396 protein-coding genes, 3 pseudogenes and 5 riboswitches (1 of these 404 cut by a window edge) are annotated in these 461,373 nt (G+C 47.7%); of the genes and pseudogenes, 167 read left to right on the top strand and 232 right to left on the bottom strand.

Annotated features, from left to right (window positions below; translation table 11 throughout):
- Nucleotides 1-131 precede the first annotated feature (131 nt).
- A complete protein-coding gene (locus tag WH46_RS16605) occupies nucleotides 132-998 on the top strand; it encodes a YitT family protein (protein ID WP_046227771.1) in 867 nt (288 codons plus the stop codon).
- A 152-nt stretch (nucleotides 999-1,150) separates the two neighbouring features.
- Here the strand turns inward: WH46_RS16605 and WH46_RS16600 are convergent, their stop codons facing one another.
- Genes WH46_RS16600 through WH46_RS16590 form a run of 3 tightly spaced genes read right to left on the bottom strand, consistent with a single transcriptional unit; the run spans nucleotide 1,151 to nucleotide 5,344 of the window.
- Nucleotides 1,151-3,112, bottom strand: coding sequence for an ABC transporter ATP-binding protein (locus WH46_RS16600; protein WP_046227584.1), 1,962 nt, complete (start codon nucleotides 3,110-3,112; stop codon nucleotides 1,151-1,153).
- A complete protein-coding gene (locus WH46_RS16595) occupies nucleotides 3,109-4,845 on the bottom strand; it encodes an ABC transporter ATP-binding protein (protein WP_046227583.1) in 1,737 nt (578 codons plus the stop codon). Before WH46_RS16595 ends, WH46_RS16600 begins: the two co-directional genes overlap by 4 nt.
- Nucleotides 4,838-5,344, bottom strand: a complete 507-nt coding sequence (locus WH46_RS16590) for a MarR family winged helix-turn-helix transcriptional regulator (RefSeq protein ID WP_231584371.1) — start codon at nucleotides 5,342-5,344, stop codon at nucleotides 4,838-4,840. Before WH46_RS16590 ends, WH46_RS16595 begins: the two co-directional genes overlap by 8 nt.
- 340 nt (nucleotides 5,345-5,684) lie before the next feature.
- Here WH46_RS16590 and WH46_RS23505 point away from each other — a divergent pair, with 340 nt between their 5' ends.
- Nucleotides 5,685-8,273 carry an S-layer homology domain-containing protein gene (locus WH46_RS23505; RefSeq protein ID WP_052714269.1) on the top strand — a complete coding sequence of 863 codons (2,589 nt, stop codon included), beginning with the start codon at nucleotides 5,685-5,687 and terminating at the stop codon, nucleotides 8,271-8,273.
- Between the two features lie 249 nt (nucleotides 8,274-8,522).
- On the opposite strand, the gene WH46_RS23500 is transcribed toward WH46_RS23505, so the two are convergent.
- Nucleotides 8,523-9,374: an alpha/beta fold hydrolase gene (locus WH46_RS23500; protein WP_052714268.1), complete on the bottom strand. Its 852-nt coding sequence runs from the start codon at nucleotides 9,372-9,374 to the stop codon at nucleotides 8,523-8,525.
- Nucleotides 9,375-9,485: 111 nt separating this feature from the next.
- Nucleotides 9,486-11,774, bottom strand: a complete 2,289-nt coding sequence (locus WH46_RS16565) for a helicase C-terminal domain-containing protein (RefSeq protein WP_046227581.1) — start codon at nucleotides 11,772-11,774, stop codon at nucleotides 9,486-9,488.
- 516 nt (nucleotides 11,775-12,290) lie between these two features.
- Here WH46_RS16565 and WH46_RS16560 point away from each other — a divergent pair.
- The 3 genes from WH46_RS16560 to kdgT all read left to right on the top strand — a co-directional run bounded on the left by WH46_RS16560 (nucleotide 12,291) and on the right by kdgT (nucleotide 16,980).
- Nucleotides 12,291-14,561, top strand: a complete 2,271-nt coding sequence (locus WH46_RS16560) for an AraC family transcriptional regulator (protein WP_046227580.1) — start codon at nucleotides 12,291-12,293, stop codon at nucleotides 14,559-14,561.
- Between the two features lie 351 nt (nucleotides 14,562-14,912).
- Nucleotides 14,913-15,908, top strand: a complete 996-nt coding sequence (locus tag WH46_RS16555) for a tripartite tricarboxylate transporter substrate binding protein (RefSeq protein ID WP_046227768.1) — start codon at nucleotides 14,913-14,915, stop codon at nucleotides 15,906-15,908.
- Nucleotides 15,909-15,954: 46 nt separating this feature from the next.
- A complete protein-coding gene (gene kdgT / locus WH46_RS16550; RefSeq protein ID WP_046227579.1) occupies nucleotides 15,955-16,980 on the top strand; it encodes a 2-keto-3-deoxygluconate transporter in 1,026 nt (341 codons plus the stop codon).
- A gap of 253 nt (nucleotides 16,981-17,233) precedes the next feature.
- Here the strand turns inward: kdgT and WH46_RS16545 are convergent, their stop codons facing one another.
- The 4 genes from WH46_RS16545 to cidR all read right to left on the bottom strand — a co-directional run bounded on the left by WH46_RS16545 (nucleotide 17,234) and on the right by cidR (nucleotide 21,344).
- Nucleotides 17,234-18,142, bottom strand: coding sequence for a DUF5643 domain-containing protein (locus tag WH46_RS16545; protein WP_017811130.1), 909 nt, complete (start codon nucleotides 18,140-18,142; stop codon nucleotides 17,234-17,236).
- Between the two features lie 182 nt (nucleotides 18,143-18,324).
- Entirely contained in the window at nucleotides 18,325-19,512 is a 1,188-nt protein-coding gene (locus tag WH46_RS16540; protein WP_046227578.1) for a DUF5643 domain-containing protein, read from the bottom strand.
- A complete protein-coding gene (locus WH46_RS16535; protein WP_017811132.1) occupies nucleotides 19,499-20,038 on the bottom strand; it encodes an RNA polymerase sigma factor in 540 nt (179 codons plus the stop codon). Before WH46_RS16535 ends, WH46_RS16540 begins: the two co-directional genes overlap by 14 nt.
- A 418-nt stretch (nucleotides 20,039-20,456) precedes the next feature.
- Nucleotides 20,457-21,344, bottom strand: a complete 888-nt coding sequence (cidR, locus tag WH46_RS16530) for a cidABC operon transcriptional activator CidR (protein WP_046227577.1) — start codon at nucleotides 21,342-21,344, stop codon at nucleotides 20,457-20,459.
- Nucleotides 21,345-21,480: 136 nt separating this feature from the next.
- On the opposite strand from cidR, the gene WH46_RS16525 reads away from it, so the two are divergent.
- The 3 genes from WH46_RS16525 (at nucleotide 21,481) to WH46_RS16515 (ending at nucleotide 23,386) form a co-directional block, all read left to right on the top strand.
- Nucleotides 21,481-21,852 carry a CidA/LrgA family protein gene (locus WH46_RS16525; protein ID WP_046227576.1) on the top strand — a complete coding sequence of 124 codons (372 nt, stop codon included), beginning with the start codon at nucleotides 21,481-21,483 and terminating at the stop codon, nucleotides 21,850-21,852.
- Nucleotides 21,849-22,529, top strand: coding sequence for a CidB/LrgB family autolysis modulator (locus WH46_RS16520; RefSeq protein ID WP_046227575.1), 681 nt, complete (start codon nucleotides 21,849-21,851; stop codon nucleotides 22,527-22,529). The genes WH46_RS16525 and WH46_RS16520 overlap by 4 nt, the downstream gene beginning before the upstream one ends.
- Before the next feature lie 377 nt (nucleotides 22,530-22,906).
- Nucleotides 22,907-23,386: an AbrB/MazE/SpoVT family DNA-binding domain-containing protein gene (locus WH46_RS16515; RefSeq protein ID WP_017811136.1), complete on the top strand. Its 480-nt coding sequence runs from the start codon at nucleotides 22,907-22,909 to the stop codon at nucleotides 23,384-23,386.
- Between the two features lie 179 nt (nucleotides 23,387-23,565).
- Here WH46_RS16515 and WH46_RS16510 read toward each other — a convergent pair whose 3' ends face one another.
- The 4 genes and pseudogenes from WH46_RS16510 to WH46_RS16495 all read right to left on the bottom strand — a co-directional run bounded on the left by WH46_RS16510 (nucleotide 23,566) and on the right by WH46_RS16495 (nucleotide 27,649).
- A complete protein-coding gene (locus WH46_RS16510; RefSeq protein ID WP_046227574.1) occupies nucleotides 23,566-24,354 on the bottom strand; it encodes a DUF2087 domain-containing protein in 789 nt (262 codons plus the stop codon).
- 213 nt (nucleotides 24,355-24,567) lie between these two features.
- On the bottom strand, nucleotides 24,568-25,773 hold the full coding sequence (locus WH46_RS16505) for an MFS transporter (protein ID WP_046227573.1): 1,206 nt from the start codon (nucleotides 25,771-25,773) through the stop codon (nucleotides 24,568-24,570).
- 1 nt (nucleotide 25,774) lies between these two features.
- Nucleotides 25,775-26,170 (bottom strand): annotated as a pseudogene (locus WH46_RS16500) (DUF6530 family protein); the annotation flags it as partial.
- A gap of 294 nt (nucleotides 26,171-26,464) precedes the next feature.
- Nucleotides 26,465-27,649 carry an MFS transporter gene (locus tag WH46_RS16495; RefSeq protein ID WP_046227572.1) on the bottom strand — a complete coding sequence of 395 codons (1,185 nt, stop codon included), beginning with the start codon at nucleotides 27,647-27,649 and terminating at the stop codon, nucleotides 26,465-26,467.
- A 128-nt stretch (nucleotides 27,650-27,777) separates the two neighbouring features.
- Nucleotides 27,778-27,877: riboswitch (purine riboswitch) on the bottom strand.
- Between the two features lie 1,028 nt (nucleotides 27,878-28,905).
- Between WH46_RS16495 and WH46_RS16485 the strand changes: the two genes are divergently transcribed.
- From WH46_RS16485 to WH46_RS16475, 3 genes are all read left to right on the top strand, one after another.
- Nucleotides 28,906-29,772, top strand: a complete 867-nt coding sequence (locus WH46_RS16485; protein ID WP_046227570.1) for a PRD domain-containing protein — start codon at nucleotides 28,906-28,908, stop codon at nucleotides 29,770-29,772.
- Nucleotides 29,773-29,987: 215 nt separating this feature from the next.
- The gene (gene nagE / locus WH46_RS16480; protein WP_046227569.1) at nucleotides 29,988-31,484 is read left to right on the top strand and encodes an N-acetylglucosamine-specific PTS transporter subunit IIBC; all 1,497 of its coding nucleotides are present in this window, start codon (nucleotides 29,988-29,990) and stop codon (nucleotides 31,482-31,484) included.
- A gap of 252 nt (nucleotides 31,485-31,736) precedes the next feature.
- Nucleotides 31,737-32,996 (top strand): cation:proton antiporter, encoded by a 1,260-nt coding sequence (locus WH46_RS16475; RefSeq protein ID WP_046227568.1) that lies wholly within the window; start codon nucleotides 31,737-31,739, stop codon nucleotides 32,994-32,996.
- 128 nt (nucleotides 32,997-33,124) lie between these two features.
- Here WH46_RS16475 and lepB read toward each other — a convergent pair whose 3' ends face one another.
- Nucleotides 33,125-33,634: a signal peptidase I gene (gene lepB, locus WH46_RS16470; RefSeq protein ID WP_052714266.1), complete on the bottom strand. Its 510-nt coding sequence runs from the start codon at nucleotides 33,632-33,634 to the stop codon at nucleotides 33,125-33,127.
- A 180-nt stretch (nucleotides 33,635-33,814) separates the two neighbouring features.
- Here lepB and WH46_RS16465 point away from each other — a divergent pair, with 180 nt between their 5' ends.
- Together WH46_RS16465 and WH46_RS16460 are read left to right on the top strand one after the other, a co-directional pair.
- Entirely contained in the window at nucleotides 33,815-34,267 is a 453-nt protein-coding gene (locus tag WH46_RS16465; protein WP_046227567.1) for a DUF4385 domain-containing protein, read from the top strand.
- A 180-nt stretch (nucleotides 34,268-34,447) separates the two neighbouring features.
- A complete protein-coding gene (locus WH46_RS16460; RefSeq protein ID WP_046227566.1) occupies nucleotides 34,448-34,984 on the top strand; it encodes a hypothetical protein in 537 nt (178 codons plus the stop codon).
- A 188-nt stretch (nucleotides 34,985-35,172) separates the two neighbouring features.
- On the opposite strand, the gene WH46_RS16455 is transcribed toward WH46_RS16460, so the two are convergent.
- Nucleotides 35,173-36,300 carry a copper amine oxidase N-terminal domain-containing protein gene (locus WH46_RS16455; protein ID WP_046227565.1) on the bottom strand — a complete coding sequence of 376 codons (1,128 nt, stop codon included), beginning with the start codon at nucleotides 36,298-36,300 and terminating at the stop codon, nucleotides 35,173-35,175.
- Between the two features lie 101 nt (nucleotides 36,301-36,401).
- Here WH46_RS16455 and WH46_RS16450 point away from each other — a divergent pair, with 101 nt between their 5' ends.
- Entirely contained in the window at nucleotides 36,402-37,379 is a 978-nt protein-coding gene (locus WH46_RS16450; protein WP_046227564.1) for a methyltransferase domain-containing protein, read from the top strand.
- 75 nt (nucleotides 37,380-37,454) lie between these two features.
- Here WH46_RS16450 and WH46_RS16445 read toward each other — a convergent pair whose 3' ends face one another.
- From WH46_RS16445 to WH46_RS16420, 6 genes are all read right to left on the bottom strand, one after another.
- A complete protein-coding gene (locus WH46_RS16445) occupies nucleotides 37,455-38,501 on the bottom strand; it encodes a glycosyl hydrolase family 18 protein (RefSeq protein WP_052714265.1) in 1,047 nt (348 codons plus the stop codon).
- A 159-nt stretch (nucleotides 38,502-38,660) separates the two neighbouring features.
- Nucleotides 38,661-40,076, bottom strand: coding sequence for an MATE family efflux transporter (locus WH46_RS16440; protein ID WP_017811150.1), 1,416 nt, complete (start codon nucleotides 40,074-40,076; stop codon nucleotides 38,661-38,663).
- Between the two features lie 405 nt (nucleotides 40,077-40,481).
- Nucleotides 40,482-41,384 (bottom strand): hypothetical protein, encoded by a 903-nt coding sequence (locus WH46_RS23495; protein WP_017811151.1) that lies wholly within the window; start codon nucleotides 41,382-41,384, stop codon nucleotides 40,482-40,484.
- Between the two features lie 336 nt (nucleotides 41,385-41,720).
- On the bottom strand, nucleotides 41,721-42,140 hold the full coding sequence (locus WH46_RS16430; protein ID WP_017811152.1) for a hypothetical protein: 420 nt from the start codon (nucleotides 42,138-42,140) through the stop codon (nucleotides 41,721-41,723).
- Nucleotides 42,137-42,358 (bottom strand): helix-turn-helix transcriptional regulator, encoded by a 222-nt coding sequence (locus tag WH46_RS16425; protein ID WP_017811153.1) that lies wholly within the window; start codon nucleotides 42,356-42,358, stop codon nucleotides 42,137-42,139. Before WH46_RS16425 ends, WH46_RS16430 begins: the two co-directional genes overlap by 4 nt.
- A gap of 256 nt (nucleotides 42,359-42,614) precedes the next feature.
- Complete coding sequence (locus WH46_RS16420) at nucleotides 42,615-42,860, bottom strand: hypothetical protein (protein WP_046227562.1); 246 nt, start codon at nucleotides 42,858-42,860, stop codon at nucleotides 42,615-42,617.
- Nucleotides 42,861-43,200: 340 nt separating this feature from the next.
- Here WH46_RS16420 and WH46_RS16415 point away from each other — a divergent pair, with 340 nt between their 5' ends.
- On the top strand, nucleotides 43,201-45,018 hold the full coding sequence (locus tag WH46_RS16415; protein WP_046227561.1) for an APC family permease: 1,818 nt from the start codon (nucleotides 43,201-43,203) through the stop codon (nucleotides 45,016-45,018).
- 184 nt (nucleotides 45,019-45,202) lie between these two features.
- Nucleotides 45,203-45,778, top strand: coding sequence for a hypothetical protein (locus tag WH46_RS23490; protein WP_017811156.1), 576 nt, complete (start codon nucleotides 45,203-45,205; stop codon nucleotides 45,776-45,778).
- A 218-nt stretch (nucleotides 45,779-45,996) separates the two neighbouring features.
- Here WH46_RS23490 and WH46_RS16405 read toward each other — a convergent pair whose 3' ends face one another.
- Complete coding sequence (locus WH46_RS16405) at nucleotides 45,997-46,953, bottom strand: DMT family transporter (protein ID WP_046227560.1); 957 nt, start codon at nucleotides 46,951-46,953, stop codon at nucleotides 45,997-45,999.
- A gap of 162 nt (nucleotides 46,954-47,115) precedes the next feature.
- Here WH46_RS16405 and WH46_RS16400 point away from each other — a divergent pair, with 162 nt between their 5' ends.
- Nucleotides 47,116-48,588 carry an aminotransferase-like domain-containing protein gene (locus WH46_RS16400; RefSeq protein WP_046227559.1) on the top strand — a complete coding sequence of 491 codons (1,473 nt, stop codon included), beginning with the start codon at nucleotides 47,116-47,118 and terminating at the stop codon, nucleotides 48,586-48,588.
- Nucleotides 48,589-48,866: 278 nt separating this feature from the next.
- Here WH46_RS16400 and WH46_RS16395 read toward each other — a convergent pair whose 3' ends face one another.
- Nucleotides 48,867-49,673 carry a hypothetical protein gene (locus WH46_RS16395; RefSeq protein ID WP_046227558.1) on the bottom strand — a complete coding sequence of 269 codons (807 nt, stop codon included), beginning with the start codon at nucleotides 49,671-49,673 and terminating at the stop codon, nucleotides 48,867-48,869.
- A gap of 283 nt (nucleotides 49,674-49,956) precedes the next feature.
- Between WH46_RS16395 and WH46_RS24105 the strand changes: the two genes are divergently transcribed.
- A complete protein-coding gene (locus WH46_RS24105) occupies nucleotides 49,957-50,130 on the top strand; it encodes a hypothetical protein (protein WP_156172293.1) in 174 nt (57 codons plus the stop codon).
- An 87-nt stretch (nucleotides 50,131-50,217) separates the two neighbouring features.
- Here the strand turns inward: WH46_RS24105 and WH46_RS24520 are convergent, their stop codons facing one another.
- Nucleotides 50,218-50,340 carry a hypothetical protein gene (locus WH46_RS24520; protein ID WP_269430629.1) on the bottom strand — a complete coding sequence of 41 codons (123 nt, stop codon included), beginning with the start codon at nucleotides 50,338-50,340 and terminating at the stop codon, nucleotides 50,218-50,220.
- A 242-nt stretch (nucleotides 50,341-50,582) separates the two neighbouring features.
- Here WH46_RS24520 and WH46_RS16390 point away from each other — a divergent pair, with 242 nt between their 5' ends.
- Nucleotides 50,583-51,950 carry a DUF2252 domain-containing protein gene (locus WH46_RS16390; protein ID WP_046227557.1) on the top strand — a complete coding sequence of 456 codons (1,368 nt, stop codon included), beginning with the start codon at nucleotides 50,583-50,585 and terminating at the stop codon, nucleotides 51,948-51,950.
- A gap of 193 nt (nucleotides 51,951-52,143) precedes the next feature.
- Here WH46_RS16390 and WH46_RS16385 read toward each other — a convergent pair whose 3' ends face one another.
- Genes WH46_RS16385 through WH46_RS16375 form a run of 3 tightly spaced genes read right to left on the bottom strand, consistent with a single transcriptional unit; the run spans nucleotide 52,144 to nucleotide 55,131 of the window.
- Complete coding sequence (locus WH46_RS16385; protein ID WP_017811163.1) at nucleotides 52,144-52,971, bottom strand: carbohydrate ABC transporter permease; 828 nt, start codon at nucleotides 52,969-52,971, stop codon at nucleotides 52,144-52,146.
- The gene (locus tag WH46_RS16380) at nucleotides 52,971-53,837 is read right to left on the bottom strand and encodes a carbohydrate ABC transporter permease (protein WP_017811164.1); all 867 of its coding nucleotides are present in this window, start codon (nucleotides 53,835-53,837) and stop codon (nucleotides 52,971-52,973) included. The genes WH46_RS16385 and WH46_RS16380 overlap by 1 nt, the downstream gene beginning before the upstream one ends.
- Before the next feature lie 58 nt (nucleotides 53,838-53,895).
- Entirely contained in the window at nucleotides 53,896-55,131 is a 1,236-nt protein-coding gene (locus WH46_RS16375; RefSeq protein WP_017811165.1) for an ABC transporter substrate-binding protein, read from the bottom strand.
- Between the two features lie 572 nt (nucleotides 55,132-55,703).
- Here WH46_RS16375 and WH46_RS16370 point away from each other — a divergent pair.
- Together WH46_RS16370 and WH46_RS16365 are read left to right on the top strand one after the other, a co-directional pair.
- Nucleotides 55,704-56,003 (top strand): hypothetical protein, encoded by a 300-nt coding sequence (locus WH46_RS16370; protein WP_046227556.1) that lies wholly within the window; start codon nucleotides 55,704-55,706, stop codon nucleotides 56,001-56,003.
- An 83-nt stretch (nucleotides 56,004-56,086) separates the two neighbouring features.
- Nucleotides 56,087-56,368 carry a hypothetical protein gene (locus WH46_RS16365; RefSeq protein ID WP_046227555.1) on the top strand — a complete coding sequence of 94 codons (282 nt, stop codon included), beginning with the start codon at nucleotides 56,087-56,089 and terminating at the stop codon, nucleotides 56,366-56,368.
- Nucleotides 56,369-56,591: 223 nt separating this feature from the next.
- Here the strand turns inward: WH46_RS16365 and WH46_RS16360 are convergent, their stop codons facing one another.
- The 9 genes from WH46_RS16360 to WH46_RS16320 all read right to left on the bottom strand — a co-directional run bounded on the left by WH46_RS16360 (nucleotide 56,592) and on the right by WH46_RS16320 (nucleotide 66,639).
- A complete protein-coding gene (locus WH46_RS16360; protein WP_046227554.1) occupies nucleotides 56,592-58,247 on the bottom strand; it encodes a sensor domain-containing diguanylate cyclase in 1,656 nt (551 codons plus the stop codon).
- 337 nt (nucleotides 58,248-58,584) lie between these two features.
- The gene (locus tag WH46_RS16355) at nucleotides 58,585-59,076 is read right to left on the bottom strand and encodes a hypothetical protein (RefSeq protein WP_231584369.1); all 492 of its coding nucleotides are present in this window, start codon (nucleotides 59,074-59,076) and stop codon (nucleotides 58,585-58,587) included.
- A gap of 187 nt (nucleotides 59,077-59,263) precedes the next feature.
- Nucleotides 59,264-60,232, bottom strand: coding sequence for a nucleoside hydrolase (locus tag WH46_RS16350; RefSeq protein WP_046227552.1), 969 nt, complete (start codon nucleotides 60,230-60,232; stop codon nucleotides 59,264-59,266).
- Between the two features lie 88 nt (nucleotides 60,233-60,320).
- The gene (locus tag WH46_RS16345) at nucleotides 60,321-61,319 is read right to left on the bottom strand and encodes a glycosyltransferase (RefSeq protein ID WP_046227551.1); all 999 of its coding nucleotides are present in this window, start codon (nucleotides 61,317-61,319) and stop codon (nucleotides 60,321-60,323) included.
- 192 nt (nucleotides 61,320-61,511) lie between these two features.
- The gene (locus WH46_RS16340) at nucleotides 61,512-61,949 is read right to left on the bottom strand and encodes a GNAT family N-acetyltransferase (protein ID WP_046227550.1); all 438 of its coding nucleotides are present in this window, start codon (nucleotides 61,947-61,949) and stop codon (nucleotides 61,512-61,514) included.
- Nucleotides 61,950-62,230: 281 nt separating this feature from the next.
- On the bottom strand, nucleotides 62,231-62,740 hold the full coding sequence (locus WH46_RS16335) for a GNAT family N-acetyltransferase (RefSeq protein WP_082208435.1): 510 nt from the start codon (nucleotides 62,738-62,740) through the stop codon (nucleotides 62,231-62,233).
- A gap of 165 nt (nucleotides 62,741-62,905) precedes the next feature.
- On the bottom strand, nucleotides 62,906-64,753 hold the full coding sequence (locus WH46_RS16330) for an ABC transporter substrate-binding protein (RefSeq protein ID WP_156172292.1): 1,848 nt from the start codon (nucleotides 64,751-64,753) through the stop codon (nucleotides 62,906-62,908).
- 36 nt (nucleotides 64,754-64,789) lie between these two features.
- A complete protein-coding gene (locus WH46_RS16325; protein WP_046227548.1) occupies nucleotides 64,790-65,917 on the bottom strand; it encodes a phosphotransferase in 1,128 nt (375 codons plus the stop codon).
- Nucleotides 65,918-66,141: 224 nt separating this feature from the next.
- Nucleotides 66,142-66,639, bottom strand: coding sequence for a phenolic acid decarboxylase (locus tag WH46_RS16320; RefSeq protein ID WP_046227547.1), 498 nt, complete (start codon nucleotides 66,637-66,639; stop codon nucleotides 66,142-66,144).
- 179 nt (nucleotides 66,640-66,818) lie between these two features.
- Here WH46_RS16320 and WH46_RS16315 point away from each other — a divergent pair, with 179 nt between their 5' ends.
- Nucleotides 66,819-67,373, top strand: coding sequence for a PadR family transcriptional regulator (locus WH46_RS16315; RefSeq protein WP_046227546.1), 555 nt, complete (start codon nucleotides 66,819-66,821; stop codon nucleotides 67,371-67,373).
- Nucleotides 67,374-67,660: 287 nt separating this feature from the next.
- On the opposite strand, the gene WH46_RS16310 is transcribed toward WH46_RS16315, so the two are convergent.
- Both WH46_RS16310 and WH46_RS16305 read right to left on the bottom strand, forming a co-directional pair.
- Nucleotides 67,661-68,509, bottom strand: coding sequence for an aldo/keto reductase (locus tag WH46_RS16310; RefSeq protein ID WP_046227545.1), 849 nt, complete (start codon nucleotides 68,507-68,509; stop codon nucleotides 67,661-67,663).
- A gap of 234 nt (nucleotides 68,510-68,743) precedes the next feature.
- Nucleotides 68,744-69,259 carry a DUF2179 domain-containing protein gene (locus tag WH46_RS16305; protein ID WP_017811180.1) on the bottom strand — a complete coding sequence of 172 codons (516 nt, stop codon included), beginning with the start codon at nucleotides 69,257-69,259 and terminating at the stop codon, nucleotides 68,744-68,746.
- A 210-nt stretch (nucleotides 69,260-69,469) separates the two neighbouring features.
- On the opposite strand from WH46_RS16305, the gene WH46_RS16300 reads away from it, so the two are divergent.
- The 3 genes from WH46_RS16300 (at nucleotide 69,470) to WH46_RS16290 (ending at nucleotide 70,473) form a co-directional block, all read left to right on the top strand.
- The gene (locus WH46_RS16300) at nucleotides 69,470-69,811 is read left to right on the top strand and encodes a sigma-70 RNA polymerase sigma factor region 4 domain-containing protein (protein ID WP_046227544.1); all 342 of its coding nucleotides are present in this window, start codon (nucleotides 69,470-69,472) and stop codon (nucleotides 69,809-69,811) included.
- On the top strand, nucleotides 69,763-69,981 hold the full coding sequence (locus WH46_RS16295; RefSeq protein ID WP_046227543.1) for a hypothetical protein: 219 nt from the start codon (nucleotides 69,763-69,765) through the stop codon (nucleotides 69,979-69,981). Before WH46_RS16300 ends, WH46_RS16295 begins: the two co-directional genes overlap by 49 nt.
- 129 nt (nucleotides 69,982-70,110) lie before the next feature.
- Complete coding sequence (locus WH46_RS16290) at nucleotides 70,111-70,473, top strand: hypothetical protein (protein ID WP_046227542.1); 363 nt, start codon at nucleotides 70,111-70,113, stop codon at nucleotides 70,471-70,473.
- A 49-nt stretch (nucleotides 70,474-70,522) separates the two neighbouring features.
- Here the strand turns inward: WH46_RS16290 and WH46_RS16285 are convergent, their stop codons facing one another.
- The 7 genes from WH46_RS16285 to WH46_RS16255 all read right to left on the bottom strand — a co-directional run bounded on the left by WH46_RS16285 (nucleotide 70,523) and on the right by WH46_RS16255 (nucleotide 80,472).
- Nucleotides 70,523-71,098: a hypothetical protein gene (locus WH46_RS16285; RefSeq protein ID WP_046227541.1), complete on the bottom strand. Its 576-nt coding sequence runs from the start codon at nucleotides 71,096-71,098 to the stop codon at nucleotides 70,523-70,525.
- A 151-nt stretch (nucleotides 71,099-71,249) separates the two neighbouring features.
- On the bottom strand, nucleotides 71,250-72,860 hold the full coding sequence (locus WH46_RS16280; RefSeq protein WP_046227540.1) for an FAD-dependent oxidoreductase: 1,611 nt from the start codon (nucleotides 72,858-72,860) through the stop codon (nucleotides 71,250-71,252).
- A gap of 211 nt (nucleotides 72,861-73,071) precedes the next feature.
- Nucleotides 73,072-74,691 (bottom strand): DUF4127 family protein, encoded by a 1,620-nt coding sequence (locus WH46_RS16275; protein ID WP_046227539.1) that lies wholly within the window; start codon nucleotides 74,689-74,691, stop codon nucleotides 73,072-73,074.
- A 305-nt stretch (nucleotides 74,692-74,996) separates the two neighbouring features.
- On the bottom strand, nucleotides 74,997-76,982 hold the full coding sequence (locus WH46_RS16270) for a fibronectin type III domain-containing protein (RefSeq protein WP_046227538.1): 1,986 nt from the start codon (nucleotides 76,980-76,982) through the stop codon (nucleotides 74,997-74,999).
- Between the two features lie 311 nt (nucleotides 76,983-77,293).
- Nucleotides 77,294-78,124, bottom strand: a complete 831-nt coding sequence (locus tag WH46_RS16265) for a carbohydrate ABC transporter permease (protein ID WP_407944419.1) — start codon at nucleotides 78,122-78,124, stop codon at nucleotides 77,294-77,296.
- Between the two features lie 50 nt (nucleotides 78,125-78,174).
- Complete coding sequence (locus WH46_RS16260) at nucleotides 78,175-79,050, bottom strand: carbohydrate ABC transporter permease (RefSeq protein WP_017811188.1); 876 nt, start codon at nucleotides 79,048-79,050, stop codon at nucleotides 78,175-78,177.
- A 132-nt stretch (nucleotides 79,051-79,182) separates the two neighbouring features.
- Complete coding sequence (locus WH46_RS16255; RefSeq protein ID WP_017811189.1) at nucleotides 79,183-80,472, bottom strand: ABC transporter substrate-binding protein; 1,290 nt, start codon at nucleotides 80,470-80,472, stop codon at nucleotides 79,183-79,185.
- Nucleotides 80,473-80,685: 213 nt separating this feature from the next.
- Between WH46_RS16255 and WH46_RS16250 the strand changes: the two genes are divergently transcribed.
- Together WH46_RS16250 and WH46_RS23485 are read left to right on the top strand one after the other, a co-directional pair.
- Entirely contained in the window at nucleotides 80,686-81,150 is a 465-nt protein-coding gene (locus WH46_RS16250; protein ID WP_017811190.1) for a hypothetical protein, read from the top strand.
- Between the two features lie 60 nt (nucleotides 81,151-81,210).
- Nucleotides 81,211-82,014, top strand: a complete 804-nt coding sequence (locus WH46_RS23485; RefSeq protein ID WP_069202845.1) for an HNH endonuclease — start codon at nucleotides 81,211-81,213, stop codon at nucleotides 82,012-82,014.
- 126 nt (nucleotides 82,015-82,140) lie between these two features.
- Here WH46_RS23485 and WH46_RS16240 read toward each other — a convergent pair whose 3' ends face one another.
- Both WH46_RS16240 and WH46_RS16235 read right to left on the bottom strand, forming a co-directional pair.
- Nucleotides 82,141-82,701, bottom strand: coding sequence for an acyl-CoA thioesterase (locus WH46_RS16240; protein WP_046227536.1), 561 nt, complete (start codon nucleotides 82,699-82,701; stop codon nucleotides 82,141-82,143).
- 68 nt (nucleotides 82,702-82,769) lie between these two features.
- A complete protein-coding gene (locus WH46_RS16235) occupies nucleotides 82,770-84,758 on the bottom strand; it encodes a TPM domain-containing protein (protein ID WP_046227535.1) in 1,989 nt (662 codons plus the stop codon).
- 142 nt (nucleotides 84,759-84,900) lie between these two features.
- On the opposite strand from WH46_RS16235, the gene WH46_RS16230 reads away from it, so the two are divergent.
- Complete coding sequence (locus WH46_RS16230; protein ID WP_046227534.1) at nucleotides 84,901-85,560, top strand: MOSC domain-containing protein; 660 nt, start codon at nucleotides 84,901-84,903, stop codon at nucleotides 85,558-85,560.
- Between the two features lie 15 nt (nucleotides 85,561-85,575).
- Nucleotides 85,576-86,097, top strand: a complete 522-nt coding sequence (locus tag WH46_RS16225; protein ID WP_017811194.1) for a Crp/Fnr family transcriptional regulator — start codon at nucleotides 85,576-85,578, stop codon at nucleotides 86,095-86,097.
- 128 nt (nucleotides 86,098-86,225) lie between these two features.
- Here WH46_RS16225 and hmpA read toward each other — a convergent pair whose 3' ends face one another.
- From hmpA to WH46_RS16205, 4 genes are all read right to left on the bottom strand, one after another.
- Nucleotides 86,226-87,455 (bottom strand): NO-inducible flavohemoprotein, encoded by a 1,230-nt coding sequence (hmpA, locus tag WH46_RS16220; RefSeq protein ID WP_046227533.1) that lies wholly within the window; start codon nucleotides 87,453-87,455, stop codon nucleotides 86,226-86,228.
- 274 nt (nucleotides 87,456-87,729) lie between these two features.
- Nucleotides 87,730-88,146 (bottom strand): FlxA-like family protein, encoded by a 417-nt coding sequence (locus WH46_RS16215; protein WP_046227532.1) that lies wholly within the window; start codon nucleotides 88,144-88,146, stop codon nucleotides 87,730-87,732.
- 179 nt (nucleotides 88,147-88,325) lie between these two features.
- Nucleotides 88,326-89,408 (bottom strand): pectate lyase family protein, encoded by a 1,083-nt coding sequence (locus WH46_RS16210; protein WP_046227531.1) that lies wholly within the window; start codon nucleotides 89,406-89,408, stop codon nucleotides 88,326-88,328.
- Between the two features lie 408 nt (nucleotides 89,409-89,816).
- On the bottom strand, nucleotides 89,817-91,895 hold the full coding sequence (locus WH46_RS16205; protein ID WP_046227530.1) for a methyl-accepting chemotaxis protein: 2,079 nt from the start codon (nucleotides 91,893-91,895) through the stop codon (nucleotides 89,817-89,819).
- A gap of 339 nt (nucleotides 91,896-92,234) precedes the next feature.
- Here WH46_RS16205 and WH46_RS16200 point away from each other — a divergent pair, with 339 nt between their 5' ends.
- Complete coding sequence (locus WH46_RS16200) at nucleotides 92,235-92,414, top strand: hypothetical protein (protein WP_017811199.1); 180 nt, start codon at nucleotides 92,235-92,237, stop codon at nucleotides 92,412-92,414.
- An 84-nt stretch (nucleotides 92,415-92,498) separates the two neighbouring features.
- On the opposite strand, the gene WH46_RS16195 is transcribed toward WH46_RS16200, so the two are convergent.
- From WH46_RS16195 to WH46_RS16185, 3 genes are all read right to left on the bottom strand, one after another.
- Nucleotides 92,499-93,344: a serine/threonine protein kinase gene (locus WH46_RS16195; protein ID WP_046227529.1), complete on the bottom strand. Its 846-nt coding sequence runs from the start codon at nucleotides 93,342-93,344 to the stop codon at nucleotides 92,499-92,501.
- 114 nt (nucleotides 93,345-93,458) lie between these two features.
- Nucleotides 93,459-94,520 carry a YcjF family protein gene (locus WH46_RS16190; RefSeq protein ID WP_046227528.1) on the bottom strand — a complete coding sequence of 354 codons (1,062 nt, stop codon included), beginning with the start codon at nucleotides 94,518-94,520 and terminating at the stop codon, nucleotides 93,459-93,461.
- 11 nt (nucleotides 94,521-94,531) lie between these two features.
- Nucleotides 94,532-95,215, bottom strand: a complete 684-nt coding sequence (locus WH46_RS16185; protein ID WP_046227527.1) for a Na-translocating system protein MpsC family protein — start codon at nucleotides 95,213-95,215, stop codon at nucleotides 94,532-94,534.
- Nucleotides 95,216-95,597: 382 nt separating this feature from the next.
- Between WH46_RS16185 and WH46_RS16180 the strand changes: the two genes are divergently transcribed.
- The 6 genes from WH46_RS16180 to WH46_RS16155 all read left to right on the top strand — a co-directional run bounded on the left by WH46_RS16180 (nucleotide 95,598) and on the right by WH46_RS16155 (nucleotide 101,446).
- Entirely contained in the window at nucleotides 95,598-96,449 is an 852-nt protein-coding gene (locus WH46_RS16180) for a sugar phosphate isomerase/epimerase family protein (RefSeq protein WP_046227526.1), read from the top strand.
- 5 nt (nucleotides 96,450-96,454) lie between these two features.
- Nucleotides 96,455-97,633: a Gfo/Idh/MocA family protein gene (locus tag WH46_RS16175; RefSeq protein WP_046227764.1), complete on the top strand. Its 1,179-nt coding sequence runs from the start codon at nucleotides 96,455-96,457 to the stop codon at nucleotides 97,631-97,633.
- A gap of 33 nt (nucleotides 97,634-97,666) precedes the next feature.
- Nucleotides 97,667-98,803, top strand: a complete 1,137-nt coding sequence (locus WH46_RS16170) for a Gfo/Idh/MocA family protein (protein ID WP_046227525.1) — start codon at nucleotides 97,667-97,669, stop codon at nucleotides 98,801-98,803.
- 204 nt (nucleotides 98,804-99,007) lie between these two features.
- Entirely contained in the window at nucleotides 99,008-99,877 is an 870-nt protein-coding gene (locus tag WH46_RS16165) for a helix-turn-helix domain-containing protein (protein ID WP_046227524.1), read from the top strand.
- 203 nt (nucleotides 99,878-100,080) lie between these two features.
- Entirely contained in the window at nucleotides 100,081-101,022 is a 942-nt protein-coding gene (locus WH46_RS16160) for an NADP-dependent oxidoreductase (protein ID WP_046227523.1), read from the top strand.
- Between the two features lie 88 nt (nucleotides 101,023-101,110).
- Nucleotides 101,111-101,446 (top strand): hypothetical protein, encoded by a 336-nt coding sequence (locus WH46_RS16155; protein WP_017811209.1) that lies wholly within the window; start codon nucleotides 101,111-101,113, stop codon nucleotides 101,444-101,446.
- A gap of 193 nt (nucleotides 101,447-101,639) precedes the next feature.
- Here WH46_RS16155 and WH46_RS16150 read toward each other — a convergent pair whose 3' ends face one another.
- A complete protein-coding gene (locus tag WH46_RS16150) occupies nucleotides 101,640-102,494 on the bottom strand; it encodes an SDR family oxidoreductase (RefSeq protein ID WP_046227522.1) in 855 nt (284 codons plus the stop codon).
- 263 nt (nucleotides 102,495-102,757) lie between these two features.
- Nucleotides 102,758-103,414, bottom strand: coding sequence for a pyroglutamyl-peptidase I (locus WH46_RS16145; protein ID WP_046227521.1), 657 nt, complete (start codon nucleotides 103,412-103,414; stop codon nucleotides 102,758-102,760).
- 214 nt (nucleotides 103,415-103,628) lie between these two features.
- Between WH46_RS16145 and WH46_RS16140 the strand changes: the two genes are divergently transcribed.
- Both WH46_RS16140 and WH46_RS16135 read left to right on the top strand, forming a co-directional pair.
- Nucleotides 103,629-104,123, top strand: a complete 495-nt coding sequence (locus WH46_RS16140; RefSeq protein ID WP_017811212.1) for a glutathione peroxidase — start codon at nucleotides 103,629-103,631, stop codon at nucleotides 104,121-104,123.
- 99 nt (nucleotides 104,124-104,222) lie between these two features.
- A complete protein-coding gene (locus WH46_RS16135) occupies nucleotides 104,223-104,618 on the top strand; it encodes a rhodanese-like domain-containing protein (protein ID WP_017811213.1) in 396 nt (131 codons plus the stop codon).
- Nucleotides 104,619-104,767: 149 nt separating this feature from the next.
- Here WH46_RS16135 and WH46_RS16130 read toward each other — a convergent pair whose 3' ends face one another.
- Together WH46_RS16130 and WH46_RS16125 are read right to left on the bottom strand one after the other, a co-directional pair.
- Entirely contained in the window at nucleotides 104,768-105,628 is an 861-nt protein-coding gene (locus WH46_RS16130) for an aldo/keto reductase (protein ID WP_046227520.1), read from the bottom strand.
- Between the two features lie 5 nt (nucleotides 105,629-105,633).
- Nucleotides 105,634-106,863, bottom strand: coding sequence for an MFS transporter (locus WH46_RS16125; protein WP_046227519.1), 1,230 nt, complete (start codon nucleotides 106,861-106,863; stop codon nucleotides 105,634-105,636).
- 243 nt (nucleotides 106,864-107,106) lie between these two features.
- Here WH46_RS16125 and WH46_RS16120 point away from each other — a divergent pair, with 243 nt between their 5' ends.
- From WH46_RS16120 to WH46_RS16105, 4 genes are all read left to right on the top strand, one after another.
- Nucleotides 107,107-107,481, top strand: coding sequence for a winged helix-turn-helix transcriptional regulator (locus tag WH46_RS16120; protein ID WP_046227518.1), 375 nt, complete (start codon nucleotides 107,107-107,109; stop codon nucleotides 107,479-107,481).
- A 240-nt stretch (nucleotides 107,482-107,721) separates the two neighbouring features.
- Nucleotides 107,722-109,404, top strand: a complete 1,683-nt coding sequence (locus WH46_RS16115; RefSeq protein WP_046227517.1) for an alpha-amylase — start codon at nucleotides 107,722-107,724, stop codon at nucleotides 109,402-109,404.
- A 293-nt stretch (nucleotides 109,405-109,697) separates the two neighbouring features.
- Nucleotides 109,698-110,786 carry a DNA alkylation repair protein gene (locus WH46_RS16110; protein WP_046227516.1) on the top strand — a complete coding sequence of 363 codons (1,089 nt, stop codon included), beginning with the start codon at nucleotides 109,698-109,700 and terminating at the stop codon, nucleotides 110,784-110,786.
- A 177-nt stretch (nucleotides 110,787-110,963) separates the two neighbouring features.
- Nucleotides 110,964-111,908: a GNAT family N-acetyltransferase gene (locus tag WH46_RS16105; protein ID WP_046227515.1), complete on the top strand. Its 945-nt coding sequence runs from the start codon at nucleotides 110,964-110,966 to the stop codon at nucleotides 111,906-111,908.
- A gap of 77 nt (nucleotides 111,909-111,985) precedes the next feature.
- Here the strand turns inward: WH46_RS16105 and WH46_RS16100 are convergent, their stop codons facing one another.
- Together WH46_RS16100 and WH46_RS23480 are read right to left on the bottom strand one after the other, a co-directional pair.
- Nucleotides 111,986-112,582: a nitroreductase family protein gene (locus WH46_RS16100; RefSeq protein ID WP_017811217.1), complete on the bottom strand. Its 597-nt coding sequence runs from the start codon at nucleotides 112,580-112,582 to the stop codon at nucleotides 111,986-111,988.
- Nucleotides 112,583-112,748: 166 nt separating this feature from the next.
- Nucleotides 112,749-116,393 (bottom strand): InlB B-repeat-containing protein, encoded by a 3,645-nt coding sequence (locus WH46_RS23480; RefSeq protein WP_052714264.1) that lies wholly within the window; start codon nucleotides 116,391-116,393, stop codon nucleotides 112,749-112,751.
- A gap of 455 nt (nucleotides 116,394-116,848) precedes the next feature.
- Here WH46_RS23480 and WH46_RS16085 point away from each other — a divergent pair, with 455 nt between their 5' ends.
- Entirely contained in the window at nucleotides 116,849-117,694 is an 846-nt protein-coding gene (locus WH46_RS16085) for a DUF72 domain-containing protein (protein ID WP_017811219.1), read from the top strand.
- A 446-nt stretch (nucleotides 117,695-118,140) separates the two neighbouring features.
- Here WH46_RS16085 and WH46_RS16080 read toward each other — a convergent pair whose 3' ends face one another.
- Genes WH46_RS16080 through WH46_RS16070 form a run of 3 tightly spaced genes read right to left on the bottom strand, consistent with a single transcriptional unit; the run spans nucleotide 118,141 to nucleotide 120,846 of the window.
- Complete coding sequence (locus WH46_RS16080; protein ID WP_052714263.1) at nucleotides 118,141-119,184, bottom strand: DUF1835 domain-containing protein; 1,044 nt, start codon at nucleotides 119,182-119,184, stop codon at nucleotides 118,141-118,143.
- Nucleotides 119,185-119,239: 55 nt separating this feature from the next.
- A complete protein-coding gene (locus WH46_RS16075; RefSeq protein ID WP_046227513.1) occupies nucleotides 119,240-120,598 on the bottom strand; it encodes a DUF438 domain-containing protein in 1,359 nt (452 codons plus the stop codon).
- Nucleotides 120,595-120,846 carry a DUF1858 domain-containing protein gene (locus tag WH46_RS16070; RefSeq protein ID WP_046227512.1) on the bottom strand — a complete coding sequence of 84 codons (252 nt, stop codon included), beginning with the start codon at nucleotides 120,844-120,846 and terminating at the stop codon, nucleotides 120,595-120,597. Before WH46_RS16070 ends, WH46_RS16075 begins: the two co-directional genes overlap by 4 nt.
- 206 nt (nucleotides 120,847-121,052) lie before the next feature.
- On the opposite strand from WH46_RS16070, the gene WH46_RS16065 reads away from it, so the two are divergent.
- Nucleotides 121,053-121,397, top strand: a complete 345-nt coding sequence (locus WH46_RS16065) for a cupin domain-containing protein (protein WP_046227511.1) — start codon at nucleotides 121,053-121,055, stop codon at nucleotides 121,395-121,397.
- 154 nt (nucleotides 121,398-121,551) lie between these two features.
- Here WH46_RS16065 and WH46_RS16060 read toward each other — a convergent pair whose 3' ends face one another.
- The 3 genes from WH46_RS16060 to WH46_RS16050 all read right to left on the bottom strand — a co-directional run bounded on the left by WH46_RS16060 (nucleotide 121,552) and on the right by WH46_RS16050 (nucleotide 125,511).
- Nucleotides 121,552-123,180 carry an alkaline phosphatase gene (locus WH46_RS16060; RefSeq protein ID WP_046227761.1) on the bottom strand — a complete coding sequence of 543 codons (1,629 nt, stop codon included), beginning with the start codon at nucleotides 123,178-123,180 and terminating at the stop codon, nucleotides 121,552-121,554.
- A 233-nt stretch (nucleotides 123,181-123,413) separates the two neighbouring features.
- Nucleotides 123,414-124,742 carry a cryptochrome/photolyase family protein gene (locus WH46_RS16055; RefSeq protein WP_046227510.1) on the bottom strand — a complete coding sequence of 443 codons (1,329 nt, stop codon included), beginning with the start codon at nucleotides 124,740-124,742 and terminating at the stop codon, nucleotides 123,414-123,416.
- A gap of 100 nt (nucleotides 124,743-124,842) precedes the next feature.
- Nucleotides 124,843-125,511, bottom strand: coding sequence for an HAD family hydrolase (locus WH46_RS16050; RefSeq protein ID WP_069202844.1), 669 nt, complete (start codon nucleotides 125,509-125,511; stop codon nucleotides 124,843-124,845).
- A gap of 198 nt (nucleotides 125,512-125,709) precedes the next feature.
- Here WH46_RS16050 and WH46_RS16045 point away from each other — a divergent pair, with 198 nt between their 5' ends.
- Entirely contained in the window at nucleotides 125,710-125,895 is a 186-nt protein-coding gene (locus WH46_RS16045) for a CsbD family protein (protein ID WP_017811228.1), read from the top strand.
- A 98-nt stretch (nucleotides 125,896-125,993) separates the two neighbouring features.
- On the opposite strand, the gene WH46_RS16040 is transcribed toward WH46_RS16045, so the two are convergent.
- Together WH46_RS16040 and WH46_RS16035 are read right to left on the bottom strand one after the other, a co-directional pair.
- Nucleotides 125,994-126,665, bottom strand: coding sequence for an NAD(P)H-dependent oxidoreductase (locus tag WH46_RS16040; RefSeq protein WP_046227509.1), 672 nt, complete (start codon nucleotides 126,663-126,665; stop codon nucleotides 125,994-125,996).
- Nucleotides 126,666-126,960: 295 nt separating this feature from the next.
- A complete protein-coding gene (locus WH46_RS16035; RefSeq protein WP_046227508.1) occupies nucleotides 126,961-127,887 on the bottom strand; it encodes a hypothetical protein in 927 nt (308 codons plus the stop codon).
- 288 nt (nucleotides 127,888-128,175) lie between these two features.
- Between WH46_RS16035 and WH46_RS16030 the strand changes: the two genes are divergently transcribed.
- The 3 genes from WH46_RS16030 (at nucleotide 128,176) to WH46_RS16020 (ending at nucleotide 134,743) form a co-directional block, all read left to right on the top strand.
- Nucleotides 128,176-128,979, top strand: coding sequence for a VLRF1 family aeRF1-type release factor (locus WH46_RS16030; RefSeq protein WP_046227507.1), 804 nt, complete (start codon nucleotides 128,176-128,178; stop codon nucleotides 128,977-128,979).
- Between the two features lie 195 nt (nucleotides 128,980-129,174).
- Nucleotides 129,175-129,594: a hypothetical protein gene (locus WH46_RS16025; RefSeq protein WP_046227506.1), complete on the top strand. Its 420-nt coding sequence runs from the start codon at nucleotides 129,175-129,177 to the stop codon at nucleotides 129,592-129,594.
- Nucleotides 129,595-129,622: 28 nt separating this feature from the next.
- Complete coding sequence (locus WH46_RS16020; RefSeq protein ID WP_046227505.1) at nucleotides 129,623-134,743, top strand: DUF4132 domain-containing protein; 5,121 nt, start codon at nucleotides 129,623-129,625, stop codon at nucleotides 134,741-134,743.
- Nucleotides 134,744-135,013: 270 nt separating this feature from the next.
- On the opposite strand, the gene WH46_RS16015 is transcribed toward WH46_RS16020, so the two are convergent.
- Nucleotides 135,014-136,216: an ROK family protein gene (locus WH46_RS16015; protein ID WP_017814743.1), complete on the bottom strand. Its 1,203-nt coding sequence runs from the start codon at nucleotides 136,214-136,216 to the stop codon at nucleotides 135,014-135,016.
- A 103-nt stretch (nucleotides 136,217-136,319) separates the two neighbouring features.
- Nucleotides 136,320-136,664, bottom strand: a complete 345-nt coding sequence (locus WH46_RS16010) for a DUF3139 domain-containing protein (protein ID WP_017814744.1) — start codon at nucleotides 136,662-136,664, stop codon at nucleotides 136,320-136,322.
- Between the two features lie 258 nt (nucleotides 136,665-136,922).
- Between WH46_RS16010 and WH46_RS16005 the strand changes: the two genes are divergently transcribed.
- Nucleotides 136,923-137,174, top strand: coding sequence for a hypothetical protein (locus WH46_RS16005; protein ID WP_046227504.1), 252 nt, complete (start codon nucleotides 136,923-136,925; stop codon nucleotides 137,172-137,174).
- A gap of 304 nt (nucleotides 137,175-137,478) precedes the next feature.
- On the opposite strand, the gene WH46_RS16000 is transcribed toward WH46_RS16005, so the two are convergent.
- Nucleotides 137,479-138,114 (bottom strand): NAD(P)-dependent oxidoreductase, encoded by a 636-nt coding sequence (locus tag WH46_RS16000; protein ID WP_017814746.1) that lies wholly within the window; start codon nucleotides 138,112-138,114, stop codon nucleotides 137,479-137,481.
- Nucleotides 138,115-138,572: 458 nt separating this feature from the next.
- On the opposite strand from WH46_RS16000, the gene WH46_RS15995 reads away from it, so the two are divergent.
- Both WH46_RS15995 and WH46_RS15990 read left to right on the top strand, forming a co-directional pair.
- Entirely contained in the window at nucleotides 138,573-139,448 is an 876-nt protein-coding gene (locus WH46_RS15995) for an NAD(P)-dependent oxidoreductase (protein ID WP_046227503.1), read from the top strand.
- Between the two features lie 279 nt (nucleotides 139,449-139,727).
- Nucleotides 139,728-140,708, top strand: coding sequence for a BtrH N-terminal domain-containing protein (locus WH46_RS15990; RefSeq protein ID WP_046227502.1), 981 nt, complete (start codon nucleotides 139,728-139,730; stop codon nucleotides 140,706-140,708).
- Between the two features lie 114 nt (nucleotides 140,709-140,822).
- Here the strand turns inward: WH46_RS15990 and WH46_RS15985 are convergent, their stop codons facing one another.
- Together WH46_RS15985 and WH46_RS15980 are read right to left on the bottom strand one after the other, a co-directional pair.
- Nucleotides 140,823-141,281, bottom strand: coding sequence for a DUF2262 domain-containing protein (locus WH46_RS15985; protein ID WP_046227501.1), 459 nt, complete (start codon nucleotides 141,279-141,281; stop codon nucleotides 140,823-140,825).
- Between the two features lie 128 nt (nucleotides 141,282-141,409).
- Nucleotides 141,410-141,973: a guanylate kinase gene (locus WH46_RS15980; protein ID WP_046227500.1), complete on the bottom strand. Its 564-nt coding sequence runs from the start codon at nucleotides 141,971-141,973 to the stop codon at nucleotides 141,410-141,412.
- Nucleotides 141,974-142,343: 370 nt separating this feature from the next.
- Between WH46_RS15980 and WH46_RS15975 the strand changes: the two genes are divergently transcribed.
- The 3 genes from WH46_RS15975 to WH46_RS15965 all read left to right on the top strand — a co-directional run bounded on the left by WH46_RS15975 (nucleotide 142,344) and on the right by WH46_RS15965 (nucleotide 145,609).
- The gene (locus WH46_RS15975; protein WP_046227499.1) at nucleotides 142,344-143,093 is read left to right on the top strand and encodes an ABC transporter ATP-binding protein; all 750 of its coding nucleotides are present in this window, start codon (nucleotides 142,344-142,346) and stop codon (nucleotides 143,091-143,093) included.
- The gene (locus WH46_RS15970) at nucleotides 143,090-143,848 is read left to right on the top strand and encodes an ABC transporter permease (RefSeq protein WP_046227498.1); all 759 of its coding nucleotides are present in this window, start codon (nucleotides 143,090-143,092) and stop codon (nucleotides 143,846-143,848) included. Before WH46_RS15975 ends, WH46_RS15970 begins: the two co-directional genes overlap by 4 nt.
- Before the next feature lie 441 nt (nucleotides 143,849-144,289).
- Complete coding sequence (locus WH46_RS15965) at nucleotides 144,290-145,609, top strand: ATP phosphoribosyltransferase regulatory subunit (protein WP_046227497.1); 1,320 nt, start codon at nucleotides 144,290-144,292, stop codon at nucleotides 145,607-145,609.
- A gap of 264 nt (nucleotides 145,610-145,873) precedes the next feature.
- Here the strand turns inward: WH46_RS15965 and WH46_RS15960 are convergent, their stop codons facing one another.
- The 15 genes from WH46_RS15960 to WH46_RS23470 all read right to left on the bottom strand — a co-directional run bounded on the left by WH46_RS15960 (nucleotide 145,874) and on the right by WH46_RS23470 (nucleotide 158,268).
- On the bottom strand, nucleotides 145,874-146,797 hold the full coding sequence (locus tag WH46_RS15960) for a DMT family transporter (protein ID WP_046227759.1): 924 nt from the start codon (nucleotides 146,795-146,797) through the stop codon (nucleotides 145,874-145,876).
- 393 nt (nucleotides 146,798-147,190) lie between these two features.
- Nucleotides 147,191-147,736: a GNAT family N-acetyltransferase gene (locus tag WH46_RS15955; protein ID WP_231584368.1), complete on the bottom strand. Its 546-nt coding sequence runs from the start codon at nucleotides 147,734-147,736 to the stop codon at nucleotides 147,191-147,193.
- Nucleotides 147,737-147,952: 216 nt separating this feature from the next.
- Nucleotides 147,953-148,468 (bottom strand): nucleoside deaminase, encoded by a 516-nt coding sequence (locus WH46_RS15950; protein ID WP_046227495.1) that lies wholly within the window; start codon nucleotides 148,466-148,468, stop codon nucleotides 147,953-147,955.
- 164 nt (nucleotides 148,469-148,632) lie between these two features.
- Complete coding sequence (locus WH46_RS15945; RefSeq protein WP_046227494.1) at nucleotides 148,633-149,214, bottom strand: class I SAM-dependent methyltransferase; 582 nt, start codon at nucleotides 149,212-149,214, stop codon at nucleotides 148,633-148,635.
- 190 nt (nucleotides 149,215-149,404) lie between these two features.
- Entirely contained in the window at nucleotides 149,405-149,893 is a 489-nt protein-coding gene (locus tag WH46_RS15940) for an NUDIX hydrolase (RefSeq protein WP_046227493.1), read from the bottom strand.
- Between the two features lie 98 nt (nucleotides 149,894-149,991).
- On the bottom strand, nucleotides 149,992-150,438 hold the full coding sequence (locus tag WH46_RS15935) for a hypothetical protein (protein WP_046227492.1): 447 nt from the start codon (nucleotides 150,436-150,438) through the stop codon (nucleotides 149,992-149,994).
- A 147-nt stretch (nucleotides 150,439-150,585) separates the two neighbouring features.
- Nucleotides 150,586-151,425 (bottom strand): phosphotransferase family protein, encoded by an 840-nt coding sequence (locus tag WH46_RS15930; RefSeq protein WP_046227491.1) that lies wholly within the window; start codon nucleotides 151,423-151,425, stop codon nucleotides 150,586-150,588.
- A gap of 139 nt (nucleotides 151,426-151,564) precedes the next feature.
- Entirely contained in the window at nucleotides 151,565-151,930 is a 366-nt protein-coding gene (locus WH46_RS15925) for a hypothetical protein (RefSeq protein ID WP_197088285.1), read from the bottom strand.
- A 218-nt stretch (nucleotides 151,931-152,148) separates the two neighbouring features.
- Complete coding sequence (locus WH46_RS15920) at nucleotides 152,149-152,787, bottom strand: P-loop NTPase family protein (RefSeq protein WP_046227490.1); 639 nt, start codon at nucleotides 152,785-152,787, stop codon at nucleotides 152,149-152,151.
- Nucleotides 152,788-152,934: 147 nt separating this feature from the next.
- On the bottom strand, nucleotides 152,935-153,384 hold the full coding sequence (locus tag WH46_RS15915; protein WP_046227489.1) for a RidA family protein: 450 nt from the start codon (nucleotides 153,382-153,384) through the stop codon (nucleotides 152,935-152,937).
- Between the two features lie 349 nt (nucleotides 153,385-153,733).
- Nucleotides 153,734-154,522, bottom strand: a complete 789-nt coding sequence (locus tag WH46_RS23475; protein ID WP_052714260.1) for a copper amine oxidase N-terminal domain-containing protein — start codon at nucleotides 154,520-154,522, stop codon at nucleotides 153,734-153,736.
- Between the two features lie 191 nt (nucleotides 154,523-154,713).
- On the bottom strand, nucleotides 154,714-155,607 hold the full coding sequence (locus tag WH46_RS15905; protein ID WP_046227488.1) for a hypothetical protein: 894 nt from the start codon (nucleotides 155,605-155,607) through the stop codon (nucleotides 154,714-154,716).
- Between the two features lie 173 nt (nucleotides 155,608-155,780).
- Nucleotides 155,781-156,587 (bottom strand): HEPN domain-containing protein, encoded by an 807-nt coding sequence (locus WH46_RS15900; RefSeq protein WP_046227487.1) that lies wholly within the window; start codon nucleotides 156,585-156,587, stop codon nucleotides 155,781-155,783.
- 146 nt (nucleotides 156,588-156,733) lie between these two features.
- Entirely contained in the window at nucleotides 156,734-157,264 is a 531-nt protein-coding gene (locus WH46_RS15895) for a hypothetical protein (RefSeq protein ID WP_046227486.1), read from the bottom strand.
- A 161-nt stretch (nucleotides 157,265-157,425) separates the two neighbouring features.
- Nucleotides 157,426-158,268 carry a toll/interleukin-1 receptor domain-containing protein gene (locus tag WH46_RS23470; protein WP_052714259.1) on the bottom strand — a complete coding sequence of 281 codons (843 nt, stop codon included), beginning with the start codon at nucleotides 158,266-158,268 and terminating at the stop codon, nucleotides 157,426-157,428.
- Between the two features lie 394 nt (nucleotides 158,269-158,662).
- On the opposite strand from WH46_RS23470, the gene WH46_RS15885 reads away from it, so the two are divergent.
- Complete coding sequence (locus tag WH46_RS15885) at nucleotides 158,663-158,956, top strand: DUF6509 family protein (RefSeq protein WP_046227485.1); 294 nt, start codon at nucleotides 158,663-158,665, stop codon at nucleotides 158,954-158,956.
- 24 nt (nucleotides 158,957-158,980) lie between these two features.
- Nucleotides 158,981-159,676 (top strand): NAD(P)-dependent oxidoreductase, encoded by a 696-nt coding sequence (locus WH46_RS15880; protein ID WP_046227484.1) that lies wholly within the window; start codon nucleotides 158,981-158,983, stop codon nucleotides 159,674-159,676.
- A 99-nt stretch (nucleotides 159,677-159,775) separates the two neighbouring features.
- On the opposite strand, the gene WH46_RS15875 is transcribed toward WH46_RS15880, so the two are convergent.
- The 8 genes from WH46_RS15875 to WH46_RS15840 all read right to left on the bottom strand — a co-directional run bounded on the left by WH46_RS15875 (nucleotide 159,776) and on the right by WH46_RS15840 (nucleotide 169,482).
- Complete coding sequence (locus WH46_RS15875; protein ID WP_046227483.1) at nucleotides 159,776-160,771, bottom strand: S-layer homology domain-containing protein; 996 nt, start codon at nucleotides 160,769-160,771, stop codon at nucleotides 159,776-159,778.
- Nucleotides 160,772-161,073: 302 nt separating this feature from the next.
- Nucleotides 161,074-162,255 carry a response regulator gene (locus tag WH46_RS15870; protein ID WP_017814777.1) on the bottom strand — a complete coding sequence of 394 codons (1,182 nt, stop codon included), beginning with the start codon at nucleotides 162,253-162,255 and terminating at the stop codon, nucleotides 161,074-161,076.
- A 29-nt stretch (nucleotides 162,256-162,284) separates the two neighbouring features.
- A complete protein-coding gene (locus WH46_RS15865) occupies nucleotides 162,285-164,150 on the bottom strand; it encodes a sensor histidine kinase (protein ID WP_046227482.1) in 1,866 nt (621 codons plus the stop codon).
- A 267-nt stretch (nucleotides 164,151-164,417) separates the two neighbouring features.
- Nucleotides 164,418-165,242 carry a carbohydrate ABC transporter permease gene (locus WH46_RS15860; RefSeq protein WP_017814779.1) on the bottom strand — a complete coding sequence of 275 codons (825 nt, stop codon included), beginning with the start codon at nucleotides 165,240-165,242 and terminating at the stop codon, nucleotides 164,418-164,420.
- 13 nt (nucleotides 165,243-165,255) lie between these two features.
- Nucleotides 165,256-166,146 carry a carbohydrate ABC transporter permease gene (locus tag WH46_RS15855; RefSeq protein WP_017814780.1) on the bottom strand — a complete coding sequence of 297 codons (891 nt, stop codon included), beginning with the start codon at nucleotides 166,144-166,146 and terminating at the stop codon, nucleotides 165,256-165,258.
- A 465-nt stretch (nucleotides 166,147-166,611) separates the two neighbouring features.
- Complete coding sequence (locus WH46_RS15850; protein ID WP_017814781.1) at nucleotides 166,612-167,931, bottom strand: extracellular solute-binding protein; 1,320 nt, start codon at nucleotides 167,929-167,931, stop codon at nucleotides 166,612-166,614.
- A 289-nt stretch (nucleotides 167,932-168,220) separates the two neighbouring features.
- Entirely contained in the window at nucleotides 168,221-168,658 is a 438-nt protein-coding gene (locus WH46_RS15845; protein WP_046227481.1) for a copper amine oxidase N-terminal domain-containing protein, read from the bottom strand.
- A gap of 140 nt (nucleotides 168,659-168,798) precedes the next feature.
- Nucleotides 168,799-169,482, bottom strand: coding sequence for a VOC family protein (locus WH46_RS15840; protein WP_046227480.1), 684 nt, complete (start codon nucleotides 169,480-169,482; stop codon nucleotides 168,799-168,801).
- A 228-nt stretch (nucleotides 169,483-169,710) separates the two neighbouring features.
- On the opposite strand from WH46_RS15840, the gene WH46_RS15835 reads away from it, so the two are divergent.
- The gene (locus WH46_RS15835; protein WP_046227479.1) at nucleotides 169,711-170,082 is read left to right on the top strand and encodes a hypothetical protein; all 372 of its coding nucleotides are present in this window, start codon (nucleotides 169,711-169,713) and stop codon (nucleotides 170,080-170,082) included.
- A gap of 135 nt (nucleotides 170,083-170,217) precedes the next feature.
- On the opposite strand, the gene WH46_RS15830 is transcribed toward WH46_RS15835, so the two are convergent.
- From WH46_RS15830 to WH46_RS15815, 4 genes are read right to left on the bottom strand one after another with little or no spacing between them, the layout of a single operon-like run.
- The gene (locus WH46_RS15830) at nucleotides 170,218-171,285 is read right to left on the bottom strand and encodes an ABC transporter substrate-binding protein (protein WP_046227478.1); all 1,068 of its coding nucleotides are present in this window, start codon (nucleotides 171,283-171,285) and stop codon (nucleotides 170,218-170,220) included.
- Nucleotides 171,286-172,110: an ABC transporter permease gene (locus WH46_RS15825; protein WP_046227477.1), complete on the bottom strand. Its 825-nt coding sequence runs from the start codon at nucleotides 172,108-172,110 to the stop codon at nucleotides 171,286-171,288. It abuts the gene before it with no gap.
- Nucleotides 172,100-172,912: an ABC transporter permease gene (locus WH46_RS15820; RefSeq protein WP_046227476.1), complete on the bottom strand. Its 813-nt coding sequence runs from the start codon at nucleotides 172,910-172,912 to the stop codon at nucleotides 172,100-172,102. Before WH46_RS15820 ends, WH46_RS15825 begins: the two co-directional genes overlap by 11 nt.
- The gene (locus tag WH46_RS15815; protein WP_046227475.1) at nucleotides 172,902-174,011 is read right to left on the bottom strand and encodes an ABC transporter ATP-binding protein; all 1,110 of its coding nucleotides are present in this window, start codon (nucleotides 174,009-174,011) and stop codon (nucleotides 172,902-172,904) included. Before WH46_RS15815 ends, WH46_RS15820 begins: the two co-directional genes overlap by 11 nt.
- A gap of 428 nt (nucleotides 174,012-174,439) precedes the next feature.
- On the opposite strand from WH46_RS15815, the gene WH46_RS15810 reads away from it, so the two are divergent.
- From WH46_RS15810 to WH46_RS15790, 5 genes are all read left to right on the top strand, one after another.
- Nucleotides 174,440-176,044, top strand: coding sequence for a chitinase (locus WH46_RS15810; RefSeq protein ID WP_046227474.1), 1,605 nt, complete (start codon nucleotides 174,440-174,442; stop codon nucleotides 176,042-176,044).
- A 311-nt stretch (nucleotides 176,045-176,355) separates the two neighbouring features.
- On the top strand, nucleotides 176,356-177,513 hold the full coding sequence (locus tag WH46_RS15805; protein ID WP_046227473.1) for an aminotransferase A: 1,158 nt from the start codon (nucleotides 176,356-176,358) through the stop codon (nucleotides 177,511-177,513).
- Between the two features lie 223 nt (nucleotides 177,514-177,736).
- Entirely contained in the window at nucleotides 177,737-179,722 is a 1,986-nt protein-coding gene (locus WH46_RS15800; RefSeq protein ID WP_046227472.1) for a methyl-accepting chemotaxis protein, read from the top strand.
- 263 nt (nucleotides 179,723-179,985) lie between these two features.
- A complete protein-coding gene (locus WH46_RS15795; RefSeq protein WP_017814794.1) occupies nucleotides 179,986-180,183 on the top strand; it encodes a hypothetical protein in 198 nt (65 codons plus the stop codon).
- Nucleotides 180,184-180,196: 13 nt separating this feature from the next.
- The gene (locus WH46_RS15790; protein WP_017814795.1) at nucleotides 180,197-180,514 is read left to right on the top strand and encodes a spore coat protein; all 318 of its coding nucleotides are present in this window, start codon (nucleotides 180,197-180,199) and stop codon (nucleotides 180,512-180,514) included.
- 192 nt (nucleotides 180,515-180,706) lie between these two features.
- Here the strand turns inward: WH46_RS15790 and WH46_RS15785 are convergent, their stop codons facing one another.
- On the bottom strand, nucleotides 180,707-181,543 hold the full coding sequence (locus WH46_RS15785; RefSeq protein ID WP_026136348.1) for a YitT family protein: 837 nt from the start codon (nucleotides 181,541-181,543) through the stop codon (nucleotides 180,707-180,709).
- A gap of 492 nt (nucleotides 181,544-182,035) precedes the next feature.
- On the opposite strand from WH46_RS15785, the gene WH46_RS15780 reads away from it, so the two are divergent.
- Both WH46_RS15780 and WH46_RS15775 read left to right on the top strand, forming a co-directional pair.
- Complete coding sequence (locus WH46_RS15780) at nucleotides 182,036-182,509, top strand: nuclear transport factor 2 family protein (protein ID WP_046227471.1); 474 nt, start codon at nucleotides 182,036-182,038, stop codon at nucleotides 182,507-182,509.
- A gap of 2 nt (nucleotides 182,510-182,511) precedes the next feature.
- The gene (locus WH46_RS15775; protein WP_046227470.1) at nucleotides 182,512-183,375 is read left to right on the top strand and encodes an NAD(P)H-binding protein; all 864 of its coding nucleotides are present in this window, start codon (nucleotides 182,512-182,514) and stop codon (nucleotides 183,373-183,375) included.
- Nucleotides 183,376-183,776: 401 nt separating this feature from the next.
- On the opposite strand, the gene WH46_RS15770 is transcribed toward WH46_RS15775, so the two are convergent.
- The 3 genes from WH46_RS15770 to WH46_RS15760 all read right to left on the bottom strand — a co-directional run bounded on the left by WH46_RS15770 (nucleotide 183,777) and on the right by WH46_RS15760 (nucleotide 186,548).
- Nucleotides 183,777-184,370 carry a TetR/AcrR family transcriptional regulator gene (locus WH46_RS15770; RefSeq protein WP_046227469.1) on the bottom strand — a complete coding sequence of 198 codons (594 nt, stop codon included), beginning with the start codon at nucleotides 184,368-184,370 and terminating at the stop codon, nucleotides 183,777-183,779.
- A 36-nt stretch (nucleotides 184,371-184,406) separates the two neighbouring features.
- On the bottom strand, nucleotides 184,407-185,564 hold the full coding sequence (locus WH46_RS15765; protein WP_046227468.1) for an N-acetyldiaminopimelate deacetylase: 1,158 nt from the start codon (nucleotides 185,562-185,564) through the stop codon (nucleotides 184,407-184,409).
- Nucleotides 185,565-185,690: 126 nt separating this feature from the next.
- Complete coding sequence (locus WH46_RS15760) at nucleotides 185,691-186,548, bottom strand: LysR family transcriptional regulator (RefSeq protein WP_046227467.1); 858 nt, start codon at nucleotides 186,546-186,548, stop codon at nucleotides 185,691-185,693.
- 123 nt (nucleotides 186,549-186,671) lie between these two features.
- Here WH46_RS15760 and WH46_RS15755 point away from each other — a divergent pair, with 123 nt between their 5' ends.
- The gene (locus WH46_RS15755) at nucleotides 186,672-187,412 is read left to right on the top strand and encodes an SDR family NAD(P)-dependent oxidoreductase (protein ID WP_046227466.1); all 741 of its coding nucleotides are present in this window, start codon (nucleotides 186,672-186,674) and stop codon (nucleotides 187,410-187,412) included.
- A gap of 122 nt (nucleotides 187,413-187,534) precedes the next feature.
- On the opposite strand, the gene dapD is transcribed toward WH46_RS15755, so the two are convergent.
- Nucleotides 187,535-188,248, bottom strand: coding sequence for a 2,3,4,5-tetrahydropyridine-2,6-dicarboxylate N-acetyltransferase (gene dapD / locus WH46_RS15750; protein WP_017814804.1), 714 nt, complete (start codon nucleotides 188,246-188,248; stop codon nucleotides 187,535-187,537).
- Nucleotides 188,249-188,560: 312 nt separating this feature from the next.
- Between dapD and WH46_RS15745 the strand changes: the two genes are divergently transcribed.
- Entirely contained in the window at nucleotides 188,561-189,811 is a 1,251-nt protein-coding gene (locus WH46_RS15745; RefSeq protein ID WP_046227465.1) for a S41 family peptidase, read from the top strand.
- 111 nt (nucleotides 189,812-189,922) lie between these two features.
- Here the strand turns inward: WH46_RS15745 and WH46_RS15740 are convergent, their stop codons facing one another.
- The 3 genes from WH46_RS15740 to WH46_RS15730 form a co-directional block, all read right to left on the bottom strand.
- Nucleotides 189,923-191,239, bottom strand: a complete 1,317-nt coding sequence (locus tag WH46_RS15740) for a hypothetical protein (protein ID WP_046227464.1) — start codon at nucleotides 191,237-191,239, stop codon at nucleotides 189,923-189,925.
- 321 nt (nucleotides 191,240-191,560) lie between these two features.
- Entirely contained in the window at nucleotides 191,561-192,217 is a 657-nt protein-coding gene (locus WH46_RS15735; RefSeq protein ID WP_046227463.1) for a hypothetical protein, read from the bottom strand.
- An 89-nt stretch (nucleotides 192,218-192,306) separates the two neighbouring features.
- Complete coding sequence (locus WH46_RS15730; RefSeq protein WP_046227462.1) at nucleotides 192,307-192,957, bottom strand: hypothetical protein; 651 nt, start codon at nucleotides 192,955-192,957, stop codon at nucleotides 192,307-192,309.
- A 487-nt stretch (nucleotides 192,958-193,444) separates the two neighbouring features.
- Between WH46_RS15730 and WH46_RS15725 the strand changes: the two genes are divergently transcribed.
- Nucleotides 193,445-193,942: a hypothetical protein gene (locus tag WH46_RS15725; RefSeq protein WP_046227461.1), complete on the top strand. Its 498-nt coding sequence runs from the start codon at nucleotides 193,445-193,447 to the stop codon at nucleotides 193,940-193,942.
- A gap of 163 nt (nucleotides 193,943-194,105) precedes the next feature.
- The gene (locus WH46_RS24095; RefSeq protein ID WP_156172289.1) at nucleotides 194,106-194,282 is read left to right on the top strand and encodes a hypothetical protein; all 177 of its coding nucleotides are present in this window, start codon (nucleotides 194,106-194,108) and stop codon (nucleotides 194,280-194,282) included.
- A gap of 114 nt (nucleotides 194,283-194,396) precedes the next feature.
- Here the strand turns inward: WH46_RS24095 and WH46_RS15720 are convergent, their stop codons facing one another.
- Both WH46_RS15720 and WH46_RS15715 read right to left on the bottom strand, forming a co-directional pair.
- Complete coding sequence (locus WH46_RS15720; protein ID WP_046227460.1) at nucleotides 194,397-195,467, bottom strand: branched-chain amino acid aminotransferase; 1,071 nt, start codon at nucleotides 195,465-195,467, stop codon at nucleotides 194,397-194,399.
- Between the two features lie 221 nt (nucleotides 195,468-195,688).
- Entirely contained in the window at nucleotides 195,689-196,426 is a 738-nt protein-coding gene (locus WH46_RS15715; RefSeq protein WP_017814813.1) for a cyclase family protein, read from the bottom strand.
- A gap of 435 nt (nucleotides 196,427-196,861) precedes the next feature.
- On the opposite strand from WH46_RS15715, the gene WH46_RS15710 reads away from it, so the two are divergent.
- The gene (locus WH46_RS15710) at nucleotides 196,862-197,692 is read left to right on the top strand and encodes a class I SAM-dependent methyltransferase (protein ID WP_046227459.1); all 831 of its coding nucleotides are present in this window, start codon (nucleotides 196,862-196,864) and stop codon (nucleotides 197,690-197,692) included.
- Between the two features lie 133 nt (nucleotides 197,693-197,825).
- On the opposite strand, the gene WH46_RS15705 is transcribed toward WH46_RS15710, so the two are convergent.
- A complete protein-coding gene (locus tag WH46_RS15705; RefSeq protein ID WP_046227458.1) occupies nucleotides 197,826-198,416 on the bottom strand; it encodes a YjgB family protein in 591 nt (196 codons plus the stop codon).
- Between the two features lie 432 nt (nucleotides 198,417-198,848).
- Here WH46_RS15705 and WH46_RS15695 point away from each other — a divergent pair, with 432 nt between their 5' ends.
- The 5 genes from WH46_RS15695 to WH46_RS15675 all read left to right on the top strand — a co-directional run bounded on the left by WH46_RS15695 (nucleotide 198,849) and on the right by WH46_RS15675 (nucleotide 204,575).
- Nucleotides 198,849-200,360 carry an NAD(P)H-binding protein gene (locus tag WH46_RS15695; protein ID WP_017814817.1) on the top strand — a complete coding sequence of 504 codons (1,512 nt, stop codon included), beginning with the start codon at nucleotides 198,849-198,851 and terminating at the stop codon, nucleotides 200,358-200,360.
- A gap of 213 nt (nucleotides 200,361-200,573) precedes the next feature.
- Nucleotides 200,574-201,803, top strand: a complete 1,230-nt coding sequence (gene pepT / locus WH46_RS15690; protein WP_046227456.1) for a peptidase T — start codon at nucleotides 200,574-200,576, stop codon at nucleotides 201,801-201,803.
- A 139-nt stretch (nucleotides 201,804-201,942) separates the two neighbouring features.
- Nucleotides 201,943-203,064, top strand: coding sequence for a 5-methyltetrahydropteroyltriglutamate--homocysteine S-methyltransferase (locus WH46_RS15685; protein ID WP_046227455.1), 1,122 nt, complete (start codon nucleotides 201,943-201,945; stop codon nucleotides 203,062-203,064).
- 55 nt (nucleotides 203,065-203,119) lie between these two features.
- Nucleotides 203,120-203,386 carry a YkgJ family cysteine cluster protein gene (locus tag WH46_RS15680; protein WP_046227454.1) on the top strand — a complete coding sequence of 89 codons (267 nt, stop codon included), beginning with the start codon at nucleotides 203,120-203,122 and terminating at the stop codon, nucleotides 203,384-203,386.
- Nucleotides 203,387-203,738: 352 nt separating this feature from the next.
- On the top strand, nucleotides 203,739-204,575 hold the full coding sequence (locus WH46_RS15675) for a methyl-accepting chemotaxis protein (protein ID WP_046227453.1): 837 nt from the start codon (nucleotides 203,739-203,741) through the stop codon (nucleotides 204,573-204,575).
- Nucleotides 204,576-204,757: 182 nt separating this feature from the next.
- On the opposite strand, the gene WH46_RS15670 is transcribed toward WH46_RS15675, so the two are convergent.
- The 9 genes and pseudogenes from WH46_RS15670 to WH46_RS15635 all read right to left on the bottom strand — a co-directional run bounded on the left by WH46_RS15670 (nucleotide 204,758) and on the right by WH46_RS15635 (nucleotide 215,457).
- Nucleotides 204,758-205,966, bottom strand: a complete 1,209-nt coding sequence (locus tag WH46_RS15670) for a GGDEF domain-containing protein (RefSeq protein ID WP_052714258.1) — start codon at nucleotides 205,964-205,966, stop codon at nucleotides 204,758-204,760.
- A 126-nt stretch (nucleotides 205,967-206,092) separates the two neighbouring features.
- Nucleotides 206,093-207,646: a gluconokinase gene (gntK, locus tag WH46_RS15665; protein ID WP_046227452.1), complete on the bottom strand. Its 1,554-nt coding sequence runs from the start codon at nucleotides 207,644-207,646 to the stop codon at nucleotides 206,093-206,095.
- A gap of 162 nt (nucleotides 207,647-207,808) precedes the next feature.
- Nucleotides 207,809-207,943 (bottom strand): annotated as a pseudogene (locus WH46_RS24600) (hypothetical protein); the annotation flags it as partial.
- A 54-nt stretch (nucleotides 207,944-207,997) separates the two neighbouring features.
- On the bottom strand, nucleotides 207,998-209,359 hold the full coding sequence (locus WH46_RS15660; protein WP_017814826.1) for a GntT/GntP/DsdX family permease: 1,362 nt from the start codon (nucleotides 209,357-209,359) through the stop codon (nucleotides 207,998-208,000).
- 314 nt (nucleotides 209,360-209,673) lie between these two features.
- On the bottom strand, nucleotides 209,674-210,345 hold the full coding sequence (locus tag WH46_RS15655) for a GntR family transcriptional regulator (RefSeq protein ID WP_017814827.1): 672 nt from the start codon (nucleotides 210,343-210,345) through the stop codon (nucleotides 209,674-209,676).
- Between the two features lie 340 nt (nucleotides 210,346-210,685).
- Nucleotides 210,686-211,408, bottom strand: coding sequence for a class I SAM-dependent methyltransferase (locus WH46_RS15650; protein ID WP_046227451.1), 723 nt, complete (start codon nucleotides 211,406-211,408; stop codon nucleotides 210,686-210,688).
- Between the two features lie 316 nt (nucleotides 211,409-211,724).
- Nucleotides 211,725-212,822, bottom strand: coding sequence for a carbohydrate ABC transporter permease (locus tag WH46_RS15645; protein WP_017814829.1), 1,098 nt, complete (start codon nucleotides 212,820-212,822; stop codon nucleotides 211,725-211,727).
- A complete protein-coding gene (locus WH46_RS15640) occupies nucleotides 212,822-213,922 on the bottom strand; it encodes a carbohydrate ABC transporter permease (RefSeq protein ID WP_017814830.1) in 1,101 nt (366 codons plus the stop codon). The genes WH46_RS15645 and WH46_RS15640 overlap by 1 nt, the downstream gene beginning before the upstream one ends.
- Nucleotides 213,923-214,029: 107 nt before the next feature.
- Nucleotides 214,030-215,457 carry an ABC transporter substrate-binding protein gene (locus WH46_RS15635; RefSeq protein WP_017814831.1) on the bottom strand — a complete coding sequence of 476 codons (1,428 nt, stop codon included), beginning with the start codon at nucleotides 215,455-215,457 and terminating at the stop codon, nucleotides 214,030-214,032.
- A 559-nt stretch (nucleotides 215,458-216,016) separates the two neighbouring features.
- Between WH46_RS15635 and WH46_RS15630 the strand changes: the two genes are divergently transcribed.
- The 5 genes from WH46_RS15630 (at nucleotide 216,017) to WH46_RS15610 (ending at nucleotide 225,821) form a co-directional block, all read left to right on the top strand.
- Nucleotides 216,017-219,763: an immunoglobulin-like domain-containing protein gene (locus WH46_RS15630; RefSeq protein WP_046227450.1), complete on the top strand. Its 3,747-nt coding sequence runs from the start codon at nucleotides 216,017-216,019 to the stop codon at nucleotides 219,761-219,763.
- Between the two features lie 311 nt (nucleotides 219,764-220,074).
- Nucleotides 220,075-223,188: an immunoglobulin-like domain-containing protein gene (locus WH46_RS23465; protein WP_052714257.1), complete on the top strand. Its 3,114-nt coding sequence runs from the start codon at nucleotides 220,075-220,077 to the stop codon at nucleotides 223,186-223,188.
- Nucleotides 223,189-223,344: 156 nt separating this feature from the next.
- Entirely contained in the window at nucleotides 223,345-223,767 is a 423-nt protein-coding gene (locus tag WH46_RS15620) for a MarR family winged helix-turn-helix transcriptional regulator (protein ID WP_046227752.1), read from the top strand.
- A 51-nt stretch (nucleotides 223,768-223,818) separates the two neighbouring features.
- Entirely contained in the window at nucleotides 223,819-224,649 is an 831-nt protein-coding gene (locus WH46_RS15615; protein ID WP_046227449.1) for an alpha/beta fold hydrolase, read from the top strand.
- Between the two features lie 236 nt (nucleotides 224,650-224,885).
- Nucleotides 224,886-225,821 (top strand): aldo/keto reductase, encoded by a 936-nt coding sequence (locus WH46_RS15610; protein WP_046227448.1) that lies wholly within the window; start codon nucleotides 224,886-224,888, stop codon nucleotides 225,819-225,821.
- 185 nt (nucleotides 225,822-226,006) lie between these two features.
- Here the strand turns inward: WH46_RS15610 and WH46_RS15605 are convergent, their stop codons facing one another.
- The 6 genes from WH46_RS15605 to WH46_RS15580 all read right to left on the bottom strand — a co-directional run bounded on the left by WH46_RS15605 (nucleotide 226,007) and on the right by WH46_RS15580 (nucleotide 230,390).
- On the bottom strand, nucleotides 226,007-226,501 hold the full coding sequence (locus tag WH46_RS15605; protein WP_017814838.1) for a DinB family protein: 495 nt from the start codon (nucleotides 226,499-226,501) through the stop codon (nucleotides 226,007-226,009).
- 69 nt (nucleotides 226,502-226,570) lie between these two features.
- Complete coding sequence (locus WH46_RS15600) at nucleotides 226,571-227,941, bottom strand: sodium-dependent transporter (protein WP_017814839.1); 1,371 nt, start codon at nucleotides 227,939-227,941, stop codon at nucleotides 226,571-226,573.
- A 152-nt stretch (nucleotides 227,942-228,093) separates the two neighbouring features.
- Nucleotides 228,094-228,675, bottom strand: a complete 582-nt coding sequence (locus tag WH46_RS15595; protein ID WP_046227447.1) for a GNAT family N-acetyltransferase — start codon at nucleotides 228,673-228,675, stop codon at nucleotides 228,094-228,096.
- A gap of 28 nt (nucleotides 228,676-228,703) precedes the next feature.
- Complete coding sequence (locus tag WH46_RS15590) at nucleotides 228,704-229,027, bottom strand: hypothetical protein (RefSeq protein ID WP_017814841.1); 324 nt, start codon at nucleotides 229,025-229,027, stop codon at nucleotides 228,704-228,706.
- Between the two features lie 129 nt (nucleotides 229,028-229,156).
- Entirely contained in the window at nucleotides 229,157-229,843 is a 687-nt protein-coding gene (locus WH46_RS15585) for an oxidoreductase (RefSeq protein WP_046227446.1), read from the bottom strand.
- Between the two features lie 133 nt (nucleotides 229,844-229,976).
- Nucleotides 229,977-230,390: a hypothetical protein gene (locus WH46_RS15580; RefSeq protein WP_046227445.1), complete on the bottom strand. Its 414-nt coding sequence runs from the start codon at nucleotides 230,388-230,390 to the stop codon at nucleotides 229,977-229,979.
- Nucleotides 230,391-230,508: 118 nt separating this feature from the next.
- A riboswitch (cyclic di-AMP (ydaO/yuaA leader) is annotated at nucleotides 230,509-230,678 on the bottom strand.
- Between the two features lie 383 nt (nucleotides 230,679-231,061).
- Between WH46_RS15580 and WH46_RS15575 the strand changes: the two genes are divergently transcribed.
- The 3 genes from WH46_RS15575 to WH46_RS15565 all read left to right on the top strand — a co-directional run bounded on the left by WH46_RS15575 (nucleotide 231,062) and on the right by WH46_RS15565 (nucleotide 233,237).
- A complete protein-coding gene (locus WH46_RS15575) occupies nucleotides 231,062-231,511 on the top strand; it encodes a hypothetical protein (RefSeq protein ID WP_052714256.1) in 450 nt (149 codons plus the stop codon).
- Nucleotides 231,512-231,575: 64 nt separating this feature from the next.
- Nucleotides 231,576-232,229 (top strand): universal stress protein, encoded by a 654-nt coding sequence (locus WH46_RS15570; RefSeq protein WP_017814845.1) that lies wholly within the window; start codon nucleotides 231,576-231,578, stop codon nucleotides 232,227-232,229.
- 117 nt (nucleotides 232,230-232,346) lie between these two features.
- Complete coding sequence (locus tag WH46_RS15565; protein WP_046227444.1) at nucleotides 232,347-233,237, top strand: DMT family transporter; 891 nt, start codon at nucleotides 232,347-232,349, stop codon at nucleotides 233,235-233,237.
- Between the two features lie 134 nt (nucleotides 233,238-233,371).
- On the opposite strand, the gene WH46_RS15560 is transcribed toward WH46_RS15565, so the two are convergent.
- From WH46_RS15560 to WH46_RS15550, 3 genes are all read right to left on the bottom strand, one after another.
- Nucleotides 233,372-234,346 carry a hypothetical protein gene (locus WH46_RS15560; protein WP_156172287.1) on the bottom strand — a complete coding sequence of 325 codons (975 nt, stop codon included), beginning with the start codon at nucleotides 234,344-234,346 and terminating at the stop codon, nucleotides 233,372-233,374.
- Between the two features lie 246 nt (nucleotides 234,347-234,592).
- Entirely contained in the window at nucleotides 234,593-234,994 is a 402-nt protein-coding gene (locus WH46_RS15555; protein WP_046227442.1) for an AbrB/MazE/SpoVT family DNA-binding domain-containing protein, read from the bottom strand.
- A 78-nt stretch (nucleotides 234,995-235,072) separates the two neighbouring features.
- Nucleotides 235,073-236,659: a DUF4153 domain-containing protein gene (locus WH46_RS15550; RefSeq protein ID WP_046227441.1), complete on the bottom strand. Its 1,587-nt coding sequence runs from the start codon at nucleotides 236,657-236,659 to the stop codon at nucleotides 235,073-235,075.
- Between the two features lie 295 nt (nucleotides 236,660-236,954).
- On the opposite strand from WH46_RS15550, the gene WH46_RS15545 reads away from it, so the two are divergent.
- Both WH46_RS15545 and WH46_RS15540 read left to right on the top strand, forming a co-directional pair.
- A complete protein-coding gene (locus tag WH46_RS15545) occupies nucleotides 236,955-238,658 on the top strand; it encodes an ABC transporter substrate-binding protein (RefSeq protein ID WP_046227440.1) in 1,704 nt (567 codons plus the stop codon).
- Nucleotides 238,659-238,904: 246 nt separating this feature from the next.
- Nucleotides 238,905-239,237: a KGG domain-containing protein gene (locus tag WH46_RS15540; protein ID WP_017814850.1), complete on the top strand. Its 333-nt coding sequence runs from the start codon at nucleotides 238,905-238,907 to the stop codon at nucleotides 239,235-239,237.
- A 545-nt stretch (nucleotides 239,238-239,782) separates the two neighbouring features.
- Here the strand turns inward: WH46_RS15540 and WH46_RS15530 are convergent.
- The 9 genes from WH46_RS15530 to WH46_RS15495 all read right to left on the bottom strand — a co-directional run bounded on the left by WH46_RS15530 (nucleotide 239,783) and on the right by WH46_RS15495 (nucleotide 249,124).
- A complete protein-coding gene (locus WH46_RS15530; RefSeq protein ID WP_046227439.1) occupies nucleotides 239,783-240,787 on the bottom strand; it encodes an asparaginase in 1,005 nt (334 codons plus the stop codon).
- 321 nt (nucleotides 240,788-241,108) lie between these two features.
- Nucleotides 241,109-241,879, bottom strand: coding sequence for a DinB family protein (locus WH46_RS15525; protein ID WP_052714255.1), 771 nt, complete (start codon nucleotides 241,877-241,879; stop codon nucleotides 241,109-241,111).
- 117 nt (nucleotides 241,880-241,996) lie between these two features.
- On the bottom strand, nucleotides 241,997-242,938 hold the full coding sequence (locus WH46_RS15520) for a helix-turn-helix transcriptional regulator (protein ID WP_046227438.1): 942 nt from the start codon (nucleotides 242,936-242,938) through the stop codon (nucleotides 241,997-241,999).
- A 223-nt stretch (nucleotides 242,939-243,161) separates the two neighbouring features.
- A complete protein-coding gene (locus WH46_RS15515; RefSeq protein WP_046227437.1) occupies nucleotides 243,162-244,511 on the bottom strand; it encodes a nucleobase:cation symporter-2 family protein in 1,350 nt (449 codons plus the stop codon).
- Nucleotides 244,511-245,212 carry a xanthine phosphoribosyltransferase gene (locus WH46_RS15510; RefSeq protein WP_046227436.1) on the bottom strand — a complete coding sequence of 234 codons (702 nt, stop codon included), beginning with the start codon at nucleotides 245,210-245,212 and terminating at the stop codon, nucleotides 244,511-244,513. Before WH46_RS15510 ends, WH46_RS15515 begins: the two co-directional genes overlap by 1 nt.
- A 186-nt stretch (nucleotides 245,213-245,398) precedes the next feature.
- A riboswitch (purine riboswitch) is annotated at nucleotides 245,399-245,502 on the bottom strand.
- Nucleotides 245,503-245,908: 406 nt separating this feature from the next.
- Entirely contained in the window at nucleotides 245,909-246,043 is a 135-nt protein-coding gene (locus tag WH46_RS24515) for a hypothetical protein (protein WP_269430627.1), read from the bottom strand.
- Between the two features lie 286 nt (nucleotides 246,044-246,329).
- Nucleotides 246,330-247,265, bottom strand: a complete 936-nt coding sequence (locus WH46_RS15505) for a dihydroorotate dehydrogenase (protein WP_046227435.1) — start codon at nucleotides 247,263-247,265, stop codon at nucleotides 246,330-246,332.
- Entirely contained in the window at nucleotides 247,246-248,022 is a 777-nt protein-coding gene (locus WH46_RS15500; protein WP_046227434.1) for a dihydroorotate dehydrogenase electron transfer subunit, read from the bottom strand. The genes WH46_RS15505 and WH46_RS15500 overlap by 20 nt, the downstream gene beginning before the upstream one ends.
- Nucleotides 248,023-248,104: 82 nt before the next feature.
- Nucleotides 248,105-249,124, bottom strand: a complete 1,020-nt coding sequence (locus tag WH46_RS15495) for a YdcF family protein (RefSeq protein ID WP_017813417.1) — start codon at nucleotides 249,122-249,124, stop codon at nucleotides 248,105-248,107.
- A 175-nt stretch (nucleotides 249,125-249,299) separates the two neighbouring features.
- Here WH46_RS15495 and WH46_RS24090 point away from each other — a divergent pair, with 175 nt between their 5' ends.
- From WH46_RS24090 to WH46_RS15475, 5 genes are all read left to right on the top strand, one after another.
- A complete protein-coding gene (locus WH46_RS24090) occupies nucleotides 249,300-249,470 on the top strand; it encodes a hypothetical protein (RefSeq protein WP_156172286.1) in 171 nt (56 codons plus the stop codon).
- 123 nt (nucleotides 249,471-249,593) lie between these two features.
- The gene (locus tag WH46_RS15490) at nucleotides 249,594-250,301 is read left to right on the top strand and encodes a response regulator transcription factor (RefSeq protein WP_017813415.1); all 708 of its coding nucleotides are present in this window, start codon (nucleotides 249,594-249,596) and stop codon (nucleotides 250,299-250,301) included.
- Nucleotides 250,298-251,293, top strand: coding sequence for a sensor histidine kinase (locus WH46_RS15485; RefSeq protein WP_046227433.1), 996 nt, complete (start codon nucleotides 250,298-250,300; stop codon nucleotides 251,291-251,293). Before WH46_RS15490 ends, WH46_RS15485 begins: the two co-directional genes overlap by 4 nt.
- A 172-nt stretch (nucleotides 251,294-251,465) precedes the next feature.
- Entirely contained in the window at nucleotides 251,466-252,230 is a 765-nt protein-coding gene (locus WH46_RS15480; RefSeq protein ID WP_046227432.1) for an ABC transporter ATP-binding protein, read from the top strand.
- Nucleotides 252,205-254,082 carry an ABC transporter permease gene (locus tag WH46_RS15475; RefSeq protein WP_046227431.1) on the top strand — a complete coding sequence of 626 codons (1,878 nt, stop codon included), beginning with the start codon at nucleotides 252,205-252,207 and terminating at the stop codon, nucleotides 254,080-254,082. The genes WH46_RS15480 and WH46_RS15475 overlap by 26 nt, the downstream gene beginning before the upstream one ends.
- Nucleotides 254,083-254,228: 146 nt before the next feature.
- Here the strand turns inward: WH46_RS15475 and WH46_RS15470 are convergent, their stop codons facing one another.
- Nucleotides 254,229-255,317: a metallophosphoesterase gene (locus WH46_RS15470; protein ID WP_036629917.1), complete on the bottom strand. Its 1,089-nt coding sequence runs from the start codon at nucleotides 255,315-255,317 to the stop codon at nucleotides 254,229-254,231.
- A gap of 336 nt (nucleotides 255,318-255,653) precedes the next feature.
- Nucleotides 255,654-256,142: a transcription elongation factor GreA gene (gene greA / locus WH46_RS15465; protein WP_017813410.1), complete on the bottom strand. Its 489-nt coding sequence runs from the start codon at nucleotides 256,140-256,142 to the stop codon at nucleotides 255,654-255,656.
- A gap of 315 nt (nucleotides 256,143-256,457) precedes the next feature.
- Between greA and WH46_RS15460 the strand changes: the two genes are divergently transcribed.
- Nucleotides 256,458-257,951 (top strand): peptide MFS transporter, encoded by a 1,494-nt coding sequence (locus WH46_RS15460; protein ID WP_046227430.1) that lies wholly within the window; start codon nucleotides 256,458-256,460, stop codon nucleotides 257,949-257,951.
- Nucleotides 257,952-258,141: 190 nt separating this feature from the next.
- Here the strand turns inward: WH46_RS15460 and WH46_RS15455 are convergent, their stop codons facing one another.
- From WH46_RS15455 to rlmN, 4 genes are all read right to left on the bottom strand, one after another.
- A complete protein-coding gene (locus WH46_RS15455; RefSeq protein ID WP_017813408.1) occupies nucleotides 258,142-259,437 on the bottom strand; it encodes a glycosyltransferase family 2 protein in 1,296 nt (431 codons plus the stop codon).
- A 222-nt stretch (nucleotides 259,438-259,659) separates the two neighbouring features.
- Nucleotides 259,660-260,535, bottom strand: coding sequence for a GGDEF domain-containing protein (locus WH46_RS15450; protein ID WP_046227429.1), 876 nt, complete (start codon nucleotides 260,533-260,535; stop codon nucleotides 259,660-259,662).
- 23 nt (nucleotides 260,536-260,558) lie between these two features.
- On the bottom strand, nucleotides 260,559-261,662 hold the full coding sequence (locus WH46_RS15445) for a hypothetical protein (RefSeq protein WP_046227428.1): 1,104 nt from the start codon (nucleotides 261,660-261,662) through the stop codon (nucleotides 260,559-260,561).
- Nucleotides 261,663-261,958: 296 nt separating this feature from the next.
- The gene (rlmN, locus tag WH46_RS15440; RefSeq protein WP_046227427.1) at nucleotides 261,959-263,065 is read right to left on the bottom strand and encodes a dual-specificity RNA methyltransferase RlmN; all 1,107 of its coding nucleotides are present in this window, start codon (nucleotides 263,063-263,065) and stop codon (nucleotides 261,959-261,961) included.
- A 541-nt stretch (nucleotides 263,066-263,606) separates the two neighbouring features.
- Here rlmN and WH46_RS15435 point away from each other — a divergent pair.
- Nucleotides 263,607-265,007 (top strand): amino acid permease, encoded by a 1,401-nt coding sequence (locus tag WH46_RS15435; RefSeq protein WP_231584367.1) that lies wholly within the window; start codon nucleotides 263,607-263,609, stop codon nucleotides 265,005-265,007.
- Between the two features lie 193 nt (nucleotides 265,008-265,200).
- Nucleotides 265,201-265,575: a hypothetical protein gene (locus WH46_RS15430; protein ID WP_046227426.1), complete on the top strand. Its 375-nt coding sequence runs from the start codon at nucleotides 265,201-265,203 to the stop codon at nucleotides 265,573-265,575.
- A gap of 201 nt (nucleotides 265,576-265,776) precedes the next feature.
- On the opposite strand, the gene WH46_RS15425 is transcribed toward WH46_RS15430, so the two are convergent.
- The 5 genes from WH46_RS15425 to tenA form a co-directional block, all read right to left on the bottom strand.
- Nucleotides 265,777-266,196, bottom strand: coding sequence for a GNAT family N-acetyltransferase (locus WH46_RS15425; protein WP_407944415.1), 420 nt, complete (start codon nucleotides 266,194-266,196; stop codon nucleotides 265,777-265,779).
- 426 nt (nucleotides 266,197-266,622) lie between these two features.
- Complete coding sequence (locus WH46_RS15420; protein WP_046227425.1) at nucleotides 266,623-267,366, bottom strand: energy-coupling factor transporter transmembrane component T family protein; 744 nt, start codon at nucleotides 267,364-267,366, stop codon at nucleotides 266,623-266,625.
- The gene (locus tag WH46_RS15415; protein WP_046227424.1) at nucleotides 267,363-268,955 is read right to left on the bottom strand and encodes an ABC transporter ATP-binding protein; all 1,593 of its coding nucleotides are present in this window, start codon (nucleotides 268,953-268,955) and stop codon (nucleotides 267,363-267,365) included. Before WH46_RS15415 ends, WH46_RS15420 begins: the two co-directional genes overlap by 4 nt.
- On the bottom strand, nucleotides 268,933-269,529 hold the full coding sequence (locus tag WH46_RS15410; protein WP_017813398.1) for an ECF transporter S component: 597 nt from the start codon (nucleotides 269,527-269,529) through the stop codon (nucleotides 268,933-268,935). Before WH46_RS15410 ends, WH46_RS15415 begins: the two co-directional genes overlap by 23 nt.
- Nucleotides 269,526-270,212 carry a thiaminase II gene (gene tenA / locus WH46_RS15405; protein ID WP_017813397.1) on the bottom strand — a complete coding sequence of 229 codons (687 nt, stop codon included), beginning with the start codon at nucleotides 270,210-270,212 and terminating at the stop codon, nucleotides 269,526-269,528. The genes WH46_RS15410 and tenA overlap by 4 nt, the downstream gene beginning before the upstream one ends.
- 168 nt (nucleotides 270,213-270,380) lie before the next feature.
- A riboswitch (TPP riboswitch) is annotated at nucleotides 270,381-270,483 on the bottom strand.
- 315 nt (nucleotides 270,484-270,798) lie between these two features.
- Between tenA and WH46_RS15400 the strand changes: the two genes are divergently transcribed.
- From WH46_RS15400 to WH46_RS15380, 5 genes are all read left to right on the top strand, one after another.
- Nucleotides 270,799-271,710, top strand: coding sequence for an SDR family NAD(P)-dependent oxidoreductase (locus tag WH46_RS15400; RefSeq protein ID WP_046227423.1), 912 nt, complete (start codon nucleotides 270,799-270,801; stop codon nucleotides 271,708-271,710).
- Nucleotides 271,711-271,859: 149 nt separating this feature from the next.
- On the top strand, nucleotides 271,860-272,777 hold the full coding sequence (locus WH46_RS15395) for an SDR family NAD(P)-dependent oxidoreductase (RefSeq protein ID WP_046227422.1): 918 nt from the start codon (nucleotides 271,860-271,862) through the stop codon (nucleotides 272,775-272,777).
- Between the two features lie 517 nt (nucleotides 272,778-273,294).
- Nucleotides 273,295-274,182 carry a TIGR01777 family oxidoreductase gene (locus tag WH46_RS15390; protein WP_046227421.1) on the top strand — a complete coding sequence of 296 codons (888 nt, stop codon included), beginning with the start codon at nucleotides 273,295-273,297 and terminating at the stop codon, nucleotides 274,180-274,182.
- Nucleotides 274,183-274,349: 167 nt separating this feature from the next.
- Entirely contained in the window at nucleotides 274,350-274,658 is a 309-nt protein-coding gene (locus tag WH46_RS15385) for an ArsR/SmtB family transcription factor (RefSeq protein ID WP_017813393.1), read from the top strand.
- 198 nt (nucleotides 274,659-274,856) lie between these two features.
- Nucleotides 274,857-276,233 carry a hydroxysqualene dehydroxylase gene (locus WH46_RS15380; RefSeq protein ID WP_046227420.1) on the top strand — a complete coding sequence of 459 codons (1,377 nt, stop codon included), beginning with the start codon at nucleotides 274,857-274,859 and terminating at the stop codon, nucleotides 276,231-276,233.
- Between the two features lie 319 nt (nucleotides 276,234-276,552).
- Here the strand turns inward: WH46_RS15380 and WH46_RS15375 are convergent, their stop codons facing one another.
- Nucleotides 276,553-277,866 (bottom strand): hemolysin family protein, encoded by a 1,314-nt coding sequence (locus WH46_RS15375; RefSeq protein ID WP_046227419.1) that lies wholly within the window; start codon nucleotides 277,864-277,866, stop codon nucleotides 276,553-276,555.
- Nucleotides 277,867-278,118: 252 nt separating this feature from the next.
- Nucleotides 278,119-278,892, bottom strand: coding sequence for a TIM barrel protein (locus WH46_RS15370; protein WP_046227418.1), 774 nt, complete (start codon nucleotides 278,890-278,892; stop codon nucleotides 278,119-278,121).
- Nucleotides 278,893-279,151: 259 nt separating this feature from the next.
- On the opposite strand from WH46_RS15370, the gene WH46_RS15365 reads away from it, so the two are divergent.
- Nucleotides 279,152-281,821, top strand: a complete 2,670-nt coding sequence (locus tag WH46_RS15365) for a DUF4084 domain-containing protein (protein ID WP_046227417.1) — start codon at nucleotides 279,152-279,154, stop codon at nucleotides 281,819-281,821.
- Between the two features lie 268 nt (nucleotides 281,822-282,089).
- Here the strand turns inward: WH46_RS15365 and ypfJ are convergent, their stop codons facing one another.
- Nucleotides 282,090-282,941, bottom strand: coding sequence for a KPN_02809 family neutral zinc metallopeptidase (gene ypfJ / locus WH46_RS15360; RefSeq protein ID WP_046227416.1), 852 nt, complete (start codon nucleotides 282,939-282,941; stop codon nucleotides 282,090-282,092).
- 640 nt (nucleotides 282,942-283,581) lie between these two features.
- Here ypfJ and WH46_RS15350 point away from each other — a divergent pair.
- The 4 genes from WH46_RS15350 to WH46_RS15335 all read left to right on the top strand — a co-directional run bounded on the left by WH46_RS15350 (nucleotide 283,582) and on the right by WH46_RS15335 (nucleotide 288,311).
- Entirely contained in the window at nucleotides 283,582-285,915 is a 2,334-nt protein-coding gene (locus WH46_RS15350; protein WP_046227414.1) for a glycoside hydrolase family 65 protein, read from the top strand.
- Nucleotides 285,915-286,601, top strand: coding sequence for a beta-phosphoglucomutase (gene pgmB / locus WH46_RS15345; RefSeq protein WP_046227413.1), 687 nt, complete (start codon nucleotides 285,915-285,917; stop codon nucleotides 286,599-286,601). Before WH46_RS15350 ends, pgmB begins: the two co-directional genes overlap by 1 nt.
- Before the next feature lie 347 nt (nucleotides 286,602-286,948).
- Nucleotides 286,949-287,206, top strand: a complete 258-nt coding sequence (locus tag WH46_RS15340) for a hypothetical protein (protein WP_046227412.1) — start codon at nucleotides 286,949-286,951, stop codon at nucleotides 287,204-287,206.
- A gap of 250 nt (nucleotides 287,207-287,456) precedes the next feature.
- A complete protein-coding gene (locus WH46_RS15335; RefSeq protein ID WP_046227411.1) occupies nucleotides 287,457-288,311 on the top strand; it encodes an alpha/beta fold hydrolase in 855 nt (284 codons plus the stop codon).
- A gap of 304 nt (nucleotides 288,312-288,615) precedes the next feature.
- Here WH46_RS15335 and WH46_RS15330 read toward each other — a convergent pair whose 3' ends face one another.
- The 4 genes from WH46_RS15330 to WH46_RS15315 all read right to left on the bottom strand — a co-directional run bounded on the left by WH46_RS15330 (nucleotide 288,616) and on the right by WH46_RS15315 (nucleotide 293,163).
- The gene (locus tag WH46_RS15330; RefSeq protein ID WP_046227410.1) at nucleotides 288,616-289,446 is read right to left on the bottom strand and encodes an energy-coupling factor transporter transmembrane component T family protein; all 831 of its coding nucleotides are present in this window, start codon (nucleotides 289,444-289,446) and stop codon (nucleotides 288,616-288,618) included.
- Nucleotides 289,443-291,149, bottom strand: coding sequence for an ABC transporter ATP-binding protein (locus WH46_RS15325; protein WP_046227409.1), 1,707 nt, complete (start codon nucleotides 291,147-291,149; stop codon nucleotides 289,443-289,445). The genes WH46_RS15330 and WH46_RS15325 overlap by 4 nt, the downstream gene beginning before the upstream one ends.
- An 82-nt stretch (nucleotides 291,150-291,231) precedes the next feature.
- Nucleotides 291,232-291,792 carry an ECF-type riboflavin transporter substrate-binding protein gene (locus WH46_RS15320; protein ID WP_017813380.1) on the bottom strand — a complete coding sequence of 187 codons (561 nt, stop codon included), beginning with the start codon at nucleotides 291,790-291,792 and terminating at the stop codon, nucleotides 291,232-291,234.
- Nucleotides 291,793-292,050: 258 nt separating this feature from the next.
- Nucleotides 292,051-293,163 carry a discoidin domain-containing protein gene (locus WH46_RS15315; protein ID WP_046227408.1) on the bottom strand — a complete coding sequence of 371 codons (1,113 nt, stop codon included), beginning with the start codon at nucleotides 293,161-293,163 and terminating at the stop codon, nucleotides 292,051-292,053.
- Nucleotides 293,164-293,443: 280 nt separating this feature from the next.
- Between WH46_RS15315 and WH46_RS15310 the strand changes: the two genes are divergently transcribed.
- The 3 genes from WH46_RS15310 (at nucleotide 293,444) to WH46_RS15300 (ending at nucleotide 298,444) form a co-directional block, all read left to right on the top strand.
- On the top strand, nucleotides 293,444-294,193 hold the full coding sequence (locus WH46_RS15310) for a hypothetical protein (protein WP_046227407.1): 750 nt from the start codon (nucleotides 293,444-293,446) through the stop codon (nucleotides 294,191-294,193).
- A 400-nt stretch (nucleotides 294,194-294,593) separates the two neighbouring features.
- Nucleotides 294,594-297,338 (top strand): DUF4084 domain-containing protein, encoded by a 2,745-nt coding sequence (locus WH46_RS15305; protein ID WP_046227406.1) that lies wholly within the window; start codon nucleotides 294,594-294,596, stop codon nucleotides 297,336-297,338.
- Between the two features lie 92 nt (nucleotides 297,339-297,430).
- The gene (locus WH46_RS15300) at nucleotides 297,431-298,444 is read left to right on the top strand and encodes a catalase family peroxidase (RefSeq protein ID WP_046227405.1); all 1,014 of its coding nucleotides are present in this window, start codon (nucleotides 297,431-297,433) and stop codon (nucleotides 298,442-298,444) included.
- Between the two features lie 67 nt (nucleotides 298,445-298,511).
- Here WH46_RS15300 and WH46_RS15295 read toward each other — a convergent pair whose 3' ends face one another.
- Nucleotides 298,512-299,297 carry a class I SAM-dependent methyltransferase gene (locus tag WH46_RS15295; protein WP_046227404.1) on the bottom strand — a complete coding sequence of 262 codons (786 nt, stop codon included), beginning with the start codon at nucleotides 299,295-299,297 and terminating at the stop codon, nucleotides 298,512-298,514.
- 400 nt (nucleotides 299,298-299,697) lie between these two features.
- On the opposite strand from WH46_RS15295, the gene WH46_RS15290 reads away from it, so the two are divergent.
- Both WH46_RS15290 and nudC read left to right on the top strand, forming a co-directional pair.
- Nucleotides 299,698-300,519 carry a YkgJ family cysteine cluster protein gene (locus tag WH46_RS15290; protein ID WP_046227403.1) on the top strand — a complete coding sequence of 274 codons (822 nt, stop codon included), beginning with the start codon at nucleotides 299,698-299,700 and terminating at the stop codon, nucleotides 300,517-300,519.
- Between the two features lie 116 nt (nucleotides 300,520-300,635).
- The gene (gene nudC, locus WH46_RS15285; RefSeq protein WP_231584366.1) at nucleotides 300,636-301,481 is read left to right on the top strand and encodes an NAD(+) diphosphatase; all 846 of its coding nucleotides are present in this window, start codon (nucleotides 300,636-300,638) and stop codon (nucleotides 301,479-301,481) included.
- Between the two features lie 133 nt (nucleotides 301,482-301,614).
- Here the strand turns inward: nudC and WH46_RS15280 are convergent, their stop codons facing one another.
- Complete coding sequence (locus WH46_RS15280) at nucleotides 301,615-302,649, bottom strand: hypothetical protein (RefSeq protein WP_046227402.1); 1,035 nt, start codon at nucleotides 302,647-302,649, stop codon at nucleotides 301,615-301,617.
- 376 nt (nucleotides 302,650-303,025) lie between these two features.
- Here WH46_RS15280 and WH46_RS15275 point away from each other — a divergent pair, with 376 nt between their 5' ends.
- The 9 genes from WH46_RS15275 to WH46_RS15235 all read left to right on the top strand — a co-directional run bounded on the left by WH46_RS15275 (nucleotide 303,026) and on the right by WH46_RS15235 (nucleotide 315,825).
- Nucleotides 303,026-305,206, top strand: a complete 2,181-nt coding sequence (locus WH46_RS15275) for an NAD-dependent epimerase/dehydratase family protein (RefSeq protein ID WP_046227401.1) — start codon at nucleotides 303,026-303,028, stop codon at nucleotides 305,204-305,206.
- Entirely contained in the window at nucleotides 305,199-306,098 is a 900-nt protein-coding gene (locus WH46_RS15270) for a hypothetical protein (RefSeq protein WP_046227400.1), read from the top strand. Before WH46_RS15275 ends, WH46_RS15270 begins: the two co-directional genes overlap by 8 nt.
- 3 nt (nucleotides 306,099-306,101) lie before the next feature.
- Nucleotides 306,102-307,955, top strand: coding sequence for a DUF2194 domain-containing protein (locus tag WH46_RS15265; protein WP_046227399.1), 1,854 nt, complete (start codon nucleotides 306,102-306,104; stop codon nucleotides 307,953-307,955).
- The gene (gene pelF, locus WH46_RS15260) at nucleotides 307,952-309,391 is read left to right on the top strand and encodes a GT4 family glycosyltransferase PelF (protein WP_046227398.1); all 1,440 of its coding nucleotides are present in this window, start codon (nucleotides 307,952-307,954) and stop codon (nucleotides 309,389-309,391) included. The genes WH46_RS15265 and pelF overlap by 4 nt, the downstream gene beginning before the upstream one ends.
- Nucleotides 309,367-310,788 carry an exopolysaccharide Pel transporter PelG gene (gene pelG / locus WH46_RS15255; protein WP_046227397.1) on the top strand — a complete coding sequence of 474 codons (1,422 nt, stop codon included), beginning with the start codon at nucleotides 309,367-309,369 and terminating at the stop codon, nucleotides 310,786-310,788. Before pelF ends, pelG begins: the two co-directional genes overlap by 25 nt.
- A 113-nt stretch (nucleotides 310,789-310,901) precedes the next feature.
- On the top strand, nucleotides 310,902-312,605 hold the full coding sequence (locus WH46_RS15250) for a CotH kinase family protein (RefSeq protein WP_046227396.1): 1,704 nt from the start codon (nucleotides 310,902-310,904) through the stop codon (nucleotides 312,603-312,605).
- Entirely contained in the window at nucleotides 312,595-314,379 is a 1,785-nt protein-coding gene (locus WH46_RS15245) for a CotH kinase family protein (RefSeq protein ID WP_052714254.1), read from the top strand. Before WH46_RS15250 ends, WH46_RS15245 begins: the two co-directional genes overlap by 11 nt.
- Nucleotides 314,380-314,407: 28 nt before the next feature.
- Nucleotides 314,408-315,115 (top strand): polyphosphate polymerase domain-containing protein, encoded by a 708-nt coding sequence (locus WH46_RS15240; RefSeq protein WP_017813362.1) that lies wholly within the window; start codon nucleotides 314,408-314,410, stop codon nucleotides 315,113-315,115.
- A gap of 26 nt (nucleotides 315,116-315,141) precedes the next feature.
- Nucleotides 315,142-315,825: a DUF4956 domain-containing protein gene (locus WH46_RS15235; RefSeq protein ID WP_017813361.1), complete on the top strand. Its 684-nt coding sequence runs from the start codon at nucleotides 315,142-315,144 to the stop codon at nucleotides 315,823-315,825.
- A gap of 97 nt (nucleotides 315,826-315,922) precedes the next feature.
- Here the strand turns inward: WH46_RS15235 and WH46_RS15230 are convergent, their stop codons facing one another.
- The 3 genes from WH46_RS15230 to WH46_RS15220 form a co-directional block, all read right to left on the bottom strand.
- On the bottom strand, nucleotides 315,923-317,476 hold the full coding sequence (locus WH46_RS15230; protein ID WP_046227395.1) for a histidine kinase N-terminal 7TM domain-containing diguanylate cyclase: 1,554 nt from the start codon (nucleotides 317,474-317,476) through the stop codon (nucleotides 315,923-315,925).
- Between the two features lie 198 nt (nucleotides 317,477-317,674).
- On the bottom strand, nucleotides 317,675-318,268 hold the full coding sequence (locus WH46_RS15225) for a TetR/AcrR family transcriptional regulator (RefSeq protein ID WP_046227745.1): 594 nt from the start codon (nucleotides 318,266-318,268) through the stop codon (nucleotides 317,675-317,677).
- A 159-nt stretch (nucleotides 318,269-318,427) separates the two neighbouring features.
- Nucleotides 318,428-319,018: an NAD(P)H-dependent oxidoreductase gene (locus WH46_RS15220; protein WP_046227394.1), complete on the bottom strand. Its 591-nt coding sequence runs from the start codon at nucleotides 319,016-319,018 to the stop codon at nucleotides 318,428-318,430.
- Between the two features lie 120 nt (nucleotides 319,019-319,138).
- Between WH46_RS15220 and WH46_RS15215 the strand changes: the two genes are divergently transcribed.
- Nucleotides 319,139-319,567, top strand: a complete 429-nt coding sequence (locus WH46_RS15215) for a MarR family winged helix-turn-helix transcriptional regulator (RefSeq protein WP_046227393.1) — start codon at nucleotides 319,139-319,141, stop codon at nucleotides 319,565-319,567.
- An 86-nt stretch (nucleotides 319,568-319,653) separates the two neighbouring features.
- Complete coding sequence (locus WH46_RS15210; RefSeq protein WP_046227392.1) at nucleotides 319,654-320,583, top strand: phosphotransferase enzyme family protein; 930 nt, start codon at nucleotides 319,654-319,656, stop codon at nucleotides 320,581-320,583.
- Between the two features lie 132 nt (nucleotides 320,584-320,715).
- On the opposite strand, the gene WH46_RS15205 is transcribed toward WH46_RS15210, so the two are convergent.
- From WH46_RS15205 to WH46_RS15195, 3 genes are all read right to left on the bottom strand, one after another.
- The gene (locus WH46_RS15205) at nucleotides 320,716-322,200 is read right to left on the bottom strand and encodes a DUF4179 domain-containing protein (protein ID WP_046227391.1); all 1,485 of its coding nucleotides are present in this window, start codon (nucleotides 322,198-322,200) and stop codon (nucleotides 320,716-320,718) included.
- Entirely contained in the window at nucleotides 322,187-322,720 is a 534-nt protein-coding gene (locus WH46_RS15200) for a sigma-70 family RNA polymerase sigma factor (RefSeq protein WP_046227390.1), read from the bottom strand. Before WH46_RS15200 ends, WH46_RS15205 begins: the two co-directional genes overlap by 14 nt.
- 218 nt (nucleotides 322,721-322,938) lie before the next feature.
- Nucleotides 322,939-323,961 carry an SDR family oxidoreductase gene (locus WH46_RS15195; protein WP_046227389.1) on the bottom strand — a complete coding sequence of 341 codons (1,023 nt, stop codon included), beginning with the start codon at nucleotides 323,959-323,961 and terminating at the stop codon, nucleotides 322,939-322,941.
- A gap of 263 nt (nucleotides 323,962-324,224) precedes the next feature.
- Between WH46_RS15195 and WH46_RS15190 the strand changes: the two genes are divergently transcribed.
- Nucleotides 324,225-325,412: a hypothetical protein gene (locus WH46_RS15190; protein WP_046227388.1), complete on the top strand. Its 1,188-nt coding sequence runs from the start codon at nucleotides 324,225-324,227 to the stop codon at nucleotides 325,410-325,412.
- Between the two features lie 221 nt (nucleotides 325,413-325,633).
- On the opposite strand, the gene WH46_RS15185 is transcribed toward WH46_RS15190, so the two are convergent.
- From WH46_RS15185 to WH46_RS15170, 3 genes are all read right to left on the bottom strand, one after another.
- The gene (locus WH46_RS15185; protein ID WP_052714253.1) at nucleotides 325,634-325,999 is read right to left on the bottom strand and encodes a DUF3139 domain-containing protein; all 366 of its coding nucleotides are present in this window, start codon (nucleotides 325,997-325,999) and stop codon (nucleotides 325,634-325,636) included.
- Between the two features lie 359 nt (nucleotides 326,000-326,358).
- A complete protein-coding gene (locus WH46_RS15175) occupies nucleotides 326,359-327,417 on the bottom strand; it encodes an LLM class flavin-dependent oxidoreductase (RefSeq protein WP_046227386.1) in 1,059 nt (352 codons plus the stop codon).
- 473 nt (nucleotides 327,418-327,890) lie between these two features.
- Nucleotides 327,891-328,232, bottom strand: coding sequence for a zinc ribbon domain-containing protein YjdM (locus tag WH46_RS15170; RefSeq protein WP_017813347.1), 342 nt, complete (start codon nucleotides 328,230-328,232; stop codon nucleotides 327,891-327,893).
- 222 nt (nucleotides 328,233-328,454) lie between these two features.
- Here WH46_RS15170 and WH46_RS15165 point away from each other — a divergent pair, with 222 nt between their 5' ends.
- The gene (locus WH46_RS15165) at nucleotides 328,455-329,393 is read left to right on the top strand and encodes a prenyltransferase (RefSeq protein ID WP_046227385.1); all 939 of its coding nucleotides are present in this window, start codon (nucleotides 328,455-328,457) and stop codon (nucleotides 329,391-329,393) included.
- Between the two features lie 181 nt (nucleotides 329,394-329,574).
- The gene (locus WH46_RS15160; protein ID WP_046227384.1) at nucleotides 329,575-330,339 is read left to right on the top strand and encodes a hypothetical protein; all 765 of its coding nucleotides are present in this window, start codon (nucleotides 329,575-329,577) and stop codon (nucleotides 330,337-330,339) included.
- On the opposite strand, the gene WH46_RS15155 is transcribed toward WH46_RS15160, so the two are convergent.
- The 11 genes from WH46_RS15155 to WH46_RS15105 all read right to left on the bottom strand — a co-directional run bounded on the left by WH46_RS15155 (nucleotide 330,278) and on the right by WH46_RS15105 (nucleotide 340,477).
- A complete protein-coding gene (locus tag WH46_RS15155) occupies nucleotides 330,278-331,237 on the bottom strand; it encodes a sensor histidine kinase (RefSeq protein WP_052714252.1) in 960 nt (319 codons plus the stop codon). The two genes, WH46_RS15160 and WH46_RS15155, sit on opposite strands and share 62 nt — an antisense overlap.
- Nucleotides 331,237-332,001: a response regulator transcription factor gene (locus tag WH46_RS15150; protein WP_231584365.1), complete on the bottom strand. Its 765-nt coding sequence runs from the start codon at nucleotides 331,999-332,001 to the stop codon at nucleotides 331,237-331,239. Before WH46_RS15150 ends, WH46_RS15155 begins: the two co-directional genes overlap by 1 nt.
- On the bottom strand, nucleotides 331,962-332,678 hold the full coding sequence (locus tag WH46_RS15145; RefSeq protein ID WP_082208425.1) for an ABC transporter permease: 717 nt from the start codon (nucleotides 332,676-332,678) through the stop codon (nucleotides 331,962-331,964). Before WH46_RS15145 ends, WH46_RS15150 begins: the two co-directional genes overlap by 40 nt.
- Nucleotides 332,675-333,595, bottom strand: coding sequence for an ATP-binding cassette domain-containing protein (locus WH46_RS23460; RefSeq protein ID WP_052714251.1), 921 nt, complete (start codon nucleotides 333,593-333,595; stop codon nucleotides 332,675-332,677). The genes WH46_RS15145 and WH46_RS23460 overlap by 4 nt, the downstream gene beginning before the upstream one ends.
- Complete coding sequence (locus WH46_RS15135; protein WP_046227382.1) at nucleotides 333,589-334,254, bottom strand: ABC transporter permease; 666 nt, start codon at nucleotides 334,252-334,254, stop codon at nucleotides 333,589-333,591. The genes WH46_RS23460 and WH46_RS15135 overlap by 7 nt, the downstream gene beginning before the upstream one ends.
- The gene (locus WH46_RS15130; protein ID WP_046227381.1) at nucleotides 334,254-335,018 is read right to left on the bottom strand and encodes a lantibiotic immunity ABC transporter MutE/EpiE family permease subunit; all 765 of its coding nucleotides are present in this window, start codon (nucleotides 335,016-335,018) and stop codon (nucleotides 334,254-334,256) included. The genes WH46_RS15135 and WH46_RS15130 overlap by 1 nt, the downstream gene beginning before the upstream one ends.
- Nucleotide 335,019: 1 nt before the next feature.
- On the bottom strand, nucleotides 335,020-335,781 hold the full coding sequence (locus WH46_RS15125; protein WP_046227380.1) for a lantibiotic immunity ABC transporter MutE/EpiE family permease subunit: 762 nt from the start codon (nucleotides 335,779-335,781) through the stop codon (nucleotides 335,020-335,022).
- Nucleotides 335,778-336,521: a lantibiotic protection ABC transporter ATP-binding subunit gene (locus WH46_RS15120; RefSeq protein ID WP_156172284.1), complete on the bottom strand. Its 744-nt coding sequence runs from the start codon at nucleotides 336,519-336,521 to the stop codon at nucleotides 335,778-335,780. Before WH46_RS15120 ends, WH46_RS15125 begins: the two co-directional genes overlap by 4 nt.
- A 223-nt stretch (nucleotides 336,522-336,744) precedes the next feature.
- Nucleotides 336,745-337,950: an amidohydrolase gene (locus WH46_RS15115; protein ID WP_231584364.1), complete on the bottom strand. Its 1,206-nt coding sequence runs from the start codon at nucleotides 337,948-337,950 to the stop codon at nucleotides 336,745-336,747.
- Nucleotides 337,943-339,181: a Zn-dependent hydrolase gene (locus WH46_RS15110; protein WP_046227378.1), complete on the bottom strand. Its 1,239-nt coding sequence runs from the start codon at nucleotides 339,179-339,181 to the stop codon at nucleotides 337,943-337,945. The genes WH46_RS15115 and WH46_RS15110 overlap by 8 nt, the downstream gene beginning before the upstream one ends.
- A 48-nt stretch (nucleotides 339,182-339,229) precedes the next feature.
- Complete coding sequence (locus tag WH46_RS15105; RefSeq protein WP_046227377.1) at nucleotides 339,230-340,477, bottom strand: hypothetical protein; 1,248 nt, start codon at nucleotides 340,475-340,477, stop codon at nucleotides 339,230-339,232.
- 542 nt (nucleotides 340,478-341,019) lie between these two features.
- Between WH46_RS15105 and WH46_RS15100 the strand changes: the two genes are divergently transcribed.
- The 3 genes from WH46_RS15100 (at nucleotide 341,020) to WH46_RS15090 (ending at nucleotide 344,524) form a co-directional block, all read left to right on the top strand.
- Entirely contained in the window at nucleotides 341,020-342,675 is a 1,656-nt protein-coding gene (locus tag WH46_RS15100) for a glycoside hydrolase (protein ID WP_231584363.1), read from the top strand.
- A gap of 218 nt (nucleotides 342,676-342,893) precedes the next feature.
- Nucleotides 342,894-343,427, top strand: a complete 534-nt coding sequence (locus WH46_RS15095) for a hypothetical protein (RefSeq protein ID WP_046227376.1) — start codon at nucleotides 342,894-342,896, stop codon at nucleotides 343,425-343,427.
- A 146-nt stretch (nucleotides 343,428-343,573) separates the two neighbouring features.
- Entirely contained in the window at nucleotides 343,574-344,524 is a 951-nt protein-coding gene (locus WH46_RS15090) for a copper amine oxidase N-terminal domain-containing protein (protein ID WP_046227375.1), read from the top strand.
- Between the two features lie 68 nt (nucleotides 344,525-344,592).
- Here WH46_RS15090 and WH46_RS15085 read toward each other — a convergent pair whose 3' ends face one another.
- The 3 genes from WH46_RS15085 to WH46_RS15075 form a co-directional block, all read right to left on the bottom strand.
- Nucleotides 344,593-346,866 (bottom strand): carbohydrate-binding domain-containing protein, encoded by a 2,274-nt coding sequence (locus WH46_RS15085; RefSeq protein WP_052714250.1) that lies wholly within the window; start codon nucleotides 346,864-346,866, stop codon nucleotides 344,593-344,595.
- Nucleotides 346,867-346,997: 131 nt separating this feature from the next.
- Nucleotides 346,998-347,690, bottom strand: a complete 693-nt coding sequence (locus tag WH46_RS15080) for a DUF4956 domain-containing protein (RefSeq protein ID WP_046227374.1) — start codon at nucleotides 347,688-347,690, stop codon at nucleotides 346,998-347,000.
- The gene (locus tag WH46_RS15075; RefSeq protein ID WP_017813336.1) at nucleotides 347,683-348,492 is read right to left on the bottom strand and encodes a polyphosphate polymerase domain-containing protein; all 810 of its coding nucleotides are present in this window, start codon (nucleotides 348,490-348,492) and stop codon (nucleotides 347,683-347,685) included. Before WH46_RS15075 ends, WH46_RS15080 begins: the two co-directional genes overlap by 8 nt.
- A gap of 739 nt (nucleotides 348,493-349,231) precedes the next feature.
- On the opposite strand from WH46_RS15075, the gene WH46_RS15070 reads away from it, so the two are divergent.
- The 4 genes from WH46_RS15070 to WH46_RS15055 all read left to right on the top strand — a co-directional run bounded on the left by WH46_RS15070 (nucleotide 349,232) and on the right by WH46_RS15055 (nucleotide 353,913).
- A complete protein-coding gene (locus WH46_RS15070; protein ID WP_046227373.1) occupies nucleotides 349,232-349,909 on the top strand; it encodes a response regulator transcription factor in 678 nt (225 codons plus the stop codon).
- Nucleotides 349,909-351,183, top strand: a complete 1,275-nt coding sequence (locus tag WH46_RS15065; protein WP_046227372.1) for a sensor histidine kinase — start codon at nucleotides 349,909-349,911, stop codon at nucleotides 351,181-351,183. Before WH46_RS15070 ends, WH46_RS15065 begins: the two co-directional genes overlap by 1 nt.
- Nucleotides 351,184-351,432: 249 nt before the next feature.
- Nucleotides 351,433-352,662: an MFS transporter gene (locus tag WH46_RS15060; RefSeq protein ID WP_046227371.1), complete on the top strand. Its 1,230-nt coding sequence runs from the start codon at nucleotides 351,433-351,435 to the stop codon at nucleotides 352,660-352,662.
- A 351-nt stretch (nucleotides 352,663-353,013) separates the two neighbouring features.
- The gene (locus WH46_RS15055; RefSeq protein WP_046227737.1) at nucleotides 353,014-353,913 is read left to right on the top strand and encodes a diacylglycerol/lipid kinase family protein; all 900 of its coding nucleotides are present in this window, start codon (nucleotides 353,014-353,016) and stop codon (nucleotides 353,911-353,913) included.
- A 104-nt stretch (nucleotides 353,914-354,017) separates the two neighbouring features.
- Here the strand turns inward: WH46_RS15055 and WH46_RS15050 are convergent, their stop codons facing one another.
- The 3 genes from WH46_RS15050 to WH46_RS15040 all read right to left on the bottom strand — a co-directional run bounded on the left by WH46_RS15050 (nucleotide 354,018) and on the right by WH46_RS15040 (nucleotide 356,527).
- A complete protein-coding gene (locus WH46_RS15050; RefSeq protein WP_046227736.1) occupies nucleotides 354,018-354,764 on the bottom strand; it encodes a class I SAM-dependent methyltransferase in 747 nt (248 codons plus the stop codon).
- 406 nt (nucleotides 354,765-355,170) lie between these two features.
- Nucleotides 355,171-355,767, bottom strand: coding sequence for a hypothetical protein (locus tag WH46_RS24435; RefSeq protein ID WP_046227370.1), 597 nt, complete (start codon nucleotides 355,765-355,767; stop codon nucleotides 355,171-355,173).
- A gap of 208 nt (nucleotides 355,768-355,975) precedes the next feature.
- On the bottom strand, nucleotides 355,976-356,527 hold the full coding sequence (locus WH46_RS15040; RefSeq protein WP_017813329.1) for a C40 family peptidase: 552 nt from the start codon (nucleotides 356,525-356,527) through the stop codon (nucleotides 355,976-355,978).
- A 97-nt stretch (nucleotides 356,528-356,624) separates the two neighbouring features.
- Between WH46_RS15040 and WH46_RS15035 the strand changes: the two genes are divergently transcribed.
- From WH46_RS15035 to WH46_RS15020, 4 genes are all read left to right on the top strand, one after another.
- Entirely contained in the window at nucleotides 356,625-357,539 is a 915-nt protein-coding gene (locus tag WH46_RS15035) for a phosphatidate cytidylyltransferase (protein WP_046227369.1), read from the top strand.
- Nucleotides 357,540-357,749: 210 nt separating this feature from the next.
- Nucleotides 357,750-358,166, top strand: a complete 417-nt coding sequence (locus tag WH46_RS15030) for a LysM peptidoglycan-binding domain-containing protein (protein WP_046227368.1) — start codon at nucleotides 357,750-357,752, stop codon at nucleotides 358,164-358,166.
- Nucleotides 358,167-358,495: 329 nt separating this feature from the next.
- A complete protein-coding gene (locus WH46_RS15025) occupies nucleotides 358,496-359,125 on the top strand; it encodes a LysE family translocator (protein WP_046227367.1) in 630 nt (209 codons plus the stop codon).
- 34 nt (nucleotides 359,126-359,159) lie between these two features.
- Complete coding sequence (locus tag WH46_RS15020; protein WP_046227366.1) at nucleotides 359,160-360,197, top strand: CdaR family transcriptional regulator; 1,038 nt, start codon at nucleotides 359,160-359,162, stop codon at nucleotides 360,195-360,197.
- A gap of 214 nt (nucleotides 360,198-360,411) precedes the next feature.
- On the opposite strand, the gene WH46_RS15015 is transcribed toward WH46_RS15020, so the two are convergent.
- Together WH46_RS15015 and WH46_RS15010 are read right to left on the bottom strand one after the other, a co-directional pair.
- Nucleotides 360,412-361,554: a glycerate kinase family protein gene (locus WH46_RS15015; RefSeq protein WP_046227365.1), complete on the bottom strand. Its 1,143-nt coding sequence runs from the start codon at nucleotides 361,552-361,554 to the stop codon at nucleotides 360,412-360,414.
- Between the two features lie 27 nt (nucleotides 361,555-361,581).
- Nucleotides 361,582-362,877: a GntP family permease gene (locus WH46_RS15010; protein WP_017813323.1), complete on the bottom strand. Its 1,296-nt coding sequence runs from the start codon at nucleotides 362,875-362,877 to the stop codon at nucleotides 361,582-361,584.
- A 344-nt stretch (nucleotides 362,878-363,221) separates the two neighbouring features.
- On the opposite strand from WH46_RS15010, the pseudogene WH46_RS24555 reads away from it, so the two are divergent.
- Nucleotides 363,222-363,542, top strand: a pseudogene (locus WH46_RS24555) (alpha/beta hydrolase); the annotation flags it as partial.
- A gap of 38 nt (nucleotides 363,543-363,580) precedes the next feature.
- Nucleotides 363,581-364,117: an alpha/beta hydrolase fold domain-containing protein gene (locus WH46_RS15005; protein WP_269430624.1), complete on the top strand. Its 537-nt coding sequence runs from the start codon at nucleotides 363,581-363,583 to the stop codon at nucleotides 364,115-364,117.
- A gap of 183 nt (nucleotides 364,118-364,300) precedes the next feature.
- On the opposite strand, the gene WH46_RS15000 is transcribed toward WH46_RS15005, so the two are convergent.
- Nucleotides 364,301-364,657 carry a hypothetical protein gene (locus WH46_RS15000; protein ID WP_046227364.1) on the bottom strand — a complete coding sequence of 119 codons (357 nt, stop codon included), beginning with the start codon at nucleotides 364,655-364,657 and terminating at the stop codon, nucleotides 364,301-364,303.
- A gap of 228 nt (nucleotides 364,658-364,885) precedes the next feature.
- On the opposite strand from WH46_RS15000, the gene WH46_RS14995 reads away from it, so the two are divergent.
- From WH46_RS14995 to mtnK, 4 genes are all read left to right on the top strand, one after another.
- Complete coding sequence (locus WH46_RS14995) at nucleotides 364,886-365,986, top strand: sugar ABC transporter substrate-binding protein (RefSeq protein ID WP_017813320.1); 1,101 nt, start codon at nucleotides 364,886-364,888, stop codon at nucleotides 365,984-365,986.
- Between the two features lie 171 nt (nucleotides 365,987-366,157).
- On the top strand, nucleotides 366,158-367,687 hold the full coding sequence (locus WH46_RS14990) for a sugar ABC transporter ATP-binding protein (RefSeq protein ID WP_046227363.1): 1,530 nt from the start codon (nucleotides 366,158-366,160) through the stop codon (nucleotides 367,685-367,687).
- On the top strand, nucleotides 367,684-368,670 hold the full coding sequence (locus WH46_RS14985) for an ABC transporter permease (protein ID WP_046227362.1): 987 nt from the start codon (nucleotides 367,684-367,686) through the stop codon (nucleotides 368,668-368,670). The genes WH46_RS14990 and WH46_RS14985 overlap by 4 nt, the downstream gene beginning before the upstream one ends.
- 87 nt (nucleotides 368,671-368,757) lie before the next feature.
- Nucleotides 368,758-369,969 carry an S-methyl-5-thioribose kinase gene (mtnK, locus tag WH46_RS14980; RefSeq protein WP_046227361.1) on the top strand — a complete coding sequence of 404 codons (1,212 nt, stop codon included), beginning with the start codon at nucleotides 368,758-368,760 and terminating at the stop codon, nucleotides 369,967-369,969.
- A 230-nt stretch (nucleotides 369,970-370,199) separates the two neighbouring features.
- Here the strand turns inward: mtnK and WH46_RS14975 are convergent, their stop codons facing one another.
- The 5 genes from WH46_RS14975 to WH46_RS14955 all read right to left on the bottom strand — a co-directional run bounded on the left by WH46_RS14975 (nucleotide 370,200) and on the right by WH46_RS14955 (nucleotide 378,606).
- The gene (locus tag WH46_RS14975) at nucleotides 370,200-373,898 is read right to left on the bottom strand and encodes an S-layer homology domain-containing protein (protein WP_046227360.1); all 3,699 of its coding nucleotides are present in this window, start codon (nucleotides 373,896-373,898) and stop codon (nucleotides 370,200-370,202) included.
- A 284-nt stretch (nucleotides 373,899-374,182) separates the two neighbouring features.
- Nucleotides 374,183-375,700 carry an efflux RND transporter periplasmic adaptor subunit gene (locus tag WH46_RS14970; protein ID WP_046227359.1) on the bottom strand — a complete coding sequence of 506 codons (1,518 nt, stop codon included), beginning with the start codon at nucleotides 375,698-375,700 and terminating at the stop codon, nucleotides 374,183-374,185.
- A gap of 77 nt (nucleotides 375,701-375,777) precedes the next feature.
- Entirely contained in the window at nucleotides 375,778-377,343 is a 1,566-nt protein-coding gene (locus WH46_RS14965) for a DHA2 family efflux MFS transporter permease subunit (protein ID WP_046227358.1), read from the bottom strand.
- 14 nt (nucleotides 377,344-377,357) lie between these two features.
- Nucleotides 377,358-378,011 carry an HlyD family secretion protein gene (locus tag WH46_RS14960; protein ID WP_046227357.1) on the bottom strand — a complete coding sequence of 218 codons (654 nt, stop codon included), beginning with the start codon at nucleotides 378,009-378,011 and terminating at the stop codon, nucleotides 377,358-377,360.
- Nucleotides 378,012-378,054: 43 nt separating this feature from the next.
- Nucleotides 378,055-378,606: a PadR family transcriptional regulator gene (locus WH46_RS14955; protein WP_052714249.1), complete on the bottom strand. Its 552-nt coding sequence runs from the start codon at nucleotides 378,604-378,606 to the stop codon at nucleotides 378,055-378,057.
- A 271-nt stretch (nucleotides 378,607-378,877) separates the two neighbouring features.
- On the opposite strand from WH46_RS14955, the gene WH46_RS14950 reads away from it, so the two are divergent.
- A complete protein-coding gene (locus tag WH46_RS14950; protein WP_046227356.1) occupies nucleotides 378,878-379,282 on the top strand; it encodes a hypothetical protein in 405 nt (134 codons plus the stop codon).
- A gap of 85 nt (nucleotides 379,283-379,367) precedes the next feature.
- Here the strand turns inward: WH46_RS14950 and WH46_RS14945 are convergent, their stop codons facing one another.
- Nucleotides 379,368-380,072 carry a GntR family transcriptional regulator gene (locus tag WH46_RS14945; RefSeq protein WP_017813309.1) on the bottom strand — a complete coding sequence of 235 codons (705 nt, stop codon included), beginning with the start codon at nucleotides 380,070-380,072 and terminating at the stop codon, nucleotides 379,368-379,370.
- A gap of 202 nt (nucleotides 380,073-380,274) precedes the next feature.
- On the opposite strand from WH46_RS14945, the gene WH46_RS14940 reads away from it, so the two are divergent.
- Together WH46_RS14940 and bglA are read left to right on the top strand one after the other, a co-directional pair.
- Complete coding sequence (locus WH46_RS14940; protein ID WP_046227355.1) at nucleotides 380,275-382,185, top strand: beta-glucoside-specific PTS transporter subunit IIABC; 1,911 nt, start codon at nucleotides 380,275-380,277, stop codon at nucleotides 382,183-382,185.
- 421 nt (nucleotides 382,186-382,606) lie between these two features.
- Nucleotides 382,607-384,046 carry a 6-phospho-beta-glucosidase BglA gene (gene bglA / locus WH46_RS14935; RefSeq protein ID WP_046227354.1) on the top strand — a complete coding sequence of 480 codons (1,440 nt, stop codon included), beginning with the start codon at nucleotides 382,607-382,609 and terminating at the stop codon, nucleotides 384,044-384,046.
- A 174-nt stretch (nucleotides 384,047-384,220) separates the two neighbouring features.
- Here bglA and WH46_RS14930 read toward each other — a convergent pair whose 3' ends face one another.
- Both WH46_RS14930 and WH46_RS14925 read right to left on the bottom strand, forming a co-directional pair.
- Nucleotides 384,221-385,450: an MFS transporter gene (locus WH46_RS14930; protein WP_046227353.1), complete on the bottom strand. Its 1,230-nt coding sequence runs from the start codon at nucleotides 385,448-385,450 to the stop codon at nucleotides 384,221-384,223.
- Between the two features lie 158 nt (nucleotides 385,451-385,608).
- Complete coding sequence (locus WH46_RS14925; protein ID WP_197088283.1) at nucleotides 385,609-386,193, bottom strand: TetR/AcrR family transcriptional regulator; 585 nt, start codon at nucleotides 386,191-386,193, stop codon at nucleotides 385,609-385,611.
- Nucleotides 386,194-386,572: 379 nt separating this feature from the next.
- On the opposite strand from WH46_RS14925, the gene WH46_RS14920 reads away from it, so the two are divergent.
- Complete coding sequence (locus WH46_RS14920) at nucleotides 386,573-387,154, top strand: RNA polymerase sigma factor (RefSeq protein WP_046227352.1); 582 nt, start codon at nucleotides 386,573-386,575, stop codon at nucleotides 387,152-387,154.
- Nucleotides 387,126-388,271 carry a DUF4179 domain-containing protein gene (locus tag WH46_RS14915; protein ID WP_046227351.1) on the top strand — a complete coding sequence of 382 codons (1,146 nt, stop codon included), beginning with the start codon at nucleotides 387,126-387,128 and terminating at the stop codon, nucleotides 388,269-388,271. Before WH46_RS14920 ends, WH46_RS14915 begins: the two co-directional genes overlap by 29 nt.
- 73 nt (nucleotides 388,272-388,344) lie before the next feature.
- On the opposite strand, the gene WH46_RS14910 is transcribed toward WH46_RS14915, so the two are convergent.
- Nucleotides 388,345-388,728 (bottom strand): BLB8/JUQZ-1 family protein, encoded by a 384-nt coding sequence (locus WH46_RS14910; protein WP_046227350.1) that lies wholly within the window; start codon nucleotides 388,726-388,728, stop codon nucleotides 388,345-388,347.
- A gap of 266 nt (nucleotides 388,729-388,994) precedes the next feature.
- Here WH46_RS14910 and WH46_RS14905 point away from each other — a divergent pair, with 266 nt between their 5' ends.
- Together WH46_RS14905 and WH46_RS14900 are read left to right on the top strand one after the other, a co-directional pair.
- Complete coding sequence (locus WH46_RS14905; RefSeq protein ID WP_231584362.1) at nucleotides 388,995-390,122, top strand: FAD-dependent monooxygenase; 1,128 nt, start codon at nucleotides 388,995-388,997, stop codon at nucleotides 390,120-390,122.
- Nucleotides 390,123-390,375: 253 nt separating this feature from the next.
- Complete coding sequence (locus WH46_RS14900) at nucleotides 390,376-391,014, top strand: NAD(P)-dependent oxidoreductase (RefSeq protein ID WP_046227348.1); 639 nt, start codon at nucleotides 390,376-390,378, stop codon at nucleotides 391,012-391,014.
- A 67-nt stretch (nucleotides 391,015-391,081) separates the two neighbouring features.
- On the opposite strand, the gene WH46_RS14895 is transcribed toward WH46_RS14900, so the two are convergent.
- Both WH46_RS14895 and WH46_RS14890 read right to left on the bottom strand, forming a co-directional pair.
- Nucleotides 391,082-391,594 carry an SRPBCC domain-containing protein gene (locus WH46_RS14895; RefSeq protein ID WP_046227347.1) on the bottom strand — a complete coding sequence of 171 codons (513 nt, stop codon included), beginning with the start codon at nucleotides 391,592-391,594 and terminating at the stop codon, nucleotides 391,082-391,084.
- A 133-nt stretch (nucleotides 391,595-391,727) separates the two neighbouring features.
- Nucleotides 391,728-392,165 carry an Lrp/AsnC family transcriptional regulator gene (locus WH46_RS14890; RefSeq protein WP_046227346.1) on the bottom strand — a complete coding sequence of 146 codons (438 nt, stop codon included), beginning with the start codon at nucleotides 392,163-392,165 and terminating at the stop codon, nucleotides 391,728-391,730.
- Between the two features lie 366 nt (nucleotides 392,166-392,531).
- On the opposite strand from WH46_RS14890, the gene WH46_RS14880 reads away from it, so the two are divergent.
- The 3 genes from WH46_RS14880 (at nucleotide 392,532) to WH46_RS14870 (ending at nucleotide 395,474) form a co-directional block, all read left to right on the top strand.
- Nucleotides 392,532-393,386, top strand: coding sequence for a helix-turn-helix transcriptional regulator (locus WH46_RS14880; protein WP_046227344.1), 855 nt, complete (start codon nucleotides 392,532-392,534; stop codon nucleotides 393,384-393,386).
- Between the two features lie 83 nt (nucleotides 393,387-393,469).
- On the top strand, nucleotides 393,470-394,225 hold the full coding sequence (locus WH46_RS14875) for a spr1630 family ClpXP-sensitive toxin (RefSeq protein ID WP_046227343.1): 756 nt from the start codon (nucleotides 393,470-393,472) through the stop codon (nucleotides 394,223-394,225).
- 40 nt (nucleotides 394,226-394,265) lie between these two features.
- Nucleotides 394,266-395,474, top strand: coding sequence for a spr1629 family repressor/antitoxin (locus tag WH46_RS14870; RefSeq protein ID WP_046227342.1), 1,209 nt, complete (start codon nucleotides 394,266-394,268; stop codon nucleotides 395,472-395,474).
- A 177-nt stretch (nucleotides 395,475-395,651) separates the two neighbouring features.
- Here the strand turns inward: WH46_RS14870 and WH46_RS14865 are convergent, their stop codons facing one another.
- From WH46_RS14865 to WH46_RS14855, 3 genes are all read right to left on the bottom strand, one after another.
- Nucleotides 395,652-399,626 (bottom strand): glycosyl hydrolase 53 family protein, encoded by a 3,975-nt coding sequence (locus tag WH46_RS14865; protein ID WP_046227341.1) that lies wholly within the window; start codon nucleotides 399,624-399,626, stop codon nucleotides 395,652-395,654.
- Between the two features lie 344 nt (nucleotides 399,627-399,970).
- The gene (locus WH46_RS14860; RefSeq protein WP_046227340.1) at nucleotides 399,971-401,521 is read right to left on the bottom strand and encodes a malate:quinone oxidoreductase; all 1,551 of its coding nucleotides are present in this window, start codon (nucleotides 401,519-401,521) and stop codon (nucleotides 399,971-399,973) included.
- A gap of 360 nt (nucleotides 401,522-401,881) precedes the next feature.
- Nucleotides 401,882-402,892: a glycoside hydrolase family 43 protein gene (locus WH46_RS14855; protein WP_046227339.1), complete on the bottom strand. Its 1,011-nt coding sequence runs from the start codon at nucleotides 402,890-402,892 to the stop codon at nucleotides 401,882-401,884.
- A gap of 227 nt (nucleotides 402,893-403,119) precedes the next feature.
- Here WH46_RS14855 and WH46_RS14850 point away from each other — a divergent pair, with 227 nt between their 5' ends.
- Together WH46_RS14850 and WH46_RS14845 are read left to right on the top strand one after the other, a co-directional pair.
- Complete coding sequence (locus WH46_RS14850; protein ID WP_046227338.1) at nucleotides 403,120-404,187, top strand: hypothetical protein; 1,068 nt, start codon at nucleotides 403,120-403,122, stop codon at nucleotides 404,185-404,187.
- Between the two features lie 481 nt (nucleotides 404,188-404,668).
- The gene (locus WH46_RS14845; RefSeq protein WP_046227337.1) at nucleotides 404,669-405,886 is read left to right on the top strand and encodes a DUF418 domain-containing protein; all 1,218 of its coding nucleotides are present in this window, start codon (nucleotides 404,669-404,671) and stop codon (nucleotides 405,884-405,886) included.
- A gap of 378 nt (nucleotides 405,887-406,264) precedes the next feature.
- Here the strand turns inward: WH46_RS14845 and WH46_RS14840 are convergent, their stop codons facing one another.
- From WH46_RS14840 to WH46_RS14830, 3 genes are all read right to left on the bottom strand, one after another.
- The gene (locus WH46_RS14840; protein ID WP_046227336.1) at nucleotides 406,265-407,470 is read right to left on the bottom strand and encodes a PQQ-dependent sugar dehydrogenase; all 1,206 of its coding nucleotides are present in this window, start codon (nucleotides 407,468-407,470) and stop codon (nucleotides 406,265-406,267) included.
- Nucleotides 407,471-407,629: 159 nt separating this feature from the next.
- Nucleotides 407,630-407,983, bottom strand: a complete 354-nt coding sequence (locus WH46_RS14835; protein WP_046227335.1) for a carboxymuconolactone decarboxylase family protein — start codon at nucleotides 407,981-407,983, stop codon at nucleotides 407,630-407,632.
- Entirely contained in the window at nucleotides 407,980-408,387 is a 408-nt protein-coding gene (locus WH46_RS14830) for a tautomerase family protein (RefSeq protein WP_046227334.1), read from the bottom strand. Before WH46_RS14830 ends, WH46_RS14835 begins: the two co-directional genes overlap by 4 nt.
- 109 nt (nucleotides 408,388-408,496) lie before the next feature.
- Here WH46_RS14830 and WH46_RS14825 point away from each other — a divergent pair, with 109 nt between their 5' ends.
- Nucleotides 408,497-409,375 (top strand): LysR family transcriptional regulator, encoded by an 879-nt coding sequence (locus tag WH46_RS14825; protein ID WP_046227333.1) that lies wholly within the window; start codon nucleotides 408,497-408,499, stop codon nucleotides 409,373-409,375.
- Between the two features lie 115 nt (nucleotides 409,376-409,490).
- On the opposite strand, the gene araA is transcribed toward WH46_RS14825, so the two are convergent.
- The 3 genes from araA to WH46_RS14810 all read right to left on the bottom strand — a co-directional run bounded on the left by araA (nucleotide 409,491) and on the right by WH46_RS14810 (nucleotide 413,335).
- Complete coding sequence (gene araA / locus WH46_RS14820) at nucleotides 409,491-410,915, bottom strand: L-arabinose isomerase (RefSeq protein WP_046227332.1); 1,425 nt, start codon at nucleotides 410,913-410,915, stop codon at nucleotides 409,491-409,493.
- A 109-nt stretch (nucleotides 410,916-411,024) separates the two neighbouring features.
- Nucleotides 411,025-411,720: an L-ribulose-5-phosphate 4-epimerase gene (locus WH46_RS14815; RefSeq protein WP_046212432.1), complete on the bottom strand. Its 696-nt coding sequence runs from the start codon at nucleotides 411,718-411,720 to the stop codon at nucleotides 411,025-411,027.
- A 1-nt stretch (nucleotide 411,721) separates the two neighbouring features.
- Complete coding sequence (locus WH46_RS14810) at nucleotides 411,722-413,335, bottom strand: xylulokinase (protein ID WP_046227331.1); 1,614 nt, start codon at nucleotides 413,333-413,335, stop codon at nucleotides 411,722-411,724.
- Nucleotides 413,336-413,903: 568 nt separating this feature from the next.
- Between WH46_RS14810 and WH46_RS14805 the strand changes: the two genes are divergently transcribed.
- Nucleotides 413,904-414,995, top strand: a complete 1,092-nt coding sequence (locus tag WH46_RS14805; RefSeq protein WP_017813282.1) for a GntR family transcriptional regulator — start codon at nucleotides 413,904-413,906, stop codon at nucleotides 414,993-414,995.
- A 71-nt stretch (nucleotides 414,996-415,066) separates the two neighbouring features.
- Here the strand turns inward: WH46_RS14805 and WH46_RS14800 are convergent, their stop codons facing one another.
- Together WH46_RS14800 and WH46_RS14795 are read right to left on the bottom strand one after the other, a co-directional pair.
- A complete protein-coding gene (locus tag WH46_RS14800) occupies nucleotides 415,067-415,567 on the bottom strand; it encodes a hypothetical protein (protein WP_046227330.1) in 501 nt (166 codons plus the stop codon).
- 259 nt (nucleotides 415,568-415,826) lie between these two features.
- On the bottom strand, nucleotides 415,827-417,389 hold the full coding sequence (locus WH46_RS14795) for an SAM-dependent methyltransferase (protein WP_046227329.1): 1,563 nt from the start codon (nucleotides 417,387-417,389) through the stop codon (nucleotides 415,827-415,829).
- Between the two features lie 364 nt (nucleotides 417,390-417,753).
- Here WH46_RS14795 and WH46_RS14790 point away from each other — a divergent pair, with 364 nt between their 5' ends.
- Nucleotides 417,754-418,695: an alpha/beta hydrolase family protein gene (locus WH46_RS14790; RefSeq protein ID WP_046227328.1), complete on the top strand. Its 942-nt coding sequence runs from the start codon at nucleotides 417,754-417,756 to the stop codon at nucleotides 418,693-418,695.
- Nucleotides 418,696-418,908: 213 nt separating this feature from the next.
- Here WH46_RS14790 and WH46_RS14785 read toward each other — a convergent pair whose 3' ends face one another.
- Complete coding sequence (locus WH46_RS14785; RefSeq protein ID WP_017813278.1) at nucleotides 418,909-419,523, bottom strand: TetR/AcrR family transcriptional regulator; 615 nt, start codon at nucleotides 419,521-419,523, stop codon at nucleotides 418,909-418,911.
- Nucleotides 419,524-419,893: 370 nt separating this feature from the next.
- On the opposite strand from WH46_RS14785, the gene WH46_RS23455 reads away from it, so the two are divergent.
- Nucleotides 419,894-423,010 carry an S-layer homology domain-containing protein gene (locus WH46_RS23455; protein WP_052714248.1) on the top strand — a complete coding sequence of 1,039 codons (3,117 nt, stop codon included), beginning with the start codon at nucleotides 419,894-419,896 and terminating at the stop codon, nucleotides 423,008-423,010.
- A gap of 104 nt (nucleotides 423,011-423,114) precedes the next feature.
- On the opposite strand, the gene WH46_RS14775 is transcribed toward WH46_RS23455, so the two are convergent.
- The 5 genes from WH46_RS14775 to WH46_RS14755 all read right to left on the bottom strand — a co-directional run bounded on the left by WH46_RS14775 (nucleotide 423,115) and on the right by WH46_RS14755 (nucleotide 429,635).
- On the bottom strand, nucleotides 423,115-424,494 hold the full coding sequence (locus WH46_RS14775; RefSeq protein ID WP_017813276.1) for an amino acid permease: 1,380 nt from the start codon (nucleotides 424,492-424,494) through the stop codon (nucleotides 423,115-423,117).
- 145 nt (nucleotides 424,495-424,639) lie between these two features.
- A riboswitch (glycine riboswitch) is annotated at nucleotides 424,640-424,720 on the bottom strand.
- Nucleotides 424,721-424,880: 160 nt separating this feature from the next.
- The gene (locus WH46_RS14770; protein ID WP_017813275.1) at nucleotides 424,881-426,107 is read right to left on the bottom strand and encodes an MFS transporter; all 1,227 of its coding nucleotides are present in this window, start codon (nucleotides 426,105-426,107) and stop codon (nucleotides 424,881-424,883) included.
- Between the two features lie 420 nt (nucleotides 426,108-426,527).
- Nucleotides 426,528-427,907 (bottom strand): SLC45 family MFS transporter, encoded by a 1,380-nt coding sequence (locus tag WH46_RS14765; RefSeq protein ID WP_046227327.1) that lies wholly within the window; start codon nucleotides 427,905-427,907, stop codon nucleotides 426,528-426,530.
- Nucleotides 427,908-428,331: 424 nt separating this feature from the next.
- The gene (locus WH46_RS14760; RefSeq protein ID WP_052714247.1) at nucleotides 428,332-428,568 is read right to left on the bottom strand and encodes a hypothetical protein; all 237 of its coding nucleotides are present in this window, start codon (nucleotides 428,566-428,568) and stop codon (nucleotides 428,332-428,334) included.
- Nucleotides 428,569-428,639: 71 nt separating this feature from the next.
- A complete protein-coding gene (locus WH46_RS14755) occupies nucleotides 428,640-429,635 on the bottom strand; it encodes a DNA-3-methyladenine glycosylase family protein (RefSeq protein WP_082208419.1) in 996 nt (331 codons plus the stop codon).
- 194 nt (nucleotides 429,636-429,829) lie between these two features.
- On the opposite strand from WH46_RS14755, the gene WH46_RS14750 reads away from it, so the two are divergent.
- Both WH46_RS14750 and WH46_RS14745 read left to right on the top strand, forming a co-directional pair.
- A complete protein-coding gene (locus WH46_RS14750; protein ID WP_052714246.1) occupies nucleotides 429,830-430,957 on the top strand; it encodes a low temperature requirement protein A in 1,128 nt (375 codons plus the stop codon).
- A gap of 276 nt (nucleotides 430,958-431,233) precedes the next feature.
- Complete coding sequence (locus tag WH46_RS14745) at nucleotides 431,234-432,418, top strand: DUF418 domain-containing protein (protein ID WP_046227326.1); 1,185 nt, start codon at nucleotides 431,234-431,236, stop codon at nucleotides 432,416-432,418.
- A gap of 164 nt (nucleotides 432,419-432,582) precedes the next feature.
- Here the strand turns inward: WH46_RS14745 and WH46_RS14740 are convergent, their stop codons facing one another.
- Nucleotides 432,583-432,849: a SunI/YnzG family protein gene (locus WH46_RS14740; protein WP_046227325.1), complete on the bottom strand. Its 267-nt coding sequence runs from the start codon at nucleotides 432,847-432,849 to the stop codon at nucleotides 432,583-432,585.
- Between the two features lie 96 nt (nucleotides 432,850-432,945).
- Between WH46_RS14740 and WH46_RS14735 the strand changes: the two genes are divergently transcribed.
- Nucleotides 432,946-433,326: a hypothetical protein gene (locus WH46_RS14735; RefSeq protein ID WP_046227324.1), complete on the top strand. Its 381-nt coding sequence runs from the start codon at nucleotides 432,946-432,948 to the stop codon at nucleotides 433,324-433,326.
- Between the two features lie 6 nt (nucleotides 433,327-433,332).
- On the opposite strand, the gene WH46_RS14730 is transcribed toward WH46_RS14735, so the two are convergent.
- The 3 genes from WH46_RS14730 to WH46_RS14720 all read right to left on the bottom strand — a co-directional run bounded on the left by WH46_RS14730 (nucleotide 433,333) and on the right by WH46_RS14720 (nucleotide 434,987).
- On the bottom strand, nucleotides 433,333-433,908 hold the full coding sequence (locus WH46_RS14730; protein ID WP_046227323.1) for a GNAT family N-acetyltransferase: 576 nt from the start codon (nucleotides 433,906-433,908) through the stop codon (nucleotides 433,333-433,335).
- 106 nt (nucleotides 433,909-434,014) lie between these two features.
- On the bottom strand, nucleotides 434,015-434,362 hold the full coding sequence (locus WH46_RS14725; protein WP_046227322.1) for a DUF4260 domain-containing protein: 348 nt from the start codon (nucleotides 434,360-434,362) through the stop codon (nucleotides 434,015-434,017).
- The gene (locus WH46_RS14720) at nucleotides 434,355-434,987 is read right to left on the bottom strand and encodes a TetR/AcrR family transcriptional regulator (protein WP_046227321.1); all 633 of its coding nucleotides are present in this window, start codon (nucleotides 434,985-434,987) and stop codon (nucleotides 434,355-434,357) included. Before WH46_RS14720 ends, WH46_RS14725 begins: the two co-directional genes overlap by 8 nt.
- Before the next feature lie 159 nt (nucleotides 434,988-435,146).
- On the opposite strand from WH46_RS14720, the gene WH46_RS14715 reads away from it, so the two are divergent.
- The 5 genes from WH46_RS14715 (at nucleotide 435,147) to WH46_RS14695 (ending at nucleotide 439,603) form a co-directional block, all read left to right on the top strand.
- Entirely contained in the window at nucleotides 435,147-435,617 is a 471-nt protein-coding gene (locus tag WH46_RS14715; protein WP_046227320.1) for a hypothetical protein, read from the top strand.
- Nucleotides 435,618-435,758: 141 nt separating this feature from the next.
- Nucleotides 435,759-436,844, top strand: coding sequence for a tyrosine-type recombinase/integrase (locus WH46_RS14710; protein ID WP_046227319.1), 1,086 nt, complete (start codon nucleotides 435,759-435,761; stop codon nucleotides 436,842-436,844).
- Complete coding sequence (locus tag WH46_RS14705; protein WP_046227318.1) at nucleotides 436,841-438,853, top strand: tyrosine-type recombinase/integrase; 2,013 nt, start codon at nucleotides 436,841-436,843, stop codon at nucleotides 438,851-438,853. Before WH46_RS14710 ends, WH46_RS14705 begins: the two co-directional genes overlap by 4 nt.
- A complete protein-coding gene (locus tag WH46_RS14700) occupies nucleotides 438,846-439,238 on the top strand; it encodes a DUF6262 family protein (RefSeq protein ID WP_046227317.1) in 393 nt (130 codons plus the stop codon). Before WH46_RS14705 ends, WH46_RS14700 begins: the two co-directional genes overlap by 8 nt.
- 20 nt (nucleotides 439,239-439,258) lie before the next feature.
- Nucleotides 439,259-439,603, top strand: a complete 345-nt coding sequence (locus WH46_RS14695) for a YolD-like family protein (protein WP_052714245.1) — start codon at nucleotides 439,259-439,261, stop codon at nucleotides 439,601-439,603.
- Nucleotides 439,604-439,880: 277 nt separating this feature from the next.
- Here the strand turns inward: WH46_RS14695 and WH46_RS14690 are convergent, their stop codons facing one another.
- From WH46_RS14690 to WH46_RS14680, 3 genes are all read right to left on the bottom strand, one after another.
- Entirely contained in the window at nucleotides 439,881-441,461 is a 1,581-nt protein-coding gene (locus WH46_RS14690) for a sensor domain-containing diguanylate cyclase (protein ID WP_046227316.1), read from the bottom strand.
- 467 nt (nucleotides 441,462-441,928) lie between these two features.
- The gene (locus WH46_RS14685; protein ID WP_046227315.1) at nucleotides 441,929-442,309 is read right to left on the bottom strand and encodes a hypothetical protein; all 381 of its coding nucleotides are present in this window, start codon (nucleotides 442,307-442,309) and stop codon (nucleotides 441,929-441,931) included.
- Between the two features lie 538 nt (nucleotides 442,310-442,847).
- Nucleotides 442,848-443,366, bottom strand: a complete 519-nt coding sequence (locus WH46_RS14680) for an NAD(P)H-dependent oxidoreductase (RefSeq protein ID WP_046227314.1) — start codon at nucleotides 443,364-443,366, stop codon at nucleotides 442,848-442,850.
- Between the two features lie 256 nt (nucleotides 443,367-443,622).
- Between WH46_RS14680 and WH46_RS14675 the strand changes: the two genes are divergently transcribed.
- Nucleotides 443,623-444,006 (top strand): RidA family protein, encoded by a 384-nt coding sequence (locus tag WH46_RS14675; RefSeq protein WP_046227313.1) that lies wholly within the window; start codon nucleotides 443,623-443,625, stop codon nucleotides 444,004-444,006.
- Between the two features lie 132 nt (nucleotides 444,007-444,138).
- On the opposite strand, the gene WH46_RS14670 is transcribed toward WH46_RS14675, so the two are convergent.
- Nucleotides 444,139-444,696, bottom strand: a complete 558-nt coding sequence (locus WH46_RS14670) for an NAD(P)H-dependent oxidoreductase (protein ID WP_046227312.1) — start codon at nucleotides 444,694-444,696, stop codon at nucleotides 444,139-444,141.
- A 312-nt stretch (nucleotides 444,697-445,008) separates the two neighbouring features.
- Between WH46_RS14670 and WH46_RS14665 the strand changes: the two genes are divergently transcribed.
- Nucleotides 445,009-445,863: a helix-turn-helix transcriptional regulator gene (locus WH46_RS14665; protein ID WP_046227311.1), complete on the top strand. Its 855-nt coding sequence runs from the start codon at nucleotides 445,009-445,011 to the stop codon at nucleotides 445,861-445,863.
- 140 nt (nucleotides 445,864-446,003) lie between these two features.
- On the opposite strand, the gene WH46_RS14660 is transcribed toward WH46_RS14665, so the two are convergent.
- From WH46_RS14660 to WH46_RS14640, 5 genes are all read right to left on the bottom strand, one after another.
- A complete protein-coding gene (locus WH46_RS14660; RefSeq protein WP_046227729.1) occupies nucleotides 446,004-447,200 on the bottom strand; it encodes a winged helix-turn-helix domain-containing protein in 1,197 nt (398 codons plus the stop codon).
- Between the two features lie 388 nt (nucleotides 447,201-447,588).
- Nucleotides 447,589-449,328, bottom strand: a complete 1,740-nt coding sequence (locus tag WH46_RS14655) for an ABC-F family ATP-binding cassette domain-containing protein (protein ID WP_046227310.1) — start codon at nucleotides 449,326-449,328, stop codon at nucleotides 447,589-447,591.
- Nucleotides 449,329-449,714: 386 nt separating this feature from the next.
- Nucleotides 449,715-451,655 carry a hypothetical protein gene (locus WH46_RS14650; protein WP_046227309.1) on the bottom strand — a complete coding sequence of 647 codons (1,941 nt, stop codon included), beginning with the start codon at nucleotides 451,653-451,655 and terminating at the stop codon, nucleotides 449,715-449,717.
- Nucleotides 451,652-452,128: a hypothetical protein gene (locus WH46_RS14645; protein ID WP_046227308.1), complete on the bottom strand. Its 477-nt coding sequence runs from the start codon at nucleotides 452,126-452,128 to the stop codon at nucleotides 451,652-451,654. Before WH46_RS14645 ends, WH46_RS14650 begins: the two co-directional genes overlap by 4 nt.
- Nucleotides 452,122-453,405 carry an ABC-three component system protein gene (locus WH46_RS14640; RefSeq protein WP_046227307.1) on the bottom strand — a complete coding sequence of 428 codons (1,284 nt, stop codon included), beginning with the start codon at nucleotides 453,403-453,405 and terminating at the stop codon, nucleotides 452,122-452,124. Before WH46_RS14640 ends, WH46_RS14645 begins: the two co-directional genes overlap by 7 nt.
- Before the next feature lie 470 nt (nucleotides 453,406-453,875).
- Here WH46_RS14640 and WH46_RS14635 point away from each other — a divergent pair, with 470 nt between their 5' ends.
- Entirely contained in the window at nucleotides 453,876-454,247 is a 372-nt protein-coding gene (locus tag WH46_RS14635; RefSeq protein ID WP_046227306.1) for a hypothetical protein, read from the top strand.
- An 862-nt stretch (nucleotides 454,248-455,109) separates the two neighbouring features.
- On the opposite strand, the gene WH46_RS14630 is transcribed toward WH46_RS14635, so the two are convergent.
- Entirely contained in the window at nucleotides 455,110-456,069 is a 960-nt protein-coding gene (locus WH46_RS14630) for an Abi family protein (RefSeq protein ID WP_046227305.1), read from the bottom strand.
- Between the two features lie 517 nt (nucleotides 456,070-456,586).
- On the opposite strand from WH46_RS14630, the gene WH46_RS14625 reads away from it, so the two are divergent.
- Together WH46_RS14625 and WH46_RS14620 are read left to right on the top strand one after the other, a co-directional pair.
- A complete protein-coding gene (locus WH46_RS14625; protein WP_046227304.1) occupies nucleotides 456,587-457,558 on the top strand; it encodes a YndJ family transporter in 972 nt (323 codons plus the stop codon).
- 196 nt (nucleotides 457,559-457,754) lie between these two features.
- Entirely contained in the window at nucleotides 457,755-458,417 is a 663-nt protein-coding gene (locus tag WH46_RS14620) for a YczE/YyaS/YitT family protein (RefSeq protein ID WP_046227303.1), read from the top strand.
- 155 nt (nucleotides 458,418-458,572) lie between these two features.
- Here the strand turns inward: WH46_RS14620 and WH46_RS14615 are convergent, their stop codons facing one another.
- The 3 genes from WH46_RS14615 to WH46_RS14605 form a co-directional block, all read right to left on the bottom strand.
- Nucleotides 458,573-458,974 (bottom strand): VOC family protein, encoded by a 402-nt coding sequence (locus WH46_RS14615; protein WP_046227302.1) that lies wholly within the window; start codon nucleotides 458,972-458,974, stop codon nucleotides 458,573-458,575.
- 378 nt (nucleotides 458,975-459,352) lie between these two features.
- Nucleotides 459,353-460,852: an aldehyde dehydrogenase family protein gene (locus tag WH46_RS14610; RefSeq protein WP_046227301.1), complete on the bottom strand. Its 1,500-nt coding sequence runs from the start codon at nucleotides 460,850-460,852 to the stop codon at nucleotides 459,353-459,355.
- A gap of 32 nt (nucleotides 460,853-460,884) precedes the next feature.
- A protein-coding gene (locus WH46_RS14605; RefSeq protein ID WP_046227300.1) for a 5-methyltetrahydropteroyltriglutamate--homocysteine S-methyltransferase crosses the window boundary here: on the bottom strand, nucleotides 460,885-461,373 show its final stretch. Its footprint extends 597 nt past the window's final position; only the last 489 of its 1,086 coding nucleotides appear in the window; its start codon lies off the right edge, out of view — the gene reads right to left on this strand; it ends in the stop codon at nucleotides 460,885-460,887.

The following is a 461,373-nucleotide window of genomic DNA, read 5'->3' as shown; positions in this document are numbered from 1 at the left end:
AACTGTATTTACTTTATTCTTGTATCTTGGCCCGGCCTGCGACCCGCATGGTGATCAGCAGGAATGCTATTGCAGCGCTTATGGAATTAATCAACAATCCTGCCTACATTACTGGAGAGAGAGGATTGCGTATGCCAAGAAAACACCGTAAGCTTAGCTTTGCCCAATTGCTCGCCAAGTTCATTTTTATTACTACAGGTGCCGTGCTGATGGCGGTTGCCCTGGAGATTTTCCTGATTCCGAACAGTGTAATTGATGGCGGAATCACGGGTATTTCGATTATTTTATCAGAGCTGTCTTCGATTCAGCTCGGTATATTCATCTTTGTTATTAACGTGCCTTTCCTGGTTATCGGCTACAAGCAGATCGGGAAGACCTTTGCTTTTTCTACCTTATACGGGATTGCTGTGATGTCCTTCATGACTGCTTTTCTGCACCATGTGCCGGCACTCACCGATGACAAGATGCTCGCCAGCATGTTCGGCGGCGTTATCCTCGGCTTCGGGATTGGACTCGTCATCCGGTTCGGCGGCTCGCTCGATGGAACCGAGATCGTGGCTATCCTATTATCCAAGAAGTTCCACATGCCGGTCGGTCAGATCGTTATGATTATCAATGTATTTATCTTTGCTGCTGCCGGATTCGTGTTTGGTTGGGATTCTGCAATGTTCTCCATTTTCACCTATTATATTGCAGCCAAGGTCATGGATATTGTCGTCGAAGGTCTGGAAGAATCCAAATCGGTCACGATCATCTCCCAGGAGTACGAAGAAATCTCCCAGGCGATCATGGACCGTCTCGGACGCAACACTACTTTTATGTATGCCAAAGGCGGTTATTCCAAGGAAGACACCCAGGTCATCTACTGCGTCGTCAGCCGTCTGGAACTCGCCAAACTGCGCAATATTGTACATGATGTGGATCCGACAGCCTTCCTCGCGGTAGAACATGTGAGTGAAGTAATCGGCGGGAATTTCGAGAAGAAGAGTATCCACTAATCACATCATCTCTGCCCTATCTTTATAGCAAAAGCCCCCTTGATATCGTATCAAGGGGGCTTTTTTGGCATCCAATCAGTGAAAGCTGGATAACTTTCTGCTATTTTATCGATATTTTCACTTTAGTGTGTCTCATAGCAGGCTTGCTATTCTCAGCCGGCTGTCTGTCCGGAGAATTGGCTGTTGTACAGATCGGCATAGAATCCGCCGCGTTCCAGCAGCTCCTCATGCGTTCCCTGCTCAATCACTTCGCCATGGTTCATGACGAGGATCAGGTCCGCTCCACGAATCGTGGACAGGCGATGAGCAATCACGAAGCTGGTTCGTCCCTTCATCAGTTCATTCATCGCCTGCTGGATCAGCACCTCGGTTCGTGTATCTACACTGCTCGTCGCTTCATCCAGAATCAGGATCGACGGATTCGCCAGAATAGCGCGGGCGATCGTCAGCAGCTGCTTTTGACCCTGTGAAATATTCGAAGCTTCCTCATTCAGCACGGTATCATAACCCTCCGGCAGCGTACGGATAAAATGATCCGCCCGCGCTGCTTCAGCAGCCTGCATAATCTCCGCTTCGGTCGCATGTTCACGGCCGTAAGCGATATTATCGCGGATTGTACCACCAAACAACCATGTATCCTGGAGTACCATACCGAACAGGCTGCGCAGCTCGCTGCGTGACCATTCCTTGATATCCTGACTGTCAATCAGAATGCGTCCACCATTCAGCTCATAGAACCGCATCAGCAGATTAATCAGTGTCGTCTTGCCGGCACCCGTTGGTCCGACAATTGCTACTGTCTGACCGGCTTCCACATGAATATTCATATCCTGAATAAGTAGCTGATCCGGCTTGTAGCCGAATTGTACATGTTCAAAATCCACATTGGCCCGGAAGCCCGGTCGCGCTGCTGGTGATAGTATCTGTGCTACCGCTGATTGCGTTGTCCCTGCTTGCCCTACTGCAGATGCAGTGGACTCGCCTTTCCCCTTATCAGCTGCTATCACTTGTGCCTGGATCAGATGATCTTCTTCTTCCTGCTCGTCCAGCACCTCAAATACCCGCTCTGCCGACGCAATCGCCGACTGGATAATATTCGAGATATTGGCCAGCTGGGTGATCGGCTGGGAGAACTGGCGCGCATACTGGATAAAGGCCTGAATCCCACCAATACCGATACTGCCGCGCGTAACCATAATCCCGCCGACGACACAGATCAGCACATAGCCGATATTGCTGACAAAGTTCATTAAGGGCATAATCGTACCGGAAATAAACTGCGCTTTCCAGCCGGAATCATACAATTCATTATTCAGCGTATCAAATTCCTGGACGGCTTTGCGTTCCTGGCCAAATGCCTTGACGATCGGATGACCAGTGTACAGTTCTTCCACATGACCATTGAGACGTCCCAATGCCGCCTGCTGTCCGGCAAAATGCTTTTGCGAACGCTTGGCGACAAATATAGTCACGATCAGACTGAGCGGAATCGTGAGTACAGTGATCAGCGTTAGCAACGGACTGAGTGTCAGCATCATGACGATCACCCCGACCAGTGTAACGATCGACGTAATCATCTGCGTCAGACTCTGCTGCAGGGTAGTACTGATATTATCCATATCATTGGTTACCCGGCTCAGCACTTCTCCGTGTGTCTGCCGATCATAGTAACGCAGCGGCAGGCGGGTCAGCTTGCCTTTGACCTCCTGGCGCATCTCGTAGACGGTATTCTGGGCAACCCCGGATATAAAATACTGCTGCAAGTAGGAAAACAGTGAACTGAACAGATACAGTCCACCCAGCATCAGCAGCAGACGAAAAATATAATCAAAATTAATATCGCGGCCACCGGTTACACTGGTGAACAGTTCATCGGTTGCCAGCCCCAGTATGCGCGGCGATAAGATACTGAACAGCGTACTGAGAATAGCTGCGACCAACACGCCGGTCAGCGGCATCCAGTGCGGCTTGAGATAAGCAGTCAGGCGCCGCAGGGTACCTTTGAAATTTTTGGGTTTGGCTCCCGGCATCGACATACCGGGAGGGCCACCCGGTCCGCCCATCGGTCCACCCGGAGGTTTCGCGGAAGAGCGGCGTCTTGTTGATTCACTCATGCGATCTCCTCCTCGGACAGCTGGGAAGATACGATCTGACGATACACTTCGCTGCTGTCCATCAATTCGTGGTGTGTGCCAATACCGGCAACCCGGCCTTCATCCAATACAATAATCTGGTCGGCATCCATCACCGTACTGACCCGCTGGGCAACCATCAGCACCGTTGCCTCGGTCGTCTCTGCCCGCAGGGCAGCACGCAGCCGGGCATCCGTTTTGAAGTCCAGGGCCGAGAAGCTGTCATCAAAAATATACAGCTCCGGACGACGTACCAACGCCCGGGCAATCGACAGACGCTGCTTTTGTCCACCGGACACATTGGAACCGCCCTGGGCAATCTCCGACTCGTACCCTTGTGGCATCTCCGAAATAAAGTCCTCTGCCTGCGCGATACGTGCAGCATGAGCAATTTCTTCCTCGGTCGCTAATTCATGACCATAGCGGATATTTTCAGCGATGGTGCCTGTAAATAGCAGCGCTTTTTGCGGCACATAGCCAATCCGTGCCCGCAATGCAGACTGCTCCAGCTCGCGGACATCGGTTCCATGCACCTCGATCCGGCCGCTGCTCACATCGTAGAAGCGCGGGATCAGATTCACCAGCGTAGACTTGCCCGACCCGGTTCCCCCGATAATGGCAGTCACTTCACCTCGTCTGGCTTCGAATGAAATATGCTCCAGCGCCGGTTGTTCAGCGCCGGGATAATGAAAGGTAACATCGTCAAATTTCAGCGTAACCGGCTGCCGGGAATCATTGTTCAGCTGTACCGGCTGCACCGGATTTACGATATCCGGCTGCATATCCAGCACTTCATTGATCCGGGTTGCCGAAGCCGAAGCTCTCGGTACCATGACAAAAATAACCGACAGCATCAGGAAAGAAAACAGGATCTGGGTCGCATACTGGACAAAGGCCATCAGATCCCCGACCTGCATCCGTCCATAACTGATCTCCACACTGCCAAAACCGATAATCGCGATAATCGAGAAGTTCAGCACGATCATCATCACCGGCATCATAAGCGCCATCAGCTTGTTAACCTTAATCGCTGTATCGGCCAGACCACGACTGGCACCATCAAACCGCTTGTTTTCATAACGATCACGGTTAAAGGCGCGAATAACACGGATACCGGTCAGATTCTCGCGAATTACCATATTCAGTGTATCCAGGCGGGTCTGCATTTCCTTAAACAGCGGCATTCCTTTGCGACCGATCAGGAAAATAGCCAGTCCGAGTACCGGAATAACCACTACGAAGATCAGCGACAGCTGGCCCTGCTTGGAGATCGCCATGATCAGACCGCCCAGCATCATCAGCGGAGCCATCAGCATCATGCGCAGCATCATCGTCAGCACCTGCTGCAGCTGGGTAATATCGTTGGTTGTGCGCGTAATGAGCGAAGCCGTACCGATCCGGTCAAATTCCTGCAGCGAGAAATTCTCTACATGCGCAAAGACACGACTACGCAGATCACGTCCGAATCCGATCGCGACTTTGGCCGAAAAATAACTCGCCGCAATAGAACACAGCATCCCGACAGCAGCAAACAAAAGCATATACGAGCCGATCCGCCAAATATACGGTGTGTTACCGGCGGCAATCCCGGTATCCACAATATCCGCCATCAGCGTCGGCAGAAATAATTCCGACATCGTTTGCAGAAAAGTAAGTACCAGAATGAGCCCTATTAATGGATAATAAGGCTGCATCTGGCGGAACAGTTTAATCACCGAAGCCATCTCCCTTATGGGCAGGCTCTACCGGTTCAAATACTCGTTCCTGAAAATATTCAAATACGCGTCCCAGCAGCTCGGCCAGCTTGCGGCTGTCCTCCTCGCCAAGATAATCCACCAGACCTTCAAACGAGGTTTTGAATACAGCCAGCGATTGATCCATGATCGTCTCGCCTTTATCCGTCAGGGTTACACGAACAGCACGGCGATCCGTCTGATCCATATTCCGCTCGACCAAGCCGTCGTTTTCCATTCCTTTGATCAACTGGGTTACAGTCGGAGACGTGACACGTAGCATGCGACTTAATTCAGATACCTGAATCCCGCAGCTCTTGCAATCCTCCTGGTTACCGATACAGATCAGGGCCATGATTTCACTCGGCTTATATCCGGCGACCGGCTTTTGACGCCAATCCGCTCTGCGGAACAGGCGGAATGCACGCAACAATTCTTCACCCATTGGTGATATTCCTTCAAACTTCAGTTCTTCATCCACAGTCATTCACCCCGAGATCTATATACTATTATTTAGTTAAGCTATTTATTAGGTTACCTAATTTTATAACTCTCATTAAATCCTTGTCAATCATTAGTTATATAATACCATTACTTCACCACATTTTAAGCTTATTCTTACAATTTAAGAATATTTGCTACCAAAATATTTACAGTCAAACCATATTATTACCATATAATGGAACTAAGCCCTGCTAATTTTGATTAATCTCATTTTTTTGCCAGATAAATGTTAAAAATAACAGATATTTTACGATAAACAGTAATAGAGCACTTGCAGATTTATGCAACTCTTATGATACGAAGGAGGTTAATTGAATATGAGAAGAAGCAGGCTGCGTTCGCATCATCACGTATCCCTCAAACCGCGCGTCTGCGGCTGGCTGGCTGTCTTGCTGCTGCTGCCCTCTCTTCCTATAAATGTTCACGCCGATGCACTAGGCCGGCATGAACAGGTAGGTAGAGACACTTATCTGGGCGGTTCGTATATTGAACTGGGCATCTCGGGAAGCGGTACGCTGGGTACATCTACCAGTAGTCCTGCCGGATTCCATCCAGGGACGCTTCGCAAGAGCATTGGACTGAATACCGACAGCGACGGTTACGATACAGGCAAGGATATGACCAGTGGCGATTATGTGCTGCCAGGCAGTCCATCCGAAGGATTCACGGTCGGTTACCGTTCGGGACCAAAAACCAGCACAAAGACATTTACCACGGAAGAACAAAACGGCAGTAACGAAGTACCAGGCACTACGGAAGATATCTCTACCGAAGAACAGCTTGCCGCCAAAACATCCGGTACCACACTGGATAAAGCGATCGGAGTAGAACAGACGATTTCGTTCAAACCAGGAGACCCCTTTTACAAAACGACTATTCATCTCACTAACACCAGCGTAACCGCCTCCGTCTACGATGTTCACTATATGCGCTTCCTCGACCCTGATATGGATGCTGATCTGAACGGCGATAACAGCACCATCAACTGGGTACCTTCCAACCCACCACAAGATCCCGATGCGATTGTCGCAGCCATTGGCAACAAGAGTGACAATGTATTTATGTATGTAGCCAGCGACCCGCGCGCCCAGGCTTCTGTCGGCTTCAGCCGCGACCCTTACAGCGAACCGGCATTCCGCTCAGGCGGTGGTACGCATATTGCTGCACAGGCTTCCGATGACTGGCTGACACTGGCGTTTGATGCCGGTAATCTGAAGCCGGGCGAGACAACTGAACTGGTCTTTTACAGCAGTGTCGATCCGGATATGAATGGTGCACTGGCTGCCATCCATGCGGATTATACAACAGCCATGAATGATGCGCCTACCGATGTGACGCTTGCCGGTGACACACTGACCTGGGATGCACAGCCGGGAACAGCAGTTGGTCAATTCTCCGCTGTCACAGAGGATACGTATGCACCGATGATCTACACACTCGTTAACGGCGAGAATGACAAAGACAACCGCTATTTTGCGATTCGCAATAACCGTCTGGAGACCGCTGCACCCCTTACACCTGGTGTGAATAGCTACTCGATCCGGGTACGCGCTACCGGACCAAAAGGCGGCATGCTGGAGAAAGTATTTACGGTTCATGCCCAGGCACCTGACCGCAAAACCGAGCTAACTTCCCTTTCGCTTGAAAATGGGTCACTTGCTCCTTCGTTCCAGCGTGATGTAACTTCCTATGAAGTTAATATGAACGCAGGTGCGGATCATGTGACTGTATTTGCCAGTGTGTATGATCCGGATACAACTCTATCTGTAAACGGCGTCTCTGTAACCGATCAGGTATACGGTACACAGCTGCTGAAATATTCCGAGCCGCTGAGTAGCAATCTGTCTACGCTGGAGTTCCGGGTAACTGCGCCAAACGGCAAATACAAAACGTATACGCTGCAGGTTAACGTTGCAGCCGAAGCTCCGGCAGCAAAGCCGGAAGAACTGCCTGCCGCAGAGACACCAACATCGTCTGAGCCATCCGGGCCAGCTATTGTTCCTGCACCTGTATCATCTGCGCCGGAATCCGAATTCCCGGCACCGGTGACGACTGCTCCAATCGGAGCAACACCTGTACTTCCTGTGCCTGCGTCTACACCAACGTCTGACACCTATATCGCTCCAGGACCACCAGTGACGATTACTTTCCCATTCGTACCTGTGGTGCCGGCAGATCCGGGTGCACCGACTCCGGTATTTGCTGATGGCGGCAGCGGTGGTGGAGCTTCCCGTCTGGATGATGTGATTCCATCTGCTTCTTCTGTCGAGAAAGCTCCTGCTACAGACACCAAGCGCAGTAACAGTACCAAGTCTGATAGTACCGTCAAGAAAACCGTATCCACCAGTGGATATGTGCAGGGTTACCAGGATGGAACATTCCGTCCGGATCAACAGGTGACCCGTGCCGAGCTGTCGGTTATGCTGGAACGTCTGCTGAATGGCAGCGAATCCGAAGGTGCAGCAAGCACTTCGTTCAAAGATGTACCATCCACGTACTGGGCTTCCGGTGGTATTCAGCTGATTCAGTCCTACGGCTGGATGAAAGGCTATCCAGATGGCAGCTTCCAACCGGGCAAAGCAATGACCCGTGCCGAACTGGCTTCCCTGATCGCACGCTGGAAAGAGTTGGATACTACAGTGGACAACACTGCTTCCGCACAGGCATCCGATCTGAATGACACCTGGGCTGCTGCCTATATTCAGCAGGTACTGAACGCCGGCTGGATGCAGGGCTATCCGGATGGCAAGTTCTATCCGGACAAACCGGTGACCCGTGCCGAAGTCGTTACTGTACTGAATCATCTGCAGGATATCCCTGCGGATACGGCGACTACAGCCACTTCATGGAAAGATGTATCGACCAAGCACTGGGCCTACGATGCAATCAACAAAGCTTCTCATTAATACTTTTCCTGTAAGCAATAGAATATAGAAAGACAAAAACCTCCTTTACCCACATGAATACATGTACGGTAAAGGAGGTTTTTTGCATATGCATTTTTAAAAGATACAGTATAGAAGCTGCAATGATCGAATCGTACAAAGCATAAAGCGTGGAACACCAAATACCAAGCATCAGCATCAGCATCAGCATCAGCATCAGCATCAGCATCAGCATCAGCATCAGCATCAGCATCAAATTATACGGATCTCCTATCTCTCTTCATTAGAAAGCAAAAATTGCTGCAGCTGACGGCCCAGTTCATCTGGTTGATCCAGCCAGGGATAATGTCCACATTCCGGTATGGATATAAACGTCCCCTTTTGCATCTGATTCGCGAATTCTTTTATAAAAGAACCGGGGCGCGGATCGCGGTCTCCATGAATACACAGCACGCTAACGTTGAGACGCAAAAATGCCTCACGCCAGTCATCGGAAGCAAAGTACATAGCTGTGCTCGCTGCCAGCTGGTCATTTACCATATTATTCACATACTGCCCATCTACCCGGGGCAGCCGGTCATATTGATCCTGCCGAACCAGATCGGTCCTTACACTCAGTTCGCGCATACGATCGGCGGTCTGCTGCCAGGCGTCTCCGGTTAATGTATCACGCTTGGAGCGAAGAAGCAGATATTCTTGCCGATCCTGCTCATTCATCGCAGCCAGGCGGTTATGGCGATACGGCTCCTGCCATGCCGCATCCAGTCCGGTACCAGACATATAAATCAAAGCATCTACATGACTCGGATAACGAGCTGTATAGGCAAGCCCCAACGATGCACCCCAGGAGTGACCGCATACCTTCCACCGTTCAATACCAAGGTGAATTCGCAGCTGATCCAGATCTTCCACCCATGTATCCAGATCATAGGAGCCTGTCTTGCCCGAGCGCCAGCTACCACGCTGATCGTAGCGAATCACCCGTACAGGCTTCTGATCCAGCAGGCGGGCGACTGGCTCCATATAATCGTAGGCACCCGGTCCTCCGTGCAGCAGTACAATCGGTATTCCTTTGCCCTCATCCGTATACCAGAGAGGTATGCCATTGATCTCTGCTATCATATGTTCTCCTTCCGGCTTTCCCGTTTGTACGTGAGTATCCTCTCACACACTTCCTGTCTTCACCTATTCCTCTACACCGGGCAGCCAAAAATGCTACATAGCCAGCCCAACCTACTCCGGACGCCATTCCGGTGGCAGGAGTTGTACATACGGGCGCTGAAGGAATCGATCATCGACCAGCATTAGCAGCCCTCGATCCTGTTCGGTACGAATCAGACGTCCTCCTGCCTGTAGTACTTTATTCATTCCCGGATACACATAGGCATAATTGTAGCCGCTGTGTCCTCCCTTGCTAAAATGCTCACGGATCATCTCGCGTTCCGGTCCAAGCTGCGGCAGCCCGACACCAACGATAATGACGCCGGTCAGGCGGTCCCCTGCCAGATCGACCCCTTCACTGAAAATACCGCCCATCACCGCGAATCCGGTCAGGGTCCGCTGGTTATCACTCTGAAAAGCATTCAAAAACCGGTCGCGCTCTTCTTCTGCCATATTGGACTGCTGAATCAGCACATCCGTATCGGCACCAAGGGTCTCGAATACGCTAACCACATCCTGCATATACTGATACGACGGGAAAAAGGCCAGATAATTCCCCGGGCGTTTGTTGACCAGATCAGCCAGCAGGCGGGCAAGCTCATCGCGGGTCTTTTCCCTGTCCCGATAGCGTGTCGAGAGTGGAACAATCTGAACCTCCAGCTGTTCCCGTGAAAATGGGGATGGAATCGAGATATTGTAATCCTCTTCATCCGCACCCAGCATATCCCGGTAATATCCGATCGGAGACAGGGTAGCAGAGAAATGGATCACCGAGCGGTATCCTTTGGCAGTCTGATGCAGCTGCAGGGACGGATCAATACAGAACATCCGCAGCAGCACATTGCTGCCATCCATCTCGGCATACGTAATATGACTCTCCATATCGTAGATTCGTCCAATGCGCAGAAAAGCCTGCACGGCGAAATACGTCTCCAGCAGCTGATCTGTATCTCCGCCGCTGTTCCCCTGTTCCAATAGTGTTACTTCGGCGCGAATCGTAAACTCTTCCAGCAGCTTGAAAATCTCTTCCGGTGCTTCCCTGCTCTGGATAAAATTCTTCTCTCCCATCTGCTTACGCAGGCGGATAAAATACGCATTGACTGCACTGGCAATCTTGGACAGCGATTCCGCAGAATGCTGGTAATCCCTTTTCAGATCGAGAAAGTCCGACTTGTTGAGTGCTGCCGAGAACATACTGCGTCCGCGGTCAACCAGATTGTGTGCCTCATCGACGAGCAGTACCGTGCTTTTGCGCTGATCGTCGGTAACACGCTTGAGCGATACCCTCGGGTCAAATACATAGTTGTAGTCACAGATAACTGCATCCGAAGCATAGGATGCGTCCAGCGAAAGTTCAAACGGACAAACGGTATGCTTGCGTGCATACTGTTCGATAATTTCCCGTGTCATCATCGTCTCGTGGGTCAGCATATCCAGAATGGCTCCATTGATCCGGTCATAATAACCGTCGGTATACGCGCAGTTCTCCCGTCCCTTGATTCCATCTGCCGTACAGAAGCAGACTTTGTCCTTGGCGGTGATCGTCACTCCGTGCAGATGCAGTCCGTTCGTCTGCATTCGCAGCAACGCATCCTCCGCATTGGCACGGGTAACTGTCTTGGCGGTAATATACATGAGGCGCTCGGCGCGTTCACTGCCAATACTCTTGATCGCTGGGAACAGCGTCGAGATCGTCTTGCCTGTTCCTGTCGGCGCTTCGGCGAACAGATTTACCTGCTCGCCGATTGTCTTGTAGACCGCTCCGGCAAACTGCCGCTGCCCGGAACGATAACCCGAAAAGGGAAAAGCCAGCTCTTCAATGCTTGCATTGCGTCTGCGTCGGTGCTCAGCCAGCATCTCGGCGTAGGGTGCATACTGTGCGATCGTATCCATGGTAAAGTCGACCAGCTGCTGACGTGTACGTATACGCTCCAGACGGGTCTCCTTGCCGCTGCTTTTGTGTACATAGGTGAGCTGGATGCGTACCTGCTCCAATTCCCGGTCCTGAGCCAGCATATAGCCGTACATCTGCGCCTGTGCCCAGTGCACCTCCCGGCCATCGCCGATATCTTCGGCCGAGATCGAGGTGGACTTGATCTCGTCAATGGTCAGAAGTCCATTTTCATCCACCCATAATCCGTCACAGCGTCCCTCGATCCGGAACAGCAGGTCATGATAGGGAATCTCGGTTTTGAGATGGACTTCCTTTTCCCCATGCTCTGCGTATCCTTGCTGAATCTGCTTGTGAATCCTTGTGCCTTCCTGCATCGACTGGGCGACCCGGAAGCCGGATTCGATACTGCCTGTACGATATACGTACTCGACCAGCGGACGAACAGGAATGTCGATGATTGTTGTCATGTTGGTGTCTTCCTTTCGCGATGCCTGCTTGATATCCATACATCTATAGGTTGGTTCCGAATGTCTTGTCGTCGATCCTCACTATGATAGTGTTGTACCCTTTATTATCTCATACAACGTCAATACAATCTGTTCGCAGGCATTGGATGCACTTGGCCATGATTCGTATATGCCAGACAAGTCAGCCTATTCGTCTATTGCTTGCCCTTTGACTATCTGCTGTTCGACCATACTATTGGTTTCTTATATAATAGCAAAAGATGGATAATATGGAATTTCGCTTATCTGTTTCGTTAAGCCTGCAAACAACATCCTAATCTGCTGTCGGCTGGCTGTTTATTGGGGCAGAATGTAGCAAATCATACGGAATACCGTCTGCCATCCATATACAATTGTAAGCACCACTTCAAGAATGTAAGCGTAATCTTATTTAAACAGAATGCATTTTGATGTATACCATAGCATCAGAATCCCGCTCTATCACCGGTGAATTCAGGAAAGGATGAAGACAGAAGCATGCTGCGACTTCGATTAAAGTTCTTGCTGCAAAATAAACAGACACGGCTCATTCTGCTGCTGACTCTCTGCCTGTCACTGCTTATTACCGCTATTGGATTGTTCTCCTACTCCCGCTATCGGCAGGAGCTGGACAGTGAGCTGAATACGCCCAATATCGAGCTGCTGCAGATCAATCTTGATGTCACCAATCGTGCGTTCCGCGAATCGGACAACAAGGCAGTGGATGCTTCCTTTCAGCCTGACGTACTGAAGTATATCAGGCAAGGTGCCAACGCCGATCCTGCGCTTGTCTCCAGGGTACAGCAGTATCTGCATACGGTATCCGCCGGGCACGAGATTCAGTCTATCGATATTATCCGGTTCCATGATCAGAGCGTAATTTCCAGTACATCCGGCTATCACAACTGGCAAAAGGCTCCTGACCGTACATGGACCGGCTGGATTGAACAGATACATAACAAGCCGCTGCTGATCGAGCGCCGCTGGCAGGGCACCAATCCAGCACAGGGAGAGACCGAACTATTGTCACTTGCCCGTCCTGTCCTTACGGATAATCAGGTAACCGGCGCTGTATTGATCAATCTGGATTATGACCGCTTTTTCTCCAATTTCTATATTCATCTCTCCAGTTCCCAATATGTCTATGATCTGGATGGCAGGCTGATCTATCCCAAGCTGGATCGTTCGGTACCTGCAGCCGGTATGCAGCAGGTGCTGGATGAGCTGGGTGTACAGCCATATGCCTATGTACAACTGAATGGACAGAGCTATATGGCGAATCAGACTTTCTCGGATGTGACCGGCTGGCGGCTCGTCTCCCTTGTTCCAACCGAACAGCTGCTCAAAAATGTAAAGCTGGCCCGCAATATGATGCTGCTGCTCTCGCTGATCTCGATCCTGATCGGCTGCGCTGCCATGTACTCGTACAGCTATGCGGCATTTCGCCCGCTGCGACGAATCAATCGACTGCTGCATCCCGAAGACCCGGACAGCCGGCAGTCCCTGTATGATCTGGAACCGGTCATCGGCAAGCTGGTCGGCGACTTTCACAGCAAGGCACTGGTCGCCGAACGCAGCCTGCCCGAACTGCAGATCAAATATGTACAGGATGTGCTGCATCGCAGTATCGGTCCACAGGAAATGAACAGCAAATGGAAGCAGTATTTTCAGGATTGGCAGCCAGGACCATCCGTCATTGTGATTATCTCTATCGACCGCTATGATATCTGGTCTGCCACTTATTCTGAATCCGACCGGATGCTGTTAAAGTATGCGCTGCACAATATGATGGCCGAGATTCTGGAACCCTATTGGCGAACCACAGGAATTACCGGCGAACAGGATCGACTGATCTGGATGCTACAGTCCCGTCTGGCACAGGACTATGAAGAGCGACGCATGCAACTGCACCAGGATCTACAGCGCATGATGACAATCGCCAGTGAGCATTTGCGATTGTCCCTGTCTGCCGGAATAGGCGAAGAAATGATTCAGGTCTCCGAGGCCCCCTTTTCCCACCAGCAGGCAGACGCTGCATTATCCTGGCGGCTGTATCATGGATACGGGCGGATTCATGAATCGGATTATCCCTCCGATACGAATGCCCGCACGTCACAAAATGAACCGCTATTGCCGGATGATCAATGGCGGCGGGAGCTGCTGCAATGTGTGGAGCAAGGAGACGCAGATACCGCACTGGTCTGGCTGCATCGCTGGTGTGAAGCTGCCCGGGAGCATGAATCGTCTCCATCCACGATCTGCCTGCTGATTCACAGGTCGCTGGAACAACTGATCGAGCTGACTGTCCAGCAGCATCTGTCTCTCCCGCCAGAGATGGTCAACTACCATCAGCAGCTGCTGTCTACGATGAATCTGGCTGATATGGAGCAGCTGCTCACCCAGACGATCACGCATCTGACTGGTCAAATGGATATCCGGCGTGATTCCCGGGAACATCTGCTGGTCGAGAGTATCAAGCAGTACATGCTGGAACATCTGAGCGACAATATCGGTCTGCCGGATGTAGCGGAACATGTACAGCTGAGCGTGTCCTCTGTCAGTATGCTATTCAAGGAACAGACCGGCAGTACGATCTATGATTATCTCACCCGATTGCGGCTGGACAGAGCCTGTGAACTGCTACGACACAGTCATTTGAAAATAGCCGATATCGCCGCCCAGGTCGGTTACCAGAACGAAAACAGCTTTATCCGTACTTTTCGCAAGCACAAATCTGTCACTCCGGGCAAATACCGTGAGCAGGGTTAAATGCCTGCTTGCCGTACATACCAACAAGCTTTCTATTCACGAAAATGGGCTGCCGATACACCATATGCAGATCTGCCAGAACCTATGCAGATTCGCCAAAGCCTTGCTACTCCAAGGTTTTTGCAGATCATAACGAGAATTAACCGATAGATGATCCATCTCCCCGTGCGCTAGACTGAACGTGTAACAGACAGCACGATCTCAATCGCACATACGGAGGTGAGCAACCAATTCTGCATACAGGTTCTATCGATACGGATCAGGCCGATTCCGTACTTTACGATACGAACCTGCAGCGAAGAGAGGGAGTTTACCGTGACTACTGACAATCACAGATGGCACCGCTGGAAAATGTACAGCAGCGCTGCTGCCGGATTGATCCTTGTTGTTGGACTGGTTACCTTTTTTACAGGACATTGGTCTTCTGTCCCCTTCTATACCAAATCAGCTGCCGATTATCCGGCTAAGCCGATTACGCTGGTTGTCCCTTATGCAGCCGGTGGAGGTACGGATATTACGGCACGTGCACTGGTTGAAGCTTCCCAACCGTATCTCAGTCAACCGATTACAGTCGTAAACCGAACCGGCGGTGGCGGCTCGATCGGTCTAATGGAAGGTGCCAATGCCCAGCCAGACGGATATACGGTTACGTATCTGGTCGCCGAATTGACAACACTGCCGCATATGGGCCTTTTGCCGATTACGTATGAGCAGTTCAAGCCAATTATCCAGACCAATTATGATCCGTCTGCCATTACCGTAAGGGCGGATGCACCGTGGCAGACCGCGGATGAATTTCTCAGTTATGCCCGGACCCATCCCGGTGAAGTGAAGATGGGCAATGCCGGTACAGGCAGTATCTGGCATCTGGCTGCCGCTTCGCTGGAGCAGGCTACCCATGTCACGTTCTCCCATATTCCATATGAGGGAGCGGGACCTGCGGTATCTGCGTTAATGAGTGGATTTGTCGATGCGGTGCCGGTCAGTCCGGCCGAAGTCAAAACCTATGTCGATCAGGGCAAGCTGCGTGTACTTGCCATTAATGGCAGCGAACGTTCCCAGGCACTGCCGGATGTACCTACCCTTCAGGAAGCAACCGGGTATGCAGTGAATTTTAGTGGAACCTGGCGCGGACTCGCTGTTCCGGAAGATACCCCCGACGAGATTGTTCAAATACTTGCCGATGCCTTCACCAGAGGCGCCGAACAGCAGGAATTCAGGCAGACGATGGCAGATCATGGATTGGGACTGCTGATTCGTGACAGTGATGGCTTCCGCCAGCAGCTGCAGCAGAGTCATGATCTGTACGCCAAGCTAATTCCCGAACTCGGTCTCAGCCGAAAATGAAAACGCTTCAGTGACAGGCTGGCAATCACGAGAGGATTGGATATTGATGAATATCAAAAAGACAATGGATAAAATACCGGGCGGCATGATGTTGGTACCGCTGTTTATCGGAGCATTGGTACATACTTTTGCTCCTGATTCAGGAGAATACTTTGGCTCATTTACCAAAGGACTGATGACCGGTACCGTACCAATTCTGGCCGTGTGGTTCTTCTGTATGGGTGCCTCGATTGATGTACGTGCTACCGGAACCGTGCTGCGCAAGTCCGGTACCCTCGTACTGACCAAGATTGCGGTCGCCTGGGTCGTTGCCATGATTGCTGCCCAGTTCCTGCCAGCCGGAGGCGTGCAGACCGGATTCTTTGCCGGATTGTCTGTACTCGCTCTGATTGCCGCGATGGATATGACCAACGGCGGTCTGTACGCTTCCATCATGCAGCAGTATGGCAGCAAGGAAGAAGCCGGAGCATTTGTACTGATGTCGCTTGAATCTGGTCCTCTCGTCACGATGCTGATTCTCGGCAGTACTGGACTGGCCGTGTTTGAACCGCATGCTTTTGTCGGTGCTGTACTTCCATTTCTAGTCGGCTTCCTGCTTGGTAATCTGGATCATGATTTGCGCAGCTATTTTGGCAAAGCGACTCAGACCCTTATCCCGTTTTTCGGATTTGCCCTGGGATGTACGATTGATCTGGGTGTGATCGTACAGACCGGTATGCTCGGTATTCTGCTGGGTATCGCTGTTATTATTATCACTGGTATTCCACTCATTCTCGCTGACCGGTTTATCGGTGGAGGTAATGGTACTGCAGGTCTCGCCGCTTCTAGTACAGCCGGCGCAGCAGTCGCCAACCCGGTGATCGTCGCCAGCATGAAGCCCGAATTTCTCCCGGCTGCACAGTCAGCTACTGCGCTCGTCGCCGCTTCGGTGATCGTCACGTCGATTCTCGTTCCGATCTTGACCGCTTACTGGTCCAAGCATATGAACAAGAAACGTCAGAATACTGAGTCGATCTCTGCTGCAGAACAGGATAGGGAGATGAAGCTGCGGAGCGCCAAGGGAAATATTTGATTAGTTCTTATAACAACGAATTAATGAATTTATGTTTCAAAGACGCCAATTTTACCAACAATCTGCAAAAAGCATGGTATAAATAACCTGTAAATCCGTGAGGAATATTTATCCCCTCCTTACCTAATCAAAGAAAAAAGACTGTTCACCTTTATCAGGAACAGTCTTTTTTGAATTCATTATCGAACATCCTATCCGTTCAATTCATAACGTACAGAAATAACGAAGGCTGTATTTTTAAGCTATTTACAAATCAACGTTTTACCGGAATCGTGAAATTCAGCTCCGGCAGATAGACTCTTTTATCTGTTTTGCTATCTCCATAATAAGGCTTGAACTTGACGGTGCTTGCTCCTTTGGAAATCTCTCCGCTCATCAGGGACACGGTGTAATGAATCGTTTTGCCGTCTGCGTCCAGCTCGCCGCCGCCGATGCTTTTCCATGTTTTGCCTTTGCTATCGATCGCTTCAAAGCCCAACCATTGATCGTTGCTGCCTTTTGGCTGATAGGCAGAAGACCATTCGGTGCTGATCAGCATTGGAGAATAATTCACCTGTTCCAATGTAAGATTATGCTGTTTGGATGTTTTGCTTTTGCCATAGTCTACTGTAGTTCCTTTGCCAAGCTGCTCTGCCTTGATCGTATAATCAAAAGCCTGCGGCTTCTCCATGCTGCCGGTAGCCAGGCGGATATGCAGTTCTTCTCCGGCAGACAGCGAATCCAGCGAAAGGGTACCTGTCTCGAATACAGCGGTCTTCAGTACCGGACTCGCCAATGTCATCACTTCATTCAATAGGTTACCATCCTTGTACGTAACACTTTCCAGCCAGGTCTGCTCCAGCGTCTTGAGGGAATCGGCTTTGTATTCGATATGCAGATGACCATCTATCAGCACAGCACGTGTAATGATTAACGTCTGATTGCCATGGGTTACGCTCTGGTTGATCACAGGTGCAGCAGCGAGCAATTTCGCCTGGCTCTGATTCTGATTGCTCGAAGATTGCGCCTTGATCGCAACCGGATGCTGTACGGGAGCAGCCTTGGCCTGCATGATATATCCGGAGCTGAGTGTCACGCCGCCTACCATGGCTGCTGCAGCCAATCCCCATGCACCGCGTTTCAGAATGTCTTTCCATGTGTTGTCCGTTGTATTGTTATTCATTATTAGTTCCTCCTGTATGGTTGTTTTTGTGATGTTACAACCGTTAGAGCATCTTCCCCTGCCAAAGGTTACCGGATACATCACATTCTTTTTGAATAGCGAGGCCTTGGCCAACAAAAAAGCCGATCCCGAAGGATCGACCTGATCATCATTTGGTTATTCGCAGAACGAACGATATCTCTCTACTGGGTAGCCGGAATGGTAAAATTCAGCTCTGGCAGCTGCTTTCTCTGTCCTGCAGCAGCATCATCGTAATACGGCTTGATCGTGATCGTACGGGCAGAAGGTGTAATCTCTCCATCCATAAAGGACACCATGTACTGAATCCGGTCACCCTGCTCGTTTATCTCGCCTCCACCGATACTTTTCCATGTATGTCCCTGGTCATCTTCCGCTTCAAAGCCCAGCCACTGGTCATTGTTCGCTTCCGGACGATAAGCCGATGACAATTCAACACTGACCATCAGCGGAGTATATAATACCTTGTCCAGTGTCAGCGTATGGCCTGTCGACTTGGCAGAATGAGTCTCTCCCACCTGCAGTACCTTGCCCTGACCCATCTGCTTGGCAGGAACACGGAAAATAAAGCTATGCGCATCCTTGGGATCGGCTGAAGTCTTCACACCAGCACCCGCCGTACTGAGATGCAGCTCAATCGATGCATTGTCAGGAAGGGGGTTCGGGATATTTACAGCCTTGGCTTCAAACACACCGGTCTGTTTGACCGGGTTGCCCAGCGTCATTACACTATTGGCATGCTCACGGCCTTCATAACGAATCGATTCCAGGGAGATCTTCTCCAGTACGTCCAGCCGGTTCGCCTTGTACTCAATCTGCATATCTCCGTCAATCAGCGCAGCTCTGGTCAGGGTAATCGACTCGCTGCCATGAGTGATCGTCTGGTTAATCTCCGGAGCTACTGCAGCCGGATTAGGTGTCGGTATATTCTGCTCCGGATCTGTCGGTGCATGATCCGGCTGTATCCAGCTGCCCAGTACCGGTACATTGCTGAGCGACCAGCCGGTGCTGCCACTCCAGCCGGAGGCGAAGATCAGCACCGCTGCCGCTGCTCCGATACCTGAGTACCACCAACGGTTCGCTGTCGTACGGCTGCCTCCGCGCTTGCTGCGCAGACGCTCGTCTGTATTCTGTATACGATCTGCCGAATGATCTACCTGATTCTCCAGGGTGCTATCCATCATCTGTGCAGGTACTTCTGTTGTTGTCTGCTCCGGCTGTACTGCCGGCATATCCATACCCTGTATCCGGGCATACGTCTGTTCCAGCCGAGTACGGGATTGATCACTCAGCGGACGATCCTGTTTCTGCTTTTCTGTATTCAGCATACGATCCAGCTCATCTGGTCTCATATTGGTGTCCCCTTCCCGGCTCATCGCTGAGCCAGTCCATTAATGTCTTGCGTGCCCGGTGCAATCGGGTCTTGACTGCTTCTGCCGACAGATCCAGCACATCTGCAATTTGCTGGATCGGCATATCCTGAAAATAATGCATCGCAATTACCAGCCGCTGCGGTTCAGGCAACTGATGCACCGCCTGCTGCATATCGATTCTCTCGTATTCATCCGTCCGTGCAGGCAGACTGCTCCATTCATCCGTCACGACGACGCGGGCACCTTTGCGGGCGATATTATGACATTCATTGATCAGAATTCGGAAAATCCAGGTCTGGAAATAGTCCACTTCGCGCAGGGTGTGGATATTGCGAAATGCCTTGAGCATCGTCTCCTGTACAGCATCATCGCATTCATCATCGCTTCTCAGCATCGATCGTGCCATCCGGTACAGCGGCCTTTCCATATCACGCATCAGCTGGATAAACGCATCCTTCTCCCCAGCACGGGCAGCGAGTATGTCTTCCTTACGGGTATATTTCATCTCGGCGATCCTCTCTCGATCTGCTCTTCACCGATTTCTCTCGAAGATCCGGTGCAGGCAAGATTTCTTTACGGTAGTCTGCTCCAAAGGCAGCTTGAATATCCGTTAGACTGCCTACCCGGATGAAAGGTTACCGATCTAAAAACATCATTTTTCTCAACTGGGTTGCTTCTATATTAGTAGAAGATACTTTCGTCAGCTGTTCGTGTACGCTATCGTCCAGAATGCTTTTTCAGATTCATTTCGCATCGTTAGTATTGTACTGGAGATCACCAGTATAGCCTCGTGGAGCAAGCAGCAAAAGAACACCCGATCCTATCTGTAACAGAAAAAAGCTGCACCTGTACAGGCACAGCTTTTCCACTTGTACATTTATATTCAATTTTATGCATATCCTATAATTAATCCGCTTGTTCTTTTATCTCGTCTCCATCATCTCACGCGTAAATCGCAGCCACTCTCTGGCGGCAAATGACAGATACCGCTCCCGATGCCAGATAATACCCAGATGCCATGGAATAGCCGGTTCTACGTTCGGAATAATACGGATATTGCGCTGGTTGATCTGATTGCAGATCGTCTCCGGCAGCAGTGCTACACCGAGTCCCGCTCCGACCATCTCGCTGATCAGATCCCACTGGGAACTCTCATAAATGATCCGCGGATGAAATCCAACCCGTATGCATGCTTCAATAATACGCCCATGCAGCGTAAAATCCTCACGGAAAATAATAAAAAAGTCCTCGGCCAGCTCACTCATCTGCACTTCACTACGTTCGGCCAGAGGATGATTATTCGGCACGATCAGATTCAGTTTCTCCTCGGTAAAGGAGAAATATTCCAGCACATTCTCCGTGACCGGCAGCACGGTTACTCCGATATCGAGCGATCCGTTGACCACATCACTCTCTACCTTTTTACCGCCGTCTTCGAACAGCTGGATCGTCACATTCGGATAGATCTGGTGAAAACGACCAATGATCTGCGGGAAAAAGCGCGATCCGATCATCGGCGGCAGACCGATGCGCAGATGACCACTCTCCAGATTACGCAGGTCATCCAGCTGCGAAGACAGGCTATGAAATGACTTTACGATATTCTGGGCCTGCTGCTCGATGACTTTGCCTGCATCAGTCAGTTCTACAGAGCGTCCCACCCGGTTGAATAGCGGTGCTCCCAACTCTTCTTCCAGAGAACGGATCGTCTTGCTGATGGTAGGCTGGGTGATGAACAGCGCTTCCGCTGCCTTGGTAAAGCTTTTCAGCCGGGCGACTTCGATAAAATACTGCAAATGACGAATATCCATGCACACGCCTCCTATAGCCAAATGGAATACATTTCATGCCATATATGAATTTTACCTATGAAAGAAAGAGATGTAAACTTTCATATATACGAAAGTTATATATGAAAATGTTACAAATGAAAGAAGGATCTCTTCTATGAAAAATATAGGAAAAGGCATATTGCAGGTTGCTGCTTTGATGGCCTTCTCCGAGCTGCTTAACCGGCTCGCAGACTGGCTGCACTTGCCGGTTCCCGGCAGCATTATCGGTATCGCGCTGCTGTTTATCCTGCTGCAATCCGGAGTCGTCAAAGTGGAATGGATCGACCTGGGAGCCAGCTGGCTGCTCGCCGAGCTGCTATTGTTCTTTATCCCGTCTGCGGTAGGTGTGATGAATTACATACCGATGCTAGAGCAGGACGGCGTCCGCATTATTGCTATTGTCATCTGTAGTACGATTCTCGTTATGGTCAGCTCGGGACTGCTGGCCGCACTCATGTCCAAACGAAAGGAGCGTCACGCGAAATGAATTCCATCTTGTTCCTGCTTGCTACATTAATTGTATACATGGGAGCCAAAAAGCTGTATCGTCGTTTTCCCCGGGTGTATCTGTCCCCACTGCTGACGACTCCGCTCGTACTGGTCATTGTTCTGCTGAGCATGCATGTTCCTTATACTCACTATAACGAAGGCGGACAATGGCTGTCTCGTCTGCTGCAGCCGGCTACCATCGCTTTTGCAGTGCCACTATACAAAAATCTCAAAACCTTGCGCAAGCATGCGGTCGAGATTGTCGCCAGCGTACTGTTCGGCTCGATTGTGGCTGTCAGTTCCTCGGCGCTGCTGGCCCGGTTGATGCATCTGAATCATGACCTGATGGGCAGTATTATCCCGCGCTCCATTACTACACCGATTGCGATGAACGTATCACAAGCGATCGGAGGCGTACCGACCATTACGGCGATCTTCGTTATTATTACCGGCCTGATCGGCAGTATGATCGGACCTTATATCGTTAAATGGCTGCGAATCGAGGGCGAGATTGCCCGTGGCATTCTGTTCGGAACCGCCGCTCACGGTACAGGAACTTCCAAGGCATTTGAATTGAGTTCGCTGACCGGTACCATTTCCAGTATTTCGATGATATTGTCTGCTTTATTTACACTTGCTGCTACACCAATACTCGCGTTAATTATGCTGCCCTGAACAAGGGCAGCTTTTTTGTATATTACATACATAATAGATTGCCGAATCGCTTGATACCTAAGATTTAACATTCTTATTATACATAATTATGTATTTTTATACTAAAAGAGTTAAATTAAGTTTCTGAGCTACAGTTGTTATTTATGTCCATAATTAGCAAATAAGAATTGAAATTATTAGGAGATAATGCCGAAAACATCGAAAATCCCTCATTTTTCCTCCTTATTCAAACGTATATATTCGGACTTTTTCGGTTATATTTATATATAGAAATTTGCCAAAGATGAATTTGATGCTAATATTGTTGTATATTTATATAAAGGATCTGACAGTCTGATTCTATTACATCCAAACTGAACAAGCGGAGGACCTTTATTATGAAAAAAACCGGCATGGTACGCCAATTAGACAGTCTGGGAAGAATTGTGATTCCCAAAGAAATCCGGGACACGATGGAAATTGGCATCAGTGATCCCATGGAATTTTTTATTACCGAAAAAGAAATTATTTTCCGCAAGCACAAAGGCATCCAGTGCATCTTCTGCGGCAGCTTTGATGACCTTGTCTATTACAAGGATCAGTTCATCTGCGGCAGCTGTGCCGGACAAATGGGCGACGAATCTATGCATACGCCGCTGAGCGAGATGACCGAGTCTCCGGCAGCCCAGCGCAACCTTCATTCCTCCCTGCGCAAATCCCGTAATAAACGCGGAGAAATGATGACCAAAGTCGAATCTGCCATGCAGGAACATCCAGGTGCTACCCAGAATGAACTGGCCCGTATCCTCGGTATCTCACAGAGCCGTGTCTGCCAGATTCAAAAAGAACTGCGTGCCGGACATCATCACGAACTCTGATGATCCGGCTCCTGTCGGCTACCTCACTTCGGCAAAAAACGGATTGAAAAGCGTCAACCTTCTCTGATCGATATCAAAGAGGGTTGACGCTTTTGCATGAATATGAGAATTCGATTTCGGCATAGCTAAATCGCTAACTGATATTTCATACTGATTTCACCATTTTTCGGCATCGTGTTCTACTGTTTGACCCAGTATTCGCTGCCATCTTCCTTACGATCCATATACCCGTATTCGATCAGATAGCGACGCAGTGTAACATAATCCGGGTAAGCCTGCTCCAGCAGTTCATTGACCTGCTTTTCCGTATAGATGGTTCCCGGCTCAAAGCGCTGCATCAGATGGCGCATAATCACTATTTTGCGTTTTTCCCGGCGCGGGAATTCGGACAACGGACCGTCCGGTCCTTCCGGAAAATACTGTTTGAGCAACAATTCATTCTCCTGCTCGGTGATCGCATACCGCTCATCCAGCATTGTCGCTGTCCGGTGAATCGGTATAAAAGGCGATGGTTCCTGCTGCTGCTGTTCCAGTAGTTCCATGACTGCCAGAAATACACGAGCCTGCTTGGCTTTTTCCCGCAAGGCGAATCGATGATTGCGGATCGTCGACTTGCTGCCGCCTGCTTTGGCTACAATTTCGGTATCACTTTTTCCTTCGTAGAAGTCCTGCACCAGACTGCTCTGCAGCTCGGTCAGACCGGTCCACTTTTTGTCCAGGGTCAGGAGATAGTGGAACATCGATCCATGCTGTCGCCGAATATGCATCTGCATGTACCGCTCGGCTTCGTAGAATGATCCATCCTCCGCATAGATCTGCCCTTTCTCATATATCTCACCATCAATCAGGCAAACAAATCCGCCAAACGGTCCTGCTTGCGGGTCTTCAATATATCCTTTTTTGAGTTCCTCCAGCGAAGCTTCCCAGAAGCGCTCCGACAACTCTCCGGTCTTGTTCACTTTATTCATTATATTATTCCTTTCCTGTCTCTCTATCACATATCCTCTATACTTCAAACAAACTATTCATATATCTATTTATGTCTTAGACATTATATAAATAGATATAATCTTATTCAATCTATAATCGTAGATTGCCGATGAGCCATTTCCTTTATAGAAGGTGAACCCATACCAGAGCAGGGCAAGCTATGACTTTTCAGGACAATGTGCAGTAAGGAATCAGGCTGCCTTGCTCTGTTGATCCGAGCGTTTTGGCAGAACCAACGGGAACAGAACAAGTGCCCCGGCGATGATCAATCCACCGCTGAACATGTATACTGCCATTAATGATAATGACTCTTTAAAATAACCGGAAATCAACATACCGACTACCATCGTGCCCATAAAGACCGGCATCATCGCACCGGACACCCGTCCAATAAATGCTACAGCGGTATTGCGTACGATCAGCGTCTGAATACCACCCTGGATGCAGGGATAAAATAAACCGCTAATAATCAACAGTACAAAGGTCAGCACCATCTGCCTGGAAGCTCCAATGCCTGCGGTACAGACCGCACTGATCAGTAGGCCCGTAATGAGCATCAGATGCGGCTGTAGCTTCTTCGCGAGACCTGTAATGATAATTCCACCTATTAGCATCGCTGCACCATTCGCCATCAGGAACCACTGCAAAAAGGACTTATCCAGATGTAACTGCTCAATCACGAGGAAGATCTGCAGCGGCTGTGTCAGTCCCGAAGCCATGCCGACCGCTGCAAAAGTCAGACTCAACGTCCGCAGTGAGGGATTGGAGCGGATATAATGCAATCCTTCTTTCAATTCTTCCCGGAACTTGCGACCTGCTGAGCGCTGTGTCTCTTCCTCATCTACCGGAAGCCCCAACAAAATACAAAAGGAGCCAAAAAACAGGATAGCCGTCACGATCAGTGTCACCTGAATACCGAACTGGATAAAAATAAACGTACCTGCAGCCGGGCCTAGAATCGTAAATATGGCAATCAGCGACTGTGACAACGACATCACGGATTGTAGCTGCTCTTCGGGTACATGCCGCTTATACAGCTTGGTCGCGGAAGGCTGGGATAATTGGGAGAGACTGGCTGATATGAATGAGCCAGCGAGAAGCGCGATCCATCCTCCTTTTAGAACCAGCAGCAGTACAGCTATGACAGACATAGCAGACAACAGATCACTCCAGATCATTGTTCGTCTGGGCTGCCAGCGGTCTGCCAACGTACCCCCAATCAGGGCAAACAGAAAGATCGGTGCAAATTCAGCGACGGAAATCAGTGATACATAAACGGGATTGTTGTGTGTCCATTCGGTTACATATAGCAGTACCCCATAATTGCGAATCCATATGCCAAGCTGCAGTAGCACTCTGGATAAAATAATTGTACGAACATAACGATTGCTCCACATCTTAGTGTCCCAACTCCTCCAGCAGCCGTGAGAGAATTCGCAAGCGCTCCCCAATAATATGCGCATCATCTTCAAGCACCTGTTGAAAAGTCTGTATATTCTGCTCAATATTTTCACAACCTGCAGCAAATCCTACAGACAATGCAGCCCCCTGCAAAGGGATACGGTCAAACACTGGGTGCTCGGGATCATACAATTTCTCCTGTCTATAAGCTTCCTGAACATAATCAATCGATCGGCATAGCAGAATGGTTGCATCCAAAATCCGGTGAATTGGCCATTCGGATTCTGAAAGATCCCCTTGCCCTGCTGCCCTACTACCTACCTTTGCTCTAATCTCCAACCTGCCATCTTGCTGCATAGTGTGCAGCCCAAGCGACAGCTCACTTGCCTCCTGCTGACAGGCTCGCTGTCATCCACCTGTGTGTAATCTGCTGCTTCCATTACCGGTTGGTAGCTTAAATGAGTCGTACGGTCCATTCGTTTCTCCTTTCTTCCTGTCGGGAAAATCATTTTTTTAAGATTATTTCGTTTTTGTCTGCTTATTACATAGATAATATAATATATGTTTATTTATAAATCAAACAATTTATTGATTTGTCTATTCAATCAATAGATAAAAGCAAAAAAAATCCCCGATCACAGCAGAACAACTCTGTGATCGGGGATTGGACTTTTATATAGTTTTTGATCAGGACGTGTGTACCGATGAACTTGATACACGCTTGGCAGCTCCGGACGGTCTGGACAGCGAGTACAATGCGCAGCAGAACGACAATACGACAATCGCTGCACCGACCCAAGCATTCATCGTTACCGAACCGGTATTCTTGATCACGATTCCGCCAAAGGCTGAACCGACTGCAATACCGATTTGCAGGGCTGAGAAGTTAAAGCTCTGCTGGATATCGGCAGTTTCCGGTGCATTCTGGATCAGATAACTCTGTTGTGCCGGTGACAGTGCCCAGCTGAGTGCCCCCCAGACAAACAGGACAACCGGGAAGATCCAGATGAACTTGGCTGACATCGGCAGCACGAACATCGCTAGTGCAAACACGCCGATTACGATCAGTATCGTCTTGGTACTACCCAGACGGTCAGACATCACACCACCGATCATACCGCCGCTTACCGCAGCCAGACCGAAGACAAAGTAGACCACGCTGATCCAGTACGCATTCAGATGCATTGTGCTTTCCAGGAATGGAGTCAGATACGCATACATGGTGTAATGACCTGCCAGCAGCAGGAGCGTAACCAGATGCGCGCTGAGTACTTTACTATTTTTAAGGGAAGCGAACTGTGCCTTGAGCGGCATGATTTCTTCTACCGGAATATGGTCAAGGAACATATAGATTACGACCATTGCTACCAGAGTCAGCAGCGCGATTACCAGGAACAAAATGCGCCATCCGAGTGCTTCTTCAACCAGTACGCCGAGAGGTACGCCCAGCACGATCGAGGAGCTGATCCCCATCGAAATAATACCGATGACACGCGCGCGGAATTCCGGCGCAACGACTTTGACCGCAATCGTCAGAGACAGGGTCACGATCAGTGAACCGCTCGCTGCTGTCAGCATACGGGACAAGAACAATACTTCATAGTTGGGACTCCAGAAGGCAATCAGACTGCCAATAGTGAAGATCAACATGGACCAGAGATAGAGGGATTTGCGCTCCACTTTGGAAGTGAAGGCCAACAGGGTAGGTCCGGCAATCGCGTAGACCAGTGCATAGATGGTGATCAGCTGTCCTGCAGTGCCGATCGACACGTTCAGGTCATTCGCAATCTCCGGCAGCACACCGCCGATGATGAGTTCAATCAGGCCGACCGTAAAGGTGGCAATAGTGAGGATAAATACTTTGAAATTCAAGCCGTCTCTCTCCTTTGTGTAATAGTAGGTTGGCTGTCCGGCAGATGAATGCCGCTGCAGCAGCAACGAACGAAAACACTGGAACAGTGCGGAGCCGCAACAAAAAAATCCTGATTACAACAGGATACGCGGGCTGCGCATCATCTTGTAATCAGGATTGTTCGGTTCCTGGTAGAGACCCTCAAACCATATTATTGAGGTTATACAATGATGTATCATCATTTATTCCAGTCGTCATTCGGTTGTACATGTGTAGATGCACGTATGCATCAACGTTATATACATTAGCAGATTGAAAATGGTATTTCAACAGGGTTTTCGGTAAAATTAAAAATAATTATGCTGTGTGTGCAGTAAGGGTTACTCATGGCTGCAAACAGAATGATGTGAATAAGCATCATCCACTTCGGCAAGGAATAAGGACACGTCCTCCGGTGGAGCCCAGAAATCTACGAATAGGGAGAAGATGTAGATTCCCGGACTCCAATGTCGTCCTTTGCCCTTATTTCCTTGCCTGCGTTCCGTATGTGGGATATAGGCTTTTCTGGGTTTGAATATTATGATTTCATATGTGTTATTTTCACCACATATGTTTTTAACCAAATATAAACAGCATAATTTATTCACGATTGATTTATAGTAATAATTTTGGATTTGGAGTGATGATATTGAACCTGCACCTGATTGTCGATACAGCTTATTTTCTTTTGGCCGCTTTTATGCTTGGAGCACTTGTCTACCGGATCAGGCAAGATGATCGCAGGATGTTTATTCGCGAGGGGAGTTTATTCCTGTTTCTGATCGTTGTATTAAGTTCGGTCGTGGAAGTTCCGGTTTCCGTCAGATTAATAACCTGCGGAATATTGCTGCTTGCCTTGCTATACGGCTCTTTATTTATGAAAAAAAGCCACTAGACCAGCTGTCAACGTTACGATTGTGCATTTTCATCATGAAAATGTGCAATCCATCTTGACGGTCACTATTATACGTTATATGCTACGTTATGAAACCGTAACCAAAATATTAACGACCGTACATCGGCGTGTTACCAGCAATGGGCATGAGCCAAGCAGCGGACGATACAGGATACGTCTATCGTATTCCCGTGTCTCCTTGTCTTGGCTCTTTTTTGCGTATTTGCGAACGTTCCGTCCCCTATTTAGCGGTTACACGAAAAAAAGTCAGGCTGCTGTGCTCTTCTGTCTTTTCGGATGCCACTTGTCGTGTTATTCTGCAAGCAAGAGGTGATTATCGGAATGAACAGAGACCATCGGATTTTACGTGTGGAGCGCGTGGTCGGCAACAATATCGTGATGGCCTGCGATGAGGTGAAAGGCACCGAATATGTACTGCTTGGCAAAGGACTTGGCTTCGCCGCCAAAAACCTGCAGGAGCTGAGCACGACGGATGAACGGATCGAGAAGCGGTTTCGGCTGGAAGACCGGGAGCAGATGATGAATCATCCGACCTTTTTCGAGGATATGGATGCACTCGTCATGGATGTCTCCGACCGGATCATCCAGTTGATCGGACAAAGTTTTCCAGAGAAGCTGAATGAAAAGATTTATCTTGCTCTACCCAGTCATATCCAGTTCACAGTGTACCGGATACGACATAGTATTGAGATTGTGAATCCATTTCTGCAGGAGACGCAGGTTTGTTTTCCACAGGAATACGAAGTGGCACTTCAGGCACTGCAGATGATTCGTGAGACGTTCGGACTCGATATCCCCGAGGATGAGGCCGGTTTTCTGACGTATCATATTCATTCGGCGGTGACCCACGTTCCTGTGGGACAGCTGGTTAAAATGTCCTCTCTGCTCGGCAAGCTGCAGCAGATGATCGAAGAGGAACGGCAGATGACATTCAGACAGGGCAGCATGAGTCAGGTTCGCCTGATGATCCACCTGCGCTTTGCCCTGGAGCGGATTGTACAGGGATCGCTCGTAGACAACCCGCTGATCCAGCATATTCGTGACCAGTATGCCGACGAGTACCAACTGGCTTCACGGATGAAGGTAGTCATGGAACAGGAACTACAAATGTCGGTACCCGAAGATGAAGTCTGTTTCCTGACCATGCATCTGTATCGTCTGTTCCGCACGCACAAGCCAGACAGCTGAACTCGCTGCTGTTTTCGCCACTTTACTATGGACCTGCCGGTACCGTACATCGATCTGATATGGGTGTACGGTAAGAACAGGTTTCACACTCGCTGATCCTTCACATGAAAATAATTTTCATGAATTATGATCGGTATCGATACTTCTGTTGTATAACACCACTTACGAAAATGAATGACGGGTTAATCAAATGAATAATCCAAAGGGGGATTACCATGCTACAATTTTTGCAAAAAATCGGTCGCTCATTGATGCTTCCGGTAGCTACACTGCCTGCTGCTGCGATTCTGCGCGGTTTTGGCTTGATCAACTATGAGACGGATATTCCGCTTGGCTCTGCAGTAGGCGGTTTTATGAACCATTATATCGGTCCGCTGCTGACTGCAGGTGCTGGTGCTATTTTTGACAATCTGGCACTGATCTTCGCTGTCGGTATTGCGATCGGGATGGCCCGCGATGCGGTCGCTGCTCTCTCTGCTGTACTCGGTTATATGATCCTGACAGCAATCCTCAAGGAAATTCCGGGGATTATGGGGTACATACCCGACGATGTGAAACTGAATATGGGCGTGCTTGGCGGTATCCTCGTCGGTCTGTGGGCAGCTTATATGTATAACCGTTTCCACAATATCAAGATGCCGGATTGGCTCGGATTCTTCTCGGGTAAACGTTTTGTTCCAATGATTACGGCAGCTACCACCATTATACTGGCGTCCCTGATCGGGATGATCTGGAGTCCGATCCAGGATGCAATTTCTGCTTTTGGTATGTGGGTAGTGAGTCTGGGCGGATTCGGTGCCTTTGTCTTCGGTACCGCCAACCGTCTGCTCGTGCCGATCGGTCTGCACCACGTACTGAACTCGATTGCCTGGTTCCAAATCGGAGATTACACCAATGCAGCCGGTGAAGTGGTTCACGGTGACTTGACCCGCTTCTTTGCCGGAGACAAATCGGCAGGTATGTTCATGTCCGGCTTCTTCCCGATCATGATGTTCGCGCTGCCGGGTGCCGCTTTTGCAATTATTCATACAGCACGTCCGGAGAAACGCAAAGCGGTCGCTTCGATCTTTATCAGCGCGGCTGTTGCTTCCTTCCTGACCGGTATTACCGAACCGCTGGAATTCGCCTTTATGTTCACAGCACCGCTGCTGTATGTAGTGCATGCGCTGCTAACCGGTCTGTCCGGTCTGATCATGTACATGCTGAATGTGAAGCTGGGCTTCGGGTTCTCAGCAGGTCTGATTGACTATCTGATCAATATGAAGCTAGCTACCAATCCGCTGCTCATGATTCCGGTAGGTCTGGTGTTTGCTCTTGTATACTATGTACTGTTCCGCTTCCTGATTGTGAAGCTGAACCTCAAAACACCGGGACGTGAAGATGATGATGCTATCAACAGTTCTGCGACTACAGTAGATAAAACTGCCACTGTCCCGGCTGCCGCAGCTGTAACAGCTAGTAACGGAGACAGCAAAGCCGCAATGGTATTAAGTCAACTGGGCGGATCGCCCAATATCGACAGTATCGATGCTTGTATTACTCGCCTGCGACTCGTTGTCAAAGATGATCGTCAGGTAAATGATGCCGAGCTGCGCAAGCTGGGTGCTGCTGGTGTCATGCGACTTGGTCATGGTGCGGTACAGGTCATCTTCGGTACCCAGTCCGAAGCGCTCAAAGATGATATCAAGGATATTATGGATCACAAAGCCTAAATATTCTGTTCATTTGCATATACCACTCCGATTCGTTGAACAGAATGATAAATAGAAACAAACAAAAAACGTACGGTTGCCCTTAACAGCAGCCGTACGTTTTTTGCTTTGTACAGTACCAACACATCGCTGCTTCATGTGCCAACTCCCTGCATTCTCTGTGCATTCTGTATATAATTAAAGGAAATCAGCTCATTTCTTGTTCTGGATGGGTAAATACATATCGTATCTTATACGGAACGGAGGCTGTACATGCATCGTTTTAATGAAGTATTTATTGAAATTCTAATTCTGCTCGCAGTGTCCCTGGCCGTTATTGCTGTTGCACGCAAGCTGCGGCAGCCTGAGTCTATCGCTCTTGTACTGGTAGGGTTGCTGCTTGGTACAGTGAATATTCCGGTACTTGAGGCAGCAGAGACGTATATCACCCAATCTAATGTGTTTCAGGCGATTATTATTTCGCTGTTCCTGCCTGTACTGCTTGGAGATGCTACGCTGAAACTGCCCTTCTCGCATCTGCGCGAACAGTCGCGGCCTGTTATCGCTCTTGCGCTTGGAGGGACCCTGCTGTCATTCCTATTCGTTATGCTGGGCTCCTATTATCTAATCGGCCTTCCTCTGGTTGTCGCATTCACCTTCGCCGCCTTGATGAGTGCAACAGATCCGATCAGTGTCATTTCGATCTTCCGCTCACTGGGTGTCTCCGAGAAAATGGTGACCACCATGGAAGGTGAATCACTACTGAATGACGGGATTGCTGTTGTTCTTTTCCAGATCTCGACTGTATATCTGCTCACTTATATCAGTATGGGCTGGCTCGGTTTTGGCAGTGGTATACTGTTGTTTTTGCAATTTGCCGTAGGTGGTATAGCCGTCGGGGGGATACTTGGATTCCTGTTCTCTCGTCTGATCAAGTATTATGACGATTATCCGCTGGAAATTGCTTTTTCCATGCTGCTGTTCTTCAGCTGTTATTTTATTGGAGAGCATCTGGAAGTATCCGGGGTTATCGCTGTGGTGACTGGCGGACTTGTATTCGGTAATTATGGTAAAAGAATCGGTATGTCTCCAACAACCAGCCAGAATATCAATACATTCTGGGATGTTATTACGCTGATCGCCAACTCCCTGATCTTCTTGATGATCGGTCTGGAAATCCGCAATATCAGCTTTGCCGACAAATGGGGTATTATCGTACTCGCTATTGTCATTGTATTGGTTGCCCGTACGTTGGCACTATTTATCAGCTTGTTCCGGTCAAAAGACTTCTCCACTCCTGCCAAATGGGTACTCAACTGGGGTGGTCTAAAAGGTAGTCTTTCCATTGCACTAGCTCTGAGCCTGCCGCTAGAATTTGAAGGACGGGAGACCATACTCGTACTGACATTCAGCGTCGTCCTGTTCTCGCTGATTATCCAGGGGTTGACGATCAAACCGCTGATTACAAAGCTGGGGCTGATCCCTAATGCCGCTTCTGCTTCAGAACAAGAAAAGCACAATGAACATCATTAATACTATTGAAGCCAGGACGAAAAATCCCCTGTACTCGTTCCAGAGTACGGGGGATTTTTCATATCTACTATCATCCTGCCTGGAACAAAGTGCGCGAGGATTCATAGCTTGTTGATCTACTCTATTATCTATTTAGTGCTCACGGAGCGACCGTTGATTTTGGTTACTTTCCCTTTGACCTCTTCGATCGGGACAAAGCCTGTCATCCGGCTGTCCTGGCTATTGGAACGATTATCTCCGAGAACAAAAAAGCTATGCGGAGCAACACGATTATCTTCTTTGGCACTGGTCGGGAAGTCGTTGATATTATACGTATAGTGCTGATCATGTGCTTGCTGAACTGCTTTTTGAATATAAGGCTCCTGAATGACTTTTCCGTTAATCCACGTTTTGTCGCCTTTCATTTTAACCTTTTCTCCCGGAAGGGCGATGACCCGCTTGACGAATTCTCTGCCCTCGGGTGCCTGATACAGAATCAGATCGCCGCGATGAATTTCATTCTCGGCTGCAGCCGTCACCGTCACACGATCTCCGGTTTTGAGCGTAGGCTGCATGGACGGCCCATCAATCACATAGTTCTGAGGGGATGCCATTTGTAGAAAGGCTGCTATCAACAACCCGCCAATCGTTACGTTCACACTTTTCACTCTCCATTTTCATATCGGATCGACATGTATTGATATGTACATTGAGATGCTATAGATGCTTTGCTGTTTTCTTTGCTGCTATTTAGTATCCAGCAGACCTTACTTTCCAGCTCCATCTTACCAGATAACGGGTAATAAGCAATAAAGCTATTATTCAAAGGAGCGATCAATATGCCCGAGAAATTCAACTACGATATCGACTACTCTACACTGGATCTGCGCGAACATCCCGAGCTGTATCGCGTCGGCAAAGGAGAACAGGGCGTGCTAATGGTCGAACCCTACAAAGGCGAGATTCTACCCCACTGGCGCTTCAAAACACCGGAGATCGCTACGGAATCTTCGGAGAAAATCTATTCCATGTTCCTCGAATACAAGGAAAACAATGATTTTGTCGGCATGGACATGGCACGCAAGTTCCTGCAGATGGGTTATACCCGTGCACGCCGCTACACCAATCACAAAGGTGGCCGCAAGTACGACGAGAATGGCGAGATTCTCCCATACACCAGCGATCCGGTCAAAGCCGAATCTGCGCGCATTTTCAAAGTCAAATGGGATGAAGCCAAACAAGACCCCGACTATATCCGCATGAAAAAAGAGCATCAGCAGAAGTATGGTTAAGACCTTTATATGTATTGCAGACTCAGCTTTTTATGTATTTTTGAAAATTTGTAATTCTTGTGAGTTATTTGACAAGATAGATACACGGTATGTTAACCTTTACTTACAATTTATTTCCATTTCATGAATTATAAATACTATTAAAAACGGTTATGAGATCAATTACTATTAAGGAGAACTATGAATAGTGTATCTACGAGTAAAAAAAAGTATTTTATTTTTCTTTTGATTCTCATTATTGCTGTGGTTGCAATGGTATTCATTGCTGCAAAGTTGAACACGAATACATTGAAAGATACGGATTTATCTAATGTCACGATATACCATATCAAGCCGGGAGAATCGCTAAATCAATTAGAAAAGGATCAATACGGCTCAAGACAGGATTTATTGCCTCAAAAAAATAGCTACCATTTCAAAAACTTCTCAGTCACATATAATGATCAAAAAATTATAACAGCCATTCAGACGACTACAGATGAAGGAAACCAACATTTTGAAATTAACAATACACCCATATCCAATCTGGATAATGCCGTAACGATCCTGGGAGAAAATTACGGAAATACAGAATATGATAGTGAGCAAGGTCTATCCTCCCGAGATTATACTGACCAAAAACATGGAATTCAACTTTCTTTGATTTATAGCAAAAATCAGGGAAACTATAATGCTTTGGTTTGGGTGATTATAAAAAGTATTGATCAACCTCAATAAATTTGTATTTCGTATACATTATCTCTGTAATTCTTGTTGGGTTATAAAGCGGTATGATGAAAGTATGTATGTTTATGTCTCACATCAAAAAGTCATCCTTTTGAAGAACATATCTATGTCTCTTGAGGATGACTTTTTGATTTTTATATTTTATCAATTGTTTGCGTTAATTTTCTTGTATTACAGAATCAGGTGGACGCTTTTTCTTCATAAATGACAACGGACTCACTCACTGGTTCCCACTTCACTGTAGCTCCCAGTGCTTCGCTGATCACGCGTACCGGTACACGGGTGGAGCCGTTTTTCATCATGGGTGCCGCCTGTAAACTTACTGTTTTACCGTTCACTACTGCATTCTTTTTATTTACATACAGCTTGACGGTCTGACCATCCTTTACCACAGTGACCGATTGATCCTTGGCATTCCATGTTACTTTGGCATTCAGTGCTTCCGAGACAACGCGGAAAGGAACCAGAGTCGTTCCATCCTGAACCACAGGCTCTGCATCTGTGTAAGACGTACCGTTGACGAACAGATTCATTGCATCCGGGTCAGCCGCGGTCTGGTCGGATAATTCATCCAGACGCTTGTAGCTGTCAAGATCGGTAACGTCCGATTGGACCACCTGCTCCTGCAGGGCAGCGGCATCGTCTACATTGCCGCTCTCTTCCAGCAGATCAGTGGCTTTTTCCAGTGCTTCTTTGGAGTTCTGGATTTGTTCCAGTTCTGCCTGCATTTCCGGGGTCAGCTGTGTCTCGTATTGGGTGAGCAAGAGATTGGCCAGTACTTGTCCGGCAGGCTTGTCTTTTACATTATTGATGGCATGGAGCAGACCTTTATATCCCTGCTTGCCTTTGCCGCTACCATATACATCGTCGGTTACGCCGGCTGCGCTATCTTCCACTTTATCTTTGGAATGGCCGTTCGCTTTACCGTTGCCATTTCCGTTATTTTGTTTTTCTTTCTTTTGTTTCTCTTTTTCGTTCACCTGCTCCGTGTTCGCTTTGGTATCTTCCGCTGGCGGCTTTGGCTGTACAGTCGGTGCAGGCTCTGTGACCGCGGGTTCTGCGACTGGTGGTTCCACAGCAGGAGCAGCCGGTTCCGATACAGGTTGGCTGCTATCGGTTGGCACTGCAGTTACCGTACTGGTGCTATCTTCCGGCTTCGCCCGATCTTTGGACTTATTCTCGGATTTGGAGCTGGCGGAACTGGATTTGGATGATTTGCCACCTTGATCCGATTTGGCCATAACGGTGCCTGCTGCCATGCTGGTAACGAGCAGACAGGTAAGCAGTACAGTCGTAAATTTCTTCATATATCTATCCCCTTTTGGTTATAATCAGGCTTAAGTATTGCAGAATATCTATAGACTATAACGGTACAATACAGCAATTTATTAAGGTGGTAAGGAATCTGATGAAAATTAACGAACTGGCGCGTAAGCTCGGCATCACCTCACGCACGATCCGTTTCTATGAACAGCATGGATTATTGGAGCCTGCCCGGCAGCAGGACAATCAGTATCGGGTATTTGTGGAAGAAGATATCTGGCGGCTGCAGACGATTATTGCCCTGCGTGAAGCCGGTATGCCGCTCAAGGATATACGCAATGTACTGGAACCGACCGGTCTGCCGGACAACGAGCGGCTGCGTTACTATCTGGAACTGCAGCATTCGCTCCTGACGACCCAGTGGCTGGAGATGAAGCGAATGACCGAGACTACGGCACAGATGATTGAGCTGCTGCGCAGTCGACAGGAGCTGCCGATCGGGGAAATCTATCAGCTGGCCGACCATTCCCGGAAGCTGCGGGAGATGCGCCAGAACTGGCAGGATCACTGGGACTTTGACCAGCGAGCGTCAAATCACGATGACTATGTACAGACCGAGACCGGGGAATACCCAGATTACGAAAAAGCCCTGGACAGCACAGCGAGTGCTATTCAGGGCATTGCAGCAGAACATGGTCTGGATCTGGGGACCGGTACCGGCAATCTGGCGGGCAGGCTGCTGCGGCGAGGAATACGCATGTCTGGTGTCGATCAATCCCAGGAGATGCTCAAGCAGTGCCGCTCCAAGTTCCCGGAAATGGATCTGCGCATTGGCAATCTGCTGGCGATCCCTTATCCGGATCAGTATTTCGATTTTGTCGTCTCCAGCTTCACTCTTCGGCATCTGAGCGCCGAGCAGCAACTGCTGGCTCTGCCGGAGATTCAGCGTGTGCTAAAACCGCACGGGCGTATCTGTATTACCGATCGCACCAGTATCCTCTCTGACGGGAATGGGTCCCATGCAGAGTTTCTGCTGGATTGGCTGAATAGCCACGGCTTTATCGCCACCCATCTGAATCCTCAGGATAATTGGTTCACCCTGCTCGCCATCTCTATCCGCTAATGGACACAAAAAGGACTGCATATAAAGATATGCAGCCTTTCTCATGTATTCGACTTTTCTTCTAACGCTGCATGATTATGGCTTCATGCCTTTTTGGACAGCTGCCCAGAACGTATTATCTTCCATACCCAATGCCCAGACGGAGGCGCCACCCAATTTGTAGGCTGGTACCAGATGGGCTTTTTCCTCTATGCTGCGTGCATTCTCATACCAGACCACATGCTTGCTGCCCTGGCTGTCCGTATAGTTAAAGTAAGGGGATGACGTTGCTGCATCCCATTTCACCGCCGCTCCGGCTTTCTTCACCAGGGCAGCGATCTTTTTGCCGGCGATCTGATGATGATCTTCTTCACGACCTGTCGTCAGGTTCCAGTCGTAACCGTAATCCGGCAGACCGATCAGCACTTTGGATGCAGCGACCTGAGAGACGGAGAATTTCAAGGAATCTTCGATCCATCCTTTGCTGGCTACAGATCCCGGTTCGGACCATGGTCCGTGCTCATCGTAGGTCATGACCTGGAGGAAATCGACCGATGCGCCAAGTGCCGCATAGTTGTACGCACCCGACCAGCCATTGGATGGATCATCCTCCGTCTTGGCGGGAACCGAGACGATCACTTTGTATCCTGCTGGACGCAGTGCATCCGAGACCGATTTTACAAAGCCGGTCAAGGCATTGCGATCTCCAGCCATCACACTTTCAAAATCAATATTCACTCCGGTATAGCCATTCTTCTTCACCGTATTCACAATATTCTGAACTGCTTTCTGGCGGACCGATGAATTCGTCAGAATGACATGCGCCAGATCGGGATCAAAATCGCTCGTACCAAAGTTCGAGAAGCAGGCATACGTCGCCAGATGATTAGCCTTGGCGTAGGATAGCGCCTTTGTGGGTACATCACCCACTACTCCGCCAGATGCATTCATGTTAAAAGAATCGGTAGAGACACCGGTTAAATAATTATGGTAGGTGGTAAGCGCCTGATAGGATGCATCATCCGGCGTATAGTAACCAAGTACACTGGCTGCCTCCGCTTTGGTCTCATCTCCGGCAAATCCAACCGTGCCTGTAAGCAGCAGCGCCAGTGCACCCGTGGCTGCCCATTTCGTGAATGACATATTCATTCCTCCATTTCATAAATGATGAGACTGATATAAAAAAACCGCCTTTCCGGCGATCCTTTGCTTAGGATACCGGAAAAAGACGGTTTTGTAAAAATATAGCGATCTTATATGAATAGTTGGACAATCCCTGAACCGTGCCGAATACCTGACCGATCAGACCGGAGCAGCCATTGGTACATTTTCCGGTGTTTCCGGTTCATCGTGCTGCACCAGAGAGTGTTTCTGCCAGGCTCTGCTCTTCCAGCGGAAGTACATAATAACAGCCCGCACCCACTCATCGGCAGCGATCGCCAGCCAGATGCCTGCGAGTCCAAGATCCATTTTGAATACAAACAGATAACCGAGCGGCAGACTCATGCATACCATGGAGATCAGTCCCATATAGACCGGGAACTTGGCATCGCCCGAAGCACGGAGCGAGTTGATAATCACGATATTGCAGGTCCGTCCGGTCTCCAGCAGGAAGCTGAGCAGGATCACCTGTGACGCCATGCGGATGACTTCCGGATTGCTGGTAAACATGCCGATCAGCGGCTCGCGCATCAGAATGATGATTACATCCATGACCAGCGTTGCGCCCATTGCCCATTTTACACTGTTCCAGACGCGGTGATAGGCTTCTTCCTTGCGGTTCGCACCGACCAGACGACCGACGATAATCGCTGTACCCATACCGATCGCAATACTGAACAGATAGATAAAGGTGGAAATATTATTCGCATACTGGCGGGAAGCCATCGCTTCACTGCCCAGATACGTTACATAGAATACGAAGACCAGCTGGCACATCTGGTAAGTCACTTGCTCTACTGCAGAAGGTACGCCGATTTTCAGGATTTTGAGAATATATTCTTTGGACATCCGGAAGTAATCGGCAATCTGAATACGTACTTCCATCACGCGGTACATCAACCAGAAGAAGATGACCACACATACGAGACGGCTGACGATCGTGGAGATCGCTGCGCCCTGCACGCCCATTTGCGGCAGACCCCAGTGACCGAAGATCAGCAGATAGTTCAGTCCAACGTGCAATACGTTCATAAATACCGAGACAAACATCGTTTCTTTGGTAAATCCGTACGTACGGATAACCGCCGCCAGTGTATTGATCAGAGCTTGCAGGAAAATGGCTCCGCCGACAATCGCGATATAGCTCTCTGCCAGCGCCAGAATCTCACCCTGCAAATGCATGGCTGCCATCAGGTGCCCACCGAACAACAGGAAGGTGGTACTCAGGAGCAGACCGACCGACAGGTTCAGCGTAATCGCCAGTGCCGTAATCCGGCTCGCCTCCAGTACTTTGCGCGATCCAATGTACTGGGCTACGACGATAGCGGCCCCGTTGCCGATTACCTCCAGGATCAGTATAGCGATTGAAATAACCTGATTGGATGTGCCGACAGCTGCTACTGCATTATCGGATACATCGCTCAACATTAATGTGTCGACGATTCCCATTAACATAAACAGGAATACCTCGAGGAAAATCGGCCAGGTCAGACGGAACAGGTTAAACTGTTTGTCAGCTGCCGGGCTGTTATCGTGTGTAGGGTTCATAGCGCTCATGATGTCACCTTCCTTTGTGTTCATAGTAGGTATTAATATGGCAGTTGATAACTGCAAAATCTTCACGTTTTTACATGAAGATGAATGATCAAGTACGACGGGTATCTGTAAAACTCTACGTATCTTAGCATATCCATTTTCCGATTGCACTACTAAAATTGAAATTTTCTGAAAATTTTACAAAGTTTTTGATTCATTCCTATAAAACAAGGGTATGTAAGGGTTTTACTTCAAATAAAAATGCTTTGTGTTACATCATTTTTATATAGTTTTCATAAGCAAGCAATATAGCAAAAAAGCGTACCTAGTTATTTCCTGATGGAAATTGGTACGCTTTTTTGCTATTCAAATATCGGCAATCCGATGAGAAAGCAATCATGGAGAGAAAGATGATCTTGCGAAGTTTTATTGCTCGGCGAGCGTGACGACGACTGCATTATAGCCTGGCTTAAGCGACATGGGATTGCCCTGGATGGCTACGCCGAATTTATCATCCAGCGTTCCGGCAATACTCAAGCCAGTCTCATCGACCTGATTGTTGAACAGGCTCAGCTTATGCGGGGCATAGTAGGCCAGATAGGCATTTCCGATATCTTTTAGACTCGCCTGGGTAGTGTAGTTCAGGAATAGCTGCTTTTTATCGCCGGCTACCTGTTCACTTACTTTTCCTTTGACGGCATCGGCTGGAAACGGGAAATCCGTTGGCAGATATTTACTCGTAATCACACCTGTTGTCATACTGATAACCGGTGGCGCTGCAGCCTCTTCTACTACAGGACCGATCGGACCTTCGGTTACATTGCCTGCAGTGATTTTGGCGGCCTCATTGGCAGCGCTGATATACTGGGAAGCTGCTGAAGGTTTACTGCTGGTTGGCGGCGTACTCGTAGCAGCAGGTGTAGTGGCTGCAGCCGCTGTACCCGAGGAGCTGCTGGAAGTTCCGGCTGTACTTTTCCCTGTACTGTCTGACTTGGAAGTCGTTGGGCTGGTACTACTGTCAGCTGCTTTACCGCTGGCTGACTGGATCATGATCTTATTGTTCATCACATCAAATAATACTTTGGAATTCAGTGTTTCTCCTACAGCCCGAATCGGTAAATAGGTAGTGCCTTCATACGTAATCGCCGTCATCTTGTCTCCATTGGAATTGATTGGCGTATAGGCTTTGCCATCCAGTTCGATACTGATTCCGTGATTTTTGAAAGCAGAGATTTTCTCCATTTTTGCACCTGCATATACACCTGCCGAGCTGGTGAGCAGCATACCTGCTACCGCAGCAACAACTATCCATTTTGTTTTGCCCATCATGATCATTCTCCTGTCTGTTCTGGGTTTGCCTGTATCTATGGGACGCGGATCTGTGTTCATTACAGATCCACTGTTCTGGTTAAACCGCTGCAGCCTGTGCCAATGGCTCAGGTGCTTTGTTATATTATCGGCGAAAAGTGGTCGGACAATTATATTCTATAAATGGATAATATTACTTTTTGTTATTATTTTTGCAGCTATAGGGTATATTGCATCTTCTATATAGTCTCTGATGCCAAAAAAACCATCTGCATGAGCTGCAGATGGTAATTATGTAGATGGGTATACTGCTTATGGGAGAATAAACTTCTTCGCTGGCTATCTAGCTATACTATGCTAGTTTTTTCGTAGTAAAATGGCATGAATAATCTGCAGGGTGATCGATCCTATATATAATGGCAGCATGATCGCCTGATTGGCTGTCAGCGGCATAGATGGAAACAAAGTCAGAATGTATATAATCACCATGTAGCCAAGAATAAAGTAAAAAGTCATATAAATGGCCTGTTTGCGAATAGCATTCAGTCGTTCATCCCCACGGACAAAAAATTCTTCACTCATAAAAGCCCATGTCAGGAAAATAATCACCAGTCCAATATTGGGCACATAACTCATCCAATCGATCTCTCTGCCCATTTCCATACGCATATAAATACCACTGATGATAACGTATAGTTGAACTACTCCTATCAGTACAAACATGATTCGGGTCAGCATGCGGTTTTTTGATGCCTGTGATATTTGTGTTTTGCTCATGATGATTCCTCCTCCAAAAAGAAAATATGCTCGACAGTTGTCCGGAACACTTTTGCCAGCTGCAGGGCGAGAGGTAGAGATGGATTGTATTTGCCCCGCTCAATTGCATTGATCGTCTGCCGGGATACGCCCAGCAGGGTCCCCAGCTGTTCCTGCGAATAACCATTCAGTTCACGCAGCAGTTTGACTTCATTTCTCAGATGATGCTCACTTCTCATGCTCACCCCTCCATACTTCCATTTTTATGGAAAACGCTCCCGATGTCAAGTTTACTTTACACCTCCCATTCTATAAGGCATGTATCGATCTTCTTTTTCTGGTTAGACAAAGCAAAAAAAGCAGCCCTTTCGCCTATACGAATGAGCTACTTTCTTCTATATAAAAGTATATCTATGGATTCTCGTCTGTATCATCTGTGATCCGTCCGCATTTTCTGATCAGTTGCGATCCGAATCCGTCTTGCGGCAGCCGGATTCACTCATTCTCTCTATCTGCACGATAAAGCTCTGTCTGTTCACGGATATGACGATCATAGCTATTCTGGTGCAACCAGACACTATTGTTGACGCTGGCTGCCTGCCCCAGCCCAAATAATACAGCTATAATCAGGAAAATCATCCCGTAGGCGTACATGAAATAACCAAGATAAAAACAGGCTATAATGCCCACCAGCAGGGCTAAAGATAGAATGATCAGCAAACGGATCATGACTTTTTTCATAGGTTTCTCCTTCAGGTTTGACTATGATTCGATAGTGGATTTCACAATCTAACATCAGTTGACTTACTTATGACTTAATTTTAACAAATTTTCGCAAAATATAGCATGACTTTTTGCAAAGCAGGAGTATAATGAAATACGCTTGTCCGATATCGCTTCGGGCATAGCCCCAATAGCGTTCTGCTTGAGAGATGCTGAATAGGTGTATATAAAATTTAACATTTTGCTTATTCCTATTTTTGTGTATCGATTACTGTGCCTTTTGGCTATCTGTTCAGCAGGCGATCCTTTGTGGTAACCAACCAAAAAAAACATTTAATTAATGAAACGAGGGTGTACGATGTTTGGCAAGGTAAAGCGTGTATTAATCGGAAGACCAATGAAGTCAGCAGAATTGGAAGCTGAAAAGCTGGGTAAGCTTAAAGCACTCGCCATACTGTCTTCCGATGCGCTATCATCGGTGGCATACGGAACCGAGCAGATTTTGCTGGTTCTGATGGTTGCTGGTTTTGCAGCATTATGGTATTCCGTTCCAATCTCCATAGCTGTATTGGGACTGCTGGTTATTCTGGTGATTTCGTATCGTCAAACAATTTTTGCTTATCCAACAGGCGGTGGGGCGTATATTGTCGCCAAGGATAATCTGGGGCAGGCCTCCAGTTTGATCGCTGGTGGATCGCTACTGGTCGATTATGTGCTGACGGTAGCGGTAAGTTCCTCGGCAGGTACAGATGCGATTACTTCCGCATTTCCGATATTGCATGATCACCGGGTATTGATTGCACTGGTGATGATTGTATTCCTGACGCTGATGAATCTGCGCGGGGTTACCGAATCAGCTTCAGTACTGGCGATTCCGATCTATCTGTTCGTTATTTCGATTTTCTTCCTGATTATCAGTGGAATGATCAAATACATGACCGGTGGTATCGAAGCAGCCGCTCCGGAATTTGGTACGACGGTATCCAATGTCAGTCTGTTCCTGCTGCTCAAGGCATTCAGCTCCGGGTGTTCGGCACTGACAGGGGTTGAGGCTGTATCCAACGCCATTCCGAACTTCCGCCAGCCTGCCGAGCGCAATGCAGCAGCTACCCTGCTCATGATGGGTCTGATCCTGGGTGGTATGTTTATCGGGATTACACTGCTCGCCTACTGGTATGGCGTCACTCCATCAGGCAAGGAGACCGTTATCTCGCAGATTGCCCGGATGACCTTTGGCAACGGAATTATCTATTATATTATACAGGGTGTAACCGCACTGATCCTGTTCCTGGCAGCCAATACAGCCTACTCGGCATTTCCGCTGCTCGCTTTTATGCTTGCCAAGGATAAATACATGCCGCATATGTTCATGGTACGCGGTGACCGTCTCGGCTTTTCCAACGGTATCATTTTCCTCAGTCTGGCTTCGGCTCTGCTCGTTATCGTGTTCCATGGAGAGACAGACAGTCTGATTCCGCTCTATGCCGTGGGTGTATTTATTCCGTTCACGTTGTCACAGCTGGGCATGATGATTCGCTGGATCAAGCTCAAACCTGCTAACTGGATACTCAAGTTGGCGATTAATACGATCGGTATGCTGACAACATTGTCCATCACGCTGATCTTTATCTTCACCAAGTTTGCCCAGGTATGGATTATCTTTATTTTCCTGCCGATCGTCGTCTATATTTTCTACAAGATCTATATTCACTATCAGAATACAGCCGAGCAGCTGCGGATTGATATCACGACAGATAAACCCCAGATCAAAGGCAATACGATCATCATTCCGGTGGCAGGTATTACCCGTGTCGTAATGAATACGATCAGTTATGCCAAGACACTGTCGCCCAATGTGGTTGCCGTCTATGTCGGCTTCGATGATGAAGCTATCCGCAAAATGGAAGACAAATGGGAACAATGGGACCCGGGTGTACGCCTGATTGTACTCAAGTCCCGTTACCGCAGTATTCTGGGGCCGCTGCGCCGGTTTATTGATACAGTGGAATGGAAAACATCAGCAACCGATCATATTACCATTCTGATTCCACAGTTTGTCACCAAGCACTGGTGGGAAAGTATCCTGCATAATCAGACGAGTCTGCTAATGCGTGCTTATCTGATTAACTATAAAGATGTTGTCGTAGCGACTGTGCCTTATCATCTCAAAAGCTAACTGCTAATCGATAGCTATACATGACAACGCAAAGCCCCTCTTGCACAGAGGGGCTTTTTGCTGCCTAGAATTGTCCATGATAATGCTTGAATTCATGTTTTACATTTTCGTTATTTTGTTGGATAATGCAAGTGTACTGGGTATAATATCCATAATCATGAACCTATCGTCTGGAGGGATATTAATGAATATAAAAAAGAGCGCAGCAACCTTTGCTGCGGTCATGCTGGCTTCTACGCTGGCTTCGTCCGCTTATGCCGCATCTGATCTGACGGTACCGGCAGCCGAGCCTTCAAGTGTAGCGTCTCCTTCTGTACCGGTAGTACCATCTGTACCCAAAACTCCGTCGACACCGCAGAGCAGTTCGTCCGGCAATACCAGTTCGGGCAATACTAGCAGTTCCACTAATCTGGCTACTTCACTGGTAAACACGGCAGGCTTTAGCTCAGCCAAACAGTTCACTGGCTACTTTGCCAATCTGAAGCGCGCAGTTGCAAATGGCAACCGTGATGCTGTCGCCAAACGTGTCTCTTATCCGCTGGTAGTGAATGCCGCCAACGGTACCAAACGTTCCATCCTGAACCAGAAGCAGTTTTTGAATGAATATACGTCCATTATGACATCCAATGTCCGCCGGGCATTGTCCACACAGAATGTGAATCAGGTGATGGTCAGCTCCCGCGGCGTTATGATTGGCAATGGTCAGATCTGGATCGGCGCGATTGACAACAAGCCGGGTATTTATGCGATTAATCTATAAAATCAGTCTTGCCACTGCTGCACAAAAAGCGTAGTTGTTTGGAGAACTACGCTATGCGCACCTTAACGTGCAGGCACAGAAATGAACGGTATAACAAAATGAAGACGAGGCGTATCTCCAGGAGATGCACCTCGTCTTTTTTAGGACAACCACATTTACTCGGCCTATAGCCATACTGCATCCATACCCATAAGCGATATTAACCTTATGATTGTCATCTATTTCTGTCCTATCGGCTCCAGCTTGTTTTCTCTTCGGGACTGTCTGCGACGGATATCCCATAACCCCAGCAAGGAATCCAGATTGGTCAGGAGTACTCCGATCAGTACCACTGCTGCACCAGCTGCCATTATCCAGCTCAGCGGTTCTCCATATACCAGCCATCCCAGCAGCAGAGCAAGGATCGGTGAGATATACAGCCAGGTCGAAGGAAATACCGGATTCGTCCGGGATATTAACCAATAGAACAGCGTATGCCCTCCCATCGAACCGACCACGATCAGATATATCAGAGAGCCAATAGCTGCCGCTGATCCGAACGCCTCGATATGCATCTGGTTATGCTCGGTAATCAGAGACAAGACGAGCAGCATCCAGCCGCCATGCAGTAGCTGGGCAGCATTCTGGGATACCGGCGAAGTTTCCTTGAGAGCCGATGATACCTGCTTGGAATAGACTGCTCCGCTGGCATAGCCAATCTCACCCACAACCACGACTACACAGGCGATCATCCACAATGGATGGTAATCTCCGTCGCCTGCCAGGCCCGGCAGCATCAGCAGCCCCACACCCGCTAGTCCGATTACTGCACCTACAAATGCCAGCGCAGGAACACGTACTTTCAGTATCAGTGCCCGAATGAGCAGAATCATCGCCGGGCCGGTTGCCGACAGCAGCGCGCCTACACCGGAGGTAACATACTGCTCTGCCCAATACAGACTCGCAAAGGTCATAAAGGTCATACTGGCACCGATCAGCAGTGTCTCCCGCCGCCACAAGACCGAGAAGCTGGCTTTGCCGCGCATATACATGATGCACATCAATATCAGACCTGCCAGGGCAAACCGTATGCCTGCACTCCCAAATGGTGGCAGTCCGGCATCCACACCCACCTTGATCGCCAGGAAAGTCGTTCCAAAAATAATGCACATTATTATGTAGCCTATCATAATCATCGGTTGTTCCCCCTCTTCGTTCTGCTATTGTAAAGGAAACAACACAGACCAGATGAGGATATACAGAACAGATGACTTTAACAACCCACTGCGGTAGAGTATGATAAACACCTGAACCGAACTACATAGGAACGACATTTGTTGAAAGGAGCTTTGCCAATTATGACTTCATTCCCCATTGATCCGTATACAGAGACGACTTCCCAGCAGTCTGGTTCGCTCCACAAAAATACCATTAATTCCCATAACGCTTCTAAATCTTTTCGCCAGATCAGTGCGTATCTGGAAGCACGTATTCGTCGTGGGGACTGGCAGGCTCATGAGAAACTGCCTTCGATACGCCAGTTGGCAGAAGAAAGCGGACTGCATCGGTTGACTATTCTCAAAGCTTATCAGCAGCTCAAAGATTCCGGACTTGTGTACGTACGGCACAAATCGGGTTATTATGCAGCTCCGCCAGCAATCAGTGCAAGCCTTGATCATGCCCCTGAACCTGTCCTGTTTGATGGCAATATGGCTGCACTACATCAGTTGCCCGCGCGGTACCAGTTCTCGCAGGCGCTGATTGATCCGAACCTGCTGCCCAATCATTACTTTGCCGAGTATATGAAAGAAGTATTCGATCTGTATCCCAAGCTGCTTGGTACGTATGCCCAGGTACAGGGAGATCTGGAACTCCGCGAAATGCTGGCCGACTACTTTAGACGATCTGCTCAATTGCATCTGGATGCAGAGGAGCTACTGATTACCAGTGGAGCCCAGCAGGCGATTCATCTGATCGCCGATATCTGGATTCGACCCGGCGATCCGGTGTTGGTCGAATCGCCTACGTATGCCAATGCAATAGATGTATTCCGGCAAAAAGGAGCACGCCTGCTATCGATCGGTATTCAGGATGGCAGCTACGATCTGCAGGAGATTGAACAGATTATGAAGTGCTATCGTCCACGGTTGTTTTATCTGAATCCTACTTTTCATAATCCGACCGGTATCTGTATTCCGGTCGAACAGCGCAAGCAGCTGGTTGATCTGGCGGCACAGTATAAATGTCTGTTGATCGAAGATGATACCTGCAGCGATATCTACTTTGACCGCAAGCCTCCTGCTCCTGTATTCGCCTATGATACAGAAGGCTATACGATTCATATCCGCAGCTTCAGCAAATATATCTCTCCTGGTCTGCGAATCGCCTGTATCGCTGCCCGGCAGCCCTGGATGTCCCAGCTGCTCGCTGCCAAGTCCCTCTCAGATGGCGGTACACCGCTGCTCAATCAGAAGCTGTTCCTGCATTATTTTATGTCGGATCGTCTGCATCGCCATCTGGACAAACTGCGGATCGCTCTGCGCATTCGCATGGAGATTATGCAGCAGGAACTCGATCAGGCGGGCTGGTATTATAAGCAACCGCAGGGTGGGCTCAGTCTGTGGGTAAGAGTGCCTGATCATCTCTCGGTTCCTCTGCTGCTTCGTGCATGTCTGGCTCGGCAGATCAGTCTGGTACCTGGTTCACTATTTGACGTCCGTGAGCAATGTGGACAGTATATCCGTCTTAGTTTTTCTTTTGCGAGCGAGACACAGATTCGAACAGGGATGCGCGAATTGATAAATATTTCCCGGGACATAATTAGGCAGTAAAGGGTAGAAAATCATAGATTCCCGAGAGCATACCGGCTTATTCTCCAGAGTTTTTTTAGTTACTTGCTGTTATTATCCATATATCAGGTAAGATATAATGCTGATTATCGATTAGGATCTATACGCAGACAGCACAAAAAAGCCTGATATCCTCTGTTTTTTTGCAAAATCAGGCTTCACATTGTCCGATAGGCGGTCTTCCGTAGGCCGCCTTTTGCTATGTGGTTCATTATTCGTACAGGTTTAATAATTGTCACAAAAGTCCAAGTGTCCGAGTATTATTTGCCCGATTCCCGATAAGGCGCATCCAGCTGCAGCGTTAATGGCTGCAGTCGCAGCATTCCTTTATCATACCGATAGACAGCATCCAGTTCTCCAATGAACTCCGATGTACCAGCTTGCAGGGAATAGATGGCATGGATCTGATTATCCTCTACTGTATACTGCTGCACATCTCCGCCGTGAATATAGTTTGGCTCATTTGCTGCTGGTGGCTGTGCGAATGTATTTACAGGAATCGTCGTTGTCTGGTCATTCACATGGAGCTGAATATTTTCTTTGTCCAGCTCGGTAGTAAACTGGCGCTGGACTGAATTGCTGAGTGGTTCAACCGGCACCGAATCTCCATTCGAGCGGAATACCTGAATCGTGTTCAGATATGCCCCGGTACCATATCCATACGTGAGGTTCACGATTATCTCCTGCTGTCCATCTCCATCCAGATCCGCTTCACTGATCAGCGGCGCGTAGGAAGTGTTACTCACCTGCGTTCCCAGCAGGGTACACTGGAACATCGGTGTATGCAAGGACAGATTGTGGTAGTTACCGTCTTTGCCAAGAGCACCTTCTATGGTAATCCCGCGCTCTTCATCGGTCATGATTGTCTCCAGCAGTCCCTCCGGTTCGCCGGGATCGACAGGTGCCACTTCCTGTCCCTCCGCATGAATTGTACTGACCAGAACAGGTGAACTGGTTGTCGCCGTTTGACAGGAATGCAGACGGGCTGCCGATACTGTCTCAATACAGATTGCGCTCAAAATGACAGTGAGAAATACCCATTTTTTAATATTCTTTTTTATATTCAAAGGAGTGCCTCCTGATATGATATGCTTTTGGGATATACATCAATCTGTACATCCAATGGTTCAATCGTTGTCAATGGCTCCGCTTCGGAAAATCAGACACAGCGGAGCGGGGTGTCTGACATAATCATTCGTGTTCTCTCCTTATGCTACGCGTTGAAACAAAGAATTACCAGAAAAAATTGAAAAATTCCGAACAACCACTCAAATAGATGGAAATAGCAAGAAGCAGTATATAAATATTACCTTCACAGGAAGACGCATAAACAGGATTAACATCCGCGAAATGAAAATAGAAGACTATGATGGCATGATCGCACTCTGGCAACATACCGCGGGAATGAAGCTGAGTGCAGCGGATTCCCGCGAATCGATCCAGCGCTATCTTGGAGCGCCAGTCTTTGGAGAAAAGCAGATCATTTCTCTGTCTTTCCAAAAGATACTGATGGATAATATATAAACCCCAAGCATCCTGAGTCTAGCTAAAAAGCCTGATGAGTCTACCTTTTCTCCGGCAGACCCATCAGGCTTATGTACATACAGTAAATTATCTACCACTATTGCGATTACGCATCATGCGAACCATCAGCACAATCAGCAGCACGAGAAAGACGACTGCCACCAGTATAATGGAACCGGTAATAATCAGTGAAGACCAAACAATATGCATAGTTATCCCTCTTTTCCCAAACGGTATTGATACCAAACACTCTTCCTTCATTTCCCATAATGGCTACTTGTGAAACATTGGGCACGCTCCAGGTAGTAATGATCCACCCTGCATATGCTGGGTAACCGACCTTTTTTATACTCTCCTGCCGCTCTTCCTCCCTATGGAAAAATTTACTTTTACGGGATGTTGATTTGCGATATGATAATGGCTAAAAAGCCATACATAAGGGGGAATACAATATGGTAGATCAAGCGATTACCGAAAATGTCATTCGCACGCGCACCAAGCTTCGCCGGGATACACTCGTCTCGGTGCTGGATGAATTTGATGCCAATATCATGAATCTGAATCCGCAGAAGCGGGCCGAGAAATACAGCAAGATGAGCCAGACGGCATTTTCTTTTTTCCGGGGAAGTGCGTATCTGTTCTATTATGATGCAACCCGGCATTATTTCCCGTATCATACACCGGCAGATCGTCCGACATGGATTCAGGGCGATCTGCATTTTGAGAACTTTGGAGCTTTCCGCAATGAATCGGGCGATATCGTCTACGATGTGAATGACTTTGATGAAGGATATGTCGGCTCGTATGTCTATGATGTACTGCGCATGTCCGTTAGTATCGCGCTCGTCTGCCGCCAGCTGGGCTATGATCGGGAGCAGCAGCTATCCATGCTGGAGCACTACATCCTCTCCTACTACAAGCAGATTCGTTGCTACGCCGAAGGCAAAGAGAATCCTGCCAAATTCATCATGGATGAATCCAATGCCAAGGGACCTGTCCGCAAACTGCTGCGCAAGCTGGAAAAGCGCCGTCAGGGACATTTCCTCGAAAAGGTAACTGCTGTGATGCAGAGCGATCGTGTATTCCTAGAGAACAGCGAGCTGGCGATCCCGTCTGCCCGGGAACAGGAGCTGCTCGAACAGGCATGGGCATCGTATCAAGATACCCTGCTATGCTGTGAAGACGATGTGGATCACTACAAGATCAAGGATATCGCGATCAAGCACGGATCAGGTACGGCCTCAATCGGCCTCGATCGCTATTATGTGCTGATCGAAGGCGGAGCAACCGGCGAAGATGACCTGATCCTGGAAGTCAAAGAAGTACGCGCACCGGTACCTGCCTATTTCCTCCCGTATACCGAATCGTTCTGGCAAAAATTTGGCCATCAGGGCAAACGCGTGACGACCACACAGCAGGCAATGCATCACAAGGCGGATCCGTATCTGGGCTATCTGACGCTGGAGGGTCGCGATTTCTATGTACGTGAACGTTCGCCTTACAAGAAACGGCTGAAGCTGGAGAATATCCAGAGCACCGACGATATGCAAAAGATCCTGTCCACCATGGCTCAATTAACTGCCAAAATGCACTCCCGTGCTGATCGCGATGTCAGCGAAGGCATCCTGCCTTATCATAGTGAACGCGAGATTTACAAAGCCATGGGCAGCAAGCCGGATGCTTTTGTCCAGCATATTTCCCGATGGGCGCATGCGTATACCGATCAGGTGGAACGGGATTATCAGCTGTTCTGCGAGTGGGCGGCTTCTTTTCAGACGGCAGCGGATTCTGCTGCACACGAAGTCGAAGCAGACAGCTGAACCGAACCCAATAGCAACAAATATCTGCTCTATCGATGGAACAAACTTAATTCGTATGCTTAATCTTTAGGCTGCTGTGCAGTAACTCTTTTTTACCATCATACGCAGAAAGAAAAAATATATGCAGAAATAACAAAAAGACCGTACTCCCTGTTAGAGATACGGTCTTTTTATATATATTGCAGTCGTTCGCTTATTTCACCGAACCACGGGTAACCCCGCTAATGATCCATTTCTGTGCAAACAGATAAATAACGATCATCGGCAGCATCGCCAGCAGATACGAGGCGAATGCCAGATTATAGTCTGTATTGAACTGTCCCTGGAAAATATACTGCACTAGCGGCAGTGTGTACATATCCTGGTCACTGACAATAATCAGCGGCAGCAGGAAGTCGTTGTACGTGGACAGACAAACGAGAATACCTACCGTTGCATTGATCGGTGCCATCAGTGGGAAAATGATCCGCCAGAAAGTGCCCCATGTCGAAGCACCATCCACGGTCGCCGCTTCTTCCAGTGCAACCGGAATCGAGCGGATATAGCCGACATAGACAAATACGTTAAATGCCAGTGCGTATACCGTATGCAGAATTGTCAGACCGACCAGGTTGGTCATATGCAGCGATGCAGTCAGCTTGACGATTGGCAGCATGATGATCGGGAACGGAATAAACATCGCGCTGACAAAGTAAAAATACAGGCCTTTGAAAAACTTGCTGCGCTCCATATTCCGTCCAATCGCATAAGCGACCATCGAGTTGGTGAGCAGGGTCAGTACCACGGTCGCTGTAGTCACCAGCGCACTGTTGCGGAATGCCTGGAAGAAGTTCGTCACTTCGATCGCATTGGCAAAGTTGTCAAAACGCCACTTGGTAGGCAGACCGAACAGCGACTGGGACATCTGCTGCGGATCTTTGAGTGCAATAGTCAGGGCCATATACAGCGGGAACAAAATGATCAGTGTTCCGATAGCTACCAGTATATTGATCGGCCAGTTGATTTTGGTATTCTCTTTCATTACATGTCCATCTCCCTTCTTTGCAGGAAGCGAATCTGCAGAATCGAGATTACAGCAATAACGATAAAGTAGATCACCGAGTTCGCCGATTGATAAGCGAATTCGCCACCTTCAAATCCGCCCGTATAGATCAGGAAGGAGATCGACTGGGTTGCCCGTCCAGGTCCACCATTGGTCAAAGCGACGATCTGGTCGAATACCATCAGCGCATTTTTCATTGCCAGTACCATATTAATGGTGAAGAACGGAGCGATCAGTGGGAAGGTGATGCTCCAGAACTCACGCCATTTGCCTGCTCCATCGAGGCTGGACGCTTCATACATATCTTTGGAGATGGTCTGCAGACCGGCCAGATACAGAATCGTATTCAGGGCAATACTTTGCCACACGGCTACGATTACTACGCCGATCCAGGCCAGATTCTCATTACCGAGTATGTTCGTGGACAATGCGTTGATGCCCAGAGACTGTCCCCATACAGTGAATACATTGGAGAACAGATAGTTGAATATGTAACCCACGATCAGTACGCTCAGAATATTCGGCAGGAAATAGATCCCGCGGAAGAAGTTCCGGAACTTGATACTCGCATTCAGTCCGAGGGCGATCAGCAGACTGAATACGTTAACGAAGATGGTAACGACTACTGCGAACTTGATCGTAAACCAGTACGCATCGCCCACCACATTATCGGTGAACAGATTAATATAGTTACGGAACCAGATAAAATCGTACGTTTTACCAAATCCATTGTAGTTGGTAAATGAATAATAGACCCCCTGAATCGCCGGCAGCGTCAGGAATAGAAAGAATAGCAATACGGCCGGAATGGTCATCCAGTAATAGGTGGACATCCGTTTGGACATGTGTCTTCCTCCCCTTCTTGGCTTTCCTCTGTTACGTTACATCTATCGATCAGGCCGCTCAGCTTGCCCTGCGAGCAGCCACCTTGTCCCACTCCTTGTCCAGCGTACCCAGGAATGCATTGATATCCTTGTTCTGCAGGAACGCCTGCACTGTCGGATTCAGCTGTACCGCACTTGGAATATAGTGATCGACAAAGTCGACAATTTTACCCTGTTCAAAATACGGCAGCAAACCGGATACACTCTCATCCTTTTGCTGTACACCGTCTACCGAAGAGAACAGATTCTGTTCATCAATATACTGCTGGCTGTTTTCCGGCTGCAGCAGGAAGGAGATAAACTGCTTGGCTTCCTCCGGATGCTCGGTCTGATTGGAGATGGCGAGCAGAGTATCCACGCCGGCAGTCAGTTTGTTCTGCGCTTCATCATTGCTGCCCGGCAGCGGGAAGAAGCCCAGGTTGATATCTGGATTGACTTTGCGAATCTCGGAGATTGCCCAGCTACCCTGGATATACATCGCTGATTCTCCATTACCGAACGCACGGTTACCGTCGGCATAGTTTTTACCAAAGTTATCGCTGTGTCCATAATTCAGCAGCTCCAGCTGCTTTTTGGCTACTTCCTGATAAGCCGACTGGAAAGTGGTCTTGTTCTCACGACGTTCTTTGTAAAAATCAATCCCGACCAGGGTTCCGCCCATATCGTTGAACGGCAAGTTGGTCTGCCAGTCATCCTTGTACGTAAAGTAGAATGGAATCACATCGGCTTCTTTTGCTTTTTTGGCTGTTGCGATCAGCTCATCCCAAGTTTTGGGTACAGACAGACCGAGCTTTTGGAAAATATCCTTGTTGTAGATGACGCCGCTGGCATTCAGGGCAAACGGAACACCGGTAACTTCCTGCATCCCGGTGACATCGGTCAGCATCTGTACATATTTGGGATCGATGTTCTGAAGTAGAGGGTCATTGGTGAGGTTAAGAAAAATTTCGCTTTGGGCCAGAAGAGAGTATGTATCGGTTGCACCCAGTCCGATAATATCGGGAATATCATCCTTGACGACACGTGTCTTGAGCACGGTCTCGGCATCCGGTGGATTCACCTGGGAGACATGAATATTCGGATGCTGTTCATTAAACTTGGCTACCAGTTTGTCAAAGCTGCCCTTGGCTTCGGGTTTGTTCTGGAAAAACTCCAGCTCCACCACACCGCTGGCATTATTGCCGCCACCGCTGCAGGCTGCAAGGGTCAGAATGATCAATAAGCCTGCAAGACATGCACTTCCCCATTTTCTCATGCTAACATCCCCTTCAAAATAGATACCTACTGTCTGACAAGCACCCTCTGCCGAAGCAAAACAAGAGGCCGATCAGCATTTTGCATAATATACAGTTCTGTCGGATAATAGAATATCCCTATCGTTAAGCGCTTACAATATGCTAAAAGTTGGAAAACCTCATCCGGTTATTGTAAGCTCATATTGAAGGGTCTGACAGTTTTGCATATTTCAAGCAACACTATTTATCATAATTAAGAATACCCTTTTCGCTCGAAAAGTAAACGTTTTCTTTGAGTAACTTTTGAATTTACATAATAATAAGGAAGTAGATAACTAAATTAAGATTTTTGACAACCCTTTACGAAAAGCCATTTTATGGAATTATTTATTATCAATCGCAATTATATGGATATAAAGCTGTTATGCTATTTATATATTCATTAACCATCTCACACTTTTATTCCCCTTTCCGGCGGCTACCTTATTTATCCTTTCCAATTCACATTATTTCTTATAGGATATCCAGAGGAACTACCGGATCAGGCTAATATATTAACAATTTCTCACTATATCAGGAAAGGAGAATGATTATGCAACCGATTCATCAACTGGTCTATGCAGGTATTGGAGCAGGTGTACTGATCTATCTGATCGGACTGCTGCTCGTCAAAGTCACTCCACAGCCGCGCTTTTTCCGGTTTTGCCCCGGACTACTCGCCTTGGTTGCCAGTATGATTCTGTTATGGCTGATTGTACCCGCGGGCAATGATGAGAGCTGGACAGGAATTCTGGCCTTTTGCCTTGCACTGATCAGTACTTCACTGATCGGACTTGTGCTGCTATTGTTCCAGCTGTTTTATCGTCTGGGCAAAGGTTATGCACGTCCGTAAGCGGCGGCATGGATAATAGGTATGATAGGTCAGTAGCTCAATCAAGAAGATTGATATGATGGAAGAAAGGGGAGGTGTCTTTATTGATACAGTTTATATATATGGGAGCAGGTCTGGCATTGATTCTGCTGATTATTAGCATTATTCTGATTCGCTTCAGACCCTCGTCAACGACCAGACGTTATATTCCTGGCCTGATTGGCGTATTGATCGGTGCTCTGCTGATGCTGTTCAGTCTTTTCCAATCCGGCTGGGATGCTATCGGATATCTGGTTCTATCACTGATTATTATCATGTCGTCACTGATTGTATTGTTCATCATACTGGTCATCGGTAAACGAATTGCCGGACAACGCCGTCATTAGCTTTTATCAAGATCCAAATCGAAGGCAGACGATAATCGGGTGATGGCTCATTATTCCACCCTTTTTGGTAAGAATTTGCCGTATTATTATATCATCCACCAAATCCTTTATCGGATGAAATAGGTCGAATACACATAAAGACAAACAAAAAAGAGCCTTGTAAAAGGCTCTTTTTTCATTCAATTTTGCTGTGCACAGGCATCCGCATACTTCCAAATAAATGTTACATCGCAGACTGCGGCAGCGGATCGGCATTGTAGAAAGTCATCCGGTTTTTGCCAGCACGCTTGGATTGGTAGAGTGCCTGATCGGCCATGCGTACAATCTCGATCGGATTGTCACTGTCAACCATATAGACCGCCCCACCAATACTGCAGCCGATATTGACCTTCTGGTATTCCAATACAAATGGTTTGTTCAGCAAGCTAATAATCTGTTCACCATATGCTTGTGCTTCATCGTACGAATGATCCTTGGAAGTATGCAGCACCACGAGGAATTCGTCGCCACCCAGGCGAACGGTAATATCTTTGTTCCGCGACAGACTGCTCAGACGCTGAGCGACCTTTTGCAGCAGAATATCACCGGACTGATGTCCCAGAGTGTCATTTACTTTTTTGAAGCCATCCAGATCGATATAGAGAAAGCTGAGCTGCTGCGACAGATTATCTTCATGAACAGCCAGCGTACTCTCCAGGTATGCTTCCAATGCATTACGGTTCGGCAGTCCGGTCAGATGATCGTAGAGAGCAATCGTCTGCATCTGATCCAGCTCGACATCCTTTTGCATAAGCGAGGTCACCATCGTCCGTAGCGAGCGGGACAGAATCTCGATCTCATAGAAGCCACGTTGCACCGGAATATCGACGATTTCCTTTTCACTCAGGCGGTCGGCACGATGCGTCAGTGCACGAATCGGCAGTGAAATCTTGTTCGCCAGGAACCAGCCAATCAATGCAAACACAATAGTCGCGATTACCCCTGCAATAATCGTAAAGGTATTCATATCCGCGATCGATGTCAGGGCCGTGGATTCCGGCTGGCGTACAAGCACGGTCCAACCAAGCCCCGGATAATCCATATATCCATCACCATAAGCATAACCGGTCAGATAGGTATGTCCATCCGGCCACTGCTCCAGTTCCCAACCGGATTGTCCAGACTGTGCCTTCTTTACACTACTCAGCGGCAGCTTCTGTCCGACCATGCCATCCGGTCCCAGCAGAACTACCTGATCCTTTTGGCTGACAATCATCACTTCGATATCCTTGTCGTTCTGGCGGAATGATTCCATGACCGACTGCTTTACTTCACGTGCCCAGTCCCAGCTCATGTGAGCAGCGAGCACGCCTACTTTTTGACCTTTATTATTGATAACCGGCAGACTGATATCTACGAACTGCAATGGTTCGCCGCTCGGATTAGGCAGCAGCTTGGCCAGCAGTACGGCATCATGTACGTCGCCGATGAATTTTTTCTTGATTCCTTCCTGATAGACAGGACGCTCGGACAGATCCTTACCCAGCAGAATATTGTCTGTCGAAGCCAGCACTTTGCCATGAATATCGGTATACCCGATCCAGGAAAAGGACGGAAAGCTCGATTGCAGCTGATCCAGCATATCGTGTACTTCATGCATATTGTTCGAATTACGGAGTACCGGCAGTTGAGCCAACAGATCCATTTCCCCTGAACGGGACCACATGAAGTTATCCAGCTTGTCTGCTGTATTATGCGCAGTACTGAATAAGGAATCTCCTATTTCTGCTTTCATATTGTTTACGGCATAGCGATTCATTACCCAGCCGAGAGTACCCGACAGCACTAGCGATAATACAATAAATACAATGACCAGTACGGTCCTCAGTTTATAACTCATCGACTGTTCCCCCAAATGATTCGACTTGATGATTAAGTTATCGGCTATCCAACACCTTCGCTACACATATCTAAAGTCCTATTTTATCGAATTATAAATTAATTTGTCGAATTTTAGGATATTTTCATGTATTAGTTAATTAATAATACGCTGCTTCATTACTCACGGATCACTATTTTAAAATTGTTTTTTTGATTTATAGATTTTCATAGATCGTTAGAGTCATCGAAGGTAGTTGCATTGCGATAATTCTTTTCTTTGCGTGAATTCACTTATTCGTCCTACAGACAAAAAACTAAAAAAGACCTTGAAGATTATTTCTTCAAGGTCTTGCCATTTAGACTTCAATTACCATTACTGCATCTAAATAAGAATCTAATAAATCCACAATAATCCATGGTGGTTCGTCCTGTCTGACTGAATAGAAACGTAAAACACTATATTCACCATCGTAAGATAGAATAACGTAAAAATTTCTTTTCCCATTAAATTGTCTATAAAGTACAGCCGCCCATATCTCAATCATTTTCACACCAATTCCAAATAATTGGATCGGCTCGATCATGTTTTCAAATATATCATCAAGATGAATATGGTTATGCAATGCTTCGAATGCTGTTCGATCTATAGTAAATTCACTAGGTATAAAATGAGATGGTAAATCAGGTCCATTTTTTTGTTTTAACAATATACAGCCATCCCACTCTATAAAAGTCGGGAAAATAAAAGGGTCGATACTGTTCAAATGAATATCATAACGACTTTCTTTTATATTTGCTTGTTCTAGTTCATCCAGATACTTTTGCATTTTAGAATTAATTAACAACATTTACCTCATTTCAGAATATAAAGGCTCTAACCGCGATGCAGAGTTTGTTCTGCATTCAAATTTGAATAAATCCAGGTCGATCGAGCATTAGTAAGCGATACTTTCACCGTCGCTTCCCAATGCTTCTTTTCTATCCCTGAATATACCTGGCTCTGGTTCTCTGTTATATAGTTTCAGCTGGTGGCGTCTATTCGATCGCTGTCAGCACGTCGAGCAGCATTTGTTTGAATAGGTCACGGTCGATTTTTTCGCAAACACGTACGTTAGGCTGCTGTCCCAATCGACCGTTGATATCCACTACGCTGTATCCGCGCGTCCATTCTCCACGGGTCTCTACATCGACAAAGTACTCATGGGATTCTGTCATGACTGCTTCATTTGCAGCTACAGCCATGAGCAGCGTATCGGGATGGGTCGTTCCATTCAGCCGGTGCACCTGCTTGTTAAACTGCATAACCACTTTGTTCACATCGGTGAAAAATTGCGTTCCCGAAGTTCCCAACGCCTGAATCTCGGCATGATCGTTATCGTCCATCAGCGAATAGCGCGTACACATCTCCCAGCCGACCATCGTCGTCGGGATGCCTGAGCGCAGTACGATGTGCGCTGCTTCCGGGTCTACGTAAAAGTTGTATTCGGCAGCAGGCGTAATATTGCCGAGTGCATTATTTGTACCACCCATTACATACAGATGCGGAATTTTCGGCACAATAGTCGGGTCCTTCTGGATCGCCATCGCGATATTGGTCAGCGGTGCGATCGCCAACAGATGAATCTCGCCCGGATAACGATGTACCGTCTCGATCAGAAAATCGACGGCATGCCCGTCTGCCGGACGCTGGATAGCCAGCGGGAAATTGGCGCCGCCCATGCCGTCACTGCCATGCACATCCTCGACGGTTCGGTGTGATTCTGCATTCCATGTGGTCATCAGCGGACGTTCGCACCCTTTGTAGACCGGAATACGACCATCTGCTCCGCCTTTGCCGGCCACCTGAATCGTATAGAGTGCATTCTCTACCTGCTGGTCAAACTGCACATTGCCGCCAGTCATCATAATGCCCTGTACATCAAAATGATGCAGAGCTGTCAAAATGGCGATTGTATCATCGCCCGCAGTATCGGTATCAATAATTGCTTTGCGTAAAGTAGTCATAAAAGAGTCTCCTATCGTTGTACATTTGGAATATGAAATAGGGATTTCTACAGTGCTTGTACGGCAGATACCGCGTACAAATCCCGGATTATTTGAGCCAATCCGAATAGAATTGACGGTATCCTTCTTTCATAATGCTGGCCGAGAACGTCTCAAAGGCATAGTCGCGATTCTGCTGGGAGAAGCGGCGCGGCGACGATACTGCCATATTGACCAGCTCAAACCAGTTACGCTCATTACCCGCAAAGGAATGAGCCGAACTAATATGGTCATAACATGGATGCTCCGGCTTCACGACAATCTTGCCCATCGCCAGCGCTTCGGTCAGCGGCATCGCAAATGTATCAAAGCGTGAGCTGCTCCAGTAGACTTTGGACGAGTTCATCAGCTGGAATATCTCATCCTGGGACAGGGCAAACTGCAGCTTGAGATTGGCAGGAATATCGTATTTCTTCATACTCTCCCGGTAGCGCTCGCCGCCGAACACCATGAATACTTCCTTATCAGGGTTACGGTGCGCATATTCAACGACCAGATCCGGGCGGCGATTCTCTTCATCCCTCCCAATCCACAGTACCCGGTTATCCACGACCTCGTCCGGGTTAAAATGCTTCTTCGCCAGCTCTTCGCTGAACCCGATCGGGATCACATCCACATCGGTAATACCAAACTGCGACGCCATCTGTCTTTTGAGAAACGGCGTCTGTACAACAGCTTTGTCCACCATCGTATAGAACGGCTTCATCATCTCATAGCCTGTCAGTGCCGGATCAGGGAAGCTATGCGGGAAGAGCACACTATTGGGCAGGAACATCTTGAGAAAAGTAAATCCGGATACCGTATAGATCACATGGTCAATATTGTGGCTATGAATCTGGTCGAGAACGATATCATAATTGACCAGATCGCCTTTCTCATGTTCATAACCGGGCAGCCAGTCATAGCCGCTCACATGGCGTTCGGGGGAAATAAAGACAATCTCCACCCCCAGCTCGGCACTGAGTGCCTTGAGCCGTTCCGCAAATACACGCGGTCCCTGGTTCTCGGTAAATTGAATTTTGCGCATAATCAGTCCAATTTTGGTCATTACCATTGCTCCTTCTTCTTATCCAAACCAGTCGGGATCGCTAACAACTCCAACTGTATGTACGTATAGCCAATGATTACCTGCTGCAGATTAACAAACTGTATCTATTGTAGTCTTTTTTGTACGAATTGTCCTGACAGGAACCGACAATATCGAGTCAGCTTTATTGCAAATCATGTGGCGATAGATGCTTCATTCCATTGGAATCAGTTTATGCTGAAAGACCGTCTCTTCCTGTGTACGGTAGCCGGCAGATTCGTAAGTTCGCCAAGCGGGTTCGTTGTACGAGCTGGTCAGAATGGTCACCGTCTTGACTCCGCTCGTCCGCAGCTCCTGCTCCATCTGCCGAACCAAGCGGCTTGCTACTCCTTGCTCACGGGCCGATTCTCGTACATACAGCTCGGTAATCTCGGCATTGGGACGTTCATAACAAAAGGAATGAAATACCTGCGCGCAAATAAAACCTGTCGCCTGCTCTCCATCCATCGCGATCAGAATAATTTCGCGGCGATTGGCCAGATACTCACGCAGCTGTTCTTCCTCCATAATCACACCGTTAAACTCCAGATTCATCGCTGCCAGCTCGTCGGCATGTTCTGCTGCTGCATGTACAATCTGTACTTGATTCATAGGGGTATTCTCCTTTGCTTATCGAATAGGATACGGGATTACTGGATCAATTAAGTGATGGACTTATCATAATATAGTCCTGCCCTGTCAGCCAGCTTCACTCCTGACTGTAGACAGGTGCATTTCATTCATAACTAGCGGTTCATAGTCAACCATTCAGCGACTATAGCTTGGATGAGTACGGTTCGCACAACAAAAAACCTGATGCCAGTGGGCACATCAGGTTTTTGGGATACATCTTATTGGATTGAGGATTATCTGTTTCTGGCTGGACGAATATACTATTCCAATACTTTGTAATACAGATTGGTCGCATCCAGCGAACCGTTCTCCGAGCGGGCAAAATACGGAATCTGTCCTGCCAGCAGGAAGCCGAGCGATTGGTACAGTCGATTCGACGGATCGCCATCACGGGTATCCAGCACCAGCAGGGAGCGCTCGGCCTGACGTGCTACCTGCTCTGCTTCAATCATCAGCTGGCGGGCAATACCATGACGGCGGTAATCCGGATGCACCATCAGCTTGGCGATCTCGGCACGATGATTACCGTTGGGCTTGCTGCAGAGCTGCACTTGTACAGTCCCGGTTATCCGTTCACCGGAACGCGCAGCCAGCAGAATGGTACTAGGCTCGATAACGCTCTGCCAGTAACTTCTTGCTTCTTCCCTGTCCAGCGGTGGCAGGAAGCCGATAGATGCTCCATCGTCCACTACAGCCACCAGCATATCCACGAATTGATCCATCTCTTTATCCAGCGTATCCAGACGTTCTATGGTTACCTGATCCAACACTATGATTCCCCCTGTTATGCAGCTGTAATATGGTTATGAACAGTATACCGACAGCCTATCACCGAAAAAAGGGTAAATCCAGCGCATAGTGTTTCCACTTTTCTACCTTTCCATCTCTTCTAGCGCTTGCTTAGCCTTGGGAGAACAAGGAAGATCCTATTTCGTTCAGATCCTCTCACCAAACCACAGATCCTGAAACCGGGTCCATCCCCGTTCATTGATCCGTACGCCGCGAAGACTTGGATGATGCAGCAATATCGCAGAACGCTCCACCAGCGGGATAATACTGCAGGAATCCAATAACTCTGCTTCGACGTGCTGCTGCCATACAGACCTCTGCTGGTTCTGCTCATGGGAATGTTGATCGGCAGAAGCGGCATGGTTGGCCCCAAGCATCTTGTCGGTAAGACGGTCGATTTGTTGGATGCTTTTCTCCAGAAGCCGGCTGCGAATCAGGCTATGCCCGGACTGCAGATACTCCAGCTGCCGGAGCATTCCGCCGCTCAGTACTGCTTCGAATAATATCAGATCCGCCTTCTCCCGGATCATCGGCTGATTCAATTCGGCCCATGGAACAATATGTACGGCGATCTCAATCCCCAGCTCTCTGTACTGTGCCTGCAGCCAGTAGGCATCTCGTTCATGACGTGGAAATGTATACAACGCCAGTGTCTGCCCCGTATAGCCAGCGATCTGCAGCGCTTCGCGTGCTTGCTCCGGCTGATACAGCACATCTTCATTTCCCCGGGGTTCATTTTCTTCTGCCTTTGCTGGAAAATCATGCTGTCCCTCTGTAACATGAAGTCCATGGGCAGCAGCTACCCGCGTATCTCCCAGTTCATAGATCATCCGGTTGCGGTCAATTCCATGCATAAGTGCCTGCCGCAGCGAGCGATTCTGCAACGGTCCGGCTGTACGCGTATTCACCGACAGCAAGGATACACCGGTGACATGATGCTGTTGCAACAGATTCGCAGGAGGATGGATAGCCGCTTCTCCCGTCACGACAGTCAGTGTACCCGGTGCCGGACCAACCGCATAGGCCGCTTCCTGTTCCGGTACAATAATAATCTCGATCCGGTCGATCAGAGCTCCCCGATCATAATAACCGGGGAACCGCTCCAGTACACATTGACCACGCTGCAGACTCATCATGCGGTAAGCCCCTGATCCGATCGGCAGCTCTGCCTCTGTCCATGTACCTGCCGGCAGAATCGAAGCCCCGCTGTGGCTCATGTACAGATCCAGATAGATATTCGGACGATGCAATACAATCTGTAGGGTGTACCGGTTAAGCACCTGTACAGTATCTACTTGTCCAACCAGCCAGCTATGGGCATGAACAAGGCTGCGCAGACGCTCCAGACTGGCAGCTGCATCGTGTGCAGTCAGCTCCTGCCGACTATGAAAGCTTATATTTTTGAGCAGGTAAAAGGTCCATATCCTGCCTTCTTCCTGACACTCCCAGGCATGAGCGAGTCCGGCCGTTACACAAGCTGATTGTGCATCATATCGGGTCAGCCTGCTATACAGCTGATCCACCAGCTCTGTATCAAAAGCAAATACCGCATTCGCCGGGTCCAGACAGACGATCGGCCGGTAAATGGGTAGACGCAGTGTCTCGATCACCTGTTCCGTCTCATCGCGGGCTGCCGAATAGCCAAAATACGCGGTCAGCCAGGGCAAAAAAGCATCCCGCACCGCCGCTACATCTTCATATTCATGCACCCAGTCAAATGCAGACTGCACATCGCCTGCCATTACGCGTTCCTGGGCTTCCTCCAGCAGTACTTCGGCTGCGGAGCGAAGGAATACCAGCGCCGATCGATTCCCTCTACCTCGTCCCGGTTGAAACGTAATCCACGCCGTCTCTGTCATCCGGGCCAGAATCAGCCGGGCATTACGCGATGTACAGAACAGTGCTCCCGCCAGTTCTTCCATAGTGACGCGGAGCAGCTGGTGTTCCTGCTGCCCGATAAATGCCTGACGCAGACGCATATAATTCTCTGCCATACGCAATGCAGGCTCCTCCTCTCCTGTACGTCCATCCTATAATTCCGGCCAATGCTCGATACACTGCCATAGATGCTCCATCGTCTCCCGGCGCTGCGCCAGCAGCTGCGGATGCGGCCAGATCGCCTGAGGCTGCAGCAGATCCCGCTCGATCAGCAGCAGCATCCACAGCGAATACAGTATCGCAAATCGGTAATAATCCTGGTAAAAAATTCTGCAATCCAGCGATAATCGATGATCCTGTTCACCAAACTGTATAGTTTGCCGGGTCTGCTGCCAATACTGCTGAAGAAGCTTTTGCCGAAGTGTCGGGTTCATTCTTCGAGGAAATAGAGGATGAGACATGTCGAGCAGATGATACAGATCCCAGTAAGGCAAGGCAGCATGGGCATGCTCCCAATCGAGCACGATCAGACGTCCCTCTGGATTCAGTCCGTAATTGCCTGCATGCAGATCGCCATGGGATAGTACCGGCGATTCCTCTGGAGCAAACTGTCGCAGTTCATCCCGTAAACTATCCCACTTTTGTGGATCCGGGATACAATATTGAGCTCTTCCACTGCGTTCTTCCATACCCTGCCCATGTTCGTCATGTTCGTCATGTTCATCGTGTGCATCATAGATTCCGTTCAGCAGCCCTACTGCCTGCTCCCAATTCTGAAGCACCTCGTCTTTGACAGCAGACAGGGGCGGCTTTTGTCCCTGAACAGGCAGCTCCTGAATATTTCGTATCGGTATGCGATGCCACTGTGCCATCAGATTCACCATTTCCAGCAGCACCTGCTCGTTATGGTGATGACTCAGCGTGCCTATATCCTCCAGAATAAGCCAGCAACCCGAGGATGCAGATACATCTATAGCGTGCTGATTAGCGAATGCCTGCGCTTCTTCATTTCCCATAGTCTCTGTAATGACCCCTGTCGAATATGCAATCAGCTGCGGATATACCTCAGGCAGCCATGGCATCACCTGTTGATACACCCGGACTTCACGTATCACATCCGCTACTGTGACGAATGGCTTGTAAATATAGCTCTGTCCGTTTTCCTTTAACTGAAATCGCTGTACAGACAATCCGTGCAGTCCGGTGTACAGTACTTCGATGTTTGTTGTCCACTCTCTATGTAATTGTCCCTGCCGGGTAACGATAGCTGTCCACTGCATTACATTTCACCTGATTTCCGGTTGGTTCCCTTTGATTATGAATACCACTATATCATGCGACGAACTACCCTGCAGGTCACCGGCAGTCAGATGAAGAGGAATTTCCATACAAAAAAACAGCCCGTGTCCAGATCAATAAGGAAGCACGAGCTGCTTTTGGATGAGATGATCATTTATAAAATATAGCCCTTAGCGGACAGGTACAGATAGATGAAATAAAGCGATTATTTGGATTGCAGTGGATTGCCGGCGCGGATATCGTCGGTCATTCCAGGATAAGGAGCAATAGAGATCAGCTCTTCATTGTCCACACCTGCATTCTCGATAAATGTAATATCGGCAAATTCCGGTACGACATACTTCGGATAAGTCTCATATTTCAGACGGGATTCTTCCATCAGGGAGATATGGTCGTTCTGGTAGCAGACCGTGATCTCCGGATGTTCATGCACCCATTTCGGGAAGAAAATAATACCATGCATTCTTTTCTCATCTGGCATAAAATTAAGAGATACATCTGTGCCTGTCGGTTCGGTCCAGGATACTTTGTAGACGCCTTCGGTCAGTTTTACCAGATCTACTTCCTGATCGCGTACCCAGCGTCCTGCGACCATACCGGAGTGAATACGGTAATCGATCGTGTGGTCATTCTTGATATAAATCTCGTATTCCCAGCTGTTCTCATACGTATAAATCATGTGACTACCAACAAATTTGTCCATGTTCAAAGCACCTTCCTCAAGTTAGTATAATGTGTCCAGCTCCAGGCATTTCTGCGAACATGCAGGTTCTGAAATGCCAAAACTTTATTGAATGTAATCAAAACGTGTAATTATTTACATGTTTATATTAACATTATTCGTTATACACCGTCAAATTGTTCAAGGGGGATTATTGCCTTATGCGAGTATTAAAATATGCCATTCTCGGGCTGCTGAATCGCCATGAATGCAGCGGCTATGATATTACAAGTCAATTCAAGGAAGAGATCGGGCAGTTCTGGAGCGCCAAGCACAGCCAGATTTACCCGGAACTCAAAAAGCTGGTCGATGAAGAACTGGTCCAGTTCCGCACCGTGATTCAGGGAGAGAAATTAGAGAAAAAAATGTATACCATTACCCCGGAGGGGCAGCGGGAACTGCTGGAATGGGTGAGTGTTTCGGCTCCCCTGCCAGAGACGGAAAAAGATACATTCATGCTGAAAATGTACTTTATCGGCAATCTGCCAAAGGAAGAAGCACGCGCCCTGTTTGCAGATCAGCTACGTCTGCGCCGCGAAAAGCTGCAGGATCTACAGCAGCGATATGAAGGACTAAAACCGACATTTGGAGCGGAAGGTGGAGAGGTGACATTTGCCAATCCTCATCTGGGACATTATCTGGTACTGACCAAAGCGCTGGTACGTGAGCAGAGTTACGTAGACTGGCTGGAACAGCATTTGCAGATATTCGGGTAGTGAGATGCTTTTACTGGCAGCTTTTGCTGAAGGATTGGAGTTACTTGCGAAGAGTAGAAAAAGTGCAGCAATATGGAAAACTAGAAATACCAAAAAGGCATCCTGATCAGGGATGCCTTTTGCGTGTGCCTATAGGAATAGTGTAGAAATACAGCCTGTTTTCATTTGCCAAGGTGTTCTTTACAGAAGATGAGTTTCTGTTGGCTGTTTTCTTGTTAGTATTGGCCTACAGCTATCCTTCATACAGCTACCTGGGCAGATAAAACGGGTATAACCTCTGTTCCTGTTCAGAACTCTTCATACTCCGCCGGGTCCTGATCCCACAGGCGTTTGTTATCTTTGCTGAATGCAGAGATCGTCTTCATCTGCTCCTCGGTCAGTTCAAAGTCGAAGATGTTCAGATTCTCCTGCTGATGCTCAAGCGAACCTGCTTTTGGAATCGGAACAGCGCCCAGCTGGGTATGCCAGCGCAAAATCACCTGGGTTGGCGTTTTGCCATGCATCTCGGCAATTTGCTTAATTCCGGCATCTTCCAGTACACTTTCGCCGCGACCACGACCGAGCGGACTCCATGATTCGGTGATGATACCATGCTTGCTGTGGGCAGCGCGCTGCTCTGCTTGTTCAAAATACGGATGCAGTTCTACCTGATTGAGCACCGGCGCTACGCCTGTTTCCCCGATAATACGCTCCAGATGCTCCGGCAGGAAGTTGCTGACTCCAATTGAGCGGACATAGCCGCGCTTTTGAGCCTCGATCATCGCCTGCCAGGCTTCTACATACTTGTCCTGCTTGGGATTCGGCCAGTGGATAATATACAGGTCAAAGTAATCCAGACCCGTACGCAGCAGCGATTCTTCGATCGTCACGAGCGCTTCGTCATACGCATGATGCCGTCCCGGCAGCTTGGAACAGATGCGCAGCTGCTCGCGCGGTACCGCACTTTCACGGACAGCTCTGCCTACTGCACCTTCATTCTCATAGTTAAATGCCGAGTCGATCAGCCGGTAGCCAGCTTCGATTCCCTGTTTGATCGATTCGACGCCCTTGTAACCGTTAAGCGAGTAAGTACCCAGCCCAATTGCTGGAATGTCCAGTCCGTCATTCAGCTGGATAGTTGGAATATTGATTGACATGTATAATGTCCTCCTTTCTTATTTACCATACATACCCAATTAAACCAACGGCCTGCACAAAGAAACCCGCCTTCATGTGAAGAAGACGGGTGTACATGTATTGAAGTACCTTTTAGATAGGCTACTTGAATAGATCATTTGCCTGAATCTAATCCCTCTGTTGCAAGCAGTGTATGCTGTTCAGATCGTATCGCTGTGCTGCACCAAACTATTCCTGTTGGGCAACCGGCACGGTTATCGCTTGATTGCCTTGGTCCAGAATCCGCCATGGAATTCACGCGGCTCGACCATGATCACAAAGGCTTTGGGATCGACAGCCAGAATACTTTTGTACAGATTATCCTGGTTTTTGCGCTTCGCCAGAATCTCCATCATGATCCGCTCGCCATCACGGCCCTGTCCGATCCAGGAAGTGACACCATATCCTTTGTCCCGCAGCACTTCAACCAAATGATAATTCGGTGCATCGCTGATGACTTTGACCGTAATATAACCCAGTGCAATCTTCTCCTCAATCCATGAACCGAGCAGAATCCCCATCCCATAACCAATCGCGTACACGATCAGACTCACTACCTGATCCAGATAACTCAGCACCATATTGAGTCCCATTACATAAATAACGACTTCAACCGTCCCGATGCTGGCGGCTACATACTTTTGCCCTTTCAGCGTCAGAATCGTTCGTAGTGTATACGCCGTAACATACACAATCTGAATCAGAAAAATAAACAGCAAAATTTTAAGCATAATGAGGTAAAACACCTTTCCGGGATAATCCCTTCGACTTGGAATTCTTTTCTGCCAACCTGAACCTCGTTACAACATCAAACAGCCCAAAAACATCCTTTTTTCGGCTGCATCTCCGGTGTAGAACCTCCGCCGACTGTCTGAATCACTGATAGAATAAGAACATAAGTTCCCTTAACTGGAAAATATAACACAAAGGAGTGGAATACAATGTCCGTTATTTTACCACTGAGCGAACAGTATAGACAGCGGCTGCGGCAAGCCTCTTGGCGGATGCAGTACCGCGCCAAGACCAGATTATATCACGAACATTTACCCTTGAACGAGCAAGTTAGCCATCTTTCTGTACAATCCGATGACATCGATGTTATTCTGCTGCGGGAGTGGATAGATACGCTGCCTTCCGAGCAGGGCCGGTTGATCATCACCGGTCTATATCTGGAAGGACAAAGCGAGCAGGAACTGGCAGCCCAGCTGCAAATCAGTCAACAGGCGGTGAACCGATGGAAGCGGAAAAGCCTGGAACACCTCTCCCGGACGAGCAATTTGTAACCCTGCTGGAACTGGCGCGCGGTCCGAATGGACAGTCGTCTATGCTGGAACTGCTGGCTTATTATGAGCCGGAGATGCGCCAGCTCAGCCGTTATATGCCGATGGAACGAGAAGATGCAATGCAGGCGCTGCGGCTGGAATTGATTGAACTGTTACAAGAAAATAACTAGCAACAAGGTTAGAGCAGTAGCCATTTGGATTTCTGCCTGCTTGCAAGTAAAACCTCCTGCGTACAGAAAACAGAGAGTATAATAGACATACTTTCAAATCCCGGAATGCGCAGGAGGATGAATATACCTATGAGATTGAATAGATCGAACTTACTGCGATTGATACTTTTGCTGGCTATATGGATCGTACTCGCTAGAATGTTCGGGCTGTTTACGCACTTTTCATTGGCAGGATTATGTCTGTTTGCCCAAACGTTATGTATTCTGCTGCATGACGAACTCAAATTCAGATTTCCGGAGAAATGGACAGCTCGTTTACTACTCGCCTGCCTGGCTCTCGGTATTACCGGACTCAGCATGTTTAATGCCTGGCAGCTGGAGGATACGGAAATCTGGTTCAAAGCATTTGCATTTCTATTTTCCCTTGTTGTCGCCTACGTATGCATCAAAATGCTGATAGAGACGATTCGGGACAGGCACAGTGATACATAATGACATCATAGAAGCTCGTTTATCGCGTATCGAGTGAGCCTGCAGCTGATTAATCGGATGCTTGCCCGTCATTCCCGATTGAATAATCATTTGCCAATTGGGAAGATCTCTGCTCGATGATTGCAAATATACGGAGCAGCATATCCGTCGTTTTGTCTTTTTCCGTAGCATTCTCGGGCAGATGTAGTTCCCATGTGGCATAGTCTTGCCCTTTATTTACATAACCAGCCACATGGGCGCCGTGTTCTCCAACAACATCATTTAGCTCAAAGTTATCATCTGTAAATAGGGAGACCATCAATCTCTCCGCACCAAAAAAGAAAACAGGCGTCTTCGTATGCATAAAGAAATCCCTGTGTTTTTTCTGTGCAGCCTCTGCCAGACGATCTGCTGTTACGATAATACCGTCAAATGCTTTGCTGTCCTGAACCGATAGATGATCCAGATCGACTTTTGTGTAGGCAACGTTCGTGACAGGCTTCAGTGTTCCGTTTCCGATGATCGCGATAGACAGGGGACGAGACGGCGTTGTATATCTTTCCCCATCCGGATCATATTCTGTAATCTCTGTGCTGTTACTGCATCCAACCATAAAGAGCAGTATGAGCAGAATCCAACGTTTCATGTCTTTCCCTCCCTGGAAGTAGTGACGGATCATAGACCCGAAGGATACAAGCCTGCATTTATACAGCCAAGCACCTTATAAATAGTGAAAAGAGAGCATTCCGGGAATGCTCTCTTTTTGTGTTCTTATCATCCGTTCCTCTATTTACCACTTACTGCTTCGGCGGCTGTAGCACTTCCTTCTCTACTTCTTCCGGCCAGTGCAGCTGCACACCACCTTCAGTCAGCATCTCCTGATAGCGGCTCACATGCTCACTGGATGCGTACACTTCCTGCGGGGTCAGATCATGCTGAATCGCATAGGCTGCCAGATAACCCGCTGCTTCCCCGATATTCCATTCCACGGGATGCAGACGATAACAGCCGCCGGCGATCTGGGTCATGCTGATATTTTTGCAGGCTGGCAGCAGGTTTTTCATCCGTACCGGAATTAGCGAACCGAGCGGAATCTCGAATGGATAGTTGGGAATATAGAACGTCCGGTGTGTCTTGACCGTCGGATGCAGATCGAGCGAGTAGCTGCCGATGCCTACACTGTCCTCGTAGCGCTTGATCCCCTGCTCACCGCGCAGCTCCTTGCTCACATCATGCTCGGTGATTGTGTACATGCCCTTGATCCGGCGGGATTCGCGGATATATGGCGCTTTGGCGAGTCCATCTGCTGTACCGACAATATCGCCGCGCAGCCGGATACCCGGGTAGCCTTTGCCGCCATCCAGACGAGGAGCTTCGGTCTGCAGCCAGTAGACGAGCGACAGGGTGAGCTGACGGGCACTCTCCAGATTCGGCATCCGTTCCTGCAGCGGCACACCGGTAACCGGGCCGGCATAATAATCGTTCATCGCCCAGTTGAGCAGGGATACTTCGGCACTCAGCTTCTCGGTCCAGATCGACGGATCGACGATACGGCGGTAATCCCACAGCGACGTCACACCCTTTTCATTCGGCAGCAGGGTGAATTCCTTGAGCTTGGTCGTATCATTCGCATCGGTCGCATACCAGCTCAGAATCGGATACTCGGAAAAGGACGGTGTGTACTGACGCCAGAACTCGTACTCTTCCGGCTTATCGATTGTAAAGTCGCCGCCTTCGATATAATCAACTGCCGCCACATGCGTAATCGACTGCATATCCAGTGGATCGGCTTCTTCCAGTGCATGGGGTTCATCGGTCTGGGATCTGGATTCGGCGCCGCTCACGTACTCTGTGCCGGACATCGGCAGCAGATCGCCTTCATCGGTACCATCCAGATAATATTGACCGATCAGGGTGGTATATTTCGGACGATAATGGCCCAGCCGGTTTACAGTTATGGAGCGGATCATATCATGTTCCACATCTACTTCAACCGGTACCGTCTGGTACAGCACTTCGATACGCTGCGTATTTACATAGACTGCGAGCATATCTTCAAGCACCTGCAGCGCGATTTTTGGCTCATGTGCCAATCGGCTGACCCATCCGTTGCCGGGATTGAGGATCGGATTGGTCAATGCTTCCTCGGTAAGCGGATAGTTGTTGCGGTAATATTCCCTTACCCGCTCCCGGAACTCGATAAAGGTCCCCGGTGCACCGATTCCTTGCTCAATCCAGCGATGTTCATCCGGTGGAACCGCCTGGGAAGTGAGCTGTCCGCCGAGCCATTCTGTCGGTTCGGTGAGAATAACATGTAGTCCCTGTTTGGCGGCAGCCAGCGCAGCGAGCGTGCCTCCGAGGCTTCCTCCGATAACGATAACGTCGGCTTGTATAGTATGTGGGTTCATGGCTGAGATCTCCTTTGGGTACGATTTGGCATGATGATTGGGGCATGACTGCCATCTTTTGGATCATTGATAACGTTTTATTTTCCATCTTTGTATCATTTATACCAGTTACAGGATATGAAGTTCAAGTTTACAGCTATCTATGCAGCAGACATGGCTGGAGGCTTTGTACTGAGTATTCCTTGCCTTAGTAAAGAGCAGACAATACGTCTCAATCTGCATGTACATTCAACCCAACCTCGAACATCCGATTCCAAGGCATATAACAATCCAGAATACGCACGGAGTGTCCTTCCTGTTCCAGATGATCACGGATAAATTGTTCCAGTCCTTCGCGAACCATCTGCGAGACCTGTCCGCGCGGACCATCGAGCAGGAATTTATCCAGGCCGAGTTCCTGAATCGGTCCACTACTGAGTGCTTTGCGGACAATCGAATCATAGCCCAGATCCTCTACATATCGCAGTGCCAGGAAATTCATATGCTCCCGGGTCCGGCCATAATGAAGATAGATCATTGACTGGGCGATCACGGTACCCAGCGTATTGGAGCTGGTATTCCAGCCGGCATATCCTGCCAGACGATACAGAATTCCGCGCTGACGCAGCAGGCTGAGCAGTTCCAGATCGCCGCCATTGGCATAAGCGATATCTGCAATCGCTACAGCAGGCCGACTGGTCTGTACGGGTACGATTTTACCGTCAGCTTCTTCCTGCGCTACCGTATCAGCATGCTCTGCTGTAAGGATGTCAGAAGAAGATCGATCCAGCAGATATCCCGCATATTCGACCAGTTCAACGAGGGTACGCTCGGTATCGTAGCCAGCCGAAGGGTTGCCCTGATTGACCGCTTCACCCATCTTTTCCCCCGGTGTGTTCAGCAGCAGCACTAGATCCGCTTCGGACTGCGAGGAGACAACCATACCTCCGGCTGCGATAATCTGGTATTTGAGTGTCTCATACAGACGACGGTCTTCATATGCCGGTATAATACGCGGTCCCTCGATCGATCCAAATCGCAGATATACCGAAGGCACCGCGGCCTGGAAATGGTTCACCATACGTGCCATCAGCGTACAGCCCACCTCGTCCGCTCCCGGATACATGTATGCACGCAGACCCAGATGTTTCTCGCGAATCGCTTCCCGAACCAGCCGTTGGTCTCTGGCTGTATATCCATACGGAGCGGAATCATCCTGCGGGAAAATCAGAAAATCGATAATCCCTTCCTCCACATACTGGAGAGCGAGCCGGTTGGCTTCGCGGTTCACCGCACGGCGTCCCAGATAATCGATTAGCACTTCCTGCGGCAGCCGGGCATTAATATCTCTTAATTCTTCCTGTTCTGCGGGATCAAGCCCTTGCTCCTCGTCCAGATGTTCCAGATAGCCTTTACGAAAAATTTCCCGGCCCCAGTCGGCATAATAGTCCGGTTCTTCATCCGAAGAAGAATACTGCGGACAACGCATAATCAGCTGAAAAGCATAAATGATCAGATTCGGGTTCTGTTCCTTGAGATGACGCAGCTGATCCATCCGCCGGGCAATCTCTGCCTGATCCAGTTCATGCAGACGAGAAGGCACAATGCCTCCATACAGCAGAGTATCCAGTGACAGGACAGCGCCCTGGGCACGCAGGCATTCCAGTTCGGTCCACGTCCATAGACGTGTCGTATCGGCAGGCTGCTTTTTGCATCCCATCCATTCCAGCGGAGGACGAACGACTTTATAATCCGTACTTTTGCCCAGCTTATAGGGGAAATTATAATTGCAGGGACGCTCATCCAGTGGGAGAATCACGATCTTACCGTTTTTGCCATGCGAAGAATTCATGATGATCCATGCTCCTTTGAACTATGTATTGATCGGTATGCGGCTATCCATAACCTTGATTGCAGCATACCGACCGGTTACTATTTTTATCCATCTGCATCTTTGTCTGTGTCTGTTTGCGGAATCCTGCGAGATGTTATCAATTGACGACCATACCTCGCAGCTCGATATACAATTATAACCATAGATAAAAATATCTGTATTTACATCCAATCATATCGAACGGAAAAAGTAAAATTCTGAATCAGCATGCAGCTGATCTGGCTGCGCTGCAAAAATACAAATTTATGATGCATCGCATTTGTTCACTGGATGTACGTATCTCCGATCACAGTTCCCTGCTGTCCATACGTATCACCGGTCACACTTGATGGAGCCTGATTATTGCCATAGATCAATTTGATATCATTCAGATCAATACTGCCCCAATTTCCATCCTGATCTACTTCACCGACCACCAGAATGCCTTCGTATTTGCCCGGCTTGACTGCGATCGGGTCCTGCAGCAGATCGTATGGATCACTTTTGAATCGGTACATTGGAGTAATAGTTCCTTGACCGATCTTGATCCAGCGCTTGCCCTGCAGTCCGTAGATCGTATAGTTATGCATAGATGGAGCCATAGAGAAGCTGGAGATCTGCACACCTTTCAGACTGACCGGAGAGGGGAACGACAGACCAAATGTGCCACCTGACCATAATGAATAGCCGGTAGTCATATAACTGTCGATAACCGAATATGGATCATAGGCCGGTATCGGTTCTGCGCTGCCGCTGGCAATCGTTCCAGCAGGCACTGCTCTGCTGATATTCGGCGCGGTTGCACTGCCTATAACTTTTCCGGTTGGATTAACCAGCTGTCCGTTAACGCTGGCATTGACCCGGAACGTATACTCTTGTCCATTGACCAATCCGGTGACAGGATATCCCTTATATGCTTCGGCGCTCACCTGCATGGTTCCACTAACCGGGTAGATCACCGATTCATAAGTAACCGTATAATAATCGGCGTTCGGTACAGGATTCCAATGCAATGTTACCTGATGATCTCCACGCTCGGTCCATAATCCTCCTACAGTAGCCATATCCGAATCCCACAGAATCTCATACGTCTCGACCGCTGTATTGGTCGAATTCACGTGTATGGAGATGCGATCGTACCAGTCCGGTGTAATCGGGATCGGGTCCAGCACATACGGGCCAATCCGTGCAGCCAGATCATAGGATTTGTGTCCGATCTCAGTAGCTACTCCATCTTTCCAGCCATAGGCAGTATACGTAAGCGTCGTATCTGCCGGCACGGCAGGCAGCACCTGCAGAGAAGTCATATAGGTCGTCGATGGCATCTGGATATAATAATTAAGGTCTTTTACATATCTATAAGCCATCGATCCCCAGGTACTGTTCATATTGCCATCGCCCATTTTGTTGTACAGCCAGCTGTTATCCCATTCATTAATTCCAAATCCGGTTCCACCCGGGAAAAAGCGGGAGCTTGGAATAATGATCGACATATCGACCGACCGGTTGCCCTCACGTCCGTTCACAACTGGTACAACAATAGCATGATAGACCCTGTCCTTTTCCAGCCCCGGGATAATAAAATAATTGCCTGGCTGCCGGTCGGATGGCTTGAGCTCTACCTGATCGGTATACTCTCCAAACTCCGGTCCGTATTTGACAATATATTTCTCGGCACCTGGCACTTCATCCCACTGCAAAGCCCCCTGCGTGTTCTGTCCTGGCAGTACATTGGCATTGCTTACCCGTGACAGCTCCGACATCAGATAGATCGTCGTGACATTGACAGCCTTGTTTGGATCTTTATTGAAAAAGTTGATTCGGATACTCTTGTACCATCCTGGTGTCATCGCCCGCATATAGTAGGCATAACCCGAAGGATCTTCCCAGGCAGACTGCATCTCATCGATATCACGCCATTCTCCGTCAACCAGCCCTTCCAGCCTAAAATCCGTCGTGTTGCTCCCACTATTCAGAAACGTCTTGAATCCATTCAGATAAAGGGGATAAGGAAACTCCAGTGTCATCGTGGCCTTGTTGGTATCTACATCCCAGCCGCCACCAGCTGTGATCCGTTCCCAGTCATCGCCATGTAATTCACCGGTAGGTGTAATAATGCGGGTAACTGCCGGAATCGGCATCACGTCCATTTTGCTAAAGTCCTGCTGCTGTTCTGCTGCATGGATCACTCCTGCAGGAATCATACTGCCGAGCATCGCCCAGATCATAAATACGGATATAGAGCGCCATAACCCCTTGTTTCGCTTCATGTGATAGCCTCCTGGCTCATAATGGTATAGGTGTGTCTGTGCTGCCTTACACCAATGCGCAATTTGTAGATTCTGCGATACGCGATACAACCCGTTTCTGCCATTTCTCTATTTTGGCGAGAGTACCTGCCGGAGATCATTTTGTCGTGAAGCTGTCTGGAGTGCCGGACAGACTCTTTGTGAATTCCCCCCCTTTTCCGATTTCATAATATGCTGCGTACTTGTGCAGAAGCCTGAAAACACCCTTTTGGAGCAGCTGGTCGAAGGTATGATTATGTAAATGGCAGCACAGAAAAGGATAAGCGAAGCGCTTATCCTTTGACTGCACCGGCCAGGCCTTCCATGTAGTAACGCTGGGTGAACAGGAATACCAGAATAATCGGAATAACCGAAATGATAGTACCTGCAGCAATCCAGCCGAAATTATACGAAAACTGACCATTCAAATATGTGAGTGCCGAAGCGAGCGGATATTTCTCCGGATCATCAAGAACGACAATCGGCCAGAGGAAATTATTCCAAAAAGCCATCACTTCCAGCAGCATGATAACGGCGATGCCGGGTTTGACCAGCGGCAGGACCAGCTGCCACCAGATACGAAGCTCGGATGCACCATCCATTTTCCCCGAATCCCGAATCTCGGACGGGATTCCCTGGAACGTCTGACGCATCAGGAAAATATTAAATACCGATACAGCTGCCGGCAGAACGACACCCAGATAGGAGTTGCCCAGATTCAGCCACTGGATCGTCAGATAGTGCACAATCATCGCGGTAGCGGACGGTATAATCATTGTTGTAATAAGCAGTGCGAATACCATATCCCGGCCTTTAAAACGGAACAGCGCCAGCGGATAGGCAGTCATACAGGACAGCACGATATTGAATACCACACCAAGCACCGTAATAATGAGCGTGTTCATAATATATTTGGGGAAGTTCATATAGCTCCAGACCTGCACATAATTACCAAAATCAATAAAGGTAGGCCAGATGGCCGGCGGGTTGGAGAATACATTACGACCCGGCATGAGCGAGACGCTCAGCAGCCACAGGAACGGTCCGGTCATGAGCAGAGCCAGCAGCAGGAGCAGAATATACGTAAAGGTATACCGCACCACTTTGCGCACACGACGAGCCATCCTGACGGATGACACCGCATGGCTACGGGAATGTTCCATCGCTTTGTTCATCAGTAGCTCACCCCGCCTCTCCGGTTCAGCCGGAATACGAATATGCTAAGCGCACCGACAATCACACTCACGATCAACCCAAGAGCCGATGCATAACCAAAGTTGAACTGTTCTAGACCTTTCTGGTAAATGTACAGGCTGGAGGTTAGCGTAGCATTGCCCGGTCCACCCTGGGTCAGTACGAACATCTCGTCAAAGACACGAATCGCGCCCATCAGCGAGATGAGTGTACAGAACAGGATATGCGGACGCAGCAGCGGCACCGTGATCCGCAGGATGACCTGCCAGCGGCTGGCACCGTCGATCATCGCTGCTTCGTACAGCTCTGACGGAATGCCCTGCAGTCCAGCCAGATAGAGCACCATGTAATAACCAAGGCCTTTCCACATCGTAATGAACATTAGCGCATACAGTGCTGTGCTGCTGGTCGACAGCCAGCCGACCTGCTCCTGGATGATGCCCAGCTGCATAAGAATATAATTGACGACTCCATTGTTGCTGAACAGCCAGCTCCACATGAGCGCGACGGCAACCATGGAGGTGACGACAGGAATATAATAGGCCGCCCGAAATGCCTTGATCAGCGGCAACCGGGTATTGACCAGAATCGCCATCAGAATCGAGAACACCTGGATAAAAGGGACAATCAGTACATAGACCAGCGAATTCCACAGTGAGGTCAGGAAGCTTTTATCCTGAACCGCTGTTACATAATTTTCGAATCCTACATAGTGAGTCTCGCCGATTACCGAGTAATCGGTCAGAGACAATGGAATTCCGTAGATGATCGGCCATAATACAAACACAGCGACAATCAGCAATCCGGGAGCCATGAAGGCCCACGCGGCAAACGTCTCGGTTCTCATCCATCTCATTATGTTCGTCCACCGCCTTTGGAGGGTCAGTATCTTGCCTTCATTGCAGAACCATACTCTGCAGATGCGACCGGGATTTAACGAAAAATGACTTCACCTAGATATGTTCCTGTATCTGTTCCTGTTGATATTTTATTGTTTGAGAACCTGATTGACTGCCTGCTCTGCGGCATCAAGTCCTTGCTGCGGATCTTTGCCATTCAGGAAAATCTCCTGCAGCTGCAGAGCGATTGCCGAGTTCACATCACCTGCATTTGGTACACCGACCATATAGTCGACCGCTTTGTCCAGACTTTCGGCTGAAGCGACTTTGGCCTGGGATTCCAGCTTGTTGTCATTCTGGGTAAAGAACGGGTCCTTGATCGATTCCTTGGTGCTTGGCAGCGTATTGGCTGCTTTGGCAAAAGCGGTCTGATTGGCAGCGTTCGTCAGGAATTTGGCGAATTCTGCCGCTTGTTCCGGTGCTGCCGATTTGGCCGGTACAACCAGGTTCATGGTGTTGGACAAGCGCACGTCCGCTTTGCCTGTCGGCAGCGGTACAGCTACCGTATTCTCATATACATCCGGTGCTGCTGTTTTGATAAAGTTAATAAAGGTAGGTCCTGCAATCTCGAACGCAGTTTGTTCACTGGAATAATACTGGATCTGCTTGTCAAAGTTGGCATCTTCACCAACCAGTACCCCTTCCTGGATCAGCTGCTGCATGCGCTGGATCATCGATAGGGTTTCCGGCGTATTGAATGCCGCTGCCGTTTTGTCTTCATTCAGGATCGAGATGCCTTCTACCGGGAACAGTCTGGCTGCAAATGTCAGTGCATAGCCGTTCGCTCCTGTTTTGGCTTTGACCTGGCGGGCCCATTCATTTAGTTCATCCCGCGTTTTCGGCGGATTCTCCGGGTCCAGACCTGCCTGTTTGACCAATCGGGTATTCATGTACAGTACTTCCGTACCGGTATACCATGGCAGGGCATAAGGCTTGCCGTCCAATACAGTGGAATTAAAGATCCCTTCAAAGTAAGAACCTTTCTCTTCATCGCTCAAATAAGGTGTCAGATCGGCAAGTGCTCCCTTGGATGCCATCTGATTGGCAAATTCTGTGTTCAAATTCACTACATCCGGTACGTTGCCACTGGCAATTCCGGTTAATAACTTATTAGAGATGGCATCATATGGATAATCGCTCCATTCAATCGTGACGCCGGGGTGACTTTTTTGGTATTCTGAAATCAGGGTATTAAAGTATTCATTAAATGTGGGCTGAAGCGCAATCGTCCAGAACTTAATGGTAACCTTTCCCTTTTCCTCATTCTTACTCCCGGTATCCGATCCGCACGAACTGAGCACAGAAGCGACCAACACAACGAGCAGACACAGTATCGTAAAGCTTTTGATCTTCTTGTTCACTGTCTTCATTCCTTTCATATGTTATCCAGCTTCCTTAGGCTCTACCGTTTCCATACTCTCGATATGTAACACATAACGGCAAAAAATAATTCTATACTTTTTTTCTACCCTTGACACGCATTATAGCAAATTAGGCAGTAACAAAAAAGGGATGTACAGGAATTAAAAGGTAATATAATAAGGAGTATCTTGATCTACCTTGTCCAATACTCAGCAAAGAAGGTGAATCGCATGCAACCTGCATGGATTATCGTAATGGGGATTGTTATTGTTATTCTGGCCGTGATTAGCTGGATTCTTCACTCCTCCAAAAAAAGGATCAAACCGGCAGCCAATGAGACGCTGTCACCACCTTTCACGGCGAATACGTCTGAATCCCATAATGGCAGTAAACCAACTGCCAAGCCCCATAACGTTGTTGAATTGGCAGCCTTTCGTGAGCGTCGTTCCCATACACGCCGCAAAACGGATACCAATAGCAAACCGGCAGAGTTATCCGGACGTCCGGCTGTTGTCCGTCCGCTGCCGCTGTCGAAGAATGGTCTGCCACCATCCAAGTTGCGTATGCAAAAGTGCTCTTACTGCAAAAAAGAGGTGAACCATCTGACCTTTTATGCCAATGATGACGGTAGTCTCGTAGGTGTATGCAAGGATTGTGAGCCCATTGCCAAACGGCGTGACCTTTTACCGTTATAATAGAAGGAATCTACTCTGATACTGATACAATCCGAATTTACTTGGAAATAGGTGAAATCTATGCAGCAATCTCATCCGGAGTATTTGCCGGAAACAACAACCGACTTACCCGTACCCGCTGATTCTTCTACTCAAGAATCGGAAAGTACCGATTACCCGGGTTCCAAAATCTGTTCCCGCTGTGGTGAGCTTCACCCGCTGTCGCATTATGCCCGGCGAACAGGTCGCAAATCCGGCAGAAGCCAGCGCCGCGGTACCTGCCGAAGCTGCCGCAAACAGCTTAAAAATCAGATCAAGGATACACCCGAGGTAACCTCGGATACGGTGCAAGTGCAGGTACAACCGATATCCGCTCATGCTTCCCATACTGTTCCGTCAGCGATCCAGCCTTCTCCGGCTCCGCAGCCGACTGCAAGAGCTACGCATATTACAGCGGTCCGTCCCAATCGTCAGCTGCCCTCCATCGACCAAAAGGATATCCGTGGACAGGGACTGGATCTGTCGACACTGCGCCCTACCCGTAAAGGTATTGTCTACATGCGCGGACGCACGGACAAAGGACGCCGCTGGCACCAGGAAAGCGATCTGGAGACCGCCATTGTGCTCGTCCGCGAATATGCGGCAGTGGTCGTCAATCCGCATACGATTCGCCGTCTGTACAGCAACCGCTCTTTCCGGCGGTATATTCTGGAACGTGACCAGTATACCTGCTATTTCTGCGGCGGATATGGCGATACGATCGACCATCTGCTGCCGCGGGCTCGCGGCGGCCATACAACACCGCTCAACTGCGTATGTGCCTGCAATCTGTGCAATCAGGCCAAAGCCGATCACGACCTGTCCCATTTCATCCAGCCGGAATGAACAGAATGCTGATTAACTGTTCCGGACCATATAATCAACGATTGGTTCCAACAAAAAAAGCAGCCCTGTGCTCTGTACTCACCGTACAAAGCCGGGCTGCTTTTGGTTATTTTGATCAGATCGCTACTATTCCCATGGATAATCCGTTGTCAGATAATCGGCGAATTCCTTGCTTTCTTCCCGGCGCTGACGGCGCATGGCCGCCCGGGAAGGTGCGGTTTCATGAAGCTTACGCTCTTCTTCGGTCTCCGGCACCACAGTAGGCACCTGCACCTTGCGCTTGCCTTCCCCTATTGCTACAAAAGTCAAAAAGGCGGTGGCTGCGATATTTCGTTCACCGGACTTCAGATCCTCCCGGATGACTTTGACGAATACTTCCATCGAGCTGCGACCGGTCCAGGTCACAAAAGATTCCAGCGTAACCGAATCCGACGGATTAATCGGATACAGAAAGTCCACCGAATCGGTAGACGCAGTGACCGTATCAACCCGGCACAGCTTGGAGGCAGCAATCGAAGCGATATCATCGATATAGGACATCAGTTTGCCGCCGAATAACGTATTGTGATTATTAACATCTGTCGGAAACACGCGTGCCGTCTTGAAGCAGCGCGTTTCCCGTACATACTTGGTCGCTGCCGGTTCGCCTGAAACTGCGGCAGATTGATGCAGATTGTCATGTTTCATGGGTTGATCTACCTTCTTTACGTTGAATATTCTGGTTGTCAGGATTACTTATTATTCAGGACTGCCTATCATTCATGATTGTCTTCCGGGTGATTTCTGAACAGCCTCATGGATGGTGTACCCGGACGTTCTATATCGGTGGACGATGCTTCCGGCTGCTGGGCCAGATCGGATATTCCGATAATCTCCTGCACATCCTGCAGAAAAGCATCCAGTCTCGCAGCTGCCAGCATCATCGCTTCTTCCAGCTCCGGCAGATGAATCGGAGGATTGATCAACCGGCGGCGGACCTGCTCCAGCATATGAAAGCTCTCGTTCTGGGATTGCAGCGCAGCAAGTCCCTCTTCGGGAATACCGGTCAGCAATTGTACGCCTTCCCGGTGACGGGCACTCATGAGCTCCCAATTTTCCATCAGCAGCTTTTTGTGCAGATCCAGCTCATCCCTATAACCGAGAATAGCGTTTCGCTGGTGGTGAATCTGATCCAATGCCGTTCTTACCTCTGTAGTGAGCACATTCGCATGACGGTACTGCTGATCATGTTCATCCAGCGCATCGGCAATTTTCGGCAGCAGCTGTTCGATCTGGAACTGCAGCTCCTGCATTCTGGCATAGCGATCACGCTGTTCCTGAATATGCACTCTGGCGTACTGCTCCCGCAGCAGCTCTACTTCCTGCTCATACCGTTCCGGCTGCAATTGCAATTGCTCCAACTGCTGCGGAGCCAGCGCCAGCATCTCACGAGCATCATCACGGTAACGAATCAGATCAGCAACCAGACTGCGAGCCTCCCGGATATGCTGCTCTATTCTGCGAATACTGTCTATATCTCCACGAGCCAGCAGATTCGGCAGATATTCTGCCTCGCTGCGGGCCTGATCAAGCATAAGGAAAGGATTGTCGGTATTTATCATCAACTGCTCTTGTTCGATCTGCCAGCGCAGCTCCCGTTCGGCATGTTCAATATCGTCTAGCCATCGCCGGCTCTGCTGCTCTGGAGATTGTCCGGATAGCTCGTCCACTGCTCCATCCCAGCTCTGCCCAGCAAGTTCGGAGTTTTCCACAAGAGGGTGAGAATTATCTGCTGTTCCAGAACTATGGCCATACTTCAGCCATTCCTCAATCTGAACTGCTTGTGCATTCAGCTGCTGCTCCAATCCCTGCAGTTCCTTTGCAGGCCGGGTAGTAGAGAACAGCGAGATGTTCCGGCTATCAATACACTGACGCAGTCGGTCCAGCTGACTGGAATACTTCTGTATGTCCAGTTTACGGGCTGTTATCGCAGCAGCTGAGAATCCACCAAGCATACCTTTGTCCAGTGAACCGGAAGAATCGGAATGGGACAGGCTGCCCAGCCGCTCATTCCACTCGTCCACTCGTGCACGAAGTCTCTTCTGACGGCGATGCAGTTTCTCGGAAGCGACGGCTCGCACAATCAGCAGGACCAGGAGAGCTGCAGCTACGCATCCTCCTATAATGTAAAAGATCACCTGGCGCAGAGACTTACCATTCTGCTCGGATAGAGGCGGCTGTCCGGCTGCAGACAAAGCTGAACTTGTATCCGGACTGGAAACATCGCCGAGTCCATTGAGGTAATCACTAACCGCAATAACTCCACCAGCCAGATCTCCCTTTTTGGCATAAGGTACAAACTGACTGTCGGTCACCCCGGCGATACTGCCTGCATTGCTTCGGGCAATCCGCTCTGACAGTTCCTCGTTATCGAATACCAGATGCACATAATTGGGGTCGGTCGTAATCATGAGCAGCAGCTGATTACCCGAGAATCCAGCCTGTTCATACACTTCGTTAGCCAGCTTCATCCCCTCTGACTCACTCATTCCCGTGCCGGTAATCACGTACAGATCATAGGTATGATGATCCAGTCTGGCATTCATTCGGCTGATATCCTCTTCGGCAAACAGGCTGGCATGATCCATAATATGACCCTTCTGTTCTGCCGCGAGTGCACTGCCTGGATAAAGGCACATATTTACTGCAAGCAGAAGCAGCAGGATCACCGGCATATACCGAATAGTTCGTGGCTTATTGTTCATGATCGTTCCTTTCTCCTCAGAAGCGCTTCACAGGGAAGACTTTCGCGGGAAGAATCGGCTTCCGAATTGTCTGTATACGTTATTATGATACAATTATCGGTATTAATGAAGAAAATCGTTTGTGAGGAGGAGCGTATTCCCCATGTCGATAGAGACTACTGCTATTTTACCAGAATTATTATCCTTAAATACCGGTATGCCGGTCAATGTGGAATGGGATGGCAAAACCGTATTCACCGGATTCATCAAAAAGCCGGTTCCTCATCCTGTCAACATCTCGTCAGACGGACTCGAACAGGACGGGCAGGGCGATCTGAAAAATCATGGCGGTCCGGACAAAGCCGCCTGTATCTACTCGGCAGATCACTATCTCTGGTGGAGCGAACAGATGAATCGTCCTTTTGAAGCTGGTGCGTTTGGAGAGAACTTTACCGTGAGTGGACTGCAGGAACAGAATGTACGCATCGGCGATGTCTACCGGATCGGGTCGGCTGTTGTACAAGTCAGCCAGCCTCGCCAGCCCTGCTTCAAGCTGTCTGCGTATCTGGAGCGTAAGGAAATGATTATGCGCGTACGGGACACCGGCTATTCCGGCTTTTATTTCCGTGTGCTGGAGCCGGGTCAGGTTACTGCTGGAGACCGGTTTGAATGGATACGCCACGAAGGCAATGGAACAACGATCGCAGACTGCAATCAGGTGCTGTACCATGAACGCGGAGACACTCCGCTGCTGCGCCAGCTGTTGAATGAGCCAGCACTTGCCTCTTCACTGCATAAGCACCTCAGCAAGCGTCTCGGCTAGGGAAGGAGAGTACTCATGATCATTCACAAAGGCGAGACTTTGTTCCGTCAGGGAGAGAGCGGGCCACTGTACCGCATCAAAAGCGGACTGTTCAAGATAGTGCGTCTGCACGAGGACGGCAGTATGTTTTTATTTAATATCATCGTGCCCGGCGAGATGATCCCGCATCATTCGCTGATCAGTCCGATGAATTATCACGGCACAGCGATTGCGCTGATCTCGGGAGAAGTCGAGATTGTACATGCGGCCGAATGGTATGATCAACTGAATCGCGATCCTGCCCGCTATCATGAAGTAGCTGCGCTGCTGCAGGACAAGCTACGCATGATGCAGCAGCGAATCGACCAGCTCACCCGGGTTACCCCGGCAGACAAGCTGGAACAGCTGCAACACTGGTTTGCCACTTATCTTAAGGATATCCCGATTACCGAAATTATTACCCAGGACGAAATCGGCCAGCTGATCGGACTCCGGCGCGAGACGGTAAACCGACTGCTGCGCGCACAGACCAAAAAGCAGGACTCTTCCATTTCATAGGAGGAGTTCTGCTTTTTTATATTCTGATAGATATGATTTTAAAATAAAGCCGAACCATGGATGGTATAGAATTTTCGCTTCATCCATTGATTTGATCTATTTCTGGCTCAGTTAGCCTTCTCGCCTGCCTATTTCCCGCTTGCTACCAGACTCGCTGCAGGGCCAAAGAATTCATAATGCCGCTGCTCCACAGGAACCTCCAGCTGATCCAGTGCTGTATTGACCGCCTGCATGAAAGGCAGTGGACCACAGAAATAGTAATCGGCGTTCAGATCAGGCACCATTTCCTTGAACCAGTCGGGCTGTAGATAGCCTTCATAATGAAAGGCTTCATTCTGTCGGTCCAACTCGGTCGGTGTACTGTAACAATAATAAGCAGACAGATCAGGGCATTCACTCGCAATCTCCTCCACCTGACGGCGCATCGCGTGCAGCTCACTATTGCCTGCTGCATGGATAAAGGTAATGCCTGCTCCCGATGACTCGGCAGCGAGCGAGCGCAGCATACTCATCATCGGTGTCAGACCGACGCCGCCGCTGATGAGCACGACCGGACGACCGTGCTGACGCTGCAGCTGGAAGTCTCCTGCCGGCGCGGATATATACAGCACATCCCCTTCCTGCACCTGTTCATGCAGATAGACAGACACCTGCCCTGCCGGACGAACCTCGTCGCCATCTTCACGCTTGACGCTAATGCGGTAGTACGGTTGTCCCGGTCCGTCAGATAGACTGTACTGACGGATCTGCTCATACGGCTGTCCCGGAACATGTACCTTGATGCTGATATATTGACCCGGCTCGAACGCAGCCAGTTCGCCGCTATCCTGGGGCACCAGGTAAAAGGAAGTAATGACAGCACTCTCCCGCTCTTTGCGCTGTACTGTAAAAGCACGGAATCCCTCCCAGCCCCCTGGCTGCTGTTCGGCCTCCTGATACATCTCCTGCTCGATTCCGATAAAGACATCTGCGATAACGCCATATGCTTTGGTCCAGGCATCCAGAATCTCCGGTGTTGCCGCTTCACCGAGCACATCCTGAATCGCCTGCAGCAAATATTTGCCAACGATCGGATACTGATCCGGACGGATGCCCAGACTACGGTGCTTGTGGGCGACCTGCTTGACGACCGGTAGAATCTCTTCCAGCCGGTCGATATGCAGCGCCGCCATATAGACCGCATTCGCCAGCGCAGTCTGCTGACGTCCCTGCTTTTGATTGGCGTGGTTAAAAATATTCAGTAGCTCGGGATGCGCTTCGAACATCGTCTGATAGAATCTTTTGGTAATATGTACCCCTTCGGTCTCCAGTACAGGTACAGTCGACTTGATCACTTTAATAGTATGAGCATCCAGCATTCTAATCTCTCCTTTGTTTTGGTCATTACAGCTAGCACGGATGGCAGTTGATCTTCTACAGCTGCTACCGGCATAGGCAGACCGGATAATAGTCACAAATTAATATTAATTTCAGATATCTCAAATTCTATTCCCATTCTATGACATCCCAAGTGATTGAGATCACACTAAACGTTAACGTTCGTTCACAATTACGAATCATCCCCGGATAAGACCAACAAAAAAACCATCCCCAAGGTGGACGGCTTTTGGTTTTTTCATTTCAGGTTCGGGCCTAGATGCTCATATCGAAGCGGCTGCCAATGCCCATATCTGCCAGGCTGCGATTAGCCTGTGCCTGCTGCTTTTCTTGTGCTTTCTGGTTCTCTTCCTGCACTTTCTTCAGAGCTTCCAGTGCAGCCTGCTGGGCAGACTTAGTGGAATCGGTAGAGTCCGTGGATGAAGAACTGCTGCTGTCGGATGAATCAGAGCCGGAACTTTTGCTGGCCTGAGCGATCTGGCGTTCGACCTGCTGGATCTGCTGCTGAATCTGTTTGATTTGTTGTTCACTGTCTGTGCTTTTTTTGTCTGTACTGGATTGTAATTTGGTGAGCTGTGCTTCCAGCGCTGTTTTCTGTTTTTCCAGCGCGGATGTATTACTGGTGGATTGGGTTGATGTATAGGCCACTGAAGAAGTGGATGAGATTTGCATGGATAAACACCTCGGGTCCGTAGATTACCCCTATCCTTGTACCAGTATTCCCTTTTTGTTTATCGGCAGAACACGTTAATTTTTGTATATAAACAACAGAAAATAACCATACCACCCGGACTAAGATCCAGGCAGTATGGTCATTTTTAACAATAGGACATTCTATGCAGGCAGAGCGATTATGGGTACTGCAGAGATGTGTTTTGTGCACCCGCATAGCTCAAAGCATACTGTTTGGCAGCAGCAGCACTCAGTACAGAATAAGAGTAGTTACTGGACGGCTTCCAGGTAGTCACCGGCAGATTGGCTGTAATCGCCGGGGATGAACCGGTATCCTTGAATTGGCCGCTCAGTTTGGTACTTGGATCAACATTGACGATTGCATTATCGCCAGCTGCATTAAACGCATTACCTTCGGAATAGACTTTGGCATTGGTCGCTACAGTGAAACCCAGTTTGTAGTTCTGGATCAGGTTGTTTTTGACATGGAAATAACCATAACGCATCAGACCCGGTGCGCGTGTATAGACGTTATTGAAGTAGTTATTGGTCATCGTCAGATGCGGCAGACCGGTATATTGTTTTACGCTGGCATTGTCATCGTTAGGCCATCCCAGAATCAGACCATAGCGATGGTTCGTGAATTTGCTGTTGGAAATGGTGATATAGTCTGCTCCGCTACCCACATACATCAATTTATCCAGATCATGTCCATTCGGATCGTATCCATGACCTTCGAGCGTAACATGATCGACCCAGTAATTCTGTCCATTGTTAATGTACAGTGGGATGTCATTATTTTCGTTAATATTTGCCGTATGAGCAATCACCAGATTCTTGAAAATTATATTACTTGAGCTGCCGGTTGTTGTCAGATAGACATTGGTCAGCTTGTTATTATTGTAAGCGCCAACAATTGTTTTGTTGGCTCCCAGGTTAACAATCGATTTGCCGGAAGAGCTGATATTTCTGCCTACGACAACCGTTTTTCTTTGGGTGTCTCCTACCTGCTGCTTCAGTTCGTCCAGTGTATTTACTGTAACTACAGCGCCGCCGTTACCACCTGTCACCGCTGATTTGGCTTGTCCGTATTCATTCTTGGCATTGCCTGCGAATCCGGTCAGACCCTGCATAGGATCCGGATAGTTGCTGGCTGCCTGGGTCGCCGGAGCATGGAAAGCACTTCCCAGACCGATACACAGAACGGCAGTGAGAATCCACCGGGGCGTATGTAGAGATTTAATATTTAACTTTTGTACCATGGTATGTCCTCCTTTATTTGATGCATAATAGATTAATTTCGTATAACAGTAAATTTATGCATCTATTGAATTTTAAAGGAAATGTTGGAGATTGTGAATGCTAGAATATAGAAGATTAACGGCCCAAACGTATATCTAAAATAAACGGTTAATTATTTGACTATCAAAGCGTTCCGGGTAATATCATATTAGGTGGTATATAAGTATTCCGAAGTAGTGGATGATTATATTTATATACAGTTCAATACGATAAAAAATCCAAAAATGGTATTATCTCCTTCATATTACACAAAAAAAGATACTCTGTTTGGTCAGAGTATCTTTTCGTACGGGTCTCCAAAATAAGACTCAATATCACATATTGGAACACACCGGTTATTCTAATCGTTTCCTTGTCTCGTCCACTGATCAGAATTTGAACTGATTTACCAACGTACCGAGACGTTCAGCACTTTCGCTGGTTTTTTGGGCTTCTACCGAGACTTCGTTGGCTTTGTCGAGTACCACCTGAGCTGCCCCTGCAATCTCTTCGGTGCCATCGGCAGATTCGTTGTTGGAAATAGAAATTTCGTTGATCGCCTGTGCCAGATTCTGTACAGACGCACTCAGCTGCTCGCTCGTCGCACTGAATTCGCTAACCATACGATCGATATAACCGGCATCGTTAAGATACGATTCACTGGTTTCTCTCATCATCTGGTAATCGGCACCGATCTCGGTAGCCAGAAATTCCATAAGACGAGCAGTATATTTTTGCAGATTATTCACAGATTGCACAACCTGATCGGTAATGCCCTGAATCTGTCCCACGGTATTCTTGGATGCATCTGCCAGATTGCGGATCTCGTCAGCGACTACGGAGAATCCACGACCTGCTTCCCCTGCCCGTGCAGCTTCAATCGAAGCGTTAAGTGCCAGCAGATTGGTCTGTTGGGTAATTTGAAGGATAGACTCGCTGAGTGATTTGATCATTTCAACGGATTGGGACTGTGCCAGTGCTTCGTCCAGACCGGATTTGACATCATTGTATACGATAGTTGTTGCTGCGATAGATTCATCCAGCTTGTTCTTGAGTGAACCTGCACGCTCGTTGATAACACCTGCCTGCACAGCTCCTTCCTGTGCTCCTACAGCGATCGATTCGATCGCTTTTTCGAACTCGGTGGTTGAAGCGCTGATCTCCTGGGAAGAAGCAGCGGTCTGTTCCATACCGGCAGACATGTTCTGCGTGGTCGCCGACACTTCCTGCAGCTTCTGGTTCATATCCATAAAGCCTACTTTGGCATGATTGCTCGCTTCACGCAGCTGGTTAATCTCGGCAGTAACCGCCTGAATCATACGGTGTGTAGACTGCTGCATCGCATCCATCGAGCGGATCAGTACACCCGTCTCGCCTGTGCTCTGTTTGTATTTATCAGGCAGCGTATGCGAATAATCGCCCTTGGACATCCGTTCGAGCTGCTGGGAAGCCATCTGTACCGGACGAACAATACTGCGTACAACCAGGAACAGTACAATGGCTGCCAGAATCAGACTGATTACTGTAATAATAATCATCGTAGTAATCATGGAATGCACACGATCCATATAGATACTAACCGGCTGCATGGAGATAATATCTACATTCAGGTTTTTATCCTTTACATAAGAAGCCATATAGCGCTCCCCATTCATGGTGATAAATCCGCTGCCTTTGTCCTGTGACTGAATCTGCTTGTACAGTGTACCGGAATCCAGCTTGCTCAGATCGGTCTTCATAATCTGATCCTTGTTCCCGGAGGCGATAATCAAGCCCGCCTTGTTGATAACGACTGTATCCAGCAGATTGTCTCCATCCTGCTGCACGACATCCTGCAGCAGTGTATTCACATCCAGCGGTGTTCCAAAAATATTCAGTGAATTGCTGGCGGAAGCTTCGTTCTGTTCGTCCGCCTCATCACCGCCCAGCACATTGCCGACAACGATAACCGTTCTGCCGGATACCGGGGATACCATGATATCACTCATAAAAGGACCGGGCTGCTGCTGTACTTTGGGATACCATGGGTCGGTCTGTGCAGTCAGTTCGTGACCTACCGAATTCCCATTGATACCGTCCATATAGATTTTGCCATCATGCGAGAAGAAAATATTCTCATACAGTCCGTCGGATTCTTCCAGCTTCTCGGTAATGTTCTCCTGAATCCGCTGGAACTGCTCCTTGTTTGCTTGACCCGCTGTATTCAAATTGTTAAAAAAGTCCACGTTGTAAGGATCTTCCACGATTGCATCCGCCACAGCGACCTGCGATTTGATCGCCATGTTCAGTTCTTTTGACTTTTCCTGGGCAATTGCTGATATAGACTGGGCGTTCGCCTGTTCATAAGACCGGGTCACCGTATAACCCACCGTCACCATTGCCAGTACCATCGGGACAATAATACACAAGGCCGTAATACCCAGAATCCGGGCAGACAGGCTTTCCAAACCTTTTTTAATAGCATTCATACAGTAGAATAACTCCTTATTCAGTAATAGTATTTGAAAAATTTATAATAGCTTTGATCACTTCAGTGTGCTTTTTCGTCAGGGCAATAGTAGATCTATATACACATAATAATTAAAATCCACATCCTCTTATGCAACTTATGAACCAGTTATTTTGACCTAGATAAATAAGTATATCCTATTTTTCGACATTTGAATCACTATAAATTAAATTTCGAACGATATTTTATTCGCCTCGTGCAATTTGTATCTTTTCGAGATGCTTTACATAAAAAACCGGAACCTGCATATCGTCGGATACGTATGTAGAAGATAAGAAAACGGAAGGAGGTTACTCAGATGGGTCTTATCAAAAGTATTCTTAATCAGGTACTCAAGTCCAAATCAAGTTCAGGCCACCACCGTCACCGTTCGTATAGCAGCAGCGATCGTTACAGTCGCAGAGGAAGTTCACATAATCAACATGGTCATGGACATTACAGGCGCAAGCGCGGCAGCAGCTCTTACAGCAGCAGCTAATACAGCAAGGTAACATGGCGCCGATGCAAATAAAATAAAATAGCAAAAAGCCCCTTCAGATGAACGAAGGGGCTTTTTGCTATTTTACAATAGTATGGATTCAATCTCGTGTCTGATCTCGGCTGCCTGTCTATAAGGCGGATCAATCAGCAGCAGCCTGCGCAGCATTTGCCGGGTACGGGGATGCAGCTGAAGCTCCTGCTCCCAGCTGCTTTCCTGCGGCTGGCTATCTCCGGCAGCATCGCTCTCGCCATACGTACTGTACAGCAGATAGAGCAGCAGATGACCGATCCCGTAAAAGTCACTGCTCACATCCAGGCGGCGCCGGATTCGCTTCTCCTGCTCATCCCCACTGACCAGTTCATCCAGCTCATCGACAAGTGCCGGTGGTTCTTCCTCGCGCCATGTCAGTCCAAAATCGATTAGTTGTACATGGCCCTCATGCAGCAGTACATTCGACAAACTGATATCCCGGTGGATCATCCCCTGATTGTGCATCATCTCCACAATATCCAGCAGCTGGTGAATCAGCTGCAGCGCTTCCCGCTCGGTAAAGCGCTGCTCCTCTTCGAACAGCAGCTGACCGATATTCAGTCCTTGCATATACTCCATCGTGAGACACCGCTGGCCTTGGTAAATAAAAGACTCCAAGAGTTCCGGTACCCGTTTGTGCCGAAGCCGGGTCATTGCCTGCAGCTCGCGATCATAGATCAGTTCGGCTCGCCGGCGACCACCACGCAGTGGATGAACCCTTTTCAACACACAGAGTTCGCCGGTCACCCGATCCTCACATCGGTAAGTAACACCATAGCTGCCTGTACCGAGAAGACCGATGATCCGGTAGCGCTCCCTGATCAGCTGGCCAGGCCTGAAATTACGCTCCTGCAGCCAGCGCTGAATATGTCCATGTATTCGCTGTAATGCTCTCAATCCATAACCAGCCTTTCGTCGTCACATTGCTATTGTTATACTGTGCGCGGGCCGTGCAGGTTTCAGGATCAGAATAATAAAAGAAAACAGCAGCTGACCGTTCGATCATTTGCTCTATGACCGGCGCTTGCTGCCCTCATCTTCGATAGCAGGCAGATCATCCTTTTTCTTGACTTTATCACGGAATTTGCGATACAGGCGGCTGATACTGTCCGGTGTCACATCAATGCCGCGTTCATACGCATATTTGACGGAATAGCCCAGCGCCAGTGTTACCGAACCGGCGACACCTGCACCGACTACAGATCCTGCACCGGGGAAGATTTTGCTGATCTGGGCGAACAGACTTCTTCCCATATTGCCGACAATCGAGGCGATCACGATCTCTTTGGCAGTCTCCCGGCTGAGTGGACGTTCATACAATGCTGCCAGGCGGGTTAGCAGACCAATCTGTATCGCGGTTAGTGGGATGATATCCGCTCCCGGTATCGGCGCAGCACCGATCGCACCGGCCGAGGTAGCAGCGCCAATAATCCATTTGTTGGCGGTAGAGGATTTTTCCTTGATCGTACGGGCGAACAAAATGTCCTTACTTTTTTTTTTGAGCATATCGAGGATACTGCTGCGCAGCTTGTCAATATTCTGCCCGGTACGTGACGAGATTGGTATCACCTCATAGCGGTCTCCTGTCTCCTGGCGGATGCGGCGTACCAGACGATCAATCTCGTCAGCAGCATCAATCTTGTTCAGCACGATCAGGATATTGGTATTGATCTTCTCCAGCGCTTCCAGTGATTTCTGCTCGGCTTCGGAGAACACCGTACCTGCTGCATTGAGGAAAAAGAGAACTACATCGGTCTTGCGATAATAATCACGTGTTACGCTGGAGTTGGTGACATTCACATCATTCAGCCCCGGCGTATCAATCAATATGATTTTCTCCCGATAAGGATACGGACGAATCTGGGTAGTCTCTCCCGGCTCCGCCCCGACACCAGCGACTTCATCCCCGATGATCTGGTTAATGGTGGAAGACTTGCCGGCATTGACGTCACCCACCAATGCAATCATGACTTCTTCTTCCATCTGGCGGTTAATCTCATCCATTTCCTGATCAAATGCCTGGTCGGCTGCTTTGCGGATCGTTGCTTTGACTTGTGGGTCTTTGCTGTTCATTTCAGTCCTCCTTATTTGAATTGATAGACGAGTACGCTGCGATCATGATCAAACTGCCAATCCAGATAGATCGCTTCAATTTCACGACCCAGAATCTCGGGAATCTGGCTGTGATACAGAAATTCCTTGCGCTCCAGAACACGTTTTGCTTTGCGCAGCAGCTCTTGTTCACCCTGACGCAGCAGTTCCTTTTCCAGTTTGATCAGCAAGCCGTCGCGAACAACGATGAGCAGGTGGTCATCCATCCAGAAGCTGTATACCCTGTCAGGAACCCGCTGTACGCTGTAGGTAATCTCATTGGTTCGCTCGTGAACCTCATACTGATGAGGAAAAGTCTCTACAGTCTCTGCAAAAGCATCCCCTTCCAGCAACCCCACGACCATCCCCGAGAAATCGCGTTCTTCCCAGTCATAATAAATATCCTTGATTTGTATGCCGAACTGCTCTTTCATATCCCTGGTGAAGTTCTGCAGGGTATATTCCATCATCAGTTCTCGCAAAGTACGAAAAACATCCGGGTCATCCTGCTGCTCCACAATACTTTCCATACGCGGCCCGATAAAGTTCTTCAAGTGCAGAACGATACAACGTTCGTCCAGCAGGACGCTGATTTCCGGATGCGAGCTTTCATAATATTCATTGATTCGCTGCTGCATATATAACGCGACAGGATGATCTACAGACATCCTTTTCATAAATGGGGCTCCTCCTCTGCATGGTTCATCCGGATCGGACGCATGCTTGACTCTGGCTTATTACTTTTAATATAGTACCCCGTTTTGGCAGCATTGATGTGCGGGTACAGCAGCATTGTCGAAATTATTCGCATTTTCTGGCATTTCCCCTACATTTATCTGACAGTATGGCTTTGGGATAGTTATTTATCTGCAGTTCCACTATTCGCCGAATCATATGTCCGCATACATGGCTGCATGCTACAATGCATTTGTATGAAAGCGATTCCAAATATTGGAGGAACTGCTTGTTCAACCTATTCTTGCAGAAGAAGGCTGCCGAACTCCAATTTTATAAACAAGTAATAGGAAACCATGTATACCGAGGAGATGATCACAGGTGATGAAATTATCCGTATTTACCGTATGCACACCCGATCTCACACCGGAGCAGCTGATAACGGCTGCCGCTGCTGCCGGAATCGAAGGCATCGAGTGGCGCTATGCCGCTATTCCGGCGGACGCTGCCGAAGAGTCGCCTTCCTACTGGCGACATAATCGCTGCTCTATTGATCCGGCAATTTCCAGCGAGCGGCTGCAAGCGATCCGCCTCGCTGCGGAACAAGGCAGCGTAAGCTCCATTGCCCTGGTCCCTTATCTGAAATGCGGTGATCTGGATACAGCCCATCAGGCTTTTGATACGGCACAGCAGCTGGGTGCCACGATGATGCGTGTTGGTGTTCCCCGCTATGACAGGCAGCGTCATTATGAAGATCTGGAGACCGAAGCTGTCCGTTATCTATCCGGTATTCAGGAAATGGCCAGCCAGTATGGTATCAAGGCGCTCGTCGAGACGCATCATGAGACCATTGCGCCAAGCGCTTCCCTCGCGATGCGGCTGGTTGGACATCTAAATCCGGCTCATGTAGGCGTATTATACGATCCGGGTAACCTGGTGCACGAAGGTTACGAGAATTACCGGATGGGTATCCAGTTGCTCGGCCCTTATCTCGCTCATGTACATGTCAAAAACGCCGGCTGGATACGTCAAGACGGTCGCTGGCAGTGCCAGTGGATGCCTCTACTGGAAGGCAGCGTTCCATGGGAACAGATTATCAACGATCTGGTAGTTGCCGGATATGACGGCTATCTGGGGATAGAGGATTTTAGCGGACAATTCGGTTCAGCAAAGATGCTTACGCATTTTGCCAGTGTATTTCGCGAACAGCTGCAGCAGCATGGACAGGAGGTCTGACCGTGATGACGAGAACTGTACGCGTAGCCGTTATCGGCATTGGCAATATGGGCAGTACCCATGCCCGCACCCTGTTATCCGGCTCTATCCCCGGCGCAGAATTGACTGCTGTATGTGATGTCCGGGCATCGATGGAAGCGTGGAGCCGGGAGAATCTGCCGGCATCGGTCGCCTTTTGGAATAACCCGGAGGAGCTGATGCAGTCCGGTACGGTTGATGCGGTGCTGCTGGCGACTCCTCATAAGGATCATGCCAGACAGGCAATCACTGCTTTTCGCCATGGTCTGCATGTACTCGTCGAGAAGCCTGCCGGAGTAAGCACCCGGGAAGTGCAGGAGATGAATGACGCAGCTGCAGCAGCGCCCGAGAGCGTATTTGCCATTATGTATAATCAGCGTACCAATCCTGTCTATCGCAAGCTGCGTGACCTGATCGCAAGTGGCGAACTGGGCGAGATCCGGCGGCTGAACTGGATTATTACCAACTGGTACCGAGCACAAAGTTACTATGATTCCGGCGGATGGCGGGCGACCTGGAGCGGTGAAGGCGGCGGTGTGCTGATCAACCAGTGCCCGCATCAGCTGGATCTGCTGCAGTGGACGACCGGAATGATGCCATCGCGTATCCGCGCCTTTTGCAAGTTCGGCCGCTACCGGAATATTGAAGTGGAAGATGATGTGACTGCCTATGCCGAATACGATAATGGCGCTTCGGCCGTATTTATTACAACGACTGGTGAATATCCCGGAACCAACCGCTTTGAAGTAACTGGGGATCGCGGCAAAATCGTCATTGAGCAGGATCGGCTTACCTTCTGGCGGCTGCGTGAACCGGAGCCTGCATTCAACGAACGCTATCAAGGCGCATTCGGACATCCAGAGTGCTGGCAGTGCGACATTCCTATTGAAGAGACAGAGACCGGGCACCCCGGCATTATCCGCAACTGGATCGAAGCGATTCGTGAAGACACCCCGCTCATTGCTCCCGGAGCAGAAGGTATACGCGGATTAACGCTGTCCAATGCGATGCTGCTATCGACCTGGGAAGATGATTGGGTGACGCTGCCTATCGACGAACAGCGCTTTGAAGACCATCTGGCCCGGCGCAGGGAGGAGTCTTCCTTTTCCGGAGATATCGCCGGGCAGGAATCCATGCCTGCCGATATGAGCAACACGTATAAATAACCATCTGCATAGCAGCAAGGGAGGCGTATTATAATGAGCAAAGACGGTATGTTTTATGCACCGACCACGGCGTATCAGAGCGAACCTGTCTGTGGACCGGGAGAGTTCCAGATCGCGGTGGCAGCTATGGATCACGGGCATATTTACGGAATGTGTGCAGGTCTGGTAGAAGCCGGAGCGACAGTTAAATGGATCTATGATCGCAATCCGCGGAAAATCGCTTCCTTTCACAAGCAGTATCCGGATGCCCAAATTGCCTCGTCGCTGGAGGAGATTCTGCAAGATGAGACCATCGTGCTGGTTGCCGCGGCAGCCATTACGTCTGAGCGCGGACCACTCGGGGTGCGGGTGATGCAGGCAGGCAAGGACTATTTTACCGACAAGGCTCCATTTACAACGATGGAACAGCTGATCGAGGCACGAATCGAATCGGCACGTACAGGGCGCAAATATATGGTCTATTACAGTGAACGACTGCATGTGGAAAGTGCCGTGTATGCCCAGCAGCTGGTCAATCAGGGAGCGATCGGCAAAGTCGTGCAATTGATGGGTACAGGGCCACATCAACTGGTAGCGGACAAGCGGCCGGACTGGTTTTTCCGTCGGGATCAGTATGGGGGCATCCTTTGTGATATCGGCAGCCATCAGATCGAGCAGTTTCTGACGTTCACCTCCTCTACCGATGCGATGATCAACCACAGCCGGGTCGCCAATTTCAATCATCCACAGTATGCCGAGCTGGAGGACTTTGGTGAAATTTCCCTTACCGGCGACAGCGGCGCATCCGGCTATATGCGGGTCGACTGGTTCACCCCTGACGGCTTGGGCACCTGGGGAGATGGACGCACACTCCTGCTCGGAACCGACGGTTATATTGAACTCCGCAAATACATCGATATCGCCCGCGATCCTGCACGGGATCATGTGTATCTGGTCAATCACGAAGGCGAATACCATTTCAATGTGACCGGCAAAGTGGGCTTTCCCTTCTTCGGTCAGCTGATTCGCGATGTACTGGATCGGACCGAAACGGCAATGACCCAGGAGCATGCTTTCAAGGCAGCCGAACTGTGTCTGCTCGCCCAGCAAAAGGCATGGGATCAGCCGGACGGTCTGCTTGGCTTTGGTACACCTCAAGGAATTACTGGCAGACTGCATTATAATAGATAAAACAGAACGGCGCGGATACTGCAGTAGATATGCAGAAACCACGCCGTTTTTTGGTGTATCGGTACCATGTAGCAAAGCGATTATTGGGGTTATCTTCTGCCAATCATACAGGAACGGCATGATCCTGCTGACCCCTTGTCTCCCCGGTAATGGTACAATGAGAACAACTCATGTAAACGCTACCGAAAAGGAGATGTTTTCCCCATGCCGGAGACGATGCGGATGGATCATGCGATTACTTACGGATATCGGTCAGCCGGGCCTTTTCATCCACCGGCGATCGATGGGTTTCATTCCCATCTGCAATATGAGATTTATTATTTCCATGAAGGTATCTGTACTTATATTATTGGGGAGCACAGCTATCATCTGCGTCCGGGTGATGTACTGCTGATGCATGGACGTACGCTCCACCGTCCACACCCGGAGCCGGATCATCCCTATGTGCGTTCAACGCTCCATTTTGATCCCACTCTGCTGCATGAATATATCCGGACGGAACATATTGGCGGCCTGCTGCTGCCTTTTGAGCAGTCCGGGAACCGCCGGATCTCACTGAGCCGGGAGGAACAACCGGAATTGGAACAACTGCTGGCCCAGCTGGCTGTACTGCCGCTGGAGGAACAGGGCAAGGTTTCTTTTCGCTTCATTCTTAAGCTGTGCGAGCTGCTGTCCATGCTCGCCAGCCGCTGCCATGAAGAGCAGACGGATAGCAGCCGAGCTGGCAAGGAGCTGTACGTTCAGCATGTTCTCGATTATATCGAGACCCGCTATATGCATGAGATTACACTGGAGCAGATTGCAGAACATCTGCATCTGTCCCGTGCCTATATCACTTCATTATTCAAGGAATGGACAGGCATGACCATTTTCAAATATCTGTATCACCGCCGGATCAGTCAGGCACGGCTGCTGCTGCATTATCAGCGGGAACTGTCGATCACCGAGATCAGCCGACTGTCCGGCTTCAAGCAGCTGCCCCATTTTAGCCGGGTATTCAAAGAGATTGTCGGCTGCTCACCAGAGAGCTATCGCTCTCGGCCATCCTCGGCTCCGACTGTACAATCTTATTAATTAAAAAGCTGTCGCATCAAGGAAATACAGCGAAATCACTCATGGTATTCCCTCTTTTCACTTCATCTAAAAACGAATTTGAAAGCTTCTTCTGTGCGTAAGTGCGTTGGCAAACCCGCGAAATGGGTATGTTATGTAAAGAGAATACTTCTTTACCCTTATCATCACTATACTCTTATCGTTACTACCTAAGGAGGTCTATCATGAAAGCCATCGTTATTGAACAATACGGAGATAAAGATCAACTCAAGGAAATGGAAGTTCCCAATCCGGTACCGGATGAACATCAGGTTGTCGTCAAGCTCAAGGCAACATCCATCAACCCGATTGACTGGAAGCTGCGTGCAGGCTATCTGAAAGACATGATGGATTGGGAGTTCCCGATTATTCTCGGCTGGGATGCTGCCGGTATTATTACCGAAGTCGGTTCAGCAGTCACCGAATGGAAAATCGGCGACAAGGTATTTGCCCGTCCGGAAACGACCCGATTCGGTACGTATGCCGAATATACACTGGTAGATGATCATCTGCTTGCTCCACTGCCACCAGGTATCAGCTATCAGGAAGCTGCTTCCGTGCCGCTGGCCGGTCTGACCGCATGGCAAGCCCTGTTCGATCATGGACAGCTCAAAGCCGGCGAAAAAGTACTGATCCATGCCGGTGCAGGCGGTGTCGGCAGTCTGGCAATTCAGCTTGCCAAAAATGCGCAGGCACATGTTATTACTACCGCCAGCGCGCAAAATGCCGAATTTCTCAAATCTCTGGGCGCAGATGAAGTGATCGATTACAAAGCGACCAATTTTGCCGAGGTGCTGTCGGATATTGATCTGGTATTCGATACCATGGGCGGCGATATTCAAAAAGACAGCTTCAAAGTGCTCAAGCGCGATACCGGACGTCTGATCTCTATCGTGGGACAGCCGGACGAAGAGATTGCAAGTGAAATGAATATTACGGCCAAGTCGATCTGGCTGCAGCCGGACGGCAAGCAACTGCAGGAATTCGGTCAGCTGATGGAGCAGCGCAAAGTCAATGCGATCGTCGGTACCGAGATTCCTTTCTCCGAGGCAGGACTGCGTCAGGCGCATGAACTCAGCGAGACGCACCATGCCAAAGGCAAAATTGTAATCACATTCGAAGATTAATGAATCTGCTAATCACGTACTCTGCCTGCGATGCTGTTGATGATATGGTGTACAGTCGGTGGATATTACCCGGAGGGAGGTGCAGCAGATGTGGCTGATTAATCCGTCAACCGCGTTTTCTGATCCATTGTTCCGCGTTATCTGGCTGCTGGAGCTAATTGTACTGCTGCTGCTTGCACTGGTTGCGCTTCGCTGGTCCCGCGGGGCATGGATCGGGAGCGGCGTTCTGTTTACACTCGCTCTTGCGTCCATTCTGCCCGGCTGGATCTCCCAGATCCTCTATCCTGATCCGATTGGCGCCATTATCGATATCCCGCTGCTGATGATGTTTCCATTAATGGCAATCAGTCTGCTCTGGGTCATTATTGCCTGGACGATGCGTCTGATTGCCAGTCGCCGCGGAGCTCGTTCTTCTTCCGGATAAGAACCGAGCAGCTCAAGTGATGCTGTTAGGTTCATCCTTTTGACGAACACTCCTATAGACGATAGTCATAAATAAAAGCCGCACCTGTTACCGGTAGAAATACAATCCGGTGATACGGTGCGGCTTTTATCTTATCTATCTACAATTACCTTTAGATGGGTACCATCTATCGGGGTATCAATAGCTGCAGGGTTTACTGCCCTATCAGCTGACGCAGTGCTTCGACTGCCGGGGTCACCGGACGACCAAGCAGCTGTTCAAAGTCGCTGTGATCCGTCTCCAGCTGTCTTTCACGAATTCCCTGCTGAATGCCAACCAGCATGGGCAGCAGGAAGTCCGGCAGACCAGCGTTTTTCATTATATCGGCATACGTATTATCATCCACATGCTGTACGGTAACTTCTTTGCCTAGTACTGTGCCGACGGCAGCAGCCAGCTCATCCTGTGTGAGCAACGGTCCGGACAGTTCATACGTGGTATTCTCGTGTCCAGCTGGAAGTACTGCTGCGGCAGCAGTAGCATAATCATCCTGCGTAGCCCAGCCTACTTTGCCGGAACCGGCTGAAGTCACCCATGGAGCACCCGCCTGTACCGCCTGCACAGTAGATAATTCATTTTCCAGATACCAGTTGTTGCGCAGGAAAGAATACGGAATCCCTGTTGCCAGAATCGCCTGCTCTGTCGCTTGGTGTACTGGCGCCAGCATCAAGCTGCTCTCCTGGGCATTGGTTACACTCGTATACGCAATAAAGCCCACTTTTGCACGGGCTGCCGCTGCGACTGCATCGTTGTGCTGACGGATACGCGTCTCGTTATCTCCATCTGCCGAAATGATCAATAGACGATCTACTCCGGCAAATGCCTGATCCAGCGTAGCTGGCTGATCAAAATCACCATGACGCACATCGACACCCAGTGTGCGCAGATGCTCGGCTTTGGCAGGATTGCGTACGCTCACAGCCAGTTCGCTGGCAGGGACGGTCTGCAGCAGCTTTTCAACGATTTTGGAACCCAGTTTACCGGTTGCGCCTGTTACTAGAATGGTCATTGTTATTCCTCCTAAATTGGTTAACGTTGTTTGTTGTAACCAGTATAGTTACAGTCGGTGGCAATGTCAATCTGTATCGGCAGCAGCAAGACAGCCATCCTCTGCAGAATGACTGTCTTGGTGTAGTATTCTTTTATGAATAGTCGAAGATATATCGTATTGGATACGGGATCTGAATCCGTACAAAAGTAATGCTGTAACAGCATCTATTGATCGTTATGAACCTGCATCATGCCAGATTCCTCAGCTGTTCTATCGCCTGTCTATCTTGGCGTCGAAGAGGAATCGGTCTGCAGCTGCTCCACAGTTGTGCGGATAATCAGCTGCAAAGCCCGTGACATCAGGCTAATCGGAAGAGACGGCAAGGATGGCTTGTGCAGCGCCATCTCGGTCGATGCCGGGAAATGAACAAATCCAGCCAGTACTTCGGAACGCTGCTGCTGCACATAATCGAGAATGCCATACATTGTATTGTTGCAAATAAAGGTGCCGGCTGTATTGGAAATCTCCGCTGGTATGCCGTTCTCTACCAGACGTTCAGTGATGCGTCGGATCGGCAGGGTCGCGAACAATCCATCTGGTCCTCCTTCATGAATCGGTATATCCTGCGGCCGGGCATTGCGATTATCCGCATAGCTGGCACTTGGTTCTACACTTTTGATATTAACAGCGATTCGTTCCAGGCTGACAGCAGTGCGTCCCTCTGCCAAGCCACAGGCAATGACCGCATCCGGCTGAAATTCCTCAACGGCTTGAATCAGCAATTCTACACACTCGTCATAATGTACCGGCAGCAGCAGCGTGCGCAGCTCCAGTGTCAGATCAGACCAGTTATGATCAGCGATCACTTCCAGCAAATATTCAGTCGGGTTAATCGTATGTCCACCAAACGGCTCAAATCCGGATACCAGTATTTTCATCGTGCAGCCTCCCTTGTCATACGTACGGATCATCACTAATTCGCATTAACAGGCCGGTATTCCTCTTTTTCCCAGCCGTTTTGGTGACAAAGGTACTTTATTTGTTCTCAATGAGGTCGATCTTCTATTTGACTTTGTGTAGTATTGCGTTATAATTATAATATGTTTGATAAAATATAATTTTGCAAAATAAAAATTGCAGGGAGATGAAATAATGTCGGTATATGATTATTCTGCTGCAACGATTGATAAGCAAGAAAAGCCACTGTCGGATTACCAGGGCAAGGCACTGCTGATTGTGAATACAGCCAGCGGCTGTGGTCTGACTCCCCAGTACGAAGGATTACAAAAGCTGTACGATACGTACAAGGATTCCGGCTTGGAAGTATTGGGCTTCCCATGCAACCAGTTTATGGGACAGGAGCCGGGCACCGAAGAGGAAATCAAAGATTTCTGCCAGGTGAATTACAGCGTCAGCTTCCCTTTGTTCGCCAAAGTGGATGTCAAAGGTGAAAACGCCCATCCATTGTACCGTCATCTCGTAGACGCTGCACCCGAACCATCACGCACCGGTGATATCGAGTGGAATTTTGCCAAATTCCTCGTAGATCCAAGCGGCAATGTAGTGAAACAGTACCCTTCCCGTCTGGACCCTGCCGAGATTGAAGCCGATATTCAAAAAGTACTGGCTGGCGAAGCCATTTCCTGACTTATCCTTTCCATTTCTGGGTAAATATACTTGGTTGAACATCACCGTCACATAGTCGGTATTTTATACTTATATTCCAATTCAGGAGGATGATGAATCATGGCATTAACATTTACAGATATGGTTACACAAGCTCGTAACAACGTTTCCGGTGTGACTTCCCAGGAAGCACGCGAGAAAATCAACAGCAATCCGAATACACTCGTTATTGACGTACAGGATGCGGCAGATGCCGGTGCCTGCGGTCTGATCCCAAGCGGCGTAAACATCTCCCTGGGCATGCTGCCAATCCGTGCGGATCTGGGTGTACCTGCCGAGCTGCGCGATGAGCGCCTGAGCGATCGCAGCCGTCCGGTTCTCGTAACCTGCGGTGCAGGTGGCCAAGCTGCACTGGGCGCTTACGCACTGAAGCTGATGGGCTTCACCGATGTAGCTTACATCGATGGCGGTACAGCAGCATGGAAACAAGCCGGCTTTGATGTAGAAGAAGCGTAAACCCCTTACGCTCTGCATTTCGGCACTCCTTTAACCCCAATAGATATAAATCCCCTGCAGAACACGACTGCAGGGGATTTTTGTTGTACTTATGAAGATGGTATCTAAGTGTATGAATCCAGGTAGACACACGCCTGTATAATAGCAGTTTAGAAATCAATATGATCCGGGTCCGGACCTACGCGTACATTCTCATTTATTCCGCTGATCTGCTCCATCTCCTGCGCGGACAGGGAAAAGTCGAAGATCGTTCCGTTCTCGATAATCCGTGATTCCGTGATCGACTTGGGAATCGTCACAATACCGCGCTGCAGATTCCAGCGCAGAATAATCTGGGCGATTGATCTGCCGTGAGCACCAGCAATATTCTGCAGTACCGGATGATCCAGCAATTGCCCCTGCATCAGCGGCGACCAGGATTCCAGCTGGATGCCATGCGAGGCGCAGAACTGCTGCAGCTCTATCTGGGTCAGCTTGGGATGCATCTCCACTTGGTTGATCACCGGCTTGATCTCTGCATCCTGCATCAGTTCCTCCAGATGATGAATCTGGAAATTGCTGACGCCGATTGCACGTACACGCCCCTGTTTGTACAGTGTCTCCAGTGCACGCCAGGCTTCCTTGTATTTGCCTGCGACCGGCCAGTGTATCAGATACAGATCCAGCTGCTTGAGTCCCAGCTTGTCCAGACTTGCTTCATAAGCGGCCAGCGTCTCTTCGTATCCGAGATCCGCATTCCATACTTTGGAGGTGATGAACAGCTCGCCACGGGTGACAAGACCTTCCTCGATCACTTCCTTGATCGCCTGTCCGACACTGCTTTCATTTGCATAAATAGCAGCCGTATCAATACTCCGGTAGCCATGCTTCACTGCCGAACGAATAGCTTGTACGAGCGCTTCGCCTTCTTCCACCTTGAATACGCCGAGACCCAGCCATGGCATGGATACCCCGTTATGAAGCTGCATCTTGTCCTGAATAGCAGCAGGTATTGCTGTAGATTGTGTCATTTCCTTTATGCCTCCATATGTGTTGCAGCTGTTCGCGCTGCAGAGTGTTGAATCGAATCATCTTTACTTTCCAAATGCCTAACCCAGATGGTCAGAATCACAGCTGACGTCACCATCAGACCGCCAGTCCATGTCGTATGAATCAATCCCAGATGATCCACTACCAGTCCACCCAGATAGGCACCCAGCGCGATACCGGCATTAAAGGCTGCAATATTGAGTGCTGACGCCACATCGACAGCCTGTGGTACATACCGCTCTGCCAGCGTAACTACATACACCTGCAGACCGGATACATTCATAAAGGCAAATAGCCCCATCAACAGCACCGTGATCAGCCCGAGCACCGGATACGGCGCGGTGAATCGCAGCAGGAACAATACCAATGCCTGAATAACAAACATAATCAGCAGCGCATGAACCGGACGATGATTGGCTGCCCGTCCCCCGATGACATTGCCGATTGCAATCGCGATACCGTAAAACAGAAGCAATAGCGTCACAGTAGATACCTGATACCCTGTAATATCATGCAGCAGTGGAGACAAATACGTGAACACAACGAATGTACCGCCATAACCCAGCGCTGTAATAATCAATGAAAGAACGAGTCTGCCATTCGACAGGAGGCGCAGCTGATCGCGAAAAGCTGCTGCCTTGCCTTTGCTCAGATGAGCAGGAATCAGCAGGCTGTTCGCGATCAGCGCGATCACACCAACAACAACAATCGTGATAAAGGCTGTACGCCAGCCATACTGCTGCCCGATAAAGGTACCGAGCGGCACTCCCGTCACGGTAGCAATCGTCAGACCCGAGAACATGATTGAGATCGCACTCGCCCTCCGATTCTCTGCGACCAGATTCGCCGCTATTGTAGAACCGATCGACATAAAAATACCATGTGCTAGTGCCGAGATAACCCGTGCAGTCAGCAGCAAAGCTACACTGTCCGCCATCGCAGCCAGACTGTTACCGATCACAAATACGATCATAATGATCAGCAGGAGTGTTTTGCGTGGTACCGAAGACGTCAGCGAAGTCAGGATCGGTGCACCAAAGGTAACCCCCAGCGCATATAAAGTCACAGTAAGTCCCGCTGTCGAGATGCCGATATCCAGATCACCGGCGATCAGCGGCAGCAGTCCTACACTGATAAATTCGGTTGTTCCAATCGCAAAGGCACTAATAGCCAGTGCGAGCAATGCCAGTGTACTTTTTTTCTGTTGTGTATTCATGGGTTCTCCTTGATCCTCTAGAATTGCCGGCCAGCAAATGCTATTATGAATCATGAGGTACCTTATGAACAGTACGTACTTTTAAGTATGGTAGGTACCAAAAAGTACCTATACTCTACAATTGCTCTATCATCCCAAGCCGCGGACGCATCAGCTGATCCGGCTTCTTCTTTAATTTCAAATCATGCGTCCGGATAGCAGATGCACCATGCTATGATCCAGGCGCTTATCCAGGAGGTAACCATGCCCGAAACCGTCAAAAAATACAATATCTCTGTAGAAGCCACCCTTGAAGTGATCGGAGGCAAATGGAAGTCCGTGATCCTCTGTCATCTGACCCACGGCAAAAAAAGAACAAGCGAACTCAAACGTCTCATGCCAAAAATCACCCAGAAGATGCTGACCCAACAGCTGCGCGAACTGGAAGAAGACGGAATCATTAACCGGATCACCTATAATATTATCCCGCCCAAGGTTGAATATGAGCTGACTGAATATGGCTGGAGTCTACAGCCGATTCTGGATTCCCTCTGTGCTTGGGGCAAAGTTCATATTATCCGCGAATATGGAGACACGGTCGATGTGCTCGAAGATACGTATCTCAACACTACATCCTGACGTGTAAAAATAACCGATCAGAGGCCGATTAAACTGCTGTTTTTGTTGCATCTTCTCCCCGTTAACAGAATTTGATATCAAACTACTGTTATATGTTTAGCCCTGATAACTAAATGGGTAATGTTTCTCACAGCCGTACGCCATCTACGACAGATCTGCGCTATGAGAGTCATTCGCTCTCTTTCTCTTGCCTGGTCGGCAGATCGTCCGCTTGAATAGAGGAATAAAGGGGATGTATACATGAATCGCAATGTAACAATGATGCAATTTTTTGAGTGGCATGTCGAAGCGGATGGTTCGCATTGGAAGAGGCTGCAGGACATTGCTCCCGAGCTGAAGCAGGCTGGAATCGGAACGCTATGGATTCCGCCGGTTACCAAAGGACATACGCCGCAAGATACCGGTTATGGCATCTACGATTTGTATGATCTCGGCGAGTTTGATCAAAAAGGCGCTGTTGGCACCAAGTACGGTACCAAAAAGGAACTGCTGGATGCTATTGCTGTCTGTCATCGGCTTGGCATGAACGTGTATATCGACCTGGTGATGAACCACAAGGCGGGTGCGGATGAGACGGAAGTCTTTCAAGTGGTCGAGGTCGATCCTAACAATCGGACAGAGGTCATCTCTGAACCCTTTGAGATTGAAGGCTGGACCAAGTTCACTTTTCCCGGACGCGGTGATACGTACTCTACCATGAAGTGGGATCATCATCATTTTAATGGAACTGACTATGATAACCGTGAGGGGCGGACAGGCATTTACCGCATCGCTGACGGAGACAAACAGTGGAACGAGAATGTCGATAACGAATTTGGCAACTACGATTACCTCATGTTCGCCAATATCGACTACAATATGCCGGAAGTGCGCGACGAGATGGTCAACTGGGGCAAATGGATGATCGATACGACCCGCTGCGACGGATTCCGTCTGGATGCGATCAAACATATCAACTACGAATTTATCCGTAACTTTGTCGGTGAGATGATCAGTAAGCGCGGGCAGGACTTTTACATAGTCGGCGAGTTCTGGAATCCGGAGCTGGCTGCCTGTCAGGAATTCCTCGATACGGTCGATTACCAGATTGATCTGTTCGACGTGTCCCTGCATTACAAACTGCATGCCGCTTCCACATCGGGCAATTCGTTCGATCTGTCGACGATTTTCAATGATACGCTCGTACAGACTCACCCGACCCATGCCGTGACGTTTGTCGATAATCATGATTCCCAGCCGAATGAAGCGTTGGAGTCCTGGATCGAAGACTGGTTCAAACCTCTGGCGTACTCGCTTATTTTGCTGCGCCAGGAAGGCTATCCATGTGTATTTTATGGTGACTATTTCGGTATTGGCGGCGAGAATCCGGTTCCAGGCAAAAAGGAAATGCTGGACTGCCTGCTCTATGCCCGCTATCACAAATCCTATGGTGAGCAGGAAGATTACTTTGATCACCCTAACACCATCGGCTGGGTACGCCGAGGTAGCAACGAGTTCGAGCGTTCCGGCTGTGCAGTCGTAATGACCAATGGCGAAGAAGGGGAGAAACGGATGTTCGTTGGTGAAGAACGTGCCGGCGAGATCTGGATCGACCTGACCCGCAATCGTCAGCATCATGTACAGATCGAGGAAGATGGCTGGGCCAACTTCCCGGTGAATGGCGGCAGTGTATCCGTATGGACCTTACCGGAAAATGATCTGACCGAGGATCAAGTAGAAGACTACTATGCGACAGCGCCATGCCTCGCGATTCCGGAAAGCGGTGTGCTGGAAGAAGGTTCCGACCTGCTCAATATCGAGCCAGCCGAGCATGATCCTGCTTCCCAGGCGGAAGAAGTGGCTGACACCGAAGATTCTGCAGAGGAGTCGGAAGACGAGTCCGAAGAGCAAAATCCGGACGAAGCGAACCCAAGTCCGTCTTAAAATGGGAGTTATAACAAGCGAGACAGCCCCAGGCGCTATATTTTCCAGCTGAAAAGCATAATAAAATAAACTGTCTACCAGGCTGCTTCTGTCGTTTGGAAAACAGCCGAAAATCCTTCGCCTAAAGAGAGGATTTTCGGCTGTTTGGCATGTTCCCAAGCGAATACAAACGCAAGATTTTGGATGTTCAATTATGGTATGTTGGTAACAGTGTATTGCTCATTTTCTCTACATATGAATACGGAGCATCAATACCCGATACAAATAGCGACTATGACTAGTGAGGTGATGGGATGGAGACATTCAAAGATCTGTATAACGATACTTTTTTGCAACAATTCTCGGATAAAATTCAGCTTCATACCGCCCATTTTGAACCGCTGACCTTCTATCAGCATATTCATACGGCAGACTGGGAAGAGCTTGCGTTCAAGCAGCGTATTCGGCGGATCAGCGAAGCACTGACTGCTGCTCTGTCCCTGCCCTATGATCAGGCTGCATCCCTGCTGATCAAGATGGCGCCGGATTGCACAGGTATAGAATATTTATTTTTCCCGGATTATATAGAGCTGAACGGATTGGAACAGGTAGAACTGTCCATGCAGGCATTGGAGCAGCTCACCCGCTATTCCAGTGCAGAGTTCGCTGTACGCCCCTTTATTCTGCAGAATCCCGGGCAGATGCTGGAGCAGATGAACCGCTGGGCTGATCATGACAATGAACATGTCCGCCGCCTTGCCAGCGAAGGTTTTCGGCCGCGTCTGCCATGGTCGTTTCAGCTGAAGATGTTTATTAACGATCCCGAGCCTACGCTGCATGTACTTGAGAAGCTGAAAAGCGATCCTTCTCTCTACGTACGCAAAAGTGTAGCCAATCATCTGAACGATATTGCCAAGGATCATCCCGACCGGATTGCCGCGATTGCCCGCGAATGGCATGGTCAGCATCCGCATACTGACTGGATTATCCGTCACGGCTGCCGCACCCTGCTCAAGCAGGATCATCCGGAAGTAATGGATCTGTTTGGTTATCTGCCGAATGAACAGGTACGGGCCGCTGATTTTGCCGTGAGTGTGACGGAGGTGGCGATCGGTGACGATATTGAACTTTCCTTTACCCTGTTCAACGAGGCAGTGTCTGCGCAGAATCTGCGGATTGACTACGAAGTGGATCTAATGAAGGCCAACGGACGCCATGCCGCCAAACGCTTTCGCTGGGTATCCCGCGAGTTCGCTCCGGGACAGCATCTGATGCGCAAAAAGCATTCGTTCAAGCTGATTACCACACGCGTGTATTATCCTGGCGTTCATCATATCCGGCTGTATGTGAATGGCGAGAAACAGGGCGATGTTTCCTTTATACTGACGACGCCGGGTAGTTAATAACCGGAACTTGTGGATGAGAGCTAGAAGCATTACACTCTTACCAGCCCGGCATAAAATCATGCAGTTAAAAAGGATAGCCTACCGCATATCGAGGATAGGGATCGCACTCCACATGAGATGCTTTCGGCTATACCTGCTGCAGGGCTTTCAATTGAATACGAGGAGGCACAGGATATGAAAATACAGGTGGAATTAGTCAGAGCCGATGCAGCAGATGCTGCTGCCATTAGGGATTTGATGGTTACAGTAGAACAAGAGGAGCGACGCAGATGGTATACCGAGGGATCGGGTCCTTATATTCCCGGCTTTGACTCTGTCGACATGCACCAATACCACCTATGGAATGACAGCTATTTCAAAATCATGGTTCAGCATAGTCTTGTAGGCGTTGTTCTTATTTCCTACACTGGCAGAGAGCATGCTCGTATAGACCGGCTGTATATTGACCCTTCTCAGCAGAATAAAGGCATCGGGTCTGCTGTTATTTCCAGTATAGAAGCCCTGTATCCCGAGGTCCGGTTATGGACGCTGGATACAGATCAGAATAGTCCGCGTAATCATCACTTCTATGAAAAGATGGGCTATCAGCTGGCAGGACAGGATGATAAAGAGCGTTATTATTTCAAAAACATACCCGGAGAAGAGGAAGAAGCTGCATACTATACACGCAGCAGGAATCTTGGTAGTCACAATTTCCGTGATTGCAACTTACATAATACCGACTTTCACGATGTAAACCTGCAAGAGGCCAAATTTACAAACTTGAATATGAGCCATACCTTATTTCAGAACAGCAATTCCAGCTATAATCGATTCACCAATGTGAATTTAAGTCATTCCGTATTCGGAGACTCCAATATGAGCCAGACTGAAATCTGCCACGTCAATCTGGCCGGTGCCTATATTCATGACACCAGTCTGGGGACCGATCAGCCCTCCTTGCCGGTAGCCATGGAAAGATGTGATCTTGCCAACAGTACAATAGCAGACTCCAACCTGCGCAATGTAGCGATCGTTAACAGCAATATTGAGGGAATGACCATCGATGGCATCTCTGTTAGCGAACTGCTGGCAGCCTACAAAAAACAGCAGACACCCACTCCATCCCGATTCGAGTAGTTCCGATTCTACCAAAAAGCAGGCACCTCTTTTACAGGTGCCTGCTTTTTCAATATCTATTCGTATACAATTATTCGTTATTTCAGTACTCTAATCCGTTCTTCCAGCGGTTTGAATTCCTTGTCTCCTGCCGGAGCTGTCGGTTTGCCAAATGGCATTTGCGCGATCAGCTTCCAGTTCTCCGGAATATCCCACTCTGCTTTGATTTTCTCATCAATCAGCGGGTTATAATGCTGCAGCGACGCGCCGTAGCCTTCCGCTTCTAGCAGTGTCCAGACCAGATACTGGTGCATCCCCGAGGACTGTTGGGACCAGACCGGGAAGTTATCCTGATACGCCTGGAACTGCTCCTGCATACCACGAATCACGGACTCATCCTCGAAGAACAGGATTGTACCATAACCGGCTTTGAAACTGTCCATTTTCTGTTGGGTCGGCTCGAATCGGTCAGCCGGAACAATTTCCTTGAGAATATTCGTCGTGAAATCCCACAGCTGGTCATGCTTTTCACCCAGCAGGATCATCACCCGGGCACTCTGGGAGTTAAAGGCAGACGGCGTATGCAGTACCACCTGCTCCACGATTTCCTGAATGCGTTCGTCGGATGTTACGGCCTCTTTGCTGATTCCATAGATGCTTCTTCTGTTCTTGATAGCGTTAAGTATGTCTGTCATGCAAATCATCCTCCTTCATATGTGGGTGGATATTGTTCCCTCTTCATACTTAACCAGTCAGACAGAAGAAATATCAGCCGCTTACCAAATTAAAGAATTATTACGCAAACAGACACATGCCGCTGCATGGCATGTGTCTGCTGCTGGTAAGAACGTATCAGCAATCCTAGCTGTTTCGCATAGCTTGGATCATCATGATCACTTTGACCGCTTCGGCACGTGTTGTCTGACCGGCAGGGTCAAATGTATTCGCCGATTTGCCGCTCAGGATGCCTGCCTGCTGCATGGCTGCTACTGCACCATGTGCCCATACCGGAATCTTTTTATCATCCGCAAAGGTAGTTTTTGGATTGGCTAAAGTATTGCTGTGCAGTGCTGCTGCTGCCATCACAGCCATTTCAGCGCGTGTAATCTGGTCATTCGGACGGAAAGAACCATCCGCATTACCGTGAATCCAACCCTGTCGCACCGCTTCTGCAATCGCTGGCTGGGCCCATGCACCGATCTTTTCTTTATCGGTAAAAGCAAGCGGAGTTCCATTGCCCGGCAATCCCATCGCCTGCAGCAACATAAGTGTAAATTCGGCACGTGTCACTGCCTGCCCCGGCTTGAATGTGCCATCGGCATAGCCTTTGACAATACCTGCATCCACAGCCTGGCGAATACTCTCTGCTGCCCAGTGTCCATTAATATCGCTAAAGGATGCAGCATTCTTGTCTACTGCCGGATCAGCCGCTGGCGGAGTATCCGATACGTTACTATTCGGCGTCCCGCCTGCTACCAACACAGCGAATTTGGTAAAATGATTCACCTGCGCCGTGATCTGATTGCCGTCGACACGACTTCCTTCAACCTGTACCCAGCTGCCTGTGCTTTCATTCAGGTAATAGATGCCTGGTGTCTGATTCCCCGTTAATTCCGCCGGATCAAAAGTCAGTGTCAGCGTCACCAGAAGATCAAAGTTGCGGGAAACGTTCTTGAGCAGCTCATACACCGGACTCACCGGGCGAGCCCCATTCGTCCACATCTGCTGCGTATCCTTGTCTGTTAGACGACTCATCGATATTCTTAGTTCTTCAGAGGCTGCATTGGCCGGAATAAACAGGCTGATGCCTGTAGTGTTCAGCTGCCCTGAACGCCCAATCGGAATAATCAAACTGCCGCCGTTAGAGATAATTGTCGACACCGTATCGCTGGAACGTTTATTATTATCGTCTTTGTTGTCGATAGGTACCTGCTTTATTTTCCAGCCGGCATACAAGGTCAAATCTCTCGTTACCGGTGTTGTACCAAACTCAAACTGCCGGGATAATGTACCGTCGGTATACCATCCGTCAAAACTATACCCATCTCTCGTAGGCTGGACAGGCTCTGTTACAGTCCCTTCATATTCCACGAATATAGGAGGTACTTCTGTCCCGCCATAAGTATTGAATGTGACCGTATACGCCTCGGTTACCCATTTGGCATACAGGGTCAGATTGCCGGTAATCGCCGTATGGTTAAAATCAAACGGTGTATTATACGAACGATCCGTATACCAGCCGGCAAACAGATAGCCCGTGCGAGACGGCGCAGCAGGCTGGACTGCCTTGTCTCCATAATCGACAGACAGATCCGGCACGGCAGAACCGTTATACGTATCAAAACTCACTGTGTAGCTGTTTGTAGTCCAAGCAGCATATAAGGTCACATCGCCAGTCACGACCGCATTGCCAAAAGCAAACGGTACCGTCCGCGCGGCATCTGTATACCAGCCAGCAAAAGTATAGCCATTTTTCACCGGATCAGCCGGTCGGATTACACTGCTTCCATGACGGACAGCCAAGTCGGCAACCACCGAACCTCCATAGGTGTCAAAGCTTACTGTATAACTGTTCAATATCCAGTCAGCATACAGCGTCAAATCGCCAGTCACGACCGTACTGCCAAAAACAAACGGTATCGTGCGTGAAGCATCCGTATACCAGCCAGCAAAATGATAACCGGCGCGGGTTGGATCAGCAGGCTTCGCTACTGTTTTACCATACCCCACATGCTGGCTGCCTACAGAGGTACCTTCACTGGAATCAAAGTTTACTGTATAGGCATTCAATATCCATTTGGCGTACAATGTCTTGTCCGTCTTGATCGCCACTGCACCAAAATCAAACGGTGTTTCCCCTTCCTGATCGATATACCAGCCGCCAAAGCTATAGCCGGTACGGGTCGGCGCGGAAGGTTGGACTGCATAAGTGCCGTAGTTCACACGCTGATCTGCTACCAGGGTTCCTCCCTGGCTATCAAAAGCAACAGTGCGCGGAAAATACACACTAAAGGCAACCTTGCTGGTATTGCCTGCACTGTCCGTCACAATGAGCTGGTGCTCTCCTTCTTCCGTCACCGCAGACCCACTGGCAAATGCACTGCCATCCAGTGTAGCTGTGCCTTCATTAAAAGTAATCACCGGACTCGACGAATACAGCTGACCATACGTAACACCTGTGACTACCGGTGCTGTCCGGTCAATCGTGAAATGAACAACGGTTACACCAAAGCTGTTCGTGACTCTCAGCGCATAGAGACCGTCTGCTGTAACCGCTGTTCCACTGGTGTACGGCTGACCATTCAGCAAGGCTGTCGCATTCGTAAATACAGGAGCAACAGGCGTATTGTATACTTCCATATCTTGCACACCACTGACTACCGGCGGCTCCGTTTCCTGTACGGTAATCGTTACATTTGCCGCCGAGATACCGCTACCATTGACAGCTTCATAAGTGAAGACGTCTGTACCCGTATATGATTCGGCTGGCGTATATTGAAAACTGCCATCCGTATGAAAATCCAAGGTTCCATGGGCAGGTGATGCTACCAAATTTGCTGTGGATGCATTCACATCATTGACCAGCACTCCGGTACCCGTAACAATCAATACTCCATTTTTGTTAACGGTATACTGATCATTACGCGCCATCGGCGTAGTGGCTTCAAAAGAAGGAAATATACCACTGTTCGTCATATAGTACTTTAATGTCGTCTGATTGGCATTCAGATTCGGCAGATTAAAGGTAGTCACGTTATTTCCGCCAAATCGGTTACCTAGCAGGCTATATAATGCCTGATTTTGATTTATCGGCAGCGAAGCTCCACTGGCTTCCATCAGCCGGGTGACGGATACTGGCAGTGCAAACGGAATAATCCCTCCCAGATATTCGGTATCGGTCACCTGATTATAGTTGGCGGGATCGGTAGATATCAGATAATGTACATTTTCTTTGGGGTCTGTAAGAGTCGGCAGACGAAAAGTAGTCACACCATCGCCTCCAAAATTCGTGCCCAACTTGCTATAGAGCGCAGAATAATCTGCAATATTCAGTGTCTGTCCGTTGGCAGCCAACCAGCCGGAAGGTGAAAAAGTATACGGAAACAGACGAATTTCGCTTAGCATCGCATTTCCAGCACCCTCTATACGATCATCTCTGCTCGGAAAGATGCCCTGTACTGCTATGTAATAGCCCATTCCTCCAGGCGTATTAGCACGTAGATCCGGCAGTGCAAATGTTGTTTTTCCATTACCGCCAAAGTTGGTACCCAGCAGTGCAAACAACGCTGTATTGGATTGGATAGACAGCTGCTGTCCGGCAGCAAATACCCATCCCTTAGGCGCTAACTGGTAAGGAAATAGCTGAATTTCACCCAGATATGGCTCTATCCCTCCTGCAGATACCTGCCGGATCAGTACAGGCTGATTCAGTACGCCTATCGAACCTACCAGCAGTACCATCACCATCCATATTCTGCCCAGCATACCAAGCTTGTGTTTACTCATTCGTTCATCCCCTGTTTTCTCTAATTTTGCTCATCATTTCATAAGTACCGATACTGTGCTTTATCTCATGCTGGATGGGTACGCCTGTATGATGATTTCAGTGTATACGAAGCTTTTAGGAAAGAGAATATATTTTAATTTTGATTAGCTAATATTTGGGTTAATCCGTCTTTTCTTTATATAGGATGTAGCAAATATGGTTAATCCTCTCACAATATGGATAGATCATCCTGTATGTTACGAGGTGAATGATCTGCTTTCTGGTATAGATTTACTCTTTGTATTCCTCGCCTGCATGCTGTACTATAGGCCATTTCTGTACAGGCAGTACAATGTTCTGTTTAGGCTGGATCTGGATTCGTTTAATAATCTGTATTGAACGGTAGGGTGTTGAAGAGATTCCATGGATGTCTATCTCTGTCGACTTGCTCCAGCCGAAAAGGAGGTCAACCGCCATGATCGAAGTTGGATTAACCGGATTCGGGGATCATCCCGAGTTATATGGCAAAATAAAAGCACCCGAGCGGCTGCCTACCTATAGCCAGCATTTTCCGATTGTTGAAATAGACAGTTCATTCTATGCCGTCCAGCCGGTCAAAAATGTAACCAAATGGGTGGAGCAGACACCGGATGATTTTGGTTTTATTTTCAAGGCATATCAGGGAATGACCGGGCATCTGCGTGGCAAAAAGAATTATTTTGATACGAAGGAAGAAATGTTCGAGGCGTTCCATGTATCCCTGAAGCCGGCGATTGATGCAGGCAAGCTGAGGATGGCGCTGTTTCAGTATCCGCCATGGTTTGACTGCAATCGGGACAATGTGGAGACGCTGCGCGAGACGCGCGAGCTGATGAAGGATATCCCGTGTGCTCTCGAATTCCGCAACCAGACCTGGTATATGCCGGAATTCCGCGAGCGTACGCTGGAATTTATGCGCAAGGAAGGCTGGATTCATACCATCGTAGATGAACCGCAGGCCGGAATGGGCTCTATCCCAATTATTACCGCTGCCACTTCTCGTCAGGCGACCTATGTGCGTATGCACGGACGTAATGTAGACGGCTGGCATAAAAGCAGTCATCCCGACTGGCGCAAGCTGCGCTATCTGTACAACTACAATACCGAAGAATTGACCGAGTGGCGTGACCGTCTGCTGCAGCTGCAGGAACAGACCGATCATATCTATATCGTGTTCAACAATAACTCTGCCGGTGATGCTACGCCAAATGCCAAAGAGCTGATCGCCATGCTCGCCGACAAGGATGCATTATCCGACAAACATGATATCAGCAGCATCTGATCCACACTGCACCTTCACACAGTAGCCAGCGGTAGCAAATGAACAACCGGTATGTCTGCCGCCCTTTTACTATTGTTATAATTCACAGAAAACAGCTGACTTTACTTTATGAAGCGGCTGTTTTTTGCTGTATATTGAACACTACACAGACGGTCTTCCTCACTTGTTTTTGCCATATCTGATACATACAACCTGCTTCTATCTGAATTCACATAAATCATTTATCTGTAAGAGTACACAATATTATTCATTTGTGTATATTTATTCATTTTGTATGATTGTTTTATTTTGTTATAACGTCTGCCGTCTCGGTGAGATTAATTAGTTGGGGATAGCCTGTGGATAAATAAATTCAAAAACACGCAATAACGCTACAACTGTATTATTCAGTCTGTAACGTTATTGCGTGTTTTTGATCGTGAAGGATGATATCTTTTTTGCGCTTATCATGTTCGTTTGCGTCTGATGCTATAGTGTCTCATACTACAAGGCACTCCTTTAATTTCAAGAATACCCTGATATATCAGTTCCCTCAGGCGGTATTCCCAAAAGGCATCACCTGTGAATTGTTCACTGTATGCCATAGCTTCAGCGATCAGCCTCGGTGCGATCAGAAAGCCTTCTTTTCGGGCAGTCAGAGAGTGTAATCGATCCAGCTTTTCCAGCAAATAAGCATCATGATAATCGACCGATACTTCTTGCACATGGTCGGTGTCCCATATGCGCAGCACGCCGCTTTGCTGGGTGAGCTGCTGCCATTCATCCGATAGTTGCTGGCGCTGACGTGCATCCAGTGAATAATCCGCGTCTATACTTTGCAGAGCCTGCTGCAGTTTGTTCACAGGAATCTCTCCGGAATGATGATAATGCTGTATCCTGTCTTCTGTGTTATATAATTCCTCGCAGATTGCACAGGCATCATATACCGATACAGGATTGGATCTGCTACGCAGCAGGTAGAGGGCATGTCTCATACCGATCTGCTCACAGACATTATCATCTGCCCACACGATAATATGCGCTTGCTCGGGGATCAGAGCCATTGCTACCAGCAGATCGGTGTAATGCTCTTCCAGCTGTTCGCCATAATGGACACAACCCGCTATGTTATCCCTGAACCATTCACTGCGTGCAGATCGTCCTTCTTCTTCGTCCAGATGGTAGATCGGTCCAACTGCATAGTTCTCAGTCAGTACAATCAGCTTGTGCGAAGCAGATAGGTTTTCATTGATTAGGGCAGCCTTCATACTGCCGCCGAGAGAATCGCCACATACAATATGGACATGAGTACAGGAAGCGTCCGGCTTCCAGAGTTCCATTCTTTCCTGAATACCGAGAATCTCTTCATACACGTCGGATACAGCAGACTCTTTTGACTCTTCCTGCTGCTGTCTGATCCCGATCAGCAAAGTAGTCAGATAATGCCGGGCTTGTTCATTTTCCAAACTTTGTACAGCCTGTTGAATAACAAGTACATCCTGTCTGTGCAAATGGAATAACCTCCCTGCTACGAGTGTTTTTCCCATTGTAACAGACCTTATAGGATCAGGACAAAATACGCTTCTGACCGGTTAGCTCCTGAATCAGCTTGATATTCTGTGTGAATTCCAGGGTGCCCATATACGTCCCTTCTGCGTCGCGAACCGCAAAGTAGCGAATATATACAAACTTGTCCTTGAGTGGAATCCAGAAATCTTCGTCGTCTTTGCGTCCAGCCTTGAAGTCGGCCAGCAGTTCATTGACGACATGCACGCTTTGCGGCGGATGACAGTTCTGGACAGTACGTCCGATAACTGCACGGGTACGAGCGAAGATGCGTTCTTTACCATGTGAAAAGTAACGTACTACATCATTCTCATCGATAAAGGTCAGATCCACCGGCAGATGATTAAGCATCGTCTCTAGCTGATGAATCGACAGAATACCGGTTCCCATACGAACGAGACCATCCTGCAGCGGCGGCAGACTGCCTTCTTCTAATGCTGAATCTGTTGCTGCTTCCGGTGCAGCGGAAGGATGCTTCATTCCCGGCTCGGGAGCACGTTCGGGAATCCACTCCTGTTCGGGAGAAACGAGACAATAACCGATTTCGGCACTTTCCCGGGCGATCTGTAGCCATTCATCTTCGGTCAGTGTCTCCAGTGCCATCGGTAGCAGGATATGTTCTTCCTTGAAGATCATGTCTGTCACTTCCTGGAGCACCCGCTCCATCAGTCCCAGCAGATCATCGGCAGAAACGGATCGAATCGTAGACTCTGCAGCATCTGTGCGGTACCCTGTCAGCAGAGCTTTGATCTCCTTGATTCCGAGCCGGATACCGTCGTCCACGCCCCACATGACCTGGGTTGGTCCATGAATACCGTACTTTTCCAGAAACGGAAACAACAGATTTTCCTTGCGACTGTAGTGCTTGTCCACATCGTACAGCAGACTCATGTCCTCCAGCAGCTGGATGCGCTGGGCTTCATCAGGTTCGCGGCGGAAGCGATCCATATGCAGGGACAGGGTGAACTGTACCAGACGCTCAATCGCCCGATTTTCCATTTTAAAAGTGTGTACCGGATGACCGGGCTGCTCTTCCGGTGCACCGGCAGCAGGTCGATGAATATCGTCGATAGAGCCTTTGAACATCTCGGCGTGTACGCTGCATAGCCGCTGCACTTCACTGACCGGAATTCCTTCCTCTTCCATCAGCGCCTGCTCCAGCTGTGAAATTTCGGCGACAGAGATATGACCTACCGCTTCACGAAAACGCTCTTTTACGTCATGTACACTTTGACCATCATGCAGTTCCTTGATCAGCTGTTTGAGCACCGTCTGGCGCTGGGCATTTAATATATGTTCAGCAGAAAGATCGCCTTCATGCTGTCCTCTTACTTCACGGTTGTTAATTAACTCGCTCATTGTTCATTTCCTCCCTTATTGGGCACGCATAGGGTATATCCATGCTGTGCAAACACCTGACGCATCTGTTCATGACTGATTCGTTTTAGGGCTGCACCTTTTTCCAGTGTCATCAGGCGTCCGGCAGTCTGCAGCATACCCGGCCGCGTAATATCCGTAAAGCCAATTTCCTGCATGATCGTAATGATATGCGGGTCCTGGGCTGCCAGTTCGGCAATAGGAAGGTTCATAGCAATCATTTGGCTCATAGGGCTATCCCCTTTCGCTAAGGCATATGCAGTTCGAAACGCCATATGCTTGTATCTGTACGATATCATGTGGGTAGAGTGGACTTAGTGATTGTAATCACTAAGTAGGTTTCGTCGGCATTCTATAATAAAAACAGCACCACCAACCAGCCCCTATCTACTGTTCATTCCCACTTCCGATAAACGAGACGAGAGGATCGATAACCATGGAACATCAATTATTGAATCAATTTCAAGCTTATGAGAACGAGCGCTTTACCAAACGTATTGTATTCAAGCAGCCGGGAAGTATCGTATTTACGTTGAATTTTGAACCTGGTCAACAGCTTCCTGCCCACCGCCATCCGGGAGCTGATGTCTATATTCTCGTAAGCGAAGGAAAAGGAATTTTCGATTGCGATGGTACCGAGACTGCCGTATCCGCAGGCGATGTGGTTCATGTACAAGGTGATGAGCTAATGTCGTATCGCAGCGGGGAGACAGAACGATCCAGTCTGTATGTGACGCTGGTGAACATTCTCAACCTGGAATATGCGCAGAATCTGGGATAACAACGACGGAAAACCAAGTGTATCTATTCAATTAGAAACAAATACGATCTCGGCATAAACACCATATATAGACAAATAAACGGCGTCCCTTGCAGCTTTCCATTAATTTCGGAAAGGGCTGAAGGGAACGCCGTTTGTTATTAAAGAACCAACCTTACGAAATCAGGTCAATGGCCTGCTGAGGTACGAAGGCTTTTTCTCCATTGAAGATAATATTACCTTCCAGACGTACGATTTTACCGTTCAAATCGGCTGTGTTTTTGTACACTGGCAGACGCAGGGTATCGGTGCCTTTGGTTACTACGATAACCGGATTTTTCTCGTCACTGTTATCCCATGTTACGGTGGCACCGCGAGCAGCGAAGCCTTCTTCTGCAGGAACGAACAGGCGGTTGGTAACGGTACTCAGATCCAGTCCCATCGCCGACTCCATGTAACGGGCGATATCTGTATTTTCCACAACGCCAGTCAGCTGCTTGCCGCCTGGTGCGTACGAGTACAGTACGACTTCACCACCGGTATGGCCGCCACTGGTCCAACCGATATGTGCACGCTTGCTGATCATCGGCCCGACAACGGAGTTCATGCTGCCTGCTTTGGCTCCACGGATCGCTGCTGTTTCTTCTGCTGTCAGATCTGTAATGCCAAAGAACTCGTTCATTACTTCTGTAATATTGCTGCGGTCACTGTTCAGCTTTTTCTCCAGACCTTCACCGGTCACTTTTGCTTTTTTCAGTGGATCGATAAATGTGGACAATGGCAGCTCGTCGTATGTGCTTGTCGTCTCACGGTCACCGATCGTCAGACCGCCATTACCATGATCCGTTGTCGCAATGACGAGTGTATTCTGGTCTTCCTTGGCGAATTTGAGTGCTTCCGCTACCGCGTCGTCAAATGCATTCACATCACTGATAATACCGACCGGATCATTGGCATGCGCAGCCCAGTCCACTTTGCTGCCTTCCACCATCAGGAAGAATCCATCTTCGTTCTCGGACAGCAGATCGATGGCTTTGGCTGTCATCTCTGCAATACTTGGCTGTTCGACAGGGTTACGGTCCATATCATAATCCATCGCTTTGTCTGCGAACATGCCCCATACTTTGCCGGTATGCGCAGCTTGCAGCTCGGCTGTGTTCGTTACTACGTTATAACCCTGCGTATGAATGACATTCAGCAGGTTCTCGCCATCCTTGCGACCTTCCGGGGTAAAGTACTGCGCACCGCCGCCCAGTACAACGTCGATACCTGCGTATACCTGCTGCTCGCTCAGTGCATCGTAGTTACTGCGATCCGGATAATGGGCGCTAAAGTCTGCCGGTGTCGCATGCATAATCTCGGAAGTGGCGATAATGCCTGTCGATTTGTTGGCCAGTTTGGCTGCTTCCAGTACATTCGCTATCGGTTTCTTGGCATCACCCGGTGCCAGTGCAGGCAGACCCGGCATCGTATTCTGATCCGGCAGTACACCTACATAGCCGGTATGGGATTTGTAACCTGTCGCAAACGCCGTGCCTGCCGGTGCGGAATCGGCAATCGCTGCATCAGCGGAGTAGGTACGTACCAGACCGCTCGCCATCTCGTCGAGTGCCAGTGCTTGGCCGCCATTATACCAACGTGCCAGCGTAGTGCCATCCATGCTCATACCGTCAGGGATCAGCATAATCACATTTTTGGCTTTAATCTCCGGCTGTTCCTTGGCTGCAGCTTCTCCTGTTCCTGCTGGCAGTGTGCCGAGCAGCATCGCAGCCGTCAGTACACCAGCACCTACAGGTGATACCATTTTGCGCAGACCTTTTTCCCGGATATTGTTTAACATTAATGATCATCTCCTCATGATTAGCGGTCATTATTCAATGCCGATGTATGTATCAAACGAGTTGATTGTAACAACCAATAATCAGTGGAATGTACATGTTAAACCCTGCATAATGTAAAAAAAGAAGCGAATTGTTAACCAGAAGTTAACAAAAACGCCTCTTTATAGCAGATTATTCATATGAATTACGTTCATTTTTACAAAGACTGAACAATTCCCTTGTATGTCTCGATCGCTGCTGCCCGTGAACGTTTCAGATCCACGATCGCATCCGAACGAGGCTGATGAATCTCCTTGATCGATAAATCTTTCAGCTCCGGCAGCCATTGGCGCAGATAATCGCCCTCCGGATCATATTTGGCGGATTGGGTGACCGGATTCACGACCCGGAAATAGGGCGCCGAATTGGCACCCAGTGAAGCGCACCACATCCAATTGCCCCGATTGATAATATTATCGTAATCCAGCAACTTGCGTCGGAAATACTGCTCGCCCAATGTGAACGGACACTGCAGATTTTTGGTCAAGAACATGGCCGACAGGATTCGCAGACGATTGTGCATACGCCCTGTCTCGTTCAACTGGCGCATAGAAGCATCGATGACCGGAATGCCGGTCTCTCCTTTGTACCAAGCTTCAAAATGGCGATCATCCAGCGCAGACAGATCATACCGCTTTTCATACCGGAAATAATCTTCATCATAGATCGCCTGATACAGATAGAAATCGCGAAAAGCAATCTGGCGAATCCATTCTTCGCTCCCCTGCTCCAGTGATGCCCGGTCATACATCTCCCGTACCGAGACAGCACCCAGCACCACATGCGGATTCAGTCCACTGGATGGATCAATCGCATAATAATCACGTTCTTCGCCATAATCTGCGATCTGCTCTGCCAGAAAATGCTGCAGCAGCGGCGTCGGCTCGTCTGCCGGTCTGTAATCGCCCAGCTCAAACGGTGGCTGAAAAAGCTCCGGCCAATCGATAGCTTGCCGAGACAGATTCAGCTGCTGAATAGGAATGGAAGAAGCCGGATTCGGATACTGTGCCAGAAATTCCAGCCATTTCCGATGGAAAGGTGCAAATACCTTATAATATCCTTCTTTTCCCGTAAATTCGGCAAAATGTTCCACGTGAATCATCATATGATCTACCAGCAGGGTAAATGCCGCTCCATGCTTGTCAGCAATCTGGCGAAGCTTGCGATCACGCTCTCTCGCGTATGGCGTGAAGTCCCGATGAGCCACTACTTCGTCGATAGACTGCTGCTCCAGTATATAATCCAGTACCTGTTCGGGCTCTCCGTAGGCGATATGCAGCTGATGCCCCTGCAGTTCATATAGCTGCTTCAAGCGTCGCACATGTTGCAGGAAATTCCGTCCGCTATGTTCCTGTTCCCTGCCTCCGCGCAGCAGAAATGGATCGAGAATGAGCAAATGAATACTTTCAGCCTGGGCTTCATGCAGATAATCGAATCCGACAAGATCATGAATACGCAGATCTTTACGGTGAATAAATAATTTCAAAATACGCTTCCTCCCGGTTCACTATATACTCGTTCTCCATGAATATTTGCCTGTTTCCTTATCAATTAAACGTTATTGCATAATGATCTCTACATCCTGTCTATAGTCTGCCCTGGATGATGATCCGCTCCAGAACAGCTCCAAGCGGCATCTCTGCCATCGAATCCAAACGCAGATCATGATGTTCAAATGGCAGTAGGGATGTGACCGGATTGGGTACAATCGTACAGTGCAGTCCGGCAGCCTTGGCAGCGCGCAATCCATTAAGCGAATCTTCAAAAGCAAGTGCTTCTTCCGGCTTCACGCCCAGCTCATCGATAACACGCAAATACAGCTCCGGGTCAGGCTTGACCGCAGATACGTCGTCGCTCGTCTTGATCGCTTCAAAATACTCCCGCAATCCCAGCCGACCCAGAAACCGTTCGATCCAGGCACGATTCGAACTGGTTGCAAGCCCGATCCGCAGTCCCATCTCCCGTGCGGTATGCAGATAGTCCGCTACGCCTTCACGCGCTTCGATCAGCTGCATTTTTTGCTGATGCAGTACAGATACTTCCTGATCAATTATCCGGCCAATCCCCGGCTTGCCAATCGTCTGTTCCACATAATCGATAAAATCATTACCATGTGTCCCGATACTTGGCGCAAACCGCTCCAGTGTCAGCTCCATCTCATAGCGGCTCAACACCTCCTGATAACATTCGAACCATACACTCTCTGTATCCAGAATCAATCCGTCAAAATCAAAAATGACTGCCTTAATTTTCATTTATATATTGTCCCTCCTGCTCTGCTAGACTGCTGGCTTTTATTGTGGCGAGAAGCCTACAGAATGTCAACCAACTTTCCTTGCTTGTTTAAATAAAGCGACTGAGGGGTAATAAATGACATACCCGGTCGTATTCAATCGATGTTACCGGAAATGTATATTTCATAAAACCTACAATTAGAACAGGAGATGTTAACTATGGATAATCATAAAGATAATGGTCTGGGCGATAAAATCAAAGGTGCAGTCTCCAAAGTAAAAGGCGAAGCCAAAGATCAATACGGTAACGCTACAGACAATGCTTCCCTGCAGGCTGAAGGCAAACTGGATAAAGCAAAAGGCGAAATCCAGCAACGTGTCGGCGAAGCCAAAGATCGCCACTAATTTAATTACTGCCTATAAATAAAAGAGGACATCCGTTAAACGGATGTCCTCTTTTTTGTTATTCCACAGTTTTGGTATATGGCATGTTTGGCAATGGATTAGTTAATCCACTGCACAACCTGTTCTTTGGTTCTGCGTGCTTTTGGACGAAGCTCTTTTTCTGTACGGTAACCAAAAGCAGCCATTACGCTAACGCCGAATTCGCCGTTTTCCAGCAGACCTTCATCGCCCAGAATTTTCTCGACGGATTCCATATGGAATCCTTCGATCGGACAGGAATCGATACCGATCTCTGCTGCTGCGGTCATCATGTTACCCAGCGCAATATACGTCTGCTTGGATGCCCAGTCGAACAAAGCGCGTTCACTTTCCAGCAGGTTCAGATCTTTTTCCTGGAATTCTCTGTAGCGACCCAATGCCTGATTGAATACTTCTTCCGGCATTTGCTTCACTTCGACCATTTGCCCACGCAGATACGCGGAGTCATAACGTACGTTTTTGCGGGCCAGGATTACAACAAAGTGACTCGCTGTTGGCAACTGTCCCTGTGCACCCCAGGTAACTGCACGAAGTTTTTCACGCAGTTCCATATTTTGAATGACCACAAATTTCCACGGTTCGGAACCTACGGAGCTTGGTGACAGACGTCCGGTCTCCAGAATAAATTCAAAATCATCTTCCGAGATCTTCTGTTCCGGGTCAAATGCCTTTGTCGCATGTCTGGACTCGTACGCTGCCAGAATTTCCTGTTTTCTTTGCTCTTTATTCATCTATTTCTTCCTCCTGAATTCGCAACTATTCATAACATACTTACTTTTAATAACAATAACTAGTATAGAGGTATCTACTGATCCAGTCAACTATCATTTGTTATTTTCCCAATCGGTTTGCCGGGATATAGAGACGACAAATAGCATATTCGCATTGTTGGCAAATATGCTGCATTATCTCCTCTCTTGTCGGCATGACAGATATGTAGAGCTGCCGGCAGACAGGGACAGCTCTTTGGATATTTTTATTCCCTGTCTGATGGATCATAATATTGCTCATTATGGATGGAATCGATTACTTTTTGGAAGAAGCAGGCAGGATGATCGTATATTGTCCGGATTTGGGCAGAGCAAACTTCATGCCGTGCTTATATTTTTCGTTATAGGAAGTCAGTGCAGCCTGAACATAGCCTGCTGTACCATCCGGGTATTTGGCATATACTTTGAGCCGGTTCATCTGGGCAGAGCTCAGCGCCGCATTTTCCAAAGGGAGTGTGACCCATACCTGTCCGGAAGTATCCGCTGTCTCAATACCGAGTGGTGTACTCTGTGCGCCTGCCGGACGTTCTGCTCCATGATCGGTATGCAGCTGCACATTGAGGTCTTCCTGAAGGGAAGATACCCGTGAAGGCGGAAGCTGCAGCTGGGCGTACAATGCCTGTACATCCATTCCCTGCTTGGAGGTGGACAGGATCTGAGCGGCACGCTGGGTCATACTAAAATACAGATCGGCGACTTCGGTTTTGTCCGCTTCCGGCATATGAAAAACTCCCATATTACCACCGTCTTTGCGTAGCATATCGGCGGTTAATGCCGCTTCTTTGGGCCCTATCGTCAGACGATCCTTCATCCAGGCAGATTCATTGGTCTCACGGGCTACTGTCAGACTGACCGGCAGCTTGCCTCCTGGTTGATTGCTCACCAATAAGCCGGTAACATACTCGATATTCGATGCAATCTCGGCCTCCGGCAGTTCATCGATGCTGATAGGGGGGCCTGTTGGAATACCAACCGATACATCATTCGTTCCAGCAGAAGTTGATTGCTGGGCAACCGATACTGCCGGAGAGCTGGCCGCATGAGCGATATAATCAGAACCGGACGCTGGCCAGGCAGTCGGTGCCATCACACAAGTTACAACCAGAATACCCGCTCCAGCGATTTTCGCTGCGGGGGCATGAATGATCCGTCTTCTTTTTTGATGTTCATGATGATCTTTCATGTCAGCATTCTCCTTGTTGTGTCATCGAATAAAAAAACACAAATTTATGATTAAAAATATACTTGGTTATACAAGTATATAAGGAAAAGAGCATTGAGAAGTCTAATACAGCATAGCAGTAAACTTTTGCTATTTCCTATTATTAGGATAATTATATATTAATTAACGGAAAAAATGGAGATTTGGATGACGTTTTTTTGAAATTATTGTAAAAAAAGTGCAGAGGAAAGTTTGGAGGTCTGTCCATAAGGGTAAAGACAAAGGAACTCTCTTTGAGGAGGTACTGCAATGGGATTTATGGAAAATTGGAAAGCACTTCAGAAGTACTCTGCCCAATCGGCAGAACGTTTCCTGACGATCTATCTGAACACTGAGCCAACTGCCAACACCCAGCCGGAATGGAAAATACGCCTCAAGAACGGTTTCAAAAAGCTCGCCGAGTATACGCAAGCTGGAGAAGAACCAAGATATCTGGATATGCTGATGGAGCTTCAGGCCAAAGTCGAGGAAAAGGTGGAAAACAGCCGTACCGAGATGAAAAAAGGTCTGATCATCGTCGCCGATTCATCCGGAGGATTATTCTTCTGCGAAAAGATACAGACCGGCGTGCCCAATGCTTTTTACTTTGAGTCCGAGCCGCATCTGGAAGAACTGCAAGCGCTGATGTCACGCTGTCCGGCTGCCGGAATTGTGCAGCTGAGCAATGATACCGTAACCGTTCTGGACAGTCTGCTCTGTGAAATTAATACGGAGTACTACTATGAATGGGATATGATCAATGATGAATTCCGGGAACGTCCAAGCACAAGTACCAGCGATCTGAAATCTGCATCCAACAAGCAGCGCGAGAATTATTCGGAGCCGTGGGAGGTTATTCGCCCACGCTGGATCAAGCGGTTAACTCCGATTATTGAACGCATGGCCCGTGAACATCAATGGGAAGAAATCATTCTCAGCGGTGAGAAGCAAATTGCTTCGCAGGTTAAGGAAGCACTAAACAGCAAAATTTCGGTGCATATCGTACCGAAGAATCTCAGCAATATGCCTTCCCAGAATGTACTGCAGGAAGCATACGCTGTGCTTCACAGCTGATCCTCTGCCATTATTTTTTTCATACTGAATACAACAGCCCTCCCCAAAATCGAAGCTGATTTTGCTGGAGGGCTTTTTTAGTACTTTTATATTTCAATTCTCATAAAAAGGAACATTTGTTCCCGTTTTCATATTATGATATGCTTGGGTTATTGGTGTATCATAAAAGATATATTTCGATCGAGGAGGACAGCCATGCTGATTTATATCACGGTCAAAAGTCTGGGTCGCCGCAAAAACTGGCTTACCCGTCAGCCGCTTCAGCTTGCCGGTACGCCTGTTACGCTGCGGGATCTTATCACCTGCATCGTCGAACAAAATGTACGAGAATTCAAGGTAAAGCAGACTGACACTTCATTTATCCCCTATCTGACTGCCGAGGCAATCAAAGAGCAGGCCGAAGTAGGCAAAGTCGGTTTCCAGCTGATTCGTGATGAACGAATACCTGAAGAACAGCAGGCTGTAGAGACGGCACTACTGGCTTTTGAAGATGGATTATACAAAGTATTTCTGCGCGAGGAAGAAGTCACCGGGCTGGACGAACACATCGAGCTGGCTGAAGGAGATGAGGCCGCCTTTATCCGGCTGACCATGCTGGCAGGACGCGTGTGGTAATACCCATTATGGAAAGGAGAATGAAATAATGAAGGATATGAATGAACTATACAAACAGCATCTCAGCCGGATCGAACGTCTCGCAGCCGCTGTACCGGAGCCATTACATGAACTCGCAGACAGCTGTGCAAAGCTGTGCGCCAGCAGATATATACATAATCAGCAGGAGGAGATTGCCCGGCTGATGCAGTGCCTGGAGCAGCTCGCGCAAGACGACAACCCGGCTTCCCTATATGAACCACTGATAGGTATGGTAGCGACACTGGCAGATGAACGGACTGCCGGCATATTCCGGTATATTACCGCCCATGCGGTCGAATATCCTTACAGCACAGGATATAACCGTCGTCCCTATCGCACACAGGATATCACACTACATAAGGAACGAATTCTCGACAAAATGACTTCCCTGATATCGATGCACGGTTTTGGCTTTGACCTGATGACCATGCTGACCGAACGCAATTACGAACTATTGGGCGACTACCGGTTGAATCAGGAAGCACTGTCCGATCTGATTGCCTATGAGCTGGATCAGGATAATGCACAGGTGATGCAGGCATTGCACGATATCATTTATGGAGATAATCAGACAGCACTGCTCTCTTACGACATCATTCTGGGCATACTGATGTCGCACCGTACCGAAGCTTACCGGATGATCAGCGAGCTATTGGTAGCTGCCCGGCTGCAGGAAGGTCTGCGCCAGTCGATCACCGAGACACTGGATCAGGGGACCCTTGAAGCCTCCATCATGCTGATAGATACTATTCTGCAGCATGATCTGATCCGCTACAGTGCTATCGTCAGAGCCCTTGGTACATGGATAGGCATGCCGCTTGAATCGGCGAATACACGGGTTACGGGACAGTTGATCCGTCAGACGTATGAAGCGCTGACGGACAGCTCGCTTCGCCATGAATGGCTGACCGACGAGAATGCCAACAAAGTATATATCAGCCTGTGGGCGACTGCGGTCCATGAAGAACAGGAACTGTATGACCGGATTCAGTATCTGATGGATACCGGTGTCCGCTACCAGAAGATCGTTGCTCTGTATGTGCTCAGCAACAGCCAGAACAAGGAACTGCGCCTGCGTATGGCCCGTCCTCATCTACAGGAACATGATGGAGAGCTGCTGTACTGGGTATTGGACAACTATGCTTATGAATGCGAATATACTTGGGATTTTGTCAGTAGCGTGACTGAATCGGAGCGTGTACTGCGGGTTCCCCAGACTCCTTTGCTGGAAGAAAAAGCAGACAGGGTGCAGGATTTCAACCGGATCAGGGATATTTATCTCGGACTGTCCGAGCGTGACATCAGCTTCTCCTCCAGCGTTCTCGATGGTATTACGATTCAGTATTCGTCCGACCGGCTGATCCATAAGCTGATCTATCTGGCTGTATATGACATGGATGCACAGCTGATCGGCGAGATTCTGCAGCTCAAGGATCGGATGAGCGCAGATCTGCGCGGCACTCTGCTTCAATATGTGATCAAGGATAGTAATGATCCTGAGCAGCGCCAATTTATTTTTGCATCCCTGACCGACAAGAGTATGTCCAACCGGGAAACTGCACTGAAACTGGCCAAAACTTTTGTATTGACCGATGCGGAACTCCGATTGATCGAAGATCTGCTCAAGCTAAAAACCGGCTCACTGCGCCAGAGTGCAATTCAGCTGCTGCTGCGCCAGCCTGGAGAATTGCTTGAGCCTGTTGTTGCGAGACTGCTGGGCAGCAAAAGTGAACTGCAGCGGCTGGCTGCACTAGAAACGATCACAGAGCTGCAAAGCCAGCCCGAACGTCAGGATCAGTATGAACGGCTGACCGTAATAACCGAATCACTTACCCATCCGACTGCCAAGGAGAAGACACTGCTGGCGAAGCTGGGACAGGCAGCCGAATATACGACAGCCAACGGCTACAGGTTATGCGATCCGAATCTGGTCGAAGAATGGCTGAAGATACCGCCGAGCACAGCTGCTTTTGATATGAAGACACAGGTGTTCACACTGGGATCCGAGCCAATCAGATCATTCCTTCAAGGATTGAATGACCTGATTCATGAGCACCGCGAGCATGAATATGAGGTCGAGTACTACAATAATTACAAAGAAACCCTGCTGATCGGCAACAAGCTTCAGCCGCTCTCTTACAACAATTGGGTAGCCGATGATGAAGATACTTCCAAAGTACTGGAACGCTATCCGCTGACCGCGCTGTGGCAGCAGTATCTGGAGCAGAGCGGCATGGACAATCTGGCTGTTATGCAGATCGCTTTGTATACACAACCGGAACGCCTGGATCAGAGTCTGCAGCAGCTGTACCGTTATTTCTCCCATGCCATGGAGTACAACCAGCTGGACAAGCATCAGCTGCTGGAAGGCTGGCGCGGAGAGTTTATCCGTTCCCTTTATCCGGTAGAGCAAATGATCGAGATCCGAGACTGGTATGATCGTCTGCCCTACCAACAGCAGATCGACAACCTGCTGGTCGCTTATCTGGAAGACAGCCGCAAAGAAGAAGTATTCGATATGGCTCACCTGGCGCTGAACTATCTGATGCAAAACTTCCCGGCGGATCATCTGGAGCCGGACGGCGGCACACTGGTACTGCTGGCCGATCCATGGATCAATCTGCTGCGCAGCCGGTCATATAACGAAGATTCCGCACGTCGTCGCTTCCATACGCTGTATAATTTTCTGCCGCTGGATATTCATTCGATATCCTATACTCATTTGGCACCGGAAGATTACGCCCGAATGTATGATATGAACATTATCCAGGATAATGAACTGTACAAGCAGATGCTGATTGGCTATCAAGCCCGTGACTTTATGCGGCTGATCACCAGTCCTACCAGCCAGTATAATCTGGTTAATCGCTTCCCGAGTATTCGTCCGCTCGCGGAACAGGCGATTGCACGTATTCTGGATATTGAACTGCAGCGCGGAGAACTGCCGACCGAGGTTACCCCTCTGGCTATGTCGATTCAGCGTATCGATGGAATGAAGTATTTCCTGTCTATTCTGTCGAATCTGCAAAAAGAAACCTTTATCCGGGGCTATATATACAGCTATGGTAATTCCACCAAGAAAGAGACATTCAGCCATCTGCTGAAAAATAACTACCCGCTCGAAGGCGAGAATGAACAGACGCTGGACGACATGCTGAAGACTTATCCGATCAGTGACAAGCGGCTGCTGGAAGCGGCAATGTATGCCCCACAATGGATCGAGATTATCGCTGCCCATTTGAACTGGCAGGGACTGCGCAGTGCAGCCTGGTACTTCCACGCGCATATCAATGAGACATTCTCTGCCGAAAAGGAAACAATCGTCGCCCACTATTCGCCGATCACTCCACAGGAGTTCAATGATGGCGCATTCGATCTGAACTGGTTCCAACAGGCTTATCATGAGCTGGGAGCAGAGCGTTTCAAGCTGTTGTATGATGCAGCCAAATATATCTCGGCAGGCTCGAACCACAGACGAAGCCAGCTGTTCGCCGATGCTGTACTCGGCAAACTCAACTTGGAGCAGACCCGTCAGAACGTCGCAGCCAAGCGCAACAAAGATCAGCTGCTATCCTATACGCTAATTCCACTATCAACAGAGCAGCGGGAACAGGATATCCGCGGACGCTATGAATTCGTCCAGCAGTTCCTCAAGGAAAGTAAAAGCTTCGGTGCCCAGCGTCGTACCAGTGAAGCGGCCGCTTCTGCGATTGCTCTCGATAATCTGGCACGCAATGCCGGTTACGCAGACGTCACCCGCCTGACCTGGGATATGGAAGCACGCAAGGTGGATGAACTGCTCGTTTATTTTGAACCACATGAGATTGAGGACGAACTGTATGTTCAGCTGGAGATTGATACAGAAGGCAAAACCAGCCTGACAGCGGTCAAAAGCGGCAAGCTGCTCAAGTCCGTCCCTTCCCGCCTGAACAAAAATGAATATATCGTCCGGCTCAAAGAACTGAAGACCGAGCTGACCGATCAATACCGGCGTGCACGCAGCGAGCTGGAACGCTCTATGGTGAATCAAACGTCATTCACCGCAGCAGAGCTGAGCCGGCTGCAGCAGAATCCGGTGCTATCGCCGCTGTTCCGCTCTCTTGTCTTCCGCAGTGGTAAGCATCTGGGCTATATCAACCAAGAAGCCTCCTCGCTGCTTCAACTACAAGCAGCCGGAGCAAGTTCTGCCGAATCCAGTGCCAGCAGCAATCCGAATACGACTGATGCCGGCACCGCTCCAGCCGCAGTGACCGATTATATCCAGCATCTACTGATGCCGGAGGATGAAGTGTTTATCGCTCATCCGCTTCATCTATACGAGAGCGGACAGTGGTCTTTGTTCCAACGTGATCTGATCGGGCACCAGTTCTATGCCGAGCAGCGCGAACGAACAGATCAGCGCAGCCGGGAGCCTTTCAAACAGGTATTCCGGGAGCTGTATGTGCTCAATGAGGATGAAAAATCCAATGGCATCGTATCCCGGCGCTATGCCGGACATCAGGTGCAGCCGAACAAAACGGTAGCCCTGCTGCGTGGACGCGGCTGGACAGTCAGCTATGAAGAAGGACTGCAAAAGGTCGATTACCGGAATAATCTGATCGCCAGCGTCTATGCAATGGCAGACTGGTTCTCTCCAGCAGATACCGAAGCTCCAACACTGGAGACAGTACAGTTCCACGACCGGACGACCTACAAACCAGTACCTCTCGAACAGGTTCCACCTGTGCTGTTCTCCGAGGTCATGCGGGATATGGATCTGGCGGTGAGTGTCGCCCATGTCGGCGGTGTCGATCCGGAAGCCAGCCTGTCCACCATAGAGATGCGCCGGGCCATTGTGGCAGAGTCGCTGCGACTGATGAAGATTACCAATGTCCAAATCGACAAGAATCATGCGCTTATTGAAGGCAGTCTTGGCACATACAGTGTCCATCTCGGCAGCGCCATCGTATACAAGCAAGCTGCAGGTGCACTGAATATACTGCCTGTACATTCCCAGCACCGCGGACGAATCTTCCTGCCGTTTATGGATGAAGATCCACGTACAGCAGAGATCCTTTCCAAAATCGTCATGCTGGCACAGGATACCAAAATCAAGGACCCAATGATCCTGAACCAGCTGAAGCAATGATTGTTGCTGGTAGGATCGGCTTGCGTGTGTATGAATCTTCTTCTCTTTAGAAATAGCTTCGTATACATCTATGTATCTCTAAGCCAAATTAGATAGTACTTCTCAATTCTAACCATAACAGCCCGAGTGTCTTTCTCTGATATATTCAAAGAATGACACTCGGGCTATTTACATTAGGCTCATTTCCAAGTTCACTTTTCGTGGCTAAATAGGACAATTCTACGCTAGATCAGACAAGGAGCGGATGATGCTCTATTTGTCTGACAACGGTCAAATATCCATCTCATTCCATACCATCACCGCAGCACCAGTCGAGACCGCTGTCTCCTGCAGAATCCCGCGCGAGAACTCCGGCTGATAACTGTCTGAATAATAAATATTCTGCTCGGCTACCGCTATCGCTGTATTGTAAAAAAGATCATTGGCGCTGATCATCACGCCGCCCAGAATAATATGCTCGGGATGCAGCACATTGATCAGATTGGCAAGTCCGATGCCCATATAGGCAGCAGACTGTGCGAAAATCTCGCGTACATACTCATTGCCCGAATCCAGCGCCTGAACGATCGTGGTAAAGTTGATTGCCTCCGGCTTCAGCGCCAGACTTCCTCCCGTCCACTGCTCACGGCTCATTTTGCTGCGCGCACGTACCTGCTGCTCAACCGCCTGCACCGAAGCAAAAGCTTCCAGTGCACCGTAGTTGCCGCTGCCATGCAGACGCGGACCGTCTGTCTGGATAATCATCTGCCCGATCGAACCTTCCATATCTACTGCACCATGCACAATCCGGCCATTGGACATCATCGCCGAGCGCAGTCCCGTCCCTATATGTACATACAGCATATGCCGGATATTCTCGCTGCGTACCATCCAGTGTTCACCGATCAGCGCTGTATTTGCTCCATTTTCCAGAATCACGGGCAGACCGGTTGCCTCCTCCAGCCAGCTGCGCAGCGGCACATCGTTCCAGCCCGGCGCGGCAAAATAGAGCGGATTCAGGATTCGTCCCTGCTCCCGACTGAGTGGTCCTACAGCTCCCACGCCCATACCGATAACCTGTTCCCGGTCCAGCTGATGGCGGAGCAGCAGTTCATGCGTCTGCCGTCCCACATGTTCAACCAGCCGCTGCGGAGTCATCTGCTCGTCCATATTCCAGCGCAGCAGCTCCAGCGGCTTCATCTCCATATCATACAGACCCAGCACCGAATAGATCCGCGAAATATCCAGTCCCAGAATATATCGTGCACCGGCATTGATTTGATACAAAATCGGCCGCCGACCGCCTGTAGACTGCCCAAAGCCGGATTCCATAATCCAGCCTTCACGCGTCATCTCGTCCAGCAGACGGGTCAGACTGCTGCTTGTCAGCCGAAAATGCTCCATAATATCCGCTTTGGCAATATCCCGCCGGGAAGCGATCAGATCATATACCGCTTTTTTGACAGAGGGTATCCCTTTGATGTGCTTTACCATATCATTTCACCATTCCCTATAATTCTGATCGGAATTGTTTTTCAATCATTATATATGGTTTTTTGTGGGAATGCTATGTATTTGTGAAAAATTTACAGCTTGTTTATTTTTCCAGATGTTGGAGCGGTGGACTGGCTGCGGGACGAGGATTCTCGGCTCCTGTCGGCCATACATCCGCTTGCATCACCGGACGATGCGCATAGTAAATATACGTAGCGTAAGGTTCATCCGCAAAGATGACTTTGACATAAAAAGGCGGCAGTTTTTTACCCCAGACTCCTTTTACAGAAGCGATCTCCGCCTCACTATAATGCTTTTGTTCAATCAGATACTCCTTGACCCGCTGTGCGTAGACCAGTTTATTTACCTGTATGTAGAGTATAGGAAGCAGTACGATTAGTACGATCACGATTATCGCGATCCTGTTTTTTATTTTTGGTTTGTTCATGCTTTCCTCCCTGTTCCATTCGCTTGAAGATCGTTCACAATAACGGGATCCGTAGACGCAAAATGCAGACTGTATCGGTATGGGTATAGGCAATGCTATAGGATAACAGTACTTTTATATTACCATCAAATGGTAATCATAATACATTTTGGAGCCTATCCATAGCCAGACCATTTCTGTTCATGCAGGGTCAGTAACTGTCTGCCGGTTTGCATCAGGAAAGCATGTTCGATAGACTGGGAATAAAGGAGGGTCTGTATGCACTGGACTATTTTTATGATTGGACAGCTTGCTTATATAGCACTGGCACCCCTGTTTCCACCGGAAAAACGCAAATATGACTACATATATCTGGTGATGAATCTGGCTTTTCTTATGGTCGTCATATGGCGCAGTGATAGCCATCCCTTGCTGCCGGACAGCATAATCTGGTGGCTCACGTTCTGCATTTATGCTCCGGTGCTGGTAACGTTCACCAAAAGAAACGCAGAAAAAAGAAAGATTGGCTGACATGCCTTATTTCTCGTTCGTTTCCCCTTGCTCATCTATGTCTATGTCTATGTCTTAAAGGTAAAACTCCTATAGCCTATTGATTTGTTATTTGTAACAATTGGTCCACATCATCAAAAGCCCTGCCTGGCGTCAGAGTCATCCTCATGTCGCCAAGCAGGGCTTTTTAGTTTGTCATTTTACAATTCGGCAAAACAGCGAGATCGAAGCATACTGTATTTAGCTGTAACACTCATCAGAATAGATGCGCACTGGGGACAGCCGCTTAATACTCAGCCGAATTTTTGCCGACTCGTCCGAGTCATTACTTCGCTTCGGTAACTACGCTAATCCGCTCGTTCACATGAGCAGCTTTTTCCGCTTCGTCCACGATAGCAATTGCATAGTCGGCATAGCTGGAGTAGCTATTGCCTTCGCTGTTCACTGTCAGCTGCTCACCCGCCAGTTTGTACGTGCCAGTGCGTGGGCCTGCAGGGTCAAAGAATGCACCCGGGCTGACAAATGTCCATTTGATGCCGGACGATTGTTTGAGGTCTTCCAGGTTTTTGCCCTGGTTGGTTGCTGTTGGTTTGTAAGCATCCGGGAAGTCCGGTGTGTCTACGAGGCGAGTCGTATGCGCATCATCTACATACAAACTGCCTGCGCCGCCAACAACGATCAGACGGGTATTGGATGCACCTTTCAATATATCGATCAGATGACGACCTACGACTACATGCTGCTCGGCATCCGGTGTACCAAATGCATTCACCAGTACTTCGAAGTCCTGTACATCTGCTGTCGTCAGATCCGTCACTTCTTTTTCTACCACATTCAGTTTGTCATTTTGTACTTTGCCTGCGCTGCGTACAAATGCGGTAACCTCATGACCTCTGCTCAATGCTTCCTCGGCGATACGTGATCCTGCTTTGCCTGTTGCTCCGATAACTGCGATTTTCATGGTTAATTCCTCCCTGGGTTTGGATTATTTTATATTTTAGTATGAATTACATTAAGAATAGCTTACATGTAACAATTATAGTTACATGTATTTGCAAAGTCAACTTCTTCTTCCTGTTCATTCCATAGATCGTTGTCAGCCGAAGGATAGAGAGGCTTGGACTCTCTTCACGATGACTGCTTACTCTCCGGATAAACGGTACAAAACACAGAAGCAATCGGACTGTTCGCTTGCAAAACGTATAATATAAACAGGAAAATCCGTTATGATACAATCAAGCAGGGATAAGCATGCTTCTGTAGTTTATTACACACTGCAGAGGTCGGCTCAACCTATTTCGGGTAAATAAAAGAAGCTTTCGGATGATGCATCTGTTATTCGAAGCAGCGAGGCATTCTCCGTAATGCTTCACGAGATGCAGTTCATCTTACTTTATACAGTCAAAGGAGTGCGTTCAAATGAAAAACCTCGCATGGATCGGCACAGGACATATGGGTCTGCCGATGGCCCGCAATCTGTTAAAGGCGGGATACCCCGTTCATGTCTATAATCGCACAGCCAACAAGGCTGCTCCGCTGCAGCAGGATGGTGCCGTGCTGCATTCTACTCCAGGAGAGGCAGCTGCTGAGGCAGAAGTTGTCTTTATTATGCTGACCAAGGGAGATGCAGTCGCCGAGGTGTTGAATGGCGAGCAAGGCATTCTCGCCCAGACTCGTCCTGGCACACTGATTATCAATATGAGTACGATCAGCCCAGGAGAAGCTCGGGATCTGGCACAACAGACGCAGCAGGCGGGGGCAGTCTATGTGGATGCGCCAGTATCCGGATCGGTCGCTCCTGCGCAGCAGGGACAGCTCGTGATTCTGGCAGGCGGAAGCGCAGAGGCTGTACAGGATGCGCAGCCGTATTTTGATATTCTTGGCAAGCATACGATTCACTTTGGCGAGGTTGGTGCAGGCAGCTCGGCCAAGCTGTCGATTAATCTGATGCTGGGTATTACGATGCAGGGAATCAGCGAAGCACTTGTCGTGGGGGAGCACGCCGGATTGAAGCGTGAACAGCTGATCGAAATGATCGGCCAGTCTGCTGTAGCTACTCCAATGCTCAATGCCAAAAAAGACATGCTGATGAACGAAGAATTCCCTGCCGCATTCATGATCAGCCTGCTGTCCAAAGACCTCGGTCTGCTCATGGACGAAGCGCGCCGTGACGGAATCGATCTGCCGCTCGCCGCTGCTGCCGACCGTACATTTGCCGAAGCCAGACAAAACGGCAAAGCAGATATGGATATGGCTGCGATCTGGCTGGAACTGCAGGAACGCAGCCGGAAATAAACAGCACAACATAGATTCTGTACAGGAACAAAATGCATAATTCATGCAAAACAGCAGTGTCACTTTAAGTGCACTGCTGTTTGTGGTATTCAGGTAATCCGACCCGTTCGCAAATTTCAATTAAAAGCGATGCTTTGATGGGGAACCCGTATGACTGTTATGATTTCAGAACATTTTCCTCAAAACACTGACATACTGTTGTCAGCGAAGATGGCCTATAATGCAGGTAATTCATGCCGAGGTAATGGCGCTATCCCGATTAAAGGAGGAATGCAAGCTATGGAAAAAGTAATTGCAGGGTTCACTCCTTATTTAGGTCAACATTGCGAGACAACGGCTATCGGCAATCTGCTGCAGCATGCCGGAGTTCATCTGTCCGAGCCTATGCTGTTTGGGCTCGGGCAAGGTCTGGGATTCATATACTGGGACTCGAAAGCGATGGATTTCCCCTTTATCGGAGGGAGGGTAAAACCGGATGTACTCACTGCCAATCTTGCTGCCTGTCTGGATCTAAATATTAACATTCAAGAAACATCGTCTGTCGACAAGGCTTGGAAGAATGTACAACGTCATATTGAACAAGGGACTCCGGTCGGGCTGAAATTAGACTCTTACTACCTGGATTATTTTACGAATAACGTTCATTTTGCCGGGCATTATGCAGTGCTCTATGGATTCGATGACGAATATGCCTATATGGCAGATACCGAGCAACAGGGAGCACATGCACAGACACGCTTGACCGGTTTGGCCATGGCCCGAAATGCCAAAGGATTTATGAGCTCCCGCAATCGTTCCTTTACTCTTGATCCTGTCAGTAAGCTGCCTCCACTCGCGCCTACTTTGCGCAAATCCTTAACCCAAAATGCACAGGACTATCTGAACCCGCCTATTCGCAATATTGGCAATAAGGGGATCGTCAAAATGAGCAGTGAAATCCTGAACTGGTTTGTCCGCAGCAGCAATATCGAACAGGATCTGTGTCTGACTGCCTTGTTAATGGAGCGGGCAGGAACCGGTGGTGCTTTGTTCCGCAACTTGTACCGGGACTTTTTAAAAGAGTGCGTTGATCTTCTGGCAGAATCCCACATCGAACAGGCTTACCATTTATTTGCTGATATCGCTCCGCTATGGGTCAGCGTCTCTGCAGCGATCGACCGGGCAGGCCGCACGGGAGATGATCTGGAGCTGTTACGAGCATCACAAATGTTACTGGAGATCGCGGATAAAGAACGAACTGCCATGGAGTTACTGCTGTAAAACGATTCATTGGAAAAGTGGTCAGGAGAATCCTGTGAGATGTTCTTGTCCTTTTCTATCTCCTTGATCAACAAATAATAACAATGAAAAAAGATACAGCAAGAAAATTCCTAGTTATATGTTAGCTTTCACCAGTTCATACTCCTCGTTAAAATAAGCATGTATACGATGACCACCGAATAAATCCCCATCGTCGTATTCACAGTAAATAGAATCTATGCCAATCACAATATCACGAAGTGTGATGGACTCTTGGAATACTTCCTTTGTTGTATTAAAATCGCCTGCTTCTACAGCATCCCAATCCAGGTCCTCATCGTCCTCATCATAATCTGGCCAAAAATCATTTTTGTAGTTAATTAAAGCTGCAGCTACAGCTGCTTTCGCTTGCGTTTCAAAACTTCTCAAATCTTCAAATAGTCTTTCTGCTTTATGGAGCAACACAGCGACATCAGCCTGCTTACCAGTAGCATTCAAATACCAATGTAACTTTCCTTCCTCCATCCGCCAACTCTTATCGCTCTCGTTATATGTAAATGTTCCAATTGATTTACTTTCGATTGATTCTATCATGCCCTCTATCCTTTCTCTGATAATTTACAGGAAGTCGATATTCTAAAAAGGGAACTGAAAATAACTGCTGTTTCACTCCTTCTATATAGTGAAACAGCAGCAAATCTATTGTTATACACTTTCTCTAATTAATCAGAATTATATTCCGTTCCACCCAGTCCTGCACGTAAACAGTCAATAATCGCTTCTGCCGTATGCAGCTGTCCGTCGTTATTACGGATAATCAGATCGCACTGGGACAGCGCAGCCATCTCCTCGTCAAAGGAAGCCATCCGAAGCTCCTGCTCCTCCATACTCACATTGCGTTCCGCCAGTCTCCGCTCCAGCTGCTCACGACTGGCAGAGATGCCGATCAGCAGTGCGCGCTCTCCGAGCAGCTGCTTGACCAGCTTGGCGCCCTGCGCTTCCATGACGCTGGAACGGACCTGTCCCTGCTCACCTGCCTGCTCCAGCGATTGCAGCGATGTCCCGTACAGATTGCCCCGGTATTCATTGATCTCCAGCATCTGTCCCTGCTGATGCATCCGCTCCATCTGCTCGCGGGTCGTAAAATGATACTCTCGTCCATCCTGCTCTCCCGGTCTTGGCTCGCGAGACGTCCAGGTGACAATACGCGGCAGTCCAAGACGCGCTTGCAGCGTACTTTTCCCCGAAGCGCTTGGTCCCTGAAAAATAACAATCGAAAATGACATTCAATCTCCTCCTGAATGATAGGTCTGTATCTGAAGTATAAGTCTGTATATTATATAGTATGACGAGACCGTTCGTTGATTCATTTTGTATATGATTCGTCCTGCAACCAGATCTATAGCATACATAGCGCTGCTGTGGTCTTGAATTTTCTTTGTCTTAATCTGGCTGTACTTTATAGCGAGCAGTGATAGCTTTCCTGCTGATCCGGTGCATGATAAGTTTAATAAGCGATAGCCAGCAGTATGACTATCTAATCTTCTGTATCCATTTGCAAGCGATCGGGCTGCTGCTTGATTGGATAGCCTGATGCTATGCGACTTTGTTGATCATTCCGATTTTTATTTACGAATCCAGAAAGGTGTATCTCCCATGAATTCCGTGATTTCTTCGGCTGCAGCCGTGCAATTCCAGAACGTCAGCAAGAATTTCCCCGGCCCGGAAGGCGCATCTGTTCCAGTACTTCGTCAGATCAGCGGCCAGATCGACAGCGGCTCGATTACGGCGCTGATCGGTCCTTCCGGCTCCGGCAAAAGTACCCTGCTCTCTCTGTGCAATCTACTGATCACTCCCGATGAAGGCAGCATCCATATCCAGGGAAAAGACATACATAGCTGGGCCATTACCGAACTGCGGCGCCGGGTCGGCATGGTGTTCCAGGACTCGCCCATGCTGCCAGGCACCGTAGAGGATAATCTGCGGACTGCCCATCGGCTGCACGGTACAGATATCGGCAGTCCAGCAGAGTGGCTGGAAAAGGCCGAGCTGTCAGCCACCCTGCTCTCGCGTCCGGCACAAGAACTGTCCGGCGGTCAGAAGCAGCGGATTGCTCTGCTTCGCACACTGGCAGGACGACCGGATATCGTTCTGCTGGACGAGATTACGTCTGCGCTCGATCCCTCTTCGGTTCGGGTCATCGAACAACTGCTGCTGGAGCTGAACCGTCAGCAAGGCACGACCCTGATCTGGGTCACTCATCAGATGGAGCAGGCCCAGCGGATCGGGCAGCATATCTGGTTTCTTCAGGATGGTCAGCTGTTGGAAGCGGGCGATGCGTCCGCCTTTTTTGAACATCCGCAGACAGAGGAAGCGCAGCATTTTATACAGGGGGAATCGTCATGAGCATACTCGCATTAAGTCTGTCCCTCTGCTTTGTATTGCTGGCGGTTGTGCTGTCACGTTCCTTCAAGCTAGGACTGGAAAAGGACGTACTGATCGCTATGATCCGCGCAGCAGTACAGCTGCTGATTATCGGTTATGTACTGAATGCCATTTTCGGTCTGGAGAATCTATGGGTGGTCGGTCTGTTCGTCCTGCTCATGATCACGGTCGCAGCCCTCAATGTATCCAAAAAAGGCAAAAACATTCCTAAAATCACCCTGAAAATCTTCGCTACTCTGGTTGTCGTTGAGATTATCACGCAGGCGATTATGCTGGGGCTGGGGATTATTCCAGCTCATGCCCGCTATATTATCCCGATCAGCGGCATGATTATCGGCAACTCTATGGTACTGAGCAGCCTCCTCGTCACCCGGCTCAAGTCCGAAGTTAAGCTGCGCCAGCGCGAGATTATTGTCGTGCTGTCCATGGGCGGTACACCGAGACAAGCGATTCTGCCAGTACTCAAAAGCGCTGTCCGTTCCAGTATGATCCCGACGATAGACGGTCAGAAGACGATCGGACTCGTCCAGCTGCCCGGCATGATGACCGGCCAGATTATCGCTGGCGCCGATCCGATCACGGCGGTAAGATTTCAGCTACTGATCGTCTTCACCCTGATGACATCGGCGATTATCACGAGTATTCTGCTGGGGCTATTGATTGCACCGAGTCTGTTTAACAAGCAGCAGCAGCTTCTGCTGAAGCCGCTGGAGTAAATACACTACTCGACCATTCGTTCCTTTAAGACGATAAAACAGTCATTATTCTATTGTAGAGACAAATTGTCTTTTTGTACGAATAATAGCTTTTTACAAAATAGCAGTTGCAAATTACTGTCAGCAGGCATATAATCACTACTAATTTACACTACAAATGAGAGATCAGGAGGGATCATGATGAACAGTATTAACTTTACTCGCTTCAATGTAATGTCGAATAGCCTCATCATGACAAGCCCATTCACTGATCTGCCGATAAATCTGCATCATCATCACAGACGTTAGCCTCTCTGTATGAATTAACTACAGGGTGGCTAGCGCTTTTCGCGTTGGCCTCCCTGCGGGATATCGAGCGCGCAGGACCATGGGGTCCTGCGCGTTTTTTGTGTTCTGGAGCGATTTACCGGCGACACCAATCACAGAGGAGAGCTGATTTATATGCAAAATGTCAAAGGAACCCACGACTTTATCGGAGAAGAACAGCGGCTGCGCCGATCTATCCGCAATCTGCTGGAACGGCAGTTTGAATTGTACAGCTACGAGGAAGCCGATACGACTATCCTGAACGAAATGGACTGGCTAATCTCGAAATATGGAGGCGGCGAAGAGATCGTCAAAGAGATGTACCAGCTCAGCGACCAGCGGCAGCGTGCACTCGGACTGCGTTACGATCTGACTATGCCACTGGCCAAGCTGATGGCACTGAATCCGGGAATTCGGCTGCCCTACCGCCGCTTTGAAATGGGCAAGGTCTTTCGCGATGGACCCACCAAGCGTGGACGACTGCGCGAATTCTGGCAATGCGATGCGGATATTATCGGTCTGGCTGGACCGGAAGCGGAGCTGGAGCTGTTCCAGCTAGCTTTGCAGACTTTTGCACAACTGGAGATTCCAGTCGTTCTGAAATGGAACAATCGCCGCTTCCTGAGTGAGGTGCTCGGCGCACTTGGCGTTCCATCCGGCATGCTCTCTTCTGTCATGCTGACGCTGGACAAGCTCGCCAAGATTACGATAGCAGAAGTCGCCACAGAACTGCAGGACAAGCTGCTGCCTGCGCCCGCCATTACTGCCCTGCTGGAGCTGATCGGCAGACCAACCGAGCAGCTGGAGATGAATAGTATCGGACGGATGTATAATCTGACGGAAGCGCCGGGTTATCTGGAAGTGCAGCAGCTGCAACAGCTGCTTGGTCAACTGCCATTTCTCAGGCAGCAGTGCGAATTCGATCTATTTCTGTCGCGCGGATTATCCTTTTACACCGGCACTGTATATGAACTGTTCGATGCCACCGGTTCTTTCCCTTCCAGTCTGGGCAGCGGCGGACGTTATGACGGCATGATCGGCAAACTAACCGATCGGGAAGAATTGGAGCTACCGGCGATCGGATTATCATTTGGTCTGGAATCGATTATGGCTCTCTACCGTGAACGGTCAGAGCCAGCAGGAGTAGGAGAAGTATCTACTTCTCGCAGACCGGCTCCTGTCGTTATTGTGCCGATAGGAGATACACTGCCGGATGTGATGAATACTGCCCTCCAACTACGCGCTGCAGGCATTCCTGTACAGACCGAGCCAGGCGGACGTAAGCTGGGCAAACTGCTGAACAGTCTGTATGCCCGGAACATACGCTATGTCATTCTGCTGGGCGAAGACGAGGTGAAGGCACAGATCGTCACTCTGAAAGATCTGGAACAAAGACAGGAATTCACGCTTGCTCTCGATGAAGCGGTGCATAACCTTACTCAGCTTTATCTGTAAAAAGGACGATTGTTCCTCCATACAAAGTCATACTATAGACATTGATGCTACAGAAGATGCATCTATAAAAAGCGATGTTTTAGAAAATGTATCTATAGAAATTCATTTTACAGAAAGTTATCTTGCTGGAAGTAATCATGCAAAAAGACCCCCGGATGACGGATAAAATCTATCATCTGGAGGTCTTTGAAATTGAGAAAATGCTATCTTTGCTGGACAACTGCATGTATAGCAGCTGCCCCAGTATGCGCCTAATCTGCTGGATCAGACCGCTTTGCCGGATGGGGCTGTTGGTACCTCATTCGCCGGAACTTTGGCTTTTGGCGTACGATTAACCAGCAGAATACTCACGACAATCAGAACCAGTCCGATCACCAGATTCACCGTCACGGATTCACCCATGAACATTACGCTCAATATGATCGATACGAGCGGAATCAGGAACGTGTACGAACCAACCGTACTCGCTTCACCCGAACCAACAAGGCGGAAAAAGCAAAGCCAGCTGAGTGCAATCGCGAAGATCGAGATAAACAGCAGTACCCCGATAAAAGTCGCGTTCCACGTAATATCTGCCCAGCTCTCGGTACCACTGCCAACCGCTGTCATTACGACACCGCCAAGCAACAGCTGGATCGTAACGAGCCAGATCGGATCAACGCGCTCGCCGACTTTTTTGACATAGACGGTACCAACGCCCCAGCTTACTGCCGAAGCCAGTGCCAGCACGATGCCCAGTACCGAGATACTGCCGGTAAATCCGCCTGCACTGATCGTGGCTACACCTGCACAACCAAGTACCAGACCGATCGCTTTGAGCGGATTCATGGACTCACCCAGCCACAGCCAGGACATAATGCCGACGAGTACCGGCTGCAAGAATACAATCGCCGAGAACAGTCCGGCCGGCATATAGGCGATACCGATCGTCTGACAACCGTAGAACAGGATAATGTTCAACACTGCCGAGATCACATAGATCGGCCAGGTCTGGCGCCAGCGTAGTTCACGCAGCTTAGGCAGTGCGACAAACAGCAGCAGCACGCCAGCGATCAGCGTCCGGATGCCCGAGAATAAGATAGGTGGAGCGTACTGCAGACCGTATTTGGACAGCGGCCAGTTCACACCCCACATCAAAATTAGAAACGTCAAAAAGAGGGCAGTCTGCCCTTTGGATAGTGCTTTCAAAGTAATCTTTTCTCCTTTAAGCGTCTGCTTCATTTCTTCCCCAATGAAGCGCTTTAATGATGTAAGTAATGAGTATACATCCGTTTTAACAATTGTTCAATAAGTATTGCACCTATGTTCATTTAATAAAATGGATTTTGCTGTTTACTGCATCTGATTGATCTTAAAGTCAGGTCGTCAATTGTTTTGATTTTCTAATGTCTTGCACTCTAAACAAAAAGCACCGATTGGGAAATCGGCGCTTCATCATCTTATTTTTCCACTTATGTTTTGGCTATCTTTAAGGTTGCATATAATGTTTCCGTATTTACTACGTCCCACTGACTTCAAGCGCCGCCAGGCTCCGAAGCGTGAATATAATGTTATCTAAAGGAATCTGACCTCGTGAGACACTTATAAAGTCATCATTAGTTCCAAATTGGAAAAGCTAGATTCTGAGTAAATCGAATCGCCATAAATTCCATTCACTTCACTAAATCCGGATTTAATCCAATATCTTAACGCTGGCCAGTTCTTCGTAGAGACATTAATCCGAATTTCTTTATACCCTAATTCAGCAACAACTGAGGAGAATTCCTTTATGATCTCTTGTCCAAATCCTTGCTTTTGGATGTCTCCATGGATATATAGAAACTCAAGATACAGGGAATGTTCTACTGGATATCCATGATATAGACTAATTAGACCAATGGGTTGCTGATTTTCCGTTATTCGTATCGTTTGTATTCTATAGTTCTCCAGTAAACCTTCTGGTGGAAGATTTCCATTGATCAAGCATTTTCTGATATGATCCGGATCATACTCACGACCGTCCCATGCATTCATATATGTACTTGTTTGATAGATATCCTGAATGATTGGAACTTCCTGTTTGGTTAAATCAGAAATGCTAAGTCTATCTGTATTCCAACTTTTTGGGATTTGATTCAATATAATCACTCCATTTTTTTGCTATTTAGATTCTTTCAGATAACGTTGTTGTATTAACGAACCCAGGAACCTCTACGAACCTAGCCGCGACTAAGGCTAGGTTCGTAGAGGTTGTCTGCTGAATCCACTTCCCCAAAAATGCCTTTGCAGACCAAAGTCCGTCAGATATACCGCGTGAATACGTTGTTATCTAATGTACCTGCTTACTATAAAATACAACCAAAATTATTTAATTTTTGCTGTTTCCCACTCAGTGTTTAAGATTCCTCTTCCAATATTCCAATTAGCCAGTAATTCCCTTTGTTTGTTCTCTAATTCAAGATAAGGAGATGCAATATATGACAATCTATCAAAAAGATCAATAAAATGTGGGCCCTCTTTAAATTTCCTTATACCACCATATTCATCATCATCAGCAGCCCATACAATCTTTTTTATACCTGACATTAAAATAGTACATGTACACATAGGACAAGGCTCACAAGTTGTATATATTGTATAATCATTCTTTAAAAATCTTTTATTGGCTATATCCAATAATTTAGATCCAGCATTTCTAATTGCATCTACTTCGGCGTGTGCAGTACAATCACACTCAGAAAACACACGGTTTCTACCTGTACTAACTATCATTCCTTCTTCATCAACTATAATAGCTCCAATAGGATAAGTTCCCTCGTTATAGGCTTTTTCAGCTTCACTCAAAGCTGAGACTAGATAATCATAGTCACTTTTCTTCATTGGTAAACCTCCATATAATAGTTTTCTCGATTCTTTGCAAGTATTTCAGCTAAAGTTGCTATATTTATGACTCGACGCATATCGGGTATCCGGTGACTTTCAGATCAAGGACGAATGTCTTTAGCATAAATATTTTGTTATGTGATTCCCTTTTCTTCTTCGAATCACTCCGACATTTCTTTGACTGCATCTACTATCAGTGATACGAATCCTAATTCATCATTTTTATTTCGGTGATCAAATCGAAGGGATCTATAAATAAAACCATCTTCAGGATTCCAGTCCTTATAATGAAACTCTCCATGTTCGTCACAGTATTCCAGTAATCTAATCTTAAATCCTGCTTCTTCAAACATGCTTGTAATTGTCTTATAATTATGTACGATTTTATGACTTGCAGCCGGGTGCTCTTTCGGACCAGGTCCACCGATCTGAACTATATCCTGGTATTCTTTATTCCTAAAAAAAGCATCTGGAACTGCACACCGAATATATCCTTCTGGTTCGAGAAAATCATAACAAATCCTTGCTGCTTTCATACCTTCTTCATAAGACAAATGCTCCCATACATGTTCTGCAAGAATGGCTCTAATCTTTCTCGAATTAAAGCTTTCTTCCCAATCAGATCGATCTAGTAAATTCAACTCTTCTTCTTGGGTTTGAATCCAGCTTGGATAGGCTTGTGAAGATGCTCCTAATATAATTTTAAGAGGTTCTGACCATTCATTTTTATTGATTTTTATCATATGATTATTCCTTTGTTTTCGAGTGGTTTTATCTAACGTTACGGTATTCACGACTCGACGCATCTCGAGTGTCCAATGTATGCCGGACCAAGGACAGATGTCCGCAGCATAAATATTATATTACAAGATGTCAGCGCTTTCTTCGAGATCCATACCTATTTACGTCTCATGCAACTTACATCTCATACAACTAAACAGGTCTCTCCAGTTTGATGTTACATTCTGACGTTGTCGCAGTAACGTATTCGATATAATTTACAGACCCGTTAAAGTTCAAATAGGCTTCATAACGCATACGGATAGCAGGCAGAGTAATCATATCTAGTACCTTTTCTTTTGGAACCCACCTACAATCACTTGTTTCTTCAGAGGTAGATAACTCACCACCTAAAAATTTGCATGCGAAATCAAACATTACTTTCGTTGGAACATCAGTCACACCGTCATACCACTTATGAATCGCTGTATTCGACACGATACTAATTAAATGGCTAACTGTAGCATCTATTCCACTTTCCTCTTTAATTTCACGAATTACGCCGTCTATCAAGTTTTCACCAACTTCAGTTATACCGCCCGGATAAACCCAACCATCGTCATGAGCCTTTACTAACAGAATGTTTCCATTCTCATCTTCAACAATTCCCCCAGCCGATACAATGTGTGTTGGAAATGCCATTTACACAACCTCCTATTTAGGTGAAATGTATTTTCTATGGTACTTATACTATATTATGTTAGGTGATGTCCCTGTCTTTTATGAAATACTCTAAAATATTATTGGCTCCCCGCTATTCCAAAAGTACTATTAATCGCTTTCTCATAGTTATCCCACTTGAAATAAAAAGGGCCTATATCAATACTTTGATTGCTAGGTTCTACCTTAAAATCATGCCATATAATCCAATCGTCTTCCCTCTCAATGTAAACAGAGATGAATCCACACTCTTCGTCTCCGCACCATGGGCAAACCAACACGGGATATCGTTCATACAAATAATCATGTTGTTTCTTTAATAGGAAGTAATCAATCATATTTTTTTGATGTTCTTGACCTCCCCATCCTAGAGAAGGAACCCTATCATGCTTTCTGAGCATTTGATATAACGATCTACCATCAATAATGAAATCTGCAAATTGGGTATTTTTATTTCCATCTTGATCTGGATCACACTCATCATATCGACTTGAAAGTTTAGTTTCTAAGTAATTTAAAGTTCTCATATATCTCCTTTACATGCTTTGCAGGGGTTTCACCTAACACTCCTGTATTTACGACCTGACAAATGTCAGTTGTGTTGAGAATGCCCGACCTAGGGCGTAGGTCCGCAGCGTGAATATTATGTTACGTGGAGAACTATTTTCTGTGACTCAACCCACAAAATTTCTTTTCAATGTCCATTCCAATCTTCTAAGCCACTCCTCTTTGACGTTTGTATTGGCATTCTTAATCCGATTCAAAATATGAATGACTCTAGAAAGCGCAAATGCTTTTATCCCTTCCTCTGTTATTTGTATGGTTGAATGTTCACGGTACGTATTCAAGAAAATCTCAGATAACTCGTTACTTGCTTCCGGGTAATGAAAATGAACAAACCATAACACCCAGGCGATGTCTTGCAGAGGATGTCCCCATCCTCCCCATTCCCAATCAATAACAACCATTGAATCGTCAGATACAATCGTATTATGAGGACCAAAATCACCATGAATTAAAGTATTCTCTTTCTCAATAGGAGTATCTAGAATTTCTTTTACCCGATCCTTCACATCACTGGGTATAAAATAGAGTTCATCGAATCTTTCGTGTGCAAGCTTTATCATGGGTAATTCCAAGTGACTCTTTTTCTGTTTTATTGTATGTATTTCTCTAGATAAATGTTCTCCTAGAAGCTTGTAAATTGCTTTCGCCTTATCCATATTACCTTGATCTAAAAACCGTTGTCCGTTGATCCCATGTATGTAATCCATAATGATGTACGATGAAGAATCGTCTTCAAAATGATCATACATTTTTGGAGTCACACCTGAATCATTTAATAAAGCTAAGATATGTGCTTCAATCTTGGCGTCATCATTATTTTTATCAAAGATTTTTGCTACTACCAAGGGAGTTGACCCTTCGAGGAGAAGGGTTTGATTGGTATATCCTCCTGTCAATTCAGTTATTTGTATGTTTTGAAATTTACGTAATAGGATGTCGTTAGCCATTAACACTGTACCTTCTTTCTCTATTCTTAGAGTCTTTTACATAACGTTCCCGTGTTCCCAAACTCAGCGTATACTGAATGTTTGTAGCGTGAATCTTATGTTATCAGATGGATCAGCCTTCTTTGAATTGTTAAATAAATCAAGTTTTTATTTTTTCATATTGTTGTAGCCAATCCTTACCGCTTGTCCATTGAATGCTTGGCTTCTTCTCTTTTAAAATATCTTCACATGCTTTGGCCATTATCCATTCTTTAAGTCCATCATTAGAACTTTGTTTAAGCTCTCCATATAAAAATTTAAATCCTTGATCTCCAGTATTTGTGATTTCTTCGTAATGTTTTTTATTTGCATTTATATAGTCAGTAGGATTACTTGAAAGTCGAGTGTTTTTGTTCGCAATAATCAGATCTAGGTTTTTATTAATACTATTTTCAATTCTTATTTCTTCAGTTTTGCTTTTACTTTGGTCTATTGAAGTATTTGATTGACATGCTGTAATAGACATTAGACAAACCGCTATAATGAACCTAATCAAAATCATCATTCTCATGGATTCACCTCACTCTGTTCTGTGTTTTTACTTATTTTGTCTTTAAGTTAATGGATTGCTGACCTTTCTATTAAGGTCCCTATCTTCACGATCTGACGTATGCTGGGTATCTGACGAATGCGCCGGATCAAAGGCGTATACCGCAGAGTGAACATGATATTAGCTTCTTCGATTTACATTAAAAAATCGTTTATCCTTTCTTTATATTCTTTCCAATTATAATCTTCATTTTTTATTATCAATTTTGGAATATCCCATTCCTGAACGACATTGAATATGAAATCTTGATTTCTGGTCCAGAGGCTCCCTGCTTCAATAAAATCATCATCTGTATAAAGTCCGCATCGATCTTGAGTGAATTCGGGTCCGCGAATATTACACATCCATCTCCAATGCTGTTCTACATGATTTTGATAATAATAAATTAGAACAGGATCAAGGTGGCTTAAGATAGATTGTAGATTCTTGGTCAAATCCAATACTTGATGCTCGTTCATTCCCATATTAAATGCAAAATCAAGCGTATTTTGAAAAATGTAACTTTCTATGATCACAACTTCTTTTCTATCCATTGTTTTATTTACAAAATCAGTAAATAGTTCTTGCACTTTCATAGAAAACCAATCTGCTTCCTCTTGAATAGTTAAAGAAGTAAATAATTTTTCGTATATTCGCAATGGATGATTGTCTTCTAATTCATGGTAAAATCGATTCGGAATATTTATTTTGGTCAGTTCTGAATTTATTAATTGTCCAGTCGTTGACTTGCCTGAACCTGGCATCACCTCTATTAATATCAACTTTGACTTCACGGATTTTCCTCATTTCTATATTTCACTGTGGTTCGCGCTGATTTCTTATAATGTTCATGTATTCACGACCCAGTGAATGCCCGCAGTGTGAATATTATGTTAGGTGATGTCCCAAATCTCTGCAAATAAATTAAAAAGAGGTTTATACTATTCCACTTCAAATATTGAATCAACAATAATAGGAAGATTATCTCGAACAGAGACAGCTCCAAGTACTGATCTTGCATGTACTCCATTACTTCCGAACACTTCAAACATCAATTCTGAAAATCCATTTAAAACTTTATGATGTTCTTCAAAATAGGGTTCTGCGTTCACAAATCCTTGAACTTTAACTACTCTTTTTACTCTATCTAATGAACCAAGCCCATCCTTTAAGACAGCAAGCACTTCAATTCCGGTTTGTCTTGCAAATTCATATCCTTCTTGTGTTGTATAATTACTACCAAGTTTTCCTTTGGGATTCTCACTCGGACCTTTACCTGAGACAAACATCAGTCCATTTACAATCACAAAATTAGTGTAGCTGGCTGCAGGATTACTTGCAGCCGGTAATTTAATGTTAAGCTCCTCTAATCGTCTTTCAATTTGACTCATTATTTCCCCTTCTTTCTTTTAGTTTTTATGATTTTTGGGATTTCACCTAACGTTCCTGTATTCACGACCCGATGTATTTCGGGTGTTTGTTGACCGCCGGAGCAGGTGCTCCTGAACGCCGCTGTACAGAACATGAAAAAGGTGGCGAACCACCTCGGCTGGCAAGCCGAGGAAAAAACAGACACTCGACGCAAAAGAAACTCACCCTCCGTTTGGAGAGTTGGGTTTCTCGACACTCTGACTGACATCCTCTAGGGATGTCGATTTGGGAATATTGAGAACCTCCACTCTTCATGCGAAGAACGGGGGACTTTTGTAGGTTTTCACGCTGGTTTACCGGTATAAATGATCAATTCAATTCTCGTCCCACCGTAATCACGTAGTCAACATCTCCTGTAATGTTACCTCTTATTTTCTTGCTCACCGTATCTCCCTTTCTTACTGCCTTCAGTGGTGGCTCAGAAGATCGCGAATAGGGATCCATAGCAAACTGTCCGTTACTGTAATGAAACAAAGGATTAATATCCGCTTTACCCGCCGGAATCGTATGACCGGAAACATTCAGAGCCGTTATTGTCATATACTTGCCTTTGATCGAATACGACTGAATGACCATCGCATTTTCATTTTTTACGCTCGTGGCATCCATTCCCATGAAGTCTTTAAAAGGCTCCCCTTTGACCACCCGATCATCCGAAAGGATGATCTGCTGTGAGGCTTGATCCCAGCGCCACTTCACATCAGTCGCATCGAGAAAGAAGCGGATCGGAAAAAACATCGCTTGATTCTTTAAAACGGGAGTGGTGTCCATCTGCACGGTCTTCCCGTCGATTTGAGCGATTTTGGAGTTGACCATGAATTGGAAGGTATGACCCATCCATTCGACATCTGCCGTTTTGGACGATGGGTTATACTTCACCTTACCGCCCAGCAGGTCTTCGATCGACCGAAGTGGAATCTGCACCCTATGCGCTTGGTCGGCAAAAGGCGGAGCAGGCTGCGTGTAAAGGATCGAATACTTTCCGACTTTCAAATAAACCGGTACAACATTGGCAGCCTCGGCAGTGGACGTTATGGGACTGAAGGTGCTAAGTACCATAGCCCCTAGGAGACCGACAATCATCGATTTGATTTTCATAAGCATCCTAACCTTTCGATATTCTATTATTTATATTTTCAGTGATTTAATTAGAACAATATTGTATTGACTTTATTCTTTTGTGCTTTTTAGAGATTGTCGTATAACGTTCCTGTATTCACGACCCAGCGCATGCTGGGGGTCCGGCGTATGCCGGGCCAAGGACGAGTGTCCGCAGCGTGAATATTATGTTATACAAAGTTCTCAAAATACTCGTCTTCAATACGAATTTCATCAGTCAAGCTATTAATACGACGTTGCTTATCTATTGTATTAATATACTTTTCAAGATTGATTTTTATGGTTCTATTAAAAATTTCATATACTTTACCATCAAGTTTTTCAACAATCACAACATCTATGGTTTCACTTTCATATTCTTTATCAACATTGTGGTTAGCTAAATAAAGTTCAATTTCATAAAAACCATCTTTACTTTTAGGAACTATTTTATAATTCTTGTAACAAAAATATTTACTATTATTGATACTTTTAATCAATTCGTTTTTTATATTAGAATAGTATAGCTGACTATTGAATAGTCTAATTCCCTTTTGCATATTCAAGAAACTATATGGCAAATTATATTTATTTATATACTTGTAATAATAACCTTCGGATTTAATGAAATTTTTAATCATGTATGAAAAAGTACTTTCATTAAAATCAATGCCAGTGATACTTCTTATTTCGTTGTACAATATCACAGGGTATTCTTTAATCAACGAAACAATTTCGTTACGTTTTCCTTTGTTATTATGTTTTGATGTACCACCAAATTTTGAGGGATTCGCAAAAGAACAGTTATCATATGCTGCTTGGCTGTACTCTGCTAATCCTTTAATACCATACTTGCAGTGTTTTGCATGAATCGGCATTTTATTTTTATTTTCATCTAATGTTTTATCAACATATAGATTCACGACCAGAACTGGGTTTTTACATGCTGGACAAATTGCAAAATGCTTAATTTCGTTCTTCATTTCAACATAGAATGGATCAGTTTTTCGTGTTTTATTCTCATAATTCTTAATTGTCAGTGGAATAGGTCTATCATCTTCTTTGTTAGTCTGAAATACATCCATTTAGTTTACCTCCATTTTGAGATCTTTATTTTAATAGATTTTCATTTTGAGAATTTCGTATAACGTTCCTGTATTCACGACTCATCGTATGCTGAGTGTCTGGCTCCTGCCAGACCAAGGGCGTATGCCCGTAGCGTGAATATTATGTTATATGATGTTGCTTCTCAGTACATTTAATTCTTACCTTCAAAATAATTTTCTACTTCTTTAAAAGTATATTGTTTATATTCTTGAGCATAAATTTCGTTTAAATTGCTACTTAGAGTTCCTATAGTAAGAAAATATTCTTCAACTTCTTTTTTTGTGATCTCAATTTCCCTTCCGATTTCACAATCAATACTAATAGAGTTCGAAAATGATTTGTCAGCAATACCGTTATTGTGTACGATAACATTTCTCTTAGAAGTGAGAATGTTGATCTTCTTTATATCATCTGTATCAATTAATTCGAATAAATCTATTTTTAGATCTTGCTTAAATTTTCTTCTACCCTTACCTATATTCAAAAAATCATTTTTAGCATCTTTATAGAATCTCTCTATTAAAGATTCTCTAAAACGGACATATCTCATATTCAATAACGTACTATAGATGTCTCTCAAATAAACTTCTAAGCTTGTGGCTAACATAACTATGCATTGTTCTAACAAAATCCTTTTTAGAGCTTCATCAAAATCCAATTGTATATCAAATAACTTTTGGGCTTTCGCCAAACTATCAATCACCTTAGAATTTGGGCCTGATTCACCACAGGCCACACAATATTGAAGATTGGTTTTTACTTCATTTTTTTTTGGAAACACAACAATAAGCAATGCTCTTTTACAATAAGGACAGAACAAAAAATGCATATGTTCATTTACATCTTCAAAATCGGGCATTTTTAAAGAGTGTTTGCCCTGAATTAAAGTTATTTTTTGCTTTACTAAATCATTAACTAATGGTACCCAATCTTTTAATACAGTATAAGGTATGCTCAAAATCCCCATCCTTCCTTTTAGTTTTTAAGCAATTTCATATAACGTTCCTGTATTCACGACTCAGCCTATGCTGGGTGTCCAGCGAATGCCGGACCAAGGACGTATGTCAGCAGCGTGAATATATTGTTAAGTGATGTTCATCTGAGTTACCTATCAAATACGTCTTGAAAATATTTATCCATTAATCCTTTATTCTTAAATCTGTCTTTAATATGTTCTTTTGCTCTTAAACAAGCATTTTTATAACCTTCACTTTTCATACTATCCGCAAGAAAAACCATTTCAATTATTGGATCACTTGGTTCCAACTCATATGCTTTTGACAACATGTTTTTCCCTATGCTTTCCCAATGCTCATAGTCTCCAAAATGTTGAGGAAACAACGTCATCATATAACCGAAAATCAATAAAAACTGCGTTTCTGTAGAGAAATTATGGATCCCTTTCTCTGTAACTTCGTTTAATGTCACTTCAATCATCTCATAATCATTTTCATTAAGCCCCTCAGTAACAAACGTATTGCCAGATTCGACACTCAAATACCAGGATAAAAAACCTAAATTCAAGCATATACTCAAATCACGCTTCCCTTTGTCCCATTCTCTTTTCATCGACAGAAAGGCTTCTTGATAATTTTTTGCAGTCTCAAATTCATTGAACTGATCTCCATCAAACATCACTTACCTTCCTTTCAATTTCGCCTCGGAACTTCACTTAACGTTCCCGTATTCACGACTCGACGCATGTCGGGTGTCTGGCGAATGCCAGACCAAGGGCGTATGCCCGCAGCGTGAATATTATGTTAGGAATAGTTTATTGCTACTCTAAGATGCATAATTCATTTAATATATTTTAAAGATATTGGCATCCGTGTAAAAAGCCATTCTTCCCATTCTAATACAGCGCTTTCTCCATGCTCGCTTATTTCAGTCCATTGAGCAGGATAAGATTCTTGTGGAAGATCATACTTCTGTTCTAATGAATTAATGAATACTGTTTTTTCTTCATCAGTAACTACATATTGGTCGATAAAATCAATGCTATGCAATTTCTTGGACCCTTCATTAAAAATTTTATTTAAAATCTCTATTTCTGTTGGTTTTGTCCAATATGTAAATAATGCAAAAGTATCTTTATCACGATCAACTTTAATGAAATCTATTCCACTTAAATCTTCAAAATACTCAATAGTAACAGTAGCAGGTTTAAAATATTCAATTATTCTCTTTTTAAAGTCTTTTTCTAATATACAAATTTCACCACTACTTCTACTACTATCGTTCTTATCAATTCCCAATGTTATTAATAGTTTTTCAAACGACTCTTCAAATTTTTTCTTTGTTGTAAAGTCAGCATATAATTTACCTTTAAGAAAACCAGGAATAGTACATTTTTTATAAAGTAGTGGCAGAACTTTAACTTTCCTTCCACAAATCTCTTCGTTTAAAGCCATTTCAACTTCTTTATTGACCCATTCAGAATCAATTGAGTTCGGTGATAGAATGACTCCGAGATATTCCATATCATCTATACCATTCTCTATTTTCTTTATCAATGAATCACCTACTTTAATCTCCGCTTCATCAAACCAAATTTTAACATTATAATTTTGAAGTCTTAAGGCTAGCTTTCTAACAAATTCCTTGTCTTTACTATTATGACTCAAAAAAATACTGGACATCAAAATCACTCACTTTTCTCGTTATTTTTTCAAGAACTTCAATAAATTTCGCTTAACCTATTATTCCCGAACTTCGTACAACGTAAAATTTTTAATGTATTTACGACCTTCTATTTTTTACTATTGTAATTATATTCTAATTTACACTCAAAGTTCCATCCTTATGTAATTCCTAATTATATTCCTTTTCGAATATAGTCAGGTTGCGGCAGTGCCCATCCCACTCAGAATTTTTTACGAATATGGAAGGTATATCTCCATCCTTCCTCCTCTTCTATAAACGCTTCATTCCCCATTTACAAGCATGATATAATAAATCTGGCGCAGTATTGCGTCCATACTCACTACTTTATAAATAAGCGCACTTTATAGAGGCGCAGGAGGTATACATTTAATGGAAATTACAAGTTATCAGGTAGAATGGATTCGCGATCCGTTTCAGATTCTAACCGGTAAGCGTTATGAGTTTATGCTGGATCTGAATATCGATGAAGAAGACGATCTGTACACTCCAAATGGCGTCTATATCCGCGCCGTATATGGTGTAGACGGTGAACAGGGCAAGCTGGTAACCTACGACCTGCTCGAAAAAGGAACCGATCGTCTGCTGGAGTTCGATCTTGAGGATGAGGAAGAGCAGGAACTTGCCGAATTCTGCAGCCAGCACTGGAATGAAGCTGAAGAATAATCTATGGAGCAGGAGTGATTATTCATGAGAATTCTGCTATTGGGAGCAACCGGCCGGACAGGACGTCTGATTCTGCAGCATGCACTGCGAAATGGACATGAAGTGCATACACTTGTACGCTCGACGGAGAAGCTGCAAGAACAGCTGCTGCAGACGATACAGGAACCTGATTTTGCCAAACGGTACTATCTGCCAGCAGAGGAAGACACTGCTCGGTGGAAGGAACAGCTGCATATCTTCACCGGGAGTGTATTGGAGCCAAGTGATCTGCTTACTGCGCTTCGCGGAGTGGATGCCATCATCAGCGCGATCGGCACTGATGGGTCGGATACTCTCTCTGCGAGCACACGGATACTGATTCCGCTGCTGGAGCAGCAGGGCATCCAGCGGCTGATTACCATAGGCACTGCCGGTATTTTGCAGAGCCGGACCCAGCCGGAGCTGTTCCGCTATCAGTCCTCCGAGTCCAAGCGGCGCAGTACCCGTGCTGCCGAGGAGCATCGCAGTGTGTATGAACAGCTGCTGCAATCCTCACTCGACTGGACGATAATCTGTCCTACCTATTTGCCGGATGGAGACTATACCGGGCAATACCGCGTAGAAAAGGACATTTTGCCGGAGGATGGCTCACGCATCTCGACGGGAGATACGGCGCATTTTGCCTATCAGCAGTTGCAGGATCGGCAGTATCTTCGTTCACGCGTAGGCATTGCTGATTAATGAATAGCGATATAGTAATCGGGAAATCAAACAATAGGGTCATGGAAAAGAAGTATCTTTTCCATGACCCTGTTGTTGTATATAGCAGCTACCTTGTTGTCACTTCACGATCTGAAAAGTTTTACTGATCCCGGCAACCTGATTGGACATCTGATTGTACTGTTTGGTCTGCTCGGAATCGGAAGGATCATACTGCACATCTGTAGGTGTGAAAAGTAGATACACCTGATCCTTGTATTCTCCAAGCTTCTGAACAGGAACTTGCTCCTTCACTTCCTCTTGTTGGCTCTGCCATTGTTTGGCTGGCCAGATCGCTACCGTGAAGACTACTCCGCCCCATTCTTTGGCCTGCTTATCCACAAAGTCTACAGCCCAGGTCTGATTACGTTTAACGGGAACTGCTTCATATTTACCGGACCAGCTCTCTGGCAAACTCACGGAAAAGTGATGATCCGGATTGGTATACCGGCTTGTACGATTCGTTCCTGCATCTGTGCTTTCCCCTGCTTGACCGGAAGTATACTGCTGCTCTGCCACCGGAATACTCTGAAGCTTCTCAGCTTTTTGATGAAGACGCTGGATCATGGTAACAGCTTCAGCACGTGTAACCGGATCATTCCGATGGAAGCCTTCTACAGTAGCAGACGTTTTCCCTGTCACCAGATTCTGATCAAGCAGATAGCGGATCGAATCCGTCTCGCTGTAATTTTTTCCGACGGCATTTGCCATATAAATGGCTGCCTGTCCCCTTGTCAGCGTATCTTTGCTGCCTGATGAGGATGGCACACCTCTCCATCCCATATTGCTGGCATATTGGAGATATGGAGCCGACCAGTCGCCGGATGGATGGTAAGCCCGCAGCAGCATCGTCAAATACTCTTGTTGGTTAACCTTTTGGGCAGGATGAAAAGTCTGATCCGGATAACCCTGAATGATCTGTTCCTGCACTCCCCACTGAATCGCCGTATAGCCCCAATACTGGCTTGGCACATCTTTAAACGAAGTCATTTTCGCATCAGCCAGACTGCTGCCAAGCGACCAGCTCAAGCCAGCGGTCAAAGCAATACACAGTCCCTTTTTTATGTAATTATTCATACCTTCACTCCTCCAGCTAAAATTTCAAAAAAATAACGGTTAAGCTATGAACTTAACCGTCATTATATAACTATTTGTATAATTTTTACAGGTACGCCTTATTCATTCTGTACTAGCCGTATTCACTATCTTTCCATCCTGCAAAAAAGGGATTTAACCGATCATTCGTATGCGCCTCTACAATATTGTGACTTCATTATTGGATACAACGGACATACCATGAGAATCAGTACGAACAATGATCAGCCGGTCAGCAGCTATAGCATCGCTGCCTGCCTCTTCATCTTTCTTCTATTTCCTTTTTAGTGATCCACTACATTACGCTGCATCCGGTATTCCGTCGGTGTGAGCGTGAATTTTTTGCGAAATACCTGGGTAAAGTGCCGTACACTGCCATAGCCAATCTGTTCCGCAATATCGACCAGCCGCAGATTGGGGTTGAGCAGCAGCTGCTTGGCCTGTTCCATACGCAGGGAAATTACATATTCCTTGTATCCCTGTCCGGTCTTCTGCTTGAACAGCTGGCTGAAATAGACCGGATTCAGGAAGACGACGGCCGCTACCTTTTCCAGTGATAATTCTTCATTAAAATGAGTCTTGATATACTGAAGTGCTATATGAATCGCAGTCTCGCTGCCCTGTGGCTCATTCTGCTCCTGTACACCGGCTGCCGGACGCTGACGAAGCTGGCGCACTTCTCCGGCGATACGTTCGAAATCCCGATAAGGGCCGGAATGTACACTGCGGAACGGTTGTGTCTTTAGGCATTTATGCAGATGGGAGCGGATCTGCTCCTGCAGCACCCGCATCTCGATCTCGCTGCCAGGTCTGATCAGGCCGAGCAGGCTGTTACGGTCAAAGCTGGTGACGAACCCTTTGCCATAACGGTCGATCAGTTCGGTCAGTACATTTTCGATAATAAAATGTTCCAGCGGACCATGCTGCTCATTCTCCAGCTCTACGAGCAGCAGATAATATTCCGGATATTCCTCTACCAGCGGTTCCAGACTGAGCTTGCCGATACTGAGGCCGGCAGCCAAACGCTGAAAAGCCGCTTCCCGCAAATATTTCAGTCCTTCCCGCAGGGTCTCTTCGCCCCGGGAATGCATCTGCTCCTGCCGAATCTCCTGGGTAAGCGATTCCATGATTTCTGTCAGTTTGGCTTTGCCGATCGGCTTGAGCAGATAATCTCGCGCACCGAGATGCACAGCCTGCTGAGCATAACTGAATTCGGAGTGCGCGGAGATCACGACCCATTTGGCCTGCGGTTGCTTGTGGCGTGAGATGCGCATCAGCTCCAGCCCATTGATACCGGGCATCAGAATATCGGTTAGCACAATATCCATTCGGTGCTCACTCATCAGCTGCACGGCTTCCTCGGCAGAAGCAGCCAGATGTACATGATAATCAGGATATGCGTTTATAATCGTACGCTTGATACCTTCACGAATAAAATTCTCATCGTCTGTGATCAGAATATGCATATCAGGTTCCCCTTTCCCATTCATTGCGTCTATTCTGTTCCGGTCCGAAAATCCGACCCGGCCGATCCGTTATGCGGCAGCTGTTGTTGTCCTGCAGCATCCTGCCCCGCAGGCTGAACAGGCAGTGGCAGCCGCAGGGTAACCGTTGTTCCTTCATCCGGCACACTCTCGATGCCAATGCCGTATTCTTCGCCAAACATATACTTCAGCCGCTGATGCAGGTTCTGCATGCCTATTCCTTGGCGAGCAGCGGATAATCCCTCTTCGCCTGCCGGTTCGGCGGTATACATATTCAGTGAACGCTGCAAGCGAGCCAATGTCTCAGCCGGCATGCCTGCACCGTTATCCTGCACACGGATATTCAGATATTTCTCATCTGGTACGGCGCGAACAGTGAGCAGCCCGGACTTTTGCGCTTCCAGACCATGCTTGACGGCATTCTCGATCACCGGCTGCAGCAGCATTTTGGGTACCGGCAGATTCATCCACTGCTCGTCGATATCGATCTCCACGGTGAGTCGGTCTTCCAGCCGCATCTGGATAATATTGAGATAGTGACGGATCTGCTCCACTTCTTCTCGCAGCGTCACCTCGGCATTACCTTCCCAGTGGCTGCTGTAGCGGAACATGTGAGACAGGGACAGCACGACTTCGCCGAGTCGGTCATTTCCCTTCTCATCCAGCATCCAGTAAATCATATCCAGCGTATTGTACAGAAAGTGCGGATTCACCTGCGACTGAAGTGCATGCAGCTCGGCATTCTTTTCGCTGACCGACGAGATTTTGACACGCTCGATCAGCTCCTCTACCCGTTTGACCATATGGTTAAAGGAAGCCACCACCACGTTAATCTCCTGATACGAAGTCACCCGGACAATGCCATGAAAATTACCGTTCTCCACCTGCTTCATCTGCCGGACCAACCGCTGCAGTGGCAGCGAAATCGTCCGCGAGACGATCAGGGCAATCAGTGCAGCGACGAGGATCAGAATCGTGACGACGATGAACAGATACCGCTTGGTCTGGGTCAGCTCCACATCCAGATCCTGGGAAGGAGTAGAGCTGACAACGGTCCAATCGGTCGTACCCAGTTTGGAAGCAGCGATCAGACGATCCCCCAGCTGATCCACAATGACTTCGCCGGGATCGCTCGGCGTCTTCATATGTTCAGGCAGCAGCGTATGTACCGGATTCGCTTCCAGAGAGGTGGGTACAGACTTGCCTTCGCGGGTGATAATATCCACGTCGCTATTGGGTCCCAGCTTCAGATTGCTCATCGCTGCCAGCACCGTATCTGCTTTGGCTTCGAACAGAACGATACCGATCTGGTGCTGCTCGTTCAGATCGAAGATCGGTCTCCCAAAAGCAAACACGGCATCGTCTTCGGTCGTATCGATCAGCGAATGGGGAAACACGCCGAGCCAGACCATTTTGCCGGACGAGTCGTTGATCTTTCGGTACCAATCCGAGCTGCCATAACGGGGATCGACGACTGTCGTGTAATTGCCGTAGTTATAGATTTTGCCGTTCTCCCCGATAATATGTATCCCGACCAGATCATCACGGGAAAAGTAGATCGCGCCCATCATCGTGGTAATGGAGTGCTGATTGATGTATTCGACCTGCGGCGGCAGCTTTTTCTTCTCACCGACCAGACGGACGATATCTCCGTTCGTACTGATTGACTTGGACAGACTGTCATAGCTGGCGAGCAGCAGATCCAGCAGACCCGCTGTCTGAGAGACATTTTTCTGGGCAATCTCGCCCAGCTTTTCGTGAAATTGTGTCGTGGTACGGTTGTAGAACAGCGCACTGACAATCAGCAAAATCGCAGTCATACAGAATAAGAACAGGATAAACAGCCGGGTATGAATGGAATGGAACCTGCGCGGCAAGATGGCTCCTCCTCTCTGCACGTTCTTCGGAAAAAGCCAAAGGGCGACAGCAGCAGAAGGTTTTGAACACCTTCTGCCCAGCTGTCGCCAGGCTCCTATATCTTGGATAATACCAGTTGAGGGATGTTTTGACAAAACAAACTATTACGGTTCATGCACGTTAGCTATCCAGCTCAGGACGACTCCATGATCCGGCAGTACAATCTGTTCCAGATTGCCCACCAATTCCCCTGCAGGATCACGGACAAGAGCAGATGCTATCCTGTTTTAGCCTTTGACCGCACCGGCTACCATACCTTTGGTAATCCGTTCGGACAGGATAAAGTAAATCAGGATAACCGGCAATGCGCCCATGATCAGGAACGCTCCGATATTACCGTAATTGACCGAATACTGGCTGACGAACGTATACACCCCGAACGGCAGCGTCTTGAGATTCTCGGACGAGATAAACGTCGCCGCCACGATATATTCATTCCAGATATTGATAAAGGTCAGAATACATACCGTCATCACCGGTGGCAACGAGATCGGCAGGATAATGCTGCGGAAAATCCGGTATACACTCGCTCCATCCATAAACGCCGATTCTTCAATATCCGTCGGAATCGACCGCATAAATCCACTCAGGATAAATACGGCTATCGGCAGCGCAAACGCTGTATACGGAATAATGATCGACCAGCGGGTGTCCAGCAGGTCCAGGTTTTTGAAGATGATCATCAATGGCAGCAGTGTCGCCTGCATCGGAATCATCATGCCGAGCAAGAACAGCAGTAGCACATACGGTCCGTATTTCCATTTGAACCGTGAGATCGCATAGGCGGTCATCGCGCTCAGAATAATAACGGCCAGCAGGGTCACACCGGTAACGAGTACGCTATTGCCCAGATATTTGAGATAGCTGCCGGAAGTGTAGGCTTCCGCATAGTTATGCCACTGCGGAATATTCGGAAGTGCGAAAAAGCTGCCGCTTAAGATCTCTTCGTTGGTCTTCAGGGAATACATGAGCAGCCAGAACAGCGGATACAGCTGGGTAACAACCAGGATTGCGAAGAGAAGATACACAAATCCTTTTTTCACTTTTAGCATCTCGCTCTCCTCCTTAGGTTACCTTGCGTTCGATTTTGTTAAATATAAAGTTGATCACTACGGTTACCGCCAGACAGAAGACAACGAGGAACGTTGCAATCGCGCTGCCGTATCCGTATTTCTGGGACAGGAAGGACATGTTATACATATGGGTCGCAATCGTATCGGTTGCATGTGCCGGACCGCCGCCCGTCATAACCATGACCAGCTCGAATGCCTGCAGAGAACCGATAAATGCCAGTACAATCGAGATTTTGAAGATCGGCACGATCATCGGGAACGTGATATAACGATCGGCTTTGAATCCGTCTGCACCGTCGATTTTGGCAGCTTCGTAGATCTCGTCGGGAATATTCTGTACACCCGTGAACTGGATCAGCAGATGATAGCCAAAGTACTGCCACAACGATACAAAGTACAGGGCATACATCGCAGTCGCCGGCTCTGTGAGCCAGCTGTGCGTCCAGCTCTCCAGTCCCAACTGAACGAGAATACCGTTCAACATACCGCCCATGGAGGTCGGGTTGTAGATCGTTTTCCACAATTGTCCGAGAATAACATTGGACAGGATCACGGGGACAAAGTAAATCGTAACCAGCCGGCTACCCTTGCGAACATAACGGTTCAGCAGGATGGCAAACAGCAGACAGAATGGAATCTCGATCATGGAGAACACCGAATACATCAATGTCCGCTTGACCGATGGCCAGAAGTTGGTATCTTCGAACAACAGCGTATGGAAGTTGGCCAGTCCGATAAACTTGGCATCTCCGATACCGTTCCAGTCCAGTGTTGCCGTATAAAAGGAAACCAGAATCGGTACGAATACCGTTCCTATGTACAGGAGCAGACACGGCAGTACAAAAATGGCAATCGTTGGGGCAGGTACTTTTAATACATTCATGGTTTCTCCCTCCTCTCCAGTGGTGGAGCTTCTATTTGTAGTGGGCTTTGCAATGTGTGTACAGTTGTAAATTACTGAGCAGGATATGCACCACCCGCTACGGCAAGAGATTCTGCCACGACCTCCGGTTAAGAATAGAGATCCTGAATGACCGCCTCGCGGTCGATCTCTATTCTTAAAGGTCGGTCTTTGGCAGAATTATCTTGCCTTCGCTAAGTGCTTAAAAATTCATGCATGAATAAAGGGGCGCTGGTGGGCGCCCCCCTGGTAGAACTTGCGCCTGTATGGTTGTGAGTTGTTATGCAGCGCTAATGCTCGCAGCGAAGGGAAGGAAATTCTGCCAAAAGGCTGACCTTTGAGAATGGATATTTACCGCAAAGCGGTATTTCAAAATATCCATTCTCAATCGGAGGCCGCTGGCAGAATTCCTTGCCGGAGCGCTGCTGCAGGTCAGGAAATAATCGCTTAAGGATTCGCCTCGAAAGCTGCCTGGTGCTCTGCCGCTACCTGCTTCGGATCAACCGGCTGTACGAACAGGTTCTGGATACTGCTCAGGTGAACCTGGGATACGGCTGGATTCATCGTATTATCAAAGGAAAGATCGCCGCCTTTGATGTTTTTGAACAGATCCAGTACATCGATCGCCAGTGGAGAGTAACCGGCTGCAGCGAAGTCGCCATCGACTTTCTGACCCAGACCGACTGCATTTTTCAGTTCAAAGGATACTTTTGGATAATTGGTTGCAAAGTATTTCAGGAAATCCTTGGTTTCTGCCAGATGTTCGCTGTTGGCGGATACGGCAAATGCACTGCCTGGTGCCAGCATGAACTCATCCGGATTGCCTTTGCCATTAACAGTTGGGAATTTGAATACACCAACGTCTTTGCCGACTGTGGAAGAATCGTTCGCGCCAGTTTCCCATGTACCGATAAAGAACATTGCTGCTTGACCGGTACGGAACATGTTACCGCCTGCTGTGGCATCGATAGAGGTTGCGCCTTCAGGGAAGGCACCTGCCTGTACGAGCTTTTGGAACGCATCGACCGCTTCGATAAAGGCTGGGTCGTTAAAGGTTTTCTTGCCATCGGCTACGTCCTGCAGGAAGCCAGGACCACCGTTGGTGCGAAGCAGGATGTTCATGAACAGGAACGAACCGGTCCAGGAATCTTTTTCTCCGATTGCGATTGGAGTAATACCTGCGTCTTTGAGTTTCTTCACGTCTGCCAGCAGCTCTTCGAAAGTAGCAGGTGGAGCATCGATGCCTGCTTTGGCGAACAGGGCTTTGTTGTAGTAACCCACTTCGATATTATTGCCATCCGGCAGTGCATAGACTTTGTTGTCTTTGCTGTAGTAATCGAGCAGGCCTTCCTGGTATGTATCACGGAGGCCGTCTTTGTCCAGAATGTCATCCAGTGGTGCGAGCAAGCCTGCATCCACATACGGCTTCATCTGTGCGGAAGGGTTCACAATGGTGATATCCGGGATTTCACGGGAAGCTGCCTGCGTTTTCAGCTTCAGTTTTTGCTGGTCGGTATTCAGGGTATCCAGAGCGATTTCTACGTTTGGATGTTCTTTCTGGTAGGAATCGACGATCTGGCGGATCATTTTATAGGTAGGAGTCGTTGGGTCCGGATAGATGTTCTGGAACGTAATGGTCACTTTGTCGCCGCTGCTGCCACTCGCGCCTTCACTACTTTTACCGGAATCGCTGTTACCGCATGCTGTCAATCCCAGTGCCAGTGCACCAGTCAGCAGCAGCGATAGTACTTTGCCTGTTTTTCTCATATTGTGTATTATCCCCCTTGGTTGAATGATCAATATTATTATTAACATTACATCCACATTATGCTGTAAACGCTTACTTACAGCAATACAGAAATTCAAGGTTTGTGGTTCGCATTTTCAAGGTGTTGTAAAAATAAGGAACTCGACAAAAAAAACTGATCATTATGCGCATGGCAATCATGGCATGATGATCCGGCTTGGTTGTTGTGATATTGTAGTGTGTGATTCTTTAAATTTGGATAAAGGTATGTTACGTCCAGCAGAATGATTACATACTAAACTTTTGAGACTATTTTGACGTCGTAATATTTACAGTTAAATTAATCTTGTCGAAATTCACCTTGGCGTCCATTGCTTCACTGATAAATCGAAGATTGACCAGCGATGTGCTTTTTGCCATATAAGGGGTTTGAGTCAGTCTAATTTTCTTGTTATTCACATATGCATCAAAACGATCCAGTGTTAATCGGATTGTAGTACCCTCTTTTACAGCAGTGATTGTTTTGGTCTTTTGGTTCCATGTTACTTTCGCTCCATACGCTTCAAAGAGCTGGCGGAAGGGCACCATTGTATTGCCATTTTGAATAATGGCGTTCGGATCAAAATCCAGTTCAGAGCCATTAAGAATTACTTTGACTTTGGAATCATCGAATACATCAGCACTCGTGTTTGAGGATACCGAGAAAAACAAAGTTAAAAACGTTATAACTGCTATAATCTTTTTCACAAAAACATCCTTTCCGTGGAATATAAGTTATTTTTAACCATTTATACAGACGTATACGACTATAAAAGGTTACAACTGTCTGATGTATCTTCTCCCAAAATAAAAGCGCAGATTAGATTTAATCTGCGCTCTGTACTGTTTTATCCGATTGTTTCGACACTCGTCAGCAGCACTTCTCCTTCTGCTGTCACCTCAATTCGTTTACTTCCATCGACCATTATAGTAACGGGATGTACTTCCGCATGCTTGTCCGAAGAAAACCATATTCTTCCTGGGCGACCCAGCAGCAGGAAAGAATCTCCCTCCCCCATAAAATTGAGCCCTTCACCTAATTCTTCATCAAGACGGGGACGAATACCCCAGTCGATCAGTCGCTCTCCCGTCTCTATCAGCCTTGGAGTCGTCACATTGATCTCACTAATATTGAGAATCTGTGCTATACCAAATGGCTCTTCCACTACCGGAGATGCCGATTGTCTGGAAATCAACTCCACTATATTGCCAGAAGGATCCGTAAAGTAATACGAATAGGCATCAAAGTTCTTAAAAAAGACTTCGTCCGTCCCTTCTTCCATATGCAGGATTACCCGCTTCTGAAGCCATTCTTTTGCCTGCCGGAACCGATTGGCGGGAATATTAAAAGCAAAATGGTAAAAAGGTCGGCTGTTACTCATAGTCTGCACAAATTCAAGAATACTGCTGCCAATCTGCAGGCTAAAACGATCCTGCTGCTTGTTCAGACCCAATAGTCCGAAAGTGTCAGTATAAAATGAATAGGTTTCTTCCAGTGCATAGGTCTGGATCGTTACATGATTGATCTTCATATCTTGTCGCTTCCTTTCAGCTTTTAGGTTTTACGCTTGCTACTTTTCTGGTAAGTATGTAATTGTTTGCTATGCTTTTAATGTATATCTTTTTATCTCATCCTACATGAGGACTGGATGAGGAAGTCGTAAACAAGGCATAAAGAATGTATTTTTGTTTCTTATTTTCAATAAAATGGTTAGACTGAATGATATAATAATCTCATCTTACGAAAAGGAGAACGACATATGAAAAATGTTGGTATTCAAATGAAACGGTTGATGCTCCCCGCATTCATTGCTTCGGGCTTTCTTGCGGTTTGCAGCGGATCAGCTTTTGCTATGGACAACCATTCAACGTCTCTTCCGGCTTATACCAATCATGTTGTAGCCAGTGTTCATTATGATACAAAGTACACCATGTCCACACCAAATCAAATACATATTACGGTAGTCAGAAACTTTCAGCCAACAGAAGATATTCCGTCTGAAATCCAATATTCGGAGAATCATCCTACTGCAGGACAATGGAGCGGTGTATTGAAACGAACCGATATACAGCAAAAACCAGACTATTCCTCTATCACTTTTACAGGCATCATTACCCGGGCGTCTAACTGACTCCCTTTCCTGATACTCTACACCTACATAAAGATGTGCAGCAAAAAAAGCTCCACCAAACGGTTACTGAATAGGTTCAGTACCGATCCGGTGGAGCTTTTTGATATCTCTATATCATTGACTCTGTGCTGCTTCTTACTTGTTCATCTTGAACTGCAGGAACAGCTCGTTGTAATGCACCAGCATCTTTTTCCCCAGATTGTCGTACACTTCCAGGCGACGGGTTAGATCCGCTGGCGGATAGAAGCGTTCGTCTCCGGAAATATCCTCCGGCAGCAGCTTCAGCGCTGCATCGTTTGGTGTCGAATACCCTACATACTCCGCATTCTGCGCTGCCACCTCAGGGTTCATCATGAAGTTAATGAACTTGTGCGCACCGTCTATATTGGCTGCAGTCTTCGGAATAACCATGTTATCGAACCACAGGTTCGTGCCTTCCTCCGGTACCACAAAGTCCAGATCCTCGTTCTCGCCCATGATCTCCGATGCGTCTCCGGAGAATACGAGTCCGGCGGCGGCTTCGTTGTTGGCGAGCAGCAGTTTGATCTCGTCACCAACGATAGCTTTGACATTTGGCGTCAGCAGCTTGAGCTTGGCCAGCGCCTCCTGCAAGTGAGCTTCTTTGGTATCGTTCAGTGAGTAATGCAGGCTGTTCAACGACATCCCGATTACTTCGCGGGCACCATCGGTCAGCAGCACATTGTTGCGCAGCGACGGGTCCCACAGATCGTCCCAGCTGTGGAATTTGAGATGGGTCAGCTTGGGATTATATACGATACCAACCGTTCCCCAGAAGTAAGGCGCCGAATACTTGTTATTCGGATCAAACGACAGGTTCAGGAACGATGGATCGATATTTTTGAGATTAGGCAGCTTGCTGTGATCCAGCGGCAGCAGCAGGTTCTCCTCGCGCATCTTGGAGATGGCATAGTCAGACGGAATCGCCACGTCGAAAGTAGTACCGCCCTGCTCGATCTTGGTCAGCATCGCTTCGTTGGAATCGAATGTCTGGTAGATCACCGTAATCCCGGTTTCTTTTTGGAACTGGTCCAGCAGGTCGGGATCGATATAATCGCCCCAGTTGTAGATCGTCAGCGTATTGCTGCCCGAGTACCCCTGGCTGACATTCAGCCGGGCTGCCAGATACATGAGTAGCAGCGCAGCGACGATGATGACGATAAACATACGGCTGATTGTTTTCATTTATCTTGGCACCCCCATTTCGGCAGCCGGTTCACTCCGGCGCGTACGGGTCTGTGCCCGGCGGTTGATCATGTAATAACCGACCACCAGTGCGGTCGTAAACAGGAAGATCAGGGTAGACAATGCATTGATCGACAGTGCCACACCCTGTCTTGCCCGGGAATAAATCTCGACCGACAGCGTGGAATATCCGTTACCGGTCACGAAGAACGTCACGGCAAAGTCATCCAGCGAGTACGTGAATGCCATAAAGAACCCGGCAAAGATTCCCTGCTTGATAAAAGGCAGGATAACACGTGCCAGTACATCCCGTTGGCTGGCGCCCAGATCGCGTGCCGCATCAACCAGCGTCGGGCTCATTTCCTGCAGACGCGGCAGAATCATCAGCACGGTAATCGGAATACTGAACGCGATATGCGAGATCAGCACCGAGGCAAATCCCAGCTTGATGCCTACAATCGTGAACAGGATCAGGAACGATGCACCGATAATAACGTCCGGGCTGACGATCAGCACGTTGTTGAGCGACAGCACGGCATCCTTAAGTCGGCGACGCTGAATCCGGTCTATCGCCAGCGCACCGATAATACCGATAATCGTCGCAATCGCCGAAGACAGCAGGGCGATGACCAGCGTATTGATCAGAATAATCATCAGGCGCGTATCCTGGAACACCTCGCCATACCACTGCCAGGTGAAGCCTTCGAATTCATGCATATTACCTGCACTGTTGAACGAGTAATACATCAGGTACAGAATAGGCGCGTACAGGACGGCGAAGACGAGTACCAGATACAGATTACCCCATTTATTTTTATTTCCCATGACGCACCTCCTGTCCGAAGCCGCCGGTCAGCAGCATCAGTACAGCCATCGCAATAATCAGCACGACAGCAACTGTTGAACCCATGCCCCAGTCCTGAGTGACCAGGAAATGCTGCTCAATCGCCGTACCGAGCGTGATTACCTTGTTGCCGGCGATCAGGCGGGTAATCATAAACAGTGACAGGGAAGGGATAAATACCGCCATGCAGCCGGATTTGACTCCGGACAGCGTCAGCGGGAAAATCACGCGACGGAACGTCGTCCAGCCGGATGCACCGAGATCGCGTGCTGCCGAGATCAGCGTTGGATTGAGTTCTTCCAGTGCATTATAGATCGGCAAAATCATGAACGGCACGAAAATATACACTGATACAAACACAAAACTGAATGCGTTGAACAGCAGCTGCTGCTCTCCGATACCTATCGCGCCCAGCAGCGCATTCACCGGACCGTACGTACCGAAAATCCCGATAAACGCATACGTTTTGAGCAGCAGATTGATCCATGTCGGCAGAATAATCAGCAGAATCCACAGCTGCCGGTGCTTGGTCCGGGTCAGCAGGTAAGCCGCCGGATAAGCAATCAGCAGCGAGAACAGGGTCACCAGAAAGGCATACCAGAACGAGCTGAGCGTCATCTGCATATATACCGGCGTGAAGAACGTACGGTAATTCTGCAGTGTCAGATTCCCATCTACATCGAAAAAGGAATAATACGCAACCAGCACCACCGGTGCCACGACAAACAAGACGATCCATACGTAATATGGCAGCATATAGATCGCGCGCGTATTAGCCTGCATGGATACCGCCTTCTCCGTATCCTTCCAGACGGCGGTCGAAATCTTCTTCACTTTCCCCAAAACGCATAACGTGAATCGCTTCGGCCTCAAAATCAAGACCGATCTGGCTGCCCGGCTCCGCTTTGCGAGTGGAGTGTACGAGCCATTCATGACCGGAATCGTCATAGCAGCTAATCTCGTAGTGAACACCGCGGAACAGCTGGCTGTCGACGCGTACCTTGAGCTTGCCCCGGTCTTCGGTGGTCAGCTCCAGATCTTCCGGACGAATGACCACTTCGATTGCTTCATTCGGACGCAGTCCGGCATCGACACACTGGAACTGCTTGCCGTTGAATTCCACCAGATAGTCCTCGATCATCCGGCCCGGTACGATATTCGATTCCCCGATAAAGTCCGCCACAAAGCGGTTAATCGGCTCATCGTAGATATCGTTCGGCGTACCGCTCTGCTCGATCTTGCCTTTATTCATAACAAAAATCTCGTCCGACATCGCCAGTGCTTCCTCCTGGTCATGCGTAACGAAGATAAAGGTAATGCCCAGACGCTGCTGAATCTCGCGCAGCTCGTACTGCATCTCGGTACGCAGCTTCAGATCAAGCGCAGACAGCGGCTCATCCAGCAGCAGCACTTCCGGCTCGTTCACCAGTGCACGCGCAATCGCGACCCGCTGACGCTGACCGCCGGACATTTCCGAGATCGCCCGCTGGCCGTACCCTTCCAGATTGACGAACTTGAGCGCCTCCAGCACTTTGGTCTGGATCGCGTCTTTTTTCATCTTTTTGACGCGCAGTCCAAAAGCTACGTTCTCGAATACATTCAGATGCGGGAACAACGCATAATCCTGGAATACCGTATTCACCTGGCGCTTGTTGGCAGGCACTTTGTTGATCACTTTATCGTTAAAATAAATCGAGCCGCCGCTTGGCTCCGTAAAGCCGGCGATCATCCGCAGAATCGTCGTTTTGCCGCAGCCGGACGGGCCGAGCAGTGTGTAGAATTTACCCCGTTCGATCTCGAAATCTATATGTTCCAGTACCAGCGTCCCGTCCTCATAACGCTTGGTCACTCCATCAAACCGGATAATGGTATTTTCGTTCATAACAGCCTCCTTGTTTGCATCCGCCTGTATCGACTGGCGGTGCTCCGTTTCGTTTACCTTCGACTGTATGGATCCATCTGGGATACCTGTTACAGCCGCCGCTTCCATTTATATGACTAAATAACATTTTATGTGATGAAAAAGCATCATTTTATTATTTAACCACTTCAATCTTACGCAAAAGGCACCATTGCTATTATAACGACTCAAGTCCAATAGAAATAGTATATTTTATAAAGAATATATAAAAAGTTTGCACAGGGAGAGCATATAATCGGGCAATTTTGCCTGTACAGGTCTGCCCACTTCCGGCAGCCTATCGTAGAAACGCACATACAGTACGTAGCATAGCCCCTTCACGAAAGCGCTATCATAAGCCACTATAGATTTGACTTACCTGATACATACCATTCTGAGGGAGGCAATGTATGAATAAGAAATGGACGAACATGTTACTGTCTGCGGTACTGCTGGTGGGAGGAACGCTGAGTGCCGCGGGACCTGTCCGCGCCGATGCGGCCAGCGATGCTTCCAACAAGGCACTGATCTGGCTGGAGACCCAGCAGGATGCTACAGCTGGGCTGGCCTTTGACGGACTGGTAGACAGCTTTGAAGACTTCTGGGGACCGAATAATCCCAAGCAGATTGTCTATACGTACGATCAGGCTGTTGCTGCGATCGCCTTTGTAGTCAAAGGAGAACGTGGACGCGCCGAGAAAGTACTGAACAAAATGCGCGATATCCAGGACCCGCAGGGCTTCTGGCTGAACTCCTACTGGTATAACAACGGTGCAGGTGAGGAAATCCGCAAGCATGTCGGTCCGGTCGTCTGGATGGCGATGGCTGCCATGGCTTATGAGAAACAATACAATGACACCCGCTATCGTCCAATGGCACTCAAAGCCCTCGACTGGTCGCTGCAATATCAGCAGGCCAATGGCGGAGTCGCCGGCGGCTGGAGCGGCTGGACCAACTCCAATGAGCCATGGAGCTCTACCGAGCACAATATCGACATTTACCGGGTGCTCCAGTATTACGCTTCGGTCGATTCTTCCAGAGCGGCTTCCTACAATGCAGCGGCAGCCAAAGTCAAAGGCTTCCTCGACAACAAAGTCTGGGACGAAGCCCACAAGCGCTTCACCGGCGGCTGGAAAAATGACACCGGCCTGATCGATCCGAAGATTCCGCTTGATGTGAATCCATGGGGCGTACTGGCACTTGGCACCAGCGGCACCCATAACTACGGCGCCAGTCTGGCTTATGTAGAGAATGCCAACGGATCACCGGGTACGATGGATAATCCGCGCTACAAGCAGACGCTGACCTACAATGACGCGGGTAACACATTAACCGGCTACGACTTTGACTGGACCGACCAGGTAATGCCTGCCCATGACGATAATGGCAACCAGATCGGCAGCACCGGTGCGGACGTGTGGTTTGAAGGGACTGCCTTTATGTCCCTCGCCTACTATCTGCAGGGCAACACCGCCAAAGCCGATGCTATCAACAATGAAATTATCAAAAAGCAGGGAACTTCAGGTGCTTCACTCGGCGGTATCCCCTACTCGCTCAAAGGCACCAGCAACAGCTACTGGGTGATGGCCCAGCAGAACTGTGTGTCTAGCACCGGCTGGCTGATTATGTCGCTGCACCGGTTCAATCCGTTCACCGGACAATATCTGACTGGCGGTACCACACCTCCGCCAACGACAGAGCCTCCGGTGACTCCGCCGCCAACAACAGGTACCGGCAGCGAAAATACAACAGCTGACTACACCGCCAAAGCAGCCACCGTCTCCAGCACGGAAATCAGCATTACGTTCAAGCCGGTTACCCCTGCCAAATACGTGGATCTGCACTACAAAATCAACAGCGGTGACCAGCAGAACTTCCGGATGACCGACAGCTCCGGCACATGGCGCAAAAATATTACCGGTCTCGCCAAAGGCAACAAAGTCGAGTACTGGTTCACGTACGAGAAATCCGGTCCGCAGTACGATTCACCTCATTACAGCTATACGGTGAATTAATCCATAAACGCAGCATTCAGCTTGCCGATCAGCCGTTCTTTTCTCGAACATTTTTTTATTAAATCAACCAAAGACCTCCATATCCAGGAGGTCTTTTTTGTGCTTATTCCGATTTCGCAGCATCCGGTGCCTATGCCGAACGATACGGTGATTTTTTGCAATGCCGTTCACATACCATAGGCAAGTCTGTCTGTCCTCTCTCAGTAGACTTTGATATACTGTGTAACATGATTTCTGTACAGCAAGCGGGCGCCGGATGCATCAGACGCCGCATCATTTACATATTTCCCTATTCAGAAAGGAAGACTTCCATGGAACATCTGATCAACTCCTCCGTCAAAGAAATCCAGATCAGCGGCATCCGCAAAATTGCCAATGCCGCTGCCCAGTATCCCGATGCGCTGGCACTGACACTCGGACAGCCCGATTTCCCGACACCGCCGCATATTATCGAAGCTGCCGAGCGTGCGATGCAGGAAGGTCGTACCGTCTATACACCCAATGCAGGCATACCTGCACTGCGCCAGGCGGCAGCCGATTTTGTACGTAGCAAGTATGGCCAGCAGTATGATGGAGCGAGTGAAGTTATTATTACGGTCGGTGCCAGCGAAGCACTGGATATTACACTGCGCACGATTATTACACCGGGAGATGAAGTCATCCTGCCGGGTCCTATCTACCCTGGCTATGAACCGTTGATTCGTCTGGCCGGCGCCATTCCGGTCTATGTAGACACTCGCAGTAGCGGCTTCAAATTGACCGCCGAGCTGCTGGAACCGCATTTGTCGCCGCGTACCAAAGCTGTCGTTCTCGGCTATCCGTCCAATCCGACAGGCCGCGTCATGAGCCGCAGCGAGCTGGAAGATATCGCCTCCCTGCTGCATGAGCGCGATATTTTCGTTATTTCCGACGAAATCTACAGCGAACTCATCTACGATGTGCCCCATGAATCGATAGCCCTGCTGCCGGGGATGCGTGACAAGACTATTATTATCAACGGCGTCTCCAAGTCCCACTCCATGACCGGCTGGCGGATCGGTTATACACTGGCACCTGCCTGGCTCACAGCGCATATGCTCAAGGTCCATCAATACAATGTATCCTGCGCCAGCTCCATCAGCCAGTATGCGGCACTGGAGGCGCTGACGCACGGTATCGACGATGCACTGCCGATGCGGGATGCTTATCGGGAACGCCGGGATTATGTATACGACCGGTTGATGAATATGGGACTGACACTTGATAAGCCGGAAGGCGCTTTTTACCTGTTCCCTTCGATTGCCCATCTCGGACTGCCTTCCATGGAATTCGCGCTCCGTCTGCTTGATGAAGCTGGCGTCGCTGTCGTGCCTGGGGATGCTTTTTCCCGATATGGCGAGGGATATATCCGGCTATCCTATGCCTATGCGCGTCCGGTGCTTGAACAGGCGCTCGATCGTCTGGAACAGTTTGTCGGGCGGCTTGGCTAATATTCATATCATACTTTGAACAAGAGTATAACAAACAGCATGTTTGCAGATCCGATCGGCATTGTGATGCCAATTGCCGGGCTGCAGACATGCTGTTTTTTTGTGAATCCTGCATTTTTTTCTTGTTTTTATGTTTTATACAAAGTTACTTTCGGTTCTATCTTTATTCAAAGTCGTTTTCTGTCGATAACATATTCATTCATATGATAAACGGGGGGATTCGATGAACGCAATCAAGGCTTTATTTCTTAATCAATCGTTAGGCCGCAAACTGATGTTTTATTTCTGTGCTGTACTCGTAGTAGCACTGGTAACCTCCAGCTTGGTTTCTTATTTTACCGCCCAGCGCTCGCTCAGCGAAGAACTCATTGACAGCACTGCACTCAATGCAGGCACACTGAGTGCGATTGTAGATAACGATATGCAGCAGAACGAAGATACCGTTGACTATTTTGCCAAACAAATTACACAGCGTGACTATACGACTGCCGGCAGTCCTGCACTGCTCGAACGTCTGAACACATATGATGATGCGACCAGCAAAGTAGAAGGCATCTATGTAGGCACTACAACAGGAGCATTTTTCACTTCTTCGGACGCTCCGACTGCGGCTGACTACGATCCAAGACAACGTCCATGGTATCAACAGGCAGAAGCCAGCCCGGGCAAGACCATTATCACCAATCCATATATCTCTTCATCCACACAGGAAATGACCGTAACTGTCGCTAGACAAACTGATGACAAAAGCGGTGTAGTCGGACTCGATATCAGTATTGCCTCACTTCTCAAAATCACCTCCACGATCAAGATCGGCGATGAAGGCTATGCCGTGATTGTTGCACCAGATGGCACTTATATTTCTCACCCAACGATCAAAGCGGGCGAAACCGATGATATTGCCAAGCGTATTATTGCCGAAAATAAACCACAGGGCAATTTCAGCTATGTATTCAACGATGTCGATAAACAGCTCAGCTATACAACCAGCCCGCTTACCGGCTGGAAGCTCGTCGGCAATTTCTCTCACAGCGAGATTGACGAAAAGGTAAAACCGCTGCTCTACCAGACACTGCTCGTGATGGTACTGGCTCTGATTATCGGCAGCATTATTGTCTGGCTCGTGACACGTTCGATCAGCAAACGAATGAACAAACTCGTTCATGTTGCCAATGCGATCAGCCAGGGAGATCTGACCCAGTCTGTCGAAGACAAGAGCAAGGATGAACTGGGCCGTCTGTCTGAAGCCTTTAACCATATGAATGAATCTTTGGGTTCTCTCGTCGGCTCGATTCAGGATACTGTGAGCGACGTGGTCTCCTCGTCCGAGCAGCTGAATGCCAGCTCCGAGCAGACCAGTCAGGCGACCGAACAGATTACATCCGCTATCGAACTGTTCTCTTCAGGCACCGAAAAGCAGAACCAGAATATGAGCAGCAGCGCTTCCCAGTTGAACGATGTGGCACGCTTGCTGCAGGAAGTACAGCACCACTCCCAGTCTCTACTCGGATTGTCGCATACCTCCAATACGATGGCAGACGAAGGCGATCAGCTGATCCGCCGGACAGTCGGTCAGATGCAGCATATTGATCGTTCCGTGAACCAGGCTAATGAAGTGGTAACCGGACTGTCACAGAAGTCTACCGAGATCTCCACGATCCTCAAAACGATCAATACGATTGCCGAACAAACCAATCTGCTCTCGCTCAACGCAGCGATCGAAGCGGCACGTGCCGGTGAAGCCGGTAAAGGATTCAGCGTCGTCGCCGGTGAAGTGAAAAAGCTGGCCGAACAGTCCCATCTGTCTGCCCAGCATATCGAAGGATTGCTGCAGGATATTATTCGCGAGATTCATGAATCCCTGTCCACCTTCAAGCAGATCCATCATTCCGTAACCGATGGTCTGACTTCGGTAGAGCATTCTGCCGAGCAGTTCCAGCAGCTCAAATCCAATTCGCACCGTATTTCTTCGAACCTGCAGGAAATGAATACACTGGTCGAGGAAGTCAATTCGAATGCCGGACAGGTTGCCCGTTCTGTCGAGGAAGTGACCGGTATCTCCACCCGCAATACCGAGAGCATGCACGATATCGCTTCATCTGCCGAGGAGCAGCTGGCTTCCATGGAAGAAATCAGTTCTTCTGCCCAGTCCCTCGCTGCACGCGCCGATGATCTGCAAAAGGAAATCGAGCATTTCAGAATCAAATAAGCACCTTGGTTCCAACTATTTATTCAAGCCCTTTGTACAGCATCCTCTTCGCTGTCCAGAGGGCTTTTGGCTATGCCTTTATGCACAATGCGATGTCATAGGCAGTATCTGCCGGATAATGTACCATTAGCGACTGCTTGTTCTCTTTTTATGCTGCCCTACAGGTTGGAGCACTACCCCATTTTCGCTGATACAAACAAATCAAACAGGGTTATATACAGATAGAAAGCCTGTTAAATAATGGTTGCAAAGGAGATGTCATCATGGCCAAACAATTAGCGACTCATGAAATGCTGGAAGTGCACGAGCTGCTTACTTTCAAAACATCTTGTGTTACCAAAGCGGTAGCTATGCGCGAACTTGTCAAAGACGATAAGCTGAGACAGATTATGGACGAAGATGTTCAAGACTCCATCAAAGCAATTGAAGACCTCAGATCCATCCTGGAAAAACAAAAATAAGGAGGAATTCATTATGGCTTCCAACAGTATGACCAAAGAAATGCTCGTTAATGCAACAGCACCACTCGATGATCTGGCAATTGCCACCGATCTGCTGATGTCTGCCAAAGCAGGTGTCCGTAACTATGCGGTAGCGCTGACCGAGACAGCTACACCAGGTGTACGCCGTACACTCAAAGCCCAAATGCAAAAAGCGATCGATCTGCATGAGAAAATCGCTAACTATATGATCGAAAATGAAATGTACCATGCATACAATATCGACGAGCAGGTAGAACACGATCTGCAAAAAGCCGATATGGCGCTGGAACTCGCCAAAAGCAAGTCCTGAGCCTTGAACGGCTGAATCGATCGGAAGCTTCATGATCTGCCTCTGTAGTGCACTGCGTATCTGAATGCGCAGGCACACGGACAGCACATTGTCTTCCATGCCAAAAGCCACGCCTTCTCCTGTACGGGTATTCCCGGAGGAGACAGCGTGGCTTTTGGCTGTGTTTCTATTTATTTAAAAGGAGCATAGATCTTACTTGGATAGTTCCAGGAACCCTTCACCAAATACATCGCGCACATCATGAATCGTAATAAATGCATTCGGATCTTCGGTGCGTACGATCTTTTTCAGGACGGATACTTCCTGTTTGCTAATTACAATATACAGTACTTCCTTCGGATTCTTGGTGTAGTATCCATGACCGGATAATACAGTCACCCCGCGATCCATGACGGTAATGACCTTCTCCGCGATTGCTTCCTGATGGGAGGAGATGATCATGACTGCCTTTTTCGGATTCAGACCCTCGATAATAAAGTCCATGACTTTGGTACCGATATACAGCGCGATGATTGTCAGCATCAGCCGCTCTGCTCCGATAATGAACAGGGACGAGAATGCCACGATCAGGTCAAAAAAGAGCAAGCCGTAGCTGATATTCCAGTCTAGGTATTTATGTGTAATTCGTGCCAGAATCGCTGTACCTGCCGTTGTGCCGCCTGCACGGATAATCAGTCCGATTCCCACCCCGACCAGCACACCGGCAAAGACCGCATTGACTACAATCTCATTGGATTCAATATGCCAGCCTTCGGTCAGATGCAGGAACAGCGAGTTCAGCGCTACCGCGATAATCGTATAGATAATACTCGTTTTATCCAGAAATTTGTAACCGATCAGAATCAGAAATGAATTGATCACCAGATTGACCAATCCGGGAGACCATTGGAGCAAATAATAGATGATAATCGTAACCCCGGTCACGCCGCCTTCACCCAGATTGTTCGGGATGATGAACAGATTGACCGCCAGTGCAAACAGAAAAGCGCCTATCGTGATCAGTACCATATCATAAATGCGTTTTTTTATGCTCATGCTTCCATGCTCCTTTAATCATCCGTATCTATTGAACCGGTATAGGAATTTGCTCATGCCGAATCCATCCGGAAAGACGATTCTGCCGCTCGATCCGGGTATCTAACCATTCTTACCCGACAAATGAGTATTGTAAGCCACTGGAGACAAGCAAGTCAAAGCTTTTTTACGATACTTTGACTATTCATTTCTGCACCTGATTACCGTTAAAAAGCGGGTTGTTACATGAAAATACATACACATTTATGAATATGAAGCTGCCAAGTCAGCTTTGCGCGTTTATTCGCTATGCTCATCCTCTTTGCAAGCCCTACTTTACCCAGACAATAATCACCTCAAATTATTTTTGACTATTTAGTCCGAATATTATTGACTATTTAGTCCGGAATAGGTATAGTGGTCTTACAAGCCTTTGACAAAGCCGCTTCATTGCTTCTGTCAGGACAAATATAATCCTACTACTCATTTGAAAGCGAGGCATTTATTATGACCAACCCATCCGTTTCTTCCTCTTCTACTATTGATGTATTGAACGAACGTGCAGAACAGGCGCTACATCTAATCAACCAGTTTGGTTCCCTGCTGCTGGATAAGGATATGCAGAGCTGGCTGGACTTGTTCGACGAGCAAATCCGCTTTGAGTTCCCTTATGCAGATGAAGGTTACAACAAGTTGCTGGAGGGTAAACAGGCTCTCGCCCAGCATATGGAACAGTTTGATGGAATGATCCGCATGAATCATTTCAGTACACCGGTAATTCACCAAACGCTGAACCCGGATATCTTTATCGCCCAGTTCCAGGGGACAAGCATCTTGCTGGAGACAGGCAAGGTCTATGCACAGGACTATATCTCCCTGATCGAAGTGAAAAATGGTAAAATCTCGCGTTATCTGGATTACTGGAACCCACTCGCTGTAGCACGGGCTGTCACTCCGGATGCACCTACACAGGAGGTCTAATTATGAACAATCCACAACTTCTTCTCACTGCCGGCAGCGGCAAAACATCGACCCGTATCGCCGAACTACTGACTGCCCAAGGCTACACTGTACGCAAAGCGATGCGCTCCCCACGTTCTGGTCAGCAGGCGATCCCTGAAGTGGAATTCGACTGGTACCGTCCAGAGACATTCGCTGCTGCCGTCGAAGGAATGAACACGATCTATCTGGTCGCTCCTATCATGGACATGCATCCCGAGAAGGTCATGATTCCTTTTATCGAACAGGCACTGGCTGCCGGAACACAGCGCTTGGTCATGCTGTCCAGTGCTTCGATTGAAGCGGATGGACCTGTCTTCGGAACAGTGCAGCAGTATATTATGCAGCATGCGCCGGAATGGGCAATTCTGCGCCCATCCTACTTTATGCAGAACTTTACCGAAGCTGCACATGGCTATGCGATCCGTGCCGGCGCAGGTATTACCACAGCGACCGGTGATGGCAAGCTGGGATTTGTCGATGCCGAGGATATTGCCCGTGTGGCTGTCCATGCACTGACCGATGAGCAGCCGCATAATACCGATCATATCATCACCGGACCGGAGTCTCTCAGCTATGGAGAAGCTGCCGCTATCATTAGTCATCTGTCTGGACTGGATGTGCAGCATCATCATGTGGGCGAAGAACAATTGTACGACCTGCTGCTGACTGCCGGGATGCAGCCAGATTATGCACGCTTTTTTGCCGGACTGGATACACGTATTCGTACCGAAGGCATCGAAGATCAGGTGACAGATACGGTGCTGCGTATTACCGGCCAGGCTCCACGTTCACTGGAAGCCTTTATCCGCGACAATCTGCAATGGTACGCACCCGTTACCAGCTGAATCCGATAATAGGGCACGAATATTTTCTTGTAGCGAACAGTGAACATCTGATTATACCTAAATATATAATTCATATAACAACAGATAAAGGCACACCCAAGTTGTCATACTTGGGTGTGCCTCTTTTATATAGGATCGCCAGATCATACCGGCGATCCTTCTTTGATAACCTTTATTCAAAAACTCCAACGGTACATCTGATCCAATTCACAGCATTACGCCGCCCCACTGATATGCCGTACATACCATACCAGAAACATCCAGCAGACGATGACAACAATCACGAAAATCGCTGCGATCCATGCTATTCTTTTACCTTTTTTGCTCATGTTCATCACTCCTCATTCGATATTCAGCTATCCATGAGTTGCTTTGTTCACCCGAGCTTATCGTTGCAGTGCTCAGGCACGATGACTTCGTAACACCGACAATGCAATCTTCGTGATGCTGCGCAGCTGCTGTTCATTCGCACCTGCCTTGGCCGAGAAAATAAGACCCATCCGCTCATGTGCCAGAAAGTGTGCCAACTCCTGCAAATCAAACGCTGCAGACAGCTCTCCTTCATCTGCCGCCCGCTGCAGCAGCCGGTACAATCCCTGCTCGATTTGCTCGGTATTGCTCTGCAAATAATCCCGCAGCTCTGCGTCTTGCGGTGCCTGCTCAACCGCGCTGCTAATGATAAAGCACTGCTGTGCCAGTTCCGGATCGACCAGCGCCTGGATCATCACATCGAAAATATACTCCAGCTGCCCGATCGCACTACCGGGCTGTTCCAGCAGCTCTGCCATATCCTCGGTCTTGCCATCCATATAATGTTTGACCGCCATAATAAACAGATCACGCTTGGTACCGTACGTATCATACAGACTCTGCCGCGCAATGCCCAGTTCCTGCAGCAAATCCGGCAAAGTCGTCCCTTCATAACCGGTCCGTCCAAACGTCTTCATCGCCCGCTGCAGCACCGCCGTTTTGTCAAAAGCTTTGGTTCTCGCCATACGTACATCCTCCTTTCGCTCGTTCTGTCTTGCTATCTATACGTGATGTAGTCCGTCCTGCTCTGCAGTTGTTCCTGATTTCCACTCGAAATAATCCGTCACGGTACGAACTGCCACCTCTATCGCGTCCTCACTAGGTTCCAGCTTGGCATGATGCAGGCCATACGGTGTATCCACACCCAGCCAGAACATGAAGCCCGGAATCCGCTCCAGCAAATAACCAAAGTCCTCTCCCGTCATCGCTTCCGTACACTCGACCAGCTGTACATCCGAACGGCCGGACAGCCACTGCATAAACTCGGCAGTCAGCTTTTCTTCATTATATACCTGCATATAGTTGGAGCCCCAATCAATCTCTGCCCGGCACTCGAATCCGGCTTCGATCCCTCGCACCAGTGCCTGAATGCGCGACTTCACCAGTACCATCGTCTCGGCTGACAGCGTGCGGATCGTGCCTTCCAGACGTGCACGTTCAGCGATAATATTCTGCTTGGTTCCGCCTTCGACTTTACCAATGGTCACAACTGCAGAATCCAGTGGATTCACATTGCGAGCGACAATACTTTGCAGCTGACCCACCAGCTGACAGCCGGCAACTACCATATCATTGGCACGATGCGGATAGGCAGCATGTCCTCCCATTCCGATCAGATCAATGAACAGCTCCGACGTATTGGCGAACAGAATACCCTGTCTTGTCGCAATAGTGCCTACCGGATACTCCGGCGCCACATGCAGTCCGACGATCTGCTCCGGCATCCAGTCCGCCAGTTCGTCGCTCTCCAGCAGCGGCTTTGCTCCACCCGGTCCTTCTTCAGCCGGTTGGAAAATCATCACCAGATCATCCTGCATCCGCTGCCGGGCGAAATGCGTCAGTATTCCCAACCCGATCGTCATATGCAGATCGTGCCCGCAGGCATGCATATAGCCGGGGTGCTCACTTTGAAAATCATATCCGGTCTCTTCCACAATCGGCAGTCCGTCCATATCGGCACGATAGCCAAACCGGCGCTTCGGTGCTGTCCCGTGCACATAGACCAGAATCCCTGTTTTCCAGGTACGTATTTCCAGATGCTCCTGCGGCAATTGGGCGATATAATCCAGCAGGTATTGCTGGGTTTTGAACTCCTGGAATCCCGGTTCGGGAATCCGGTGCAGATCACGGCGGATATTAATAAGTGTTGGTGTAGTCATAGATTTCGCTCCTTGCCCATAGTTAAGGATATGTTAAAAGTCGGAAGACATAATCATTGTATATTGAAAAGACTACCGGAATACTCGATCTGTTTCCAGTATATCGTTACGAATGAATGACTGATTTTAGACAGATTCGGATGGCTGATTTTGCAAAAATCGAATAAACTTTCGCAGACCTGGCGGCTGTTTCTTCGTATGCCTGATAATAAAATCGATCCTGATCCGTTCGGACAACCGCTTATGTTGCACAGTAGATAAAGCCTCTCGACCGTGAACCGCAGATGTCGGTACGATGCTCATTCCCATTCCGTCATGAACGGCCTGCAGAATAGATTCCAGCGAATCAAATTCCATTATAACCGGATGCTCCGGATGATGGACTCTGGCATATTCCAGTGTTTTATTGCGGTAGATACAGTTTTTGTCCCCATTGACGATCAGGACGGGATCATGGCTGGAATCATCTTTGCCGGGATGAGGCGAGATCAGTACTACCTCTTCCCAATAACTATGCACCGTATCAAACTGTGACGCACTATATTCGCCCTGTACAAAAGCCCCGTCCAGCTCCCCATAGGATAGCATGGATAGCAGATGCTGCTTATCGTTCGTTTTGAGCTTCACATCCATATGACGGACGTCTTGGAGGAATGACGCGAACAGCTGCGGAATCTTGACGGCAGATACGGTCTGGGGAGCACCAATGGTCAGACATTCCCTGCTTTCCTCTTGTTGCAGCACCAAGGTGACCTCGTCCATCAGCTCTACAATCCGATTGGCATAATCCAACAAAATAACGCCCTGTTCCGTTAAGGTAACGCCTCTGTTATTGCGCAGGAACAAGCGAACGCCCAGCTCATCTTCCAGGCTTTTAATGCGCTGGCTGACATTGGGCTGCACATAGCCCAGCTTTTCGGCAGCTTTGGAGACCGATTGCAAGTCAGCCACCTGTTTGAAGATCCGCAAATCGTGACTTTCCACAGACAATCTCTCCTTCACAGATATCATTTCAAATGATACCACCTTCATTATTCTGTATTATACGCCGTAGCTGGCCAAAAATATAATAAAGAGGTGGCATATACCCGAAGGAGGATGAACAAAATGCAGCTACAACATAAAGTCGTCATTATCACAGGCGGCGGTACCGGGATTGGAAAAGCCGTCGCTCTGAAGCTGGCCGCCCAGCAGGCCAAAGTCGTCATTAACTACAGCCGATCAGAACAGGAAGCTATGCAAGTTGTAGAGGAAATCAGCCGCTTCGGCGGAACCGCAGCAGCCTGCAAAGCCAATGTCGCTATAGCTGAGGAAGTCGATGCGCTGGTACACTATACAGCATCCACATTCGGGACAGTGGATGCGCTCATCAATAATGCGAGCATTACCGCCCAGATCCCCATGAACGATCTGGATGCAGTAACCGATGACGTATGGGATTCTCTTTTCAATGTGAATGTAAAAGGAATGTTTCACTGTATCCAGGCCGTTGTTCCCTATATGAAAAAGCAGGGCTCCGGCGTTATTATCAATATGGGCAGCGTGGCTGGAACGACGGGTATCGGCTCTTCGATCCCTTATGCAGCCACCAAGTCAGCAATTCATACCATGACCCGGTCACTGGCTATTGCTCTGGCTCCGACGATCCGGGTCAACAGTATTGCCCCCGGTGCCGTCGCTACCCGGTGGTGGGCAGGCAACGAAGACAAAATGCATCAGCTGGCAGGCCATCTACCGCTCCAGCGCATTTCCACTCCTGAAGATATTGCAGACGCGATCCTGTTCCAGTTGACACAGGAATCGGTCACCGGCCAGATTTTCACGATTGATAATGGTCAGACACTATGAAGATAATGCCCGTATACCTATAATATTCAACAAAAAAGCCCGGCAGATGCCGGGCCTTTGGTGCAAGGGTCATCAGACCATTTGGTGATGCTTGTCTGACGCTTCCTCTGTCATATATCCAATTACAGGGTACGCAGATCCTGCAGAATCTCTGTTTTGGATTTCGTTTTGTCGTCGACCTGTTTGATCACGCGTGCAGGTGTGCCTGCGACTACGGAGAATGCAGGTACGTCTTGGGTTACAACAGCTCCAGCTGCTACAACAGCGCCTTCACCGATACGTACGCCTTCCAGAACAACTACATTGGCACCGATCAGTACATCGTCTTCTACGACAACCGGCTGCGCACTAGGTGGCTCGATAACGCCCGCCAGGACGGAACCTGCACCGATGTGACACATTTTACCGACTTGAACGCGTCCACCCAGAACAGCGCCCATATCGATCATTGTACCTTCACCGATAACTACACCGATGTTGATGACTGCGCCCATCATGATAACCGCATTGTCGCCAATGGATACCATTTCACGGATAAATGCGCCCGGCTCGATACGCGCATTGATGTTCTTCATGTCCAGCAGCGGAATCGCGGAATTACGACGATCGCTCTCGATCACATGATCTTCGATCTGTGCGCTGTTCTCGGTCAGTACGCCCTGGATATCCGCCCAGTCGCCAAAAATAACACCGGTGTTGCCGGTGATGAATGTCTGCACGCCCTCTGGGAAAGTCAGACCGTCCAGCTGGCCTTTGAGGTATACTTTGACTGGTGTTTTCTTTTTGCTTGTTTTGATCAGGTTAATAATTTCGTGCGTGTTCATCTCGGTAGACATGTGCAGATGACAGCTCCTTTTTCTCAAATAATCGTGCGCCCGTATGTATCACTCTACGCTACGGTGTGCCTGTATTCATATCATATGGCATAGCCTTATGTGAATATATTCGTGTACGCTTGGTTCCTGGTCGGAACTACATCATTTATAGCATACATCCACAGCCAGTCGCAATTGATCCATGATATTTACACCAAATGTTTATACAGATAGTACATAATTTTACGCGTAATATCGTAAGCAGGGAAGCGACCTATTCCACATTGGCTAATCGCACATGTTTGTATACCAATTTTATCATGGAGGTTAACCATGACATTTCTTGTTCTCAGAAAAGTAGTTGTAAAAGGAACCTTTCTTATTCTCTTTCTACTGTTGATCTGTATATATGTACATTATCGATACTGGCAGCAGCAGTGGGAATCTGATCTATCTGCGCTGGAGCAGCAGTATATTCATCAGGATATCCAACTGAGCCAGGATCACGAACGAGCGAATCGGTTTATACAGCAATTAAACGATGTAGATCGGCATTTATTCTCTTATTATCCCGATGATGATCAGGTACAAATAGGAATTCTGCAAGCCCTGACCCATGCAGGACAGCTACATAATTCCATCGCATTTAGCCCATCCCCGACGACCATAATGCCGTTTCGTCTTTATTTACAGGATAACAAATTATACGTAGTTGCCACTTTGTCTGAATATAAGCAGGTTCTATATGCGGAACTCACTGCAATTAATAGCCGACCGACTGCCCAGATCATCCGTCAGCTTCGTACCATTATCCCTCATGATCACGAACAGGATTTGAGGGGATTGATTCCTTCCTACATCCTGTTGCCGGACATTCTACATGGACTGCAGATCATTCCAAACAAACAGAAAGTGCCTCTTGCCTTTTTGGATAAACAAGGTACTATCATTCATCTAACCGTTGCTCCCATACCCATAACCGATATGAGCAATGCACTACAGGTAGCAAACCATAAGCCATCTTCCGTATCTTCTGCAGCAAAGCTCAATTACAGCTGGGCTTCCCTAGACAACGAACATACATTTTATCTAGATTACAACACCTGCGCTGATGATCCCGCTTATCCAGCTGCTCGGTTAATAATGGATGTGCAGGACAGCATTCATAATCTGAATATACATAAGTTTATTATCGATCTGAGAGGAAATTCAGGTGGAGATGAGAATGTACTGCTTCCTCTGTTCGATATTCTAAAAAGCTCACCGAAAATCAGGCAGCGCATAATTGTACTGGTAGATCGGCAGACAGCTTCTTCTGCCATGTTTCACGCAGTGACGCTGCGTAAAGAATTGCATGCGGTTATCATTGGCGAACCTGCGATGGGCGATCCCAATGCACCAGGTGATATTTTGCCATTCACTCTTCCGGAGAGCAAGATGGTCATCTATTACTGTACTCAGGAGTTCCACCGCGCCCCCTATTCTGTTTTGAAGCCGGACATTCCGGTATCCTATACTATTAACGACATGCAGCAGGGAATGGATCCGGTGCTCCAAAAGGCACTACACTACTCCTTCCAATAAACAACCTCTTCAACAAGGAACAAACAAGGCGTTGCTTCACACAACCCAAAGAGAGTCAGCATTTACAACTGCCGGCTCTCTTTGGGTTTATTTATCGGATGAAGTTTCCTTTTATTTGGAGCCTCCATACACATCTTCTGTTACACGATCCGTCTCGCTTCCATACACATTGGCTGTTACTGATTGTTGCGGATCGCCACTGATGGATACTTCATTAATGCTGACATAGGTGCTGGTCGTATTGACATCAATTTCGATGTAGCGATAGTAACCCGGATTAATCGAGATCGGGTCCAGCACTACAATGCCATCTCCACCCGGAGCATGAATAGTGCCTTTATAATAACCGACAACTTCCCAACCATGCTCCCAGCCACGCCATCCTTTGATCAAGTATTCATCTTCGCGTACATCGGATGTATCACGGGCAACCGGAGAAAATTGGGTGGTCAGCTGGATCGAGTCTATAAAGACAGGATCTTCTCTGTTAAAAGCGATTTCCAGAGAACCGTCATCATTGGGCGGATAGTTGGGATTGGTGTAATACCAGGATGTATAGATATCGCCATCAATTGCGGCGCCCGGTGTCAGATTCAGATCACGGTAATACGGCCACATATAAGCTCCTGCCCCATCCGGTATTGTCTTCGGAATAAATTTGGACTTGGGTACAACAGTTAATTCTTTGGAATAGTACATGGTGCCATTGAGGTTAATCGCTATTTGGAAGTAATAAGTCTTGTCATTGGTCAGATTGTACACTCTCGTACCCAGATTTCCTCGGTAATCAGCTACAACCTTATTCGTATACTCCCCTGGCTTGGTACCATAATAAATAACAGTCTCCCCATAACCGAGGTATTCCCATGTGAGCAGCGCAGCTCCGCTTAACTGGGAGATCGTTGCATTCTCAAACGTACGGACCATTTTCGTCGTCAGATACAGCTCATTGATCGACACCCAGGAAGCGCTGGAATCAATAGAAATGAGCACCCCGCCATAATCGCCTTCGGTTACCGGAATACGATCCAGCATTGTTACCGATCCATCTTCCTTATGCTCAATAGTGCGTGATGCGCGGCCAATCTCTTTCCAGCGATCGCCTTCCAGACCGTAGATCAGATACTTTTCCGTACTGGTAGGCGAAGCCGTCGTAGCAATCTCGATACCATTCATCTGTACATTCTGATTGAAGACGACACTGATGACTCCGCTATTTCTCCCTGCATTCCAGGCGGTCTTCAGATCGCCATCTGCTATCCGCTCCGGCTTGTTGCTCTTATACGCCGTATGCGAAGTAATCAGACTCTTGCTTGGTACATCGATCCGGGTGAACTCCTGCTCCTCTGCATGTACCGGTGCAGCCGGTACAGATAGGACGAACAGGCAAATCAGACACAAAGCAGCATACATCACACGCCAATTCATTAATAATCCCTCCTTTATAATATGAAGATTCAATTCATTATATAGCCGTGCTAGCTAACTGTAATACATTTATTTGTAAATTTTCCATAATTATTTCATGGGTGGATATATTCAATTAATTGACTATTGGATCGCATCACATACCGCTATAAATGGTTATAAGAATCAGAATTTCTCTATACCTATTTGCCCGAGAAAAAGCAAGAATGGCAGCTTACTGATGTAAGTGATATGGGCATCTATCAACAAGAACTCCGAATCTCATAAAGAGAATCGGAGTTTCGGTCAATCTGATCATTGGTGTACACTGCTTCTTTATTCTCACTCCGCTATTTTCACAGACTTTCTGATGGTGAAAAATAGGACACTATTGAACAATATATAGATCGTCAAGATGATAGCAGCCTTTGACATAGTGATTCCTCCGAAAACATTATCGGTTATCCCGTATACCATAATAGCGGCCGTAATAAATAGATTTCCCCAAATACGGATTTGTACGCGTGTCGACACTTCAATCGTGTTTTTCACCTTGTCCAAACCCAAAAATATCAATAGCAGTATAAACGGACTGCTTACCAAGTAATAGACACTATAAAACTGGATGCCTCCTACCATACCTTTCAGCAGCATGGAAATATACATTCCTTCGTCAAAACCGGCAATATCGGTAAACGAATGATTAGCATAGCGGTTAAACATAGCGTAGGTAAAAACGGGAAGTATTATTTTCTCTGCTACAAAAAGCGGAATAATGATGCGCGAAAACAAAAAGGAAATATGCTTCATGGATCGTCGAATACTAATAAAGTACAGGCTGGTCACCAGGATGGGAATAGCAGCTATGAGATTGCCCTCTATATATTTGCTGACATCCAGCCAGTTATGAACAAATAAATAAGTAAGCAGGTAGGCGGCGATGTATACCATCATACAAACAGCTACCTGAAATTTGCTTTTGGATAACCTTGTGAACATTGAATATATCCTCCCTCTTTAAGCAATCTGTCATTGGGTATAGCTCACTTGGTTGCTTTCATTTATCGGTTGTTCTTCATTCCATCCCGTCAATTCATTTCAACAGCTGTCCCCGCTTCTATATTCATCAGGAAATGGATCGGTTTTAAAGGGTCTTCTCTGGCCGGCATAATCTTTTCTGTCGTGCTGACTATGTACTGATTGCTCTGATCTGTTGGTTTCATTGTGATCCAGCCTGTTTCTTCTCCTTCGGTATACGCTATTGAATAGGCAGAACCCATACCGATCGGCACTTCAATTGTCTGTTCTTCGCCAGTTGCCCTATTTTTGAGATAGACACGTTCGGAGGAATTGCGCTGTGTACCATTCACAATCTCCAGCCGATACTCATACTTTCCATCTGTGGTTATCCTGGTCTCATCTGCACTAACATGATCTGTTAACCAGCCCACCGTGCTCGTATTACTAATGCCAACAAAGGACAATAGTAAAATGATGGCTGATATTATCACCGGAACCAGCGTACGCAGCCAATCTGTAAACACTCTTGTGTAAAACAGATTATACCCGCCGATAATAATCAGACCGATCAGCGGAATGCCTACTACGATCAACATAATAGTCTCCACCAGATCAACCGCTCCCTGAAAAGCTCCTGTTGCTCCGAGTACCATCCATAGCAGCGTCAGAATGCCAACAGCAAGAACTGCACCATACGCTATCTTCAGAATCTTCTGCATAAGCGCCTCCTTTTTCTAAATGTATAGTTATATCATATCGTCTCTTGTCCGTATAAAAAAGGGATCTGTACCAAACACTTACATCTACGATCTGAACGCATCTACGTCTGAATATATTCGATACACACGATGTTGAAACGGATGGACTACTTTTGACTTCGTATTCTGGTGCTGTTTATTGTCCTTGTCTATTCTTGCTACTGCTAGTATCAAGCTCCTTTCACTTACGAAAGCTTGATACTAGAATTTATGATACTAGGTATTAACATCTATTCAATGGATACACGCTATAAACCCTTTAACAGCAGGGTTTTTCAGCCATTCTATACCACATACTCTTCTTTTAATAATACTATTTTTGATACTTCATAACAGTATTAATACTTAGTATCACAAGTATTAATACTACTTGATACAGTATTAATACTGTGTTAATATATCAAAAAGAATGATGTTTAACATCCGACTTCTCCCTGGGGGTTCCATTATGTATCAGAAAAATTCTAATGCCGAGAGTATACGTAATCACGTGCTTCGTTATTTGCAAAAAGAAGGCAAAACCGGGTTCGCTGTTATCCGTAAATACCTGGAGCAGCTGCCCGAAAATTATAGTGATGGTTCGATCATTGGTGCACTGCGCACAATCGCTGATCGTGAACCACGTATCGTGAAGATCAAAGAAGGCACTGCTGCCTATTACGATCTGGCTGAGAATCAGACACAGGTACAGGCACAGACTTCTGTATCGTCCTCTTCTATTCGGGAACTGAATATATCTGTTCCACAGGTGGAGCATAATCCGCATACGGTGCTGATCCAGGAGATCGAACAGCTGATTATTGATCTGAATATGAAGACTCAGGAACTCAATATTCTGATGCTCGAAGGCAAAGCGAACGACCGGGATGCCTACTATATGGGACTCGCTATCAAAGCGAATGAGCTGCAGACGATCGTCCTGCAGAATAAACTGACCAAAGCATGAGAAAAAAGCTTTTGACTCTATATTGTTATAGAATCAAAAGCTTTTTGTGTTGTAAGGAACAGCTGGGAATTGTAATCAGAGGATAGCTATTATATGGTTGGGAGAAGATAAACCAGATGTAAGACCCTACGATTTGTCTAATTCATCAAGGACGGGAGCGCAAATGAATAAAAAAGCGAAAAGTATTATCGCATCCATTGTAGCGGTTTCCAGTTTGTTAGCTGTAAGCTCGATACTGATCAACCAAAAGTCAGCCCCTGCACCTGCCACGTTGAATAAGACTTCACCTGATCCTGATCAAATCGGCTTGGTCTCTTCCAGTGAACCGGCTTCTTTTTAGCATAAAAGGTAGTAAGCAAAAAAGGTAGGATTCCGCTGCTTTGAGCGAATCCTACCTTTTGCCATTCCACTTCATACGTATATCAAACCGTATTCGTTATTTCATGGTTTTGCTTTATTTTACTTCCAGTGCCCAGCTAAATGGATCTTCCACTGCACCTTTCTGGATACCGGTCAGTGTCTCATACAGCTTGGCAGACAGTTCGCCTGTCTTGCCTTCATTGATGATCAGCTTCTCGCCTTGCCAGTTCAGCTCACCGATCGGAGAAATAACCGCTGCTGTACCGGTACCAAAAGCTTCTTCCAATTTGCCGGAACGAGCGGCTTCTTCCAGCTCATCAATAGACAGCTGGCGTTCTTCTACCGGAATATCCCAATGCTTGAGCAGCTGGATGATTGAATCGCGGGTAATCCCGTGCAGGATACTGCCGTTCAGCGCCGGTGTAACGACGGTGCCGTCGATTTTGAAGAAGACGTTCATACTGCCGACTTCCTCGATATATTTGCGGTGTACGCCGTCCAGCCACAGCACCTGGGAATAGCCCAGCTCGGTTGCGCCTTCCTGCGCTTTGAGACCTGCTGCGTAGTTGCCGGCTGTTTTCGCCATGCCTACGCCGCCGGGAACAGCACGTACATACTTGGATTCCACGTAGATTTTGACCGGGTTAATCCCTTCAGCATAATAAGCGGCTACTGGGGACAGAATGATCATGAATTTGTACTGCAGGGATGGAGCTACACCCAGTGCCGCCTCGGTTGCAATCACAAACGGACGGATATACAGGGACGTACCTTCACCTTCGGGAATCCATTCTTTGTCGATCAGTACCAGCTGACGCAGTGCTTCCAGTGCCAGCTCCGGATCAATCTCGGGAATGCTCAGACGCTCGTTGGACAGGTTCAGACGCTCGATATTTTTAGTCGGGCGGAACATGAGGATACGTCCATCTTCAGTCAGGTACGCTTTCAGACCTTCAAAAATCGTCTGTCCATAATGGAATACCTTGGCTGCCGGGTCCATGCTGATATTTTGATAAGGAACGATACGAGGATCGTGCCATCCTTGTCCATGATCGTAGTCCAGAATGAACATATGATCTGTAAATTTACTGCCGAATACCAGACCTTCTGTTGCAGGCTTTGCTTTCGGGCTTGTTGTCTTTTCGATTTTGATATCGATCGTCATGGTCATGTCTCCTTAACAGGCATTACTTGGGATTGGTTTCATTAAATCATATCACTTTTTACAGAGTATCGAAAATAGCTAAATGCAATAACTTTATAGCCACCGGTTTGGCATGTGTCGTCTTCATCCATACCGGAACCGGTTTATACCTCACAGCGAACATGATTCCACTGAATTTTGACCATACATCCCTATCGATCCAGACACACTAATCCAGTCGCTTATGGCAAAATGGCAAATGAGCGCACCGGGAAGCCCGATGCTTTTTCTGCTTTGGGGACAATGTTGAAAATAACAGCGCCTGTCGGTGGAACAAGATCCAGATTATTCAATAGTTCGACCTGATATGTATCTTGATCCAGCACATAATATTCACCGAGCAGCGCTCCATTACGGGTATAATCTGCAGCAGCATCAGTATCAAACGTCTCATGACCGACCGCTTTGATCCCACGTTCCCGGAACAACAGCTCCAGTGCTTCGATCGACCAGCCGGGCGCATGGTTATTGCCCTGCTCGTCCTTGTTCTCGAACTTCTCCTGACTCGGCCAGCGCTTGCTCCAGTCGGTGCGCAGTGCCACGAAGCTCCCGGATGCGATCCGTCCATGCTCTGACTCAAAGGCTTCAATATCTGCTGCAGTCAGTCTGTAATCTGCATCGGCCGCAGCTTCGGCCGATTTGTCGATCACGACCAGCGGCAGGACAAGTTCCTTGAGCTCCAGCTCTTCCAGATAACGGGCATCCCGGACAAAATGAATGGGTGCATCCAGATGCGTTCCGTATTGTCCCGCAAAACTGAACTGCTGAGCGAAAAATCCATCGTTATGATCGAACATGGTCTTGAATTCCGCCGCCGGAAATGCGGCAAAATGCGGCGAATCCGGACCAAAGGTATGGGTTAGATCCACCCATGTTTTACTTTTGATCAGCTGCATCGCTTGCAATAATTCGTTGGACATGATCGGCACCTCTTTCCTGATTTCAAGCTGCTGCGCTGGACATGATCCTGCACGTCTGTCACAGGAGACAGATTCGGAATAACTCCATCTGTCTTCCAACTTCTGGGGCAGCCGGTTTGTCCCAGTATAGCGCCGATATTTTCCAGGCGTCAATCTGCTAAACGCCGATATATGCGAGCAGAGGCAGCTTACCCGTACCGTGATCAGTACAGGAATTCGGCGTTATCTTATTCCAGGAATCGCCTGCTAATGCTCCCTTTACACAGGTATGATATACTCGTCTCAATTTAAGAAATCAGTTCAACCTATCATCATCCCATCACCAGGTCATTCACCGATATGAATCTGCTCGGTTGTCATGGAATCAAATTTGGTTTTCATTAGTAGAAGAGTATCAGTAATAAGGACCTGCGATTCGCCAAAGGAGGACTCATTATGAATATCCCGGAACACAATTCGAGGAACAATATTGACCGATTTAACGGATTTCAGGAATTATATGACCAGCATCGTCCACAGGCGCCCGGTATGGTCGTCGATCTGCTGACCAACTATTTGCAAAAACGCCCTTCTCTGGTTGTCGATGTAGGCTGCGGGACTGGCTTGTCTACGCTGATCTGGCAAGGACGCGCTGCACGGGTGATCGGCGTGGAGCCGAATGAAGACATGATCACTGTCGCTCGGCGCAAGCTGGAACAGCAGGGAGATACGGATCGTATCACCTTTGAACAGGGGTATTCCAATCAGTTGCCTGTCGAGCAGGGAGCTGCCGATATTATTACCTGTTCCCAGTCCTTTCACTGGATGGAGCCGGTAAGTACACTGCAGGAAGCAGCGAGAGCGCTCACGACAGGCGGCGTATTTGCAGTATATGATTGCGACTGGCCGCCTACGATCAACTGGCAGTTGGAGCGGGAATATGAGCATCTGATCCGTCTCTCCGACCGGCTGATCGAGCAGCATGCCGATCCGGACAAGACTGCCGTCAAGCGTGATAAAAGCCAGCATCTGCAGCTAATTGAGGATAGCGGACATTTCCGCTTTACCCGGGAGATCGTCTTCCACCATACGGAGCCGTGCAGTGCGGAGCGATATACCGGAATTCTGCTCAGCCAGGGCGGTATTCAGGCAGCATTAAAATTGGGCACAGCCGCGCAGCATCTGGAATCGGAGATCGCGGTATTTCAGGCGATGGCAGACGACTTTTTCCGTGGCGGTGTTATCAATATATTGTTCAGCTACCGGATGAGACTCGGGATCAAATAACGGTGATACATCTGCAAGTCGGCATAGGTTGTCGATGAATTCAGAATATTCGAAGTATAAGCTATTCCACACAACAAAAAAGCCTGCAAACAGAGAGTATCTGCTTGCAGGTTTTTATTAAATATAGAGGCAATCAGGCCTTAATCAGATTGATGTGATCCAGATCGGTGCTGCTGTTGAAAATGAACTCCAGCTTGTAATCCCCACGGATATAGGTCATCTTGGTCTGCTTGTTCGCTCCGCTGCCGATTGTAGTCGTGGATGCAGGTGCATACCACTGCTGGCGCAGCAGCTTCATTGTGATACCGCCGATATTCGTCTGGCGCTCCACATTGGTACCAAAGTAGCGAATCTCGTTTAGTACATTGTTTTTATTATAATGAAAGGCATAACCGGGATGCCCCATATTGGCGGTGTACTGGTCGTATCCGCTGGCATTTTTGCGCGGCACTTCAGCGGCGCCCAGGCGATCCAGCACTTCATCTCTTGTCGTCTTGCCGACGGTGTATGCATTCATGTCTCCAGGGAATTTCCCTTTGAGTGCAGGCTTATAAAAGCTATTCAGGTTCTGCAGCACCAGCTTCTGCGTATAACTGCTCTCTGCCGCTTCGGCATGATGCACAGGCGCCAGTACACCGTATCCTGCTCCTACTGCGCCCAGCGCTGTTGTGCCGGCGATCGTCGCAGCCAGTATTCCTTTTCGTACAGATAAATGACGTAACATATTGCATTCCTCCTTGGCATTGCCTGAAATGAAGCTGCATGATACAGCAGATAGACCAACTGCTAATAATCCGGACTGCAGCTCTTGTCATGACGCGCCATCTTGTCTGGCATCGTCACAGGGTATCCGTTACAGCTATCTACTAGACGAACCCTTATCCCTAAAAGTTACCCTTCTGACGTCTAAGAATAACAGAATAGTATTCATACTTTAACATATCCGCTTCATCCCTAGCTGTCTGATCCTCTGACACTTCCTGCAGCTCCGGCTGCTCTGCCTGCTTCGGTACAGCATGGTATGTATCTGAGCGATGCCCGGTTAGCACTGCCTCAAACAGGGTATTGAAAAGCAATATGTTTTTTCGTGCCGGAGTACAGTCTGGACTGTCTCCCCTGATCAATCACGGCTATTCTGAGAAACCGAGGTGTCTGTATGAATCCTGTTAACCACTCTGCTGCGGAACCGTCCTTTACTACCCGCCGTCCCAAAATCGTACTCACCGGAGCAACCGGCTATATTGGTCACAATATGCTCCAGCAGCTCGTACGTGACTATGATGTGATTGCGCTGTCCCGTCATGAGCGCAAGGACCACAATAATGAACATGTAGAATGGCGTGCCTGTGAGCTGTTCTCCATGTCTGAAGCGGATGAATGTCTGGAAGGCGCAGACTATGCCATCTATCTGGTTCATTCCATGATGCCGACCGCCAAGCTGACCCAGGCCAAATTCGAAGATATGGATGTTATTCTGGCGGATCACTTCGCACGGGCTGCCCGCAAAAATGGAATCAAGCAGATTATTTACCTGAGCGGCATCATCCCGGAAAATGTACCGCGGGAGCAGTTGTCCCGCCACTTGCGCAGTCGTCTGGAGGTGGAGCAGGTGCTCGGTTCCTACGGTGTACCGGTTACCACAATTCGCGCCGGACTGATCGTGGGACCGCAGGGCTCTTCTTTTCCAATATTGGCACGACTGGTTCGCAGACTGCCGATTATGACACTGCCGGAGTGGACACGTACCATGACCCATCCGATTGCCCTGTCGGACGTACTGAATGCGATCCAGCAGAGCATAGGCAGTCCACAGCTGTATAACCGTGCTATTGATGTGGGTGGTCCCGATGTGATGACCTACAAACAGATGATGGAAAAAACTGCTGAAGTGATGCACAAGCGTCGTACCTTTATCGATATTCCGCTGCTGACGATCGGTCTGTCGAGACTATGGGTCACTCTGGTCACCCAGATGCCGCGCGAGATGGTCTATCCGCTGGTCGAGAGTCTGGCTCACCCGATGGTTGCCCATAAGGACCACCATGTACCGGGCATCAGCGATGGCAAAGTGACTTTTGAAGATGCAGCCCGGATCGCTCTGGAACAGGAATCACAGGAACAACACAAGCAGAAAACAAAGCCTGCCAAACAGGCCCAAACGTCTTCCTCATCTGCTCCGGCGGTATCGGATGTGCGCTCCATCCAGCGTGTACTTATACCCGAAGGGAAAAATGCACGCTGGGCCGGCAGTTATTATATGGAATGGCTGGGACGCTTGCTGCCGGGTATCGTACGTACCGAGCAGGATCAACCCGGTCATTACCGCGTATATGTGCGATTTCTCCGCAAGCCGATCCTGGAGCTGACGTTCTGTCCGGAGCGCAGTGATGCCGGAAGTGCCGTGTATTATATTACCGGCGGTGCCTTTGCACGGATCAAGGAGACGCATGAAGGACGACTGGAGTTTCAGCAGATTCCCGGTACTCAGGAATGCGTAATCGCGATTCATGATTATTTGCCATCGCTGCCATGGTTCCTGTACAAATTCACGCAGGCCCGTGTGCATCTGCTGGTTATGCATGCTTTTCGCAAACATCTGCTGCGCCTGGGTGCTTCGGATCGTCAGGATCATCCGGCATCCGCTTCCCAGCCGTCCAGCTCACAGTAACTAACCATAGCCTTTAACCAGGGATAACGCGATTCGTGTTATCCCTTTTTTGGTGCAGGTTTATTGAAAGATAACAGGGGAGCTTCGCAGCCTACTTCTGCTATACGATACCATCCATGCAGTGAACTTATCCGTTACCATCATCGAACTTATGCTAAAATGACAAAATAAGATTCAACCATCTGCTACTTACCGAGAGGAGTCTGACCCGTCTTGAAAAATGAACTAATTGAACGCCTGACCTCCTATGTCCAAATCGATACCCAATCCAATGAAGATAGCGACACTTGCCCTTCCACACCCGGCCAGTGGGATCTGCTGCGCCAGCTGGTGCAGGACCTGAACACGATCGGCATGGAGGATGTGACACTTGATGATAACGGTTATGTGATGGCTACTCTGCCGTCCAATACCGACAAGGATGTACCGGTAATCGGCTTTATGGCTCACGTGGATACAGCGACTGATTTTACCGGCAAAAATGTAAAACCACAGCTGGTTGATTACCACGGCGGAGATATCCTGCTGAATCAGCAACACGGTATTGTATTGTCTCCGCGAGACTTCCCGGAGCTGGATGGCTATCACGGTCATACCCTGATGACGACAGACGGCACGACCCTGCTTGGCGCAGACAACAAAGCCGGCATCGCCGAGATTATGACTGCGATGCATCATCTGATCCGCAATCCGGAGATCAAGCACGGCAAGATCCGGGTCGCCTTTACCCCGGATGAAGAAATCGGACGCGGTCCGCACAAGTTCGATGTGGCTGCCTATGGCGCGCAGTATGCCTACACGGTAGACGGCGGTCCACTGGGCGAACTGGAATACGAGACATTCAACGCAGCTGCCGCTAAAGTCATCTGCAAAGGAACCAATGTACACCCCGGCACAGCCAAAGGCAAAATGATCAACGCGACCAAAATCGCCATGGAGCTGCACCGCCGTCTGCCTGTAGAAGAAGCACCTGAATTTACAGATGGTTACGAAGGATTCTATCATCTGATGTCGATTCATGGTGATGTGGAGCAGACACAGCTCTCCTACATTATTCGTGACTTTGACCGTGAAGCTTTTGAACACAAGAAAAATACACTGACCAGCATCGTGCACGAATTCCGCCAGACGTATGGAGAAGATAGCATCCTGCTGGAGATGAATGATCAGTATTACAATATGCGCGAGAAGATCGAGCCGGTGATGCATATCGTCGATACTGCTGAACAGGCGATGAAGAATCTGGGCATCCCGCCACATATCACGCCGGTACGTGGTGGTACGGATGGTGCACAGCTCTCGTATATGGGACTGCCAACACCGAATATCTTCACCGGTGGCGAGAATTACCACGGTAAATACGAGTATGTCTCGGTCGACAATATGGTCAAAGCAACTACCGTTATTGTGGAAATCTGCCGATTGTTCGAAGAACAGGCCTAATAGTTAATGCAAAGTGCAACTGAGGTTGAAGTAACCGCCTCAGCGTGCTGCTTCTGGCAGAACGACCGTTTACATCCCATGCAAACTCTGCTACCATGCAATATAATATTATTCCCATCCAGAAAGTAGGTTATGTATAATGACTTCTTCTCCATCTTCCCTGCTGCATACGACTGCGCCTTTTCGTGCAGATCATGTAGGCAGTCTGCTTCGCACCGATAAAATCAAGCAAGCACGTCTTCAGCAATCTGCTGGTGAGATTAACGCCCAGCAGCTGCGACAGATCGAAGACGAAGAAATTCGCCGTATCGTAGCCAAACAGGAAGAAATCGGCCTGCAGTCTATTACCGACGGTGAATTCCGCCGGGCCTGGTGGCATTTTGACTTCCTGGAAAATCTGGATGGCGTTGAGGCTTTTGAGTCGGATAAAGGTATCCAGTTCCATGGGGTAACGACCAAAGCACGTGGCATCAAAGTAACCGACAAAATCGATTTTACCGATCATCCGCATCTGGATGATTACAAATTCCTGCACAGTATTGTCAGCCCGGATCGTACCGCAAAAATGACGATTCCAAGCCCCAATATGCTGCAATTTCGTGGTAAAATCGAATCCGATCTGTATGCGGATAGCGACGTATTGCTACACGATCTTGGGCTTGCCTACCAAAAAGCACTTCGTGCCTTTTACGATGCTGGTTGCCGTTATCTACAGCTGGATGATACATCATGGGCAGCCTTTTTCTCCGAAGAAGCCAAAGCCAAGCTGCGTGCAGATGGCAAAGATCCGGATCGCATGCTCGCCGATTCCGTCAAACTGGTGAATCTGGCTGTAGCTGACCGTCCGGACGATATGGTTATTACAATGCATATTTGCCGTGGTAACTTCCGCTCCACCTGGACGGCTTCCGGTGGTTATGACGGTGCCGCCGATGCCATTATGGATCAGCTGAATCTGAACGGTCTGTTCATGGAGTTCGACGATGAACGCTCCGGTTCACTCGATGTACTGCGCCATGTGAAGCGCCGTGATCTGCAGATCGTACTCGGTCTGGTTACTTCCAAGCACGGAGAGCTGGAGAGCGTGGACGAGATCAAGCGCCGGATCGACGAAGCCGCCAAATATGTAAACCTGGATCAGCTGTGTCTGAGTCCGCAATGCGGATTCGCCTCCACCGAGGAAGGCAACCTACTGACCGAAGAACAACAATGGGAAAAGCTGCGCCATGTCATCCAGATCGCCGAGGATGTATGGAAATAAAACAGTCATGACTGGCAGCCCATCCCGCATCATGAACCCGACAGGAGAGATTACGATGGAATGCCGTCCCGGCTGTGCAGCATGCTGCATTATTATATCCATATCCTCACCGATTCCCGGCATGCCAAAGGGCAAGCCTGCTGGAACCCCATGTATTCATCTGACTTCTGAGCGCCGATGCGGTCTGTTTGGACAGCCGGAGCGCCCGGAGGTATGCGGAGGTCTTGCAGCATCCCTGGAAATGTGCGGCACATCGGATGATTATGCCTTTGCCTATCTGGAAGAGCTGGAACGTCTGACTGCGCCGGATATGCAGTCATAGAAGCACTACGGATGTGAATGCTGTAAATACGGCTTGGCTGCAGGCAGGATCTGCTTTTGTAGACAAGTATTGCTTTTCGAAGAGCGGTTGGACTTTGGTCTGCCGCTCTTTTTGCTTTGTATTCATAATCACAAAAACTTTTTCGCTTCCTTTATTAACGTATTTAGCATATTATTGATGCAAACAAGACGTTTTGACAGCTTATATCACATTATTACCTCTTTATATTTTCATATTATGGATAAATCATACTATTATCCATATATTACTAATCGTAAGCTGCTAAATATTAATCTGTCCCTCGCCGATAAATAGAAAATGTACTGTATTCGAACGAAAAGGACGGGATAAAATGAGTATCGTTAATGCTCTGATTAGTGTAATTCCATACTTCACCAAAGGCCTGCGCGAAAAAGCTGCAGTCTCCGTATATGACCACGAGAAAATTCTGTTCTACGAACAGCTGGGAGACTTTAACCTGGGCTACTCGGCAGGCAGTCCCCTGGATCCAAGCTTCCTTAATTTTAACGGTGTAAAAGATAAACACAACACGTCCATCTCCTTCTTCCCGGCGGAAGTATTCGGCTATCCGCTGGAAGGCATCTCGGTACCTATTATCGAAGACAACAAGCTGGTTGCCATGTTCAATGTATTCTATGAGCAGACAACAGCCCTGAACTTGGACAAAATTGTAGATGAGAGCCGCTCGATCTCCAACAGTCTGGTCGATATGGTCCAGCATGTCGCTGCCCATGCCGAAGAACTGCAGGCCACCAGCGAGCAGATTCTGCAAAACAGCAAAACTACCGTTCAAAAGTCTTCCAAAATCAATGAAGTTGCGACGCTGATCAAGGAAATCTCAGAGCAGACGAATCTGCTGGGTCTGAATGCAGCGATCGAAGCAGCTCGTGTCGGCGAACTGGGTGCCGGATTCGGCGTTGTTGCGACCGAAGTCCGCAAGCTGTCCGTCAATGCCAAGCAGGCGACCGGTGATATCGAGACGGCGCTGCGCGATGTGCAGGAATCGATCCGCAATATGGAGCGGGAGATCGAACAGATCACTTCTTCCTCCAAAGAGCAGGCCACGCTAGTCAGTTCCTTTACCGATGTGATTGAGCGTCTGCATAATACGAGTGCTACGATGCAGTCACTCGCTGACAATCTGTACCACTATTCCACCAAAAAATAAATCGTTATCCTGTCTTCCAGCTATATGGTCATAGGTAGGCGCAGTTATCTGCAGGATATCCTATAGACCCACCGTATGACGGAAAATAAAACCATACAAATACAAAAAGACGCCCTGATTCACAGAGCGTCTTTTTGTATTATACGATTGATCCATCCCACCCGATTATACGGGTTTACTTATTAATTAGACTGCTGTACAGTCTCTATCGTATCGGTCTGCGGCACATGCACAGCAACCCGATTGCGTCCGGCACGCTTGGCTTTATACAGTGCCTGATCACTCAGCACGTACAGTGTATCCAATTGAATATCGGCTGCTGCCCGTACGGTCACTACGCCCAGACTGATCGTGTACGCTACCGGCAGTATGTCCGAGAGATTATCGGCAATTGTCCGTCTTAACGCTTCTGCCCATTCGGCAGCTTCACGCTCATCTGTATCCGACAGCAGCACAGCAAATTCATCTCCACCATATCGACCAAACAGGTAATTCTCGGCAGGGAAACGGGATAGACACTCCTTGACCCGGTTTGCCATATCCCTCAATACACGGTCTCCCGTAAAATGACCATATGTATCATTAATAGTCTTGTAAGCATCCACATCAAACAAAATAAATGAGACCTGCTTCCCCTGCCGGGCCAGCTTATGGATATGATTACGACTCTGTACGATAAAAGTACGCCGGTTGAACACACCGGTCATCTCGTCATAACTCGCCATCCGCAGCAGATCCGCATCGGCCTGTTCCTTGGACAACAAGACAAAACCGATGTTCCCAAGAATCATAATCAGATAAAGCGCAATAAAGGAAAATGTCTGATACAACCCCACCGTGAAGAGTCCTGCATGTGTGCCCAGCTGCAGAGCTGCTACTGCCCGTGACACCAGACTGATAGCAACTACCCCGTACAGGTAGCCCACCAGCCTTTTCAGCGGAGAAGCCTGCGGTTCGCGGGTCATCCGATAGACCGGATATATCAGGAACACAGTCGTCCCAATCGAAGCATAGACAATCCGTGTACTTTCGGATACACCAACCATATAAATGACTGCAAAACCAACTACACAGATGATCATATACAGGAAATGCCAGCGTCTTGCCCTGCGTGTAAATACCTGCTGTAAAATCAGCAGTGCTGCCGTCTCCATCGCTGCACCGATAAACAAAAGCGTATTGGCGAGCACGATAGACATTATCTCCGGCATTGCACTACGGAAAATCAGCATCGCCCAGGCAATCGCCTGAAGCCATTTGGCGAGAATAAATAGGTTGACCGAACGGTCCTTGACCGAAGAACGACGATAGGCAGTAATCAGAATGACAGTGAAAATATGACCAAATATCAGGGACATGAATACCGTTTTCATATCCAGATTAAAATCCACGTTACCACCACAACCTTACTGTTGTCTGACAACTATACGAGAATTACATCCGAGAATAGCTGTTTGACCCAGTATACCATTTTCAGGAAGTCTGGATAAGGGATTTATTGTCCTTTTGGTCTATTTTCAGGCTTCACCCATACTATTCTGGAATTCGGCAATCGCGCTGTACTGCTGCTCCAGACTGCGGAAAATAGAAATATAGATCGGCAGTAGCTGATGATAGACATGGGTAGCTGCAGGTTCCGGCTCATGACTATGGGTAGAACCGATCATTCCGGAGACGATATCCAGCGATTCGATACGACCGGTACCATACAGTCCCAGTACCACGGCACCGAGACAGGAGCTCTCAATACTTTCCGGCACAATGACTTCCTGGTCGAAAATATCCGCCATCATTTGGCGCCATAATGAGGAACGGGCAAATCCACCGGTCGCATGAATACGGGCCGGACGACCGATCTGTTCTTCCATAGCCAGCATAACCGTATACAGGTTAAAAATAACCCCTTCCAGCACCGAGCGGATCATATGCTCTTTGCGGTGCTTCATCGTCAGTCCGATAAAGGAACCACGTGCATCCGGATTCCACAATGGCGCACGCTCGCCGGTCAGATACGGGTGGAACAGCAGTCCATCCGAACCCGGACGTACCTGCTCGGCGATCCGTGTCAGCACATCATAGGAATCGATACCAAGACGCTTGGCCGTCTCTACTTCCGAAGCAGCAAATTCATCCCTTACCCAGCGGAACAGCATCCCGCCATTGTTAACAGGACCACCGATAACCCATTTGTCCTCGGTCAGTGCATAACAGAAAATGCGACCTTTGGGGTCGGTCACCGGCTGATCCACTACAGTACGAATCGCTCCGCTCGTGCCGATCGTTACTGCAACCACTCCCGGCTCGATAGCGCCTACTCCCAGATTGGACAATACTCCGTCACTGGCACCCACGATAAATGGTGTTGTTAGCCCCAGCTTCATCTCGGCTGCAGCCTCTGCATGCAGTCCCTCGATCAAATGGGTTGTTGGTACGAGTGTAGATAGGCGATCCGCTGTAATACCAGCCAGTTGCAGCGCCTCCCGATCCCAGTCCAACTGCTTGAGATTGAGCATGCCGGTACAGGATGCGATAGAATGATCGACAATATACTGACCGAACAGACGGAAAAATACATATTCCTTGATCGAAATAAATTTGGCGGTCTGATCAAAAATCTCGGGATGTTCTTCTCGCAGCCAGATCAGCTTGGTCAATGGAGACATCGGATGAATCGGTGTTCCGGTACGCATGTAGATCTCGTGTCCGTTCCATTCTTCCTTGAGCTTGCGGGCATAGGGAGCGCTGCGATTGTCCGCCCAGGTAATGCAGCGAGTCAGCGGTGTTCCATCCGAATCGACAGCAATCACACTGTGCATCGCCGAGCTAAAAGAGGCAAACAGAATATCGTCTGCGGCTGTACCACTCTGTTCCATGACGCCGGCAATGGTATGCAGTACGGCCCGGTAAATCTCATCCGGGTCTTGTTCAGCAGTGGCCGTAGTGGGCGTATACAGCGGATAGCCGATATTCGCTGAAGTTACGACGGTTCCATCCTGTTCAAAAAGTACCGACTTGGTACTGGTCGTTCCGATATCTACACCGATCATTCGTTTCATTGTGGAGTCTGTCATGGTTATCAACCTCTTTTCTTGTAAATGGGTGCCTATGAGAGTAGCAATGGCACCAGTGCATGGAAGGTGTCTCCGCTCCGAAAAGAGATTCTGCCACTCCTTCCGGTTAAGAAAGGAGATCTTGAATGTCCGCTTGCAGCGGTCGATCTCCCTTCTTAAAAGTCAGTCGCTGGTAGAATTCTCTTTCCTTCGCTCTCTGCTTATGCACGAGAGATGTGCATGGTAGATAGCCGAACGGATAAGGCTAGCGCCTATACGCAGTAAAGCAGAACGGGGAGAATGTATCTTCCCGCTCTGCTTTCTGGTTGGCTTTTACATAAGTTCCGATACTGCAATCATTAGGTGCAGATGTTAGACAAATACACTCAGGATCATGATGAATATGAGTCCGACCACGGACAGGATCGTCTCCATGGCGGTCCAGGATTTCAGGGTCTGACCGACGGTCATACCGAAGAATTCCTTGATCATCCAGAAGCCTGCATCGTTGACGTGGGACAGGATCAGAGAACCTGCACCGGTCGCCAGTACGACCAGTTCGATATTGACACCGCTGCTCACAGCGAGCACTGGTGCAACGATACCGGCAGCTGTAGTCATGGCGACAGTAGCCGAGCCGGTCGCGATACGGATCAGTGCTGCTACGAGCCATGCAAACAGGATCACGTTAATATGAGTCTGACTGGCGATATCGGCAATTGCACCGCCCACGCCGCTGTCAATCAATACCTGCTTGAACGCACCACCGCCACCGATAATCAGGATAATGCTGGCTGTAGGAGCAAGACATTCACTGGTGAATCGGGAGACATCTTCTTTGCTGAAGCCGCGGGCAAAGCCCAGTGAGAAAAAGGCGAACACTGCCGAGATCAGCAGCGCAATTACTTCATGTCCAATAAATGCTGCTACGTGAGTGAAGCTGTTCACTCCCTGTGGGTCTACGATATCGGCAATCGATCCGATCAACATCAGGATAACCGGCAGCAAAATAGTGAACAGGGTAATACCAAAGCCTGGCAACTGGCGATCTTCCTTGGAAGCGAATTGATCTGCCAGTTCCTGCGGCGGATGTACAACAATACGGTTACCGATAAATTTACCAAAGATCGGGCCGGCGATAATCGCAGTTGGCAGGCCGACGATCAAGGAATACAGAATCGTTCTGCCCAGATTGGCGTTATACGCTTCAATCGCAATCATCGGTGCCGGATGCGGAGGTACCAGTCCGTGTACAGTCGACAGACCTGCCAGAATCGGAATACCAATTTTGAGCAGGGACATCCCGGTCTTGCGGGCAACCAGGAAAATAATTGGAATCAGCAGAATGACACCAACTTCAAAAAATACCGGAATCCCGACAATAAAACCGACAATCATCATCGCCCAATGGACGCGTTTAACACCAAAACGGTCGATCAGTGTAGTGGCGATACGTTCGGCACCACCGGATTCAGCCATCATTTTACCGAGCATGGTTCCCAGACCGATAACGATCGCTATCGTTCCGAGCGTACCGCCCAGACCACCAGTGACGGATTTGATCAGACCCTGCGGGTCCATGCCTGCCAGCAGGCCCAGCATGAGTGCAGACAGCAGCAGTGTGACAAACGGGTTCCATTTAAACTTTGCAATCAATACGATCAGAAATACGATCGCAATCAGTGTCCAGATAAGCAATGTTGCATTATGACTGAGTCCAAATAATTGATCCAATGCGAAAACCTCCCTGTTTTCCTGCCTGAAGCCGGATGACTTCGGCTCTGTTCGTTATGAATTGAAAACTTTCAAATCACTTTATGAAAATTTGAAATATTTTACGAAAAATTATAGAGCGCTTTCACACATGATGAACACGCGTTGGAGAAACTGATTGTATACTTGTCGACAAGTTAAAAGTAAAAATATAATTCATTTTCGATAATTGATAAGATAGAGATGCTATAACTGCAGTTCATGACTGCTGTATACATACATGCTTGCCTGTTATAGGCTGACACCTATCATTACGACCCGAGCCAGCCTGCCAATCAGGGCAGGCTGCGTATCAATGTCTGGGCAGAATCTGCAAAATAACTGCTGACTACCTTGTGAATGACTTCGGGATCATGGGAACGCAGGCCTTCGAGGATCATGTAATGCTTGTCCGCGACCCAGTTCATGCGTTCTTCCCCGGTCTGAAATCCCTTTTCAGTCGTAATCAGAATGACCGTCATCACAATCTGACGAATACTGTTCCAGAGATGGATCATTCGTTTGTGCTGGGCATGCATCACAATAGCCTCATGGAATGTAAAGTCCTGATAGGCAAAATCGACGTAGTCACCATGTTTGACAGCCAGCTTCATTTTGTCGATAATCCGGTCCAGCTGAGTGACCAATACTGCATTATCCTGCTGTGCCAGCTGCTGCTGGGCAAAGCTCTCGATCAGATAACGCACATCATACAGTTCTTTGACATCTTCCAGATTCAATCCCAGTACAACAGCACCCATCCGTTCCAGGCGGATCAGTCCTTCACCCGATAGCGTCTTGAGTGCATCCCGCACCGGAGAGCGGCTCGTTCCAAAGTCGGCAGCGACCCGATTCTCGGAGATGATCTCTCCCGGCTTGATCTGTTCATTTATAATTTGCAGCCTGAGCTGGCAGGCGATGGCTTCCCCGCGGGAAGCTCCCTGCATCCAGGCAGATGGATATTGCATGATCCAACGTCTCCTCTTATGCATAATAGGCAATTATCCAACCGGTAAGCAGCATTATGTAGATGTTCCATCCGATTGTAGCAGCGTATGCCACTTCTTATAATTTTAGCATAGATTCATTCGCGGGATGCATTGTCTTGCTGATGAGTAGCGTATTCAGGCCTCACTTCCTTACCTCGAATTATCCTGTAAAGAAAACAGATAGCTGCTGTTTCTTCCTGTCGGTATACTTGTATACAACTTTGACTATTATCTTACTACTCCCGATTTGCATTTGTAAAGAATAAATTGTAAGCGTTTCATAATCGGGAGAATGACAGACTTTAATCTATACCCTTTTTTACACATTATAAATCCGGCTGCCTGTACGATAGATATAAATTCTGGTACGGTGGACATCGCGGCAGGTAATCACCTGCTCTGCTTCCCAGTCCGGCAGCGCAAAGTAGACACTGATAATATAGGTGCCCGGTCGTGTCTGTTCACGAAAAATCGGACTTAACCGGGTCATCGCACCCGGAAATAAATAACAGACAATCAGATCAGCCTGCTCATAGTGATACCTGTACATATCCCCATGCACCAGCTTTATAGAATGGCTGCCCGGTAGACCTGCCAGTAGCCTCGAGACCATTAGTGGTACTACTGAATTCTCAATGCCTACTACCCTGCACGGCTGGCAGTAACGTGCCAGATGCAGCGCCATCGTACCCCAGCCGGAACCGGCTTCGATAATCAACGGACCATCCGACTTACCTGTCTCTCTTCTATGTATACTCTTCCTACCTGTCGCTTCAGCTCCATCTGCGGCAGTAGATATAGACTCTACTCGAAAGGAATGCATTGCAGAAGGGACTGCATTTGCTGTTTCTCCAGTAAATCCATAACGGCCGCTCTCCTGCTGAACAGTAGACAATCGGTTCACTTCCTGCTCCACCTGACGACGTAGCAGCAAAGATGAAGGCAGCGGAGAAATGCCATTGCACCAGGTGTAATAGACGATAGAGATTACGAGTACCAGTGCAATCGTAAGCAGAAGCATGGACAGTACAGCAGACACCATATGCCTTTCTCCTTTCGGTTTCGTGTTCTTGATCATATTGCTATTATTCCTACCACTCTTTGACTATGCGTTCTCACTGAATGTATCTTATGTATAAAAAGTGGCGGCGATTGCATTGCTTGATTAGGCCACTACAGATCATTACCCAATTTATTCCTTTTTCCTGCCGAATTCGCCAGCTCTATCAGCAAATGCGAGCCAGCAGTCGTATTATTCATCATCCCTGATGTAATCACACAAATAAAATCCGCCTCCCGAGCAGGAAGGCGGATCATATCTACTTTGAATACTAAAGCTTATCCGATAGCTTTTATACTTAACCTTTGACCGATCCACCCAGCAAACCGCGTACAAAGTACTTTTGCAGAGCGAAGAATACAGCCAGTGGCGTCAACATGGAGACAAAGGCGGCTGCCGTAAGCAGATGCCAGTCGCTACCACGCGATCCGACCAGGTTGGCGATACTCATCGACAGCACCTGTACTTCCGGCTGGGAGCCGAGGAAGATAAGTGATACCAGATAATCGTTCCATACCCACAGGAACTGGAAGATACAGATCGATGCCAGTGCCGGTACCGACAGGGGCAAGATCAGTTTGGAGAAGATGGTAAAGTTACTCGCTCCATCCATAAAGGCGGATTCGAACAGATCCTTGGGCAGCTGACTGATCGAGTTGTACATAAAGTATGTGATCAGCGGCAGACCAAACGCGGTATGCGCCATCCATATCCCAAAGTACGTCCCGTTCAGTCCGAGCGCCGTATAGTCACGCAGGATTGGAATCAGTGCCACTTGCAGCGGAACGACGAGCAGTGCAATCACGACGATAAAGAACGCTTTGCGCCCCTTAAATTTCAGCCAGGCAAACGCATAGGCTGCAAATGAGGCGATAAAGATCGGAATGACCGTCGATGGTACAACGACAGCAATCGTGTTCCAGAAGGAACGGCCCATCCCGCTGCCCTGCTCCGTCTGCACGGTACCATCCGGCTGGGTGATTTTGTACTCTTTGCCCCCGAGTACGGTCTCATAGTTCTGCAGGGTAAAGTTGGTTGAAGAACCCCATTTCTTTTCCTGTACATCTACTGTACGGGCACGGCGGTTCTCCCAGATCAGACGCTGGTCGCCTACTTCTACACCTGCTTTGAGTTGATCATCCGGAAACGACTGTCCATTGACCTCAATCGGTTTGCGAAGATCCGTGTCGCGGTCCAGCTTGATCTGGCTGACCGTCTCCCACTGACGATGCGGGATAACAGTCCACCAGCCAGTCTGCAGAATATCTGCAGCCGGACGAACGGATGAGATCAGCAGCCCCAGTGTGGGGATAAACCAGACAACGCAGATAATGCCCAGAATAAGATTGACCAGCCAATGACCTTTACGGCGTGGAGCTTTGACTTTTTTGCGCATTAGAGGTTGCCTCCCTTCTGAAGCTGACGAACGTTCAGAATAATCACCGGAATAACGGCGATCAGCAGCACGATCGCGAGTGTCGAACCGTAACCAGCATTCTGGTACATGAACAGCTGACGATAGAATTCGGTCGCAACGACCTCGGTACCGTACTGTCCACCGGTCATGATCATGACCACATCGAATATTTTCAGTGTAAATACAATAATGGTTGTTGTTACGGCAAGCACGGTACCCGAGATGACTGGCAGCATGATTTTGAAGAAGATGCGAATCTCACCTGCACCATCCATTCGTGCAGCTTCCAGCATATCTTCTGGGATCCCCTTGATGGCAGCCGAGAAAATAACCATGGCAAATCCGGTCTGCATCCAGACGAGGATGACAATCAGGAAGAGGTTATTCCATGGCTGCACCATACTAAGCCAGCCCTGTGGCTGGAATCCCAGCTGGATAATAATCGCATTCAGCAGACCAATCTGCTCGTCGCCCGGCTGGTAGTAATAGATAAACTTCCAGATAACCCCGGCAGCGACAAAAGAAATTGCCATCGGCATAAATACAATTGCTTTGGCGAGCCGTTCAAAGCTACTGCGATCCGCCAGTACAGCGACCAGCAGGCCCAGAATTACGCAAGCCAACGTACCAATAACGACCCACATCAGATTGTTGCGCAGAGCAGTCAACAGCAGTCGATCCGTAAAGACCGCTCCGAAGTTCGCTAGTCCGACAAACTTGGTGGAATCGGCGTTAAAAAAGCTTAAGTACAGCGTACGCAGCGTCGGCAGGAACAGCAGCCAACCGAGCAATAGCACGGCAGGTCCAACGAATACGTAAGGGGTGACTCTTTCTTTCCATTTATCCGGATACTGCTCAACTACCCAGTTAAGCGTAAAGTAAATGGAATAAATACCGAAGATTCCCCAGATCACTGCCAGCAATGCATTAAACATGGGAGGAAGACCGGATTCACGGAAGAACAGGAATATTAGCGTATGCACTCCCAAATTAAGTAAAGGAACGAGGATGGATAACAGAATCAGGCGCGGTGTGAAGCGCTGTTTGCCCCTTACATTGATTTCATTGCCTGCGTCCATTTGCTTTCCCCCTTTGGCATTTGCAAAAATGCTCCCTTAATCACACCAAACGGACCGATCAATACCGGTCCGTCTGACGTGTTGATCTCATGTTGTATAAAGGCCGGTTACTTTTTCCAGCCGGATTGGATTTCCTGCATGGCCTCATCCAGATTGGCTGTACCGCTCACATAGTCGGTCATGCCTTTCCAGAATGTACCTGCACCAACAGAGCCTGGCATCAGGTCAGAACCATCAAAGCGAATCGTGTCTGCAGTCTGTACAAATTCGGACATGCGGCGTTCCTGGTCATTGGCGAACCAGTCATCCGGTGTACCGTTCATAGGAGGCGTTACACCACCAGATTTGATCCAGCTTTGCAGGGATTCTGCAGTCGTGAAGAATTCCATAACGGCACGTACTTCCGGACGATCATTGAACATGGCATAGATATCGCCGGAGATCAGAGCCGGTGTACCGTATTTTGCATCAATGGATGGGAACGGGAACCAGTCATACTGGTCAGCTGGCAGTCCTTCAGGGAAGAACGATACGATAAATCCAGCTTGACGATGCAGCCATGCTTTTGGAGGATCGGTAAACAGTGGTTTTACTGCATCCCCAAAGTTCGTTGTTACGATCGAACTGCGTCCGCCGTATACATAATCTTTGTTGAACCAGATATCAGACATTTTGGTTACTGCATTTTTAACGATAGGATCAGTGAAAGGAAGTTCGCCTTTTACCCACTTATCGTAGTTTTCTGGTGTAGTGGTACGCAGCATGATATCTTCCAGCCAGTCAGTAGCCGGCCAGCCTGTTGCCGCGCCGCTCTCGATACCTACGCTCCATGCAGGATCGCCATCAGCAGCGATCTGCTCGGTCAGTTTCATCATTTCGTCCCATGTTTTTGGAACGGTATATCCAGCTTCATCAAAAGCTTTTTTGTTGTACCAGACCAGACTTTTCACGCTGCTGCGTGCCCAGACGCCAGCAGTGATGTCTTTGTTTTCCGGACCGGCCATTTGTGCCATATCCAGCCAGCTTTCTTTGTACTGCTGCTTCAGGTAATCAGCAGGCATAAAGGAAGCGACATCAATAACTTTGCCCGATTTCACGAAGCCTTCCAGCAGACCTGGCTGTGGGAAGTCAGCGATATCCGGGGCATTGCCACCATTAACGCGTACGTTGACAGTTGCTTCAAATTCCTTGGAACCTTCATAAGCGATATCAATACCTGTTGCTTCTTCGAATGCCTTGATACTGGCATTGAATTTCTGCTCATCCGCATCGACGAATGGACCGTACATTGTTACTTTTTTGCCTTTATATTCACCATTTAGCGCCTTTTCCAGTTCAGATCCTGCTGGTACTTTGGCAGTCTTGATCAGGTCAGCGCCTGAAGTCGTTGTCGCTGCCGGTGTTCCTGTTCCCTCGGTGCCAGTCTGCGAACTGTTGGTTGTTCCAGAGTTGCCGGAACATGCACTCATTACTACGGAGAACAACAAGACCATCATCAAAGTCATAGAACCGTTCTTCTTCCACTTGCGTTTCATAGACTCAACCCTCTCATGATATACTGGTTTACTTGAAATAACAGCTACAAATAGATAAATTTTACTTTTATACCATTCTCTTATTTTTGGCGTGAAAAGTAAACAAGATTTTGTTAGCGGTTGCAATTTATTTATCAAATTCTCGCCGCTACCTCTGGCTGTTTAACCCCCTGATTCAAAGTAAGTTAATTATCTATTTGAAAGCGTTTACAGATGGCTGCAAGAACATTTTATTCCATCGCTACCTGATAAGCAATCCTTTTTTTGTACATTTCAGACAATTTTTTTATCCATATCTTTCCTTAATAGATATATTGAATATTAATAATTTCAAAGATTATTTTGTTTAGGGCATTCGTTTGCACAGTACACAAGGTTTTTCATCAATATAATATTATCTTTATGAATATGGAATGCAGGATTCTATTTCAAGTCTGTATTTCTCAAAATGAAATATTCCAAATTGAAAAACATTGCTAAGTGCCTATATGGCGTAGACAGCTTATACTGTTATATTAGGTTGGTAGCAACATATTTGCCAATAAAAAGGAGGTTTATAATGAAAAAGTTTATTTCTACCTGTCTGGCGTTTTCCCTGGTGATGCCGGGAGTGACAGGGAACGCTGCTTTTGCAGCAGAAACAAGCACAGAAGACGTATCTGCAACAATGGATGTACCTTCCAGCACATTGTCTGATTCTTTATCCACCGATGTACAATCCAGTGTATACGAACTGCCCGTAATCAGCCCACTGCCAAGCTCCAAGACTGTATCTGATATTGTCTACAAACCAGATCAGCTATATTTTCCACGTGTATATGACATGACTTACCGCAATGGAGAGGTATACTTTTTACAAATTTCAAATGGCATATCCAAGATATCTCTTACGACAGGTAAGACTACAACTATTTTGAAAAGCAATTATTACTCTATTCAAAGTATCGCTGTGGATTCACAAGACAACTTGTATTACATTGAGCTTGGAAGCCCCTACATAAAGAAAGTCAGTCTTCGCTCTCTTCAACTTCCGCTTACTTATAAACAGCTATTGAATGCGAGTACTGATTATGCCAAGTATTCCTCTTCTTCAAGTAATGTAAAAATTACAGGTATGGCTTTTGACTCCAATGACCAGCTTTACATTGCGATTTCCGGTCAGAATTCTGAAAATCTCTCGGGTGTAATGAAATGGAACAGCGCCTCACAAAGCCTTCAACCTGTTCTCTCCAATACAAGCAGCAAGATCGAGAAAATCGCCTTTGATTCCCAAGATAATCTGTATATAGATACCTATGGTTACTCGACAACGGATGGAATAACCATCCGACCAGGTATCCAGAAAATTGAAGCCAGCTCACTGCGTTCACTGCCCATCAATGATAAGATGCTAACGCCCTACAAGACTTATTCTGAGCTTAAGAATCTAGTTTATGGAATGATATTTTTACCGGATGGAACCTCCTACTCTACAGACGGTACGACAATTCGCCGCATTTTCATGAGTGATCGTCCTCTTATCACCTTGAATGGAGAATCTTCCATCACTTTAATTAATGGAGAAACCTATCAGGAAGCAGGAGCTTACGCTGAAGACCAAAAGTATCATGATCTCAAAACGCAGATCACCTACTCTCTGAATGGAAAACCTGTAGAAGCCATTGATACTCATATGGTCGGAACATATACTGTCCACTATAACGTAACTACACCGGATCAGCGCTCTGCTAAGGAAGTTACACGTACTGTTGTTATCAAAGAAATACCTAAAAACCTGACAGAAGTCGATTTCTCTAATCCTGTCAGTATGGATTATGCCAATAATGCCGTCTATATTGCCAATCCGGCGACCATGGATAATCCAGATGGCGGTATCTACAAAGTATCTCTAAAAGATTATAGTCGCAAGCTTATCGCCAAGTTGTCGGATGTACGAGGCATCGCCGTTAGCAATTCAGGTGATCTTTACTTCTCAACTGTCAGCGACTACGGCAGCTTCTTCAAATTGGAAAGTCGCTATCTCAATGAGAATCAGCCTTTGATGGGTTCAGCATTGTGGGCAGTTGCCGAGGAAATAAGGCCTTTCTCTGCAGAACTGAGTGCAAAGGGAACGATTCGCATCACAGGCTTGGACTTTGATAATCAGGGTCGTTTGTACATTTCAGCCAACCAACCATTTAACAGTTATGGTGAACATGCACTCATTATCCGCTCACTGGATGACACACTCTCTTCGTTCCAGCAGTTTGGCGAAGGAGATGACATTATCCGCAAAAATCTGAGTGACATTGCAGATATTGAGATTAGCCCTGGTGGTAATCTGTATGCTAACTTTACAGGATTTAATTATCATGGCACATATAAAATTCCTGCCAGTGTACTGCAGGAAGATCAGCCCATATTGACTTCTAACCTATTGGGTGAAGATGTGGGCAGTTCCAGTCAGTATCATGGAATAACTTTTCTTCCTAACGGTGAAGGTTATGCAACTATGATGAATTATCCAGAGCTATCCATTTATAAACTTCCATTTTACGACAGAGCTCCTACCAGTCCGGGAGCAGAAGACGCCTATCGGCTGGAGAATCTGAATATTCCTACACCTTACGGGATGGCATATTATAAAGATCAAGCTTACATCGCCCAGGGGGATAATGGATTGTCCAAAGTTGACCTATCGACTCGTACCGTTACACAGCTGGTGTACGGCTCTAATACGCTGAATCTACGGGCTGTGACTGTTGATTCCAAGGGTGGCTTATACTACACCGTACCGAATGCCAAAAATCCAGAATATACGTATATCAAAAAAATTGATGCTGCTTCTCTGAATCAACCTTTGACTGTCGATCAGTTGCTGGCGAAAAGCATTAACTATGCCTATATTCATGAGAGCAAAATTAGCGGATTGGCTATGGATAAAAATAACCAGTTGTACATTTCTCTGGATAAAGGATGGGATCTGGACCCTGGCTTGCTTCGTTGGAATAACGCTTCCAAAACATTGACTCCTGTCTCGGAAGAAGCTTCCATGATTACGGCTATCACTTTTGATAATCAGGGTAACCTTTATTTCAAAACTCCAAGCCCGCAGTCGTATTATTCCTATGCTGCCGGCATTGTCAAAATTAGTGCTGCCGATCTGAAGGGTACACTGCCTGTTGCAGACGAAAAGCTGATTTCTTATAAACAAGATGTACTTCGGAATGAACCCTATAACGGATTGTTGTTCCTTTCTGACGGAACATCCTATTTCAGTAACGGGCAAAGTCTGAAGCGTGTATACCCTGAATCTCGCCCGATCGTGACTTTAGAAGGTTACTCGGATGCTGTTGTCCAGGGAGACATTTATACCGATCCGGGAATTCGAGTTATTGAAGATGAGAAGTATTCCAAATTTGATATCAAAGTAACGTATTCCTTTGATGGTGAATTTGTTCCTAGCCTGGATACCAGTAAAGTCGGAACATACACCATCCATTATGTAGCCGTAAATCCAGCTGGTACCGCTTCTCTAGAAAAAACGCGTGAAGTGACCGTCAAGCCGACTCCAAGCCAACTAACAGACTGGTACATCACAGGAATCAACAGTATGGATGCGGATAGCCAGAATCTGTATCTGACTAATTATTCGTATAAGGATAATCCCAACTATGGCCTGTACAAAATCTCTTTACAGACCATGCAAAAAACGAGATTGGCAGCAATCAATGATATAGGCGCTGTAGCGGTGAACGCATCAGGTGACCTGTTCTTTACACGCTATGATATGGATAACATGATTTTCAAGATCGAAGCCAAACATCTACAAAGCGGCAAAGCCCTTACCGCAGATCAGCTGATGAAGCTCAGCCGTACGTACATGCCTTTTACAGCCAAAGAGGCCAGCGCAGCTCCGCTTAAAGTCAATGGTCTTGAGTTTGATAAACAGGGCAGATTGTATGCTGCTGTAAACGTCTACGGCAAAACAAGCGTCACTTCCAAAATCGTTCGTTTGACAGGTAACGACTGGAATAAATCCACGTTGATCACCGAACTGCCTGTCAGCTCCAATGATCTGGATTTCTCTTCAGCTGGTGATCTGTATATTTCTACACAGGAACTGTATACTACCTGGAGACGCGATACGTACAAAATCAGTTCACAGCAGCTCAATACGCTGCCAATCCAGACAAACAACCTGACGAAAATCCCTTATACCGAAGGGGATAAGGGTATTGCATTTTTGGCGGACGGTACAGGATACGTAAGTAGAACAGATGATTTCGAAAAGCGTAAACAGACGATCTTGAAGTTTAATTATTAGAGTTTATTCATTACTTTTATATCTGGATCTTCCGAGCAACCCACCTTTAAACATAAAGGTGGGTTGTTTTTGTAATCGACCCTCTAAACCAGCCTATCTGCTCCTACAAAGAAGCCCTGGTTCTTACGATTTATAGAAAATATATAAATAAATATGTATAAAGATAGATTTGTACCTAAACTTTTCCATACTACTATCCGATAACACTTGAGAAGTTAATTTAACAGCTTAACGAATTATGGATGGATTACTAACAGTTGCTAAGTCGGTTGCTTTGTATATTTGGAAATGAAACCAAAGGGGATAGCTCATTGCAAAATGCCAAAAAACTGATTACATTTTGTCTGGCTGCATCACTTGTATTACCGGGAGCCTCATTATCAACAGCTTACGCAGACGGGGAAAGTACAGACACAAGCAGTGTATCCAGTGGAAATTCGGTTACTGGAGATACGTATTCTTCACCTGATTCTTCTGCCAGTGCACCAGTTGTTCAGTATACGGGAGGTAGCGGATACAGCGTAACCACTTCAGTATATGCGACCAAGCCCGTTATTACCCTGACAGGCGATCCACAGATCAATCTGACTGCCGGACAGGCTTATGTAGAAGCAGGAGCTACCGTACAGGATAATACCTACTCCGATCTCAAAGCAGCCAATGTCTCTTATACCCTGAACAATATGACTGTTAGCAGTGTAGATACCAGCAAACCAGGTACGTATATCGCTCATTACAATGTGACCAATCCGGCTGGACAGTCTGCGGATGAGGTACAGCGTACTATTATGGTAAAATCTGCGAGTACTTATGTGGATCTCTCCCAACTTGGTATCAACTGGGCATACGGACTGGCGTATCATGACGGTTATCTCTATGTTGCCCAGCGTCAAAGTGCTCTGCTCCGTGTGTCGGTAACAACAGGAGAAATCACACAAATTGTATCCAGCAATGAGTCATTTATGGGAGTTGCTCTGGATTCTCATGGCAATCTATATTATACGATTGACAGTGATCCACGAATTTATAAGCTGGACAGCAGCTATCTCTCCTCTCTTCCAATGACAGAATCCGAACTTACCAGCCGCAGTACTGTATATTATACGCATCCTAACTTCACTTATATATATGGACTTGCTGTCGATAAAAACAACAATGTCTATTATTCCGATTACAACAATAAAGCTATTATTAAAATTCAAGCAGGAACCAAGCAGCCGGTGACTGTGATTACCAACTTTAATACTTCATTCAATGCTTTTACCTTTGACGAAGACGGTAATTTCTATGCAGGTGGCGATGACTACCGTATCTATCGTGCTTCTGCACAGAGCCTTGGCAGCCTGCCATTCTCCTCCAGTGCACTGGTCAATATTACACCAAACACGTACTATGGCGCCTACGGCTTGGTCTTCCTGCCGGATGGACAGACTTATATGGGAACAGCAGGCAGCATCCAGAAAGTTTCCTTGCAGGCAGCCAAACCGGTTATTACCTTGAAGGGTCAATCCACAATCAAAGTTGAAGCGGATAGTGTCTATACCGATCCAGGTGTTACGGTCACCGACCCGACCTCCTCTTCACTCGTTCCCAAAGTAACGTACACTTTCCAGGGCTCTGCAGTGCCCGGAGTCAATACAAGCATACCAGGGACGTATATTGTTCATTACAATGTGATGAATTCCTCCGGCATTGCAGCCGTTGAGGTGACACGTACTGTTATCGTCAGTCCTGCACCAACCAATCTGCAGGAAGTGAGTGTATATCGCCCATTCGGTCTGACCTACTACGACAGTAATGTGTACTATGCAGATTACGGACTTGGCATCTACCAGATCTCGGGTACGACGTTCAAGAAGAAACAAATTGTAGCCGATCGCGATATTATTGCACTTACTTTCAACAGCAGTGGTGATCTGCTTTACTCCAAGACTGGAAGTGCCCATGTATACAAGGTGTCTGCATCTGATCTGCAGGGCACGCTGCCTCTGAGTGCACAACAGCTGGCAGATCGCAGTGAAGTGTATTATACCGTGGGCAGCAATATAGGTATAACCGGCATGACTTTTGATAGCCAGGGACGTCTGTATCTTTCGTTGCAGTACAGCAGTGAGCTGAATTCACGCATTGTTCGCTTCAATGACAATATGACTACCGCTCCTCAACTGGTAGCCGAGTATCCGGTTGCATTATACGGTATTGCATTCAGTTCCTATGGCAACCTGTATGTGAATGCAGGCAATTTCCACACGTACAAAATAGGTGCCCCTCAACTGCGCAAGCTTCCGGTAGGAATCAGCAGCTTCCAGGATATGGGTACTAATAATAAAGGTTTTGGTCTCGTGATCCTGCCGGACAATAGCGGGTATCTAAGTCATATCGAGCCAAACGCACCACTAACCCGCGCAAGCTTCACGGATCAAATGGAAGCCGTACCGGTGGATAGCGTTACACTCGATACCCAGACACTGAATCTGAAAAAAAGAGGCGCGGTTCAAACATTGACAGCTACCGTGCTGCCGGCTGATGCCAGCAATCCTGCTGTGCTTTGGACAACCAATGATCCGTCTGTCGCTACAGTCAAAGATGGTGTGGTGACTCCACTAAATAAAGGGACTGCAATCATCACGGTAACGACTATCGATGGCAGCTATTCCAGCAGTGCTACCGTGACTGTCAAGGATACCGCCCGCGGCAGCTCCAACAACACATCGGAGAGTATTAATCTGTCTACCAGCACATCCGGTGCAGGAACATCTGCTTCTCCGGTTAATGCAGTTACGGCAACACGAACAACCCAATCGGATGGCAAGAAAATAGATACAATCAACCTTTCCAGCAGCGGACTAGAACAGGCGGTAGCCCGTCAGGCTTCCGGCGATACAACAGCACGCCTGTCTGTACCGGACGCACAGAATGAAGTAGCTTCGACCAATATCACCCTGCCGGTTACTGCTACACAATCATTGAAACGGACAGGCACTGATCTGGAAATTCAGACTAATACTGTATCGGTTACTATACCGGTCTCTGTTCTGAACAACTTGAATAGTGATCTGCACTTTAGTTTGACACCGATCAAGGATAGCACGCTGCTGCAACCTATCCTTAATGCGGCTGCCAGCCTGACACCGAATCAGACCGGTACCGTTCTCGGTACTCCGGTGACCGTGGAAAGTAATCTGCAAGGCCAACTGGTTCAACTGACTCTGCCAGTAAGCAGCAAACTGCTGCCACAAAATGCAGAAGCACAAACCGCCTGGCTGCAGCAGCTACGTGTTTTCTCCAAATACGCGGATGGCAGTTCCGAATTGATTCAACCGAAAGTCGTTAAGGATGCAAATGGTAATGTTGGCCTTCAATTTGCAGGCAGTCAGCTCAGTACGGTAGCTGTCGTCGATACGCAAAGTACAACTTCCAACTAAACATCATCCTTGACCGGGCCACCGATCAAAGATGATTGAAATAATGATCTGATTGGTTCAGATTATTCACAGCAATCCCTCTGTAGACTCAATGCAGAGGGATTTTTGCTGCGAAATAAATTTGAAAATAGTTTGATATCAAAGTATATTGTTTTTATGAAAACAACAGATGCTGTATCACTCATATCCAAAATCAGAGAACAGGTGAACCGATTTATAGTAGCCGAAATGGCAGAGCAAGGGGTTGAAGGCATTGCAACCTCGCACGGCGATATTATTTATACTCTTGCCGGCAAACCGCGTATGACAATGGCCGAAGTATCCCGATCGATCCGCAAAGACAAGTCTACTGTCACTGCACTGGTAGACAAATTGATCCGTCTGGAACTGGTACAAAAGGAAAAGGATGCAACCGATACTAGAATTACCTTTGTATCATTGACACCAAAAGGAGAAGCACTCAAGCCTGTTTTTGAAGAGATTTCCCATAAGCTGATGGACTCTTTTTATACCGGCTTTTCTGTAGAAGAGAAAAAAGAACTACTGCGACTGCTTATGAAGGTACACCATAATTTCTAATTTTTTTTGGATAAATAGTTTGATATAAAACTAAATGTAGAGGTGAAAAAGATGACCGATTATACAAAACTGCTTCCTGCTCATACTACAAAATATGTAGGTGACTACGATCTTTATCTGGAAATGTACCCTGAGGAACGACCGACAAACGAGACTTCGGGAAGGCCTCCCCTGCTTTTTGTTCATGGCGCGTATACCGGCAGCTGGATGTGGAGCAAGTATATCCCCCATTTTGTCGACAACGGCTGGACGTGCTATTCCATGAATTTGAGAGGGCATTACAGAAGCAGATCGGTTGATATGAGCAAGGTTACGTTCGAGGATTATCTTGAGGATATTCGTACGATTCTTGATGAATTCGAACGTCCCCCTGTACTGATCGGGTTCAGTATGGGTGGTATTCTGAGTCAGAAAACAGCCGAATCAGCTCCCCTTGCTGGCCTAGTCGTGATCGATTCCAGTCTGAGCCGGGAAGTACATGAACAGGCTCCTTATCCGGATCTGATTCCCGAGCTCCCCGGCCTTGTTATTCCTCCGCCGATGCGGGATGAAACAAGTAGTCTGGATGAATCGGCGGAAGATATTGCTTTTCAGCGAAAATACCTATCCATGGAAGCGTCTCATGCATTCGGCAAAGTCTCTGTAGCCTTTGGAGCACAGGGAGGCATTCCCATCCAGCAGCATCTCATTACCGTTCCTTCTCTTGTCATCAAGGCGGTAAACAATGATACTGAGCAGCGGCAAGGACAATTGACCGCCAAGCAGCTGGATGCAGAATATACTGCACTGCAGGGCACTACTCACACCGGTCTGTTGGTCGGGCAGAGATATCGAGAAGGTGTAGACCGGATTCTGGCATGGCTGGAACGATTCGAAGGCTGAATGAAATGAAGATAACGAAAAACGAATCCGATCGGTAAGTACTGCTGGATCCTTATGGCATACGTTCATTATCTCGATCTTGCAAAACGTTCAAGTCCATTAGTTGTGACCGACAAGTTTCACTTTATGCTTTTCTGGTCCAATATGTACTTAATGTCTTATTATTCCGATCATTTCACTTTAGTATGATTTCTGCTACACTATAAGGCACATTACGCAAAAGGAGATGAATGACTATGACTAATCAAACACGTCTGGGCAAAAGCGATCTGCTGGTGAACTCCATCGGACTGGGTGCCAATGCTGTCGGCGGACATAACCTGTATCCGAATCTGGATGAAGAAGCAGGCAAGGATGTTGTACGCACTGCGATTGCCCATGGAATCAATCTGATCGATACCGCATTCATCTATGGTCCAAAGCGCTCGGAAGAACTGATCGGTGAAGTGCTCAAAGAAACCGGCAAGCGCGATGAAGTCGTAATCGCTACCAAGGGTGCGCACAAATTTACCGAGCAGGGCGACGTGGTCTATGATAACTCTCCAGCCTTTCTGCGTGCCAGCGTAGAAGGCAGTCTGCAGCGTCTGCAGACCGACTACATCGATCTCTACTACATCCATTTCCCGGATGAGCATACGCCCAAGGATGAAGCTGTCGGCGAACTGAAAAGGCTCAAGGACGAAGGCAAAATCCGAGCTATTGGTGTATCCAACTTCTCCCTGGAACAACTGCAAGCCGCTAACAAAGACGGCTATGTAGATGTGCTGCAGTCCGAATATAATTTGTTCAAGCGTGAAGCCGAGCAGGATCTGCTGCCTTATACCGCACAGAACCAGATCAGCTTTATTCCGTATTTCCCACTGGCTTCCGGTCTGCTGGCAGGTAAATACGATGCCAATACTACCTTTGATGATCTGCGGGCGCGTGATCCGCTGTTTACCGGTGAAGCATTCACCCATAACCTGCAAAAGGTCGAGATGCTGCGTCCGATCGCCCAGGCCAAAGGTGTCGAAATCGCCCACCTGGTACTGGCATGGTATCTGACACGCGACTCCATCGATGCTATTATTCCGGGCGCCAAGCGTGGAGATCAGGTACTGGATAATCTGAAGACACTGGATATCCAGCTGACTCCGCAGGAGATCGAGCAGATCAGTCATATTTTTGTCTAATATGCCTTCTTTATCGAATACAGATTGGATAGCATAACAGTTCGGCACAGCTATGATCTGACTATATACAAAAATACACAGGTTCCGCGAATAACAGCGGAAACCTGTGTATTTTTGTATAGGGTGATGGTTGTGATTACTGCCATACGTGCACGGCAGTCGCTATTTTTACAGTGCTTGTTGGTTCAGGCTGGATAGCCTCCACCCGGTGGCGGCCATTGGCCTGCCAATCGACGCAGGATCACTATCTCACCGAGATGATACGTATTATGCGAAGCGATATTGCGCAGCAATCCGGCTGCCGTCTCTCCCGGGAAATGCTTGAGTCCGGCAGACAGATCGACGGTACCGGCAAGCTCACAGGCTGTATCGATTCCATGCAGGAAATCATCCAGCAGCTGCTGCCAGGTGGTTTCGTCTTCTGCCATAGCTTCGCGGGGCCAACTCTCGCTCACATCCTGCGGACGTTCGGGCTGTTCACCATGCAGGTGAGCCAGCATATACTCCTGCCAATAATTCATATGACTGACCAGCTGATAGATGCTATAAGGGACACCTTCGACTATCCGGCCAGACAGTTCCAGATCAATATCCGACAGTGCCTTGGCAATCGGCAGATGCCCGCGCTCGCCAATTAGGGACTGGATCAGTGCTTTGGCAAAATACTGCTGTTCTGACATCGTCCTTCAACTCCTCCCGTTTCTAGTCTACAGTATACCAGATCGGGAATCGGTAGCGTACCGGATGGTCTATTCGCCGAGGTTCAGCAGACCGACAGAGTACAGGAAGATCAGAATGATCAGAATCGGTGCCACATAGCGGATCAGGAACATCCATATTCGGTACCATACACCGTTCAGACCTACTTCATCGCCTACACGTTTCCAGGCATAACCGGTAAACAGAGTCACGATCAGCCCGCCAATCGGCATCAGTATATAGGAGGTAACAAAGTCAAACAAATCGAATATGCTCTTGTCTGCAAAGCTGATAAAGCTCAGTACTCCACCTACAGACAGTGCTGCCGGTACACCGATAATAAAGGAAGCTACCGATACGATAACCGCAGCTTTTTTGCGGCTCCACTTCCACTCTCCCATCGCATACGCGACAGGCACTTCCAGGATCGATACACAGGAAGTCAGCGCTGCAATCGCCAGCAACAGGAAGAACAAACCACCGAACAGGAATCCGAGCGGCATCTGGGCAAAAGCAGCCGGCAGCGCCATAAATGCCAGACCTACGCCTGATCCTGGCTCAATACCGTACGAGAAAATAGTCGGGAAAATGATCATACCTGCAATAAAGGCATAGATCAGGTCACCCGCACCAATTGCCAGTGTAGCTTTACCCAGGGATTGATCCTTTTGTACATAGGAGCCATAGGTCAGCATACATCCCATACCCAGAGACAGGGAGAAAAAGGCATGTCCCAGTGCCGTTAGTGCAGAAACCGCACTTAATTTGGAGAAATCAGGAGCAAGGAAAAATTCTACGCCTGCTGCCGCTCCCGGAAGAGTCAGGGCACGAACCATCAGAATCACCAAAATAATCAGGAAGCCGGGAATCAATACTTTGTTGAATTTCTCAATACCGCCCGAAATCCCTTTGGCAATAATAATTCCGGTAATCAGCATAACGATAGCCTGCCAGAGCAGCGGCATATATCCGCCTGCGAAGTCGGTGAATGTCTTCGTATAATCTGTACCTGGCTGGTATAACCCGCCGCTAAACGAGCCTACGGTGTAATGCAGCGTCCAGCCTGCTACTACACCGTAGTAGGACATGATCAAGAACGCGGTCAATACTGAAATCACGCCTACCCATTTCCACTGCTTTTTCCCTGTAATGTTGAAAAGTGATGAAGCAGCATTACCCCGTCCACCGCGGCCAATAGCCATCTCCGCAAGCAGAATCGGTAGCCCTACAACAATCAGACAAATGATAAACAGCAGGAAAAATGCCGCGCCGCCGTATTTACCGGTAATATACGGGAATTTCCACATATTCCCGAGACCCACCGAGCTGCCGATCGCCGCCAGAATAAAGCCCGACTTGGAGAAGCCGTCCGTTTTGGGACTCAACGATGCCGGTCCCGGATTTGAAGACTTTTTATTCATATATACACTCCTGTTCATGGATGCAGCGGTCAGCTGCCGGGCACTGTCCCTGCGGACACACGGCCCGGGCATCAGCCGGCAAAATTAATTATGCTTATGTTACACAAATTGTGAGTCGCTGTCCATGAAAAAGAAATCCAGAATAAAAAATTTCATATTTTACGATTATCAAACCGAAATGACAAGAATTGTTCATTATCCGGACCGTCAATCAACTGACGGGTATATTCATTATGTGTGTAGTCCATCAGCAGCTGCTCCCAGAAGCGACGAGCATGAATATTGCGCTCTGTCGGGTTGGTATGGAGCTCCCATGAACCGCGAAATTGACCGAAAATGTGACGGGCTGCCTGGACGGCCAACCCCTGTCCACGAAATGGACGCATCACAAAAAACTCGTGCATAAAATAATCGGTTTTCTCATAGGATGGAATATAAGGAGGGGTCGATACAAGGGCAAATCCGGCCGGTATTCCGTCAACACGGATCACATAAGGAAACAGAATACCAGGATGCTGCCACCAGATCCGGAACACTTCACTCTGCTCTGCCAGCGTACGATAGCTGTCTTCCTCTTCAAAAACGCCATGCCGATTCGGCTGGCGTTCCCAGATTTCCGATAGATCATACAGATAGAATGGATACAGATTCAGGATCGTATGTGACTCTTCTACCGGGCACAGGGCAATATCCAGCGTTCCCTGTGCAGACAGGAAAGGGTCGGGCTGATTCATGGTGTTCCACCTCAATTATGACGTGATCTTATTTCTGCAGAAAGCTCGCGGCAAATTGAAGAGCTGCCATGGATTCTTTGACAAAAACGCGGTTCTCCGGTTCCCATTCATTGGCATCATCCATAAAAGAGTCTTCGATAAATTCTTCAAGCGCAGCCGCGACTTTTTTACGCTCTCCTGGAGCGGTTGGTCCTTTGCCTCGCAGCGCCTGAATAGCTGTCCGCATCTGGCGGCAGGACGTCTGGATAAATGCATAGTCATCTTTATCCCAGGCTTTGGCATTATCCATATCATAAAAAGAAATCCAGCGTTCGATCATTGACGCCGCTTGTTTGGCATCCAGTTGGGGCATGTGAATGTACTCCATTCTATAATTGAAATTCACGTCCGTTTCTACGTATTACGGACCTGCTTTTACATTATACTTGCTTCTGTACATTTTACCATGTCATCCGGTATAGAGCATGATGAATAATATCGGCTAGCGGGTAGCAGGACGGGCAGCGACCTGCAGCTGATTGGACAAATAGACGACCGTCCCCTGGGGTTTGCGCTGGGCAATCCGGTACATGCCCTCTGCCACAATCTCGGCGGAAATCGCTTTGTACTTGTTCATTGGACCGATGAACAGCGGGGCTAATCCTCGCGCCAATATGGCACCGGTACGTTCACCCAGCCGGAACTCTCTGCGCTTGCCGAGCAGCAGGGATGGACGCACAATAGATAAGGACTCATACCCGATCTGTGCCAGCTGTTGTTCCATCTCCCCCTTGATCCGGGAGTAAAAGACCCGGGAATGCGAGTCTGCACCCATCGCACTGACTACCAGAAACTGGGTGGCTCCCTCTTCGCGGGCAATACGCGCCAGTTCCAGCGGATAAGTTACATCGATGCGATACATATTCTCCTGCGTCTTGGCTTGGCGAATGGTCGTGCCCAGACAGCAGTATATATCATCTGCCTGCAGCTCGTGGCGCTGCTGCTCCAGATGCTCATAATCCACAATCACCTGCCGAAGTCCGGTATGGTGCTGCCAGCGCTCTACCGGCTTCCGTACCAGTATAATCACTTCTCTGTATTCAGGAGCCTCAAGCAGTAGCTCGGTTAACGCCTGACCGACCAATCCGCTGGCTCCTGCAATCAATGCTACTTTCTGTTTCAATGCCATCATCTCCACCTCTAAAGGATCGCCCGGCTGCAACGATAACGGGTTAGCAACCTATTACCCATTTCGGGACATGCAAAAGCGGCGATTCGGCCGGATTCATGATTTTTCCGGTGATATGGAGATACCAATATATTCACAGTAAAAAAGCGGCACTGCCGCCATTGGTATGGATAATATAATTCGCCCCCAGCCCTTTGTAGATCATGCGTGAATTGCTGCCTTCGGTAATGACATAGACTGGCTGGCTCGTCCATGAACGACAGATCTGAATGTAACGGCAGCAGAGCGGCAGACTGCGCTCAAACAAATAGACTTTGCCGATATTAAGCTCCGGCATGATCCATAATTCCTGGCGCTGTGTATCCAGCAGGATCACATGTTCAAAGCCCATTCCTTCAAAACGCACCTTCTCCGCATAGCTGTTCACAATAAGGGCAAACGGGATTTTTTTTACTTTTAACAGCTGGACAAACTGCTCTCCAGCCCGGGTTGCCGGCGATACCAGTATATATTCTTCCGACAAATGATGTTCCTGCTCCAATTCCATTTTTCTTCTCCTCCAGTAGTATAAAGGCAACAAAAAAGAAGCCGAGGAAGAGGTGGTCTTCGTCAGCTTCTTCGACATCCGCGCAGAAATATCCCTGACGGATGGCATGACAATTGTCGCCTCTCTTATTTTCAGCTTACGAGGTTAGCTGCCGGATTCGGAAGTAAGAGTCTCCCTACAGACAGACAGAATTCCATAACATTCTGTCATCCGATTCACCCCTGAAAAGAAACCGTTATGGCTCTTCTCGATGGTTCCCCCGCTCTCTGTATACAGCATGGCTGTATCACAAAAACTCAGCTGGTATGTGTGCGCTGCGATCAGCGCTGTCTTATGAACTTGAGACGAATCATACTCCCGCTGCTGAACGTTGTAAAGGCTACTCAAGCTGTGTAAAAAGCTGCTATACCGAATAGATGTGGATTAACAGATAGGATACGCTGTATAGCTCTCATTTCCTCTTGTTTTCACCATTTTATTTACAGAAAATGAAAATCGAAGCATACGCCAGATTTTGGTAGGCAGCGATAAGATTACCTGGAATGAATACGATTACATGAGGCATTCCTGACAAATATGAGCTGCCATGATGCCAGGTGTCAGTTTACGTTCAGCCGAATCCCCCTCTATGATAGCTGACAACTACCATTCCCCTGAGGAGCGTGCCTTTCATGCAAAATGTATTATCGGTCCCTGCGCCACTAAATATTTCTGCAATCCCGATCACCTGTATCGGCTCACTGGAAATCTATCTATATGATCATCAGTGTTTGTCCCTGCCGGATAGCTGTATGATGCTGCATTGTGGTCTGCTGCGTATCTCACTGGCGGGCGGATCCGGCTGGGCGGAGTATGAATTCTCCGATGGACAGCGTCGATTGGATCTTGTGCGCTGGGCTTCCGTATTTCGGCGACTCAAAGGGCTGACCGTACAGCAAGCACTGGCGTATGTGGAGATTCACCGGCAGGTCTGGGGCCATACCCGTTCCCAGCTGGCGATCGAAGCACTGCATAATTATACGATTCGGCAAAATGAAGCTGAGGATTCAACTCCTTTCAGACAGCCTCTGACAGAGCGTCAATTTCTGGGCGATTATGCACAGGCTTATTATTCTTTTTGAGCGAAGCTGGTTAAGAGTTCATTATAGATACAATAATACGTACCGAACAAAGGAGAATCCGATGATGAATGACGAGAAAATTATGGTCGGGGTCTACTACGGCCCTAATGGCGAGCGACTGATCAGGCGGGGTATTCGGCTAGCAGAGCTGCTTCAATCTCCGCTATACGTCATCACCGTATTGAATGAACCGGTTAGTGAACTGGATATGCAGCAGGAGAATTATCTGAATTCATGGAAAAAGTTGACGGAGGAAGCCGGCGGTACATTTATCATCAAGGTCGATGAAGAAGATGAACCGGCAGATATCATTGCCGAAGTGGCGCGTCAACAGCAGATCACCCAGCTCATTATTGGTCAGTCGGCGCAGTCCCGCTGGCAGGAAATTACCCGTGGCTCTATCATTAATGATCTGCTGGAAAAAATGGGGGCAGTCGATATCCATATCGTGGCTGTGCAGCGGATGAAAGCACGTCTGGAAGAAACTCATGAAGACGGTGTAGAAGTTGATGTTATCCGCACACCTTCCGGCTACCAGATTCGTTACGAAACCGATCAACCTATCGTAACGCAGGGAATCTTTTTTAAGGATCAGCATACCGATTTTGATAATGGACTGCTGAAGCTGCTTATGAATGGCGAGTACAAATACTTAAAGGTGTTCAAAGGTAGAGTCATTGATTTACCTGAAGACGTAATTCAGAATACAGGCTCATAATGAATAGTTTCGTAGAAAGGACACTGCCAAAAATCTGCAGCGTCCTTTTGTTTGAATTTCCGCATTAAAAGGCGTATGATCAGAAATACTGCTTGGATATACAGAAAGGAAGACATTATGAACACCTTGACACCACTCAAACGGGCGGGGCTGATCGCTGCACTGGTATTTCTGTGGGGCATCTCCTGGTCCATCTATAAATTGGCGCTGGATTATACACCGCCACTGTTATTCGCCGGCCTGCGTACATTGGGAGGCGGCGTACTGCTCATGTTGATCCTGCTGCCCCGGCGGCGGCTGATTCGCTGGCATGCCAACTGGAAAGCCTATGTCATTTCCGCAATTCTGAACGTTGTCCTGTTCTATGGACTACAGACATTGGGTCTGCTCTACATGCCATCCGGGCTGTTCTCTGTACTCGTCTATCTGCAGCCAGTATTGGTCGGGCTGTTTGCCTGGATGTGGCTCGGCGAATCCATGTCTCCATTGAAAATCATCGGGCTGATCCTTGGCTTTGCCGGTGTCATCTCTGTCAGTGCAGGCGGCTTCTCCGGACATGTCGCTGTGATTGGCGTCGTGCTGGCGCTGGTGACTGCACTAAGCTGGGCACTGGGTACCGTCTATATCAAAAAGGCCAATCAAAAAGTCGATGCGCTGTGGATGGTTGCTTTTCAGTGTACACTGGGCGGACTGGTGCTTACAGCCTCTGGCTCGGCAACGGAGAGCTGGTCTGCTATTACATGGAATGCGCCTTATCTGATCGGACTGATCTTTGGCATTATTTTCGGAATTGCCCTGTCGTGGATTATCTACTTTACTCTGGTCGGTGCCGGAGATGCGAGCAAAGTCGCTTCCTACACCTTCCTCGTACCGCTGTTGTCGGTATTTATCGGTACCCTGATTCTGCATGAGCCGTTCACCTGGTTCCTGCTGCTCGGTCTGGTACTGATCGGTATCAGCATTTACCTGGTCAATCGTAAGCCGAGAATGCTGAATATGCGGTCTTGATTGTAGACATATAGAGCCAGGCAGCATTATAGTTGCTGCCTGGCTCTATGTTTGTTTCGCTGCACGACTGGTAAATATATTATCCAGGATCAACATCCAGAGTCGATATTCCTCTGGGTGTTGATCTTTTTTTGTCAGCTGCTGTAAGTAAATATCTCGACATCCGCCCAGCCCTGACTTTCTCCGCTCATTATGACCTTGAACAAATGATTTGATGAATAGGCATTTGGAATATACATATATCGATAACCACTTTGGGCATTCATAAATTCACCGACCCACTGTCCGGTAGTCAGATCCTTGATTCTGCAGTGAAGGGTTGGCATCGTGTCGGCAGTCCGGTTAATCTGAATAGCGAGCGTTTGCCCACTGTCCATTCTAAAGCTTGTGCCGATTTGCTTTCCTTGTCCCTCTTTTACGGCTTTGTTCAAATATACTTTTTGATCTATAACATTCTGTATTTTGGGCTCGTTATCATATGTAGTGATAGGTTTTTCTCCGAGTACTTCACCTTTGTTAGGAGACCAGGTATTATATTCAAATTCCTGCGGTTGCTTGACTGATTGGATAACAATCATGCCTTGCTTTAGCAATTCGTTAATAAAAGCTTGATGGTCCTGATTGTTCCACTGAGGTTGGGAGCTGAGTTCATAACTGATTTGCTTGCGGACCATTTTCTCAATGACAGGATCATTAAGGTAAGCACGCGTATCATCGGTAAAGCCAACAATCACTTTCTTCCCTTCGATCATGAGCTCTTTTTGAACCAGAGATTCATTTTGTGGTTCCCATTGACGACCAATTTGATAATAGGGTGTGGTTCGATTGTAGAGATCGATTCTGAGACCATTTACATCGATATAAAAGGGCACATCGGTCACCCGTACACGCACTGCACTGGCAGAAGAGCTGCTAATATCTAGCGTTTCCTGTACATTCTGAGCAAGTGTATAGGTAGGATTATAATAGGTTTCCAGCATACCTGCCTTTTCGGAATATGCAAAAACAGGATTAGGAAACATTAATGGAACGGCTCCTATTGATACTGCTGTCACACTTATTCCCACTACCAAACCAAGCCACTGTCTTTTCTTTTTAAAAATAGACATTATTTGCCTAACCTCCGATATCCTTAGTTTGTCCAGCTTACCTCATCCTCTGATCCTTTATTCCATGAGGAAAAATCTATGCTTCGTTCGCCCATCCTTTTCATTATACAATTTGTATAATTCTGGTAAACCATTTTTTTCACAAGATTAGATAGAGACTTCAATTTGATCATCTAGAGAAACTAAAAAAAGAAGCAACGAATAAGTTCGCAGCTTCTTTTTCAGGTTTAGTTTAGAAACATGGGATTAATACAGCTGTACATCCCTGTAAGACTGCCAGCTGCCCCATTCATTACCGTGCTCCATAGTCCGGTCCTGCAGATACCGGTACGGGCTTAATGGAAAACGAGGCCCTTCCAGCAGTACAATTTCTCCGAGATCTCCATGATCCCACAGCGTAAATACATCTCCTGGTTGCAGGCCGGATTCGGGTACCATAGATGCGGGGATCCGTACTTGTCCATACGTATTCCATGAATCGGGGATCTTACTGACAATACGAATCTCCAGACCTTCGACGGTATCTTCCTCCGACTCAAACTGCGGTGGACAATCTTCCTGTAGATCACTCAGTTGCTGCAGCCATTCTCCTACCGGCAGATCAGCCGGATCACTGTTCCAGCGAATCATTGCCTGTAACGTAAACATGGGTTCATTCCCCTTTCCTGTTCTGGTTATGATGTCTTCGAAATATGGTTATCCAGTTAGGGTTATCCGTAGACTCCATTAATGGTGGTTATCCTGACGCAGTGCCCGGATCGCCAGATAGTCGCTCAGATTGATCGACTGCCATCCTCTGTCTTCTGTGAACAGATAAGCCCAACGCTCGTGCAGACCAGCTCCCAGCCCCGGCACTTCATGCTCACGGCTGAATTTCAACAATGACGGTACCGCATCGGCGGACAATCCGGTCAGGTAATCCATATCCAGCTGCCCGGTCTGTTCATAACGCTCCATATTACGGCTCGCGATCTGGCGGTCCATACCGGCATAATTGACCAGCACGTAGGCAACCAGTGCCAGAATAATATAACAGCGCGCCAGCGGCAGACGACGAAAATGTATCCGCAGTCCCGCCACAATCAGCAGAACGCCAAGAAATATCATAAAAGCATGCACGAGAAAGCGGATTGTCGTATAACCATACGCCTGCTCATATAACAGAAGACGGGTAAACGCCGAATATAACATCACGCCGGAACATAATACGAGTACATACAGCAGTCCATTGTTCAGAAGCTGCAGTCCTTTTCCCGCAGGACCGGCATAGAGCAGTCCGCATAGCATAATCACAAAGTTCAGCGCAGTCACCAGCACCAGCTCTGCAAATCCACTGCGCGCATATTCGGCATACGTACTGCCATCCGGCAAATTGCCTTGCGGCGCTCCGAACAAGTAAGAGAACTGCAGGAAAACAAACAGCACATACACGATATTGATCAGCACCAGCACCGTTCCGAGAATAATCGGATCGATCCGTACCGGGGTGGCAGTCTGTACAGGCAGCGCAGCAGGATGAGGCATTGGAGCATGTATACTATGCTGCTCTGTTGAATTCATGCCTGGCGACGGAGTGGCAGAAGCCGTTCCCGGCGGCGTTTGCCAGACAGGAGGGGCATAGATGAAAGGCTTCACAAATCCCCATAGGTAACCAAACAGGATAAAGCCCATGATCACTACCCAGACCAGCCGGAATGTACCCTCGCCAGGCGACAGATTCATAATCCAGCGCGGCATGGTACCCAGCAGCTCGTTAAACATACGATCTGCCGACGTTAGGAGCGCAATAATAATGAACAGTAGCGGCAGAGCTGTCAGCACACCCAGCATGATTTTGCGGAATATTGTACGCTGACCTTCCTGCATCCGCTGGGAAGCTTTATTTTTCAACATGGCAAACGGAGTAATAAAATGACGGAACGTCTGCGGAATCAGATGATCCAGTGCATCGATGATTAGCGCCGGCTGATTCCAGTCCAGTCGTCTGCGGCTCAGCATATACGCCAGATGCAGAAAAATCAGACACGGGATAAACAGACCGTTCAGCACCCGAAAAAACTCATTTCCGAATAATCCGTACGTACAGGACAGCAGTAAAATAATGACCATGACCAGTCTGCTGAACCATGATCCCTGCCGTAGCCGATCACCCGCATACGTATACATATAGAAATAAAACAAAATGACAAAGACCGGATAAGAAATGCCAAAGTCGTGTCCATAAAACAAATATTGATGAATGACCGCCAGAACAAAAGCACTGATAAGTGCAATCCATCCCCGCTGGGGTACTACAATCAACTTCTCGTACAATGCTCTCTCCTCCAGTTGGATTCGTATATTTACTGATAGTTTTGTTATGCTCAACTACAATTTTGCTTTCGATCAGGAGTTGGGTTTGTGGTTATTTTTATTGTAGATGATAAAATAAGAAAATAAATAGAAGAAATAAACTGGAAAATTTCCTATTTTATTTGGAGACAATCCCATCAGAAATAGCATGGGAGAAAACGGATTACCTCTTGGCGTCATGTGGATAAGTACTTCTGAAAAAGTATAAATATACAGGAATATAAAAAGTTCCTACTGGAACAAAGGGAGGAATACCATGAAATTACATCGGCAATTCCTGCTGCTGCACTCCCAGTATGGAGCACAGAACGAGCAGAATGTCACACTGGATGAATTGGCAGAAGTACTGGAATGTACACACCGAAATGCACTGAATATTATTACTCGCATGAGCGAGCAGGGCTGGATTGGCTGGCAGTCCCAACGGGGACGGGGACGGCGCTCACAGCTGACCTTTATCGCGTCTCCCGAGCAGATCGCCATGGAGTCGATGATGCATACGATTGAGCGCCGGGATATTCGGGACAGCATGGAACAGATCCGTCTGCACGCACGGTCGCCGGTTGTGGAGGAACAGCTACAGGACTGGCTGCTTAGCTATTTTGGCCCGCATTCGGAGATTCAGCGTGACCGGCAGATTGACCAGCTACGGCTGCCGATCCGACAGCGCATCCATACGGTAGATCCGCTTTATATGAATCTGTTGGCCGAGTCGTTTGTATCCAGCCATATTTTCGACGGATTGGTTCGCAAATCAGGTGCAGATGGCCTCATCACTCCGCACCTGGCGCATGCCTGGGAGATCGACGAGCAGCGGACAGGGTGGACTTTTTATCTGCGCAAGGATGTGCTATTCCACCATGGACAGATTCTGACTGCCGAGGATGTTGTGTATACTTTTGAGCGGCTGATTCGTACTTCGCGCCGGGCGCTGTACCGGTTTGTATTCAAGCAGATTCAGTCGGTACGTGCGCTGAATTCCACCACCGTTCATATTCAGCTGCAGGAACCAAGCGAGCTGTTTTTGCCTTTTTTGTGTACCAGCCGGGCCGCGATTGTGCCAAGGGGATTGAATCGGCGCAATGAGCAGGAATTTGGTCTCAAGCCGAGCGGTACCGGTCCTTTTCGGATGGTGGAGCAGAGTGAAGAGCGCTGCGTACTGGAAGTGTTCAAGCCTTATTTTCAGGGACGCGCCCATCTGGACCGTGTAGAGATTATTCATATCCCATGGTCGGTTAGCGGAAACCGGGCTGATCCGGCCGATCCGGTCTCTCCTTTTCACCTGATCCCCAATCCTTCCGTGCCGGATGACCATTCCTGGAGTCAACTGCCTTCGCCGGTATCGGTACGCAAGTTCATCACGTTCAATACGCAAAAGGAAGGCCCGCTGCGTGACCCTCATATTCGCGCCCATATCTGCAACTGCTTGCAGGGTGTAACCACAGAAAACGCCACACCGACGTCTGCAGCAGATACCGAAAATACCCTTACACCGCTGCGGATTCTGACGATTCCGCAATACCGCCGGGATGCGCGCGAGATTGCCGAGACACTGCAGCAGCATTACGACTGTGAAGTCGTTTCTCTGCCGATCGAGCAGTTTCAGGGACCGCTGCGAATGGAGTCTGATCTTATCGTATTCTCACTGACCCGTGATCAGGATGAGCAGTTGCGTCTCTATGATCTGTATCTGACCCTGTCCCAGCATCTGGATACCCATACACGAATCGATATTGAACATGCCCTGATCAATATTCGTCGCCAGTCTGATTCCCGGCTGCGGGATACGCTGTTCCAGCAGATCTGGGAGCGGCTCGCTGCGGATCACCAGCTATATGTACTGTATGAGAAACCTGTTCAGACCGCGTATTTGCCTACGGTACGCGGGATTACGTTTAACAGTCAGGGGTGGGTCGATCTGCGGCATATCTGGTTCCCTTCACCAGCAGCGGATTTATAATAATCCCCAAAAAAATCAACAAAAAATAACCTGCCGGATCGTCTGTTTGGCAAAATGGGAGAAGTACTGTCATGATGGGGATCAAGCGATTTGGCGAGGAGTAATATGAAGCAAGGCAGTGATTTAGCACTGGCTGTTCTGGGGGGATTAGGGTGTTTATTCTATTTTCGGACGGGTAATACAATATCGTGGCGCTGATCATAACAGCACACATACAACTAGAAAATTCAGAGGAGTGAGTAGAAAATGGCAAACAACAACAGTACTAACAACAACGGCAAAATGAGCAGAGAAGAAGCAGGTCGTCTGGGTGGAAAAGCCACTTCTAAAAATCACGACAAAGAATTTTATCAGGAGATCGGTCAAAAAGGCGGCGAATCGACATCTGATTCCCACGGCAAAGCATTCTACCAGGAAATCGGCCAAAAAGGTGGTCAATCCACTTCCAATTCCCATGATAAAGAGTTCTATCAGGAAATTGGCAGCGAAGGCGGCAAAGCGCGCAGCAATTCGGACGGCATGAGCCGCGAGGAAGCAGGCCGCAAAGGCGGACAGGCACGCTCCAAAAATAACGACTAAGCGCTATTGAACCTGCGCGGAGTATGCAGGTCACCCGCTTCTAATATTGAATATGAATGCCTAAAAAGGCAAAAAAAGAGCAGCCCAATCAGAGGCTGCTCTTTTTCTATAGGATCTAAAAGCAAAATGATAGAAAACACCGATCAGGATTCTGGCGCACGGTACTGTGATAGGAAGCAATACAAACGCGTAAATAGTACCCCAAATTAGCGTACCCTCTACATTAATCGTCTCGATCCTACCGCGCACAATATATTCGCCCAGAATGGCTCCTATCGTACCACTATACAGCGTTACTATAAAGGCAATGACCAGGCTAAGCAGCCATAACTTTTTATTGGAGACTTCATTTCTGTTATAAAAATATCCTCCCAGCAGCATGAATACGACTGCAAATGGGATGATTAAAGATATATATAATCAGCTTTCTCCCCATAACGATGTGATTCCACCTGCTGCTATTTGACCAAACAGCATAAACAGAAATGCAGTGATCAAGGCAAGCACAGTGCCAAAGATCAAGCCTTTAAGCATCAAAACAGGCTTCATCGCAGGATTGGCATCGTAATCTCATCTACATAATTGGTTGCCATCATGCGTGCGACTTCGGCCGGGCTGTTTGCCTGTCCGAGCACCCACATCATTTTGGTCGTCAGCGCTTCGGTTGTCATGTCGTAACAAGGAATAACTCCCTTTTCCAGAGCGCGCTGTCCTACTTCATAGATCGTCAGATCGCCGCCTTCGTACAGGCATTGTGTAGTCACGACGATGCTGATGCCGCCCTGCACCAGCTCCTCGATTTTGTCGATCAGGTTAATCTCTTTGAAAGGTACACCCCCGAGACCGAAGCCTTCGACAATAATGCCTTTGTAGCCCAGATTGCGCACTGCATCGAAAATATCCGGGCGCATCCCCGGAATCAGCTTGAGCAGGAACACATCTGGCGAATATTGATCGTTATATACATGCCCTTCCGGATAAACGGACGGTTCAATCTCATTGTATACGATACGATCCTCCTCCAAATAACCGATATAGGGATGGTTAATGCTCTCGAAAGCATCATAGCTTTTCGTTTTCACTTTGGACGCCCGTGCGCCATTGATGATCTTGCCGTTAAAAACAACGAACACACCGGACAGCTCACTGGATGCAGTCAGGAACGAGTCTTTGATATTTTTGCGGGAATCACTATATTCCGCCAGTACCGACACCTGGGAACCGGTAATTACGACCGGCTTGTCAAGCGCGCCGAGCATAAAGCTGAGCGCTGAAGCCGTATACGCCATCGTATCCGTACCATGTGCAATGACGATGCCATCATAGCTTGGCAACTGCTCGTGTACGGTACGGGCAATCGTCACCCACTCTTCCGGCTGGATATTCGTGCTATCCACGCTCATCAGCGTCATCGCTTCTACATTGCATATTTCCTTGACCTCCGGTACAGCCGAGATAATATCGGCTGCCGACTGCGTCGGAGTCAGTCCTTTGCCTGCTGCCGAAGATGAGATCGTACCACCTGTATTGATAAACAAAATATTTTTCATAAACTGTCTTCCCTCCACCCGTTACACCTGTATGATATGGATTCATCCGTCAGCCGCTTTATAACTGTGCGTGCTGCACATCTCCGGCCGCCGGATGGGATCGTTGCGCCTGATAAGAACTAAATTTAACACTTTTCCATGATCGTGTATATGAAGATACCTCTTGATTATAGAATAAATAAAAGACAGGTTCCATGCAGGATGATGGAGCTGAATCCAAAGGAATCCACACACCAAAATCCCTGTGTCCTGCAGTATTCTGCATAGACACAGGGATTGATAGCAAATCGTATAGGATTACGATGATTCCAGTAAATAAGCTTACACAGACCTATTCAAAAACTCATCCAGACGACGCTTCTGGTGCAGGTGATGACGATAATGCATCTCGATCAGTATCAACCACTCGGACGCGGTCAGATCACCAAACCGCGGATGTTTCTCTGTATAAATTGCGGGGACCGATACTGCCTGCGGGGCAAGCTCGCGAGCGCGTATACGTACCTGCTCCAGACCACTGAACAGCTGTTCCAGACTCTCCGGCTGTACCGGATCGGGGACGCCCTGCACTTTGACTCGTACAGGCGGGAAGCTTCCATCGGCAAATATGCTTTCACCGGACGCTGTTTTCCCAGGTGCCGATGCCTGAGCCGAAGCAGAGGCCGATGCGGATGCAAAATCACTCTCTGCTGCTGCCGTATGTTCCGGGTAAGCTCCATGCATAGCGGATTCCTGCTGCAGATCCTGCTCGTACCGCCGGATACATTTGTCCATATTGCCGAGCTGCATGTACAATGCCGAAGCGATCAGATGCTGATACATCTGTCCGAGTGACCATTCTTCCGCGCTCGGCTGGCGGGTGAGCTGTTCCAGTGTATAACGATTCAGTTCCTGCCCATATTGATCCAGCTGCTGTTCCAGACGCTGCAGAGCCAGCTGCATCTTTGCTGATTGATCGATATGGACAGGAGTGTCCATGCTGCTGTTCATATCCAGAGCTGACTCTAGGGCTTTATGGATCTTGCTGTTTGTTGCCGGATTCATCTGGGATTTCATATTCGCAGTCATGTTTTTATCGGTTTGCATTGTCATAAGTATACCTCCTGGTAAGTGTATAGTAGGCCTGCTTTGAGCGGCTGTCTGTGCCGTTTTCCAGAGCAGGATCAATAACTGTACCCAGTATATCGAATGACTACTGACAGCATAGTGTCAGTAACTATTCAGCATATTTTGCAATTCTTGACGCAGGCGAATGCGCAGCTCATCCGGCTCCAGTACCACGGCCCCTTTTCCCCAGCCCAGCACGGTATGAACAATCTCGTCGATTCGGCGTACCCGCAAGATAGCGATGATCTCTCCATCCCTTTCCTCCAGCTGCTCCAGATAAAAGCTGCCGTCCTCCCGCAGCCGGTTAGCGATTCCTTCACTAATCTGTACTTTGACCAGTGTCTTGCGATCATCTTCCGGACGATAGCGACTAAGCTGGAAATCCTCCGGCCAGATAAATCCGTCTGCTTCCATAGTCAGTTCGGACATACGGGACAGCCGGAAGTGCCTGATCTGCTGGCGCCGCATACAGTGGGCTACCAGCATCCAGTGGCTGCCGGTAAGCACCACTCCATACGGACAGACTGTACGCACGCTATCGTCCGGATCTGCTGAACGTGATGGCTTGTTATAGCGAAAAGTCAGCTGGTGCCTACTCGCAACCGCCTCACAGATCTGCTGCAAATGGGTCGTATCGTCGATCTTCTCCATATTGCGTCCATTCATAAGCAGAACCGATTCACGTACCGCCGACGACTGCATATGAATAGATTCTGGTAAAATGGACTGGATTTTGCGTCGTGCCGAGACAGCGTCCTTTTGATACTTGGTACTGAGATAGCGCCCGACAAAGTCGGTTCCGATCCACATCGCTACCGCTTCATCCGCTGTCAGAGTAATCGGCGGCAGGAAATAGCCTTCCATCAACGAATAACCCTGACCGGGCGAGCCTAGTAGCGGTACGCCCGATTCGCTGAGCGCCTGCATATCCCTGTAGATGGTACGTGCACTTGTCTCGAAAATAGCTGCCAAATCCTGTGCCCGCAGTGTCGAGTGACGCTGCAGTTCCAGTACAATCGCCATTAGCCGTTCTGTTTTGTTCATCGCTTTGCCTCCGCTTCCAGATGATTCTCTCTCTTCAATATAACAAAAAAGACCCTGCGGTAGGCACAGGGTCTTTCTATATACTGCATTTCATCAACTACATTTTACTAACTGCATTTCATTGACTGTATTTTATTAAATGCTCACTGACTGTATTTCGTCGACTGCATGTATCACACAGCTAGCCAATGCTCTACAAAGCAGCCTGAGCAGCATTATTATTTTATTCCAGACCAGTTGAAGCTTTGACACCAGCGCTTGCATCCACACCCAGTCCAACTACCGGTTCCTCGCTGCTCTCTTCGGCATCGACGGTTCGTTTGTCCGACAGAATCAGATTGAGAATAACGGCTGCCACCGAGCCGGTAACGATACCGTTTTGCAGCAGCGGCTGCAGGAAGCTTGGCATCTGGGCGAAAATAGCCGGCAGTACCGCGGAACCTACACCAATCGCAATACTGCAGGCCACGATCATCAGGTTGCGGTCGTTGCGCAGATTGACTTCACCCAGAATAGACATACCCGAAGCAGCGACCGAACCAAACATCACGACCATGGCTCCGCCCAGTACCGCACTCGGAATGACGGTTGTCAGTGCAGCCAGCTTCGGCAGCAGACCAAGTACGACCATAATTCCGCCAGCAGCGAAGATGACATTGCGCGTCTTGACCTTGGTCAGCGAGATCAGACCAACATTTTGCGAGAAGGCTGTATACGGGAATGCGTTGAATATACCGCCCAGCACGATCGCCAGACCTTCGGAACGCAGACCGCTTACGATCTGTTTTTGCTCTACTTTTTGTTCGGTAGCTTTGCCGACAGCGATGTAGACGCCAGTCGATTCCACCATGCTGACAATGTTCACGATAATCATCGTCGCAATCGCGATCCAGCTGAACTGCGGAGTACCAAAGTAAAATGGCTGCGCCACCCGGAACCAGGACGCGTCACCGACTGCGGCAAAATTAACCATGCCCATCGCATAAGCCAGCACCGTCCCCACTACCAGACCAACCAGTACCGAGATCGAGCGCAGGAAGCCTGTCGCTACCCGATTCACGATCAGAATGACCAGCAGCGTTACTACGGCCAGCAGCAGATTATGCGGTGCGCCAAAGTCTGCACTGCCCTGTCCACCGGCAACATTGTTCATCGCAACCGGAATCAACGACAACCCGATGATCGTAACGACCGAACCCGTAACGATTTTCGGGAAAAAGCGTAGGAGCTTGCCGTATAACGGAGCAGCCAGCACGACGAAAATCCCCGAGACAATAATCGCCCCATAGGCAGTTGGCAGATTGGACGTAGAAGCAATCGCGATAATCGGTCCTACCGCCGTAAAGGTACAGCCCAGCACAACCGGCAACCCACTTCCGAAATAACGTGTGCCCAGCACCTGCAGCAGAGTCGCCAGACCGCAGGTGAACATATCTGCTGCGATCAGGTACGCCATCTGCTCCGGCGTCAGGTTCAATGCATTACCAATAATCAGCGGTACGGCAATAGCACCGGCATACATCGCCATAACATGCTGGAGTCCCAGCGTGAATACTTTGCGTTTACTCAGCATCAGATACCCGCCCCGATTCGATTAAGATCTGCAGTCGCTGGTGACGACTGGATAGTTTCCTTTACATCATCTGTATGGCGATCCGTGTCTGCCAACTGCTCTGCTGCAATAATCGGCTGCAGCGGCTGTTCCTCGGTGAATTCCACGTGTCCCGGTGACATGGAGACGATGCGTGCCAGAGACTGTACCGGAATCCGGCGCTCTTCCAGCAGACCGCGTCCTTCCTGGAATGTCTTCTCGATCACGCAGCCTACACCGACCAGCGTTGCACCCGATTCGGCGACGATATCCGCCAGTCCGACCAGCGCTGCACCTGTAGCGAGAAAGTCATCAACGATCAGTACCCGGTCTTCCGGCTTGAGGTAATCTTTGACGATGCTCACCTGGTAGGTCTCGCCACGGGTAAAGGAATGCACCGATGCAGCATAGACCTGATCTCCCTGGGTAACTGCCTTTTTCTTTTTGGCGTAGACAAACGGCACGTTCAGCGCAATCCCGGCTGCCATCGCGAACTGGATTCCGCTCGCTTCGATCGTCAGTACCTTGGTAATCTGCTCGTGAGCAAACAATTTGGCAAACTCCCGCCCAATCTCTACCGCCAGCATGGTATCTACCTGATGATTCAGAAAGGCATCGACCTTGAGCACTTTGTCCGATAGAATCTTGCCTTCTGCCCGTATGCGTTCTTCCAGTAATTTCATGTGGTTTCTCCCCTTTTGTCTGTCTGTTGTTCTGTATTCGTCTGGACTTCAATTTTCATGTATAAAACAAAAAAAGGCAGGCCACCTGAGTTAATACACTCAAGTGAAGCCTGCCTGTATGCATGTTCATATACAGAATGCGCCAAAAGCCGCATCCTGATCCCTTTTACCGTTCAGCAAAAAAGGATCAGCACGTTCTTCACTCATAGTCGGACAATTACAATGGTTATCCGGTAGAAACTCTTGGGCCCTATTCCCAATATTATATGAGTGGTCGCCGTACCAAAGAGGTGGGTATGTACGCAGAATCGATACCTATTCGGTATAGTGCTGCGTCCTCCTGTACGGCCTGTATCAAATTATATATGTATACTACACGCATTCATGTTATGTTTCAAGGATATTTTTCAGACTTTCAGTAAATTTCATAAGGAACTATTTTCATAAAAAGTAGTAGTCTGTTCAAGCATGGATAAGATGTTATTTATTGCTTATTTCTTGATTAAGAATACACTCATTTACGTTATAATATGATATTCATTTGAAGATCCATGTTTCATTTGAAATCTGGATTGTGTATACTATACATAAAGAAAGCCTGTAGTGTTGGTCCACTACAGGCTGGATCGACAAGATCGGCGGAATCATACGGCGATCGCTCGGAATCAAATATACCTTAAGACCGCCGGAGGTCTCCTAACCTTTATCCCGGCGGTTTTTGTTGTCTTTTACTCGTCTCCAGATCTCATACAGCTTATCGATTCCAATGATCAAACCGATACACTTTGCTGACGTATCCAGAATTCTGAGTAGCAGATCAACCAGTGACATGGCGTCACCCCCTTTCGGGTTGCGACGCCATATCTATTCCGTCGGTACTTATCTTCCGTGGATGATTATAACATGAATAACGCTTATAAGTCGTATGGATTTATATTTTGCATTCTATCTCAATCAGAATAGTTTCTAACAAAAATAAAACCGTGAGAGGCTCCCATTCGAACCATAGAGCTGCTCACGGTTTTCCTATGTGTATTTTATTCCTATCTGTATCATATCAACATTAACTCTGACGCATTCTCTGTACAGATGCTGCTTTTCCGATCATCTAGCAAAATCACCCAATAATACTGCGAATCTCCTCCAGCGATTCCACCCGTTGCTGCTGCATCCACATCTGCAATCCCTCAACCAGTTCAGTACCGACACGCAGATTCACAAAATTATACGTACCTACCTGTACTGCCTCTGCGCCGGCCATAATGAATTCGATCATATCCTCCACACTACTGATTCCACCCATGCCGATTACCGGAATCGATACTGCTCTAGCGACCTGATGTACCATCCGCAGGGCAATCGGCTTGATCGCCGGACCGGACAATCCGGCATATGTATTATGAAAAGCACTGCGCCTGCGATAAATATCAATCTTCATCGCTGAAAAGGTATTGACCAGCGATACTGCCTCTGCGCCTTCCTGTTCACACATTACTGCCATCTCTACCAGATCCTGTGCTCCCGGTGACAATTTGACCATCAGGGGCAGGTCGGTCACGCTTCGCACCTGCCGAACGATGCTGCGTGCCGTGTCTGTCTGAATCCCGAACTGAATACCTCCTTCACGCACGTTGGGACAGGAAATATTCAGCTCCAGCATATCGATGCCGCGGCTGCCCTGCTGTCTCTGCTGCCGGGTGTGCACGGACAACATCCGTGCGCCTTCGACGTATTCTTCGGCGTTGGAGCCACCCAGATTGGCGATAATTGCTGTATCCAGTGTCGCCATGTACGGCAGTTCCTTTTCCAGAAAAGCAGCAACCCCCGGATTCTCCAATCCTACACTGTTCATCATCCCGGAAGCGGTCTCCTGTACCCGGCAGCCCGGATTACCGGAACGAGGATGCAGGGTTAACCCTTTACAGGAAATGCCTCCCAGTGTGCCTGCATCTACGTACGCTGCATATTCCCTGCCAAATCCATACGTTCCCGATGCCATAATAACCGGGTTACGCAGGGGGACACCGCCGATATTACACTGTAGTGAGGTCATTCCAATCCACCTCCTCTGCTGCGAATACCGGTCCTTCTACACAGGTTCTGCGATTGCCACTGGTCGTCTGCACCGTGCAGGTCAGACAGGCTCCAATGCCGCAGGCCATATGCTTTTCGGTAGAAATATACAGATGTGTACTCGCCGGATAACCTTCACCATCATGCAAGGCAGCCTCATTCGCAGCGGCTGTACATTCGGCCAGTGCCTTGAGCATCCCTGCCGGTCCGCAGGCCAGAATCGTATCGTACCAGCCCGGCTCCAGCAGTTCCAGTATGCTCTTGTACCTGCTGTTCATTACCTTTACCCGAGTATCCGACTCTACCGCCTGACGTAAGCTCTCTACTCCGAATGTATCACCGGAGAATCCCAGATAAATATCGGCTTGCGCATAATGACGGGCCGCCAGCAGCAGCGGAGCGGTACCCATCCCGCCGCCAACCAGCGCGATTCGTCCCGGATCATCCAGTACCGGGAAACCATTGCCAAACGGACCTTCCAGCAGCACCTGCTGCCCTGCTGTCATACGTGACAGAATCGCGGTGCCGCGGCCATGCACCCTGTACAAAAAGGCGATGTAATCATCGCCCCTGTCGTGAATGCTAAGCGGACGGGATAACAGGGGATAGCTGTCTCCCCGGTATCCGTCATCTGCACGCAGCATATAAAATTGTCCCATCCGTCCCTTGTACGATCCTGCAATCTTCATTACAAAAACATCCGGTGCTATCTGTTCATTGGAAATAATACGAGTCATGCTTCCGCCTCCCTTTCGCCGCTACCTATCATACCAGCGGCTCGCGGATACGGTTGTAACTCTTCTCACAATGTCAGGCAAATCACACAATCATCAGCACCAATACCGCCATCATCGCCAGAATCAGCCCGGCTGCGATAATCCGGATATGAATACGACGATGCATCACGATAATAGCAATATATTCGCGAATAAAGGCGTTGGGGAGATAATACAGCGCGGTGTGCGATCCCACGCCGTCACCCTGTATACCTGCCTGCCTTGCATAAATACCAGCGCGAAACAGATGAAAATTATTGGTCACAAAGATGCAAGAGTACGGCTTGCCGCCCATCAGCTCATCCATCTTTTGCCGGGACAGACGCATGTTTTGCAGGGTATTGGCTGATTCGTTCTCGATAATGATATGGTCGGCCGGAATACCCTTTTCCAGCAAATACTGTCCCATCGCTTCGCCTTCCGCAGTCTGTTCATCACTGCCCTGTCCGCCGGATACGACGATCCGTGGCGGTTCTCCATCCTGGTGCCGCAGGTACACGTCAATTCCCTGATCCAGACGGCTTGCCAGCAGTGGTGGTACTTTGTTGCGAATGAGTCCGCTCCCCAGCACGATAATAAAGTCCGGTCGGTAACGCGGCCGATGAAAATTATAGAGCAGCGAAGATACCAGATAACAGATAAACAGCAATCCAAAATAGGCTACACAGAGCTGCACTACAATCACGAACGGTGCCAGCACACTGTTGTACGGCGCGATCAGTACGAGCGGCGGCAGCACCAGAATACCAAAGCCAGTCAGCATGGACAGCAGGTTGGGCAGCTTCCAGCCTTCCTTGCGCAATAGAATCCGGCCGTTATAAATGAGTGCTACACCGATCCCCAGTACAACGACCGGAGCCAGCAGCAGCAGAATCAGAATCAGCAGCACAGCGATATAAGGGATGTGGCCTGCCAGATGATTCATTGCATAAATGATCAGACCAAACAGCAGCAGAATAATCCCGATTGTCAAAAAGACACCGTTCTGCAGTCGTCTGCGATCCTGTGTATAGCTAATCACAAACATGACCAGACATAATCCGGCCATACCCAGTATGTACATCTATTTCTCTCCTCTTCTCCGGTTATGAACATAATACCATGAGTCCACTCTATTCTTACCCTTATTTTGAGATTACAAAAGTGTAAGGATAACGTAAGGAAAGATTAAGACAATGCGACATTATACGAAGGTATACTATGTTAGGATAAAACAATATCAATCCAAGGAGGAATCAATGATGGGAAAATGGCTGTTCAAAACAATAATGGCTGCCCTATTTACCGGTGCCATCGTCTATATCGGCCTGCATCATAAATGGCCCGAGCTGGATCAGATCGCACTGCTGGCCAAACAATATTCGCACATACTTACCGATATACTGCCGGCGACGGGCCGTACATTCTGATTGGATTCGCAGTATGCTTATCCACAAAATGGAACTTCATAACCAACATAGTATAATAATAAAGCATCCCACCGAATCTGCGGATACGTGTGGGATGATTCCATTTGTAAGGAGTCTACAGCCATGCAGAAAATTATGATTGTCGAAGATGATCCCAAAATTTCCGGGCTGCTGCAAAACCATCTGGTCCGGTACGGATATGAAGTAATTCTAACTGTTGATTTCAATAATGTATTGGAAGAATTCCAGCGAGCTCAACCTGATCTGGTACTGCTGGATGTGAATCTGCCAAGCTTTGACGGATATTACTGGTGCCGTCAGATTCGCAATCACTCTATCTGCCCGGTTCTGTTCATCTCTGCACGCTCCGGAGAAATGGACCAGATCATGGCTCTGGAAAATGGTGCTGACGACTATATTACCAAGCCTTTTGACTATGGCATCATGATGGCCAAAGTCCGCAGCCAGCTCCGCCGTGCTTATGGCGAATATGCTGCCCGAACCGAAGAAAATATTCTGGACGTTGCCGGTCTGCGCCTTTATCCGGAACGCATGGAACTGGTCTATGCCGACCATACCATTCTGCTAACCCGCAAAGAATGCGATATTATCAGCAGTCTGATGGAACGTCATCCCCGTGTAGCCAGCCGGGAAGCATTGCTGGAGAAGCTCTGGGATGATCAGACCTTTGTGGATGAAAATACACTGAATGTGAATATCACCCGTGTGCGCAAGAAATTTCAGGAACTGGGGCTGGAGGATGCAGTTGAGACCGTACGCGGACTGGGCTACCGTCTGTATGTCACCTGGACTGGAGAGGAGCAGCGATGAAACTTTTTGTACGTGAGCATGCGCTGCTGATTGTACTGCATGTGGTCCAGCTTTTTGTTGTACTGGGCATTTACTGGCTGGATGGCTATCATCATCTTGCTCCGGCACTGTATTCAGTATTTCTCGGGCTGTTTCTGCTGGGTTGCTATTTGACGTATCACTATCTCACCCGGCGCCGCTACTTTGGTATACTAAGTCGTCCGCCGGCAAATATGGAAGAGGCAATTCAGCGATTGGATCAGACACCGGTCAGCGAAGCACTTGAAGAACTGCTTCGTCAGCAGTATCAACTCTATCAAGAGCAGCTGGCAGCAACGCAGCGGGAGCAAAAGCAGCACTTAACCTTTATGGACCAGTGGGTGCATCAGATGAAGACCCCTCTATCCGTCATTGAACTGACCGTGCAGCAGGTGGATGAGCCCGAATATGCCAGCATTCGCGAAGAGACCGAGCGGATGCGCTCCGGCCTGAATACGATTCTGTATATGGCAAGACTTCGTACTTTTCAGCAGGACTTTCATCCACGCTCCATCTCGCTGGCAAAGATCGTGCATGAAGTGATTCATGAGCACAAGCGTTCTTTTATACGCAATAATGTCTATCCCGAAGTACAGGAGTGTGATGGAGCTCTCGTTGTAGAATCGGATGAAAAGTGGCTTTTTTTCATGTTGTCCCAGCTGGTTATGAACAGTGTTAAATATTCATCCGGCAACGGACAGAAGATTCACATTCACTCTTTTATTCGTGACCAGCAGGCGATACTGGAAGTGCGTGATCACGGCGTAGGCATTCCGGCAGCGGATCTCAAGCGGGTGTTCGATCCCTTCTTTACCGGCGAGAATGGACGGCATTTCCGTGAATCGACCGGCATGGGGCTGTATCTGACCAAGGAAGCTGCGGACCATCTGGGTCATGTGCTGGAGCTGAAATCGTCTCCGGGTCAGGGAACCACAATCCGTATAATATTCCAATCCTGGCAGCAAAAAGACTGATACATAACGGACAAAACAGCGATTGTTCCGAGTATGCCGGAAGTTGTCTGCCAGCCCTACCTTACATAGCTGTAAGCCGGATGAAAGCAAAATCGATAGTTCACTCCTGTCTCTCCGCCTATACTGGGCACATGAGAACGATATGAATTCCATGGACCAAGGAGGAATCGACATGCTTAATGTTAACCAGATCAGCAAAATCTACGAGGGAAAAATTGCCTACAAGGCGCTGAGCGATATCCATTTTACGATTGAAGACGGCGAATTTGTCGGCATTATGGGGCCATCCGGCAGTGGCAAGACGACGCTGCTTAATCTGATCGCTACGATTGATGAGCCTACCAGCGGGCAGATTCTGATCAACGGACAGAATATTAACCAAATGAAGAAAAATGAGTTGGCCCGATTCCGGCGTCGGGAGCTTGGTTTTATTTTCCAGGACTTTAATCTGCTTCATACCCTGACCGTACAGGAGAATATCGTACTGCCACTGACACTTGACGGCAGCAAAGTCAGTGAAATGAAGCAAAAAGCTGCAGCCATTGCAGAGAAGCTCGGCATCACTTCTATCATGGACAAACGTACTTATGAAATTTCGGGCGGACAGGCGCAGCGAACAGCGATTGCCCGGGCGATGATCCATTCTCCCAAAATGCTGCTGGCCGATGAACCGACCGGCAACCTCGACTCCAAATCAGCTCGTGATGTAATGGAGATGCTGGAAAATATCAACCGAGAGCAGCAGACAACCATGATGCTGGTCACCCACGATCCGGTAGCCGCCAGCTACTGCAGCCGGGTCATCTTTATCCGCGACGGCCAGCTGTACAGCGAGATTCACCGTGGAGACAATCGGCAGGCCTTTTTCCAGAAAATCATCGATACCCTATCGCTGTTGGGAGGGCATTCGAATGACATTTCGTCAATTCGCTTATAACAATGTCGCCCGTAACAAGCGTCTGTATGCCGCTTATTTTCTGAGCAGCATGTTCACGGTCATGGTTTTTTTTACCTTCGCAATCTTCGCCTATCATCCACTGCTGGCTGGCGGGCAGATCAATCATAATGTACAGGGCGGCATGTCGACTGCCAAATGGATGATCTATGTATTTTCCTTTTTCTTTGTATTGTACTCAATGAGTTCTTTTCTGAAGACCCGCAAAAGGGAATTCGGTCTGCTGATGATGCAGGGGATGTCTCCGGGACAGCTGCGCCAGATGGTATTTCTGGAAAATATCATTATCGGCTTTGCCGCGACACTCGGCGGTATTGTCCTGGGACTGGTCTTTGCCAAAGCTATCCTGCTGGCGGGCGAGCATATACTGGTCATTGAAGGTAGTCTGGATTTTTATTTCCCTACTCGTGCCATCCTGGTGACCTGTCTGGCATTTTTTATTCTGTTTGTGCTGATTTCATTGTTCATCTCCTCAGTCCTGCGCAGCGGCAAATTGATCGATCTGATCAAAGGCAGTCAGCAGGCCCGGAGTGAACCAAAAGCTTCACTGGTGCTGTCACTGCTTGTATTGGTGCTTATTGGTACCGGCTATACGCTGTCGCTTCTTGCCCGGGGTTCCGATGCTTTTATTTTACTGGTACCTGTCAGCATAATCGTATCGATCGGTAGCTATCTATTATTCACCCAGCTCAGCGTCTACATCATCCGTACATTGAAAAGCAAAGAGTCCTTTTTCTGGAACAGGACCAATATGCTTCTGCTATCCGATCTGTCGTACCGGATGAAGGATAATGCACGTACTTTCTTTCTCGTTTGTATTGTCTCTACAGTATCCTTTTGCGCCATCGGCTCCCTGTATGGACTACAGACGGTAGTAACCAGAAATGTAGCGCTCAGTAACCCCTATGTAATCAGCTTTGTGTCTCAAAGTAGCGATACCGATCGGTCGAATACTATGGCTACTATTAACCAGATACTTAACAAACACGATCTTCAAGCTGCACGTACAGAGCAGGTCCTTACAGAGTACAATATGGAGAATGACAAGTATACTCAGCTTATTATCAGTGTCTCCATGTATAACCAGCTGGCTGCACTCTCCAAGCGCCCTCTAATCCAGCTGGCTACCGGAGAGACAGTTGCAATAAACCCCTACTCACTGGAACTAGATCGCCTTAAGCTTCCATCTGCTACTGCAAACGGTATAGCGGTCAAGCCTGATCGACTTATCCAATCCGGTGTTCTGACTGTCGATGAAGTAACATTCGTCGTTCCGGATGATATTTATGACCGTCTTGGCCAACCAGCGGGACAACGACAGCTGTATGTATGGGCTGGTGATCAGGAGCAGACAGGTATTCTGGCTGCAGGCAAAGAAATCTATAGCGAATTGAAACCATCCACTAAGTCTCATCGGATTACTGTGCCTGCCTACGACGTCAACCAGGAGTTGGGTTCGTATGGAGCGATTCTGTTCATCGGACTGTTTATAGGAATTGTCTTTTTTGTCTCCGCCGGTAGCTTCCTGTATTTCCGACTCTACAGCGATCTGGATGAGGATAAACAAAAATTCCATTCTATCGCCAAACTGGGGCTGACCATCCCCGAGCTGAATCGGGTACTGAACCGGCAGATCATTCTCCTGTTCTTTGCTCCAATTGTTGTTGCACTGCTGCATGGGGCGGTCGCACTCACGACACTTGCAAATATGTTTCAGGTTTCACTATTCAAGGAATCGTTGACGGTACTGGGTATCTTTTTCCTGATCCAGCTCATTTACTTCCTGATCGTACGTTTCTTCTATATCAAGCAGGTACGTTCCGCGATTCGCTAATCATGTTCTGCCAGACCACAGCCATATGAGTGGATAATTCATACAGACATTCCGTCTTTGCTCCTGTTTAAAAGTAATAAAAGAAGCAAAAAGCCCGCTTTATCCAATACCATATGGTGTTGGATAAAGCGGGCTTTAATTATTCATTAAGGCTGGAACTTCACATGAATCTGTACAATTTCGGAGCGTGTACCGATCCGCATCGGACTACCCCAGAAGCCAAATCCGGAAGAGACAATCGAGTGCAATTGTCCTTTTTGCAAGTAACCCCAGTCATTCTCGAACAGACGCTTGGTAATCAGGTTAAATGGTGCCATCTGTCCACGGTGAGTGTGTCCAGATACCATCAGATCGACACCCAGCTGCTGCTCTTTGTCCAGCTCATATGGCTGGTGATCCATGACGATAATCGGATGGGCATGATCGACAGACTCCAGCAGCTTGCTCAGCTCGGCACGCGGACGATCACTATAATCCTGGCGTCCGACCAGCGTAATGCCGTTATCCAGCACAATAGACTCGTCATACAGTACATGCAGATTGCTCTGGTTCAGGGAATCGATCAGATTAATGCCTTTCTCGAACCGGTCATGATTGCCCAGTGAAGAATAGACAGGCGCTTTTAGCCCTTTGAGAATCTCGGGAATCTCTGTCTTGACGTAGTACGGCAGATTATCGTCGATCACATCGCCCGGCATCAGGATCAGATCCGGCTGCAATGCGTTAACTCGCTCTACCAGTCGACGTGCATGGGCTTCGTTGGATAACACCCCAAAGTGCATATCCGACGCCATGACGATATTCATTTCCTTTTTGCCTTCGACAGGTTTGTTGATCGTAATATCATAACTACGTACAACCGGACTGTAGGCGTTGTACATCCCGAGTGAGAAGACGCCGATAAAGGCGACAACCGTAATCCAGCCCGCCCATATAATAACGGAATGCTGGGACAACGAGGACAAGCGGGTGAGTGCAACGACAATATTCATAACGGGCATCCATAATATCGAGAAGTACAGCAGTGCAATCCAGACGGCGCCAACCTGTTTGAAAATAACCATTTCATTTTTCCAGAATCCGAGGAACAACGCATACGCCAGAATCAACAATACAACGATCCAAATATAACGCGGATATGCATGATTCGGAGACAACTCCGCCAGCCATACCCATCCATTCCATCCAATATAGAATATAATCAGATGGTACAATACCAAAATTGCAATTCCCATCCACACAGTAGCGATCTCCTATCTGAGTATCTTATTCCTATGCCGTATCTATCTTTGGTTAACATGGAAAATTCTTAATTTTGAAGTATCGGCAGGTCATACAATAGTATATAAGATTGCCCGCCCCGGAACAAATGAAAAGTAAAAATTTAAGATCAAACTTTTGACCTGCACCCGCTTTTTGGTTGAATAACGCTTGAGCAGGATTCATGCATACAACAAACAGCCCGCCTTCTACAATTAAATGTAAAAGCGGGCTTTTTGTTAAACATGCATTTTTCTGTATTTATCATCCGATCTGCCAATTAAGCCAATAGCCGGATACTTGTTATGCACTTAACCGGCGCTCTTGATCTCCAGCAGTTCGTAATGGAAAGTTCCCATTGGAGCTTCAAACGTAATTTTGTCTCCTGCCTGATGGCCCATCAGTGCTTTACCAAGCGGGCTTTCGTAGGACAGTTTGTTATTGGCCAGATCCGCTTCAGCCGGTCCTACCAGCTGATACTCCAGCACTTCGTCAAATTCGATATCCTTTAGTACTGCAATCGAACCCAGGGTTACTTTGGATACGTCCAGATTCTCCGCACTGATTACACGAGAATTGCGCAGCATACGCTCCAATGTCAGGATGCGTGTCTCCATAAATGCCTGATCTTCCTTGGCAGAATGGTATTCACTGTTCTCTTTCAAATCGCCATAGCTAATCGCTGTTTTCAAGCGGGCAGCCAGTTCCTGGCGGCGAGGACCTTTCAGTTCTCTGAGTTCTTCTTCCAGCTTCGCCAGACCGTCTGGGGTCAGGATTACTTCTTCGTTCTCATTTGCCATCTACTCTCAACTCCTTAATTTCTATTATACCTCATCTGCTGCGATTTTCCTTGCATTGTTGCAAATCTGCGGTAGAGATCTTCCTTCTTTATTTATTTCACCTTCATTTGTACAGTTGTTAACGTAATTCTGCGGCTTTTTGTTAACTTTTGTTATTGATGAACCTGTACAGGTATTGTATTCTAATGGTTCGAGTGTATATCACAGTGTGTAAGTAATTTCGACAGACAGGCTTCAGTATGTGGAAACCCCTGGCAGCTGACTACACTCGGTCAACTGCCTATTTTTAGATTAAGTCATCAAGGAGGTTCATCTGTGTCCGATATCACCAAGGAAAAGATTGTAGAAAGTGTACCGCAGCGCGGATTCTTCGGTCATCCCCGCGGACTGTTCACACTATTCTTCACTGAGTTCTGGGAACGTTTCTCTTATTACGGAATGAGAGCAATTCTGATCTACTACATGTACTACGAAGTAACTCGCGGTGGTCTGGGTATGGATCAGAATACCGCAACAGCCATCATGTCCATCTATGGCTCGCTTGTCTACATGTCCGGTATTATTGGCGGCTGGCTCGCTGACCGGGTATTTGGTACGTCACGGGCTGTATTTTATGGCGGTATCTTCATTATGCTTGGTCATATCGTACTGGCGATTCCGGGCGGAGCCGGAATGTTGTTCGTCTCCATGGCATTAATCGTCCTCGGTACAGGACTGCTCAAGCCCAATGCTTCCACTCTCGTCGGTGAGCTGTATAGCGAGAAGGACGCACGTCGTGATAGCGGATTCAGTATCTACTACATGGGGGTCAACCTCGGTGGATTCGTAGCACCGCTGACGGTAGGTACAATCGGTACGGAGTACAACTTCCATTTGGGCTTTGGCCTGGCTGCAGTCGGTATGTTCTTCGGTCTGTTGGTATTCATGTTTACCCGTAAAAAGAGTCTTGGTCTGGCAGGAACAAACGTGCCAAACCCACTGACTGGCGGCGAAAAGAAAAGAGCACTGACTCGCATCGGTATCGGTGTAGCTGTCATTGCAATTGTAGGCATCATTGCCGTATGGATGGGCTGGCTGACACTGAAGTCCTTTGTACTCGTGGTTGCCTGTCTGGGTATACTCATCCCAATCTGCTACTTTACGGTTATGTATCGCAGCGATAAAACAACAGATGTGGAGCGCTCCCGTCTGCTTGCTTATATCCCGCTGTTCATCGCTTCGGTGATGTTCTGGTCGATTCAGGAACAAGGATCGACTATTTTGGCCCGGTTTGCCGATCAGCGCACACAGCTGCACTTCCTCGGTATTAACGTTTCGCCGGCCTGGTTCCAGTCCCTGAATCCGCTGTTCATTATTATTCTGGCACCGGTATTCGCGTGGCTTTGGACCAAAATGGGAGATCGTCAGCCGATCATCCCGCGCAAGTTTTCGATCGGTATCCTGTTCGCAGGACTATCATTCCTGGTTATTCTGCTGCCAGCATACTTTGGCGGCGAGAATGCACTGGTCAGTCCGCTGTGGCTGGTACTCAGCTATTTCCTCGTCGTAATCGGAGAGCTGTGCCTGTCGCCGGTTGGATTGTCGGCAACGACCAAGCTCGCGCCAGCAGCATTCTCTGCACAAACGATGAGCCTGTGGTTCCTGTCCAATGCGGCAGCTCAGGCGATCAACGCCCTGTTGACCAACTTCTACAGCGAAGAGACAGAGATGATCTACTTTGGTGTAATCGGCGGTGTGTCGATTCTGCTGAGTATTATCCTGTATCTGTTCGCACCGAAAATCCAGAGCTACATGAAAGGCATTCGTTAATCCATTGTATGGATGAATTGCCAATGGATAATCATTTCAATAGACAGGGAAGCCGATTCGTTGGTCTGATCCTGTGTATACAAAAGGCGCTTTCTCCTGTATTTTTCGGGAGAAAGCGCCTTTTGGCTTGTTGCAGCAAAATAAAGCAACTGCGACTATGATATAACCGGTGAAAATAGTAATTTTGCCTTTAACCGAAACGCTTTGTTTTGTACCAACTGGTCTTACGGCCGGTGAAGATATCGACCAGCAGCGAGTAGAATGCCTTGACCGAGATCAGCAGGAACAGCTGTGCATAGGTGAAATACGACACACAGGACAGTACAAAATTGCGCGTATTGCTCTGCCCGATATCCGATGACAGCGCCAGATTGATCTGCAGTACATAAATGTAATACATCAGCGCCCAGGAAATAACCAGATAGATATATACATCCCCCGCAAACTGGAACGGCGAGACGACACTTGGATTGAACATGGAGATGATCAGATATACCAGATTAATGACAAAGATAATGTCAGATACAATAATAGCCAGCATAAACCAGAAATAACTGGCTGCATAATACAGTATGAATAATTTGATTCTCCAACTGGTAGGTCTGAATAAATGATGAATATTATCAATAATGACCCGGTAGTTCCCTTTCGCCCACCGTTGACGCTGCTTGATATAAATATCCAGATCTTCAGGTTCCTGCTGGTACGCTTCGGCTTGAGGAGCCAGTGCAATCAACCAGCCGCGGGTAAGGATCTCAAAGGAAACAGCGGTGTCTTCCGTGATGGCCTCTACATCCCATCCACCGATATCCTTCATCAAATCCGTCCTCACAATAAAGTTGGTTCCGGGAATGGTTCCCAGCTTAAACAGTTCCCACAACCCTGTATGATAGACTCTTTGCGCAGTAATCAGCTCCAGATTGATACATCGGGAGAGAAAGTTTTGCCCGCGATTACGCGCCTTATTTCTGCCAAATACAGCCCCGTACTCTTTGGGATTTTCAAGGGCTTTTTGTACAAGAAACAGCAAGGAGTTCCGCTCGGGAGCAGCATCCGCATCGAATATACATACCCATTCTCCAACGGTATCCTTTAGTGCTTCATTCAGTGCACCGGATTTGCCGCCGCTTCCTTTACGCTCAATAATCTGAAAGTCACGACCCTGATACTCTTTCTTTTCTTTTAGTTCATATAACCTGGCAGCAGTGGAATCCGTGCAATTATCGGCTACTATAATAATTTGCAGCTTATCTACCGGATAATTCAACTGTAATATTCGTTCCGCAGTCGCTACGATGACCAACTCTTCATTATGAGCCGGAACCATGACGGTAACGGTAGGATAATGATCCATGTTTTCAGGTATATGAATCGTTTGTTTATTTTGTCTCGATAAAAAACGGATTGCACCGATCATAATGATAATAGCTTCAGCGACAGCAACCCAGATACTAAAAATTGAAAATAGCAGCATGAAATCATTCACTTTTTTTGCCACCGTCCACGATCATATTTACGATATACCTGGTTTCGAAACGATAACGTAGCAAAGGTCAAAAATCCGATAGCGATCACAAAGAAAATACTGACGCCTACACATAAAGGTATAAACCAATGTGTATATTCCATCATTCACATGTCCCTTCTGAAAAGGAGAATTTAATATTTACTTACAGTCTAGCCAGCATGTTCCGCATCACGATTCTGTTTAGATATACTCTCCGATCAGATCCGTCTCGGTATTACGTTCCAATGCAGCAATAACATCGTCAATATCTTCGTATTTCTCAAACTGCTCCGGCTGGAACACCAGTGCACCTGCACGTACGACCAGCTGCAGCTCCTGCCCCTGCTTGTCCGGGAAATGCACATCCATCATCGCATCCCGAATGCGCCGGGTGAGCGGCTGCAAATAATCTTTATTGGTCATCGGACACAGAATAATAAATCGTCCATTGTCGATAGCGAACTTGTAATCTTCAAAGCGGATCTGCTTCTGGATCGTATCCGACAGGGTCAGCAGCAGACGTGCATACCCTGCAGAACCTACCGATTCCTGCACAAGCGGCAGAAATTCGATTTTGAACATCGCTACGCAAAAGCTGTAATGCTCATGGTAGCGTTTCGCCAGATTGGAATGCTTGACCAGTGCTTCGGTCAATGCCACTTTGTTGCCGAGCGTTGTATCAATATCCACCTGCGGGGTAATCTCTGCCAGTTCCTCCAACCGCTCTACCAGTCTGCGGGTATCGATCAGACTGTATTTGATTATCAACGCCACCAGCGTGCTACCCGGAATCAGGAACAATTCCAGAAAGGTAAGCCCTTTGACCGGAGCAAAGGTAACCAGCCACACAAAATAGCTCACCAAAAATATAAAGATCATCACCACTGCAATACCGCGCGGCAGCCAGAAGCCCAACAGCAATGCTGCCAGAGAGCCAATCGTGATACCCAGCTCCAATAATCCATAATGCTGCTGGGCATATACATCCCAGAACACCAGCAGCTGCTGGACCACAGCCAAAGCAATCAACAGAGTATAGCCAATCATTGTACGCCGGATAGGGATTCGGTTGTTCATGTGTTTCCGTCCTTTTTCTGTTCTTATTGAGCCTTCTGAAGCTCTGTCTCTGCCAGTAGCGCCATTAAATTATCGAATGCATGAGTATCGCCATCCGATACATATCCGCCCTTATAAAGGCCGTCCGCTGTCCGGAACTGGATCATGCGCTCGTACAGCTGATTCGCCCAGTCTATATCATTCATCTTAATGGCAAGCTGGATAGCCAGTCCGTATACTGATGGCGCTTCATAATCTACTGCAGCCCGATGAGTCGATCGGTCATAACGTCCATAGAGTCGATGCTGCTGGGCGAACTCCTTTTTCATAAAGGCAACCAGCTGCTGCGGTGGCTGTCCCGATTCGGTCAGATGGATACCGAGGATCAGTTGATCGATCAGATTGATCGTATCGTCATAGCCGTACTCACTGCTGTTCACATCGTACGTCCGGGGATAAAAGGTGCCGTCATTCGGCATATGCTGCAGCAGATCACTGTACCGGCGATACTGCTCATCGGTCATCAGCCCATACTGATTCATCCGCTGAAAAGTAGCGATATCCACGTAAGTCAGGCTGAGCAGATCAGATGAGGTGTTGTGTACAAAATCATGATAATCGACCAGATAGCCCTGCTTCTGGTCCTGCGCCCATAGCGTATCCGTAATCTGACGGGCAATCGTCAAATCAGATTCCTGCCCCCAGCGTTCATACGCTTCCAGCAAAGCTCCTACAATCCTCAGATCGTCCCCCAGCGCATTGGTGCTTACCTGTGCATGACCGCTCGCATCCAGCTTCCACCAGATATAATGCTGCGGCGACAGGAAATGGGTCTGCAGCAGCTGCACCTGCTGTTGCATCGCTTTGGAATCATCGCTGAGCAGCGCATACTGCATGGATAATCCAAGCGATTCGGACAATGCTTCCCGGCCCGCTACGATGTTGGGATCGGTGGAAGGCTTATCCTTAAGATAGGAAGCGACCGTACCATTGCTATTGGTCATATACGACTGCATAAAGACCGCTGTTGAAGAATCTTTTGTTTTCATCAGGCTGCAGACAGCAACCCAGACGGCAGCAATCACTATGACAGCAGCGAGCAGGATGTACCAGAGTCGCCGTTTGAAGTGCCGCGAATGCTTCTGCATATATTCCTCCTTATCGGTGGATAACCTAGTTATTTAGCACTACATTATCTGTCAGTAATCATTCATTTTTATATATTCGACTTATTTTGACATAAAAATACCGCTTCGTATAGAACTTTTTTACTGTTTTATGTGAAAATACGCAAAAATTTTAAAAAGATAACTCAAGTCCATTTGTACTATCCTAAAAAGAAGGCTATTCTACTGCCTTTCTTCTAAAAAGAACAAAAAAAAGCCGCCGGAGATCATCCGGCAGCTTGCTTATAACGAAATAAAATCAGTTCAACAATCTATTATTATCCTGTAACCGCTTCGCCTCGTGCAGACTCGGTTTTGCGGGATTGAGAGTCTTTGCGGATCTGCTTGCTTCGCAGCTGTCCGCAGGCTGCATCGATATCCGTACCATGCTCCATACGGATGGTGCAGTTGATGCCATTCTTTTTGAGAATATCATAGAAGGCCAGGATGTCCTCCTGTTTGCTGCGCTGGTACTGGCTGTGTTCATCAACCGGGTTGTAAGGGATCAGATTGACACTGGTTACCTGCTTCTTGTCAGCCAGCAGTTCAGCCAGTTCCTGAGCCTGTTCCTTCTGGTCATTCACACCCTGCAGCAGAATGTACTCCATCATGATCCGGCGGTTGCTCTTTTCCAGATAGTAATCGACAGCATCCATCAGCTGCTCCAGCGGATAGGCACGGTTGATTTTCATAATGCGTGTACGCAGTTCATTGTTCGGTGCATGCAGGGACAACGCCAGATTCACCAGCAGATCGCTATCGGCGAATTCACGGATTTTGTCCGGCAGACCGCTTGTAGAGACAGTAATACGCTTCGGTGCGATCACGAGACCCTTTTGGTCTTTGACAATATTAATAAAGTCTACCATGTTATCAAAGTTATCGAATGGCTCGCCGATGCCCATTACGACGATATGCGTCACCAGCTGATCCTGTCCGGCAGCATCCAGATGGAACTGTACCTTCATAATCTGCTCGACAATCTCGCCGGCAGTCAGATCACGGCTCTTCTTGATCAGACCGCTGGCGCAGAAGCTGCAGCCAATATTACAGCCAACCTGGGTCGTTACGCAGACCGACTGGCCGTATTTCTGGCGCATCAATACTGTCTCGATCAGATTGCCGTCCTGCAGACGGAGCAGGAACTTCACGGTGCCATCTGCCGACTCTTGCTTGACGAATTCTTCCAAAGTCTGAATCGCAAAATTCTCTTCCAGCAGCGCACGGCATTCCGGACGCACATCGGTCATTTCTTCAAATGTCGTCACCCGCTGGCGATACAGATAGTTCCATACCTGCAGCGCACGCGAGCGCTTGTGTCCATGTTCTTCCAGCCATGTGCCCAATTGTTCTAAAGTAAATCCATATATGGATGGTTTATTCATTGGTTACCCTCTTTTCCTATACCCTGTTCTGTCATTCTGTGCCTATGGAGAACCGATGGTATATACCTGATCCGGTCAAATTGTATATGCGACTACGTTATATGCCAGTGTAATTCTATCCCCAGCTCGTCTTCTATTGAAGCTGAAGCTTCATTCACACATCCTGTACACTATAAAATGCAGTACAGGCCCAGCCAACTGTCAGCCAGACCCATACTGCTCATGCCTCCTATTGTCCCAAAATTCACACGTGAAAACAATAGAAAATACACAGTTATTACAGCAAATTTGATAAATTTGCATTTCCCGTTGCCAAAATTCACTCTTTCGCTTTACCAGAGAAAAGTGTATAGTAGGATACTGTCATGATATTTATATGACTGTAAACGTCAGCTATCGCTAAAATCCGCCTCCACTTATGGAGCAGATCCATGAACTGACGCTGAATCATCACATCCTAATGATGCAGCCTGCTGTATGTCTGATTAATGGTCATCCAGCAAGCTCTCTATACGTTCTGTCAATGGAAGGAGTCTTCACTGTGAGTAACAATAAAGTTGGCTTCTGGATTCTGACCGCCCTCGTCGTGGGCAATATGGTCGGTTCCGGAATATTCATGCTTCCCCGTTCGCTGGCGGAAGTATCCAGCCCGGCAGGCTCGGTGCTGGCCTGGGCAATAACCGGATTCGGCGTGCTGATGCTGGCACTCGTCTTTGGTAATCTGGCACTGCGCAAGCCAGAACTAAACGGCGGACCGCAAATTTATGCCAAAGAGCTGTTCCCCAACAATCCGGTATTGTCGGTATTGTCGGGATTCATGTCCTCCTGGGGCTACTGGGTCGGTAATGTGGCCGGATTCGTCGCGGTCATTACGACATTCTCCAGCTATCTCTCTACCTTTATCCCAGCCATGAAAAGCAGCGCAGTCTGGTTCAGTATCGGTACGCTGGATATCAAGACAGGCAATGCGCTGAACTTTATTGTCTGCTCGCTGCTGCTGTGGGCGACTCATGCCCTGGCACTGCGCGGGATCGAAGGTGCAGGTAAAATGAACCTGATCGCTACGGCGACCAAGGTAATCGGCTTTATGCTGTTTATTATTATCGCCCTGTTCGCTTTTCAGGAAGCGAATATTGGCCCCTTCGCTGCACCGCATGTCACTGAAGACGGTCAGACCATGGGACTGCTGTCACAGGTGAACAGCGCAGCGGTCGTTACACTATGGGCCTTTATCGGGGTCGAGTCGGCGATGGTATTCGCTGCCCGTGCTCGTCGCAAGCAGGATGTGAAGCGCGCAACGATCGTCGGTCTGTTGATGGCACTCGTGCTGTACGTGGGAATCAGTATTCTGACCATGGGACTGCTGCCGGGTGAGAAGCTAATCCACTCGCAGAATCCACTGGTTGACGCAATGACGGCTGTGCTGGGTCCGATCGGGGGCTATCTGCTCGCTGCACTGGGACTCGTGAGCCTAATCGGTTCCACTATCGGCTGGGTACTGCTCAGTGCCGAAGTGCCGTATGAAGCTGCCAAACAAGGCGTGTTCCTCCGTCCTTTCCGTAGTGTGAACAGTAAGGGAATGCCCAAGCTGTCCCTCTGGATCTCCAATGCGCTTGGACAGCTGCTGATCTTCTCCACGATCTCCGGGTCGATTTCGCAGGCCTTTGACTTTATTATCGCGATTGCGACGCTGGCGTACCTGGTGCCTTATCTGATCTCGGCATTGTATCAGCTGCGTCTGGTCATTACCGGGGATGGATACCGGGCAGGTGAACGTCGCTACGGGGATGGATTGATCGCTGTACTGGCAACCATCTATTCGGTATGGGTGATCTATGCGGGTACCGCCGACTGGAGAACGTTCTGGTTCGGCGTGCTGATGATCGCGAGCGGGATTGTTTTCTACCCGCTGCTGCTGCGTCAGCTGCGCAAAAACGGATAGATTCCTTTTCACCACAGAGAATGATACTATTCATCTTTTGTTTATTCCAAGCCACAGTTTCATCTGCGACATATCGCATGATTGAGCTGTGGCTTTTTTGTGCCTTGTCCGTTGCGAATTTGATTTGGTCTCCCCAGACCATTGTATAATATAGGTATAAATTGAATTTACTGCGGCTAAAGGGGAGTTTATTTTGCATGGATTAACATGGCATTATATGCGGGTGACTCTGTTGGATTCTGTCATTACTGCAGCTATTTTTATGTTGTTGGATTCTGGATCTGAACAGCTGTTTGATTGGCAGGAGACGATTATATTTATCCTTGTTATGGCAGGAGTCAGTTACTCCTTTATAATAATTGGTGGCATCGTGGTATCCTCCATTATCAGACTGTTTACAGACAATTCATGGATCATTATGGTCGGTTTTATTATTGTCGCTTCGATATTGTATGTACTCCATCTCCTTTCTCCTTCAGTTTATTTCCTTTTAGGTTCAGCAAATGCTCTGATATTTGGTATTTTCGATGCTCTTTTATCCAGAAATAAAAATCGGATAACTTCATAAGAAGATAAAGCGGTCCTTATTTGTCCGGTAGTTGTACCTTTCGTATAGCTATTTATTACTACAATCTAATGAAGAACGTCGACCTCTCCGAATTCTAGTTTGGCAAGCGCGTTGATTTTAAAATGTACTAAAAAGCCAGATCTCTATCCTGTGTAGAGAATCTGGCTTTTTGAAGTGTGTTAATCAGCGGTTGCAGCCGTTTCAAATTCCTTTACTGATTGTCCCTGTCTGCGCCGCATAATTGCGATGGATCATACCTGAGGCAGGTTGCATTCCCTGCTTTCTGTAATAGGGCTGCAGCTCCTGATCGCACATTAAATCGATCATATAAATACCGTCCAGTTCCGCCATCATCCGGCGGATCAGCTCGCTACCGATCCCCTGGTTCTGATATTCAGGCAGTACTTCCAGCAGCGGGATATAAGCGGATAATACTCCGTCGCTGATCGCAGTAATAAAGCCCACTACCTGCTGAATCTGCTCATCTATTGCCAGTACGATCCGGTAGCTATTCTCCAGCAGCTTCAGATGTGTCTCCTCATTCGGATGGCTCGGCCAGTCGACAAAAAAACCTTTTAGCATATGCGCCTGAATTTCTTTGCTATCTGTTACATATTTCAATAGTATCTCTCCTTATCATGTATTGCGCACAAGAAGAGTCCAACTCAATAGTAAAGCAGCATCCTTTTCACCTCATATGTATATAGATACTTGTTAGAATTACACTACTATTAAGTATTCACGTCAAAAGATCAAATTCCTTTTTTTGGAATGAAATTAAAGTCTAAAAATAGCCTGAAACGAGAAGACGACACCTAGAAAATTGCTAACACTACCTCGGTTAGTGAACAAGATAATGTCAAAAACTTTTCTCCTGTTCCTGGCGTAACTTTTCCAAATAAAAAAGAAATCTTAAGCGATGGAAATATACAGTATCCAAGTGAAATACATTCCCAAGCTGGAAATCACTATACCTGTACAATAAATAAAGCCAACAGAGAAATAATAGCTTTCTTCTCTGTTGGCTTTACTACGTATAAAGAATGATCACACAAATCCCAGCATCCAGATCATACCTCCGGCGACAATCAGCAATCCTGTGGCATACAGCCAGTCTTTCCCCGCCATCACCGGCGTCAAATAATACGTCCGATTCCGCGTTCCGGTGAATCCTCTTGCCTCCATCGCCACCGCGATGCGCTCGGACTTGCGAATTCCCTGGGTAAACAGCGGTAGTGCATAGCGGGCAAAGGCTTTCCAGCTGTTCTTTTGCTTGTAGCCACGGATCTTGTGAGCGGCTTTCATCTGCTGCAGTTCACTCTGGAACAAAGGGATAAAGCGAAACCCTGCCAGCATGCCATACGCCCATTTGGGAGACAAACGCAGCTGATGGATCAGGCTCATCATAAGTGCGGTCAGATCGGTCGTCGAGGTGAATAGCAGTCCATACGTGACGAACCCCAGCATCCGCAGTCCGATCGTCAGTCCATTATTCAGACTCTCCTCGGTAATACGGAACCAGGCCCACTGCCAGATGACATGTTCACCTTTACCAAAAGCGGCCAGCATCCAGAAGATCAGCACAAAAAATAGTGTATACGGCAGCAGCCGCTTCAGCAAATACCCGAGCCGCCAGCCCCCAAGCACAATGCCTGTCACGACAGCGAGCAGCCAGAGGCACAGTGTAATCACCGGATCGGAGACAGCCATCAACATGAACATGACACATAGATGGGCGAGCAGCTTGCAGGATGGATTCACACCGGCGAGCCAGGAACCGTTACTGTTCATATCACATTCCGCTCCTTTCGCTGATGGATCAGTTGGTAGGGCAGCGGAGCAATAATCGAGCTGTCCTGCAGCATACTCTCGTTACTGAACAGCTGATAAGGAGGACCATTGTAAGCCACCTCTCCGCGCTGCAGCAGAATAATCCGATCCGCATATTGATCCACCAGTTCCATATCGTGAGTCACCATAATGATCGTCGTTCCCTGCTGCTGCCTTTGTTGCAGGCGGCGCAGCAGCTCTGCAGATGTCCTGGCATCCTGTCCAAACGTCGGCTCATCCAGCAGCAGCAGCTTCTGATCGAACAGCAGCATCGTCGCCACACTGAGGCGGCGCTTCTGTCCCAGACTAAGGGTAAACGGATGCTGTTCACGGTGCTGCTCCAGCCCGAATTCACGCAGCAGCTGTACCGTCTTGGCTTCCACTTCCGATTCGGACCAGCCCCGCTGTCTGCCGCCAAAAGCAATCTCGTCGTAGACCGTATCGGTCACAAACTGCAGTTCCGGATTCTGAAAAACAAATCCGGCTTCGGCATACAGATCACGATCCGTCCATTTACGCAGCTCTTTGTCCTGCAGTAGAATGCGCCCGGACAATGCGGGTTCCAGACGCAGAAGACTTTTGAGCAGTGTGCTTTTTCCGCTGCCATTTTGCCCGGCGATAGCGACCCATTCGCCCGCGTAGAGGCTCAGATTCATATCCTGCATGACCGGACGCTTGCGGTAACCAATTGTAAGTCGGTCGGTCTGTACACGGACAGAGGATTGCATGACTGAACGATCCCGTTCCATCCGTTCCCGGTATTCCCGGTGCAGCTCGGCAGCCAGTGGATGCGACGGGTCTGCCACGATATCCGACCAGCTGTAGGGAAACAGCCGGGGCAGCCAGATACCTGCCTCTTCCATCTGCTGACGATAGGCAGTGACGATATGTGCCGGCTCTCCATCTGCAATCACGCGTCCCCGATGATCCAGCAGAATCACGCGGTCCATCCATTCAATACAGCCATCCAGTACATGCTCAACAAACACCATGGTCTGATTGCTTGTAGCAGCAATATCCTGCAGCAGCCGAAATACATCCCTGCGGCTGACCGGGTCGAGCTGGGCAGTCGGTTCGTCGAAGAATAATACATCCGGCTCCAGCGCCAGTAGACAGGCGAGCGCAAGACGCTGCTTCATGCCGCCGGATAGCGTGTCGATTGGCGTATGCGGCGCGATATGCAGGCCGACCATACTCATCATCTGCTGAATGATACTGTCCATCTCTGCTCGTGGTACCTGCCGATTCTCCAGGCTAAACGCAATCTCTTCATCCACATGCAGCATACAGAACTGGGAATCCGTGTCCTGGAACATGACGCCGCAGGCTTCCTGACGGTCGATTTCTCCGGTCACTTCGGCTTCTACGTGATCCGGGATAATACCCGAGAGGACGGACAGCAGCGTGGATTTGCCACTGCCGCTTGGTCCGAGGATGAGTACCTTCTCCCCGCGCCGGATCGATACGGTGATCTGATCCAGTACTTGCACGGTCTCCTCCTGATGGTCGAAGCCTACCGACAGGTTCCTACACCCGAGATGCCATTGCATGCGATTTACCCTGTTTACGGCGTGATTTCATAATTTCATATGGATTCAGTACACCGGTACGGGCCAATGCTTCGACGATGACCTTGGCCAGCAATCCGCCCAGCACAATGCCGCTGATCACGTGAATACCCAGCGTCAGGAAGAACATCTGGGTTGTATAATAGCCGAGGCCATTGGCTACCAGATTGTAGGCGATACTGCCGACAGCTGCCAGTGCTCCGGATAGCATCAATGTGAACACGTTATATCGTTTGTAGCCAAAGATCGCAAAAGCAATCTCTGCTCCCAATCCCTGAAATACACCAACCAGCAGGGCAGACAGTCCAAAATGACTGCCTGTCAGCATCTCGACCGCTGCGGCGGCGACTTCGGCGATCAGCGCTGCACCAGGCTTGCGAATAATGTAAGCAACGATGGGACTGGCAATAATCCAGATCCCAAACATAAATCCGGCGCCAACCGGCCCGACCAGTGCCGAGATCGGAATCCACAGCGTCGACCAGCCCAGATACAGGACGCCGCAGGCAACCGCGAGAATAACGGTCAGTACAACCTCTTTCATTTTCCAGTTCATACGGAGGTTACCTCCAGCTGTACCGGCCAATCTTCCAGTGTATAAGCCATATCCCAGAACATATATTCAAACTGGCAGCTGAGGATAAAATGCTGCTTCATCCGTTCCCGATGCGCCGGCGTCGATGCTGCAGCAATCTCATCCAGTCTTGTGCAGAACCGGCTCGTAATCGTATCGGTACGGTTGCCATAGAAATCGATCCAGTCATAGAACGGATGGGATACATCCGGTTTTACATCTTCCATCAACCGCTTACCAATTTCCCAGTACGTCCACGGACATGGCAGCAGTACGGCGAGAATATCGCCCAGATCACCTTCCTGCGCAGCGGTCAGCATATGGCGGATATAGTTGTGTGCAGAGGGTGCTACCGGATAACCCTGCAGCTGCTCATATGGCACACCGGCGACATGACAGAAGTTATTATGCGGATGGACTTCGCTGTTCAGTACAAAGGAAATCTGCTGATTGAACATGTCCATATCCTCGCGGCTGCTGCATTTGGAGATCGCTGTTCCATAGATCCGCATAAAGGCATTCAGATATTCAAAATCCTGCTTTACATAATGAACCAGCTGTTCCGGTTTCAGATCTCCTCTGGCAATCCCCTGTACAAACGGATGGTTATAAATGGCCTCAAATACCGGATCGGCCGCCTGTCTAATCTCTGCTGAAAAACTCATACTATTATCTCTCCCTTGTCTGAAGTATTCGGAAAGAACCTCCCTGGGGAAAATGGATGCTCACAGGCTTCATATGTATCTCTGTCGCCGGATCACAGTCGCTGACGGCTGCATATCCACGCAAAAAAGCCGCTCCAAATGGAGCGGCAGAATAATGGCATAATTAGCCCTGCTCGGTCTCCACTTTCCTACGCTAGTACGAACTAGATCAGGTTCCAAGGGTCCGAGGCAATCTCGTCTCAGCCAGTAAATGGCTCCCCTAGTGGTCTTTCACAATATAAGCCTGCTGTCTCCCCATTCCTGCATAATATACCGGAACAGGGTGTGACAGAAGTCTGTTTGATTGCCTTTTACTCTACACAGCATCGATGCACCTGTCAAGGCTGCTCCTCTCCATAATAATTATCTTCTTCTCTACCAAAATGCACGGTAATCTCATTTCTGCCAGCTTGGCAGCTTGTCATAATTATCGAATGAATTGCTCAAATAACGAGTAAATGCCTGTACCAACGGGTATGTGTATTACATTGGAATAAGGAAATAAAAGGGAATTAACAGAGGTCAGATTTATTCTGGAGGGAACATCATGTCATCACATCTACCGCATGATCAGTTAAATGTTGTCATCACCGGAGCTTCCAGTGGTACCGGACGTGGACTTGCCGAGCGGCTTGCTGCCGAAGGTGCCAGCGTTGTTATTGCCGCCCGTCGTACCCATCTGCTCAAGGAAATGGAGCGGCAGTATGCTCCCCAAATGATTGCTGTCACCGCCGATGTCAGCCGGGAAGAAGGTATTGCTGCCGTATTCGAGACAGCAATGTCCGAACTAGGCCGGATCGATGTATGGGTCAACAATGCCGGAGCTATTGCAATCGGTCCATTTACCGAATCACCATTAGATGCGCTAGCACAAATGACCCGGATCAATCTGCTTGGCAATATGTATGGCAGTCACTATGCGCTACGCCAGTTCAAGCAGCAGGGATACGGGACGCTGATTAATGTATCTTCCTTTGCCAGCAAGGTTGCTTTTCCTTACCTGGCAGCTTACAGCGGCAGCAAATCTGCAGTCTCCGGTCTCAGCTATGCACTGAATCAGGAGATGAAGCTGGAAGGACGAAAGGATATTCATGTCTGCGCCGTACATCCATGGGTAATGAATACGCCTTGGACCGATCATGCCGCCAATTACAGCGGTCACGAGATTGATATGAAGCCGCTGGATGATCCGGACGATATTATCGATGCCATGTACAGGCTGATCGACCACCCACAAGAAAGCATTGAAGTCGGTTTCAAGGTACGAGGCACTGCCTTATCCAGCCACCTGCTGCCCCGGATGACCGAGAACATTAGCGGCCAATTCGTCCAGAACCTGATCTATGACGCGCCGCCGGCAGGGTTCACTTCAGGCAGCCTGTATGATCCCGTATTTGAAGGAAGCAGTGTGCATGGAGACGGTCATGGACATTCACGGACAGATACCGATAAATCGTAACGATATGATCGTATAAGCGATTGTCGAATGAAAGTTGGCATTTGTAGATATTCTGATCTGCATATCTCCCCCTATCCAACTGCTGCTGCAAAGCTATGATTCCGGATAGGGCTTTATATTCTATTTTATCCCGAACAGGAGGAATACGTATGGCCAGCACAATTCCGCATGACCAGTTAACTGTCGTAATCACCGGTGCATCCAGTGGTATTGGTAAAGGGGTCGCCCAGCAGCTCGCTGCTGAAGGAGCCAATGTGGTTCTCGCCGCTCGCCGTACCGAGCTGATTGAACAACTGGCAGCCGAGATCGGTCCCAATGCTATCGCCGTCACAACCGATGTCGGCCGTGAAGAAGAGATTGCCCGTTTGTTCGATGCGGCTATGTCCGCTTTTGGCAAAATTGATGTATGGATCAATAATGCCGGTGTAGGCGCGATCGGCCCGTACACCGATATTCCCACCTCGGATCTGACCCGTCTCGTCGAGACCAATGTGCTCGGAACAATGTACGGCAGCCACTATGCACTGCGTCAGTTCAAGCAGCAGGGACATGGAACGCTGATCAATCTGGGTTCGATCGTTAGCAAGGTACCTTTCCCGTATTACACTGCCTATGGAGCAACCAAGTTTGCTGTCGCCGGACTCAGCGCCGCGCTGTATCAGGAGATGCAGCTGGAAGACCAAAAGGATATTCATGTCTGTACTGTTCATCCATGGGCGACCGATACGCCCTGGTTCGAACATAGTGGCAATTATACCGGTCACCGTGCCGAGATGAAGCCGATGGATGATCCGCAAAATGTCATCGACGCCATTATCGATCTGCTCGACCATCCTCAGGAGAATGTCGAAGTAGGTGTCAAGACCAAAGGAACTACCATTTCCAGCAATCTGATGCCTGGTCTGACCGAAAGCCTTAATGCCAAATATCTGCAAAAAGTAATCCAGAGCGCTCCACCCGCCGGCTCTACCTCAGGCAGTCTGCACCAGCCGATGCTGAGCGGTAAGGATATAGATGGTGGTAACCGTGAGCGGATGAAGCGTGAACCAAACCAGATGCCTGATTAAACGCAGCCTATCATTCAAGCTTGCTGCCTTCTCGATCCAGGCTATATACAGACAGAACCCCCTTCTTCATGAAGAAAGGGGGCTTTGCTGCGCCTTATGCTGCACCATTCATCTACACTATTGTGCTCTCTATCTTCGTTTATTCGGAAATACATCGCTAAGTGCATGACAAAGCTTGCTTATAGATATAGAATAATATGGTACATCTAGAATAAAAAAGTAACTACATAGCCGGATCGGGAACGATGAACAATCCGATTGATCTTTCTGTATTCCGTATCATTTGCAGCGGAATACTTTCTTGATCCTTCATTTTCATACTGTAAAGTAACCTAAATAGTGATCCAAACCTGCTTTATTTTACGAATCACCTTTCGTAGCCTGCCTGCGTGGTTTATTAATATAGTGAACAACAGTTCTGTTTATTCGCTTTTATTTTAATTTTGAAATAATTATACCGGTTGGATCTGCGAATAACTGGTTGAATTCACTATATTCCACGAAATGGGTTGATGCTATGTCTGGGAAAATTGTACTTGCTGGCGGCACCGGATTTATTGGTCAATATTTTGAAGCCGAATTCCGCAAAATGGGCTATGACGTTGTTATTATTTCCAGGCAGTCCGGTCATGTGCCCTGGAATCAGCAGTCTGACATTGTACAGGCACTGGAAGGTGCCGAAATGGTCATTAATCTGGCCGGCAAATCGGTCAACTGTCGTTATACGGAACGTAACAAGCTGGAAATTATGAATTCCCGACTGGAGACGACACGTATTCTTGGAAACGCTATCCTCTCCTGCCAATCACCGCCTGCTCTCTGGTTTAACTCGAGCACCGCTACAATCTATCGCCATTCGGAAGATCATCCGATGACGGAATCGACAGGCGAGATAGGTACCGGTTTCTCTGTGGAAGTTGCCAAAGCCTGGGAACAGGCCTTTTTTGAATTCGAGCTGCCTCATACCCGGCAGATTGCTCTGCGGATTGCTATTGTACTGGGCCCGGGCGGCGGCGTGATGACACCGTATCAGAATCTGGTCCGCTATGGTCTTGGAGGCAAACAGGGCGACGGCAACCAGCGTTTTAGCTGGATCCATGTGGATGATCTGTTTCATATCATTCTGTTTCTGCAGGAGCATACCCAGCTGGATGGTGTATTCAACTGCTCGTCTCCATCGTCAGTTACCAATCACGAGCTGATGGCTGCTCTGCGGCAAGCCATGGGACGCAAGATAGGACTGCCTGCACCGCGCTGGATGCTGGAACTCGGCGCCCGAATGATTGGGACCGAGACCGAACTGGTGCTCAAGAGCCGCTGGGTGGTTCCCAACCGACTGATCAAGGAAGGCTATATGTTCCGCTATGGTAGGCTGGAGAGAACCCTGCAGGATATTCTGCAATAACACAATTTACGCGTACAATCTCACTGTTAGCCGCATTTATGCCTGGTTGACTCACCTATATCACTATGCTATATTCCACAGTAACTTTACAGTATGCGAGCTTGTTGATCTATTCACTGGCTGCAGAGCAAGCTAGGCCAAATTTAACTACTAACGGGAGATTTTCAATGAACCAATCTTACTTGGATGCCAATAATATGGGGAAAACGACGCGATTTCTGAATGGTCTGAGTGACCCGATGAGATTGCAGATTCTGTCTCTTCTCGGTAAGAAAGGCAGAATGAATGTAGGAGAGATTTCCTCCAATTTCAAAATCAGCCGTCCGGCTATCTCGCATCATCTTCGTATTCTGAAAGATGCCGGAATCGTACAATATGAGAAGAGCGGACAGGAAGTGTATTACTGGATGGATCAGGATTATATCGTCTATCATCTGCGTAATCTGGCGAACGAGATGAGTTCCTTTTCCAAATAATCCGGCAGCGGCAGCTGTGTCAGGAGAAATGCGCCTTCTTTCCCCACCATTAATTCTCTGCGAAAAGCCTGCATCCAGATGCAGGCCTTTTTGTCTATTCACGTGAACTTCGTCTATACAGCACTTCATTCCATCTCTTCGGGCAATCAAATGTCTGATTCTGGTTAATAACATACTAAACACAACCAAGGTGGGTGAATGATCGTGCTACATACCAATCAGGAAACATCAGACCAACCAACATCAGATAAACCGACTATTATTATCGGATCGGGACTAGCCGGACTGAGCTGTGCATTCGAGCTCGCGGATCAGGGCAAAAAAGTCATCGTACTGGAGGCTGCTCCCTATATTGGTGGACGGACAGCCAACTGGAATGAGCACGGCATGGGCGTCGAATCCGGCTTCCACAAATTCATCGGCTATTACGTTGCGCTGCCGGAACTGCTGGAACGCGCAGGGATCGTGCTGGACGAGATTGTGCACTGGGAGACAACAACCAATATCCGTCATCCAGAGGCACAAGGCACCTTCGGTCTGGATCTGCTGAAGGCTCCGCTCAAAACACTGGCCGGTGCTCTGGGCAACAATGATCTGCTGTCTCCACTCGACAAGGCTTCGCTCGCTCCTTTCTTTGCGGCAGGATTCAAGGATTATCTGGCGAATCCGGAAGAGCTGGATGAGATACCGGTCAAAGAATATGCCAAAAAGCATGGTGTAACCGACAAAGCGCTGGAGCGTCTGATCGAGCCGTTATCCTCAGGCATTTTCTTCCTGCCGATTGAACAGTATTCAACCTATGCGTTCTTTGGACTGTTCGCTCCGGCAATTCCGCGTCCGCATCTCATTCGTATTGGTGCATTCAAGGGCGGTATGACCGAGGTGATGACCGAACCGCTCAGCCGGGCGATTGAGGAGCGTGGTGGGCAGGTTATGACAGGCAAGCCGGTTGCTCAGCTGCTTGTAGAGGAAGGCGCCGTGACCGGTGTTCAGTTGGAAGACGGTACTCGCATGGAAGCCGAACAGGTCGTAGTTGCGACCAATGTGCGCCGCTCGCAGATGCTGGTCGGTGAGCATTTCAGCGAGCAGGAGTGGTGCCGGAACTTCCTGGCACTGGAGATCATGCCTTATGTTACCGCCCAGTTCGAAGCTACCGAGAAGCTTGCCGGAGCGGATCATACGAACTTTGGACCGGGGACGCAGTTGGGATCGTTCAGCGAGCAGTCACGTACGACGTTCCAGCGTCCCACAGGACGAGCATCGATTATCCTCGTCGATCCCGACAAACTGATCGACCTGCCGGATGAAGAAGTATGGGAATTGACCCGTAACTCGCTGCATGCGGTGGATCTGCCCAATGTGGATACGATGACCCAATACCGTATTATCCGGGGCAAAGAGAACTTTTACCGGTTATCTGCCGGCAACGAGAAACATCGTCCGCAGCAGGTAACTCCGGTACCCGGCCTGTTCCTCGCCGGAGATTATACCAAGCAGCCGCTGCTGGCAACAATGGAAGGCGCCGTTATCTCAGGTCAGCGGGCTGCACGCGGTGTACTCAAGGGTCATAAATAAACGAGTTCGAATCGAAATCCAGGCAAAATAATCCTTTACGCTTCTTGTTGCATCTGATAAATTAGCAGAATAAATCGCTATTCTTGACGAATTCTAAATATGTAAGGAGTTTTCTATGCTTATTGATCCCGAGAAATGGAATGAATTCACCATGAATTTGCTTCGTATATGGATAAAAATCCCTCGCGGTCTTCGTATGTTATTATTTCCTTCCATAGTAATCATTTATGGTATTGTATGCTGGATTAAGGTGTTATTTTAATAAAAGGCAGCCATCTTTTAAGAGGATGGCTGCCTTTTTCAATTGCTGCTCTGGAAATTATTTTAAAGAAGAAGTCGGTAACCGCTGCACACGTACCCTGTTGATCCGCTGCCTGCCGACTTCCTCGACCTTGTAGCGAAAATGCTCATATTCGAACTCCGGCTTCTCACTCCGAGTCGGTATCCGTCCAAGCGTTCCGATCACGAATCCGCTCAGCGTATCGTAATCCTCCAGCGGCAGTTCGGCAGGAACGACTCTGCGCACTTCATCCAGACGTGCCGATCCCGGGAAAATATAAGTGCTCTCGTCAATCTGCTCATAATCAGTCTCATCCATGTCATACTCATCATATATGTTGCCGATCACCTCTTCGATCAGATCCTCAATCGTCACAATACCGGCGGTACCGCCATACTCATCCACTACGATTGCCATGTGTATACGGTTCTGCTGCATCTCTTCCAGCAGGGTATCTCCACGCTGATGCTCGGATACAAAATAAGGTGGTCGCATAAATGCCCGTACATCCCACGACCGGGCGCCGTCATGAACGAGATAACCGATCATATCCTTGACGTGCAGCATACCGATCACATTATCGATATGACCTTCATATACCGGATAACGGGTATACTTTTCCGCAATTGCCAGTGCAATCGCATCGTTCCGGCTAATATCTACCGGAATTGCAGCCACATCGGTCCTTGGCGTCATCACATCGGCAGCGTCCTTGTTATCCAGTTCAAATACGTTATTGATAATGATGCGCTCATTCGCCTGAATCGTCCCGCGCTCTAGCCCGGTATCAATCATCATCCGGATTTCTTCCTCGGACGCCTCTTCATCTTCTGCATTCGGATCGACACCAAACAGCCGCACAGTCATATTGGTTGAGAACGTCAACAGTTTGACAAAGGGTGCTACCACTTTGGACAATACATGCAGCGGACTGGCAGCCAGCATGGCGATCGATTCCGCCTTTTTCATAGCCAGCCGCTTGGGGACCAGCTCACCGAATACCAGGGTAAAATAGGACAACACCAGCGTAATCACAATCACCGAAGCGGTAGACAGCACATTACGCGGAATCTCGATGCCGCGAGCGACCAGATAATCTACCAACACCGTCGCAAACGTGTCTGCAGCAAATGCACTCGCCAGAAAGCCCGCAAGCGTAATCCCGATCTGGATCGTAGCGAGAAAGCCGCTCGGCTCCGAAGTCAGCTTGTGAATAATGGCTGCTTTTTTGTTACCATTCTCGGCCATAATGCGAATCTTGTTATCATTTACCGTAATCAGTGCAATCTCCGATGCCGCAAAAAACGCATTGATCAGAATCAGTACAATCAACACCACAATCTCAAAGCCCAAAAAATCTGCACCTCCTGTAAAATAGAAAAGGCCCGCTGGCTCTGGTCGGTCATGCTGTATCAAGCGTGTCCCTTTATTGGTATAGTAACCGAATTGGTGTCTACAGAAGCTATGAATATTTCACATTAGTGACAAAATGGCGAAAAATGCATGAGCAATAAAATATAGCAAATGAAGCAAACAAAAAGCAGACCTCCTGTTACCAGAAGTCTGCTTCTTTTATAGTGATGCCTTATAGGATGATGTAAGGGTTCAGAGGGTATCAAAATAACGCGCACTTTCTACCATCGGCGTACAGTCGATATGTCCGCCATTCAGATTGATTTCGAAAATATAGTCCTTGCCGTTCACCAGCTTCTTGACCATATGCCAATCAATTTTGCCCTGACCAAGCGGCAGTGAGTCATGATATTCTCCCATACTGTCCACCAGATGATAATACTGCGCATAGGGCGCTGTCCGTTCCAACACATCGCGCAGACGTTCGTTATCTCCGCGGAAGCTGATAAAGGTATGGCTGACATCGACGTTAACCGGTAGCTGCAGTGGAATGATTACTTCATCAATCAAATAAGGGTTGGCATAACAGAACAGCCCGTCGGTCGAATCTTCCCACAGCAGCACATCCCGTCCATAGACCAGTATCTTCTCGATCTCTGCTTTCATCAGCAGGGTGCGCTCCCGCGTAATTTCGGGGTTCTCGCTTTTGACGTAATTGGCATGAATCACGCATTTGGCACCTTCCTCCTGGCAGATGGCTACCAGACGTTCCGTTGATTCCTGATAATATCGATAGCGATCCGGGTCCGGGCTCAGAATATCCAGGAATTTGCCGTTATATCGGGTCGGATGATGAAGATAGACACGGATACCGCGCTCCCGCAGTTCACGAATCCGCGAGCGAATCAGATCGCTCTGCTCCAGATCATCCACGCTCAGGAAAAATTCGATAATCTCCGGTTCATACTGCAGACGGTCATCCAGACTTTCCCGATCCAGGCTACTTTTTAGACGCATATTATTCATACTGCCACTCCTCTGTATCTTTCTGTAAATGGAACCAAATCAGCAGGTCTCTTCTAATCATATAATACACAATTACGCATTCCCAATCCCGCCTCATCAATATGCATTTAAATCGTCATTTAAACACCTTACCTATTCAGTTACTTAGCTTTTATTCCGTTATATAGAATAAGGAATTTTTGACTATATAAAAAGGGTACGTGAGGTATACGGATACTCTGGTTGGAAGGCTGGATGCGAACATTAAGGAGTTTTGGAAATGAAGAGACGAAGCAAGCCACTTACTGCATTTCTGCTGATCACTATATACATGATGCTGTATTACACCTGGATCCTGTCGTGGCAGGGTAATGAATCTATACTGGATTGGGGCGGGAATGTACTGACGGTTCTGGCAGGCATTGTTGCCTTGATATGGCTGTTCTCTGCCTATCTTCGCGGCAGTAATGACTGTCGTCCGTTATGGATGCTGCTGATGCTGGGATGTATGAGCAGTCTAATTGCCAACATCATCTGGCTGTATGACAACTCCATCTTGCATGAAGAACTGCCTTTTCCAGGCACAGCCGATATTTTTTATGTGCTGCAGCCTTTATTTTATCTGGCAGCATTGGTCTATCAGGTATCGCGCAAGCTGAGAGTCTATGGCGTTGTTCGGTTTATCTTTGACATTGCGATTGTTATGACTGCAGCGATCAGTCTGAGCTGGCAGTATGTGCTGCAGCCGATTATGAGTGCTCCTCACATATCACCTCTGGCCATGATTATTGCGCTGGCTTACCCTGTTGGCGACCTGATCCTCTTGCTGTCGGCGCTGGGTATTTACTTTGGCTTCCGTACGATCTGGCCGGAGCGCATGCTGTACCTGCTGTTCGCAGGAGTGCTCACGCAGATCATCGGCGACTGCATGTTTTCGGTGGCAGTATATACCCAGGATGCCAGCTGGGTTACCTGGTCCGATCCATGCTTTGGTCTTAGCCTGCTGTTGATGGGTCTAACCGGTATTGTATATAAAAAGTCTCTGGAACAACTGCCAGCTCCGCAGAATACCTTGCCGCTCGAAGTAGTGGAAAAGCCGGACTGGGTACGGACACTGCTGCCGTATATAACTGTGATTGTCCTGTTCATGGTTATGGTTATCGACTCCGGCAGCCGTAATGCGATTACACTGGGGTGTGGCTTATCCATCCTGTTCGTCGTCATCCGGCAGTTAATGATTCTCATGGAGAACCGCATGCTGCTCGTCAATCTATCCGAGAAAACGACGGCTCTGGAGAGCAGCGAAGAACAGTATCGTTCCCTCTTCCGGTATCATCCGGATGCGGTCTGCTCACTGGATCTGTACGGCAATATTTTGAGTATCAATGAATCCGCCTCCAGAATGCTTGGTTATAGCGAAGATGATCTCCATTTGCTGACCAATACTACTTTTATCCCGGAGCAGTACAGAGAGATGGCACGTATGCATTTCCGTCAATCCTGGGAAGGGCAACCCCAGAGCTATGAACTCTGCCTGCAGGCTCGTAATGGCAGGCTGATTCAGGTACAGATGACCAATATTCCGATTATGATTAAGGGCCGTACTGTTGGTGCTTTTGCGATCGCCAAAGATATTACAGAGAAAAAGAGCAATGAAGAGCGTATCCATTATCTCGCTTATCATGATCCATTGACAGGTGTCTATAATCGGGCAGCCTACGACGAGAATCTCAAATGGATGACATCACAGTCCCATATTCAGCGATTTGCCGTATTCTTTATCGATCTGGACCGGTTCAAGCATGTGAACGATACACTCGGTCATGATGTAGGAGATCAGCTGCTGCTTTCTGTAGCTGGTCGATTGACTGCCCATGTACCGGAAGACAGTATTGTTGCCCGCAGAGGAGGCGACGAGTTTACTCTGCTTCTGCCTATCCTGGACGATGATCGCCTCATTAACGATACAGCACAGGCAATCCTGGAGTCCCTTCAACAGCCGCATTATATCCGCCAGCACAAAATCGTCTGTACTCCCAGCATTGGTATTGCCATTTATCCGGATCATTCCTCCGATATAGCCACTCTTGTACAAAAAGCCGACCGGGCAATGTATCAGGTCAAGGTCAACGGCAAAGCACATTATCTGATCTACGACGATAATGACGAGAAAATCACTCGCAAGCTGCTGCTGGAACAAAGTATCGGCTTCGCACTGGATAACGATGAGCTGCTGCTGCATTATCAATCCCAGGTCGATGCCTCTTCCGGCAAAGTGGTCGGTGTGGAAGCACTACTGCGCTGGCAGCATCCACAGCTCGGCTGGATTGCACCGCTGGAATTTATCCCGGTCGCCGAAGATACCGGCAGTATACTGTCCATTGGACGCTGGGTACTGCTGGAGGCCTGCTATCAGGCCAAGAAGTGGGCCGATCAGGGGCACTATATCAAAATGGGTGTCAATCTGTCGCCGCGCCAGTTCCAGCAGGGCAATCTGGCGGATACGGTAGCTGAAGTATTGCGCGAAACCGGTCTGGACCCGAGTTATCTCGATCTGGAGATCACCGAGTCGATTGCGATGAGTCATATCCATAATGTTATCCCGCAGCTGCATGCACTGAAAAGTCTGGGTGTCTCTATTTCTATTGATGATTTTGGAACCGGATATTCTTCTTTGTCTTATCTCGCCAGCTTCCCGATCGACAAGCTGAAGATCGCCCGCGAATTCATTAGCAAGATCAATGAAAAGGATAGCCACTCCATTATTGCCTCTATTATCAATCTGGCGTATGGACTGAATCTCAACATTATCGCAGAAGGCGTCGAAGACCGGCAGCAGGCAGATATTCTCAAAGGCATTGACTGCTATGAAATGCAGGGCTATCTGTTCAGCAAACCGGTGATCGCTTCGGAGATCGAGAAGACTTTCCAGCAGGATCATCTGCACTAGCAGGTTGCAGGTGGAGTGCTACACCAAGCCAACCCGAGTAGCATAAAAACCAAACCGATATATCCAAAGCTGCTGAACAAATAATCAACAAGTTTGCTCTATTTACTGCTTTCTCCCGCAGCTACATGAACATCAATTTTATCCATGCATATACAGCATCATCTATATACAGCCAAAAGGCTTGCCCACTCCAGACGGAGAAGGCAAGCCTTTTGGCTGTGCTTCTATTACGTATATATATCCCTGATCGCTTGCTATCCATAACAGCTTACAAACTGCCATCGCTCACACTGAATGTGTCTCCACCCTGAATCGTTCCCGACTCAAATCCTTTGTAGAACCAGCGCTTGCGCTGTTCGGAAGTACCATGGGTAAAGCTGTCCGGCACCACATAACCCTGTGCACGCTGCTGGATCGTATCATCCCCGACAGCACTCGCAGCCGTTAGTGCTTCCTCCAGATCGCCCTGTTCCAGCAAGTTCTTGCCCTGTTCATAATGAGCCCATACTCCCGCATAATAATCGGCCTGCAGCTCGATTCGTACCTGGTATTTGGTATTGAATTCCTTTTCGCTCAGACGCTGACGGTATGGTTCAATCTTGTCCATTGTACCCAGCAGTGTCTGTACATGATGACCAACCTCATGGGCAACCACATAAGCCATCGCAAAATCACCGGGTGCCTGGAATTGCTGCTTCAATTCATCATAGAAGCTCAGATCAATATATAATTTCTGGTCACCGGGACAATAGAACGGTCCCACCGCCGAACTTGCTGTACCACAGGCAGACTGTACACTGCCGCTGTAGATAACCAGCTCCGGATTCTTGTAGGTGAGTCCCTGCTGCTTGAACACATCGCTCCATACATCCTCTGTATCCGCCAGTACGACCGAGACAAAGTCGACCAGCTCTTCTTCCTGAGAAGTACCTTGATAATTGCCAACGGTCTGCGTTCCGCTGGAGGTCATATTATTGATCAGACTGGAAGGATTACCACCCAGCAGCATCACGATAATGATCAAGATGATCCCGCCAATGCCGCCTCCCACAATCGTCTTGCCGCCTCTGCCGCGACGGTCTTCCACATTCGTACTTGCTCGTCTACCCTGCCATTTCATGCTGCAACCCCCTGCTTTTTTCATTCTTCGTTTGGCTTCATTTTTTTATTTTATATGGGCAAGCTTCATATATGCCTGGCACCTATATATATCTGACGCTAATATCTTGTACCCATAATCGGGAAAATCGCCTACATTTGCTGTGAATCCGGTATACCTTTTGACAGCTGCATGCTAATAAATGAATGAAAATCCGCGCTGGATGCTTGCAAGTATTCGGGCTGTATCCATCTCTATAAAATTTAATTCTGTTAAATGCAGAATTCCGGTTTAATTTCTGCCTAACAGCCTTAATAAATATTACAGTATTTAATTACAAAAATTGCTACTAATTCCTTCCTCCATTTATCCTAATACTTTCCCAACCTATTCCCTACTTTATAAAACAAGAAGGTGCATATACGCCCGCTATCAGCCCAAAAAGGAGACTATAAGTCAGCCCTTTTCGATTCTGTAAAATGCCTTTATTATCGGGAATGAATACGCTATCAAAAAAGGTACTAGCGGGGCAAATGGTAATCATGTATAATGAGTCTCAAATCCAGCTTGATGGCCAGGGCTTTTTTTTCGGCGCTTTAGGCAAACGTTTGCACAATAGTCACCAGCTGTACCCAACTCTCCAGGAAATGAGTGATTTCTCATGAAAAGATTGTTTGATATTCACCCGTGGAAAATTGTTGAACACGAACTGCATACGGAAGAATTCCGCCTTGCAGAAAGTATGATGAGCCTTGGTAACGGTCACATGGGCATGCGCGGTAATTTCGAAGAGAATTACAGTGGCGATATGCACCGCGGCTCCTATGTCGCCGGCGTCTGGTTCCCGGACAAGACCCGTGTTGGCTGGTGGAAGAACGGCTATCCGCATTATTTTGGTAAAGTAATCAATTCCATCAACTATATCGGTATCCGCCTGCTGCTGGATGGCGAAGAGGTGGATCTGAGCCAGTCCAAGCTCAAAAACTACTACCGTGAACTCGATATGCAGCAGGGCGTGCTATCCCGCGAATTTACTATTATTCACGGGGACAAGGAAACCCGTATCCAGACCTCCCGCTTCCTCTCGGTTGCCGAACAGGAACTGGCGGTTATCAAGTATGCGGTCACTCCTGTGAACTACAGCGGCGAAGTTACCCTGATCCCTTATCTGGACGGCGATATCCGCAACGAGGATTCCAACTATGACGAAGATTTCTGGGTCGAAATCGATAAATCCGCCAGTGAGCGGAATGGTCATCTGGTGATGCAGACCAAGGAGAATTCCTTTGGTACACCGACCTTCCAGATTGCTGCTTCCATGCGACTTGATGTAGTAGGCGGTACATCGACAGTCTCCTACGCTTCCCGAGAAGAATATGTAGAGAATACGGTAACTTTCCAGGCAGAACAGGGACAGACAGTGACGTTGTACAAATACATCGCTCTGACCACCGACCGTGATCATCCGCGTGGCACGCTGCCGGAGAACGGCGAAGCTGTACTGAATCGTGCTGCCGATCAGGGATATGAAGCACTGCTTACCGCTCATGCCCAAGGATGGAGCAAACGCTGGGAAATGGCGGACGTAGCGATTGAAGGCGATGACGAAGCCCAACAGGGTATCCGCTTCAATCTGTTCCAGCTGTTCTCTACCTATTATGGTGAAGATGCCCGTCTGAATATCGGCCCCAAAGGATTCACCGGCGAGAAATACGGCGGCGCTACCTACTGGGATACAGAAGCATATGCACTGCCGCTCTATCTGTCTACAGCCAAGCCTGAGGTTGCCCGTAATCTCTGTATTTATCGTCACAACCAGCTGGACGGCGCCTATCATAACGCCCAGCAGCAAGGTCTGCAGGGTGCGCTCTATCCGATGGTTACCTTTACCGGCGTAGAGTGCCATAACGAGTGGGAGATTACTTTTGAAGAGATTCACCGTAATAGTGCGATCGCTTATGCGGTATACAATTATGTGAACTATACCGGAGACCGTGACTATCTGCACCAGTACGGTCTGGATGTACTGACAGGTATTTCCCGCTTCTGGGCAGACCGCGTTCACTACAGCAAGCGTCAGGGACAGTACATGATCCATGGCGTCACCGGTCCGAATGAGTACGAGAACAATGTTAACAACAACTGGTACACCAACCGGATCTCGGCGTGGACACTGGAATATACGATTAAGGTAGTACGTGAGCTGCAGGCTGCCGGTCATACCGAAGCGATCTCCAAGCTCGATATCAATGATGAAGAGCTGGCGAAATGGCAGCATATCGTTGACAACATGTATCTGCCATATGATGAAGAACTCGGCGTCTTCGTCCAGCATGACACGTTCCTCGACAAGGATCTAATGAGCGCCGACGATCTCGATCCGGCAGACCGTCCGATCAACCAGAAATGGTCCTGGGACAAAATCCTGCGCAGTTGCTTTATCAAACAGGCGGACGTGCTGCAGGGACTGTATTTCCTGAACGACCAATACACTGCGGAAGAAAAACGCCGCAACTTTGAATTCTACGAGCCGATGACGGTTCATGAATCTTCCCTGTCTCCTTGTATCCACAGCATTCTGGCTGCGGAACTGGGTATGGAAGAAAAAGCATACGAGATGTACAACCGCACCGCACGTCTGGATCTGGACAACTACAATAACGATACCGAAGACGGCCTGCACATCACGAGCATGACCGGATCATGGCTCGGAATTGTACAGGGATTTGCCGGTATGCGTACCGCCAATGAGAAACTCAGCTTTGCGCCATTTATCCCACAAGCATGGGATCGTTATAGCTTTAATATTGTCTACCGTGATCACTTTATCAAAGTGGAAGTATCCCGCGAGCTGGTACAGCTGACCCAGGAAGGTCCGGAACTGTCACTGCAGCTGTACGGTGAGAAGATCACCCTGCCGGCAGACGGCAAGCATACGGTACCCGTACTCAAAAAAGAAAAAGCGGCCGAGGTGCTGGTAGGAGGCGAAGCTTGATGCGTCCGGAACTGCAAGCCGTTATCTTCGACCTCGACGGTGTCGTGACAGACACCGCCGAGTATCACTACCTCGCATGGAAGGCACTCGGCGAAAGCATCGGTGTTCCTTTTACCCGCGAGTTCAACGAGGAACTGAAAGGCGTCTCCCGTATGGATTCGCTCAATAAGATCCTCGCGCTGGGCGGCAAGGAAAACAGCTATTCTGATGAAGAGAAGCTGGAACTTGCCAAGCAAAAGAACGATCACTATGTAGAGCTGATCAAGCAGGTGACGCCGGATGATGTACTGCCAGGCATTCGCGAGCTGATCACGGACATTCATGCGCGAGGTCTGAAGATCGGACTCGCTTCGGTTAGCAAAAATGCCTTTTCCGTCATGGATTCGCTGCAGCTGCGCGATTCGTTCGATACCATCGTCGACGCTGCCAAGATACGCAACTCCAAGCCTGACCCGGAGATCTTCCTCAAAGCTGCCGAGCAGCTCGGAGTTGATCCCGCTGCCTGCCTTGGTATCGAAGATGCAGCCGCAGGCGTTACGTCGATCAAGGGCGCAGGCATGTTCGCAGTTGGTGTTGGAGACAGCACAACGCTGGCTGAAGCGGATATTGTGTACGCAAGTACAGCTGAGCTGTCGCTGGACAAGCTGCTGGTGCAGTATCAGCGTACGGCTGTAGAGCAGATGTAAGATTTAATTAATGTGAATAAAGTAAGTAGAAATAGATAAGAATAATCGATTTGAATAAAAGAAGCCGCCTTTTCCATGGGATTGTGAAAAGGCGGCTTCTTGATATGCTATGTATTTATAGGCTGGAGTTCACTACAATTTACCATAATCTAGCCCCATTTCACTATATCCATTTTACCAATTTCAGTAAAATGCCGGAATTTTGTTAAATTACCTGTTCACGTATGATACGGTGAATATAGAAGCAGCACAGGTATATACACTAGATTGAATACATTTTTTCTTAAAACGTATTTGATTCATTACTGCCTAGCCTGCTGCTTACACTATGATAAAGGAGACTGTCTATGGATAACACTACTCTGGTCATTGCATGCTTGGTACTGGCACTCGTATCCCTGGCAATGAATAACTTCTTCAATGCCCGCCGTTTAAATCAACTGGAAGATTCCTTGTATGAAGCTCATCGGGACAGCCCGGAAGTTCAAGCCTTTATTAAGGAAGTTCTTAACAAACTGCCGTATATCGAAGCGATCAAACAGGTTCGCAGCCGCTACGGTTTATCTCTTAAACATGCCAAAACCGTTGTCGACCAGTATAAATAAGCTTTCGATCAGTCTGGAATGCTAAAAAGGTACTTCTTCAGTCCAGAGAAGAAGTACCTTTTTTATGATCAAATTACTGTATAGCAAATCTCTGTCTCTATTTATTTCTCCTCATCGTTTGCTTAGCAACTAAAGTGTTTAATGTATACACAACCGTTAAAAGAGAAATGTAATTCGCTTACATTTTCATATAATTCGTATACAGTTTGGCACTGCGACGGTAAAACATTCAGACATGGAGGCAATACGTATGGGCAAATATATTCAGGTAGAAGACGGCGTAAAACTTTTTGTACAAGACCTTGGTGAAGGCATTCCAGTCATTTTCCTGCACGGCTGGCCCTCGAATCATCTAATGTTTGAATATCAGTTCTCCAGATTGCCACTGGATGGATATCGTTGTATCGGAATTGACTTCCGCGGCTTTGGTAAATCGGATGCACCGTGGGAAGGTTATACGTACGACCGAATGGCAGATGATCTGCGAGCAGTCATCGACGAACTACAGCTCGAAAATGCTGTATTGGTCGGATTCTCCATGGGAGGCGCGGTCGCTATTCGCTATATGGCCCGTCACCAGGGACACGGAATCGCCCAGCTGGCTCTGATGGGTGCAGCTGCACCTGTATTTACCAAACGGGAAGACTTTGACCACGGCATGGACCCGGACGATGTGACTTCGAATCTGATCGAGGCAACGTACCAAGACCGCCCGAAAATGCTTGGCAAATTTGGTCTGGATTTCACTCATTCCAAAACCAAAGCCGGCATGATGGTATGGCTGGAATCTCTCTGCCTCCAGGCTTCCCATCACGCTACAATCAAAGCTGCTATCGCTCTGCGCGATGAAGATCTGCGCGGCGATCTGTCTGCGGTGACGGTTCCAACCGTCATTTTCCACGGAACCAAGGACAAAATCTGTCCCCCGGACCTGGCTCAGCTGCTCAGTGAATCGATCACGGATGCACGTGTGGTACTGTTTGAACACAGTGGACATGCGATGATGTTCGACGAAATGGACAAGTTCAACAAAGAACTGCTGCTGTTCCTGAACCAGATGGCTGCTGCCAACCAGATTCCGCGTCCGGCCAGCCAGAACCTCTAGGCAGGATACAGCATCGGCATAACGAATATTGCTTTGATTCTTTAATATAGAAAAACAAGCCAGCCGTTTATTGATGACGGCTGGCTTGTTTTTTCTCGAGTGAATAGTTATTTCTGTTTATAAGGATAGATGGGTAATGACATACATCTGGAATAAGCTGTATATCTGGAGCGAGTTGTACATCTTTTTTAACAACTTGCTTTTGATAACCTGATGACTGCTATCTCCATTCAATCCTGCGACAGGATTATCATCCTACTCCAGCTGCTTCATATGGGTATGTCGATCGTCCATTATCTACTCTTTACTGAAAAATATTATAAAATCTCGATCCGTCTGCAAAAGTAACCGCAAAGCTCACAACTGCCACCACGATCACCAGCGTCAGCGCCATATAATCCCCTTTTTGGAAAGGACGACTCTTGTACCAGGTACGTTTGTTTTTGCGTCCAAATCCGCGCAGCTCCATCGCTGTGCTGATCTTCTCGATGCGATCCACACTGGTCAGGATCAGCGGCATCAGGATCGATACTACATTTTTGAGGCGTTTACCCAGCTTCTCCTTGCGCGAAATATCGATACCACGCGCCTGGGCAGAGAACGCAATATTCTGAAAATCCTGCTGCACATCCGGAATATACCGCAGCGCGATTGCCACCGAATAGGCAATTTTGTAACTGACCCCGATCCGGTTCAGCGATGAAGCGAACTCGCTTGGGTCGGTCACCAGCAGGAACAGCAGAGCAATCGGGATCACAACCGCATATTTGAGGGCGACATTGAACTGGTAAAACAGCTGCTCCCAGGTCAGTGTATACCGTCCGGCAATATGAACAATATCATGCTGCGAGCCGTACAACTCCACCCCATACAGCGGCGAGAACAGGAAGATCGCTATCTGATTGATCGCAAAGAATACCAGGATCAGATACAGCACAAAGGAATACTGCTGGAACGGCACACGGGACATCCGGAAAATAACCAGACTCAGCACCAGCATTACCAGCAGGCAGCGGGTATCGTAAATAATCATCGCGGTCAGCGCCCAAAGAATAAAGAAAATCAGCTTGGTCACACCGGTGAGACGGTGAATCGGCGTATTCAGATTCGTATAGGATAACATCTGTGTACTCATGCCTGCCGTGTCCCCCTGTCATATGCGATAAATCGGCTCACCAGCTCGGACGGTTCGCCGACACCGGAGCGCTGGGCGAGTTCATGCAGTGAGGTCGTTTTGAGATGGGCAGCCGCTACGATGGCTTCATCGCTCAGTACACGTGCAGGTATATCATCTGCAATCTTGCGTCCTTCGGACAGTACAATCGTACGCTGTCCATATTCCATCATCAGATACATATCATGGGTAATCATCATAATGGTGATTCCCTGCGCATTCAGTTCCATCAGGAACTCCATCATTTCATTGTAATGGCGATAATCCTGTCCGGCGGTCGGTTCATCCAGGATCAGAATCTCCGGCCGCAGCACGAGGATAGAAGCGATGGTCACACGTTTTTTCTGTCCATAGCTCAGCGCAGAGACTGGCCAGCTGCGGAACGGATACAGTCCGCATACCTGCAGCACATCATGGACGCGCTGTTGGATTTCTTCTTCCGGTACACCGCGCGTACGTAGTCCCAGTGCCACCTCGTCATAAATCAGCGGCTTGGACAGCATATGATTCGGATTCTGCATCACAAAACCGATTTTATCCGCCCGTTCCTTGATCGTATCCTTGGCCAGATTACGTCCATTCAGCAGAATCTGCCCGGAAGTGGGGCGATAGAATCCGCAGATCAGCTTGGAAATGGTGGATTTGCCGGCTCCGTTGCGTCCAGCAATACAGATCATCTCGCCCTGTCGAACCGTGAGGGAGACATCATGCAGTACAGGACTGCTTTTACTGTAGCCAAACGATACATTTTGCAGCTCCAAGACCGGTTCGGCAGCAGAGACAGACACATCTCCTTGCTGCCTGTCATACCATTCATTTAGCACAGGAATGCATGTATCCAGCTGGATGCTGTCAATATGCTGCGGCTGCATCTCCGGTGTAATGGTACAGCCGGCATAACGGAGTGCATTCAGATAAAGAGGTTCCCGGATACCCGTCTCGCGCAGCAGCCCCGAGCAGAGCAGCTCGGCAGGTGTCATATCCGCAGCGATTCTGCCGTCATTGACGACAACGATCCGGTCTACATGACGGTGTAGCATATCTTCCAGCCGGTGCTCGATAATGACCACAGTACGCCCGGTTTCCCGGTGAATACGATCGATCAGATCGACGGTCATACGACCGGTATACGGGTCCAGACTGGCCAGCGGCTCGTCAAACAGCAGGATGTCCGCTTCGCTCACCAACACCCCGGCGAGCGTCGTTTTCTGCTTTTGCCCACCAGAGAGAGAGTGCGGCGATGCCTCCAGAAAAGCAGCGAATTCCACTGTCTCGGCAGCTCCGGTTACCCGCCGGATCATCTCTGCCTGCGGTACGGTATCGTTTTCCAGCTTAAAGGCAATATCCTCGGCAACCGTCAGCCCGACGAACTGTCCGTCCGGGTCCTGCAGCACCGTTCCTACACGATCGGATAATTCGGCGATGCCCAGTTCGCGTGACTCCTGTCCGCCAATCTGCAGCGATCCGCTGATCTCCCCCTGATAAAAGAACGGGATTAGTCCGTTCATGCAGTGGGACAATGTACTCTTACCCGAACCGGACGGACCTACGATGAGCACTTTCTCCCCTTCATAGATGGTCAGGTTAATATGATGAAGTGTGGGCTCCGATTGAGCCCTGTACTGAAAGCTGAAGTCCTGAAATTGTATTACAGGTTTTCTCATGTTTGCCCTTCCTTCCTGTCCCTGTTCAATAGAAAAAGCCGGTGAGACTCACCGGCCTGAACTGTGTAATTCGTATATACGATTAAGCTTCGCGTGAAAGACTGCCGCGCTTGGTGCGTGTTTTGGAATAAGCGATCGCCAGCAGTGTACCGAGAACGGCTACAGTCACGATGTTAGAGATAGCAGCGACCACACCTTGTGTGAATACTTTGCTCGCTGGCTCGGAATAGATCAGAATATCCAATACAGGAGCCACGACGATCCATGCAATGATATTGGCTACGATCTGGGCGAGATTAAAACGCAGGATGCCGCCTTTGCCGAATTCTCCGTCATGAATATGGATACGTCTTGTCATCAAGCCAATCAGAAGCCCTACTACAGCGGAAGCGATGACCCAGCTGAACCATGGCTGTCCGTAGAAAATGGCATCCTTGAGCGTATGTCCGATCAGTCCGATCAATAGACCGGCAATCGGTCCGTATAACAACGCAAACAAAGCCAATAACGCGTAAGTTGTCTCAATATTTGTATTGGGTATACCTGTTGGAATAGAACCAAACCGCCCCAAAATGATAAACAATGCAGAACCGATACCGATTGCTACGATTGTTTTTACGGATAGCCCGTTTGTTCTTGCCATCCTCTAACCCCACTTTCAATTATAAAATAACATACGTGACTGAATAATATGTACGTTCTGTACGATTATACAATCCAATGTTAGGAAATACTATAGTTTTGTAAGGGGAAAGAAGCGATTTTAACGATTTTTTTGTTATTTTCATTATGGGATTTTGTTGATCACTGCTTGGAATTACATTAAATGGAGGATCATCCGTTATTCAGAAATAGATTTGTATTATTGCTTTTTCCACTGAATGCATATTCCCCTTCTTTTCTAGAAAAATCTTAATCCGGTCATACAAATATCATGATATTTCTTGCCGGGATCGACTTCGAGAATTGTTATCTGTATAGAGGAAGCTATAATAGGGGCATCGAAATACTGCTCTATAAAGTAGGTATCCAGCATCAGTATATGACCGTCCGAAAATTGAAGTTTCAGCTTCTTCACACGATTGTTTGCTATATATGTTTTCTCCGAAGTAGCCAGACCAGTAATAAGTTCCATTCCGCTAATAGTCTGTTTTTTGCCAAACTTAATCGTAATGGACTCTCCCACTCCGTCACCTTTTGCTCTTTCACACCAGCCTGTTCGCATATCGCCATCAATAAGGTGTTCAGGTCCATAGGAATGTCCTGATTGACTATGCAGACTGGAGGAAGCTTTAATTTTAGTTATCGGAATGTTCTGCCTGTACTGCATTAGATTGACTGTACTCTGAAAAGTTTCAACTGGCGTAAAGTCAATTCCCATACGCTTCATTACATTATAATCCTGAATTTCGGCAGCTGGTTTGTTATAAGGATAAAGATCATAAAGGTTTGCATCATTCATATCTTTATCCAGCTTTTTTAGAGTTTTATTTACTACATCAAACTGATATATACCGTCATCAGTTGTATCTTGAACAGTGTACACGTAAGTTTGCAGATTAGGAGAAATTACGATGTCTGCCTTTTTAAGATTGAATTCGTTGATTTTACGCATTGTAGTCAAATCGAAAATCTTGACAACCAGATGATTTAGCTCTGTTCCTTCCCTAATAAGTGCTATTTTACCGCCATCATCGCTTATTCTCCCAAGGTAAAGCTCATACTCCGGGTAATTCTCATGTTCATGCAAATACAAAACATGAATAATATCATTAATGCGGACGTAACTATTTCCTGATGAATCTTCCAAATTACTGATGTAATCAAGAGATTCACTGTCATTCTCTCCGTGAAATAATGTCCAGGTGTAGGTATGACCTTCTGCAATGAGAGGCTGACCTGTATGGAGAGGTGACGCTGTTAAGTTTGTAGCATTTCGTTCTGGCGCTGTCCCTGCAGCATGGCAACCACTTAGACATATCATACTAATAAGGACTATCAACCATTTTCTCATAAGCTTCCCCTTTATAAACAACGAGCCACTTAGCTTTATCCATGTTGGATATAGCGTGTATAGTTAACGGGCGACTTTATCCATTACAAATGAAGAGGCCAGAACATGGAGTTATCCTCAGCTTCGCCTTTATACAGCCAAAGGCAAAATCGTCCAGCCTTCTCGCAGCGGAACTTATGGAGCACCTGATGAGCAAGGGCATTATACTGCTCAGGATTATTATCTCCCTGCCGATCTGCAGCAAAAGGGATTATCTTATCAGCTGGAATACAACAGGGAAGTGCAGCGTTTTGCAGACAGCTGGGATTTTGATATACCACTGGATAAACGAAAGATGCAGAGCGACACGATCCAGCAGCCGCTATCTATTCCGCTGGAATCTGGTGATACAACTATCCAGCTGACGCATATAGTCATCTCGCCTACCCAGATTCGTCTCCAGCTTAACGAATCCAATCCGGATTCTGTACTGCCTTTTGCCAAATATAATCTAATGATTGATGGCAAGGTTCTGACAGGGTATGCAGAGATATTACCGGACACCCATGGAGATACTGCAAGATCATTCACTTTAATCTTTGAACGTCCACAGGGGATAGAGATAAGCAACAGGACAACATTGATCTTGAGAGCTCAACACGGGATTGCTTCTCATCATGGTGAGCATCTATCGGTTACTCTTCCAGATATTACAGCGCAGCACAAATCGCTGCACACTATGATTAATGGCCTGCCAGTCAAGTGGACGTATTATCGCCAGGATGGACATCTCTATGTTCAGACTGAGAGCAATGATCCTCATTTTGGCGGAATCAGTCAGACTTCGATGATGCAGAATGGCGAACAGATCCTTGGACAGCCGCTGACCACTAATGCTGTAGGTGATGGTAACAACACATCCATCGAAGTATACAGACAATTTACCGATTCCAGCGCAGTGGTTGATATTCTCTTTTATACGGAGGAAAAACCGGACCAAACCGTAGATGTAACCATTCCCTTGTCCGCCTCTAACTCCACGCAGCCGTAACCGATTGATCTAAAATAACAGGATAATTGATCCTGCTTGCTTCCATATTTCTGCTCACTCCCTCCTTTCTCCACATCTCGCTATTTCCAATGCGTGATATGGAGAAAGGAGCTTTTTACTTACATACATTTTCAAACCTATTTTTCCACTTTCATCCATTAATCTATTTTAAAAGTATAAATCACCTTCTATTTCTTCTCCAATCCCTTGATATGTCCATATTTACTGTACTTTTTTTCCCAAAATTCTCATTTATGTATTTCATTTATGTTTCAAATCCTTTAATATTAACTACCTAAGCTATTTACCTTTAGACCTATATATTTATTTTTATTAACTAGGTACAAAAATCTACCTATTGGGTAATATAGACTAAAATAAGCAAGTTAGAGGGATTATAATGCATACATTGTCGCGGTATAAACCTATTTTGATTTTAATGTTTATTATTGCTTTTACTTTTTTCTACTACTTCTGGATTACGTATTGGAATACCAATGAATCCATTCAGACCTGGGGCGGGAACTTGTTGTCTACAGGTGGAACATTGCTCGCTGCACTCTGGTTAACCTCCGCCTGGAAAAAAAGCAGCAATCATCAGCGTCTGTTCTGGCTGCTGGCAGCACTGGGCTGCTGGAGCTATTTAGTCGCGGAAGTGATCTGGCTGTTTTATGAGAACATTCTGGGGTTGGAAGTTCCTTTCCCCGGTCCCTCTGATATTTTCTACACTCTACAAGTGATCTTCTATATGTCCGCATTTATCTACAAATTAACCCGTGAGAAAAGAGGCTATCCGGTGATCCGGCTGCTGCTGGATATTTCCATTATTATGACGGTAATTTCTACCTTCAGCTGGGAGTTTCTGATTGGACCGATTATCTCAACCATGGGCTCTGATCCGTTATCTCCTTCCATTATGCTATCTGTTGGTTACGCACTGGGTGACCTGGCCCTGTTATTCGGTGCCATGAGTATTTATTTTGATATTCGTCATACCTTGTCCAACACGGTCATCCTTACGCTGTTTACAGGACTGCTCTCCCAGGTTGTCGGCGATACCATCTTTTTGTATATGACTGTGGATGAGACCTATTCGTCAGGCAGTTGGTCGGATCCGCTCTTTATTCTCGGACTGCTATTGGTTGGTTTTGCAGGCTATCTGCATAGCCGTGCCATATCCGTACCTCGACTTTCTTTCAAGAAATGCCAGGAGAGACACCTGCTCGTGCCGGATATTTTCCGTCTGATGCTTCCTTATATAGGGCTGGCTGGACTGTTCGCCTTTATGGTGTTTTTTCCAAAGGGAGGGCTGGCCATAACGGTGGGTGCCAGTGTAGCTATTCTGCTCGTTATTGCACGACAGCTGATGATTATTCTGGAGAATCAGCGGCTGGTACGCAGCCTGTATGAGAAGACTCAACAGCTGGAAGTTAGTGAGCAGCGGTACCGGTCGATTTTTGAATACCATCCGGATGCAGTCTTTTCATTCCGCCTGGATGGCACGATTGATAGTGTGAATGTAGCGGGTGCCCAGCTGCTCGGTGCAGAGGTCGAAGAACTGATCGGGACGAACTGCTGTGATCTGGTTACCGAGAATTATGTGGATGCTGTAGAAGAACACCTGCGCATCGTCTCCCAGGGTATTCCGCAGCAGTATGATTTGTCGATTCGCAATCTCAAGGGCGAGTATTCCCATATTCGCATGACCAATATTCCTATTGTGGTGATGGATGAACTGGTCGGTATCTATGGCCTGGCCAAAGACATTACCGAGAACAAAATGAATGAGGAAAAAATCAAATTCCTCGCTTATCATGATCCGCTGACCGGTCTGTCCAATCGTCTGTCTTTTGAAGAATCGTTAAGCCAGTCCGTAATGGAGGCCCAGCAGGATAACAGCATGTTTGCCGTGATGTTCATCGATCTGGATCGGTTCAAAAATATCAATGATACGCTCGGTCATGATATCGGTGACCAGCTGCTGCGGTCGGTTGCCCAGCGTCTTCAGCACTGCGTAAGGCAGCAGGATGTGATTGCACGCCAGGGCGGGGATGAATTTACCCTGATCATCCGCAAGATTACCAGCAATGATGAAGCTGCCAGCGTAGCGAATCGTATTCTGGACAGCCTGAGCCAGCCGCATTATATCAAGGGGCATGAGATTATCGCGACTCCAAGTATCGGTATTGCTCTCTATCCGCATGATGATCTGACACCAGTCACCCTGATGAAAAAGGCAGATATCGCCATGTATCAGGTCAAAGCCAATGGTAAAAGCCATTTCCGGTTCTACCGGGATACGGATCGTATGTATTCCAAGCAGCTATTGATCGAAAAAGAACTTAGTCAAGCCTTGTATCACAATGAGCTATTCCTGCATTACCAGCCGCAGATTGATGCCCGCAAAGGCAAAGTGATCGGCGTTGAAGCACTGGTTCGCTGGGAACATCCCGAGATTGGACGCATTATGCCGGGTGATTTTATCCCGATTGCGGAGAAGACCGGACTAATCGTACCGATCGGTGAATGGGTGCTGCGCGAAGCCTGTACCCAGGCTAAGAAATGGCAAGACGAAGGGCGTTATATTACGATCGGCGTCAATCTGTCCCCGGAGCAGTTCCGTCAGGATAATATCGTGGAGCGAATCGCTCTTATCCTCGCAGAGACACAGGCCGATCCGCGCTATCTGGAGCTGGAGCTGACCGAGTCCACAGCGATGACGAATATTCAGGACGTGATTCATAAGCTGCACGCACTTCGCCAGCTGGGACTGTCGTTGTCTATCGATGATTTTGGTACCGGCTACTCTTCACTGTCCTATCTGGAGAATCTGCCAATCAACAAATTAAAAATCGCTCGTGAATTCACCAGCAAAATCGGCAGCAGTCAGGCCAATCAGATGATTATCAGCACGATTGTTAATCTGGCCCGCAACCTGAATATGGATGTGATCGCCGAAGGTGTCGAAAGCGAACATCAGGTCGACATGCTCAAGGAAATCCACTGTAATGAAATGCAGGGCTATCTGTTCAGCAAACCGGTCTCTTCCGAAGATCTGGAACAGCTGCTGCTCTCCTATCCATCCGCATCTTCCCGCCGCTCGAATCGCATCTCCTCTCCACGTTCACCCAAAGGAGACCGTTAGATTCGAAAAGGAAATGGGTCGCAAGCGTTGGTCATCGTCCCAAAGGGTAAATGGTATAGAATCCCAATCTCTGAATAGATGAGGTGATCCTGATGCATCATTCCCATTCTTCCTCCGACTCCGCTTCTGAATTATCCCGCTCCGACAGGCTGGAAGCGAGGGATCTGGACGTACAGGCTGTTGATGAAATCGAGAAATTAACCGGCCGGCATCCTGGTTATCGGCGTGCCCATGCCAAGGGAGCCTGTTATCAGGCCACTTTTCAGCCCAGCGGTGAAGCCGCTGCCTGGACCATAGCGCCACATCTGCAGGGACAGCCGGTAGAAGCACTGGTTCGCTTTTCCGAAAGCTCTACCGATCCTGCACTCGCCGATCTGCTGTCTCCTGCCAAAGGCATGGCCGTGCAATTCCGCCTGCCGGAAGGTCAGGTCAGCAATCTGGTTGCTGTAACCGTACCTGTATTTTTTGCCCGTACCCCAGAATCCTTTATGGATATGCTCAAAGCGGTGAACAAAGCCCGCGCCGGCAATCTGGGAATCAAGGAGATTATCCACCAGATCACCGGACATTTTGGTGAAGCCAAAGAAAGCCTGCTGTCTGTTCAGCGGCTGCGTCCACCCGCCAGCTATGTAACCAACCTGTATTATTGTATCCATGCCTATCTGCTCGTTAACGAAGCAGGACAGCGACAGCCCGTCAAATTTGAATGGCTGCCGGAGGCGGGTGTACATATGCTGTCCATCAAGGATACGACCTCCCAGCCGCCGGATTACCTGGAGCGTGAGCTCGACGAGCGTTTGCAGCAGCAGCCTGCTGCTTTCCGGTTGAATATCATCATCGGCGAACAAGGCGATCCGACCGATGACCCAACAACTGCCTGGCCTGAAAATCGCCAGCGTATCGATGCCGGACGACTCGTGCTAACCGCTCCTGTCCAGGAACCGGAAGGTCTGGTGATGGATCCTACTGTCCTTCCTCCACAGGGAATGGAACTGTCCGATGATCCGATCCTGAACTTCCGTCGCAGCGCGTATGCAGAATCCTGGAGACGCCGTAGTCATGAAGCTGCTGAAGGGAACGACAAAGAACAAGGTAAAGATAGCTAAAGCTTGTTAATATAGCAAAAACGCTGCTGACGTTATAGGGTCAACAGCGTTTTTGAGTTGGATCGATTTATCTCTCGGCCACAATGGTAAATGTCTTGGGAATGCCTTTATCAAATACGTCGGATGACAAATTTGGCAGTTCTTCCAGTACTTTGATTACCAGGCCTGTGGCAGCGACAGAGGTCACAATCTCCCCGAGTGTCCAGTTGCGCAGGTATACTTTTTGCTGCTGCTCATCGGCAGGCGCAGACTCGGAGAATTTGGAATAGGATACCTCTTTCTCGACCAGTGAAGTATCAAAATAATCCCCATCGACCTTGTGCTTGCGGATCTTGGCAGTAGTGCCGCGTGAAGAGATCAGCTTGGTGGAGATCGGATGGAAATCCTGCAGAATCAATCTTCCACCCGGCTGTAGCAGCCTGCGCACTACTTCAAACAGCGGTAGCAGATCGGTAAAATAGTGCAAAATCCCGAATTCCATAAATACGATATCATAAGACCCATCCAGCTCGTTCTCCGGCATCTGCAGTACATCCGACACGATATAGCGCAGCTCGACGCCGGCAGCCTGCGCCAGCTCCATCGCATACTGCCGGTTCTCTTCGGAAAAGTCGGCAACCGTAAGCGAGGCGCCAAGCAGCGACAGAGCGACCGCCTTGTTGCCGTTGGAGCCCATCAGATTAATGATTTTGCGTCCCTGTATATCGCCCATATGATCCAGAGCAGTTCCCAGGCGTTTGCGGGGGTCGGGTTTTATTTTCTCGGCAGCTTCCACCGGTGTACCGAACCGGTTCAGCCAGGATTGGTAAGCGCCGCTGTTCCAGGCATTTTTGTTTTGTTCTGAAGATTGCATGATTGTGCCTCCATGCGTGATTACACGCCGTATTCATCAAAATTGATCTTTCTATTCTACCATCAACTTCCGGGAAAGAGACAGATTTCGGACAGGTATTGTAGATTACCTGTTTTTCTACCGGACAACACTGATTCATGAATGCGATAGAACGGTCATTCGCCGGAGGATGCTTCTGCTTTGCAAGCTTTATCGGGTTAGGGTAAAGTTAGACTCAGACGGATGTATGATACCACGAGCAACCGATCAGTAAATACGCTACTGTCAGTATCATTGATTGTTATGAGACCTTAGACGTTTTGTTTCTTTGATTATGGCCAACTTAATCCGATCTGTACCTGTGGGTTCAGGTCTTATCCTTATTCAAAATAATGTATTCCAACACAGAGGACGTGAGTATATGCCGGATGAACCTACCCGTCCATTATCGGGCAGCAGCCCCTGCTTTTGTGGCAGCGGTCGCAAGCTTCAGCACTGTCACAAGACGGCTGCACCCGACAGCCGGGCTGCCCATGTGCATCAGCTGTATCAGGAAGTAGACGAAGCGATCGAAGATTACAGGGCGCACCATCAGGCGCATCCTCCCTGCGCTGCCGGATGCAGTAGCTGCTGTTCGGATTATTTCCCGGTCTCCCAGGTGGAGTTTGAATTGCTGCTCACTTATATGGAACGTCACTGGAGCAAAGCCGAGATTCAGGCTGTATTTGAGCAGTCCCTAGTTAACGTGGAGATTTTCCAGCAGGAGAATCCGCAGATGTATGCATCGCTGACGAGCCGTACGAGTCAGGAGCAAGAACTGGAGCAGATCCGCCGTTATGCCGGACGCAACAGCTTTGCCTGTCCACTGCTGGACCCGGAGCGTGGGATCTGCCGCGTCTATCCGCTGCGACCGTTCATCTGCCGCACACATGGCAGCTCGCATACCTTTTACGGATCATGGCGGGAACGACTGCTGCCGGAGAAAGTATGCGAGCATATCCCCAGCAGCCGTGCGCACCGCAAAGTCACGCCCAATATCGTGGACTACTGGCCGCAGTATGACCAGCTTGCCGATGTACGTGTCGGTCCAAAGCAGACCCGGATGCGCCAGTATCCGATCTTTTACTGGTTCGTACTGTATGCACGGCATGGCGGCGGCATGACGGCCCAGATTGGCAACCGTGACCATTTTGATTTGCCGATGGATGAACACAACGCCAGAATGGCCAGACACGAGGCATGATAGGCTGACACTGTAATCCCTACAGCCTATCACCTCCACACTTTCATCTGGATTCCTTTTATGGGTATAAATAATAGACAACGTCGATCAAGATTAACTTCATGAAAGGTTCTGAGATGATGAGAAAGCCCAAAGAAAGTATCTATAAACGATATCAACCTGCCATGGTACCTGCCGAGCAGGAAGAAGGCACCGGTTACTGGTTTATTTTCCGGGGCAGTGAGCTGCTTGTTCATGAGCACGAGAAGCAGCCAGCATTGCCTGTAACCAGTGGACCGGAGCCATATGGATTGCAGCCTGCGCGCTCCCTCTACCTGGGCAGCATCGAGCAGGCTTCCTGTTATACCGCCGAGCTGGATAAGGATGCAGAAGCTCCGTCAGGCATGAACTTCCTGCCGCTATTCGCGCTGTATGACCGAATCGATGAAGATCTGTTCCATCTCGCTGGACGCGGCCTGCAGATGCTCGCCTGGGATGCCACCCACCAGTTCTGCGGACGCTGTGGCACGGCATTGGATCATGCCGGTCATGAACGCAGCAAAGTATGTCCGAACTGCGGACTGTCCCATTATCCGCGTCTGGCTCCGGCGGTGATCACATTGATTCTCAAGGATAACCAGCTGTTGCTGGCGAGAGCAGGACATTTCAAGAACAATATGTATGGGCTGATTGCCGGCTTTGTCGAGCCGGGTGAGACGCTGGAAGATTGTGTACAGCGGGAGACCATGGAAGAGATCGGTATCAAGATTGGTAATATTCGCTATTTTGACAGCCAGCCATGGCCGTTTCCCCATTCGCTGATGGTCGGATTTATCGCGGACTATGAGAGCGGCGAGATTCAGGTGGATGGTGAAGAGATCGTGCATGCAGACTGGTTCGGAGTGGACAACCTGCCCACTATTCCGCCGCGTATCAGTATCGCCCGCAAGATGATTGACTGGTATATCGAGCAGTACAGCTGATTCTGAATTTGGAATAATCGTTCAGCAATAATCTGTGATTAGAGCGATCCCTGTTCCAAAATTGTCGATCGCATAACAAAAAGCATTCTTCCTCTGCAACCTTGCACGGGAAGAATGCTTTTTCTATTTATTCTTATTGATACAATGCATTATTCGGGAATGCGTATTTGTTCATGCCTTTGACTGACAGCAGACGGAATCCGTCACGGGTGAAATCCTGTCCGCCGCGGGAACTCTCATATTCCGGCTTCAATGTGTAGAAGTCCATATAATTGCTCATATACGGGAATGTGCGTACCACATCCGAATTCGGTTCGGACGAACTGTAATGTACCGGAGATACCCCGTATCCATCGAGCGAGAATACGCCGGCTGCCGCTTCGTTCATTTTGAAGAATTGGTTCAGCACGCCATCAGTGCTCGCCTGATAATCGATCGTACTCACACTGAGCATGTGTACTCCCAGCACTCTGCGGTACATCATGCTTTTCTCCATCTTATCTTCAAAATAATCGCGGTAGGCGCTGGAGATGCCGCTGCCGTTCAGATTGGCAGGCAGCAGGAAGCTTTCCATTAGATACAAGTCGTTCGCGTTCATTTTGGTCTTCAGACCATCCGGGTTAAATTCCTCCTGCTTGGCACTGCTCATTACATCTTCGGGATGCCATGCATTAACAAAGGCAGCCATGCTCTGATCATGTACTATCGTCAGCGCTTCATTCAGCCGCACACGGGATACACCGTAATCATAACCGGCATCATCCAGGAAAATGCCGTATACCCCAGCAGCTTTCCATAGATTGATGCGCTGCTTGATTGTATCCATACTGAGGTTATCCGTCGAATTCGTTATACCGAGATCCACATAGCCGAAAATCTGGATTTTGGGATTGATTTCCTTGATCCGGGCAATAATCTGCAGCGTACTCTCATGCTGCGTATGCTCCGGTAGTTCCAGTTTGTCTCCCAGCACAAGATAGTCGTATTTTGCAAAAATCTGAGCTGCTTCCTCATTGTTCGATACGTTGTTCACCGACTCCGGAATGCCATAATAAATTAATAATTTGTTGCCCGGTTTGCTATTTGCCAGCGCTGAAGCACTATTCGTGATAGACATCATCGCCACCAGAGCGAACAGACACAGCGCAATTCGGCCATACCTTTTCATCGCTTTTGTCTCCTCTTTTATCGTACCGGTATCTGCTGCCTGCTTCTACCTGCATCTGTGTTGTGTATCTATGGGTTGGTTATCTGCCACCATACCAAAGATTAGTTTAAAAAATAACATACTTTTTGCAAAAGTAAACGGGTTTCTTTCATTTTCCTACATTTGGGCAGGATCATTAAACAAGCAATTACCATCAATAATATAGTGAATTATACCACTAATTTACCCAATTAAATATTCATTAAATAAAATCGTGAGTAATATTACTGAAATGTAAGAAAATAGTTGTCAAATTTACTTAGTTACTATTAAAATAGTTACATCCAGTTATACGTTAGATGGACGGATTGGACAAATTATTTTAGGAGGAACATACGTGAATGTGCTGGTCACAGGAGGCTACGGTTTTATAGGTTCATTCGTAGCCGAACGGTTTCACAAAGAAGGTCACCAAGTCTACATTATCGACAATTTGACCTCAGGACGTAAGAAGAACGTGAACGTCCCCCACAAGTTTTATGAATTAAGTGTAGAAGATGAACGGTGCGAAGAGATTTTTCAAAGTATCAAGCCGGATATCGTCATTCATCTGGCCGCCCAGGTCGATGTATCGGTATCCATGCGTGAGCCGCGTCAAGATGCGCAGACGAACATCCTCGGTCTCGTCAACATGCTGGAATGTGCCCACAAGTACGGCGTATCCAAATTCCTGTTTGCTTCTTCTGCAGCAGTGTACGGCCCCAATGAACAGGTCCCCCTCAATGAACGGATGAAAACAGAACCGGTATCTCCCTATGGAATTAACAAGCTGCTTGGTGAAGTATACTGCGGCAAATGGAACGACATCTACAAACTGCCTACTCTCGCATTCCGCTTTGCTAATGTGTATGGCCCGCGTCAAGGTACAATCGGTGAAGGCGGCGTTGTCTCTATCTATATGCAGCGCATGATGGAAGGGCGCGGACTGGATATTTTCGGTGATGGCGAGCAGACACGGGACTTCATTTATGTGGAAGACATTGTCGACGGGATCTACCGCGGTGCGATCAGTGATGCGACAGGCGTCTACAATCTGTCGACCAATACGGAGACAAGCCTGAATGAGCTGATCGGCATTCTGGAACAACTGGAACCGATACAGGACGTCAATTACAAGGAAGAACGTGCAGGTGATATCTACCGCTCCTCGCTCGATAACACGTTAGTCAAAAAGGACCTCGACTGGCTACCCCTGTATTCCGTACAGGAAGGCATGGAGAAAACCTTTGCCTGGTTCCGGGAAAACCATAGCAGCAAGCCTGCAAGCATTGCAGCTACTGCTGACAAATCCGGCTATACCGGCTGGTTCCCGGTGATCCGTCCATATGCCGAGAATCTGCTGGCTTTTGCAGTCCTGTTCATGATCTCGCAGTACGGCAGCAAATGGTCGATCTCTGCCGATATTGATTTCAAACTGGTATATATTATCCTGCTCGGTATCGTATATGGTGCCCGTCAGTCAATTCTGTCTTCTGTACTCGCATCGGGACTGTTCTTCTATGAAGCACTCTCCAATGGACGGGACTGGCAGACACTGCTGTACGATCCGGAAGCATTGTTTATATTCGCAATCTATCTGTTCTTCGGTATGGTCGTCGGCTTTGTCTCCGACAAGCATAAGCGCGAATCGGTCTCGATCCACAACGAACTCGCCGCCGAGAAAGAACGTTATCTATTCCTCAGTCACATTTACAAAGATACACGCAAAATAAAGGAAGAACTGCAGCGGCAGCTGATCGGCAGCAAAGACAGCATCGGCCGCATCTATACCATTACCCGCAAGCTGGAAAGCTTCGAATCCGAAGAAGTCATCACTGCCTCGATTGATGTGCTGGAGAACCTCCTGGATACCCGCCATATCTCGATCTACTCTGTGAATGAAACCAACCATATGCGTCTGCTGGTTCAATCCAAAAATAACGGCTTTACCCTGCCCAAAACGATCCGTCTGGACGAACATCCTTATTTCCGTGATGCGATCGAGAGCAAGACCATGTTCGTGAACAAAACGATGACTCCGGAAGTGCCTATGTATATTACCCCCGTAATCCACAATCAGCAGGTTATCGCACTCGTCTCTCTGCATGAACCTTCATTTGAGAGTCTGAATATGAATTACGAGAATATGCTCAAAGTCAGCGTGGATATGATCTCCTCCTCCCTGGCCCGTGCCTTCCAGTACGAAGGAGCCACTCGTCAGCACCGGTATATTGATGATCTGCCTGTACTGAATGAATCCGCGTTCCGTCAGATTCTGCGCGCACGTGAAGAAGCATACCGGATGCATGGCAGTGACTATACGCTCCTGAATCTGGTGGAAGAAGGACGCAATCTGTCCGATCTCGCTCACCTCGTTGATAGCGTCAAACGTGATTCCGATTATCTCGGCATGATCAACGGGCAGCCTGTACTGCTGCTGTCCAATGCCAATCATGAAGAAGCACTGCTCGTCATTAACCGTCTGCATCATCACAGCATCAGTGCTAATGTCGTGCAAGAGGAGATCGCTTATGCTTAGTCTCCTGCTGCTGTATTACGTGCTGGCAGCGGTATACAGCGTCCTGCGCTGGAAATACCGTGACCGCTGCGGTGAAGATACAGCCGGAGCGATTACGCTGGTTGTCCTGCTGCCATTATTCGGTCTGTTTATCTCGCTTCTGCGGGATGGGCTACGCTCCGGCTATCTGCGTCTGTCCCGCTCTACCGGACATCTGACCGATGAAGTGGCAGACGATCAGCCGGTGCGCGTATTCCGTACTCTCGATGTGCGCAAGGAGAGCAATCTGGTTCCTCTGGAAGAAGCACTGCTCGTCAATGACCATACCAGCCGCCGCCGGCTGATGCTGGACTTTCTCAAAGACGATCCTGGTGCGATGATGCCGCTGCTCGAACAGGCAGTCAGCAACGAAGATACCGAGACTTCCCACTATGCCGTGACTGCTGTCGTGGAGATCAAGCGCAAGCTGACCCTGTCGATCCAGCATTATTCGGTTCGTTATGAACAGGGCGACCGCTCGATCGGCATGCTGGGCGAATATGCGGAAGCGATCCACCAGTATATGCACAGCGGATTTATGGACCGCCCGACCCGCCGCACCTATCTGTCCACCTACTCCCGTCTGCTCGGTGAGCTGATCGAGGCAGGCGGCGGGGATGAGCAGGTATTCAACGCCAAAATTCACAGCGAGATGGAACTGGAGCGTCCCGATATCGCTCTTCAGTATGAACAGAAATTCCGCGAAACACATGCCGACAGCGAACAGCCCTATCTGACCGCGCTGCAGCTGTATTACGATTTGCAGATGAAGGAAGCCTTTTTCCAGACCCTGCAGGCACTCAAGCAATCCAATATCAAAGTATCCAATACGGGCCTGAATGTTATTCGGTACTGGTCGGAAAAAGGTGCGTAACCCATGAAATTCTCATTTAAATTAACCACGCAGGTCTACGCCATGCTGGCTTTTATGCTGGTTATGGCGCTGATCATTCAGGCTTCGCGTTCCGATGCCATTCTCCATATGAAAGGCAATCAGAACCATATCCAGGACATTTCCGGGATCAAGCAGACCAATGCACTCACACCGGAGCAGACGACGGCGCTGCAGGGAGAACGACAGCTGCTGCTCTTGTTCAATCCCAAAGACAGTGCCAGTGTCAAAATTAAAAACAATGCCGAGCATATGCTGAAATATATGAAAATCCGCTTTGATGCGATCGATGTTAGCGCAATGCCGACTGATATGACAGCCTACGACGGAGTCATCCTGACACTGTCCAGTCTGTCCCAGCTGCCAAGTACCGGCTGGATCGACAATTATGTACAAAACGGCGGCAGCCTGCTGTTCACTTCCATGCCCCAGATCGATCAGGCCCTGTATCAGAATTACCGCAAAATGGGCATTATCGAGCTGGGCGGTTATCTGACCTCTACCGGTCTGGAAATGAAGAGCAATGTGCTGCTGAATGACAAGAATGCCAGCTATTCGCCCGAACTGATCCAGAACGGATCGATCCGTGTACGCCTGGGCAGTGACAGTACCGTTCATGCTACCAGTGACGAGAACGTTCCACTGCTATGGGAGACGCCTTATGGCAAAGGCAAATTCGTCGTATTCAACGGATCCATGTTCCAGGAAAAGACCAGCCGCGGCGTATTGTCCGGCGCGATCAGTCTGATGCTGCCGGATACCATCTATCCGGTGCTCAATGTGGAATTGATGTATATTGACGACTTCCCGGCGCCGATTCCGGCAGGCACCAATGACAAAGTGTATCAGGAATATCATCGCAACACTGCCCGTTTCTACAAGGATATCTGGTGGCCGGATATGCTGAAGATCGCTGCCGAGCATAATCTGAAATATACCGGCGTCGTTATTCAGACATACAACAACCAGGTCAAACCCCCATTCGGTGCACCTACCGATGCAGACGGTCTTAACCTGACACTGTTCGGACGTGAGCTGATTAAGCAGGGCGGCGAGATCGGTGTACACGGATATAATCACCAGTCGCTGACCATGAATGAACGGATTGCAGGCAGCTTTGGCTATAATGCCTGGCCGGACCGCAAGAGCATGTCCGAATCAATCACCAGTGTGCTGAACTTTATCCATCAGTCTTTTATGAATTATAAAGTGATGACCTATGTGCCCCCATCCAATGCACTCGACTCCGATGGGCGGGCAGCGCTGAAGAGCAGCTGGCCGGATCTGAAAAGCATCTCTTCCGTCTACAGTGAAGATCCGGAGAATCGTTCCTATGTACAGGAATTCGAGATTGCCGATGATGGTATTGCCGAGCTACCGCGTATTTCATCCGGTTTTATGAAAGATGAATTCAATGACTGGGCAACGGCCAATGCCGTAACTTCGCTTGGTGTGTTCTCCCACTTTGTCCATCCGGATGATATTCTCGATCCGGATCGCAGCCACTCCTACAATTGGGAACAGATGCGCGACATGTTCGAGAAATACATCAGCAAATCGGTGCAGCAATATAGCTGGCTGCGTCCGATGACTGCTTCCCAGGCAGCTGTTGAGCTGCAAAAGTACCAGATCAGCGAACCGCACTTTGTACACAAAGATAACGAGATTGACGGTTATATCAATCATTTCCCGGAAGGTTCCCTCTTCTATGTACTGCGTACCGACCGGCCGATTACGACCCAGGAGAACTGCAAAGTGACCCGGATTGACAGCGGTTCGTATCTGGTGGAAGTAACCCGGGATCAATTTACGATCGGTTTGGGGGACAAGAAACAATGAGAATCTGTATTGTAGCGGAAGGGTCGTACCCTTATGTGACCGGCGGGGTGTCCAGCTGGATTCATTCCCTGGCCCGCAATATGCCGGAACATGAATTTGTGATCTATGCGATCGCCGCTGAACGCAAGCAAAAAGGGCAGTTCAAATACACACTGCCCGACAATATTGTCGAAGTACAGGAGATTTTCCTGGATGAATATATGCAGCTGGAAGGCGAATGGGGACATCACTTACGCCTCACGCCGGATCAGCGCCAATCGATCAAAGCACTGATTTCCGGTGAAGGGGATCTGGACTGGAGCCGCATTTTCAGCGTGCTCTGTGATCCCAAGCTGAGCAATGCCGCCAATTTCCTCATGAGTCGTGATTTCTTCGATATTATGAGCCAGCTGTGCGAGGAGAAATACGAACAGCTTCCTTTTACCGAGATGTTCTGGACGGTTCGCTCGATGGTACTGCCGCTGCTGCTGACTGTGCAAAAGCCGCTGCCCCAGGCGGATCTGTATCATGCCGTATCCACTGGTTATGCCGGCGTACTCGCCAGCCTCGCCAAGTATCTGTATGGCAAACCGGTGATGCTGACCGAACACGGTATCTATTCGCGTGAACGGGAAGAAGAGATTATCAAAGCAGACTGGGTAGACGGATATTTCAAGGATATCTGGATTCGTTACTTCTATACACTCTCCACCTGTGCGTACCAATATGCGGATGAAGTCATTACCCTGTTCAACCGCAACCGGGAAATCCAGATCGAACTGGGCTGTGAAGCAGACAAAATCCGTATTATCCCGAATGGAGTGACTGCAGCTGATTATGAGAATCTGCAGGTCAAAGCTCCGGGTGAGCCGATCTATATCGGCGGTGTCGTACGTGTCGTGCCGATCAAGGATATCAAGACGATGATCCAGAGCTTCAATGTGATCAAGCGGCAGGTGCCGGAAGCCAAGTTCTTCATTATGGGCCCTTATGAAGAGGACCCGGAATACTACGAAGAATGCCGCTTGATGGTCGAACTGCTACAGGTGGAGGATGTCATCTTCACCGGCAGTATCAACGTCAAGGAATATATCGGACAGATGGATATCCTGCTGCTGACCAGTATCAGTGAAGGCCAGCCGCTGGCTGTGCTGGAAGGTCTGGCCGCCGGCAAGCCGATGGTCACTACCGATGTCGGCAGCTGCAAAGAATTAATCTACGGCAATAACGATGAGTTCGGTCCTGCCGGCAGCGTCGTGCCGGTTATGAGTTATGAACGGATTGGCGAAGAAGTCATTCAGCTGTGCCGTAGCGAAGAACTGCGTCAGCGGATGGGCGAGAATGGCCGGAATCGTGTACGTTCGCTGTACACCAATCACAACTTTATTACCGGCTATCAGAATTTGTATCAAACATGTGGAGGGCTTAACGGATGGCCGGTATCGGTTTCGAACTAAAAAAATTATTTGATAAGAGCGGACTGGTCAACAAGGCCAAAGCCTATACGTATTCATCCCTGATCACGATCGGTCCGATGCTGCTCTGTATTGTGATGGTTGGTGTCTTCAACCGGATGCTGCGCGGAGCAGGCACGGATTATCTGAATGTCGAGCTGTTTCAGAGCTGCGTCATTTACGCATTTATTTTCTCCTATATTATCAGCAGTCTGATGACGATGTATCTCACACGGGTCAGTTCGGACTTTCTGAATGAGGGCTATCATAATGCCCTCCTACCGTCACTGTACGGCAGTATCCAGATCAGTCTGGTATTCGGAGGCATTCCGGCTCTCGTGTTTCTGGTATTTGCGGATCTGCCGCTATCGATCAAAGTAGGACTGTTCCTGCTGTATATGCTGCTGGTGATGATCTGGAATCAGGTCGTTTATGTATCCGCGATGAAGAATTACAAGCGTATCGTACTGGCCTTTTCCAGTGGGGCGGCAGTATCGATTATCATACTCGCTGTGATCCTGTATCTGACACCGCTGCGGACCGCTTCATCGGCATTATTCGCTTTTGATGGAGGTTTTCTGGTCACTTGTGCAATGCTGATGATCCAGATCGAGCGCTATTTCAAGCCCGGCAAGACGGTATCGAACTTTTCCTTTCTCGCGTTCCTGCGCCGTTATCCATCGCTGATCGCGATCGGGCTGCTGAATTCGGTCGGACTGTTCGCCCATCAGTTTGTACAGTGGGCAGGACCGGCCGGTGTGCAGGTCAGCGGAGCTTTCCTGATGGCACCGCAGTATGATGTCGCCGTATTCTGTGCGTTTCTGTCGGCGGTACCGACGCTGATCGTATTTGTCGTCTCGCTGGAGACGAGCTTTTATCCGAAGTTCCGCAATTATTATGACTTTATCCTGTCCAAAGGTTCGATTCTGGACATTAACCGTGCCCGCAATGAGATGTATCAGGTACTGGGGCAGCAGTTCACATTGATTATGGGCATTCAGATGATCTTCTCGATTATCTCGATTGCGATCGGTATCCGCTTCCTGCCACTGATCGGCTTTACTTCGACCCAGGTGGATCTGTTCAATATTCTCGTGATCGGATATTTTGCCTACATTATCTATAATGTGCTGGCACTGGTACTGCTTTATTTTGATGATCGCAAAGGGGTATTGTGGCTGGCGATTGCTTTTCTGGCTATGAATACACTCTTTACGGTGATCTCCCTCTGGGCGAATGATCAGGGCTTCTCGTTCTTCGCCGCTTCCTTTGTGACGCTGATCGCTGCACTTGCACGGATTGTATATGTGCTGAACCATATTAACTACTATACGTTCAGTGCGCAGCCGCTTGTAGCACGCAAAACAGAGAACCGCTTTGGCCCGCTGCTGAAGCGCTGAGGATAGTTATGCCCTTACCGTCGACAAGTTGAAGACAAGTTATGCCGGGCTGAAGCAGGCCGATTATACAGTCTGACCGGCCCGGCCCCGGAATGAGAAGATCGGAGGCAGTTATGAATATGTACCAGAAGGCAGCCGCAGTGCTGACCGTAATACTGGGTGTACTGATTATGGCCGGGTGCGAGGATCGGAAGGATACCTCCGCCGCCAGCGCCAGTACCCCTGCAGCCGGAGCGGTAGCCAACTACCATCCCCGGCTGGAAGATAACCAGAGCGTCTACAAAACCGACAGTCAGGATAGCGTGATCCATATGTACCTGACGATTACCAAAGACAATCTGACTGCTGTACATCCGGAAAGCTGGAAACAGCTGAACGAGATCAAGCTGCCCGATGACAATACGCCCGACAAAAGCGTAAATGCCATTCTGCAGCAGGGTGATGCCGCAGGACCTGTCGCCGGCAAATTTGGCTATAATACCAAAGCGCCGAACGTCATGGTCAAACTGCGTGGTAAATCAACCCTGAGCTCCAACCAGAAATCCTACAAGATTAACCTGTACAAAGATGCGGGCGAATGGCGCAGTCAGACCACGATCAATCTGGTCAAAAGCGCCTATGACTTTTCCCGTATGCGTAATATGCTCAGCTACAATATGATGCAGCGTATCCCGGACATGGTCAGCCTGCGTACTCAGTATGTGCAGCTGCATGTACGGGATCTGACAGCTGGCAGTGATGCCGGATATCAGGATTACGGCCTGTATACCCAGGTGGAGCAGCCGAATCGTACGTTCCTGCGCTCCCACGGACTCGATCCGAATGGTCAGCTATACAAGGCATCCAATTTTGAGTTCTATCGTTATGAGCAGGAGTTGAAGCTGGAGAGCGATCCTGCTTTTGACCGGACAGCCTTTGAATCGGTTCTTGAGATCAAGGGCAATCATGATCATGCCAAGCTGCTCAAGATGCTGGATGATGTGAACGATTCGACCAAAGATTTTGATGAGGTATTTAACCAGCATTTTGACCGGGATAACTTCCTGACCTGGATGGCCATCAATATTCTGACCGATAATATCGATACCCAGACCCAGAACTTTATGCTCTACTCCCCGCTGAATTCCAACACCTGGTATTTCCTGCCATGGGATTATGACGGTGCCTGGGGATTCTATGATGATGATGAATCTCGCCGTGCTCCATGGAAAGCAGGGATTGCCAACTATTGGGGCAGTGAGCTGCAGAACCGCTTTTTCAAAAATCCGGCCAATGTGACTGCTCTGCAGACCAAGATCCAAGAGCTGCAGAGCATCATCAACCGCGAAGAGACCCAGAAGCAGGTCGACAAGTATCGCAATATTACGGAAAAGTATGTCTATCAGCTGCCCGATCTGGGCAATCTGCCAGAGCCGATTGAAGAGTACAGCGGCGAAGTGAACCATCTGATGGATATTCCGGAAGAATCAGTCGCCCGCTTTGAGAAAATGCTGCAGTATCCGATGCCTTTCTTTATGGGGGATGTACAGCAGCAGAACAGCAATCTGTCGTTCCGCTGGGATAACTCCTATGACATGCAGGCAGATGACATTACGTATCACTTTACTATTGCCCGTACGCCCGATATGACCAATGCATTGCGGGACGAATCGAAGCTTACCGTCAATGAACTGAAGCTGGACGGACTGACTCCGGGCCGTTATTACTGGCGTGTACTCGCGGAAGACAGCCAGGGACATGCCATGCCTGCTTTTGATATCTATGAAGATCTGAATAATGTGAATCATTATGGAGTGCGTGAATTCTATGTCAAATAAGCGCGCTTCCCGTCTGCACTCCTTCCGTGAGGCTGGTGCAGACCATCGTCAGACCGGTGGCCGCTGGCTGCTGCGTCTGCTGTTACCTGCTGCACTGCTGCCTCTAACGCTCACTGGATGCAGCGTTCCCAAAGGGCTGCTGCCCTGGGACGTGAACCCGGCAACGAGCGTACAGCAGGAAGCTTATTCAAGCGACACGCTCAGCGATAATCATGCCCTGTATGAAGACAAGAGCCGTACAGGTATTACCGATATCTACATTACGATCATGCACCAGAATCTGGATCGCAACCATCCGCTCAGCTGGGAACAGCTCAGCGAGGTCTCTCAGCCGGAAGATGAGAATAACCGCTCGCTGGATGCCATTTTCCAGGAAGGCAATGCAGACGGACCGGTACACGGCATGTTCGGCTACTCGGATTATCAGTCCAACAGCTCCATCTCCCTGCGGGGCAGCGATTCTCTGCGTTCCGCGCAAAAGTCGTACAAGATCAAGCTGAATGGACAAACTGGCGCATGGCGTGATCAATCGACCATTAATCTGATCAAGTCAGTCAATGATCTGACCCGTTTTCGCAACCGGCTCAGCTTTGACTATATGACCCGGCTGCCGGATATGGTCAGTATGCAGACTTCCTTTGTACGGCTGCATGTCAAAGATCTGACCCAGGAAAAGGATTTTAGTACTGACTTTGTCGATTACGGATTGTATACGCAGATTGAACAGCCCAACAAAAAGTTCCTGCGTACACACGGACTCGACTCCAGCGGCGGATTGTACAAAGCCAAAAACTTCAAGTTTGACCGTCATGCCGACGCACTCAAGCTGGAAGATGATCCTTCCTTTGACAAAGATCAGTTCCAGGACATTCTCCAGGTCAAAGGCAGCAAGGATCACCAAAAACTGCTGCAGATGCTGGATGATGTGAATGCCAGCAGTCCAAGTCAATTTGACAGTGTATTCGACCGCTATTTTGACCAGAATAACTTCCTGAGCTGGATGGCTGTCAATATCCTGATGGATAACGACTCTACCTCGTCAGAGAATTACCTGCTCTACTCGCCGACCGAATCCCGCAAATGGTTCTTTATTCCGTGGGATTACGACAGCGCCTGGGGCAAAGGACAGCTATCCGGTACAACGATCAACCAGCGGGCACCGTGGCAGCACGGTATCGCCAACTACTGGGACAACCAGCTGGTACGACGTTATTTCCAGAACCCGGATCATGTGCGGCTGTTGACCGCCAAAATAGATCAGTTTCGCAAAATTATTACACCAGCGCAGACTGCCCAGATGATCGCCGGCTACCGTCAGATTGCGGATGCAGCGGTGCTGCAGTCCAGTGATCCCGGCTATCTGCCTGGCAGGATCAGCGACCGCGAGCAGGAGCTGAAGCAGCTGCCTGCCTGGAGCGAAAGCAGCAATACCCTGTACCGTGAGAGTCTGGAACGTCCAATGCCTTTCCGGCTGCTCGAGCCGCGAGTGCAGCAGGATCAGCTGACATTCCAATGGGAACCTTCTTACGATCTGCAGGGAGAAGCGCTAAGCTATCATATTCTGGTCTCTCGTACACCGGATATGGCAGCTCCGCTGCTGGATAAGCAGGTCGGCAGCGAGACGACAGCCAGCATGGACAGTCTGTCATCCGGCCAATACTTCTGGACGGTTACTGTAGAGGATACATCCGGCCATACCATGACACCTTATGATCAATACACCGATATCGACAACATTGCGCATTTTGGCGTCAAATCCTTGTATATTCCCTGAATGCCAGTGAACAGAAAAGAGGACAACCATGAAGTTCGCCAATAAACGGCTGCGGCATGAGCTGAAATACTATATTGCTCCCAACGAATACGAAGCGCTGCGGCGCCGGGTCGCTACCGTGATGCGGCTGGATCGCAACTCCATCGGCAATGAAGGCTACCATATTCGTAGCCTGTATTTTGACAATATCAACGAAACAGCCTTATTTGATAAAAATAACGGCGCTTTCCAGCGTAAAAAGTACCGAATCCGCATCTATAATCGCAGTGATGCCGTGATCAAACTGGAGCGCAAAAGCAAATTCAATGAGTTCACAGCCAAGGAATCCGCGTCGCTGAACCGGGCGCAGTTCGATTCGCTTATGGCAGGAGAATCGAAGTTCCTGCTGGAGTCTGGCGATCTGCTGATGCGTGAATTCTACTATGATATGCTGCATGCGCAACTCAAGCCTTCTGTCGTAGTCGATTATATCCGGGAAGCGTATATTTATCCGGTCAGCGATGTACGGATAACGTTCGACAAGCAGCTGCAGGCCGGTGTGCAGTCTTTTGACATCTTCGATCCGGATCTGGTGACACTCGAGTCGATCGATGGTCCGCGCCAGATTCTCGAAGTGAAATACAATCAGTTCCTGCCTGATTTTATCAAGCATCTGATTCAGCTGTCTTCACATAACCGATCCACCATTTCCAAATATGTACTATGTAAAGAAAAACAAAAAGTGTTTACGGGCTGACCGCCTGGAAGGGGACAAATAGCAACATGAACGAAACGACCAATTTTAGTGATGTAATTAAAAAGAGCTTCCTGCAGCTGGATTCATTCAACCAGGTCTCTTTTATCGAAATGTTCTGGAGCCTGCTGATCGCGTTTGCGATCGGAATGCTCATCTACTGGGTATACCGCAAATGCTATCGCGGTGTGGTCTACAGTCATAACTACAATGTATCTTTTGTACTGATGACCATTATTACCTCGCTGATCATCATGACGATCAGCAGCAACATCGTGCTGTCCCTGGGGATGGTCGGCGCGCTGAGTATCGTTCGCTTCCGGACAGCGGTCAAGGACCCGATGGACATTATGTTCATGTTCTGGGCGATTTCTGCGGGGATTGCTACCGGTGCCACGCTGTATGCTTTTGCTATCGTCGGCTCGATCGTTATTACGCTCGTCATCTTCTTCATGTCCCGCCGCCAGAACGGCGAGGCTCCGTATCTGCTCGTGATTCACTATGACGAGTCCGCTGCCGAGCCGGTCAAGATTGCCCTGCGCAAGCTCAAATATGTACTGAAATCCAAAACCGTTCGCAAAAACATTACCGAGATGACCGTTGAGATTCGTCTGGCCGATCCGGATAATACACAGTTTATTAATGAGCTGTCCAATGTGAGCGGTGTGTCGGATGTCGTGCTGGTGAGTTATAACGGGGATTACGCACAGTAATAGCCATATACAAAAAAGACTCTTCGCATATGGAAGAGTCTTTTTTTGTTATATAGTTCTACAATATTGCATCCCATTCATTTAGAGACACTTGCCGTCAGTTATACACCTGCACACAATTCCGCCCCATTCGCTTGGCGGCATACAATGCATGATCAGCCTGGCGGATCAGCTGCTGCACCGACGTCTCCCGGTCACCAGGCGTCACCTGTACACTGGCTACACCAAAGCTGGAGCTGATACGCATCGTCTCGCCATCGACCAACAGCTCACTGCCAGCGATGCGGCTGCGAATCCGCTCAGCCAGCTCATAGGCTTGCGTGACCGAGGCACCGGGCATACAGATGACGAATTCATCACCGCCATATCTGCCGGCAATATCCTGTTCAGCCAGAATCTCGCGTGCGGTAGCTGCCAGATGCATCAATGCGATATCGCCCGCTTCATGTCCGAACGTATCATTCACCTGCTTGAACTGGTCAATATCGAACATAATGACCGCTACCGAACCGCCCTCTTCGCTCGACAGTCCCTGAATCGCCTGCTCGGAGCGCTGCATCAGCGCCGTCTTGTTGAGCAGGCTGGTCAGTCCATCCGTGTTGGCAAGATACTTCAGCTGCTCTTCCAGCTGGGCCTGCTCGGTAATATTCGCGAAAATCACAATCCGTCCGACCGGCGTTCCTTTTTTGTCCCGTACCGGTGCAAATCGGATGCGGAAGTACGTCTTCACGGCTCTACGCTCACACTCATAATCGCATTCCTGTCCGAGCAGCAGCTTCTCACGCAGCACCGGGTAGCTGTCCAGCAGACTCATCATCGGCATACCAATCGCCTGGGCATTCAGCCCTTCCAGCAGATCGACCATCGCATTGTTGTAGTCCACCAGCACGCCATTTTCATTGAGTACAACGACGCCATCCTCCATACTCTCAAACACGATATCCCTCGCGATCGGTGCCACATCGAACATCTGGTATCTCAACAGGGCAATACTGTGAAATACAAACGAAACGCTGATAAAAAAGGGGCCCAGATCGATCCCGTACGGACTTTTGCCGCCTACATAAAAAAAGCTCGCGACGACCGGAGCAACCAATCCTGCGACCATCGTCAGGATCTGCATCCGGAACCGCCATCTGACCTTGCGCATCTGCCACAGCAGAATCAGTACACTGATCGCAAGACAGCCATACAGATAAAAGAAGTGCACATAAAAATAAGGCCCATGCACCAGCCGGGTTACCGGAAACGGTGTATCGGTGCTCAGGCTGATCGCCCGATAATACAAATGATGCCATTCATTGGTATGCTGCATGACAATCGTCGACAGTGGAATCAGGAATAATATATAGTAGACCCACCGTGGTAATCGCTGTCCGACATAATCGCAGCACATCAACAGGGTAAAGGCCGGAATAAACGGCAGCGGAATATACTCGACCCGCAGCCAGAACCATGTCTCCTGCAGTCCGGGACTGGTCAATTCAAATAAATAAGCAAAATTAAATACCGAAGCCAAAAAGGTAGTAATGATATAGTACTTGCCGCCGGGTGCCTGTCTAAACCTGAACAAAGCATATATGCACAGACAGAGACTCAGTGCGCCTCCGCCAATAATGATCAGGATATACGTTAACAGCTCTTGTTCCATCTTCACCTGCTCCATCGAACTAAGCTACACTGCAGCCGGAGCTGCGAAGCTTGCTGGGTTATCCAGTCCATTATATAGCAGGTGATAGACGTAAAATAGAATTGACTTTTATGAATCGAAGCCGATCATCCCTAAATCTGGAATATTGTACAAACTCTTCTATCGACGCCAACCGTCTGTAACGGGGATCAATTGCCGTTATAACGCCCCATGCAGCCCATGGCAGAGCAGCGTCCATACTTCGTCAAAATACCGGTCAATCTCTTCATTTACCCATTCGGCCGCATGAACCGGATGATGAAAATAGGATGTTGCATTGAACAGCGCACGGGCTGTGATCGCCGGGTCGCCTGCTGCGATCTCCCCGCTGTCCATGCCCCGGCGGAGAATGCTGGCGATCTGCTCGTTCATTTCCCGGATATGTTCTGTAATAATCGGGATCGGCTTCGCAGATACCGCTGCATACATCGCGAACATCTCGGCATCTTCTACCGCGTATCTGCGCTTGTTTTGGATCAGCGTATCATACCAGTGACGCAGCCGCTGCAGCTCGCTTCCGCCAGTCTCCCTGGCAATTCTCTCCAGTGGATCGGAGAGGGTATGCAGCCAGCGCTCAGTTACTGCTTCACGCAGTGCCGCCTTACTCGGGTAATGCCGGTAAATGGTGCCGTGACTGACTTTGAGCACCCGTGCCACATCGACGACCGACGTTTTATCCGGGCCGTAGCGGCGAAGTACCTGTTCTGCCGCATCGAGAATATTTTCTTTGGTTAATGGAAGATCTGATGCCATATTCTGCGAAGACACGGACAGGCTATATAGCTGGCCTGCCGATGTCTTCTTCCCCCTTGCTTCTATTAATAATCCGAGTCATTCCGTAATGCCAAGGTATACTTTATCTTAGCATAACGAATAGTAGAGGAGTATCAATATCCTGATTCTGTCATTGCTTTAGTGGGCTGTGCGGAAATAATGGTAGACCTTGTTCAGCTTACGTTCATGCTTGCCTTTGGGACTCTCCATACTGCCAAACTCAAAGAATTTCACCTGCCGGATACCAATATAGTTAAATAAAGCCCGGCGCATCAGTACACGGTGCGCATTATTCAGCCATAACTGCAAATAGCCTGCCGGTCCCTGCATGGTGGAAATGCACACCACTGACTTACCTTTCAGTAGTCCTTCCGGTGTTAAATCTCCCTTTTTGCGATAAGCGTAGGCAAAACCGGACGCCATCATACGATCGATAAATCCCAGCAGCATCGCTGGCGGACGTCCCCACCAGATCGGGTAGACGAATACGATCCGATCTGCCCACAGGATCTGTTCCCGGTACGTATTCAGCTCGGGATCGATATGCATATCCCGGCGCTGCTTGTGTTCATTGAATACCAGGGCCGGGTTGAATTCATCTGCATACAAATCAATAATCTGAATCTCTTCGTCGGGATGATGATCCCGGATACCTCGAATAGCCTGCTGCATCATGGCATAATTCAGACTCTGGTGATTGGGATGGGTGTAAATCAGCAGTGTACTCATACATTCACTCTCCATTTAGTTGTCATTTGATAATTAAATAGTAGAGGATATCATTTTAGTTGTCAAATGATAATTGTTTTGTGATAATCATTTTGCTATCTTGGAAGACGAGGTGAAGAAATGAAGACCAATGATTTATTCCAGCAGTTTGTCGGTTTTATTGCATCTGTACATCAGATGAGCAGCGAGATGACCCGCGATATCCCTACCGGCGAACTGACACCGGCTCAATATAAAATTATGGAGTACCTGATGGTCAGTCAGCCGATAACGCTGAGTGAGATCAGCGAATGTATACATATGTCCATGCCCAATACCAGCCGTGAACTGCGCAAGCTCACCGATAAAGGATTATGTGAAAAAGTCACTGACCCCCAGGATCGGCGCAAGCAGCTGATACGCTTGTCCGATCAAGGCAACACGCTGATGAACGATATTTTCCAGACGGTTCGAGAACGCTTTACTCAGCGGACCGCAGCATTGTCTGATGCAGAGAAGGTACAGATTGAGCAGGCAATAACACTGCTTCGCCAGAAAATACTGGATTGATTCTGTCTACAGGCAGGCTTAGTTAGCTATCAGCAGAACCATTTCCTCCTAACATAAATACAATTCTCTGACTAAAAGGAGAAGCAATGAACTCTCACCAACCCTTTCTCGATCTCAATCATGATGATATACTGCCGGTTTTAAGCCAGTATTCATTAGGCGTTATTCATTCCGTCAATCGGTCCGAACAAGGCAATACTTCACAAACACGGATTGTGCACTGCGCTGTAGGCATGTTTGTGTTACGACGTCTGAAGAACCGTAGCCAAGCTGAAATGGAAGTAGCTCTATCTGACATAATGGCTGAGTACCGTGTATGTCCACCTATTGTACGTACTATACACGGACAGCCTTTCACGGTTCATCAGAATAACTACTACAATGTGCAGCTGTATATCGAACCGTTGTCTTTGACACCAAATCCCATAGATTACGAACAAATTGGTGCAAAAACAGCTTTGTTCCATGCGATGACACGTTCGCTTAATCTATCAGTTCAGCCCGATCGTTTTTCATTAACTTCTGCGATAGATTTGCTGAATCTTAACTATCAATATCAGCAAATGGATGAGAAGGATCAGCAGATTATTCGTACACTTCAGTCCCATATAGCCCAATGCCTTCCTTATGAACATCCACCGATTCAGCATATCGGCTATATTCATGGAGATCTGGGAAAGTGGAATCTGGTCTTTGGCAAGAAAGAGACATTTCTGATCGATTGGGGAGAAGTGCGCCGGGGCGATCCTCACTTTGATATTGCCGCGCTGGTTACCTCTACGCTTGATCTTACACAGGAGACTCGGATTAATCAGGAGTATATCCGCTTGTTCAGACAGGGTTATCAGCGATATGGACAGATCAATAATGCTACGCTATTCGAGCACATCCAACTATGGACAGTACGAGGAATTACAGCTTTATTAATACAGCGTGGTCTACATAAAGCTGGACTTCGTACTGCAGAGCGCTTGCTGTATACCTTGCCTATTTACCGGAAGCTGTTAAATATATGAACAAAAAGTATAGCAAAAAGGCACAGAGAATAATTCTGCGCCTTTTTGCTATACAAAGATCAAGCAATTCATACAGTGTCCCTATCTTTTGGAGACTACTTCGTTGTTACCACATAGCTTCATAAGCAAACGCTACTTGGTAACTCGGGTAAGAGGAATCTCTCCCAGGTAACGCATATTGCTCACGTAATAACACAATCGATCACCCGGTTTCAGCTTCGTTTTGTCATACGTGATGAGATATTGTCCTGCATGAGCAGAGTCAGGAATGATCTGAGCCGGACGTCCTCTTGCTTCATGCATTTTCTGATCGCCATACCACAAGCTATAAGCGACCATATAGGCCTGATATGCTTCGCCTGGCTGTATGCGCAAAGTAATCTCATTGTCTGTAGACGTTCTCTCCATGATTTTTACTTTTCCGGTTGTTCCCATATCCAGTTCGATGGGATGATCATCAGTTGGCTCGTTCTTGATCGGAACCGGGTATTTGCGGGATATAGGCTCCAGGTTAAACGTATACGGGATCAGTGTGAGATCACCGGCATCATCAGGCAGACTGCTGTATTCCATATGTGGAGTGGCAGGCTCTCCCGAATCCGCCAAAGGATGGTACGGACGATTCAGCGCATCGAGCAGAATAAAATGAACCCCGCCTCCTTCATATCGATGATGCCACTTGTCAAACCCGTCGATCTTCAGGTCTATATAGGTTGTTGCCGGTGTGACGTCCGCTTCAACGGTTCCAACCGCTAGATTTTCGGATAGAGAAGCTTTCTTTTTCAGAATATACCTTGCAGTTTGAGCCTGCTTTTGTACATTTACATTATAAATAAACGGAGAATTTGGATTCTGTTTCAGACTGACCCGGATTTGCATATTCAATTGTGCAGGCATTTGAGAAAGCTCTATATCCGACGGCTCATTGGAAACAATCCCATCAGGCAGACCAAATAATACTTGGGGATCGAGATTCAAATACAGACGATATTGATCCGTACGTTCGCTATGATGTTGTGCCCGGATCCCCCCTTGTTCTTTGGCAGAGGCGGCTGACTTGCCATTAATGTAGATTTCCACGTCCTGAATAGGCTGTTTCTGCGCATCATGCTGCTGCTTCAGTTCAAGGTGTACTTTTCTGCCATCATATACGACAGATTCCATTGTCATCGTGACACCCTGCTGCTCTATACTCAGAGGATCTGGCTCGCTCTCCCGCTCATCGGCGGTAACCCAGCCCAGATGCGAGGTCAGCTGGTAGACAGCAGGTACGCCTGGCAATTGCTTGAGTGTATGGGCCATATCAGCCGAGAAATAACCGGAACCGAGTGTACCACCTATACCGATCAGCATCGCGGCCGCTGTCATGCCATAACGCATCATCCGGCGGGACTTGCGCTTGACGACAGGCTGTACCTCCATCGTGTCCGGAACAGCTGCTGCTTGTTCCTCCTGGGGATCTCGGGACAGATTCTCCCGGATACCTTGTCCTGTCTGCCCCTGTTCGATAGCGTCATACACGAGCTGGAGGCGAGACTGTATATCCGGTGGAATCGAATCATTCTCTGTCTGCTCCGCACCACTGCGCAGCCATTCGTCCAGCTTATCGTTTTTCATGGGTATGCCCCCCTTCTTCCTGATCTTCGATCCAGCGGGATAATAGTTTGCGTGTCCGGTGGAGCCGGGTTTTGGCCGTACTTTCCGAAATATCCAGAATCTCGGCCACCTGCCTCAGCGGAATATCCTGAAAATAATGCAGAATAATCAGCTGCCGCTTGTCCTCTTCCAGCTGATCCACTACCTGACGGATATCGACTGAATCGTAGGCAGTGTGAGGCGGAGTAGACTGCCTGATTTCGGAAAAAGGAATAATCTGCTTGCGCTTGCGCAGGGTTAGATTGCATTGATTGATCAGAATGCGAATCACCCATGTCTCAAAAAAATGACTTTCCCGCAGCTGGGGCAATGCTTCATACGCGCTAATAATCGTCTCCTGCATTACATCTACAATATCTTCCTGGCGTTTGACCATGGCATGTGCGATTCGGTACAGTCGTCCTTCCATATGCTTCATTAATTGGAGAAATGCACGATGGTCACCATTTCTGGCATGCTCGACTTGCTGTTGTATATTCAATAGGAGATTCACCTTCTTTGCTATCGACTGGACTGCTGTGGACTGTCTATCAAAAGTAAAACAGCCTAAAATCACACAATTAGATAAATGGACTACCTAAAAGGTTACATCCTTTGGCAAAAAAAATCAGTCTGCTTGATATCGTCACAAAAAACAGCAGTCCACTTGATCGTGAACTGCTGCCCATACTTATATTTGCGGCTGTTTTACTTGCAGCTTTATTTCCCGCTTTTGATCTGTGCTGCCGCCTGATCCAGTGCATCGATCACACGGTCGCACCAGGCATCGAACTCGGGATCTTCCTGCTGCAGTTCCGGATGATCCAGAATATGCTGCACGGTACGACGGATACCCTGATCTACGCGAATCGTAGCCACGAATTCCGGCACCAGACGCTTCAGCTTGGTATTGTCGAATACGACGGTATTGGCCTTGTCTCCGAGCAGGCTGCCCCGGTAATCTTCCGGACTGCAAGCATCGAGGAACTCGGACGCCACATGTACTGCATTCAGGCGTACACCTACTACACTGGCGATCACCTCATGAATCTGATTCCAGGTGACGGATTCGTCGGATGTAATATGCACCGACTCTCCGAGCGCATGGATATTGCCCATCAGTCCGATGAATCCTTTGGCAAAGTCTTCACTGTGTGTGAGTGTCCACAGCGATGTACCATCTCCATGAATAATGACCGGTTTGTTGTCCAGCATCCGGCGAACGACCTGCCAGCTTCCTTTGCTGCCATGCACACCCAGTGGAATGGAGCGTTCACTGTACGTATGGCTCGGGCGCACAATCGTGATCGGGAAGCCCTGCTCCCGGTATTGCTTCATCAGATAGTCTTCACAGGCAATCTTGTTGCGCGAGTATTCCCAGAATGGATTCGCCAGCGGCGTACCTTCCGTAATCCGATAATCCGACGGCGGCGATTGATACGCCGAAGCCGAGCTGATAAAGATAAACTGTTTGGCCTTGCCGTTGAACAGCCGGTAATCCCGCTCCAGATGCTCTGGCACAAAGGCGATAAAGTCAGCGACCACATCGAATTCCAGGTCGGCGATCAGACCGGCCACCTTTTCCTCATCATTGATATCGGCTTGCAGTATATGTGCATTCTCCGGCAGATTATCATTACGACTGCCCCGGTTGAGCAAATACAATTCATGTCCCTGTTCCAGCAGCTGACGCGTAATCGCATCGCTGATCGTTCCTGTTCCTCCAATAAATAGCGCTTTCATAAATACACCCCCGCAGATAAAATTGAATGTTCATCACTCTGCTCTATACGATAGCATGCAGCTTGTTCCTTTACAAATTGCTTCCGTATTCATTGACCTGTATCCGTATGCAAACTAGCAGGACAAACTGCTCCAAGACTCCTAACAACGCCGATATCATCTATTCAGAAAATAATTCTTCACCTTCCATTATTTATGGTTCAAAAGGGTTATTTTTCTTTATTAAATGTGGAACGCATAATCTCTCAAAAGGGGCGAATAGAATGAAAAGAAAGTCTCGGTTAACGGTTCTTCTCCTGCTCTGCCTGGCACTGGCGATTTCTCCTGCAATCGCTTTCAAAACGGCGGATGCAGCACGTCCTACAACAGCGACACCAGCCGCAGATCTGCGCGCGACCATGGCCAAAGTATATGGCGAGCACAGCTATATGATGGTTATCGCGATGCAAAAGCAGTTCAACCAGTCCAAGGATCTGCCGCAGGCTATGGCAGCTCTGAACGCTAACACCAACAGTATCGCAGCACTTCTGTCCAGTACTTACACGGATGCCGCAGCATCCAAGATCAAGGATCAGTGGAAAAGACATATTCAATACTTTATGGACTATGTGACTGCGACGCGCGATAACAATGCAGATGCCCGCAAAGCTGCTCAAGCCGGCATGAACAGCAGCACAAATGCCATGGTCACTGCCATGAACACACAGAATCCGAATATTAATGAGACCAAGCTGCTCAAAAATCTGCAGGCTCATGATACGTATCTGCTACAGTCCTTTACATCCTATGCAGAGGGCAAATATGGAACGACCTACTCGGCAGCACATAGTGCCTATGCACGTGCTACGATGATCGGGGCTTCCATGGCGACAGATATTGCCGAGCGTTATCCATCCCGTTACAAACGCAGCACGACTCAGACCGAAGCTGCTTATTTCCGTCAGCAGGTCGGTGAAGCTCTTGGCGAACATGCCATTCTGTCCGTACTGATGCTGCAAAAAGGCAATGACAATGCACCGGATCTGGCCAGTGTCAAAGCCGCTCTGGACCGCAACACCCAGGCACTGACCAATACTCACCAGCGTCTGTTCGGCTCCAATGCCGCAGCCACATTCAACAGTCTCTGGAATCGTCATATCCGTGACTACCAGGACTACATGACAGCTACCATGAATAACGATCAGGCTGGACGCGCTGCTGCCAAAAAAGATCTTGGCAAGTTTGTCGCCGAGCTGACCGCTTTCCAGACTGGCCGTCTGCCGCTGAACAAAACCAAAACGTATCAGGCGAACGCGATGCACGGTGCTCATGTGATCACTGCTTTTGATTCCTATCATGCAGGTGGTTATGCCAAATCGTATGAAGCACTGCGTACCGGCTACAATCATATGTGGATGACTGGCAATACGCTGTCTGAAGCCATTGTGAAGAAGTATCCTTCCAAGTTCTAACTATACAGATAAAGCCTGGTCTTCCTTGAGAGGATCAGGCTTTTTGCGTTGACGGGCTGAACTAATGGTGTCCACTCTCCACCGGAACAACAGTATCTAATCCGGTTCACGCTGGAAATCCATGAATGGGATATTGGAAATAATCCTCTTCCGACTTATCTGTCGTCTTTTGTGCGGTTTTTCTGTGCAGCATTTTGTCCCTTACATCCTATAGCACCTGCTTAAAAGTTATCAGGATGCTCGGAGTGGATATACTTCTGCTTGAAATCATAGATTGCAGGAGCCTGACTATACTGCACGACTTTTCCTTCTTCAATTTTGTAAAAATACATGGCATTGGGCTCCCCGCGAAACATCACCATAGTCGACATAACCGGGGCTTTACTAATACCCGATGTTTCTATTTCGGCGATTTGCGACTCTTTGTAGCCTCTCTCCTGTACAAGGTAGGTCATTACTTTGTTGGTCATTCGATCCTGAATAATCGATAAGGTGATCGTGAATACAGACCAGATAGCAGCGATGGTCAGAAGCAGCATTCCCAAGGCTTTGATATTCTTTATAATCATACTCTTGTCGATGTTCATAGCCAGCTCATCCTTTCAGATCGATATGTAAAACCTACATGCTCGCTTGCATAAGTTGTTGGCTGCTTATACTCTCATTATATTATTTTACAAATATTTTCCAATATAAAAGATCTATAAAAGAATCGGATACAGGAATACCAAAAAGAACCGGAACAGCTTGTTCAGCATCCGGTTCTTTGGGCAGATTATAGTATAGCGATAGTCCGCTATTGATTTGGTTGTCTGTTAATTTGTCATTCATATTATGGCACTGCAGATCCTGCATCAAACCGTAACATGCCATTTCACCTTAATGATTATGAAGGCGTCTGAGCATAGATGAGTCTAGAAGTGAAATCGATTGGATGCCGGCTTTATTACTCGCCATTTTCTGCTTCCCAGCGGGCTACTTCTTCACGTACCCGTGGAGCGACTTCTTTGCCTAGCAGTTCAACAGCGCGTAGCACATCGTCATGATTGGACATGGTGCCGACCGGTGTATGCAGCATGAAGCGGGTGATGCCTACTTGTTTGCGCAGGTTAATAATCTTGGTGGCTACGGTCTCCGGGTCGCCTACATAGAGGGCGCCTTCCAGACTGCGGGCAGCGTCAAAGCTGGCACGTGTATACGGTCCCCAGCCGCGCTCGCGTCCCAGTACATTCATGCTCGCCTGGGTAGACGGGAAGAATTTATCGGCCGCCATCTCGGTGGTATCCGCGATAAAGCCATGCGAGTGGGAAGCGACGCTCAGCTTGGAAGCATCATGTCCAGCATGAGCAGCGGCTTTGTAATACAGCTCTACGAGCGGAGCAAACTGCACCGGACGACCGCCGATAATCGCCAGTACAAGCGGCAGTCCAAGTAGACCTGCACGCACAACCGATTCCGTATTGCCACCGCTGCCGATCCAGACCGGTAGCGGATCTTGAACCGGACGCGGATAGATACCCAGATTGTTGATGGCCGGACGATGACCACCTTCCCAGGTGACTTTCTCCGAATCACGAATCTTCAGCAGCAGTTCCAGCTTCTCGTCGAACAGGGCATCATAATCATCCAGATCATAACCGAATAGTGGGAAAGATTCGATAAAGGAGCCACGACCTGCCATGATCTCTGCTCGTCCGTTGGAGATCGCATCCAGTGTAGCGAATTCCTGAAATACACGTACCGGGTCCGCCGAAGACAATACGGTTACTGCACTGGTCAGGCGAATGCGTTCGGTCTGTGAAGCCGCTGCGGCGAGAATGACAGCTGGAGCGGATGCTGCATAATCGACACGGTGATGCTCACCTACGCCAAAGATATCCAGTCCTACTTTATCTGCGAGTACGATCTCGTCTACGACCTGACGAATACGCTCGGCGTGGCTGATTGTCTTTCCTGTCTCTATATCCGGTGTGGTCTCTACAAATGTACTGATTCCGATTTCCATGATTATATCCTCCTATTGGGTGGGCTTTGCTATGTTAGCAAGCCATCGTTTGCTGTTTTCAGCAAGCCGCCGTTTGCTGTTATAACATCACGTTATATACTGTCGTATCGTTGTTGGGTTTGATATATTTATTGTGCTTATTATTGACCGTACGGAGTATACTGCATACTTGGCAAGCAGTATTCCAAAAATATCTTTAAATCAAAATATTATATTATCTTTATTTAAAACTATTTTCTGGTATATTGCAAGTATTATGTAATAATCGCTGTTTCTTTCGCCAAGCTGTTCTTTTCGCTAATAAGATGGAATACGCTCCTGTTATTATAGACAGCATCTGTACAATGTCACCCCGCTATGTGGTCCTGCTGTGTATTCTTTCTGCTATGAACATCCTTATTGTGTACTGGTATGGGAAGTTATGTAAGAAAAAGACACAGCCGCGTATCTGCACTGTGTCTTTAAAGGACATATTAATTCTTTTTTACAAATTCCGATTTGAGCTTCATGGCACCGAATCCGTCGATTTTGCAGTCGATGTTATGGTCGCCGTCCACCAGACGGATACTTTTGACGCGGGTACCGATTTTGAGCACAGAGGAACTGCCTTTGACCTTGAGATCCTTGATCACCGTTACAGCATCGCCATCCTGCAAAATATTCCCGTTGGCATCCCGTACCACGAGTGCATCTTCCGTGCTGTCCACATCTTCACCCGGTGTCCATTCGTGGGCACACTCCGGGCAGATCAGCAGATTGCCATCCTCATACGTATACGCGGAATTGCATTCCGGGCAGTTCGGTAAATCCGTCATACCTTCACTTCTCCATTTCGTTGTCAGATTTGTCTATTTTCCCACAGTAAGGTGCGGCTGACAATGTTTTGAGTATTCTTTTTGCGATGTATGGTTCCACGGTTGTCTGGCTGTGTAGTATATAGTAGCCTACGACATCGAACCATTATAGCCGCATCGCTCTCTTGCGCTGCGGTCGTTACATAGAATGACCTATCCGTGTGATACCCTGAAGGAGTGAATATGTTGAGCGATTCGATTCTGCGCGCTTTTACACTGAAGAACAGCCTCAAACTGCTGCGTCCGGCGGCGGTACTCTGTTCCAGTGTGGCGATTATTTTCTCCGGCGTGTTCCCGCTGGCTGTCTATTATGAACTGTCGGTCTCCTCGCTTGTGACAACTTCGTTGCTGCTGCTGATTGGCTGTATTCTGATCCATGGTGTACTGACCCATGCGCTGAACGATTACGCCGATTATCTGTCCGGGACCGATCAGCTCAGTCCGGCTATGCTATCCGGCGGCAGCCGGGTGATTCAGGAAGGACGCATTTCTCCCGCTGCCCTGCACCGATTTGGTATCGGCCTTACGATTGTGCTTGTAGCAGCTGCAGCGATCATTGCCTTGTTCGGTCATTACGCACTGGCCGCCCTGCTGCTCATCGGAATATGGGGTGCGGTCTCCTATTCGCTGCCTCCGCTGCGTTTCAGTTATGCTCCTCTGGCTGGAGAATGGCTGAGCACATTCCCGTCCACCTTTTTCCTGGGACTTGGCGGTGCCTGGCTGATGCTCGGTACATTCCCGCAGTGGGCCGTACAGAATGCGCTGATTAATGCGCTTTACTGCGTGGCATGGGTTATGGTGCACCATATCCCGGATGTGGACGCTGATCGGCAGGCTACTCCGGTCAAACGCACCAGTGTCGTCTGGGCAGCAGACCGGTGGGGAATCGGCTACAGCAGGCTGCCTGCACTGGTCTATCTGGGACTGATCGCGCTCTGTGTCATCTGGTTACTGGGAACAGGACGATTATGGGGAGGCGCCGGTATCGCTGTAATGGTCGCTCTATCGGTGTACTGGATCTGCCGGATGGATGTACGCGATCCGGAGCAGGTTACGAACTGCGAGAAAAAGCTGCTGCTGCTCGCTGTAGGTGGAGCGGTATGGCTGGGGATTTTCATTTGAATACGGGATTGCAAATTAACAGGGACTTGCTGCCTGCTCAAGGCATTCAGCAAGTCCTTTGCTGTGGCGTAGAACGTTATCTGTATATTTTAACTAACAATATATTTCTATTATGTAAATATTATGTTCATTTATTCTGTTACAATGGACAACAGCTCTTAATCGAAAGGAGTACATATCATTGAAGAAGCCATTCGTCAGCCTTGTATTAGCTGGAGTTCTGCTGCTGTCAGGATGCAGCACAAATGAAACCCGTGTAGTCAGTCCCACTACAGAAGCACTTACCGATACTCAAATAGATACTGTGTCTTCGCATCCAGTAAAACACCGGCTTATCGGAGCTTCTCCGAACAAAGAAGTGAAGCTCTATGCCCTTCAGGAAAGCAAAGGTACCGTTACACGCATACTGCTGGACATTCAGGGCAAGCAAAAAGCATGGAACTGGGAAGCTATCGATACTGGTACCCCTCTGCAGGTTATGTATACCGATCTGACTGGCGATCAGCAGGAGGAAGCAGTAATTATGATCAATACCGGACGAGGGACTGAGCTGGATACGTATGATATTCATGTGATCCGGACATCGGATCTGACAGAAATTCCAGTACCCGACGCTGTCCAAGTCGCCGAGCAGGAGACCAATTCGACGATCCAGAAACAAGGTGACCGGCTAAATATTACAGTAGATATCCACGGTAAGAAATACACAGTTACTTATCCGGCAGAAGACGATGCTTACTTTGATCCGCTAAGATATGGATCGATCAGCATCTATTCGATTCACAATCATCAATTGTCTGCTACGGTGAGCGGTAATTACCATATTGCTATGTTTGCAGGTGATGTGAAGATTACGTATCGTTACGACTCAGCAAGTCAACGATTTAAACCTGACCAACTGAAGTTTGTTGCTCTTTCACCAGATCCCTTTCCAGACAGAACTTAAACGAAGTCCGAACATAAGGCGTACTCTCCACCCGAATATGACCATGCTGCTTCTCCACCAGCTTTTTGGTGATCGCTAGCCCCAGACCACTTCCGGCAGGTGACTGGCGGCTGGCAGTCGCTCGGTACAGCCTGTCGAACAGTAGAGGAAGCTCGGATGCGGGTATACCTTCTCCCGTATCCCATACTTCTACCCATGCTTGGTTTCCTTCTGTCCACAACCGGATACCGTGCCGCCCTGCGCCTCCGTGCCCGTACCGGATCGTATTGGAGATCAGATTGGACAGGATACGTTCCACACTGACCGGGTCAGCATAAACCAGAACGGGGGCAGCGGGTAATTCCAGCTCGGGCGGTATGCCCCATTTCTCAAACTGATCGATTACCTGTACAATACATTCCTCAATCTTGGCAGTCAGATTAACCTGCTGAAAGTGAATCTGGATATCCCCGGATTCCAGCCGGGTCCATTCGAAGAAGTTCCCGAGCAACTGGGTCAGTGCCCTTGCTTTATCAAAAATAATATCCCTGTATTTCCCCGACAGTTCCGGGTCCTGGACCACTCTCGGGTTTTTCAGCATTTCGGCATACCCGGACAGGGAAGTTAGCGGCGTCCTCAAATCATGAGCGATATGGGTCATGACCTGTCGCTGCGTTTTCTCCAGCTGCAGCGCCTGATTATGGAACAGATAGATTCGGTCCCGCAGCAGATTGAGCTGTCCGGCGAGCCGATTGATCACCGGAATCCGGCTGCGGATATGCAAATAGGCAGGCTGCGGATCATACTGCAGCCTGTCCAGCATCTGTACCATCTGCCGCAGCTGACGGTGAATGGTTCCTATGTAAATGGCAAGCGCCACACCGACCACACTGACGATCACCAGCAGGATATCGGTCATTATTCCTCCTCCTCATTCCCTCCGAGACGATAGCCGATTCCCCAGACAGTCTGAACATATACCGGGGAAGACGCTTTGTCTTCGATCTTCGTACGCAGCCGCCGGATATGCACCATTACCGTATTCTCATCTACATCAGAAGAATACGGCTCTTCCCAGACCGATTCGAAGATCTGGGATTTGGTAAATACGCGCTGCGGCTGCGACATCAGTAGTTGCAAAATGGCAAATTCTTTGGCAGTCAGTGTCCGGTGCTCTCCCCGGATCCGCACCTGATACGTACTGCCGTCAAGCTCCAGCTCTTTGTATTTCCATATTTTGTGGGCGGGCTGCTCGGATTCACTGTAGTAAAAGTATCTGCGCAGCTGCGCTTTGACCCGGGCCAACAGTTCACCAAGCAGAAAAGGCTTGGTCAGATAGTCGTCCGCTCCCCCGGCCAATCCGGCGATTTTGTCGATCTCGGCATCCTTGGCAGACAGAAGCAGCACCGGGATTTTCTTCTTTTCCCGGATGCGCCGCAGCACTTCCAGTCCATCCAGACCCGGCAGCATAATATCCAGAATCACCAGATCGTAATCGCATGCTTCAAATTCCCGAATAGCCTCCAACCCGTTATGTACTTGGATCACGCCATAATTTTCTCCGAGCAGCGTCTGGGCAATCAGATCGCATATTTCGATATCATCCTCAACGATCATAATCCGAGCCAGTGTCATCGGTTTGTTCATCTCCTCTGTAATCTCCTGTACATCCATCCGCCCCATACCAGACACATCACTCCCAGCACTGCATAGATCACCAGTGGATAAGCCTGATCCGGCCATGTTCCTTTTCCTGTTCCGTGCAGATAAATGGAAGGAACCAGCCACGGATAGTATATGATCTGGTCCGGCATCCTGATAATCAGTACCAGCCCGAGCAGGAACTGTCCCAGCAGCACGATGGTCAGATACAGCGATGTCCGGCTAATCAGAGCCAGTACAGCGCCATATGCCGAGAAGCCGGCGTAGATTATCCACGAGACGACTAGATCTTTGATAAACCAGCTGCACAGCGCCGCTGCCGACACAGGAACATCCAGCGCCCACAGTCCAATTACCAGCGTAATCAGCTCTGATCCAAATAGGAGCATACCAATGAGCAGCAGGCTGGTGAAGATTTTGGCAGTATACCATTCTCCCCAATGAAAAGGGTACGTCTTGTGCAGGCTCAGCATCCCGTGATCCTGATCCCGTGTAAACAAATAACCCGCCAAAAAAGTAAAAAAAGTCGGCCGGAACCACAAATTCATATAAGTCTGATCCATCAGATGCTGCCAACTTCCGCTGTCTGCTTTGAGCAGCGTAATGAGCAGCTGCAGCACCAATAACAGGATCATCAGCCATAGCACTACGGAGCGTCTAAATAAAAGAAGTTCCCTGTAAATGAGTGTCAGCATCATGATCCTCCAGCATTTGAAATAAGTCCGCCTTTACCGGAACCGTAGCTCAGCTCGTACACCTCAATCTGCTCAGTAATGAGCATCCGGTTGATGGCGCCCGCCTGATCCAGCTGCTCATAGACGAGAATAACCGATGGCTCGGTCACCCGGTAATGATAGATACCCATACGCTGTTCCAGCAACAGGCTGGCTCTCTGATCATCGCTCACTCTCAGAATTAGATGATCTTTGATTTTGCTGTGATATACGGTGCCTGGTAGTTCTTCGGTCAGTCGCCCCTGCGCCATCAGTCCGACTGTCGTCACACAGGCAGGTACATCCTGCAGCTGGGATGCTGTCATGATTACGGTCATCTGGTAAATTTCACACCATTCCCGCATAATATGTATCGTTTGTGCACGTACTTCAGGTGCTAACCCGCTCAGAGGCTCATCCAGCAGCAGCAGTTCCGGTCGGTGCAGCAGTGCTCTCGCAATTGCACAGCCGCGTGCCGCTTCTGCCGGAATCCGGCCGGCACGCTGATGGGCATACTTCTCCAGCTCCAGCATGGTCAGTATCTCCCGCGAAGCCCTTTTGTCAGGAACGCCCATCATACGGCGGTGAAGCTCCAGATTCTCATACATCGTTAGATTCGGGACAAAGGATAACGGTTCGCACATGACACCAATCCTGTTTTTCCACACATAATCGGAATGAATATTGATACCGCCAAACCATTCCAGCTTGCCGGATAGCGGTACAAGATCACCGGCCAGCCCGCGCAGCAGCGTTCGCTTGCCGCTACCCTTTTCACCCAGAATGACATAAAATGCTCCCCTCGGCACGTCCATATTGAGCCGCTCTACCCGGATAGCGGAGCCGCCGGCCGACAGGCAGAGATGATCTGCATGTATGATTCTATCAAGAGGATCTACCATCGTCTCTGTCTCCTTACAAACCATAATCCTCCCCCCAGCCAGAACAGCAGACCTACACCCGCCAGCAGAACGGCGGTTAGCAGCAGCTGCAGTCCCGTCGGGTCTATCACTCCATACCCGGTCAGCGTGCGCCAGGCGGTAGCTCCAATGATACCAACCACTCCCACAATCACGGTCACTGTACGTCCGAACGCGGCTGCGAGCAACAGCAGTGCCAGACTGTAGGGCATAAAAAATAAGGCAAGTCCTGTCCAGCTGCCAATCCAGAAGCTGGCGGCCGAACCGACAGCGGCAGGCATCAGACTGAGCAGAAGCAGGCAGACCAGGAACAAGCCGTTGGTCAATACCATCATTACCAGCAGAGCCGCTCCTTTGAGCATATAAAGGTGAAATACGGATAAGGGTCTGACCAGCAGACCCTTCCACTGCTCCATATGCATTATCGTACCAGCAATTAGCGCACAAAAAATGGGCAACCACAGATTAAACCATACCAGCAGACCATTATCGATCATCGCTTCGATCTGCAATCCACCCTGAGACCTGCTGTACGCCTGCCAGGCACAGATCAGGGGAATCACTACCGGTGCACCGACGACCATCCACGGAATAAAGGTATGGCGATATTTCAGCAATTCGGATCTAATGCGGTTGATCATCAGCCTGCCTCCCTTCGCTGAAACCAGAATGCAGCCAGAGCCGCCAGCAGCAACAGACTGCAGACAGCTGTTGGCAGTACCATCTGCAGCGTCTGAACTGCATCCCCGTCAGACAGGGAATGCTCCATCGCAAAGTAGGCCGAATAGGCTGCCCGTACCGCCCATGTCCACGGAAGAGCAATCCACATCCCGTTACCGATATGCGTTGTCCCGATAATCGCTGCAATCAGAATACCGATGCTGCCAAAACCTACCGCCACAGGCCAGTCGAACTTGACAGCCAGCCACAAAGAAGCAGCCAGAATCGGCAGCGAAGCGATCCATCCGGTCAGAATCGCTCCAGACAAAGCCAGCGAACCAGCCAGGGAAAATGGAATATTCAGCAGCCCCATGCAGATATGCAGCAGAACCAGCAGCCAGACCGTGCTCAGCAGCGTCTGCATGATCAAAACAAGCAGCTTGCTCATATACAGCCGCCAGGGAGCTATCGCATGGGAGCGCAGCGCCCGCCAACGCTCCGCCTGAATATCCAGGTGGGCGGCCAGACCCGCGATCAGTCCCCAGATCAATACAATCAATGCACCGTACCATATATCTCCTACAGTATCAAAAAGATTTAAATAAATCCATTTATTAGAACTATCTCGCAGCGGATAGCCATACATGAGGATAATACCCGCAATCGCACACGGGGTCAGCCAGAGAATCCATGGTATCGCTGTGCGTCGATATTTTACCCATTCCGATCGGATACCCTGCCACACGTTACCCAACCTCTTTTCGGCTGAAAATAAATGCGCCCAGCCCAGCAAAGATCGCACATTCTGCCAGACTGCCGAATACACTGCCCCAGACGAGTGTCGCCTGATTCGTAACAGCCTGCACATCCAGCGACATGCCATTAGTCTGGAAGCTCAGAGTCATGCCCAGTGCCCGGATCGGCAGCATCCATGGATAATAGTCCATTCCAGTCACGCCGCTGCTTAACATAATGGAAAGGAACAGCCCAATCAGACCGGCAATCACTGTCCAGCCAAACGACAGCAGATGGGCAAGTAGCAGCATAATCGCCAGCTGGCTCAGCGCACATAGCCAGGACAGTCCCAATGCATAGAGCAGTGTATTCCACGGCAAAGCACCGTCCAGATTCCATCTACAGAAGACGACCAGTCCGGCTGCCAGCAGCAGGCAGGCAACGAATACCTGCACAGACAGGACAGCCAGCTTGGATAAGTACAGACCTGCTTTACGAACCGGATGAATCTGAAGCAGCTTCGGCGATCCCGATTTCCTTTCATAGGAAACAGACAGGGCCGTAATCAGAATAATGCCAAAAGGCAGACCGATCACCGACCACCAGTTATACACATTCATCAGCGCTCGCGACCAGTCGGTGAATCCAGGTGCAATAAAGTTGAAAGCCAACTGCATAATGGCAAAAATCAGCGGTCCGGCAGCAATCAACCAGAGAGTGAGCGTTCGGCGGTACTTGATGAATTCGGAGCCCAGATAAGAGATCATATTCATCGATACATCCCCTCCAGTGATCCGCTACGGCCTGCGGCATAATGCATAAAGATTTCTTCCAGATCTTCCTGATTGCCATGCTGCTGCATCAGATCATCCAGCGTACCCTGATACTGCATCTCGCCCCGGCTGATAATGCCCACATCATGCACAATCTGGGCGACTTCACTCAGAATATGGCTGGACAGAATCACTGTAATCCCCTGTCCGGTAAAGGAATGAATCAGCTCTCTCATCTCCCGAATGCCCATCGGATCGAGTCCATTGGTCGGCTCATCGAGAATAAGCAGATCCGGCTGATTGAGCAGCGCCGAAGCGATCCCGAGCCGCTGCTTCATACCGAGCGAATAAGCAGCGGCCCTTTTCTTGGGCAGGGTCTGGTGCAAACCGACGATTTCCAGCACCTCATCGATCCGGCTCTCCGGCAAACCGAGCAGACGCTGATGAACCTGCAGATTCTCTCTACCGGTCAAATGTCCATACAAAGCAGGAGCTTCGATCAAAGCCCCTACCCGTGCCAGTGATTGTCTGCTCCATGGCTCGTCAAATAAACGGATACTGCCGGAAGACGGATGAAGCAATCCGACCAGCAGCTTCATCAATGTCGTCTTGCCGGCTCCGTTCGCGCCTAGAAGTCCATATACTCTTCCTTTACTAACTTTGAGATTGACGTTGGAAAGTGCCGTTTGCTTGCCATAGGTTTTGGTCAAATTTTGCGTTTCTATAATCCATTCCATCATACAGCCTCCTTGTTCTATTCATCGTTACCTTCATGATATAGAACAAATCTTAACCGGCATTGAAGCAAGTCTTACGAATTCCTTACATCGCTGCATGAATAGTCATAGAATCAGGCAACAATAAAAACAGACTCCCTATCAGTTTATCTGTCAGCTAGTCAAACAATAAAAAGGCCGTCCCCCTAATTAGGAACGGCCTGCCTATCATGTAGTATTTCCACAATCACCGATTTAAATACGCCCATGCATACTGCGCATACAGCTCTGCTCCAGTCGCCAGGGCATCTTCATCAATATTGAACTTCCCATGATGATGCGCCCACTGTGTATCCTTGTCGGCATTGCCGCTGCCGACCAGTGCAAAGCTACCAGGTACCTCATCCAGATAAAAGCTGAAGTCCTCGCCGCCCATTGTCGGTTCTTCTTCATACAACACCTGTTCTCCAAAGGCCGCAGCAGCAACCTGTTGGACCAGCCGTGCACTGCTTTCTTCATTAATGACGGCCTGGGTGCCGCGTACGTAATCCAGCTGAGCCTTAGCTCCATACAGTGCAGCTACCTGATCGGCATAATGCTGCAACTGCTGCTCGATATGATCGCGGGTCGCCGGGTCAAAGCAGCGCACCGTGCCTTCGATCACGGCATGTTCGGCGATGATATTAAACCTTGTACCTACTGTCATTTTCCCTACCGTTACCACTGCAGGGTGTCTTGGCGCTACCGTACGGGAGACAATCGACTGCACATTCATGACAAAGGAAGAAGCCACAATCGCCGTATCAATACAATCCTGCGGCATCGCTCCATGTCCGCCACGTCCCTGGAATGTCACGGTGAACAGATCCGCCGAAGCAAAGGATGGACCCGGACTACAAGCTACCGTATGGGTAGGCATCTGCGACCAGATATGAATGCCGAATACATTATCCACGCCTTCTACCGCTCCTTGGCGTACCATCTCGCGCGCACCTTGGGCAACCTCTTCTGCCGGTTGGAAAATGAGTCTCACCGTACCGGGCAGTTCTGCTTTGATCTCATTCAGCGCCCGCGCAGCCACAAGCAGCATAGAGGTATGGGCATCATGTCCGCAGGCGTGCATTTTACCTTCTTCCTGCGAAGCATAGGGTAGCTGCTTATCGATCTGCTCGACCGATAGCGCATCCATATCGGCTCGCAGGGCTACAGTTTTGCCCGGCTTGCCGCCCTGAATCTCCGCGATGACTCCAGTCGGTGTCGTCTTGCGATAGCGGATGCCTAGTTCATCCAGATAACTGCAGACGAATGCGGTTGTGTTGACTTCTTCCCAGGATAGCTCGGGCTGGCTGTGCAGATGGCGGCGCAGCCGGATCAGTTCCTCACCGGAAGCGGCTATGCTTTCCTTGATTCGGGCGTTCAAAATATCGGTTGGCAAGGTCTGTACTTCACTCATGATCGTCCACCTCCGTCAGCGATTTGATCGTTTCGTAGAAAATCTGCACTGCTCTCGCAATATCCGCTGCATCCGACCATTCCTCCGGGCAGTGGCTAAGACCGTTACGGCTCGGAATGAACAGCATCCCTACGTCGGTCATATCCGCGAACACCATCGCATCATGACCGGCGCCGCTGTTGATCGGGCAGTGGGTGATACCCAGCTGTTCACTGTTTTCCCGGAGCAGGGAGCGGATATGTTCGTTCATCGCTTTGGGTTTCATATATAGCTGCTGCTGCACCGATACGGTGATTCCTTCTCTTATATAGGAAGCAGCCAGTTCTTCTGTCCGGCGGATCAGAGTCTGTACATTTTCTTCACGTCCGGAGCGCAGATCCACGGTAAATACCACTTTGTCCGGGATCACATTGGCGCCGCCCGGCCACACATTCAGCTTGCCTGTTGTAATAACCGATCCATCCCCGGTTTCTACGGCAATACCCGGCAGTGCGGCGATTATACCAGCTGCGGCGACCAGTGCATCTGCACGCCGATCCATAGGTGTCGTACCGGCATGTCCTGCCTGACCCTGCACGGTAATCTCCAGCTGGGCCAGTCCGACAATCGCTTCGACGATACCGATAGGGATACCTTTCTCCTCCAGAATCGGTCCCTGCTCAATATGCAGTTCAAGAAAGGCACGAATCGTACGCGGATCACGGATTCTCGGGAGCGAAGTATCCAGTCCGGCCTGCTCCATCGCCTGAATCGTGGTGATTCCATCCTTGTCCTGCAGCTCGCTGAATGCTTGTTCACTCAGAATACCCAGCATGGCGCGTGAGCCCATGAGACCACCGGCGAACCGGGCACCCTCCTCTTCGACCATGGCGATGACTTCGAGCGGATAGACTGGCTGGATCTGATTTTCCTGAAACAGGGCGGCCACTTCCAGACCTGCTACCACGCCAGCCGGACCATCGTAACTGCCACCATGAGGCACCGAATCAAAATGCGATCCGACCATTACAGCCGGAGCATCTGCCTGTGTACCTTCCAGCCTGCCAAAAATATTGCCGACTCCATCTTCTCTTACTGTCAGTCCATAACGGGTCATCTGCGCCTTGATATATTCCCTGGCCTGCATATCCTGCGAACTGTACGTAAGCCTCGTCGTTCCCTGACCCGGTGTAGCTGTATATGCACTTAGTGCCTCAATATGTTCCTCGATCCGCTGCTGAAGCTGCTTCATGGTGATTCCCTCCTTGAATTGATCTGCTTTCTCCCGGATTGATCTGTTTTACAAAAGTTCTACGAAAATCCCTGCCAGGACTACAGACACAATCGTGACGGTGATAAATCCGCCTACCAGCATCGGCGGCAGCATCCGGCTGGTCAGCATTTCGCGTTCCTGCTCGTCTTCTGTCAGTGATTTTATCACTTCCGACGTGATGATGTAATCCGCCGGGAATCCGTATAACGCCGTGAGCGAGACGGAAAAGGCCATTTCCTTGCTTACTTTGAGCAGTCTTCCGATCAACATGGAGAACACATACATACCGATGACCCCGATCACAATAGTTCCGATCAGTTGCGGCAGAATCTGCACCATCATCTGCGGAGTCGCCTGCTTGAGTCCGTCGAAGATAAACAGCATCAGACCAAGGATGGCAAAGCCGAATCCATTCGCCTTTTGCAGTGCCTGTTTCTCCAGGAAGCCTGTACTCGCTCCGATGATACCGAACAGCAGACAAAGCACAAACGGACTGATGCTCACCCATGGACTGAACAGTGTAGAGACCAGATAGGCTAGATAAGCTACCAGTGCCAGACGGAAGAATTTGAAAAACTCTGTATTGTACTGTGCAGGCAGCCAGCGGAACATCCGCAATTCGGATTGCGCTTTGGACGAAGATGCTGATTGTCCACTAGTGGCAGTCGCAGCAGACTCTCCTTTGGCTTGTGCATTTGCTGCATGGCTTGTTGTATTTTTTTCGGGAAGCTGACCACTGCGATACTGCTGTAATAATCGTCTTCCTTCTTTTTTCAGCATCACAGAGGTGAGCGGATATCCGGCAAAACCCTGCATTACGTAAATAACGATAGCAAATACCGACAGCGAAGCTAGTCCAGCTGCTTTGGCACCATCGGACATAATAACAGCCGATACCACGCCACCCACGAGCGGCGGAATCGCTACCAGCATCGTCTGGTAATCGAAAATAAACGTACCGATCGCGAACAGGAAAATGACAATACCAAGCACACCCGACAGCGCGATAATAATTGTTTTCCACTGCTGCTTGAGCTCACGAATCGATAACAGCGTACCCATATTGGTGATCAGCAGATACATCAGCATCGTCGCCACGGTAGACGGGATGCCCGCAATCGCTACAATTTCTTTTGGGAAAAACGTCCAATATCCGATCAGGAACAGAATGGCGCTAATAAAGACCGAAGGAATCCATGCCTTCGTACGCACCGACACTGCGTCACCTACAAACAAAATGAAAACCACCAGTACCAGAGCCAATAACTGTGACATTCCATTCCCTCCCTGTTGTGCTGTTGTATGGAATTACTATGTATCCTGCCCGTTTCTTTGATGTACGGCTTAGCTTCGCTGCCTCCCCTGCTGTGTTTTGGGCAATATTAATTGTTGAATATAGTACAGTTCACTGGATCAGTCAACCGAATTAATGCTTTAAAAGGATAAAATAATAAAAAGCCGATGCGACGGTTTGGGATTCCGTTGCATCGGTCTGTTGTTAGCGGCGGATAGAGTGCTAGTAATCAAACTATCCTATAACGCATCACTTATCTCTTCATATTTTTTGATAGCTATATGATATTTTTGTTTCTCTACCACCCTTTATTTCTCCAAGTATAATACGTACTACCCCGGTATACTCCACCGTCACTACCTTGTTTTCAGAAGATTGCTTTCAAAATGGGATTCCTAAAAAATCTGTAATTGGGTATACTTAACATATTGTAAGCGTATACAATACATTTGTAACGGTATCTTCGCTTTATTTGCCGTTATATAGTGCCACTCTAATTCACCTATTCGAAGGAGGAATCGTAATGAGAAATGTTCACGGTAACAAAGCACGCTTTTTACCAAGGCTTGGCGCATTATCCCTGTCTGTCATGCTGTTCTCCGGTATGGCATCCAGTGCCGGAGCAGCCGGAAGTGACACTACCGAATCTACCATCGCCCAAAAGCCTGCACAGACCGGTGTACAACAGATTACTATCAATGGGCAGCAACGGTATCAGGAAATCGATGGATTCGGTGCATCCGGTGCGTGGAGTATTGATCATATCGGCTCCGAATGGTCGGAAAAGAACAAAAACAAAGTCGCTGACCTGCTCTTCTCCCAGGATAAAGGGATCGGCCTGTCGATCTGGCGCTTTAATATTGGTGCAGGCAGCGTAGACACCGATCAGGATATTATCAGCGATCCATGGCGACGGGCAGAGAGCTTCAAGTCCGGCGAAGACAAGCCCTATGACTGGTCCAAGCAAGCCGGGCAGCAGTGGTTCCTGCAAGCAGCCAAAAAACGTGGCGTGGAAGAAACCGTCGCTTTTGTCAACAGTCCGCCGGTATGGATGACCAAAAATGGACACGGTCAGCCGGACCCATCGGTAGGCAGCACCAACCTCAAAGAAGACTATATTGATGATTATGCCGTCTTCCTCGCGGATGTAATGGAACATTTCCACAAGCAAAAGCTGGGCTTTGACTATATCAGTCCGATTAACGAACCAACCTGGGACTGGAACCGTGCCGGACAGGAAGGTAACCGCTACAATATCGAAGATATCAAAAAAGTACTGATTGCCCTCGACAAAGAACTGCACAAGCGCGGTATCGATACTGAAGTGGACGCAATCGAAGCGGTTGAATACCTGTCCCTGCTGGATAACGACATGTACGCTACATATACCGGCAAAGCAGGCAGTACGTATACGAGCGGCAACGCCGGCGGTGCCTTTGAAGGCAAATACAGTGAATATATCAAAGAAATGCTCGGCGATCCGCAAATTGCCGGCATCATCGGCAACAAGATGAGTGCCCACTCCTACTGGTCTGACGAAGCCAAGCCGGGAGACGACCGCCTGGTTCGCCTGCGCGAGCTGGTACGGGAAAATCTCAACCGGTATGTGCAGGACGCCAAATTCTGGATGTCCGAATATTGCATCCTCGGCGACCGTGGCCCGGGACGCGATCTGACAATGGATACTGCGCTGGATGTAGCCAAAGTCATTCACTACGATATGGTAACAACCCAGGCTTCTGCATGGCAGTGGTGGCTTGCCGTATCCAAGGAAGATTACAAGGACGGCCTCGTCTATACCGATTACAAAAATCCGGGTGACACCCAGTCCATTATCGAATCCAAAACGCTGTGGGCACTCGGCAATTACAGCAAATTTGTCCGCCCGGGTGCACAGCGAATCGACCTGCAGGGTGCCAATGATCCGAACGGCCTGATGGGATCGGCATATTATCATACTGGAGACAAACAGCTGTCCGTCGTCTTCGTCAACAGCAGCGATGAAGCCAAAACGATCCATCTGGATGTCACCAACCTGCCAGGCGGCAAGGACGTGAAGCAGTTCAAGCCGTATCTCACCTCCGACCATGCCGATCTGAAAAAGCAGTCCACTGTCTCGGTGAAAAAAGACATTACCATTCCGGCACGTTCCCTGATGACGCTGGTAGGGAAAAACTAAACACCGGATAACCCCCATCCCAACTGTTTGATTACACCATCAAAACCGAGCGGTATAACAACGATGCGCTTCCTATGTATCGTATCGTTCTATCCACCAGAAATGTTAAAAGCGAAGTCATCTGTATAATGGATGACTTCGCTTTTTTTGGGGAGCAGCAGATATGCGATGTTAATAATTAGATAAAATGCATACTTTTTACTAGAATATACGTCAATATGCTTAGAAAGGATGTGTTCATCATACACAAAATAACACTTACCCTTGCGGCTTTCACACTGACTGCCAGCTTATTATCTGCTTGTAATCAAGAAACCGCAGTACCAGCTACGCCTACGCCTGCTCCTGCTAATACTCCAGCCTCTTCTAAACAAGATGCTACTGCTGCAGAACAAACGGCAGCAACAGCTCCAAGTACAGATGAGATGGATTGGAGTCAAATTAAAGATCCTCTGATCGACAAGGCCATGAAGGCCAAGTTGAAAGCAGCAATTGATGCGATCGTAGCCAAAGATGTTGACCAATTTCATGAGGCGATCGGGCAGGACCTGGGAACCGCACATGATTATTTGCTAAATAACACCATGAAGTTTACCCATCTTGATACTGCATATGAAGAAAGAGGACGTATTCTCGTCCCTGCTGCCGGTGAGATGCAGCTTCCCGGAGATCAAGAAGTGAATGAGTCAAGTTATACGTTTTATTTTGAAAAAGATCAACAAGGCGATTGGCAAATTGTATCGATTGATTAAGCCGGTTCATCCCAATAACAAGCTGGAAAAATCTTATGAGAAACATCGTAGCACTACTGTCGCAACAACCAAAAGCATTCCCAACGATACCTTTTGAAAATACTTATCTTTTGAATAACTAATCCAGACCAAGGAGCATCCAAATCATGCAGAACAAATATATTTCGACCGTAGTTCTGGGAGCCATGATAGCTGGCACCCTGATAACATCTCCATGGGATCATCCAACCTACGCCGCCGAGACAACTATCCAGATCCAGGGAGAACACGGCACGATTCCATCGGACGTAGCTCCATATATTCTGAATGGCGTTACGATGGTGCCGATCAATGTTGTAAGCAAACTGGGAAGCAACCATACGTATATATCGTGGAATAATACCAGTAAAACAGTAAGCATCACGGCTCCAGGTCAAAAGATCACACTTCAACTTCATCAGAATTATGCTATGCAAAATGGAGCCCGGATCGAGTTGGCACAGCCTGTCACTTTAAAAGACGGTATCGTTATGGTTCCGCTCCGCTTTGTTGGCGAATCTATCGGTGAGAAGGTAACCTGGGATGCAGTGAATCGGATCGTATATATTGGTGAAGCCAGCTCGTCACCGGTTGATCCTGCGGAGACTTCTGCTGATTCGGCCCTTCAGATCCTGTCCAAACAAAGAGCGAAAGTGATATATGATCTACCCAGAACCGAATTGCCAACAGAACTGCCTACAGTAGGGATGCAGACGGTAACCCACTATTTCCCGATAGGACAAGCCAATGTATTTTTCGAAGCCATGCCTGATCGCATCAGCTATTATGAAGTGAAAAATAATAAAGCCACAGAAATATGGTCAGCCAACTATAGCGGCGAATCATCTGCTGGCAGCAAAGGATTACCATTTGTTCCATCGCAAATCACGAAAGAAATAGGCAAAAGACCATCCATTACTACTACCGTCGCCTACTATCAATATAGCGCATCCGTATCCGATCTACGTTATGGCTTGATCGATACCGAAGGTAATGACACCGAACTAAGCCATACCGACCCTGCACAAACCAAAGAACGATTTCCTGTAGATCAAAAAGAACTGGCAAAGGTGCAATGATCTGTCGAACAGATAAATATCCGAATAAAAGCACGGAGGGTTTGTCGTACCCCATCCGTGCTTTTTGCTTAATTGGTTGTTGTAGTTGTTGTGTCCTGGGCAGCATCGCGCTGTGGTCTGCCACCTCCTCCGCCAAAACCGCCAGCGTTCGGGTTACTGGTGGATACGCCGGATTCGGACAGCCAGGTGACACTGCTGGAGATATCAAAGTCTACGACTTTGGTGCCTCCGCTGTACGTACCGTCACTGTATAATCCGTCAGCTGCTGTACCGGTAGACGTACCGCCAGTGTACAGGGTATAGCTGCTGCCTTTAGCCAGATCCGGAGAGCTGACAACAACGTACTGGTAATCTTTGTCAGGTGTGAAGGTCAGAATGTTATTGCCATTGCTGTCCTGTAGATGCACCAGTGTACCGGCTTTTTGAACTGCCGAATAGCTCATGGCTACCGAATACTGGGTGGATGCATCCGATGGAGTCTGCGCCATACCGGAGCTGCCAGATGCAACCAGATAACCGCCGGTCATTTCAAATGTACCATCATAATCGAGTGTACCATTTCCATTATCGGTTGGACCATTCACAATCACGGTACCGCCGGACATGGTGATCGAACCATTGGCATCCAGACCATCACCGCCTGCTTCGACATACAATGTACCGTCGCTAATATTCAGCAGTGCATTGCCTGCGGACTCCGGACCTCCACCACCAAAGCCAGTTGGTTTATCCGCTGGCGGTGCTGTCTCTGTAGTGGTCGTAGTATCTGCTGCTTGGGTTGCTGCTGTAGTTGTCGTCTCGCCTTCGGAAGCATTGACACCATCATCGCTGGCTATCACATGGGTATCGCCGCCCGCTACGTTGATTACAGCAGCTTCCAGCCCCTCGTAGCTCTGGGTAATATTAATTTTGCCGCCAGTGATATTCAGATGGGTCTCGCCGTGAATGCCATCGTCGCCGGTCGCCAGATTCAGTGTACCGCCGGTGATGGTTACACTGGCACCACTGTGTACACTGTCGTCTTTGGCATTGATATTAAATGTACCCCCATTGATTACGAGATCTCCGCCGGATTTTAATGCTTTGGCGCTCTCGGATGTTGCTTCTGTAGTCGTATCTGTTGCCTTCGCTGCTGTAGTTGAAGCAGCAGTTGCTGCTTTTACAGGTGTCGCTGCAGTCGCATTACCTGTTGTGCTGGAGGATGTAGCTACTGTAGATGCAGATGTTTTGCTGGTAGATACAGCGGACGTTGTGCTGTTAGTACTGGTTGGAGCACTTCCCTGCTGACCATTCATCTGTGGAGGCGTACCGCCACCGCCACCAAAACCGCCTGGAGGCATGGACTCGGTATGTGCTTCTGCATTGGCACTGCCGCCACCGGTCGTAATATTGTAGCTTCCGCCGTCGGTGACTAGCTTGGTCTCTGCCTGAATCCCGTCATTTTCAGCCTTGATCGTAAAGGTACCCTCGGTAATCGCCACGAATCCTTTTTCGGTATCTTCATCATTGGTAGCTTTGATACCATCTCCACCCGCAATTACTGTAAAGGTACCCTGTTCGATCGCAACCATATCCTTGCCGACAATTCCATCATCCTTGGCTTGTATATTAAATGTACCGGAGATAATCTTCAGATCGTCCTTGCTGGTAATGCCATCCTTGTAGTTGGCGTTCACATTCAGTGTGCCGGTACCGTTGATCGTCAGGTCTGCTTTGCTGAACAGGGCAGCGCTCGGTTCATCGGTCGTGCTGTCCGCGAATACATAATTGGCTCCATCGGTGATCGTATTCTCCGTACCTTTCTCCAGGGTCATAATCACGTTGTCCGCTTCCTGGATATGGATCGGCGCGCTATCGTTGTTCGTAATATTTACACCGTTCAGGACGATATGGACGTCGCCATCCCCCGTGCTATTCACTACGATCTGTCCATCAGTCAGCTTGCCGCTGATGACGTATGTGCCTGCTGCCGAGATCGTTACCGTACTGCCGGAAGCTTTGGCTCCCGAACCGGTAATGGATGCACTGCTGCCGCTCAGCTTGATCTGGGTCGAGCTATCTGTGCTCCAATCCACGCTGCGGTCAGCATCTTTGTACGTCACCAGATCGGCGCTGGTCAATTTGACCGGTGTCGTCACGGCCGACGTCGAGATCGTTGTAGTAGCTGCTGCAGAGGTACTGGTCGCCACCGTGCCGGCGGATGTACTGCATGCTGCCAGCAGGGAAGCCGACAGCAGCAGCGCGCTTAGAGTCGTTGTTGCTTTTTTAACAAGGTTTTTGGAGGCTGGTTTGCTAAATAGACTGGACGTGGGGTGGGTTTGTTTTTGGTTTACTTTTCTCATAATGGATATTTCCCTTCCATAATTGACTGTATTGGTGAATTAATACTCGTTAGCTGGAGTTGGACTCATTGTCAGTGACAGATCCAGATTGCCGTTTCGGCATTCAGTCCTACATTTTCTTTCTCGCATACTTAATACTCGTTAGCTGGAGTGGGGCTCATCGTCAATGACAGATCCAGATTGCCGTTTCGGCATCGGATTTCGTCCAAAAATTCTTTTTGGTTGGTTTCCTGCTTCATGGTAACGAGGTAGATCAATTCATACAGGCTGCCCAGCTCGGTTGTTCTGATTTTTTTCAGTTCATGCTGTACGTTGAACTTGTGGAATACTTCGTTAAAGGCTTCTTCGTAGCCCAGATTTTCGGGGATGGTGACTTTCAGGGTGCGCTGCATCGTTTTGCGTGTACCAAAGTTAAAGCGGTTCAGCAGGAACATCAGCAGACAGAGAATCAGGGTGAACAGGACGGCATAACCAAAGTATCCGGTACCGACAGCCAGACCGGCTGCCATGGTGAACAGAACGTAGGCGATGTCTTTCGGATCGCCGGGTGCACTGCGGAATCGAATAATCGAGAACGCGCCGGCAAGACTGAATGCGCGGGCGATATTGCTGCCGATCAGCAGAATAATGATAGACACAATCACTGGCAGCAGTACCATCGTCAGGGTGAAACTCTGGGAAAAGCCGTTCTGGTTCGTTTTCATATAAGTCAGGCTGATAATACCACCCAGAATAATGGATACCAGTATGGTCAACAGCGCGCCGCTCAGGGTAAGTTCGGTTGTACTCGCGCTTACTGTACTGTTAAATAACATCTCAAGCATAGCGGATAGTCTCCTTCTCGTTCGGAATCTGGATAATGGCTGCAGCAGGAATCTCAATCGCCGGCAACTGCGGCTGAATCGTAGGAACAGCCTGATTTTTCAACATTTTCTTGTACTCATTGCCGTATTTGGAAAAGCTCGTCCGATACAGTCCATGCTTGGACAGCAGCCTGGACAGCCATAGCGGTACAGTGTTCTCCGCCTTGACCTCCATCAGCCACTGATCCGGCTCTAGCAGCTGTTCGCCGTAATCGCCTTGCTCCAGCTTCAGATCGTAGCGGCGGCAGCGGATATTGGTATCAAAGGTGATTCGCAGATCGCGGCTTTCCTTGCTGAATAATGCTTTACGGTCGTAGGACAGATACAGCTTTGGAGCAAGATCATACAGGCGGAGAAAGTAGGTGATTTCATTCAGTACCTGCTTGTTCATGTACTCCTGATATTCCGGCGCCTGACCGGTGCGTACGAATTCGTAGGCTTCATCCAGCTTGAGGGCAGTGCGGCGTTTGTTGACGAGACCGGTAAATTTCTTCTTGATCTCCATGTAGACTTTGGCATTGGCCTCTGGTACGCCATATGCCCGAAGGCGCAGTTTTTCTTTGTATTTGGGCTTCGCCAGACTTGCCCGGATCAGCGAATCATGCGGCGTGTCGTAGTAGATGTTGCTGATCGAGTAAAAGTCATGCTGCTTGTTGTAGGCATCCAGCTCCATGTATTCCAGTAGATCACTGTAGAATGCATTGAACTTGGCAGTGTTCATCAGATACTTGCTCTCGTAGCGGTTAAAAACCTCAATAGCCATGGGGATCATTCCTTTTTCTTAAGGTACGTATGGCGTGTGCTGCCATGCGGGTAAGCTGTATAGTGTGGGACGTTTTGTCGTTGGTTGGTGTGACGTCTCTTGCTTATATTTGTATATTAGAAGGTCAACCTTTAGTGAATCTTAAATGTTTTACATGGCGTTAACATTTTTACATTTTTCTCAAATTGGGCTTGTACTTCAATTTGGTCGCCTGCTCAGGTGGGTTGATTTGCTGGTTGTTTGTCTGATGTAATGGGAGGATTTAGTAATAGGGATAGGCCTCCGCTGGCAGACCGCTGCAAAATGGGATTCTGCCACGGCCTCCGGTTGAGAATGGAGATTCTATTTAGACAGCGGTATTGAAAATAATGAATAAGATTCGACAAAAGTAACCCTTTTGCCGTGACATGAATAATGTCGAAGCAAAAGGGTTACTAGGGTAGCACAATTTAATAGTGACAACTTCTCAGCATACTTCTTTGATCACTATATAGATATGTAGGGTAAGCGAACTGATTATATTTCACAGCTTAAATACCGATTGTAAACATAGTATATAGTTCAAGTACGTTTCTTATTCTTCTTAAATAATATATTCAATCTATAATCAGTTAAGGTTAGTTAAAGGTATCTACTTTACAATACAAAGATGAACACGATATGACTACAAAAGAGCGACATTCATTCCTGATCATACAGTACATCGAACGCTAATTTAATATAAAGGATGACAACAATCATGCGAATACTAATTGTAGAGGACGAACTTCATCTGGCCGAAGCGCTGACGCAGATTCTCAAAAAACACAACTACTCCGTAGATGCGGTGCATGACGGGCGCACCGGGCTTGACTATGCGCAAAGCGGGATCTACGATCTGCTGCTGTTGGATATTATGATGCCGGAGATGGATGGCATAACGGTATTGAAGACACTACGCAGCCAGGGGGATGCGACGCCGGTCATTCTACTCACCGCAAAGGGAGAGATCTCGGACAAAGTAACCGGGCTCGACTATGGCGCAGACGATTATATCGCCAAACCTTTTTCGTCCGAGGAACTGATGGCGCGCATCCGGGCAGCTCTGCGGCGTAAAGGGGAAGTGGTACCGGAAGACGGACTCAAATACGGCGATCTGGAGCTGAACACCTCCACGCTCAAGCTGACCGTCGGTGGCAAGGAAATGAAGCTCAATCTCAAGGAAAGCGAGCTTCTGGAGCTGCTCATGATCCGCAAGCAGGGCGTTACGTCCAAAGAGCAGATTATCGAGAAACTGTGGGGATTCGATTCGGATGTGGAGCATAATAATGTAGAAGTCTACATTTCCTTTCTGCGGAAAAAGCTGAACTTCCTGAACGCTACGGTACGCATTACTACGATTCGCAATGTAGGCTATGTGCTGGAGGGAACCATCTGATGTTCAAGCAGCTGCGCAATCGCTTTTTGATTCTGAATCTGGCGACGATCTCGATTCTGATGCTGGTCGCTTTTGCCTCTATTTATATTATTACCTACCGGGATGTCCAAAATGATGTCCGTATGGATCTCATGCGAATCTCGGACTCGTATTTAAGACCTTTTGATGCTGGCGGTCAGCAGCCCCCGCGTAGTGGACAGGCGACGACAGGCAGCAGTGGCAGCCTGGCTGGTAGTCCGAATCAGAATACACCGCCGGAACGGGCGGTTGCCTTTATGATCGAGACGGACAGCAGCGGCAAGCAGGTAAACAGCAAATCACAGGTCGAGATTGACGGCAGTGTCTCTTCCAGTGCCTTGCAGGAAGCTATCGCCATAAATACCGATCAAGGTCAGTTTTCGCTGGATGGAAGCGACTGGGCCTTTGTCCGGCAGCCGCTGAACAGCGGGCATCTGTATACGTTTATGGATGTAACGGCACAGCAAGGCATTCTGACCAATCTGATCTATACGTTTACCGCAGTTGGCGTAGTAATGCTGATCTTGCTCTTTTTCACCAGTCGATACTTTGCCAACCGCTCGATCCGGCCGGTACAGGACGCTTTTGACAAGCAAAAGCAGTTTATCGCCGATGCTTCCCATGAGCTGAAGACACCACTCGCCGTGATTAACACCAATGCCGATGTACTGCTCGCGAATCCCGACGAGACGATTCGCAGCCAGTCCAAGTGGCTGCATTATATCAAAGGCGAGACCGAGCGTATGTCCCGTCTGACCGGCGATCTGCTCTACCTGACCGAAATGGAGGATGCACGTCCCACGATGATGCACAGTACGTTTGATCTGAGCGAGACGGCGGAGAACCTGATCCTGACGATGGAGGCTGTCATTTTCGAAAAGGAGTTATCGCTGGAGTATGATATTACACCCGGACTGATGATCGAGGGCAGTAGCCAGCAGATGCAGCAGGTTATTATGATTCTGCTGGATAATGCGATCAAGTATTGCAATCCCCGCGGCAGCATTACCCTGGCTCTGCATCGGCATAATCAACAGACTGTACTCTCGGTCAGCAATACCGGCGAAGGCATCGCTCCCCAGCATCTGGACCGGATTTTCGACCGCTTTTACCGGACGGATGCTTCGCGCGCACGCTCTCAGGGCGGACACGGACTGGGTCTGGCGATTGCCAAGTCGATTGTAGAGCAGCATGGCGGACGGATCGAGGCGAAAAGTACAGTAGGCGAATCCACAACCTTTTCGATATATTTGTAACCGCTACGAATCGCCGTATGACGGTCTGCCTGTATGAATCTATTGAACATACAAGAAGTCTCTTGCTTAACAAGAGGCTTCTTTGTTGTATGCCTCAGCCAACTCCATGATGGGTTTTCGCATTTGTTTTAGGTCGTTGTCTATTTTCTCCGCTTGACTATCCGGTTACGGTATACCTTATTTTAAAATAGAGAAACATACTATCAAGGAGAATCGACTACATTCATTCTCGGAATCCAAGGGGACACTATGACTTCTTTATTAAAAAACAAAGTATTTGTTATTGTAGCCGGAGCAGATTTACTTCAGCAAATGGGGATCTGGATCCGTAACATGGCGTTATTATTCTATATCATGGAGCAGAGCGGCAATAGCCCTGTTGCCGTTTCCTTGCTAACCATGTTCGAATATCTACCTATTTTTATCTTCTCGCTGATTGGCGGTACGTTTGCTGATCGCTGGGAACCACGCAAGACGGTTATTATAGGGGATACATTGAGCGCCCTTTCCATCCTGCTCGTGATTATACTGGTTCACGCCGGTATCTGGCAGGCTGTATTTGTCGCCACTGTCATTTCCGCCATCGTCAGCCAATTCTCCCAGCCTTCCTCTTCTGTACTGTTCCGGCAGCATGTTCCTGAAGAGCAAATAGGCACAGCGATAGGTATTACACAAAGTATGATGGCTGTATTTACAATTTTCGGTCCGATTCTGGGGACTTTTGTGTATTCCCAGTTTGGTCTGTATTCATCGCTTATAATCCTAATGATCATTTTTATAACTGCTGCAGTCATTCAGGTGTTTTTGCCAAAGAAAATAAGGGAAGCACGTCTAGAGAAAACTTCAGCCTGGGCAGACCTGAAAGACGGACTACATTATGTATGGAGACGCCCCAATCTGCGTGTGATTGCTTCGCTATTTCTAATTAGCGGCATCTCTATGGGTTTGACCCAGCCACTGGATGCTTTTGTAGCCATGAACCGGCTGGGTCTGCCCAAAGAAAGTATACAGTGGTTTGCTGCTTCCGAAGGAGTAGGTATGCTGATAGGCGGACTGCTCGCTGCATCCATTACGGTATGGGTAGGACGCAATCGACGTAATGTCATGACGATTCTGATGCTGATATGGTCTGTTCTGACCGTTGTTGAAGTATGGTCGGTCTGGCCTCTGCTGACAGCTGGAACGCGTGTTTTATCCGGATTATCTGCTGCTTTCTTTGAAGTTATTTTCAGTGCAATCATGATCAAAGAAGTACGTAAAGAATATATTGGCCGAACCAGCGGAGTCATTATGCCGATCCTGATGGCAGGCATGCTGCTGGGTACAACCGCATCGGGCTTTATTGTAAATCATTCTTCACTGTTCGTTGTATTTGGACTGTCTGCTCTGCTTACTCTGTTCTGCTGTGTTCTGACGCTCCAAATGAAGCAGCCAGAGACAGAAAATGCTCTACCTTCAGCCCATACAGCGCATAAATAAATATAAATCTCCAAATAGATGAAATACGTGAACGGTAAGGAGCCTCTTTTGCAAAGAGGCTCTTTTTTTGTTGCGTACTTGCTGCTTCTACTCTGCAAGATGGTTATCTACGGCATCTGACAGAGCCATCCTCTGGATGCACTACTGATTCTCACCTATTTTTTCGCTTTCTAATTCTCTGTTATCTGAATTTTTGTGATACTCAGGGAATATTCTTCCACTTCCTGCATGGAAAATTACAGCAATCCCGGTTATTTGGGGTAAATAGTAGATGATTCACCCTTCTGCTCCATGTACTCCGCTGCCCTGCAGCGTAACCATACTACTGATTGATGAGAAAGGAACATGTCCGTGAAGCGAGCCATGATCATTATCAACCCTTCCTCCGGCAAAGAGCTGGCGCTGGAATACTTGCAAAAAGTCGAACAGCTGCTGCGCGATGAAGTCGGATATGACGTTGTAATTAACGAAACTGCCAAGGAACTGGACGCGACCAATTTCTGTATTTCCGCCTGTGAAGACTTTTTCGATCTGGTGGTATCGATCGGGGGCGACGGTACTCTGCATGAGACGATCAATGGATTGCTCGATCAGAAGCACCGTCCGCTGCTCGGTGTTGTACCGCTGGGAACGGTCAATGACTTTGCCCGCGCACTGCAGATTCCGCTTGATCCGGATGAGGCGATTCGCACACTGACCTCTTTGCAGGTCAAAGATGTCGATATGGGACGGCTCAACGAACAGCTATTTGCGAATGTAGTCGCTGCAGGCTCCCTGGCCGAATCCCTCTCTTCGGTCTCTTCCGAGGATAAATCCAAGCTTGGCGCATTTGCCTATTTCCGCGAAGGACTGCGCGAGCTGGTGAGCAATTCGGCAGCACCACTGCATATTGAATACGACGGTGAAGTCTGGGAAGGTGAATCTCCACTGTTCATCGCTACACTGACCAACTCGGTCGGCGGATTTGAGAAGATTGCTCCGGAGGCTGAAGTCGATGACGGCCTGCTGCATGGGTTCATTTTCAAAGATCTGAACCTGTTCAACACGCTGGCAGTCGGCGCCTCCCTGCTGTTCGGTCATCTCAAAGATCACCAGGATGTTATTTATTTTACAGCGCATCATATTAAAGTCACCTCTAACCAGCCGGTTCGTACCAATGTGGACGGCGAAGAAGGTCCGGCGCTGCCTATCGATATGCATATTCTGCCCGGTCATATCAAGGTTCTCGTACCGGAAGCGCAGGTTGTCTGATTCACATCTGATAGGCCTGTCCAACATACCGGATGCTTCCGTGGATGCGTAAAATCATATCAAAAAAGGATACCGACGCTATGCCGGTATCCTTTTTGCTGTATTTATCGATGTGCGACGATTTTAAAGCGTTTGGAATTGGTTCTAATCCCCCGCTTGGTCCGATGTTCCTGTACAAATCGCTCCAGAATCGCAAAATCCTCCGCCTGTTCGCCAAAATCACGAATAATCGGTGCATGCTTGAGCAGGAAAATCAGATCTTCTACCGTTCTATAATATTCTACGGCATCGTATTCTTCACAGTGAATATGCTGAAAACCCTCGGCATGAAGCTCTTCTTGGTACCGGTTTAAAAGTGTACCATCCGGCTGCCGCTCCTGTTCTCTGCCAAAAGCTTCTACCAGATTCCATTTGTCCCCTTCACTGACCTGCTGGGTAAGAAAGATTCCACCCGGTGCCAGTACCCGCGCCGTCTCGCTGGTAGAGAATGGAGCATGACGGCAGGATATGATATTGAAAAACCCATCCGGAAATTGCATCTCTCTGGCATCCATCTGCAAGATTCGTACATTACGTTTGTCCGATGCAGCCAGGTTGGCAGCCGCTCGCTGCATCATTCCGGCAGACTGCTCAATGCCGACCAGCAGCAGAGCTTCATCTGCCAGCTCCAACAGTGCCTCTCCACCGCCGGTTCCGATATCCAGCAGCAGAGCATGGGGCGTACACTGCTCGGTAACCTCTTGGTACAAATCCCAGGCGATTCCTTCCGACTCATACTTCATCCGGCTGAAATCCCAGCCGTTATCCGGTCCTACCCGGTCATAAAATGCTCTATATTCAAATTCCTTCATCATCTGATCTCATTCCTTCTCTATTATAATGGACCTACGGTGTGTATCCGATTCGTGGATGCCGGTGGATTGTCTGAAGACAGACTGCTCCCTGTATAGCTGGTACGCGTTTTGATCCAGCCCGGCGTCTACTTACTTCGAATCATACGGATTAGCACCTGTTCACCCCATTATCTTGAGAATTAATTCCAGTATACCCTTATTGGCAGCTTATTCCAAATTCACCTTTATTCCAATTTTAATGACAATCCATCTTCAAATTGGCACCATCGTTGTCAGAACCAAAAATGCCAACCGCATAAGATCAGCGGTTGGCATTTTGGGAATAGCGATCCATTCTGCTCACAGCAGGTGATAAGGGGATGGATGCCATTATTACATTTTCGATTCAAGACTGTATATTCAATTAACGATTAACGCGTCCATTTACGTCACGACGATCTTTACGACGCAATAGTCCGAGCAGACCCAGCAGTCCGAATAATCCGATCCAGCCCCAATCATTGTCATCGTCATCTTCCATATCCATGGTAGTCGTACCCGTAGTAGTATCTGTTGTTCCGGTTCCCGTGGTTCCGGTCGTTCCGGTAGTACCGTTCATATCCGTAGTACCTGTTCCGTTCGTGCCTGTTGTTCCCGTCGTATCGGTTGTACCCATCGTACCTGTAGTGTCGGTAGTACCTCCGGTTGTACCTGCAGGGTCAGTCGTTCCCGTACCAGTCGTTCCGGTGGCATCGGTGGTTCCAGTTCCCGTGGTTCCGGTCGTATCGGTCGTTCCACCTGTTGTTCCTGTATCCGTACCCATGGTTCCGGTACTGTCTGTTCCTGTTGTTCCAGTTGTACCCGTTGTTCCGCCAGCATCTGTACTAGTTCCTGTAGTTCCGGTTGTTCCAGCAGCTCCGGTCGTCCCTGTCGTTCCACCTGTGGTAGCAAAGGTAGGGGTTACTGCTGTCGCAGATATTACCAGTGAAGCGAGAAATACCAGTTGAAGTTTTTTGTACATGTTGTTGTCTCTCCTCTTTAATGGTGTAATGTTCCTGCTAGGCTAGTATTAACCTTTGACAGCATGTTCAAACGGTTTCACACTTATTATTTTGAAATTATTGGATATTTAAAAAGGCTACATAAAAAGGCTGACTCTCTATCTCGAGGAGCCAGCCTTTACTGATTATGTGCATATTTTATTCTTTGATTTCCACTAACAATGCAGCTTACCTACTTTCTACTTCCGGACGGTACTCACTCAATTTGCCCTCATATACCAGCTGCAGCCGTTCACTTTGCCGCATATCGTCCGGTGTGACCAGCGCCGGCAGTTTGTTCCACAACCGAATGCCTGACCGCTGCAGAATCTCTGCAACAAATTGGGAACAGAAATAGGAGTTGCTGAATTCAACCGGTTCCTTGATCGCGACGCCGATTACACCGAGCAGATTATACAGAAATTTCTGCTGACTGCGGACAAAAATCTGCAGCACCCGCTTCATTTTCTCCACTTCCCGGCTGGAGACCCGCAGCTCATAGATCACACAGGTAGTATTCGGATATTTGCTGTATGTGCCGGTCTGAATATCTTCTCTCACAAATCCGCCATTCAGTGGATTATTGGGCTGCTTGCGGCCAAAGCTGTACAGCTCGGACAGTCCGCGATCAAACGAGATTGAAGCGTGATTATAGGGTGCCTTGGTATAGGTCTGAATGACACGGGTAAACAGCGTCCCGGTATTGGTCAGCAGGATAAAGACAGACTGCTCGTCGGTCATGGTCAAAATGTCCCCTTATCAAGTTGGAATTATTCCTTCATAATAACATATGATTCCTGTGTTGGGAGTCGAATTCAAGACAGGTTGGTGATCGGTTGTGAGCGGTTCGTTATTTACGTTAATTCTGGTTTTTGCGGCTTTATTTATTTTGCAAATCGTCTATCTGATCGTGATCAAGCTTCAGCCGGACCGGGATTACAAAGTGATCGGCACCCGGATCAAAACCTGGTGGGGCATGTTCTTTATCTTTTGTCTGGCAACACTGTTTAATCCGATCGTCTCGCTGCTATCGCTGATGGCACTGACCTTTTTTGCACTCAAGGAATACTTTTCCATGATTCGCACGCGCAAGGCTGATCGGCGGCTGTTTCTATGGGCCTACCTGGCGATCCCACTGCAATTTTACTGGATCTACATTGGCTGGTACGGGATGTTTATCGTCTTTATCCCCATCTATGTATTCCTGCTGCTGCCGCTGCCAAGGCTGATTAACAAAGGGACCGGTGGGTTCCTGCGCAGTGTTAGCTCAACCCAGTGGGGACTCATGCTGATGGTGTTCGGACTTAGCCATCTGGCCTACTTTCCATTCGCGACGCCGGCGTATGGCGGGGGGCTGGTACTGTTCCTCGTGCTGCTCACCCAGCTGAACGACGTGATTCACTACCTCGCCTCCATGTACATAGGGAAAAGGAAAATCGTGCCGACAGCCAATCCGCATATTACATGGGAAGGATTCATCTGTGCCTTTGTGGTAACGACAGCTGTCTCTTATCTGGCCCATCCGTATCTGACACCATTTGGTTCACAATTTGCCCTGATCATCGGTATGCTGGTTAGTCTGGCAGGGTTCTTTGGTAGTCTGACCATCTCCGTATTGAAGCGTGATTTGTTGATTGGCGACAGTGACCGTGCCGAAGCGCTCAAAGAAAGCTACCTCAGCCGGGTCGATAGTCTGACTTATACGGCTCCCGTATTCTTTCATGTGATCCGTTATGTATATGATTTTATGTGAATAGACTATCCAAGCATGAAATACATGCCCTTATCCTCGATAAGGGCTATTTCTGCTGTACAAAGTTATTTTTGAAAATATTCTGAAATAAATCAAAAAAAGTTTTTAAATAGACTTGTAATTATCTTAATTTAGTAATATTATAAGTATATAAGGTTATTAAACGTAACTAACTACAAAAAATAATTTAAATAAGAGGAGATTGTTATCATGAAAACCACTATTCAAAAAGTAATGTTGTCCACTGCTTTAGCCGCCAGCCTGGGAGCTGTAGCTGTTGTCGCACCAATCGGAGGCAGCCATGCATTTGCTGCATCCAGTACTCAATCCGCTCATGAGAAAAATAAAGACCGCGCAGAAGATCGCGCTAATAATGCTGCTTTCCTGGCTGCTCAGGCAGAACAATTTAACGCACTGTTCGGTACTCCGGAAGAAGTTACTACAACTCAACCGGAAAATAATGCTGCACCGTCTACAGATGCTACCAAACAGGATATTCTCGTAGTCGTTCCACAAGGTGCCAGCCTGACTGAAATCGCTGCTCAATACGGTGTGACTGTAGACGAACTGGTTGCTGCCAACAACCTGCTGCCTGCCGGCTACCAGCTGACTGTTCCACAAAAATAAGAACACGCTCCTGTCCTGTTCCACAAAATGAAAATACGCTCCTGCCCTGTTCCACAAAATGAAAATACGCTCCTGCCAGAGCCATTTCATATATAGCAGCTTTGCTGCATTAACGAAAGCAGTCTGATCAGACTGCTTTTTGTTATGTTATCCGTTTTGCCGATTCAGTCGCATCAAATCGCAGTTAATTCATTCTTCTCCAGCTTATTATCGCAAAAGGTTGGAGATGTGTGCATTTCTTGCTTCCGGTTGTCTGTATTTCTTTGCTAGAATACAGACATATTATGATTCCATAACGTATGACTATGGAATGCAGGGAGATGAAGCGAATGGATCTGTTATCGGTTTTATCCTTTCTCGGCACAGCGGTACTGCTGACACTGCTGCCGGGACCGGACAACATGTTTGTACTGGCCCAGAGTATCGCTCATGGGAGAAAGGCTGGGATTGCTACTACCCTCGGTCTTTGTACCGGACTGCTCGTACATATTACTGCAGCTACACTCGGCATATCGGCACTCATTTACCAATCGGCACTGGCTTTTAATATCGTCAAATATGCAGGTGCCGCCTATCTGCTGTATCTCGCCTGGAAATCGTTCCGTGCACGGGATGAAGAACTGCTGGTAGATAGTGGACAGCTGCCTGCTCTCCAATTTGGCACCTTATACCGCCGCGGCATTGTCATGAGTGCTCTAAATCCCAAAGTATCGTTATTTTTCCTCGCGCTGCTGCCGCCTTTTGTTAATCAGCAGGCAGGCTATGTGCCGCTGCAGATGCTGGTATTGGGTTTTGTTTTTATGATTCAGGCACTGATCCTGTTTACGATAGTGAGCGTATGTGCAGACCGCGTGCGCAAATGGCTGATCAAGAAGCCTCGCATTTCCCGCAAAATCAATATGATGCAGGGTGCCCTCTTTGCACTGATCGGACTGAAGGTCGCTTTTAGCAGCCGTTAATACAGATGGAATGTGCAGGCACAGGAGGAAGTACATGTACAGACTCTCAGAGAAACAAGCACAGGATATCGTCGACAAAATGATGCTCGATATTCCGTACAACATCAATATTATGAATGAACAGGGCGTTATTATCGGCAGCGGCAGCACTCATCGGATCGGTACGATTCATCCCGGTGCGGTCGAAGCACTTGCTACCGGTCAGCGTATAGAGGTCTGGCAAGACGGTCGCTTGGAGCAAAAAGGGACCAACGAGCCTATCGTGATCGATGGGCAGTATATCGGTGTGATTGGCATTACCGGAGAGCCCGATGAAGTGCGGCCATTCTGCAATCTGGTGCGGACGACCGTATCACTGCTGATCGAGCAGCGTAGCAGACTCGAGAGCCTCGCTCATGAAGCCAGCCGCAAAAAGGCTTTTCTGGATACGCTGCTGGAATATCGCGGCTCTTCCTATCCGCAAAAGCTGCGCCGGGAAGCTTCGGTGTACCAGCTGGATCTGCTGCTGCAGACGGCTGTGCTGTATATCCATGGACTGCAGCTGAATGAGCACACCGGCAGATTGCTGCTGCTGTTTCCTTCTTTTCGGATACATGAACAACAAGGCTCCTTTGTCGTTATGATACAGAACCAGGAGGAACTGCTGCCGATTATGCAGCGCTTTTTGCAGGATCAGCCGGAGGCTTTTATCGCAGCCGGACGACTGGACAGCAGTATTGCCAACAGCTATCTACAGGCTCGTGATACGATGCAGATCCTGCTCGCTTTGCGTCCGCCTTCGCGAACAGCCTGTTATGATGATGTTCAGTTTCTGGTAAGGTTCAGCCAGGCTCCACTGTCGCCGCTGTCCAATGCCGCTGCCAGGCTGGAAGATACCGCTGATCTGCTGGATACACTGCGGAGTTTTATTTTCCATAACGGCAGTATTCATGATACGGCTCTTGATCTGAATATTCATCGTAATACCCTGCAGTATCGGCTAAAGCGAATCCATACGCTTACCGGCAAAGACCCGCGCCATCTGCTGGAACTGATCGAGCTGACTCATGGACTACTGTCCATACACTTCTGATTCAGTACGTGGAACACGTATCAAAGGCATACAGATCGGCAATTAGCAGACGTTGTATATCATCTGCTTCCAGATCGGCAAATAAGACCTATATTCTCTCCTGCCTTGCGTGTGGAACGCTGGAGAAAATATAGGTCTTTTTGTAGTTAGTTCGATACTGAATGCAGCGTTGCCCTGGAATCTCTACAGGATGATCATCTCTATGGGCAGGCGACTAATCCTGCAAATGAAGCAATCGTGCTATATTCTCCATCGTACGCTCTACATTGTACGGTCCCTGTTCCAGCAGCTCTTCCAGGACTGCCGCTTTTGGTACAATACCAAAAATCGCATTAATCCCTTCATCGTACAATGTCTCGATTCCTTCGCCCATATAGCCGGTCACGGCGATAACCGGTTTGCCTGCTGCTTTGGCAGCAGCGGCGACGCCATGCGGGGTTTTGCCGAATTTGGTCTGAAAATCCATTCCGCCTTCTCCGGTAAATACAATATCCGCTTCGCTCAGCTTCTCCCGGAGTCCTGTATATTCAATCACGATCTCGATCCCCCGGCGCAGTGTAGTCCGTGTAAAAGTCAGCAGACCTGCACCCAGTCCGCCGGCTGCACCTGCACCGGGAATATGGCGTACTTCCCTGTCCAGCTGTGACGAGATGATATCTGCATAATGCTCCAGTGCAGTGTCCAGCTCCTGCACCATGTCCGGTGTAGCGCCTTTTTGCGGTCCAAATACGGCAGAGGCTCCCTGCTTGCCGCACAGCGGATTGGTTACATCGCAAGCGACGATCATCTCTACCTGCTGCAGCCGGGCATCCAGCTGTTCAGTATCTATTCGCGCCAGAAGACTCAACGCACCACCACCACGTGGCAGCTCCTGCCCCTGTTCATCGAGCAGCCGCGCACCAAGCGCCTGCGCCATGCCGGCTCCTCCATCATTGGTAGCACTGCCACCAATTCCGATAATCAGCTTGCGAATCCCCTGATCGAGACAGGCACGGATCAACTCGCCGGTACCATAGGTGGTAGTCAGCAGTGGATTGCGCTGTTCCCTGCTCACCAGCTGAATGCCACTTGCTGAAGCCATTTCGATCGCTGCTGTCGTTCCATCGCCAAGAATACCGTACTGCGCCAATACCGGCTGACCAAGCGGACCCGTCACTTCCAGCTGGCGCATCTGTCCGCCGGAAGCATCCACCAGCGATTGTACAGTGCCCTCACCGCCGTCTGCCATCGGTACATGAATATACTGTGCCGCCGGATAGACCCGGCGCAGCCCTTTTTCCATCGCCACGCAGACTTCCTTGGCTGTCATGCTTTCTTTGAATGAATCCGGTGCCAGTACAAATGTCTTCTCTCTCATCTCTCCACCCCGTTCGAAAATAGTAGATTACAGCAGGAATCCATACATAATCGTTGCCACAATAGTCATCGTACCGCCAACCATGACTTCGTACGGAACAACACCCATCCGCTGTTTGATGCTCATCTTCATGCTGTCTGCTGTCACATGGAAATAATTTCCCTGCGGCAGGGAATCAATCACAGTCGCTCCGGTATGTACCATAACGGCAGCAGCCAGTGGAGCCGTACCCATATTCAGAATCGCCTCGCCAAAGGAACCCGTCGCCAGAATAACACCGGTCGATGTAGAAGCGGTCGCCGCTGCCATCAGAATACCGGAGATCGGAGCAAGGAACGTACCCGAGATTCCGGATGCTTCGATCAGTGCTACTACCTGTACCGACAGATCGGATGCCGAGATCAGACCGGCAATACCACCGGCACCGATCAGAATCAGCACCGTCGCTGTCATTTTATTCAGTCCTGCTGTCGTGTATTTCACGATATTCTTCGCCTGCCCCATCGCCAGCATTCCGATAATACCGGCAATCGGCAGAATATACATCGCATCTACCTTAAAGGTCGAGAGGAAGCCGATTCCCGTAATGGAGCCGATCGGATTGATCATCAGCAGAATAACGGCAACCAGCGGAGCGACAATGGCTTTGCCAAGTGGTGGATAATGCGAAGTATCCGTATCGCCGTTATCCGCTTCCTGATCGGTTACCATCACGCCTTTATTTTTGAGCATGGAAGCGAGTAATACGGCTACTATCAGTCCGCATACCGCAGGAACGAATCCCGCCAGCATCACATGGCTCAGTTCCAGATTGAATCCCCGCGCCGCTGCGATTGTATTCGGATTGGGAGAAATGATATTGCCTGCCTTGCCACCGCCGGATAAAGCAACCAGCAGCGCCAGCTTGGACACACCCATCTTGTTACCGACCGACAGGGCGATAGGTGCCACGATCAACACAGCGACCGGGATAAATACGCCAACTGCTGTAATAATCATCGTCGCCAGCGCCAATGCCAGTATTGCTTTGCTGCCTCCGAATTTGCGGACAATCGACTGTGCAATCGTCTCGGCAGCTCCCGATTCCATCATGACTCCAGCCAGCACACCGGCTGCCAGTACCCGCAGCACCGTTCCCATTACACTTTGGGTACCGCTTACAAGAACATCTACAGTCTGTACCAGATTCGCTCCGCCCAGCAGCGCACCTACGATCGCACCGAGAAACAATGCGTAGACTGGATTTAATTTACGTAAAATCAAAACAATCGCCAGCGCCAGTCCTGCCAGCGCACCGATCCAGCTAATCACTAATCCATCCATACCGTGCATCCCCCTGCCAACTATTTGAACACGCTTTCATTATAGTGAGAGTAAGCGCTTAAAGATATTGATAGAAGGACGAAATTCATTGTGCAAATGAACAACCGGTATTACCCCTATTTGAATTGATATGTAAATCCGCTTACAATTATAAAGTACAGGTCAATCTATGATTGACCTGCAACCAACAAACGATACGAACATGAAGCGACGAATAGAATGAATTTGAATAGATGGAGGATGCCTTCAGGTTCGAATGTTTGACTATTTACAATACAGGACAATCCCAATGTTCCCTATGTAACAGTTACGAATGACATTTGACCCGAAATGGAGTGATACCGATGAAAGAACAACAATTGGAGATAATTCGCAAGATCCGTCAGCAGCAGTTTACACAGGTTGATGGAGGCACACTGACCCCACCGGGTACACCGGCAGCACAGCGCCATGAAATCCGGATTCCAACCTCCTATGGAGAAGCACGCACGCATGTCTATGTTCCACTGCATGCAGCAAAACCTGCGCCGGTATTTATCAATCTGCATGGAGGCGGCTTTGTACTCGGCACGCCGGAGATGGATGATCCGTGGTGCGCCTACGTTGCCGATCTGTCCGGCTGTATGGTGTTCAATGTGGAATATGTACTGGCACCGGAATATCCTTTCCCTGCTGCGGTCTATCAGTGCTATGAAGTCGCACAGTGGATCATGCAGCATGCGCCTCTGAATGGGACGGAGACGGCTCCAGACTCGCAATTGGTGGACACAGCGCCGGAGGCAATCTGTCAGCTGCCGTATGTCTGCTTAATCTGCAAAAAGGCAGCGAGCTGCCGATCGCCTATCAGATTCTCGACTATCCACCACTTGATCTGGATACCGATCCGGCAGACAAGCCTTCTTTTGAGGAAGCAATTCCGGTAGATATGGCTCGCATGTTCAATGCAATGTATTTTGACAATGCTACTGATGCTCGTAACCCACTGGCTTCGCCTGTACTCGCTTCCTCTTCGCAACTGACCGGACTGCCGCCTGCACTCATTATTACGGCGGGCCGCGATTCTCTTGCCGCAGAGGCAGCCCGGTATGCAGAGATGCTACGTGAGTCCGGCGTACCGGTCACTTATCGCGATTACCCCGGTGAAGCTCACGGCTTTACTCATAACGGTACACCAGCCCATGCCGAAGAAGCCTGGCAGCTTATGGCTGAACAATTGAAGCAGACATTTGCCCAAGCTTAACGCTTAACTATATCGATTAAATATAAGATCAGGATGCAGCTTCTTTCTTCACAGGAAAGGCAGCTGCATCCTTTTTGCTGTATATATACTTTTCGGATGATTGACACATTAGATGATCTTTACAATAGTAAGCACTCTATTCTCCAGGCAGCAATAATGCGAATGAACAAAAAAACCTACCCGTTATACGGGCAGGCGCTGCTGCAGAATCTCCATAATATGTGAAGTCTGTCCCTGATCGAACTCTTCCGGTGTCATAATATAAAATTTGTCTTTTGGTATATCGTTGAAATTAATAAATGTACTCACATACGGCGAGATCAGAATAAAGTCACTTCCCTGCTCCAACAGCTCATCCAGGAAAAGAAAGTCCTGGTCAATCTCCATGACATAATCCAGCTGATGTCTGCGAATCTCCTCGCTCAGATTCTCCTCCATTGTCCGGGAAAGAGACTTCTTGAAAAACCATCCTTTGTCGTACTGATAAATCTGTGGCCTAGGACCCATGACTACAGCTTTGACGATCGTTATTTTCTTCATATGTATCATCTCCTTATTTAATATATAAACAGGCAGAATCTACACAACTCAATCATACATTTATTCCATTAATATACATATATCCATCCCATTTCTTGCACATTTCAATTCCAAATTATTTATTTTAATAAAACCAATTGACATACTTGGTTTTAACTTCTATATTAAATTTTAATATTATCAAGCCGTTTAAAGCATTAAAGCATTCACGTACAGGGGGAAAAGAAAATGAGAAGACGTCTGAAGTCCATAAGTTTGCTCTCCATTCTGCTTGTATTCGCGGTGATACTGGGCGCATGCGGAAATAATTCGACAGGTAACAACGCATCCGGAAATGCTGATGCAGCCTCGGATCAGCCACTCGCCGGTAAAAATATCGCTCTGATTATGCGTCTGAACAATGGTACATTCTCTGCCCAGTACATAGACGGGGTCAAAAGTCAGGTCGCCAAATATGGTGGCAACGTGACCGTTATCTCTGCGGATAATGATCTCAGCAAAATGGCTTCCTCGCTCGATGCAGCCGTGAATCAGGGACAATTTGACGGTATCCTGATTGACCATGGTGATGCAGGAGCACTGACAGCAGGCGTGCAAAAGGCTGTCCAGGCCAACATCCCGGTCATTGCTTTTGACTCGGCACTGGATGGTATTCCGGGCGTCACCAGTCTTGCACAGAACGACCAGAAGATGGCCGAACTGACACTGGATCAACTCGCCAAGGACGCTGGCGGTAAAGGTAACATCGTCAAAATCTGGGTAGCCGGCTTCCCGCCGATGGAATCCCGTCAGATTTCCTACAAGACGTTCCAGGGCAAGTATCCGGATATCAAGGAAATTGCTGCTTTTGGTACAGCGGATAATGCACAGCTCGATGCACAGACCCAGATGGAAGCCATCCTCAAACAGTATCCCAACAAAGGCGATATTACTGCGGTATGGGCTTCATGGGATGAATTTGCCAAAGGCGCCTCCAACGCAATCAAACAGGCAGGTCGCAATGATATCAAAGTATACGGTATCGACCTCAGTGATGAAGACCTCAGCATGATTCAGGACCCATCCAGTCCATGGGTAGCCTCTGCAGCCGTTGATCCGACGACCATCGGCCGCGTACAGGTACGATATCTGTATCAGAAGTTTGGTGGCAACACATCCGATCAACGCGTCGAGCTGGAGCCGGTCTATGTACAGCGCGATGATCTGCCCAAAGACAAAAAAGTAACTACGGCTGACCTCGGCGAGTATGTCAAAGGCTGGGGAGACAGCGACCAGGGTAATACCGACGAACTCAAAGCACTGGAGAAAGCAATAGCTGCCGGCAAATAACCAGCGATCTGCCCTGCTAATCACTTCGTCTTGAACATGCATGTAACAGACGGAAACCCAGTATCCACCAGTGTGCCTCTGCATGCTGGTGGATACTGTTTTACCATCTTGTCCATTTGGATCACAGGACTGCCTGCCCTTCCGGCAGACGCCACAGAAAGGAGCATCTGCATGACGACCTCCACAGCTTCTACCGATAATCATCTGCATATGAAGGAAATCTACAAATCATTCGCCGGTGTTCCGGCACTCGAAAATGTAGATTTCAGTCTACACAGCGGCGAGATCCATGCGCTGCTGGGCGCCAATGGTGCCGGCAAAAGTACACTGATGAAAATATTATCCGGCGCCTACACCGCCGACCGTGGCCGTATTACGATCGACGGTCAACCCGTGCAGCTGAACTCCCCGGCAGCCGCCAAAGAAGCCGGTATCCAGTGTGTGTATCAGGAAGTCGACACTTCGCTGATTCCCCAGCTGTCGGTGGCCGAGAATATTCTGCTGCACCGGCTGACCAGCTCCAAAGGCAGTCCGATTCTGAACTGGAAATCCCTGTACCGGGATGCGGAAGAAATATTGAGCAGACTCGGCTTTGCCATCTCTGCGCGGCGTCAGGTCAGTGAACTGTCACTGGCAGAAAAACAGCTGGTGCTGATCGCTCGCGTCATGGCGGAGAAAGCACGCTTTGTTATTCTCGATGAACCGACAGCTCCACTCAGTATCGAAGAAGCGGAGCGGCTGTTTGGCATTATGCAGGGACTCAAAGCTCAGGGGATCGGAGTTATCTTTATTTCCCACCGGCTGCCCGAGATTTTCCGGGTATGCGACCGTATTACGGTCATGCGCGATGGACGCCGGGTCAGTACCGTACCTGTAGCAGAGACCAATCCCGGAGAAGTTGTACATACTATGCTGGGACGTGCTTTTGAAGAAGAATATCCCAAAGTATTCACTGAAATCGGTGAACCGCTGCTGACTGTCAGCCATCTGGCTGCTGGTCGTCATGTGCAGGATGTCAGTCTGGACGTATGCCGCGGTGAGATTGTCGCGGTGGTCGGACTCGTCGGCGCCGGCAAGACCGAACTGTCCAAGCTGCTGTTCGGAGCCGAGCAGCCGGAGCGCGGCACTGTCGAGCTGAATGGACGTCCGGTTCGGGCACGCAATCCGCATCAGGCGATCCAGTCCGGAATGGTACTCGTTCCGGAGGAGCGGCGCAAGGAAGGCATTCTGGTCAAGGAATCCGTTCTGCATAATCTGAGTCTGCCGCTGCTGCAGTCGATCACTTCACTCGGCATCATTTCCGGCAGAGCGGAGCGCAAACTGGGCGAAGGGCTAATCTCCTCGCTCGGAATCAAGACATCATCCGGACAGCAGCTGACCGGATACCTGAGCGGCGGTAATCAGCAGAAGGTCGCCATCGGTAAATGGATGGAGACCAATGCCGATATCTTCATTCTAGATGAACCGACCAAAGGCGTCGATATCGGAGCCAAACGCGATATTTTCAACGTAATCGGCAATCTTGCCCAGCAGGGCAAAGGAATATTATATCTAACCTGCGAATTTGATGAAGCGCTTGGTCTGGCGGACCGTATCCTCGTGATGTGCGATGGCCGGATCACCCGCTCTTTCGCTTATGGTGAAGCTTCACAGCAGGATCTGTTATATCATGCCAGCGCAGGCCGGGAGGAACTTGTATGAAATATCAGATTGCCCAATTCTCATATCGCTACGGTGCCCTGATCTTTATCGGTCTGGTGCTTGTCTTCTTCTCTTTGTATAATCAGCACTTTTTCACCTATAACAATATTACCGATATTTTGCGTTCGATCTCTATTGTTACCTTCGTGGCGATTGGTATTACCATCTCGCTGACTGTAGATGGCTTTGACCTGTCGGCAGGCTCAACGGTCTCGCTTACAACCGTCGTCGTCGCTGCGATGATGGTCTGGCATCAGATGCCGCTGATTCTGGTCCTGATTGTACCGCTGATTATCGGCGCACTCGTCGGACTGCTCAACTCGCTGCTGATCGTCAAGATCCGTATTCCCGATCTGCTGGCGACACTGGCTGTCATGTACATTGTCAGCGGAATTCATCGCACGTATACCAAAGGCTATTCCATCTACAACAATATGCAGTTCCAGGATGGAACCAAGGCGCCCGGCGTCATGCTGGACTCCTTTCTCTGGATCGGACAGGGCCGGCTGCTCGGTATTCCGTTTCCGGTTATCCTGATGCTGGTCGCCATCGTTGCCATGCATTTATTTTTCAAATATACGCGTGGTGGTCGCCAGATGATCATGACCGGCAGTAATGAAGAAGCAGCACGTCTGTCCGGACTGCGGGTCAATCGTATTCGTACACTCGCCTATGTCGCTTCCGGCATCTTCGCTGCGATTGGCGGAATTCTCTTCGCTGCCCGTGTCGGTTCCGGTCAGATTGATGCCGGTTCATCGATGCAGATGGATGCGCTCGCTGCCGTTTTTGTCGGCTATTCGGTGTTCGGTGCTGGACGTCCCAACATTATCGGTACCTTTTTTGGAGCTGTGCTGATGGGCGTATTGGTCAACGGGATGACTATGCTGCATGTGGAATACTACACGACAGATATTATCAAAGGCGCTGTGTTGGTACTCGCGCTGGCTGTTACCTTTATCCACCGCAAGCGGCAAAAAGTATAGATACAGGAGACATTCCTACTCCCCGTGAAATACGTACAGTCGTATCACAGTGATTCTATTCTGATCTGCCAAGGAGGCAAATGATCCATGACCACAACTGCTGATTCCATCTACGAACCATTAACCGAAGAGACTGCGATCCAGCTCGCCCGGCGGCTGCAGCTGTTCGCAGCAGATGCTGAGCTAGTCTGCCGCGAAATTGGTGACGGTAATCTGAATCTGGTCTTTCATGTGACTGAACCGGCGGCAGGCAAAGGTGTTATTATCAAGCAGGCGCTCCCCTATGTACGCATTATCGGCGAAGGCTGGCCACTCACGCTGGAACGCGCCCGGATGGAGAGCGAAGCGCTGCGAATCTTTGCCCGCTATGCCCCGGAATATGTACCGGAAGTGTATTATACGGATAATGACTATGCGATTACAGTGATGGAAGATCTGTCGCATCTAACCATTGCACGCACGGGTCTGGCCGAAGGCGCCGTCTATCCGCTGCTGTCGACCCATATTGGTCAGTACATGGCACGTACCTTATACGGTACTTCGGATTATGCGCTGGGTGCAGAGACTCGGCGGGAGCTGGCACTGCAATTTCACAATCCAGAGCTGTGCAAAATTACCGAGAACTTTGTCTTCACCTACCCGCTAATCGATCATGAGAGCAATGTGGTAGAAGAAGGGTTGCGCCCGCTAGCTGAGCAGATTTGGCAGGATGAGCAGCTGCTGCGTGAAGGTGCCAAGCTCAAGCGCCACTTTATGATATCCGCCGAAGCACTGCTGCATGGTGATCTGCATACCGGCAGTATCTTTGCCAGTGAGGAAGAGACCCGGGTAATCGATCCGGAGTTCGCCTTTTATGGACCGATGGGATATGATATCGGACTGTTCATCGCCAATACTCTGCTGTCTGCACTCGCCCGCAGCGAAGATGGCCGGGAGACACTGCTGACTCATATCACCACGGTATGGGACGTATTTGCTGCCGAATTCACTACCCTTTGGCAGCAGGATAATCAGGAGCCATTGGCTGGTGCAGCAGGCTATCTGGATGATGAACTGCTGCGCATTTTCCAGGATGCGGTCGGTTATGCTGGTAGTGAGATGATGCGCCGGGTGATCGGGCTGGCCCATGCCAGAGATATCGAAGCCATACGCGACAATCTCCGCCGTCTGCATATCAAGTCCGCTGCGGCCCTACTGGCACGTGATCTGATCGCGAACCGAGGACACTACAAACGGGCTGCCCAGCTTGTGGAGGCACTGCATCAGGCAGATCGGAACGAGCCATTTTTGCATAGCTGATCCTTTGTTCTTGTCTCGTTTTCATCTATCGTCTCAATACATCGCCTCACCAAACAGCCAATACCCGGACTCCATTATGGAAATCGGGTATTGGCTGTTTGCTTCTATCCAGCAGTGCATAGAGGACGACACACTGGTTCTTTTCTATCCTCCTGTCTATTTGGCTCAAAAAAAATCTCCCGATCGTCTGCTCTTTGGCACAGACGATCGGGAGATGTTCTGTTAAACGTTTAGATCAGTTTGGCAAAGGTCAGAATACGCTCCATCAGTGCGGCTGTCTCTGCACGATTTACCGGAGAGTCCGTATTCAGCAGACCTGCATTTCCTTGTACAATACCCTGTTGTGCAGCAAAACCAACTGCACTGGATGCCCAGCCGGATACCTGATTGGCATCACGGTAAGCCTGGAGCGATGCGCTGCTGCCTGTGCTGGTATCAATATTCGCCAGTTGTATAGCACGTACGAGAATCGCAATGGCTTCCTCACGGCTGATATTACGATCCGGCTTGAATGTACCATCTGCATAACCGGTGAGCAGACCATAATCGGCGGCTGTACCGACATAATCCTGGTACCAGCTTCCGCCGGCTACATCACTGAACGAGCGTCCTGCACCCTGACGATCCACCAGTCCGAATGCACGAACCGCTACAGCTGCGAATTCCGCACGGGTAATATTGCGGTTCGGTTCAAAAGATGCCTGGCTAACCCCTTCAACCACCATCCGGGAAGCCATATCTTCAATAGCTGTACGTCCCCAGTGATTGGCTACATCGGCAAAGCTTTTTTCATTCTCAATCAAAGCATAGGTTCCATTGCTGACCAGACTGTTAATCTGTGCATAATACCGATCCCCGATTTGCGTTACACGGGTCGGTACATGCATAAAGGAAGACTGGTCTTCGTTATAGATAATTCCAGTAGTAATCCGGGATGGATCGAATCCTTCCGGTAGCGGAATCAGACGCTGTGCGTATTGTTCAAAGTTCGGTACCGTTACCTGGGCACCGTCCATACTCGCGGTCACCCCAAAATTGGTGGTCGTGGCATCGATCAATTTCACATTACGCGTGGAAGCTGCACTTTGCAGGCCCTGAGATTGCGCTGTTCCTGCTGGCGAAATGGTAATGGTATACTGCAGATTCTGCAAATTGGCTGCTGTATTATTTTGGGAAGTCAGTGCGGTTACATTCATCTGCTTGGCTGGCAAAATATACTGTCCCCGTTCTGATTGTATTTCGACAGTACCATTGCGATCATCCAGCCATTTGGCGAGAGTGCCATCCAGCTCCGTACGCACGTTACTCACATCTGTTGGTGCCGGAATGACCAGACGGTTACGATCCGAATTATCCAGAGACTGAATCGCCTGATTGCTGTTTACACGGATACGGACAACCGGTATTCCGTTTTGCTGTTCACGGATCACAGTAGCAATCGTCTCTTTGGTTACCGGATCAGCCAGTGGCGTTTCTGTCGTTGGACTGGATGGTGTAGTTGGTGTAGTACCACCTGTATCGCCTGGTGTTGTATTGGAGCCACCTCCACCTCCACCGCCTGAACTGTTATTGTTATCATCGTCACGGCGGGAAGTCACGGTAACATTAATAGTGACTGTCTTGCCCTGATAATCCGCTACAATAGCTGCTGTACCTGCATTGACTGCTCGAATTAAGCCATTAGCATCTACAGTAGCTACGCCCGGATTGGACGATGTATACGTCAGGCCTTCCGTGATAGTTTTAACTGTACCATCATCGTAAACGGCCTGAATGACGGTCTGCTCGGTATCTCTCTGTCTGATCGTATACTCGGTACGATCGGTAGACAGGCTTGTTACGACCGGATCGGCAGTAACCGTTACATTGATACCCAAGGACTTGCCACCATACTGCGCGGTAATCGTGGCAGTACCTTTGCCGGCAGCTGTAATTAATCCACCTGCTCTGACAGATGCTACATTCGGATTGGATGAGCTGTAGTAGACATCCTGCGTTACCGTTTTGACAGTGCCATCATCATAGACAGCCTGAATGACGGTCTGCTGGGTCGTTCCTTTTTTTAACGTGTACTCTGTCTGATTGGTAAACAGGTTCGTAACAACCGGATCAACTGTAACCGTTACATTGATGCCCAAGGATTTTCCGCCATACTGAGCTGTAATCGTGGCAGCACCTTTGCCGACAGCTGTAATTAATCCACCTGCTCTGACAGATGCTACATTCGGATTGGATGAGCTGTAGTAGACTTCCTGGGTTACGGTTTTAACAGATCCGTCATCATAAACGGCCTGAATAACAGTCTGCTGGGTATCTCCCTGTTTTAATGTGTACTCTGTCTGATTGGTAGACAGGTTCGTAATAACCGGCGGAGTATAGGTTACATTGACGGCTGCTTGGGCGCTGGAGCCGTTATACACCGCTGTAATCACAGTGTTGCCCTGAGTATTACCGGTAACCAGACCTGTAGCATTAACCGAGGCAATACCCGGATTGGCTGAGCTAAAGGTTACACCGCTGGTTACGGTATACAGCTCGCCTGTCTCCTCATAAACAGCCTGTACGGTTGTCTGATGGGTAGTACCCAGCTTCAGATTGTAAGCATTGCTATCCAGCGTCAATGGTGGAATCGCGTTGGTTGTAAATGCCTGCGTCTGAGCAGCATAAGTCGTTCCATACGCATCTACGGCATATGCCCGATACGTATAACTGGTAGAGGGCAACAGATTGGTTGGTTTTACCGTAAAAGCGCCGATTCCCGTCTGTGTACTGGCATATCTGGTTACGGTATTGTTAGCTGTTCTTGTTACTACAATACCTTTTTCCACAACAGGAGTTTTGCCTTCTAACTGCACTTCACCTGCCAGTTGCACGGATCTGGAAGTGAGCAGTGTAGCCGCTCCTGTAGCGACGAGCGGTGCTGCCTGCAGCGTCCATGTTTCGTTAATAATCGCACCTGATGAACCAAATCCACCAAAAGAAAGGATCTGGTCATGCGTTGGATCATACAGCATGCCGATATGTCCACGGACGCTTGTGGTTAGATTACGCTGGGTCCATGTACTGCCGGTCCAAAACCAGGTATCTCCGGTCATCTGACCGGAACCCGGTATCTCTCCACCAAACAGAATGACATTGGCTCCATCATAAGCAAGTCCATAAGCCATTCGTATAGGAGGACTTGTAGACGGAGCCTGCTGGGCCCAATTCGTACCGTTCCATGTCCAGGTATCATTGAGATATCCTGATGTCGCATTACCGCCAAACATCAGTAGATTACCACTGACCGGATCATACGTCATCTGTCCAAAGTTACGGGCAGAAGGTAAAGTAGCCGGAGACTGAATAATCCAGTCACTTCCGTTCCATGTCCATGTTTCATTAGACCTGCCACTGCCTGTTATACCACCAAACAAAACGATGTTATTACGAGTCTGATCTGTCGCCATATAAGGTGTACCACGTGGAGTAGGGTTATGAGCCGGACTCAATTGCTGCCAGTTACTGCCGGTCCATGCCCAGGTATCTCCCAGATATCCGCTCGGGCTGTCTCCTCCAAACATAATAATCCGCTGGGAAATAGGGTCATACGCCATACCGCCACCGCTGCGACGGTTTGGAACATTAGTTGGGCTCAGCTGCTGCCAGTTGGTACCATCCCACTGCCAGGTGTCATTAAGCTGATTGGTGCTTCCACCCACATATCCGCCAAACATCAGTACTTTTCCTGTAGCCGGATTGTACGCCATTAATGGAGCAGTACGACCTGCAGGTACAGTAGCTGGAAAACGCTGAGTCCATGCATAGTTACCATTAGTTGCCGCTGAAGCAGTAGATGCTCCGCTGAAAAAGCCGGAAGGTAAAGTGATTACCAGAAGAAATGACAATAGCAGTAACATCGACTTTCGAATACCCCGGGCATTGGACAATAGATTCTAGCCTCCTATGTGTATATGATCTAGAAAAATATGTTTATAATGTATATTTAAAACAAAATATCATGAAAAAAACATATAATTTACATAATAAATAATTAATTTTATGTATGGAGTAATCGAGACGCTTTTTACCGTCGTTATCCGAATCAACATCTTCCTACCAACGATTAGATGAAAATGAAATAGATAACCCATAGCAAAAACTCCAAACCCGCCTGGGGTCTGGAGTTTGGATACAATTGGATCAAGTATGTCTTGAACGATTATTGGTAATTTTAACTATTCGCGGCCACCTGAATAGTGACATCGTCACCCAGCAGCGCCAGGTTATTGGAAATCACCCGATCTCCGGCTGCCAGTCCTTTGCTTACAAGTGCCTGAGAGCCTGTAACGGTGGAGACTGTTACCGGTTTGCGTACAGCTTTTCCTTTGACGGCTACATAGACGTAGGATTGGTTGCCATCTTTGAGGATCGCTTTGGATGGAATAATAATCCCTTCTTTGGCGTCATCTCCAACAAAGCTGACATCCGCCAGCATTCCTGTTTTGAGCTGGCCACCCGGGTTGGTAACTGCTACTTCAACTGGATAGCCATTGCCTGCAGCATCCATTGGATTAATATTTTTCACTTTGCCGTTCGCTACAATACCGGAGGACGCTACATTGACCTGTACACGGTCACCGGCTTGAATACCGTTAATCTCTTCTGCAGGTACATAGATCAGGATATTCACTGTATCCAGATTGGCAATAACCAGTGAGGGAGCAGCCGAAGATACCATTTCGCCTGCTTCTACATTTTTGGTGACGACAATGCCGTTAATCGGCGATTTGACGACCGCGTTATCAAGTGCATCACGAGCAATATCGATATTGACCTGCGCTTGCGATACCTTTTGCTGGCTCGCTTCGACACCAGCGGTACTCTGGGATACTTCCAGCTGACGCTGGGCATTGTTATAGCCTTCGCTGGCATTGGCATAGCTGCTGTTGGCATTCTCATATGCAGACTGTGCGGTAGCCAGCCCCTTTTGTGCAGTCGCCTGGGCATTGCGCGCGGCTTCCAGTTGTTCCTGGGCGTTGGCGCGTGCATTGACTGCATTATCATACGCCGTCTGGGCACTAACAACGGCTGCTTGTGCCTGCTCCAGCTGCGCCTGCGTCGCCAGTCCGTTATCTGCTAGCGATTGGGTGCGTGTCAGTGTAGACTTGGCGGTAGCCAGCGCTTCCTGAGTCTGCTTGATGGTATTGCCTGCAGTAGAGATCGCTGTCTGCGCCTGCTTGGCAGCTGTATTGGCCTGGTTGATTGCAGCCTGAGCCTGGTTGATGCCGTTTTGAGCCTGGGTGATAGCGCTCTTGGACGAAATAATGCCGTTCTTGGAACTGACCAGACCCGACGATGCGGAGACGACGCCCGTTTCACGGGAGCTCTCAGCTGTCTTGACGCCTGCCTGTGCCGCCTTGGCATCGGACTCGGCAATCTTCAGCTTGTTGCGCAGATCATCGTCATCCAGTCGAAACAGAACCTGACCGGGTTTAACCTCAGCACCGACATCAACGGTGACATTATCCACTTTGCCAGCGATTTTGGGCATGATATTGACAGTCGCCGAAGGGTTGACCGTACCTGTATAGATACTTCCCTGACCCAGCATCCCCTTTTGGGCCTGGCTTACCTTGACGGTGACATTCATAGCCTGCGCCGCTTGGTTATTGCCCGTAGAGCATCCTGCCAGCAGGGTGGTGCTCAGTACAAGAGCAGCTGCAGTAACTTCCCATTTTCTTTGTCTCATTGCTCGCTTCCCTTTCTTTCTGTGATGGCTGATTTCGATTTTATTTTTATTTTATAACGCGACAGATATCGCTCCGATCAGGCCTGAGCAGGTACTTCGTCGGTAATGACGATTTCTTTTTTCTTCTTTTTCCGGCTGATAAATAGCAGCATCAGCGGCAGACAGCAGAACAGCGGAATCGAAGACAGCAGGAACGTATCGGCAATTCCCCGTGAAGCAGCATCCAGCGAGATCAGACCTGTTGTGCTGGACAGCCAGGAGCTGCCGAGTACCGATTGCAGATATTGCCCGCCTTCGGCCGTAACCGATTCAGCGATATGCTGGCTGTGCAGGGCTGTACGATTCTGCATGATAAAGGTAAAAATGGCGATCGCCATCGAACCGGCCAGCGTACGAATAAGATTCGATGCTGCTGAGGCACTGCTTACTTTGGCGGCGGATACTTCTTCCGCTATAGCGTTCATACCGACCGTCGACAGCGGCATCAGGCAGAGACCGATCCCCATTCCGCGCACGACCATGACCGTCTCGAACCAGAACCGTGAGGTCTGCGGAGTCAGTGTGTGCAGATGATAGGTCATTACGCTGGTCAGTGTCAGACCGAACAGACAGAGCGGTACGATACCGATCTTGTCCACCAGCTTGCCTGCGATTGGCATCATTAGCGCCATCGCTACCGCCTGCGGCAGCAGGATCAGACCGGTGCTGATCGCCGAATACGATTGAATATTTTGCAAAAAGAGCGGTGCCAGGAAGGTTCCTCCCATCATGCCCATCATGACAAAGCTGGAAGCCACTACACTGATCGTGAACTTGTAATTTTTGAATAAAGAAATATCGATAACTGCGTTATCCTTGCCGCGCTCCACAAAAATCAGGAAAACCAGCGACCAGAAAGCGATAAACAGCAGACCGACAATCTTGAACGACGTCCAGCCGGACGAAGCGCCGTTGGACAGTGCATACAGCAATGTGCCTGCACATGTCGCCGATAGCAGGAAGCCTATCAGATCGAACTTGATCGGCTGGTTCTTCGGCGGTTCCTTGATTAACAGGAAGATCATCAGAATAGCGAACAAGGCAATCGGCACACAGGCGATAAACAGAAAACGCCAGTTAAACCACTCAATAAGATAACCACTGAGCGTCGGTCCAATGGCCGGCGCCGCCATTGCCGCTATGCCCCACAGACCCACGGCAAAGCCGATCTGTTCACGCAGCATAATTTTGTAGACGATCGTCATACTGAGCGGCATAATGAGTCCGCCGCCAAGACCTGCGAGAATCCGTGCGGCGATCAGTGACATATCATTCCAGGCGAAGGCACAAATCAGTGTACCTATTGTAAATACCGACAACGCCAGTATCATAAATTTCTTGTAGCCGATCCGCTGCTCCATAAATCCGGTAATCGGTACGATAATCCCCGAAGCGAGCGTATAGCCGGTAATAACCCACTGAATGCGTGTCGTAGTTGAACCCAGATCCGTAGTAAGCTGGGGAATAGCGACGTTGATCAGACTGTTATTGAGTACCGCAACAAAGGTACCCAGTACAATCGACCAGAAGGCAAACCAGCGTTCTTTGGATGTCAGGCTATCGGTTGTTGCGGCAGGAGCGGCGTTTAGAGTTTCTGCAGACACATCGACGCCCCCTTTTATGAAGTATGAATCTTGACTTCCACATTGGTGCCCGGGATCAGCTTCATACCTTCCGGCACATTCAGTGCGATTTCCACCGGAATACGCTGGGTGACTTTGTTAAAGTTACCACTGGTGTTGGTCGCCGGAATCACGGAAAAGACCGAGTTGGACGCTTGCCCCACTTTGCGGACTTTTCCCTGGATCATCTGGTCGCCGGCAGCATCCAGTGTAATATCGACAACCGCTCCCAGCTTAATACGGCTGATATCGGTCTCTTCGATATTGGTCGTTACATACAGATTGTTCATATCGACCATGATCGCTACAGCAGCGCTGGGGGAAGCAATCTCATGCTCTTTGGCATTCAGCTTGATTACGGTTCCGCTGATCGGTGCGCGTACAATCGATTTGCTGATCACACTGGCATCGAGTCCGGATACATCCTGTTCGGCGATCGGCTCGTTTTGCTTCAGCACGTCGCCTTCTTCCACATCAATATGGTTCAACCGGGCTGTCAGCTGCGGCATTACCTTGTACTGATCGGCCGCAATGCGGGCATCATCAGTTTTTACAAAATGCGCTCCCTGGTACCAATAGTAGTAACCGAGCGCTCCACCACTCACAATGAGCAGCACAATAAGAACCCATAGGGTAATCTTCTTTCTCACAACTTCCACCTCGGACTTGTATATTTGCCAATCATGCTGTGGGTCAGGCGCGGTCTTCCTGCATCCGGCTAATGACTCCCAGTAAATCTTTGAGATTATCCAGTTCGTGTGTGCGACCGGATCGTCCATAACGTATCAGAAATTCATAACATTCCTCGTAACCGGCCTCGATATTCACAGGCCGCCAGGAAGCAGTACGCTCTTTCATATCCTCCAGCTCCTGTTCCTTCTGCGCAATCGCTTCGGTCAGCATGAACTGGATACGCTCGATATCGACCAGTTTGACAAAAAACAGCGGTGCCAGTAGTGAGCGGATATCTTTGGGGTTTTTGAAGCTTTTGTAGATCATATCCTTGAGTGCCTCACGGCCGTTCTCGGTAATCGCATAATTGCTCTTATCCGGATGACCTTCGGACTGGACCGTTTCTACCTTGTCCAAATATCCCTTTTTGTGGAGGGCATCGAAATTGTAGTACAGATTGCCGTCGGTAATGCTGACGGTATTGCTTGTGTTTTCCAAAATCCGTTTCTTGATGTCATAAGGGTGTCGCTCTTCATGCCATAGCGAACCCAGAATATAAATTTGTAGAGACAAAACATTCCCCTTTCTACTCTTCTTGTCCGGTTTGTTTCTGATGGAACAATAGTGTACTTTTTACCTCTTCACTCTGCCTAGAGTACTCTGTACAGAGTATGTCTGTTGATTAATATACTCACTTTTGAATTAGCTGTCAATCTATTTAGGTAACCTATTTATTTGAAAGTAGGATTTTTGGATAAGCGTTATTTGCTATTTACTGAATTTCTGTTTTATCTTTTTATATAGAAAAATGAAATCTTAAAATAATAGAACCGGGAGGCAGCGAATGATTTATTACTATTATGTATTTATCCTGCTGTCTGCTTTTTTTAGTGGATATGGGATATTTCAATTCTGGCCTGCTTCGGAGCAGTATAATGACTTTCTTCTATTTAATGATGTATCTACAGCCGCTGTATTTCTGCCTTCTTTCTGGATTATAGGGTTTTCACTGATCGCCCAACTCTTCCTTTATTATCTGACTCCCAAGAAAAATATTTATTTGACGATACTATTGCTTTACATACTGAATTTCACTGCTTTGTTTTTTATCGCCGGCTACAGCATCCATACTTTTCTCGGCATGATTGTTCTTGTTACTACTTCTGCTGTTGGGCTTGTGCATTTGGGTATAGCGATCCTGCTTCATCCCTTGTTCCGCAGCAAGCTGCATTTCGCTCCATTTGCATAAGCGTCTATTCCTGTCATCACAAAAAGACTCCAATCCCTGTCTGCGGATTGGAGTCTTTTTGATAGCAAATCGTCTTCTTCTACTGTTATTGCCCATTGGCCTGAATAAAGAACTGGGCCTGAATATAGTTATACGTCAGCCGGGAAAAGTCGAACGGCTGTCCATTGGACAGATGGAAAATAGTCTCCACATCCATTTTGGGATCACCTTTTTGCAGCCCCAGATACTGTGCTTCTTCTTCATTCAGCTTGTCGATATGCAAATAGGAGTCCGAGAAGCCGATCTTCTGACCCAGAGCATCACGGATATAATCGAAGATCGAATCGGTGGCAATCTCGTTGTTCAGATACGTTACGATCGACTTGTTGTAATACGATTCCTCTACACAGAGCGTCTGCTCATAAATGTAACGAATACGCTTTACATGGTATACATCCTGTTCCTGATCGATATTCAGGTTCTGGGCAACCTCACGGCTTGGCTTGCGGATATCCAGCTCCAGCACTTTCGATGTAATCGGGAAGCTCTCCAGATCCCGGGTGAATCCCTGATTGGACAGCAGGCTGATATAGCCTTTGCGCCGGTGTCTCCGCACGAAGATTCCGCTGCCGCGTACCTGGAAAATAACACCCTTCTCCTCCAGCAGCTCCAGCGACTTGATAATGGTACTCTTGCTGACCCCGAACTGGATCATCAGTTCATCCAGCACCGGCAGCTTGTCGCCCTGCTGCAGCGCATGATCCTGAATGTATTTTTCGATTTCATTGGCAATGTGCTGATATTTTAGCATGTGCATTCCTCTTTGTCTGGTTGATCTCCTGCATTATCCAGATTGTAACACAGGGCGCCTCAAAGCTCATTCCCCCATCATCCTTAAAAGGAATGGGACGAATTTTCTTGCTGACTGAATCATTATACCATTATTCGGGTATTGATAAATTATACCGTTATAATTATAATATGAAGGTATAAAGTGTGAGGAGGCGATATCCATGTCGGGAAAAGTGAGAGATTATCCGAAGCTGGCTAAAGATATTCTGGAAGCGGTAGGTGGCGAGAGCAATGTAACAGGCGCTACACGCTGCGCTACCAGACTTCGTCTTGTACTGAAGCAATCCAGTCCACAGGCCAAAGAAGCTGTAGCTTCCATGCCGGGCGTAATTACTGTCGTCGAGAATGCCGGACAATTTCAGGTCGTGATCGGTCAGCATGTGGGCGAAGTATACGATGAATTTGCCAAACTGGTGAATCTGGATACAGCCGACGAACAGACTGAACATAAAGGCACAATTCTCAACCGCATTATTGCGACCATGTCTGCTGTATTTGCTCCTTTTGTATACATACTCGCAGCAGCCGGGATTATGCAGGGACTGCTGATTATTGCGAATCTACTGTTTGCCGGATTTGCCGAGACGGGCACTTACCAGGTGATCAGCTTTATCTCGTGGGCACCATTTACCTTCCTGCCGATCTTTATTGCGATTACAGCAGCCAAGCATTTTAAGACCAATACGTATATAGCCGTAGCCTGCTGTGCTGCACTGGTCAGTCCTACCTGGGCCGAGATGGCTGCCCAGATCGCTGATGGAGGAAGCGTCAACTTCCTCGGTATTGCTTTGACCGAGACGACGTATACGTCTTCCGTACTGCCTCCGCTGTTCCTGGTGTGGATTCTGTCTTATCTGGAACGCTTCCTCAACAAGCGGATGAACGAGATTATTCGCCCATTATTTGTTCCTTTGTTATGTATGCTGGTTATGGTTCCACTGACAATTGTACTGATTGGACCGATTACTACACTTGGTGCCAACGGCATTGCAAACGGATACAATTTCCTGGCTGAAAATGCGCCTGCTCTGGCCGGCGCGATTATCGGCGGATTCTGGCAGGTAATCGTCATCTTCGGCGTACACTGGGGCGTAACGCCGATGGTACTTGCCAACTTTGAACAGTATGGTCGGGATTCCTTCCAGGCGTACCAGACGATTGCAGTTGTCGCCCAGATCGGTGCCGTACTCGGTGTTATCCTTAAGTCCCGCAATCAGGAGACCCGCAAGATTGGTATCTCCGCCGGGGTGACCGGACTATTCGGCATTACCGAGCCGGCAATTTATGGCGTTACCCTACGCTTCAAAAAGCCGATGATCTTCGGCTGTATCTCCGGTGCAGTCGGTGCCGTAGTGGCAAGTTTCTTTAACCCGTATTATTTTGCCTATGCGGGTCTGCCGGGACCACTGACTATCGTTAACAGTATCAATGCCGATTATCCTACATCCGTCTGGGGCATTCTGATTGGAGCGGCAATTGCAATTGTACTGCCGGTTATTCTGATCCAGATCTTCGGTTATGGCGTTGATGAAGCCAAGGCTTCCGGCGACAGCAATCTGGTAGAGCAGCAGGGACAGACAGGTCCTGCTCAGCAGAACGACAGTGATATTCCCGCTGGTGAAGAGAATATTGCTTCGCCCCTGCGCGGCAGAATCATCCCGCTCACCGACGTACCGGACGAGGCATTTAGCTCCGGCGCTATGGGTTCCGGTCTTGCCATCGAACCCTCCGACAATAAGCTGTATGCTCCATTTGATGGAACGGTAGCCACGATTGCACCAACCCGTCATGCGATCGGATTACGCTCCAACACGGGTGTTGAGCTATTCGTCCATATCGGTCTGGATACCGTCAAGCTCAAAGGCGCACCTTTTACCCTCAAGGTGCAGGACGGCGATACCTTCCGCAAAGGCGACCTGTTACTCGAATTCGATAAAGAGCTGATCCAGCGCGAGGGCATTCCGACGATTACCCCCGTCCTGGTCACCAATGCTTTCGATTACAAGGAAATCGTCGTCGGTACCCTGGAAAATGCAACCACCGACGCTGACATCCTGACCGTTGTCCGTTAAATGAAGATGTATCGCTATGCGCACAACTTTATAACCGTACACACCAAGCAACATTAGTCCTGCATTTGAAAAGCTGCGAAACCAGCTCAAACATCAGTTTCACTAATCAGATAGCTATTCTTTTAATTCTTAATATATTGACCTTCATACAAAAAGGTTACTACCATGTATCAAGCTCACTCTCCGCACAGAGCGCAGGAAAGAGAATTCTGCCAGCGCCCGACATTTAAGAACAGGGATCGACCGCTACGGCGGTCATTCAAGATCCCTGTTCTTAACCGGAGGAAGCGGCAGAATCTCTTTCCGAAGCGGAGCACAGTACCCAACACCGAGACACTATTCAGCACTCGTAATCGTTCAAGCTATCCCAGCAAAATCAGCTCAATAAAAAGAGACCCACTTGGATCAGGAGGAAATCATCATGACACAATTACCAGCAGACTTTCTATGGGGCGGCGCACTCGCTGCCCATCAATTCGAGGGCGGATGGAACGCAGGTGGCAAAGGCCCAAGCGTTGTCGACGTAATGACTGCCGGTGCACACGGTGTACCTCGCCGCATTACCGATACTGTCGAAGAAGGTACCTTTTACCCGAATCATGAAGCGATCGACTTTTACCATCGCTACAAGGAAGATATCGCATTGTTTGCCGAAATGGGATTGAAATGCCTGCGTACCTCGATCGGCTGGAGCCGCATTTTCCCGCAAGGCATCGAGGAGACGCCAAATGAAGAAGGGCTGCAGTTCTACGATGATGTATTCGACGAGCTGCTCAAACATGGCATCGAGCCGGTCATCACTCTATCCCACTTTGAGATGCCGCTCTATCTGGCACGCGAATACGGTGGATTCCGTAGCCGCAAAGTGATCGATTGTTTTGTACGCTTTGCGGAAGTCTGCTTTGACCGGTACAAGAACAAAGTGAAATACTGGATGACTTTTAACGAAATCAATAACAAAATGGATGTGAATAATCCACTGTTCCTGTGGACCAACTCCGGTGTGATGGTTCAAGAAGGCGAGAATTCCAAAGAAGTGATGTACCAGGCCAGTCACCATGAACTGGTAGCCAGTGCACTGGCTGTTGCCAAAGGCAAAGCGATCAATCCGGATTTCCAGATCGGCGCCATGGTCTCCCATGTACCCATCTATCCGTACTCTTCCAATCCCGAAGACGTAATGCTGGCAGAAGAAGAAATGAGACAGCGCTACTTCTTCCCGGATGTACATGTGCGCGGCTACTATCCAAGCTATGCCCTCAAGGAATTTGAACGCGAAGGCTACAACATCGTGTTCGAAGAAGGTGATGATGAGATTCTGCGCAACGGAACCGTCGATTATCTGGGCTTCAGCTACTACATGTCGACTACCGTCAAAAGTGATGTGAATAACGACAATACCGGCGATATCGTGAACGGCGGGCTGCCGAACAGCGTAGCCAATCCGTATATCCAGTCCAGTGACTGGGGCTGGGCGATTGATCCGACCGGTCTGCGTTATACGCTCAACCGCTTCTATGACCGCTACCAGATTCCATTATTTATTGTGGAAAATGGATTCGGCGCAATCGATACCGTCGAGGAAGATGGCTCGATCCATGACCACGCCCGCATTGAATATCTCAAATCCCATATCGAAGCCCTGGAGAAAGCCGTCACTTATGATGGTGTGGATCTGCTTGGTTATACCCCTTGGGGCATTATCGATATCGTGTCATTTACCACCGGCGAGATGAAAAAACGCTATGGCATGATCTATGTAGATCGGGATAATGAAGGCAACGGCTCGATGGAGCGGTACAAAAAAGATTCCTTCGCATGGTACAAACAGGTGATTGCGAGTCGCGGAGAACAGCTGTAACTACGGGGACCGCTGTATCCTTACAGGAATAACACGATAAGTACAGAAAAGGAAGGAGCACAATAACGTGCCTCCTTCCTTTTTGTCATGCAAATGATCTGGTTTGTTAATACTGCAGCCGTGTTACCCAAAGCGCATCCAACCTGTTCATCTATTAAGTATATAAGAGCTTGTTCAGCTTTTAGCTCGTCTGTATTCGGTCAGATAATATAACAGCGCCACTGCCGGCATAGCAATCCCGATCATCAGCGCCGCCTGCCAGCCTCCCATGTCATAGGCCCAGCTGCCTGCTGCCGAACCTGCAGCACCACCGATAAAGAAGATCGCCATGTACAGTCCATTCATCCGGCTGCGCACTTCGGCACCGAGGGAGAAAATCGCCCGCTGACCAATCACCATATTCGCAGATACTCCCATATCCAGTACAATCGCAGCTACCACGAGTAACGTAACCGTCCCTACCGAACGTGTCTGTACGAACAACGGCAGGATCATCGACAGAATGACAATCCCCAGCGCAATACCGGTTGCCGGACGAATCCATCCTTTGTCTGCCAGACGACCAGCGATTGGAGCAGCGAATGCTCCGGCTACACCGACAAGTGCGAACAGGGCAATCTCGGTCTGGGAGAAATGAAAAGCCGGACTGGACAGCAGCAGCGGCACAGTCGTCCAGAACAGACTGAATGTCCCGAATACAAAAGCATGATACAAGGCACGGCGGCGCAAGATTGCCGTATGGGCCAGCAGTCCCCATAATGAACCGATCAGCTGTCCATAGGAGTGATTCGATGCCGGACGTCTGGATGGAAGTGCCTTGACCAGAACAAGCGACAGAATTACTACAAGAACAGCAGACAGCCAGAAGATCGCCCGCCAGCCCAGCCAATCTGCGACGAGACTCGATACCGGACGTGCCAGCATAATACCGAGCAGCAGACCGCTCATTACATTACCAACCACCCGGCCGCGAGAGGCTTCGGGAGCAAGATGTGACGCATAGGGTACCAAGATCTGCGCAGCTACCGAACCTACACCTACCAGCATGGAAGCAATCAGGAACAATACCGAATTCTGCGCCCAGGCGGTGAGCGCCAGCGCCGCTGCAGTGAAGATCAGCCCGCCGAATACCAGCTTCCGGTTCTCCAGAATATCACCTAGTGGCACGATAAATAATAACCCGGCTGCATAGCCGATCTGTGCCAGCGTAACGATCAGACCTGCTGCACCGGATGATAATCCAATATCCTGACGGATCAGACCGATCAGCGGCTGGGCATAATAAAGATTGGCGACAATAATGCCGCAGGCAACGGCCAGAAACAGAACGAGCCAGCCGGGAATAGAAGTTGAAGTTGTAGGGTCTGCCGATGAGGCAGGTGAAGCCTGGACTTTGGTGCTCATAAGAATACACTCCTCTTTTTGGAACAATCGTTCCATAATATTTAAAAAAATAAACCTTGCTGCTATGTTCTAATGATCTGTACTCCGCTGTCTGGACAGGTTTTGGAATCCATCTCTTATTTCTCAACCATCTGTAAAATAGCAGGTCCTGCAAAAAATCAGATCATCGACAGGACCATTTCCATCATATCCTCTACCCGCTTGCGCTCCGGTCCTACCTTGGCGGCGATATTGATGCTGTGGTTGAGGTTGAGCAGCATATAGGACAGATTACGGATATCCCAATCCGGGGCAATCTCGCCGATCTGCTGGCCTTTTTGCAGCAAACGGTAGAAAATCTCACCCAGTTCATCAAAACGGTGCTGGATCACGTGGGCAATCTGCTCATCCGGTGCATCGATCGCTGCGATTGCGTTAGTGATCAGACAGCCTCTTGGAGAGTTCTCGTCAAACGCGAACTGGATATGCTTGTCAAAATACTCCCTTAGTCCCTGCCGCGCCGACTCCGCATGGATCAGTACATCCCTTTTCTCCTGTCCGATTGTTTTGTAGTGCTCGATCGCCTGCAGATACAGATGATGCTTGTCTACAAATGTCTCGTACATACTGGATCGGCTAATCTTCATCGCTGCCAGCAGATCCGCCATGCTCGTTCCTTCATATCCTTTTTCCCAAAATAGCAGAGTCGCCTGGTGAAGTACTGCGGTATGGTCAAATTCCTTGGTTCGTCCGATGATAACCATCCCCTCTCTTGAACACAGTATATCCCATTCGGAACGATTGTTCCAGTATTTCTGCAAAGTTACTCTGTATTTATTTTTGCAGAGCACAATAGCATTGTGAATAACCTGCTTCCGGCTTTTTCCTGTCTTTTCATTTACAATATTTGTTATCTCGTGCATGATGGTGTTTTGGCTGGATTTATTTTTATTCGTATTCTATTTTATTTCTGTTTTTCGATTTTCGGTTTTCGGTTTTCGGTTTTCGGTTTTCGGTTTTCGGTTTTCGGTTTTCGGTTTTCGGTTTTCGGTTTTCGAGAATATTTTCAAATAAATGTGGAAGTGAATGTCACAAATAAACCATCCCGATTGTTATACCATTGAATAAAGGAGGCGAGCGAACATGCCTGATGCTTCAAATCGAAGCGAACATGCCCGAGTACAATCGATTGTAGAGCAGGTGCAGCAGGGCAGCACCGAAGCCTACAGTGAACTTATACATATATTTCAAAGACGCATCTATGTCTATTGCCATTATCTGCTGAGTAATAACGAAGAGGCTGAGGATGCCGTACAGGAAGTTCTGGTAAAGGGATTTTACGAGATCCGCCGCTTCCGGCCGGGTGTATCCTATTCGGCCTGGCTCTACCGGATTGCCTATAATCACTGCATGAATGTGCTGAAAAAAAGAAAACGACAGCGCTCTATCATACAGGATTATATCTATAGCTACAGCAGCCGAATAACCGGCGAAATGGATCATTCCGACCGGATCGAACAGCTGCTGGAGCAGTTGAAGCCGGAAGAAAAGCATATTTTGATCCTGAAAGTCATCGAGCAGTATACCTTTGATGAGATGGAAGCCATTACCGGTATCCGCAATGCCACACTCCGCAAAAAGTACGAACGGATACGCAAAAAACTCAGCTCTACCAAGCATAAAGGAGGAATACTGCATGCACGATCCTACGGAACGACCAAATGAGGAACAACTCAAATTATGGGAAGCGAGTATTCGAACCATGCATAAAAGCGATGTAGATTTAACCGACCAGATTATGAACCGCATTCGTGAACAATCACCCAGCAATCGTAACAATGAACGACCAGAGATCAAGCTCGCCCGAACCGGCCTGATTGCCGTATCTGTAGCTGCCGTACTGTTTTTGGGGTTGGCCAGCAGCGCCTATGTCTCACCCTCCATGGCCAAAGCGCTCAAAGAAATTCCGGGGGCCAGTCATATTTTCGCCATGACCGGAGATGCCGGACTCAAAACGGCAGACGAACAGGAACTGCTCACCCGTACCTCACTGGCTGACAGCCATGATGGTATCCATCTGATGGCGCCCGAATTTATGTATGATGGCACACGGTTGTCAATTGCATTGAAGCGCCAGCTGGGCAATGAACAGACACCGCAGCAGAGCCTGATCCAATCGATTCAGGATGTGCAGCTGCAGATTGATGGAGAACCGATTAGTACGTATGCTGGCGCCAATGGAGATAACACAGTCGATCCGATGATGATACCCGGCTACGATCCCGATACGCTCATTATGGAATTCTCAGATCGGCGTAATCAGCAGGGGACAGCTTTTCCGGATCAATTTCAATTAACCGTACAAATGAAAATCGATGGAGCCAAGCAGCCTTTCACTATTCATCTGCCGATTCAGAAAAATGCGCAGGCGATGAAGATCGTTACGCCAAATATACAACGTCAGGACAAGCATGTTCAGTTTACTGTAGCCAAAATGGAGTTTACACCGGTCACTACGAATATTACGACCAAAATCCAGTTGTCTGGCGGGCAGAAGATCGATTTGGATACTATCATGATACATTATGATGTGGTGGATGATCAGGGCCACAAGCTGTCTGGGTTAAGTGGAGGAAATGGTTATTACGAACATGACGGCAGTACACTGACTACGGATAGCCGCTTTGCTCCTTTTACCACTCTGCCCAAATCCATTACGATCAAGCCTTATCGACAGCTGCTGCAGAAAGATGATCCCAGCCAGTTCCAAATGGACGCAAATGGAAATATCAAAGTCGAATATTTACCGGAACTACAGGTTACCATTCCACTGAGCCAATAAACCCAAAAAGCAAGGAAGCGTTCATCTGCCTCCTTGCTTCTTTATGTTCGCTTATGGATGCCTGCTATTTCTGTCAGCCAGGTACTACAGTAAATGTATATACACCCAGCGGTTGGCCATTTGCTTTGTACGCTTGTACCTGTGCTGTACCATAGCCAATCATGATCGCATCATTGCCTGACAGCCTCACCACATTGCTGCCCTGCAAAATACGCCAGCTAGAACCGTTCATACCGAATCTACCACCCAGTCCCCGGAAAGTTTGCGATAGATCCTGTGTAGACATGCCCCCGGAACCGGCATGAATATCGGGCGTAAATGTAACCGTCACCGTGGCATCCTGCAGTGCCGATGCTTCCACTGCTGTGGGTTGGAAGGATGCTGCAGATACCTCTGCAGCTCCGCTAACCGACCAGGCAAGCGCGGCTGTTGTTAAGACCACAATTACTTTTTTCATACTAATTTCTCCCTTTTATGTAAATTTAAGTACATATAGAAATCTAGTCTATCCTTGTACGAAGGTCAACACTTTTAATTTTAAATATACTAACGAGAAAAATTCGCCAACCGTGGTCCACAAATTACCTTAAAATCCAAGTCTTATATTTGTCATTTTTTACATTTAAAATAGAAGGTGCAGCTTGTATTAGATTGCTTCTTTCTATGCCTATTTGCAGATGCTGCTCAATCACCACGTGATCTCACCAACCAAGAAGGAGTTGTATGATGTCTAACCCCATTCAACATGCAGTTGTTATCGGAGCCGGAATCGGAGGATTATCTGCTGCGATTTCCCTGCGAAAAATCGGACTCCATGTAACGGTATGCGAAGCCAGCGCCGAAGATGCACCTGCCGGAACCGGAATTACCCAGCCGCAGAACACATTCAAAGTACTCAAAGATCTGGGCATCTATGAACAATGTCTGCAAGAAGGTATCCAGCTGGACAGCATGCAGATCCTGAGCCGGGAGGGGCGGGTATTACTGGAAGTAAACCAGAAGTTCCTGAATGAGGACCTTCCCGGACGCAACTCGATCTGGCGCTCCAGCCTGAACCGGATTCTGCTGTCTACTGCGCTGTCTCTTGGCGTAAACGTCCAGTGGGGTCGCAAGCTGAAAACCTACGAAGAAAGCGACACGGGAGTGACGATTTACTTTGAGGATGACCATATTCTTCATACCGATCTGCTCGTGGGCTTTGACGGTATCCGTTCCCGGGTACGCAATATTATGCTGCAGCGTGAAGTGAAGTCCCGCTTCCTCGGTATGGGTTCGTGGCGTGTACCGATTGAATTCCCGGCAGGCACGCTCACGACAACCAGCTATATGCTGCTGAATGGCAGCAGAAAAGTAGGGATCTTCCCGTTAACATCAACCACGGGCTATCTGTTTATCCTGAAGCCGGTTGCCGAAGATTACTGGGACCCCAGAGAGCAGCGCTACGAGACCGTCCGCGCCATGCTGAACCCATTCCAGTGGAAGCCGGATTTCCTGCGCAGCTGCTTCCAGCCGGATAGTCCCATCCTGTTCAATATGATTCGTGAAGTAGTACTGGAGGAGAAGTGGTTTAGCCAGCGCGTCGTCATCGGCGGAGATGCTGCTCATGCCAGTGCACCGAATCTGGCTCAAGGAGCAGCGATGGCGATGGAGGACGCTATTGTACTGGCAGAAGAAATTGCACGCGGCGATTGCCTGACAGATGGGCTATCGGCTTATTACAATCGAAGATATCCACGAGCGAGCGAAGTTCAGCGCCTGTCTGCCGAACTGCTGGCAAATGAAATGTCGGGTAATTCCGATCAGCAGACTATTATTCAGCAGTGCGACGCGCTGCTGGAAGAAGCCTATTAATCGATAGATTGCTATTTGTAAATGAAGCAATCGGTAATATCATCTTCATTTCAACCGATATTCGATCCAAAAAGCACCTGCAAAGGTGCTTTTCATTTGCTCTGATTTGCTCCAAAGATGATAAATTCCTCCCGATTATGATACGCTGGTTATAAGCCATTTTTTTGCCGGCATACTGGCACACTATTTTACTCTCCGCTGGATGTCGCCGACAACAGCGTAATGGACTTACTATATAACCGGAGGTACATGTATGAATTTGATTATTTTCGGCGCTACTGGCCGGACTGGACGTGAGCTGGTCTCCCAGGCATTGGAACAGGGACACGCCGTAACTGCCTTCGTACGTGATTCAACCCGGATGCATATGACCCACGATAATCTGAAGATCGTTCACGGCAATATCGATAGCTATCCGGATATCCTGAGCGTTGTACAGGCTACCCGCTATGATGCTGCCCTGTTCGCACTGGGTTCCAAAAGCCCCTTTCGACGTAATCCTGTACTGAATAACGCCATGCAAAATATTATCCGCGCTATGGAAGACAGTGGCACCGAGCGTTTTATTCATATTTCCTTCGTCGGTACCCGTTCGGATGCAGGCAGACTCGGTATGATGTACCGATTCGTTATTCCGGTCTTTATGCGCAATCTGCTGGCCGATCACCGGGAAAAGGAACAGCTGCTTCAGAGCAGCAGCCTGGACTGGATGATCGCCCAGCCACCGATGCTGACGAATGGCCCACGCACCAGTCAGTATACGTACAGCGCCGGTATCGATAAAAGCAAAGCGGGCAAGCTCAAGCTTTCCCGTGCTAATCTTGCCGAGTTCATGCTCAAGCAGCTGGAAGACCATGCCTACAGCCGCAAAGAAGTTTTCGTAACCGAATAGATAGGATCACACACCAAACAGACCACTTCGCCATGAAGCGGCCTGTTTCTTTTTTTGGGGAGGTGATCTATTGATGCAGGGTCTGCACATATTCGTCCAGCCGATCCCATGTCTCGGCAATGCCCTGCTCCATTCCCATATCGAGCACCGTACGCAGCGCTTCGGCAGAGTCATAGCTGGCCCGGCTGATCAGCTTCGTCGAACCATTGTGTTCCTCGAACAGCATCGTGATCCGGCTGGAAGGCATTTCTTCGCTCTCCTTGCCTTCCGCATCCGAAAAGTAATCCGTATAGACAAATTGGTCAGGTTCGGCAATCTCTCCGTAGACCGCTTTTCCCCAGGACTCATATCCGTAAAAGTCTCCCTGGCTCTCATCTACACACTTCATACAGTAATGCCAGACACCGCCTGGACGAAAATCAATATTGCATACCGTTAGCGTCCAACCGCGCGGCCCCCACCAGTGCTTGAGATGCTCGGCTTCCGCAAAAGCGCGAAATACCAGCTCTTTCGGTGCATTAAACTCCCGTTCCAGTACAAGTGACTGCCCTTCCACTCTAGAGACCATTTGATTCGACATAGACCATCCTCCTGAAATTGGATTTGATATACGGAAGATACAAATACGGCTGCGAATTCATTCTATGGCTGCTACTTCTTCTCCTTACGTATTCTTCGGTGACTCGCAGCTTTCCTCTGTCATTTCCATGTTATTACAACAGATGATGGCGATCTTCGATCAGCGTCTTCATGCTGACATGGGATTTGGATGGCCCTAGCTGCACCAGCCGCTCCTGAAGACTGGCCAGTTCCTGCATGGAAGACGTCTGCACCTTAATCATATAGTTGAACTCGCCGCTGATCCGGTGCATATCGGTCACCTCTACAGCCTGCTCGCAGAAATCGATGATCTCCTGATCGCGTTCGGTTTTGACCATAATAAAAGTAGTCATCGAACGATCCAGCTTAGCCCAGTTAAATATGGCGCTGTAGCCGGTAATAACTCCTTCTTCCTCCAAACGGATAATCCGCTCACGGATCGATGGTGCCGACAGATTCAGTTCTTTGCTCAGCTGGGCGGCGGTAATGCGGCCATGCTGCTGTAATTTTTGCATAATCTTCAGATCCATTTCGTCGATGGAAGATGGCATGATATCAATTCTCCTCTGTGTACAACACACGAATGTCAATAAAAGGGCAAACCAGGCGAGTTTTTTGTTCCATATTCGGTTCGCTAATTTCCTTGGTTTGCTTATCTTGTCAGAACGGTCTCTTTTTATACTAACGCTATCATACCACGAAGAAGAACCCACCATGGGAATAAACAGATGGGCTCATAAGGCTATTCAGGTAGCTGAATTGTAGAGTCTTATAATCTCTGTATATTTGAATGATTTCGGTGATCTAACCAATCAAGAATATATCGGTACTGCAGCTGCGATATTCCTTTTGCATTTTCAGCAAGGATGCGTAATGATATCTACAGACAGCACTATACGGAAAGGAAGCGATGACCGATGAAAAAGGAGCAATCTTCGCCTCTAGGACACTTTATCAAATCACGCAGGGAACGCCTGCAACCGGATCAGGCGGGGATTCAACCGCTGCCGGGGCGCCGCCGTACACCCGGATTACGGCGGGAAGAAGTCGCCTATCTCGCCAATATGAGTGTGACCTACTATACCTGGCTGGAGCAGGGACGTGAGACCCGCCCATCTCCCGAAGTACTGGGCAGTATCAGTACCGCGCTGCAGCTGAGTGCGGATGAGCACCAATATCTGCTCGATCTCGCCCGCAGCGAATCTGTTCATCATGCTGACTCTGCAACAGAGGTTTCCTCGGATACCGGATTTCTGCAAAATATCGTTAATCAGCTGTATTATCCTTCCTTTATTACGGATGAAGGCACCGATGTGATCGCCTGGAACCGGGCAGCCGAGCTGTTTATCGCCGATTTTGGTAGTCTTCCGCCGCAGGATCGGCATATGATCCATGTGATATTTTTAGATGAAGATTACCGCAGACGGCTGCTGAACTGGGAAGAATTTGCACGTTACAGCGTAGCCATTATGCGTACACGTTTTGAAGATTATCAGAAGGACCCCGTCTATATGGATCGGTTCGATAAACTGCTGCAGGACAGCGATATATTCGCTTCACTATGGGACAAGTACGAGATTCAGCAAAAGCGCGTAACTACTGCGCGGTATCAGCTGGAAGACGACCAGATCATGGAGTTCACGATTCACTACACCGCTGTTATTGATAATAATCCAGGACTGCACTGGTGCTTTTTCGTTCCGGTCCCCGGATCGGGTACGGAAGAGAGATTGCTGCAGAAGCTGGAGCAGGATCGACAGCAGTCACTTTAAAATTTTCAAAAAAAATCATTTCTATCGTTATTAAATTAGGCTAAAATAAAATAGCCTTTATACTTGCGATTGGAGTGAAAATAATGGATCAGTATAAGTTTAAGCAGACTCATAGCCAAATGATTGTAGATGCAATTGTCAGTGGGTATCGTGACTATATCGAACATCGTAAAGATCGTAGAGCACATATGAAAATCAGCTCTGCTTTTGCATGGACAAAAGGTAATTTTATTGAAAGTAAAGTTGCTGATGAATGCGAGGAGCTTGGATTTACATATAAGAAATCGAAAGCTGGACTCACTTGGGATTATTTGCAATTCATTCATGATGAGTCTAAAATTCTTTTTCTTATTAAAAATGCAGCTTACTTTAATCCCAATCATTTTGCTCAAGCCAGCTTGCCTATAGTCACTGATTCCCAAAAGGCTAATCGAACCTATCTTCACGAATTATCAAAAATTAATAAAAACGTTGAATTCCCACTGCAACAATCTGTTCAACAATCTATGCAATTTGAAGAACAATTGGAACAGCTGACTTTTTCTTTTATACGGGAAAATCAAATACGTGATGAATTGGAGCATTTCAAGGCCTCTTATAATGAATTTCATATTCTTACTTATACGCTGGATGATGCACACCAAATCTCTGCCATAACACATTATATGCCTAATCCAGAAGATAATATCGCTTATTTGGTTGAGGATCTGTCTTCTCTAATCTCAGGTGCAGAACTGGATGATGAAGACCTCGAGATATTTGCACCAGAAGCAGATGAAGATATTATGGACCCTGCTGCATTCGATATCGGCATCATAGAAGAAGAAAAACAAAATTAAGAATGTATATTGTGGTCATTCAAACAAGGAGTGAAGCGGCATGTTCATTGGTTCTAATCTGACCAATCTACGAATCATGCACGGATATTCAAGAAAGCAACTCGCTGAAATGCTCGGAGTCACAGAGCAGGCAGTCTGGCAGTATGAGAACGAATATACTGCCCCAAAATTGCAGACTATTAATGAATTAAAGCGCATTTTTCATGTAAAAAACAAATATTTTTATCATCAAGACAAGCTTGCTACCGGAACAAAATCGGCTAATATTAACATCACTAATATTGCCTACCGTTCAAAAATTCTGAATACAATTTATAAAACGCAGGCAGAAGCCAAGCATGTAGAGTATTTAGACGCCTTTATAGATGATATTACATCCGGTGTACGAATTCCCTCACTTCAGATTATCCATTTAAGAGATGAAGTAATCGCTTATCTCAATGCGTCACAGGATGACCGAACAACCCAAATTTACCGGGTGGCTGAACTCGCACGAACTAGCCTTGGAATGGCCAAAGATCATAATAAGGACCTAATATTCCTAATCGAAAAAAGCGGTGTGTTTATTTTTGAAAAAGCTATTGGCGAAAAGATTGATGCGTACAGTCTCTGGACACAAAATAATCGACCTTATATTATACTTGGTAATCTAAAGCGTTCATCTGTACGGAGACATTTTGATATCGCTCATGAATTAGGACACTTATTGTTGCATTATCGTATGGAATTTACTCACATGGACCGTAAAGAACATAAAACTATCGAAGAGGAAGCAAATTTGTTTGCTGGTGCATTCCTGCTGCCAGAAGCTGAATTTATCTCAGATATGAAAAATGTTAAGCGGCCTACTCAGCCAGACAGTTATATCGATTTGAAAAAAAAATGGAATACTTCGATTCAGGCACTCGGGTATCGAGCAGCCCACCTTGGCATTATTGATACTCGGGAACGCCATAACTTCTATGCTGCACTGCATCGCAAGAGTTATTTGCAAATCGAGCCCTTGGACGAGGTGCTGCCTGTTCCAAAACCTACCCGAATCAAGACTATTATAGATCTTATTGCGACCAAAGGAATGCTAGATCTACGCCAGATGATTGAGGATGAATGGAATGTAGATATTGAGTTCTTTTATAAAATGACGGGAATTGAACTTTCATTTTTTCAAAAGTATATGACTGACAAGGCAAATTCCAGCCTTTATAATGTGACTAGTATGGAAGATCGATTGGTAACAGCTAAACAATAATCTGTCTCAATATATTCAAGTTAACTATTCAGAATATTATGTTGAGTAGCGTATGAAAATGTATATTTGACGATCAAAAAAAGCCTGTTCGATTGACCGCGTTGGTCAAACGAACAGGCTTCTTCTGTTTCTTCTGCTGTAGATCTCCTGAATCAGCTGCTACTTCAGCCTTTGTTTTTACTTTTGCGTCGCCGAGACAATATCACCGAATGCCCAGTATGCTGCCGGAACATCCGACCAGCGGGAAGCTGCTGTGCCAGATGCTGGCTGTATGTTCAGTACCCGGTTGAACAGGGTAACCGCTTCGGCGCGGCTGAGTGCCTGATTAGGGGCAAAGCGTCCATTCGGCATTCCCTGCATGTAACCAGCCTGCTGCACTGCCGCAATATCTGCTGCAGCCCAGTGTCCGGCTGTATCTGTAAATGCAGCGGAATCTGTGCTGTTCAGCTGCTGCCAGCGTACCAGAATGGTCGCCATTTCAGCACGGCTTACCGGGCGGGCAGGGGCAAATACATTGCTATCGTATCCTTTCATCCAGCCCCTTTTTGCTGCTTGTTCAATCGCTGCAGCAGCCCAGCTGTGAGTGTCCACATCCGTATAGGATAGACTGTTTGGAGACGGAATGATATCAGTTGTATCCCTTGAATCGGCTGCTGTATCTGCCGTGTTCGAAGATAGCATAGTCAGACGGGACAAGATAGCTGCCAGTTCAGCACGTGTTACCATGCGCTCCGGCTGAAATGTTCCATTCGGATATCCGTTCATATACGATTCAGCAGACGCCGGATTGGAATTATCTACTGGAATATTACGGTCAGCTAATGGCTGTGCCAGCTTGAGCACGGTAAAGGTGCTGAATTGGTTCACCTCGAACTGCAGTCCGGCAGGCTGATCCTTCTCCCGTATAACCTTCGGCGTAATCAGCTCTTGTGTACCGTCGCTGTGCTCCACATAGATCGCCAACTGTTGCAGGAAGTTCTCCTGCTGCTGTGGATCGGAAGGCATGTTCTGCGGAGATAATGGCAGTGTGAGCTGTACCTTCTGTCCTTGCAGATCGCTATCAATCCGGAGCGGTTGCCCGATGATCTGAATACCCGATGATCCGGCAGCCTGCTGTACCTGTAAATTTTGCCTGGCTCGTGCAGTTAATGCTTCTAGAGCAGCAGCTGTTTGGATTGGAGCAATCGTGAACTGGTGACTGCTGCTTAGGGCTGATAATGTATTCTTCGGCAGACGCAGGCTGACGTAATGGGTCGTCAATTCCATACTGACTGCACTGTCAGCGAGTGTTCGTGCCGTATCCTGCGGCAGGATAAATTGCAGCTCCTTCACGGTATCCGGAGCAACGGGCATCACCAGACGAATCGCAGAGCCTCCGGCTGCCTTCACTTGATCTACAGCTTGACGTGCCTGTGAGGCGGTATAGCTGACAAGATCTTTTTGCGTACCATCTGCTCGTGTCGTACGCTGAATAGAAAGATTCGACAACGTGCTGCCATCGGTACCGCTATCCACACTGCCTGTCAGGGTCTCGCTTCGTCCTGCCGAAGTACTGCCGCCGGATGAACTACTGGAAGATCCTTTGTCCGGTGCAGGAGCAGGATTCTCTGGCTCTGGAGTAGGCTGTGGTCCGGGTATCGGATCTGGAGTCGTACCCGGACCTGGCACTGGCTGGCTGCCATGGTCCGGTTCAGTGCTATCCAGTCCGCGAGCAAAGGTCAGATAGAAGTCATCCAACGATCCCCATGCACCGCCATCTGCCTGAATCGATGCACCTACCAGCAGATGACCATCGGTCACTTTGACCTCGCGGATAACCGGCTCATTCCACTGTGTCCAGCCATTCACACTTGTCTCCTGCTGAACATCCAGACCATTGGTATGAGCAAACAGGTTCATCTTCGCATTGCGGGCATCTCCGCCCTGAATAGACATGGATAACTCGTAATAACCCGGCTTCAGATCATATACATCCTGCTGTACCCGGAAGTTCACCGGCTCTGCCGAATAGTAATGAAGAGAATACTGGCCGGTCCGTGCATCGGAGGCCTTGTTCTGATAATCGGTATGCGGTGAAGTACCCGCTCCGTAGCTGATCTGCCACATGCTACGGTCATTGTCTTCAAAGCTGCCGTTACGCAGCAGATTGGCACGCCGAATCTCCAGCTTCGCCTGTGCTGGATAGCCACCTGCTACTGTGCCGGCAATCGTGTAGCTGCCCGCTCCCTGACGAACAGCTTGCTCCATTGCTTCCTGATCCCATTCCACTGCCAGAGTACCTGTACTGCCATCGTTATACGTAACTGTCACCGAACTCGGCAGGGTGACAGGGTCTCCGGCATTGACGGTTACCGCTGCAGGCTGGATCTGATCCACCTGTAGTGGTGCCACTGCGCCGGTATTCACATAGTTGAATACGTGGAGTGAAGGAAGCGGATGACCGGTAAAGTCGAACAGTGCCTGATTATCGACAGCACTGCCGCCATACCATTTGCCTGCATCATCGGGATCATATTCGCCTGCATAGCTGGCTGCCCAGCCGGACCCATACTTTTCCCATAGCTGCTTGTTCTGCTCTAGATTAGTCTTGGGTCCTACCGGCAACCACGCAGGTTCCCAGTAGAACACACCGATTCCCGCACTGCCCACATTGGATACCGCTTCGATTACATTGCGAACCGAGGTTGCCTGTCCCTGTACGCTGATCGGGTAATCCAGTACCTGACCGGAACTTCGCGGCGCTGTATTCTCATGTCCGTCGCCATCTTCTGCCGTATAGGCATATGATGTCTCAGCGACCATGACTTTTTTGTTATACGTATCGGCAACCTGCTTCAGTACTGATGTCAGATTGTTCAGTGTTCCATGCCAGAACGGATAATACGAACTGGCAAATACGTCATAATCTACACCGTTATCTGCGAGAGCTTTGGCATACGAAGCATACCGCCCTGCCGATTCCGGATTGGTAAAATGCAGCGCGATCAGGATATTCGGATCTACCGCCCGTACTGCCTGACTGCCTTTATTGAAGAGTGCGCTGATATGGGTCCAATTCTTCTCTCCGATAAAAGACTGATTCGTCTCGTTACCGACCTGCACCATGCCTACATCGATCCCCTGCGCAATCAGCTGTTCCAGGCTGTGATGGGTAAATGCATACACCTGCTCACCCTTCTGCTCCAGACTCAAGTTTGCCCATGCTTTTGGAGTATGCTGCTTGCCCGGATCTGCCCAGAAGTCGGAATAATGGAAATCGACCAGCAACTTCATGCCATTAGCCGTTGCCCGCTTGCCAATTTCAATAGCTTTGGCCAGATCATTGGTACCCCCGCCGTACCCTCTGCCCTTTGTATCATAAGGATCGTTCCAGATACGCACACGTACATAGTTCACGCCGGACTCATGCAGTGTGGTGAAAATATCCTGCTCGGCTCCCTGTTCGTTGTAGAAGCGCACGCCGCTCTGCTCCAGCGAGATAATACTGGAGATATCGACACCCTTGATAAAGTCCGGGCTCAGTCCCTCCACTTTTTTGACAAAAATATCGGCCGCGACTGGTTGACTCGTATTGGTACTGGTCTGCTTTAGCTCCAATCGATCCAGATAGCCCCATGCTCCCGCCTGACCACGGATGCGGGCGCCAATAGTCAGATGGGATACCGGCTCGGTCAGTACAAATTTCAGTGTCACTGTACCCCATTGATTGTAGCCGGCTGTAGCTACTTCACTGCCTTGATAGGTATCTGCGAATACCTGTACATGACCGGCCTGAGCATCTGTTCCGCCCATCGATTGTACAGACAGCTCATAGCTGCCCGCCGGAAGTTGTGATAACGTCTGGCTTACCTTGATTTGCTGCTCGGCAGATGCTCCGTTATTGATCCAGTATTTAAAAGCATATGTATCCTCGGAAGGTGTAATAAATGGATCGCTGGCATAGGCATAATGCTGAATATCCGCCTGCTGCCAGTCCGATGCATCGACCTGCCAGGAATGATCCTGCCAGAAGTCTGTCTCGAATCCTCCATTCACAATCGCCGGGCTAGCTGTAAATGGTGCTGCCGCCACCTCTGCTGTATGTACCGGCCATAGACCAAGCACCATAATCATAATCAGCAGCAGAAGTGCTGCCTGTCTGTTTCTTCTCATTCCTTTATCCCCTTTCAAAGCAAATACTCTGCGATCCGCTTAATGTAAAGCGCTTACATCATAACCATGATCAATATAGCAGACGCTTATCGTCCGGGACATGAGAAGATTGCAACATTTTGTGTGCTTAGGCAATCATTTGGAGCCAGCAGTGCATTTTGCTTTTACTTTTAGCGTGATGCCCAGGGTATGGCATCCATAACTTATGCCTATACAGACAGAACCCCCTTAGCTCTTGGGCTGAAGGGGGTTCATTTGGAACCTGTTTTCTGTTGTTCACGTTCGGGTATAGGCATGACCTGCAGCCAGACGGGAATAGACTGTTTGTCTTGACGTTTGGATCGTTATTTAACCGGTTCTCCAAATACCTTGGGCTCGGTGACCATTTTCAGAGAGTCAATACTGGGGTGCTTTTCTTCGCTCAATTCCAGCGTTTGGGTAGTAGACGCGAAGATTTCATGGAACATCTCAGGATGATCTGCCAGTGCTATGCCGTAGGAAGGAATCATCTCCTTAATCTTCGGTTCCCACTCGTTCATCCGCTGCGGGAAGCATCTTTGCAGTACTTCCAGCATGACATGTACCGCTGTCGAAGCGCCTGGAGAAGCGCCCAGCAGCGCAGCGACAGAACCGTCTGCCGCACTGACTACTTCCGTACCGAACTGCAGGGTTCCTTTGCCGCTAGGTGTATCCTTGATTACCTGTACACGCTGACCGGCGACGACAATCTCCCATTCGTCCAGCTTGGCATCAGGAATAAATTCGCGCAGTTCTTCCAGTCGTTTGTCATTGGACAGCATGACCTGCTGGATCAGATACTTGGTCAGTCCCATTTCCTTGGCACCAGCAGCCAGCATCGTGAACAGATTATTCGGCTTGACCGATCCGATTAGATCGAGATTGGAGCCGGTCTTCAGGAACTTCGGCGAGAATCCGGCGAATGGACCGAACAGCAATGCCTTCTTGTTCCCGATATAGCGGGTATCCAGATGCGGTACCGACATCGGCGGTGCACCGACCTTGGCTTTGCCATATACTTTGGCATGATGGCGGGCGACTACATCCGGGTTGTTGCAGACCATGAACAGTCCACTGACCGGGAAGCCTCCGATATAACGGGACTCGGGAATGCCTGTTTTCTGCAGCAGGGGCAGACTGCCGCCGCCAGCACCGATAAAGATAAACTTGGTAATATGATGCTCCACTTTACCGTTATCCAGGTTCTGCACTTTGACAGACCACAGACCATCGCTCGTACGCTTGATATCTTTGATGCTATGTTTATAATGAATCTCTACATTTTTGCTTTTGAGATGATCGAACAGCATGCGTGTCAGCGCACCAAAGTTCACGTCCGTACCGGAATCGATCTTGGTCGCTGCAATCGGCTCGTTGGACGAGCGACCTTCCATAATGAGCGGAATCCACTCTTTGAGCTTGTTCGGATCGTCCGAATACTCCATACCTTCGAACAATGGCAGTTTTGATAGCGCTTTAAATCTTTTGTTCAGAAAAGATACATTTTTCTCGCCCATGACCAGACTCATATGAGGGATAGGCTTGATAAAGTCCTGTGGATTGCGGATCAGATTGCTCTTCACCAGGAAGGACCAGAATTGCCGGGACAGCTGGAATTGCTCATTGATCTGTACCGCCTTGCTGATATCTACCGAACCGTCCGGTTTCTCGGTCGTATAGTTCAGCTCGCATAGGGCAGCATGACCTGTACCCGCATTATTCCATTCGTTGGAGCTTTCTTCTCCAGCGCTTGCGAGTTTCTCAAACACTTTAATTTCCCACTCCGGTGCTAACTCTTTCAGCAATGATCCCAGCGTCGCACTCATGACTCCGGCACCAATTAAGATAATGTCTGTTTTTTTCTGTATGCTGCTCATAAAAACCTTCCTTATCTCTTATATTTGCAAAAAAGAGCAGGCCCTCCCGCTTAGGTGATACAAGAAGCAAGGCTCCACTCAGGAACATCCCTTTTCTGTATACATTATAACGAAAATAACTACACTGTTAAAATTTTATCGACATTTGTCTCCTAATTATAAACCATATGCAGTTGGAAAAAAAAGTGAGAAGTTTACCCATATAACATTAATAATACAAAACCGACGGTTTAACTCAGTTATCCAGAAAAAACAGGTATATTCCCGTTCCTATGTTGAAATCAGGCGCATTTGCTTGCTTGAAGGTACGTTGCAGGATGCAGGTGCGCGATATCATCTGTCGCTACTGTGCATTTTCTTTTACCTTTTTACCCGAAAATGATCGCCTGTGTCTTCCATCTCATACAGGAAGCATCTGGAGTCCGGCATTTGGAAAGAACGATGGAGAATCAGCATCCAGCTGCCTTCCAGCGTACGAAACAGCATACCGTGCCCGCTGTCCTCCCTGATTAGCGGCTCCAGCTGTTCCCATGGACCTGCCAGCTCACCGGTCAGGGAACGCGCCATCGTCTGTACATAGCTGTCTCCTTCATAGCTCGACCAGAGCATAATCAGCTCATCGCCGGATGTGCGGTACAGCTGACAACCATCGCTGACATATACCGGAATTTCCCTTTCCTGCTGCACGGCAGCTGCCTCCATGGTGGATGACGATGCCGCAGCCGCTTCCCGAATCCATGGTGCCGATGAAGCACCAAACAAATGGATCGGCTCGCCTACCACTGCCGACAGATCTTCTGTTAAGCGAACTGCCTCGATCGTGCCGTCGATCGTCTGAATCCATTCATGGCAGTAGACCATCCATGGTGCGCCGCTTGGGTCCCGGTAAAGCGTTCCATCCAGCGTCATCATCGTCTCCGGCAGCACTGGTCTATCCCGGTGTATCAGCTCAAATGGCCCTTCCGGAGAATCGCTGACTGCCATCACCATACCTCGCCAGTGCTTGCTGTAACCATGAACCGGCTCGCCTGTCAGCGGACGCTCATTGTTATGTAGTGTCACGAATAGATAGTAGCGCCCCTCGTATTCATGCACCTCGGGTGCCCATGCTCCATGCTGCGGATGTGCCCATACGCCGTCCGGAATCGCAAAGACCGTATACGGTCCTTCCCATTCCGTCAGATCGGTGCTTCGGTAGAGTAGCACACCATAACGATCCATCCCGTTCCATTTCGGCGATCCTCCGGTATACAGGTAATATAGCTGCTGCTGTGTATCTGTCAGCACAAATGGATCATGGGCAGGAATATCTTCCAGACGATGACCCTTTTGCGGATGATGCACATCCGAAGCGGCATTATAGGCAGACATCGCGATCAGCTCCTTTTGGATACGTTTTCATTTTAAAGAAGTATACCACTATCCTGCACAGCAATACAGTCACTCGCCACATCAACAGCTGTATAGGCTGCCACCATACTGTCTATTCAGCACACTGCTTCACCGTCACTAAATATCATCCGGGGAGGTACGCTATAATAGATGCAATGATTAATCCTGACCCCGAGTAATCCATATACAGAAATGGAGTGCTATCTATGCTTCTGCCATCTATCTATACCAATTATATCCGTATCAAATACCAGCAACAGCCGCCTGATTCTTCTTCATCGGAACTGGCTTATTTCGCTTGTGAAGATGGAAGCTGTGAATTGTTTTTTGCAGGTTATGAGGAGTCCACATTCCGTGAATGGGCGTATGAGATTCAGCCGCCTGATCCACATTATACGGCCAATCCCGACCGACAGCCCATACTGGCAGCGTCTTTTCCCCGGCTGGATGTGTACGAAGAGATGGTGCTGTATTATCTGCTGTTCACGATGAATACGACGCTATCGATTGTCCCTGTCCATGCGTATAACCGCATGAATGACTTTATGAAAAGCTACTGCTTTCTGCAGCTGTCCCACATTGGGCAGATTACTCGTCTGAAGGATACGCAGCGAGCCGGACTGCGAGACTTTCTGTTCTGGTTCTATCTGTATAGTCATCCGGTGAATGGAGAGACACTGGAATCGTTCTCCTTTTGCGGACAGGATCTAATTCATACGGAGACAGGAATTACGGTAGAAGACTATCTGGAGCGATACCATGCCTACTATATTGAACATCATGCGGTCTATCGTGGTCAGCTAGTGATCTCGCCGGGCGAGATAAAGAGTGCCGGGCAGCTGACCATGGAACTGCTGCATACGATCGAAGGCAAAACTACCGGCCTGCAGCTACCTGCGGAAGACGGACTGGAAGAGGCGCTATCATGGATTCATCATGTGGATGACTGGTTTGGCAGCGCAGAAGAACTTACGGCTGTCTTCGAGGTGATGAGCAAACTGACGACAACGGCTGATCCTGCGCCTTATCATGATCACTGTCTGCGGATACTGCTGCAGAATTATGTATGTTATGTGCTTTATTTCGACTTTTCCCGTGTGTTAGAACTGCTGGATTATTTCCGAGATCATGCGGCTGGCAAGATTATTATCAACCGAATGTTTGCCGATACTATTTTTGCTCAGAAGATTGTGCGGCAGAAGGGTATAGATCTCTATGCGTATCCGGAATTGCTGGAATATTGGGAGGAGAAGACACGAAGTATTTATCTGTAAAAGAAAATCGGAATGATGTGGCAGTTCGTCGTAGCTGCTGCTTTGATCAGGATGGGTACACGATTAGCTCTCTCAACATAAACAGATCAGTATGGAAAAAGCCGTCCGGACAGGGCGGCTTTTTTATATTACAGTGAATTCACTTCTCTTCCATTGTTCATTTAATATACCGTGCAGCATGTGAATAAAAGAATGGCTATACGCATATTTACATCATCTATTCAGCTAATGTTACAAAAGAATTCATGGGTATACCTTCCTGTCTTTTCTAAGCGGCAGCTTCTATCTGGTCAACTGTTGCCATTTTAAAATGTATTTTAAAGGTAATTTGGGAACGTCATAGCTGAGTAGGATTAGTTGCTCTTCTGTTAATTATGCAATGCAAAGTGACTCATACATTCAAGCACCTGTTGGCTTCATATGAAAAAACCGTTATAGTAATTTTATTACATAAAAAGATATTTTTTACGGAGGAATGAGTTTGGAAAAAGAGATAACAAGTATTGAATCAAATCAACGTATTCAGGTATTGGATCAACTTCGCGGTTTTGCACTACTACTGATTTTCTTGATGAACCTGCCTGCCCTAAGCCGGATATCATTTCATTATACAGATACGTTGATACCTGCGCTTCGAGACGATAGTGTACTCACGAATTTTTTGCTTCATCTGCTGCGCCTGCTTTTTGAGAATAGTTCGCGCCCGCTCTTTGCATTTATGTTTGGTATAAGTATGGTATTAATTTATGACAATGTAAAAAGACGCGGCAAAAATCCATTTTTCACGCTGTTCCGACGAATGTTCGTGCTGATGCTGATTGGCTACATTCATTTTTCCTTTATTTGGCATGGCGATATTCTGCTCATGTATGCCCTGGCTGGATTCATACTGTTGCTGTTTATCTCGATGTCTGCCTGGCCGCTTTTGCTGTTTACCTTGTTGTCGACATTATTGTTCAACGAAATGCAAAGTGGAATTTTAATGTATATAGACGAAGAGTCATTTAATTTGAGTGAGGGTATCCAGTTTAACATTACCCATATGATTAAAAACTTGTTCTGGTGGGGAACAGATTACTCATTTGATAGCAATCCCATTGTAAAGAAACTTTTGTATCAATTTCAGTTTGTTCTCCCGCATCTTTTTTTCTTTCTGGCAGGTATGCTCGCTTATCGTCTGAATATTTTTGGCAGACTGCCTCGCTATCGAGTTGCAGGCTGGATGATTGCTATTGTTTTACTGGCTGCAGGAATATATGGCAAGAAGAGAATACTTGATATCGAAACTTCTTTCTGGGCACTAGACAATGAAAATCTGATTAATTTCTCGGTTTCGCTCGGTATTGCATTCGTGATCATTCTGATGAGTTCATCCCGGCGGATGTCTATTCTCACCCGGCCTTTCGCAGCCGTAGGAAGGATGGCTTTTACCAACTATCTGCTGCAGTCGCTGGTATTTGTCAGTATCTTTATTCCATCCGGGGAGTCATTTTTTAGAGACCATGGCCTGATCAATCAAATGCCTTATACAATATTGTTGCTGCTTTCCCTGATCTTTTTTGGTCTACAAATGTGGGGAAGTCATATCTGGCTCCGACATTTTCATTATGGGCCTTTTGAATGGCTATGGAGATGGGGTACCAATCTGAAGTTGCCACCGATGCGGCGCAAGCTTCCTGCTGCCAAAGAAAATACATAGATTATCCAGCTTCTATATCGTTTCATTCCATAGGTAGCATGATGGATAGGTTTATACAGTATTTAGCTGCTTAGCTTGTATAAGAAACTATCAACCAAATAATATAAATAAAGCAGGCAGCGGGTTCCAATGATCCGCTGCCTGCTTTATTTTATTGGCTGTATTCCAGGCCATTCCAATGTACACTGCTAGACCCACAGCATACGTTATAGCCCTTGCTGCGATCTGTGACTGGACCTGTCACCTGTCACCTGTCACCTGTCACCTGTCACCTGTCACCTGTCACCTGTCACCTGTCACCTGTCACCTGTCACCTGTCACCTGTCACCTGTCACCTGTCACCTGTCACCTGTCACCTGTCACCTGTCACCAAATATATTATTTCAAAATCAGCAGCCGATCATCGTTCGATCCCGGATTACCATTGCCGCCAGATGTATTGTTGGTCAGCACATAAATTTTGCCGTCGTGTACCGCAACATCACGTACCCGTCCTACACCGGTCAGTACATTGGTCATCTTTTTGGTCTTCGGATCGAACTCTTTGAGGCTCTCTCCTGCCAATGTCGCTACCAGAATCGTATCATCCGGCGTAACGGCAATACCGGATGGAGCGATCGCTTTGGAGCTTGCTACGTACAGCGGCGGTGTCATGCCGGTGGCTGTCTCCTTGCCCATTACTTCCGGCCAACCGTAGTTGGCACCCGGCTTGATCAGATTCATCTCGTCCAGACCGGTACGGTCGGTGCCGCCACCCGGGATCGGTGCACCGCTTGGTCCATGATCGGAAGCGTACATCTTACCGTCGGATGTCCAGGCGATACCCTGGGAATTGCGCAGCCCGTAGGCATAGACGTAGGAGTTTTTGATCGGATTGTCTTTTGGAATCTTACCGGCTGTAGTCATGCGCAGGATCTTGCCGCCATAGCTCTTCAGATCCTGGGACAGTTCGCGACGATTGGTCTCTCCAGCAGTGCTGTACAGCATACCATCCGGACCAATAGCAAGGCGACCACCTTCATGAATGCGGCCACCCGGGATGCCTTTCAACAGCTCGCTTTGCTCTTTCCATGTGTTACCGGTCAACTTGACCTTGACGATGCGGTTGAAGCCTTCGCCCTTCTCTTCATAAGCATGATAAATATAGGCAGATTTGTTTTTGGCAAAATTCGGATCAAGCACAAAACCGGTCAGGCCTGCTTCACCGACTACGCGCAGCGGCTTCTTGGTCTGTACTTTTTGCAAAGTCTGCTTGCCATTCTTGACCTGCACGATACCACCTACACGCTGCGTAATATATACTGTATCTCCGGCAAATTGCATCGACCACGGCACCATCATCTTGGTAGCTGCTGTTGTGTATCCACCTTTGAGTGAATCCGTCACGCTGGCTTTGGACTTGACAGCGGATGAAGTAGATTCTTTATCGGTAGATGCTGAGGTAGAAGTATCACCTGATGCAGCCGGTGCCGTTTGTTCTGCTGCTGGCGCTGTCGCCTGTGGTTCCGCTGCGTAGGCAGAAGCCGGCAGGGCCAGCAGCAGAGCAAGTGTCACTATTTTTCCTTTTTCATGCATTTTGAGCATTATATCCCTCCTTATCCTTTTCCAATTTTTACCCATTAAAGACAGGGCTAATCGAAATCGGACGAAGAAGTCTTTTTTATTTATATACAACTCCAGTAAAAAGATGGCTACCTTGATTAGATAAACCTATCTTGGCTCTGTTGTGCTATGGAAAGCTGTCTATTTCTGCCCTTTATTGTCAAGTTGATCCGATTGTGCCAGCATCTGTTTGACTACCGTGAGGGCAGCTGCTGCGCGAGGCCAGCCTGTGTAAAAGGCCAGATGGGTGATTGCCTCTACTAACTCGGATGATTGCACTCCATTCTGCATAGCCAGGCGCATATGGTATGGCATCTGCTCCACCATTCCTCCAGCTGTAAGTGCCGCTACAGTAATGAGGCTACGGTCTCGCAAGGACAGCTCTTCACGTCTCCATACTTCTCCAAATAATAGATCTTCCGAATAACGGACAAATTCCGGAGCGATCTCTCCGTAAGCTTCTCTGGCGCTGGACGGAATTGCTGGATGAGTCATTCGGATACCTCCTCTGAGACAGGAAGCATTTGGGCGACTCCATTACCGAATGACCAATCGGCGAATTCGTTCTCATTGATAACGATAAATACATCTTCCTGACGCATCGGCACTCCTATACTCAGCTGATGTGCCAGTTGACGATACAGATCTTGTTTTTGCCGGATCGTTCGGCCCGATTTGCAGGTGATATGAATAAAGATTAGTCTATCGCTTCGCTCTACATTCAGATAACGGGGATGATAATAAAACTCTTCTTTACTATGAGCATGAAAAACCTGAAAACAATCGTCCTCCGGTACATTAAAATGATCGATCAATGCTTGCATAATAATTTTACTGATATGCTGTAATTGAACGTCTTCATATTGCTGTTCCAAATAACTCACACGGATAAAAGGCATCTTTGATCACTCCTTATTGGGAATGACTTCAGTGTACGTGATATTTCTTTATCTATATAATGGAATAAATATATGAAGTTAATCGATTTATACGATAGAGGTGATCATTATGGATCTAAAGGAACTTGTTGCTTTTCAGACTATTGTGCAGGAGAAGACCTTTTCCCGTGCTGCAGAAAAATTGAATTATGCCCAGTCCACCATTACCAACCAGATCCAGCGTTTGGAAAAAGAACTGGGAATTCAGCTATTCAAGCGAGGTTGGGATGTTCAGCTTACTCCAGCCGGACAGATTTTTGCAGCAGAAGTGGATCATCTGATCCGGCACTGGAATAATACAGCCGAACTCGCCAGATCCCTGCAGCAGGATGAAGTGGGCACTCTGCGTATTGGCGGAATTGAATCGGCAATCCACAGGATTTTGCCAGATGCTATACGCCAATTACAACAGCAAAAACCGCGAATCACCTGCCAGATCACAACCGGTAATACCGATAGGTTGATAGAGGAATTGCAAAGTGACCGGCTGGATTTTGCCATTTGCGGTTCTCCAGCGGATGCATCTGCTTTTTACTTTGATCCGCTGTATGAGGAGAAAATTGTGCTTGTCGCTGACTACAACCATCCGTTATGTCATTCTGTATCTGCTTCCTTCGAAGATATTCTCGATTATCCGCTTACTGCCGGGGGACCTACCTGTCTGTATCATCTTCAATTTGCGAAATATCTGTCGTGCTACCGCAAGTCTCCGGCTCTGATCCATTCCGTTACTCCGATCTCCATGATTCCTCATATGCTAAGACATACAGCTGCTGTCGGTGTTGTTCTGGAATCTACATCACTAATTCCGGGAATCCAGCAACTTGATCTAAAACTGGGACTTTCTCCTATTCCAGTAGGGTTACTGCAGCTGCGCCAGACGTATTACTCGCCAGAATCTGCTGCCGGCTTGCTGCAGCAGATTATCAGAGGCCCGATCCAAAAGTGAGTGCTTCCAAACCCTTTGATCTGAAGCATAACAAAAAGACCGGAGAATCTCTCCGGTCTCTAGGTGGTTACTCTATAAGAATCCTTATCTGCATGCAGACAAGTTCTAAATCATCTTACTTGATTACAACGTAGTCCAGGTTCACCAGCTTGGCATAAGTGATGATCTGATCGGTTGTCAGGTTCAGGGATACCACAGTATGGTGTCCGCCGCCATTCTCGATCCATGCACGTACGCCATCTTGGAAGTTTGGTTTTACTTCCCACAGCACGCGCGCTACAGGCAGATTTGGTGCCGGAACCGTAGGCTCGAATGCGGATACTTCGTTGATCAGCAGTTTGTAGTGTGTACCAAAGTCAGCCATCGATACGACTACGCCTTCGCCTGCTTTACCGTCAAATACAAGACGTGCAGGGTCTTCGCGATCGCCGATACCCAGTGGGGATACGACTACTTTTGGCTTGCTGCTTGCCAGGGTAGGATCTACTTCCAGCATGTGGGATTGCAGAATCGCTTCTTGTCCCGCAGCCATCTCGTATGTGTAGTCTTCCATGAAGCCTGTGTTCAGGTTGTGGCTCATGATTTTCAGCTGACGGTCCAGAGCTGCTGTTTTCCAGTCCCCTTCACCGGCAAAGCCGTAGCCTTGTGCCATCAGGCGCTGAACAGCCAGACCTGGCAGCTGTTTCATGCCGTGCAGATCTTCAAAGTTCGTTGTGAATGCAGTGTAGCCACCGTTATCGAGGAATCGCTTGATGGCGATCTCGTAGCTCGCTTGTACACGTACACTGGCTTCCCATGCTTCCTTGCTGTTGGAACCATATTCAAAGTCATACAGCTCGGCATATTCTGCCATCAGAGCATCGATTTCCTGCTCGGTTACAGCATTTACGTATTCCACAAGGTCGCCGATACCATAGTAGTCTACCGTCCAGCCGAACTGGATTTGTGCTTCAACTTTGTCACCTTCGGTTACGCCTACATTGCGCATGTTATCGCCAAAACGGGCTACTTTCAGGTTGAATCCTTCGTTGTAGGCAACGGCTACATCCATCCAGTCAGCGATTTGCTGCTGTACGGATTCACGTTCCCAGTATCCAACGACGATTTTGTTTTGCTTTTTGAGGCGGGCATTGATGAATCCGTATTCGCGGTCACCGTGCGCTGCCTGATTAAGGTTCATGAAGTCCATATCAATGGTTGCCCAAGGAATGCTTTCGTTGTACTGCGTTGCCAGGTGAAGCAGCGGCTTTTGCAGCAATTTAGTACCACGAATCCACATTTTTGCAGGAGAGAACGTATGCATCCATGTGATCACGCCGGCTACTTCATCACGATAGTTGACTTCTTTCATGATATTGGTGATTTTGTCTGCTGTTACAGCCAGATCCTGCAGAACGAGCGGATAAGGCAGTACGCCGCTTGCATTGAGGGAATCGGCAATTTTCTGTGCATTGGCTTTAACTTCACCGAGTGCTTCTTCTCCGTACAGATGCTGGGAACCTACAACGAACCAAAATTGTTTTTCTACTGCTGCTGACATGTAATCATCCTCTTTTCCATAATATATGATGTGTGAAAAGGTCGGGCTGGAGCTACGTTACACCGTGGCCGATAGCCAGTCACAATGTAACGCACCGATGAACAACTTCTTATTTCTGACCGTAGTAAGCGTCTTTACCGTGTTTGCGCAGATAGTGCTTGTCCAGAATATTCTGCGGCAGTTCCTTGGCAAAATGATTCAGTTCACGTGCATATAGGTTCATTTTGCAGACTTCCTCGAGTACTACGCTGTTCACAACAGCAGACTTGGCATCCTTGCCCCATGTGAACGGTGCATGGCCGTGCAGCAGCACTGCCGGAATCGCCATAACGTCCAGTCCGCGCTGTTCGAATGTCTCGATGATCACGCGTCCGGTCTCTGCCTCGTAGCCGCGGTCGATCTCTTCCTGATTCAGGAAGCGGGCACAAGGTACCGCCCCGTAGAATGTATCTGCATGCGTTGTTCCCATAACAGGCACATCCAGTCCTGCTTGCGCCCAGATCGTTGCCCAGGTAGAGTGGGTATGCACAATACCGCCGATTTGCGGATAGTGCTTATAGAGAACCGCGTGTGTCGCTGTATCGGAGGAAGGCCTCATCTCGCCTTCCACTACATTGCCATCCAGATCCACAACGACCATATCACTTGGCTTCATCGTCTCGTAGCTGACACCGCTTGGTTTGATAACAAACAGTCCGCTTTCACGGTCGACTGCACTGGCATTGCCCCATGTGAATTTCACCAGTCCATGCTTGGGCAGTTCCAGATTCGCCTGGTATACTTCTTCTTTCAGTTGCTCCAACATATTAGTTTCCTCCGTTCTCTAACAGATGATCGATAGCTGCCTGCTCAATCGCGAGGCCCTGACGGTAACGTTCCAGGAAGATCTCGAATCCGTGTACATCGGTATCGTCCGGTGTCACTTCTTCGCCTTCTACATCGTGGAATACTTTTTGCTCCAGGAATACGTCCAGACTCTCTTCGGCATCCTTGTTGATCATGTAGGATGCCAGCAGCGCCATACCCCATGCTCCGCCTTCACCGGCTGTGGACATTACTGCTACAGGCACGTTCAGTGCTGCCGATACGATACGTTGTCCGACCAGCGGCGTCTTGAACAGACCACCGTGTGCCAGAACGCTGTCGATCTGTACCTGTTCGTTAGTCAGAATATCCATACCGATTCGCAGTGCACCGAATGCCGTGAACAGATGGGTACGCATGAAGTTCGCCAGGTTGAACTTGCTTTCCGGGGAGCGAACAAACAGCGGACGTCCTTTTTCCATACCGGTAATGTTCTCGCCGGAATAGTAACCGTAGCTAAGCAGTCCGCCACCATCCGGGTCGGCTTCCAGTGCTTTGTTGAACAGTACGCCGAACAATTTTTCTTTATCCGATCCGTAGCCCATGGCTTCCGAGAATTCCAGGAACAATCCGAGCCATGCATTGATATCACTGGAGCAGTTATTGGCATGTACCATACCGACAGGACTGCCATCCGGTGTAGTGACCATATCGATCTCCGGATAGACTTTGGACAGTTCCTTTTCCAGGACGATCATGGCAAATACGGATGTGCCGACCGAGATATTCCCCGTGCGCTTGCGTACACTGTTGGTCGCAACCATACCGGTACCTGCATCGCCTTCCGGCGGACATAGTGGAATGCCTGTCTGCAGATCGCCATCCGGGTCAAGCAGCTTGGCACCTTCTTCAGTCAATGTTCCGGCCTGCTCACCTGCACGATATACGTTCGGCAGCAGATCTTCGACTTTCCATGTGTAGCCTTTGCCGGCTACATGTTCATTGAACTGCTTGATCATGGACGGGTGATAATTGTGCGAAGTCTCTTCGATCGGGAACATCCCGGAAGCATCGCCGATCCCGATCGCATGATTGCCGGTCATCCGCCAGTGGATATAACCTGCCAGCGTTGTAATGGAAGACAGCTGAGGTACATGCGTCTCTTCATTCAGAATCGCCTGATACAGATGGGCAATGCTCCAGCGCTCCGGAATATTGAATTGGAACATTTCGGTCAGCTCTCTGGCTGCGGCGCCGGTATTGGCATTGCGCCATGTACGGAAAGGAACCAGCAATTCGCCGCTGTTATCCAGTGCCACATAGCCGTGCATCATAGCGGAGAATCCGATCGATCCTACGGTCTGCAGATTGATACCGTACTGCTCCTGCACACTTTGCTTCATTTTGCGATAAGCTGTCTGCATACCGTCAATGATCGTCTCCAGATCGTATGTCCAGAATCCATCTTTGAGCTGGTTCTCCCATTCATAGCTACCGGATGCGATCGTCTCAAAACGCTTGTTGATCAATACCGCCTTGATCCGTGTCGATCCAAATTCGATACCAAGCGACGTTGCTCCCGTCGTGATCGCTTCCTTCATATCTACCTGACTCATGATCCTGTATCCCCTCTCTGATTGCCGCTTTACATCCATTGGATGGCGTTGTACGCATGCCTTATTCATTTCAGAAAAGCGCTTTCTAAACTGCTCATATCCATAGGGACATCTTCTCTGAATTCATATGGGGTCATGCCAATGTATAAATAGATTCTTCGGAATTCAGCAACATCTGCCTATCTGAATTCATGTATGTGTTCATGTATGTGATATAGCAACTTGGGGCTGTTCCATTCTCCGGATGAACCAATATTGTCTGTCCTTCCAAAAAGAATGCGCTCTCTTTTTTCGACAGTTCAAGTATATTTTTTGTACGTACATTTGTCAACATTATCTATAATTTATACTTACATAATAACTGTATTAACCTGATTTACTAGAATTTAAGGATTGATTTAGATAAAAATATAGGGTACATTTCTTTACAGAAAGCCATATTTGTACGGTTAATTTGGAGAAAACAGTCATTTCATTTCCATCCATACCTAATCATGCTAAAATGTGTACGTACAACTATTTGAAAATGAACGGTGTATGGATGAACAACGATGAAAGAAGTGGTTACGTGAAGCCTAAATATCAGGTCATCATTGATGATATAAAAAGTCATATTCTCTCAGGAACGTACAGTGTAGGGACACAGATTCCTACGGAATCAGCTCTGCAGGACAGTTACAATGTAAGCCGGCAGACAGTACGCAAAGCGATTCTGGAGCTGTCGAACGAAGGATTCCTGCGCAGTGAAAAAGGATCGGGAACGTATGTCAGCAACCAGTACCGTATTCGCTCCGGCGGACATACGGCTACCCGAACGATCGGTGTGATTACTACCTACATCTCGGATTACATTTTCCCGTCTATTATTCGCGGCATCGAGAGCCGTCTGAATGAAGACAATTATTCACTGCTGCTGGCCAGCACCAATAATGATGTAGCCCAGGAAAAGAAAGCGCTGGAGATGATGCTTTCTTACGGCGTAGAAGGCCTGATTGTCGAGCCTACCAAGAGCAATCTGTACAATCCTAATATTGCGTACTACCTGTCGTTCAAGGAGCAGGATGTTCCTTTTACGATGATCAATGCCTTTTATGAGGAACTGGAAGTGCCGTTCTTCCGTCTGGATGATGTACAGTCCAGCTATCTCGCTACGCGGGAGCTGATCGCCAAAGGTCATACCCAGATCGGTATTATTGCCAAAATGGACGATCTGCAGGGCAAGTACCGGATGAAAGGATATATCAAAGCACTCGGTGAAGCCAAGCTGCGTTTTCATCCGGAGCAGGTATTGTCTTTTGATACAGACTCCAAGCCGGATCTCGCCCAGCATCTGGATACTTTTCTCAAGGAGAATCGGGATATGATGACAGCCATTGTGTGTTATAACGATGAGGTGGGGCTAGAAGTGGTACATGCTTGCCGAAGGCTGGAGATTTCTATTCCGGATGATATGTCGATTATCGGCCAGGACAACTCCTATATCGCCAAAAATGCCAGCATCAAGCTGACGACACTCACCCATCCACAGGAACAGATGGGGCGCGATGCCGCTGAGTGGATCATCAAGAAGCTACAGGGCAAAAAGGATCTGCCGGATAATACGTGCTATGAGCCGGTACTGATCGAGGGCGAGACAGTGAAAGAGATGGAGATTGAATAGTTGCGATTTATAGTTAGGGTCACAGCATAATAAAAAAGACCGCAGAGAAAACTGGCGGTCTTTTCTTTAACTTACATATAATCAACAATCTTATATTCTTTGGTGGCATTGATCCAATTCAAAGTAAATGTATGATGATCCTTCGTAATAAATCGATAGGACTGGGGATTACCCTCTACGATAAAGTTTGCAAGATCCAGTTGTTCCGGTTGGTGAATATGAAAATAAGAATCTACTGCTCCATACTTATTAGCTCTTAGAAGAATGAACTCGCCCCGAGTCTGATCGGTTAAATAATGATTCATTAATTTCTTGGTTATTTTCTCATCGAAATTTTGGTTTAGGGTCGTTTTTACTTTCTTTAAATCTGTACCGTATTGAGGATTTAACACAGGTTCAACCTTAGGTTGATATGTAGTATTTTTTTCAAAAATATCAGTTGTATTCGATACAGCCCCTTTTAATACTTGGAATGCTTCTTGCTTGGAATCCGGTAATTTTTCTTCCTTGGAGCAGCCGGACAATATTAAAAACAAGATCATTAATACACTCAAAAACCGAAAAAAATTCATCCATTAATCCTCCCTATTGATTTCATTTATATATATTTTTAACATATTTAGTAATTTTAATATACTATAAATAAAATCCCCACCTATACTTTGGCATTAATATGTATATCACATATACGCTTATACCGGCTATTACACTCAACACCATTTACCCGCATTGACCCATAACTATGTGCAACAAAAAGACGCCATTTCAGGCGTCTTTATTTTATGTTGAAGTATTGGAAAAGTACTGTTCAAAAGCTCACGTCACCGACAATTATTCCATCGACTCAAAATGACTGATCAGTGCTAACGCTTCTTCGTGATCCGGCTCAACCTCCAGCAGTTTGCGCAGGTACTGCTCTCCCTCTTCGATCTGATCCAGTTCGAAGCAGCTGATCGCGAGGCAGTAATAGACGGTCGATACGACTTCTTCCTTTTCCCCGGCAACAGAGATCTCCAGATAACGCTTGGACTGCTCGTACATATCCATCTCGAACAATACCAGACCGATATCCAGTGCCAGATCATAATGCTGATGCTCCATTACATAATACGAAGACCACATGGTCTCGATACCGCTCAAGATGTCTTCTTTCTCGTCATCCGTCGCCTCCGGCATCAGGCTGGAGATCTGCTTGGTCGTCTGGATAAAGAATTCTGCATCATAGCCACCCAACCGCCAGAAGCTTAGGATCTGTTGTAGTCCCAAGCTGTCCAGATGCTGATCTACCCACAGCTTCAGACTGAAGAATTCATCCGGCCCAAACCGCTCTACAGACCGGCGATATGCCAGTCTCATATTCGGATACTTGGCTGACTGTTCCAGACTCAGAATACAGCCGATATTGATGCTGCTGTAATGCTGGGTCGGGAATAATACCTCTGCGCCCCGCTGCTCGTATACCTGCTGCATCGCATGGTAATTGGCGGTAAAGGAAAAGCTGCCGTGCAGAATCAATTCAGGCGGTTCGGCGAACTGCCATTTCTCCATCAGATGATCGCCTTTGTCCGCCGTAATCAGCAAGAATCCGGCATCGGACAGTGCATTCAGCCGATCCAGACAGGTAAATGCGGCTGCCGGGAACAGAATATGCGAGTCTTCCATATGCTCCTGATACATGGCGATTACGCTGCGATACGGATAATCTTCCTGTTCATATTCCGGAGCGTGACGGTACGTATAGTCCAGCTGAATCTGGCTGATACGCTCGGAAGCTTTGAGGACGCCATCGGATTCGGGATATTGTACCGCTACATCTACTTCATGGACTTTGCCGTCTCCGATATAGATCAGATCCTGCGGAATTCCATCGAAAAAGTAATTGGCGACAACCAGTACAGGCTGCTTGAGATCGCCCTGCTTAATGACTTTTCCGGATACAGCCAGATGAAGTTCTGTGTCCTCAACCGCATTGAACCGTGCAAAATCCACAATTCCTTCGGCAATAAAGGACTGCAACGCAGGATGCTGCTGCCAGGCTGTTACATTGTTCATCGCCAGATCCGTCATCACATAGCAGAAATTCGGTACATCAATGCCCGCATACTCGATCAGCTCGCGCAGCTCATGAATGACATGATAAGCGAGACGACCGGCACCCGCGCCTAATTCCACAATGTATACCGGTTCCGAACCAAATCCCTGATTCGCCCGGTCCTGCAGAAATCCGAAGATCATCTCCGCATAGGCATCGCCGATCATCGGATTACTCGTTACATATTGAGGCACCTGATCGTTACTCCAGGCTCTCAGCCCTTCTTCTTCATAATATTCCCATAATAGATTCCATATCGGTGCTTCACTGAAGCGATAAACCTGGTTGTTATGCTCTGTCATAAATATAATCCTGCTCTCTCAAAGTTAATAAGGGTGGTACTTTATTGGGGTGATTCCAGGGTCGAATGTCGGTCAATTACAGCAGTGCATGAAATGTCCGTTACTTGCGCTACAGCAATCAGTATACCATTACGATTGCACCCCAGACAGCCTTTTCCGGGTAAACAATAAAGAAGTCTTGCACAGATACATTATCTATTCATTTCTCTAGGATCAATCGATATTTTTTATTTTATTCAAAAGTCTATTGTAAATGGAACCATGTTCCGTATATAATCGGAACATGGTTCCGCTTGATACTTATACATACCACACCCAGACAGCGACAGCCAACATTTGATCCGAAAAGGAGATTAACTTAAACATGGAAATCACAATGAGTGTCCCGACTCCCATTCTTTCGTATAGTCCGTTGGTGCTTCCTGTTCCTGGCCGTCCTGTCGATCTGCATATCAAAGTTACTGCACCTGCTGAGGGAGATAATCTGCCCATTATTCTGCTCTCTCATGGACAAGGGCCTTCCAATCATCTGTCTTCGCTGCATGGATACGCGCCACTCGTCGATTTCTGGGCAGCACACGGGTTTGTCGTAATCCAGCCTACCCATCTCAGCTCCCGCACACTGGATCTTGGTTCGGATCATCCTGAAGCGCCGATGTACTGGCGCTCCCGTGCTCAGGATATGATGTATATTCTGGATCATCTGGATGCGATTGAATCTGCTGTGCCGCTGCTTGCCGGTCGTCTGGATCATAGCCGCGTTGCTGCAGCAGGTCATTCCATGGGTGGAAATACGATCAGTCTACTTCTCGGCGCCAGCCTCACCGATCCCGTGGATGGAACCGACGTGGATCTGAAAGAACCCCGGATCAAGGCAGGTATACTGCTCGCTGCACCTGGTCGGGGCGGCGATGCACTCAGCGAATTTACTACACAGAACTATCCTTTCTTCTCGACGATGCATTTCACAGGTATGGATACGCCTGCACTCGTCGTAGCTGGTGACCAGGATGCTTCCCGTCATCTGACAGTAGTGGGCCCTGACTGGCATACTGACCCTTACTTCCTCGCACCGGGTCCCAAAGATCTGCTCACCCTGTTCGATGCAGGTCACGGACTGGGCGGTGTATCCGGCTATGATGTGGCTGAGACAACTGACGAGAATCCAAAGCGGGTGGCCTTGGTTCAGCAGCTCACCTGGGCTTATCTTCGCAGCCAACTATATCCAGGTGATACTTCCTGGGAAGCTGCCAAGACAGTGCTGACAGAAAGCGACAATCCGATGGGTCGCATTGAATCGAAGTAAGATTGTACCCTATACCTGATCAAATAAAAAAGGAAGCCATCCTCGTGGCTTCCTTTTTTATCATATACTTTGTTTAAACCCTATCCTGAATCACAACCAAATTCCGCTATCTTCCTGTGTTTGCTGGAGTGGCAAAATAATGTTCCTTCTATATAAATGAATTCAACATCAACCAATCGCTCAGCCCTTCTGCATCCCGATGACTCTGCCAGCTTAGCGATTCGCCCGGTAGCGCAGCCCATCTACGAGCAGGCCTACCATGTGACGCGCCTGCTGTGGGTCTCCTTTTGCTCCAGCTGCGCAGAGGCTTGCGCCTGCACGCAGCAGATCATCCGGCTCGGCATCTGCACCGATTTCACCAGCTGTTGCCGCTGTCTCCAGTAGATCGGCCAGCGCCGGTTTGAGTCGCTTGTCAAAATAGGCCGGCAGCATCTCATATGCCGGATCACCCGAATGCAGTGCCGCAGCAAGTCCGCGCTTGGCAGTAATAAAGTCCACATACCGCTGCATCCATCGTGCCAACGCTTCTCCCGGTCCGTACTGTGCAGACAATTCTGTCGCTGCATCGGCGCAGGCATCGACCTCCTGCCGAAAGACCGCTTCGATCAGATCCGAACGTTGCGGGAAATGGCGATAGACTGTACCGACGCCCACTCCTGCCTGCTCCGCAATCTCCCGTACCGGCGCATCCACTCCCGAAGAAGCAAATACATTCATCGCTGCCTGCAGCAGAGAATCCATATTGCGCTGCGCATCTGCCCGTATACGACGGGGCTGGGATTCTACATTCTCTGCATATTCTGTCATAGCGGATTTCTTGTCATTCATAACCGTATCGCCTCCTTCTATAAAGCTGGTAATTTAATCTTATTGTCAAAACGATCCGAAACCCTATATCTAAATAATTATATTATGAGTCATTTTGCAGCTCAATGATCCCTTACTTCTTACTAACATTTCGCTTGATACTCTAGCCCACATTTTTCCAGACAAATATCATCTATATCCGTTTTTTATTTTCCTTATTGTGTTAATAGTTATTAATAATTGGTTTTTATTCAATAAAAAGGAGGAACGCTTTACACACAACGATTGAAGGGGCGGCATGCTTATCTTACCAGCATCCCACTTACTTAAGTAATCTATGAAACACATATTTGTTAGGGTTCCACTACTATATTATAAGGGGAGTACATGAATGAAAAAATGGATACCATCCGGGAGCATTTTCGCTTACAGCAGATATGCGTTACTATTCGTTATGCTTATGTTTGTATCTTATTTGGTACCATCTACTGTAACAGAAGCTGCAGGATCTGTGTTAAATAACGGAAAGTTACGTTTTGGTGATGGAACAGCAAATTCGATCAACGAGAACGGTAATCTTTTGCAGCCCTTCTATTATGGAACGGTAAATGGAGTACCCGATTGGTACCAGCTTACTTTTAGTACGTATCCATTGGACAATTCTTTTGGAATTGGAGGAGATGGAACGACAGAGTGGAATCAAAACGGTACTATTATAGAAAATCCTTTATTGGAAAATCAGGTAATTAATACATCAGGGTATGTTAATACCGGAAACAATACAGGATATGGAACCATTATTTCTACAGGAGATATTACGATTAATGGACAGTTACTTGAAGTACGTAATACGTATAATCTTGGACAAGATGCTTCCTTTGTCAGAATTAATACGCAGATTACGAATAAAAGCAACAGCCCGGTGAACAATTTGCGCTTCTGGACAGGTACCAGGGATGATTTTGTAGGGAGAACAGACTCACCTACCAAACTCAGAGGTAACCTGGAAACAGGAGGATTCCAGAAAATCACGAGTCCCGAACAGCGCGCTGCATCACTTGAAATTTACTCTGGAGATACAGGTGTTTTATTCTATTCTCCCTCCGATCGAGCCAATGTATCCATTAATTTTTGTTGCGAATTCACAAATTCAACCAGCCAGGATCCTGCTTCATCTGCAATTCAAGCAACTAACGATGGCTCCTATGCCTTGTTCATTCGTATGAAAGACCTGGCCCAGGGAGAGAGCGACCAGTTTACATGGTACTATGCAGCTGGCGATCTCGACAAACTCGGAGATGTAGCGGAAGATGTAGCAGGCGAAGAACAGCCGTCCACTCTTGTGCCACCCGGTGGTATCACGACAAGTGCAGGTGACGAAGAAGTCGGATTAAACTGGAATACTGTTACAGGCGCTACGTACTACAACATATACAGAGGAACATCTTCATTAGCTTATGATCCAGTACCTATCGCTACTGTAAGTGGGGATACTTATCACTATACAGTACCGAATCTTACAAACGGTACTACGTATTATTTTGCGATCACATCAGGTAATACGAGTGGCGAGAGTCCATATTCCAATGAACTGGTTGTTCAGCCCCGTTCGCTGACACCTGGCGCACCGGAACTGCTTGCTCCTGCTCCAGGCAACAGAAGTGTCAATCTCACCTGGAATCCTGTAGACTTGGCAAGCGGTTATAAAGTATATATGCGTGAAGCCTCGGGTAATTTTGGAGAGCCTATAAGTACAGTTAGCCAATCGGTGTACAGTCATAGCGTAACAGGCTTAACGAATGGTACCACTTATTACTTTGCCATCAAGGCGATTAATGGAGGCAGAGAGAGTGGTTATTCCAATGAAGTAAGTGCTGCTCCATTCACTGTTCCTTCGGCACCAACAGATGTAAGAGCCAGCTCGGGAAACCACCGTGCAACTATTACCTTTACACCGCCGACAGATAATGGAGGCAATACGATAAGCGGATATGAAGTGATTGTATCCCCTGGAGGACAAACAGTAACCGGAACGCAAAGTCCGATTACCATCAACGGATTAACCAATGGTCAATCTTATACATTCACAGTGGTAGCAGTCAGCAGCGGAGGCCGAAGTACAGCATCCGAGGTCTCCAATACAGTGACACCAAAAAGAGACAAGGACGATGACGACGACGATTCAACTCCATTCCCATCTACAAGTTCGCCATCATCCGGTAATTCAGAGCCTTCAGCTCCATCTGCTCCAGCACCAGCAACATCCAGTGCAGAACTGCAGGTTAATGGTGTAACGAATGATGCAGCTATTATTACGACGGCTGCGGATAATGGACAGACCACATCAACAGTTACATTTGATGCTGACCGACTGAAGGATATTGTTGCATCAGCCGGAATCGGTGCTCTGATTACAGTTCCAGTCAACACCAACGCTGATGCTGTCAATGTTCAATTGCAGGGAACAATGCTTAATATACTGCAACAGCAGCAGGCTGTTGTACAGGTGAAGACAGAGGAAGCTCTGTATACCCTGCCTGTATCGCTCATTAACAGCCAATCGCTCTCCAGTCAGCTGGGAACAAATACGGATAATATTATGCTGCAGATTCGAATCGCAGTCCCTACAGCCCAGATGAATTCTACTATTGAAAGTGCTGCTTCCAGAGAAGGCTTTACAGTCATTGGACAGCCAATGACCTTTACGGTTACAGGGATATATGGTGAGAAAACTGCCGAAGTCTCTGACTTTAAGGAATATGTGGAACGCAGTATCGCTCTACCACAAGGAACAGATCCGAATCAGATTACTACAGGAGTAGTCATTAATGCAGACGGCACTGTACGCCATGTTCCTACCGAAGTGGCTCAAAATGCCGGAATATACTATGCGAATATTAATAGTCTGACCAACAGTACGTACGCGCTCATATGGAATCCTGTCACTTTCCAGGATGTACAGCAAAATTGGGCACGTGATATTGTAAATGATATGGGCTCACGCAAAATTGTCGAAGGTGGAAGCAACAACAATTTCCAACCGGGTCAGGAAATCACACGAGCAGAGTTCGCAGCTATTATGGTACGCGGACTAGGCATGCAGCCTGAGACCGTATCCGGTCAGTATAAAGATGTAGCTCCGGAAGCCTGGTATAACGGCTATATTGGTGCAGCACAGAAGTATGGCTTGATCAACGGGTTCCAGGATGGTACCTTCCGTCCTAATGACAAAATCACTCGTGAACAGGCTATGGTTATTGTAGCCAAAGTTCTGGACAACACAGGACTGCACAGCAAGATTAAATCAAATTCTGCAAATAGCAGCCTGAATTCTTTCTCGGATGCGAGTAAAGTTGGTGCCTGGGCATCTTCCGGTATTAATGCCAGTCTGCAATCGGGTATTGTAACAGGAAGAACAAGCTCTACACTGGCACCAAAATCGTATATTACCAAAGCTGAAGCAGCCGCTATTATTAGCAGATTGTTGCAAAACTCAAACCTCATTTAATAAATATAATTCAAAAAACAGTGACCAGATTCCGAATATCTGGTCACTGTTTTTTATCTTTTTATCTCTGAAATGAATTTTAAGCGTACCTACCTGTAACTATTTCATGTATCAGTTACGTGAGCACTCTGAATACTTCTTTTTGCTTTGCGAACTCGCAGAGAATACAGCACCAGCAGCAGAATAAACCATAGTGGCGTACACAGCAGCGCCGGACGTGTCTCCTGGGCGATCAGCATAATCACCAGGATCGCAGCGAACAGTGCCAGTACCGCATAGTTGATAAACGGAGTCAGAGGTGCTTTGAACTTGGATGCCTGGTGCAGATCGCGGCGGTTTCTTTTGTATCGGATATGGCAGACCAGAATGACGCCCCATACCCAAATAAAGCAAATCGCACTGATCGATGTTACAATCTCAAAAGCCTGTCCCGGAATCAGCTTGCTCAGCAACGCGCCACCAGAAATAACCAGCGTCGATACGAACAAGGAGCTGCTTGGTACATGATTGCGGTTAAGCTCACCAAACTTCTGGGGAGCCTGCCCTTTACGACTCAGATTATACAAAATACGGCTGGTCGAGAACATGCCGCTGTTGCACGCGGATGCTGCCGAGGTTAGTACGACAAAGTTGATAATGCCTGCTGCTACCGGAATACCAACCAGAGTAAATGTACGTACGAACGGACTTTCTGCCGGACTCAGCTGTGTCCACGGATTGATGCACAGCAATACGATCAATGCGCCTACATAGAAAAACAGAATGCGCAGCGGAATCTTGTTGATCGCTGACGGAATATTTTTCTGTGGATCTGCCGTTTCCGCAGCCGATACACCGACCAGCTCCACACCCACATAGGCGAAGACGACCATCTGGAACGAGAACAGAAACCCGGTAACCCCATTCGGGAAAATGCCGCCGTGCTCCCACAGATTACGGACGGTGACCGAGCCTGCATCAGTCTTGAAGCCCATGATCAGCAGCACGACACCAAGCCCGATCAATGCCAGAATCGTGATTACTTTGATCAGGGCGAACCAGAATTCCAGTTCCCCAAAATTCTTGACCGTCATCAGATTGAGCCCGAGCAGAATAATCAGGCACAGGACTGCCGGCATCCACTGCGGAATATCGAACCAGTACTGCACATATACGCCCACGGCGATCACATCCGCCATTGCGGTCATAATCCAGCAGAACCAGTAGGTCCAGCCGGTAATAAAAGCAGCTTTGGGTCCCAGATAATCTTCGGCAATATCCGTGAACGACTGGTAGCCTGCTTTGGAGAGCAGCAGCTCACCCAGTGCTCTCATCACGAAAAAGATAGCCATGCCGACGATCAGATACGTAATAATAATCGAAGGTCCTGCCTTCTCGATCGCTTTGCCCGATCCGAGGAATAACCCGGTTCCAATCGTACCTCCGATCGCAATCAACTGTACGTGCCGATTGGCAAGTTCTCTTTTTAATTCTTTCTGTGCCATGCTGATTTCCCCCTCAATCCTTGCGTAATTTACGTAAAAGTCCATAAAAAAAGAGACTGGATGTCATCCAATCTCCGGTGCACAAGAATATCAAAATATACACCTGCCCTATGGATCGCAATGATCCGCATGACAAATATATATTCGGTACTCTTCTGTCCTTTTGCCTGAGATTGTGAACCCTTCGGCGCCGCGGTTAATCCGCAGTCTCTCCAGAAGCTGCTCCTGCTATAGTGTGATCCATAGCAATCATAGCCCTTGAATAATTATGAAGTTATAAAACGGTATTGCTATGCTACCATATTACCGGCAATGTAAGCAATCCATCAGTGAAAAAAATTACAATTGCCTTTTTTATCCTTTTCATGTCTGTATATACTCCATGCTTAACCGAGCGCCTGTTTTTCTTCACCCGGCTGAGGTTTACGGTAAAATCGAATAAACATTAACAGTCCTACTAATGCCACGATAATACCTGACCAGAAAAACCATACCTGGACGCCATACCGGTCCACAACCGGGCCAGCCAGAGCGAGTCCGATCGGCGAAGACAGCAGTCCTATACTCGTAATCAGTGACAGAACCCGCCCCAGCATCTCCGGTTCATAGGCTTTCTGGATCATCGCCATATACGGACCGTTGAATAATGGAGCCGCCGCGCCCATCAGAAAAGACAAGGCAGCGAATCCCCAAAATGCCCTGCTGCCAATCATGCCGCTCAACATACAGGTTATTCCGATAATGCCCAGACTCAGACTGATATAGGTGGAATCTTTCCATTTGGAAGCCAGTACGGACAGCAGCATACTGCCCAGGATCATGCCTATGCCAAATACGGCTTCGATCAGACTGGCACTGTATCCGCCGCGTCCAAAGTGCGACAGTGTCATTAGTGGAAACAGCATCGCCAGCGGCATAAATACGACACTGAATACAGCCATGGCGATGGTGATCGTCACAATGGATTGATCCGAGATCCATGTCTTCCAGCCCAAAATGAATTCCCGGCGAAAGGAAGGCTTCTCCTGAATCTCCTGCTTGGGTTGATCGATACGAACCAGCATCAGCATCGTATTGGCGATCAATGCCCCTACGACATCGAGCAGCAGCAATGTTCCCAGCGAAGTAGCCGAATATACGGCAATACCCAGCGCCGGGCCCAGCACACTGGAGGCAGAGAATACGAGCTGGTGCCAGCCGGCTACCCGTGTCAGCTGATCCTCCGGCGCAATCAGCGGAATCGCTGCCTGAAAGGAAGGTCCATGAAAAGCCGAAGCTGCCGAGCGGACAAACAGCACCACATAGACCACCCATAGACTCGGCTCTCCTGCCAAATAATACAGCCCGAGTGCAAGGCTGGATACCGCTATTACGCTGTCCGCTACGATCATGGTAATCTTGCGATTCCAGCGGTCCAGCCATACTCCGATAAAGGGGCCAAGCAGTGCCTGCGGCATAAACCCAACCAGCGCAGCAATCATTAATATTGAAGCCGAACCTGTGGTCTCGGTCAGATGCCAGATAATAGCGAATTGAACCATCGAGGAAGTCAGGATCGAGAAGATCTGTCCACTAAAAATGAATGCGAATTTCCGTTTCCAATCTGCATGCATAATGATACCCTCTCCTTTTCTGTACATTTGAAGCAACAAAAAAGCAGATCTGTACCCATAGGGGCTCCGATCTGCTTCATAACGTACAGGAACACAGCAGGACAACATAACATACAGCCGTCCGGATCGCGTTCAATGTCCATATACGTAACGACAAGCATCACAAAAGAAGCCCTCCTCAACAGGGGTTTTTCTTTTTCGGCTGCTTAACGTAAACGCATGGAATGAATCATTGAGCGCCATCCTCCTTTGTATTAGATGGGTTTATACTATCATTAAAGTAATTATATGTAAATTGAAAAACAAGAGAATTCTGTCTATATATCGTATACACGCAAAAAAAGAGAAAGAGACCTTAATGTCTCTTCCTCTTCTGAATGTTTTAACAATTTGCAGCTTATGCAGCCAATCGTATACCTCTTAGTTCAACGTCTGATGATCTCGTCTTGCATAGGTTTCCTTGATTGTCCCTACCGTAAATGCTCCAATGACCAGCAGCACACCCGAAATCAGGATCATGACCGGCATCGATGAACCAAGTGCCGGGAACAGGGCAAAGCTCAGACAGGAAGCAATAATCTGCGGCAGGCAGATACTGCCGTTGAACAGACCCAGATACGTACCCATATTTTCCCCGGACAATGCATTGGTCAGCATAGTGAAAGGGAAAGTCATCATCGCTGCCCAGGCAATACCGATCAGCAGGAAGGATACGACCAGGGCGCCCTGGTTATGAATGAAGAAGACCGAGCCGAATCCGATACCGCCAAGTACCAGACTGAGTGCATACCAGATTTTGCGTTTGTTGTTCGACATGTTGGCGAGTACGAGTGACCACAGTACAGCGGCTACCGATTGTACTGCCGACAGAATACCGAACCAGTTACCCGCCGCCTGATACGCAGCAGTGGAAGGATCGGCTGTGTTCCATACATTTGCTGCGACCGCTCCGGTTCCGTAGGTCCACAGATACTGGAATCCCATCCAGCAGAACAGCTGTACCAGAGATACCGTCCAGAATACCCGTGGTGCAGTGCGCAGCAGACTCCACATACCTGCTTTGGGCTTGCTGGTCTCATCTGTAATACCGTGGTAGGCTGCATATTCAGCCGGCGTATATTCTTTGACTTTGAATACCGTGAACAAACTGCAGACGATCAGTACAATCGCCCCCACATAGAAGGAAATGACTACAGACTGCGGAACCACACCTGGAGCTGCATTATTTGAGACGCCCAGCATCGTCAGCAGGAACGGGAAAATACAAGCGATAACCGCACCGCTGTTGGACAGAAAGCTCTGGATAGAATAGGCGAATCCCTTTTGCTCCTCGTTGACCATATCGCCAACCATCATTTTAAAAGGCTGCATGGCTACGTTCGAGGATACATCCATAAACAAAATCGTAATCGCGCCAAACGTGAGCGCTGCCATTGGACCAAATCCAAAGCTGCCCGAGTTCGGCAGCAGACACATCACGATAACCGCAACAATAGCACCCATCAGCAGGTACGGAATCCGTCTTCCCAGCCTTGGCATCCATGTGCGATCCGAGAAATAGCCCACCAGTGGCTGTACAATCAGACCTGCCAGCGGCGGCAGGATAAAGAAGAATCCAAGGCTATGAGGGTCGGCACCAATCGTCTGAAAAATGCGTCCCATATTGGAACTCTGCAGTGAGAACGCCATCTGTACTCCCAAAAATCCAAAGCTGATCATCCAGATCATGTGAAGGGGAAGCGCAGGCAGTTGCTGACGGGTAACTTTTTTGCCTTTTTTATTAAGCTGTTCTGCTAACATAATATCCTCCTAATCCGATTCCATAGATTGTTGCTGTTCTTCATCGGTAATGGCCAAGAAGCCGTGTTTGCGCAATCGTTTGCTCAAAAGCCAAAGTAAGGGTTTTCAGTAAACTATGTAAGCTAAAGTGTAAATAATTGCGTGTTACCAGGGTTCCTGGGATAACTGTGTAGAAACAGACGATTGAATATGTAGTGCATTTGGTATGAAATTATAAGTTATTATAGTATTATCTTGCGATTTATGCAACCGTTTGCATCAAAGGATATGTAAAAATATTTATCCATTTTGTGAATACTGTTCTAATCGGACAACAAAAAGGTACTGGTTCTTTTCAAAACCAATACCCTTTTTGACTTTGGTATGTAAATGAACCTAAACATGGGCAGCCTATCTGCTTGCTAAAAGTGTACGTTAATTAATACTATCCTTTGACGGTAGACTTCGAAATGAGCCTCCATGCAAATGGACCGGTCATGAACAATGCCCCTGTCAAAAGAAAACCAGATCCATATATAAGCAGACTTGTATCTTGCGCGGGTATTAGTAATCCAGCTCTATAAATAGATTCTCCGCGCGCCGTCGTCATGAGAACATCGATACCTTGAAATAGAAAATACACACCAGCCGCCAAGCACAAGATCATCACTATTTTTTCCATTATTTTCACCTCCCTTCTAATATGAATAATATAATACAAAAGGTCTTCATCACCCAGTCCCAATTGGTATTTTAATACAGAAACCGCCACAAATAAAAAGTTGCATATGATTCCCATAGCGACCACCCGGCAGACAGCTCCAGAATATGTGCCTTGGTCGGCTTCGCCTCCAGACCCAGTACATGCTTAATCGAGTTATGCAGCCCTACATCGTCAATTGGAAAAGCTGACGGCATCCGCAGGCAACGCATCAACACATAATGAGCCGTCCATGGACCAATGCCGCGGATCTGTACGAGCATTTTCTCCGCCTGCTTCACATCTGTGGCCTGAAGCAGCTGCTCTTTGGACAATGCGCCTTCGGCAATGCGTCTGGCAGTATCGATTAGGTACTCGCATTTCTTCACGGTCGTGATCCCGGCAGCAGACAGCTGCTCTACCGTCAGGCCAGCAATTTGCTCGGCAGTGGGGAACAGCCAGTAGGTCTGCCCTTCCCGTACCAGTGCCTGTCCGAAATGTTCGACCAATCTTCTTTTCAGCGTGTAGGCAAATCCCAGATTGATCTGCTGCCCCAGAATTCCCCAGCAAATCGCTTCATACAGATCCGGAATGCCCATATTGCGCAGGCCGTAAAAGGATACTACCGCTTCCTTGAGCAGTGGATCACTCTTGGCCATTGCATAAAAAGGCCCCAGGTCGGTACCCAGATCAAACCAGTCATACACATACCTGGCTACACCAGCACGCAGATCTGCCGCCTTCCAATCCGGCTCGTCTATAAATTGAATCCGTATATGCGTGTTCTCATGAGCACTGATCCTGACCACGGTTGCCTGCTGGTTGACGGCGATCGCTTTGTAGATGCTGCCGTCTTGCAGTGTGTACAGAGATTCATTGGTCGCCGTCGCCAGATGGCTGTAATTTTCGGCAAAGCTAAATTCACGTGGAACCGGAATCAGAATATCGGCACCGTCATCGTGCCAGCATGCAGGTGTTGCGGACAGATCGGTATGGGTATCGGGCTGCTGCTGTGACGACAGGGAGTGTTCTGGATGAGCGTTGGACATAGGATGCAAAGCCTCCGTTCGTATTCTCCATAGAGAGATGGGTTATTCCCCTATTAACCGTCTGACTCTATTCGTTAACTGTATCTGCTCCAAAAGAGTGACTATGCGTGTATCTTTTACCGACAAATAAGCTGCTTTTGTACCTTAATCCTTGCTATACTGGTTTCAACTGGAAATCAACTTTACCCGAAAGGATGTGTCATTTCATTTCACACAAAAAAGTAACCTGGCTGGAGTTGTTCTACGATCTGGTCTATGTCGCTGCCGTCTCGATCACTGCACATGTGCTGGCTCACTCGCATCATGGCACGATCCCACTAGATGTCATTCTGAAATACATACTGATTTTTGTTCCGCTATGGTGGGCCTGGACGGGCTTCACCGTATACGTTAACCGTTTTGGACAGGACGATAGCGTCCAGCGGATCGCCTACTTTGTACAGATGGTGTTCGTCATTATGATGGCGGCGAGTATCAATCTGGATTTTGGAGCGTATTATCTGTTCTTTATGCTCGGCTATGTAGGCATTCGGCTGTCTACCGTATTCATGTATATGCGCGGCTGGATGCAGCGGGAAGGCGAACCCCGCCGTATCTCCCGCTATCTGGCGATTAGCTTCCTCATCGGGGCACTGATCAGCTTCTCGTCCGTACTGGTGCCAGGAGATGGCAAATTCATCGTGCTGTACACCGGTATTGTGGTCGATATTCTGCTGCCGCTGCTGGGGCGCCGCCGTGTACTGAGCAAGCTGCCGGTTCATCATCCGCATCTGCTCGAACGATACGGACTGGCGACAATCATCCTGCTGGGCGAGCTGATTCTGGTTATTGTCAATGGACTGCGTGAAGATCATATTACCGGGGCGACTGTCCTATCTGCTGTACTCGGATTCATCATCGCGGTATCGGTCTGGTGGCATTACTTTGAATCATCGGAGCATATCGCCGGGGAAGACCGCAAAAGCTCCGGGCAGTCTGTCATTTACGGTCATCTGCTGACATTTATGTCGCTGGGAATCGTCGCCAACGTGGTGCATTACGGCTTCCACCATGAGCTGAATGCGAGTAGCTTTGCCTGGCTGTCAGTGGCGGGATTTGTGCTGTATGCGATATCGTCAGCGATTATTTTCCTGCCGGGCAAGCATAAGGCGCAGATCGTACGCAGTCTGATCCGCACGGCTGTATTCGTGCTGGTAGCAGTGGTCGTTTTACCGCTGCTGCCTTCGGTAGAGCTGATCTATGCTGCACTGGCAATTTGCTTTGCAGGGTATGGTTTGGCAGAAGGGATCGTACGTAAGCGCGGCAAGCAAGCGGGGAACTGAGATACTAATCTGAACCGCTATTTACAATGCAGACTTAAGCTAAAACAAAAATGGATATAAGATAGCACACTTCATTTCCCGAAAAAAGTATGCTTAACAGAAACAGCATGGATATGTATCGTCTATCCTGCTGTTTCTTCAATTAGTGATCAAGAACACCCAAGCTTATTAGATCAGATATATACATAAGAAATTCAGCTAGAATACGAATATATGTCGCAATCATACAATAATCATCTGTTTTACAATCGCGATATTTTAAGGAGTGTCTATTCAATGTCTTCTACTGTCTTAAAAAACAATGTACATACCGAGCGCATAACAGCACTTGACCAGCTTAGAGGCTTTGCCTTATTGGCTATTTTTCTGGTTAATCTTAAGCGACTTGGTGGGTTGAATCTGGATACTATGTTTTGGATGTTTTCTTCATTTTCTATAATCGATCGATCGCATGAAATTATTTATATCCTTTTTGGTAATAGTTCGCGACCTCTGTTCGCCTTTATGTTTGGAATTACTATGATTATTATGTATGATCATGCGATTCAGCGACAGCTCAATCCCTATTTTATCTTATTAAGAAGAATGTTTATTTTACTTTTAATCGGGACGGCACATTATCTATGGATTTGGGATGGCGATATCTTATTCATGTATGCTCTGGATGGGATTTTACTTTTACTCTTTGTATCAATGCCGGCTTGGCCACTTTTTATATTTGGACTATTGGCCATGTTCCTATACCAGCCTTCACCTATACCTGTGTCATTATTTATAAATGGAACGAATATAAACATTTCAGATTACTTCATAATTTTCCCTATAAGTAATTACTGGTTTCTTAAACCATTAATATGGTTGCATCCCAATTTTTCTAATGGATTTATTGAAGCTATGCAGCATCTAAGCTTTTTCCTATTTGGTATGTCAGCATATCGTGCAGGATTATTTCAACTCAAGCACCAGACTCTTAAAGGAATAATGGGCTGCATATTTTTGGCAGTTGGAGTATGGGGGAAATACCAAATTCACACCTCATATGATTTCCAATGGTTAAATCTGACGATCATCTGGAACTTTTCTGTTTCTATTGGATTTACTTTAATCTTTCTGTTTCTTTCTTCATCCAGGTTCTCTTGGTTAGTTCATCCGTTTGCCTGGATTGGCCGTATGAGCTTAACGAATTACTTACTGCAATCGTTAGTGTTTGGTTCTATTTTTATAGGAGGAAGCATGGCTGCTTTAGGTAAAATTGCTTTCGTTCCTCCGATCCCGTTTGCAGCGCTACTTCCGATTGGAATTGTATTCTTTATACTTCAAATTGGGGTTAGCAAGCTGTGGCTTAAGCACTTCAATTATGGTCCTGTTGAATGGCTATGGCGTACGGGGACTTACTGGAATGTCTCACCGATGCGTCGCAAGGAAAGAAAAACAGCTGCTGTACGTCATGCAGATGAATAGATGAATCTCCAAGATGTCACTTGGATTGCTTTCTGTTAAAAAAATAAAAATAACCAAAGTTGCCTATGATTATCTCGTTTAAACATCACTTCATTTTGCACGTTAAAAGGTCACTTCTTAAAATCAGAAGTGACCTTTTAATATTAGTGTATAGATTTAACCTGTTAATTGTTCTCAATTGCTGAGTTGATAGTATTCATAATCTTCGTATAATTGGTGGTAAAAAGTATGTAGTTATTGGTTTTGGTCTGGATAGCTACTCGATCGGTTGTGCCATACGGTGCACCGATCCGAATAGCATTTGTCTCTTTGCCGCCATATGTATCATCCAGAGAGACACTGATAATATCGGCAACAGGAATGACCAGCTTTGTAAACTGATGTCTAATAATAATATCATCATCTACCTTCTTGACGTCGATTCCCAACATTGTTCCATTCCTCCTTTAATTTAATTCATGACTCTCTTATGGTACCCTATTTAGTATACCATTGGTATATTCCTGAATTCAGATAAGGAGGTACCCATGAAAAGTCTACTTCGAAATATAACTGTCGATCATCGTGCATTTGTGTACTGGTATTCCAGCGGTGCCTGCTTTACCTTAAACCTGTCACCCAAAGAGAACAAAAACATCAAAATCACACTCCTGTTCAAAGCGAATCCACCTGATGAAGATCCTTATACCTTTTGGGCATTTTACGATATTTCAGCACAGCGGGATGGACTGGACACTACGATCCATCTGGGCAAACCACGACATATTGCAGAGATTCTCTCTTATCTGCTGACCAGTCATCAGGAACTCTGGACGCAGACCACACCGCAGATTATAGATCATGCATGGGAGATATTAGAGGAGATGGGCTATACGAACCCAACACCTCTTTGGATTGGAGAATGGTAAAGGGGATTACGTTTCTTTTCCCTCTAGAAATTCTACATACTCATCCTTGGTCATTCCGAACAGGATACAGTCCTGGTACCGTCCATCCGTGTAGAACATTTGCCGGCGAATTCCTTCCTGGATGCAGCCTACCTTGCGCAGCATCGTAGCCGAGGCTATATTGCCTTCCAGTACATAATTATTGAATTTGTTCAGTCGTCTCTCGAAAAAGGCATACTTCAACAGCAGATGAATTGCGCTCGTGCCGTATCCTTTACCCCGATGATCCCGATCGACCTGAATGCCGATACTGAATGTTCCATTACGTTCGTCGATACTGTTGAGATTAAGAGCTCCTACGTTCTCCCCATCCAGTGATTCCATGGTGAACATCAACCGATTGTTTGCAAATCCGGCATACGTCTCGGCGAATCGCTGCGCTTCTACCATCGTCGGCGGTAGCTCGACCGCACATTCCAGCAGCCGCCTTGCCTGCGTATCAAAGCGATTGATATAGTGATCTTCCCAATCTTCCGGTGCCAGCGCCCGTAGGCGTATGCGGTCATCCTGCCAATAGTAACTGCTGTAATCAATCGTTCTCAAGAAAATTCCTCCCGGACAACCAAGTATATAACCAGATATTTCCTGTCTCCAGTATATAGGAAAGCAGCCCTTTTCACTACAGGCTGCCTGTTCCGGGAGGATGCAGTTATAATCGCTGAATATGCGTATCTTTGAAATGTGTCTTATACTTCAGTCCATACCCCATCATCCGGTCCATCCCGATATGTACCATCCAGATTAGACCGACCATGAGCAGGGAATCCATCGAGAACATCATACTTACCAGCAATAATAGCAGCGGCGCAATGAATGTATGACTGACATTATACAGATAGGCCCCTGCCTTTGAGCCAAACATATATCCTGCCATGAATATATCAGGGACGAACAACAGCAACAGAAAGATCCACCAGCTGTATCCACTGGTAAAATAGATATAAATGCCGAGTATCATGACGATCATGCCTTCGAGCTGGATCAACTTTTTATTCATCGAGTGGTTCTCCCTTGGTTACAGAAGCAGATCGTACGCCAGCCAGCATCCAATGAATCCCTGTAGTTACCTGTTCATGGGATAATGGTTCCGAAGACAGCAGTACAGGTGATTGCAGGGTTAATCCATCGAAGACTGCCTGGATCAGCGCGGCCAGTGTTTCCTTTTCACGATCCTCCAATGGCAGCTCCAGACGACCGAGAATCTCGATAATGCCTGATTTCATCTCTGTATACAGCTGCTGCAATTCTCTAGCGAGCTTCTCGTTATTTACGCTCTCTGTCCAGAGGCTAATCAACAAGGTAAACCACTCGGGATTGGCTTTGCGAAATTCAACGACATGTAGAAGCGCCTGCTGCAGGATCTCGGCAGGTGCAGCTTGCAGATTGAGATTGGCAAATGCCTCCTTCATTCCTTTGTTAATCATCCATTCCCGGACAACTTCCACCAGCAGCGTTTCCTTGGTAGTGAAATGGTAGCCGATCAATCCTTGCGCTACCCCTGCTTTGGCAGCGATCTCTTTCATGGTTGCTTTGGTATAGCCTACTTGTCCGAATAAAGTGAATGCGGCCTGCATAATCGAATTTTTACGTTCTTCTTGAATAGATGATTGTGATGTGTTCATTGCTTCTCTCCCATACTGTTTGATTGAACAGTCATTTATTATGTGTTTATCATAAAACTGTTTGTTCGAACAGTCAATAATTTTATTGAATGAAATGAAAATTCTCCATAAAATAGACTGCAGCCTGCAGCTTCCCTGAACGTGGAAGATTCAGAACTAATGCCTACCAAAGGTCATAAAGAGATGGTTCTGATCACCGGCAAAACAGATAAAAACTATACCCTTCTTATTCATGAATACCTATTCAACGAGAAAGGAATAACTATCCAATATTCTCTGAAGCACACCAACCGGATATCGGATACAGAATGGTTGAAGCGCTCAATCAAGCCTCGTTTCCAGATCGATTCTTCTACGAAACAGGCAGTTCCCGGTATCAATGTCACGAATACAGGCGCAACACTGTCCCGAAATGGTACGATTCATTATTCGTTTGCCGGGACACCTCCAGACAAATTCTTGTTGAAAGTCAACGTTAAAAGTCTCCTCCTGTCGGATAACAAGGATCATCCGACTACACTTTCCGGGGACTGGAGCTTCCAACTCCCGGTGGAGAGAAATTACAGACTCAAAGCCAATGGCCAAAGTGAACCGTTGGAGCGTTTTCAGGCGAATAATCAAGATAGTTGACTATAATTATCAAGACTATAATAAGAAGAAGGATGTAACGTATTTTACGTTAGTATTTCCTATCCGTACTTTCATCACATACAAATTATGTATACCTGTGTAAAGTAAGTATTTAACGTATCCATCGATAGGAGGAATTAGATGAATCAAGTGATTAAAATACCCTATGGAGGAGAAAGCCGATGGGTTGTAGTCGATGAACATCAACAGATGATTAATCCTATCATGAAGTATATTAAATACTTGGATCAGATTGGTCGTTCAGCGAATACCTTGAAGTCATATGCTTACCAATTGAAGGTATATTGGGACTTTCTAAAGGATATTCAGCAGAGTTATGAAAACCTAGATCTTAATCTATTGGCTAAGTTCATGGCTTGGTTAAGAAATCCTATGCCAATCGATAAAGTGTCTTATATCGAAGCTACTACAGCAAAAAGAAGAGAACGAACCATTAATCTAATGATCCAATGCGTGATTAATTTTTATGATTACCTACACCGTATAGACGAATTCGAAAAGAATATAAAAGTATCTTTGATGAAGCAAATCAAACGGTTTAGACACTCCTATCGTCCCTTTTTAGACCATGTTTCACAGGATCATACTTTACGAAAAAATATTCTTAAAGTGAAAGAACCACGACGAGCGCATAAAACACTAACTAAGCAGCAACTCCATCATCTTGAAATGCAGGAGTTGCATATTCGTGATCGATTAATCATCCGAATTTTGCTTGAAACCGGCATCCGAGCCAGCGAATTACTTCAATTAGAGTTAGGTGATTTTGATATTGGCAATAAGAGTATTTTTATAAGAGCCTCCAAAACCACAGCTGGTGAGAATCGACTCGTATATATCACAGCAGATACGATGAATCTATTTCAAAATTATCTGTTGGACTTTCATTGTGTTCATACCTGGATTGATCGTGTCTTTTTTAATCGGAGTGGTAAGCACAAGGGAGAGGCCATGACGTATGAGTCTTTGCAGGCCTTAATCAAACGTTTAAATAAGCGAACCGGTTTACATTTTACTGCCCATATGTTTCGGCATACATGCGCCACTCATCTGTATGAACAAGGCATGAGCGCCGTTTCTTTACGAAAGCTGATAGGACACGCACATATCCAAACGACATTACATATGTACGTGCATCCTTCAGAGAATCAGATTCGAAATGATTGGGAACAAGCCATGTCAAACGATCCAAAGGAGCCCTTATGAACTCGATATTACGTCAGTTGGTTCAAGAGCACAGCCATTTCACCCTCCCTCTTCCCCTCTATTTTCAGCAGGACATTTGGCAAACGGATCAGTTATCTGAAATGCTGCAGTTGCCTAGACCAGTAGGGTACAACAAGTATCTTCATTTTGATTACATTGAGAATCGATACCTACGTGAAGAGATTAAAAGATACTTCTATATCCATTTAATCAGTGGGCGGTTGTCCTTACGATCAGCACTAGCTATGCCTTATACCTCCACTCTTTTATTCGCTCAGTTCTTCTCAAATGCTTATCCAGAGGCAAAAAGCTTACTTGATTACTCCTTTCCCGTGATTCAAGATCGCTATGAACGATTTTTAAAAAAAGAAAGAAACAGAGCGCAGCATTTTGCTCGTTCAATCCCAAAATATAAAGCGGGTCACTACGACTATTACAAAAAAATCACAGGTAAACTATATACCTTCCTTCAAGACTACTATGATGATCGTCCTGAATATGAGAAAGACATGTGGCATCTCGATAAACTAGGACTACCCTATAATATGTCGCGTCAAGAAACTCGGATTAATTTCACCTCAATCCTTCCTCCTTACCGGGATCTCGTCAAAAAATATTTTTACCATGTATTGATCCTTCAGCGTCAAATTACAGTAGCAACAGCTTTTAATATCCTTAAGAAAGTGTTCTTATTTTTCAACTTTATTCATGAACGTCATCCCAATTGGACAGGTTTACAACATTTACAGCGAAGTGATATTGAAGCCTTTTTAGCCTATATTTGGACGGTAGATATGGGAGGGAAAAGTCATTGTAAGAATCGTATGCCTAGCAATCGTCATGTGAGCGAGTGTCTGGCGAACAGCCGACGAATTATAGAATATGCCCAACTGTACGATTGGCCTGAAGCGCCAAAGCAACCGATCCATTTGCTTTTAGTCTGGGAAGATTTACCGAAACGAGAAAAGAAAAATTATTATGACCATATTAAACATATCCCTGATCCCATTTGGGAACAAGTACAGCATCATCTCCATTTGCTGCCTCCTGCTTTGGCTAGGCTTATTCTCGTCATGGAAGCCAGCGGTTTTCGGGTTTCGGATGTTTGCCAGTTACATCGAGATTGCTTGGTGTACAAAGCCAATGGGTGGTGGCTTAAAGGCGACCAGCGCAAAGTGAATCGTGTCGATCACCTTGTTCCTATTTCCGAAGAAATAGTTACGGTCATTAAGATTCAGCAAGAGTATGTACGGGATGAAAAGATCTATAATCCACATCATTTTTTATTTCCTCAATCCATTGGACGAAAAGCATCTGGAAAAGCGATGTGTCAGCGCTCGGTAACTCATGCTCTTGCTCGCCTAGCCGAACAATTAGATTTACGGGATGCTACAGGAAATATCTATACTTTTAAAAATCACGCTTTTCGTCACAGGTACGGTGTCAATCTCATTAATAATGGGATGCAAATTTTGCATGTCCAAAAATTAATGGCTCATACCAGCTCTGAAATGACACTGACGTATGCTCGAATCCTGGATAGTACACTACGAAAAGAGTGGGAAAAAGTGCAAGCCTCTATTCGGCTTAGTGATACGGGAATGCCAGTTCGAACCGATCTGTCAATTCAAGCGGAAGAAAATGGCGTAGAATTAGACTGGATTCGTCACCATTTAGATGCGATTCGTATGGATCATGGGTTTTGCATTAAGAGTCCCAAGCTACACTGCGAATTTTTAGAACAGACACTGGAGCCTCCATGTATTAAGAATAATTGTCGCAGCTTTCATGTCGATCAAACTTTTCTACATTACTATCAAGAGCAAATTGAGCAATTATTACGGGATGTACAAGTATATGAAGCACAAGGAAGACTGCGATCTATTGAATTGGTTCAACTCAAAATTAAGCGTTTTACGGATATTCGAGATTCGTTACGATCCGAAGTGCCCATTGTCGGAATTGCTAAAGAAAAACGTGAGTATGTAGGAGGAGAACGAAATGGCTAATGCCTATCCTAATCGGTCCGGACTGCAGCAGCATGCCATTCAAAAAAGAGAGCACGCTATAGCGTCTAGCTGGACAGCGATCCAGCAGCTGCAGCAAGCTGGGCTAAATATCAACTTCAACACCGTATCTTCTCACGCTAAAGTATCCAAGGCTTTTTTGTACGGGTATGGTCCGCTTCGATCTAAAATAGAAGAATTACGTCTTCAGAAGCCTTCTAACGGCCGTATACAAGTTTTAAGCGATTCTTCTAAGGATGTCGTTATTGAGTCACTCCAGCAGCGTGTAGCAAGTCTTACTATCCAAATAAATGAACTCCAACATGAAAACAAGGCTTTGCAGCAACGTTTACAAATGGATTTGAAACAGAGCTACGAACAATTATAAATGTAGAAAGGAACGGTTCGATGAATGACTTTTCTAAAATGAAGAGAGACCCTAATAAAACATGGAGTTCTTCTTTTATTCTGCCCGAACACCGAGATCGGTTACAAGAATGGCTGTTTGCGCAAGAAGATGTTCCCCGACCGATTCTCGGTCCTGATCAGCTGGAGGAACTCAATCAAGCGATGCATCAGCACCTTCAGGATCATCAGCCGATCACAATTACTTACTATAAAGATAAACGTATCCAGCGGCTACGCGGCATCTTACATAGCTGTGATCCAAGTACACGCGTCCTGGGTGTCTATAATGTTGATTATGAGCCGGTACGTATCCGGATTAGTGATATCTTATCAATCACGACATAAACAAAAAAGACTTAGACTACCTAACCATTTGCAGTCTTCTTCACTTTCTTATGTTAATAATACATCTCATTACCGCGAATATTATAAGCTGCAGTACTAAATCGTTTTTAACCTCTGCTAATGTACATTAATTTGGCTACTATAGTCTGCTGTATATGCATGTTTTAAGCCCTATAACCCATGGTTTCAGACCATCTATTCAAAAGTAAATTGTAAGTTATTCTTTACACTACTATGACCATAGAGTTAAAAAAGAGAGCCCTTAAGGCTCTCTTTTTTAAAGTATAAGTCGCGTACAATTCCTCCCTTCTTGTTTAGCTTTATACAAGGCTTCATCTGCTCGCTTAAAAATTTCTTCATACTGTTCATCCGACTGTTTATCTAAAGATATCCCCAATGAAATCGTAATAAACTTACCAATTGGCGTCGGAAAAATCTCTGTCGTTTGGCGGATTCGTTCAGCAATTTCCATGGCTTCATTTTGGTTGGTATCGTAAAGCAAAATAGCAAATTCTTCTCCACCATAACGAAATACTAAATCTTCTAAACGTGCTTGACTACGGAGAATGCGAGCCATCATTTTTAAAACTTCATCCCCCATAGGATGACCGTACGTATCGTTGACGGACTTAAAATGGTCAATGTCCAACATAACAACAGCATATTCATATTGGTTGCTCGACCAGTTACTTGCAATGGATTGAAGTGCACGTCGATTCAACAAACCAGTGAGCGGATCTACGTTGGCTTCTATTTTTAATTGCCTTTCTTTCTCTCGTGTCTCTTCTTCTAATATCATAATAGCATGATGGAGTTGTTTAGCTTCATAGCTCCACTTGTTTATCTCAGGCACGTCCTTTTTTTCCTTTCCCACTGCCAGATTCTTGGCATATTCAGCAAGAGCGGTTAGAGGAGAGGATAACTGGATCGAAAGCCACAAAATAAAAGCTAAAAGTATAATAATAATGGGTAATAAATACAACATTGTAGACTGAATAAGATGAGAAGAATAAGCTTCTATATTTTGTGCAGGAGTCTGAACTATAATTCGCCAATCCGTCTCAGGGACAATCGCATATCCTGAAAGATAAGAACTTCCTTCTGAAGTCTCCACTTTAAAATTTCCACTGGTACTATTTTTTAATGCAGGAAAAATTGGAGTGTGGGATATATTTTGATTGATTCTGCTAGCATCCGGATGATAGATAATGTTTCCTGCATGGTCAACCACGTAAAAGAAGGATTTATCCTTACTCATACTGTCTATTCCTAATATCTGTTTAAGTCGATTATCTTCTTGTAAATAGAGTACTCCACCCAGCATTCCCTTGTACTGCCCCTTATTCGTAAATAAAGGATGACTCACTAAAATGATCAATTTTCCAATCTTTCCCATGTAAGGACTTGAAATTATTGGTTTTTTAGCGGCCAATGCCTGTTTGCTGGCTGGCGTAGTAAGATAAGTTCCAGCTTGACCTAAACTGGTAGGTGAATTCATTTTAATGAAACCGCTCTCATCCGTGATAAATACAGCATTAAAATAACCCGTGGAGTCATGGAAGTAATCCAAGTTGTCCTGAAATAGATTTGGACTTAAGTATAAATGGTCCATCATATAGGAAGAACTGGATTTTAATGAGTGCTGCATCGATTGAAGTAACGTGTTAGTGACTCGGCTTAAATCCTTTGCATGATTTTCATTTAATCCCAGAGTTTGTTTCTCAAGGGAGTTCTTCTCGTTGGTATAACTCACGAGCAAACAAGCAAGCAATATCAAAAAAGAAGATAAGAAAACCAATCCACACATAAAGGTCGATAGTTTGATACCTCTTTTGTACCACCGTGTTATTGGGGACATTCCTACTCTCCTTCTTTGTACATACTCCTGTTTTAAAGGAAGGATGCCTATTATAATTTCTTCTATTTTCATTATTTGATTGTAACAAAATTACTATAACATAGTATTAAAAGTAAAATATAGATATGTAGAAGTAAACAGAGCGCATCAATATAGAACATAACTTCATTAATAAAGGGTTTAATCGTATGCTCCAGCTTAACAAACGTACAACTGAAATTGTATATGTAAAAGAAACTGTTCGTTTTCAGGACATTATTCATGCTGAATTGGATAGCTTCTATATAGATTGGGACCTCGACTGTCGTCTCAACCTTTTGGTATGTATGTTTAAATAATAGAATTTATTTTTTGAATGCATCTTAAAGGGAACACACCCATGGGTTATGATTTGATCTACCAACTCACTTTGAGATTATGAATATCCACAAAAAAAGCCGTGGCTGCATTTTAAGCAACCAGGGCTTTTAAAGCTGAGTACATAGGTACAGCTGGAGTTTCAATTCTATGCGAATAGATTCAAGTACATCGGCTACATTATCTGTAAACACAATTTCTTCTTGCTTCAAAATATACACAACTCGTTCATAACTTTCTTTTAACGTTGAGAGATGCTCACTTTCTGATGTGCTAGTGAGAATAGGATGCATTAAGGTCTCATATTTACGGCAAATCGCGGATTGTATTACTTGCTGATCTGGCTGGAGTAGAGACCAAGTATACGCTCCATTCTCTACTACTTCTTCTGACCCTTTAACATAAACCAACCTGGAATTATAAATTATAAAATCTTGTATTTTTTCACTAAATTCAACAAATTGTTGATTTAATTTCTCAAACCTGAGCATTCACAACCCTGCCTATCTCTGAGTTTACTTGAACTACACCTGTATCTTGTACATTAGAATTGTATAGGATATAAAATTGATTTAGCAATCTATATAGCATAAAGATTTTATGTAGCTATTTATTCCTATTAGAATTAATGTCAATTACTAAAAATAGATTTTATAATTATCAATCAATTGCAAGATTGTCTACGAAAAGGATTATTAATAAATCTTATGTGACTATAACTTCTCTCCATAGTACAGGAAAAGTTTTTGATAACATTTAAATAGAGCACAAATCGTTTAGTTTTGAGTTATGTATAAATACACGTTCATTTGTATCACTGTAAACATGGTTTTATCGAATAGACTCATACATGTTTTAGTTTTTTTCTGTAATAGTCTTGATAAAAATAGAAAATGGTATCTGGTTATACAAAAACAAAGGCTGCTTACCATCATCTGATGATGTGAGCAGCCTTTGCTATGGAGTTGTATCAAGTCATATGCTACTCGATGCGATTTCTACTTTTACAATTGTAATAAGCAGTAGCTCTTAGCCACGTACCGCCTGTACGTATTCACGAGCCGATACATTCAGGTCTTCATCGGTAATGGACATGGCGTTATGTTGAATAAAATAAGGCAGCAGTTGGATTCCGATCAGATTGCTGGTGGCATGAAACGGCTTCAGCAACTCTTCCATCGTATATTTGTTTCTGCCATCAGGATGATAGGCTTCTTGGGGACTTCCTGTAGAGATCGCCAGCAGCAGCTCCTTGCCATGCAGCTTGTTGCCTTCACTACCATATGCCCAGCCATAGGTTAATACATGATCCTGCCACTTTTTCAGAAGGGGTGGTGTGCTGTACCAGTAGAACGGGAATTGGAATACGATCCGGTCGTGCTCCATCATCAGCTGCTGTTCGCGCGCTACATCAATTTGCTCATCCGGATAGGTTTCGTATAGATCATGAATCGTTACGTCGGGCTGACCTTTTAATTCTTCAACCCAGCGTTTATTGACTTTGGACTGCTCCAGATTGGGGTGTGCAACGATAACGAGTGTCTTCATGGATTTTCCTTCTTTCTCGAAATGTTTGTAAGTATTTGGTTTTGACCTAATGTGACAATAATAGTTACAACAAGTTGTTCCGTCAAGTATTTATCCAAATCTATCTCCTGTTATCCGAAGCAGCTGTCGTCCTACCACTAGATATTCCCCTCTCCCTACTACCCTTTTGGATAGTACCTATCGTAATTGTGCGTACTGTTGCTTTGTTTCTGCCCGGTTTATACTAGCCTTAATTCACAGCAAAGGGGCTCATACAATGACCACTATCCAAACCTACAATCATGATCTTTGGGATCATGGAATCTCGCAAGGCTACCGCGTCGACAATACTGTCTATATCTCTGGACAATTCTCTCATAATGCCCAGGGCGAATTTATCGGAGCGGGTGATATTCAGGCACAAGTACTGCAGACGCTGGAGAATCTGGATACTGTACTCGCCGAATTTGGCATAACCCGTTCGAATCTGGCTTATGTAGAGCTGTATTTGACGAATGCTCAGGAACACGGAGAAACTGCGATTGAACTGTTCAAACAATATGTTGGTGAGCATCGGCCTGCAGGCAGTATGATCGGAGTAACGTATCTGGCTTTCCCGGAGCAGTGGGTCGAAGCTCGCGCCGTTGCCTATATCAAGTAAAGGAAAAAAGGGACTTCGCTTCATCGAAGTCCCTTCTTCTGTAAAGATAACATTAAAAATAATCTTAGAGTTGTACAGAGAATTAGACCTGCCTAAGCCTATTTCCTCTTCAAGCATATCGATCTCTTCGATTTAACCTTCCAGAACGAATACTTTGTTCAAGTGACTGCGCAGTTGTGCAGTAAATTTTTCAATATCGGGATTCGATATTACATCATGTATACCGAAGCTTGCCAGTGGTTCCATCCCGGCAAATCGCTGCGTGTAGTGAAGATGTTCAAGAGTCCCTTCGAGGTCTTTCCCTTTGAAGAATCCTTCCGGATTGTTGTATTCACTTTCAGGCGCATTCCAGGTTGTAGAAAACATATATTTTTTGCCCTGTAACAGGCCACCCTGGCCATACTTTTCGGCTCCCTGGAAAATAACGCCATACTCATACACTTTGTCAAAATAACGTCTGAACATAGTCGGCAGTGAGAACCAGTAGATCGGTGTTTGGAAAATAATCACGTCTGCCCATTTGAATTTCTCTTGCTCTTCTTTTACATCGTAGCCTTCTTGAACAACAGTGGTTTGTATATTGAATTTCCCTGACAGGTTGGCAATCAACTCATCAAATAACGTTTTATTCAATCTCCCCTGTGAATATACATAGTGTTCATGGCCATTAATAATCAAGATATTATTCATAATATCCTCCCTGGAATTGGTTTTTTCCTTTCGCTGCAGACACTACATATAATCCCCGGTCTGCTCGTGCGAAAAAACATCAAGTAATTGGTACCAAACGGATTACGTATCCTGTTCTATTCCAAGCTGAACGATAGCTCTGCTTTACGAATATGGTAAGATTAAACGTAACCGGTTATGGCTTTATATTATCTTGATCCGAATTATCCAAGAAGAACTGTGTTTATATCTCTATTCCGACTATTATCATCACTGATTCCATAACTTATAATCCTAGTAGTAAAAGTATTAGCTTAAAAGGAGCGATCTATCATGAGTGACGATCCACGCCGTCAGGAGCTGGGAAGCTTCCTTCGTACAAGACGGCTGCGGCTGTCGCCGAAAGAAGCAGGTCTGCAGCATGCCGAATTTACGAGAAGAAGAACCAAGGGGTTGCGACGTGAAGAAGTTGCGGCGCTGGCCGGAATTTCATTGCCATGGTATACCTCCCTGGAACAGGGACGCGATATCAACGTCTCCGAGCAGGTACTGGACAGTCTGTGCCGTGTTCTTCGTCTGGACCAGGACGAGCGCAACCATCTTTACTTTCTCTCGAACTCGCGCCAGACTGCCTTTCTTCCCAGGGAAAAAGAGCCGGTCATCTCGCCTTCGCTCACCTACTTGCTGGATCAGATGCCGCTCTGTCCTGCTTATGTGACCGATGCCAAGATGAACGTGCTGGCCTGGAACCACCTGGCTGTCTCTGTATTTGGCTCCTTTGGCGCGGTGGACAGCTCCGAGCGCAATATGATCTGGCGTATGTTTATGCTGCCCGCCTATAGAACATTGTTTGCCGACTGGGATGATCTTGCTGCTTCGCTGCTGGGTCATTTCCGAGTAATGTATGGTCAGCATCTCGACGATCTCTGGTATGCTGAATTTATCGCCAGCATGACAGAAAACAGTCCCGAATTTGCGACCATGTGGGAGAGCTACGATGTACGTTGTACCAATCAGTATCCCCAAGTCATCACACACCCGCAGGCAGGTAGGCTGAACCTGTCAACGCTCGTCTTCCCGATTCAGTATAGAAGCGGTCAGTTTCTGCATACCTATACACCCGATCTGCAGGATGGATCGGTAGAACGCCTTGCCAAACTTGCACAAGCAACACCTATCAGTCATTAATCGATATGGCTGTATGAGCATCTGTCTTTTGCTTACGGATGCTCTTTTTGTATTATGTAAAAAAGAGACTCTACGAATCACAGCATAATGCCGTATGTACTCTGCATATTTCTCGCTACGGCATCTGCTGAACGATCTTCTTATTCCTGCAAAGACTCCGCTAGAATCGTATGGCATTCATGGAATAACGCAAATTTTTGGAGACAATCGTTCAAGGCAGTTTGCAGCTCCAGCGTTTGCTTCACATCGTTCTCGTACCATATCTTTTTCACCAGCAGCGTACCTGTTTTTCGCTCTGCGAGAATCTCGGCTCGTCCAATAAAGCGTTCTCCATACAATAGAGGCAGCACATAATAACCAAATTTTCGTTTGAGTGCAGGCGTATAAATCTCCCAGGTATAATCAAATCCAAACAAGGCCTGGATAAGCTTGCGATCCCACATCAAATTATCCAGCGGAGCTATCAGTTCGCAGCGCCATGCCGGTTCTACGTGCCCCAGAACAGCTTCGATCAGCGGTGTATCTTCTGCAAGGCAGTACAGCGTATCCTTTATTGGTTCGACGGTTACAGCGATTATGCGCTTTTCGTCCAGCAGCTGGCGAAAAACCTCGCTGCGCTGTGCAGCTTTGAGTCCCCATATATTTAGCCAGGCATCTGACGCACGATTCCATAACAGCCCTACAGAGCCGATGCGGCGCAGTACCCGCCATTTGTGATGCTCAAGCTCATCTGCTAATGGTTCGACGGCATTCAGAAGAATAGGGTCAATGTATTTACTCGCCAGATCATAATATTTACGTGTTCCTTTTTTATGATGAATAATCAGCTCGCCTGTCGAGTACATCTGTTCCAGCACCGAGCGGGATGAATTGCTGCCACTGCTCCAGTGGATTGCAGATCGCCAGGCGAAATTCCCTTCCAGCTTTAAATCGTCCGAACTAAGCGCACCTTTATTGTGGAGATGCTCCTGTACCTGTGCGATTAATGCTTCCATTTCAGGATAACGTTCGGCATGCTGACGGGCAGCTTGACGGTACCGCTCAAAATATGGCCAGTCCGTAACCGGAATAATCGCCAGATTCTTGTCGGGATAATCAATCAGACGGCGATCTTCATACAGCAGTTCAGTAAGCATACCTTTGGTAAATCCCTGGATACGCGATTGAAGAACCAATTCAGCATTTTTTCCGCAGACGTCGATCGGATCATATTGAATACAGCCTGCCTGCCGGACAAAGTCCAATATTCCCTGCTTCTCACTGAAGATGTAGTCCCCCAATAGTCCGTGCTTCAATAATAAGAATTGCCGTGCCTGGCGATTGGTTAATTGGATCATGTTCATGCCTGCCTCCCTTTTAGTACAGCTGAACTTCTCACCTTTTTGTGCTTCGCTCTGGCTTGAATTTCTTTTATCATACAAAGATTCTGTTCAAAAGGAAAGAAATTTCCAGGAACATTCGTTCCTGTTTTATGGATAGATTATTTTCTTGGGTGAACTATTATTTTAGCCAGAGAAGCACAGATGCAGGCCATTCACCAAAGAAGCCAAGCAGCATCTTCTTGTGTACATTTCACATAAATTCCAAAGCAAACAGTCCCCACTGTGTAGTAGGGACTGTTGACGGGGATACAAGTTGCTATTGTTTTGCTATCCACAAATTTATAACATTCGGAATAAGCTGATTATAGAAGTCAGACCTATTGGCCGGCTTTACCGCTATACGTTACAGCGCTTTGATCAACGCTTCCAGCTCATCCACCAGCACTTTGGCAAGCTCGAAATTTGTATCTTTCAAAGCCAATTCAATTTTCATTTCAACCTCTTTTTTGTTTTGTTCCTTTTCCAGATAATCTTTGTCAAAATGACGCTTGTAAATCATCTGTCTGAATTTGCGCATACTCATTTTGCGGACCGTTTTGTTGTCAATGATCAGCACATAATCCATACCGTTAACGACGGAATAGAAATCATGGGAGATCATGAGGATCGCGCCTTTGTACTCCTTAATCGCTTTCTCCAGGGCAATTTGCGTATAGATATCCAGATGGCTTGTCGGTTCGTCGAGCAGCAGCAGATTGGCATTGCTGGAAGCAATCTTCGCCAATTGCAGCATATTCTTCTCGCCACCGGACAGCGATTGAATCTTCTGATTCAAGATTTCCCCTTCAAAGCCATAACTGGACAGGTATGCTCTAATATCATCATACGTGCTGAATCCGGCTTCGATAAACTCATCCAGAATGCTATTGGAATCGGTCAACGTCTCGCCTTGAAGCTGGGACAGATAACCGATCTTCACGTCGTCATGGATCGTAATCGACTCCTGTTGGTTTCGGAAAATGTCTCGTAGTAACGTCGTTTTCCCTGTTCCATTGGCGCCGATAATCGCCACTTTATCTGTCGATTTCATTTCAAAATCTACATGCTCCAGCAGCAGTTCATCAAACGAAACCCCATAATCGTTTACCTGCACGATAACTGTATCTTCCAGTTCATGATCCAGACCAAATTCCATATGCGGCTGCTTAATATCCACAAATGGTGCCTTGATTCGGCTCGCTTCGAATCGTTCCTGTACCTTCATTCTGGCTTTTAGCGCTCTACCTCTGGATTCATCGGAATTGTACGTTGCGATGGTACGCAGATTATCGATAAGCGCCTCATTGCGCGCCACTTCTTCCGCTTCAGCGACAGCAATTTCCTGCATCTCCATCTTCATTTGCAGCAAGGAGAAGTTGTAATCGATATAGCGTCCATCAAACTCCTGAATCTCGGCGTTTTCGAGATGAATGATCTTATTAAAACAATGATTCAGCAAATAGCGGTTGTGCGTGACCACGAGCAGCATGCCTTTGTGCGAATTAATAAGATTTTTGAGCGCATTGAGATTTTCAAAATCCAAAAATACATCCGGCTCGTCCATAATCATCAGATCGGGACGATTCAGCATTTCCTTCATCACTTGAACCAGCTTGAATTCACCGCCACTCAAGGAAGAGACGTCTGTATCTTTCAGCTTCATAAGATTGGCAAGATTGAGCTGCTTATTGATTTTGCTCTCAAAATCATCGCCACCGAGGGCTTCAAGCGCATCCAAAGCCAGCTGATACTTTTCCATAAGTGCATCCATATCCGATGTGGTCGCCATCTCGGCATAGATATCTGTAATCTCATCCTGGATCTTCATGAAGGGTTCTGCAATATATTCAAAAACAGTGATTTCTTTGGTCGAATCGACTTGGGAGAACTGACTGACATATCCAATGGTGTAGTCCGGATCGATCTCCAATTTGCCATCGAACAAATAGCGCTGCGGGTCCATCAGGATATCGATCAGCGTACTTTTCCCGCTGCCGCTTGTGCCGATAAACGCACAATGCTGCCCTTCTTCAAGCGTAAACGTGATGTTGGTATAGAGTTCTTTCTGGGGAAACGAGAAGGACAGGTTTTCAATTTTGATCATAGTATTACCTTTCTGTATAGCTAAAATGGTGATTATTTTAGTAGGGGTAGTACAAAACGTGGATGTTGTGTTTGCCACTCATCAGAGTACCATTGTTTGGAGGGAAGTACAATTGATTTGTGGATTTCAAGCTCACTTTTAAATTCTTTTCGTTAATCATTTAAAGTTAAATTAACTGAAATATCAAAGCTCTGGGATGTTACTTTTTAATGAATTATATTAGAAATGATAAATAAAAATTTAATCTAATTATCATAAAATTCCAAAATAAACATTATAAAATAAAATTCAATCATAAATAAGAACAATTGATTTAATAAATAATAGATTCATTAAATCAATTGTTCTCTTTCTAATTCCTATTTTATAACTGAATTTTTTAAAAGTTAATCCACTTCTTTTAATTCGTTCATTTCCTCATTAATTAAACCGTCCTTCCCGTTATAAAATGTGTATTTTGTATAAATCTTATCAAATTGAGGTGGAGGAGTATTTTCAACTAAAATTATTTGATGATATTCGCCCAACTCGACTAGAATTTTATAAAATTCTTCGTAAACCTCCGGATCTCTAACTTGAGCTTTTGATATTTCTTCAGAGCTGCTAACTTCTGGATCTTGATTTTTTAAAGTCCCTACATACTTGCTAATTGAGTCCACCATTAATAATCCTGGGTGACCCTTAGCATAACCAACTTCTTTACTTTTAAGAATAGCTCCTAAATAAGATAGTTGCATACTTTCTAGCAATCCTCCACTTTCATGCGAATAAACACTTGCTCCATTATAATAAGGGATAAACTTTTCTTTATGAATATAGGAATCTTCAAAAAGTTCATATTTTAATCTTTTCATAAATGCTTTATATTCTTGATTAAGAAAATTAAAAGTATTCTCTTTTTCTTCACCTTTTATTTGTAGAGCAGAAAGTTTCGCTTTTAATCTTTCTACTTCAACGCCTTGTTCAATAATAAAATTCTCTTTTTCTTCAATTTTGCGGTAAATTCTTAAGCTTTCTCTAAGAATTTCTTGCTTCTTTGTTAATTGGTTAATAATACTATTTAATGTTTCTAGCTGAGAAAGGAACGGAACTTCTGTTTTTTTGCTAAAAACTTTAATTGCTTCGTCAAATATCTCCCTTTTTTGATTAAAATTTATTATTTCCTGATTTATCCGTTTTATTTTCTTTATGTCAGTTTCTATTAAGCCTGAAACTAAAGATCTCTTACTCTCAATTTCTTTTTTAATCTTTTGCAAAATCACTTCTGTTTCATTATTATCAGAGAATATATCAGTGTGGTGGTGATTTATCTGAGAATTACACAAAGGACACTCAAGAGTTTGATTAGCAATTACTAATTTGTAATTTAACTCTAATGTTTCTTTTACTTCTATAAGTTCTGCTTCATATTCTTCTAATAACAACGATTTCGAAGAAATAGATAAATTCAATAACTTCTCTTCGCTTCTCAGATTAAAAACCTCATCTGCAATACTTTTTAGGTCTCTTTTCAACTTAATATATAATTGATTTTCTTTATTTTCGTTAACATTACTATTTTGAACAATTTCTGCTTTTTCTCTTTTTCTATCTTCTATTTCCTGTGCCACCTTATCAACTTTTAACTGTAGCTTAATAGGATCTTCTGCATCTCGATCCTTTAAATAAGACTGCAACCCTATAATCTCTTTTCTTGCACTTGAAATTGCATTTTCAATCTCTACTATTTTTTCATTCAAAGTATCTTTGTCGACTTCTATTAAGTTAAATATCATCTTGAAGGTATGGGGATTTTTATTAGCTTTGAATGTACTCTTATTTCCAAGAAAATTATCAGTTCCCAATTCATGTTGATGTATGTACACATATCTAAATACATCTCTAAAAGAGATTAATTCTATCTCCTTTTCAGTACTATGCTGTTTATGTCTAATCAACTTATACTCATTAATGCCCATTTTTTGCATAAGCATGCTCATAACTTCTTTAAGATTCACAATTTTAGGAGTAAACTCGTCTACTTTTATGAATGGACAAAAATATATCTTTATTTTATCAAAGTTCTTTTTCAAATCTCTATTGAGAGTAATGACATCCTCATTAATTAATATTTCCAAGTAAATTTGATCACAAAAATTACTTAGTTCTTTTTGAACACTTAAATCAATTTTCTCACCTTTTCCAAAGCAATAATCAATAAGACTCAATATTAATGATTTTCCAGAAGTTTTTTCTCCACTAATGATTGTGAGCCCTTCATTAAATTCAATTGTTCTTCGAAAAGAAGTACCTTGCATAATTAATTTTTTTATAATTATTCGAGTCATCCTTTACCCTCCTTTAATTTTTTTAAAGTTGAAGCATTATAGCTTACCTTTGCAAAAGTTGATATATATTTTTGTTGCAACTCTTGAAAAAAAGCTGAATTATGTTCTTCGTAAAAACTTTGCCCAGTTTTAGATACTTTTATTTTTATGTTTTCATTTTTAGTGGCTAAGCTCGCTTTCAGTTTAATGAAGTTTAAATTCTCCATTTGAATTACAATATTACCAATTCTTGATTGAAAACGAAAAAAAAGGTTGGGAGAAGTCGCCTCATTTGTCTCTTCAAATATTGAAATAAGATTAAAATTTGTAAGAGAATAATAAAATAAAATTTCTGATATAGGTATATATCTTTTACTTTCCAGGGAGATAGAATAAATTAAGCAAAGAACTTTCATCAATTCTAACTTTTCATTTTCAAATAATAATTCGATAGACTTAGGAACAGATGAATATTCTTCTTTATTGCTTAGCATCTATTACCACCCCACCATATATCTTTATTTTCATCTTCAGCCAAAAGATGAATTATTCCTCTAATCTCGTCTTCGTCTGCTAAATTTTCTTTCAGCAATTGTCTCAACCTACCGTAGTCTAATTGCTTTAAGCTAGAATGAACAATTTCCAAAAATTCTTCACTATTACCATACTTTGTGTAAGTATCTGCATATCTTTCTTTATAATTAATAAAAACTTTCCTGAGTATCACGTTTATTATATTTAATGGAATACCTGATTTTTTTAATTCACGAATATATTCCTCTGAAGCTACATAAAATGCAGAACTAAGTTCAATTAAAGACTCGTTAATCTGCTCAATTTTTAATTTTCTATAGAAAAGATTACTTTCTACATCTTTTTGAAGATCATCTATACCTGCACCAACTATAATATTAGAAACGGGCATCTTCACACCTTGCTCTGAGACATTCATATAGAAATTTTGCATTTTATTTAAAACTTCTCTGATACCTTCTGCATGAGAAGTACTTTTTGCACTATACGAAATAGTAAGTAATCCATATTCTTCTCTGAGCTCTTTAATTTTCTCTATGCTAGGATCGGGTAAAATTATATAGTGCTTCCCTTTAAAAAAATCTTTATGTTCTTTTATGAGTGTTCTAATAAATTGATCATCAAAGGAAAAACCTAGAAAGAGTATTTTTTTTGTTCCGGTAATTAATCTTAAAATATTTTCATATTTTTTGTTATTATAAAGCTCTCTATAACTTTCTTCACTGATGACGATACTTCCCGAATTAGATATAGTTCCGTGTAATTGACAAACTCTTTTATCATTGAACAAGGTCTGAGTGTTAAAATCTATATCCTTCAATAAAATAGGGTCTAATTCGCAATCCAAGTGTTTATGCAATATACTCTCATAATTTGTAGATAAAAAAAGTTTGAAATTCATATTTTTCAAATCTGAATAATTATGAATAGAATCGTCTATATTTTTTTTACTTCTTTGTTTTATAGTTGTTGTTATATATTCTTGGATATCTTCTTCTTGAACATCTGTATATTGTTTCAAAACACTAATTGCATGCCAATAATCATATCTGTTTAAATCTTTTTCTACAGCAAGCTTCACAAACTCCAAGTCATCTATAGCATATTTAGAAGTTATTTCTCTAATCAAATCTCCCCAGTCAGGTATACCAAAAGGCATCGACAAACCTGCACCTACAAAAGGAACAATATTATTTTTGCAGTAATCTTCACATAAAGCTTCTAAATGTATACTCATATTTTGCTCCTCTTGGACTAGATATTAGTATGTACTTCCTGATAATACCAAAAAAATCAAATGTTTCATAGATATATTGACCCATATTTTCTTTTGATATTTACTATTTAATTGTCCTTCTCCCCTTCTGATAAGATTCTTGCAATATATATTAAGTTAAGATTCAGTTAAAATAAATACACTTACATATAAAAATCATTCGCAATTATAGAGCGGCTTCTCTAAATAGCTCATGGTAAACTTAAACACCTACCTCCAAAGTTTCACATTCGACATACTAATCTTTCCAGAGAGGACCATTGTATCTAAATTGATAGCTCTTTCTAAATTAAATTTATTAGAAAGTAGATTATATTATTACTCTTTTTACTTTTAAAGAAAAATAAGTAATAATATTACTTTTAAAAACAAAAATATAAAGGTAATATTTATATAGAAATGCTAATTAGTTTATAAAAGGAGACTTGTACATGAATAACAAACAATTTTGTGTAGATAACGAGTTAACTTACCAAGTGTATAGAGCAAATTTATTGCGTAGCCTTTCAAATTTAAATTTTACAGAGTGGTTTAATATTTCTTCTCCTCCATCTCTACCTCAAAAAGAAGGAATACTTGTTTTTTTAGATGAGAGTACAGGTAATAAAATTCCGGCATACTCGAATGATATTCAAAGGCGTTTTGAAGAATTATTAGAAGAAGATAGAATGAAGGATTCCACTAGATTTTGTTATACTTTTATTGAGGGTACAGAACAAAGAAAAAAATTCAGATATGAACTCAAACTTATGCAAGAATTCGAAAATTTAGACAATGAAGGAATTATCCCAGAAATGGTTTAATGTAACTTTTTTAGTATCCTCTACAACATCTAATTCAATTAGATTGCTTATTAAATATATTTGAATGATCGCTTCCTTTAACCTAAATTTACAATATTATTTAAGCTATCGTTCGTTGACTGCACTGTATGCAATTATTAAGTAAAGCTCTATTCCAAAAAACCACAGCTCTCTCTTATATTGTGGCTTTTTGGAATAGAGCTTTACTATTATCGTATTTTCGCTCTCCACGACCCACTTATATATTTAAAGTTTTAGAAATATTAATGACAAATTTAGTCACAAAATTTTATTTTGGAGAGGAGTCTATCTTCCAGTGGGATTAGGGTTGCAATCTTACCCAGATGGATAAAAGCTACAATTATCCTATACTTCTTTACATATTCTCTTACAGAGTTTCTAATATCATACAATTTAAACTTCGAAGCTAAAAATGAAATTCATGTAAAATCGTATGTTCGAGGCCTGACGTAGAACCGATCAAAGAAATTTAGTGTTATCTAACTTCTTAAGATTTGGCAAGAACTTTTGGATACAGGTACCGTAAAAGTAACATTAGTACTGATGATACTAGCAACCTCTGATGGATCATCATCCTCAAAATCGTAATCATCTCTGAATCTTTTGACAAATGCCTTATCTAATCCTTACTTGCTCCAAATTTAATATTTTTCCCCCTGATTCATCCTTTCTACTCAATCTATTTATAATATGGCTTACTTTTATCTTACTTTTATAAGGTTATGAAAGAAGTTTCAAAATAAAGAAGAATTATATTTAAACAATAAATAAACTACTTACGTCTCCTCAAACTACAGGAAAAATAAGCAGTTCACTATTAGAGTATAGATATTTTATAACTTTAAAGAACACTTTTCCAATCATCCGGAAAGCCCATTTTATTTTGAACATCTTTAAAACTTAAGGAATTGAAACTTGCTTCATACAAATCAAATAGTTTGCTAACTTTATTGAGTAATAAATTAAAATCTTTTTTTGCACTAACTAACTTTAAAAGTGCGATCATCATAAATAAATTACCATGGTTCAGCAAAGTAACTGATATTCCTAACTGTCCTGCACTCATTGAGCTTCTTGGTGGCTTATTCATTTTAAAGCTGTATAGACGCTCTTCATGGGCGCAAACATTCCTGAAATAGGTTGCTGCTTTCAACACATTTTGAAGCTCATCAGCTGTAAAATGTATGGTTGCTGCATAATCTCGATTATACGATTTTGCAAAATCTTGCGCTATAGTATTTCTAAGTGAGTCATCAATACTGTCATAAAAATATTGTATATTGCCTAAAGTTAGATAACCTACAAGCACCCAAAAAGGTACTCCATCGTGATTATCTAGATAATGTTTTATAGGTCCAGTCTTAGTAGACTTTCTAGATAATTCATTTGATAAGGTAGCAATCACCCCAAGCACAGTTTTTAATTTCACAGGATCACGTGAATAATTTGTCATTTCGATATATGCATTTGCTTCTTTATGCTTGGCTGTAAAACGATAAGAAATCTTAGTTTTAATACTTGCTTCGAACTTCAATAAAGCCTCCAATAAAATGTTTCTTAATTCACGGTCAAAACAAAATAAACTATGAATTTCTTCAAAAGTCGTTCCATTTTTATATTGTTCAGGTGAAACTGGTTTTCCTCTAACATCTAAAATTAAAAATAAATCTTTATAGCCATTAATTAGACTATAATAATTTTCTCGCTCTAATACTCTCATTGCCTTGGAACCATTTTGTATTTGAAGACCTCTACTACGGAGTATAGATATCTGTTGACGGTATGTCTTAAACGGTTTCATCAATTATTCAACTCCATTAAAAATAGCCCAGTCCTCGTAAGGAACATGGGCCAGATCACTTAGTATAATAATATCGTAAATGCACACCAATGTAAACAAAAATTAATAAAATCAAATATCTACTGCTTTATATATTTGATTTATATGAGACTGCTTAACTACAAAAAATAATTTTGCCTTATTTGTGATACCATTCACTACAACGTATCTAAACACAAAACAAGATCCGATCATAAATTATACCTCCGTATATAAAACCAAAACCACTTCCTAATATGTATTGACCTCTTTGAATAAAACTTGGCTATTATCATAGGGCCATTCTTTTTCATAAATTTCTTCTCTAATTCATATGTCTTACGAGAGTGTGATGCAATGCTCTGATTGATGATGGCTTTGCCCTTGCTGTAGTAAACTTCTACATGAAAGGTCTATCGATGGGTAACTGTGTTAAACTATTCAAAGAGCATCCGCCTATCTGTTATATAGTATGCTTCATAACCAGAAAGGAGCCGCTATGCGCAGTTTCCAGCCATCCATGATAAAGACACTACTCCTATTCATACTCCTAGGTGGAATCATGATCATTATCATACTCTCTCTTGATTATTTCCAATTTGAACTTGTTGAGAAATTCCTGTTATTTGCAGCTTTTATTATTGTACCTTTGGTCATTTTGTTATTGAAATATGACGAAAAGAGTCCCATTCAACGGACAATATATACTGCGATGAAACTTTTTCAATTCCCGGCAGCACTTCTTGTTCTGGTCTCCATGATGAGCACTAACAATTGGGGATTCGAAGGCACAGCTATACCGGGCGCGCTCTCGCTAGGTTGGCTATTGCTCACCTTGCTGCTTTGCCTGTATGGGATAGCCAATATAGTGATACATAAGGGGAAAATTGCGGAAATTGCGATTGGCGCAGGACTGGTTTATTTTTTTATCGGGGGCATTTGGTTTACCTTATATCAGTATCAATGGACTCTCTTCCAGGCGAATCCGGATACGCATGCATTAAGTTCGGTTCACTTTCATTTTTCCTCTGCGATTGTTCCGATTTTTATTGGCATGCTGGGACGGATCATGACGAAGAAAAGCTGGTATCCCTGGGTCGTTGCCATAGATATTATCGGCCCGATCTTGATCGCGATCGGTATGATCTTCTCCAAGCCTATCGAGTACATTGGGGTTACGTTGTTTGCTTGTAATATTGCGATTTACACTACGTATCTCCTTACGTACTTGAAGCGAAATCCATTATACAAAAAGGCAGCCGTCTTTTTAGTTCTGTCATGCCTGGCTTTCTACACCATTGCGGTCGTCTCCATGTTCTATCCATTGCTAAAAAGGAAGTTTGACTTAACGATCCTTGATTTCATCCCTATTTATGGAGCGCTGCATGCATTTGGGTTTGTTTTATGTGGATTGATCGGGTGGATCTACCTGTTAGATTCTCTTCAGCGAAAAAATCGTTACAACTACTAGTAACTGTATAGGCGTTAGTCGGAGTAATCCTAAGTGATGAATTCCCTGGCTTTATCGAATACGAAGCATGTCGTTGTCGCTATTCCAAAGCAATTCATGAAGTAAAAGACGGTACAGCCCGACTACAGAGACTGTGCTATAATGGCATCGTTATTCTTGATGAGCGGAATGATAATCTGACGATAGGACGGTTCATATGAGAGGATTCATCACTGCATTAACAGATCCAAAGCGATTAATTATTATGCTGGTCGGCAATATTTTTTTGGGTATGGGAATTAGTATTTTCAAATTGTCTGGTTTGGGGAACGACCCCTTCAGCGGTATGGTGATGGCACTTGCGGATACGAGCGGGATCGCGTATGCCCGCTTTCTGATCTTGTTGAACCTGTCCTTGTTTGTGGTACAGCTTATGGCGGGACGCCGATTTATCGGAATGGGGACCATCGTAAATGCCGTATTTCTAGGTTACTTCGTTACCTTCTTTTATAATATTTGGTTAGACGTACTGGGCGAGCCCCAACTGCTGTGGCAGCGCGTGATTACGGTAGCCATCGGCGTCGTGGTATGCAGCTTCGGCGTATCCTTGTATCAGACTTCCAATGTCGGTATCGCCCCTTACGACTGTCTCTCCTTGCTGATGAGGGATCGCTTTCCGCGAGTCAGCTATTTCTGGCACCGAATGTTTACTGACGCGTTCTGTGCGTTGATTTGTTTTATTTTTGGAGGCATAATCGGGCTCGGGACACTGGTGTCCATGTTCGGTTTGGGGCCGATCATTCATTTCTTCAATGTGCATGTTGCGGAAAAGCTCCTCGGGGAAAGACGGTTGGAGGAAAAGGCGGAGTTGGAGATTTAACGATTCGTCTTTTCGCATACTGTGAACAAGCAAAAAGGAAACCCCGGGCATCGTGGATCTCAGCACCGGGATTACATTCGGCATCCGCTGCATCAGCGTTTGCTGCAGAGTGTGGGGCCATTCTATTTAAGGGATTATAGTTGTGGGCGATTCGTCTACCGATCTCTGAACCGTTCGATCGCGGCCTCGCTCACCGGTTCGAACAGATTAACCAGATTGCCGTCGGGATCACGGAACAGCATCGAACGATTCCCCCACGGCATCAGGGTCGGCTCTTGTACCCATTGATCGACCCACTGCTTTAGACGCTCATGCTCCGCTTCAAGGTTCTTCACGCGAAGCTCGATGATCATTGTGCGGTTCGATGCGGCTACCACGGAATCGACCCCGAATAGCTGCGCAGTCTGAGAGTGGCCGATGGCAAGCGTGCCCGACCCCATGACGATTTCAGCAAATACAGGCGCCGGCCGCTCCGCCACGATCCCCGTAACCTTTTCGTAAAACTCGACCAGACGATCTACATCGTCCGTGATGATGCGTACTGACGCGAAATTCATAAATAATCATCCTTTCTGCGATTCGAGGATAAGTTCGGCTGTTTGGCGTCACCGCTTTATAACCTGTTTGTATCGATGAGTTATCCGTTCGCATGTTTAATCATAACGAATCGCTACTGACAGCGTGATGTCAGTAGTCTTTTGAGGTTTTTATAATTTTCGCGAAAAAGGTTCCCTTGTTCCGGTAATCCTTCATTCGGACATCCGGCCTGCCTTGAAGTTCGAGCACGGTGTCTAGTATATCAACCGCTTAAACCTGAATTTGGCTTCTTACAGCAAAAAGCCCTATCCGCCGATCCTTGGGGATTGGCAGGTAGGGCTTTTAATTAGCGTCTGAAACCGCAGCAAACTGCAGGATTCTGGAACAACATCTACTCTTTATTCGGGAATATAAGGAAGATCCAGCATCTTCGGCACATTGATCACATGCTGTTCCGTATACGTGCGGATGCCTCCTACGCCGTATTCACGGCCGATCCCGGACTGCTTGAAGCCTCCGAAAGGGAACCGAACATCCAGCCCCTGTACGGCAGCGGTATTAATCATCGTCGTTCCGGCTTCGAGCTGACGTGCCAGGAGAATCGCATCCTCTTCTTTCCCCCACACCGAACTCGTCAATCCGTAGATGCTTTCATTATGAAGATGGATCACCTGCTCTTCATCGTCGAACGGCAGAACCGGAACCGTAGGGCCGAATTGTTCCTCCACGACGATCGGGTCATGCACATTGCATCCCAACACAAGCGTAGGCTGCAGATAGTACCCTTGGTCGAACAGCTTCTGATCCAAAATTGTGCCGAGTGGAATGACCTTCGCGCCGCGCTGCTTCGCGTCTTCGACCAAACTCTGCACGTACTCTTTTTGCTTCAGGTTATTGACCGGACCTACTGTCGTATTGTGATCGAACGGATCACCGATGCGAATCCAGCGATTGGCCGCCTCGATATATTTTTCCACGAACGCATCGTAGATCGAATGGTGTACATACACGCGCTTGGCGATCATGCAAATTTGACCTGTCGTCAGGAAATTGGAAACGACGATCCGGCGCATCGCGCGCTCGTCGTTCACGTTAAAGCTCTCCAGGAAGATCGCCGCGTCATTGCCGCCGAGCTCAAGCGTCATATCCTTGATCGTGTCCGAAGCTGCTTTAATAATATGCTTGGCTGTTTCGGTTCCGCCGGTAAAAGCGATTTTCGTCACATGCGGATTCGTCGTCAGCTCCACGCCTACATCCGCAGCTCCATGAACTACGTTGATGACACCTGCAGGAAACTCGCTCGCGATAATCTCAGCCACTTTCGCCGCCGCCAGCGGCGCATACGGACTTGGCTTCAGCACAATCGTGTTGCCCGCCAGCAAGGCAGGAGCAATCTTGATCGTAGATAACGCAATCGGATAGTTCCATGGACTGATTGCCGCCACTACACCAATCGGGTCATACGACAGAATCGTCTTGCCGTAATCATGCTCCTGAATTTCTTCCTTGAGAGCCGCTGCCGCTTCATTACAAGCAAACTCCATCCACATCAACGCAACATAAATTTCACCGTGTGCATCATACAGCGGCTTGCCATGCTCTCTGGAAAGCAAATGTACGATTTCGTTCTCGGCTGCTCTGATCTTTTCGATCGCTTTGCGCATGCTCGCAACGCGCTGCTCGATATCGGTTTTCTTCCATGTTTTAAAAGCTTCTGCGGCGGCTTCAATCGCTTCGATAGCTTGTTCTTTCGTCGTCACAGGGAAATAGCCAACGATCTCGGTCGGGTTCGCCGGATTCTCTTTGGTGGATTGGGAAAGGGACGTTACATTCTGGCCATTGATCAACGCTTCAACGGTAACGATATTCGAGGCCTGATGGTCTGCTTGAATTGTCATGTTATAACCCCTTTTTTATCTGAATAAATGGATTATGCCCATACCTCGTCTGCAATTTCCTTCACGTAACGAAGCTTACGCCATTGCTCGTCTTCTGTTAAAATATTGCCCTCTTCTGTAGACGAGAATCCGCATTGCGGGCTCAAACAAAGTTGTTCCAACGGCACATACGTAGCCGCTTCGGCAATCCGGGCTTTGATGTATTCTTTATCTTCTAACTCGCCGGTTTTGGATGTGAGCAGACCGAGCACGATTTTCAGATCTTTGCGATTCACGTGTTTTAATGAATCAAAACTGCCTGAGCGTTCATCGTCAAACTCCAAAAACAATCCATCTACATCCAAGCCGCCGAAGATCACCTCAGAAGCGTAATCATAGCCACCCGTCGAGAAATAATTCGATTTGTAGTTACCACGGCAGATATGCATCGTCACTACCAAATCCGCTGGTTTATGAGCCAGCGATTCGTTAATCATGCGCTGCATCGTTTTCAACTCTTCCGCAGGCTCCAACCCTTTGGC

Origin of the sequence: Paenibacillus dauci (assembly GCF_000971985.1) — a bacterium.
GTDB classification, from domain to species: Bacteria; Bacillota; Bacilli; order Paenibacillales; family Paenibacillaceae; genus Saccharibacillus; species Saccharibacillus dauci.
The sequence above is the reverse complement of the archived record's forward strand: the minus strand, read 5'-3'. Positions and strand labels throughout refer to the sequence as shown.

Coding starts and splice junctions, on each gene's coding strand:
- WH46_RS16135 (WP_017811213.1), top strand. CDS start 104,223: ATGGCATTAACATTTACAGATATGGTTACACAAGCTCGTAACAACGTT.
- WH46_RS15490 (WP_017813415.1), top strand. CDS start 249,594: ATGCAGAAAATTATGATTGTCGAAGATGATCCCAAAATTTCCGGGCTG.
- WH46_RS15065 (WP_046227372.1), top strand. CDS start 349,909: ATGTTCAAGCAGCTGCGCAATCGCTTTTTGATTCTGAATCTGGCGACG.
- WH46_RS16475 (WP_046227568.1), top strand. CDS start 31,737: ATGCATCGTTTTAATGAAGTATTTATTGAAATTCTAATTCTGCTCGCA.
- WH46_RS16340 (WP_046227550.1), bottom strand. CDS start 61,949: ATGAATCAAGTACAGATTGTACATGCAGCAGCAGAACATGCCGACGAG.
- WH46_RS23500 (WP_052714268.1), bottom strand. CDS start 9,374: ATGATAGCAGAGATCAATGGCATACCTCTCTGGTATACGGATGAGGGC.
- WH46_RS15780 (WP_046227471.1), top strand. CDS start 182,036: ATGACCAACCCATCCGTTTCTTCCTCTTCTACTATTGATGTATTGAAC.
- WH46_RS16110 (WP_046227516.1), top strand. CDS start 109,698: ATGGAGACATTCAAAGATCTGTATAACGATACTTTTTTGCAACAATTC.
- WH46_RS15720 (WP_046227460.1), bottom strand. CDS start 195,467: ATGACGATCGATATCAAAATCGAAAAGACAACAAGCCCGAAAGCAAAG.
- WH46_RS16270 (WP_046227538.1), bottom strand. CDS start 76,982: ATGAAGCGAAACAAGGGGTTATGGCGCTCTATATCCGTATTTATGATC.
- WH46_RS14680 (WP_046227314.1), bottom strand. CDS start 443,366: ATGAAGACACTCGTTATCGTTGCACACCCCAATCTGGAGCAGTCCAAA.
- WH46_RS14920 (WP_046227352.1), top strand. CDS start 386,573: ATGCCTGATGCTTCAAATCGAAGCGAACATGCCCGAGTACAATCGATT.
- WH46_RS15150 (WP_231584365.1), bottom strand. CDS start 332,001: ATGGGGCGGATGGATGTACAGGAGATTACAGAGGAGATGAACAAACCG.
- WH46_RS16025 (WP_046227506.1), top strand. CDS start 129,175: ATGCTGATTTATATCACGGTCAAAAGTCTGGGTCGCCGCAAAAACTGG.
- WH46_RS15800 (WP_046227472.1), top strand. CDS start 177,737: ATGAACGCAATCAAGGCTTTATTTCTTAATCAATCGTTAGGCCGCAAA.
- WH46_RS15565 (WP_046227444.1), top strand. CDS start 232,347: ATGAACACCTTGACACCACTCAAACGGGCGGGGCTGATCGCTGCACTG.
- WH46_RS15975 (WP_046227499.1), top strand. CDS start 142,344: ATGAATTCCGTGATTTCTTCGGCTGCAGCCGTGCAATTCCAGAACGTC.
- WH46_RS14830 (WP_046227334.1), bottom strand. CDS start 408,387: ATGCCTTTTATCCGTGTGAGTTATTTGGAACAGCAATATGAAGACGTT.
- WH46_RS15790 (WP_017814795.1), top strand. CDS start 180,197: ATGGCTTCCAACAGTATGACCAAAGAAATGCTCGTTAATGCAACAGCA.
- mtnK (WP_046227361.1), top strand. CDS start 368,758: ATGACCACAACTGCTGATTCCATCTACGAACCATTAACCGAAGAGACT.
- WH46_RS15675 (WP_046227453.1), top strand. CDS start 203,739: ATGAGTATCGTTAATGCTCTGATTAGTGTAATTCCATACTTCACCAAA.
- WH46_RS16115 (WP_046227517.1), top strand. CDS start 107,722: ATGAATCGCAATGTAACAATGATGCAATTTTTTGAGTGGCATGTCGAA.
- WH46_RS24435 (WP_046227370.1), bottom strand. CDS start 355,767: ATGTACAAAAAACTTCAACTGGTATTTCTCGCTTCACTGGTAATATCT.
- WH46_RS16425 (WP_017811153.1), bottom strand. CDS start 42,358: ATGAGAAGTGAGCATCATCTGAGAAATGAAGTCAAACTGCTGCGTGAA.
- WH46_RS15735 (WP_046227463.1), bottom strand. CDS start 192,217: ATGTTCACAAGGTTATCCAAAAGCAAATTTCAGGTAGCTGTTTGTATG.
- WH46_RS15305 (WP_046227406.1), top strand. CDS start 294,594: ATGCATACATTGTCGCGGTATAAACCTATTTTGATTTTAATGTTTATT.
- WH46_RS15815 (WP_046227475.1), bottom strand. CDS start 174,011: ATGAACGAAAATACCATTATCCGGTTTGATGGAGTGACCAAGCGTTAT.
- WH46_RS16305 (WP_017811180.1), bottom strand. CDS start 69,259: ATGCTTAAAATTTTGCTGTTTATTTTTCTGATTCAGATTGTGTATGTT.
- WH46_RS14705 (WP_046227318.1), top strand. CDS start 436,841: ATGAACTCGATATTACGTCAGTTGGTTCAAGAGCACAGCCATTTCACC.
- WH46_RS16065 (WP_046227511.1), top strand. CDS start 121,053: ATGGAACATCAATTATTGAATCAATTTCAAGCTTATGAGAACGAGCGC.
- WH46_RS15250 (WP_046227396.1), top strand. CDS start 310,902: ATGAATATGTACCAGAAGGCAGCCGCAGTGCTGACCGTAATACTGGGT.
- WH46_RS15595 (WP_046227447.1), bottom strand. CDS start 228,675: ATGAATCAGCCCGACCCTTTCCTGTCTGCACAGGGAACGCTGGATATT.
- WH46_RS14835 (WP_046227335.1), bottom strand. CDS start 407,983: ATGACTCATCCAGCAATTCCGTCCAGCGCCAGAGAAGCTTACGGAGAG.
- WH46_RS15085 (WP_052714250.1), bottom strand. CDS start 346,866: ATGAGAAAAGTAAACCAAAAACAAACCCACCCCACGTCCAGTCTATTT.
- WH46_RS15295 (WP_046227404.1), bottom strand. CDS start 299,297: ATGCAATCTTCAGAACAAAACAAAAATGCCTGGAACAGCGGCGCTTAC.
- WH46_RS15985 (WP_046227501.1), bottom strand. CDS start 141,281: ATGATAGAATCAATCGAAAGTAAATCAATTGGAACATTTACATATAAC.
- WH46_RS24105 (WP_156172293.1), top strand. CDS start 49,957: ATGAAAATAGAAGACTATGATGGCATGATCGCACTCTGGCAACATACC.
- dapD (WP_017814804.1), bottom strand. CDS start 188,248: ATGTCTACCGAGATGAACACGCACGAAATTATTAACCTGATCAAAACA.
- WH46_RS15560 (WP_156172287.1), bottom strand. CDS start 234,346: ATGTCTATTTTTAAAAAGAAAAGACAGTGGCTTGGTTTGGTAGTGGGA.
- WH46_RS15500 (WP_046227434.1), bottom strand. CDS start 248,022: ATGACTCGTATTATTTCCAATGAACAGATAGCACCGGATGTTTTTGTA.
- WH46_RS15205 (WP_046227391.1), bottom strand. CDS start 322,200: ATGAAAAACGATAAGCTGGACGAATGGCTGCGCAGTGGTGCGGAGCAG.
- WH46_RS15695 (WP_017814817.1), top strand. CDS start 198,849: ATGAATCCTGTTAACCACTCTGCTGCGGAACCGTCCTTTACTACCCGC.
- WH46_RS14775 (WP_017813276.1), bottom strand. CDS start 424,494: ATGGCACAGAAAGAATTAAAAAGAGAACTTGCCAATCGGCACGTACAG.
- WH46_RS14695 (WP_052714245.1), top strand. CDS start 439,259: ATGAATGACTTTTCTAAAATGAAGAGAGACCCTAATAAAACATGGAGT.
- WH46_RS15420 (WP_046227425.1), bottom strand. CDS start 267,366: ATGAACAGTAACGGTTCCTGGCTCGCCGGTGTGAATCCATCCTGCAAG.
- WH46_RS14810 (WP_046227331.1), bottom strand. CDS start 413,335: ATGAGTCAGGTAGATATGAAGGAAGCGATCACGACGGGAGCAACGTCG.
- WH46_RS16290 (WP_046227542.1), top strand. CDS start 70,111: ATGAGATTGAATAGATCGAACTTACTGCGATTGATACTTTTGCTGGCT.
- WH46_RS14925 (WP_197088283.1), bottom strand. CDS start 386,193: ATGGTTATCATCGGACGAACCAAGGAATTTGACCATACCGCAGTACTT.
- WH46_RS16035 (WP_046227508.1), bottom strand. CDS start 127,887: ATGAAAGATCATCATGAACATCAAAAAAGAAGACGGATCATTCATGCC.
- WH46_RS14720 (WP_046227321.1), bottom strand. CDS start 434,987: ATGAACACATCACAATCATCTATTCAAGAAGAACGTAAAAATTCGATT.
- WH46_RS15165 (WP_046227385.1), top strand. CDS start 328,455: ATGTTGAGCGATTCGATTCTGCGCGCTTTTACACTGAAGAACAGCCTC.
- WH46_RS16330 (WP_156172292.1), bottom strand. CDS start 64,753: ATGGCAGAGAATTATATGCGTCTGCGTCAGGCATTTATCGGGCAGCAG.
- WH46_RS16050 (WP_069202844.1), bottom strand. CDS start 125,511: ATGAAAATTAAGGCAGTCATTTTTGATTTTGACGGATTGATTCTGGAT.
- WH46_RS14995 (WP_017813320.1), top strand. CDS start 364,886: ATGAGAAGACGTCTGAAGTCCATAAGTTTGCTCTCCATTCTGCTTGTA.
- WH46_RS14895 (WP_046227347.1), bottom strand. CDS start 391,594: ATGTCGAATCAAATGGTCTCTAGAGTGGAAGGGCAGTCACTTGTACTG.
- WH46_RS23470 (WP_052714259.1), bottom strand. CDS start 158,268: ATGTCCAGTATTTTTTTGAGTCATAATAGTAAAGACAAGGAATTTGTT.
- WH46_RS16285 (WP_046227541.1), bottom strand. CDS start 71,098: ATGAAACGTTGGATTCTGCTCATACTGCTCTTTATGGTTGGATGCAGT.
- WH46_RS15810 (WP_046227474.1), top strand. CDS start 174,440: ATGAATAAGAAATGGACGAACATGTTACTGTCTGCGGTACTGCTGGTG.
- WH46_RS16520 (WP_046227575.1), top strand. CDS start 21,849: ATGAATTCCATCTTGTTCCTGCTTGCTACATTAATTGTATACATGGGA.
- WH46_RS16255 (WP_017811189.1), bottom strand. CDS start 80,472: ATGAAAGGAATGAAGACAGTGAACAAGAAGATCAAAAGCTTTACGATA.
- WH46_RS15950 (WP_046227495.1), bottom strand. CDS start 148,468: ATGAAGAAAAGTGACTATGATTATCTAGTCTCAGCTTTGAGTGAAGCT.
- WH46_RS14630 (WP_046227305.1), bottom strand. CDS start 456,069: ATGAAACCGTTTAAGACATACCGTCAACAGATATCTATACTCCGTAGT.
- WH46_RS16020 (WP_046227505.1), top strand. CDS start 129,623: ATGAAGGATATGAATGAACTATACAAACAGCATCTCAGCCGGATCGAA.
- WH46_RS16565 (WP_046227581.1), bottom strand. CDS start 11,774: ATGACAACAATCATCGACATTCCTGTTCGTCCGCTGGTCGAGTACGTA.
- WH46_RS16250 (WP_017811190.1), top strand. CDS start 80,686: ATGCAACCTGCATGGATTATCGTAATGGGGATTGTTATTGTTATTCTG.
- WH46_RS14615 (WP_046227302.1), bottom strand. CDS start 458,974: ATGAATTTCGCGTCAGTACGCATCATCACGGACGATGTAGATCGTCTG.
- WH46_RS24515 (WP_269430627.1), bottom strand. CDS start 246,043: ATGTCACTGGTTGATCTGCTACTCAGAATTCTGGATACGTCAGCAAAG.
- WH46_RS15325 (WP_046227409.1), bottom strand. CDS start 291,149: ATGAGAAAACCTGTAATACAATTTCAGGACTTCAGCTTTCAGTACAGG.
- WH46_RS15755 (WP_046227466.1), top strand. CDS start 186,672: ATGCAGCTACAACATAAAGTCGTCATTATCACAGGCGGCGGTACCGGG.
- WH46_RS14740 (WP_046227325.1), bottom strand. CDS start 432,849: ATGTTGGGAATCGACGTCAAGAAGGTAGATGATGATATTATTATTAGA.
- WH46_RS15495 (WP_017813417.1), bottom strand. CDS start 249,124: ATGTACATACTGGGTATGGCCGGATTATGTCTGGTCATGTTTGTGATT.
- WH46_RS14765 (WP_046227327.1), bottom strand. CDS start 427,907: ATGTTAGCAGAACAGCTTAATAAAAAAGGCAAAAAAGTTACCCGTCAG.
- WH46_RS15380 (WP_046227420.1), top strand. CDS start 274,857: ATGATCGTGCTACATACCAATCAGGAAACATCAGACCAACCAACATCA.
- WH46_RS16185 (WP_046227527.1), bottom strand. CDS start 95,215: ATGAAAAGGATGTCTGTAGATCATCCTGTCGCGTTATATATGCAGCAG.
- WH46_RS15580 (WP_046227445.1), bottom strand. CDS start 230,390: ATGGAATTGGAGCAGGAACATCATTTGTCGGAAGAATATATACTGGTA.
- WH46_RS15980 (WP_046227500.1), bottom strand. CDS start 141,973: ATGTCATTTTCGATTGTTATTTTTCAGGGACCAAGCGCTTCGGGGAAA.
- WH46_RS15770 (WP_046227469.1), bottom strand. CDS start 184,370: ATGGCGAGAACCAAAGCTTTTGACAAAACGGCGGTGCTGCAGCGGGCG.
- WH46_RS15240 (WP_017813362.1), top strand. CDS start 314,408: ATGAAGTTCGCCAATAAACGGCTGCGGCATGAGCTGAAATACTATATT.
- WH46_RS14735 (WP_046227324.1), top strand. CDS start 432,946: ATGAAAAGTCTACTTCGAAATATAACTGTCGATCATCGTGCATTTGTG.
- WH46_RS16355 (WP_231584369.1), bottom strand. CDS start 59,076: ATGTTGTTAATTAATTCTAAAATGCAAAAGTATCTGGATGAACTAGAA.
- WH46_RS15600 (WP_017814839.1), bottom strand. CDS start 227,941: ATGAATAAAAAGTCTTCAAATCCGGGACCGGCATCGTTGAGTCCCAAA.
- WH46_RS16560 (WP_046227580.1), top strand. CDS start 12,291: ATGCTGCGACTTCGATTAAAGTTCTTGCTGCAAAATAAACAGACACGG.
- WH46_RS16205 (WP_046227530.1), bottom strand. CDS start 91,895: ATGAATGCTATTAAAAAAGGTTTGGAAAGCCTGTCTGCCCGGATTCTG.
- WH46_RS16555 (WP_046227768.1), top strand. CDS start 14,913: ATGTACAGCAGCGCTGCTGCCGGATTGATCCTTGTTGTTGGACTGGTT.
- WH46_RS15390 (WP_046227421.1), top strand. CDS start 273,295: ATGTCTGGGAAAATTGTACTTGCTGGCGGCACCGGATTTATTGGTCAA.
- WH46_RS16070 (WP_046227512.1), bottom strand. CDS start 120,846: ATGAGCCAAATGATTGCTATGAACCTTCCTATTGCCGAACTGGCAGCC.
- WH46_RS15830 (WP_046227478.1), bottom strand. CDS start 171,285: ATGAAAACAATCAGCCGTATGTTTATCGTCATCATCGTCGCTGCGCTG.
- WH46_RS16345 (WP_046227551.1), bottom strand. CDS start 61,319: ATGACCAAAATTGGACTGATTATGCGCAAAATTCAATTTACCGAGAAC.
- WH46_RS14990 (WP_046227363.1), top strand. CDS start 366,158: ATGACGACCTCCACAGCTTCTACCGATAATCATCTGCATATGAAGGAA.
- WH46_RS15300 (WP_046227405.1), top strand. CDS start 297,431: ATGCATCATTCCCATTCTTCCTCCGACTCCGCTTCTGAATTATCCCGC.
- WH46_RS14690 (WP_046227316.1), bottom strand. CDS start 441,461: ATGTCCCCAATAACACGGTGGTACAAAAGAGGTATCAAACTATCGACC.
- WH46_RS15730 (WP_046227462.1), bottom strand. CDS start 192,957: ATGCAGAAGATTCTGAAGATAGCGTATGGTGCAGTTCTTGCTGTTGGC.
- WH46_RS16240 (WP_046227536.1), bottom strand. CDS start 82,701: ATGAAACATGACAATCTGCATCAATCTGCCGCAGTTTCAGGCGAACCG.
- WH46_RS14650 (WP_046227309.1), bottom strand. CDS start 451,655: ATGACTCGAATAATTATAAAAAAATTAATTATGCAAGGTACTTCTTTT.
- WH46_RS16160 (WP_046227523.1), top strand. CDS start 100,081: ATGAAAGCCATCGTTATTGAACAATACGGAGATAAAGATCAACTCAAG.
- WH46_RS16390 (WP_046227557.1), top strand. CDS start 50,583: ATGGTAGATCAAGCGATTACCGAAAATGTCATTCGCACGCGCACCAAG.
- gntK (WP_046227452.1), bottom strand. CDS start 207,646: ATGACAGACTCCACAATGAAACGAATGATCGGTGTAGATATCGGAACG.
- pgmB (WP_046227413.1), top strand. CDS start 285,915: ATGCGTCCGGAACTGCAAGCCGTTATCTTCGACCTCGACGGTGTCGTG.
- WH46_RS15880 (WP_046227484.1), top strand. CDS start 158,981: ATGAGAATTCTGCTATTGGGAGCAACCGGCCGGACAGGACGTCTGATT.
- WH46_RS15105 (WP_046227377.1), bottom strand. CDS start 340,477: ATGTCACAGTTATTGGCTCTGGTACTGGTGGTTTTCATTTTGTTTGTA.
- WH46_RS14750 (WP_052714246.1), top strand. CDS start 429,830: ATGTGTCATTTCATTTCACACAAAAAAGTAACCTGGCTGGAGTTGTTC.
- WH46_RS15125 (WP_046227380.1), bottom strand. CDS start 335,781: ATGAATATGATCTCTTATCTGGGCTCCGAATTCATCAAGTACCGCCGA.
- WH46_RS16445 (WP_052714265.1), bottom strand. CDS start 38,501: ATGTCATTCACGAAATGGGCAGCCACGGGTGCACTGGCGCTGCTGCTT.
- WH46_RS16085 (WP_017811219.1), top strand. CDS start 116,849: ATGATCGAAGTTGGATTAACCGGATTCGGGGATCATCCCGAGTTATAT.
- WH46_RS15410 (WP_017813398.1), bottom strand. CDS start 269,529: ATGAACTGGAAAATGAAAGAGGTTGTACTGACCGTTATTCTCGCGGTT.
- WH46_RS15230 (WP_046227395.1), bottom strand. CDS start 317,476: ATGGAACAAGAGCTGTTAACGTATATCCTGATCATTATTGGCGGAGGC.
- WH46_RS15705 (WP_046227458.1), bottom strand. CDS start 198,416: ATGTTACGTCATTTATCTGTACGAAAAGGAATACTGGCTGCGACGATC.
- WH46_RS15365 (WP_046227417.1), top strand. CDS start 279,152: ATGAAGAGACGAAGCAAGCCACTTACTGCATTTCTGCTGATCACTATA.
- WH46_RS15570 (WP_017814845.1), top strand. CDS start 231,576: ATGAATGACGAGAAAATTATGGTCGGGGTCTACTACGGCCCTAATGGC.
- WH46_RS15215 (WP_046227393.1), top strand. CDS start 319,139: ATGAAGACCAATGATTTATTCCAGCAGTTTGTCGGTTTTATTGCATCT.
- WH46_RS15115 (WP_231584364.1), bottom strand. CDS start 337,950: ATGAGTGAAGTACAGACCTTGCCAACCGATATTTTGAACGCCCGAATC.
- WH46_RS15485 (WP_046227433.1), top strand. CDS start 250,298: ATGAAACTTTTTGTACGTGAGCATGCGCTGCTGATTGTACTGCATGTG.
- araA (WP_046227332.1), bottom strand. CDS start 410,915: ATGTCAGCAGCAGTAGAAAAACAATTTTGGTTCGTTGTAGGTTCCCAG.
- WH46_RS16210 (WP_046227531.1), bottom strand. CDS start 89,408: ATGGTACAAAAGTTAAATATTAAATCTCTACATACGCCCCGGTGGATT.
- WH46_RS16125 (WP_046227519.1), bottom strand. CDS start 106,863: ATGAATACACAACAGAAAAAAAGTACACTGGCATTGCTCGCACTGGCT.
- kdgT (WP_046227579.1), top strand. CDS start 15,955: ATGAATATCAAAAAGACAATGGATAAAATACCGGGCGGCATGATGTTG.
- WH46_RS15860 (WP_017814779.1), bottom strand. CDS start 165,242: ATGCTAAAAGTGAAAAAAGGATTTGTGTATCTTCTCTTCGCAATCCTG.
- WH46_RS16375 (WP_017811165.1), bottom strand. CDS start 55,131: ATGAGAAAATGGGGAAGTGCATGTCTTGCAGGCTTATTGATCATTCTG.
- WH46_RS16105 (WP_046227515.1), top strand. CDS start 110,964: ATGAAAATACAGGTGGAATTAGTCAGAGCCGATGCAGCAGATGCTGCT.
- WH46_RS23485 (WP_069202845.1), top strand. CDS start 81,211: ATGCAGCAATCTCATCCGGAGTATTTGCCGGAAACAACAACCGACTTA.
- WH46_RS15540 (WP_017814850.1), top strand. CDS start 238,905: ATGGCAAACAACAACAGTACTAACAACAACGGCAAAATGAGCAGAGAA.
- WH46_RS14785 (WP_017813278.1), bottom strand. CDS start 419,523: ATGAATGACAAGAAATCCGCTATGACAGAATATGCAGAGAATGTAGAA.
- WH46_RS14640 (WP_046227307.1), bottom strand. CDS start 453,405: ATGAGTATACATTTAGAAGCTTTATGTGAAGATTACTGCAAAAATAAT.
- WH46_RS15555 (WP_046227442.1), bottom strand. CDS start 234,994: ATGTTTACGTTACAGGCAATGATTCGCTGGAACAGTGATCCGGCTGAT.
- nagE (WP_046227569.1), top strand. CDS start 29,988: ATGCTACAATTTTTGCAAAAAATCGGTCGCTCATTGATGCTTCCGGTA.
- WH46_RS14685 (WP_046227315.1), bottom strand. CDS start 442,309: ATGCTCAGGTTTGAGAAATTAAATCAACAATTTGTTGAATTTAGTGAA.
- WH46_RS15685 (WP_046227455.1), top strand. CDS start 201,943: ATGACTTCTTCTCCATCTTCCCTGCTGCATACGACTGCGCCTTTTCGT.
- WH46_RS16420 (WP_046227562.1), bottom strand. CDS start 42,860: ATGAAAAAAGTCATGATCCGTTTGCTGATCATTCTATCTTTAGCCCTG.
- WH46_RS15940 (WP_046227493.1), bottom strand. CDS start 149,893: ATGGCATTTCCAACACACATTGTATCGGCTGGGGGAATTGTTGAAGAT.
- WH46_RS15340 (WP_046227412.1), top strand. CDS start 286,949: ATGGATAACACTACTCTGGTCATTGCATGCTTGGTACTGGCACTCGTA.
- WH46_RS15000 (WP_046227364.1), bottom strand. CDS start 364,657: ATGAAGAAAATAACGATCGTCAAAGCTGTAGTCATGGGTCCTAGGCCA.
- WH46_RS15905 (WP_046227488.1), bottom strand. CDS start 155,607: ATGGATGTATTTCAGACTAACAAAGAAGATGATAGACCTATTCCACTG.
- hmpA (WP_046227533.1), bottom strand. CDS start 87,455: ATGCTGGATGCTCATACTATTAAAGTGATCAAGTCGACTGTACCTGTA.
- WH46_RS14745 (WP_046227326.1), top strand. CDS start 431,234: ATGTCTTCTACTGTCTTAAAAAACAATGTACATACCGAGCGCATAACA.
- WH46_RS16015 (WP_017814743.1), bottom strand. CDS start 136,216: ATGGTAAAGCACATCAAAGGGATACCCTCTGTCAAAAAAGCGGTATAT.
- WH46_RS16300 (WP_046227544.1), top strand. CDS start 69,470: ATGTCCGTTATTTTACCACTGAGCGAACAGTATAGACAGCGGCTGCGG.
- WH46_RS16400 (WP_046227559.1), top strand. CDS start 47,116: ATGACTTCATTCCCCATTGATCCGTATACAGAGACGACTTCCCAGCAG.
- WH46_RS15155 (WP_052714252.1), bottom strand. CDS start 331,237: ATGACCGATATCCTGCTGGTGATCGTCAGTGTGGTCGGTGTGGCGCTT.
- WH46_RS15895 (WP_046227486.1), bottom strand. CDS start 157,264: ATGTTTGATGGAGATCAGTTCAATGAATTTGAGACTGCAAAAAATTAT.
- WH46_RS15825 (WP_046227477.1), bottom strand. CDS start 172,110: ATGGGAAATAAAAATAAATGGGGTAATCTGTATCTGGTACTCGTCTTC.
- WH46_RS15090 (WP_046227375.1), top strand. CDS start 343,574: ATGCAGAACAAATATATTTCGACCGTAGTTCTGGGAGCCATGATAGCT.
- WH46_RS14900 (WP_046227348.1), top strand. CDS start 390,376: ATGAATTTGATTATTTTCGGCGCTACTGGCCGGACTGGACGTGAGCTG.
- WH46_RS15415 (WP_046227424.1), bottom strand. CDS start 268,955: ATGCAATGGCATCTCGGGTGTAGGAACCTGTCGGTAGGCTTCGACCAT.
- WH46_RS15740 (WP_046227464.1), bottom strand. CDS start 191,239: ATGAATTGGCGTGTGATGTATGCTGCTTTGTGTCTGATTTGCCTGTTC.
- nudC (WP_231584366.1), top strand. CDS start 300,636: ATGATGAGAAAGCCCAAAGAAAGTATCTATAAACGATATCAACCTGCC.
- WH46_RS16350 (WP_046227552.1), bottom strand. CDS start 60,232: ATGACTACTTTACGCAAAGCAATTATTGATACCGATACTGCGGGCGAT.
- WH46_RS14670 (WP_046227312.1), bottom strand. CDS start 444,696: ATGAATAATATCTTGATTATTAATGGCCATGAACACTATGTATATTCA.
- WH46_RS15610 (WP_046227448.1), top strand. CDS start 224,886: ATGACTAATCAAACACGTCTGGGCAAAAGCGATCTGCTGGTGAACTCC.
- WH46_RS15330 (WP_046227410.1), bottom strand. CDS start 289,446: ATGAGTACACAGATGTTATCCTATACGAATCTGAATACGCCGATTCAC.
- WH46_RS15635 (WP_017814831.1), bottom strand. CDS start 215,457: ATGAAACGCAAGTGGAAGAAGAACGGTTCTATGACTTTGATGATGGTC.
- WH46_RS15220 (WP_046227394.1), bottom strand. CDS start 319,018: ATGAGTACACTGCTGATTTACACCCATCCCAATCACCAGAGTCTGAAT.
- bglA (WP_046227354.1), top strand. CDS start 382,607: ATGACACAATTACCAGCAGACTTTCTATGGGGCGGCGCACTCGCTGCC.
- WH46_RS15915 (WP_046227489.1), bottom strand. CDS start 153,384: ATGAGTCAAATTGAAAGACGATTAGAGGAGCTTAACATTAAATTACCG.
- WH46_RS15605 (WP_017814838.1), bottom strand. CDS start 226,501: ATGTCAGAACAGCAGTATTTTGCCAAAGCACTGATCCAGTCCCTAATT.
- WH46_RS16385 (WP_017811163.1), bottom strand. CDS start 52,971: ATGAAAGAGAATACCAAAATCAACTGGCCGATCAATATACTGGTAGCT.
- WH46_RS14675 (WP_046227313.1), top strand. CDS start 443,623: ATGACCACTATCCAAACCTACAATCATGATCTTTGGGATCATGGAATC.
- pelF (WP_046227398.1), top strand. CDS start 307,952: ATGAGAATCTGTATTGTAGCGGAAGGGTCGTACCCTTATGTGACCGGC.
- WH46_RS16150 (WP_046227522.1), bottom strand. CDS start 102,494: ATGACCATTCTAGTAACAGGCGCAACCGGTAAACTGGGTTCCAAAATC.
- WH46_RS15930 (WP_046227491.1), bottom strand. CDS start 151,425: ATGGCTAACGACATCCTATTACGTAAATTTCAAAACATACAAATAACT.
- greA (WP_017813410.1), bottom strand. CDS start 256,142: ATGGCAAATGAGAACGAAGAAGTAATCCTGACCCCAGACGGTCTGGCG.
- WH46_RS23495 (WP_017811151.1), bottom strand. CDS start 41,384: ATGATGGGCAAAACAAAATGGATAGTTGTTGCTGCGGTAGCAGGTATG.
- WH46_RS16060 (WP_046227761.1), bottom strand. CDS start 123,180: ATGGTATCACCTGTAGGTGCTGGTGTACTGACGGCTGCGATGCTGCTC.
- WH46_RS16310 (WP_046227545.1), bottom strand. CDS start 68,509: ATGTCAATCAATATTCCAACTATCCAGCTGAATGACGGACTGGACATT.
- WH46_RS16100 (WP_017811217.1), bottom strand. CDS start 112,582: ATGACAGACATACTTAACGCTATCAAGAACAGAAGAAGCATCTATGGA.
- WH46_RS14930 (WP_046227353.1), bottom strand. CDS start 385,450: ATGAGCACCAAAGTCCAGGCTTCACCTGCCTCATCGGCAGACCCTACA.
- WH46_RS15620 (WP_046227752.1), top strand. CDS start 223,345: ATGAAAACAACAGATGCTGTATCACTCATATCCAAAATCAGAGAACAG.
- WH46_RS15075 (WP_017813336.1), bottom strand. CDS start 348,492: ATGGCTATTGAGGTTTTTAACCGCTACGAGAGCAAGTATCTGATGAAC.
- WH46_RS15070 (WP_046227373.1), top strand. CDS start 349,232: ATGCGAATACTAATTGTAGAGGACGAACTTCATCTGGCCGAAGCGCTG.
- WH46_RS16265 (WP_407944419.1), bottom strand. CDS start 78,124: ATGGCTCGTCGTGTGCGCAAAGTGGTGCGGTATACCTTTACGTATATT.
- WH46_RS15175 (WP_046227386.1), bottom strand. CDS start 327,417: ATGGAAATCGGAATCAGTACATTTGTAGAGACCACACCGGATATAGAG.
- WH46_RS16000 (WP_017814746.1), bottom strand. CDS start 138,114: ATGAAAATCGCAGTTATCGGAGCAACAGGCAAAGCAGGATCACGTATC.
- WH46_RS16605 (WP_046227771.1), top strand. CDS start 132: ATGCCAAGAAAACACCGTAAGCTTAGCTTTGCCCAATTGCTCGCCAAG.
- WH46_RS24520 (WP_269430629.1), bottom strand. CDS start 50,340: ATGCATATTGTTTGGTCTTCACTGATTATTACCGGTTCCATTATACTG.
- WH46_RS14875 (WP_046227343.1), top strand. CDS start 393,470: ATGGATCAGTATAAGTTTAAGCAGACTCATAGCCAAATGATTGTAGAT.
- WH46_RS16405 (WP_046227560.1), bottom strand. CDS start 46,953: ATGATTATGATAGGCTACATAATAATGTGCATTATTTTTGGAACGACT.
- WH46_RS14970 (WP_046227359.1), bottom strand. CDS start 375,700: ATGAGACAAAGAAAATGGGAAGTTACTGCAGCTGCTCTTGTACTGAGC.
- WH46_RS15110 (WP_046227378.1), bottom strand. CDS start 339,181: ATGAAGCAGCTTCAGCAGCGGATCGAGGAACATATTGAGGCACTAAGT.
- WH46_RS15525 (WP_052714255.1), bottom strand. CDS start 241,879: ATGACAATGCAAACCGATAAAAACATGACTGCGAATATGAAATCCCAG.
- WH46_RS16370 (WP_046227556.1), top strand. CDS start 55,704: ATGCAACCGATTCATCAACTGGTCTATGCAGGTATTGGAGCAGGTGTA.
- WH46_RS14800 (WP_046227330.1), bottom strand. CDS start 415,567: ATGAATTTTTTTCGGTTTTTGAGTGTATTAATGATCTTGTTTTTAATA.
- WH46_RS15020 (WP_046227366.1), top strand. CDS start 359,160: ATGTACAGACTCTCAGAGAAACAAGCACAGGATATCGTCGACAAAATG.
- WH46_RS16030 (WP_046227507.1), top strand. CDS start 128,176: ATGGGATTTATGGAAAATTGGAAAGCACTTCAGAAGTACTCTGCCCAA.
- WH46_RS16130 (WP_046227520.1), bottom strand. CDS start 105,628: ATGACACAATCTACAGCAATACCTGCTGCTATTCAGGACAAGATGCAG.
- WH46_RS15190 (WP_046227388.1), top strand. CDS start 324,225: ATGAAAAGAAAGTCTCGGTTAACGGTTCTTCTCCTGCTCTGCCTGGCA.
- WH46_RS24095 (WP_156172289.1), top strand. CDS start 194,106: ATGAATAAAAAAGCGAAAAGTATTATCGCATCCATTGTAGCGGTTTCC.
- WH46_RS16535 (WP_017811132.1), bottom strand. CDS start 20,038: ATGAAATATACCCGTAAGGAAGACATACTCGCTGCCCGTGCTGGGGAG.
- WH46_RS15040 (WP_017813329.1), bottom strand. CDS start 356,527: ATGACCGACGAGCAGTCTGTCTTTATCCTGCTGACCAATACCGGGACG.
- WH46_RS15995 (WP_046227503.1), top strand. CDS start 138,573: ATGAAAAACCTCGCATGGATCGGCACAGGACATATGGGTCTGCCGATG.
- WH46_RS14610 (WP_046227301.1), bottom strand. CDS start 460,852: ATGACAATTCAAGCAGACCATCAGGCCTCGAATATCGTTACCGTTGAA.
- WH46_RS16430 (WP_017811152.1), bottom strand. CDS start 42,140: ATGAGCAAAACACAAATATCACAGGCATCAAAAAACCGCATGCTGACC.
- WH46_RS15145 (WP_082208425.1), bottom strand. CDS start 332,678: ATGATGCTGACACTCATTTACAGGGAACTTCTTTTATTTAGACGCTCC.
- WH46_RS15935 (WP_046227492.1), bottom strand. CDS start 150,438: ATGAGAACTTTAAATTACTTAGAAACTAAACTTTCAAGTCGATATGAT.
- WH46_RS14715 (WP_046227320.1), top strand. CDS start 435,147: ATGCCTACCAAAGGTCATAAAGAGATGGTTCTGATCACCGGCAAAACA.
- pelG (WP_046227397.1), top strand. CDS start 309,367: ATGGCCGGTATCGGTTTCGAACTAAAAAAATTATTTGATAAGAGCGGA.
- WH46_RS16010 (WP_017814744.1), bottom strand. CDS start 136,664: ATGAACAAACCAAAAATAAAAAACAGGATCGCGATAATCGTGATCGTA.
- WH46_RS15840 (WP_046227480.1), bottom strand. CDS start 169,482: ATGAAGATCAATCATGTAACGATCCAGACCTATGCACTGGAAGAAACC.
- WH46_RS15945 (WP_046227494.1), bottom strand. CDS start 149,214: ATGATAAAAATCAATAAAAATGAATGGTCAGAACCTCTTAAAATTATA.
- WH46_RS16315 (WP_046227546.1), top strand. CDS start 66,819: ATGCGAGTATTAAAATATGCCATTCTCGGGCTGCTGAATCGCCATGAA.
- WH46_RS16325 (WP_046227548.1), bottom strand. CDS start 65,917: ATGCAGTGGACAGCTATCGTTACCCGGCAGGGACAATTACATAGAGAG.
- WH46_RS15225 (WP_046227745.1), bottom strand. CDS start 318,268: ATGGCATCAGATCTTCCATTAACCAAAGAAAATATTCTCGATGCGGCA.
- WH46_RS15515 (WP_046227437.1), bottom strand. CDS start 244,511: ATGCTGAGTAAACGCAAAGTATTCACGCTGGGACTCCAGCATGTTATG.
- WH46_RS15445 (WP_046227428.1), bottom strand. CDS start 261,662: ATGCAGAAGCATTCGCGGCACTTCAAACGGCGACTCTGGTACATCCTG.
- WH46_RS16170 (WP_046227525.1), top strand. CDS start 97,667: ATGAGCAAAGACGGTATGTTTTATGCACCGACCACGGCGTATCAGAGC.
- WH46_RS16485 (WP_046227570.1), top strand. CDS start 28,906: ATGAACAGAGACCATCGGATTTTACGTGTGGAGCGCGTGGTCGGCAAC.
- WH46_RS15925 (WP_197088285.1), bottom strand. CDS start 151,930: ATGTCTATTACAGCATGTCAATCAAATACTTCAATAGACCAAAGTAAA.
- WH46_RS15870 (WP_017814777.1), bottom strand. CDS start 162,255: ATGCATATTCTGATCACAGACGATGAGAATTTTATTCGTGAAGGTATC.
- WH46_RS15510 (WP_046227436.1), bottom strand. CDS start 245,212: ATGAAATTACTGGAAGAACGCATACGGGCAGAAGGCAAGATTCTATCG.
- WH46_RS16380 (WP_017811164.1), bottom strand. CDS start 53,837: ATGTCCAAACGGATGTCCACCTATTACTGGATGACCATTCCGGCCGTA.
- WH46_RS14645 (WP_046227308.1), bottom strand. CDS start 452,128: ATGCTAAGCAATAAAGAAGAATATTCATCTGTTCCTAAGTCTATCGAA.
- WH46_RS14870 (WP_046227342.1), top strand. CDS start 394,266: ATGTTCATTGGTTCTAATCTGACCAATCTACGAATCATGCACGGATAT.
- WH46_RS16140 (WP_017811212.1), top strand. CDS start 103,629: ATGTCGGTATATGATTATTCTGCTGCAACGATTGATAAGCAAGAAAAG.
- WH46_RS15080 (WP_046227374.1), bottom strand. CDS start 347,690: ATGCTTGAGATGTTATTTAACAGTACAGTAAGCGCGAGTACAACCGAA.
- WH46_RS15855 (WP_017814780.1), bottom strand. CDS start 166,146: ATGAATGTATTAAAAGTACCTGCCCCAACGATTGCCATTTTTGTACTG.
- WH46_RS16450 (WP_046227564.1), top strand. CDS start 36,402: ATGAAAATTAACGAACTGGCGCGTAAGCTCGGCATCACCTCACGCACG.
- WH46_RS14755 (WP_082208419.1), bottom strand. CDS start 429,635: ATGTCCAACGCTCATCCAGAACACTCCCTGTCGTCACAGCAGCAGCCC.
- WH46_RS16260 (WP_017811188.1), bottom strand. CDS start 79,050: ATGAGATGGATGAGAACCGAGACGTTTGCCGCGTGGGCCTTCATGGCT.
- WH46_RS16320 (WP_046227547.1), bottom strand. CDS start 66,639: ATGGACAAATTTGTTGGTAGTCACATGATTTATACGTATGAGAACAGC.
- WH46_RS15050 (WP_046227736.1), bottom strand. CDS start 354,764: ATGAAGGAATTTGAATATAGAGCATTTTATGACCGGGTAGGACCGGAT.
- WH46_RS16275 (WP_046227539.1), bottom strand. CDS start 74,691: ATGAATTCTTCGCATGGCAAAAACGGTAAGATCGTGATTCTCCCACTG.
- WH46_RS15850 (WP_017814781.1), bottom strand. CDS start 167,931: ATGAGAAAAACAGGCAAAGTACTATCGCTGCTGCTGACTGGTGCACTG.
- WH46_RS15650 (WP_046227451.1), bottom strand. CDS start 211,408: ATGGTGTCTGCTGTACTGTCCATGCTTCTGCTTACGATTGCACTGGTA.
- WH46_RS15645 (WP_017814829.1), bottom strand. CDS start 212,822: ATGCGCAAAAAAGTCAAAGCTCCACGCCGTAAAGGTCATTGGCTGGTC.
- WH46_RS15965 (WP_046227497.1), top strand. CDS start 144,290: ATGCAAAATGTCAAAGGAACCCACGACTTTATCGGAGAAGAACAGCGG.
- WH46_RS16460 (WP_046227566.1), top strand. CDS start 34,448: ATGAATAGTGTATCTACGAGTAAAAAAAAGTATTTTATTTTTCTTTTG.
- WH46_RS23505 (WP_052714269.1), top strand. CDS start 5,685: ATGAGAAGAAGCAGGCTGCGTTCGCATCATCACGTATCCCTCAAACCG.
- WH46_RS16505 (WP_046227573.1), bottom strand. CDS start 25,773: ATGTGGAGCAATCGTTATGTTCGTACAATTATTTTATCCAGAGTGCTA.
- WH46_RS16225 (WP_017811194.1), top strand. CDS start 85,576: ATGATCATTCACAAAGGCGAGACTTTGTTCCGTCAGGGAGAGAGCGGG.
- WH46_RS16440 (WP_017811150.1), bottom strand. CDS start 40,076: ATGAGCGCTATGAACCCTACACACGATAACAGCCCGGCAGCTGACAAA.
- WH46_RS15025 (WP_046227367.1), top strand. CDS start 358,496: ATGGATCTGTTATCGGTTTTATCCTTTCTCGGCACAGCGGTACTGCTG.
- WH46_RS24090 (WP_156172286.1), top strand. CDS start 249,300: ATGATGGGAAAATGGCTGTTCAAAACAATAATGGCTGCCCTATTTACC.
- WH46_RS15775 (WP_046227470.1), top strand. CDS start 182,512: ATGAACAATCCACAACTTCTTCTCACTGCCGGCAGCGGCAAAACATCG.
- WH46_RS16295 (WP_046227543.1), top strand. CDS start 69,763: ATGGAAGCGGAAAAGCCTGGAACACCTCTCCCGGACGAGCAATTTGTA.
- WH46_RS15195 (WP_046227389.1), bottom strand. CDS start 323,961: ATGAAAGCGCTATTTATTGGAGGAACAGGAACGATCAGCGATGCGATT.
- WH46_RS14815 (WP_046212432.1), bottom strand. CDS start 411,720: ATGTTGGAGCAACTGAAAGAAGAAGTATACCAGGCGAATCTGGAACTG.
- WH46_RS16515 (WP_017811136.1), top strand. CDS start 22,907: ATGAAAAAAACCGGCATGGTACGCCAATTAGACAGTCTGGGAAGAATT.
- WH46_RS14760 (WP_052714247.1), bottom strand. CDS start 428,568: ATGGAAAAAATAGTGATGATCTTGTGCTTGGCGGCTGGTGTGTATTTT.
- WH46_RS15170 (WP_017813347.1), bottom strand. CDS start 328,232: ATGACGGATTTACCGAACTGCCCGGAATGCAATTCCGCGTATACGTAT.
- WH46_RS15710 (WP_046227459.1), top strand. CDS start 196,862: ATGAATATCCCGGAACACAATTCGAGGAACAATATTGACCGATTTAAC.
- WH46_RS15095 (WP_046227376.1), top strand. CDS start 342,894: ATGCTTAGAAAGGATGTGTTCATCATACACAAAATAACACTTACCCTT.
- WH46_RS15315 (WP_046227408.1), bottom strand. CDS start 293,163: ATGAGAAAATGGTTGATAGTCCTTATTAGTATGATATGTCTAAGTGGT.
- WH46_RS15015 (WP_046227365.1), bottom strand. CDS start 361,554: ATGAGAGAGAAGACATTTGTACTGGCACCGGATTCATTCAAAGAAAGC.
- WH46_RS16175 (WP_046227764.1), top strand. CDS start 96,455: ATGACGAGAACTGTACGCGTAGCCGTTATCGGCATTGGCAATATGGGC.
- WH46_RS14950 (WP_046227356.1), top strand. CDS start 378,878: ATGATTTATTACTATTATGTATTTATCCTGCTGTCTGCTTTTTTTAGT.
- ypfJ (WP_046227416.1), bottom strand. CDS start 282,941: ATGAAATGGCAGGGTAGACGAGCAAGTACGAATGTGGAAGACCGTCGC.
- WH46_RS14910 (WP_046227350.1), bottom strand. CDS start 388,728: ATGAAAAAAGTAATTGTGGTCTTAACAACAGCCGCGCTTGCCTGGTCG.
- WH46_RS23455 (WP_052714248.1), top strand. CDS start 419,894: ATGAAAAAATGGATACCATCCGGGAGCATTTTCGCTTACAGCAGATAT.
- WH46_RS15585 (WP_046227446.1), bottom strand. CDS start 229,843: ATGGCATTGAAACAGAAAGTAGCATTGATTGCAGGAGCCAGCGGATTG.
- WH46_RS15280 (WP_046227402.1), bottom strand. CDS start 302,649: ATGAAAAGGTATGGCCGAATTGCGCTGTGTCTGTTCGCTCTGGTGGCG.
- WH46_RS14840 (WP_046227336.1), bottom strand. CDS start 407,470: ATGCTCAAAATGCATGAAAAAGGAAAAATAGTGACACTTGCTCTGCTG.
- WH46_RS14635 (WP_046227306.1), top strand. CDS start 453,876: ATGAATAACAAACAATTTTGTGTAGATAACGAGTTAACTTACCAAGTG.
- WH46_RS16230 (WP_046227534.1), top strand. CDS start 84,901: ATGTCGATAGAGACTACTGCTATTTTACCAGAATTATTATCCTTAAAT.
- WH46_RS15400 (WP_046227423.1), top strand. CDS start 270,799: ATGTCATCACATCTACCGCATGATCAGTTAAATGTTGTCATCACCGGA.
- WH46_RS14890 (WP_046227346.1), bottom strand. CDS start 392,165: ATGCCATCTTCCATCGACGAAATGGATCTGAAGATTATGCAAAAATTA.
- WH46_RS15030 (WP_046227368.1), top strand. CDS start 357,750: ATGAAAACCACTATTCAAAAAGTAATGTTGTCCACTGCTTTAGCCGCC.
- WH46_RS16510 (WP_046227574.1), bottom strand. CDS start 24,354: ATGAATAAAGTGAACAAGACCGGAGAGTTGTCGGAGCGCTTCTGGGAA.
- WH46_RS15270 (WP_046227400.1), top strand. CDS start 305,199: ATGCTTAGTCTCCTGCTGCTGTATTACGTGCTGGCAGCGGTATACAGC.
- WH46_RS14905 (WP_231584362.1), top strand. CDS start 388,995: ATGATGTCTAACCCCATTCAACATGCAGTTGTTATCGGAGCCGGAATC.
- WH46_RS16145 (WP_046227521.1), bottom strand. CDS start 103,414: ATGAAAATACTGGTATCCGGATTTGAGCCGTTTGGTGGACATACGATT.
- WH46_RS16165 (WP_046227524.1), top strand. CDS start 99,008: ATGCCGGAGACGATGCGGATGGATCATGCGATTACTTACGGATATCGG.
- WH46_RS14665 (WP_046227311.1), top strand. CDS start 445,009: ATGAGTGACGATCCACGCCGTCAGGAGCTGGGAAGCTTCCTTCGTACA.
- WH46_RS14725 (WP_046227322.1), bottom strand. CDS start 434,362: ATGAATAAAAAGTTGATCCAGCTCGAAGGCATGATCGTCATGATACTC.
- WH46_RS16045 (WP_017811228.1), top strand. CDS start 125,710: ATGGATAATCATAAAGATAATGGTCTGGGCGATAAAATCAAAGGTGCA.
- WH46_RS15395 (WP_046227422.1), top strand. CDS start 271,860: ATGGCCAGCACAATTCCGCATGACCAGTTAACTGTCGTAATCACCGGT.
- WH46_RS14625 (WP_046227304.1), top strand. CDS start 456,587: ATGCGCAGTTTCCAGCCATCCATGATAAAGACACTACTCCTATTCATA.
- WH46_RS15990 (WP_046227502.1), top strand. CDS start 139,728: ATGGAAAAAGTAATTGCAGGGTTCACTCCTTATTTAGGTCAACATTGC.
- WH46_RS15290 (WP_046227403.1), top strand. CDS start 299,698: ATGCCGGATGAACCTACCCGTCCATTATCGGGCAGCAGCCCCTGCTTT.
- WH46_RS15820 (WP_046227476.1), bottom strand. CDS start 172,912: ATGCAGGCTAATACGCGCGCGATCTATATGCTGCCATATTACGTATGG.
- WH46_RS14700 (WP_046227317.1), top strand. CDS start 438,846: ATGGCTAATGCCTATCCTAATCGGTCCGGACTGCAGCAGCATGCCATT.
- WH46_RS15505 (WP_046227435.1), bottom strand. CDS start 247,265: ATGACCTCACTACAGTGTAATATCGGCGGTGTCCCCCTGCGTAACCCG.
- WH46_RS14940 (WP_046227355.1), top strand. CDS start 380,275: ATGTCGGGAAAAGTGAGAGATTATCCGAAGCTGGCTAAAGATATTCTG.
- rlmN (WP_046227427.1), bottom strand. CDS start 263,065: ATGAATAAACCATCCATATATGGATTTACTTTAGAACAATTGGGCACA.
- WH46_RS15765 (WP_046227468.1), bottom strand. CDS start 185,564: ATGACTACACCAACACTTATTAATATCCGCCGTGATCTGCACCGGATT.
- WH46_RS15060 (WP_046227371.1), top strand. CDS start 351,433: ATGACTTCTTTATTAAAAAACAAAGTATTTGTTATTGTAGCCGGAGCA.
- WH46_RS14945 (WP_017813309.1), bottom strand. CDS start 380,072: ATGCTAAAATATCAGCACATTGCCAATGAAATCGAAAAATACATTCAG.
- WH46_RS15370 (WP_046227418.1), bottom strand. CDS start 278,892: ATGAATAATATGCGTCTAAAAAGTAGCCTGGATCGGGAAAGTCTGGAT.
- WH46_RS16155 (WP_017811209.1), top strand. CDS start 101,111: ATGTGGCTGATTAATCCGTCAACCGCGTTTTCTGATCCATTGTTCCGC.
- WH46_RS15745 (WP_046227465.1), top strand. CDS start 188,561: ATGACATTTCTTGTTCTCAGAAAAGTAGTTGTAAAAGGAACCTTTCTT.
- WH46_RS16005 (WP_046227504.1), top strand. CDS start 136,923: ATGCACTGGACTATTTTTATGATTGGACAGCTTGCTTATATAGCACTG.
- WH46_RS15875 (WP_046227483.1), bottom strand. CDS start 160,771: ATGAATAATTACATAAAAAAGGGACTGTGTATTGCTTTGACCGCTGGC.
- WH46_RS14770 (WP_017813275.1), bottom strand. CDS start 426,107: ATGCATGCAGATTGGAAACGGAAATTCGCATTCATTTTTAGTGGACAG.
- WH46_RS14860 (WP_046227340.1), bottom strand. CDS start 401,521: ATGAGCAGCATACAGAAAAAAACAGACATTATCTTAATTGGTGCCGGA.
- WH46_RS16455 (WP_046227565.1), bottom strand. CDS start 36,300: ATGAAGAAATTTACGACTGTACTGCTTACCTGTCTGCTCGTTACCAGC.
- WH46_RS15245 (WP_052714254.1), top strand. CDS start 312,595: ATGTCAAATAAGCGCGCTTCCCGTCTGCACTCCTTCCGTGAGGCTGGT.
- WH46_RS15575 (WP_052714256.1), top strand. CDS start 231,062: ATGCAAAATGTATTATCGGTCCCTGCGCCACTAAATATTTCTGCAATC.
- WH46_RS15545 (WP_046227440.1), top strand. CDS start 236,955: ATGAAATTACATCGGCAATTCCTGCTGCTGCACTCCCAGTATGGAGCA.
- WH46_RS16190 (WP_046227528.1), bottom strand. CDS start 94,520: ATGAACAGCAAAGACCCACAAGTCAAAGCAACGATCCGCAAAGCAGCC.
- WH46_RS14825 (WP_046227333.1), top strand. CDS start 408,497: ATGGATCTAAAGGAACTTGTTGCTTTTCAGACTATTGTGCAGGAGAAG.
- WH46_RS16235 (WP_046227535.1), bottom strand. CDS start 84,758: ATGAACAATAAGCCACGAACTATTCGGTATATGCCGGTGATCCTGCTG.
- WH46_RS16120 (WP_046227518.1), top strand. CDS start 107,107: ATGCCCGAAACCGTCAAAAAATACAATATCTCTGTAGAAGCCACCCTT.
- WH46_RS14865 (WP_046227341.1), bottom strand. CDS start 399,626: ATGAGAAGAAACAGACAGGCAGCACTTCTGCTGCTGATTATGATTATG.
- WH46_RS14790 (WP_046227328.1), top strand. CDS start 417,754: ATGGAAATCACAATGAGTGTCCCGACTCCCATTCTTTCGTATAGTCCG.
- WH46_RS15615 (WP_046227449.1), top strand. CDS start 223,819: ATGACCGATTATACAAAACTGCTTCCTGCTCATACTACAAAATATGTA.
- WH46_RS15350 (WP_046227414.1), top strand. CDS start 283,582: ATGAAAAGATTGTTTGATATTCACCCGTGGAAAATTGTTGAACACGAA.
- WH46_RS15235 (WP_017813361.1), top strand. CDS start 315,142: ATGAACGAAACGACCAATTTTAGTGATGTAATTAAAAAGAGCTTCCTG.
- WH46_RS23480 (WP_052714264.1), bottom strand. CDS start 116,393: ATGAGTAAACACAAGCTTGGTATGCTGGGCAGAATATGGATGGTGATG.
- WH46_RS16600 (WP_046227584.1), bottom strand. CDS start 3,112: ATGAGTGAATCAACAAGACGCCGCTCTTCCGCGAAACCTCCGGGTGGA.
- cidR (WP_046227577.1), bottom strand. CDS start 21,344: ATGGATATTCGTCATTTGCAGTATTTTATCGAAGTCGCCCGGCTGAAA.
- WH46_RS15630 (WP_046227450.1), top strand. CDS start 216,017: ATGAAAAAGTTTATTTCTACCTGTCTGGCGTTTTCCCTGGTGATGCCG.
- WH46_RS14795 (WP_046227329.1), bottom strand. CDS start 417,389: ATGACAGAGCATAACAACCAGGTTTATCGCTTCAGTGAAGCACCGATA.
- WH46_RS15640 (WP_017814830.1), bottom strand. CDS start 213,922: ATGGACGCAGGCAATGAAATCAATGTAAGGGGCAAACAGCGCTTCACA.
- WH46_RS15210 (WP_046227392.1), top strand. CDS start 319,654: ATGAACTCTCACCAACCCTTTCTCGATCTCAATCATGATGATATACTG.
- WH46_RS15530 (WP_046227439.1), bottom strand. CDS start 240,787: ATGAAAAATATTTTGTTTATCAATACAGGTGGTACGATCTCATCTTCG.
- WH46_RS16545 (WP_017811130.1), bottom strand. CDS start 18,142: ATGAATAACAATACAACGGACAACACATGGAAAGACATTCTGAAACGC.
- WH46_RS15885 (WP_046227485.1), top strand. CDS start 158,663: ATGGAAATTACAAGTTATCAGGTAGAATGGATTCGCGATCCGTTTCAG.
- WH46_RS15480 (WP_046227432.1), top strand. CDS start 251,466: ATGCTTAATGTTAACCAGATCAGCAAAATCTACGAGGGAAAAATTGCC.
- WH46_RS23460 (WP_052714251.1), bottom strand. CDS start 333,595: ATGGTAGATCCTCTTGATAGAATCATACATGCAGATCATCTCTGCCTG.
- WH46_RS14620 (WP_046227303.1), top strand. CDS start 457,755: ATGAGAGGATTCATCACTGCATTAACAGATCCAAAGCGATTAATTATT.
- WH46_RS16280 (WP_046227540.1), bottom strand. CDS start 72,860: ATGAACCCACATACTATACAAGCCGACGTTATCGTTATCGGAGGAAGC.
- WH46_RS15470 (WP_036629917.1), bottom strand. CDS start 255,317: ATGGGAATTGCAATTTTGGTATTGTACCATCTGATTATATTCTATATT.
- WH46_RS16465 (WP_046227567.1), top strand. CDS start 33,815: ATGCCCGAGAAATTCAACTACGATATCGACTACTCTACACTGGATCTG.
- WH46_RS15335 (WP_046227411.1), top strand. CDS start 287,457: ATGGGCAAATATATTCAGGTAGAAGACGGCGTAAAACTTTTTGTACAA.
- WH46_RS16525 (WP_046227576.1), top strand. CDS start 21,481: ATGAAAAATATAGGAAAAGGCATATTGCAGGTTGCTGCTTTGATGGCC.
- WH46_RS15265 (WP_046227399.1), top strand. CDS start 306,102: ATGAAATTCTCATTTAAATTAACCACGCAGGTCTACGCCATGCTGGCT.
- WH46_RS15010 (WP_017813323.1), bottom strand. CDS start 362,877: ATGGATGGATTAGTGATTAGCTGGATCGGTGCGCTGGCAGGACTGGCG.
- WH46_RS15835 (WP_046227479.1), top strand. CDS start 169,711: ATGAAAAATGTTGGTATTCAAATGAAACGGTTGATGCTCCCCGCATTC.
- WH46_RS23490 (WP_017811156.1), top strand. CDS start 45,203: ATGAATATAAAAAAGAGCGCAGCAACCTTTGCTGCGGTCATGCTGGCT.
- WH46_RS15655 (WP_017814827.1), bottom strand. CDS start 210,345: ATGCAATATCCATCTGCCTGGATGCAGGGAGCTTCCCGCGGGGAAGCC.
- WH46_RS15475 (WP_046227431.1), top strand. CDS start 252,205: ATGACATTTCGTCAATTCGCTTATAACAATGTCGCCCGTAACAAGCGT.
- WH46_RS15185 (WP_052714253.1), bottom strand. CDS start 325,999: ATGAACATCGACAAGAGTATGATTATAAAGAATATCAAAGCCTTGGGA.
- WH46_RS14880 (WP_046227344.1), top strand. CDS start 392,532: ATGAAAAAGGAGCAATCTTCGCCTCTAGGACACTTTATCAAATCACGC.
- WH46_RS16180 (WP_046227526.1), top strand. CDS start 95,598: ATGAAATTATCCGTATTTACCGTATGCACACCCGATCTCACACCGGAG.
- WH46_RS23475 (WP_052714260.1), bottom strand. CDS start 154,522: ATGAAAATCAAATCGATGATTGTCGGTCTCCTAGGGGCTATGGTACTT.
- WH46_RS15795 (WP_017814794.1), top strand. CDS start 179,986: ATGGCCAAACAATTAGCGACTCATGAAATGCTGGAAGTGCACGAGCTG.
- WH46_RS16415 (WP_046227561.1), top strand. CDS start 43,201: ATGTTTGGCAAGGTAAAGCGTGTATTAATCGGAAGACCAATGAAGTCA.
- WH46_RS16075 (WP_046227513.1), bottom strand. CDS start 120,598: ATGAGCGAGTTAATTAACAACCGTGAAGTAAGAGGACAGCATGAAGGC.
- WH46_RS14710 (WP_046227319.1), top strand. CDS start 435,759: ATGAATCAAGTGATTAAAATACCCTATGGAGGAGAAAGCCGATGGGTT.
- WH46_RS14855 (WP_046227339.1), bottom strand. CDS start 402,892: ATGTCTGCCTATAATGCCGCTTCGGATGTGCATCATCCGCAAAAGGGT.
- WH46_RS15590 (WP_017814841.1), bottom strand. CDS start 229,027: ATGCCCCAACTGGATGCCAAACAAGCGGCGTCAATGATCGAACGCTGG.
- WH46_RS15120 (WP_156172284.1), bottom strand. CDS start 336,521: ATGATGGAATGGATTATAGAAACGCAAAATTTGACCAAAACCTATGGC.
- tenA (WP_017813397.1), bottom strand. CDS start 270,212: ATGAGTTTTTCAGCAGAGATTAGACAGGCGGCCGATCCGGTATTTGAG.
- WH46_RS14985 (WP_046227362.1), top strand. CDS start 367,684: ATGAAATATCAGATTGCCCAATTCTCATATCGCTACGGTGCCCTGATC.
- WH46_RS16200 (WP_017811199.1), top strand. CDS start 92,235: ATGGGTCTTATCAAAAGTATTCTTAATCAGGTACTCAAGTCCAAATCA.
- WH46_RS15100 (WP_231584363.1), top strand. CDS start 341,020: ATGAGAAATGTTCACGGTAACAAAGCACGCTTTTTACCAAGGCTTGGC.
- WH46_RS15680 (WP_046227454.1), top strand. CDS start 203,120: ATGGAATGCCGTCCCGGCTGTGCAGCATGCTGCATTATTATATCCATA.
- WH46_RS16040 (WP_046227509.1), bottom strand. CDS start 126,665: ATGAATAAAGAGCAAAGAAAACAGGAAATTCTGGCAGCGTACGAGTCC.
- WH46_RS15450 (WP_046227429.1), bottom strand. CDS start 260,535: ATGAACAACCGAATCCCTATCCGGCGTACAATGATTGGCTATACTCTG.
- WH46_RS15135 (WP_046227382.1), bottom strand. CDS start 334,254: ATGATCAACCGCATTAGATCCGAATTGCTGAAATATCGCCATACCTTT.
- WH46_RS14850 (WP_046227338.1), top strand. CDS start 403,120: ATGCTTCTGCCATCTATCTATACCAATTATATCCGTATCAAATACCAG.
- WH46_RS15725 (WP_046227461.1), top strand. CDS start 193,445: ATGTATCAGAAAAATTCTAATGCCGAGAGTATACGTAATCACGTGCTT.
- WH46_RS15970 (WP_046227498.1), top strand. CDS start 143,090: ATGAGCATACTCGCATTAAGTCTGTCCCTCTGCTTTGTATTGCTGGCG.
- WH46_RS14915 (WP_046227351.1), top strand. CDS start 387,126: ATGCACGATCCTACGGAACGACCAAATGAGGAACAACTCAAATTATGG.
- WH46_RS16540 (WP_046227578.1), bottom strand. CDS start 19,512: ATGAGACCAGATGAGCTGGATCGTATGCTGAATACAGAAAAGCAGAAA.
- WH46_RS16360 (WP_046227554.1), bottom strand. CDS start 58,247: ATGAGTTATAAACTGAGGACCGTACTGGTCATTGTATTTATTGTATTA.
- WH46_RS15715 (WP_017814813.1), bottom strand. CDS start 196,426: ATGTCCAACGAATTATTGCAAGCGATGCAGCTGATCAAAAGTAAAACA.
- WH46_RS15805 (WP_046227473.1), top strand. CDS start 176,356: ATGGAACATCTGATCAACTCCTCCGTCAAAGAAATCCAGATCAGCGGC.
- WH46_RS15385 (WP_017813393.1), top strand. CDS start 274,350: ATGAACCAATCTTACTTGGATGCCAATAATATGGGGAAAACGACGCGA.
- WH46_RS14660 (WP_046227729.1), bottom strand. CDS start 447,200: ATGATCCAATTAACCAATCGCCAGGCACGGCAATTCTTATTATTGAAG.
- WH46_RS15520 (WP_046227438.1), bottom strand. CDS start 242,938: ATGAACAAAACAGAACGGCTAATGGCGATTGTACTGGAACTGCAGCGT.
- WH46_RS16215 (WP_046227532.1), bottom strand. CDS start 88,146: ATGCAAATCTCATCCACTTCTTCAGTGGCCTATACATCAACCCAATCC.
- WH46_RS14655 (WP_046227310.1), bottom strand. CDS start 449,328: ATGATCAAAATTGAAAACCTGTCCTTCTCGTTTCCCCAGAAAGAACTC.
- WH46_RS15320 (WP_017813380.1), bottom strand. CDS start 291,792: ATGGCAAGAACAAACGGGCTATCCGTAAAAACAATCGTAGCAATCGGT.